This window comes from Acinetobacter wanghuae, assembly GCF_009557235.1.
In the GTDB taxonomy this organism is placed as follows: domain Bacteria; phylum Pseudomonadota; class Gammaproteobacteria; order Pseudomonadales; family Moraxellaceae; genus Acinetobacter; species Acinetobacter wanghuae.
The window spans coordinates 1,497,988-1,959,360 of sequence record NZ_CP045650.1 but is presented as its reverse complement, the minus strand read 5'-3'; the positions used below and the strand labels follow the sequence as shown (position 1 = coordinate 1,959,360).

At 40.0% G+C, this 461,373-nt stretch carries 427 protein-coding genes, 3 tRNA genes, 7 pseudogenes and 1 CRISPR repeat array (2 of these 438 cut by a window edge); of the genes and pseudogenes, 255 read left to right on the top strand and 182 right to left on the bottom strand.

The window, feature by feature from the left end:
- The 9 genes and pseudogenes from GFH30_RS09225 to radA all read right to left on the bottom strand — a co-directional run.
- On the bottom strand, positions 1-630 hold the 5' portion of the coding sequence (locus tag GFH30_RS09225) for a multifunctional CCA addition/repair protein (RefSeq protein ID WP_153372000.1). The gene continues 603 nt to the left of window position 1, outside the view; 630 of the gene's 1,233 nt are visible here — the first part of the coding sequence; it begins with the start codon at positions 628-630; its stop codon lies beyond the left edge, outside the window.
- A gap of 83 nt (positions 631-713) precedes the next feature.
- A complete protein-coding gene (locus GFH30_RS09220) occupies positions 714-2,993 on the bottom strand; it encodes an NADP-dependent malic enzyme (protein ID WP_153371998.1) in 2,280 nt (759 codons plus the stop codon).
- A 142-nt stretch (positions 2,994-3,135) separates the two neighbouring features.
- Entirely contained in the window at positions 3,136-6,009 is a 2,874-nt protein-coding gene (locus tag GFH30_RS09215) for a putative bifunctional diguanylate cyclase/phosphodiesterase (protein WP_153371995.1), read from the bottom strand.
- 181 nt (positions 6,010-6,190) lie between these two features.
- Positions 6,191-6,901, bottom strand: a complete 711-nt coding sequence (locus GFH30_RS09210) for a 16S rRNA (uracil(1498)-N(3))-methyltransferase (RefSeq protein ID WP_153371993.1) — start codon at positions 6,899-6,901, stop codon at positions 6,191-6,193.
- Between the two features lie 33 nt (positions 6,902-6,934).
- A complete protein-coding gene (metF, locus tag GFH30_RS09205; protein WP_153371991.1) occupies positions 6,935-7,771 on the bottom strand; it encodes a methylenetetrahydrofolate reductase [NAD(P)H] in 837 nt (278 codons plus the stop codon).
- 188 nt (positions 7,772-7,959) lie between these two features.
- Entirely contained in the window at positions 7,960-9,342 is a 1,383-nt protein-coding gene (gene ahcY, locus GFH30_RS09200) for an adenosylhomocysteinase (protein ID WP_153371989.1), read from the bottom strand.
- 497 nt (positions 9,343-9,839) lie between these two features.
- On the bottom strand, positions 9,840-10,364 hold the full coding sequence (locus tag GFH30_RS09195) for a tetratricopeptide repeat protein (protein WP_153371987.1): 525 nt from the start codon (positions 10,362-10,364) through the stop codon (positions 9,840-9,842).
- Between the two features lie 154 nt (positions 10,365-10,518).
- Positions 10,519-11,523, bottom strand: coding sequence for a Tim44 domain-containing protein (locus GFH30_RS09190; protein ID WP_153371985.1), 1,005 nt, complete (start codon positions 11,521-11,523; stop codon positions 10,519-10,521).
- Positions 11,524-11,656: 133 nt separating this feature from the next.
- Positions 11,657-13,046, bottom strand: a pseudogene (radA, locus tag GFH30_RS09185) (DNA repair protein RadA).
- A 186-nt stretch (positions 13,047-13,232) separates the two neighbouring features.
- Between radA and GFH30_RS09180 the strand changes: the two are divergent.
- The gene (locus GFH30_RS09180; protein WP_153371983.1) at positions 13,233-13,661 is read left to right on the top strand and encodes a hypothetical protein; all 429 of its coding nucleotides are present in this window, start codon (positions 13,233-13,235) and stop codon (positions 13,659-13,661) included.
- A 64-nt stretch (positions 13,662-13,725) separates the two neighbouring features.
- Here GFH30_RS09180 and GFH30_RS09175 read toward each other — a convergent pair whose 3' ends face one another.
- Positions 13,726-15,078: an alanine/glycine:cation symporter family protein gene (locus tag GFH30_RS09175; protein WP_153371981.1), complete on the bottom strand. Its 1,353-nt coding sequence runs from the start codon at positions 15,076-15,078 to the stop codon at positions 13,726-13,728.
- A gap of 323 nt (positions 15,079-15,401) precedes the next feature.
- Here GFH30_RS09175 and GFH30_RS09170 point away from each other — a divergent pair, with 323 nt between their 5' ends.
- From GFH30_RS09170 to xerA, 5 genes are all read left to right on the top strand, one after another.
- Positions 15,402-16,805 (top strand): amino acid permease, encoded by a 1,404-nt coding sequence (locus GFH30_RS09170; RefSeq protein WP_153371979.1) that lies wholly within the window; start codon positions 15,402-15,404, stop codon positions 16,803-16,805.
- Positions 16,806-16,936: 131 nt separating this feature from the next.
- Positions 16,937-17,155, top strand: a complete 219-nt coding sequence (gene lptM, locus GFH30_RS09165) for an LPS translocon maturation chaperone LptM (protein WP_153373428.1) — start codon at positions 16,937-16,939, stop codon at positions 17,153-17,155.
- A 32-nt stretch (positions 17,156-17,187) separates the two neighbouring features.
- Positions 17,188-18,432, top strand: a complete 1,245-nt coding sequence (gene lysA, locus GFH30_RS09160; protein ID WP_153371977.1) for a diaminopimelate decarboxylase — start codon at positions 17,188-17,190, stop codon at positions 18,430-18,432.
- A 13-nt stretch (positions 18,433-18,445) separates the two neighbouring features.
- Positions 18,446-19,291, top strand: a complete 846-nt coding sequence (dapF, locus tag GFH30_RS09155; protein ID WP_153371974.1) for a diaminopimelate epimerase — start codon at positions 18,446-18,448, stop codon at positions 19,289-19,291.
- A gap of 120 nt (positions 19,292-19,411) precedes the next feature.
- The gene (xerA, locus tag GFH30_RS09150; protein WP_153371972.1) at positions 19,412-20,350 is read left to right on the top strand and encodes a site-specific tyrosine recombinase/integron integrase; all 939 of its coding nucleotides are present in this window, start codon (positions 19,412-19,414) and stop codon (positions 20,348-20,350) included.
- Positions 20,351-20,373: 23 nt separating this feature from the next.
- Here xerA and GFH30_RS09145 read toward each other — a convergent pair whose 3' ends face one another.
- On the bottom strand, positions 20,374-22,083 hold the full coding sequence (locus GFH30_RS09145) for an amidase family protein (protein ID WP_153371969.1): 1,710 nt from the start codon (positions 22,081-22,083) through the stop codon (positions 20,374-20,376).
- A 313-nt stretch (positions 22,084-22,396) separates the two neighbouring features.
- On the opposite strand from GFH30_RS09145, the gene GFH30_RS09140 reads away from it, so the two are divergent.
- On the top strand, positions 22,397-22,792 hold the full coding sequence (locus GFH30_RS09140; RefSeq protein ID WP_153371967.1) for a hypothetical protein: 396 nt from the start codon (positions 22,397-22,399) through the stop codon (positions 22,790-22,792).
- Positions 22,793-22,843: 51 nt separating this feature from the next.
- Here GFH30_RS09140 and GFH30_RS09135 read toward each other — a convergent pair whose 3' ends face one another.
- On the bottom strand, positions 22,844-23,338 hold the full coding sequence (locus GFH30_RS09135) for an Lrp/AsnC family transcriptional regulator (protein ID WP_153371965.1): 495 nt from the start codon (positions 23,336-23,338) through the stop codon (positions 22,844-22,846).
- A 112-nt stretch (positions 23,339-23,450) separates the two neighbouring features.
- On the opposite strand from GFH30_RS09135, the gene GFH30_RS09130 reads away from it, so the two are divergent.
- The 6 genes from GFH30_RS09130 (at position 23,451) to GFH30_RS09105 (ending at position 30,842) form a co-directional block, all read left to right on the top strand.
- Positions 23,451-24,056, top strand: coding sequence for a LysE family translocator (locus tag GFH30_RS09130; RefSeq protein ID WP_153371963.1), 606 nt, complete (start codon positions 23,451-23,453; stop codon positions 24,054-24,056).
- A 510-nt stretch (positions 24,057-24,566) separates the two neighbouring features.
- Positions 24,567-25,319 carry an electron transfer flavoprotein subunit beta/FixA family protein gene (locus GFH30_RS09125; RefSeq protein ID WP_153371961.1) on the top strand — a complete coding sequence of 251 codons (753 nt, stop codon included), beginning with the start codon at positions 24,567-24,569 and terminating at the stop codon, positions 25,317-25,319.
- Positions 25,320-25,337: 18 nt separating this feature from the next.
- Positions 25,338-26,270, top strand: coding sequence for an FAD-binding protein (locus GFH30_RS09120; RefSeq protein ID WP_153371959.1), 933 nt, complete (start codon positions 25,338-25,340; stop codon positions 26,268-26,270).
- Between the two features lie 194 nt (positions 26,271-26,464).
- The gene (locus GFH30_RS09115) at positions 26,465-27,103 is read left to right on the top strand and encodes a hypothetical protein (protein ID WP_153371957.1); all 639 of its coding nucleotides are present in this window, start codon (positions 26,465-26,467) and stop codon (positions 27,101-27,103) included.
- A 256-nt stretch (positions 27,104-27,359) separates the two neighbouring features.
- Complete coding sequence (gene gyrA / locus GFH30_RS09110) at positions 27,360-30,344, top strand: DNA gyrase subunit A (RefSeq protein WP_153371955.1); 2,985 nt, start codon at positions 27,360-27,362, stop codon at positions 30,342-30,344.
- A gap of 75 nt (positions 30,345-30,419) precedes the next feature.
- Positions 30,420-30,842 (top strand): DUF3887 domain-containing protein, encoded by a 423-nt coding sequence (locus GFH30_RS09105; protein ID WP_153371953.1) that lies wholly within the window; start codon positions 30,420-30,422, stop codon positions 30,840-30,842.
- 30 nt (positions 30,843-30,872) lie between these two features.
- Here the strand turns inward: GFH30_RS09105 and GFH30_RS09100 are convergent, their stop codons facing one another.
- The 5 genes from GFH30_RS09100 to GFH30_RS09080 form a co-directional block, all read right to left on the bottom strand.
- Positions 30,873-31,979: an ABC transporter permease gene (locus tag GFH30_RS09100; protein WP_153371951.1), complete on the bottom strand. Its 1,107-nt coding sequence runs from the start codon at positions 31,977-31,979 to the stop codon at positions 30,873-30,875.
- On the bottom strand, positions 31,979-33,118 hold the full coding sequence (locus GFH30_RS09095; RefSeq protein WP_153371949.1) for an ABC transporter permease: 1,140 nt from the start codon (positions 33,116-33,118) through the stop codon (positions 31,979-31,981). Before GFH30_RS09095 ends, GFH30_RS09100 begins: the two co-directional genes overlap by 1 nt.
- A complete protein-coding gene (locus tag GFH30_RS09090; RefSeq protein ID WP_153371947.1) occupies positions 33,118-34,200 on the bottom strand; it encodes an HlyD family secretion protein in 1,083 nt (360 codons plus the stop codon). The genes GFH30_RS09095 and GFH30_RS09090 overlap by 1 nt, the downstream gene beginning before the upstream one ends.
- 12 nt (positions 34,201-34,212) lie before the next feature.
- Entirely contained in the window at positions 34,213-35,691 is a 1,479-nt protein-coding gene (locus GFH30_RS09085; protein WP_153371945.1) for a TolC family protein, read from the bottom strand.
- A gap of 128 nt (positions 35,692-35,819) precedes the next feature.
- The gene (locus tag GFH30_RS09080) at positions 35,820-37,001 is read right to left on the bottom strand and encodes a type I restriction endonuclease (RefSeq protein WP_153371943.1); all 1,182 of its coding nucleotides are present in this window, start codon (positions 36,999-37,001) and stop codon (positions 35,820-35,822) included.
- A 262-nt stretch (positions 37,002-37,263) separates the two neighbouring features.
- Between GFH30_RS09080 and serC the strand changes: the two genes are divergently transcribed.
- The gene (gene serC / locus GFH30_RS09075; protein ID WP_153371941.1) at positions 37,264-38,346 is read left to right on the top strand and encodes a 3-phosphoserine/phosphohydroxythreonine transaminase; all 1,083 of its coding nucleotides are present in this window, start codon (positions 37,264-37,266) and stop codon (positions 38,344-38,346) included.
- A gap of 606 nt (positions 38,347-38,952) precedes the next feature.
- Here the strand turns inward: serC and GFH30_RS09070 are convergent.
- Entirely contained in the window at positions 38,953-39,885 is a 933-nt protein-coding gene (locus GFH30_RS09070; RefSeq protein WP_153371939.1) for a hypothetical protein, read from the bottom strand.
- Positions 39,886-40,136: 251 nt separating this feature from the next.
- Between GFH30_RS09070 and GFH30_RS09065 the strand changes: the two genes are divergently transcribed.
- On the top strand, positions 40,137-40,610 hold the full coding sequence (locus GFH30_RS09065) for a YaiI/YqxD family protein (RefSeq protein WP_153371937.1): 474 nt from the start codon (positions 40,137-40,139) through the stop codon (positions 40,608-40,610).
- On the top strand, positions 40,611-41,513 hold the full coding sequence (locus tag GFH30_RS09060) for a DMT family transporter (protein WP_153371935.1): 903 nt from the start codon (positions 40,611-40,613) through the stop codon (positions 41,511-41,513).
- 19 nt (positions 41,514-41,532) lie between these two features.
- Here GFH30_RS09060 and GFH30_RS09055 read toward each other — a convergent pair whose 3' ends face one another.
- Positions 41,533-42,096 (bottom strand): PilZ domain-containing protein, encoded by a 564-nt coding sequence (locus GFH30_RS09055; RefSeq protein ID WP_153371933.1) that lies wholly within the window; start codon positions 42,094-42,096, stop codon positions 41,533-41,535.
- A gap of 26 nt (positions 42,097-42,122) precedes the next feature.
- On the opposite strand from GFH30_RS09055, the gene GFH30_RS09050 reads away from it, so the two are divergent.
- The 3 genes from GFH30_RS09050 (at position 42,123) to GFH30_RS09040 (ending at position 46,564) form a co-directional block, all read left to right on the top strand.
- On the top strand, positions 42,123-43,358 hold the full coding sequence (locus tag GFH30_RS09050; RefSeq protein WP_153371931.1) for a lipoprotein-releasing ABC transporter permease subunit: 1,236 nt from the start codon (positions 42,123-42,125) through the stop codon (positions 43,356-43,358).
- Positions 43,351-44,028 (top strand): lipoprotein-releasing ABC transporter ATP-binding protein LolD, encoded by a 678-nt coding sequence (lolD, locus tag GFH30_RS09045; RefSeq protein ID WP_153371929.1) that lies wholly within the window; start codon positions 43,351-43,353, stop codon positions 44,026-44,028. Before GFH30_RS09050 ends, lolD begins: the two co-directional genes overlap by 8 nt.
- Positions 44,029-44,122: 94 nt before the next feature.
- Positions 44,123-46,564, top strand: coding sequence for a DNA internalization-related competence protein ComEC/Rec2 (locus GFH30_RS09040; RefSeq protein ID WP_153371927.1), 2,442 nt, complete (start codon positions 44,123-44,125; stop codon positions 46,562-46,564).
- Here GFH30_RS09040 and GFH30_RS09035 read toward each other — a convergent pair.
- Positions 46,536-47,510, bottom strand: coding sequence for a lysophospholipid acyltransferase family protein (locus GFH30_RS09035; protein WP_153371925.1), 975 nt, complete (start codon positions 47,508-47,510; stop codon positions 46,536-46,538). The two genes, GFH30_RS09040 and GFH30_RS09035, sit on opposite strands and share 29 nt — an antisense overlap.
- A 127-nt stretch (positions 47,511-47,637) precedes the next feature.
- On the opposite strand from GFH30_RS09035, the gene sppA reads away from it, so the two are divergent.
- Both sppA and GFH30_RS09025 read left to right on the top strand, forming a co-directional pair.
- Complete coding sequence (gene sppA / locus GFH30_RS09030) at positions 47,638-48,660, top strand: signal peptide peptidase SppA (protein WP_153371923.1); 1,023 nt, start codon at positions 47,638-47,640, stop codon at positions 48,658-48,660.
- Positions 48,657-49,463: an alpha/beta fold hydrolase gene (locus GFH30_RS09025; RefSeq protein WP_153371921.1), complete on the top strand. Its 807-nt coding sequence runs from the start codon at positions 48,657-48,659 to the stop codon at positions 49,461-49,463. The genes sppA and GFH30_RS09025 overlap by 4 nt, the downstream gene beginning before the upstream one ends.
- Before the next feature lie 64 nt (positions 49,464-49,527).
- Here GFH30_RS09025 and purN read toward each other — a convergent pair whose 3' ends face one another.
- A complete protein-coding gene (purN, locus tag GFH30_RS09020) occupies positions 49,528-50,157 on the bottom strand; it encodes a phosphoribosylglycinamide formyltransferase (RefSeq protein WP_153371919.1) in 630 nt (209 codons plus the stop codon).
- Positions 50,158-50,166: 9 nt separating this feature from the next.
- Positions 50,167-51,237 (bottom strand): phosphoribosylformylglycinamidine cyclo-ligase, encoded by a 1,071-nt coding sequence (gene purM / locus GFH30_RS09015; protein WP_153371917.1) that lies wholly within the window; start codon positions 51,235-51,237, stop codon positions 50,167-50,169.
- Between the two features lie 134 nt (positions 51,238-51,371).
- Between purM and cxpE the strand changes: the two genes are divergently transcribed.
- The 4 genes from cxpE to GFH30_RS08995 all read left to right on the top strand — a co-directional run bounded on the left by cxpE (position 51,372) and on the right by GFH30_RS08995 (position 57,649).
- Positions 51,372-52,592, top strand: a complete 1,221-nt coding sequence (gene cxpE, locus GFH30_RS09010) for a chloramphenicol efflux transporter CxpE (protein WP_153371915.1) — start codon at positions 51,372-51,374, stop codon at positions 52,590-52,592.
- A 14-nt stretch (positions 52,593-52,606) separates the two neighbouring features.
- The gene (hda, locus tag GFH30_RS09005) at positions 52,607-53,311 is read left to right on the top strand and encodes a DnaA regulatory inactivator Hda (RefSeq protein ID WP_153371913.1); all 705 of its coding nucleotides are present in this window, start codon (positions 52,607-52,609) and stop codon (positions 53,309-53,311) included.
- Positions 53,312-53,428: 117 nt separating this feature from the next.
- Positions 53,429-55,237, top strand: coding sequence for a rhombotarget A (rbtA, locus tag GFH30_RS09000; protein WP_153371911.1), 1,809 nt, complete (start codon positions 53,429-53,431; stop codon positions 55,235-55,237).
- Between the two features lie 18 nt (positions 55,238-55,255).
- Complete coding sequence (locus GFH30_RS08995; protein WP_153389238.1) at positions 55,256-57,649, top strand: hypothetical protein; 2,394 nt, start codon at positions 55,256-55,258, stop codon at positions 57,647-57,649.
- 71 nt (positions 57,650-57,720) lie between these two features.
- Here the strand turns inward: GFH30_RS08995 and GFH30_RS08990 are convergent, their stop codons facing one another.
- The 5 genes from GFH30_RS08990 to GFH30_RS08970 all read right to left on the bottom strand — a co-directional run bounded on the left by GFH30_RS08990 (position 57,721) and on the right by GFH30_RS08970 (position 61,010).
- Positions 57,721-58,119 carry a DUF3106 domain-containing protein gene (locus tag GFH30_RS08990; protein WP_153371906.1) on the bottom strand — a complete coding sequence of 133 codons (399 nt, stop codon included), beginning with the start codon at positions 58,117-58,119 and terminating at the stop codon, positions 57,721-57,723.
- Complete coding sequence (locus tag GFH30_RS08985; protein WP_153371905.1) at positions 58,109-58,426, bottom strand: hypothetical protein; 318 nt, start codon at positions 58,424-58,426, stop codon at positions 58,109-58,111. The genes GFH30_RS08990 and GFH30_RS08985 overlap by 11 nt, the downstream gene beginning before the upstream one ends.
- Positions 58,423-59,037 carry an RNA polymerase sigma factor gene (locus tag GFH30_RS08980; protein WP_153373426.1) on the bottom strand — a complete coding sequence of 205 codons (615 nt, stop codon included), beginning with the start codon at positions 59,035-59,037 and terminating at the stop codon, positions 58,423-58,425. Before GFH30_RS08980 ends, GFH30_RS08985 begins: the two co-directional genes overlap by 4 nt.
- A 166-nt stretch (positions 59,038-59,203) precedes the next feature.
- The gene (locus GFH30_RS08975; RefSeq protein WP_153371904.1) at positions 59,204-59,980 is read right to left on the bottom strand and encodes a TrmH family RNA methyltransferase; all 777 of its coding nucleotides are present in this window, start codon (positions 59,978-59,980) and stop codon (positions 59,204-59,206) included.
- Positions 59,981-60,035: 55 nt separating this feature from the next.
- Positions 60,036-61,010 (bottom strand): class 1 fructose-bisphosphatase, encoded by a 975-nt coding sequence (locus tag GFH30_RS08970; RefSeq protein WP_153371903.1) that lies wholly within the window; start codon positions 61,008-61,010, stop codon positions 60,036-60,038.
- Positions 61,011-61,189: 179 nt separating this feature from the next.
- Here GFH30_RS08970 and GFH30_RS08965 point away from each other — a divergent pair, with 179 nt between their 5' ends.
- Positions 61,190-61,375: an NF038105 family protein gene (locus GFH30_RS08965; protein WP_153371902.1), complete on the top strand. Its 186-nt coding sequence runs from the start codon at positions 61,190-61,192 to the stop codon at positions 61,373-61,375.
- 76 nt (positions 61,376-61,451) lie between these two features.
- Here GFH30_RS08965 and pal read toward each other — a convergent pair whose 3' ends face one another.
- The 7 genes from pal to GFH30_RS08930 form a co-directional block, all read right to left on the bottom strand.
- Positions 61,452-62,024: a peptidoglycan-associated lipoprotein Pal gene (pal, locus tag GFH30_RS08960; protein WP_153371901.1), complete on the bottom strand. Its 573-nt coding sequence runs from the start codon at positions 62,022-62,024 to the stop codon at positions 61,452-61,454.
- Positions 62,025-62,067: 43 nt separating this feature from the next.
- Positions 62,068-63,351: a Tol-Pal system beta propeller repeat protein TolB gene (gene tolB, locus GFH30_RS08955; RefSeq protein WP_171501010.1), complete on the bottom strand. Its 1,284-nt coding sequence runs from the start codon at positions 63,349-63,351 to the stop codon at positions 62,068-62,070.
- Between the two features lie 202 nt (positions 63,352-63,553).
- On the bottom strand, positions 63,554-64,897 hold the full coding sequence (gene tolA / locus GFH30_RS08950) for a cell envelope integrity protein TolA (protein ID WP_153371900.1): 1,344 nt from the start codon (positions 64,895-64,897) through the stop codon (positions 63,554-63,556).
- Positions 64,898-64,900: 3 nt separating this feature from the next.
- On the bottom strand, positions 64,901-65,350 hold the full coding sequence (tolR, locus tag GFH30_RS08945) for a protein TolR (protein WP_153371899.1): 450 nt from the start codon (positions 65,348-65,350) through the stop codon (positions 64,901-64,903).
- Positions 65,350-66,048 (bottom strand): protein TolQ, encoded by a 699-nt coding sequence (gene tolQ / locus GFH30_RS08940; protein WP_153371898.1) that lies wholly within the window; start codon positions 66,046-66,048, stop codon positions 65,350-65,352. The genes tolR and tolQ overlap by 1 nt, the downstream gene beginning before the upstream one ends.
- A gap of 27 nt (positions 66,049-66,075) precedes the next feature.
- Positions 66,076-66,483: a tol-pal system-associated acyl-CoA thioesterase gene (ybgC, locus tag GFH30_RS08935; protein WP_153371897.1), complete on the bottom strand. Its 408-nt coding sequence runs from the start codon at positions 66,481-66,483 to the stop codon at positions 66,076-66,078.
- 260 nt (positions 66,484-66,743) lie between these two features.
- Entirely contained in the window at positions 66,744-67,136 is a 393-nt protein-coding gene (locus GFH30_RS08930; RefSeq protein ID WP_153371896.1) for a hypothetical protein, read from the bottom strand.
- A 412-nt stretch (positions 67,137-67,548) separates the two neighbouring features.
- Here GFH30_RS08930 and GFH30_RS08925 point away from each other — a divergent pair, with 412 nt between their 5' ends.
- Both GFH30_RS08925 and GFH30_RS08920 read left to right on the top strand, forming a co-directional pair.
- Complete coding sequence (locus GFH30_RS08925) at positions 67,549-68,778, top strand: acetamidase/formamidase family protein (RefSeq protein WP_153373422.1); 1,230 nt, start codon at positions 67,549-67,551, stop codon at positions 68,776-68,778.
- Between the two features lie 142 nt (positions 68,779-68,920).
- A complete protein-coding gene (locus GFH30_RS08920; protein WP_153371895.1) occupies positions 68,921-69,592 on the top strand; it encodes a hypothetical protein in 672 nt (223 codons plus the stop codon).
- Between the two features lie 14 nt (positions 69,593-69,606).
- Here the strand turns inward: GFH30_RS08920 and ruvB are convergent, their stop codons facing one another.
- The 3 genes from ruvB to GFH30_RS08905 form a co-directional block, all read right to left on the bottom strand.
- Entirely contained in the window at positions 69,607-70,614 is a 1,008-nt protein-coding gene (gene ruvB, locus GFH30_RS08915; protein ID WP_153373420.1) for a Holliday junction branch migration DNA helicase RuvB, read from the bottom strand.
- A 237-nt stretch (positions 70,615-70,851) separates the two neighbouring features.
- A complete protein-coding gene (ruvA, locus tag GFH30_RS08910; protein WP_153371894.1) occupies positions 70,852-71,454 on the bottom strand; it encodes a Holliday junction branch migration protein RuvA in 603 nt (200 codons plus the stop codon).
- Between the two features lie 121 nt (positions 71,455-71,575).
- Positions 71,576-72,916, bottom strand: a complete 1,341-nt coding sequence (locus GFH30_RS08905; protein ID WP_153371893.1) for a deoxyguanosinetriphosphate triphosphohydrolase — start codon at positions 72,914-72,916, stop codon at positions 71,576-71,578.
- A gap of 186 nt (positions 72,917-73,102) precedes the next feature.
- Here GFH30_RS08905 and GFH30_RS08900 point away from each other — a divergent pair, with 186 nt between their 5' ends.
- Positions 73,103-74,119 carry a M20/M25/M40 family metallo-hydrolase gene (locus GFH30_RS08900; RefSeq protein ID WP_153371892.1) on the top strand — a complete coding sequence of 339 codons (1,017 nt, stop codon included), beginning with the start codon at positions 73,103-73,105 and terminating at the stop codon, positions 74,117-74,119.
- Between the two features lie 334 nt (positions 74,120-74,453).
- Positions 74,454-78,291: pseudogene (gene purL, locus GFH30_RS08895) on the top strand (phosphoribosylformylglycinamidine synthase).
- A gap of 38 nt (positions 78,292-78,329) precedes the next feature.
- On the opposite strand, the gene GFH30_RS08890 reads toward purL, so the two are convergent.
- Positions 78,330-78,962, bottom strand: coding sequence for a hypothetical protein (locus GFH30_RS08890; RefSeq protein WP_153371891.1), 633 nt, complete (start codon positions 78,960-78,962; stop codon positions 78,330-78,332).
- A 232-nt stretch (positions 78,963-79,194) separates the two neighbouring features.
- On the opposite strand from GFH30_RS08890, the gene GFH30_RS13470 reads away from it, so the two are divergent.
- Complete coding sequence (locus GFH30_RS13470) at positions 79,195-79,644, top strand: hypothetical protein (protein WP_227551489.1); 450 nt, start codon at positions 79,195-79,197, stop codon at positions 79,642-79,644.
- A gap of 148 nt (positions 79,645-79,792) precedes the next feature.
- Entirely contained in the window at positions 79,793-80,113 is a 321-nt protein-coding gene (locus tag GFH30_RS08880; RefSeq protein WP_153371890.1) for an NGG1p interacting factor NIF3, read from the top strand.
- 6 nt (positions 80,114-80,119) lie between these two features.
- Here the strand turns inward: GFH30_RS08880 and GFH30_RS08875 are convergent, their stop codons facing one another.
- Both GFH30_RS08875 and GFH30_RS08870 read right to left on the bottom strand, forming a co-directional pair.
- Positions 80,120-80,878: a nitroreductase family protein gene (locus tag GFH30_RS08875; protein ID WP_153371889.1), complete on the bottom strand. Its 759-nt coding sequence runs from the start codon at positions 80,876-80,878 to the stop codon at positions 80,120-80,122.
- Positions 80,879-80,950: 72 nt separating this feature from the next.
- Complete coding sequence (locus tag GFH30_RS08870) at positions 80,951-81,751, bottom strand: enoyl-CoA hydratase (protein WP_153371888.1); 801 nt, start codon at positions 81,749-81,751, stop codon at positions 80,951-80,953.
- Positions 81,752-81,851: 100 nt separating this feature from the next.
- Between GFH30_RS08870 and GFH30_RS08865 the strand changes: the two genes are divergently transcribed.
- Positions 81,852-82,421, top strand: coding sequence for a nicotinate-nicotinamide nucleotide adenylyltransferase (locus GFH30_RS08865; protein WP_153371887.1), 570 nt, complete (start codon positions 81,852-81,854; stop codon positions 82,419-82,421).
- A 45-nt stretch (positions 82,422-82,466) separates the two neighbouring features.
- Entirely contained in the window at positions 82,467-83,030 is a 564-nt protein-coding gene (locus tag GFH30_RS08860) for a YceI family protein (RefSeq protein ID WP_153373416.1), read from the top strand.
- A gap of 16 nt (positions 83,031-83,046) precedes the next feature.
- Here the strand turns inward: GFH30_RS08860 and GFH30_RS08855 are convergent, their stop codons facing one another.
- Positions 83,047-83,949: a LysR family transcriptional regulator ArgP gene (locus GFH30_RS08855; protein ID WP_153371886.1), complete on the bottom strand. Its 903-nt coding sequence runs from the start codon at positions 83,947-83,949 to the stop codon at positions 83,047-83,049.
- A 110-nt stretch (positions 83,950-84,059) separates the two neighbouring features.
- On the opposite strand from GFH30_RS08855, the gene GFH30_RS08850 reads away from it, so the two are divergent.
- Positions 84,060-84,659, top strand: a complete 600-nt coding sequence (locus GFH30_RS08850) for a LysE/ArgO family amino acid transporter (protein WP_153373414.1) — start codon at positions 84,060-84,062, stop codon at positions 84,657-84,659.
- 56 nt (positions 84,660-84,715) lie between these two features.
- Here the strand turns inward: GFH30_RS08850 and GFH30_RS08845 are convergent, their stop codons facing one another.
- The 5 genes from GFH30_RS08845 to dapD form a co-directional block, all read right to left on the bottom strand.
- Positions 84,716-85,171: a peroxiredoxin gene (locus GFH30_RS08845; RefSeq protein ID WP_153371885.1), complete on the bottom strand. Its 456-nt coding sequence runs from the start codon at positions 85,169-85,171 to the stop codon at positions 84,716-84,718.
- 167 nt (positions 85,172-85,338) lie between these two features.
- Positions 85,339-85,743: a hypothetical protein gene (locus GFH30_RS08840; RefSeq protein WP_153371884.1), complete on the bottom strand. Its 405-nt coding sequence runs from the start codon at positions 85,741-85,743 to the stop codon at positions 85,339-85,341.
- Between the two features lie 13 nt (positions 85,744-85,756).
- Complete coding sequence (gene queC / locus GFH30_RS08835) at positions 85,757-86,428, bottom strand: 7-cyano-7-deazaguanine synthase QueC (RefSeq protein ID WP_153371883.1); 672 nt, start codon at positions 86,426-86,428, stop codon at positions 85,757-85,759.
- Between the two features lie 30 nt (positions 86,429-86,458).
- A complete protein-coding gene (gene queE, locus GFH30_RS08830; protein WP_153371882.1) occupies positions 86,459-87,169 on the bottom strand; it encodes a 7-carboxy-7-deazaguanine synthase QueE in 711 nt (236 codons plus the stop codon).
- A 123-nt stretch (positions 87,170-87,292) separates the two neighbouring features.
- Positions 87,293-88,114: a 2,3,4,5-tetrahydropyridine-2,6-dicarboxylate N-succinyltransferase gene (gene dapD / locus GFH30_RS08825; protein WP_153371881.1), complete on the bottom strand. Its 822-nt coding sequence runs from the start codon at positions 88,112-88,114 to the stop codon at positions 87,293-87,295.
- Positions 88,115-88,472: 358 nt separating this feature from the next.
- On the opposite strand from dapD, the gene carO reads away from it, so the two are divergent.
- Complete coding sequence (gene carO, locus GFH30_RS08820) at positions 88,473-89,216, top strand: ornithine uptake porin CarO (RefSeq protein ID WP_153371880.1); 744 nt, start codon at positions 88,473-88,475, stop codon at positions 89,214-89,216.
- Between the two features lie 51 nt (positions 89,217-89,267).
- On the opposite strand, the gene GFH30_RS08815 is transcribed toward carO, so the two are convergent.
- The 8 genes from GFH30_RS08815 to GFH30_RS08780 all read right to left on the bottom strand — a co-directional run bounded on the left by GFH30_RS08815 (position 89,268) and on the right by GFH30_RS08780 (position 97,276).
- Positions 89,268-90,470 (bottom strand): outer membrane protein transport protein, encoded by a 1,203-nt coding sequence (locus GFH30_RS08815; RefSeq protein ID WP_153371879.1) that lies wholly within the window; start codon positions 90,468-90,470, stop codon positions 89,268-89,270.
- Between the two features lie 110 nt (positions 90,471-90,580).
- Positions 90,581-91,504, bottom strand: coding sequence for a CysB family HTH-type transcriptional regulator (locus GFH30_RS08810; RefSeq protein ID WP_153371878.1), 924 nt, complete (start codon positions 91,502-91,504; stop codon positions 90,581-90,583).
- A gap of 55 nt (positions 91,505-91,559) precedes the next feature.
- The gene (locus GFH30_RS08805) at positions 91,560-92,621 is read right to left on the bottom strand and encodes a sulfate/molybdate ABC transporter ATP-binding protein (protein ID WP_153371877.1); all 1,062 of its coding nucleotides are present in this window, start codon (positions 92,619-92,621) and stop codon (positions 91,560-91,562) included.
- 11 nt (positions 92,622-92,632) lie between these two features.
- Complete coding sequence (gene cysW / locus GFH30_RS08800; protein ID WP_153371876.1) at positions 92,633-93,526, bottom strand: sulfate ABC transporter permease subunit CysW; 894 nt, start codon at positions 93,524-93,526, stop codon at positions 92,633-92,635.
- Complete coding sequence (gene cysT / locus GFH30_RS08795; RefSeq protein WP_153371875.1) at positions 93,523-94,356, bottom strand: sulfate ABC transporter permease subunit CysT; 834 nt, start codon at positions 94,354-94,356, stop codon at positions 93,523-93,525. The genes cysW and cysT overlap by 4 nt, the downstream gene beginning before the upstream one ends.
- 86 nt (positions 94,357-94,442) lie before the next feature.
- Positions 94,443-95,048, bottom strand: a complete 606-nt coding sequence (locus GFH30_RS08790) for an RBBP9/YdeN family alpha/beta hydrolase (protein WP_153371874.1) — start codon at positions 95,046-95,048, stop codon at positions 94,443-94,445.
- A gap of 33 nt (positions 95,049-95,081) precedes the next feature.
- Complete coding sequence (locus tag GFH30_RS08785; protein WP_153371873.1) at positions 95,082-96,095, bottom strand: sulfate ABC transporter substrate-binding protein; 1,014 nt, start codon at positions 96,093-96,095, stop codon at positions 95,082-95,084.
- A gap of 179 nt (positions 96,096-96,274) precedes the next feature.
- On the bottom strand, positions 96,275-97,276 hold the full coding sequence (locus tag GFH30_RS08780; protein ID WP_171501011.1) for a sulfate ABC transporter substrate-binding protein: 1,002 nt from the start codon (positions 97,274-97,276) through the stop codon (positions 96,275-96,277).
- A gap of 164 nt (positions 97,277-97,440) precedes the next feature.
- On the opposite strand from GFH30_RS08780, the gene pabC reads away from it, so the two are divergent.
- The 6 genes from pabC to GFH30_RS08750 all read left to right on the top strand — a co-directional run bounded on the left by pabC (position 97,441) and on the right by GFH30_RS08750 (position 102,425).
- On the top strand, positions 97,441-98,274 hold the full coding sequence (gene pabC, locus GFH30_RS08775; RefSeq protein WP_153371871.1) for an aminodeoxychorismate lyase: 834 nt from the start codon (positions 97,441-97,443) through the stop codon (positions 98,272-98,274).
- Positions 98,255-99,307, top strand: a complete 1,053-nt coding sequence (mltG, locus tag GFH30_RS08770; RefSeq protein ID WP_153371870.1) for an endolytic transglycosylase MltG — start codon at positions 98,255-98,257, stop codon at positions 99,305-99,307. Before pabC ends, mltG begins: the two co-directional genes overlap by 20 nt.
- Before the next feature lie 9 nt (positions 99,308-99,316).
- A complete protein-coding gene (gene tmk / locus GFH30_RS08765) occupies positions 99,317-99,922 on the top strand; it encodes a dTMP kinase (RefSeq protein ID WP_153371869.1) in 606 nt (201 codons plus the stop codon).
- Positions 99,923-99,997: 75 nt separating this feature from the next.
- Positions 99,998-100,414: a PaaI family thioesterase gene (locus tag GFH30_RS08760; protein WP_153371868.1), complete on the top strand. Its 417-nt coding sequence runs from the start codon at positions 99,998-100,000 to the stop codon at positions 100,412-100,414.
- 166 nt (positions 100,415-100,580) lie between these two features.
- Positions 100,581-101,549: a hypothetical protein gene (locus tag GFH30_RS08755; RefSeq protein ID WP_153371867.1), complete on the top strand. Its 969-nt coding sequence runs from the start codon at positions 100,581-100,583 to the stop codon at positions 101,547-101,549.
- A 6-nt stretch (positions 101,550-101,555) separates the two neighbouring features.
- Positions 101,556-102,425: an arginase family protein gene (locus tag GFH30_RS08750; RefSeq protein WP_153371866.1), complete on the top strand. Its 870-nt coding sequence runs from the start codon at positions 101,556-101,558 to the stop codon at positions 102,423-102,425.
- Between the two features lie 49 nt (positions 102,426-102,474).
- Here GFH30_RS08750 and nadB read toward each other — a convergent pair whose 3' ends face one another.
- A complete protein-coding gene (gene nadB, locus GFH30_RS08745; protein WP_171501008.1) occupies positions 102,475-104,118 on the bottom strand; it encodes an L-aspartate oxidase in 1,644 nt (547 codons plus the stop codon).
- 228 nt (positions 104,119-104,346) lie between these two features.
- Between nadB and GFH30_RS08740 the strand changes: the two genes are divergently transcribed.
- The 11 genes from GFH30_RS08740 (at position 104,347) to miaE (ending at position 113,598) form a co-directional block, all read left to right on the top strand.
- A complete protein-coding gene (locus GFH30_RS08740) occupies positions 104,347-105,732 on the top strand; it encodes a Do family serine endopeptidase (protein ID WP_153371864.1) in 1,386 nt (461 codons plus the stop codon).
- Positions 105,733-105,856: 124 nt separating this feature from the next.
- Positions 105,857-106,333: an acyl-CoA thioesterase gene (locus GFH30_RS08735; RefSeq protein WP_153371863.1), complete on the top strand. Its 477-nt coding sequence runs from the start codon at positions 105,857-105,859 to the stop codon at positions 106,331-106,333.
- A gap of 153 nt (positions 106,334-106,486) precedes the next feature.
- Complete coding sequence (gene lepA, locus GFH30_RS08730; protein ID WP_153371862.1) at positions 106,487-108,304, top strand: translation elongation factor 4; 1,818 nt, start codon at positions 106,487-106,489, stop codon at positions 108,302-108,304.
- 17 nt (positions 108,305-108,321) lie between these two features.
- Complete coding sequence (lepB, locus tag GFH30_RS08725) at positions 108,322-109,149, top strand: signal peptidase I (protein WP_153371861.1); 828 nt, start codon at positions 108,322-108,324, stop codon at positions 109,147-109,149.
- Positions 109,150-109,174: 25 nt separating this feature from the next.
- Entirely contained in the window at positions 109,175-109,543 is a 369-nt protein-coding gene (locus GFH30_RS08720) for a DUF4845 domain-containing protein (protein WP_153371860.1), read from the top strand.
- Positions 109,515-110,213 (top strand): ribonuclease III, encoded by a 699-nt coding sequence (gene rnc, locus GFH30_RS08715; RefSeq protein WP_153371859.1) that lies wholly within the window; start codon positions 109,515-109,517, stop codon positions 110,211-110,213. The genes GFH30_RS08720 and rnc overlap by 29 nt, the downstream gene beginning before the upstream one ends.
- Positions 110,213-111,241 (top strand): GTPase Era, encoded by a 1,029-nt coding sequence (gene era / locus GFH30_RS08710; RefSeq protein ID WP_153371858.1) that lies wholly within the window; start codon positions 110,213-110,215, stop codon positions 111,239-111,241. The genes rnc and era overlap by 1 nt, the downstream gene beginning before the upstream one ends.
- A 36-nt stretch (positions 111,242-111,277) precedes the next feature.
- Positions 111,278-111,457, top strand: coding sequence for an NF038104 family lipoprotein (locus tag GFH30_RS08705; protein ID WP_153371857.1), 180 nt, complete (start codon positions 111,278-111,280; stop codon positions 111,455-111,457).
- A 20-nt stretch (positions 111,458-111,477) separates the two neighbouring features.
- The gene (recO, locus tag GFH30_RS08700; RefSeq protein WP_153371856.1) at positions 111,478-112,188 is read left to right on the top strand and encodes a DNA repair protein RecO; all 711 of its coding nucleotides are present in this window, start codon (positions 111,478-111,480) and stop codon (positions 112,186-112,188) included.
- Between the two features lie 13 nt (positions 112,189-112,201).
- Complete coding sequence (gene pdxJ / locus GFH30_RS08695; RefSeq protein WP_153371855.1) at positions 112,202-112,927, top strand: pyridoxine 5'-phosphate synthase; 726 nt, start codon at positions 112,202-112,204, stop codon at positions 112,925-112,927.
- A gap of 17 nt (positions 112,928-112,944) precedes the next feature.
- Positions 112,945-113,598: a tRNA-(ms[2]io[6]A)-hydroxylase gene (miaE, locus tag GFH30_RS08690; protein WP_153371854.1), complete on the top strand. Its 654-nt coding sequence runs from the start codon at positions 112,945-112,947 to the stop codon at positions 113,596-113,598.
- Positions 113,599-113,749: 151 nt separating this feature from the next.
- Here the strand turns inward: miaE and GFH30_RS08685 are convergent.
- Positions 113,750-113,825: transfer RNA gene (locus GFH30_RS08685), tRNA-Asn, on the bottom strand.
- A 236-nt stretch (positions 113,826-114,061) separates the two neighbouring features.
- Here GFH30_RS08685 and GFH30_RS08680 point away from each other — a divergent pair.
- Positions 114,062-114,520, top strand: coding sequence for a hypothetical protein (locus tag GFH30_RS08680; protein WP_153371853.1), 459 nt, complete (start codon positions 114,062-114,064; stop codon positions 114,518-114,520).
- A gap of 7 nt (positions 114,521-114,527) precedes the next feature.
- Here GFH30_RS08680 and GFH30_RS08675 read toward each other — a convergent pair whose 3' ends face one another.
- The 3 genes from GFH30_RS08675 to map (GFH30_RS08665) all read right to left on the bottom strand — a co-directional run bounded on the left by GFH30_RS08675 (position 114,528) and on the right by map (GFH30_RS08665) (position 117,442).
- Positions 114,528-114,959: a PaaI family thioesterase gene (locus tag GFH30_RS08675; RefSeq protein ID WP_153371852.1), complete on the bottom strand. Its 432-nt coding sequence runs from the start codon at positions 114,957-114,959 to the stop codon at positions 114,528-114,530.
- Positions 114,960-115,123: 164 nt separating this feature from the next.
- Complete coding sequence (locus tag GFH30_RS08670; protein ID WP_153371851.1) at positions 115,124-116,359, bottom strand: pyridoxal phosphate-dependent aminotransferase; 1,236 nt, start codon at positions 116,357-116,359, stop codon at positions 115,124-115,126.
- Between the two features lie 255 nt (positions 116,360-116,614).
- Entirely contained in the window at positions 116,615-117,442 is an 828-nt protein-coding gene (map, locus tag GFH30_RS08665; RefSeq protein ID WP_153371850.1) for a type I methionyl aminopeptidase, read from the bottom strand.
- 209 nt (positions 117,443-117,651) lie between these two features.
- On the opposite strand from map (GFH30_RS08665), the gene rpsB reads away from it, so the two are divergent.
- The 4 genes from rpsB to GFH30_RS08645 all read left to right on the top strand — a co-directional run bounded on the left by rpsB (position 117,652) and on the right by GFH30_RS08645 (position 121,106).
- Complete coding sequence (gene rpsB / locus GFH30_RS08660) at positions 117,652-118,398, top strand: 30S ribosomal protein S2 (protein WP_153371849.1); 747 nt, start codon at positions 117,652-117,654, stop codon at positions 118,396-118,398.
- Positions 118,399-118,538: 140 nt separating this feature from the next.
- Positions 118,539-119,417: a translation elongation factor Ts gene (gene tsf / locus GFH30_RS08655; RefSeq protein WP_153371848.1), complete on the top strand. Its 879-nt coding sequence runs from the start codon at positions 118,539-118,541 to the stop codon at positions 119,415-119,417.
- A 154-nt stretch (positions 119,418-119,571) separates the two neighbouring features.
- A complete protein-coding gene (locus tag GFH30_RS08650) occupies positions 119,572-120,519 on the top strand; it encodes an IS30 family transposase (RefSeq protein ID WP_153370942.1) in 948 nt (315 codons plus the stop codon).
- Between the two features lie 95 nt (positions 120,520-120,614).
- Positions 120,615-121,106 (top strand): DUF3465 domain-containing protein, encoded by a 492-nt coding sequence (locus GFH30_RS08645; RefSeq protein ID WP_153373412.1) that lies wholly within the window; start codon positions 120,615-120,617, stop codon positions 121,104-121,106.
- Between the two features lie 608 nt (positions 121,107-121,714).
- On the opposite strand, the gene GFH30_RS08640 is transcribed toward GFH30_RS08645, so the two are convergent.
- The 6 genes from GFH30_RS08640 to GFH30_RS08615 all read right to left on the bottom strand — a co-directional run bounded on the left by GFH30_RS08640 (position 121,715) and on the right by GFH30_RS08615 (position 127,085).
- Complete coding sequence (locus tag GFH30_RS08640; RefSeq protein ID WP_406565749.1) at positions 121,715-122,302, bottom strand: septal ring lytic transglycosylase RlpA family protein; 588 nt, start codon at positions 122,300-122,302, stop codon at positions 121,715-121,717.
- Positions 122,303-122,618: 316 nt separating this feature from the next.
- Positions 122,619-123,620 carry a lytic murein transglycosylase B gene (mltB, locus tag GFH30_RS08635; protein WP_153371846.1) on the bottom strand — a complete coding sequence of 334 codons (1,002 nt, stop codon included), beginning with the start codon at positions 123,618-123,620 and terminating at the stop codon, positions 122,619-122,621.
- A gap of 275 nt (positions 123,621-123,895) precedes the next feature.
- Positions 123,896-124,546, bottom strand: a complete 651-nt coding sequence (locus GFH30_RS08630; protein ID WP_153371845.1) for a hypothetical protein — start codon at positions 124,544-124,546, stop codon at positions 123,896-123,898.
- Between the two features lie 18 nt (positions 124,547-124,564).
- Positions 124,565-125,380, bottom strand: coding sequence for an NADPH-dependent 7-cyano-7-deazaguanine reductase QueF (gene queF / locus GFH30_RS08625; protein WP_153371844.1), 816 nt, complete (start codon positions 125,378-125,380; stop codon positions 124,565-124,567).
- Positions 125,380-126,153, bottom strand: a complete 774-nt coding sequence (locus tag GFH30_RS08620) for an ABC transporter permease (RefSeq protein WP_153371843.1) — start codon at positions 126,151-126,153, stop codon at positions 125,380-125,382. The genes queF and GFH30_RS08620 overlap by 1 nt, the downstream gene beginning before the upstream one ends.
- Positions 126,150-127,085 carry an ABC transporter ATP-binding protein gene (locus tag GFH30_RS08615; RefSeq protein WP_153371842.1) on the bottom strand — a complete coding sequence of 312 codons (936 nt, stop codon included), beginning with the start codon at positions 127,083-127,085 and terminating at the stop codon, positions 126,150-126,152. Before GFH30_RS08615 ends, GFH30_RS08620 begins: the two co-directional genes overlap by 4 nt.
- A 179-nt stretch (positions 127,086-127,264) precedes the next feature.
- On the opposite strand from GFH30_RS08615, the gene GFH30_RS08610 reads away from it, so the two are divergent.
- The 14 genes and pseudogenes from GFH30_RS08610 to GFH30_RS08550 all read left to right on the top strand — a co-directional run bounded on the left by GFH30_RS08610 (position 127,265) and on the right by GFH30_RS08550 (position 140,165).
- Positions 127,265-127,340: transfer RNA gene (locus GFH30_RS08610), tRNA-Arg, on the top strand.
- 110 nt (positions 127,341-127,450) lie between these two features.
- Complete coding sequence (locus GFH30_RS08605) at positions 127,451-127,738, top strand: integrase arm-type DNA-binding domain-containing protein (protein ID WP_153371841.1); 288 nt, start codon at positions 127,451-127,453, stop codon at positions 127,736-127,738.
- Positions 127,726-128,040, top strand: a pseudogene (locus GFH30_RS13465) (DUF7829 domain-containing protein); the annotation flags it as partial. The gene GFH30_RS08605 and the pseudogene GFH30_RS13465, both read left to right, overlap by 13 nt.
- A gap of 253 nt (positions 128,041-128,293) precedes the next feature.
- The gene (locus GFH30_RS08600) at positions 128,294-129,226 is read left to right on the top strand and encodes a LysR family transcriptional regulator (RefSeq protein WP_153371840.1); all 933 of its coding nucleotides are present in this window, start codon (positions 128,294-128,296) and stop codon (positions 129,224-129,226) included.
- Positions 129,227-129,325: 99 nt separating this feature from the next.
- Entirely contained in the window at positions 129,326-130,720 is a 1,395-nt protein-coding gene (tcuA, locus tag GFH30_RS08595) for an FAD-dependent tricarballylate dehydrogenase TcuA (protein WP_153371839.1), read from the top strand.
- Positions 130,721-130,722: 2 nt separating this feature from the next.
- A complete protein-coding gene (tcuB, locus tag GFH30_RS08590) occupies positions 130,723-131,868 on the top strand; it encodes a tricarballylate utilization 4Fe-4S protein TcuB (RefSeq protein WP_153371838.1) in 1,146 nt (381 codons plus the stop codon).
- Positions 131,869-131,903: 35 nt separating this feature from the next.
- Positions 131,904-132,956, top strand: a complete 1,053-nt coding sequence (locus GFH30_RS08585; RefSeq protein WP_153371837.1) for a Bug family tripartite tricarboxylate transporter substrate binding protein — start codon at positions 131,904-131,906, stop codon at positions 132,954-132,956.
- A gap of 54 nt (positions 132,957-133,010) precedes the next feature.
- Entirely contained in the window at positions 133,011-133,457 is a 447-nt protein-coding gene (locus GFH30_RS08580; RefSeq protein WP_153371836.1) for a tripartite tricarboxylate transporter TctB family protein, read from the top strand.
- 13 nt (positions 133,458-133,470) lie between these two features.
- On the top strand, positions 133,471-134,970 hold the full coding sequence (locus GFH30_RS08575; RefSeq protein ID WP_153371835.1) for a tripartite tricarboxylate transporter permease: 1,500 nt from the start codon (positions 133,471-133,473) through the stop codon (positions 134,968-134,970).
- Positions 134,971-135,019: 49 nt separating this feature from the next.
- A complete protein-coding gene (locus GFH30_RS08570) occupies positions 135,020-136,072 on the top strand; it encodes an AbrB family transcriptional regulator (protein WP_153371834.1) in 1,053 nt (350 codons plus the stop codon).
- Between the two features lie 14 nt (positions 136,073-136,086).
- The gene (locus GFH30_RS08565; RefSeq protein ID WP_153371833.1) at positions 136,087-137,022 is read left to right on the top strand and encodes a DUF4116 domain-containing protein; all 936 of its coding nucleotides are present in this window, start codon (positions 136,087-136,089) and stop codon (positions 137,020-137,022) included.
- A 60-nt stretch (positions 137,023-137,082) separates the two neighbouring features.
- On the top strand, positions 137,083-138,294 hold the full coding sequence (locus GFH30_RS08560) for a DcaP family trimeric outer membrane transporter (RefSeq protein ID WP_153371832.1): 1,212 nt from the start codon (positions 137,083-137,085) through the stop codon (positions 138,292-138,294).
- Positions 138,295-138,484: 190 nt separating this feature from the next.
- Complete coding sequence (locus tag GFH30_RS08555; RefSeq protein ID WP_196779982.1) at positions 138,485-138,652, top strand: hypothetical protein; 168 nt, start codon at positions 138,485-138,487, stop codon at positions 138,650-138,652.
- Positions 138,653-138,770: 118 nt separating this feature from the next.
- Positions 138,771-140,165: a methylenetetrahydrofolate reductase C-terminal domain-containing protein gene (locus GFH30_RS08550; RefSeq protein ID WP_153371831.1), complete on the top strand. Its 1,395-nt coding sequence runs from the start codon at positions 138,771-138,773 to the stop codon at positions 140,163-140,165.
- Between the two features lie 81 nt (positions 140,166-140,246).
- Here GFH30_RS08550 and GFH30_RS08545 read toward each other — a convergent pair whose 3' ends face one another.
- Positions 140,247-141,479, bottom strand: coding sequence for an MFS transporter (locus tag GFH30_RS08545; protein WP_153371830.1), 1,233 nt, complete (start codon positions 141,477-141,479; stop codon positions 140,247-140,249).
- A gap of 497 nt (positions 141,480-141,976) precedes the next feature.
- Between GFH30_RS08545 and GFH30_RS08540 the strand changes: the two genes are divergently transcribed.
- From GFH30_RS08540 to GFH30_RS08525, 4 genes are all read left to right on the top strand, one after another.
- Positions 141,977-142,933, top strand: a complete 957-nt coding sequence (locus GFH30_RS08540; RefSeq protein ID WP_227551486.1) for a TIGR04086 family membrane protein — start codon at positions 141,977-141,979, stop codon at positions 142,931-142,933.
- A 322-nt stretch (positions 142,934-143,255) separates the two neighbouring features.
- Positions 143,256-144,251: a putative oxygenase MesX gene (locus GFH30_RS08535; protein WP_153371829.1), complete on the top strand. Its 996-nt coding sequence runs from the start codon at positions 143,256-143,258 to the stop codon at positions 144,249-144,251.
- Between the two features lie 51 nt (positions 144,252-144,302).
- Positions 144,303-145,331 carry a methionine synthase gene (locus tag GFH30_RS08530; RefSeq protein WP_153371828.1) on the top strand — a complete coding sequence of 343 codons (1,029 nt, stop codon included), beginning with the start codon at positions 144,303-144,305 and terminating at the stop codon, positions 145,329-145,331.
- Positions 145,332-145,431: 100 nt separating this feature from the next.
- On the top strand, positions 145,432-145,926 hold the full coding sequence (locus GFH30_RS08525) for a flavin reductase (RefSeq protein WP_153371827.1): 495 nt from the start codon (positions 145,432-145,434) through the stop codon (positions 145,924-145,926).
- Between the two features lie 201 nt (positions 145,927-146,127).
- On the opposite strand, the gene GFH30_RS08520 is transcribed toward GFH30_RS08525, so the two are convergent.
- Positions 146,128-146,565: a hypothetical protein gene (locus GFH30_RS08520; protein ID WP_153371826.1), complete on the bottom strand. Its 438-nt coding sequence runs from the start codon at positions 146,563-146,565 to the stop codon at positions 146,128-146,130.
- 219 nt (positions 146,566-146,784) lie between these two features.
- Here GFH30_RS08520 and GFH30_RS08515 point away from each other — a divergent pair, with 219 nt between their 5' ends.
- From GFH30_RS08515 to GFH30_RS13370, 3 genes are all read left to right on the top strand, one after another.
- A complete protein-coding gene (locus GFH30_RS08515; protein ID WP_153371825.1) occupies positions 146,785-147,702 on the top strand; it encodes a LysR family transcriptional regulator in 918 nt (305 codons plus the stop codon).
- A gap of 109 nt (positions 147,703-147,811) precedes the next feature.
- Positions 147,812-148,207: a transposase family protein gene (locus GFH30_RS08510; RefSeq protein WP_171501076.1), complete on the top strand. Its 396-nt coding sequence runs from the start codon at positions 147,812-147,814 to the stop codon at positions 148,205-148,207.
- Positions 148,155-148,625: a transposase gene (locus GFH30_RS13370; RefSeq protein WP_196779981.1), complete on the top strand. Its 471-nt coding sequence runs from the start codon at positions 148,155-148,157 to the stop codon at positions 148,623-148,625. The genes GFH30_RS08510 and GFH30_RS13370 overlap by 53 nt, the downstream gene beginning before the upstream one ends.
- A gap of 64 nt (positions 148,626-148,689) precedes the next feature.
- Here the strand turns inward: GFH30_RS13370 and GFH30_RS08500 are convergent, their stop codons facing one another.
- On the bottom strand, positions 148,690-150,096 hold the full coding sequence (locus tag GFH30_RS08500) for an aspartate ammonia-lyase (protein WP_153371823.1): 1,407 nt from the start codon (positions 150,094-150,096) through the stop codon (positions 148,690-148,692).
- A gap of 130 nt (positions 150,097-150,226) precedes the next feature.
- Between GFH30_RS08500 and GFH30_RS08495 the strand changes: the two genes are divergently transcribed.
- Positions 150,227-151,123 carry a LysR substrate-binding domain-containing protein gene (locus GFH30_RS08495; RefSeq protein ID WP_153371822.1) on the top strand — a complete coding sequence of 299 codons (897 nt, stop codon included), beginning with the start codon at positions 150,227-150,229 and terminating at the stop codon, positions 151,121-151,123.
- Here GFH30_RS08495 and GFH30_RS08490 read toward each other — a convergent pair.
- Positions 151,112-152,047: an AEC family transporter gene (locus tag GFH30_RS08490; protein WP_153371821.1), complete on the bottom strand. Its 936-nt coding sequence runs from the start codon at positions 152,045-152,047 to the stop codon at positions 151,112-151,114. The genes GFH30_RS08495 and GFH30_RS08490 overlap by 12 nt on opposite strands.
- A 438-nt stretch (positions 152,048-152,485) precedes the next feature.
- On the opposite strand from GFH30_RS08490, the gene GFH30_RS08485 reads away from it, so the two are divergent.
- Positions 152,486-154,687, top strand: coding sequence for an OsmC domain/YcaO domain-containing protein (locus GFH30_RS08485; protein ID WP_153371820.1), 2,202 nt, complete (start codon positions 152,486-152,488; stop codon positions 154,685-154,687).
- Positions 154,688-154,744: 57 nt separating this feature from the next.
- On the opposite strand, the gene GFH30_RS08480 is transcribed toward GFH30_RS08485, so the two are convergent.
- Positions 154,745-155,284 (bottom strand): serine O-acetyltransferase, encoded by a 540-nt coding sequence (locus GFH30_RS08480; RefSeq protein WP_153371819.1) that lies wholly within the window; start codon positions 155,282-155,284, stop codon positions 154,745-154,747.
- Between the two features lie 470 nt (positions 155,285-155,754).
- On the opposite strand from GFH30_RS08480, the gene GFH30_RS08475 reads away from it, so the two are divergent.
- Entirely contained in the window at positions 155,755-155,979 is a 225-nt protein-coding gene (locus tag GFH30_RS08475) for a hypothetical protein (RefSeq protein ID WP_153371818.1), read from the top strand.
- Positions 155,980-156,043: 64 nt separating this feature from the next.
- On the opposite strand, the gene GFH30_RS08470 is transcribed toward GFH30_RS08475, so the two are convergent.
- The 3 genes from GFH30_RS08470 to GFH30_RS08460 all read right to left on the bottom strand — a co-directional run bounded on the left by GFH30_RS08470 (position 156,044) and on the right by GFH30_RS08460 (position 157,911).
- Positions 156,044-156,400 (bottom strand): hypothetical protein, encoded by a 357-nt coding sequence (locus GFH30_RS08470; protein ID WP_153371817.1) that lies wholly within the window; start codon positions 156,398-156,400, stop codon positions 156,044-156,046.
- Positions 156,401-156,688: 288 nt separating this feature from the next.
- Positions 156,689-157,387, bottom strand: coding sequence for a putative quorum-sensing-regulated virulence factor (locus GFH30_RS08465; protein ID WP_153371816.1), 699 nt, complete (start codon positions 157,385-157,387; stop codon positions 156,689-156,691).
- 80 nt (positions 157,388-157,467) lie between these two features.
- The gene (locus GFH30_RS08460; protein ID WP_153371815.1) at positions 157,468-157,911 is read right to left on the bottom strand and encodes a hypothetical protein; all 444 of its coding nucleotides are present in this window, start codon (positions 157,909-157,911) and stop codon (positions 157,468-157,470) included.
- A gap of 262 nt (positions 157,912-158,173) precedes the next feature.
- Between GFH30_RS08460 and glyA the strand changes: the two genes are divergently transcribed.
- The 6 genes from glyA (at position 158,174) to ahpF (GFH30_RS08430) (ending at position 164,979) form a co-directional block, all read left to right on the top strand.
- Positions 158,174-159,427 carry a serine hydroxymethyltransferase gene (gene glyA / locus GFH30_RS08455; protein ID WP_153371814.1) on the top strand — a complete coding sequence of 418 codons (1,254 nt, stop codon included), beginning with the start codon at positions 158,174-158,176 and terminating at the stop codon, positions 159,425-159,427.
- Positions 159,428-159,569: 142 nt separating this feature from the next.
- A complete protein-coding gene (gene rnk, locus GFH30_RS08450; RefSeq protein ID WP_153371813.1) occupies positions 159,570-159,974 on the top strand; it encodes a nucleoside diphosphate kinase regulator in 405 nt (134 codons plus the stop codon).
- Positions 159,975-160,243: 269 nt separating this feature from the next.
- Positions 160,244-161,035, top strand: a complete 792-nt coding sequence (locus GFH30_RS08445) for a tellurium resistance protein (protein WP_153371812.1) — start codon at positions 160,244-160,246, stop codon at positions 161,033-161,035.
- Between the two features lie 16 nt (positions 161,036-161,051).
- Positions 161,052-162,191 (top strand): toxic anion resistance protein, encoded by a 1,140-nt coding sequence (locus GFH30_RS08440; RefSeq protein WP_153371811.1) that lies wholly within the window; start codon positions 161,052-161,054, stop codon positions 162,189-162,191.
- Positions 162,192-162,230: 39 nt separating this feature from the next.
- Entirely contained in the window at positions 162,231-163,151 is a 921-nt protein-coding gene (locus GFH30_RS08435) for a hypothetical protein (protein WP_153371810.1), read from the top strand.
- A 262-nt stretch (positions 163,152-163,413) separates the two neighbouring features.
- A complete protein-coding gene (gene ahpF, locus GFH30_RS08430; RefSeq protein WP_153371809.1) occupies positions 163,414-164,979 on the top strand; it encodes an alkyl hydroperoxide reductase subunit F in 1,566 nt (521 codons plus the stop codon).
- 281 nt (positions 164,980-165,260) lie between these two features.
- On the opposite strand, the gene GFH30_RS08425 is transcribed toward ahpF (GFH30_RS08430), so the two are convergent.
- The 3 genes from GFH30_RS08425 to GFH30_RS08415 all read right to left on the bottom strand — a co-directional run bounded on the left by GFH30_RS08425 (position 165,261) and on the right by GFH30_RS08415 (position 168,128).
- On the bottom strand, positions 165,261-165,515 hold the full coding sequence (locus GFH30_RS08425) for a YfhL family 4Fe-4S dicluster ferredoxin (protein WP_153371808.1): 255 nt from the start codon (positions 165,513-165,515) through the stop codon (positions 165,261-165,263).
- Between the two features lie 2 nt (positions 165,516-165,517).
- The gene (gene trhP, locus GFH30_RS08420; RefSeq protein WP_153371807.1) at positions 165,518-166,927 is read right to left on the bottom strand and encodes a prephenate-dependent tRNA uridine(34) hydroxylase TrhP; all 1,410 of its coding nucleotides are present in this window, start codon (positions 166,925-166,927) and stop codon (positions 165,518-165,520) included.
- A gap of 421 nt (positions 166,928-167,348) precedes the next feature.
- On the bottom strand, positions 167,349-168,128 hold the full coding sequence (locus GFH30_RS08415; RefSeq protein ID WP_153371806.1) for a ferredoxin--NADP reductase: 780 nt from the start codon (positions 168,126-168,128) through the stop codon (positions 167,349-167,351).
- Between the two features lie 101 nt (positions 168,129-168,229).
- Here GFH30_RS08415 and tsaA point away from each other — a divergent pair, with 101 nt between their 5' ends.
- From tsaA to GFH30_RS08390, 5 genes are all read left to right on the top strand, one after another.
- Positions 168,230-168,937, top strand: a complete 708-nt coding sequence (gene tsaA, locus GFH30_RS08410; RefSeq protein WP_153373410.1) for a tRNA (N6-threonylcarbamoyladenosine(37)-N6)-methyltransferase TrmO — start codon at positions 168,230-168,232, stop codon at positions 168,935-168,937.
- 120 nt (positions 168,938-169,057) lie between these two features.
- Positions 169,058-170,815 carry a GspE/PulE family protein gene (locus GFH30_RS08405; protein ID WP_153371805.1) on the top strand — a complete coding sequence of 586 codons (1,758 nt, stop codon included), beginning with the start codon at positions 169,058-169,060 and terminating at the stop codon, positions 170,813-170,815.
- An 81-nt stretch (positions 170,816-170,896) separates the two neighbouring features.
- Complete coding sequence (locus GFH30_RS08400; RefSeq protein WP_153371804.1) at positions 170,897-171,256, top strand: NirD/YgiW/YdeI family stress tolerance protein; 360 nt, start codon at positions 170,897-170,899, stop codon at positions 171,254-171,256.
- 114 nt (positions 171,257-171,370) lie between these two features.
- The gene (locus GFH30_RS08395; protein WP_153371803.1) at positions 171,371-172,039 is read left to right on the top strand and encodes a response regulator transcription factor; all 669 of its coding nucleotides are present in this window, start codon (positions 171,371-171,373) and stop codon (positions 172,037-172,039) included.
- The gene (locus tag GFH30_RS08390) at positions 172,039-173,361 is read left to right on the top strand and encodes a sensor histidine kinase (protein ID WP_153373408.1); all 1,323 of its coding nucleotides are present in this window, start codon (positions 172,039-172,041) and stop codon (positions 173,359-173,361) included. Before GFH30_RS08395 ends, GFH30_RS08390 begins: the two co-directional genes overlap by 1 nt.
- 66 nt (positions 173,362-173,427) lie before the next feature.
- On the opposite strand, the gene hemP is transcribed toward GFH30_RS08390, so the two are convergent.
- Positions 173,428-173,598 (bottom strand): hemin uptake protein HemP, encoded by a 171-nt coding sequence (gene hemP, locus GFH30_RS08385; RefSeq protein ID WP_153371802.1) that lies wholly within the window; start codon positions 173,596-173,598, stop codon positions 173,428-173,430.
- A gap of 140 nt (positions 173,599-173,738) precedes the next feature.
- Between hemP and GFH30_RS08380 the strand changes: the two genes are divergently transcribed.
- Positions 173,739-174,656, top strand: coding sequence for an NUDIX domain-containing protein (locus tag GFH30_RS08380; protein WP_153371801.1), 918 nt, complete (start codon positions 173,739-173,741; stop codon positions 174,654-174,656).
- Positions 174,657-174,673: 17 nt separating this feature from the next.
- Here GFH30_RS08380 and GFH30_RS08375 read toward each other — a convergent pair whose 3' ends face one another.
- Together GFH30_RS08375 and mrcB are read right to left on the bottom strand one after the other, a co-directional pair.
- A complete protein-coding gene (locus GFH30_RS08375; RefSeq protein ID WP_153371800.1) occupies positions 174,674-174,865 on the bottom strand; it encodes a hypothetical protein in 192 nt (63 codons plus the stop codon).
- Positions 174,866-174,872: 7 nt separating this feature from the next.
- A complete protein-coding gene (mrcB, locus tag GFH30_RS08370; RefSeq protein ID WP_153371799.1) occupies positions 174,873-177,263 on the bottom strand; it encodes a penicillin-binding protein 1B in 2,391 nt (796 codons plus the stop codon).
- Positions 177,264-177,493: 230 nt separating this feature from the next.
- Between mrcB and GFH30_RS08365 the strand changes: the two genes are divergently transcribed.
- Together GFH30_RS08365 and GFH30_RS08360 are read left to right on the top strand one after the other, a co-directional pair.
- Positions 177,494-178,396: an NAD(+) kinase gene (locus GFH30_RS08365; protein WP_227551482.1), complete on the top strand. Its 903-nt coding sequence runs from the start codon at positions 177,494-177,496 to the stop codon at positions 178,394-178,396.
- A 3-nt stretch (positions 178,397-178,399) separates the two neighbouring features.
- Positions 178,400-178,666: a YeaC family protein gene (locus GFH30_RS08360; RefSeq protein ID WP_153371797.1), complete on the top strand. Its 267-nt coding sequence runs from the start codon at positions 178,400-178,402 to the stop codon at positions 178,664-178,666.
- A gap of 59 nt (positions 178,667-178,725) precedes the next feature.
- Here GFH30_RS08360 and GFH30_RS08355 read toward each other — a convergent pair whose 3' ends face one another.
- Positions 178,726-179,727 (bottom strand): glycosyl transferase family protein, encoded by a 1,002-nt coding sequence (locus tag GFH30_RS08355; RefSeq protein WP_153371796.1) that lies wholly within the window; start codon positions 179,725-179,727, stop codon positions 178,726-178,728.
- 414 nt (positions 179,728-180,141) lie between these two features.
- Between GFH30_RS08355 and GFH30_RS08350 the strand changes: the two genes are divergently transcribed.
- Both GFH30_RS08350 and GFH30_RS08345 read left to right on the top strand, forming a co-directional pair.
- Entirely contained in the window at positions 180,142-181,473 is a 1,332-nt protein-coding gene (locus tag GFH30_RS08350; protein ID WP_153371795.1) for a dicarboxylate/amino acid:cation symporter, read from the top strand.
- Positions 181,474-181,635: 162 nt separating this feature from the next.
- Positions 181,636-182,778, top strand: coding sequence for an acyl-CoA dehydrogenase family protein (locus GFH30_RS08345; RefSeq protein ID WP_153371794.1), 1,143 nt, complete (start codon positions 181,636-181,638; stop codon positions 182,776-182,778).
- 53 nt (positions 182,779-182,831) lie between these two features.
- Here GFH30_RS08345 and GFH30_RS08340 read toward each other — a convergent pair whose 3' ends face one another.
- Positions 182,832-183,350: a DJ-1/PfpI family protein gene (locus GFH30_RS08340; protein ID WP_153371793.1), complete on the bottom strand. Its 519-nt coding sequence runs from the start codon at positions 183,348-183,350 to the stop codon at positions 182,832-182,834.
- Positions 183,351-183,817: 467 nt separating this feature from the next.
- On the opposite strand from GFH30_RS08340, the gene pheA reads away from it, so the two are divergent.
- From pheA to GFH30_RS08320, 4 genes are all read left to right on the top strand, one after another.
- Positions 183,818-184,927, top strand: a complete 1,110-nt coding sequence (gene pheA / locus GFH30_RS08335) for a prephenate dehydratase (protein WP_153371792.1) — start codon at positions 183,818-183,820, stop codon at positions 184,925-184,927.
- A gap of 66 nt (positions 184,928-184,993) precedes the next feature.
- On the top strand, positions 184,994-186,100 hold the full coding sequence (gene hisC / locus GFH30_RS08330) for a histidinol-phosphate transaminase (protein ID WP_153371791.1): 1,107 nt from the start codon (positions 184,994-184,996) through the stop codon (positions 186,098-186,100).
- 3 nt (positions 186,101-186,103) lie between these two features.
- The gene (locus GFH30_RS08325) at positions 186,104-188,350 is read left to right on the top strand and encodes a bifunctional prephenate dehydrogenase/3-phosphoshikimate 1-carboxyvinyltransferase (RefSeq protein WP_153371790.1); all 2,247 of its coding nucleotides are present in this window, start codon (positions 186,104-186,106) and stop codon (positions 188,348-188,350) included.
- 95 nt (positions 188,351-188,445) lie between these two features.
- The gene (locus tag GFH30_RS08320) at positions 188,446-188,814 is read left to right on the top strand and encodes a hypothetical protein (protein ID WP_153371789.1); all 369 of its coding nucleotides are present in this window, start codon (positions 188,446-188,448) and stop codon (positions 188,812-188,814) included.
- Between the two features lie 53 nt (positions 188,815-188,867).
- On the opposite strand, the gene GFH30_RS08315 is transcribed toward GFH30_RS08320, so the two are convergent.
- Positions 188,868-189,497, bottom strand: coding sequence for an alpha/beta hydrolase (locus tag GFH30_RS08315; protein ID WP_153371788.1), 630 nt, complete (start codon positions 189,495-189,497; stop codon positions 188,868-188,870).
- 125 nt (positions 189,498-189,622) lie between these two features.
- Here GFH30_RS08315 and yaaA point away from each other — a divergent pair, with 125 nt between their 5' ends.
- The 7 genes from yaaA to rnhB all read left to right on the top strand — a co-directional run bounded on the left by yaaA (position 189,623) and on the right by rnhB (position 195,439).
- The gene (gene yaaA / locus GFH30_RS08310) at positions 189,623-190,405 is read left to right on the top strand and encodes a peroxide stress protein YaaA (protein ID WP_153371787.1); all 783 of its coding nucleotides are present in this window, start codon (positions 189,623-189,625) and stop codon (positions 190,403-190,405) included.
- A 489-nt stretch (positions 190,406-190,894) separates the two neighbouring features.
- Positions 190,895-191,059, top strand: coding sequence for a hypothetical protein (locus GFH30_RS08305; RefSeq protein WP_153371786.1), 165 nt, complete (start codon positions 190,895-190,897; stop codon positions 191,057-191,059).
- Between the two features lie 395 nt (positions 191,060-191,454).
- Positions 191,455-192,777, top strand: a complete 1,323-nt coding sequence (locus GFH30_RS08300) for an NCS2 family permease (RefSeq protein WP_153371785.1) — start codon at positions 191,455-191,457, stop codon at positions 192,775-192,777.
- A gap of 78 nt (positions 192,778-192,855) precedes the next feature.
- Positions 192,856-193,857 carry an adenosine deaminase gene (locus GFH30_RS08295; RefSeq protein WP_153371784.1) on the top strand — a complete coding sequence of 334 codons (1,002 nt, stop codon included), beginning with the start codon at positions 192,856-192,858 and terminating at the stop codon, positions 193,855-193,857.
- Between the two features lie 62 nt (positions 193,858-193,919).
- Positions 193,920-194,258, top strand: a complete 339-nt coding sequence (locus GFH30_RS08290) for a hypothetical protein (RefSeq protein WP_153371783.1) — start codon at positions 193,920-193,922, stop codon at positions 194,256-194,258.
- A 132-nt stretch (positions 194,259-194,390) separates the two neighbouring features.
- Complete coding sequence (locus GFH30_RS08285) at positions 194,391-194,771, top strand: hypothetical protein (protein WP_153371782.1); 381 nt, start codon at positions 194,391-194,393, stop codon at positions 194,769-194,771.
- A 71-nt stretch (positions 194,772-194,842) separates the two neighbouring features.
- The gene (gene rnhB / locus GFH30_RS08280) at positions 194,843-195,439 is read left to right on the top strand and encodes a ribonuclease HII (protein WP_153371781.1); all 597 of its coding nucleotides are present in this window, start codon (positions 194,843-194,845) and stop codon (positions 195,437-195,439) included.
- 93 nt (positions 195,440-195,532) lie between these two features.
- Here rnhB and csrA read toward each other — a convergent pair whose 3' ends face one another.
- The 3 genes from csrA to alaS all read right to left on the bottom strand — a co-directional run bounded on the left by csrA (position 195,533) and on the right by alaS (position 200,329).
- Positions 195,533-195,787 (bottom strand): carbon storage regulator CsrA, encoded by a 255-nt coding sequence (gene csrA / locus GFH30_RS08275; protein ID WP_153371780.1) that lies wholly within the window; start codon positions 195,785-195,787, stop codon positions 195,533-195,535.
- A gap of 258 nt (positions 195,788-196,045) precedes the next feature.
- Positions 196,046-197,326 (bottom strand): aspartate kinase, encoded by a 1,281-nt coding sequence (locus tag GFH30_RS08270; RefSeq protein WP_153371779.1) that lies wholly within the window; start codon positions 197,324-197,326, stop codon positions 196,046-196,048.
- Positions 197,327-197,635: 309 nt separating this feature from the next.
- On the bottom strand, positions 197,636-200,329 hold the full coding sequence (gene alaS / locus GFH30_RS08265; RefSeq protein ID WP_171501059.1) for an alanine--tRNA ligase: 2,694 nt from the start codon (positions 200,327-200,329) through the stop codon (positions 197,636-197,638).
- A 412-nt stretch (positions 200,330-200,741) separates the two neighbouring features.
- On the opposite strand from alaS, the gene gap reads away from it, so the two are divergent.
- Positions 200,742-201,770, top strand: coding sequence for a type I glyceraldehyde-3-phosphate dehydrogenase (gap, locus tag GFH30_RS08260; RefSeq protein ID WP_153371778.1), 1,029 nt, complete (start codon positions 200,742-200,744; stop codon positions 201,768-201,770).
- 12 nt (positions 201,771-201,782) lie between these two features.
- Here the strand turns inward: gap and GFH30_RS08255 are convergent, their stop codons facing one another.
- Positions 201,783-202,652 carry an IS982 family transposase gene (locus GFH30_RS08255; protein ID WP_153371777.1) on the bottom strand — a complete coding sequence of 290 codons (870 nt, stop codon included), beginning with the start codon at positions 202,650-202,652 and terminating at the stop codon, positions 201,783-201,785.
- Between the two features lie 262 nt (positions 202,653-202,914).
- Here GFH30_RS08255 and GFH30_RS08250 point away from each other — a divergent pair, with 262 nt between their 5' ends.
- On the top strand, positions 202,915-203,217 hold the full coding sequence (locus GFH30_RS08250) for a hypothetical protein (RefSeq protein ID WP_153371776.1): 303 nt from the start codon (positions 202,915-202,917) through the stop codon (positions 203,215-203,217).
- A gap of 74 nt (positions 203,218-203,291) precedes the next feature.
- Here GFH30_RS08250 and GFH30_RS08245 read toward each other — a convergent pair whose 3' ends face one another.
- Positions 203,292-203,591: an AzlD family protein gene (locus GFH30_RS08245; RefSeq protein ID WP_153371775.1), complete on the bottom strand. Its 300-nt coding sequence runs from the start codon at positions 203,589-203,591 to the stop codon at positions 203,292-203,294.
- A complete protein-coding gene (locus tag GFH30_RS08240) occupies positions 203,588-204,337 on the bottom strand; it encodes an AzlC family ABC transporter permease (protein WP_153371774.1) in 750 nt (249 codons plus the stop codon). The genes GFH30_RS08245 and GFH30_RS08240 overlap by 4 nt, the downstream gene beginning before the upstream one ends.
- Positions 204,338-204,482: 145 nt before the next feature.
- On the opposite strand from GFH30_RS08240, the gene GFH30_RS08235 reads away from it, so the two are divergent.
- Entirely contained in the window at positions 204,483-204,938 is a 456-nt protein-coding gene (locus GFH30_RS08235) for an Lrp/AsnC family transcriptional regulator (protein ID WP_153371773.1), read from the top strand.
- Between the two features lie 63 nt (positions 204,939-205,001).
- On the opposite strand, the gene GFH30_RS08230 is transcribed toward GFH30_RS08235, so the two are convergent.
- Positions 205,002-205,331 carry a hypothetical protein gene (locus tag GFH30_RS08230; protein WP_153371772.1) on the bottom strand — a complete coding sequence of 110 codons (330 nt, stop codon included), beginning with the start codon at positions 205,329-205,331 and terminating at the stop codon, positions 205,002-205,004.
- On the bottom strand, positions 205,315-205,677 hold the full coding sequence (locus GFH30_RS08225; protein ID WP_153371771.1) for a hypothetical protein: 363 nt from the start codon (positions 205,675-205,677) through the stop codon (positions 205,315-205,317). Before GFH30_RS08225 ends, GFH30_RS08230 begins: the two co-directional genes overlap by 17 nt.
- A gap of 259 nt (positions 205,678-205,936) precedes the next feature.
- Here GFH30_RS08225 and GFH30_RS08220 point away from each other — a divergent pair, with 259 nt between their 5' ends.
- The 5 genes from GFH30_RS08220 (at position 205,937) to GFH30_RS08200 (ending at position 210,714) form a co-directional block, all read left to right on the top strand.
- On the top strand, positions 205,937-207,103 hold the full coding sequence (locus GFH30_RS08220; RefSeq protein ID WP_153371770.1) for an ATP phosphoribosyltransferase regulatory subunit: 1,167 nt from the start codon (positions 205,937-205,939) through the stop codon (positions 207,101-207,103).
- A gap of 71 nt (positions 207,104-207,174) precedes the next feature.
- Positions 207,175-208,494, top strand: coding sequence for an adenylosuccinate synthase (locus GFH30_RS08215; RefSeq protein WP_153371769.1), 1,320 nt, complete (start codon positions 207,175-207,177; stop codon positions 208,492-208,494).
- Between the two features lie 149 nt (positions 208,495-208,643).
- Positions 208,644-209,423, top strand: a complete 780-nt coding sequence (locus GFH30_RS08210) for a M48 family metallopeptidase (RefSeq protein WP_153371768.1) — start codon at positions 208,644-208,646, stop codon at positions 209,421-209,423.
- 100 nt (positions 209,424-209,523) lie between these two features.
- Positions 209,524-209,832 carry a hypothetical protein gene (locus GFH30_RS08205; protein ID WP_153371767.1) on the top strand — a complete coding sequence of 103 codons (309 nt, stop codon included), beginning with the start codon at positions 209,524-209,526 and terminating at the stop codon, positions 209,830-209,832.
- Positions 209,833-209,943: 111 nt separating this feature from the next.
- Positions 209,944-210,714: a M48 family metallopeptidase gene (locus tag GFH30_RS08200; RefSeq protein ID WP_153371766.1), complete on the top strand. Its 771-nt coding sequence runs from the start codon at positions 209,944-209,946 to the stop codon at positions 210,712-210,714.
- A 45-nt stretch (positions 210,715-210,759) separates the two neighbouring features.
- Here GFH30_RS08200 and GFH30_RS08195 read toward each other — a convergent pair whose 3' ends face one another.
- The 4 genes from GFH30_RS08195 to GFH30_RS08180 all read right to left on the bottom strand — a co-directional run bounded on the left by GFH30_RS08195 (position 210,760) and on the right by GFH30_RS08180 (position 215,247).
- A complete protein-coding gene (locus tag GFH30_RS08195; protein WP_153371765.1) occupies positions 210,760-211,776 on the bottom strand; it encodes a hypothetical protein in 1,017 nt (338 codons plus the stop codon).
- Between the two features lie 65 nt (positions 211,777-211,841).
- Positions 211,842-212,324 (bottom strand): FKBP-type peptidyl-prolyl cis-trans isomerase, encoded by a 483-nt coding sequence (locus tag GFH30_RS08190; RefSeq protein WP_153371764.1) that lies wholly within the window; start codon positions 212,322-212,324, stop codon positions 211,842-211,844.
- A 137-nt stretch (positions 212,325-212,461) separates the two neighbouring features.
- The gene (locus GFH30_RS08185) at positions 212,462-213,748 is read right to left on the bottom strand and encodes an NAD(P)/FAD-dependent oxidoreductase (protein ID WP_153371763.1); all 1,287 of its coding nucleotides are present in this window, start codon (positions 213,746-213,748) and stop codon (positions 212,462-212,464) included.
- 185 nt (positions 213,749-213,933) lie between these two features.
- Entirely contained in the window at positions 213,934-215,247 is a 1,314-nt protein-coding gene (locus GFH30_RS08180; RefSeq protein WP_153371762.1) for a D-alanyl-D-alanine carboxypeptidase family protein, read from the bottom strand.
- A 174-nt stretch (positions 215,248-215,421) separates the two neighbouring features.
- Between GFH30_RS08180 and GFH30_RS08175 the strand changes: the two genes are divergently transcribed.
- The gene (locus GFH30_RS08175) at positions 215,422-217,125 is read left to right on the top strand and encodes a M61 family metallopeptidase (protein ID WP_153371761.1); all 1,704 of its coding nucleotides are present in this window, start codon (positions 215,422-215,424) and stop codon (positions 217,123-217,125) included.
- A 101-nt stretch (positions 217,126-217,226) separates the two neighbouring features.
- Here the strand turns inward: GFH30_RS08175 and GFH30_RS08170 are convergent, their stop codons facing one another.
- The 3 genes from GFH30_RS08170 to GFH30_RS08160 all read right to left on the bottom strand — a co-directional run bounded on the left by GFH30_RS08170 (position 217,227) and on the right by GFH30_RS08160 (position 219,908).
- Positions 217,227-218,462 (bottom strand): DNA/RNA non-specific endonuclease, encoded by a 1,236-nt coding sequence (locus tag GFH30_RS08170; protein WP_153371760.1) that lies wholly within the window; start codon positions 218,460-218,462, stop codon positions 217,227-217,229.
- A gap of 131 nt (positions 218,463-218,593) precedes the next feature.
- Positions 218,594-218,992: a hydroxyisourate hydrolase gene (gene uraH / locus GFH30_RS08165; protein ID WP_153371759.1), complete on the bottom strand. Its 399-nt coding sequence runs from the start codon at positions 218,990-218,992 to the stop codon at positions 218,594-218,596.
- A 124-nt stretch (positions 218,993-219,116) separates the two neighbouring features.
- Complete coding sequence (locus GFH30_RS08160) at positions 219,117-219,908, bottom strand: rRNA large subunit pseudouridine synthase E (RefSeq protein ID WP_153371758.1); 792 nt, start codon at positions 219,906-219,908, stop codon at positions 219,117-219,119.
- A gap of 520 nt (positions 219,909-220,428) precedes the next feature.
- On the opposite strand from GFH30_RS08160, the gene GFH30_RS13500 reads away from it, so the two are divergent.
- Positions 220,429-220,560: a hypothetical protein gene (locus GFH30_RS13500; protein ID WP_264766833.1), complete on the top strand. Its 132-nt coding sequence runs from the start codon at positions 220,429-220,431 to the stop codon at positions 220,558-220,560.
- A gap of 156 nt (positions 220,561-220,716) precedes the next feature.
- On the top strand, positions 220,717-221,277 hold the full coding sequence (locus tag GFH30_RS08155; protein ID WP_153371757.1) for a M23 family metallopeptidase: 561 nt from the start codon (positions 220,717-220,719) through the stop codon (positions 221,275-221,277).
- A gap of 51 nt (positions 221,278-221,328) precedes the next feature.
- Here GFH30_RS08155 and GFH30_RS08150 read toward each other — a convergent pair.
- Positions 221,329-222,762: pseudogene (locus GFH30_RS08150) on the bottom strand (pyridoxal phosphate-dependent aminotransferase).
- 228 nt (positions 222,763-222,990) lie between these two features.
- Here GFH30_RS08150 and msrB point away from each other — a divergent pair.
- From msrB to GFH30_RS08135, 3 genes are all read left to right on the top strand, one after another.
- Entirely contained in the window at positions 222,991-223,410 is a 420-nt protein-coding gene (msrB, locus tag GFH30_RS08145; protein ID WP_153371756.1) for a peptide-methionine (R)-S-oxide reductase MsrB, read from the top strand.
- Positions 223,407-223,883 (top strand): glutathione peroxidase, encoded by a 477-nt coding sequence (locus GFH30_RS08140; protein ID WP_153371755.1) that lies wholly within the window; start codon positions 223,407-223,409, stop codon positions 223,881-223,883. Before msrB ends, GFH30_RS08140 begins: the two co-directional genes overlap by 4 nt.
- A 126-nt stretch (positions 223,884-224,009) precedes the next feature.
- A complete protein-coding gene (locus GFH30_RS08135) occupies positions 224,010-224,387 on the top strand; it encodes an energy transducer TonB (protein ID WP_153371754.1) in 378 nt (125 codons plus the stop codon).
- Positions 224,388-224,443: 56 nt separating this feature from the next.
- Here the strand turns inward: GFH30_RS08135 and dapC are convergent, their stop codons facing one another.
- The 5 genes from dapC to GFH30_RS08110 all read right to left on the bottom strand — a co-directional run bounded on the left by dapC (position 224,444) and on the right by GFH30_RS08110 (position 230,860).
- Complete coding sequence (gene dapC, locus GFH30_RS08130; RefSeq protein WP_153371753.1) at positions 224,444-225,613, bottom strand: succinyldiaminopimelate transaminase; 1,170 nt, start codon at positions 225,611-225,613, stop codon at positions 224,444-224,446.
- A gap of 24 nt (positions 225,614-225,637) precedes the next feature.
- Entirely contained in the window at positions 225,638-228,304 is a 2,667-nt protein-coding gene (gene glnD, locus GFH30_RS08125; protein ID WP_153371752.1) for a [protein-PII] uridylyltransferase, read from the bottom strand.
- Between the two features lie 27 nt (positions 228,305-228,331).
- Entirely contained in the window at positions 228,332-229,537 is a 1,206-nt protein-coding gene (gene purT, locus GFH30_RS08120; RefSeq protein ID WP_153371751.1) for a formate-dependent phosphoribosylglycinamide formyltransferase, read from the bottom strand.
- Between the two features lie 226 nt (positions 229,538-229,763).
- Entirely contained in the window at positions 229,764-230,111 is a 348-nt protein-coding gene (gene ygaH, locus GFH30_RS08115; RefSeq protein ID WP_153371750.1) for an L-valine transporter subunit YgaH, read from the bottom strand.
- Positions 230,108-230,860 (bottom strand): AzlC family ABC transporter permease, encoded by a 753-nt coding sequence (locus GFH30_RS08110; protein ID WP_153371749.1) that lies wholly within the window; start codon positions 230,858-230,860, stop codon positions 230,108-230,110. Before GFH30_RS08110 ends, ygaH begins: the two co-directional genes overlap by 4 nt.
- A 106-nt stretch (positions 230,861-230,966) precedes the next feature.
- On the opposite strand from GFH30_RS08110, the gene GFH30_RS08105 reads away from it, so the two are divergent.
- Together GFH30_RS08105 and GFH30_RS08100 are read left to right on the top strand one after the other, a co-directional pair.
- Positions 230,967-231,443 (top strand): hypothetical protein, encoded by a 477-nt coding sequence (locus GFH30_RS08105; protein WP_153373404.1) that lies wholly within the window; start codon positions 230,967-230,969, stop codon positions 231,441-231,443.
- Positions 231,444-231,649: 206 nt separating this feature from the next.
- Positions 231,650-231,805, top strand: a complete 156-nt coding sequence (locus tag GFH30_RS08100) for a hypothetical protein (RefSeq protein WP_153371748.1) — start codon at positions 231,650-231,652, stop codon at positions 231,803-231,805.
- Positions 231,806-231,825: 20 nt separating this feature from the next.
- Here GFH30_RS08100 and GFH30_RS08095 read toward each other — a convergent pair.
- Positions 231,826-232,531, bottom strand: a pseudogene (locus GFH30_RS08095) (Crp/Fnr family transcriptional regulator).
- Positions 232,532-232,631: 100 nt separating this feature from the next.
- Between GFH30_RS08095 and GFH30_RS08090 the strand changes: the two are divergent.
- Positions 232,632-233,177 carry an Mpo1 family 2-hydroxy fatty acid dioxygenase gene (locus tag GFH30_RS08090; RefSeq protein ID WP_153371747.1) on the top strand — a complete coding sequence of 182 codons (546 nt, stop codon included), beginning with the start codon at positions 232,632-232,634 and terminating at the stop codon, positions 233,175-233,177.
- Positions 233,178-233,243: 66 nt separating this feature from the next.
- Here the strand turns inward: GFH30_RS08090 and ychF are convergent, their stop codons facing one another.
- On the bottom strand, positions 233,244-234,335 hold the full coding sequence (gene ychF / locus GFH30_RS08085) for a redox-regulated ATPase YchF (RefSeq protein WP_153371746.1): 1,092 nt from the start codon (positions 234,333-234,335) through the stop codon (positions 233,244-233,246).
- A gap of 271 nt (positions 234,336-234,606) precedes the next feature.
- On the opposite strand from ychF, the gene GFH30_RS08080 reads away from it, so the two are divergent.
- Both GFH30_RS08080 and GFH30_RS08075 read left to right on the top strand, forming a co-directional pair.
- Positions 234,607-235,371, top strand: a complete 765-nt coding sequence (locus GFH30_RS08080) for a glutathione S-transferase family protein (RefSeq protein ID WP_153371745.1) — start codon at positions 234,607-234,609, stop codon at positions 235,369-235,371.
- Positions 235,372-235,686: 315 nt separating this feature from the next.
- Positions 235,687-236,157 (top strand): Lrp/AsnC family transcriptional regulator, encoded by a 471-nt coding sequence (locus GFH30_RS08075; protein WP_153371744.1) that lies wholly within the window; start codon positions 235,687-235,689, stop codon positions 236,155-236,157.
- 365 nt (positions 236,158-236,522) lie between these two features.
- Here GFH30_RS08075 and GFH30_RS08070 read toward each other — a convergent pair whose 3' ends face one another.
- Together GFH30_RS08070 and GFH30_RS08065 are read right to left on the bottom strand one after the other, a co-directional pair.
- Positions 236,523-237,272, bottom strand: a complete 750-nt coding sequence (locus tag GFH30_RS08070; protein ID WP_153371743.1) for a YebC/PmpR family DNA-binding transcriptional regulator — start codon at positions 237,270-237,272, stop codon at positions 236,523-236,525.
- A 227-nt stretch (positions 237,273-237,499) separates the two neighbouring features.
- A complete protein-coding gene (locus GFH30_RS08065) occupies positions 237,500-238,054 on the bottom strand; it encodes a 1-acyl-sn-glycerol-3-phosphate acyltransferase (RefSeq protein WP_153371742.1) in 555 nt (184 codons plus the stop codon).
- 314 nt (positions 238,055-238,368) lie between these two features.
- On the opposite strand from GFH30_RS08065, the gene GFH30_RS13495 reads away from it, so the two are divergent.
- Positions 238,369-238,497, top strand: coding sequence for a hypothetical protein (locus GFH30_RS13495; protein ID WP_264766832.1), 129 nt, complete (start codon positions 238,369-238,371; stop codon positions 238,495-238,497).
- Between the two features lie 289 nt (positions 238,498-238,786).
- Positions 238,787-238,863, top strand: a tRNA-Ile gene (locus tag GFH30_RS08060).
- A 90-nt stretch (positions 238,864-238,953) separates the two neighbouring features.
- Here the strand turns inward: GFH30_RS08060 and GFH30_RS08055 are convergent.
- Positions 238,954-239,781 carry a hypothetical protein gene (locus tag GFH30_RS08055; RefSeq protein WP_153371741.1) on the bottom strand — a complete coding sequence of 276 codons (828 nt, stop codon included), beginning with the start codon at positions 239,779-239,781 and terminating at the stop codon, positions 238,954-238,956.
- Between the two features lie 126 nt (positions 239,782-239,907).
- Between GFH30_RS08055 and GFH30_RS13460 the strand changes: the two genes are divergently transcribed.
- Together GFH30_RS13460 and GFH30_RS08045 are read left to right on the top strand one after the other, a co-directional pair.
- A complete protein-coding gene (locus GFH30_RS13460) occupies positions 239,908-240,105 on the top strand; it encodes a helix-turn-helix domain-containing protein (RefSeq protein WP_227551479.1) in 198 nt (65 codons plus the stop codon).
- A 96-nt stretch (positions 240,106-240,201) separates the two neighbouring features.
- A complete protein-coding gene (locus GFH30_RS08045) occupies positions 240,202-241,989 on the top strand; it encodes an AAA family ATPase (RefSeq protein WP_153371740.1) in 1,788 nt (595 codons plus the stop codon).
- A gap of 176 nt (positions 241,990-242,165) precedes the next feature.
- Here GFH30_RS08045 and GFH30_RS08040 read toward each other — a convergent pair whose 3' ends face one another.
- Positions 242,166-242,483: a hypothetical protein gene (locus tag GFH30_RS08040; protein ID WP_153371739.1), complete on the bottom strand. Its 318-nt coding sequence runs from the start codon at positions 242,481-242,483 to the stop codon at positions 242,166-242,168.
- Positions 242,484-242,768: 285 nt separating this feature from the next.
- Between GFH30_RS08040 and GFH30_RS08035 the strand changes: the two genes are divergently transcribed.
- The 4 genes from GFH30_RS08035 to GFH30_RS08020 all read left to right on the top strand — a co-directional run bounded on the left by GFH30_RS08035 (position 242,769) and on the right by GFH30_RS08020 (position 249,972).
- On the top strand, positions 242,769-243,095 hold the full coding sequence (locus GFH30_RS08035) for a helix-turn-helix domain-containing protein (RefSeq protein WP_153371738.1): 327 nt from the start codon (positions 242,769-242,771) through the stop codon (positions 243,093-243,095).
- Positions 243,096-243,158: 63 nt separating this feature from the next.
- A complete protein-coding gene (locus GFH30_RS08030; protein WP_153371737.1) occupies positions 243,159-245,372 on the top strand; it encodes a type I restriction-modification system subunit M in 2,214 nt (737 codons plus the stop codon).
- Positions 245,372-246,631, top strand: a complete 1,260-nt coding sequence (locus tag GFH30_RS08025) for a restriction endonuclease subunit S (protein WP_153371736.1) — start codon at positions 245,372-245,374, stop codon at positions 246,629-246,631. The genes GFH30_RS08030 and GFH30_RS08025 overlap by 1 nt, the downstream gene beginning before the upstream one ends.
- A 50-nt stretch (positions 246,632-246,681) precedes the next feature.
- The gene (locus tag GFH30_RS08020) at positions 246,682-249,972 is read left to right on the top strand and encodes a type I restriction endonuclease subunit R (protein ID WP_153371735.1); all 3,291 of its coding nucleotides are present in this window, start codon (positions 246,682-246,684) and stop codon (positions 249,970-249,972) included.
- 25 nt (positions 249,973-249,997) lie between these two features.
- On the opposite strand, the gene GFH30_RS08015 is transcribed toward GFH30_RS08020, so the two are convergent.
- Complete coding sequence (locus GFH30_RS08015) at positions 249,998-250,867, bottom strand: IS982 family transposase (protein ID WP_153371734.1); 870 nt, start codon at positions 250,865-250,867, stop codon at positions 249,998-250,000.
- 341 nt (positions 250,868-251,208) lie between these two features.
- Here GFH30_RS08015 and GFH30_RS08010 point away from each other — a divergent pair, with 341 nt between their 5' ends.
- Positions 251,209-252,624 (top strand): hypothetical protein, encoded by a 1,416-nt coding sequence (locus GFH30_RS08010; RefSeq protein WP_227551476.1) that lies wholly within the window; start codon positions 251,209-251,211, stop codon positions 252,622-252,624.
- A 111-nt stretch (positions 252,625-252,735) separates the two neighbouring features.
- On the opposite strand, the gene GFH30_RS08005 is transcribed toward GFH30_RS08010, so the two are convergent.
- Both GFH30_RS08005 and GFH30_RS08000 read right to left on the bottom strand, forming a co-directional pair.
- Positions 252,736-255,003 (bottom strand): ankyrin repeat domain-containing protein, encoded by a 2,268-nt coding sequence (locus tag GFH30_RS08005; protein WP_153371733.1) that lies wholly within the window; start codon positions 255,001-255,003, stop codon positions 252,736-252,738.
- 438 nt (positions 255,004-255,441) lie between these two features.
- Positions 255,442-256,686: a tyrosine-type recombinase/integrase gene (locus GFH30_RS08000; protein ID WP_153371732.1), complete on the bottom strand. Its 1,245-nt coding sequence runs from the start codon at positions 256,684-256,686 to the stop codon at positions 255,442-255,444.
- A gap of 287 nt (positions 256,687-256,973) precedes the next feature.
- Here GFH30_RS08000 and GFH30_RS07995 point away from each other — a divergent pair, with 287 nt between their 5' ends.
- The 9 genes from GFH30_RS07995 (at position 256,974) to cas6f (ending at position 270,352) form a co-directional block, all read left to right on the top strand.
- On the top strand, positions 256,974-257,672 hold the full coding sequence (locus tag GFH30_RS07995; protein ID WP_153371731.1) for a hypothetical protein: 699 nt from the start codon (positions 256,974-256,976) through the stop codon (positions 257,670-257,672).
- Positions 257,673-258,012: 340 nt separating this feature from the next.
- The gene (locus tag GFH30_RS07985; protein ID WP_153371729.1) at positions 258,013-260,466 is read left to right on the top strand and encodes a DUF927 domain-containing protein; all 2,454 of its coding nucleotides are present in this window, start codon (positions 258,013-258,015) and stop codon (positions 260,464-260,466) included.
- A gap of 593 nt (positions 260,467-261,059) precedes the next feature.
- Positions 261,060-261,929 carry an IS982 family transposase gene (locus GFH30_RS07980; RefSeq protein WP_153371728.1) on the top strand — a complete coding sequence of 290 codons (870 nt, stop codon included), beginning with the start codon at positions 261,060-261,062 and terminating at the stop codon, positions 261,927-261,929.
- Between the two features lie 256 nt (positions 261,930-262,185).
- Positions 262,186-263,145 (top strand): type I-F CRISPR-associated endonuclease Cas1f, encoded by a 960-nt coding sequence (cas1f, locus tag GFH30_RS07975; protein WP_153371727.1) that lies wholly within the window; start codon positions 262,186-262,188, stop codon positions 263,143-263,145.
- A 5-nt stretch (positions 263,146-263,150) separates the two neighbouring features.
- A complete protein-coding gene (cas3f, locus tag GFH30_RS07970) occupies positions 263,151-266,549 on the top strand; it encodes a type I-F CRISPR-associated helicase Cas3f (RefSeq protein WP_153371726.1) in 3,399 nt (1,132 codons plus the stop codon).
- Between the two features lie 12 nt (positions 266,550-266,561).
- A complete protein-coding gene (csy1, locus tag GFH30_RS07965; protein WP_153371725.1) occupies positions 266,562-267,812 on the top strand; it encodes a type I-F CRISPR-associated protein Csy1 in 1,251 nt (416 codons plus the stop codon).
- Complete coding sequence (gene csy2 / locus GFH30_RS07960; protein ID WP_153371724.1) at positions 267,812-268,696, top strand: type I-F CRISPR-associated protein Csy2; 885 nt, start codon at positions 267,812-267,814, stop codon at positions 268,694-268,696. The genes csy1 and csy2 overlap by 1 nt, the downstream gene beginning before the upstream one ends.
- 28 nt (positions 268,697-268,724) lie before the next feature.
- Entirely contained in the window at positions 268,725-269,735 is a 1,011-nt protein-coding gene (gene csy3 / locus GFH30_RS07955) for a type I-F CRISPR-associated protein Csy3 (protein WP_153371723.1), read from the top strand.
- A 2-nt stretch (positions 269,736-269,737) separates the two neighbouring features.
- Complete coding sequence (gene cas6f, locus GFH30_RS07950; RefSeq protein WP_153371722.1) at positions 269,738-270,352, top strand: type I-F CRISPR-associated endoribonuclease Cas6/Csy4; 615 nt, start codon at positions 269,738-269,740, stop codon at positions 270,350-270,352.
- 131 nt (positions 270,353-270,483) lie between these two features.
- Positions 270,484-280,423: direct repeats of the CRISPR family, unit length 28 nt; unit sequence GTTCACTGCCATGTAGGCAGCTTAGAAA.
- 64 nt (positions 280,424-280,487) lie between these two features.
- Here cas6f and GFH30_RS07945 read toward each other — a convergent pair.
- Entirely contained in the window at positions 280,488-281,762 is a 1,275-nt protein-coding gene (locus GFH30_RS07945) for a tyrosine-type recombinase/integrase (RefSeq protein ID WP_153371721.1), read from the bottom strand.
- A gap of 686 nt (positions 281,763-282,448) precedes the next feature.
- On the bottom strand, positions 282,449-283,450 hold the full coding sequence (locus tag GFH30_RS07940) for an AraC family transcriptional regulator (protein WP_153371720.1): 1,002 nt from the start codon (positions 283,448-283,450) through the stop codon (positions 282,449-282,451).
- A 660-nt stretch (positions 283,451-284,110) separates the two neighbouring features.
- Between GFH30_RS07940 and GFH30_RS07930 the strand changes: the two genes are divergently transcribed.
- Complete coding sequence (locus GFH30_RS07930) at positions 284,111-284,335, top strand: hypothetical protein (protein ID WP_153371718.1); 225 nt, start codon at positions 284,111-284,113, stop codon at positions 284,333-284,335.
- A gap of 143 nt (positions 284,336-284,478) precedes the next feature.
- Here GFH30_RS07930 and GFH30_RS07925 read toward each other — a convergent pair whose 3' ends face one another.
- Both GFH30_RS07925 and queG read right to left on the bottom strand, forming a co-directional pair.
- A complete protein-coding gene (locus GFH30_RS07925; RefSeq protein ID WP_153371717.1) occupies positions 284,479-284,673 on the bottom strand; it encodes a hypothetical protein in 195 nt (64 codons plus the stop codon).
- A gap of 109 nt (positions 284,674-284,782) precedes the next feature.
- Positions 284,783-285,877 carry a tRNA epoxyqueuosine(34) reductase QueG gene (queG, locus tag GFH30_RS07920; RefSeq protein ID WP_153373400.1) on the bottom strand — a complete coding sequence of 365 codons (1,095 nt, stop codon included), beginning with the start codon at positions 285,875-285,877 and terminating at the stop codon, positions 284,783-284,785.
- Between the two features lie 23 nt (positions 285,878-285,900).
- Here queG and GFH30_RS07915 point away from each other — a divergent pair, with 23 nt between their 5' ends.
- Complete coding sequence (locus tag GFH30_RS07915) at positions 285,901-287,373, top strand: NAD(P)H-hydrate dehydratase (RefSeq protein ID WP_153371716.1); 1,473 nt, start codon at positions 285,901-285,903, stop codon at positions 287,371-287,373.
- A 10-nt stretch (positions 287,374-287,383) separates the two neighbouring features.
- Entirely contained in the window at positions 287,384-287,659 is a 276-nt protein-coding gene (locus GFH30_RS07910) for an acylphosphatase (protein WP_153371715.1), read from the top strand.
- Between the two features lie 3 nt (positions 287,660-287,662).
- Here the strand turns inward: GFH30_RS07910 and ruvC are convergent, their stop codons facing one another.
- Positions 287,663-288,208 (bottom strand): crossover junction endodeoxyribonuclease RuvC, encoded by a 546-nt coding sequence (ruvC, locus tag GFH30_RS07905; RefSeq protein WP_153371714.1) that lies wholly within the window; start codon positions 288,206-288,208, stop codon positions 287,663-287,665.
- A 122-nt stretch (positions 288,209-288,330) separates the two neighbouring features.
- On the opposite strand from ruvC, the gene GFH30_RS07900 reads away from it, so the two are divergent.
- Together GFH30_RS07900 and GFH30_RS07895 are read left to right on the top strand one after the other, a co-directional pair.
- A complete protein-coding gene (locus GFH30_RS07900) occupies positions 288,331-288,906 on the top strand; it encodes an FxsA family protein (protein ID WP_153371713.1) in 576 nt (191 codons plus the stop codon).
- A gap of 111 nt (positions 288,907-289,017) precedes the next feature.
- Positions 289,018-289,656, top strand: a complete 639-nt coding sequence (locus GFH30_RS07895) for a LysE family transporter (protein WP_153371712.1) — start codon at positions 289,018-289,020, stop codon at positions 289,654-289,656.
- Positions 289,657-289,674: 18 nt separating this feature from the next.
- Here GFH30_RS07895 and GFH30_RS07890 read toward each other — a convergent pair whose 3' ends face one another.
- From GFH30_RS07890 to ahpF (GFH30_RS07880), 3 genes are all read right to left on the bottom strand, one after another.
- Positions 289,675-289,872, bottom strand: a complete 198-nt coding sequence (locus tag GFH30_RS07890) for a hypothetical protein (protein WP_153371711.1) — start codon at positions 289,870-289,872, stop codon at positions 289,675-289,677.
- Positions 289,873-289,982: 110 nt separating this feature from the next.
- The gene (locus tag GFH30_RS07885; RefSeq protein ID WP_153371710.1) at positions 289,983-290,228 is read right to left on the bottom strand and encodes a hypothetical protein; all 246 of its coding nucleotides are present in this window, start codon (positions 290,226-290,228) and stop codon (positions 289,983-289,985) included.
- A gap of 224 nt (positions 290,229-290,452) precedes the next feature.
- Positions 290,453-292,018 carry an alkyl hydroperoxide reductase subunit F gene (ahpF, locus tag GFH30_RS07880; RefSeq protein WP_153371709.1) on the bottom strand — a complete coding sequence of 522 codons (1,566 nt, stop codon included), beginning with the start codon at positions 292,016-292,018 and terminating at the stop codon, positions 290,453-290,455.
- A 235-nt stretch (positions 292,019-292,253) separates the two neighbouring features.
- On the opposite strand from ahpF (GFH30_RS07880), the gene GFH30_RS07875 reads away from it, so the two are divergent.
- On the top strand, positions 292,254-292,472 hold the full coding sequence (locus GFH30_RS07875; protein WP_153371708.1) for a DUF1653 domain-containing protein: 219 nt from the start codon (positions 292,254-292,256) through the stop codon (positions 292,470-292,472).
- Between the two features lie 44 nt (positions 292,473-292,516).
- Positions 292,517-293,107, top strand: coding sequence for an O-methyltransferase (locus GFH30_RS07870; RefSeq protein ID WP_153371707.1), 591 nt, complete (start codon positions 292,517-292,519; stop codon positions 293,105-293,107).
- Between the two features lie 8 nt (positions 293,108-293,115).
- Here GFH30_RS07870 and GFH30_RS07865 read toward each other — a convergent pair whose 3' ends face one another.
- The gene (locus GFH30_RS07865) at positions 293,116-293,322 is read right to left on the bottom strand and encodes a KTSC domain-containing protein (protein ID WP_153371706.1); all 207 of its coding nucleotides are present in this window, start codon (positions 293,320-293,322) and stop codon (positions 293,116-293,118) included.
- Between the two features lie 187 nt (positions 293,323-293,509).
- On the bottom strand, positions 293,510-294,073 hold the full coding sequence (gene ahpC / locus GFH30_RS07860; protein WP_153371705.1) for an alkyl hydroperoxide reductase subunit C: 564 nt from the start codon (positions 294,071-294,073) through the stop codon (positions 293,510-293,512).
- 554 nt (positions 294,074-294,627) lie between these two features.
- Here ahpC and GFH30_RS07855 point away from each other — a divergent pair.
- The 5 genes from GFH30_RS07855 (at position 294,628) to GFH30_RS07835 (ending at position 304,423) form a co-directional block, all read left to right on the top strand.
- The gene (locus tag GFH30_RS07855; RefSeq protein ID WP_153373399.1) at positions 294,628-298,560 is read left to right on the top strand and encodes a DUF3418 domain-containing protein; all 3,933 of its coding nucleotides are present in this window, start codon (positions 294,628-294,630) and stop codon (positions 298,558-298,560) included.
- A 30-nt stretch (positions 298,561-298,590) separates the two neighbouring features.
- The gene (locus GFH30_RS07850; protein WP_153371704.1) at positions 298,591-299,700 is read left to right on the top strand and encodes a beta-ketoacyl-ACP synthase III; all 1,110 of its coding nucleotides are present in this window, start codon (positions 298,591-298,593) and stop codon (positions 299,698-299,700) included.
- A gap of 10 nt (positions 299,701-299,710) precedes the next feature.
- The gene (locus tag GFH30_RS07845; RefSeq protein WP_153371703.1) at positions 299,711-300,478 is read left to right on the top strand and encodes a lysophospholipid acyltransferase family protein; all 768 of its coding nucleotides are present in this window, start codon (positions 299,711-299,713) and stop codon (positions 300,476-300,478) included.
- A gap of 136 nt (positions 300,479-300,614) precedes the next feature.
- Entirely contained in the window at positions 300,615-302,627 is a 2,013-nt protein-coding gene (locus tag GFH30_RS07840; protein ID WP_153371702.1) for a hypothetical protein, read from the top strand.
- An 80-nt stretch (positions 302,628-302,707) separates the two neighbouring features.
- Positions 302,708-304,423 carry an AAA family ATPase gene (locus tag GFH30_RS07835; protein WP_153371701.1) on the top strand — a complete coding sequence of 572 codons (1,716 nt, stop codon included), beginning with the start codon at positions 302,708-302,710 and terminating at the stop codon, positions 304,421-304,423.
- A 122-nt stretch (positions 304,424-304,545) separates the two neighbouring features.
- On the opposite strand, the gene GFH30_RS07830 is transcribed toward GFH30_RS07835, so the two are convergent.
- Complete coding sequence (locus GFH30_RS07830; protein ID WP_153371700.1) at positions 304,546-304,998, bottom strand: DUF441 domain-containing protein; 453 nt, start codon at positions 304,996-304,998, stop codon at positions 304,546-304,548.
- A 132-nt stretch (positions 304,999-305,130) separates the two neighbouring features.
- On the opposite strand from GFH30_RS07830, the gene GFH30_RS07825 reads away from it, so the two are divergent.
- Positions 305,131-305,841, top strand: a complete 711-nt coding sequence (locus tag GFH30_RS07825; RefSeq protein WP_153371699.1) for a pseudouridine synthase — start codon at positions 305,131-305,133, stop codon at positions 305,839-305,841.
- A gap of 33 nt (positions 305,842-305,874) precedes the next feature.
- Here GFH30_RS07825 and GFH30_RS07820 read toward each other — a convergent pair whose 3' ends face one another.
- The 3 genes from GFH30_RS07820 to GFH30_RS07810 all read right to left on the bottom strand — a co-directional run bounded on the left by GFH30_RS07820 (position 305,875) and on the right by GFH30_RS07810 (position 307,783).
- Positions 305,875-306,318, bottom strand: coding sequence for a GNAT family N-acetyltransferase (locus GFH30_RS07820; RefSeq protein WP_153371698.1), 444 nt, complete (start codon positions 306,316-306,318; stop codon positions 305,875-305,877).
- Positions 306,319-306,413: 95 nt separating this feature from the next.
- The gene (locus GFH30_RS07815; RefSeq protein WP_153371697.1) at positions 306,414-306,761 is read right to left on the bottom strand and encodes a type II toxin-antitoxin system RelB/DinJ family antitoxin; all 348 of its coding nucleotides are present in this window, start codon (positions 306,759-306,761) and stop codon (positions 306,414-306,416) included.
- A gap of 113 nt (positions 306,762-306,874) precedes the next feature.
- On the bottom strand, positions 306,875-307,783 hold the full coding sequence (locus GFH30_RS07810; RefSeq protein WP_153371696.1) for a pseudouridine synthase: 909 nt from the start codon (positions 307,781-307,783) through the stop codon (positions 306,875-306,877).
- A 126-nt stretch (positions 307,784-307,909) separates the two neighbouring features.
- Between GFH30_RS07810 and tsaE the strand changes: the two genes are divergently transcribed.
- From tsaE to hfq, 4 genes are all read left to right on the top strand, one after another.
- Positions 307,910-308,374, top strand: a complete 465-nt coding sequence (tsaE, locus tag GFH30_RS07805) for a tRNA (adenosine(37)-N6)-threonylcarbamoyltransferase complex ATPase subunit type 1 TsaE (RefSeq protein WP_153371695.1) — start codon at positions 307,910-307,912, stop codon at positions 308,372-308,374.
- 4 nt (positions 308,375-308,378) lie between these two features.
- Complete coding sequence (gene mutL / locus GFH30_RS07800; RefSeq protein ID WP_153371694.1) at positions 308,379-310,346, top strand: DNA mismatch repair endonuclease MutL; 1,968 nt, start codon at positions 308,379-308,381, stop codon at positions 310,344-310,346.
- Positions 310,347-310,352: 6 nt separating this feature from the next.
- Positions 310,353-311,297, top strand: coding sequence for a tRNA (adenosine(37)-N6)-dimethylallyltransferase MiaA (gene miaA / locus GFH30_RS07795; RefSeq protein WP_153371693.1), 945 nt, complete (start codon positions 310,353-310,355; stop codon positions 311,295-311,297).
- Between the two features lie 92 nt (positions 311,298-311,389).
- Complete coding sequence (gene hfq, locus GFH30_RS07790; RefSeq protein WP_153371692.1) at positions 311,390-311,905, top strand: RNA chaperone Hfq; 516 nt, start codon at positions 311,390-311,392, stop codon at positions 311,903-311,905.
- Between the two features lie 104 nt (positions 311,906-312,009).
- Here the strand turns inward: hfq and GFH30_RS07785 are convergent, their stop codons facing one another.
- The gene (locus tag GFH30_RS07785) at positions 312,010-313,320 is read right to left on the bottom strand and encodes a peptidylprolyl isomerase (RefSeq protein ID WP_153371691.1); all 1,311 of its coding nucleotides are present in this window, start codon (positions 313,318-313,320) and stop codon (positions 312,010-312,012) included.
- Positions 313,320-315,779 carry an LPS-assembly protein LptD gene (locus GFH30_RS07780; RefSeq protein WP_153371690.1) on the bottom strand — a complete coding sequence of 820 codons (2,460 nt, stop codon included), beginning with the start codon at positions 315,777-315,779 and terminating at the stop codon, positions 313,320-313,322. The genes GFH30_RS07785 and GFH30_RS07780 overlap by 1 nt, the downstream gene beginning before the upstream one ends.
- 120 nt (positions 315,780-315,899) lie before the next feature.
- Here GFH30_RS07780 and GFH30_RS07775 point away from each other — a divergent pair, with 120 nt between their 5' ends.
- From GFH30_RS07775 to pyrF, 28 genes and pseudogenes are all read left to right on the top strand, one after another.
- Positions 315,900-316,913 carry an aminoglycoside phosphotransferase family protein gene (locus tag GFH30_RS07775; RefSeq protein ID WP_153371689.1) on the top strand — a complete coding sequence of 338 codons (1,014 nt, stop codon included), beginning with the start codon at positions 315,900-315,902 and terminating at the stop codon, positions 316,911-316,913.
- A complete protein-coding gene (gene murU / locus GFH30_RS07770; RefSeq protein ID WP_153371688.1) occupies positions 316,914-317,603 on the top strand; it encodes an N-acetylmuramate alpha-1-phosphate uridylyltransferase MurU in 690 nt (229 codons plus the stop codon).
- An 85-nt stretch (positions 317,604-317,688) separates the two neighbouring features.
- Positions 317,689-318,321, top strand: coding sequence for a 16S rRNA (guanine(527)-N(7))-methyltransferase RsmG (rsmG, locus tag GFH30_RS07765; protein ID WP_153371687.1), 633 nt, complete (start codon positions 317,689-317,691; stop codon positions 318,319-318,321).
- A 25-nt stretch (positions 318,322-318,346) separates the two neighbouring features.
- A complete protein-coding gene (locus GFH30_RS07760; protein ID WP_153371686.1) occupies positions 318,347-319,129 on the top strand; it encodes a ParA family protein in 783 nt (260 codons plus the stop codon).
- Entirely contained in the window at positions 319,126-320,013 is an 888-nt protein-coding gene (locus tag GFH30_RS07755) for a ParB/RepB/Spo0J family partition protein (protein WP_153371685.1), read from the top strand. The genes GFH30_RS07760 and GFH30_RS07755 overlap by 4 nt, the downstream gene beginning before the upstream one ends.
- Positions 320,014-320,038: 25 nt before the next feature.
- Positions 320,039-320,674 (top strand): MotA/TolQ/ExbB proton channel family protein, encoded by a 636-nt coding sequence (locus GFH30_RS07750; RefSeq protein WP_153371684.1) that lies wholly within the window; start codon positions 320,039-320,041, stop codon positions 320,672-320,674.
- A gap of 10 nt (positions 320,675-320,684) precedes the next feature.
- Positions 320,685-321,110, top strand: a complete 426-nt coding sequence (locus GFH30_RS07745; RefSeq protein WP_153371683.1) for an ExbD/TolR family protein — start codon at positions 320,685-320,687, stop codon at positions 321,108-321,110.
- Entirely contained in the window at positions 321,107-322,834 is a 1,728-nt protein-coding gene (gene msbA, locus GFH30_RS07740; RefSeq protein ID WP_153371682.1) for a lipid A export permease/ATP-binding protein MsbA, read from the top strand. Before GFH30_RS07745 ends, msbA begins: the two co-directional genes overlap by 4 nt.
- Before the next feature lie 3 nt (positions 322,835-322,837).
- Entirely contained in the window at positions 322,838-323,842 is a 1,005-nt protein-coding gene (gene lpxK, locus GFH30_RS07735; RefSeq protein WP_153371681.1) for a tetraacyldisaccharide 4'-kinase, read from the top strand.
- Positions 323,843-323,854: 12 nt separating this feature from the next.
- Positions 323,855-324,616, top strand: a complete 762-nt coding sequence (gene kdsB, locus GFH30_RS07730; RefSeq protein WP_153371680.1) for a 3-deoxy-manno-octulosonate cytidylyltransferase — start codon at positions 323,855-323,857, stop codon at positions 324,614-324,616.
- Positions 324,617-324,630: 14 nt separating this feature from the next.
- The gene (locus GFH30_RS07725) at positions 324,631-325,614 is read left to right on the top strand and encodes a DNA polymerase III subunit delta' (protein WP_153371679.1); all 984 of its coding nucleotides are present in this window, start codon (positions 324,631-324,633) and stop codon (positions 325,612-325,614) included.
- Between the two features lie 18 nt (positions 325,615-325,632).
- The gene (locus GFH30_RS07720) at positions 325,633-325,974 is read left to right on the top strand and encodes a PilZ domain-containing protein (protein ID WP_153371678.1); all 342 of its coding nucleotides are present in this window, start codon (positions 325,633-325,635) and stop codon (positions 325,972-325,974) included.
- A gap of 27 nt (positions 325,975-326,001) precedes the next feature.
- Positions 326,002-326,775 (top strand): TatD family hydrolase, encoded by a 774-nt coding sequence (locus GFH30_RS07715; protein ID WP_153371677.1) that lies wholly within the window; start codon positions 326,002-326,004, stop codon positions 326,773-326,775.
- 45 nt (positions 326,776-326,820) lie between these two features.
- Positions 326,821-327,435, top strand: coding sequence for a TetR/AcrR family transcriptional regulator (locus GFH30_RS07710; RefSeq protein ID WP_153371676.1), 615 nt, complete (start codon positions 326,821-326,823; stop codon positions 327,433-327,435).
- A gap of 9 nt (positions 327,436-327,444) precedes the next feature.
- Positions 327,445-327,996, top strand: a complete 552-nt coding sequence (locus GFH30_RS07705) for a prepilin-type N-terminal cleavage/methylation domain-containing protein (RefSeq protein ID WP_153371675.1) — start codon at positions 327,445-327,447, stop codon at positions 327,994-327,996.
- On the top strand, positions 327,986-328,501 hold the full coding sequence (gene gspI, locus GFH30_RS07700; protein ID WP_153371674.1) for a type II secretion system minor pseudopilin GspI: 516 nt from the start codon (positions 327,986-327,988) through the stop codon (positions 328,499-328,501). Before GFH30_RS07705 ends, gspI begins: the two co-directional genes overlap by 11 nt.
- Positions 328,498-329,208: a type II secretion system minor pseudopilin GspJ gene (gspJ, locus tag GFH30_RS07695; protein ID WP_153371673.1), complete on the top strand. Its 711-nt coding sequence runs from the start codon at positions 328,498-328,500 to the stop codon at positions 329,206-329,208. The genes gspI and gspJ overlap by 4 nt, the downstream gene beginning before the upstream one ends.
- Positions 329,209-329,225: 17 nt before the next feature.
- The gene (gene gspK, locus GFH30_RS07690; RefSeq protein ID WP_153371672.1) at positions 329,226-330,173 is read left to right on the top strand and encodes a type II secretion system minor pseudopilin GspK; all 948 of its coding nucleotides are present in this window, start codon (positions 329,226-329,228) and stop codon (positions 330,171-330,173) included.
- Positions 330,174-330,302: 129 nt separating this feature from the next.
- Positions 330,303-330,899 (top strand): 6-pyruvoyl trahydropterin synthase family protein, encoded by a 597-nt coding sequence (locus GFH30_RS07685; protein WP_153371671.1) that lies wholly within the window; start codon positions 330,303-330,305, stop codon positions 330,897-330,899.
- A 49-nt stretch (positions 330,900-330,948) separates the two neighbouring features.
- A complete protein-coding gene (gene ung / locus GFH30_RS07680; protein ID WP_153371670.1) occupies positions 330,949-331,662 on the top strand; it encodes a uracil-DNA glycosylase in 714 nt (237 codons plus the stop codon).
- Positions 331,659-332,783: an enoyl-CoA hydratase/isomerase family protein gene (locus tag GFH30_RS07675; protein WP_153371669.1), complete on the top strand. Its 1,125-nt coding sequence runs from the start codon at positions 331,659-331,661 to the stop codon at positions 332,781-332,783. The genes ung and GFH30_RS07675 overlap by 4 nt, the downstream gene beginning before the upstream one ends.
- Positions 332,784-332,786: 3 nt before the next feature.
- Complete coding sequence (gene tadA / locus GFH30_RS07670; protein ID WP_153371668.1) at positions 332,787-333,335, top strand: tRNA adenosine(34) deaminase TadA; 549 nt, start codon at positions 332,787-332,789, stop codon at positions 333,333-333,335.
- A gap of 31 nt (positions 333,336-333,366) precedes the next feature.
- Complete coding sequence (locus GFH30_RS07665) at positions 333,367-333,798, top strand: SRPBCC family protein (RefSeq protein WP_153371667.1); 432 nt, start codon at positions 333,367-333,369, stop codon at positions 333,796-333,798.
- Between the two features lie 17 nt (positions 333,799-333,815).
- Entirely contained in the window at positions 333,816-334,499 is a 684-nt protein-coding gene (gene cmk, locus GFH30_RS07660; RefSeq protein ID WP_153371666.1) for a (d)CMP kinase, read from the top strand.
- Positions 334,500-334,608: 109 nt separating this feature from the next.
- Positions 334,609-336,286, top strand: a pseudogene (gene rpsA / locus GFH30_RS07655) (30S ribosomal protein S1).
- Between the two features lie 163 nt (positions 336,287-336,449).
- Positions 336,450-336,755 (top strand): integration host factor subunit beta, encoded by a 306-nt coding sequence (locus tag GFH30_RS07650; RefSeq protein WP_153371665.1) that lies wholly within the window; start codon positions 336,450-336,452, stop codon positions 336,753-336,755.
- A 14-nt stretch (positions 336,756-336,769) separates the two neighbouring features.
- Positions 336,770-337,135, top strand: a complete 366-nt coding sequence (locus GFH30_RS07645; RefSeq protein ID WP_153371664.1) for a lipopolysaccharide assembly protein LapA domain-containing protein — start codon at positions 336,770-336,772, stop codon at positions 337,133-337,135.
- A 245-nt stretch (positions 337,136-337,380) separates the two neighbouring features.
- Complete coding sequence (gene pyrF, locus GFH30_RS07640; protein WP_153371663.1) at positions 337,381-338,061, top strand: orotidine-5'-phosphate decarboxylase; 681 nt, start codon at positions 337,381-337,383, stop codon at positions 338,059-338,061.
- A gap of 98 nt (positions 338,062-338,159) precedes the next feature.
- On the opposite strand, the gene GFH30_RS07635 is transcribed toward pyrF, so the two are convergent.
- Together GFH30_RS07635 and GFH30_RS07630 are read right to left on the bottom strand one after the other, a co-directional pair.
- Positions 338,160-339,071, bottom strand: coding sequence for a lysine exporter LysO family protein (locus GFH30_RS07635; protein ID WP_153371662.1), 912 nt, complete (start codon positions 339,069-339,071; stop codon positions 338,160-338,162).
- 66 nt (positions 339,072-339,137) lie between these two features.
- A complete protein-coding gene (locus tag GFH30_RS07630) occupies positions 339,138-340,625 on the bottom strand; it encodes a flavin-containing monooxygenase (RefSeq protein WP_153371661.1) in 1,488 nt (495 codons plus the stop codon).
- Between the two features lie 150 nt (positions 340,626-340,775).
- Between GFH30_RS07630 and GFH30_RS07625 the strand changes: the two genes are divergently transcribed.
- From GFH30_RS07625 to GFH30_RS07605, 5 genes are all read left to right on the top strand, one after another.
- On the top strand, positions 340,776-341,783 hold the full coding sequence (locus GFH30_RS07625) for an AraC family transcriptional regulator (protein WP_153371660.1): 1,008 nt from the start codon (positions 340,776-340,778) through the stop codon (positions 341,781-341,783).
- 92 nt (positions 341,784-341,875) lie between these two features.
- Positions 341,876-343,027, top strand: coding sequence for a cell division protein ZapE (gene zapE, locus GFH30_RS07620; RefSeq protein ID WP_153371659.1), 1,152 nt, complete (start codon positions 341,876-341,878; stop codon positions 343,025-343,027).
- A 364-nt stretch (positions 343,028-343,391) separates the two neighbouring features.
- On the top strand, positions 343,392-345,557 hold the full coding sequence (locus GFH30_RS07615) for a malate synthase G (protein WP_153371658.1): 2,166 nt from the start codon (positions 343,392-343,394) through the stop codon (positions 345,555-345,557).
- A gap of 162 nt (positions 345,558-345,719) precedes the next feature.
- Complete coding sequence (locus GFH30_RS07610; RefSeq protein WP_153371657.1) at positions 345,720-347,159, top strand: aldehyde dehydrogenase family protein; 1,440 nt, start codon at positions 345,720-345,722, stop codon at positions 347,157-347,159.
- An 87-nt stretch (positions 347,160-347,246) separates the two neighbouring features.
- Positions 347,247-347,909 carry an SOS response-associated peptidase family protein gene (locus GFH30_RS07605; protein ID WP_153371656.1) on the top strand — a complete coding sequence of 221 codons (663 nt, stop codon included), beginning with the start codon at positions 347,247-347,249 and terminating at the stop codon, positions 347,907-347,909.
- An 11-nt stretch (positions 347,910-347,920) separates the two neighbouring features.
- Here GFH30_RS07605 and GFH30_RS07600 read toward each other — a convergent pair whose 3' ends face one another.
- Positions 347,921-348,385 carry a MarR family winged helix-turn-helix transcriptional regulator gene (locus tag GFH30_RS07600; protein WP_153371655.1) on the bottom strand — a complete coding sequence of 155 codons (465 nt, stop codon included), beginning with the start codon at positions 348,383-348,385 and terminating at the stop codon, positions 347,921-347,923.
- Between the two features lie 1,160 nt (positions 348,386-349,545).
- Between GFH30_RS07600 and GFH30_RS07595 the strand changes: the two genes are divergently transcribed.
- Entirely contained in the window at positions 349,546-350,277 is a 732-nt protein-coding gene (locus GFH30_RS07595; RefSeq protein ID WP_153371654.1) for a hypothetical protein, read from the top strand.
- Positions 350,278-350,292: 15 nt separating this feature from the next.
- On the opposite strand, the gene GFH30_RS07590 is transcribed toward GFH30_RS07595, so the two are convergent.
- The gene (locus GFH30_RS07590) at positions 350,293-351,453 is read right to left on the bottom strand and encodes a hypothetical protein (RefSeq protein ID WP_153371653.1); all 1,161 of its coding nucleotides are present in this window, start codon (positions 351,451-351,453) and stop codon (positions 350,293-350,295) included.
- A 149-nt stretch (positions 351,454-351,602) separates the two neighbouring features.
- Positions 351,603-351,860 (bottom strand): hypothetical protein, encoded by a 258-nt coding sequence (locus tag GFH30_RS07585; protein ID WP_153371652.1) that lies wholly within the window; start codon positions 351,858-351,860, stop codon positions 351,603-351,605.
- A gap of 338 nt (positions 351,861-352,198) precedes the next feature.
- Here GFH30_RS07585 and pepN point away from each other — a divergent pair, with 338 nt between their 5' ends.
- Together pepN and GFH30_RS07575 are read left to right on the top strand one after the other, a co-directional pair.
- Positions 352,199-354,808, top strand: coding sequence for an aminopeptidase N (gene pepN, locus GFH30_RS07580; protein ID WP_153371651.1), 2,610 nt, complete (start codon positions 352,199-352,201; stop codon positions 354,806-354,808).
- Between the two features lie 218 nt (positions 354,809-355,026).
- Complete coding sequence (locus GFH30_RS07575; RefSeq protein ID WP_153371650.1) at positions 355,027-355,236, top strand: hypothetical protein; 210 nt, start codon at positions 355,027-355,029, stop codon at positions 355,234-355,236.
- A gap of 28 nt (positions 355,237-355,264) precedes the next feature.
- Here GFH30_RS07575 and GFH30_RS07570 read toward each other — a convergent pair whose 3' ends face one another.
- Entirely contained in the window at positions 355,265-355,711 is a 447-nt protein-coding gene (locus tag GFH30_RS07570; RefSeq protein WP_153371649.1) for a universal stress protein, read from the bottom strand.
- Positions 355,712-355,789: 78 nt separating this feature from the next.
- Complete coding sequence (locus tag GFH30_RS07565) at positions 355,790-356,233, bottom strand: universal stress protein (protein ID WP_153371648.1); 444 nt, start codon at positions 356,231-356,233, stop codon at positions 355,790-355,792.
- Positions 356,234-356,494: 261 nt separating this feature from the next.
- Here GFH30_RS07565 and GFH30_RS07560 point away from each other — a divergent pair, with 261 nt between their 5' ends.
- The gene (locus GFH30_RS07560) at positions 356,495-357,490 is read left to right on the top strand and encodes an alpha/beta hydrolase (protein ID WP_153371647.1); all 996 of its coding nucleotides are present in this window, start codon (positions 356,495-356,497) and stop codon (positions 357,488-357,490) included.
- Between the two features lie 123 nt (positions 357,491-357,613).
- Here the strand turns inward: GFH30_RS07560 and leuE are convergent, their stop codons facing one another.
- From leuE to aceR, 3 genes are all read right to left on the bottom strand, one after another.
- Complete coding sequence (leuE, locus tag GFH30_RS07555) at positions 357,614-358,270, bottom strand: leucine efflux protein LeuE (RefSeq protein ID WP_153371646.1); 657 nt, start codon at positions 358,268-358,270, stop codon at positions 357,614-357,616.
- 67 nt (positions 358,271-358,337) lie between these two features.
- The gene (tal, locus tag GFH30_RS07550) at positions 358,338-359,327 is read right to left on the bottom strand and encodes a transaldolase (RefSeq protein ID WP_153371645.1); all 990 of its coding nucleotides are present in this window, start codon (positions 359,325-359,327) and stop codon (positions 358,338-358,340) included.
- Between the two features lie 97 nt (positions 359,328-359,424).
- Entirely contained in the window at positions 359,425-360,306 is an 882-nt protein-coding gene (gene aceR, locus GFH30_RS07545) for an HTH-type transcriptional regulator AceR (protein ID WP_153371644.1), read from the bottom strand.
- Positions 360,307-360,410: 104 nt separating this feature from the next.
- On the opposite strand from aceR, the gene aceI reads away from it, so the two are divergent.
- The gene (gene aceI / locus GFH30_RS07540; RefSeq protein ID WP_153371643.1) at positions 360,411-360,842 is read left to right on the top strand and encodes a chlorhexidine efflux PACE transporter AceI; all 432 of its coding nucleotides are present in this window, start codon (positions 360,411-360,413) and stop codon (positions 360,840-360,842) included.
- Between the two features lie 106 nt (positions 360,843-360,948).
- Entirely contained in the window at positions 360,949-361,671 is a 723-nt protein-coding gene (locus GFH30_RS07535) for a CPBP family intramembrane glutamic endopeptidase (protein ID WP_153371642.1), read from the top strand.
- Between the two features lie 68 nt (positions 361,672-361,739).
- Here GFH30_RS07535 and GFH30_RS07530 read toward each other — a convergent pair whose 3' ends face one another.
- A complete protein-coding gene (locus GFH30_RS07530; RefSeq protein ID WP_153371641.1) occupies positions 361,740-363,242 on the bottom strand; it encodes an acetyl-CoA C-acetyltransferase in 1,503 nt (500 codons plus the stop codon).
- Positions 363,243-363,482: 240 nt separating this feature from the next.
- Here GFH30_RS07530 and GFH30_RS07525 point away from each other — a divergent pair, with 240 nt between their 5' ends.
- The 5 genes from GFH30_RS07525 (at position 363,483) to dnaX (ending at position 369,913) form a co-directional block, all read left to right on the top strand.
- Positions 363,483-364,874 (top strand): 3-oxoacyl-ACP reductase, encoded by a 1,392-nt coding sequence (locus GFH30_RS07525; protein WP_153371640.1) that lies wholly within the window; start codon positions 363,483-363,485, stop codon positions 364,872-364,874.
- Between the two features lie 158 nt (positions 364,875-365,032).
- Positions 365,033-365,887, top strand: a complete 855-nt coding sequence (locus GFH30_RS07520; RefSeq protein WP_153371639.1) for a MaoC family dehydratase — start codon at positions 365,033-365,035, stop codon at positions 365,885-365,887.
- Positions 365,888-365,965: 78 nt separating this feature from the next.
- A complete protein-coding gene (locus GFH30_RS07515; protein WP_153371638.1) occupies positions 365,966-367,210 on the top strand; it encodes a serine hydrolase domain-containing protein in 1,245 nt (414 codons plus the stop codon).
- A gap of 81 nt (positions 367,211-367,291) precedes the next feature.
- Positions 367,292-367,735: a copper resistance protein NlpE N-terminal domain-containing protein gene (locus GFH30_RS07510; protein WP_153371637.1), complete on the top strand. Its 444-nt coding sequence runs from the start codon at positions 367,292-367,294 to the stop codon at positions 367,733-367,735.
- Between the two features lie 135 nt (positions 367,736-367,870).
- Positions 367,871-369,913, top strand: coding sequence for a DNA polymerase III subunit gamma/tau (dnaX, locus tag GFH30_RS07505; protein ID WP_153371636.1), 2,043 nt, complete (start codon positions 367,871-367,873; stop codon positions 369,911-369,913).
- 2 nt (positions 369,914-369,915) lie between these two features.
- On the opposite strand, the gene GFH30_RS07500 is transcribed toward dnaX, so the two are convergent.
- A complete protein-coding gene (locus tag GFH30_RS07500; RefSeq protein WP_153371635.1) occupies positions 369,916-370,356 on the bottom strand; it encodes an acyl-CoA thioesterase in 441 nt (146 codons plus the stop codon).
- A 36-nt stretch (positions 370,357-370,392) separates the two neighbouring features.
- On the bottom strand, positions 370,393-371,553 hold the full coding sequence (locus tag GFH30_RS07495; protein ID WP_153371634.1) for an iron-containing alcohol dehydrogenase: 1,161 nt from the start codon (positions 371,551-371,553) through the stop codon (positions 370,393-370,395).
- A gap of 118 nt (positions 371,554-371,671) precedes the next feature.
- On the opposite strand from GFH30_RS07495, the gene GFH30_RS07490 reads away from it, so the two are divergent.
- The 4 genes from GFH30_RS07490 to GFH30_RS07475 are packed head-to-tail and all read left to right on the top strand — an operon-like array spanning position 371,672 to position 375,405.
- On the top strand, positions 371,672-372,178 hold the full coding sequence (locus GFH30_RS07490) for a low molecular weight protein-tyrosine-phosphatase (protein WP_153371633.1): 507 nt from the start codon (positions 371,672-371,674) through the stop codon (positions 372,176-372,178).
- Between the two features lie 3 nt (positions 372,179-372,181).
- Entirely contained in the window at positions 372,182-373,219 is a 1,038-nt protein-coding gene (gene murB / locus GFH30_RS07485; RefSeq protein ID WP_153371632.1) for a UDP-N-acetylmuramate dehydrogenase, read from the top strand.
- 3 nt (positions 373,220-373,222) lie between these two features.
- Complete coding sequence (locus tag GFH30_RS07480; protein ID WP_153371631.1) at positions 373,223-374,362, top strand: YdcF family protein; 1,140 nt, start codon at positions 373,223-373,225, stop codon at positions 374,360-374,362.
- A complete protein-coding gene (locus GFH30_RS07475; protein ID WP_153371630.1) occupies positions 374,362-375,405 on the top strand; it encodes an alpha/beta hydrolase in 1,044 nt (347 codons plus the stop codon). The genes GFH30_RS07480 and GFH30_RS07475 overlap by 1 nt, the downstream gene beginning before the upstream one ends.
- A 65-nt stretch (positions 375,406-375,470) precedes the next feature.
- Here GFH30_RS07475 and GFH30_RS07470 read toward each other — a convergent pair whose 3' ends face one another.
- Positions 375,471-377,141 carry an FMN-binding glutamate synthase family protein gene (locus GFH30_RS07470; RefSeq protein ID WP_153371629.1) on the bottom strand — a complete coding sequence of 557 codons (1,671 nt, stop codon included), beginning with the start codon at positions 377,139-377,141 and terminating at the stop codon, positions 375,471-375,473.
- 474 nt (positions 377,142-377,615) lie between these two features.
- On the bottom strand, positions 377,616-378,614 hold the full coding sequence (locus tag GFH30_RS07465) for a helix-turn-helix transcriptional regulator (RefSeq protein WP_153371628.1): 999 nt from the start codon (positions 378,612-378,614) through the stop codon (positions 377,616-377,618).
- 231 nt (positions 378,615-378,845) lie between these two features.
- Between GFH30_RS07465 and GFH30_RS07460 the strand changes: the two genes are divergently transcribed.
- From GFH30_RS07460 to GFH30_RS07440, 5 genes are all read left to right on the top strand, one after another.
- Positions 378,846-380,399: a circularly permuted type 2 ATP-grasp protein gene (locus tag GFH30_RS07460; protein WP_153371627.1), complete on the top strand. Its 1,554-nt coding sequence runs from the start codon at positions 378,846-378,848 to the stop codon at positions 380,397-380,399.
- A 21-nt stretch (positions 380,400-380,420) separates the two neighbouring features.
- Entirely contained in the window at positions 380,421-381,023 is a 603-nt protein-coding gene (locus GFH30_RS07455) for an alpha-E domain-containing protein (RefSeq protein ID WP_153371626.1), read from the top strand.
- Positions 381,020-381,799 (top strand): transglutaminase family protein, encoded by a 780-nt coding sequence (locus GFH30_RS07450; protein WP_153371625.1) that lies wholly within the window; start codon positions 381,020-381,022, stop codon positions 381,797-381,799. The genes GFH30_RS07455 and GFH30_RS07450 overlap by 4 nt, the downstream gene beginning before the upstream one ends.
- 19 nt (positions 381,800-381,818) lie before the next feature.
- Positions 381,819-382,553, top strand: coding sequence for a proteasome-type protease (locus tag GFH30_RS07445; RefSeq protein ID WP_153371624.1), 735 nt, complete (start codon positions 381,819-381,821; stop codon positions 382,551-382,553).
- Between the two features lie 70 nt (positions 382,554-382,623).
- Positions 382,624-383,043: a BLUF domain-containing protein gene (locus GFH30_RS07440; protein ID WP_153371623.1), complete on the top strand. Its 420-nt coding sequence runs from the start codon at positions 382,624-382,626 to the stop codon at positions 383,041-383,043.
- A gap of 48 nt (positions 383,044-383,091) precedes the next feature.
- Here GFH30_RS07440 and alr read toward each other — a convergent pair whose 3' ends face one another.
- The 12 genes and pseudogenes from alr to ppsA form a co-directional block, all read right to left on the bottom strand.
- On the bottom strand, positions 383,092-384,162 hold the full coding sequence (gene alr / locus GFH30_RS07435) for an alanine racemase (RefSeq protein WP_153371622.1): 1,071 nt from the start codon (positions 384,160-384,162) through the stop codon (positions 383,092-383,094).
- A 51-nt stretch (positions 384,163-384,213) separates the two neighbouring features.
- Positions 384,214-385,656 (bottom strand): replicative DNA helicase, encoded by a 1,443-nt coding sequence (gene dnaB / locus GFH30_RS07430; RefSeq protein ID WP_153371621.1) that lies wholly within the window; start codon positions 385,654-385,656, stop codon positions 384,214-384,216.
- 218 nt (positions 385,657-385,874) lie between these two features.
- Positions 385,875-386,321, bottom strand: a complete 447-nt coding sequence (rplI, locus tag GFH30_RS07425) for a 50S ribosomal protein L9 (RefSeq protein WP_153371620.1) — start codon at positions 386,319-386,321, stop codon at positions 385,875-385,877.
- A gap of 9 nt (positions 386,322-386,330) precedes the next feature.
- Positions 386,331-386,558: a 30S ribosomal protein S18 gene (gene rpsR, locus GFH30_RS07420; protein WP_004648825.1), complete on the bottom strand. Its 228-nt coding sequence runs from the start codon at positions 386,556-386,558 to the stop codon at positions 386,331-386,333.
- Between the two features lie 12 nt (positions 386,559-386,570).
- On the bottom strand, positions 386,571-386,957 hold the full coding sequence (rpsF, locus tag GFH30_RS07415) for a 30S ribosomal protein S6 (RefSeq protein WP_153371619.1): 387 nt from the start codon (positions 386,955-386,957) through the stop codon (positions 386,571-386,573).
- 300 nt (positions 386,958-387,257) lie between these two features.
- A complete protein-coding gene (cyoE, locus tag GFH30_RS07410) occupies positions 387,258-388,136 on the bottom strand; it encodes a heme o synthase (protein ID WP_153371618.1) in 879 nt (292 codons plus the stop codon).
- Between the two features lie 10 nt (positions 388,137-388,146).
- A complete protein-coding gene (gene cyoD, locus GFH30_RS07405) occupies positions 388,147-388,479 on the bottom strand; it encodes a cytochrome o ubiquinol oxidase subunit IV (protein WP_153371617.1) in 333 nt (110 codons plus the stop codon).
- Positions 388,479-389,099, bottom strand: coding sequence for a cytochrome o ubiquinol oxidase subunit III (gene cyoC, locus GFH30_RS07400; RefSeq protein ID WP_153371616.1), 621 nt, complete (start codon positions 389,097-389,099; stop codon positions 388,479-388,481). Before cyoC ends, cyoD begins: the two co-directional genes overlap by 1 nt.
- 3 nt (positions 389,100-389,102) lie before the next feature.
- Positions 389,103-391,094, bottom strand: a pseudogene (gene cyoB / locus GFH30_RS07395) (cytochrome o ubiquinol oxidase subunit I).
- Between the two features lie 3 nt (positions 391,095-391,097).
- Positions 391,098-392,165, bottom strand: coding sequence for a ubiquinol oxidase subunit II (gene cyoA, locus GFH30_RS07390; protein ID WP_153371615.1), 1,068 nt, complete (start codon positions 392,163-392,165; stop codon positions 391,098-391,100).
- Positions 392,166-392,464: 299 nt separating this feature from the next.
- Positions 392,465-393,250 (bottom strand): RDD family protein, encoded by a 786-nt coding sequence (locus GFH30_RS07385; RefSeq protein ID WP_153371614.1) that lies wholly within the window; start codon positions 393,248-393,250, stop codon positions 392,465-392,467.
- Between the two features lie 355 nt (positions 393,251-393,605).
- A complete protein-coding gene (gene ppsA, locus GFH30_RS07380; RefSeq protein ID WP_153371613.1) occupies positions 393,606-395,978 on the bottom strand; it encodes a phosphoenolpyruvate synthase in 2,373 nt (790 codons plus the stop codon).
- Positions 395,979-396,133: 155 nt separating this feature from the next.
- Here ppsA and ppsR point away from each other — a divergent pair, with 155 nt between their 5' ends.
- Positions 396,134-396,970, top strand: coding sequence for a posphoenolpyruvate synthetase regulatory kinase/phosphorylase PpsR (gene ppsR, locus GFH30_RS07375; RefSeq protein ID WP_153371612.1), 837 nt, complete (start codon positions 396,134-396,136; stop codon positions 396,968-396,970).
- 453 nt (positions 396,971-397,423) lie between these two features.
- Here the strand turns inward: ppsR and GFH30_RS07370 are convergent, their stop codons facing one another.
- The 3 genes from GFH30_RS07370 to GFH30_RS07360 form a co-directional block, all read right to left on the bottom strand.
- The gene (locus tag GFH30_RS07370) at positions 397,424-398,428 is read right to left on the bottom strand and encodes an LLM class flavin-dependent oxidoreductase (protein ID WP_153371611.1); all 1,005 of its coding nucleotides are present in this window, start codon (positions 398,426-398,428) and stop codon (positions 397,424-397,426) included.
- 146 nt (positions 398,429-398,574) lie between these two features.
- Positions 398,575-399,024, bottom strand: a complete 450-nt coding sequence (locus GFH30_RS07365; RefSeq protein ID WP_153371610.1) for a hypothetical protein — start codon at positions 399,022-399,024, stop codon at positions 398,575-398,577.
- Between the two features lie 246 nt (positions 399,025-399,270).
- Complete coding sequence (locus tag GFH30_RS07360; RefSeq protein ID WP_153371609.1) at positions 399,271-399,696, bottom strand: glycine zipper domain-containing protein; 426 nt, start codon at positions 399,694-399,696, stop codon at positions 399,271-399,273.
- A gap of 341 nt (positions 399,697-400,037) precedes the next feature.
- Here GFH30_RS07360 and prfA point away from each other — a divergent pair, with 341 nt between their 5' ends.
- Together prfA and prmC are read left to right on the top strand one after the other, a co-directional pair.
- Positions 400,038-401,126 (top strand): peptide chain release factor 1, encoded by a 1,089-nt coding sequence (gene prfA / locus GFH30_RS07355; RefSeq protein ID WP_153371608.1) that lies wholly within the window; start codon positions 400,038-400,040, stop codon positions 401,124-401,126.
- The gene (gene prmC / locus GFH30_RS07350; RefSeq protein ID WP_153371607.1) at positions 401,126-401,944 is read left to right on the top strand and encodes a peptide chain release factor N(5)-glutamine methyltransferase; all 819 of its coding nucleotides are present in this window, start codon (positions 401,126-401,128) and stop codon (positions 401,942-401,944) included. The genes prfA and prmC overlap by 1 nt, the downstream gene beginning before the upstream one ends.
- A 79-nt stretch (positions 401,945-402,023) precedes the next feature.
- Here prmC and GFH30_RS07345 read toward each other — a convergent pair whose 3' ends face one another.
- The 3 genes from GFH30_RS07345 to GFH30_RS07335 all read right to left on the bottom strand — a co-directional run bounded on the left by GFH30_RS07345 (position 402,024) and on the right by GFH30_RS07335 (position 404,481).
- Complete coding sequence (locus GFH30_RS07345) at positions 402,024-402,851, bottom strand: ABC transporter permease (RefSeq protein WP_153371606.1); 828 nt, start codon at positions 402,849-402,851, stop codon at positions 402,024-402,026.
- 2 nt (positions 402,852-402,853) lie between these two features.
- On the bottom strand, positions 402,854-403,822 hold the full coding sequence (locus tag GFH30_RS07340; RefSeq protein ID WP_153371605.1) for an aliphatic sulfonate ABC transporter substrate-binding protein: 969 nt from the start codon (positions 403,820-403,822) through the stop codon (positions 402,854-402,856).
- Between the two features lie 305 nt (positions 403,823-404,127).
- Positions 404,128-404,481: a hypothetical protein gene (locus GFH30_RS07335; RefSeq protein WP_153371604.1), complete on the bottom strand. Its 354-nt coding sequence runs from the start codon at positions 404,479-404,481 to the stop codon at positions 404,128-404,130.
- Positions 404,482-404,793: 312 nt separating this feature from the next.
- Here GFH30_RS07335 and GFH30_RS07330 point away from each other — a divergent pair, with 312 nt between their 5' ends.
- On the top strand, positions 404,794-405,564 hold the full coding sequence (locus tag GFH30_RS07330; RefSeq protein ID WP_153371603.1) for an SDR family NAD(P)-dependent oxidoreductase: 771 nt from the start codon (positions 404,794-404,796) through the stop codon (positions 405,562-405,564).
- Between the two features lie 70 nt (positions 405,565-405,634).
- Here the strand turns inward: GFH30_RS07330 and GFH30_RS07325 are convergent, their stop codons facing one another.
- Complete coding sequence (locus GFH30_RS07325; protein WP_153371602.1) at positions 405,635-406,147, bottom strand: pyridoxamine 5'-phosphate oxidase family protein; 513 nt, start codon at positions 406,145-406,147, stop codon at positions 405,635-405,637.
- 328 nt (positions 406,148-406,475) lie between these two features.
- On the opposite strand from GFH30_RS07325, the gene GFH30_RS07320 reads away from it, so the two are divergent.
- The 4 genes from GFH30_RS07320 to GFH30_RS07305 all read left to right on the top strand — a co-directional run bounded on the left by GFH30_RS07320 (position 406,476) and on the right by GFH30_RS07305 (position 409,389).
- Positions 406,476-407,774, top strand: coding sequence for an ABC1 kinase family protein (locus GFH30_RS07320; RefSeq protein ID WP_153373397.1), 1,299 nt, complete (start codon positions 406,476-406,478; stop codon positions 407,772-407,774).
- Positions 407,775-407,918: 144 nt separating this feature from the next.
- The gene (gene folB / locus GFH30_RS07315) at positions 407,919-408,299 is read left to right on the top strand and encodes a dihydroneopterin aldolase (protein WP_153371601.1); all 381 of its coding nucleotides are present in this window, start codon (positions 407,919-407,921) and stop codon (positions 408,297-408,299) included.
- The gene (locus GFH30_RS07310) at positions 408,256-408,696 is read left to right on the top strand and encodes a 2-amino-4-hydroxy-6-hydroxymethyldihydropteridine diphosphokinase (protein ID WP_153371600.1); all 441 of its coding nucleotides are present in this window, start codon (positions 408,256-408,258) and stop codon (positions 408,694-408,696) included. The genes folB and GFH30_RS07310 overlap by 44 nt, the downstream gene beginning before the upstream one ends.
- A gap of 141 nt (positions 408,697-408,837) precedes the next feature.
- The gene (locus GFH30_RS07305; RefSeq protein ID WP_153371599.1) at positions 408,838-409,389 is read left to right on the top strand and encodes a DUF2799 domain-containing protein; all 552 of its coding nucleotides are present in this window, start codon (positions 408,838-408,840) and stop codon (positions 409,387-409,389) included.
- A 60-nt stretch (positions 409,390-409,449) separates the two neighbouring features.
- Here the strand turns inward: GFH30_RS07305 and coq7 are convergent, their stop codons facing one another.
- Positions 409,450-410,085, bottom strand: coding sequence for a 2-polyprenyl-3-methyl-6-methoxy-1,4-benzoquinone monooxygenase (gene coq7, locus GFH30_RS07300; RefSeq protein ID WP_153371598.1), 636 nt, complete (start codon positions 410,083-410,085; stop codon positions 409,450-409,452).
- A 3-nt stretch (positions 410,086-410,088) separates the two neighbouring features.
- Positions 410,089-411,408, bottom strand: coding sequence for an MFS transporter (locus GFH30_RS07295; protein WP_153371597.1), 1,320 nt, complete (start codon positions 411,406-411,408; stop codon positions 410,089-410,091).
- A gap of 175 nt (positions 411,409-411,583) precedes the next feature.
- On the opposite strand from GFH30_RS07295, the gene GFH30_RS07290 reads away from it, so the two are divergent.
- The 10 genes from GFH30_RS07290 (at position 411,584) to gltS (ending at position 426,568) form a co-directional block, all read left to right on the top strand.
- The gene (locus GFH30_RS07290) at positions 411,584-414,331 is read left to right on the top strand and encodes an autotransporter assembly complex protein TamA (protein ID WP_153371596.1); all 2,748 of its coding nucleotides are present in this window, start codon (positions 411,584-411,586) and stop codon (positions 414,329-414,331) included.
- Positions 414,332-414,365: 34 nt separating this feature from the next.
- Positions 414,366-418,898 carry a translocation/assembly module TamB domain-containing protein gene (locus GFH30_RS07285; RefSeq protein ID WP_153371595.1) on the top strand — a complete coding sequence of 1,511 codons (4,533 nt, stop codon included), beginning with the start codon at positions 414,366-414,368 and terminating at the stop codon, positions 418,896-418,898.
- Between the two features lie 238 nt (positions 418,899-419,136).
- Positions 419,137-419,571: an I78 family peptidase inhibitor gene (locus tag GFH30_RS07280; protein ID WP_153371594.1), complete on the top strand. Its 435-nt coding sequence runs from the start codon at positions 419,137-419,139 to the stop codon at positions 419,569-419,571.
- Positions 419,572-419,677: 106 nt separating this feature from the next.
- The gene (locus GFH30_RS07275) at positions 419,678-420,037 is read left to right on the top strand and encodes a hypothetical protein (protein WP_153371593.1); all 360 of its coding nucleotides are present in this window, start codon (positions 419,678-419,680) and stop codon (positions 420,035-420,037) included.
- 193 nt (positions 420,038-420,230) lie between these two features.
- Positions 420,231-420,500, top strand: coding sequence for a hypothetical protein (locus GFH30_RS07270; RefSeq protein ID WP_153371592.1), 270 nt, complete (start codon positions 420,231-420,233; stop codon positions 420,498-420,500).
- A gap of 298 nt (positions 420,501-420,798) precedes the next feature.
- Positions 420,799-423,438, top strand: a complete 2,640-nt coding sequence (locus GFH30_RS07265) for a bifunctional aconitate hydratase 2/2-methylisocitrate dehydratase (RefSeq protein ID WP_153371591.1) — start codon at positions 420,799-420,801, stop codon at positions 423,436-423,438.
- 115 nt (positions 423,439-423,553) lie between these two features.
- Entirely contained in the window at positions 423,554-424,342 is a 789-nt protein-coding gene (locus GFH30_RS07260; RefSeq protein WP_153371590.1) for a hypothetical protein, read from the top strand.
- Positions 424,343-424,486: 144 nt separating this feature from the next.
- The gene (locus GFH30_RS13455) at positions 424,487-424,681 is read left to right on the top strand and encodes a hypothetical protein (RefSeq protein WP_227551473.1); all 195 of its coding nucleotides are present in this window, start codon (positions 424,487-424,489) and stop codon (positions 424,679-424,681) included.
- 248 nt (positions 424,682-424,929) lie between these two features.
- On the top strand, positions 424,930-425,151 hold the full coding sequence (locus GFH30_RS07250; RefSeq protein ID WP_153371589.1) for a hypothetical protein: 222 nt from the start codon (positions 424,930-424,932) through the stop codon (positions 425,149-425,151).
- A 193-nt stretch (positions 425,152-425,344) separates the two neighbouring features.
- Positions 425,345-426,568: a sodium/glutamate symporter gene (gltS, locus tag GFH30_RS07245; protein WP_153371588.1), complete on the top strand. Its 1,224-nt coding sequence runs from the start codon at positions 425,345-425,347 to the stop codon at positions 426,566-426,568.
- Between the two features lie 347 nt (positions 426,569-426,915).
- Here the strand turns inward: gltS and GFH30_RS07240 are convergent, their stop codons facing one another.
- Complete coding sequence (locus GFH30_RS07240; RefSeq protein ID WP_153371587.1) at positions 426,916-427,782, bottom strand: alpha/beta hydrolase family protein; 867 nt, start codon at positions 427,780-427,782, stop codon at positions 426,916-426,918.
- A 122-nt stretch (positions 427,783-427,904) separates the two neighbouring features.
- Between GFH30_RS07240 and GFH30_RS07235 the strand changes: the two genes are divergently transcribed.
- On the top strand, positions 427,905-428,354 hold the full coding sequence (locus GFH30_RS07235) for a hypothetical protein (protein WP_153371586.1): 450 nt from the start codon (positions 427,905-427,907) through the stop codon (positions 428,352-428,354).
- An 82-nt stretch (positions 428,355-428,436) separates the two neighbouring features.
- Here the strand turns inward: GFH30_RS07235 and GFH30_RS07230 are convergent, their stop codons facing one another.
- Together GFH30_RS07230 and brnQ are read right to left on the bottom strand one after the other, a co-directional pair.
- Positions 428,437-428,652 (bottom strand): hypothetical protein, encoded by a 216-nt coding sequence (locus tag GFH30_RS07230; protein ID WP_153371585.1) that lies wholly within the window; start codon positions 428,650-428,652, stop codon positions 428,437-428,439.
- Positions 428,653-429,223: 571 nt separating this feature from the next.
- Positions 429,224-430,510: a branched-chain amino acid transport system II carrier protein gene (gene brnQ / locus GFH30_RS07225; RefSeq protein ID WP_153371584.1), complete on the bottom strand. Its 1,287-nt coding sequence runs from the start codon at positions 430,508-430,510 to the stop codon at positions 429,224-429,226.
- A 334-nt stretch (positions 430,511-430,844) separates the two neighbouring features.
- Between brnQ and map (GFH30_RS07220) the strand changes: the two genes are divergently transcribed.
- A complete protein-coding gene (map, locus tag GFH30_RS07220; protein ID WP_153371583.1) occupies positions 430,845-431,639 on the top strand; it encodes a type I methionyl aminopeptidase in 795 nt (264 codons plus the stop codon).
- A gap of 237 nt (positions 431,640-431,876) precedes the next feature.
- Here the strand turns inward: map (GFH30_RS07220) and GFH30_RS07215 are convergent, their stop codons facing one another.
- The 3 genes from GFH30_RS07215 to GFH30_RS07205 form a co-directional block, all read right to left on the bottom strand.
- Positions 431,877-432,776 (bottom strand): LysR substrate-binding domain-containing protein, encoded by a 900-nt coding sequence (locus GFH30_RS07215; RefSeq protein ID WP_153371582.1) that lies wholly within the window; start codon positions 432,774-432,776, stop codon positions 431,877-431,879.
- Between the two features lie 157 nt (positions 432,777-432,933).
- A complete protein-coding gene (locus GFH30_RS07210) occupies positions 432,934-433,842 on the bottom strand; it encodes an alpha/beta fold hydrolase (RefSeq protein ID WP_153371581.1) in 909 nt (302 codons plus the stop codon).
- Positions 433,843-433,863: 21 nt separating this feature from the next.
- Positions 433,864-434,400, bottom strand: a complete 537-nt coding sequence (locus tag GFH30_RS07205) for a PadR family transcriptional regulator (protein WP_153371580.1) — start codon at positions 434,398-434,400, stop codon at positions 433,864-433,866.
- A 167-nt stretch (positions 434,401-434,567) separates the two neighbouring features.
- On the opposite strand from GFH30_RS07205, the gene GFH30_RS07200 reads away from it, so the two are divergent.
- From GFH30_RS07200 to GFH30_RS07190, 3 genes are all read left to right on the top strand, one after another.
- Positions 434,568-436,592: an NADPH-dependent 2,4-dienoyl-CoA reductase gene (locus tag GFH30_RS07200; RefSeq protein ID WP_153371579.1), complete on the top strand. Its 2,025-nt coding sequence runs from the start codon at positions 434,568-434,570 to the stop codon at positions 436,590-436,592.
- Positions 436,593-436,829: 237 nt separating this feature from the next.
- The gene (locus GFH30_RS07195) at positions 436,830-437,234 is read left to right on the top strand and encodes a nuclear transport factor 2 family protein (protein ID WP_153371578.1); all 405 of its coding nucleotides are present in this window, start codon (positions 436,830-436,832) and stop codon (positions 437,232-437,234) included.
- An 81-nt stretch (positions 437,235-437,315) separates the two neighbouring features.
- The gene (locus tag GFH30_RS07190) at positions 437,316-438,407 is read left to right on the top strand and encodes a YheT family hydrolase (RefSeq protein ID WP_153371577.1); all 1,092 of its coding nucleotides are present in this window, start codon (positions 437,316-437,318) and stop codon (positions 438,405-438,407) included.
- Between the two features lie 236 nt (positions 438,408-438,643).
- Here GFH30_RS07190 and GFH30_RS07185 read toward each other — a convergent pair whose 3' ends face one another.
- Positions 438,644-439,087 carry an internalin gene (locus tag GFH30_RS07185; protein WP_153371576.1) on the bottom strand — a complete coding sequence of 148 codons (444 nt, stop codon included), beginning with the start codon at positions 439,085-439,087 and terminating at the stop codon, positions 438,644-438,646.
- Positions 439,088-439,314: 227 nt separating this feature from the next.
- Here GFH30_RS07185 and GFH30_RS07180 point away from each other — a divergent pair, with 227 nt between their 5' ends.
- From GFH30_RS07180 to GFH30_RS13450, 7 genes are all read left to right on the top strand, one after another.
- On the top strand, positions 439,315-440,955 hold the full coding sequence (locus GFH30_RS07180; RefSeq protein WP_153371575.1) for a CTP synthase: 1,641 nt from the start codon (positions 439,315-439,317) through the stop codon (positions 440,953-440,955).
- 32 nt (positions 440,956-440,987) lie between these two features.
- Complete coding sequence (gene kdsA, locus GFH30_RS07175) at positions 440,988-441,845, top strand: 3-deoxy-8-phosphooctulonate synthase (RefSeq protein WP_153371574.1); 858 nt, start codon at positions 440,988-440,990, stop codon at positions 441,843-441,845.
- 61 nt (positions 441,846-441,906) lie between these two features.
- Positions 441,907-443,196, top strand: a complete 1,290-nt coding sequence (gene eno, locus GFH30_RS07170; protein WP_153371573.1) for a phosphopyruvate hydratase — start codon at positions 441,907-441,909, stop codon at positions 443,194-443,196.
- A 6-nt stretch (positions 443,197-443,202) separates the two neighbouring features.
- Positions 443,203-443,592, top strand: a complete 390-nt coding sequence (locus tag GFH30_RS07165; RefSeq protein WP_153371572.1) for a septum formation initiator family protein — start codon at positions 443,203-443,205, stop codon at positions 443,590-443,592.
- The gene (gene ispD, locus GFH30_RS07160; RefSeq protein ID WP_153371571.1) at positions 443,564-444,280 is read left to right on the top strand and encodes a 2-C-methyl-D-erythritol 4-phosphate cytidylyltransferase; all 717 of its coding nucleotides are present in this window, start codon (positions 443,564-443,566) and stop codon (positions 444,278-444,280) included. The genes GFH30_RS07165 and ispD overlap by 29 nt, the downstream gene beginning before the upstream one ends.
- Positions 444,281-444,376: 96 nt before the next feature.
- Positions 444,377-445,513, top strand: coding sequence for a rod shape-determining protein RodA (rodA, locus tag GFH30_RS07155; protein ID WP_153371570.1), 1,137 nt, complete (start codon positions 444,377-444,379; stop codon positions 445,511-445,513).
- A gap of 95 nt (positions 445,514-445,608) precedes the next feature.
- Positions 445,609-445,977 carry a hypothetical protein gene (locus GFH30_RS13450; RefSeq protein ID WP_227551470.1) on the top strand — a complete coding sequence of 123 codons (369 nt, stop codon included), beginning with the start codon at positions 445,609-445,611 and terminating at the stop codon, positions 445,975-445,977.
- Here GFH30_RS13450 and GFH30_RS07145 read toward each other — a convergent pair.
- From GFH30_RS07145 to GFH30_RS07095, 11 genes are all read right to left on the bottom strand, one after another.
- Positions 445,974-446,276, bottom strand: coding sequence for a hypothetical protein (locus GFH30_RS07145; RefSeq protein ID WP_153371569.1), 303 nt, complete (start codon positions 446,274-446,276; stop codon positions 445,974-445,976). The genes GFH30_RS13450 and GFH30_RS07145 overlap by 4 nt on opposite strands.
- A gap of 177 nt (positions 446,277-446,453) precedes the next feature.
- On the bottom strand, positions 446,454-446,756 hold the full coding sequence (locus GFH30_RS07140) for a cyd operon YbgE family protein (protein WP_153371568.1): 303 nt from the start codon (positions 446,754-446,756) through the stop codon (positions 446,454-446,456).
- Positions 446,757-446,759: 3 nt separating this feature from the next.
- Positions 446,760-446,861, bottom strand: a complete 102-nt coding sequence (gene cydX, locus GFH30_RS07135; protein ID WP_004653762.1) for a cytochrome bd-I oxidase subunit CydX — start codon at positions 446,859-446,861, stop codon at positions 446,760-446,762.
- Between the two features lie 24 nt (positions 446,862-446,885).
- Positions 446,886-448,031, bottom strand: coding sequence for a cytochrome d ubiquinol oxidase subunit II (gene cydB / locus GFH30_RS07130; RefSeq protein WP_153371567.1), 1,146 nt, complete (start codon positions 448,029-448,031; stop codon positions 446,886-446,888).
- A complete protein-coding gene (locus GFH30_RS07125) occupies positions 448,028-449,614 on the bottom strand; it encodes a cytochrome ubiquinol oxidase subunit I (RefSeq protein ID WP_153371566.1) in 1,587 nt (528 codons plus the stop codon). The genes cydB and GFH30_RS07125 overlap by 4 nt, the downstream gene beginning before the upstream one ends.
- On the bottom strand, positions 449,614-449,805 hold the full coding sequence (cydP, locus tag GFH30_RS07120; protein WP_153371565.1) for a cytochrome oxidase putative small subunit CydP: 192 nt from the start codon (positions 449,803-449,805) through the stop codon (positions 449,614-449,616). The genes GFH30_RS07125 and cydP overlap by 1 nt, the downstream gene beginning before the upstream one ends.
- Before the next feature lie 448 nt (positions 449,806-450,253).
- A complete protein-coding gene (locus GFH30_RS07115; RefSeq protein WP_153371564.1) occupies positions 450,254-451,348 on the bottom strand; it encodes a porin in 1,095 nt (364 codons plus the stop codon).
- A gap of 326 nt (positions 451,349-451,674) precedes the next feature.
- Entirely contained in the window at positions 451,675-452,088 is a 414-nt protein-coding gene (locus tag GFH30_RS07110; RefSeq protein ID WP_153371563.1) for an HIT family protein, read from the bottom strand.
- Positions 452,089-452,117: 29 nt separating this feature from the next.
- Positions 452,118-452,384 (bottom strand): YARHG domain-containing protein, encoded by a 267-nt coding sequence (locus GFH30_RS07105; protein WP_153371562.1) that lies wholly within the window; start codon positions 452,382-452,384, stop codon positions 452,118-452,120.
- A gap of 82 nt (positions 452,385-452,466) precedes the next feature.
- Positions 452,467-453,339, bottom strand: coding sequence for an NAD(P)-dependent oxidoreductase (locus GFH30_RS07100; RefSeq protein ID WP_153371561.1), 873 nt, complete (start codon positions 453,337-453,339; stop codon positions 452,467-452,469).
- A 41-nt stretch (positions 453,340-453,380) separates the two neighbouring features.
- Positions 453,381-454,478 carry an alpha/beta fold hydrolase gene (locus tag GFH30_RS07095; RefSeq protein WP_153371560.1) on the bottom strand — a complete coding sequence of 366 codons (1,098 nt, stop codon included), beginning with the start codon at positions 454,476-454,478 and terminating at the stop codon, positions 453,381-453,383.
- A 142-nt stretch (positions 454,479-454,620) separates the two neighbouring features.
- Between GFH30_RS07095 and GFH30_RS07090 the strand changes: the two genes are divergently transcribed.
- The 9 genes from GFH30_RS07090 to trpB form a co-directional block, all read left to right on the top strand.
- A complete protein-coding gene (locus GFH30_RS07090) occupies positions 454,621-455,808 on the top strand; it encodes an O-succinylhomoserine sulfhydrylase (protein ID WP_153371559.1) in 1,188 nt (395 codons plus the stop codon).
- Positions 455,809-455,837: 29 nt separating this feature from the next.
- Entirely contained in the window at positions 455,838-456,167 is a 330-nt protein-coding gene (locus tag GFH30_RS07085; RefSeq protein WP_153371558.1) for a YbaB/EbfC family nucleoid-associated protein, read from the top strand.
- Positions 456,168-456,180: 13 nt separating this feature from the next.
- Entirely contained in the window at positions 456,181-456,777 is a 597-nt protein-coding gene (recR, locus tag GFH30_RS07080; RefSeq protein WP_153371557.1) for a recombination mediator RecR, read from the top strand.
- Between the two features lie 176 nt (positions 456,778-456,953).
- Positions 456,954-458,096, top strand: a complete 1,143-nt coding sequence (locus tag GFH30_RS07075) for a ribonuclease D (RefSeq protein ID WP_153371556.1) — start codon at positions 456,954-456,956, stop codon at positions 458,094-458,096.
- A gap of 129 nt (positions 458,097-458,225) precedes the next feature.
- Positions 458,226-458,531, top strand: coding sequence for a YcgL domain-containing protein (locus tag GFH30_RS07070; RefSeq protein WP_153371555.1), 306 nt, complete (start codon positions 458,226-458,228; stop codon positions 458,529-458,531).
- A gap of 21 nt (positions 458,532-458,552) precedes the next feature.
- The gene (locus GFH30_RS07065; protein WP_153371554.1) at positions 458,553-458,936 is read left to right on the top strand and encodes a hypothetical protein; all 384 of its coding nucleotides are present in this window, start codon (positions 458,553-458,555) and stop codon (positions 458,934-458,936) included.
- Between the two features lie 21 nt (positions 458,937-458,957).
- Positions 458,958-459,809, top strand: a complete 852-nt coding sequence (locus GFH30_RS07060; RefSeq protein WP_153371553.1) for an AAA family ATPase — start codon at positions 458,958-458,960, stop codon at positions 459,807-459,809.
- 13 nt (positions 459,810-459,822) lie between these two features.
- A complete protein-coding gene (locus GFH30_RS07055; protein ID WP_153371552.1) occupies positions 459,823-461,010 on the top strand; it encodes a vWA domain-containing protein in 1,188 nt (395 codons plus the stop codon).
- A 107-nt stretch (positions 461,011-461,117) separates the two neighbouring features.
- Positions 461,118-461,373, top strand: the beginning of a protein-coding gene (gene trpB, locus GFH30_RS07050; RefSeq protein WP_153371551.1) for a tryptophan synthase subunit beta. The gene runs 953 nt beyond the window's last position; only the first 256 of its 1,209 coding nucleotides appear in the window; the start codon lies at positions 461,118-461,120; its stop codon lies off the right edge, out of view.

Sequence of the window (461,373 nt, the reverse complement as noted above, 5' to 3'; positions counted from 1 at the left end):
GATTTCAGGGAATAAAACCTTTAAAGCACCGCAAGAACGTAATACTTCAAAGTAGACATCTGCATCACGTTCCATCAGTGCGCGGGAGGTTTCTTTCCAGACACGTTCAGGTGTCAGCGCATTCAATTCACCAGATTCAGACAATGTTTGCATTAAGCTTAGGGTTTCAGGCGCAACTTTAAAATCTAAACGATGATAACGTGCAGCAAAACGCGCAATACGCAGTACACGTAATGGATCTTCGACAAAGGCCTCGGAAACGTGACGTAATAAACGTTGCTTTAAATCGGCTTGACCGCCGTAGGGATCGTAGATATTTCCATCATCATCCATCGCCATGGCATTAATGGTTAAATCACGACGAATAAGATCTTCTTCTAGGGTGACACTGACGTCTGTATAAAAGGCAAAGCCATGATAGCCCGTGCCAGATTTACGTTCCGTGCGTGCAAGTGCATATTCTTCTTTTGTTTCGGGATGTAAAAACACAGGAAAATCTTTCCCAACAGGTTGATAACCCGCGGAAAGTAATTGGTCGGGTGTTGCACCGACAACGACATAATCTTTTTCGTGATAGGGGTGTCCGAGCAAGTGATCCCGAACTGCACCGCCTACTAAATAAACTTGCATGAAAAAACCTCTATTCTTAGAAGCATCATGCTACAGAATAGAGGTTTTCTCAAGTCAAGAAACGTGGCTTTCGCGTCGTTTTCTTAAAGTGCGTCTTGCTCAGCTTGCTGAATTTCAGCGACTGTTAACGCTGTCATATTTACGACACGACGTGTTGTTGCTGTCGGGGTGAGAATATGTACAGGTTTTGCAGCACCAAGTAAGATTGGACCAATCGTTACATTATTACCCGACGTTGCTTTTAACAAGTTGAATGAAATATTCGCTGCATCCAGATTTGGCATAATTAATAAGTTTGCCGCACCTTTAAAGCGTGAGTTCGGGAATGCAAATTGGCGAATATTTTCATCCAATGCTGCATCACCGTGCATTTCACCTTCAACTTCAAGTTCAGGCGCAATTTCAGACAAGATGTCATACACTTGGCGCATTTTCTTCGCGCTAGCATCATCTTGATCAGAACCGAAGCTTGAATGAGAAAGAAGAGCAATACGTGGTGTCATACCAAAACGACGCACTTCTTCAGCAGCCAAAATGGTCATTTCAGCAAGCTGTTCAGCGGTTGGGTTGCGGTTGATATACGTATCTGCAATGAATAAGTTACGATCTTCAAGCATTAATGCATTAAGTGTGAAGAAGTTATTACGACCTTCTTTCAAGCCAATAATATTACGTACGAAATCTAAATGAATATCGTAGCTTGAATAAGTACCACATAGCATACCGTCAGCCAAACCATGTTTCACTAACATGGCAGCAATTAACGTTGAACGACGACGTGTTTCACGTTGTGCATACTCAGGTGTAACCCCTTTACGTTGCATGATGCTGTAGTAATCATCTGCGAATAATTCGTAATTTGGATTTTTTTCTTGATCGACAATAGTGACATTGACACCATCTTCAAGACGTAAACCTAATTTCTTGATATTCGCTTCAATGATCGCAGGACGACCAACAAGGATGGGTTGTGCTAAGCCTTCATCCACCGCGATTTGCACGCCACGAAGTACGCGTAAATCTTCACCTTCCGCATAAGCAATGCGCTTAGGATTTGATTTCGCTTGCTCAAAGATTGGTTTCATCATGAATGCAGAGTTATAGACAAACTCAGACAAACGTTGACGATAGTGTGAGAAATCTTTGATTGGGCGTGTTGCAACACCAGAATCCATCGCTGCTTGTGCAACAGCAGGTGCGATTTCAAGAATCAAACGTTGATCGAGTGGACCTGGAATCAGGTATTCACGACCAAATGAAGCTGATTTTTCGCCATAAGTAGATGCATCTGCTTCAACATGTGCCATACGTGCAATCGCATGTACACACGCGATTTTCATTTCTTCGTTAATCGTTGTTGCGCCAACATCAAGCGCGCCACGGAAGATGTACGGGAAACAGAGCGCGTTGTTCACTTGGTTTGGATAATCCGAGCGACCTGTTGCCATAATGATATCAGAACGCGCTTCATGTGCGTGTTCAGGTAGAATTTCTGGATCTGGGTTGGCTAGGGCAAAGATAATTGGATCTTTTGCCATTTGCTTCACCATATCTTGGGTCAAGATACCTGCAGCAGACAGACCTAAGAACATATCCGCACCAGACATAACATCGCTTAACTGCGTACCTTCGATGTCTTGTACATAGGCTTTCTTAGATTCATCTAAGCCTTCACGTTTTGTTGTGAGCAAGCCACGTGAATCGGCAACCGTAATGTTTTCTTTTTTCGCACCTAAGGCACAAAGCAGATTCAAACAAGACAGTGCAGCAGCACCTGCACCTGAAGCGACAATTTTGATTTCATCAATTTTTTTGCCGTTAAGTTGCAAAGCATTGAGCAATGCTGAACCAACAATAATGGAAGTACCGTGTTGATCATCGTGGAATACAGGAATATTCATGCGTTCACGAAGTTTTTGCTCAATATAGAAGCATTCTGGTGCCTTGATATCTTCAAGGTTAATCCCACCGAAAGTAGGTTCTAATGAAGCAACGATATCGACAATTTTGTCTGGATCATTTTCATCAATTTCGATGTCAAAAACGTCAACGCCTGCAAATTTTTTAAATAGTACACCTTTACCTTCCATGACAGGTTTTGATGCAAGTGGCCCGATATTGCCTAAACCCAATACAGCTGTACCGTTGGTAATAACAGCAACCAAGTTGCCGCGTGCAGTATATAAAGCAGCTGTAGACGGATCGCGCTCGATTTCAAGACACGGTGCAGCAACGCCAGGAGAATAAGCAAGGGCTAAGTCACGTTGGTTGACCAGTTGTTTACTTGGTGTAACGCTAATTTTTCCGGGAGTTGGAAATTCGTGATAATACAGTGCCTGTTGCTTTAAAGATTGTTCGTCCATCTGTCTCTCGATCGTTGCAATGATTACCCCCCGGCGGGGTAATAAAGTTTAATTTATGTCCTTGAATATACCATTTGTTTGTTGTTTATCACAGTTAAAAAAGGCTGTTTTTCAAACAACCTTAGTAATTTCACCGATTAAGTTAGACTTGATAGCTATAACTTAAATTAAGTTTCGTTTGTGCGAGATATTCACTGGCTTCTTTAATAGGCAAGGGTTTTGAAAATAGGAAGCCTTGTGCAATATCACATTTTAATTCACGTAAATATTCAAGTTGCTCCACGGTCTCAATGCCTTCAGCGACGACGGTCATGCCCATGGCTTTACCCATGGCAACCATCGCACTTACAATGGCTTCCTGTTTTTTATCACCAATCTTAGAAACGAAGCTACGGTCAATTTTTAAAATATCAATCGGGAAGTCAGCAAGATAAGAAAGTGATGAATAGCCTGTGCCAAAGTCATCGAGTGAAATATTAATATGCCGCTCTTTAATCTCATTGAGCAAATTCATCACGGAATCTGAATTCTCAACCAATGATGATTCAGTAATTTCAAGCTCAAGGCTTTTACCTGAAATTCCTGTCGATTCAATGGCTTGATCTAAGTCATCTAATAGTTGTCCGCGACGTAACTGCTGCGCCACAATGTTGACCGAGACACAAATATCACGGAAGCCTTCATCGTTCCATTGCCGAATCTGTTTGGCTGTTTCACGAATGACCAAACGACCAATTTCAGAAATGAGACTGGTTTGCTCGGCAAGGGGAATAAACATGCCCGGTGGAATAATGCCTTTTTCAGGATGTTGCCAGCGCACTAAGGCTTCAAACCCATAAATATGTTGATTCGTAATATGAATCTTTGGTTGGTAATACACCACTAATTCATTATTTTTAATGGCTTTACGCAAATCACGTTCAATGAAAATCCCTTGCTCAAGTAGGGCAGTATTTTCACTAGAATAGAAGCGAATGGTGTTGCCGCCTAAGGCTTTTGCTTCAGCCAACGCTTGTTCGGCACAGTTATTTAAATAATCCAACTGACGACCGTGATCAGGATAGAACGCGATCCCCATCGATAAGGTGATGACATAATCTTGTCCCAACACATTAAACGGTTGAGAAAAGGCTTTACTGATGCGATCACAATGTTCTTGCACCGATGGGCGAATATGAGAGATTTCATACAAAATCGCAAAATCATCGCCATTAAGATGAGCGACAAACAGTGCTTCAGCATTGGTAATACGTAGTCTTTGTGCCACTTGACGCAATAACTCGTCACCACCGTTATGACTTAAATATTCATTCAGTGGGCGGAAGCGATCAATATTGATCCGAATCACAGCCATCTGCTTAATCGAATCTTTTTGCGTCACTAAATACTGATGTAACTGATAGTTGTAGTAAAAACGATTCGGCAAATCCGTCAGTGTGTCGTAATTTTCTAAATAAGACAGACGTTGTTCTTGATGCTTGCGTTCAGTTAAATCCGAAACAATCCCAATATAATGGGTAACGCGTCCTTCATCATCGGTAATGGCATTAATGTGTAGCCATAATGCCATTTCTTTGCCTGACAAGAACTTCTCATTAATTTCACCATCGAATGAGCCAATTTTCATGACCTGTTTGATGATGTTGGAATGCGTACTGCGTTGTTGAGATTTATAATTGGCAGTGATGTCAAATAAATGCTTGCCAATGATTTGCTCGCGCTCAAAACCAGACAACTGTTCAAAGAAAGGATTGGTATCGATATACAGTAAGTCTTCGTTTAAGATGAAAATACCTTCAGCAGCTTGTTCAAGCACACTGGCTGCAAGTTTTAAACGTTCCTGAGATGTGCGTTCATTTTGAATATCACGACGAATGCCGACCATACGTAAGGGTTTATTGGTCTTTGGATCGCGACTGATGACGCGTCCAATGTCATGCACCCAACTCCAAACGCCTTTAGTTTGTTGAATGCGATAGGTTGCTTCGTAACGTTCCGCCTGACCACGTAAATGTTGTTTCATATTACTTTTAAAGTAATCGACGTCATCAGGATGAATAATGTCATGCAGCTGTGCATGATGATCTTTAGAATCGCGAGAGACTTTTTCGTGCATATGATTGGTAAGGGTAATCACACGATCTTTAATATTCCAATCCCAAGGCCGAATTCCCGCAATTTCATGTGCCAATTCTAAGTTTTGATTCTGATTCTGTAAGTCATGATTCATTTGATGAATATCATAGGTACGTTCACGTACTTTCTGTTCCAACAATTGATTGTTCAGCTGCAATTGCATTTCAATATCTTTCGATTTATTGACTTCTTGTTGCAATTGTTGGCAGAGCTCATCTGTCCATGCCACTTGCTGTTTGGCATCAGAAACCAATAAACTATTTTCTGCATATAGGCGAGAAGTACGTTTATGAATGCGATAACTACTTGAGGCACAAAATAAAATCACGAGTACCGCAAAATTGAGCGATAAACCAAGAAAGAGATTATCGTTGTTTTCAAATATTTGTGAGAAGAAGAACGGAATTAAACAAGGCAAAAAGACTAAGCAGAAGTAACTGGGTTTTTGGGTTAAAAAAGTCAGACCAAAGGCTTGGGTTACAATCAGTAGCAGCGCAGAAAGCGTCAGTGCTTGAATGGCTGTAAACTGTGCATTCACACTTGGTAAATAGATATAAATGGTATAAATGCCAATGGCGATACATGCCCCAATCAGCAGGCATTGTGTGTTGAGCCAACGATGGGCGGTGCGTAAATGATATTGTCCGGGCTTAAAATATAAGGTGTTGATGAGCCAACAGAGGCTCACCATAATTTCAGTACCTACAAACCAAACATTAAAGTAAAGTTCAGTTGGCTGGTAATGCAATAAATAAACGCAAAAGATATATAAGCAAATAATCAAAATACTGATTAAAAAGTATCGACTATGGCGAAGCGTATTGGTAATTTGCGCACTGTTGAGGTGCTGCTGTATATAGTCTTTTTGGTGATGAACCATGTATTTAGTGCCTTATCTGCTTCCTAGACGGATATAGTCTTATGCTGCATTGTTGTTTTTTATGTCCCTATACAAGCACATCATCTAAAAAATATTCATTAATTTTTATTCACTTAAGACTAAATTGCTTAAGTATAAAAATCAACCAAAACTGCAAGAAAATTTTATGTGATTTTAAACGTTAAAATTTATAATTTAAAATCGATAGGGCAACCACGGGTGCTGTTTCCGTTCGAAGCACACGTTCACCAATACACCAGTTTTGGAAACCTTGCGCATTTGCCGATGCAATCTCATCTTCGCTTAAACCACCTTCAGGGCCAATGAGCAGTGCCAATTCAGAACTGGCATCTGTAAGAACATCCACTTCATCTTTATTCGGTGCGAGCACTAATTTCGTCGTAGGCAGTTCCGTTGCTAACCATTTTTCCAATGAAACAGGGGGGAGGATATTAGGCACGATGTTTAAACCACATTGTTCGCAGGCAGCAATGGCAATACCTTGCCAATGATCGAGTTTCTTCTGATCGCGGTCATATTTAAGACGCATTTCGCAGCGTTCAGACGTCAGCAGTTGTATCTCAGAAACACCGAGTTCAACTGCTTTTTGAATCGCATAATCCATGCGATCACCTTTACTCATCACTTGTCCGAGTAAGGCTGTAAATTTAGGCGTGCGATTGGCAGGATTAAAATGATTAATCTGAACGGCGGCTGATTTTTTAGCAACTTCGATCAGTTCTGCTTCAAATTCGCCACCTTGACCATTAAATAAGGTCGCTTTTTCGCCCACTTGAGCACGTAATACTTTAACCCAGTGATGAAAAACTGTTTCAGTCAGTTCAACAGTGCTATCGACTGCTAAATCAGTTTCTATATAAAAACGTGGCATTAAAATCTTACTCTCAAATAGGCGTTTACTGGCTTATGCTAAACCAAGATCAAGCACAAGCTGACGTGTTGGATCAGTGGTGTTCATTGTATAGAAATGCAAGCTCGGTGCACCACCTGCAATGAGACGTTCACACAGTTTAATGATCACTTCATGACCAAAAGCTTTAATTGAAGCCGTATCATCGCCATAAGTTGCCAATTGTTTACGAATCCAACGTGGCACTTCAGCACCTGTACCATCTGCAAAGCGAATTAAATTGCTGGCATTGGTAATTGGCATAATACCCGGTGCAACAGGAATATGAACCCCTTCTTTTTGCAAACGATCAACAAAGTAGAAGTAGGCATCTGGATTAAAGAAGAACTGTGTAAGTGCTGCATTCGCGCCTGCATTGGCTTTGTCACAGAAACGTTTGATGTCGAGATCAAAGTTTTCTGCTTGCGGATGCATTTCAGGATAAGCCGCCACTTCAATATGGAAATGATCACCTGAATGTTCACGAATAAATCGAACTAAGTCGGTTGCATAAGGTAGTTCGCCAAGACCCACCTGACCTGAAGGTAAATCACCACGTAGTGCAACGATACGATTAATCCCTTGTGATTTATACAGGTCTAAAAGTTCAGCAATACGTGCTTTGCTGTCGCCAATACAAGACAGGTGAGGGGCAACAGGTGTTCCTTTGCCATTGAAATCTGCAAGCGTAGACAATGTGCGTTCACGTGTCGAACCACCTGCGCCATAAGTTACAGAAAAGAATTCAGGGTTTAATAATTGTAGTTCTTGATGAACTGTAATGAGTTTTTCTGCACCAACATCAGTTTTAGTTGGGAAGAACTCAAATGAGATTGGAATACGTTTTGACATGTTTAAATCCTGTTTTATAAATACTTTTATTTTATGGATTACCCTCTTCCTAACCTTCTCCCAGAGGGAGAAGGGATATCCATTGTGTTAGCTAGAGATATTGAGGATTAAATCTGTAACTGTATTTCACAATGGAAGTCTCCCTCTCCTTGTAGGAGAGGGTTGGGGAGAGGTGAAAATCGAAAAACTTAGTATTTATAAGCATCCGATTTAAACGGACCTTCCACTTTCACACCAAGGTAGTCAGCTTGTTCTTGGGTCAATTGAGTCAGAACACCACCGAAACCTGCAACCATTGCAGCAGCCACTTCTTCGTCTAATTTCTTAGGAAGTAGTTCAACACGAATTGCTGCTTGTTTCTGATCTTCAGGAAGATCAGCAAACTTCTCGGCGAACAAGTGCATTTGACCCAAGACTTGGTTTGCAAAAGAACCATCCATCACGCGTGATGGGTGACCTGTTGCATTACCAAGGTTCACCAAACGACCTTCAGAAAGAAGAATCAGGTAATCGCTGTCATTTTCTGAACGATATACTTGGTGAACTTGAGGTTTAACTTCAACCCATTTGTAACCACGTAAATAGTTGGTGTCAATTTCAGTGTCGAAGTGACCGATGTTACAAACAACAGCACCTGCTTTTAATGTATCAAGCATCGCTGAGTCACAAACATGGTAGTTACCTGTTGTTGTTACAAGTAAATCTGTATTTTGAAGAAGCTCAACATTTACGTCTTCTTTTTTGCCAGTTTGAACACCATTTTTGTATGGAGATACGACTTCGTAACCATCCATGCAGGCTTGCATTGCACAGATTGGATCGATTTCAGTCACGCGAACAATCATGCCTTCTTGACGAAGTGATTGAGCAGAACCTTTACCGACGTCACCATAACCAATCACAAGTGCACGACGACCTGATAACAGCATGTCTGTACCGCGTTTGATCGCATCATTCAGTGAGTGACGGCAACCGTATTTGTTGTCGTTTTTAGATTTGGTCACTGAATCATTCACGTTAATTGCAGGCACTTTGAGTGAACCGTCTTTCCACATTTCTAAAAGACGTTGTACGCCTGTTGTGGTTTCTTCAGTAATCCCGTGAATTTTAGCAATCAGTTCTGGATATTTTTCATGAACAACAGCAGTTAAATCACCGCCATCATCCAGAATCATGTTGGCATCCCAAGGTGTGCCGTTTACATTGATTTGTTGTTCAAGACACCACATGTATTCTTCTTCTGTTTCGCCTTTCCAAGCAAAAACTGGAATACCAGAAGCCGCAATTGCCGCAGCAGCATGGTCTTGAGTAGAGAAGATATTACAAGACGTCCAACGAACTTCTGCACCCAGTTCAACTAATGTTTCAATCAAAACAGCAGTTTGAATGGTCATGTGGATACAGCCGAGAATTTTCGCGCCTGCAAGTGGTTTTGCAGCTGAATAGCGTTTACGCAGACCCATGAGGGCTGGCATTTCTGCTTCAGCAAGTTTGATTTCTTTACGGCCGTAGTCAGCTAGATTGATGTCGGCAACTTTATAATCTGTAAATGAAGCATTAACCGCGTTCATCACGATCTCCTTAATTAAAATAATTGATCATTCAGTTCGCGGATGCCGTTGTTGGTCAAATCGAATGTTTAACCGTATCGTCGAGCCTAGCGATTTCACATGGTCATTTAAAAATAACGTGTGAAAACGTCGCAGCATCCCTCGACTGGAAAACATTGTACTTGGAAATCTACAGGCTTCCAATCTGATATTGTTTAATTTCTGACTGAATATGAGCAATTGTGTGACTGAATAAATTATAAAAATTATCACTAAAATTGATGATTCATAAGTAAATCTAAATATGAACAGCGAGCTTAAACGCTAGAGATTCCATAAGCGAGCAGGGTGAACGTACTTGTTAAAGATGATGGTCGAGAGATTGATATGATTTAACAAAAATGAGTGGGCAGCCTAGAACTTTAGCCAAGTTTAGAAAAACTGAGAAAAGTCAACTCTTCTATAATGATTTAGTCCTTAGATCTAAAAAAGCCCATCTTTCGATAGGCTTAACTGAATTACGAATTGGCTTGTTCTAATGCATCGGCTTTTGCTGTCCAAAGCGCAGCTTTTTCCTCATCTACATCAGTGCCTAAACCATTTTCATAAATGAAAGCAAGGTCGCGCATTGCTTGGTATTCGCCCCATTCCGCAGCTTGTTTCACCAACGAGATCGATTTTTCAACATCTTTTTCAATGACATCGCCACGACGGTAAAAGTTCGCAAGTTCAAGTGTCGCTGCAGGATGTTGCTTCATATTGGCTTTGCTTAACCAGTAATAGGCTAACTCAAAGTGAGCTTTTGATTCTGCTGGGTCTTCCTCGACAAGTTCTTTGGCATAAACGGTATAACCTTCACCGAGCCAATACATTGCTTCTACTAAACCGCCATCCGCTGCTTTTAATGCCCATTCTTCCGCAAGAATGATGTCATCATCATGTTCGCTTTGCATATACAGTTCAGCAAGCTCAAATTGAGCTTCAGCGTCGCCAGCAAGGGCGCGGTTAGACAGGGCAGCAGGGGGAGAAATACGCTCAGCCATTTTAAAATCTCGCAAAAAATGAGCCTTAGTTTAAAGCTTTGCGTGAAAAAAGCGAATGAGAGAACAATGAAATAAACAGTGCGGTTAAAGATTTGAAGAATAGAAATGCAAAACAGCGGCATATCGCCGCTGTTTTGACTCACAATATTTTAAATTATTGCTCTTGTTGAATACCTGCAACCAACCATTCTTGGGTTGAGCCAGCAGGTTTTACAAAGTGCCAAATTTCAGCAAATGGCTGTGGCAAGCTGTTTAGGTCTTCACTTACTGTACCAGTGAAGCGAACACTCACAACATACTGACCATTTTCAGTTGACGAACTGCTTACCATTGCGTTTAAGTTTGAAAATTCAGCAACGTCTTGATCTTGATTGGCCATGATGTCGTTATACATCGATTGGTAAAGATCAGGAGTTAAATAACGCTGAATTTCTGAAATATTGCTCGCTGTATTCATCGATTGAATATGATTAAAACGTTGACGGGCAACACGTAAAAACGCAGCAGGTTCAGTACCGTCTGGCAATTGATTGCCACTGCTATTTGATGCAGCGCCAAAAGGTGTAGCAGGCGCTGAACCAAATGGTGCTTGGCTTGGCGCTTGACCACCGACATTTTGACCAAAGATATTGGTATTGTCATTAGAGCGTGGTGCAGCTGGCGCTTGACCAAATGGTGCTGACGGTGCAGCACCATTGTTTGGTGCGTATGGATTAGACGCTAGTTTTTTTTTTGCGCCCATCTTGCGGAAAATGAAGAAGGCAACAGCAGCAGCGAGTAAGATCCAAATCCAACCAGGGATTCCACCTTTTTCCTCTTCTTGCTGTGCAGCAGCTTGTGCTTGCGCATCAGATGCCGCAACCGCGTTGTTGTCATCAGCCATTGCATTTGCCGCTACCGCACCAATTGCAGCACCAGCAACACCCGCAGCAACCATACCACCTACACCCGGACCTGATTTAGCAGGCGCAGCAGCAGTTGGCGCTTGTTGTACAGGAGCCGCTTGACGAGGCTGTTGATAAGACTGCGTAGGTGTCGCAGAACGTTGCATACCATGGCTTTTACCACCACCCGCACGTTTTGCCTCAGCAGTTAAAGGTGCAATTAATAATGCTGCTGATAAAAAACCTGCGATCAAAGCACGCTGTCGAACTTCCATTCAATTTTCCTATGTTAATAAAAACGTATTTGGACTTTATATTTATATAGGCTTTATATGTAATTTCAATGAAAAAACTGTTTTTTTCTTGAAAATAACCAAATAAATCACATGAAGCGCAAGATGATCCTTTTTAAGTTTCATCGCTCAGGTTCATGGCCTCAGTTAATGCTTCATGTAAACGCGCCACCGCGATAATTTGCACGCCTTCGACTTTTTTCTGTGGTGCATTGCCACGCGGCACAATAATATATTTGAAACCATGTTTAATGGCTTCTTTTAAACGCTCTTGACCATTTGGTACGGGGCGAATTTCGCCAGAAAGACCGACTTCTCCAAAGACTGCTAATTGCTGTGGTAAAGCTTTACCACGAATACTCGAAGCACATGCCAGTAAAACAGCCAAATCGGAGCCTGTTTCGGTAATTTTTAAACCACCGACAATATTGACATAAACATCTTGCCCCGATGTTTGTACACCACCATGACGGTGCATCACCGCAAGCAGCATATTTAATCGGTTTTGATCTAGACCTAAAGCCACTCGGCGCGGTTGACCATGTGCATCATCGACTAAAGCCTGTACTTCAACCAACAGTGGGCGTGTGCCTTCGCGACTAATCATCACAATTGAACCCGGAATCGCTTCATCATAACGACTCAGGAAAATGGCAGACGGATTGGACACTTCACGTAGACCTTTATCGGTCATGGCAAAAACGCCTAATTCATTCACGGCACCAAAACGGTTTTTGACGGCACGAATCATACGGTAGCGGGAATCAGATTGTCCTTCAAAATACAACACGCAGTCGACCATATGTTCTAAAACACGCGGACCCGCTAAAGCACCTTCTTTAGTCACATGACCGACTAAAAACAACGACGTGCCACTATTTTTTGCAAAGCGGGTCAGCAAGGCTGCCGATTCACGAATCTGTGAAACACCACCCGGTGCAGATTGTAAGGTTTCGGTATATAAGGTTTGAATCGAGTCAAGAATGGCGACCGCAGGGCGATGCTGTGCCAATACTTCACAAATACGTTCGACACACGTTTCTGCCATGACTTTGAGTTGATCAATCGCAAGATCTAAACGCTGCGCGCGTAAAGCAACCTGTGATAACGATTCCTCACCCGTGATGTAAAGTGCAGGACTTTTTGGCGATGCCATGTGCGTTGCGGTTTGAAGCAAAATGGTCGATTTACCAATGCCCGGATCACCACCAATTAAGACCACGGAGCCTGTGACGAGCCCACCGCCTAAGACGCGATCAAATTCACTAATACCCGTTGGCAAACGCGATTCATGTGAAATAGAAACTTCATTTAAGGTTGAAATGGCAGAGACTTGACCGGCATAGCCACCGATTTTTGGCTGAGCACGATGTGTTACCGCGGGTGCAATGCTGACTTCTAATAAGCTATTCCACGCACCACATTCAGAACATTGACCGGCCGGACCATTTTGGATGATCAGCAGCACATTGTTCACAACGATATACACTTTTTGCTTTAGCCATAATAATGCATGTACAAATAACAAAGGGTAATACAGCATAGCCTTGAACGCGTGGCAAATCCATGTCATTGCAGTGAAAATGTAGCGATGTATGACATGGATTGTCGTTTTAATTTGTATTGATCTGACATTCATTCGATTACAGGCTTTATAATGTCAATCTTGCTAATTTGAAATGGAACACAACATGCCACAATTGCTACAACATATTGATGCGATCGCACGCGAAAAAAACCGTGATGTGTTGTTTGTTCATTTTGAGAATTATAAACAGCATGCCCAAGATCCAGATGCGATTCGTCAAAACTTTATGGGATGGCTTGAGCAACACAATATTGGCTTTAAAGCTTGTTTTGGAATTGAGCAAAACGAAACATTAGAAACTTATTCAGGTGACTTGTATATCGACGTGCCTTTTGATATTTCCAATCCTGATTTCCAAGTGCTCAGTGAATACTTAGAAGATGAACAGGGCAATATGAAAATCGATGGAATTTTATTTTTCACGTTGTCTTTAGAATTGGCGCTAGAAATTGAAGCAGATCGCCAAGCCGGTCTTGACCCACAAATTCATGATGGATTTGATGACGATGATTGGGATGGCGTGCCGTCATAAATGAATCGTTAAAATAAAAAAAGCCACATTGAGTGGCTTTTTTTATGGGTTTAGGCTTTTGGTATTAATACAATTCGCCTGATTTGCGACGCGCAATAAAGTCTTTGGATTCCTTGACAATCACACCCGATAGCAACAACAGTGCAATTAAGTTAGGCACTGCCATTAAGCCGTTGAAGGTATCTGCAAACAACCAAACCAGATCAAGCGTTGCAATACAGCCAATAAAGACTGTGGCGATATAAAGAATGCGATAAGGCAGAACGAACTTTTCACCGAGTAAATAGGTCGCACATTTCTCGCCATAGTAGCTCCAACCTAAAATGGTCGAGTAGGCGAAGAAAATCACACCGAAGGTCACGACCCAACCACCGACACCAGGTAACAACTGATCAAAAGTGTTAATGGTCAGTACCGCACCTGTTTGATTACCAAAATCATTGCCTGCCATGATGTAGCCCATGACCAATACAATCCCCGTGATACTACATACAATAATCGTATCGATGAATGTACCCGTCATAGAGACCAAACCTTGACGTGCAGGGTGATCGGTTTGTGCAGCTGCAGCCGCAATCGGTGCAGAACCCATACCCGCTTCATTAGAGAATACACCACGCGCAACACCGTAACGAATGGCTGCGCCAATCGCACCACCAACAGCAGCTTCACCGGTAAAGGCATAAGTGAAAATCATTTTTAGTGCAGGAATGACGAGTTCTAAATTAGTGAGAATAATCATCAAACCGCCTGCGACATAGCCGATTGCCATAATTGGTACAATCACGGATGAGGCTTTAGAAATCGATTTAATTCCACCAAGAATCACCAAAGCTGAAAATGCAGTGATAATGATGCCAGTCATCCATGTTTCAATGCCAAGGCTATTTTGCACTGTAAGTGCCACGGTGTTCGATTGCACCGAACTACCGATACCAAATGATGCCAACGTGCCAAAAAGTGCAAAAATCAGTGCCAGCCATTTCCATTTTAGACCGCGTTCAATGTAGTACATTGGACCGCCTGACATTTCGCCTTTTTCATTTTTGACACGGAATTTGACGGCGAGGACGCCTTCACCATATTTGGTTGCCATACCGAATAGTGCCGTCATCCACATCCAAAACACAGCACCCGGCCCACCGAGTACACATGCTGTTGCCACACCCGCAATGTTACCTGTACCAATGGTGGCTGAAAGGGCGGTCATGAGGGATGCAAATTGTGAAATATCACCTGAATCTTTCGCATTGGGATGCTTGCCAAAAACTTGTTTAAATGCCAGTGGCAACATGCGAAATTGCCAGAACAATAATCGGAAGGTCAGGAAAATACCAGTACCGACAATCAGTACCAACATATAAGGTCCCCAGACCCAGCCACTCAGTGTTTCCATTATGCTTTCTATGTTCTGCATCGTTCGTTCTTCTTTTTTATCCTGAATATAAATATTGATTGCTTACTCTTCCTTAAGCAATTCATATGCCACTATACGCAGCATCGATTAAATGCGTATAAAATATACGTTTTCATTTTTTGCATATATTTTAGTTTTTTACAATGATTTTGATGGAAATTTCTACCTCTAAAATAAGGCTAAAGATAAGTGATTTTTGATATAAGAAAAATAAATTAACTTTCGCAATTACGTCGGAAATACAAATAATGAGATTTTTCTTTTTGTATTCGCTGCTTTTTACGTTAATTTGTCGCGATTAGACATCGAAGTTGAATTATATAATGTCAGAGCAGCATTTAAATTCATCACAAGAAAGTGGTGATTTACAGCGAAGTTTATCCAATCGACATTTGCAGTTAATTGCGATTGGTGGTGCGATTGGTACTGGACTCTTTATGGGTTCAGGAAAAACCATCAGTTTGGCAGGTCCATCTATTCTGGTGATTTATATGATCATCGGATTTATGGTGTTCTTGGTCATGCGCGCTTTGGGTGAACTGTTACTTTCCAATTTAAAGTACAAATCCTTTATTGATTTTGCGACAGATTTGATTGGTCCATGGGCAGGTTATTTCGTCGGGTGGACGTATTGGCTGTGCTGGATCACTATAGGGATTGCTGATTTATCCGCCATTATTTATTACTTACAATTCTTTAATAACGGTCTGCCATTTACACCTGAAGAAGGGGTGATGATCAGTGTCGCTGCCATTGTGTTTATCATTGGACTGAATTTGGTCACGGTCAAATTGTTCGGTGAAATGGAATTTTGGTTCGCCTTGGTCAAAATTATTGCCATTGTGGTGCTTATTTCTGTCGGTTTGTGGATGGTCTTTACGGGCTTTACCTCTGATGCAGGTACGGTCGCATCCTTTTCTCATCTTTGGGATCATGGCGGTCTCTTCCCAACAGGAGGTATGGGCTTCTTAGCCGGCTTCCAAATTGCGATTTTCGCCTTTGTGGGTGTGGAACTTGTCGGTACAACCGCTGCTGAAACCAAAGATCCTGAGAAAAATTTGCCTAAAGCGGTCAATTCCATTCCCATTCGTATCATCATTTTCTATGTACTGGCGCTACTCATTGTGATGTCGGTAACGCCGTGGGATCAGATTGACCCTAATATTTCACCCTTTGTGAATTTGTTTAGCCAAGCGGGTATTGCAGCAGCTGCCATTATTATGAACTTGGTGGTGTTGTCATCGGTAATGTCATCCATGAACAGTGGTGTGTTCTCGACATCACGTATGCTGTTTGGTTTATCTCGTGAAGATCAAGCACCAAAAGCCTTTGGTCATTTAAATGCGCGAGCAGTGCCTGCCAATGCATTGTATTTCTCAGCCATCTGTTTAATTTTAGGGGCTGCATTACAATACTTTGTACCAAATGCGGTAGAAGCCTTTACCTTGGCAACCACGCTTTCAACTATTTTGTTTATTTGCGTATGGCTCATGATTATTTGGAGCTATATCGTGTATTACAAAACTCGTCCAGAGCTGCATGCACAATCGACCTTTAAATTACCGGGCGGTTTAGTGACGTGTTGGATCGTGATTATTTTCTTTGTCGCCATGATTGGTGTCTTGGCATTTGAAGATGATACGCGCCGAGCACTAATGGTGAGTCCAATTTGGTTTATTTTGCTGATTATTGGATATATCTGCTTTTATAAACAGAAACATAAATAATCCATATCAAAAAAAACGTCAGTGATCCGCTGGCGTTTTTTTTGCGCTAAAGATACTCTCTAACGTTTAGCGCTTTGGTCATCTGAATGATCGCGCTATACTTCATCGAAAATACTCTATTAGGTGGTCAGATGCTTAAAGTCATTTGCTACATCAGTCTCTTAGCAACAAGTGCGACACTGATCGGTTGTGGTCAATCAGGTGCATTACATATGCCGAATGATCCCGATCATGATCAACGTGCTAAATACTTGTTGTACAAAAATGCAGACGCCGCAAAACAGGCATCAGGTGAAGAAAATGATGTGCCTGTTGAACAGCAATTTGCGACGCCTACAGCTCCCAATTAATTTACACGTTACGCTAAACGAAGGATACATTCATGAGTTTTACCCGCATTGATGGGGTTTTGCACGCAGAGCAATGTTCATTACAGCAGCTCGCTGAGCAATATGGCACGCCACTTTATGTTTACTCAAAAGCGACTTTTGAAAAGCATTATTTGGATATGGATCGTGCGTTTAACTTTATCGACCATCAAATTTGTTTTGCGGTAAAGTCAAACTCTAACCTTGCGGTATTGAATGTATTGGCGAAACAAGGCGCAGGCTTTGATATTGTAACTGGTGGTGAATTAGCACGTGTGCTAAAAGCCGGTGGTGAGCCGTCTAAAATCGTGTTCTCAGGTTTAGGTAAATCAGAAGCCGATATTCAAAAAGCACTTGAAGTGGGCATTGCCTGCTTCAATGTGGAATCTTATGCTGAATTGGATCGCATTCAAAAAGTAGCAGCGCAATTGAATGTTAAAGCCCCCATTTCTTTACGCGTGAACCCTGATGTCGATGCTAAAACCCATCCGTATATCTCAACTGGTTTAAAAGAAAATAAATTCGGTATTCCATCTGATAGCGTTTTTGCAACCTATCAATATGCCGCATCTTTGCCAAATCTTGATGTCGTTGGTATTGATTGTCATATCGGTTCGCAGCTTACTGAAACGCAACCCTTTGTTGATGCGCTTGATCGCGTGATTCAGATGATTGAGCAGCTTAAAGCGCTGGGTATTACGCTTAAACACATCGATATTGGTGGTGGTTTAGGTGTGACTTATAAAGATGAAACACCGCCATCTGTTGAAGAATATGCCAACGCGATGCGTCCTGCTTTAGAAAAATTAGGTCTCAAAGTCTATATGGAGCCGGGTCGTAGTATTTCTGCCAACGCAGGTGTGTTACTGACCAAAGTGGATTTATTAAAACCAACCAATCACCGTAACTTTGCCATTATTGATGCAGCGATGAACGATTTGATTCGTCCGGCATTGTACGAAGCTTGGATGGATATTCAAGTCGTAACACCGAATCCAACTGCTGAAACCAAAGCATGGGATGTAGTGGGTGCCATTTGCGAAACGGGTGATTTCTTAGGGAAACAGCGTGAGCTCGCGATTCAAGAAAATGATGTGTTGGCGGTACTGGGTGCAGGTGCATACGGTTTTGTCATGAGTTCAAATTACAACAGCCGTGGTCGTGCAGCTGAAGTCATGGTCGATGCAGATCAATCGCATCTCATTCGTGAACGCGAAACGATTGAATCCCTGTGGGAACGTGAGCGTGTGTTGCCTTAAGGAGTAAATGTAGATGTTATTAGAATTTACCAAAATGCATGGTTTGGGCAATGACTTTATGGTTGTTGATATGATTAGCCAACGTGCTTACCTTGATGCAATGACCATTCAACGCCTTGCTCATCGTAATTTCGGGATTGGTTTTGATCAGCTTTTGATTGTGGAGCCACCTGATGTCCCAAATGCGGATTTTAAATATCGTATTTTTAATGCAGATGGTTCTGAAGTCGAGCAATGCGGCAATGGCGTGCGTTGTTTCGCGCGTTTTGTACATGAGCGTCAGCTCACGACCAAGACCAAAATTAAAGTACAAACCAAAGCGGGTATTGTCGAGCCTGAACTCGGTGCCAATGGTTGGGTTCGCGTAAATATGGGTTATCCAAAATTCTTACCGCAAGAAATTCCATTTTTAGCGGATGAGCCTGAAAGTTTGTACGATATTCATCTTGCAGAGAACGAGAAACTCACCATTGATGTGGTGAATATGGGCAATCCACATGCAGTGACAATTGTACCAGACATTCTTACCGCCGATTTAGCACGACTTGGACCGCAAGTAGAATCACATGAGCGTTTCCCACAACGTGTGAATGCCGGCTTTATGCAAATTATTAATGAGAAAAAAGCCCGTTTACGTGTTTTTGAACGTGGGGTTGGAGAAACCTTAGCGTGTGGCACAGGTGCATGTGCTGCTGCCGTTTCGGGCATGCGCCGTGGTTTGCTTTCAAATAATGTTGAAATTGAACTTGCAGGTGGTACTTTGCAAATTGAATGGCAAGATGGAGATGTCGTTTGGATGACCGGTCCAACAGCCACTGTCTATGAAGGTCGTTTAGATTTACGTTATTTCCAACAATAAGCAATTTGATGCAGTAAAAGCACTGTCTCTAAGGCGGTGCTTTTTTATGTTAGGATGAAAATCAAGAAAACGATGTTATATCGCAGCTTTGCTTAAGCTTTCATCATGTGGATGACTTGAATGGAATCAACGAAGATCAATTCAACAACAGAATTACTTGAGATTTGGCTCAAAGAAAGAGAAATTCAAAATCAATCGAAGCATACCTTACAAGCCTATATGCGTGACGTTTCAGATTTCTTAGCATTTTGTGCACGGCAGAACTTACAGCTTAATGATGTTGAAGCGACAGATTTACGCCAGTATATGGCAGAAAAAGTCGAGCAACAGGGTTTAAGTCCAAGTAGTTTGCAGCGCCTATTATCTGCGATTCGCCAATTTATGAAATGGGCAGATCAGGCGAATTATATGGCGTTTAATCCTGCGGATGACTTTCAATTGAAACGCCAATCGCGTCCTTTACCCGGCATGATTGATATCGAAACCGTCAATCAAATTATAGATCAAGCCGCCCCTGAAGGCGAAGTCGCTGAGCAAATGTGGCTGAGAGATAAAGCTATTTTGGAATTGTTATATTCGAGTGGCCTACGTTTGGCAGAAGTGCAGAGTATTCGTATTAAAGATATTGATTTTAATCGACAGTTACTCAGAATTACCGGTAAGGGTAATAAAACCCGAATAGTTCCATTTGGCTCAAAAGCAAAAGAGAGTGTCATGGCATGGTTGCAGGTCTATCCATTTTGGAATGGTGATTTTGTGCCTGAAGCACATGTATTTATCACTCAAAAGGGTAATCCTTTAGGTGCGCGTCAAATTGAAAATCGGGTTAAATTTCAGGCACAACGAGCAGGTGTAAATGTCGATTTGCATCCGCATTTACTCAGGCATTGTTTTGCCAGTCATATGCTGTCGAATAGTCGAGATTTGCGTGCAGTCCAAGAGATGCTGGGGCATAGTAATTTAACCACGACGCAAATTTATACCCATGTGGATTTTGATCATTTGGCGGAAATTTATGATCAGGCACATCCACGAGCGCAAAATAAAAAGGAGGCTTAGCCTCCTTTTTATTTACTCATTATTTATTGGATTACAGCAGCAGTTAAAGCTGGTGTATGGCTCGGTGTGAGTCGTGCTGGATTCGCTTTTTCAAAAGCAATAGCGACATTAAATAAAGTCGGTTCATCAAATTCACGTGCCATAAATTCGATATTTACATTCAGCGGATATTCGCTACGTTTTGTATAGTTTACGGTACCTGCAGGTACAGATAATGCAGGGAAACCACTAAAAGGACTCATACGGTTATTGCTACCTGTTGTTGGACTGCCACCTAAGTTTCCAACGAAACCAGTAATTGATGGATAGGCAAGGGCATCATAGCCAACACCTTTAGATGTACCATCTAAAGCATTATTATCAAGAGCAGCATTTAGGCGTGAACGTACAAATGGACTTCGCGTTAAGGTATTAAGTGCATAGTCCTTGATGAAAGATTCAGCACTTGGATCACGATCATAGCCTTTGAAACTTGAAATCATTTTTCCACTTGCTGCTAATTCATCATAAGATTTGTATTGACTATTTGCTGTGTTTAAATAATCTGTAAGTGATTTTTTAAACTCAAATCCAGAAAGACTTGAAAATGAACCAGTGTGACCTTTGTCGTCTGTAATTTTAGTCGAGCCAAGGATCGTTGATAAATCTGAAACTTCGACTTCTTCAACAACTGCACCAGCCTGACGAAGTGCTTCGGCTGCTTGTTCAATGACACCTTTGACTAAAAGTGCTTCTTCATTTGTACCGTAGGCATCACGCACCAAACCAATTCGTTTGCCCTGCAGTGACGCTTCATGTGGAACATAACTATTCGGTTGTTTGACTAATGCTTGGTAAGCTGTTGCAGATGTTAAAAGCGGTGCATTATAGATGAAATCACTGCGCTGATTTGAGCTCGCAGAACCATCAAAGCCGACCATGGCATCCATGAGTTTGGCACAATCAACAACCTTACGGCACATTGGACCTGCAGTGTCTTGTGTTGGTGCAAGCGGAATAATACCATCAAGGCTTAATAAACGAAGTGAAGGGCGTAGACCGACAAGACCTTGTACTGATGATGGTACACGAATAGAACCGCCAGTATCTGTACCAATACCCACCATCGCTAAACTAGCAGAAATGGCAGTACCTGTACCAGAGGATGAACCACCGGGACCTTTTGTTAAGTCATACACATTTTTTGCTTGCCCACCGACAGTTGATTTACCACCAAAACCAAATGCAAATTCATCTAAGTTGGCTTTTCCAAGAATCAGTCCACCTTTTTCTTTAATATTTTTAATAATATAAGCATCATCACTTGGGAAGTTATCAAGTAATGCTGAAGAACCAGCTGTATTTGGCATATTGACGACATCAATATTATCTTTTGCCATGACAGTGACACAGTGTAAATCACCTTTAAATTTTGCATTCTTAGCGTAATATTGATCAAGTTCGGCAGCTTCTTCTAAAATCTTAGGGTTAATTCGAATGACACTGCTCAATGTTGGACCTTGAATATCATAAGCATCTATACGATCTAAGTAACTTTGAACCACATCCACGCATGTTGCACCTTTGCTTTGAAGTGAAGCATGTAAATCTGAAATTGTCGCTTCCAATGGTTCGAATGGGATTGGTTTAACGGGTGGATTGGATACAGAATCTGCTTTTTCACCATTATCATTACATGCTGTAATAAATGTTAATAGTGAAATAATAAGTGCGGTTTTGCTCAGCTTTTGCATTGATAATCCTTGGTCATTTATATAGATCAAGAATTGATTAGCAATGAATATGCCAATAACTTTAATGGCTTATGTTTTATTAAAAAGATTGGGTTGAATTTATAAAATGGAATAATAAAGTGAATGTGATTTTAATTTAAGTGAAATTAGTTGATCAAATAAGCTGAGAAATAAGTCTAATGAGTTATTGACTCTGTTTTTCTCTTCATAGATAGTCATATGGTAATAAAAATGCTTTATAAAAACGAATTAAGCGTGGGAGAAAATGGTTACTCAACATTTTTGAGTATGAAAATTGACGAGGAGGATAGAGATGACAATAAATATTAGTGATATAGAACAAAAATATACGCAGCTCAGTTCTGCCCAAAAAGAGATTTTTGCAGGTTATGGATTGCGTCAAATTAAACATTTTGTAGAAATTAGCTTGCCTGAAATTGAAGCCGCTTTGCCTCAAGGTGCGCACGTACAAGGCATTAATCAAGAAGGCAAAGTGCAAGCATATAATCCAAATACACAGCAATATTATATTTGGATCTCAGATTTGCAGTGGCAGCTCAGCACTAAAGCACAAGATGCAGTGGATTTAAAAGAAGATGCGATTGCGATTTGGCAAATTTTAGGTCTATCAGATTATGCATTGATTGATCTGAGTCATGTGCATCGTGATGTTTTAGAACATCAAAATTTATTGTCTTCAGCGCAATAGCGCAATGAAGAAGGATGCTCAGATCATCCTTCTTTGCTTTTAATGTAATGCTTATAAATCATCCAAAGGTAGTAAGAAACTTTGTTTAATAATTTGGCTCGGTAAATCTGTTTTGACACTGGTAATCCCATTTTTCTTGGTCAAATGTGTCGATTGGAAGGTGCGATAACTTTCTAAATCAGGTACAACGACTTTAAGCATCGCATCACATTCGCCTAAAATAATATAACATTCCATGACTTGCGGAAGTTCTTTCATGGCTTCAATGAATGTATCAATCGTTTCAGCATCTTGACCGACCAACCAAATGCGCGAAAATAAAATCAGTTGAAAACCAATTTTTTGTTGATCGACGATTGTTGTATAGCTTTGAATAATGCCAGCATCTTCAAGCAATTTGACCCGACGTAAACATGAAGACGGTGATAATCCAATTTCGCGCGCGAGATCATTATTTTGAATTCGGCCATTGCTTTGTAAGTGATGAATGATATTTTTATCAATTCGATCAAGTTTCACACGCACAGACTTTGAAGATAGTTTCATAATTTAGAATATAATTCGAAATACTAGACTTATTATAGAATAAATTGAAAGCCTATTTGTTAAAAAATGGCAGATAATATTTTCACTTTCTAGCTTTGAAAGAGAAAAGGAAATGTCTGTATACCTCGTTTTTGCACTGACTGTGCTTCCGCTTATTTTTACGCCTGGACCCGATATGTTATTTATCCTGTCTCAAGTGATGGGTAAAGATGCGAAAGCTGGCATGATGGCAACCTTAGGGGTGTGTTCAGGCTATTTAGTGCATTCTATATTGGTGGCTTTAGGCATTGCTGCGATTATTGTATCGTTTCCAATTTTGTTTGAAACCATTCGCTACTTAGGCATCGCTTATTTACTCTATTTGGCATTTAGCTTGTTAAAATCTGTGTTTGCAACACAGACTATGAAAATTGAACGAAAATCAACATCACATCCAATTCGTAAAGGCTTTTTAACGGCTTTATTGAATCCAAAAGGTATGTTGATCTATTTTGCGATTTTACCGCAATTCATTAATAAATCTGCCAATACGGTGAGTCAAGGTTTGATTTTATCGTGTATTTTCATCGGCTTGATCTTTGTTGTGTACTGCGCATTGAGTTTGTTGCTACATAAAATGGCACAAAAAACTGAAATCAATGAGCGCAAACAAAAATGGATTGATGGGACTTCGGGCGGATTATTGGCATTGGCTGCGGCATGGTTAATTGTCAACTAATTGTTATTGAGAAAGCATGTATCGATTGATCGGCATGCTTTCTTATCTCAATCATTTATAACCACTAAAATGAATTTTACTCAGTGCATTATTTCAAAATAGATGGATTGATGTGTTTCGTCGCTTTTTATCGCTAAAAATGTAAGCTTTTTATCCAAATTGACAAGAATAAAGCTGAACTTTGAGTTTTTGATATGATGTTTTTTTAAACATTTTGTTTAATAGATAAATTAATCAATCAAAACTTTTGATGTGCTAAATAAGATAAAAATATAATAAAAATCAATGCTTAAAAATTAAAAAATCTAGAAGAAAAAAATTAAAAAAAAGTCAAAACCCCATTTGTGAACTCAACGTTCAAGAAAATTATGCATTTTTCGCGCTGTTTCGATAATTGTGACTTGACCGAAATGCCGTACGCATTGCAAGATAGGGCACCTAAAAAAATTTAAGTGAAGAGTTACACTCACTTTTCATCATATTTACTTTGCTAAAACAGCCGAGGATTACATGAAGGCTCTTGTTGCTGTAAAACGTGTGGTTGATGCCAACGTTAAAGTTCGTGTTAAACCGGACAATAGTGGTGTTGACTTAACGAACGTTAAAATGTCAATCAACCCATTCTGTGAAATCGCAGTGGAAGAAGCGGTTCGTTTAAAAGAGAAAGGAACTGTTTCAGAAATCGTTGTGGTTTCTATTGGCCCTAAAGAAGCTCAAGAACAAATTCGTTCTTCTATGGCGCTTGGTGCTGACCGCGGTATTTTAGTTGAAGCTGATGACAGCCAACTAGGTGCTTTGGAAGTTGCTAAAATCCTAAAAGGTGTCGTTGAAGCTGAACAGCCTCAATTGATTCTTCTAGGTAAACAAGCAATTGATGACGACTCAAATCAAGTGGGTCAAATGTTGGGTGCTTTACTTGGCGCAGGTCAAGGTACTTTCGCGTCAGAAGTTAAAGTTGATGGCGATAAAGTACAAGTCACGCGTGAAATTGACGGTGGTTTACAAACTGTTGAACTTGCACTTCCTGCGATCATCACTACTGACCTACGTTTGAATGAACCACGTTATGCAGCACTTCCAAACATCATGAAAGCGCGTAAAAAACCGCTTGATGTTAAGTCACCTGCTGATTTTGGCGTGAATCCTTCGACTAAGCTTAAAACAGTGAAAGTTGAAGCACCTGCAGAACGTAAAGCGGGCGTACAAGTGAAGTCTGTAGACGAGCTTGTTGAAAAATTGAAAAATGAAGCGAAAGTGATCTAATACAGAAGGATAAAAATCATGAGTATTTTAGTTATCGCTGAGCACGACAACAAAGCATTAAACGCTGCTACTTTAAACGTTGTTGCTGCGGCGCAAAAAATCGGTGGTGATATCACTGTATTAGTAGCAGGTTCAGGCGCACAAGCGGTTGCAGATGCTGCTGCTAAAGTGGCTGGCGTAAGCAAAGTATTACTTGCTGATGATGCGGCTTATGCAAACCAATTGGCTGAAAATGTTGCGAAACTTGTTGCTGAATTAGGTAAAGGCTATTCACATATCCTTGCTGCTTCTACAACAACGGGTAAAAACATTTTACCGCGTGCTGCTGCACTTCTTGATGTAAGTATGATCACAGACATTATCGCTGTTGATTCTGCAAACACATTCAAGCGTCCTATTTATGCAGGCAACGCGATTGCAACTGTAGAGTCTTCTGAATCAGTTGTTGTTGCAACTGTTCGTGGTACTGCATTTGATCCAGTGGCTGCGGAAGGTGGTTCTGCATCTGTTGAAGCTGCTGCATCTACTGGCGATGCCGGTATTTCTAAGTTCATTAACGAAGAAATCGTTAAATCTGAACGTCCAGAATTAACAGCTGCGCGCATTGTGGTATCTGGTGGTCGTGGTGTGGGTTCAGGTGAAAACTATCACACTGTACTGGATCCATTGGCGGACAAACTAGGTGCAGCACAAGGTGCTTCACGTGCCGCGGTTGATGCTGGTTTCGTTCCAAACGACATGCAAGTCGGTCAAACAGGTAAAATCGTTGCGCCTGACTTGTACATCGCTGTGGGTATCTCTGGTGCCATTCAGCACTTGGCAGGTATGAAAGAGTCTAAAGTGATTGTTGCGATCAACAAAGACGAAGAAGCGCCAATTAATGCAGTGGCTGACTACTGGTTAGTAGGCGACTTAAATACTGTTGTTCCAGAATTAGTATCTAAAATCTAATTTTGAAAAAAAGTTGAAAAAATGTCCCATTAGGGACATTTTTTTTGTGCTAAATATTTGGTTTATAAAATCTTAAATTGTTCCAACCAAGCATTGGCTTTGGGAGAGGATAAATCAGTGTATGTTTTATGTTAATATTAATGGTCTACTTGTTTTGATAGGCTGGAGTCTCACCAGTGAAATTTGATTTTCGGATGCCAATTTTAGTATTGGTGCTCGCAGTCTTTTGTTTCTTCATTCCGATTTTATCCGATTTGCATGTTCCTCTCATGGGCGGTGCAACGGTTACGGCTGTAGAATCATTACAAGCCTTGTTACTCCTTGGTTTTGCTGTGTTTAGCTACATCTATATTCGTCCATATTCATTGACAAAAGGTCAAAAAATATTTTGGCTGTGGTCAGTTGCATGGTGGATTGTATTGTTTGGTCGCAGTATTAGTTGGGGGAGAGATTACTTCCCAGATGTACCAAAGGTTTACTTTCGTACGATTTCAGTCTTCGTGATTGCACCTGTCGTCTTTATGTTGTTTTCATCAACGCTGCGCAAAGAAATTGCATATAAATTTAAAAATGCTTTATTGCCATTTTGGGCGGTATTGTTAAGTGTAGCTGGATTAATTTTGTCAGATACCATTGAACATGGTCGCTTTTTCAGTGTCTTTTTACTGCACGATTTAAACTATAAAGATTTAATTGAAGAGTTTTATGAATTTCCATTAATTGTGGGCTTATTTTTAGTGGCATGGCCCATTATGCGTGCCGATTGTTTGGGTATGGAAACAGCTCAGGCTTCAACAGAAATTCAAGCCGCAGATTCAAATTTAAGTCCTTAAGCGCGACAGATTATCATGTGCAAAATGAACCTCTATGTTTAGAGGTTTTTTTGGTCCTAAATTCGCCACAAAGCTCAAAATAACTGCAAAAAATCACATCATTAGCAGGCGGGAATGCAGATAAATTTAAGCTGAAATATGCTATACTGTAGGACTGAATTTTTTAATCTGGGTTCATGTTTTATGAACCGATTTTTTAGCTAATTTTACGACATATAAATACAGACAGACGTTGTTTGTAGAATAAGGAGTATGCATGAGCGTATCGGAAATTAGACCGATTGCCATTGAGGATGAACTTAAAAGCTCATATCTCGATTATGCGATGAGCGTGATTGTTTCACGTGCATTGCCCGATGTACGAGATGGTTTAAAACCTGTTCATCGTCGTGTGCTTTTCGCAATGCACGAATTAGGCAATGACTATAACAAAGCTTATAAAAAATCTGCGCGTGTCGTCGGTGACGTAATCGGTAAATATCACCCACATGGTGATTCTGCTGTGTACGAAACCATCGTTCGTATGGCGCAAGAATTTAGTTTGCGTTATCAATTGGTCGATGGTCAAGGTAACTTCGGTTCTGTCGATGGCGACAGTGCAGCAGCAATGCGTTATACCGAAGTCCGCATGCGTAAACTGACCCATGAGTTATTAGCAGATCTTGAAAAAGATACCGTTGAATGGGAAGACAACTACGATGGCTCTGAGCGTATTCCTCAAGTCATGCCAACACGTGTACCGAATTTACTCGTTAACGGTGTAACGGGTATTGCGGTAGGTATGGCGACCAACATGGCACCGCATAACATGACTGAAGTCGTGAATGCTTGCCTCGCGTATGCCAATGATCCAAATATCAGCATCGAAGGTTTGATGCAACATATCTCGGGTCCAGATTTCCCGACGGGCGGTATCATTTACGGTAAATCAGGCATTGTCGATGCTTATCGTACGGGTAAAGGTCGTCTGCATATTCGTGGTAAATACCATTTCGAAGAAGATCCGAAAAATGGTCGTATCACCATCGTATTTACCGAAATTCCATATCAAGTTAATAAAGCAAAAACCATTGAGCGTATTGCTGAATTGGTGAAAGAGAAAAAACTTGAAGGGATTTCTGAATTACGTGACGAGTCTGATAAAGACGGTATGCGTATTGCGATTGACTTAAAACGTGGTGAAAATGCCGAAGTTATTGTCAATAACTTATTCCAAAACACGCAATTAGAAAATTCATTCAGCATTAACATGGTGTGCCTAGACAATGGTCAGCCAAAGTTAATGAACTTGAAAGACATCATTGCCGCGTTTATTCGTCACCGCCAAGAAGTAGTGACACGTCGTACCATGTACGAGTTACGCAAATCGCGTGAACGTGGTCATATCTTAGAAGGTTTGACGGTGGCGCTTGCGAATATTGACCGCATCATTGAAACCATTAAAACTTCTGCCAATCCAAGCGAGGCGCGTGAGCGTTTACAAGCAGGTGAGTGGGCAGCAGGTGGCGTTTCAGCTTTACTTGCAGCAGCAGGTGCCGTTTCTGTTCGTCCTGATGAGATTGAAGGCGAAGATCCAAACCGTCCATTTGGTATTGATGGCGATGTATATCGTTTATCTCCGACTCAAGTCAATGCGATTATGGAGCTTCGTCTGCATCGCTTGACCGGTCTTGAACAAGATAAACTGCAAGCTGAATATACTGAGATTTTAGGTCAAATTGCTGAATACACTGCTATTTTGAATGACTTCAATTTATTGATGAATGTGATTCGTGAAGAATTAGCATTGATTCTTCAGCAATATGGCGATGCACGTAAAACCGATATCGTTGAATCACGTATCGACTTCTCGCGTGAAGATTTGATTCCTGAAGAGCAAATGGTGCTGACCGTTTCAAAAACAGGTTATGCGAAAACTCAGCCACTTTCTGACTATGCAGCGCAGCGTCGTGGTGGTCGTGGTAAGTCAGCAACAAGTATGAAAGAAGATGATTACATCCAACATATGGTGGTCACTTCAAACCATGCAACGGTACTGTGCTTCACCAATGTGGGTAAAGTGTATCGTTTGAAAGTGTATGAAGTGCCACAAGCATCTCGTGGTGCAAAAGGTCGCCCAATGGTGAACTTGTTGCCACTCGATGAAAATGAAACGATTACAGCAATTCTTCCAGTGATTGATGCACCGAAGAAATTCAAAGATCGTTTGGCAGAATTTAAAGCATTTGTAACGACTAATGCTGCAAAACTGCAAGAAAACGAAGTGATCAATGGTCATTTTGCAGAACTTGAAGCGGCGTTGACTGAATCTGAAGAGGGTGCAGACGATATTTCTGATGCACTTCGTATTCAATTAAAAGAGCTTGGCTTAGCACTGACAGCGACAGATCTTGATGATGAGATTATCAATGACTTTGCGCAGCAAGCAGAAGCAGTTCGTAAAAACTTCTATGTGTTTATGGCAACCGAATACGGTACCATTAAACGTGTAGAACTTGAACAGTTCTCAAATGTGCGCTCAAATGGTTTACGTGCCATCGAATTAAATGGTAACGATACCCTCATTGGGGTTGCGATCACCGATGGCGAACAGCAAATTATGTTGTTCTCGAATGAAGGTAAAGCGATTCGCTTTGCAGAAACTGATGTTCGTTCAATGGGTCGTTCTGCCAAGGGTGTACGCGGTATGCGTGTGACCATTGGTGCTTCACAACTTGAAGATAACGACGAAAGCGATATTGATTCTGATGATGAAGATGGTTCAGATTCAGCTTTAATCAGCCGTATCGTATCTTTGGTAGTGGTACCTGAAACAGGTGAAGTATTGTGTGCTTCTGAAAATGGTTACGGTAAACGTACCCCTGTCGATGACTTCCCAACTAAAAAACGTGGCGGTAAAGGTGTGATTGCAATTAAGACTTCTGAGCGTAATGGTCAGTTGGTCGGTGCAGTTGCCATTGATGCAAGCAAAGAACTCATGTTGATTTCTGATGGTGGTACATTAGTACGTACACGCGCTTCTGAAGTTGCTCAAACCGGTCGTAATGCACAAGGCGTGCGTCTCATCCGTTTAGGTAAAGAAGAGCTTCTCGTTGGCGTCGTATCGATTGAAGCAGTAGAAGAAGATGAATTTGTGGAAGCAATTGAAGGTGAAGAATCTTTAGTTGAAACACTAGATACAGAAACTTTAGATGCTCAAGCGTCGACTGATGCTGAACCAACAGCAGCTGATGAAGAATAAGTTTGATTCAATCAAAAAAGGGCGCTGCGGCGTCCTTTTTTGATCATCTATCTATGAGATATTGAGGATAAATTGATGCACATAAAACTTTGTTGTGTAGCTACTGTATTGGCTTTAAGTGGTTGTTCTAACAGCATGAAAGATATCGCGAACCCAAGTGCAGCACAGGAACAAGCCGCTGAAATGGCGTATCGCAATTTACGCGATGGTCAGTTCGATGATTTCTTAACGCATTTGGAACCTGAATTGGCAACACATTTTCAAGATAATCAAAAAATCATGAAAAAGTTTGCACGTGAGATTCCTAAAGGTGAATACAAATCAAAAACCTTAATGGTTAAGCAGATTGAAAAAAGCACGGCAGTACCGAGTCAATACAAAGTCAGTTATGAAATTGCCTATCCTAAAAACCTCGTGCAATACGATGTCAGCTTTGATCAACCCAATGGCAGCACAAAAATTAGAAACTTTAATATCCAAGTCTTCGGTGGATCATAAGTTTATGTACATTCATCATAAAGCAGCAAATTATAAAGATGATTCGCTGCTTGTTTTGATGAGTCTTCTATAAGCAAAATAAAAACAGATGACGCCAAAAATGAATAGATAAGCCAGTTTAGCCAATACCAATTGAGTGGGCACACCCATTTGATTGAGTTGAATAAACAGCTGCACGATATGTGTAGACGGCAGTAGATTCGCAAAAAATTGCATCCACAGCGGCATAGCAGCATGCGGCCATGCTACACCTGTCAGCATAAATAGTGGAATGGAGCTAAACACAATCACATGTCCCGCACGCTCAGGCAGATCTAAAAAACTGGCAAACAGACAGCTGATCCCAATAATACAAAAGACTGAGATGGGTACTGCCAATAACATGCCCGTAAAATTTCCACCGCGTGGATAATCAAAAAACCACAAGGTAAACCCAAATAAATAAAAACAGCCTAAGCAGCCAATGCTGAAGATGGCTAAACAGATTGCAAACAGACGTTGAATATTTAAGGTGACTTTTCGTTCCCGATAAACAGCCAGCAACATACTTAAACCTAGAAAAATCGTTTGATGAATAATCAGTGGCGCAACCGCAGGAAACACATAGCTGCCATAACCTGAAAGTGGATTAAATAAAGGAATTTGATGAATCGACATTGCAGGGCTAAACGTAGAAATATGGCTAAACTTTTCAGCATATTCAGCCAAGCTATTTTCAACCGATGTGGCTAAACCTAATCCAATTTGTTTCGTCACTAAAAAGTTGGCAGCACTTAAGTACAAGCCAATACCACCTTGCTCCCCATGCCGAATAGACTGAGATAAGTTAGAGGGCAACAACAAAATGCCATCTGCTTTTTGTGTTTTTACCCATTGTTTGGCTTCAGCAAAATTACCAGTGACTGCTTTAATATCGACATTGGGGCTTTGGCTGACGTGCTGAATAATCTTACTGCTGAGAGCACTCTGTTCTTCATCGACAATAATAATGGGTAGGGCTTCTGCCTGTTGGGCTTGATACGCTGTGGGATAAAAAAAGCTATAAAACAAGACAGATAAAATCAAGGTGGTAAAAATACTACTGTGCCCGACTATATCTTTAAAGGTCTGACAGTAGGCTTGCCAAAGAGACTGCATTAATGTGCTCCTTGACGTATTTTCTTTAAAAATAGCAAGGCGATTGCACCATAAACTAAAACATAAAGCGCAAGAATCATCAAGGGTTGCAAGGAAATACTGATTGGACTACCAATGACCCATTGTTCTGTTTGTAGTTTGGCATAAGGTGTAAAGGGAATAATATTCGCCCAAAATTGGGTAAAGATTGGTGCATTGTTTAACGGTAACGTGACACCGGCAAAACTTAATGATGAGCCGCCATAGACTGCCAGCAAACCAAAAGATTTGGTTAAATCACGGGTTGCTAGCACCACGGCTGAACTTAAAAAAGCATAGGCACTATAAAATAGAATTTGCCCAAGCATGATCATCCATAATGAGCCGGCAATAAACCATCCCCGAAATTCGACCAACCATAGCATCCATACCCACGTCCAAGCGCAAAATATCGCGACATAAAGTAGATTTTTTGAGACTAATGCTGCGATGAATGATTTGTCTTTTAACCAATCTTGCAAAGTATGGCGTTTTAATTCCTGTCCGACTGCAAAAGCAACGCAACAACACAGCAATAAATGCAAAATGGCAGGAATCATATACGGTTCTAAATACAATTCGTAATTGAGTTGTGGGTTATACAATGGAGAAATTTTAATATTGGGTGTCGGTGCATCTAAAGCAGGCAGGGCATTAGCTAAATATTGCTTACCACTAAATTTTGCAATGGCTTGTAATGAGCTTAGCAGCATCGCAGATGAAATGGTGTTACCAATACTGAAGTAACTTTGGTTAAACGCAATACTAATCTCAGCATCTTGGGCTTTCACCAAGCGCTGTTCTGCACCGTTCGGAATATGAATATAGCCCCAAATCTTATTTTCATTTAAGAGCTTTTCAACTTCATGGCTTTGGATCGAAACACTATGAATTTTCAGGGTGTGATTTAAGGCTGCATGTGCATAAATTGAATGGCTTAAACGGCTATGATCTTGGTCAATAATCGCAATAGGTAAATGTTCAGGTTTCCCTTGTGCAAACATGCATGTAAATAAAATCAAAATAAAAGCAGGCACAATGGTGACTAAGCAAAGATCCCATCGTTCTCGCATCAGATACCGTAGTTCACGATTAATCCCTGCGCAGAATCCGCATCGCATTATTTGGACTCTTTTAATTTAAACAACACACTCATGCCCACTTTTAAATCGGGTAATTCGGTTTGTGGCACAAGCTGTACTTTAAAGCTACGCACATCATAGCCACCGGTTTGGCGTGTGGTTTTAATGGTGGCAAATTCACCTTCTGCACTAATGCTTTTCACTTTAAAAGCAACTGTTTGATTTAAGGCAGGAATGAAACCCTGTAAAGATGATCCCTGTTTTAAGCTGCTGTATTGATCTTCACGAATATTTAGACTGACCCAACGCTCACTTGAAATCAAACTCACGACGGGTACGGCAGTGGCAACCAATTCCGTGATATTGCCATAGGTTTTAGATACTGTGCCATCAATGGGCGCCATTAAAACAGTTTCAGCTTCAAGAGCATTGGCTTCATTGACTGCAGCTTGTGCAATTTCAACTTGGGCATCTGCCGAGCTTTTTTGTTGTGGTGTGCTGCCGCGTTGTGCCCGTTGATATTGTTGATAAGCCGCTTCCGTCATTTGAGCTGCAGATTGCGATGCAGCATACAGTTCATCGCGACGTTGTTTCGAAATCACGCCCTCTTTAAATAAGTTTGCAGCACGTTGATAAGAGACTTTGGCTAAATTTTCTTGAGCTTTTAAGGCTTGCCAATTGGCATATAAACTGGCTGTATTTTCATCTTGTGAACCACGCTCGGCTGTGGATTGTAAAGCAAGCGCAGATTGCAATGTCGCTAAAGCTTGTTGTTTTTTCGCTTCAACTTCAGGACTTTTTAAACGGACTAATAGCTGACCTTTTTGGACGTTATCACCTTCCTGCACCAATATCTCATCAATTCGACTCGGAAGTTTGGTTGCTAATTGTACGGTTTCAGCTTCTACACGACCTTGTAGTTCAATCTCATTGGGTTGATAGCTTTTCCATAAACCAAAGGCAATGAGCAAAAGCAGAATCGGAAGCAGTGCAAGCAGTAGATGTTTTTTCTTGTTATCTGTCGCTGAATTCTTTGGCACTGTCTCGGTTGTTTTTGGCTCAGCGTTAAGCACTGGAGCATCATCATTCACGTCATCATGCGGTGGTTGATTGTCGGTCATGGCTGGCTCCAATTAGCGAATGTAGTGGGTGTTGGCATGTTGCATATAGCTCGAAAAAGTCTGAATTGAACCATGACTTTGTAAGAGCGTAGCGAGCGACATAACATATTTATAAGCATTTAATGCTGTTTCTGCTTTTAAAGCATTGAGCATGTTTTGTGCATCAATCACTTGATTGGCTGTGCCGACATCTTCTTTAAATGACAATTCCTGAATGCGTAAATTTTCCTGCGCGGCTTTCATGTTTTGTTGTAATAGCACATCACTTTGCTGCGCGCTAACGGCTTCACTATACGATTTATAAATCAGGGTTTCGAGTTCTTGTTGCGTACGCGCGGTGAGCAGTTCAGTTGCATCCCGTTTTAGTTCTGCGGCTTGAATATTTTTGTTTTTATCGATCCCTGAAAATAAGTTGTAACGTGCGGCAACACCGACAATCCAGTTTTGATTTTGATCGAGACTGTATTCACCAAAGGCAAAGACATTTGGCTTTTTGGTGGCTTGCTGTGCCTTGATATTGGCTTCTGCCAATTGAGTATCCATCTGCATTTTTTTGATGAGAGCAGAATTTTGGCTAAAGGTTTTTAATAATTGATTCAGATCTTGCGGTTCAGCGCGATTCACAAACAGGGGCGTGGCTAATTCGGTAATGCTGCTTTGTTGTAATAGATTGTTCAGTTGAAACAGCGCAGCCGATAAATTGGCTTGATTGTTCTGTGCGCTACGTTCGGCATTGTTACGTGCAACCTCAAACTGCATACGCTGACCTTTACTGATAAAGCCTTGCTGCTCTAGTTTTAAAGCATTTTTATAATGTAATTGCATGGCATTTAAATTGGATTGTGCAGCATGTTGTAATTGTTTTTGGAATTGTACATTAAAGTAAGTTTGAATCAGCTCAAAACGTTGTAAGTCTTGTTGTTCCTGATTGGTTAAGCTGCTTCGACTTGATTGAATCTGCGCGATTTCCTTGGCGCTTGAAGTCAGACCACCCGTATATAAGGGCATCATCACAGACACCGTTGAGCGAATGACTTGATCTTCAAGAATCACGTTCGCTTTATCTGGAATTAAACCAATCCCGCTATGAATGGTATTGTTAATGCCATTTTGCAAAGGATCAGTTATCCCTGAAGGCAAGCCATTCGCACTTTCCCATTGGCTAATTTGACTGTTAATGCCTTGAGACAATGAGCCTTCTAAATTATTTTTAAACTGTTGTAGTGGAATGTCCACTTCGCTATGGAAGGCATAAGCCCGTACGTTGAGATCAACACGTGGTAAGCCCAAACCTTTTGCAGCTTCGGCTTCAAGTTGAGCGGCTTGTTCTAAGTTATTGTACGCCTGTGAACTATATGATGACTGCAAAAGTTGCTGTTCGGCTTGTTGGAAACTGATACTTTGTGCTTGTACAAGGCTGCTACTCAAGAGCGTAATACTGAGTACGGATAATTTAAAATTAAAGCCTTTGCTGTTTTTGTTTTGGGTCATAAAGCAGTCAGTTTAATCAGTGAAGGACAAGGATTTCACTTATTATAAATCAACTGCTTGCAAGAGAGTGAAAAAGCAAAGTTGTAGTATTGTTGCTGCCATAAAAAGGACGCTTTCGCGTCCAATTTCTAGCTATTGACCGATCTTTTAAAGTTTTCATCATTTGAGCAGAAATTTAGACAATCTTTCAGAATGCCGACAGCACGATAAATATGTTCAGGCTTATCCAAATATATTTGACCGTTATTTAAAACTTCTAATCCAGCACGATCGAGTTCGATACGTCTTTGATCATCTATAGGCACAATAAATTGAACGGTAGGTCGTTTACGATTGACGTCATAACGGAATAGCCAACGATTATTTTTATTTTGATATAAAACTGAATAATAACTTTCGGTATCTTTCGCTGTGAGTTCATGCGTTGGGAAAAGCTCACTGACAATGCGATGTAACTCTTGCTCGTCAATGGTTGTGATAATACGTTCATTATCAGGATGGATAATATCTTGAGGTATATTTATTTGAATTTCAGCATCACGATTGAATGTCTCTAAGGCTTCATGTTGTTGTTCAATCGGTTGTGCTGTAATGATTGTCGGTGCTGAAAGTCCTTTGACAACAGTATCACTAATGGCTTTTTCGACAGCTTGTTTGACGAAAGGTTGAATATTCTCTAAAAATTTTGTGTTCAACTGTCTACTAATGTTGGCTTGTTGGGCAACATAACGCACAAAATCAATATCGACTTCATTAATACATTTTTTGATGACAGCTTTAAATTGCTGTATATATTGATTTTCTTCAGCAAAGTAACGTAATTTTTCAACATGGAAATTATCATGTTTAAATTCTGCTAATTGTGTGAGTTCTTCAGCTTTATGTTTCGTAAAGTCGATGACAAGGAAGGGTTTCTCATCCATCACATTGGGATTGATTAAGTCAGTGAAGAAACGCCACTCACGTCCATTGGTAATCACGCCAATGGTAACGCCAAGGGTAGAATTAAAGTAACGCGAAAGCTGTGGGGCATGGTTGGTCAGATTGCTCGTGTAGCTCTTTGCTTCAATAAACATGACAGGTTGTCCATTGCAATACAAAGCATAATCAACACGCTCAGTGGCTTTCACACCTGGAAAGTCTGCGGCAAATTCTGCAAGCACCTTAGTTGGATCATAAGGGCTAAAGCCTAATATATCGAGTAACGGCAGGATCAAAGCTTGTTTTGTGGTTTCTTCAGTTGCGCAATGTTGACCGACACGATTTACATGCTCAATGTGAAGTTTTAGGCGATTAATAAAGTCTTGCATGTCTTACCCCAATTATAGATAGTTGTTTGTTTTTTATTCTTTATTGATTCATCATAAATGTTTTAAGATGAAACTCAAACATTTAACAAAATTATTAAAGTTATTATTTATATATAAGACTTATGGTCAACGTATCTTCTGAATCTATATTGATTTTTTAATTGTATCTTAAGTCTAAGATTGGAATAATTTTGTGCAAGACCGCACCATCTATGGTTAAATGTCATCATTTTATTGTGTCTCACATAGATAAGGAAAACTCATGCGCGCGTACAACTTCTGTGCTGGTCCTGCTGCATTACCAACTGCCGTACTTGAAAAAGCTCAAGCTGAAATGCTCGATTGGCAAGGCAAAGGTCTTTCGATCATGGAAATGAGCCATCGTAGTGCAGACTACGTTGCAGTTGCTGCAAAAGCAGAAGCTGACCTACGCAAACTCATGAACATTCCAGAGAACTACAAAGTATTGTTCTTACAGGGTGGGGCATCATTACAGTTCTCTGCAATTCCATTGAACTTATTGGGCAAAAACAATAAAGCTGATTATATCCATACGGGTATTTGGTCAGAAAAAGCATTAAAAGAAGCAAAACGTTACGGTGATATTAATGTCATCGAAGCGGGCACAACCGATGCTGAAGGTAAACTTGCGATTACTGAACAAAGCACATGGAACTTATCAGATGATGCGGCTTATGTGCATTATGCAGATAACGAAACCATTGGCGGTATTCAGTTTGCAAGCATTCCTGAAACAGACAAACCTTTGGTTGCTGACTTATCGTCAAGCATTTTGTCAGCACCGATTGATGTGACTAAATTTGGTGTGATCTATGCAGGCGCACAAAAAAATATCGGTCCTGCGGGCTTAACTCTTGTCATTATTCGTGATGATTTATTGGATCAAGCGAAAGAAGAAATCCCAAGCATCTTGAAATATTCAGCTCAAGCGAAAAATGATTCTATGGTGAATACACCATCAACTTATGCTTGGTACTTATCAGGTTTAGTGTTTGAGTGGTTGCTTGAACAAGGTGGCGTAGATGCGATTCATAAAGCCAACCTTGCCAAAGCGGAATTGTTGTATGGTTATATTGATGCAAGCGATTTCTATGCAAACCCAATTGCCAAAGAATACCGTTCAATCATGAATGTGCCATTTACATTGGCGAAACCTGAACTTGAAAAACAGTTCCTTAAAGAAGCTGAAGAAAATCACTTGTTAAATCTTGCAGGTCACCGTTCAGTGGGTGGTATGCGTGCAAGTATTTATAACGCCGTACCATTAGAAGGCGTACAAGCATTAGTAAACTTCATGGATGACTTTGCAAAACGTAATGCATAAGTCCTAAATGCAAAAAACCCAGCTCAGGCTGGGTTTTTTTATATCAAAATAAGGTTAAAGAATAAAAAGATGCAAAATAAAGCCGCACATAATCATACCCAATACAAAAAACAGGCAAGACATCATGTCGAGGTTATAGCGCGAGCTTAAATGATGCTCAATTTGCTGTATATTTTCTTCTTGCACGATTTTCATAGATATTTATAGTCCGATCTATTTATCGTTAATTCATATGAGTTAAAAGCATTTTTATCATAAAAAATTGCTTAAATAAAGTACATTCTGAATTAAAGCGCATAAAGCGTGTATTTTATTCATCAACTAGAATAAAGATCGAAATCAGCCTGACAACAGCAGTGGCATCAGCAATTCATGTACTCTTTAAACACAAAGTTAGAGATTAAGTTATTTTAAAAGATGAATTTATTAAATTTAAAATTGTGGATAACTGTATTAATTTTTTGAATTTAATTTGTGCGGAAAATAGACGAGTTTGTGGGTAAATAATCATCAGCCTAAAATCAGGTCTAAGTATATTGATGTCCAAAAAAAAGGAGAGATCCATTTACTATGAATATCTCCTTCATTTCATGCTTAACAGGCGACTTAAGATGCAGTGCTATAAATGCTGGCTTGAATCCATAAGTTACCGCGAATATATTGACCAATTTGGAAATCTTTAAATTTTGGATCGCGTGTCGCAATACGAATTAAAGTTGCCGCTTGTCCTTCGTCATGAATCAATGCGACATCATATAAACAGTAGTCTTGATCCATAAATTGCATACTGCTTTTACCAACGATATTGCCTTGGAACCATGCTTCATCTTCTTGCCCAATGGTTTCACCATATAAATAAGCAACCATTTTTGAAAAATCGACCGTCACAGGAGCTTTATCATCTTCATTTTTCGGTTGCCAAGCATCAATTTGCTCTTGCAAGTTGGCAGGTGCAACGCCGTCATTGGCTGCCAAAATATCATTTAAAGCACGATGATGTTTAATTGAGGCAGGGTCATCGACCACTAGATGTTCATGATCCGCCACGGCTTCAAGCTCGTATGCCCAAGCATTTAAATTGACGGTGTATTTTTGGTTTTTGTCATAGTGGGCATGATTGACGCTGTATAAATTATCGAAGGCATAAATGATATTGTTCATGCCTAAATTTAAGCGTAGAACCGCTTGTGTATTGGTTTTGCAGGTAATAATCCGTTCAATATTGGCTTGAACTTTATAAGGGCTTTCAAAACTTGGAAACGCCGTTTTGACAGACTGAGGTTTATTATTGTCTACCGCAATGACTTGTGACAGTTGCACAGCCGCTTTTTTCGGTCCTTGAATGAGCCAAGTCGATTCATCCATCTCGCATTCTTGTGTGCAAATACCCATTGGCATGACAGGCGCATTCAACGCCAAACCTAACCACTTAGGTACATCCGTATTGGGATTTTCTGTAAGCAAATTCCAATGTTCAACATGACTACCGAAGTTTTGATCATCAATAGTGACAATCTCTGGGCTATTTTGATTTTTCATATGCACAAGTGATCTTAGGTTGCTTATTTATAGTTAATCGAGGGTTATTTCGATTTTTCAAGTCTATACACGAATTTTAAATTAATGCGCATTTATAGGACTGTTAATGCTGAGCTGATTGAGCAAGCATCATCCCCTCAATTTAAGAACAAACAACACAGCGTTCTGAACATGTTTAGATGCAATTAGACAACGCCTTCATGGGCTGAGTTTGCTAAAATAAAATACTCTGTAAGTCTTTGGAAAATTGAGTGCTGCCATTTAAATTATGGGTCGATGCAGACGCATTGCCACGAATTTTACGTGAAGTGATTATTCGTGCCTCTGATCGTTATCAACTTGAAGTAACCTTTGTTGCCAATCAGTCGGTGGGTATTACACCGTCAGTTCGGATTAATTCGATTCAAGTCATGAGTGGTGCAGATGCTGCGGATAAAGAGATTATTCGCCGTATGAAGCCGCATGATATTGTCATGACTCAAGATATTCCATTGGCAGCTGAAGTCATTGAAAATGGTGGGATTGCGATTCATCCACGCGGTGAAATTTATACCACTGCCAATGTCAAAGCACGTTTGCATCTGCGTGATTTTATGGATACGTTGCGCAGCGCAGGGGTGCAGACTGGTGGTCCACCGCCCATTTCAGAGCGGGATAAACGCGAATTCTCAAGTGCATTAGATCAAACTATTCAAAAACAGAAACGTAAAACAGCAGGGCTTTAGTTGAATACAGTACCATCACAAAACAATATCATATTCACCTATGCACTTTTGGTATTGATTTGGGCAACTACGCCACTCGCCATTGTTTGGAGCGTGGCAGATTTACATCCCATGTGGGCTTTGTCACTGCGCTTTTTTTTAGCATTGCCATTCGCCTTCGCTTTGCTGTGGATATTTAAAGTTCATTTCCCCCGCGATAAATTGTCTTTACAAAGCTATGTGGCAGGGGCGTGCAGTTTTATCGGTTCGCAAATTTTTATCTATTGGTCAACCTATTATTTAAGCTCAGGCATTATTGCTTTAATGTTCGGTTTAGCACCGATTATTACCGGTTTAATTGGTCGTTTTGTTTTTAATCTTAAGCTGGCGTTGAATCAATGGCTAGGTATGGCAATTGCTGTGGTCGGATTAGCGGTCATTTGTTTAGGTGGCAGCGATCACCATATTCAACCGATTGGCATTGGCTTGGCTTTAATGAGCGTTTTGGTTTATTGCGCGTCAATGTTTTGGGTGAAAAAGATTAATGCACCGATGGATCCGATGGCACAAGCGGCAGGTTCGATCAGTATCTCCGTGATTTTTGCTGCTGCCATGCTGCCGTTTATTTGGCAGTTTGCGCCAACAGAAATGCCCCATGCGAAATCTTTATTTGGTTTAGGGTATGCAGTCATTATGGCATCGTTAATTGCGATGTTCTGTTATTTTAAATTGGTCAAAAATATTAAACCGTCGACATTGTCTTTAACCACAGTATTAACACCGGTCATTGCTTTAATTATTGGCTCGTTGCTCAATGATGAGAAGTTGTCAGGTTTGGCGTTTGTCGGTGTGGTGATTTTACTGAGCGGCTTGGTTTTATATTTCCTAAAAGAAATTAAGGCGAGTATTCATACCCGCCCATAACAACATGTGACAGACGCTTTTAAGCAAAGCCTGCTTTGACACATTCGCCTAATTTCGCGCGATCTTGCGGATGCAGCGTAATAAAGTAAGCACCTGTACGGAACTTATTATTTTCTTCTTCGCGGCTATAGACCACTTGTGCGGTTGCTGCGACATGAAAGAAGTTTTCAGGGTGGCTTAAGGTCACGTGAATATAGGCACCTTCAGTGATCGGACGATCGGTAAAGAAGCTAAATCCTGTTTCTGAAAAGTTGACTTGCTCAGGTACAGGTAACATGCTTTGTACAATCGCGTCATACAAAGAACCAGTAATAAGGTTTAACTTTTGGTTGAATAAGGATAAGATTCGAGCAATTTGTTGATCTTTTTCAGATAATTGTTCTAATTCGTAGTTTAACGCGTGATCAAATTGATCTAATTCTGCAAGTAGTAGAAAATAGCGAGGCAATACGAAGTTAGGATCGTAAGGATCATTTAAAGCAACATCATCGGAAATAATCTGATAATTAATTCGTAAGGCAGCATCGATACGTGACATCACGCGTCTTTCCGTAGAAACGTTTTGATGCTGTACATTTTCCATTATTTATTACCTCGGACTAGATGGTTATGTTCAAACCAATCTCGCTGTATATAGGGTTGAAATATACTCGCGCACGGCGTAGTAACCACTTCATCTCTTTTATTGCTTTGGTATCTATGATCGGTCTCACGCTAGGCGTGGCTGTTCTGATTACAGTATTATCTGTCATGAACGGCTTTGACCGAGAGTTAAAGAATAGAGTATTGGGGATGGTTCCCCAAGCGACTGTTTCTTCAACACAAATTTTACCAAATTGGCCGGAACTTGCAAAGAAAATTGAACAACATGAACACGTTCAAGGTGCGGCACCGTTCACGCAATTGCAAGGAATGTTGACCGCTCAAGGACAAGTGTCTGGCATTATGGTGACCGGGATTGAGCCCAACTATGAAAAGAAAGTCTCAATCATTCAAAATCATATGGTCGAAGGTAGCATCGATAGCCTGAAAAAAGGTGAATTCGGAATTGTACTCGGTAAACAATTAACCGATGCCTTAGGTCTGGGGCTAAATGACAGTATTACTTTAGTCTTACCTGAAGCAACACCTTCTCCTGCAGGTGTTGTACCGCGCTTTAAGCGTTTTAAAGTGGTTGGTATTTTCAGTATTGGTGCTGAAGTAGATTCGATGATGGGTTATATCGCTTTGAACGATGCAGCTACTTTGCTACGTCTACCAGACGGTGCGCAGGGTGTGCGTATGAAGTTGGATGATATTTTCCTTGCACCACAAGTATCACGTGACATCGTGTCTGATTTACCTGCTAACTTCTACGCATCAGATTGGACTTATACCCACGGTAATTTGTTCAGTGCCATTCAAATGGAAAAAGCCATGGTGAGCTTGCTGCTATTCCTTATTGTACTGGTCGCTGCCTTTAATATCGTGTCTTCATTGGTGATGGTAGTAACGGATAAAAAATCAGACATCGCGATTTTACGTACGCTTGGTGCTTCACCAGCAACAATCACTAAAATCTTCATGGTGCAAGGTACTGTTATTGGTGTGATTGGCACATGTGCGGGTGCGATTCTCGGCATTATTGCTGCCACCGGTATTAGCGGATTTATTGGTTGGTTGAATAATTCGCTTGGCTTACATATGTTCGATGCTTACTTTATCAACTACTTACCGTCTTATTTAAGATGGCAAGATGTACTTGTGATCGTGGGTTTGTCATTGGCTTTAAGTTTTGTCGCAACGATTTATCCAGCATTACGTGCAGCAAAAATTCAACCTGCGGAGGCTTTGCGTTATGAGTAATATCATTTTAGAGGCGCAAGACATCCAAAAATCATTCACTGATGGTAAATCAAAAGTGGATGTGATTCGTGGGATTTCACTGCAAGTCAAAGCGGGTGAGTTTGTCTCTATTGTGGGTTCAAGTGGTTCAGGTAAAAGTACTTTACTGCATGTTTTGGGTGGTCTAGATCGTCCGACATCGGGTCAAGTCATGGTGAATGGACAGCGTTTTGATACCTTGTCAGAAGCTGAACGTGGCTATGTACGGAATGCGCATTTGGGCTTTGTTTATCAATTCCATCATTTATTGCCAGAATTTACCGCGCTTGAAAATGTCGCAATGCCACTCATGCTCCGTAAAGACACCAAATTTAAAGAAGCCAAACAACAGGCGGAATATCTACTTGAGCGTGTGGGTTTATCACATCGTTTGACCCATCAACCGGGAGAGTTGTCTGGTGGTGAGCGTCAACGTGTGGCTTTGGCACGTGCTTTAGTCGGTCGTCCTAAACTGATGATGGCAGATGAACCAACCGGGAATTTGGACCGTAAAACAGCGGTCAAAATTTTTGAGTTATTGTCGGATTTACGTCGTGAATTTAATATGGCGATGCTCATTGTGACCCATGATGAACAGCTCGCACAGTCCGCAGATTCAATTTTACATATGCAAGATGGCGTGTGGGTTTAAGTTCTCATTAATGGAATGATCGCCTTTTATTGAAGCCCACCTCGGTGGGCTTTATTATAAGCTAAAATAAAAAGCAAAATAGAATCATAAAAAAATGCTGCAATGCTTATGTCTAGGCTGGATTTTAGGTCTAGCGATGATGGGGAAAAGCCATCTTTACATCGAATGCTCAGCCATGCAGGTAATGTCACTGATCTGTATGTGGTTTCTATTCTTCCGTTTTTTTCATACCCCACTTCATACAGCCAAGTTTAAATTTTTAGTTGCTTTGGGCAGTTTTGTGTTTGCATTTATATTAGGGCACGCTTATTCCAACCACGCGCTGAATCAGAGACTTATGCATGTCGAACATGAGGTGAGTCAACGAGATATTATTGCGTATGTCAAACATTTGGATCGATGGTCAGAGAATAGCCTTCAACAGCCCATTGATGTATTGAATATCGACGGTTCACATGTGCAATGGATGGCTTCGATTAAAGCCGAGCCTACTCATTTGCAAAATATGCCTGAGCTGAAGCTTGGACAATATTATCGCTTACACGGCGAAGTTCGACCTGCACAAGCTTATGCAACGCCAGGCGCATTTGATGTCGAGAAATGGTATATCGAACAAAATATCATGGCTGGATTTCGGGTAAAACATGCTGAGTTACTGAGCCCACAACAGGTCTATCAGCTCGGATATAGCCGCCATGTCAGCGCACAAAATTCTCTTACTGCCCATTTTAGACTGTGGGTTGAAAGTAAACGATCTGAGCTACGTGGCTTTTTAATTCGACAACCGATTCGGCAAAAAGGTTTATTACTTGCATTACTCACAGGTGATAAAAGCCTACTCTCTAAAACCACGCAGCAACAATTTCAACGTTTTGGGATGAGTCATTTACTGGCAATTTCAGGGCCACATGTGGTGATTTTTGCTTTTATGGTTTGTTTGTCATTGCAATGGTTTTTCGCAAAACAATGGCCTTCGATTTTTCTGCGTTGGCCACGGCAATATTTACTCTGCATTCCATTTTTAGCCTGTGTCTTTTTGTACTGCGCTTTTGTTGGCTTTGAAATTCCAGCCATGCGCACTTTTTTGATAACGTTTATCATTAGTTTGGCACTGCTTATTCAACAACAGCTTCAGCCCATTAAACTGCTTCTTTACAGCGCTGCCATATTGTTACTGTTCGATCCTTTTAGTATTTTATCTGCCGCTTTTTGGCTGTCCTATGGCGCATGTTTTGTCTTGCTCCGTATTTATCAAACTTTACAGCAGCAACCACAGCAAGACTTTTTAAGTGTGCGGGATAAGCTGTATTTGGGTTTAAAAGTCTTGGTCGAATCGCAGTGGAAAATCTTTTTAGCATTGTTTCCCTTAATGATCATTTTCTTTAAACAAGTGGCATGGATTACACCTTTGAGTAATCTCATTGCAATTCCTTGGATTGGTCTGATCATCGTTCCACTTGATATTTTAGCAGCGTTGCTCTTTTTTATTTCCGAACCTTTATCGAGTTTGATCTTTCAGCTTAATGATCTGTTTATGCAGCTCCTCATTGGCTTATTAAACTTTATTGATCGTTTATTTGCACCCAAACTGATTCCCATGGCAATGAACAGCTGGATGGTTCTGTTATCGATATTAGGCTTAATAATTCTATTTGTACCGAGAGGCATCTTGCCTAAATCTTGGGCAGCGATTGCACTCTTTCCATTAATCATGCCGAATCATCAACAGGATATTCAGCTTTCAATCTTAGATGTCGGGCAAGGGCAATCTATTTTTATTCAAGACACGATATCTAATATGTTGGTCGATACGGGTGGTTATTATGATGAAGAAAAATTTAGTGTGGGTCAGCAAATTATCTTGCCATTTTTATCCGTGAATGGTGTCGCAAAGCTGGATCATTTATTACTGACCCATTTAGATCAAGATCATAGTGGAGGATATGAATCGATTAAGCATCAGCTTAAAGTGAATCATGTGTATGCCAATGAATTTATATCGACAGCAGCGCGTTCACGTTTTCAACTTTGCTATCGAGGGCAACGATTGAATTTAAGTGAGCAGGTGCAGATACAGGTCTTATCTCCAGCGCAATACGAGCATAAACCGCGAAATTTTAATAAAAATGAAATGTCGTGTGTATTGCATGTTTACATTCCCAATCAAGGGCCATATCAATATTTCTTATTAATGGGAGACGCGGGTTGGCAAACAGAATTTGAACTATTACAGCATTATCCAGATTTAAAAGTGGATGTCTTGGTGCTTGGGCATCATGGTAGTCACAATAGTTCGGCTTATGATTTTTTAGAGTATTACAAACCTAAACTTGCGATTGCTTCAGCCGGAAAATTTAACCGTTATCGCCATCCAAGTCCCTTAACACAGCAACGATTAAAAGATTTGAATATTCCCTTACTGAACACGGCAGAGGCAGGTAGTATTCACTTCAAAATGCAAGGCTCGGTTTTACAGCTCAATATGCAACGCAATGAACAGCGCTGGCTTAATCGTAAGACGATGACTCTAAATTAGCCTGATTTTTTGCTTTTTCACGCAGGGTGTTAATTCGCTGTAGTGCTTCGTCAGGGCTAATGTCGTAGATATTGCCAATCTCTGGATTGGCTTTGAAGCGTTTATAACTCCAATGGTAGTGTTCCGGGTAGCGATGAATTAATGTTTCTAAAGCGTTTAAAATAATATGTGTGCCTTGATTCGCATCGCAAGTGTAAATTTGCTCATCAATGGGTTCGACAAACATATCAAAACCTTGGGTTTGATTACGCTTGGCATATAAGAATAAAACTTTGGCTTTGGTTTTTTGAATAAGTTTGGCACTTAAATTACTGGTCGCTAAAGGAACCCCAAAATAAGGAATATATTCACCGCCCACATGTGGGGTATGATCAGGCAAAATGACCGTCGTTCCACCTTGTTTCAACGCTTTAAAAATTTGCCGCACGCCAGATTCATCGGTTGGTACTAAATGGGCATTTTCTCGACTACGCGCTTCACGTACGAAACGATCAGCCGATTCATCTTTTACGGGTTTATACATGATGGTCATGGAAGTAAATTGTGCGATATACGCATTCATGATTTCCCATGTACCAAAATGCGGTACGATCAATACCAAACCTTTTTGAGCCGCTAAAGCATCGTGTATCAGCTGTTCACCTGAAATATGTTGAATGCGCGCAATATTTTTTTGATTGCTTGAGCCCCAAATATTAAAAAACTCAAAATAAGAAATCAGTTCGTTTTGAATCGCTTGGCGCGTGATGCGCTCGCGTTCTTGCTCAGAAAGTTCAGGCAAACAAATCTTTAAATTCAGGCGAATATGATTCGATGTTTTTGAAATACCAAAAACATTAATAAATGCTGCAAGCCCACGTGCAAAACCACGTAAAAGTTGAAGCGGCAAACGGCTTGTAAAATTCAATAAACCGTACAGTGAATTCTTTGATCCTTGATCGTTCATTGAATCTTTTTAGTCGCGGAATGATGATTTAATTAAAATTATTATAAGTGAAAACACGTAGTTTAGACAGATTTTAAGAAATCCATGTATATAATGACGACAATATCACTTGATTCTTGGATTATTTATGTCCGATTGGCCACCAAAAACTGAAAATCAAACGCATAATATTCAAAAACCTACCGAGCCCACAGGGCCTGAATGGAAGTTGCTTGAGAAAGCAGTCTTATCTTCTGTAGAAGAACAGCGCCGAGCGCGCCGTTGGGGAATTTTCTTCAAATTTCTGACCTTCGCATATTTGTTATTTATTATTCTTGCCTTGGGCAAAAGCTGTAGTACGAGCTCAAATGATGCCACCACAACATCAGGTTCTCATCTTGCGGTTGTGGATGTGATTGGTACGATTGCTGCAGATAAGCAAAGTGTAAACAGTAGCAATACCAATAAAGCGCTAAAAAAAGCCTTTGCCAATAAAGACAGTAAAGCTGTAGTGCTTAACATTAACTCACCGGGTGGATCGCCTGTTCAATCTGATGAAATTTGGCAAGAAATTCGCTATTTGAAAAAAGAATATCCCAATAAAAAACTTTATGCTGTGATTGGTGATACAGGCGCTTCGGGTGCTTATTATATTGCCTCAGCTGCTGATGAAATTATTGTTAATCCATCGAGCCTTGTCGGTTCAATTGGTGTGATTATGCCAAACTATGGGGTCAACAACCTGATGCAAAAACTTGGGGTTGAAGACCGCACCATGACTTCAGGCGAAAATAAAGCGCTTTTATCGATGACACAACCTGTGGATGCTGCGCAAAAAGCTCATGTTCAAGGTGTTTTGGATAATGTCCATAGTCACTTTATCAATGCAGTCAAACAAGGTCGTGGTACCAAGCTAAAATCACAGGACCCTGCGATTTTCTCTGGTCTTTTCTGGACAGGTGAGCAAGCTGTAGCATTGGGTATTGCAGATCGTACCGGTAGTCTACAAACCCTGAAACGTGAATTGAAAACTGAAAAAGCATTGAACTATACCATTGAGCATAATCCGCTTGAATCGATTTTAGGTCGTATGGGTGCATCTTTTGGTGAGGGTATTGCCGCTTCAATTTCAAATCAGATCCAGTCTGAAAATAATACGAAATTACAATGAAAGCATTAATTCATTTCGCGCACGCCAATGGTGTGCCATCAAAAGTCTATCAAAAGCTGTTTGATGCACTTGCTGATGACTTTGATTTGATCTATACGCCGTTACTTGGGCCTGATCATCGTTATCCAATTGATAATCATTGGAAGAGTCTAACGCAACAAGTCATTGATAGTATTGTGCAACAATCCCAAGGGCGCAAAGTGATTGCGATCGGGCATTCACTTGGTGCTGTGTTATCGTTTCAAGCAGCTTTAAAACGTCCTGAGTTATTTGAACAAGTAATTATGCTTGATCCACCTTTAATTATGGGTGTGCATGCTTTTGGTATGCATATTGCCAAAGTATTGAAGCTGAAACTTGTGGATACCATGTCGCCGGCAGCATTGTCTTTACGCCGTCGTGATCATTGGGAGTCGCGTGAGCAAGCGGCTGAGTTATTGCGTCCTAAAGGTTTTTATCAGGATTTCGATGCCGAGTGTTTTCAAGCGTATATTGATCATGCTTTAACAGAAGATCCGATTCGTGGTGGTGTGCAACTGACTATTCCAAAAATGGATGAAGTCAATATTTTTAGAACCAATCCTTCATTGTGGTGGTTACCGCAGCCGAAGCCACAAGTGCCAATGCATTTGGTGGTTGCAGAGAAAGGACCTTTCCTTAAACCGGGTTTCCCAAAAATGATTAAGCAGAAATTTGGTATTGAGTATACGGTGGTTGAAGGTGGGCATATGTTCCCCTTAGAACGCCCATTCGAGATTGTAGCCTTGCTTAAACAACTGATTGCCAAACGTCAGTCTGCATAGGTGTAATCTCTGAAGCAATAAAAAAACGCATCCGAGGATGCGTTTTTTTATTGCTAAAATTTGATTAAAACTTGCAGAATTGCATGGGTTCAGCCATTGGACGACCCTTGAACAACACACCATTGTCTGTGTATTGAATTGTCTGGGTACAGATCGACTCCACAACTTGTGGATAGATCAGATGCTCAAGATGATGCACTCGAGTGGCTAGAGTCTCAGCAGTATCATGTACACCAACTTGAATTACACCTTGTGCCAAGGCTTGACCTGCATCAAGTTCCGCAGTGACATAATGCACTGTGCAACCATGCAAGCGATCACCTGTGTTTAGGACACGTTGATGAGTATGCATACCTTTATAATAAGGCAATAGAGAAGGGTGGATATTCACCATTTTCCCTTGCCATGCTTTAACGAATTTCGCACTCAAAATTCGCATAAAGCCTGCAAGTACTACCAAATCAACATCCCAAGCGAGCAATTGCTGATGCATGACATCATCAAATGCTTCGCGATGTGGGAAGTGTTTGTGTTCAATGACAGCCGTTGCAATAGCTGCATTTTTTGCACGCTCTAAAGCGTAAGCTTCAGGCTTATTGGAAATCACCCCAACAATCTGCCCTGATAGATTGGCATCAATCAAGGCTTGCAGGTTAGAACCACTGCCTGAAACAAGTACAGCAATTTTAATCATGGTATGGGCTTATGCAAAAATCACACGGATTTTTTCGTCTGCACCTTCAACAGATTCAGCATTATCTGCAATGTGACCCATATTCCATGCTTTTTCGCCCAGTTGGTTTAACAACTCAACGGCTTGCTCTGCATCATTTGCATCAACCACAAGCACCATACCAACACCACAGTTAAAGGTACGATACATTTCGAACTGTTCAACACCACCTTCTTTTTGTAGAAGTTGGAATAGTGCAGGCCACTGCCAAGATGATTCGTTGACAATGGCTTGAGCACCATTCGGCAATACGCGAGGTAAGTTACCGGGTAGACCGCCACCCGTGATGTGCGCCATTGCGTGAACATCAACATGTTTTAATAATTCAAGAATTGATTTGACATAAATGCGTGTTGGTTCCATTGCGACATCAGCAAGTGGACGACCATCAATGATTTGGTTTAAATCAACATTTTTTACATCTAAAATTTTGCGAAGTAATGAGTAACCATTTGAGTGTGCACCTGAAGATGCAACACCAATCAGAACATCACCTGCTTTAACTTTAGAGCCATCAATAATTTTGCTTTGCTCAACCACACCGACACAGAAGCCTGCAAGATCGTAATCTTCGCCTTCATACATCCCCGGCATTTCAGCAGTTTCACCACCGACTAAGGCACAACCTGCAAGTTCACACCCTGCGCCAATACCAGTCACTACATTGGCTGCAACATCAACATTTAAGTGACCTGTTGCATAGTAGTCGAGGAAGAATAATGGTTCAGCACCACAAACCAAAAGATCGTTTACGCACATTGCCACCAAGTCCTGACCAATCGTGTCATGACGGTTCAAATTCAATGCTAAACGTAGTTTTGTACCTACACCATCCGTGCCAGATACGAGAACAGGTTCTTCATAACCTTTAGGAATTTTACAAAGGGCACCGAAGCCGCCGAGTCCGCCCATCACTTCAGGACGTTTGGTACGCTTAGCGACAGATTTGATTCGATCGACTAATAAGTCGCCCGCTTCAATATCGACACCTGCATCTTTGTAGCTTAAACCAGTGTTTGGGGTAGAAGTTGAGTTGCTCATAATGAAGTCTCCGCATTCGCGCGGGGATTATAACCTGAATATACGAAACTCTTATGTTATTTATGCCCTAAAATGCTATCTTTATTGAAATATTTTACTTTTTATAATGATTCATTGAAAAAAGGCGAGACTCTATGGTAGATCGTACTTTGCGTCGTATTTTTATCCTCGCAGGAATTGCGTTGATCGTTTGGGTTTTGTATTTGCTTAAACCCGTTTTATTGCCATTTGTTGGTGCCTTTTTAGTGGCTTATTTATTTAGCCCACTGGTCGATCGACTACATCATATGGGTTTGCCACGTTGGTTATCAATTAGCTGTGTGTTTATCGGCATTGGTGTGGTACTCACCTTGGCACTTTGGTATCTAGTGCCATTGGTATGGCAACAGCTCATGTATGCAAAGTCGCATATTCCTGAAGGTATTCATTGGATTAATTATAATTTACTTCCTTGGGTATCTCAAACTTTTAACCTTGTTCCCATGGAAATTGATACCAATCAAATCACGATTGCAGTGATGGATTATGTGCAGACCAACTACAGCGCTGACAGTATTCAAGCCATGGCAATGAAAGTCGCGCAGTCTGGATTGAACTTCTTGCAGATCGGTGGTGTCGTGGTTTTAATTCCGATTATTGCCTTCTATTTCTTGCTCGATTGGGGGCGAATGCTCGACAATTTACGTGGACTGATCCCGCGTCAATATGAACCTGAAACGATGAAAATTGTGGGTGAATGTCACTCGGTTTTAGGTGCCTTTGTTAAAGGTCAATTCTTGGTGATGGTTCTGCTGGGTATTGTCTATGCGGTTGGTCTACAACTGATTGGCGTTGAGGTTGGTTTAATCATTGGTATGGTCGCTGGCTTGGCTAGTATCATTCCTTATCTAGGTTTTGCTGTCGGTATTATTGCAGCCATGATTGCCACATTGTTCCAATTTGGTTTGGATTGGATGCAAATCATCTTAGTGATTGTTGTATTTATGGTGGGTCAAGCCATAGAAGGTTATATTCTGCAACCGTTCTTATTGGGTGATAAAATTGGGCTATCGCCAGTTGCTGTCGTTTTTGCAGTGCTTGCGGGTGCGCAATTAGGTGGATTCCTCGGCATGCTGATTGCATTACCCGTGGCTGCTGTAATTGTTGTTTTATTGCGGCATTTAAAAGAATGGTATGAGCGGAGTGCTTTATACGCACCACGTCAAACCATGATTCAAGCTGCGACACCGGGTACAATCAATATTGAGAGTGATGAGATTGATGTAGAGATTGAAATGAAATCTTCATCAGCAAAATCACTGCAAGTTGATGAAAAAAAAGCTAAGATGAATCCAAACTCACCACTTGATGAATAGGGCGTTACCTTAATATGCGTCAATTGCAATTAGACATAGAACCTCAGCTCGATGCCCGAATTAGTGATTTTTCAGGTCCGGGTTGGGGACATGTGATTGATGCCATTCGTCAACTGCATACAGGCTTGATTAGTCGCTTTTATGTGTATGGCGGTGCAGGCTCAGGTAAAAGTCACCTGTTGTCTGCCATTTGTGATTCTTATTTAGAAGTGGGTAAGTCAGCGATTAAAGTTTCTTTATTGGAACTTTTAGATGCACCCACTGAAGCCATTAGTTCCCTTGATCAATATGATTTAGTGGCTTTAGATGATATTGAAGCCATCAGTGGCGTACCACATTGGCAAAGAGCAGTATTTCACCTAATTAATTATAACAATGAAGGTGGAGGGCAATTGGTGTTTTCATCTCGTTTTGCACCGATTGAACTTAAACTCGAACTTCCTGATCTACAATCACGTTTAACGCAGGCGGTGAGTACTCGGGTTCCTAATGGGAGTTTATACGCAGATCGTTATAGTTTGGTTTCATCCGTTCTTGATCGTCGTGGTATTCATTTAGATCAACAAATTTTTGATTATTTGTTAAACCATGGCTCACATCAGGCGTCAGTATTATTACAAACATTAGAACAAATTATTCAGCTGTTTAAGGGCGAAAAACTCAAAGTCAGTCATGCCAATTTACGACAAATTTATGCACTGATTGACGAATATCGATAAATGATAAAAATTGTTGAGAATTTCAGCAGTCTATGACACAGTAAGGCAAAATAATTCGAGGTTGCAGGGATTTTGCGACTTAAGAATAAAAATAGATAAAAAATTAAGGAGAAAGTCATGCTCAAACAGAGCATCGGCATGGGTTTGCTGTGTATTGCTGGGCAAGCTTTCAGTGCAGATATTATTGTAACGACCACACTTGATAATGATGTCGCCGATAAAGAATGTTCGCTTCGTGAAGCCATTCATTACGTCAACATAGGTATGCCTAAAGAAGGATATAAAGGGTGTGGTGGCGAAAACTCGACGACCTCTATTCTGCTCAAAGAAAAAGAAATCTATAACATTAAAAGTCAGTTGGTCTTGAATAAGTCAGCAACGATCAAAACGACTTACGAAACCAATGTGACGCAAACGGTCAATAAGGGGCTGCTTAATGCCATTATTAAAATGGATGGTAAAGATCGCATTTTAAAAATTGAAAAGGCGCTTGATGCAGACAGTAAAGATTTACCAGTGGTTAAGCTTGAAGAATTAACGCTAGAAGGCTGTGGCACTAATAGCTGTCAGGTCGATCAAGGTGGTCTAATTTTCAACTATGCCAATTTAAGCCTAGATTATGTAAAGTTAACTTCAGGTTATGCCAATCAAGGTGGAGCAATTTTTACTGCAGGTGTAGAGGGTGATATCGCCTTAGCTACAGTAAAAAATACGTTGATTGAGGGAAACACAGCTCAACAGGGTGGTGCAGTATATAGCGTCTTCCCTAGCCTTAGAATGACACAATCAGTCGTTCGTAAAAACACCACACATCAGACTGCCTCTGCCAATTTATATACCGAGCAAGCATTGCTCAACACAGCACAAGGTCATATCTATAATTCAAGTTTGTATGCCAACAATGGCGCTGTCCTAAATATTATTGATGGGGTAGCCGTTAATAATGCCACCATCATTGCGAATAAAGGCACGGGTATTGTATTTACCGCTCAGGATAAGTTTGGCATTGTGGCAAACAGCATTATCTTGGCAAATAGCAATGGTGGTAGTGATAGTAACTGTAGTTTTGCAACCAGTGTGACCAGTGAAAATAAGCGCTTACAAAACAACCTAGTGACAGCATCCTGTGGTTCTGGTGAAGCAGATTATGAAAATCAGATATTGCCTCTCGATTTCAACCCGATTGCGGGTAATGACATTGAAGGAAAATGTCCAAATATTACAGAATCGCCCAAAGCAATTTTATGTCCATACAAAGCATCTGAAAAAAGTTTTCTAGGGTATTTCCGTCCACGTATTCCACTGGATTATCAAAATATTTCAGAATCACCGATCATTAATACAGGTAAAGCAGCAGTGAGTGAACATGCTTTATTTTGTATGGGGTCGGATCAACGTGAACAATCACGTCCATCGACATCACCTGCCAATATTAGCTGTGATCGTGGTGCGATTGAAATCGTCGTACCAAGATCATCAAGCTTAGTTGGGCAAGATCTTAAAGTCGGTGAAATTGCGAAATTCTCAATTTTAGATGCATTAGGTGATAGTGACTTGGTGCCGAAATCTGAATGTAATCGTATTGTGGGTGCTGCACCGCAGGGTGAAGTTTGGCAAGATGGCTGTATTACGATTAAACAGCAGAGTCATATTTCATCTAAAGGTAAATTGACGATTGATCTTGATGGTAATGTAGTTTACACACCAAACAGTGCTTGGCATGGTGAAGATTCTTTCACACTTCGTGTTGTCACAACCACGTCACGCTTTGAAGAGAGTGATCCTTATTTAGATGTGCGGGTGAACATTGTTCAAGAACCTGATAACACCATGGTGAGCGATAAAATTAAAACATCAGGTGGATCGACCGGTCTAGGATGGCTAGTGATCTTACTGGGTTTGGGTATGTTAAGACGCTTAAAATAATAAAATGACGGACTCATTATGAAAATCTATAAAAAAAGTTTATTTGTTGTTGGGCTCTTATCGACCTTTTCCTTAATGGCTGCTGAGAGCAAAATCATTAAAGTCACTAACTTTAGTGATGATGATAATAAAAGTAAGTGTTCATTACGCCAAGCCATACAAACTGCCTATGAAAACAAGAGTGTAGCAGGCTGTAATGCAGGAAACACCTTGCCGGGACAGCGCGATTATATTCAGCTTGAAGCCGGAGAGTATGTACTTACTCAAGGTGAACTTACACCTTCATCGCCCGTGATTTTATATGGTGAACTCCCTTTCGATGAGCAACAAAAAGATGATTTAAAAGGGGATTATCCTAAACAGCTCGCATTAAAAACCACTATCAATGCCAAAGGACAATCGCGAATCTTTAACACGTCGCAAACTAAAGCGAGTTTGACCTTAAATAACCTTGCTCTGGTCAATGGTCAGGCAAATGTGACGAGTAATGATCGTGGTAATGGCGGGGCATTATTCATCGGTGGGTCTCTCGAACTTTATAATTCTAGTGTGTCAAATTCGACCGCAGGCGGTAAAGGCGGTGCTATTTATTTTGCGGCAGGTGATCAAAATCAATCTTTATCGATTGTCCGCACATTACTGAAAGCGAATAAAGCACCTCAAGGCAGCGTATGGTCGATGGATTGTAATGCGAAATTCAGTCCTGTGACGTCAAGCACCAATGTCACTCAAAGTAGTATTGTAGAAAATGGAGATGCTCACAGTTTAAGTGCAATTGATGTGTGTGGTTCTACTGGCGTTGAAATTTCGAATAGTACAATTGCTAAGAATAAAGCGAATAGTGCGACAGGTGCAATTATTAGTTATATTTCCACACCGAATCGTGAACTTTATGATGGTTCATTGCTTTCACTTGTGAGCAATACTGTTGTAGAAAACGATGCGGCATCGACTTTGCTCTACGATAAATTTGGAACCAAATTATTAGTTTCAAATATTTTAGCCTTTAATGGTGGTGAGAATTGTCGCTATAGTATGAAAGCGACAGATGCGAAGGGCGAAAATGTCAGTTTAGTGGCTTCCAATAATGCTTTGGCAGCAAATTGCTTCTTACCAGAACCTCCTGAAACAGAGACACCAAAAACAGAGACAGCAAAAAATATGATCTTGGCGGATAATGCCGCGATTAATCATTATCTTTCAGGCTATAAAGCAGAGTCTGCTTATAACTTGTATTTACCACTGTATTATCCTGTTAATCATGGAACAGAGACAGATTTCGTTGACGCGGGTCATCAAAGTTGTAATTCAGCCGATCAGCGAGGATTTTCACGTCTACTTGTAACGAAACTTATACTTGATCCCACTGCAATTAACTCGTGTGACATTGGCTCAGTAGAGTTGATGCGTTTAGCAGCATCAGATATTACAGCACTGAAAAATTCTTCTTATAGTAATTTAATCACCGCATATGAAAACATGATTGAGCGTTTAAAAGCGATGCAAAAAGATGATGCAAACAAATCGAGTTTGCTACAAATTGAAGCTGAGTTAAAAGACGTTGAATCATTGCTCGCAAACACTAAAAAGTATGCAAAATACCGTGCGATTTATATCGATCCATTTGAGCTTGCTTTACCGGTTGAAGAAACCACGAGCAATGGTGAGCTAAAATTAAAAGCTTTAAATGCTGATAATTATACGGTCACTGTTAGAGCGAAAGGTGTGGGGCAGATTGTTGAAGGTAGTGATAATCCTTATGCAACTCAAGCAGATCCTGCACAAAAATGTGAATGGGTGCCTGAACTAAAACGTATTATGTTCTATCGTACGGATAGAAAAACTACAGATTCAACGTTGAGTGAACTGTGTGAATACACCTTGACCGAAATTGTTAAAACTGGTGCAAGTGCTAAAAGTTCTTCAGGTGTACTATCAGCCTCTTTCGTCAATATTGCACCAGTTGCTAAAAATGACACCTATACAATCAATCCAGAATCTAACCTGAGTGTTAAGGTTAATCCACTTTCTAACGATTTTGATGATGATGGACCAGTATCGGGCTCTGAAACGTATTACAGCGACACACCAATTCGCTTTGAATCAATAGATTCAGGTTTAATCATGACTGCTGAACGCGAAGGACCGTGTCCAGATAAGTATATTCGTGACACGTGTTATGGTGGTGAGATTAGCTTTAAAGTGAAAAATAATTTAAGCCAATTTGATTATCAAGCAACGTATAATTATTTTGATGAAGATGGCGGAATGTCGAATACAGCGACAATTTTATTGAAAAATTCTGCGAAGAATACCAATGAAAGTAGTTCGGGTGGCGGTGCATTTGGCATCTGGGGCTTACTTGGTTTAGTCGCACTCGGTGCTTATCGTCAACGACGAATGCAAAAATAAAGCACAATAAAAAAGCCTCTGTCATCAGAGGCTTTTTTTATAAGAGATCATGTCTATATTTTTATAAATCTCTAAAGTTTAGGCGTCGAGAGATATTTATTGATGTACTCTTCTCGAATTGCAGGGCGTTCTTCAGCTGTAGCTTTTTGCATACGCGAGGCAAGCTCTCGACGTTCCTGCGTGCTCATTTTCTGCCATGTTTCTCGCATTTTCTGTTTTTCTTCCTCAGGCAGTTGATTAAACCAATCCATACGTTGTTGCAAATTTGCTCGTTCACTTGCCGGAAGTTCTTTTAAGGTTTGATATTTTTTAATGAGTTCCAATTGCTCAGTATCTGACAAAGAATCCCAAGTATCATTAATTTGAGTATTGGCATCTTTGGAAAAAATCCAAAACCGATCAAATCCAGCAAAGCTCGTTTGCAAGAATCCGATTGCGCAAAAAGCCAAGACAATTTTTTTAGCTGCCATGGGGAACTTCGTCCTCACCTAATACCATGAGCATTTCTAAATCTTCAACCATTTGTGGTGATAATTTAGGTACAGCCACAACTTGAGTATGGTTACTTTCAGGCGTTGATAAATTAGGGACTACCACAATGCCTGCAATTGCGGCCGCTAGTGCAAAACCAGAGACTTTTAAAAAAGCAAAGCGTGAATGTTGAGCGGCTTGAACTTCTTCAAGTACATGGTTCATGACCACAGGTTTAGCTTTGTGTTGTTGCGCTAAACCATCGAGTTTGGAAGTCACTTGTTTCAAGAAATCATCATGACTCATTCGGATGATCCTCCCGTATATGGGTTTAAATGTGCCAAAGCGCTACGTAAACCTTGAATCGCACGATGATAGTGTGTTTTTACACTGCCTTCGCTACAATTCATAATCTGCGCCGTCGTATGCGTATCAAAGCCTTCCCATGCTCTGAGCATAAAGGCTTGTTGTTGTCGATGAGGTAAAGATGAAATGGCTCCTTGAATTTCATCGGCAGTCAGTGCTTGATTTAAAAATTCTAAAGGCGAAGGTGTGGATTCATCGACGATATTTTCAAGTTCATTGTCATCCTCATCGAGTTGGACTTTTTTGAAGAATGAAAAGGGTTGGGCACGGCGCGCTTCTTTACGACGCCAATCTTGTAATTTGTTATTTAAAATGGTGTAAAACAGGGGATACCATTCTTCTGTGCTTTTATCAGAATAGGATTTGTGTAGTGAAATAAAGGCTTCTTGGACAAGATCCATTGCAATGCCTTGCTGACCTTGGGTTGCACTTTCCATCATCACCAAAGCACGACCTGTCACCTCTTGCATAAAATTCTTCAGGCGAGACTCAGCCGTACTCTTTAGCGTACTCATATCTTGCGATTCAAGCCGTTTCGGTGCTAAATCCATAGAGATGGAAAATCCTGTCATTGGATACCCACCATTATTCCCAAGTTCATATCTCTATTAACGTTGAAAATAATGGTTTGGTTGACAATACAACTTATTATTTTTCTATATTAATCTATTTCTTCACCTGAACGCTCAGATTTAAAATAAAGTAACGAAAGTCTGATTAGATACGTTGACGTACCATTTCAAACATACAAATTGAACCTGCAATCGCAACATTTAACGATTCTTGACCACCCGGTTGTGGAATTGAAACCGCTTGTGCATGTGCAAGCGCATATTCAGATACACCTTGACCTTCATTACCCAAAATCCATACGCATGGTTTGCGTAAGTCTTTTGAATAAACGCTTTCAGCGCGATGTGAACTGGTCACATAAACGGGCACATTAAATTGTTCAAGTACCTGTTCAAGATTGATATTTTCAAATGTTTGCAAGGTGAAATGCGCACCCATACCAGCGCGTAAAACACGTGGTGACCAAAGCGATGCTGAACCTTTGGTGCATACAATTTGTTCAATACCGGCAGCTGCAGCTGAACGAAGTAAAGTTCCGACATTACCCGGATCTTGCACGTTTTCTAAAATAAGCGTGTCCGCATTGAAGTCTAATGCATAATTTGCAGTAGGTAAGGTCACCACAGCCAAACATGCAATTGATGTACCCAATGTACTTAAATCTTTATATAAAGATTCGCTGAGGACAAACACCATGCCTGTATATTTTGCGAGAATTTTCTCGAAATCAGGATGTGAAAGCGCATGTTCAGTGGTAAAAATCGAATCGATTTTACGGTTTTCATGTAACCATGCTAAAGACAAATGTGTGCCTTCAAGTACGGTTTGACCTTGTTTCTTACGATAGGTATTTTGTTCAATTAAACCACGTAAGTGTTTAATTTTTGGATTATCTTTAGAATCAAGAAAAAAAGTTGGCATAGGAGATGTAATCCACGTTAGCCGATCAAAAATCGACTAACGTTATAATAATAAATTAGTTGTGATAGCTGGTCACAAGATCAACTTCATTTTTTGAACCGATGATGACAGGCACACGTTGATGTAGTTCAGTCGGTTGAATCTCAAGAATACGCACACGACCTGTGGTTGATGCACCACCGGCTTGTTCCATCAACATACTCATTGGATTTGCTTCGTACATTAAACGTAGACGACCTGCTTTTTTCGGATCTTTGGTATCGTATGGATACATGAAGATACCGCTGCGGCACAAAATACGGTGAATATCGCCCACCATACATGCAACCCAACGCATGTTAAAGTCTTTTTCGCGTGAACCGGTTTTACCTGCAAGTAATTCTTCAACATAACGTTGTACAGGGGCTTCCCAGTGACGTTGGTTAGAGGCATTAATCGCATATTCTTTTGTATCAGCAGCCACTTGAATCGCATCTTTAGTCATCAAGAATTCTTTCGTTTCAGGATCAAACGTGAAGAACACAACACCTGCACCAACGGTCAAAGCAAGCATAGTCGATGGACCATACAATACATAACCCGCTGCCGCTTGATTTACACCCGGCTGCATAAAGTCTTCAGCCTGAGTAATGGCATTTTTTGACGGTAAAATCGAGAAAATTGTACCAACACACATGTTGATATCAATGTTGCTTGAACCGTCAAGTGGGTCAAATAACACTAAGAAATCACCATTTTCTTGCGCAGGGGTAAATTCGTCGAGTTCTTCTGAAGCCAAACCACCGACATGAGGGTGAACGCGAAGTGCATCAATCAAATAATCATTTGAAATGACATCGAGTTTCTTTTGCTCTTCACCTTGAACATTTTCATGCTGAGCACTTCCTAAGACACCCGCCAATGCACCTTTTTGTAGCAATTGATCAATCTCTTTGCATGTATTTGCAATTGTTTCAATCACTTGTGCAAGTTCAGGTGTTAAATTCCCACTTTTCTGTTGTAAAAATTGGGAAAGGCTCAGATATGACATATCAGGAAAACTCCGATTAAAAATTTATCAGAACGATAAAAATAACAATGTTGACTATTTTAGATGAGAACGGACTAAAAGAAAAATTAAACTACATTATTTGTTGTGATTTTACCCTTGAAAGTCGCGTAGAAAATGCTATGTTGAATGAATAATGAAAATTTTAACGGAGCACAAATATGACCACATTGAAGTTTGATGCGACTCCAACGGCAAGCGAATCGATGAATTTGGACGGTATTTCTGACGATAAAATGAAAGAAGCGTGGAAAGCGTATGAAGCCAAGCCAGAATACAAAAAATTCAATAAACACGATTTGATCGAATCGATGCAAGCTGAACAGGATCAACCCATCGTTGAATAATCTACCGATCTTAGACCTTGTCTAAAAAGATAGACAATAAAAAAGCACTCTATATGAGTGCTTTTTTATGAGCAGATTATTTTAATAAGGGTGGAACTGCTTCGTAATTAATTTCTACGCGGCGGTTTTCTTTCCATGCATTTTCATCATGACCCGCATTAATTGGCATTTCTTTACCGTAGCTCACAGCTTCAAGTTGATTTGCACTCACACCTGTGGTCACAAGGAAGCTTTCAACGGCTTTGGCACGACGTTCACCTAGTGCCATGTTGTATTCACGGGTACCGCGTTCATCAGTATGACCTGTCAATGCAACACGCGAGTTGGCATTTGCCATTAAAAATTGTGCATGTGCTTGAAGTGTTAATAAATCATCATTGCTGAGTTCAGTACTGTCATAGTCAAAGTGCACCACACGTTTTGCTAAGAACGCTTTATTTTCAGCTGTAACACCTTTTGATGATGCACCTGCAAGATTTTGTGCATTGAGCGCAGCATCTTCACTTAAACCTTGTGTATTGACAGTGGTTGAAGTCGAACCTGCCAAATCACCTGTTTGTACTTGTGCAGCAGGTTTACGGCTGGCACAACCTGTCATTGCCACAGCAATCGCCAATAACGGTAATGCGAATAATTGTACTTTTTTCATCTTCCTCTCCATGAAGGTTGATTTTCAATAAATATTTTAAAGGTTATTTAGGTGCCCAAGCCGGTTCGCGTACTTCGCCTTTTTCACTTGGTAAATTGACACGGAAACGACCATCTAAAGACATAATCGATAATAAGCCACGAGCGCCTTCACGCGTTGCATAAACCACCATTTGACCATTCGGTGAGAAACTTGGTGATTCATCTAGACTGGTCGGTGTCAAAATATTGGTCACACCTGAATTTATATCATGTACCGCGACCTTGTAGTTACTACCACTTGGACGATGTACCAAGGCGAGTTTTTTGCCATCTGCACTTAAAGTACCACGCGCATTAAATGCACCACGGAAAGTTAAGCGTTTGTTGCTGCTGGTAGCAAAATCATAACGATAGATTTGTGCTGAACCACCTCGGTCTGAGGTGAAAATAAATGATTTTCCATCTGGCGCATAGCGTGCTTCAGTATCAATAGCAGAATCATGGGTTAAACGCTCAAGTTGACGTGTTTCCAAATTCATTTGGTAAATTTCAGGATTACCGTGCATTGATGCAGTAAATAACATGTTTTTACCGTCAGGTGAGAAGCTTGGCGCACCATTTAAACCACGGAAGCTGGCTAATTTTTCACGTTGACCGGTTGATAAATCTTGTAAATAAATGGCTGGACGTTTGGTTTCAAACGAGACATAAGCAATTTTTTTTGCATCTGGCGTCCACGCAGGCGATAAAATTGGATCACGTGAAGTCAGAATTGTTTTTGGTTGTTCGCCATCCGTATCTGCAATTTGTAAGGTATAGCGTTGCTCAGGCGTTTCAGGGTTACGTAGCACATACGCAATTCGACCACTAAAGTCACCTTGAATACCAGTTAGTGCTTGGAAAATCGCATCACTGATCATATGCGCAGCTTGACGGGTACGGTTTGCTGGAACAGTCAATAACTCATTGAGTAAGTATTGTTTTTTTTCAACATCATACAGTTGATATTGAATTTCGTATGAACCATCTGCATTGGTTTTTGATGTGCCTGTGACAAGGTAAGGCACACCTGCACTTGCCCATGCTTCTGCATTCGGCTGATTTAAACTGGCTGTTGCGGGTAAATTTTTTGAACTACTGTTAAATTTACCTGAACGATTTAAATCCGTTTCAATAATAGGATAAATGTTTTGATCTTGACTAAATGGAATGATCGCAATTTTAGGTGCAGATTCAGGTGCTTTAGTAATTTCAAGATGCAATTGAGCATGGGTTTGGCTAACAAAAGTTGCGCTAACAGCAGAGAAAATTGCAAGGCAGAGTAGGGATTTACGCATTTTTTCCATCATTCGTTCTTTACTCAAATCAACGGATTTATTGTGAATATGATTGTATGACATGATCGCATGATTTTAATGAAATGGAAGCATCAAATGTTCATCAATCTGTTATAGCCCTGTGAAAAGAGACTATTCTTTTATCTATTTAAAACCAAGTTTAACTTAAAAAAGTAAAAGCCATAACAAATTATTTGCTATGGCTTTTCTCTTATTGTGCCTTGAAAGTTGAAGTTAACGAGCGAGCTTGTTGTCGAGCTTCAGGATCTGATGGCATCGGGTATGGTGCTGCAGCACGAATAGCCGCTTCAATACTGGCTCTCATATCAGGATCGCTGGAGTTCACTACAGCCGAACGCACACTGCCATCATCATTTAGCTGAATACGTGCAGTGGCAGTTTTACCTGAAGAACCACTTGGTGTATCCCAAGCACGGCGAATTTTGTTTTCAAAATCACGTTTTGCCGTGGAGGCAATGCGTTTAGATTCAGCTTTTTTAGTCGCAGCTTCTTCAGCAGCTTTTCGCGCGGATGAGGCTTTTGCTTCTTCTGCTGCACGTTCACGGGCTTCGGCATCCGCTTTTGCTTTGGCATCGGCTGCTGCCTTGGCTTTTGCGTCATGTGCAGCTTTGGCTTTCGCATCCGCTTCGGCTTTCGCTTTTGCGTCATGCGCGGCTTTTGCTTTCGCATCAGCCTCTGCCTTACGTTTGGCTTCGGTTGCTTTCGCTTGGGCATCCGCTTTTGCTTTGGCATCGGCTGCTGCTTTGGTTTTTGCATCCTGATTTACTTTAGCAGCTGCATCGGCTTTTACTTTGGCATCATGTGCAGCTTTGGCTTTTGCATCAGCTTCTGCTTTACGTTTGGCTTCCGCAGCTTTGGCTTGGGCATCCGCTTTTGCCTTCGCATCTGCGGCAGCTTTTGCATTTAAACTTTTTTGCTTTTCAAGCTGTTCTGCTTTTTTTAAAGCATTGGCTTTTTGCTGGGCTGCTTTGGCTTCTGCAGCGGCTTGTTCTGCTTTTTGGCGCGCAGCCTCAGCTTTCGCTGCCGCAGCCTGTTGAGCTTTCGCATCTGCTTTAGATGCTTCTGCTTTGGCTTGAGCAGCAGCTTTCGCGTCTGCCTGTGCTTTAGCTTGAGCAGCTTCCGTTGCTTGACGTTGTTTTTCAGCCCGATTGGCTTGTTCTGCAGCTTTTTGCTCAGCACGTTCTTGTGCTTTTGCAGCTGCCGCAGCTTTTTGTGCTTCAGCTTTGCTGTGATCTACAGGAGGCAGAGCCGCGGGTGTGGGAATAGCGGGTGCTGGCTCGACACTCGGTTCAGCCTCTTGCGTGATTTCTTCAGCAATATTTTGATGCGCTGTTTCTTCAAATGGGGTTTCTTCACGCGTGACGGGTTTTAAGTCCTCAGGTTTAATGAGGACAGTTTTAATTTGTTTGGGCGGTTCAGGTGGCTTACTCATGCCAAGAAAGAGTAAACCTACCAGTGCCACGACATGCACGCCAACAGTAAAACCAATGGCAATGGCTTTTTGCTGAAAGGGCGGTTTGTTAAATTCTTTCATAATTTACTTGAGCGACTCGGTTAATAAGCCAACTTGAGTCAGACCCGCATCTTGTAAACTTGACATCAGTGCAATGACATCGCCATAAGGGCGTGTATTGTGCCCGCGAATCACCACGCTTAATTGTTTATTTTCAGCTGTAGCTTGGGTTTGAGCTTCCGTCAGAATTGCTGTTAACTGAGTCAGATCCAAAGGCTCTGCCTGATGTTGTTTGTATTCTAAGTAATAATGACCATCTTGATCTAACGTCACCATAGCAGGAGCATCTTTTGACTCAATTGGGTTGCCATTTGCTTGTGGTAAATCGACATTAATGCCACTGGTGATCATCGGGGCAGTGACCATAAAAATCACCAATAACACCAACATCACGTCAATGTAAGGCACGACATTCATATCACTTTTTAACGGTTTTTTAATACGCTCAAAGCGTCCAGAACCACGAATTGCCATTAGTCATTGTCCTGTGTTGCGCCCACAGATTGACGTTGTAACAGTGCCACCATTTCTTCAGCAAATAAAGCACGGTCTGAATAGACGGTTTCACTTTTCGCGGTGTAATGGTTAAAGGCAAGTACCGCAGGAATCGCAGCAAATAAACCAATGGCAGTTGCAATGAGCGCTTCAGCAATACCAGGTGCAACAGTTGCAAGCGTCACTTGATCGACTTCTGCTAGTCCAATAAAGGCATTCATAATGCCCCAAACTGTCCCGAATAAACCAATATAAGGGGCAACTGAACCAATACTTGCGAGTGCGCCCAAACCATTTTCAAGATGACCTTGGTCACGGCTTAAACCGACACGTAAAATACGTTCAGTGCCTTCAATACTTTGCGCTGCGGGTGCGTTTAATTTTTTAAGCTTGAGAAACTCACCTAAACCTTGATAGAAAATATCTTCAAGACCGGTTCGTTTTGAATTGAGTTGTGCGTTGTTATACAGGGTGTTGAGTTCTGCGCCTGACCAGAAGATTTTCTGGAAATGCTCATCATCTGCCTGTGCTTTTTTATAGCTCATGTACAACTTGGCAATCAGATACCAACTAAACAATGATGCCAGAAGCAAAATAAGCATGACCAATTGAACGATCGGGCTTGCTTGTAAAATAAGGTCTGAAATATGTAGTGATGATTCTAACTGAGTTGCCATAGTTGTTACATGTGCCAAATAATTTTTTTAGTTGGGTTCTAACTCTTTTTGAATGAGTTCGCGTATTTCATCGGGTAGGCGACATGGTCGCATATCAGCATTGATACACGCCAATTCCACCTCACCTGATGCAAGCATGATTTCACCACGATAAATATTTTGTTGCAATACAAATGATGAAGCTTTCAAAGAAACAACGCTCGCGGTGACGGTTATTAAGTCATCCATGAGAATAGGTCGTGAATATTTCACGTTAATTTTATGCACCACAAAATTGTAGTCTTTTTGATGCCAATAGTGACTAATGCCTGATGCGCGAAGCCATTCGGTGCGTGTACGTTCCATAAATCGAATATGATTGGCGTGGTAAACGATGCCACCTGCATCAGTATCTTCGATATAGACACGAATATTAAACTCGAATTTGTTCGCCATGAGATGTTCCATCGTTTTTTCAATCTAGGGGAAGTGGCTAGACTTTTGACTGCATTTCAGATCATTGAAAATGACTTGAATTGTGCGCAGCGTCAAGTGCTGTAATGCGGGGCAGTTTAGCAGCTTGAAAGATGACTCCAATGGCACAAGTTTTCAAAAATGCAGTCACTGCAACGAATCCAGCATTTTTAAACGAATGTCAGGCGTGACTTAATCGAGTTTTATAAGAAACATCTCAATAAAATTTCTGTAAGATGATGTTAAACCGCTCTACATGCAACAGGATGATTTTCATTTTTTCCTTCGAAGTACAACGCTTGTGTAGTGCGATTAATGGCAAGCACATAGTTGTTAGCGGCATTCGGTTTATCTCGGTCTTGCCAATGGATATTATGAATTTTAAGAATAGATTGTGTATTTTGATGGGAAATACTGCCTTCTCCGCGCCAACAGGAACGATCGCTGCAGATCGCTACATTTTTCTGTCCTTGAATAGAAATCGTGAGTTTGTCCATGTCCGCAGGACGTCCTCCTGTGCATTTTTGATTTTGGCATAGGTCTTGAAGTACTGCATTGCCACACTCCCAAACATCTTTTGCAAATGTCTGTAAGGAAAATGAGATTAAACATGCACCGATTAGTGTGGTTTTCATGGCAGTACCCTCAATTCAAATATTTTTCATGACGTTATAAAGCTGTTTTATGTGGTGACATTTGCTGTTCTATTATTTTCAACACTTATCTATTTTGCGTGAACATCACTTATTTTGATTAAAGTGAGTCTTGATTCACAATTATTAATTTAGAGTGTGATTTATGTTTATTCAATGCGGTTTGATATGTAATTTGTGGTCTAAGCGTAAAGAGATGAGCGAGTTGTTTAAGTAAATGTAAAAACTACTGAATGTGTTTTGAAATATCCCGAGGAATCACTTTTTTATAAAATGGTAAAATCAACGGTTTAAATTTTTGTTTAATAAAAATACGAATGATAGTAGCTGTGAGGTTTTTGGCATCGTTATTGCTTCCATGTTAATGCAATTAGAAATCATGGAATTTGAACATATGTTAAAACCTTTAGCTCTGTCTCTCGCTGTTGCAGCCAGCTTTTCTTTTATTTCTGCAAATGCCTCAGCTGAAGATTTTAAAATCCTAAACCAGCTTGAAAACAAACCAACTTTACTCAAAAGTGGGGAATATAAATGCCATTATTATGTGCCAAGTACACTAAATACAATTACTTGGGGTTATTTGCCAAATAAAGACGCAAAGCCTGTATTAACCATTCCAGCGGGTAGTACGATTACATTTGATACGGTTTCACATGAAGGTTTACTTGAAGATCAAGGACGTGATGCTGAAAAATATTTCACTTCACAAGGTGTTAAAGCAGAACATATTTTACCTGAAGCAAAACTAATTACCGGCTCAAAACTCAAGCACGATTTTCATAAAGATGGACCACACATTATTACAGGTCCCGTCTATGTCGAAGGTGCAATGCCGGGTGATATTTTAAAAGTTGAGATTTTAAAAGTTGAACCGCGTGTGCCGTATGGTGTGATCTCAAACCGTCATGGTAAAGGCACATTGCCTGAGTTCCCAAAGCGTCAAAAACATGATCATGCATCACCTGCAAACCCAGAAGCTTATGGCAATGTTTCGGTCTTTACCCCAATTGAGAAAAATGCAGATGGCGTATGGGAAGGCGTATTAAAAACTGAATCAGGTAAATCGATCCGTTTCCCATTGAATCCATTTATGGGAACCATGGGCGTTGCACCAAATACGAGCAAGGCTGTGCACTCTGTTCCACCATCGTTCTATGGCGGCAACATTGATATTAATGATTTAACTGCAGGTGCAACGGCTTATTATCCTGTGCAAGTGCCGGGTGCGTTGTTCTATACAGGCGATAGTCATTTTGTTCAAGGTGATGGCGAAGTTGCTTTAACTGCGCTTGAAGGTTCTGCACGTGCGACTTTTAAGATTTCAGTATTAAAAGCAGGTCGTGACAAGATTCCGGGTAAATCTTTAACCCAACCTTTGGGTGAAAATGATGAGTTTTGGATCACTCCGGGATTAGATGAAGACCTTGACGAAGCCATGCGAAAATCGACACGTGAAGCAATTCGTTTCCTTGTAGATGAGTATGGTATTTCAGAAGAAATTGCGTATGCATATTTAAGTGCCGCAACTGATTTTGAAGTATCACAAGTGGTTGATAAAACTAAAGGCATTCACGCCATGATTCGTAAAGCGGACTTTAAAGAGTTTAAGAAAGACGCAAAATAAGTCTGAATAACACTTAGAAAAAGTAGAGTTGTGCTTTTGCCAACTGATTAGGCATGGTCAGTTGGCTTTTTCTTTTGTAATACTTTGAAAGTGTTTAGAATATGGTAAATAAAGAGTCGATTTAAAATAAAAAGGGGAAACTGTGGCTGAACAAAATAATAATGAAGTGATGATTCAACTTCCGTGGATAGTGCCGCAGCAGCCTTTAGTGACGACACAAATTCAGGTTGATCCTGAAACAAAGAAAATACCACTTGATTTGAATGTCAGTTCAACGGATTGGGGTGTTGTTGTAAGTGTTATTGCATCAGCATTTATAAGTTTTATTGGATTCTTAATAACTATATACATCGTTAAAAAATCAACAGAAGCTCAAATTGAATCGAATACAAAATTAATTGAGGTACAAAGTAAGCTTAAGATAGATGAATTAAATATTATCTATAAACATAAAAAAACTGAAGAATTACGTGGATTAATTTCTGATGTATCATCGAAAGCTTTACTATTTCTTAGTCAAATTAAATTTAATATTCAAGATAATAATTTAGAGTCTTATACATTTAATTCTATAGAAGAGTACCATCTACTTCAGGACAGTATTGCTAGACTAATTGCATATATAAGACCTGGCGTAGATAGGGATGAAAGCATTCGGATTGAACTGTTTGAGTTGTTGGAAGAATCTAGGGCTCTGATAATCAATAAAATGCTTAATTTAGATGAAATTAATGAATTTGAAGAAAAACTGGGATATACGCAAGCTAGTCTAAATATATTTATAGAGGAATTGTTGAGTGAAAAAGCAGCCTAAGCTGCTTTTTTAAATCACTTGTCTTTCGGTTCAGGCGGTGTCATCCCAAACTGCAAATATGCCATATTGGTCGCAATACGCCCACGTGCAGTCCGCATGACATAACCTTGCTGAATCAAATATGGTTCAATGACATCCTCTAAAGTACCTGAATCTTCTGCCATTGCCGCAGCTAAGGCTTCAACACCGGCAGGACCACCATCAAAACGCTCAAGCAACATAGATAAGTAACGACGGTCTAAAGTGTCTAAACCATCTTTATCGACTTTCAGCATATCTAAAGCACGTTGCGCCATGTCTTGGTTAACTTCACCTGTACCTTTGACTTGCGCATAGTCACGTACACGACGCAGTAAACGGTTGGCAATACGCGGTGTGCCTCGTGAACGACGTGCAATTTCTTTTGCACCATCTTCAGTCATTGGAACATCCATGAGGTTTGCAGAACGTTTGACAATATGGGTTAAGTCTTCAACCGAATAGAACTCTAAACGTTGCACAATCCCAAAACGGTCACGAAGCGGAGAAGTGAGAAGACCTGCACGTGTGGTCGCAGCTACCAAGGTAAATGGCGGTAAATCGAGTTTAATGGAACGTGCCGCAGGACCTTCACCAATCATGATATCGAGTTGGTAATCTTCCATTGCAGGATAGAGAATTTCTTCGATGACCGGTGACAGACGATGGATTTCATCAATAAATAAAACATCGCCTTCTTCTAAATTGGTCAGCATTGCTGCCAAATCACCAGCACGTTCAAGTACAGGACCAGAGGTCGATTTTAAATTGCCGCCCATTTCCCGCGCGATAATATTGGCAAGCGTGGTTTTACCCAAACCGGGAGGACCAAAAATTAAAGTATGGTCGAGGGCTTCACCACGTCCACGCGCAGCACCAATAAAGATTTCCATTTGTTCGCGGACAACAGGCTGACCCACATAGTCTTCTAAAGAGGTAGGGCGAATAGCACGATCAAAATGATCTTCGGGTTTTTCAGAACCACTGATAAGACGGTCTTGCATAGCTTCTGAGATATTCTCTATGGATTTATTTGAGGTTGATAAATTCATAGCCTCAAAATGCATGAAAAATTTAGATGCCATTGTGTAGGCATAGCCTTACTTTTGAAAGGGCAAAAGTAACAAAACCCTTTTGTTAGGTTGAGGATATGTCCCTATATCCCAATCTAACGGACGACATCCATGTCGTCGAACGTGTAGCTCAACCAAGTGCTTAACTTATGTAGTTGATGCTAAAAATTAACGATTCATCGATTTCAAAGCTGCACGGATAATGTCACTCGCTTCGGTGTAATCTGCTTTCACCGCATTAATCAGTTTTTGTGCTTCAGCAGGTTTATAACCCAAAGACTGTAATGCTGCTTCCGCTTCAGCCACCGCAGAATTACCTGTGAATTGAATTTGTTCTGCCGTTGAATTGGTTGGATTCGTACCCGAAGCCATTGCTTTGAAGCGATCACGCAGTTCAATCATCAAACGTTCAGCTGTTTTTTTACCGACACCCGGAACTTTGACTAAGGTATTCACGTCTTCATGTTCAACGGTATGAATCAGCATATCTACACTTAAAGTCGATAAAATGCCTAATGCCATTTTCGGTCCCACGCCATTGACCTTTAATAGGGTACGGAAAATGGTTTTCTCTTGCGGGTTTAAAAAACCGTACAACAGCTGTGCATCTTCACGAACCGCTAAATGCGTCCATAGCGTCACTTTTTGACCTTTTTGTAGCTGGCAGAAGGTGGTCAGTGGTGTATCCACTTCATAACCCACACCATTTACATTTAATAAAACAGTCGGTGCTTCTAATGCAAGCACTTCACCAATCAGGCATCCAATCATTTTAAATTATTACTCTGTATCAATATGGGCAACGTGTTTGGCTTTATCAATTCACCAAAGCACTTGCAGTCAAGCGTTTCATTTCAATTCAGTTTATCATCAAAACCAAACCTGCAATGCCTTAAATTAAACCCGCCTTATTGCCTTGTAGCTCTTGCGATAAGTTATAGGCTTGATGATCTGAAAACTTAGAGACAATATCGAGCACTTGCATAATATTGTCGTAATGATGACTACCAAAGTTCGCACCTGAACGATTCAAAATAGCCATTAAACGTTGATCTTTAAAGCTTAAGTTCTTATGCGGTGTGGTCAGTGGAATAAAGGCATCTAAAATATTTTGCAAACATTGGTGTGCAATAATCTCAAGTCCTGCTTTTTGTGGATGTTCAAAGATTTTATCCCGTGCGAGCTCTTTGGCACGATTAATCCCAATTTCCACATCTGGGCTACAATAACCTAATAATGAACCTTGCAACTGTCCCATCAAGATTTCTTGCTGATGACGAGCGAAAGCAGTAGTGACTTCATCGACAACGCGTTTCATTACCCGACCACGCAATGCCGCAATTTTCTGCTGCCATGTTGAAAATGGCATATTGAGTTCAGTCGGAATGCCATAATCGCCAATCAAGTTTAAGAAAACAGGTTCAACTTCGTCATAACTGAGCATATTTAGACTGATACCATCTTCAAGGTCGATCAGTGCATAACAAATATCGTCAGCTGCTTCGAGTAAATAGGTGAGCGGATGACGACAATAATGATATTCACCGAGTTGAATCAAACCAAGTTGTTCGGCAATTTGTTTTAAAATCTCTTTTTCAGATTGATAACAGCCAAACTTGGCACGTTGACTCGCAGGCGTATCGCCTTGCGAAGCAATAGTTTTAGATAGCCAGGGGTACTTTAAGTACGCCCCTAATGTTGCGTAAGTAAGACGCATGCCGCCATCATTAGGATGGTAATCAATTTTGGTCAGTAAGCGTAAACCTTGGGCATTGCCTTCAAATTGGCGTACATCTGCTTCTTGTTCAGGACTTAAATCTTTTAAAAAGTCGGTATGGGATGCATCATCAAACCATTCTCGAATGGCATATTCTCCTGCATGCCCAAAAGGAGGATTGCCAATATCATGCGCTAAACACGCCGCTTGAATGATTGCACCAACATCTGCAGGGGAAATCCAAACAGGTAAATCATCTTTAATTTTTTCAGCGGCAAGCATGCCAAGCGAACGTCCAATACAAGATACTTCAAGTGAATGAGTTAAGCGGGTATGAATACCATCATGCTGAGTAAGGGGATGGACTTGGGTTTTACGATTGAGCTGGCGGAAACTCTGCGAAAAAATGATGCGGTCATAGTCTTTATGAAAAGGACTACGCGCCAATTCAGAGTTTTGTTTTTTACTGCCAATTCTTAAGGTCGAAAGCAGATCAAGCCAACGCATCGTATTCATTGTTATTTACCTCATCGGTTCAAGGCTATGATGCCAAAATAAGCTTTAAAAATATATGCATCAGCGACATAAGTTGCCGTTTAAAGTGTGATTTGCATGAAATCAAAGGGGTTACTTAAATAGGCTACAAACGAAGCAATAGAATCCCTTAATATGTAAAAAAGATTGAATCATGTAGATATAATTATGGGTGTAAAAACTGCTTTAACTACCTTAATGACACTGTCAATATTGATGGGTGTTTCTGGTTGTACTTCACAAACTAATCAACAAAGTTTAATTACAACTCAGCAAATCGCTCCGCAAGATCATAATTCGATGATGAATCATTTGTATGTGTTGCAAAAAATTGCTCAAGAAAATGCTAGCAACCGTGCAGTCGGTACTTTAGGCGGACAAGCAACGGCAAAATACATTTTAGATGAAGCCAAAAAAGCAGGTTTACATGCTCAAATGCTGCCATTTGAAAATCGTAAAAAACAAGTAGGTCAAAATATTATTGTAGAAATTCAAGCGCAGTCGAAAGATACAGCGATTATTATCGGAGCACATTATGATTCTGTTCCGATGGGACCAGGGATCAATGACAACGGCTCAGGGGTGGCAGTTCTGTTAGAGCTGATGCATACCTACGCCAAGCTCAAGCCTAAACATACCTTATATCTTGCCTTTTGGGATTCAGAAGAAGAAGGCATCGGTGGTTCAAGCGAATTTGCTTCGAAGTTAAGTCCATCACAGCTAAAAGGCATCCAAGCTTATGTTAATGTCGATATGGTCGGCACCAAAAATCCAACGATTCAAATTGCAGATGGGGATCAATCTTCAATTCAGGATATGGAAAACATGCTGAAACAACGTGGCATGGCAGAATCTGACTATAAACCTCTACTTGATAGCTTACGCAACATTCCCTTTCATCGAGATGATTTAGCCTTAGAAAACCATTTAAAAACGTTTTTTAAAGCAAGAGGATTAGAGGTTAAAGAAGATGTCTCAACGTTAACTGCAAGTGACACAGCGCCATTTTTAGGCAAAGTTCCTGTCGCCTCTTTAATTTTATTTAATGAGCAGATGAAAGGGGATGAGCTCGAATTCGCACCGTGTTATCACAAAGCATGTGACACCATTGATCAGGTCGATCCAAAATCTCTACAACTTGCCTATGATGCAGTGAAAGATCTGATTCAGCATCTCAATCAATAATTGCGGCTAAATCAAGCGCCAGAATCGCATTTAAAATACTTTGGTAAGGATGCGATTCAATTTGGCTTGTTGTTGAAAAATAATACAATTTTTGAGCGAAAAATAATTCTTTGCCTGTTTTGATTTTTTCCTTAAAAAATATGATAACCTAATCGACTACGTTCAATTTTTTTAACTGAAAATAAACATAATATTTTTAAAAAGCGCACTGAATAGCGCTCAGATTTATGCATTCCTCACTAGCTGATTTGCTCAATTCACAGTAGAATGTGACCCTCTCTCAAGTCACATTGTGGCATGGTTCAAAAGACCCGCCCGTGGAGCCAAAATCAGCATGTTTATCGTTGCCGGTGCACCTGCACATTCTTCATTTAAGAAAACTCAACTACTTTCGCGTTTAACGCCTATTAGTTCTGTTCAATCAATAGAGAGTCAATGGGTCTACCTCTTTGACCAAGCGCTGGGTGAGCAACAACAGCAATCCGCTTTACAGCTTCTCAATGATGGTCAATCTTTTGAACTACGCCAAGCTGCAAGTGATGAAATTCAAATTTTAGTCACACCGCGTTTAGGGACCATTTCACCATGGTCATCGAAAGCCACCGATATTTTCGCGAATTGTAATACGCCGGTTCATCGACTTGAACGCGGCGTTTTATTTACTCTAAAAGGCGTAAATTCAGTATCTGATGAAGTGAAACTTGTCTTGCATGACCGCATGACAGAAAGTGTTTTCAATGCGATTGAAGATGCTACGGCGTTGTTTACTGAGACTGAACCAAAACCTTTAAATAGTATTGATATTTTAGGTCAAGGTAAAGCAGCCTTAGTTAAAGCCAATTCTGAGTTTGGTTTTGCTTTGTCTGATGAAGAGATTGATTATCTCACCGATGCCTTTGTGAAAATGGGTCGTAACCCGCATGACATCGAACTCATGATGTTTGCGCAGGCGAACTCTGAGCATTGCCGTCATAAAATCTTTGGTTCTGAATGGACAATTGATGGTGAAAAACAGCCATTATCATTGTTCCAGATGATCAAAAATACCTATAAAGAATCACCAACCGATGTTTTGTCAGCATATAAAGACAATGCATCCGTGATTGTGGGCTTTGACACCCAACGTTTCTATCCGAAAAAAGATGAAACAACGGGTCAGCATATTTATCAATATAAGAGCCAAGCTGCGCATATTTTGATGAAAGTGGAAACCCACAACCATCCAACCGCGATTGCACCATTTGCCGGTGCTGCGACAGGTTCAGGCGGTGAAATCCGTGATGAAGGCGCAACAGGTCGTGGTGGTAAGCCAAAAGCAGGCTTAACGGGCTTTACGGTATCGAACTTGAATATTCCGGGTTTTGAGCAGCCTTGGGAAGACAACTACGGCAAACCATCTCGTATGGCATCGCCACTGCAAATTATGATTGAAGGACCACTCGGTGGTGCAGCGTTTAACAACGAATTTGGTCGTCCTGCTTTAAATGGTTACTTCCGTACCTTTGAGCAAAACGTGAATGGCGATGTCAAAGGCTTCCATAAGCCGATTATGATTGCCGGTGGTTACGGTAACATCCGTCCTGACCATGTAGAAAAAGATCCGATTTTGCCGGGCGATTTGTTAATCGTGCTTGGCGGTCCTGCAATGCTCATCGGTTTAGGTGGTGGTGCAGCATCTTCAGTGGATAGCGGTAAATTGGGTGAAAACCTTGACTTCGCTTCAGTACAACGTGAAAACCCAGAAATGGAACGCCGTTGCCAGGAAGTCATTGATGCCTGCTGGCGTATGGAAGACCACAACCCAATCGTGTCTGTACATGATGTGGGCGCGGGTGGTGTATCGAATGCTATGCCTGAGCTTGTAAATGACCATGAGCTTGGTGCAGTACTGGATCTTCGTAAGATTCCGTCTTTAGAGCCGGGCATGTCGCCAATGGAAATTTGGTCGAACGAAGCACAAGAGCGTTATGTGTTGGCGATTCGTCCATCATCTTTAGAATTATTTGAATCGATTTGTGCGCGTGAACGTTGTCCGTTTGCCGTACTTGGTGAAGCGACAGAAGCGCGCCATTTAACCGTTGAAGATCCACTGTTTGAAAATAAAGCTGTGGATATGCCAATGCAAGTGATGCTTGGCGGCACACCACGCATGAGTCGTTCATATGAAACGATTGAACGCACGGGTGATGATTTCGATGCTTCTAAAGTCACCGATCTGAAAGATGCGATTTACCGTGTGTTGAAAAACCCAACAGTTGCTTCTAAATCATTCCTAATCACCATTGGTGACCGTTCAATTACCGGTATGGTTGCACGTGACCAAATGGTTGGTCCTTGGCAAGTGCCAGTCGCGGATGCTGCTGTAACGACCACAAGTTTAGTGGGTTACACAGGCGAAGCGCTTGCAATGGGTGAGCGTCCACCTGTAGCACTACTTAATCCTGCTGCATCTGTACGTTTAGCGGTTGCTGAATCGATCACTAACGTGATGTCTGCGAAAATCGAACAGATCAGCGATATTAAATTGTCTGCAAACTGGATGGCAGCAGCGGGTCAAAGTGGCGAAGACCAAGCATTATTCGAAGGCGTAAAAGCAGTTGGCATGGAAATGTGTCCTGCGCTCGGTATCGCAATTCCAGTAGGTAAAGACTCGCTTTCAATGCGTACCACTTGGAATGACGAAGGCGAAGATAAATCTGTAACTTCGCCAATGACAGGTGTCATCACCGCATTTGCACCAGTGACGGATGTACGTAAAACACTGACGCCTGAGCTTAAAAATCTAGAATCTGTATTGGTTCGTATCGATCTATCTAAAGGTCAATTCCGTTTAGGTGGTTCGATTTTAGCGCAAGTCTATAAAGCGATTGGTTCAGTAACCCCTGATGTTGATAGCTTCGATGACTTCAAAGCATTCTTCGCATTGGGTTCAAGACTGGAACAACCGTGGCTTAATCAAAGCGTATCATGACATCGGTGATGGTGGCTTAGTAGCAACCGTTGCAGAGATGATGTTCGCATCACGCTTAGGTGTCGCACTTGAAGCGCAATCTATTGAATCTCTATTTGCAGAAGAAATTGGTGCGGTATTGCAAATTTCTAAAGCAGATTGGGACGCGCTACAAGCTGAAGTTGCAGCATCAAGCTTAAAAGATGCAATTGCGGTTGTGGGTACAGTCAACAACACTGATACTTTAACCGTAAATGGTTTAAGCCTAGATCGTGCAGATTTACAAGTTGCTTGGACTGAAGTGTCGCATCAAATCCAACGTTTACGTGACAACGTAAAAACAGCGGATCAAGAATTTGCTTTAATTACAAATAAATCTCATGCAGGGTTAATTGCGAAACCGACATTTGATTTGAATGAGCCAATCGAAGCGCCGTATATCAATGAACGCCGTCCAAGCATGGTGATTTTACGTGAGCAAGGTGTCAACGGTCATGTAGAAATGGCAGCAGCATTCGATAAAGTGGGCTTCAACACGGTTGATGTGCACATGAGTGACTTGCTTGCAGGTCGTATCAGCCTTGATGATTTCGAAGGCTTGGTGGCATGTGGTGGCTTCTCTTACGGTGACGTATTGGGTGCAGGCGGTGGTTGGGCAAAATCAGTCTTGTTTAACCCGAAACTACGTGATCAATTCGAGAAATTCTTTAACCGTGATGAAACATTCTCGCTTGGTATTTGTAACGGTTGCCAAATGTTGTCACAACTTGCACCGCTTATTCCGGGTGCAGACAACTGGCCACGTTTCCACCGCAATGAATCTGAAATGTTTGAAGCGCGTGCTGTGAACGTTCGTGTAGAAAAATCAAACTCAGTATTGCTTGAAGGTATGGAAGGTTCGATTCTTCCAATCGCTGTAGCACATGGTGAAGGTCGTGTGGTTGCACCTGAATCAAGTATTACTGCATTGAATGCAGGCAATCAGGTGATCCTACGTTATGTAGATAGCCAAGGTAACCCAACGCAACATTACCCAATGAATCCGAACGGTTCGCCTGAGGCGATTTCTGGTGTGACGTCTACTGACGGTCGTGCAACGATTATGATGCCGCATCCAGAGCGTAACTTCCGTGCGATTCAGCATTCTTGGAAACCTGAAGATTGGGATCAAGATGGTGCTTGGTTACGTATGTTCCGTAATGCTCGTAAATTTATTGGTTAATTAAATCAATTAAAAAAAAGGCGCTTCGGCGCCTTTTTTTAATCTTTAAAAATATTGTCATAAAAGTAATTGAAATGATCAGTTTTCTTGAATTGTGCTACTTGAGTACCACCTGGATATAGTTGTGATGGTACTTGAATTAAAAAGCCGAAACTCACAAGTTCCATATTTGGATTTTTGACATCATATTTAAATTCAGGATCTTCTTTATTTGTTTCAACCAAATATAAATGTTCAATTAATGATATTAAATGATTATTCAAATGGCTAACTATATAGGTGTATTGATCGAACTGATTTTTAGATATATCACCATTTTTTAAAAGTAAGGTAATTCTCCCAATCATTCTTGCTTGATGTTCTAAATATGTTTGATCAAGAATCCCTAATATTTCTAAGCCTAGCTCAGTATTATTTTTATCTTTAAAGAAATTTTCTATAAAACCTACGTCAGTCGTCTCTGCTTCTTGAATAAATGCTAACAATTGTTTTTGTTCTTTTAAGACTCGAAATTGAGTATATGTTTCAATTGAACTTGTAATTAAAGATGCAAAGGGAATAGATTTAATAGCATCCTCAAAAAAAGTATTTGCAGCTTTAAAAAGCATTTCATCAGTTATATTCTCTGTAGTTTGTAAAGCTGAGCTAGAGATATTCTTTTTAATAGACATGATAATGATTAATAAGTAATGATCTTTAAATCTTATAGATAAGTATAAAAAAACACCATTAGTATGTTCGAATAAAGGTTTTTCGATTTAACGTAAATTTCACATACTCATAAAAAAGGTCTGATTTGTCTTATCATCTAAAGATTCCAACTCTATTCAGCTCAATATGCAAAACATCATAAAAATAATAATTTTACTTGTAAGCACATCCTTAGCTGGTTGTGAATGGTATATGTGGAGAGTGAATCTTGATCGGATTAATCTTGCCAAAGAAACAGGGCAGGTACCAAAACTGAATCATGATCGAGAGATTAAAGGTCCGGATCTGAACCAAAATGGTATTCGGGATGATATCGATGAATATATCAGGCGTACTTATCATCATCCTAAGCAACGTAAAGCAGTTGAACAATATGCAATTCAGTCGCAAGCAGTATTGTTGGTTGATAAGACTGACATGATTCGTGTAAGACAATTGAATTTTGAAGTCGCACGGGCAATCTCGTGCATATATGATGTATTTCCTATTGAAAATCAAACAGCATCGAATGTGGTGAAAAGTGTTGGGGCGCTCACCACTAATACCAAACAGCGCTTCAATGCACAATTAGCCTATTCAAAAGCATTAGATGGTACTTCTATGACCATGCCAAGAGACGATTATTGTGATAACAAAGGATAAGGTCATTATTTCATTCTGAATTTATTGATTTTATAAGATATTTGAAGAGAATTTTTTATTTCTTGAATACATGAATTAAGTCATAACTTTCCAAGATTTTGCATGTATTAGCGTATGATTATCTAATGAAGATTGTCTAGGAATCAAAATGCTCAAACTCATTTATTACGTTCCCGAATCTCATCTTGAATCAACCAAACAAGCCATCTTTGCAGCAGGGGCAGGTGGCATAGGCAACTATGAGCATTGTGCTTGGCAAGTACTAGGCACAGGGCAGTTCAAACCTGTAAAAGGTGCAAATCCATTTATCGGTGAACTTGAAACTTTAGAACAAATTCCTGAGTGGCGTGTAGAAACGATTGTAGGCAATGATAAAGCCCGCGCTGTAGCACAGGCTTTACAGCAGGCGCATCCTTATGAAGAACCTGCTTTCGAATTTATTCAAATTTTGGATCTAAATGCACTTTAAAAGCTGTTAAACCTTCTGCACAAATAAGTCACGATCAAAACGATATTGTGGGAAGAAAACGCCATCTTCGGCACGTTCACCTGCACCAATGACCATTACTACATGCTGTTGATCGTTGAGCTGCAATAATTTTTTGACTAAAGGCTCATCAAAACCTTCCATCATACAACTGTCAAAGCCATAAGCGCGTAAAGCTAAAACGAGGTTCTCACAAGCAAGTGCCGTGGTTTTACTCGCCCATAATTTGGCATCCGCGGGGTTAAATGCAGTCACGGGCAATTGCTTATCAAGTGTACGTGCAACTTTGAAAGCAACTTTCTTAAAGTTACCCACTGTATTGAAGTAACCTGTCATATAGTTGTACGGGATGAATTTGTAATATTTCTGAATCATGGGCGGTACTTCAGCAAACGGGAATTCTGAAATATTACGTTTTGCCATATCATTGATGCGGTCTGTACGTGCAACGCAGACAATCAGTTCAGCCGCTGTTTTCGCAGCTAATTGTCCTAAACATGCTTTAACCAATTGCTTTTTCTTGGCAGTATCCTGCACGACATAAAAAGTCCATGGCTGTAAATTAGATGAATTTGGTGCCATCAATGCCAAATCAAGGCATGCATCTAAGACATCACTTGGAATGGTTTTATCGGTAAATTTACGCACAGAGCGACGGCTTTCAACGACTTTACGGAAGTTATCAATATCAATATCGGTGGGTGCGGCTTCAAAATAACGTTTTTGGGTAGATGATGAATCAGACATAATTTTCATACTCTCGATAGGGAGAAAGACAAATAGGCTACCGAGGTAGCCTATCTTTAAATGAGTGAAAAATTAATTAAATTGTGTAAAGTCTGGTTTACGTTTTTGCATAAATGCTTGCACGGCTTCCATCATTTCCGGTGAGCCAACGCGCTTCATAAAGATATCCGCTTCATGGTCAATACATTCAATAATGTCAGGCAAATTATGCTTCATCAAAGCTTTGGTTTGTTTGAGTGATGCCAAAGGTAAAGCCGCTAAAATTTGTGCTTGTTTGTGTGCAGCTGCGTAGACATCGTCTTCAATGCTATTGACCAAACCTGCGCTCAAGGCTTTTTCAGCATTGAATTTTTGCGCGGTGAGGAGCAGTTCAGCGGCTTTATGGTAGCCAGCTTGTTGAATCAGTAATTGACTTGAAGCACCTTCAGGCGATAGACCCAAACTCACAAATGGAATTTGGAACAGCGCGCTATTGTCGGTATAAACCAAATCGGCATGTAGCAAAATGGTTACACCAATCCCAATCGCGACACCGCGCACAGCCGCAATTAAAGGCTTAGAAAACTTCGCAGCAGATTTGAGTACCACAAACGGCGGAGTATCACCGGCTTTACCTTGCAATGGGGATTGAATGAATTTCATAAAATCTTGCATATCATTGCCAGCACTAAAGTCCGCATTTTCACCGCGTAAAATCACGACACGAACATCAGGGTTTTGGTCGGCTTCATCTAATGCACTTGCAATAGTTAAATACAATTGACCATACAGTGCATTTTTAGCTTCAGGGCGATTAATAGCTAAAGTGAGGATGCCATTGTCTAAATTCGCATTCAAATGTGGATGAGGTTGTTGAATACAGTTCAGTGTCATCGTACTATCCTTGCTTTATTCATTAGAATTTATGCCCGCTATTATGTCGCAAAAAAATCGATGTGACGTAACTGATGCGTTCATAAACGTAAAATACGCTATGACATCTACTTTCGATTATTTGGTTTTTATTGGTCGCTTTCAGCCTTTTCATTTAGCTCATATGCGTACCATTCAAATTGCACTTGAGCACAGTCAACATGTGATTTTGGCACTCGGTTCTGCACAAAACGAACGCAATATCAAAAACCCATTTTTAGCGGTTGAACGCGAACAGATGATTCTCTCGAATTTCTCAGAAGAGGATCAAGCACGGATTAAGTTTGTGCATGTGATTGATGTATATAACGATGAAAAATGGCAAAAACTCGTCAAATCTTTAGTGAATGACGTGGTTGAACCACATGCAAAAGTCGGTCTAATCGGACATTTTAAAGATGATTCTTCCTATTATTTAAAGTTTTTCCCTGAATGGGAAATGGTTGAATTAGAAAGTTTAGAAGGGGCATTGTCTGCCACCCCAATGCGAGAAGCCTATTATCGTGGTGAAATTCAAACCGATAAATTCCCACAGGGTACGATCAAATTCTTACAAAAGTTTCAGGAAAATGAGATTTATCAACAATTGAGTCACAAGTTCTCCATCAATGATCCGAGTAATTTGAGCTAAGTTGATAGGTATTCACTGATTGCTCTAGGAGTATACAGCATGCAAATGAATGCCGTATCTAAGAATATTGCGGTTGCAGGATGTCTCGGCATCGCTAGTCTTTCTGCTGCATACGCACAAAGTTGGTCGTTAAGTCCACGGAGTGATGTAGGTTTTAGTATTGAATCGTTAGGTATGACGGTGGTGAAAGGTAACTTCGCCTCAGTGAAAGCCAATATGCAATTCGATCCCAAAGCACTACAAAATGCATCCACCCAATTTACCATGCACGTGGACAGCTTAAATCTATCGAAGCCTTCGCTCAAAAATATGATTATGGGCGAAGATCTGTTTTATGCCACCCGATATAAAACAGTAAATTTTAAAAGTACCCAGTTTAAGTCCTTAGGCAACAACCGCTATCAGATTTTAGGCAATCTGACCTTGCGCGGTGTAACGAGACCTGTAGTCTTTGAGACCACCTTAACACCAAATGTTGCTCATCCAAATGTTCTGCAAGTAAATTCAAAAACTGTCATCAACCGCTCTGACTTCGGTATGAAAAAAGCGGTCGCAGGAGTCGGGGAAAAAGTGAATATTCACTTGGTCGGTCAATGGAATGCGCAGTAATCTTCATCTTCTCAGGCTAAGATTTTACTCCATCTAAATGTTGCGCAGCTTGAGTAAGCAAAACTTGTGTGATTTTCTCTAATGCAGGTGCTTGTTGTTTCCAGTGATGCCAATACAGTTGCATTGCTGTACTTGCCTTTGGCATCACTTCAATGAGTTTTCCTGTATCGATATGAGTCCCAATTTGATCGTCAGGCAATAGGCCAAAGCCTAGACCTAAATGAATTGCATCAGCAAAAGCAGACGATGATGGCACAAAGTAATGAGGATAACTTTGTTGATTTAGACCAAATAATTTTAAAATCACTTGATGATGTAATAAATCTCTATCGTTGAAAATGATTGCGGGAATCTGTCTGAGTTTTTCTCGATCAATGCCATCTTTAAACCATTGATGGGCAAATTCAGGTGTGGCAACCATTCGATAATGCATTTGTCCGATCAAATGGGCTTCACAGCCTTTCATAGCTCTCTTTTCAGTCGATATACACGCATTCACACGACCTGTTTCAAGCAATTGATGGGTTTGGGTTTGATCATCAATTAAAAACTTAATGGCAACTTTTTCAGTAATAAGGACGTGTTGTAAAACATGGAGCAACCATGTCGAAAGTGAATCGGCATTGGTGGCAATATTAAATTGTTGAAAATAATGGGCTTGGCTTTGACCTTGTAGGCTTTGTATTAAATGATGCTCGCTTAAACGTTGATGTTGTAAATGTTCTAGAAGCTGTTGACCCGTTTGGGTAACACGGCAAGGACGTTCACGTAATAATAAAACCTGTCCCAAATCTTTTTCTAAAGCTTGTACACGTAATGTCACCGCTGAAGCAGTTAAGCACAGTACTTTGGCTGCCTCATCAAAACTTCCCGTTTCTGCAACTGCCAAAAAAGCCTCACATGATTTACTCGATAACATACATCTACCTAAGAAAAATTTAGTTATATTGATATTTATTGAATCATACTTAATTTGAAGTGAAGACTGTCATAATTTCCCACAGTTTTACAAGTGTCGAGAATATGGTGATTTTGAATAGTCTGCTACATGGCTTTTTAGTGGGTTTGAGTCTGATCTTACCGATTGGGGCGCAAAATACGTTTGTACTAAAACAAGGTCTGAAAAAGCAGTATGTATTTTGGGTGTGTTTGGTCTGTGCTGTTTCAGACGCGATTTTGATTTTGGCTGGGGTGATGGGTTTTGGCTCACTGATTTTACAGCATCCCATGATGACTGAAATTGCTAAAATCATCGGTGCCATCTTTTTATTCGCCTATGGTGCCTTACATATCAAAAGTGCATTCAAGAACGCAGAGCGCTTTAATGTAGACGTAGCACAAGATATTTCACTGATGAAAACACTGGGCTTATGTTTAGCATTTACATGGCTTAATCCGCATGTGTATTTAGATACGGTCGTTTTATTGGGTTCGATTTCTGTGCAATTTGCACAAGATAAGCTATATTTTGCTTTAGGTGCAATCACCGCATCTTTTAGTTTCTTTTTTATATTGGGTTATGCTTCACGCCTTTTATTGCCTGTGTTTAAAACCCCACGAGCATGGCAAGTTCTTGATGTTCTAATTGCTTTTGTGATGTGGTGGATCGCGCTCAGTTTAATCTTGTAATAGTAAAAATAAAAAGCCCGAATTCAATCAGGCTTTTCACAGCAACGAAGATGGTTTTAGGCTTGAAGTGCTTTTAGATCTTCAAGGACTTGTTCAGCATGACCCGCCGCTTTTACTTTACGGTATTCTTTGACGAGTGTGCCGTTATGGAAAATAAAGGTTGAGCGCTCAATGCCCATGACTTGTTTGCCATACATATTTTTTTCTTTAATCACATCAAAGTGTTTACACAAGATTTCTTCTTTATCACTGATCAGATCAATGGTCAGATTTTGTTTGGTGGTAAAGTTTTGATGGGCTTTCACTGAATCACGCGAAACACCAAAAATCGTCGTATTTAAAGCATCAAACTGATCTTTTAAGCAAGAAAAGCCGATGGCTTGTGTGGTGCAGCCAGGTGTTGAATCTTTAGGATAAAAATAAACAATTAACCATTCACTCGAATGTTCAGCTAAATTTACTTCACCTTGTGTCATCGGGAAAGTGTGATTGATTAAGTTTAATTCAGACATGATAATTCCTTTATTTAAAGCATATTTTACAATGAAAACATCATACTCAATTTGTCATGTATTGGACGAGAATTTTTTAAAGCTGCCATTAAAAGGTATTGAGATTTAAAAAAAGAATAAAAAAAAGCCTGCATTACAGCAGGCTTTTTTGAGGCAAAGCAAAGTTATTATTTCGCTGGGTTTGCTTTCATTGCAGCTTCAGTCAAGGTTTTAAGTTTACCTGTGAGCTGAGGACCAAAACATGCTTGCAAATCTTTATTTTGCTTTTGTACAAAGGCTAAAGTTGCAGGGCTTTTCTTTTGGTTAATGGTACTTTGGATTTCCCATTTTTGTGCATTGGTCAAACGACCATCTGCTTCAACGGCACATGTACAGTATTTTGAAACTTCAGCAGCAGTCAATTTATTACCTTTGCCAGTTTCACTTTTACAAACATTAATCAAACCCGCTTTTACATTGCTACTTTTATACGCTTGTTGCAATTTTTCATTATCTGCATGCGCTGTGCTTGCAAATAAAGCCGCTGCAGAAACTAAAGCTGAAAGAATGATGTTTGATTTTAAATTTTTCATAAACCCTACCTAGTTATTGCGGTACGTAACGTGTTGGATCTGCAACCTCTGCGTCAGCAAAACCTTGTTTGCGTAAACGGCAGCTGTCGCATGTGCCACAAGCACGTCCTTGGTCATCTGCTTGGTAGCAAGAGACTGTTTGACTGTAGTCTACGCCATGTTCTAGGCCTAAGCGAATAATATTTGCTTTGGATAAATGTAACAGAGGTGTTTCAAATTTAAGTGGTTTACCTTCGACGCCGACTTTCGTTGCAAGGCGTGCCATGCGTTCAAAGGCATCAATAAACTCAGGACGACAGTCTGGATAACCAGAATAATCGACGGCGTTAATGCCAATCACAATCGCAGTTGCATCAAACACTTCAGCAGCTGCTAGTGCATACGATAAGAAAATCGTATTACGCGCAGGGACGTAAGTAATGGGAATACCCGCTTGTTCGTGATCAGGTACATCAATATTGTGATCGGTTAACGCAGAGCCACCCAAATTACCTAAATCAATATTAATCACACGGTGTTCAACACCTGCACGTTGGGTCAGTGCGCGTGCAGCATCAAGCTCGGTCGTTGAGCGTTGTCCGTACATGAAACTTAACGCGATACATTCATAACGTGCTTGCGCCCAAGCTAAACAAGTTGTTGAGTCTAATCCGCCAGATAACAAGACAATGGCACGAGGGCGCATAGTGCTTACTCCAAAATATTGATAAAAAAATTAACGACCAGTTTCATCATTCCATAACAACTTATGCAGTTGTAATTGGAAACGAACAGGGAGATGGTCTTCTAAAATCCATTGTGCTAAATCACGTGCCAATTGTGGCAGACGTGCTGCACCTTTTTCCACAGCAAACGCAGGTGAGAACCACACAGTGCTGACTTTCTCATGTAACGCATATTCAGCCACTTGCTGTTTTGACCATTCATAATCTTCACGGTTACAAATCACGAATTTGATTTGGTCATGTTGAGTGAGATGTTCAAAATTACTAAGCAAGTTTCGTGCAACTTCACCTGAAGTTGGGGTTTTTAAGTCTAAAACTTTCGAGACACGTGAATCAACCTTAGACACATCTAAAGCACCACTGGTCTCAAGGGATACTTCGCAGCCTAAGTCGGCTAATCGTTGCATTAAAGGAATTGCATTTGGTTGAGCAAGAGGCTCACCACCGGTCACGCACACATAAGGCGTTTTAAAATCTAAAGTGGTTTGAATAATCTGATCGAGTGACTGACGTTCGCCACCTTCAAAAGAATAGGTTGTGTCACAGTATGTACAACGTAAAGGACAGCCCGTCAAACGAATAAAAACAGTCGGTAAACCTGCCGTATTGGCTTCACCTTGCAATGAATAGAAAATCTCCGTAATGCGTAACCCCGCAGACGGATCAGAAACAGGAATAGCGGAAGATCGGAGCGTATTCATAACAAATTTAACCAAAACAAATGATAGGGCATAAAAACAAAAATCCCTACGATCAGACTTGACCGTAGAGACGAGGAGCGATGAACGCTCCGAGGAATATAAATATTCCGAATAAATGTAGACTTAGTCTTCGCGTAATAAATCGTTCAAGCTTGTTTTAGAACGTGTTTTCGCATCAACTTTTTTCACAATAATCGCAGCATATAAGCTGTAAGTGCCGCATTTCGATGGAAGGCTACCCGCAACAACTACAGAACCCGCAGGAACACGGCCGTAATGGATCTCGCCAGTTGCACGGTCATAAATTTTAGTCGATTGACCAATAAATACGCCCATTGAAATCACAGAACCTTCTTCAACGATTACACCTTCAACGATTTCAGAACGTGCACCGATGAAACAGTTATCTTCAATGATGGTTGGGTTTGCTTGAAGTGGTTCAAGAACACCACCAATACCAACACCACCAGATAAATGAACATTTTTACCGATTTGTGCACATGAACCAACAGTTGCCCAAGTGTCAACCATTGTACCTTCATCGACATAAGCACCAATGTTGACATAAGAAGGCATCAAGATCACGCCTTTTGCTTGGAAAGAACCTTTACGTGCCACAGCAGGTGGTACAACACGTACACCCGCCGCTTTAAACTGTTCTTCAGTCCAACCTGTGAATTTAGTATCGACTTTATCGTAGAATTGAAGGTCACATGACTCAATTGGTTTGTTGTCATTCAATTTGAAAGATAACAATACTGCTTTTTTAATCCATTGATGAACAACCCATTCACCTTCGATTTTTTCAGCAACACGAAGTGAGCCGTTATCGAGGCCAGCAATTACTTCCTCAACTGCTTGGCGAATTTCTACAGAACAGTCTGCAGCAGTGAAATTAGCACGGTCTTCAAACGCTTGTTCAATGATTGTTGAAAGCTGAGACATGATCTTCCTTCCTGAAAAAATTTTCACAGATTTTACACTATATTGAGCTAAGAATAGCCATCATGAGTAAGATAAAATCAATTAATTCTGAATTTGCATACCCTAAATGCATAAGGATGTTAAAGGATTGGGAATTTCCATAAGCCAAAATGAAAAGAAAAGATGAATGATAAAATATCGTTATTCCTGTCATTCCGAGATATAAAAATGTGCAGAGAATCAATCGTTAATTGTATTTGTATCAAAAAATAACAAAAAGTGAGCAAAAAACGAATAAAACGTGATCATGTTGTGGTTTAACATCACTCTCATTACAAAAGTAAGAATGTAAAAAATTAAATTTTTTGAGGAGAAAAACATGAAATCTGTACACAAAATTTTAGCAATCTCAGTCTTAGCTGCTGCCGCAAGTTCTGTTATGGCTGCTGACGAAGTGATTGTAACGGATGAGGGTGTTGCATCATTCTCTTTCTTTAAACCTGCTGCGGTACGTGCTGAAGTCGGTACTACAGGTTATGGTGGTGCAATCTCATGGAATGTAAATCCATATGTTGGGGTAACACTCGGTTATAACGGTGGTGATATTTCTTGGTCAGATGATATTTCAGTGAATGGCACTAAATACGATCTTGATATGGACAATAAGCTTGCTTATTTAAATGCTGAGATTCGTCCATGGGCAAACTGGTTCTATATGGCTGCAGGTGTTGGCTATATTGACAATGATTATGGGTTAGAAAGTCGTACAGGCGCTGATGGTACAATCAGTGTGGACGGAAATAGATATCAAACTGTAGGAAGTACTACAGGACGTGTAACAGGTAATTTATCTTATAAAAATGATATTGCACCATATGTCGGTATTGGTTTCTCTCCAGCAATTACTAATCGTTGGGGGGTTTTTGGTGAAGTCGGGGCTTACTACAATGGTAACCCACGCGCAAATTTATCATCTACTAGCAATTTTGTCGCATTAGATAGTGGCAATCCGGATGTGCCAGATTTTGATACTGCTTTGCGTAATGAAGAAGACAAAATTCGTAATGATAACGAGTATGAATGGCTTCCTGTGGCGAAACTAGGTGTAAGTTTCCGCTTCTAAGATTAGGTTAAACAAAAAACGAGCTTCGGCTCGTTTTTTTATATGTAATTTTTAAAAATGGTAGCCGAACTTTAAAGCGAAAAGCCAAGCAGAATTATCTTTAACATTGGTAATGGCTAAAACTTGACTCATGATTTCTTCGTTTTGCTCAATACGAGGCTTATTAAAATCTAAATAATAAACAGCCGTTGAAATATCAATCTTGTTATTGAGTTTATAGAGGTTGGCAAGCCCATAGCCGAGATGACCATCAGTCGGATTTAGTGTCGTCGCTGAATTATCTAGCCCAGAATCCCATAACAACTCTAAAGCATTGACCCAGCGTGGATTCCATTGATGTGCAATACCAAGCTTTCCAGACCATTGATCTTGCTCATAGCGAATCATTTTAATCTTTTCAAATTCTGGCAGGTCGCTTAGATACAGATTTACAAACGATTGAATTTGCGGAGGTTGAACTTCAAAGGCTTTCCAATTGACCCATCGTAATGAGGCATAGAGTAAATTTGTTTTTGAAAGTCCTGTTTGAATATCTAAATTGATAGATTTGGGTGTGCTGATGGTTGTGATAGGATTTAGCGAAATTCCCGTATCTAAAGATTCATCAGTTTGATTTTTATGTGTGATTTTAGACCGATAAGTGAGAGCTGTTCTAAAAGCATATTGCGGAAGTTGATAACTGATACCTGCCAACCAACCCCAAGCATGATCCGAATTGAATTCTGTATGATAGCCATCAAAAATTGAGTAATTTTTCCCTTTTAGAAATACTCTACCTTGAAATTGTTGATAACTTAAACCGCTATACAGTGTCCAATTTTGGCTAGGTTGATAACCGATTAAGCCTGTTAAATTCTGACTGTTAAATTGAATATTCGCAGCTTCAGTATACAATTCACCGTCATTTATTTGAGCTTGATATTGATAAGATGCATGTGTTGCAAAAGGCTGATCATAAATCATACCCAAAGAGATTTTTGGATGTATCTGTAGTTTAATTGCAGCACCACTAAACTGATCTTGTTGTGCCAAATCGCCTGTTGAAAAATCTTGAATATTTGCATTATCCAAATCAGCATGACGTTTGATTTCCGCTTTAACATCAGGTACTAAAACGGCATGAAAAATTTCAGCATAGTTGTCATTTTCAAAAAAAAACTGAAGGGACTGTCCTGATTGCTCTAAGGCTGCTGCGAAACAAGGCTGAATGGTGCAAATTAGACAGCTCGATATCATGTATTTATAAAGTGGCATATATGCGAAATCTTATATTTCATCTGCTACCATTATGCTTGATTTTTCTACAAGTTTTCTAGCGCAAAATAAAAAGAGGCGCTAAATGCCTCTTTTTATCATTGTGAATCTTAATCGTCTGGATACGCGACTTTCTTTAAAGCTTTGATATCGGCATCGGGTGAGCATAAAGAAATAAACTCATAACCATAACCACGCAGTAAATGACCTTTACGCACCGCAATCCACGTTGTATTTACCCCAAAAATATCAGTCTTAATTTGTTTTAAACGATAATCACGTTCATGGTCATACGCCACGGCATTGACAATACCCACACCCATATTAAGTTCAACGTAAGTTTTAATGACATCGGCATCAAGTGCTGACATCACAATATCGACCGATAAACCGGCATTATCAAAAGCAGTATCAATCTTTGAACGCCCCGTAAAACCACCATGATAGGTAATGATGGGGAAGTCGACCAAATCTTCAATCTCAATATGATCTTTGCTGGCTAAAGGATGATTTTGCGGAGTGATAATACTGTGTTGCCAATTATAGTAGGGCACACTGGCAAGGTTATCTTCAGTGGTCAATGCTTCAGTTGCAATCCCAATATCGGCTTCGCCTTGAAGTAACATTTCAGTAATTTCAACAGGGCTTGCTTGTTGCAATATCAAATGGACTTTTGGAAAGGCTTTTTTAAATTGATTGACAATCGGTGGTAATACATAACGTGCTTGGGTATGCGTCGTTGCAATCGTCAGTGTACCTTCATCCACTTTATTAAAATCGTCTGCAAGACGTTTGATATTATCGGCATCGACCAACATGCGTTCAACAATGCCAAGCAGCGATTGACCCGGTTCAGTCAAACCAAGCAAACGCTTACCTTTACGAATAAAAAGCTGTACGCCAAGTTCATCTTCTAAGTCTTTAATATGTTTACTGACGCCCGATTGCGAGGTGTACAGCGCAGCAGATGCTTCAGTTAAATTAAAATTCTGTCTGACCGTTTCTCGAATAATTCTTAATTGTTGGAAGTTCATAATGTTATTTACCCTATACGTTGATGGGGCATCTCATGGCCCCATCTTTTAGTCTTTATGCGACTTGGTTTTCAAATAAGTGCAAGTTAAGTGCACTTAACCAAACGGTTTGATTGGCACGGAATTGATGTGAACGTGCTTCATCTGGTGTCAGCAAGATTTCAATTAAGTTCCCTTGGCGGTCATTGAGTTCAGCAACGACTTTACCTGCAATCCAAAGCTCACGAATAAAGGTGGCTTGAATCGCATTGTCTTGAGGTTGGGCATGAATACGGAATTCGTCAGGACGCGCAAATACAATGACTTCACCTTGAGCAGCATTTTTGGCAGCATCAAATTGAATACGATCTTCACCAAGTTGAATCAAACCGCCATTATTCTGACCTTCAAAACGATTGGCTTGACCCAAGAAGTCAAAGACAAATGGTGTTGCAGGGGTTTCATAGACTTCACGTGGTGAACCAATTTGCTCGACATTCCCTTTGTTCATCACCACAATTTGATCGGCAACTTCTAAGGCTTCTTCTTGGTCGTGGGTTACGAAAATAGAGGTGATGTGTAATTCATCATGCAGCGTACGTAACCAACGACGTAATTCTTTACGTACTTTAGCATCTAATGCGCCAAACGGTTCATCAAGTAAGAGCACACGCGGTTCAACTGCTAAAGCACGCGCAAGTGCAATACGTTGACGCTGACCACCTGAAAGTTGTGCCGGATAACGATCTGCCAAGAAGCCGAGTTGCACCAAATCAAGTAAACGTGTTACGCGTTTTTTAATGTCTGCTTCAGATGGACGAGTCGAGCGTGGACGAACACGTAAGCCAAAAGCAATATTGTCAAACACAGTCATATGACGGAATAACGCATAATGCTGGAATACAAAGCCGACTTCACGTTCACGTACATGCACATTTGTAGCATCTTCGCCTTCTAAAATGACCTGACCTGCATCAGCTGATTCTAAACCGGCAATAATTCGTAGCAATGTGGTTTTACCACAGCCCGAAGGACCGAGTAGTGCTACCAATTGACCATCTGGAAAATCGAGAGAAATATTTTTCAGTGCGTGGAATGCACCAAAGTGTTTTTCAATATTTTGTACTTGAATACTCATGTTGGCATTCCTTAAGAAACTGTTGAATCTTCATGGCGTTTGTCTTGCTTTTCTTGGCGTACTTCAACCCATGTTTTTAAAATTAAGGTCACAATTGCAAGTAGCGCCAACAGTGATGAAACAGCAAACGCAGCACTGAATGTATATTCGTTATAGAGAATTTCGACGTGTAAAGGCAGGGTGTTGGTTTCACCGCGAATATGGCCTGATACCACAGACACCGCACCAAACTCACCCATCGCACGGGCATTACACAAAATCACGCCGTAGATTAAGCCCCATTTAATATTTGGAAGGGTCACTTTCCAGAAGGTTTGCCAGCCTGATGCACCAAGCACAATCGCAGCCTCTTCTTCTTCAGTGCCTTGCGCTTCCATCAATGGAATGAGTTCACGTGCCACGAATGGAACAGTAATGAAGATAGTTGCCAGTACAATCGCAGGCACGGCATACAAAATCTTAATGTCGTTATCCATGAGCCAAGAACCCATCCAGCCTTGCGTACCAAAAATGAGCACCAGCATTAACCCTGCAATCACAGGGGAAACTGAAAACGGCATGTCAATTAAGGTGGTTAAGAAGGCCTTACCACGGAAATTAAACTTGGCAACCGACCAAGCTGCTGCAACACCAAAGACCACATTCATAGGCACTGCAATTAATGCCGTAATTAAGGTGAGTTTCACCGCTGATAAGGTATCAGGATGCACCAAAGCTTGCGTATAGACCCCAATGCCTTGTTTAAAGGCTTCAACGAAGACCAAAATCAAAGGCAAAATTAAGCAGCTTAGGAAAAAGATCAACGCAATAGCGATTAACGTGTATTTCACCCAAGTCGGTTCACGTGTCGCATCACGAGATTGCAGTTTTTCAGCAAGTGCATTGCTGTTGGTATTTAAACTCATCGTGCAGTTCTCCCTGTGCGACGGCTCGCCCATGCTTGTAATAAGTTAATCAAGAACAATAATACAAATGAGATGAGCAACATGACGACAGCAATGGTGGTGGCACCCGCATAGTCATATTCTTCTAAGCGAGAAATAATCATCAGCGGTGCAATTTCAGTTTTGAAGGGTTGGTTCCCTGCAATAAAAATAACCGAACCGTATTCACCGACACCACGCGCAAACGCTAAAGCAAAGCCCGTAATCAGCGCAGGGAGTAAAATAGGGAAAATCACTTTCGTCACAATTTGAAAACGATTCGCCCCAAGTGCAGAGGCCGCTTCTTCAAGTTCGGTTTCCAAGTCACTGAGGACAGGTTGCACAGTACGCACCACAAATGGAATACCAATGAAGATCAGCGCAAGCGTGATCCCAAGCGGGGTATATGCGACTTTAATGCCGAGAGGTTCAAGATATTGACCAATCCAACCTGTTGGCGCATAAAGCGACGTTAAGGCAATACCTGCCACGGCAGTAGGTAATGCAAAGGGTAAATCCACCAATGCATCGACAATACGTTTACCCGGAAAGGTATAGCGCACTAAACACCAAGCCAACAATAAACCAAAGATGACATTGATGACGGCTGCGATAATGGCAGCACTAAAACTCAGTTGTAATGATTTTAAAATCCGTTCTGAGCTTAAAATTTCCCATAGACCATCCCAACCGATGCCTAGAGATCTGATAAACACTGCAGACAGTGGAATCAAAACAATTAAAGATAAATACGCTAGGGTAAAGCCTAGAGATAGACCAAATCCTGGCAGCACTCGGGATCGCTGCGACATGATTATTCCTCAAAAGAGCGAATGCTAATTGAACACAACTAGCGAATATTAAAATTGAAATTGGCAACAAGCATAATTTGCGCCATTTAAAATGCAAATCTAAAAAAATACTTGCTGTCATCAGTATTGCTGATATGTTGCATCGACGTCGCTGAAGTTAAATATTGTTTGATTTCAGGGAAGGGGCCGAAACCCGATGCAACATTGACATGACCGACTTGACCTAAATTTATGGGTTGAATATTCCAAGATTTTGCCAATGCATGCGCATCTTCAAAACTCAGCCATGGGTCATTTTCACTCATGAGCATAATGGTCGGCACTTGAAGTTTTAAAGCATGAAAATATGCACTGTAATCCTGCTGGCTCTCTTGAGCAAAGCCTTGCTCACCAAAACGTGCAGGATTGGCAGGTGCCACCAAAATTAATTTTTTAATTTTAGTAGTGAATGATGGATGCTGCGCTAAAGCTGCAACACTGGTTAAACAACCAAAACTATGCGCCACAATCTCTATTTCATCTTCAATGCTTTGAATATTTTCAACAAAAGCTTCAATCCATTTGGCTAATACAGGATGCTTCCAATCTTTTTGTTCTACACGAGAGCATTGCATCAGACCACGTTGTAACCACGATTGCCAATGATGGTATTCACTGCCACCTACACCGGGAACGATAAGGGTGTGTGTCATGCTATTGCTCCTATGTAGAATAAAAGACCAAACTTATTTAGTATTATTTGCCTTCACAATTTGATCGAAGATACCGCCATTTTCGAAGTGGGCTTTTTGTACTTTGTCCCAACCACCAAATTCTTGGTCAATCGTAACCAATTTCAGTGGTTTAAAGGTCTGACTGTATTTCGCCAAGACTTTTTCATTACGAGGACGGTAGAAGTTACGTGCTGAAATTTCTTGCCCAAGTGGTGAGTACAAGAAATTTAAATAACCTTGCGCTAAGTATTTATTGCCTTTTTTATTCACGGTTTTTTCAACAATCGCGACCGGTGGTTCAGCTAAAATTGAAAGGGATGGTGTCACGATTTCAAATTTACCCGGTTGTTCACGTAAGGCTAAATATGCTTCATTTTCCCAAGCGAGGAGAACATCGCCAATACCACGTTCAGCAAAGGTGGTGGTTGAACCACGAGCACCTGAGTCTAAGACTTTGGTTTGTTTATAAATTTGACGTACAAATTCTTGCGCTTTAGCATCATTGCCACCGGCTTGATGTTTTGCCCAAGCCCAAGCCGCTAAATAGTTCCAACGTGCGCCACCTGAAGTTCTCGGATTTGGGGTAATAATCGCAACATTCGATTTAACCAAATCACCCCAATCTTTAATCTGTTTCGGATTGCCTTTACGCACTAAAAAAACAATGGTTGAGGTATAAGGCGTTGAGTTCTGAGGGAGTTTCTTTTGCCAGTCTTTCGGTAAAAGTTTAGCTTTTTCAGCAATGACATCAATGTCAGCAGCAAGGGCTAAAGTCACGACATCGGCTTCTAAGCCATCAATCACGGCACGTGCTTGCTTACCCGATCCACCATGAGATTGTTTAAAATTGATCTGTTGACCTGTACGACTTTTCCAATATTTGCCAAACTCTTTATTTACATCTTCATAAAGTTCGCGTGTTGGATCGTAAGATACATTCAGGAAGTCGCGCGCTACAGCACCAAATGATGTTGCTGAAATAACTGCTGCTAAAACCCCAAGTTTCAATTTTGTTGAAATGCTCATGTGAACCTCAATCTCTTATATCTATGTTTTGTAACATGGGTGCAGAATAAACGCATTCTTTATGCATAAAAAATAATTAATAATGAATTTTATATGAAAATAAAAGATAAAGAAGGGATGAATGATAGAAACAACAAAGGCCTTCATAGAGAAGACCTTTATGGAATGAAACTAAAAAACTATTTTGCGTTATTCGCCTTCACAATTTGATCGAAAATACCGCCGTTACTAAAGTGCGCTTTCTGTACTTTTGTCCAACCACCAAACTCTTTATCAATGGTCACCAGTTTTAATGGCTTAAATACATTGCTGTATTTTTTCAAAACCTCGGCATTACGTGGACGATAGAAGTTTTTTGCTGCCACAGTCTGACCTGCAGGTGAATACAAATAGTTTAAATAAGCTTTGGCAATGGTTTCGTTACCATCTTTTTTGGCATTTTTTTCGACAATTGCTACAGGTGGCTCTGCCAAAATTGACAGCGATGGGGTGATGATTTCAAATTTGCCCGGTTGCTCGCGAACGGCTAAATGCGCTTCATTTTCCCAAGCCAAAAGTACGTTTCCGATGCCACGTTCAGCAAAGGTTGTGGTTGCACCACGCGCGCCCGAGTCAAGGACTTTGGTTTGTTTATAAATTTGACGCACGAATTCTTGTGCTTTGGCATCGTTGCCACCCGCTTGATGTTTTGCCCAAGCCCAAGCCGCTAAATAGTTCCAACGCGCGCCACCTGAGGTTTTCGGGTTTGGGGTAATAATTTCAACACCCGGTTTGACTAAATCGCCCCAATCTTTAATGCCTTTTGGATTACCTTTATGGACAAGGAAGACAATGGTAGAGGTATAAGGCGTGGAGTTTTGTGGGAATTTCTTTTGCCAATCTTTTGGTAATAAGCCACGATCTGCAATTTCATCAATATCAGCAGCCAGTGCCAAAGTCACCACGTCTGCGTCTAAACCGTCAATCACAGCGCGCGCTTGTTTACCTGAACCGCCATGTGATTGTTTAAAGTTAAGCTCTTGTCCTGTGGATTTTTTCCAGTACGCACTAAATTCTTTGTTAAAGTTGTCGTACAATTCACGCGTCGGGTCATAAGAGACATTTAAAAAATCTTTTGCCGAAACGCTTAATGCAGATGCTGAAAGTAGTGCTGCAATTACCCCAAGTTTGAATGTGTTCATGGTCATTTTTGCCTCAATTTGTTTGGTTTTATTTGTTGAGGCAAGAATAGCTTTAGATTTTATGTATAAAAAATAATTAAAAAAGAAATTTATGTGAGGAAAAAAGATATCTAGTTCGCATCTATATATCGCGTTAAAAGTGCAAAGGAAGAGGTCGAATCAGCATGCTATGTTATAAGAATGCGCAAAAAATTGAACAGATCGATGTGCTTGATCGTGCTTTTCATTATGGTGATGGCTGTTTTACCACAGCACGTATTGTCAATAACCAGATTGAATTATGGGAACGCCATTTATTACGTCTAAGCGATAGCAATGAAAGACTAAGTCTTAACGCAAATCTGTCATCTATTGAACAGACTTTAGCTGTTTTAAGACAGGAATATACAGCATTAAAGGGCACATTAAAAATTGTCTTAAGTCGCGGTATTGGACAACGTGGTTACAGTTTGCCTGATCATCCAGCTGATCTTTGGGTATTTTACTATCCTCAATCTATTCAAAGTTTCAATCATCAAGTCATTGAAAGCGGCGTATTAGCACAGCCCATCGGTCTCACGATGCCGAATTTAGTAGGGCTAAAAACGCTCAATCGGCTTGAACAAGTCATGCTGAAAACTGAAGCGGATCAAAAAGGCTGGGCTGAAGCGTTGGTGGTGGATATTCAGGGTGCGATTGTTGAAGGGGTGAGCAGTAATTGTTTTATTCAAATAAACAATACATGGATTACACCCGATCTTCGTTATAATGGCGTATTGGGTGTGATGCGGGCTGAAATTTTAGCGCGTATGCAACAGTGTGATATCGAATGTGTTTCGCGTCGCATTGAGGTGGATGAACTGCCACATATGCAAAGTTTATTCTTTTGTAATGCACTCAGCCCTATGAAAATGGTTTCTCAATTTGAGCAGCGTGCTTTAAATACGCAGCCTTGTCTTGAGCTTTTTAATCGTCTCCGTTTAGATCAGATGTCGTCTTATGTCAACTTCAAAGCCTAAAACCAAAAAGAACAATAAAGTTAAAAAAAGCTCACCGATCAAAGGGCTTTTGCTACTTGTCATTGGTCTGCTTCTCATTGCCGGAATCATTTTGCAAAGTAGTCTCTGGAAAAAATATCCAGTTGAAAGTGATAAGCAACGTTTAGTGATTGGAAATGGTGAAACTTACTCAGGTTTTATTGATCAATTGGCAAAAGATAAAAAAGTGAGTTTTCCCATTGTCCTTAAGCTTTATCAACGTTTTATGATTCATGACTCGATGAAAGCAGGTGTCTATGAAGTGACCCAAGGCATGAGTGTCGCCCAAGTCCTGAGTATGATTTCAAATGCCGATAACGCAGAAATGAATCGTATTTTGGTGATTGAAGGTACGACGTTTAAACAACTCATTGATGCGCTGAAAAAAGATGATTTAGTCACGAAAGAAGTGGTGCACTTACCGACAAAGCAATTGCTGCAAGAATTGAATATTCCGTATTCACATCCTGAAGGGTTATTTGCCCCTGATACCTACTTTTTTGCCAAAGGCGAAACAGACCGTAAAATCTTGACGGACTTGTATCAACGCCAAATGAAAGCACTCGATGACGCATGGGCGAAGCGCGCCAGTGATTTGCCTTATGGAAATAAATACGAAGCCTTGATCATGGCATCGATTATCGAAAAAGAAACCAGCTTAGATAGCGAACTTGAGCAGGTATCGGGCGTATTTGAGCGTCGTTTAAAACTAGGCATGCGTCTGCAAACCGATCCAACCGTAATTTACGGCATGGGGGATAAATATCAGGGCAATATTACCCGTCAGGATTTGCGTACCCCAACGCCATATAACACTTATACCATTTCAGGGTTACCACCAACACCGATTGCATTACCAAGTAAAAAAGCTATTGAGGCGGCAATGCATCCTGATCAGTCAGACAATATTTATTTTGTCGCTACAGGCAATGGTGGTCATACATTTAGTAGTAATTTGCAAGATCATAATAAAGCGGTACAAGACTACCTTGCCGTTTTACGCTCAAAGAAATAAGGGAAATTCATGTTTATCAGCTTTGAAGGCACTGAGGGTGTCGGTAAAACTACACTTATTCGTCGAATTTACGAGGCATTTGTCGCACAAGGGCGTGATGTTGTCTTAACCCGTGAACCGGGTGGCACACCTATGGCGGAAAGTATCCGTGGTTTACTGCTCAGCGTTAATCATGAAGAAGCCATGTGTCATGATACTGAACTTTTATTAATGTACGCTGCACGTGCACAGCATTTGGCACAGGTGATTTTACCTGCATTAGACGCGGGTAAAATTGTGCTATGTGATCGTTTTACCGATGCCAGTTTTGCTTATCAGTGTGCCGGACGTGGACTCAGTGAAGATAAATTAAATTTACTGAATCAAAATTTTGTTGCACGTATGCCAGATTTAACCTTTTGGCTCGATGCACCGATTGAATTGGGCATGAATCGTGCGCGTGAACGCGGCGCACTCGATCGTTTTGAACAAGAGAAAGTCACTTTCTTTGAGAAAGTGCGTGGTGGTTATAAAACTTTATGGCAGCTTGATCCTGAACGCGTGAAGCGTTTAGATGCCACACAAACCCCAGATCAAGTTTTTTTAGACGCACAAAAACTGTTAATGGCAGTCTGATTGGTCAATATAATCTGACTTATTTCAATTCAAAATCTTCTATATTGCAGCTAATATAGAAGATTTTTTTAACGTATGAAAAGCAATATTCTCGAGATTCAACAGTTCTTAGCACAGGAATTTCCACAAAGCCTGCAAAAATGCGCTGTCATTGATGTGCAGTCAAAATATGCTCAAGTCTCATATCGAGTGGATGAACAGGAGCTACGACCCGGCGGCACAGTCTCAGGTCCGACGATTATGACCATTGCTGACTTTGCGTTATATGTGGCGATTCTTGCAGAGATGGGAATTGTTGCTTTAGCAGTCACGTCCAATATGAATATTCATTTTCTGCGTAAGCCTGATGGGTCGCGTAACTTAGTGGCTGAAGCACGTTTAATAAAAGTCGGGCGTGTGCTTGTGGTGGGTGAGGTGTGGGTGTATTCAGAAGGCATTGATGATCCTGTGGCACATGTGACAGGAAGTTATAGCCTACCTATAAAAGCATGATGGAAATCACGCAATCAAACGGAAGTGTAATCTTTTTCAAATATATGATTCTTATCATAAAAGTATTTTAAATCAAATTGTTAAATTTTGTTTTGATCCTCATTCTTTTTCTTAAAATCATGCTATTTCAGTGATATAGAAACTTTATTACTATAATAGGATGATCATGGGTTTAGTCGATCATGAAATCGTAACGCTGTTTCGCGAGTATGTTCATTCACTGTCTCCTAAACTCGTCGAAATGTTGAATGAACATTATTTGCACCAAACCGAACGTCGTGGGTGTGGTTATACACAAGCGACACGTGTACTCGCGGAATACATCAACTTACCACGTGATCCAGTTGAGTTTCATGATCTCAAGCTTTTCGACAATATTGATGTCAAAGCATTAAAGAAAATCCTTGATCAGCAAAAAATCAATGATTTAGAGATTGATTCGTGGCGGCATCTCGATCAATCGTATCAAATTACCAAGTTTATTGGAAAAGCATCCGCATCTGATTACAAGCAACATCTTGTGCAATGGACACAGCTACAACACAATTTACGAGAATTAAAGCAGCATGCAGCACTTGAGGAAAGTAAACTCATCTGTGAAATGATTGAAGATATTATCCTGCCGAAAACCTTTGAAGAAACCAATTTGGTACAGCTTGCGACCTTACACGAAAAGCCCAAAGTAGGTTCATGTCCGATGGCAGAGAACTTCTTTCTAAAAATTGCCCATCATCGAATATTACGCGAAGGTGAGATCAATATTTTTGTCGATGATCAAAATCGTCCTATTTTTCTTGAAAAATTAAACATGGGGGATAATCATTCTTGTATTAGCTTAAGACCTGTTTTGATGAATGGAGTGCGGCTCCCAGCAGGATCCTTATTTTCAGTTGATTACGATCGTGATGCGATTGAAAATAAATGCCCAAATAAACAATATAAAGGCTATGTGATGCCTTTCGATGCCATTTCAGGATTCTGGTTCTTACGTTTGACGACATTGGCGATATCTCCGCAAAATCGTAAACGGGCTTTTAGCACCCATTTTGAACAACAGGTTGAAAACGGTTTGTATAGTCCTGGCACGACACAACTGCAACAGCTTATCGATGTCGCGCAATCTCAAATAGAGTAATGAAGCATGCTAGATGTATGTTATTCCCCTGACTACTTTGCGCACACCCATACCAATAGTATGGAAAAGCTGACCGCAGTGGCGAACGCTTTAAAGTCGTGGAAAAAAATTAAGTTTCATGAACCGGAAAGTCTTGATCTTGAGCTCTTAAAACAATTGCATGACCCAAAATATATCGATGCATTTTTAACGGGGACACCAGAAAAATTAGCGACATTTTCAGGCTTTAAGCCGTGGAATGAGCAACTGCGTGATGCCGTACTTAAGATTAATGCAGGGCAGATTTTGGCAGCAGAATTGGCTTGGAAAAATGGTGTTTCAGCGAATATTGCCCAAGGCTTTCATCATGCAGTCTACGAATATGGCGGATCATTTTGTACTTTAAATGGTTTGGCTTTGGTGGCACAGAAATTTCCCAATAAACGTATTTTTGTTTTAGATTGCGACCAACATGGTGGAAATGGCACAGCAGAATTTACCCGCCGCTTAGATAATTTATTTAATTTTAGTATTTATGGTTTGCCTTTTGGTTGTCCGACTTATGAGCGTTGCCATACACGTTATGTCCATCCTAAACAGGGAAGTTTTGCTCAATATACTTTGGCTGTGCATGAAGGTTTTCATATGGCACAAGCATGGAAGGCGGATCTGATTATTTATCAAGCTGGTATGGATTGTCATCAAGCCGATCCATTCGGTTCAGCATGGTTTAACACGGATTTGATCGCCAAGCGTGAAGAAATGGTTTTTTCTTTAGCAAAAAAATCTCAGATTCCGATGATGTTCGTATTGGCAGGCGGTTATCAAAATTTAGATGATTTAGTTCAAATTCATTTGAAAAGTTTTGAAGCTGCTATTCGTGTGTTCCGCAAATAAAAAAGCCAAGATGGGGTCTTGGCTTTTAAATCTTGCACTTCAACTACTGCTAAACCACTTCAAGATTGACTAAGGGTTGCTCAAGCGCAAAGTTTGGTGGACTAAGTACCGTTTTACGCAGCTCAGGTAATAGCTCAGGATAATCCAAAGTGAAATGCAAGCCGCGAGATTCTTGCCGCGCCATTGCGCAACGTACAATCATTTCCGAGACCAGAACCAAATTACGTAGCTCAATCAGGTTCTTACTCACCTGATAGTCTTGATAATATTCGGTAATTTCAGTTTTTAGCATTTCAATGCGGTGTAGTGCGCGTTCAAGGCGCTTTGTGGTGCGTACAATGCCGACATAGTTCCACATGGTTTGACGTAATTCATCCCAGTTTTGCAAAATGACCACGTCTTCATCTGGGTTAGTGACTTGTGAATCATCCCAAGCGGGCACATTAGGTGACTGATAATTGTCATGATATTGATTTTGAATATGCTGAGCGGCACTCATACCATAGACGAAGCATTCTAAAAGTGAGTTACTTGCCATTCGGTTTGCACCATGCAAGCCTGTGTAAGACGTTTCACCAATCGCGTATAAACCTTTGATATCAGTTTGGCTATGCTCATCAACGACCACACCACCACAGGTATAGTGCGCAGCAGGAACCACAGGAATCATTTCCTGCGTAATATCAATGCCAAGTTCAAGTAAGCGCGCATACAACGTCGGGAAATGCTCTTGAATGAAGGCTTCATCTTTATGGGTAATGTCTAACCATACATGGCGAATACCAAGGCGTTTAATTTCATAATCAATCGCACGCGCGACAATATCACGCGGAGCAAGTTCAGCGCGTTCGTCAAAGCGCAGCATAAAACGCTCACCATCAGGTAGGCGTAAATAGGCGCCTTCACCGCGCATGGCTTCGGTAATTAAAAAAGAACGTGCTTGCGGATGATATAAGCAGGTCGGATGGAACTGATTAAATTCCATATTCGCCACACGGCAACCGGCACGATAGGCCATAGCAATACCATCGCCTGTCGCAATATCAGGATTGGATGTATATAAATAGGCTTTCATTGCACCGCCACAGGCAAGAGCGGTAAAGGGTGCTAAAAAGGTGTGCACTTTTTCATTTTTTTCATTCAGTGCGTACAGCCCCAAAGCACGGTTTTCACCTTCAAGGGCTAATTTTTGTGAGCTGATTAAATCAATCGCAATATAATTTTCAAAAATATGGATATTGGATTTTTCTTGGGCACGTTGTACTAAGGTACTCGAAATTGCACGACCAGTTGCATCTGCTGCATGAATAATACGCCGTTGAGAATGCCCCCCTTCACGGGTTAAATGTAATTGTGCTTGTTCATCCAAAGTAAATTGCACGCCATGCTTTAATAAAAAATCGACCGAAGGTTTGCCGCCTTCCACCGTTTGCTTGACGGAATCTAATTCACATAATTGTGCACCAGCAATCATAGTGTCATCAATATGCTGTTCTAGAGAATCGGTTTCGTCTAAAACAGCAGCGATGCCACCTTGCGCAAAATAAGTACTCGCATCGGTTAATGTTGATTTTGCCAGAAGCGCAATTTTAAAATGATCCGGTAGAGATAAGGCTAAACTCAGACCTGCACCGCCACTGCCCACAATAATCACATCAAAATGATGTGTTGTGTGTAAATTAGACATATTCATCAGCATATCGAAAATGAAAGTTCGCTAATAACAGCTTTTTTTTGTATAAAATGCAAGCATTAACACGCGTTAAATCATGAAAAAAAGAATCAATATATCTTATGATTTGGAATAATTGTGGAGCAATTATGGATGAAATATTTACATATATTTATCCAAAGTGATTTCACGTTATGCTACAAATACATCATATTTATAGCAATAATTTTAAAGGAATAGAGACTTGATATGAAAAACAATGTCCTCACTCAAGGTCTGTGTGCCTTCGCATTCACAATGACGGCATGTCATGTCAATGCTGCCAGTCCTGTCGATTTCTCAAATTTGGTGGAACAAGTCAGTCCTGCGGTGGTAAGCGTCAATGTTGTCAAGAAAATGAGTGAACAAGAACTGCTGCAACAGCAAGTTCCTGAAATTCTGCGCCGTTTTTTTGGTAATCAAATTATTATTCCGCAGCAACGCGCACCACAAGAAAAGACCGGTTATGGTAGTGCGTTCTTTATTAGTAAAGATGGTTATTTACTTACCAACCATCACGTGGTGGAAGATGCCTCTAAAGTCACCATTACTTTAAATGACCGCCGTGAAATTGATGTGACCGTGGTCGGCAGTGACGAACGGACGGATGTGGCATTATTAAAAGTATCGGGTGGTAGTTTTCCTGAACTACGTACTGGTAATGTCGATCAACTCCGTGTAGGCGAACCTGTTCTTGCGATTGGTTCACCTTTTGGTTTTGATTATTCTGCGTCAGCGGGCATTGTCAGTGCCAAAATGCGTAATATGATGGGTGAAACCTCTGTACCTTTTATCCAAACCGATGTTGCGCTAAATCCGGGTAACTCGGGTGGTCCATTGTTTAACCAACGTGGTGAAGTGGTGGGGGTCAACTCACGTATCTTTAGTGGTACAGGCGGTTATATGGGGCTTTCATTCTCCATTCCAATTGATGTAGCCATGGATGTTGCCGAGCAACTTAAGAAAAACGGTAAAGTGACTCGTTCATATTTAGGGGTGAGTTTGCAAGATATCGACCGTAATTTGGCAGAATCTTATAATTTATCGAAACCTGAAGGTTCATTGGTGACACAAGTTGCGCCCAACTCACCGGCAGCGCGTGCAGGATTACAAGCGGGCGATGTAATTTTAAAATATAACGGGACAGCGATTTCACGTACCAGTGAATTATTGAATTACTTAAATCGTTCAGCGCCGAAGCAAAAAATTAGTCTTGATATTTTACGTGATGACAAACGCCGTAGCATTTCTGCAACCTTAGATACAGCGCCAGATGATACGCCAGCAAAATCGACTACGCAGAATAATACCACCAAGGGGCCAGTTTTAGGCGTCTCTATTCGTGATCTGACACAAGCTGAGCTGACCCGTTTAGAGGTCAAAGGTGGCATATTGATTCAAGATGTTCGTGCAGGTGGTTTGGCTGCACAAGCACGTATTCAACCGAATGATGTGGTCACTTCTGTAAATGGTAAAACGGTACTGAATAGCAAACAATTTGTTGATGTGGTCTCAGAATTGAAGAATGGTACGGTGGCGCGTGTTGCCATTATTCGCCAAGGTCAACGTGCGATTGTGGGTATGCGTATCCAATAAGATCATTTAAGCCTCAATTAAAAACCGCCATAATTTGGCGGTTTTTTTATATTTTGCAATTTACCTTGGGTTTAATTTCATTACACTGAATGCTATGAAAAATAGCCTGATGGATAAAAGCCGCATGAGCGATATATTTGATGTCACCATCAAAGTCAAAGCAGAACATATTGATCAACTCGGTCATGTCAACAATGTCGTCTATGTGCAATGGATGCAAGATGTTGCAACGCTGCACATTGAACAGCTCGGTTTAGGGTTGAAAGAATATATCGCGTTAAAACATGCCATGGTAGCCGTTGAACATCATGTGCAATATCGCAAAGCGGCATTTGAAGGCGAGGAGGTTGTATTGCGCACTTGGCTGAATGATATCAATGCGCTGTATTCTTTTCGCCAATATGCATTTTATCGTCTGAGTGATCAAAGTGTTTTATTTATGGGAAATACCAAATGGGCGTGTGTGGAGATTGCCAGTGGTCGTCCAAAACGAATGTCACCCACATTTAGTCAAGCCTATCAGCCCATGGATGCATCCTTAAACCCGTATGATTTTAGTATGTATGATGCAACCCTTGAGCCAAAAGAATCGAATTCCTAAGAAAAATCTAGATTCATAAATGCGGGCGAAAAGGAATTGATGAATTTTGGATACATTGAAAAATCCATCTGCTATAATCCATCGCAATTTCTAATTGGCTTTTGCTGTACAAGACTTTTCATTTGTATGGCGTGTTTTTTCTTAAGGTAACCCATGGCGCAAGCTAAACAATCTGTTGATATTAAAAACATTCGTAACTTCTCGATTATTGCGCATATTGACCACGGTAAATCGACCCTTGCTGATCGTTTTATTCAAACCTGTGGTGGTTTGCAAGACCGTGAAATGCAAGCGCAAGTACTTGACTCAATGGATATTGAACGCGAACGTGGGATTACCATTAAAGCCGCTTCGGTGACGTTGTATTACACCCATCCGAATGGTCAAGAATACCAATTGAACTTCATTGATACCCCAGGACACGTTGACTTTTCTTATGAAGTGTCACGTTCATTGGCGGCATGTGAAGGTGCATTATTGGTCGTTGATGCTGCACAAGGCGTAGAAGCGCAATCTGTAGCAAACTGCTATACCGCGATTGAGCAAGGTCTTGAAGTTCTACCAGTTTTAAACAAAATTGATTTACCGCAAGCTGAACCTGAACGTGTGATTCAAGAAATTGAAGACATTATTGGCGTCGAAGCAGTCGATGCACCGACGTGTTCTGCAAAAACCGGTTTAGGTGTTGAAGGTGTCTTAGAGCGTTTGGTTGATGTTATTCCACATCCAGTCGGTGATCGTGATGCTGCATTACAAGCGTTGATCGTCGATTCTTGGTTTGATAACTACCTAGGCGTGGTGTCTTTAGTACGTGTTAAAGAAGGTCGTATCCGTAAGGGCGACAAAATGTTGGTGAAATCAACCGGTCAAACCCATATGGTGACTTCTGTGGGTATTTTTAATCCTAAGCATCATGAAACCGGTATTTTAGAAGCAGGTGAAGTAGGCTTTGTGATTGCAGGGATTAAAGACATCTTTGGTGCGCCAGTCGGTGATACGATTACCCTTGCAACAACACCTGATGTTGAAATTTTGCCAGGCTTCAAAAAGGTCAAACCACAGGTGTATGCGGGTTTATTCCCGATTGATGCTAGTGACTTCGAACCATTCCGTGAAGCGCTACATAAATTACAAATTAATGACTCGGCTTTATTCTTTGAACCTGAAAGTTCAGATGCATTAGGCTTTGGTTTTCGTTGTGGCTTCTTAGGGATGCTGCACATGGAAATCGTTCAAGAACGTTTAGAGCGTGAATACGATTTAGACCTGATTTCATCTGCACCAACGGTGATTTATGAAGCGGTGTTGAAAAATGGTCAAACCGTTTATATCGACAGTCCGTCAAAAATGCCAGATGGTTCAACAGTTGAAGACTTACGCGAACCCATTGCTGAATGTCATATTTTAGTACCCCAAGATTACTTGGGTAACGTGATGACACTTTGTGTGGAACGCCGTGGTGTGCAAAAAGACATGAAGTTCTTAGGTAACCAAGTATCGATTACTTTTGAAATTCCAATGGCAGAAGTCGTGATGGATTTCTTTGATAAATTGAAATCATGTTCACGTGGTTTTGCATCACTCGATTATAACTTTGTTCGTTTTGAAAGTTCATCATTGGTGAAAGTCGATGTTTTGATCAATGGTGATAAAGTCGATGCTTTGGCGATGATTTGCCACCGTAACGATGCCCGTCATCGTGGTATTGCATTGGTTGATAAAATGAAAGACTTGATTCCACGTCAAATGTTTGATGTGGCAATTCAGGCTGCCATTGGTGCACAAATTATTGCGCGTTCAACCGTAAAAGCAATGCGTAAAAACGTATTGGCGAAATGTTATGGCGGTGACGTTTCACGTAAGAAAAAACTGCTTTCTAAACAGAAAGAAGGTAAGAAACGTATGAAGCAAGTGGGTAGTGTCGAAATCCCACAAGAAGCGTTCTTAGCTGTATTAAAAGTCGAACGCTAGAAGAAAGGAAATAACCCATGGATTTTGATTTTAATTTAATTCTTGTACCTGCAACGCTGTTTTTTATTGCAGTGTGGCTACTGGATAAGTTTGTCTTTAAGCAAAGACAAACCAAGGGCAAGGGTAATGAAAATGTCATTATCACATGGGCTTACGATTTCTGGCCGGTACTGACGGTTGTCTTGGTCTTACGTTCATTCTTATATGAGCCTTTTAATATTCCATCGGATTCTATGGTGCCGACTTTAGAAACGGGTGATTTTATTTTGGTCAATAAGTTTGAATATGGCGTAAAATTGCCTATTCTCAACACCAAAATTATTGATACAGGTCGCCCTGAGCGCGGTGAAGTGGCGGTATTCCGTTATCCACCACAACCGACCATTAGCTATATCAAGCGTATTGTCGGTTTGCCGGGCGATCATATTGTCTATGATCATGGTCAACTCACCATTAATGGTCAAAAAGTGCCGAAGAAAGCCATTGAGTTTTCACGCGAGAAAGACCGTTTTGATACACCGACTTCAATTTATCACCAAGAAACGCTGGGTGAGCATACTTTCACCATGCGTGAACTTGATGGGGTGAATGTTGCTCGTCAGGCGCCGTACATCAACTTTGTTGAAAATGGTAAATATTCAAGAGAAAATGGTTTATATTGGGAAGTAAAAGTTCCGGAAGGTCATTACTTTGCGATGGGGGATAATCGTGATCAAAGTGCTGACAGCCGTTTTTGGGGATTGGTGCCTGAAGAAAACTTAACAGGTCGTGCATTCTATATTTGGATGCATAAAGAACCGGGTCTGAAGTTGCCTTCCTTTAATCGAAACGGAACAATTCAATAAACGTTTCAATTAGGAAAATAAAAAAATGAGACATCAGAAGGGTGCATCGTATTTTGCAATTTTATTTGCCATTGTCGGCTTTGCATTTATTGCCAAGGTTGCAATTGCAGTATGGGGACCGTATTGGGATGATCGCGTGGTAGATGGTCAAATTGAAGAATTGATCGCATCTGCACCGAAAAATACCCCGGAAAAATTTGTTCAGCAACTTAGTCAGCGTTTGGATATGAATAATATCCGTGACTTTAATATTAAAGACAATATTAAAGTTGCCAATGATGGTCAGTTGCTGGTTCAAAAAAATTATGAAGTTCGTAAGAATTTCATAATGAACATAGATTTAGTGATGAAGTTCGAGAAAGATTTTGATCAAAGCACAGTCAAAGCTAAATGATGAACGTCTTGCCAACCGGATCGGCTATCAGTTTACCCAAACTGATTTGTTGAAGTTGGCACTGACCCATCGTTCAGTCAGTCATAAACAAAACTATGAACGCCTAGAATTTCTAGGCGATTCTCTTTTAGGGATGATCATTGCGAACTATCTCTATAATGCTTATCCGAGCGAAAATGAAGGTCGTTTAACGCGTATGCGTGCAACGCTGGTTCGCCAAGAAGCATTAGGTAAAATCGCAAATGATTTAAAACTCAGTCAACACTTGATTTTAAGTACGGGTGAGCTTAAATCGGGTGGTCATCACCGCGAATCTATTTTAGCCGACACGGTTGAAGCGATTATTGGTGCAATTTATATCGATTGTACAGATATGAAGCGACTAGAAGCCATTGTGCTAAAATGGTATGAACCCTACCTTGACCATATTGAGCCTACGGATCAACTCAAAGACCCGAAATCTCGTCTGCAAGAGTATTTACAAGCACGTAAAAAGCCTCTCCCGGTTTACGAGGTTGTAGATATTCAAGGCGATGCACCCAATCAGCATTTCAAAGTGGAATGTCAGATTGAGGGTTTACCTTTGATGAGTGGTGAAGGTTCAAGCCGTCGTTTCGCAGAGCAATCTGTTGCGGCGGATATTTTAAAATTAGTGGAGCAACAGTCTTAATGACTACTCATTCCGATCACATTGATGCTGATCACGAGTCGCAAAGCGACAGCAATGACTTAATTAGCCAGTTCTTTAGTGAACAGGGCACAGATATTCCATCGGATTATCGCAGTGGTTTCGTTGCCATTGTCGGTCGTCCAAACGTGGGTAAATCAACATTAATGAACCATTTATTGGGTCAAAAATTGTCGATTACTTCACGTAAGCCACAAACCACACGTCATAAAATCGTGGGGATTGATTCACGCGAAAAATCTCAAGCTGTATTTGTTGATACACCGGGGATGCACAAGAAAGAAGTTCGTGCCATCAATAAAATGATGAACCGTGCTGCGCATTCTGCTTTACGTGATGTAAATTTGGTGTTGTTCGTGGTCGATGCGGACAAATGGACACCGAATGACGACCTTGTGTTGGAAAAATTACAACATGCAGAAATGCCCGTCATTCTTGTGATCAATAAAATTGATACCTTTGAGAACAAAAATCATGCTTTACCGCTTATTTTAGAGCGCGCGAAGTTAATGAATTTTGCTGAAATCGTACCGGTATCTGCATTACGTGCTGCCAATTTGGATCGCTTACGTGAAACAATTGAACAGTATTTGCCATTCCAGCCACCGTTGTATTCGTTAAATCAAATTACCGATCGTTCAGAGCGTTTCCTTGCTTCTGAAGTGATTCGTGAAAAGATTATGCGTCAATTGGGTGAAGAGCTTCCATATGATTTAACGGTTCAAATTGAATCATTTAAAATGGAAGAAGCCACCATTAATGAGAAAACAGGTCGACCTAAAGCGGCATGTACGTATATTGATGCAACGATTTTTGTCGATCGCCAAGGTCAAAAGGCCATTGTGATTGGTGAGAAAGGTGCAAAACTGAAAAAAATTGGTATGGACGCCCGTGCTGATATGGAAAAAATGTTCGAACAGAAGATCATGCTGACGCTTTGGGTTAAAGTGAAAGGCGGTTGGTCTGATGATGAACGTGCATTAAAAAGCTTAGGTTATAGCGATATCTAATAGCAAACATATGTAAAACTGAAACAGAGAACTTTCATGATAAAAGTATTATCCGTCGTTGTATGTGTATTCTTTTTACAAGGCTGTGTGCATAAGCTCGTGACGGTTCCTGTGAAAGTGGCATATAAAACCACAAAAGTTGCAGTCAAAGGCACTGCAGCTGTTGTGGGTGCCGTTATTCCTGATGGGGATGATGACGATGAAAAATCAAAATAAAATGACAAAAGCATATTGCTATGCGTAATGAAGTGTTGCATGGCTATTTAATTCATCATCGTAAATACCGTGAACGCAGTCATATTATCCATTTATTTACCCAAGAACATGGGCGGATCGATGGAATTTTAAGGCAAATGCCGCCACCACAGTATCAACCGATTCGTTTACAAGCCTCAGGTAAATCCGAACTTAAAAATTTCACCAAGCTTGAAATTGTGAATCAGCCGATTTTCTTTTTTGGCGATGCCTTTTTTTCAGGCTTTTATTTAAACGAATTATTATTACGTCTGTGTCCGCTTGAAGTGGAAATGCCAAAAACCTACCAACAATATGGCAAGACGTTGACTCAATTGCAGTTGTTATCAACGCAATCTAATCCTAATCAGTTTTTAAAACAGATATTAAGACAATTTGAGCATATTTTGCTTGAAGAGCTAGGCTATGCCATTGATTTTTCAGTTGATGCAACTCAATCCGAAATTCATCCATTGCAACAGTATTATTTTCAAATTAATGAAGGGTTCTCACCGGCAGTGAAAGCTTCACGTGCAAGCTTATCGGGTCAGCAGATTTTAAGCATGTTGAGCTATCAAAATGGTGGGGATTTTAATGAAGAACAGTTACAATTACTGACGAAATTATATCGACAGGTCATTACCGCTTTAATGGGCGATCGACCGCTAAAAAGTCGACAATTATGGATTCAAAACTCTCAATCTCAATCCTAGTGAGGAAACGGTGATGGCTGCATTACTTGGTGTCAATATTGACCATGTCGCAACTTTAAGACAAGCACGTGGTACGACCTACCCAGACCCAGTCAATGCTGCATTGATCTGTGAACAAGCCGGTGCAGAGGGGATTACTTTGCACTTACGTGAAGACCGTCGTCATATTCAAGATGATGATGTGCGTCGTATGCGTCCTGTTTTAAAAACACAAATGAATTTGGAAATGGCAGTCACTGATGAAATGGTGGCATTTGCCAAAGAAATCCAGCCGCAACATGTGTGTTTTGTGCCCGAAAAGCGTCAAGAAGTGACCACTGAAGGTGGTTTAGATGTGTTGGGTCACTTTGAAGATGTGAAAAAAGCCACTCAAGAACTGACTGTAATTGGTTGTGATGTATCTTTGTTTATTGATGCGGATATTGCTCAAATTGATGCTGCGATTGCCTGTGGTGCGCCAACCATTGAATTACACACAGGTGCTTATGCCGATGCTGAAACGCCTGAAGCACAGCAAGCTGAACTTGAGCGTATTGTCAAAGGTGCAGAATATGCGGCGTCAAAAGGCTTGGTGGTCAATGCAGGTCATGGTCTAAATTTAGACAATGTCACTCCGATTGCAGCAATTCCTCAAATCCATGAATTGAATATTGGTCATTCTATTATTGCAGATGCAGTATTTATTGGCTTAGCACAAGCTGTTCAACAAATGAAAGCTGTGATTAAAGCTGCCCGTTAAAATTTGAAAAGAAATTTATGTCAAATATTGATTATGATGAACTCATGAAGCCAGTGATTGGTTTCTTGGGCTGCGAAACACCGAAAGCTTGGCTAGATGAAGCATTACAAAATTTAGATATTTTGATGCAAGATCATGCCAACTGTGAGAAAAAAGCCGCAAGTACAGCGGTAAACTTGATGTTTCGTTACAGTTATTTTACTGATCTGCAAGTGAAGCTAGCACAATTGGTGCGCGAAGAAATGCTGCACTATGAGCAAGTCTTAGAGCTGATGAATAAACGCGGTCAAGAGTGGGTCGGCTTAAGTGCAGGACGTTATGCAGGTGGCTTGCGTAAAGAAATACGCACATTTGAGCCTGAAGCACTGATTGATGTGTTGGTAGTCGGTGCTTTTGTTGAAGCACGTTCTTGTGAGCGTTTCTATGCGCTTGCACCGCATGTTGATGAAGAGTTAGGGCGTTACTACCGTTATTTGCTTAAATCGGAATCTCGCCATTTTGAGGACTATCTGAACTTAGCCTATGACATTGCCAAGACTGCGAAATTGACAAAACCAAAAGAAGATATTCAACAGCGTATTGAACATATCCGTGAAGTTGAAAAAAATCTGATTTTAGCGCCTGATGAACTATTCCGCTTCCATAGTGGTGTACCGATTAAAGCAGCTTAAGTGAAATGATTTTTTAGCATTATAAATCCTCCAAGCATGGGGGATTTTTTTATCTATTGTTTTGACGAAATTAAATAAACAGCTTTCGTATACAAATGAAAATCTAGGCATAAAAAAAGCCCACTTCGCAATGAGTGGGCTTTTTAGTATTTGGCTCTCCAACCTGGGCTCGAACCAGGGACCTGCGGATTAACAGTCCGTCGCTCTACCGACTGAGCTATTGGAGAATCTGAGTGCGATTATAGAGAGATTTTGACAAGGGTCAAGCGAAAACTGTCATGTTTTTCGTGTTTTTACTGCATCTGTTTTTAATTTGCACAATTGTTGAAAAATGATGAAAAAAACTTGCAATACCGAGACCTGATTGCTAGTCTAAATTTATAAAGTCGTTTGATCGAAAGTTCAAACAGTGTGGATTTAAACCTACTTGCCAGCACAAAAATGGCTAAACCGGAGAAAGCGAATGTCTACGCTCAGCATCCCTCAAATTTTTCAAAATCTTGCTTTTTATCAAGCGAATTATCTTTCAATTCTTGCGCAACCTGAACAATACAACATTCCAGTCGAATCAGCTTATGTCGATGTTTGGCCATTTGCACGAATCGAATTGTGTTTGGGGGATTTGTTGCAACTCTGGTTTAGTGAAAAGTGGCTGATTCAGCCTTCAGAAAGAAACCTGATTGAGCTTGAGTTTAATTTAAAAAAAGATCCCGTTGAACGTAGCAATGATGTGTATTTGTATCAATTGACAGGCAATAGTTTCACTGGCAAAAATAAATCGAAGGCGTGGTCTTGCTCGCAGCAACAAGACCTTGAATTGAATGTAAATTCATTATTGCGTCATTTATTTGAATATAAAGCCATTTCAGGCTTAACCCATTTTCAGAAAATTCCGCATCATCCTTTGGGTATTATTTCTTAAAATAACGTTATCGGATGATCATGCAGGTTGCTGTCGCATGTGCATAGAGGCGACCTTGTTCATCAATGAGTTGTCCTTCAGCGATCCCTAAGTTTTTGCTGAGGTTGATAATTTTAGCAATGGCTTTTAGCTCAGTATTTATGGGTACAGGGCGGCACATCTTCACATTCAAATCAATTGTGCCATAACCCACACCCGCATCGAGCATTGAAAACACAGCACAGCCTGTAACTGAATCTAACACCGTGGCAGCAAAACCACCGTGTACACCACCGAGTGGGTTTAAATGACGCTCGTCTGCTCTCACTGTAAATTCTATAACTCCGGCTTCCACTGTGCCCGCAAGCATCGGAATTCTCTCGCTCATTGAAGGCATCGGAATGCTGCCATCACACATGCCTTGCATGATTTGCAAACCTGATAGGTGTTTAAGGCTCATCTATTATTCCATGTTTTAATTTTATTAGATTTGAGCTTAGTGGGCGCGTAGTCACTTCGCAATGATAAAAAATGACTCTGCGATATGTAAAAATTAAGAACTTAAATTTTAAGCATAAAAAAACCCGCGAATAACGCGGGTTTTTTGAATCTAAAATAATTAGATTATTTTGCAGCTTTTTCAGCTTCGATTGAAGCAATTGCAGCGTCAACACCTTCAATTGAGTCAGCCGCTTTCTTGATACGTGCAAGCGCATCAACAAGGACTTCATCAGCGGTTGCGTAAGAGATACGCATGAAGCCGCCAAGACCGAATGCATCACCTGGAACAACTGCAACACCAGTTTCTTCCAACAACCATGCAGAGAATTCTGTGCAAGATTTAAGACCTTTGGCACGAATCAATGGTTTGATGTTTGCGTATGCGTAGAATGCACCATCAGCAGGTAAGCAAGAGATACCATTGATTGCATTTAAGCCGTTCATCACCAAGTCATGACGACGTTTGAATGCTTCAACCATTGGTACAAGCACGTCTTGCGGACCATTCAATGCAGCTTCAGCAGCAACTTGCGAAATAGAAGTTGGGTTTGAAGTTGATTGAGATTGGATTTTTTTCATCGCACCGATGAGTTTTGCAGGACCTGCTGCATAGCCAATACGCCAGCCAGTCATTGCATACGCTTTAGATACACCGTTCAACACGATTACGCGATCGTATAGATCTGGTGCAACAGTTGCGATGTTGTAGAATTCGTCATCCCAACGGATCGGTTCGTACATGTCATCAGAAGCAACCATTACTTCTGGATATTTACGAAGAACTTCAGCCAATGCTTCTAATTCAGCTTTGGTGTAGATCATACCTGTTGGGTTAGATGGGCTGTTCAATACCACCAAACGTGTTTTGTCAGTGATCGCCGCTTCTAATTGTGCAGGTGTGATTTTGAAGCGTTGTTCTTCGCCACATTTCACAATTACAGGCACGCCTTCAGCGATGATCACCATATCTGGGTAACTTACCCAGTAAGGCGCAGGGATAATTACTTCATCACCTTTGTTTAACAAAGCCAAAGCCAAGTTAAAGAAAGATTGTTTACCACCGCAAGATACCAAAATTTGGTTCGCTGCGTAGTCAAGATTATTATCGCGTTTTAATTTAGCAATGATTGCTTTTTTAAGACCTGGCGTACCGTCAACAGCGGTGTATTTGGTGAAACCGTTGTTAATGGCAGCAATTGCTGCATCTTTGATGTGTTTTGGGGTATCAAAATCTGGTTCACCTGCGCCCAAACCAATTACGTTATGACCCGCAGCTTTTAATTCCGCAGCTTTGTTAGTCACAGCAAGAGTAGGGGACGGTTTGATGGCATTCACACGATCAGAGAGACGTACGTCCACGGTGGTATTCCTTCTTATAGGGATTAAAAAATAAAAAAGCATATTATCTTAGCCTAAAATCAGATGAATGGGGCAAGATAATTTGCAATAGTTAAAAAGAAAAAAGATTGGATTTGCTGAGGTTTATCTTAATTTTCGATGTAAAGCACTGTGTTATTTATGCTTTTTTTTGAGTGTGTTTAATTGTACATTTTGATCATAATTTCTAATAAAAAAGGTCACCCTGAGGCAACCTTTCTTTGAGTATTTAAAATGTTATGCAGTAAAACGTGATAAATCTTCTTCAGGACGCGCGGTTAATACTTCCACACCATTTTTGGTCACAAGCAATGTGTGTTCATATTGTGCGGATAGGCTGTGATCTTTGGTCACAACGGTCCATTTATCGCCCAATAATTTAGTTTTCCAATCACCACCGTTGACCATGGGTTCAATGGTGAAGGTCATACCTTCTTCTAAAATCATACCGGTATCAGGTTGTCCGTAATGCAGAACTTGTGGTTCATCATGGAACACAGTGCCAATACCATGACCGCAATACTCACGTACCACGCCAAAACGTTCAGATTCAACATATTGCTGAATGGCATGACCAATATCACCAATAGTCGCACCCGGTTTTACAGTTTCGATACCCCGATACATCGCTTCTTGCGCTACTTTACATAGGCGGTTTGCAAGAATAGAGGTTTCACCACCCACGATATACATCATGTTGGTATCGCCATGGTAGCCATCTTTAATGACAGTGACATCGATATTTAAAATGTCGCCTTTTTTCAGTTTTTTGCTATCCGATGGAATACCGTGACACACCACGTGGTTCACAGAAGTACAAATCACGTGTTGGAAGGCAGGGCGACCTGGGGCTGCTCCATAGCCTAGACATGCAGGAATGGCGTCTTGTTTATTCACGATATAGTCATGACAAATCGTATCAAGTTCGAGTGTTGTGACACCAGGAACGACATGCGGTTTGATCATTTCCAAGACTTCTGCTGCCAGTCGTCCCGCCACACGCATTTTTTCAATTTCGTCAGGGGTTTTGATGAGTCGACTTGGCGCTTTGTAAGTACTGTTCATGATCTCTAAAAACTTTTGGAAATTTGTATGTGACTATGGTATAAATAGCCGCCCATTTTATCAAATGCTTTTTCGTGAATAAATTTCGCGGGCTTTGTGCGATGGGGCAATAAAATCCGCACATATATCGACACATTTCTCTGGGTGCTCTGAAAAGAGTGGAGAATGCGGGTATATGGAGGCCTAACCCAAACATTAAGGTAAAGAAAATGGCAGATTACAACGTAGGCATGCGCGACCTTCTACAAGCAGGCGCACACTTTGGTCACCAAACTCGTTTTTGGAACCCAAAAATGCGCGATTACATCTTTGGTGCGCGTAACAAAATTCACATCATCAACCTTGAACACACTGTTCCTGCGTTAAATGATGCTTTGAACTTTGCTAACAACTTGGCTAGCAAAAAGAACAAAGTTTTGTTCGTTGGTACTAAGCGTGCAGCTTCTGCGATCATTCGTGAACAAGCTCAACGCGCGGGTCAACCATATGTTGATCACCGTTGGTTAGGTGGTATGTTGACTAACTGGAAAACGCTTCGTCAGTCAATCAACCGTCTAAAAGACCTTCAAACTCAATCTCAAGACGGTACTTTCCTTAAGCTTACTAAACGTGAAGCTTTAGAGCGTACTCGTGAGATGGAAAAACTTGAACGCGGTCTTGGCGGTGTGAAAAACATGGGTGGTTTACCTGATGCATTGTTCGTAATCGACGTTGATCACGAAGCAATTGCAATCAAAGAAGCTAAAAACCTTGGTATTCCTGTAATCGGTATCGTTGATACAAACTCTAACCCAGACAACGTAGACTACGTTATTCCTGGTAACGATGATGCGATCCGTGCAGTAACTCTTTATGCTTCTGCTATGGCTGATGCGATTATTGCTGGTAAAGAATACGCTCAATCACAAGCAAATGCACAAGCTAAAGCAGAAGAAGCTCCAGCTTCTGAGGCTTAATGCGTTAGACGCTAGCTTGTCATTTTTGCGACACGTAATGGTGGCAATGTAAGCGTCGTGTATGCAGGCGGCCCATGAGTATCCTCTGGGCCGTTTCTGTTCTAAAAGAATTCATTTTCTACCGAATTTAGGAGATAAACATGACTGCAGTTACAGCAAGCATGGTTAAAGAATTGCGCGATCGTACTGGTCTTGCAATGATGGAATGTAAAAAAGCGTTGACAGAAGCGGGTGGTGACATCGAGCTTGCAATTGACAACCTTCGTAAATCTGGTCAAGCAAAAGCAGCTAAAAAAGCGGGTAACATCGCAGCTGATGGCGCGATCACAATTGCTCAAGAAGGCAATAAAGCGATTCTTTTAGAAGTAAACTGCCAAACTGACTTCGTTGCTAAAGACGAAAACTTTGCTGGTTTCTCTGCGAAAGTTGCTGCTGCTGCTTTAGCTGCAAACGTAACTGAAGCTGCTCAAATCGCTGAATTGAAACTTGAAGATGGTCACACTGTTGAAGAAGCGCGTATTGCACTTGTTCAAAAAATCGGTGAAAACATCCAAGTACGTCGTGCGAAAATTGTTGAAGGTGAAAACCTTGCAGTTTACAAACACGGTCTTCGTATTGGTGTTGTTGTTTCTTACGCGGGTGATGCTGCAACTGGTAAAGGTATTGCAATGCACGTTGCTGCGTTCAACCCAGTTGCTGTAACTGAAGCTGACGTATCTGCTGAACTTATCGCGAAAGAAAAAGAAATCGCTGAAGCGAAAGCAATCGAATCTGGCAAACCAGCAAATATCGTTGAAAAAATGGTCACTGGTTCAGTTCAAAAATACTTGAACGAAGTTGTTCTTGAAAACCAAATGTACGTAATCGACAACGATAAGAAAGTTGCTGATGTACTTAAATCAACTGGTACTACAGTTGCTCAATTCGTTCGCTTCGAAGTAGGTGAAGGTATTGAGAAAAAAGCAGAAATGAGCTTCGCTGACGAAGTTGCTGCTGCTCAGGCTGCTGCTGCACAATAATTTTTACCTTCGGGTAAACGTTAAAAAAAGCCCCATATTTGGGGCTTTTTTTATATCTTAGATTCTCAAATGAAGTGCAACAGAGATTAAATTTTGGAAAGAAGCAAGATGAGCTAGCATTTTGCTTCCGACCGACCAAAGTCAAAGTTGCATCATGAACTATACTCATCTTACCCAAGAAGAAAGATATCAGATTTTTACATTGTTACGTGAAGGATTTTCTCAACGTTATATTGCTTGGAGACTGAATCGTTCACCTTCCACTATTTCTAGAGAAATCAATCGTAATCGAGCTAGAAATGGTTATTTCGCTAAGCATGCTAGTAAACTCGCTCGAAGACGCCATTGCTCTAATCCTAAAAGAATCCCTGATGAAATATGGGCAAATGTCATCTTTTATCTTGAACTTCAATGGAGTCCTGAACAGATTGCTTCCCGTGTTTCAGTCAGTCTGCATTCAATTTATCGCTTAATACGACAGGATAAAAATAAGGGCGGTACTCTCTTTCATCATCTACGTTTCAGAAATCAAAGAAAGAGGAAATACGGCTCTCCTGAAACTCGTGGTCAGCTGGCTAATCGTAAAAGCATTCATGATAGACCGATTGAGATTGAACAGCGTCATCGTTTCGGTGATCTAGAGATAGATACGATTGTGGGTAAGAATCATCAGCAATCATTGGTCTCGATTGTAGATCGTAAGACAGGTTATTTGTGGCTAAAGAAGTGTAGCTCACGTAAAGCAGAGGAAGTTTGCCAAACAACGATCAGTTTACTTGAGCCAATCAAAGATCAGCTCAAGACGATTACCGCAGATAATGGTAAGGAGTTTAGTCTGCATGAATGTGTTGCTCAAGAATTAGAAATAGACTGGTATTTCGCAGATCCTTATAGCGCTTGGCAACGAGGTACGAATGAAAATACCAACGGCTTAGTCAGACAATACATTAGAAAGGGAAGTGACTTAAATCAGTATACAGATGAATATATCTCAGAAATAACAGCCCGTATCAATCATCGTCCAAGAAAAAGACTCGGCTTTAAAAGTCCGAGTCAGGTATTATGGCAACAACATGGTGTTGCACTTCAAATGCTAATCTAAGTATCGAAATAAATATGATTCGTTAATTCTTGTCTGTCGTTACAGTCTGAAGCTTGATAAAATTCATCCAAATAAATGCATTTGATGACATGATGATGGCGAATAAGAAAAATATGGGTATCGGTGCAGTGATCGCTCTGTTGATCGCAACATATTTAGGCATTGATTATCAGCAAAATAATTTAGAATCTATCCAAAACTTACCACAACAGCAAAATCAAAGTATTCCGCAACATCAATATCCCGTTGAAGATGATTTAGATAAAATTCAGCAGGCATTCCAACATCAAAAAAGTAATATTCAGGTGCAATCTTCAGGCAAGGTGATTGCGTTACTTCGCGATGATAATGAAGGTTCACGTCATCAAAAATTCTTATTAGAGTTGGCAAATGGTCAAACTGTTTTAGTGGCACACAATATTGATTTAGCGCCACGTATTGAGGCGCTGCAAAAAGGCGATCAAGTCGATTTTTATGGTGAATATGAGTATTCTGATAAAGGTGGTGTCATTCATTGGACGCATCTTGATCCCGCACAGAAACATGCGCATGGATGGTTAAAACACCAAGGTAAAACCTATCAATAATCCATTTATAATCGTATAAAATGAAAAATCACCAAAATTGCGCTGAATGGCTTTATTTCGCTTGAATCTGAAATCTGAGTATCCTTTAGCTTTAAAGATTTAAAAATGTAATACAGCGCAAATGAGGAGCATTCAGCGATATTCAATCTATTAAGTTTTATCAATTTTCTCATTTCTCAGTAAATTTCAGCAAAATCCTAATTTTTTAATCTGTGTCTTTCAATTTCATTTCATTCTAATTTTGAATCAATTTTGAAGAGTGAAACAAATTTTATCGCTTTTCAAATAGCATCTTCTGCTGAAACTTATTTTTTAAAGTAGGTGATCTAAAAAAATCATTATTGTTGGATATGATTGATTTTTTGCATTGATCGTTTTGAACTGTATTCGATGGGCTGTTTAAAAATAGCAATGCGTCTAAAATAAGTATTTATGATTCAGTTTTGAGTGATGCAAGTTAAGGGAAACCATGTATTGCCCATTGTGCGAGCAAAACAAAAAGTAATAATAAAAAGAGGGCAGCGGGTAGTTCAATTTTTTCATTTGTTCAGTCATAAAAAAGCCACATAAGAATGTGGCTGAATATCAAATGTATTGCACAAGATAAATTAAGAGTTTGGACCTGCTACACGTTCAATACTCACATTACCGGTACCTGCATTGGTCAAGCCAATTTGCTTCGCTGCACCGTAAGACAAATCAAGAACACGATTACCATGGAATGGACCACGATCATTGACCTTAACGACAACACTGCGACCATTATTTTTGTTGGTCACACGAATGTAGCAATTGAGTGGCAGGCTACGGTGAGCCGCAGTTAAACCATTCATGTCGAAAGTTTCACCGCTTGCAGTTTTACGACCATGGAATTGACGACCGTACCAAGACGCTGTACCAGATTGAGTAAACTTACGAACAGTATTTGAAGCAACTGTATTGAGTTTTTCAATCACTGAAGGCTCTTCCTCAGGAATTGCAATTTTCGCTGCAATCGTTTCACGACGAACTTTATCGCCTGAACGCTCAGTGATTGAAAGGCTACTGATATTCGTAAAGTTAGCATTGAAGCTTTGAGCTTCTTTGTTCAGCAAGCGAGCTGCTAAACGCGAAGTATCATGATCATTGTTTAATGATGATGATTGAACCATATCTGCCTGCGATTGGGTCAGTGTGACCGTCGTGGCAATGGCCATAAAATATTTTAAGATTGAAGAATGCATCGAATCAACTCCTAACAGCATGGCAAGTGGGGTTCATCTAGTCAGCTGAAAAACCACATAAACATGCCTGATATTTAACTTATGCAACTACATTTGACGAAATGGATAATATTCATGCAGACAATACCCTGTCTAGTCTTTACCTAAAATAGTTTAAAAAAGTACGCGAAATAAACAATTATTGATTAATAAGTATACTAAATTGTAACAAATAGTGTAAAAAGTCCAAAATATGAACTAATTCTCATAAAAAAATATTGACATTTGGTTCTAGTGTTAAAAATTAATGTTAACGACTGGTAATTTCTGTACCCAAAAGCCACAAAGCAGTGGCATACATACGACTTTTGTTATAGGTCGTAATCACCTGAAAATTGGGATAAGTGAGGTAATAAATCGGACCGTAATTCTCTTGAAGTTGAATCACGTTCACCATGTCTAAATCGTCAATTTTAACGATAGGATTCAATGGGGTGATGCCTTGATTCTTTAAAACCCCATAAGGTGTAGGCAGGGTTAAATCCTTTGCAATAATTGCATCTGGGTTTGTGCCCGTATAGCGTGCTGCAAAAGCAATCGGCTGATCACGTTGCCAACCATGATTTGCTAAATAATTTGCAATCGAGCCAATTGCATCGACAGCTGAATTACGTAGGTCAATGTGACCATTGCCATCATAGTCGACCCCAAACTTGGTAATGTTGCTTGGCATGAATTGTGGATAGCCCACCGCACCAGCATAAGAACCCACGACAGAAGATGTCGAAATACCATCTTTATATGACCATGCAATTAGTGCAGAAAGCTCATCTTGGAAGTATTGATTACGACGATCGCCATTGAAGCCAAGCGTTGCCAAAGCATCACGGGTAATAAATGAACCTTTGTTGCTACCAAAACCGGTTTCTACCCCTAAAATGCCTAAAATAATCGCTTGTGGCACACCAAATTGTTGCTCAGCACGTTGTAAGGTCGAGGCATATTGTTGTTTGAAACGTACCCCACGCTGAATCGTGCCTTCAGACAGGAAATTCGTTTTGTAGCTGTACCACGGCTTACTTTCCCCCGGTCGACTCATAATGCTCAAAATAGACGGTAAATTTTTTGAACCATTCATCGCCCAATCCACTTGCTCATTGCTTAAACCATAGGTTTTCGTGGTGTTTTGCTTAAAGCTCATATATGAAGGATGTGTTTGGAAATCGTTGGCTTGGCTGAAACTAGTTAAGCTAAGAGCAGCAAGCACAACTGAAAGACGTTTTAGGTTTTTATAAAATTGCGAGTTCAACATTAAAGTACAATTTCCAAACATTTAGACGGGAAGGGTTCTTTTCAAAATCTGGCTTTTGAGCAATCTGAATCGTCTATATAGTCGCTTCAAATCACACAGAATTTGAGGATATCAAGATACCTCTAGATGGCTGCAAAACCTAGATTGTTATACAAAAAAAGACAAAGAAAGGCGAATTTAAGCCCAAAAAAGCATGAAAATAAACTGAATATGTAACAAGTGGTGTAGATATAAAAAAACCTGACCGTGGTCAGGTTTTTAAGGAGGTTCTGCGTTTAAACATAAAACAGCGTGTCATGGTATTCAGCCATGGCTTTCAATTCATCTTTACTGAGTTTCAAAATGATTTTGTCGGCAGCAATATTCACTGCTTTGATCACTGTTGACGCACCAATTTCCGCAGCTTTGCGTTTAATCATGCCTAAATCAAGGGTCTTGTTAAAGTCACTCATAAAGTGGCGTACAGTCGCTTCGCCAAATTGCTTATATAAGTTACTTAACGCTTGCGTATCTACATCTTGGCCAGCTTTTAAAGCAGCAAAATTCTGTTTTAAGTTGTTGACCAAGGTTGCATCTAAAGCTTCACCCACACGATATTGACCATCAGGATCTTTGAACAGGCTCTTTTCAGAGAATTCAATCGATTGACGAACCACATCATTTGAAGATTTACCGAGAAGCTGCTTCAGTAAAACAGCAACAGTAGATTTAATATAGCCTGCCAACTTTTCTGCTGTATCCCGTTTGTCGCTTGCTGGGAAGCGACGCACAAGTTCAGTCAAGATTGCATCAATAATCTCATCATTAATGAGTAATGCAATTTTGTCTCGAAGTGGATAAAGCGGTTCACTCGAATTTTTGTTTTGTTGCGCAGTCTGTATTGTATTTAAAAGCTCTGCAGATGGAACAAACCCGAAAAATGGCATTTTAAAACCTCAATGTTTTTATTGTCGCGCTAATCGAATAGGGCGAGGCATCCATGATAAGTCAGACACACGACATGGATTAATATCTAAACCACCACGACGTGTATACGTTGCATATACCATCAGATTTTGCGGCTTTAGATTTTGCCAAATATCGGCAAAAATCTGTTCCACACATTGTTCGTGGAAACCGTTATGCTGACGATAAGAAATAATATAAGCCAAAATACTTTCGTAACAAGGCTTTTTGCCATGATAACGTATAAATACTGTTCCCCAATCAGGTTGACCTGTGACTGGACAGTTACTTCTTAATAGATGTGAATATAGATTGATTTCTACATCATCATCGTTTGAATCATCAAGTGCCAATAATGATGCATCAGGATGGTTTTCTAAACGACTTGGCGTTAAATCATCAATACAAATTCCTTCAGGTTTGGCAATCTCTAATTCATCGACATGGAATAAATCGAGTTTGATTTCTGCTTCAGCGGCTTTTGATAAATCTTTTTCGACCGTGGCAATAAACGCATCTTTCGATTCGAATTTGGCAAAGTTTAGACTATTAAAGTAGAGCTTTAATGATTTTGACTCGATTAAATTTAGTGAAGATGCCGGTAAAGTGATGCGACCAATCGCAACTTGCGGTACACCTGATAGATTTAACCAAGAAATTTCGAAGACATGCCACCAATCTTTACCTTGTTGAATCCCTTCAACATGTGCATAAGTTTCACGCGCAGGTGCACGTGAAATCGGGAACAGCACATCAGGCTGATAAGTCGTTGGGTAATTGGTGTCTTTACCAAGAAGAGAATGTTCTACACTCATTATTCACGCATTCCTGAGCCACGGGAGAGTAATTGATATGCCACACCATAAAGGACAGCACAACATACCGTAATAATAGACAGTGAAATAGTCACGTTGACATCGCTATGCCCCAAAATGCCATAACGGAACGCATTGACCATATACACAATCGGGTTAATTAAAGAAAGATTTTGCCAAAAAGGGCTTAATGCTGATATCGCATAAAACACACCACCTAAATAGGTGAGAGGTGTCAAAATAAAAGTTGGGATAATCGAAATATCATCGAAAGATTTGGCATAGACCGCATTAATAAAACCGCCCAATGAAAATAGAAGCGATGTAATTAAAATCGTATATATGGTCACAAACCAATTGGTGATGGATAAATCAGAGAAAAATAAACTCATTGCGCTAACAATGATGCCGACCAAGACGCCACGAATCACACCGCCCAACACAAAGCCCCATAAAATGGTATGTAAAGGCACAGGACTCATGATCAATTCTTCAATACTTTTTTGGAATTTGGCACTAAAGAAACTGGATGAAACATTGGCATAACTATTGGTAATCACCGCCATCATAATGAGACCTGGTACGATGAATTCCATATAGCTGAATCCACCCATTTGTCCGATACGTGAACCAACCAAATTACCAAAAATCACAAAGTACAGACTCATGGTAATGGCAGGTGGTAGCAAGGTTTGCGGCCAAATTCGCATAAAGCGACGAACTTCTTTATAAACGATGGTATATAAAGCAACGCTGAGCTGATTTAAATTCATGCTTTTGCTCCATCTAGATTTTTTTCGACCATTTTTACAAAGAGTTCTTCTAAACGATTCGATTTATTACGCATGCTACGAACTTGAATGTTTTGTGATTCAAGCAATTGGAATAAGTCATTCATGCTGTGGGCTTTATCTAAAGTCACTTCTAAAGTCACTGGATCGACAAGATTAAAACGCACACCGATAATTTCGAGTGTCAAAGGTTCAATCGGCTCGACTAAATCTAAAATAAAAGATTCTTCATTGAGTTGATTAAGGAAGTTTTTCATGGTCGTGTCTTCTTTAATCACACCGCGGTCAATAATCGCGATACGACGGCACAACATTTCTGCTTCTTCTAAATAATGTGTAGTCAAAATGATTGAAGTACCTTTTTCATTCATCTCATTTAGAAACTCCCACATCGAACGACGCAGTTCAATATCTACGCCTGCCGTTGGTTCATCTAAAATGAGCAGTTTCGGTTCATGCATCATGGCGCGTGCAATCATCAGGCGACGTTTCATACCGCCAGAGAGCATGCGTGCTTGAGTTGAACGCTTTTCCCATAAGCCAAGTTTGGTTAGATATTCCTCGGCACGCGCTTCCGCAATTTTCTTTGGAATACCGTAGTAACCTGCTTGGGTGACTAAAATATCAAAGGTTTTTTCAAATTGTGCAAAGTTAAATTCTTGCGGCACAACGCCTAAAAATTGTTTCGCTTGGGAGGGATGGGTTTCCAAGTTGTGCCCAAAGATTTCAACAGTGCCAGCAGTTTTTTTTGTGAGTGAGCTGATAATGCCAATAGTGGTGGATTTACCTGCACCATTTGGACCTAAAAGTGCGTAAAACTCACCTTCAGGCACGCTCAAGTCAATGCCTTTCAGTGCTTGAAAACCATTTCGATAGGTTTTTGACAAATCCCTTAACGTCAATGCATCAGTCATGAATGTCTCAATTGGTGAAAAGTTGAGGTATTGTGAGTGATCTAGCATCATAAACCAAGTGATGGGGGAGCAATTCTTCGTTTCAAATTTGGAACATTGTATAAAGCTTAGGCAGTAAAATCACTAACTTATATATAGTTGCTTTATCTTCTGCTTTTTTTTGTTATGATGTGCGTCGCGCGCTCATAGCTCAACTGGATAGAGTACAGGTCTCCGAAGCCTGTGGCGTGGGTTCGAGTCCCGCTGGGCGCACCATTTTACTATTTCATCTCATCCGAAAAAATCTGAAAATTATTAAAAATAAATAACTTATAATATTCTGTTGTCCGATATTATCCGATGGTGTTTTAGGATACCGTAAAAATATGCCAAAAGTTATTATCAGTCTTTCTGACTCTAAAATTAAATCAGTAATATCAACGCATAAAAAATCGTTGGATAGAAATATCAAGCTATCGGATGGTGGTAGTCTTTATTTACTTCTAGATAAAAAAGATGGCGTATATTGGCGTTTTGATTATGTTAGACCTATAACAAAGAAAAGAGCCACTATAGCTATTGGAGTCTATCCAGCTTATTCATTAGCGAAAGCTCGTTCGAAAAGAAATGAATTCAGAGAACAACTTACTCAGAATCTTGATCCTCAATTTTAAGTGCAAGAACTGGTTTTGTTGTAGGGAGTGGTTTCACTAATATGGTTAGTGTTGCACATAACTTAATACAGCATCATCCTGAATATATCAAACACTTTATGCTTCCTTTAAAAGTAACTGGTAAGCCAAATCTATGAGTAGAAAGAGATAAGTCTGGTAGGTGGATAGAGCGGTATAGAAAATATAAAGAACAGTCAGAATCGTTAAAAATCTATAAGCATGATCTGAGTGAACTCATAGAGTTTTTAGTGCCTGAATTTGAAGGGAAATTGATCGATTGGGGAATGGGTAAATTTGGGTGAAAATCTTGGGCTTCAATTTTTTTAATGGCTAGATTTCATTAGGGATTTTGGGTGAGTTCAATTGCCGCCACCAAACATAAAAAACATGTTTAAATTAGCTATGTCTTTAAAAAAGCCCTATCAATCAAACTCAATGAATAAAGATAAATACTAAGAAATTCAATACTTCTTTTTTATCATTCTCTTGAATAGCTTTACATCGTATATTGTCAGTATCTAACACACTACTATGAAAATGTATTAAGGGAAATAAGTGGAATTAAAACAGCTAAAATACTTTATTACAATTGTAGAGTCTGGGAGTCTAGGTAAGGCTGCTCAGAAACTAGATGTTGGAACATCTGCATTAAGTCAGCAAATTTCAAAATTAGAAGATGAATTATGCACTCGTTTGTTAAGCCGTACTTCTAGCGGAGTTACACCTACGCCAGCAGGTTTAGCTTTTTTTAAACAAGCGCAATTATCTTTACGTCACGTACAGTATGCAATTGAAGCAGCACATTCCTCTCGTCTGACAGGTCATGTCAGTGTGGGCTTTTCACCAAGTATTGCATCTGTACTCGGCATACCATTTATGCAACTTATGTCTGAACGGTATCCGGATATCAAAATCCATTTAGTTGAAAGCTTATCTGGGAATCTCACGAACCTTGTGAATTCAAGGCAACTTGATATCGCTATTATTTTTACCCAAGATGTAGATGCTAATTGGTCTGTTCAACCTTTATTGAAAGAACAAATGTTTTTGATGGCTAATAGGGCCTTGTTACTCCAATATAATTTTGAAGATTGTATTCAAAATGGTCAAATTGATTTAGAGAGGGTGAACCGTTTACCGTTAGTTTTGCCTAGCCAAAGACATGGTCTACGTAAATTTTTAGATCAAAAGGTTGAATTATTAGATGTGGACTATGAAATTGATGGGCTACATTTATTAATGAACTGTGTTAGTAACTTAAATGTGGCCACAATTCAGCCTGTGAGTGCCCACTTTGATTATCTTAAATCTGATATTTGTTTGTTAAAAGTCGTTGAACCAGAGCTCGATAGGATCAACTATTTAATCAGTATTTCAGAAGAAGAACTGTCTCCTGCAAGTCTTGCTACTAAAGTTGCGATAAAAAGTTGTGTTAAAGATCTAATAAATAAGGGTTTATGGCCTAGTGCCGAGCTATTAGACTTTTAGCCTATTTAATTTTATTAAATACCTATTTAAATTCAGCCTATCACGCACATACCTACTTTTAGTCTTAAATTGCATCAAATTCGAAAGGGAAGACATCGAATGCATGATGTAATTGTGATTGGCGGTGGGAATGCCGCATTATGTGCAGCACTCACTGCACGAGAAGCGGGTGCTTCAGTATTACTTTTGGAGGCAGCTCCCAAAGAATGGCGAGGTGGAAACTCACAGCACACACGTAATTTACGTTGTATGCATGATGCGCCTCAGGATGTGCTGATCGATGCCTATCCTGAAGAAGAATACTGGCAAGATTTATTAAAAGTTACTGCTGGTAAAACCAATGAGCATTTGGCTCGTCTTGTTATTCGTTCGACTGCAACCTGCCGTGACTGGATGCGTAAGCATGGTGTAAATTTTCAACCTCCTTTATCTGGTGCTCTGCATGTAGCACGAACTAATGCTTTCTTTATGGGGGGTGGAAAGGCCCTCGTCAATGCTTATTTCAGAAGTGCTCAAAACCTTGGGGTTGAGATTCGTTATAACACCAAAATTACTGAACTGATTATTGAAGATGGTGTGTTTAAGGCTGTCGTGACGGAAGATGGCACACGTTTAGAAGGGGCTTCCTGTGTGCTTGCAGCGGGTGGATTTGAATCCAACCGTGAATGGTTACGTGAAGCTTGGGGGCAAAATGAAAATGGCGAATGGCCTGCAGATAATTTCATTATTCGTGGTACCCGCTTTAATCAAGGCAATTTGTTAAAGTTTATGATCGATCAAGGTGCCGATATTATCGGCGATCCATCACAGTCGCACTGTGTCGCTGTTGATGCACGTGCTCCACTTTATGATGGTGGTATTTGTACTCGTATCGACTGCGTATCTTTAGGCATTGTAGTAAATAAAAATGCTGAACGTTTCTATGATGAGGGTGAGGATTTCTGGCCGAAACGCTATGCCATCTGGGGTCGTCTAGTCGCAAAACAACCTAACCAAATTGCTTACTCAATTATCGATTCCAAATCTGTCGGTCGTTTTATGCCACCAGTATTTGAAGGCACAAAAGCGAACACGATTGAAGAGCTAGCACAAAAACTTAATTTAGATGTAGAGACTTTCTCTAAAACGGTAACTGACTATAACAATGCCTGTGTTAAAGGTGAGTTCAATCATACCGTACTCGATAACTGTTATACCGAGAATCTGACTCCGTCTAAAACCCACTGGGCTGTCGCTTTAGACAAGCCGCCGTTCTATGCCTACGCATTACGTCCTGGTATTACTTTCACTTATTTAGGGTTGAAAGTCGAAGATGATGCTGCAGTTCGTTTTAATAACAAACCAAGTCCAAATTTGTATGTGGCTGGTGAAATGATGGCAGGTAATGTTTTGGGGCAAGGTTATACCGCAGGAGTGGGCATGTCGATTGGAACCACCTTTGGACGTATTGCCGGCAAAAATGCTGCTAAAGCTGCATTCAAGCAGGGAGCTTAAAAATGAATTCCAGTGTAAAAACTATGATTCCTGTCGTGCAGCTGACAGATAATGAAGAGCAAGTTAAACAGGCTTTACAGATTTGTAATGCGTGTCGTTACTGTGAAACTTTCTGTGCCGTATTCCCGGCAATGACCAAACGTCTTGAATTTACTCAAGCTGATATTCATTACATGGCAAATCTATGCCATAACTGTGGTGCCTGTTTACATGCCTGCCAATATGCGCCACCACATGAGTTTGGCGTCAATATTCCACAAGCGATGGCACAAGTACGTTTAGAAACTTATCAGGAATTTGCAGTACCAGCTTCTTTTGGTGCAATTTATAAGAAAACGGGGATTGCTTTAGTCTCTGTGATGACTGTTATTTTCTTCCTGTTAATGCTAGCAGGGGTGTGGATGAATGGCACAGACTTATTTGGTCAATACCAAGGTAATTTCTATGCGATCTTCCCGCATAACTTCCTTGCTGTTCTATTCGGTTCAGTATTTATCACATCGATTATATTGCTTGGTCTAGGCATAGCGAAATTCTGGAAACAGACGTCTAAAATCATTCCAGAAGGTGTAGCGCAACCAGATATTCTGCAAGCTTCTAAAAATGTTCTGACACTGAAATATTTAGATGGTGGACATGGTAAGGGCTGTAATGAGGAAGATGATCGTTATACCCAGATCCGTCGTGTATTCCATCATTTCACCATGTACGGTTTTTTACTCTGTTTCCTAGCGACTAGCGTTGCAACTGCTTATCACTATTTCTTAGGTCTAGCAGCACCATATAGCTATACCAGCTTGCCAGTTATTTTAGGAACGCTTGGTGGTATTGGACTAGTAGTTGGTCCAGTCGGTCTACTGTACCTGAATATTAAACGTCATCCGTTACATGGCGATGTAAAGCAAAAGCCAATGGATCGCGGTTTTATCTTCCTGTTGCTGCTCATTAGTATTACTGGTTTGGCGTTACTCGCCTTCCGTGACAGCTCAGCGATGGCTCTATTACTGATTATCCACTTAGCAACCGTGATGACCTTCTTCCTGACTATTCCTTTTGGCAAATTCGCTCACGGTTTTTACCGTAGTGCAGCCTTACTGAAGTTTGCTGTAGAAGAACGTATTGCTAAACAGAAGGTAAAAGCAAAGTAAGCACCCAAACCACGATGAGACCATGGAGGTCGATGATGGCTATAGGTAAGATTCCTAAAATATTAAATGGATCAATTCATTATAAGGATGTAGCAATGAAAAACTTAAAATTAGTCGCAGTAGCTTGTGCCAGTTTGGCAATCGTTGGATGTGGCTCGGGCAATGCTTCTAAAGAAGCAGGTCAGCCGAAGCGACCTGAATGTATCGCTCCTGCTAAACCAGGTGGCGGGTTTGATATGACCTGTAAGTTGATTCAATCAGGCTTCAAGCAAACTGAAGTCCTGAAAGATCCGATCCGTGTAACTTATATGCCAGGCGGTGTTGGGGCGGTAGCCTATAACAAGATTGTGAACAATGATCCGGCAAATAATAATGCGGTGATCGCATTTTCTACCGGCTCACTGTTGAATTTGGCACAAGGTAAATTCGGGAGTTTCACGGAAAAAGACGTGAAATGGCTGTCTGGTGTAGCAGTAGATTATGGTCTGGTTGCAGTACATAAAGACTCACCATTAAAAACGCTAGATGATCTGATGAAAGCCCTGAAAAAAAATCCAAAAGTGATCAGCTTTGGTGGTGCGGGCAGTGTCGGTGGTCAGGACTGGATGCAAACTGCAATCTTGGCGAAAAAAGCTGGTGTGAATCCTGCTGACATGAGTTTCGTCGCACTTGAGGGTGGTGGTGAAGTTTTAACTTCACTACTTGGGCAGCATATTCAAGTAGGTGTTGGTAATGTCAGCGAAGTAGGTTCTCATCTTGAAGCAGGAAATATCCGAATCTTGGCTGTTTTCTCTGACAAACGTTTGGAAGGTAAATTCTCTCAATTGCCAACTGCGAAAGAGCAAGGCTATGACCTGGAATGGCCTGTGATCCGTGGTTTCTACATGGGACCAAAAGTAAGCGATGAAGCTTATAATTGGTGGAAGAATGCGTTCGACAAAATGATGGCTGATCAAAAATTTGATGCAGTACGTGAAAACCAAGATCTACTCCCATTTGAGTTAAGTGGTGAGGAATTGGCTAAGTACGTTTATAAGCAGACTGAGGAAATGCGTCAGTTATCGCAAGAATATAAATTATCAAAATAACAAACAGACTGAGCTGGAAAGCTGTTTCCGTTCAGTTTTTGTTTTTGAGGGTAGATGATGAAATTTGAACGTATTCTTACGGGCATCATTGCAGTCTGTGGATTATTTTTACTGATCTATGCATGTAGTTTTGAAGCTCCTATCTCCTACGATCCTGTAGGACCGAAAGCTTTTCCAATTTTGTTGATGGGTTTAATTACAGCGAGCGCGGTTTATCTGACAGTGCGTCCAGCTATTATGTTTGAACCGATTGAACTTGGTTGGACAAAGCATTTGCTCGGTAAACTCGTATTGTGTGCAATAACCTTGACCGTGTATGCAGTTATTTTTGAGTGGTTCGGCTTTATCGTTGCAACCTTACTCATGACCATTGCAGTGGGCAAACTTTTCAATGGCAAGACAATTCCAGTAGCGATTACAGGTTTGTTACTCAGTACATGTACTTACTATTTATTTGACCGTGTACTAGACGTGCCATTACCACTCGGATTCTTCGGTTAAGGATGACAACGATATGGAAGTATTAAATTTTTTAATGGTGGGATTTGAAGTTGCCTTACAGCCTCAGAATCTCCTCATTGCCTTTATCGGTGCATTTATCGGAACGATTGTAGGTTTATTGCCAGGTCTAGGCCCGATCAATGGTGTAGCGATCCTGTTACCATTTGCCTATGCACTCGGCTTACCTGTAGATAGTGCCTTAATTCTCTTGGCAGCAGTTTATTTGGGTTGTGAATACGGTGGCCGTATTTCAGCAATTCTACTGAATGTACCAGGCGATGCTGGTGCGATTATGACCACGCTAGATGGCTATCCACTCGCACAGCAAGGTAAAGCAGGCATTGCACTATCACTGTCATCAGTGAGTTCTTTTATTGGTAGTACGATAGCTTTTATTGGAATCGTGCTATTTGCGCCATTATTGGCGAAATGGGCAATTGCTTTTGGCCCAGCTGAATACTTTGCATTGATGGTCTTTGCTATTGTTTGCTTAACCGGATTAGTCAGTACGCAGCCATTTAAAACCTTGATCATGGCGCTGATGGGTCTAGGCTTATCTACGGTAGGGATGGATGCTATTACTGGTGTATATCGCTTTACTTTTAACAGTGTCGGTTTGAGTGATGGTATTGCCTTTACTACTGTAGTGATTGGTCTGTTTAGTATCAGTGAAATTCTTTTACTGTTAGAACGTACCACCATTGGTAAAGTTGTGCTTAAACAAAGTAAACGTTCGCTATTTAATATTAAAGAATTCTTCAGCGCGTTGGCGACTATTATTCGTGGTTCATTGATTGGTTTCTTCTCAGGGATTCTTCCTGGAGCGGGTGCTAGTGTTGCTAGTGCGATGGCTTATACGACTGAACGTAAGATGGCACGCGACAATAGTCAATTTGGTAAAGGTGACTTACGTGGTCTTGCAGCACCAGAAAGTGCCAACAATGCAGCAGCATGTGGTTCGTTTGTACCGATGTTAACGTTGGGTGTGCCTGGTTCAGGTACAACTGCGGTCATGATGGGTGCATTAATGATGTATAACATCACCCCAGGCCCACAACTATTTACTGAGCAGCCAACATTGGTTTGGGCACTAATTGCATCTTTGATGGTCGGTAACATTATCTTACTCGTACTCAACCTTCCATTGGTTGGTTTCTTTGCTCGTATGTTGAGTATTCCAAGTTATATTCTGATTCCAATTATCGCGACAGTTAGTTTCGTCGGTGTATATGCAATTCACAGCACCATCTTTGATTTGTTACTGTGCATGGGGTTAGGAATTGTAGGTTATGTACTCAGAAAATTTGATTTCCCATTGGCACCGCTGATTTTAGGATTTGTCTTAGGTGAACTGATGGAATCGAACTTACGTCGTGCACTTTCTATCTCTCAAGGTGAGCTAAGTATCTTGTGGAGCAGTAATATCAGCATAGGACTTTGGGTGATGTCAGCATTGTTACTGATTCTACCAATCGTACGTAAATATCTGTTCATCAAAAAAAATCAAGCTTAATTGGATAACAATAATGGTCAGCAGTTGCTGACCATTATTGTTTAGGATTATGAAAAAAATAATATCGAATGCCAAAGGATTGGCCATTGCCCTGATCGGTGCAGTTCTTGCGAAATATACCCATATTCCCTTGCCATGGCTGCTTGGGCCTTTGTTGGCTGCATTACTCATGGGCAGTATCGGACAGCCATTATCTTGTCATCCTCATTGGCGCAAAGGCGGACAGATCATTATTGGCATGGCACTTGGTCTTTATTTTACTCCAGCCTTAGTACAGGCAATTGTATCCTACTGGACTTTTATCCTGCTTGGTATTCTTTGGTCACTGGTGCTCGGTACTATGTTGGCTGTTCTGCAATATCGGATTAATGGCTTAGATTGGGCAACTGCATGGTTTTCATCTGCAATTGGCAGTGCCAGTGAAATGGTCAATATTGCTGAGCAGTACCATGCACAGGTCGATAAAGTAGTAGCTGCACATAGTTTGCGCATTGTGATTTTGGTTGTGCTTGTCCCAATTTTTATGGGACTTTATTTTCAAGCCGAATGGTCTAATCTAGTCGTACAGGACACTGAGTACTATGGATTTTTTCAGGTTTTAGTGTTTTTTTTACTGGCTTTATGTGCTGGTAAAGTTTTTCATTATTTTAATCTCCTCAATGCTTGGATTTTAGGACCATTAACGATCCTTGGTCTTCTTTCATTTTTTGGTATTTTACAATTGCGTTTTCCAGAGTGGTTTATTGCTTTGGGGCAGCTTTGCATTGGATGGTCATTAGGCAGTAAATTTCCATTCAGCTTTCTAAAAAACAGTAAAAAATTTATAGGACTAACTTTTCTATTCAACCTATTGGGATTGGCATTATCTATTATTTTTGCCTTGCTATTGATTCGCTTAAGCCATGCTGATGCCCAAATTCTGATTCTAGGGCTATCTCCCGGTGGAATTGCTGAAATGTCCTTAATGGCGAAAGCCTTAGGACTCGCTGTGCCGATTGTAGTGGCTTTTCAGCTTTCACGCCTGATTTTTGTGATTTTAACCATACGCTTTTTTTATCAACGCAGTCTTCAACTGTTTTTTAAATCTATAGATAAATCTTAGGAGATGGATCACTGATGAATAGTGAAGTATATGCACGGATTTCTTATGCAGATTGGCTCTATCAGCTGCAACATGATGGCTTGCTTTTGAAATATATCCCACATCAGGATATCAAGCTATGTACAGAAGCAGTTAAAAATAATCCCAGAGCACTTAAATATGTACATGCCCAAAATGATGAGATGTGCTTACAGGCAGTTTCCAGTTGTGGCGATACGCTCAAATATGTAAAAAATAAAACTGATGAAATCTGCCTGAAAGCTTTAGAAAATGAAGGTTTAGCAATTCGCTATATTAATAGCCCAACAGAACAGATGTTTTGGACTGCTGTGAAGCAAAATGGTTTTGCACTTAAGTTTATTAAGCATCAGAACAAATTTCTTTGTAGAACAGCAGTTTTTAATAATCCCTATGCAATTAAATATGTGCAAGATAAAACTCAGGAAATATGTCTATTAGCTGTTCGAGCTGATGGGAATACATTGCAATATATTCCTCAACCTACTGATTTAATTTGTGAAGAAGCGGTTAGATCGAAGCCAGAAGCAATCAAATATATTTATGATCCAAGTGATTATATTTTAAGACTTGCGCTTAAGAAAAAACTTTATGTTATTCGATACGTAAAAGAATGCCATGAAGGCATCTGGTTAGATGCAATCCAAAAGAATTCATCAGTCATCAAATTTCTAAAGAATAAAAATGAAAAATTAATGATTCATGCCATTCGGCAAAATCCAACTTCTATTAAATATCTAGATGAACAACCAGAACATCTTTGCAGATTAGCCATTTCTTTGGATTACGAAGCTATTGCAGCAGTGAAATACCAGACAGAAAGCCTATGTCTGTATGCACTTTCAAAATCTAGGCATGCAATTAATTTTATTAAACAAAAATATAAAAGTGAAATTGTAAAAAACAAGTATTTAGAACTGTATGGAGGATAGAGCGAAAAACTGTTTTTGAATGTCGTGGATAAAGATAGATCGAATTTTTAAAGGATTAATATGAAATTTTATAATGTAGCTTTTATGCTTTTGGGTAGTACGGTTATTTCTACAGCATATGCTGATCAAACAGTAACTACAGAAATCGAGAAATTAAAATCAGAAATTGCTGAACTCAGACAAATGTTACTGATTCAACAAATCTCTGAGACACATAGAGAGACGAAGCAGGATCAGAAACTGCCAACAGTAAATAAATGGCAGTCGAAATCTGGTGCAGAAATCAGCTTATATGGTTTTATTCGGGGGGATGTCGCTTACCAATTCGAAGGTGCTAAAGGGATGTTTAATAGCATCAATAGCGTAGCACTTGAAGGAGATCCCAATAAAAAATCTACTGAAGATCGTTTGGATTCGACATTAACAACTACCCGTATAGGCTTGGATTTTAAGGCCCCAATTCAAAATGCAGACATTGGTGGTAAAGTTGAACTCGATTTCCGTGGTGGTTCCGATAAAGATACTGTCAGATTACGTCATGTCTATATGACTTATAACAATTGGTTAATCGGGCAAACGACATCAACTTTCCTATCGACTGAAACTTCTCCTGAAATGTTGGATTTTAATACTCCACTTGGAGGAGGCACGACACGTACGCCAATGGTGCGATATACGGATAAATTAAATAATAATACACAGTATTTTGTCGCATTAGAAAAAGGTAATGATGAAAACAGATTACCTGCTGCTACAGCAAAATTGAGTCATAAATTTGCTGAAGGTGCTGGACTAGTAACCGCACGAGGACTTTTACAAGAAGTACGGGTACGTGATTTGGACGATGAGACAGAGTTAGGCTGGGGGATTGGCTTAGGGGTAAACTATAAGCCTGTTAATCAGCTGATTCTGAATGCTAATTACTCGCATGTATCAGGAGATAATAAGTTTTTATTGGCTACATCTGATAATAAACGCTATATACAGCATGGTAATAATATTGAACTAATTGATTTTGATGCATTCACATTAGGTGCAACCTATAAATTTGCTCCCCAAATTAGGAGCACTTTAGGTTACGGCTCTGTGATTTATGATGGTAACAATGCTAATGGCAATGATCATCTACAACAAGGTTGGTTAAATGTCATGTATAACCCAGTCAAACCAATTACGTTTGGTATGGAATATGTCTATGGTAAACGTGAGACAGTTGAAGGTAAGACCGGAAATGATAACCGTATAGAGATCATGGCAAAGTACGATTTCTAGATTTTCATATATTAAAAAATTAATAACAAAATAACTATAGGCTAGAGGAATTACTCCTCTAGCCTATATATTTAATACAACCTGATAGGGTTTAAATCCCTCTAGTACAGCTTCAGAAACCAATCGACAGGCAGAAGTATTTTTAGGACTGATTTCAACCAAGCTTGAAACTCTAGAAGATAAAGCCAAAGTGATTGCACAAATTGAACAGGCAGCAAATTATCTGCCACTCGCACAATTGGGTCTGTGTCTACAAAGTGGTTTTGCATCAATGGAAGAGGGCAATCGTATTTCATATGATACCCAATGGAAAAAACTAAAACTGATGAATGAGATTGCCCAGCAAATATGGCGCTAATTTTCTCGTTTAACGAAAAGATGTTGATGCTGTCCATGTGGGCAGCATCAGATGCAGTTTAAGTCCATTTTGATTATAATTTAGTTTTTCCTTTTTGATCCTTTGGATCACTCCCAGTATGTCTCAACTTGTAACTTATTTTGCGAAAAATCAATTTTGTGTTTTGGTGGAATATCTGTGCACTCAAAAAGAGATTCTGCCCGTACGTCATACATTTGCAGGTTATCCGGCATTAATGACCTTAGCGGATCGGGTGCATGCAGATGATGATTTAGCACCGATTTTGGCGGCAAAGGCTTATCCGAAAGACATTGAAAAAGTCTTACACTTTGCAGGAAAAGGTCGAGATATTGCGGACTTTGAACAATTTTTAAAACGTGCGAAAACGCTAGGACAGCAGAATTTACTCTTGCTTACAGGCGATAAACTCAAATCGCATCAAAATGGCGAGGGTATACTGCCTCGTACCCGTTATTTAGAATCCGTGAATGCTGTGGTGGCTGCGAAACAGGAAGAGGGCTTTTGTATTGGCGTGGCATTTAATCCTTTTAAATATGCCGAAGCGGAACGTGATGCACAATATTTAAAACTGCATAAAAAAATTAAAGCAGGCACTGACTATATTATTACTCAATTGGGCTATGACTTAAGTGCATTAAAACAAGCGAAAGCCTTTTTAAACGAACATGCGTATACGCAAAAAATCCTGGCGTGTGTGATGCCACTGACGTTTGGTCGTGCGAATTTCATGTTGAAGCAGCAAGTGGCAGGCATTGTCATTACCCCGCATATTTTCAACCTATTACAAGAAGAAAAAGCGGCAGGATTGACGGATCGTGTTTATGAGCGTTGTGCGTTGCAGATTCTGATCTGTCAGCATTTGGGCTTTGCAGGCATTCATTTATCAGCGTGTCATCAACCTGAAGAACAAATGCGTTTAGAGGGTTATATTGAACAGTATCGCCATCTTAATTTAAGCGAACTTGAACAGCGTTGGAATACACTGTGGCAGGTCAAAACAGGGCAAGAATTTTATCCTGAGTTGACCTCATATTCACGCCTTGCGAGTAAACGTGACATTTTAAAATATCAGCATTTACATCTGATGCATGATGTCATTTTTGATTCCAGAGTGGGTAAAGGCGTGGGGCGTTTTATTTTTCAATCCAAATTTTGGCAAGGAAAAGCGGCTGCACAAGCATTACTCAAAACAGAATTTATCAGTAAACATGCTGTACTTGGCTGTGAAAGTTGTGGTCAATGCCGTTTGGGCGATACGCTATACATCTGTCCAGAAACCTGTCCGAAAGGTTTGGCCAATGGACCCTGTGGTGGTACGAGTTTAGACCGCTGTGAATTTGGTGATCGTGAATGTATTCACTCGGTTAAAGCACGCTTAGCGAAAGCAGTTCATCAAACTGACATTCTTAAAAAGAAATTGATTCCGACTGTACCCATTGATGTTCGTGGCACCAGTTCGTGGAAAAATTGGTATACCGATGCTGTGGGTTAAGTCTTAATTTTTGAAAACACAGAGACAAAAAAGGCGCAATTGAGATGAATCGCGCCTTTTCTTTTCGCCTAAGCTAAAGAGTTAGAACTGTTGTTTGGCTTGACGTTCTTGCATCACTTTTTTCAGCATTGCGCGTGGCAAAGTGAACCACAGTAAGATCAATGCTAAACAACATAAGCTGAATGCCACCAATGCATACGATTCAAACAACATGCGTGATAATTCAAGCACAATGAAGTTGGTGAACATCATGATCATCGACATTGCAGAGGCAACCGTTCCTTTAGATACATCTGATGACATCATGGCTAAACGATACAGTACTGAGAAACAAATGCCTTCACCAAAGCTCATAATGGTCATACCAATAATCAATGTCCAGACGAAATAATCCGCCATAAACAGACCAGCCAGAATAATCAATGCACCGACAAGCATGGTCGGTAGACCGAATAAAATCGTTTGACCCAGTGGATATTTATCCACGATTTTGACCAAAATCACGCTACCCAAAATCAATGCGCCCAAAACTGGGATTTGTGCTAGACCATATTGCATGCCACTAAAGCCTAAGTTTTCCACCAACATGACAGGTGAAAGTGCAATCCACAGCATAATAGGTAAACATGCTAGGGGTAGAGCAAGCGTCATGACAACAAATTGTTTATTTTTAAAAACTTTCTTAAAGTCAGCAAAAATACTGTTCATTGGCTTTTGCACTAGATTGGCTTTTTGATCTGCCGGCATAGCAATTTTTAAACCCAACCAACCCAATACCGCTAAGAAGGCAATACCAATAAAGCCCCAATGCCAAGACACTTGATCAATCAACAGTGAACCGACTAAAGGCCCAAGCAATGGTGCAAATAAAGTCATATTACCCATAATCGCCATGACTTTAATTGCAGTGCGTTCTTCAAAGTTTTCTTGTACCGCAGCATAACCCACCGCACTAATCACAGTTAAACCCATGCCTTGTAAGAAACGTAAGGTTAAGAAACTTTGAATATTCTGTGTGAATAAAATGGCAATGCACATCACCGCAAAGAATAGTGCACCAGCGAGCAAGACTTTTTTGCGTCCAATACGATCCGACAACGGACCCATCAGCCAAGCAATACAACCACCGCCCAAAAGATAAAACGACATAGACGATGGCGCCCAAGCGCTGCTGACACCAAAATCACGTGTAACACCCAGCATTGCGGGTTGAATTAAATCGTTGCCTAAGTAGACAGCGAACTCAAATAAAACCAATGCCAAAGGAAACAACAACGTGGCAAAGGTGAGTTTAGAAATTTGTGGGGAAGACATTGTTTTCAACGTAGGTTTTACAAGCAGTCAAAGCCAAATCACGTTTTAACAATCAACATGATTCGAGCCCCTGACCGACAGGAGATTTAAATTAATTTTGCAAAAAGAACAGTAATAGCAATGTACAGCACCGATTGGGAGATCATGCTGAGCAGACAAACAATTCAATTTCAAAAAATGGGAGATTTCAAATAAAGACACCCACGACATAGCGTAGGTGTTAAAAACTGCGTGAAGTTTAACATAACTTTACAAGCGATAAAATTCTAAGCTGAATTTTGTCGATGAAACGTGCGGTTTTAGATTATGAATCTATATGTGGCAGAGATTGCTGCTTGATGAAATGAATTACATGAAGAGAAAGAACAGTAGCAAAAAATAATTAAAAACAACAAATAGATCACATTTTGCCCGCATGTTTATCCATAAAGTAGAAGCAGGGATATGTCTTGTCTGACATATGAAGAATTAAAACGACAATCAAGAGGTATAAGAACATGTATGAAGAAAAAATTGTGATTCCAAATCGTATTTCATGGGCCAGTGTTTTTGCGGGTGTAATTGCAGTCCTTGCCATTTCCATGTTGTTGTCTTTATTGGGTGTAGCGCTCGGTTTTGCCCTTTTAGATCCTGAATCTGCGACCGATGTGGGCAATGGTTCAGGCACAGCAGTAACCATTTGGACCATTATTTCCTTACTGATTAGTTTGGGCATTGGTGGTTTTATTGCGGGTCGACTTGCAACGACGGATGGTTATATTCACGGTTTCCTCGTTTGGGCATTGTCTTTATTGGTCGGTATTTGGTTTGGTGCAATGACCATCAATAATGCGGCACGTATTACCGGCAGCGCAATTAGCTCTGTGACTTCCGCTGCGGGAAGTGTTGCAACGGGTATTGGTAAAGGGGGAGTTAATCTTGCAAGCTTAGGTACACAAGCCTTTGAAGAGCTTGTGCCATTGCCTGAATTTAAAGATGGTGATGTGAAACTGACCGAAGCTTTGCAGAAAACCGGTATTGAGGAATTACAGCCACAATACTTAAAAGCACAAGGTGAGTGGGCGAAAGATCAAATTAAGGCATCTGCGAAAGATTTGGTTTTAAATCCAGATGATAGCGATAAAATTATTCAACAATTGTCTAATACCTTGAAAAATCGTGCTCAAGCAGTCACAGCTTCAATCGATCGTGATGAAGTCAGCGAAGCGCTTGCTAAAAACACCTCACTGACACCACAAGAGGCGGATCAAGCAGTCAATAATTATCTTGTTCAGCAAAATGAGTTTTTCAATAACTTGGATAGCAATATTCAAAAAGCAAAAGTTCAATATGTTCAAGCCAAAGAAGATGCAAAAGAAAAAGCAGCTGTTGCAACCAATGCTGCTGCTAAAAGCTGCACTTTGGTCATTTATTGGATTGTTTATCGGCTTATTGGTGACGGTGTTTGCAGGTAAATTTGGCGTAGATCGTTGGTCACGTCGTCGTACCATTGTTCATTAAGCTAAAAATGTAGGTCTAAGCCGACTTTATTGAGTCGGCTTTTTTAATGCTAAGTATTAAAAGATCATAAAAATAGGCGCGTATCACAATCTGTAGCTTGAAATATTTCATCCAACTGTTTGTGTTTTCTTAGCTTCCATGTCATCTAAATAGCTATTAAGTGAATTTTACTCATCTTTAATTGAATTTATATCGTTTTACTCATGTTTTGATTCGCGTTTAAATAAAGCCATACAGAAATTTAGCTTTTTATAAGAAATTTAGGCGGATATCTCCATGAGTCAGAAATTTGCATGTTCAATTAAACGCATTCGCTTTGATGAGCATTACGCGCCAGCGAATAACACTCGTTTAACAACTAACTTTGCCAATTTGGCACGTGGTGAAAGCCGTCAAGAAAATCTGCGTCGGACTCTGGCAATGATCAATAATCGCTTTAATAGTTTGGCCACTGTTGATAATCCAAAAGGTGATCGTTATTCACTTGAAATTGACATTATTTCGGCTGAAATTGATATTGAGGGCAATGGTGAAACCTTCCCGTTCATCGAAACACTGAAAAGCACCGTCATCGACCATCAAACAGGTGAACGTATTGAAGGCATGATTGGCAATAGCTTCTCATCGTATGTGCGTGATTATGACTTTAGTGTGGTCTTGCCAACATTGGGTTATAAGACGGATGAAAAGCCCGAAGACTTTGGTGACTTGCATGGCAAGCTATATCTACATCTTATTAATTCAGCGGTGTTTAAAGCTGAGTTTAAAAAACAGCCTGTCATTTGCCTAAGTGTTTCCACCACTAAAACGTACTACCGTACTGCGAATACCCATCCTGTATTGGGTGCAGAATACACCAATAATGATGATTCACGTACCGATGAATATTTCAAAAAAATGGGTCTCAGTGTTCGTTATTTCAAGCCTAAACATGCTAATGCACCACTGGCATTCTACTGTGCAGGCGACTTACTCCGTGACTACACTGATTTTGAGTTGATCAGTGCGATTGCGACCATGGAAAGTTTCCAACGCATCTATCGTCCTGAAATTTACAACACAAATTCACCTGCAGGCGTGATTTATCAACCAAGTTTAAGCTATGGCGATTATTCTCTCACCCGTATTGTTTATGACCGTGTTGAACGTGGTCAGTTGGCGGTCAAACAAGGCAAATGGACAGAAGAAAACTTTATCAAACCCTATAAAGACATTCTGGATGAGTGGGCGGCTAACTTTCAAGTAACCGCTGCTCAGAAAGATGCTGCTTAAAACACCGACATGATTTATAGATTGACCTAATTTAAAGAAAGAAGATGAGATATGGCACTTTTACTCCCAACATCGACAGCAGGCAGCTTACCGAAACCCGCTTGGCTTGCTGAACCTGAACAACTTTGGTCACCTTGGAAACTTGAAGGCGATGCACTTTTAGAAGCAAAACGTGATGCATTAAAGCTGTCTTTGCATGAACAACGTCAGGCGGGTATCGATATTGTCAGTGATGGTGAACAAACCCGTCAGCACTTTGTGACCACGTTTATTGAACATCTTGAAGGGGTGGATTTTAACAAGCGCGAAACCATGCGTATTCGTAACCGTTACGATGCCAGTGTGCCATCTGTCGTGGGTGAAGTGTCTCGTAAAAAAGCAGTTTTTGTCGATGATGCCAAGTTCTTACGTAGCCAAACCACGCAACCGATTAAATGGGCATTGCCCGGTCCTATGACCATGATCGATACGCTGTATGATGGTCATTACAAAAGCCGTGAAAAGTTGGCGTGGGAATTTGCCAAAATTCTGAACCAAGAAGCTTTAGAACTTGAAGCAGCAGGGGTCGACATCATTCAGTTTGATGAACCTGCGTTTAATGTGTTCTTTGATGAAGTGAATGATTGGGGGATTGCAACCTTAGAGCGTGCACTTGAAGGTCTAAAATGTGAAACCGCGGTGCATATTTGCTATGGCTATGGCATTCAAGCCAATACCGATTGGAAAAAGACTTTGGGTAATGAATGGCGTCAGTACGAAGAATCGTTCCCCAAACTGCAACAATCTAAAATTGATATTGTGTCACTCGAATGTCAAAACTCCCGTGTTCCAATGGATTTGATTGAACTCATTCGTGGCAAAAAAGTGATGGTCGGTGCGATTGATGTGGCGACCAATCAAATTGAAACGCCTGAAGAAGTCGCTCATACATTACGCAAAGCACTGCAATTTGTAGATGCAGATAAACTTTATCCATCAACCAACTGTGGGATGGCACCATTATCTCGTCAAGTCGCACAAGGCAAACTAAATGCGTTAAGTGCAGGTGCTGCAATTGTGCGTCAAGAGTTGGGTGCTTAAGCGAAGTCAATCCTATAGAGGAAGATTGAGTGGCAATTTGGGTCATTCAATCTTTTTTAATTTTACGATTAGAAAAGTGTAGAAATTCGAGAGAGAAGAGATGATTGAGGCAACGGACTTTAGAAACGCGATGTCTTTACTAAGCACAGCGGTAAATGTCATTACCACCGCGGGTGAAGCGGGAATGCATGGATTTACCGCATCTGCGGTGTGTAGCGTGACTGATACACCACCGACTTTGTTGGTGTGTATGAATCAATCTTCTCGTTCTCATGCGCAATTTCTTGAAAATAAAGTACTAGCGGTAAATGTACTCAGTACTCAACATGAACAGCTTTCTAATGCTTTTGCCTCAAGCAAATTCAATGCCGAACAACGCTTTGAACTGGCAGATTGGAGCACACTTGAAACAGGCGCACCGATTTTAGAAGATGCCTTGGTCAGTTTTGATTGTGAGATTGTAGATATTCAGCAAGTTGGAACACATAGTGTATTGATGTGTCATGTCGTTGGAATTAAACAAAGTCAGCAACAAGAAAGTTTGGTGTATTTTAATCGGGCTTATCATCAGGTTGGAGCAGTTGAAATAGCCTAAGTTTTATAGGCTTTAAGATGCAATAAAGGTTTTTTGCATTCTTTTTTTATTGAACTGAGTTGGTTTGTTTTGTGAATGTCAGCTAAATAAAAGCGTGGAACTCGGTTTAATAAATAGGCATGGAACATGAAAAATTCTTCAAAAAAGCTGAAGTGGCTATACTTGATTATGTTGATTTTAGGAATATTTAAGAATTTCACTCTAAGTCATTTGCTCAACAGTTTTTGATTTTTTATCATTTAGGGTAATCAGAAATAGCCAATAACATAAGCCAGGGAATAAAGCCATAAGAATAGTCCATGTATTGGTATACATCTTCCACCATTCTTTTGAAATTTCTCCTGTATGGCTCCATCCGAAAAGAATAAAAAAAGGTGCAGCAATAATTAGAGCACTAATACAGATGGTTAGCAGGTTAAGGATGCTATAACGATTTAAAAGAATTGAGAACATAAAGCTGAAAGGTACAGTCAAAATACAATAAGCTAAGTAAACAAGACCATGCCCTACAAAAACCACAAAAATTGAATAAAGGCTATATTCATGATTCATTATGATAAAGAGCAATGCGGCAAAGAAAAGTAATGGTAATGGAGCAAGCAGTAGGGCTTTTAGTATTCTTTCTTTTGAGTATTTCATTAGCTTAATTCTCTTATTTACTCAATAATTATTACTACTATACCTACTTTAGCAAAGAGCTTTAAATCACCATTTAACATAAGGGATATTAAGTAAAATAGAGTTCTTAGTGTGAGATGAGGAATATTCATCTAATAAAATTATTAATGAATATTTTTATCTAAATCGGGTATCCTATGCATATGCAGACTTTGTTATAGCAATACGCTTGGATACCTGATGATTGAACTCCGCCACCTTAAGACCTTAACTGCAATTCGAGAACATGGTTCATTGGTCGCAGCAGCAGGCGATTTATGTTTAACACCCTCGGCATTGTCACATCAGTTACGCGAGTTGGATCAATGGTTTGGCGTAGAAGTGGTCAATCGGAAAACCCGACCTGTGAGTTTTTCTAATGTCGGTCAACGTTTATTGAAATTGGCAGATGAAATATTGCCGCAAGTGCAAATTGCCCAATCTGATATTTCACGTATTGTGCATGGACAAACAGGGCGAATAGTTTTTTCTTCTGAGTGTCATAGTTGTTTTGATTGGCTCATGCCACTATTAAATCAATATCGTATTCAATATCCAGATGTTGATTTAGATTTTGCTTCAGGTTTCGAAGCAAATCCGCATGAATTACTGCAAACAGGCGAATTTGATTTACTCATTACCGCAGATCCCATTGCATTAAAAGGCATTGAATATTTCCCAATTTTTGAATATGAATCGCGCTTGGTGTTATCAAATACCCATCCTTTGGTTCGTGTGAAAGAGATTACCGTGCAAGAATTGGCTGAAGAAACTTTGGTGACTTATCCGGTAGATAAGCACCGTTTGGATATCATGTCGCGCCTGTTTATTCCTGCCAATATTCAACCCAAAAGTATTCGTACCACCGATTTAACGCAAATGCTGATTCAACTTGTCGCGAGTGGGCGAGGGATTGCTGCACTGCCAGATTGGGTCGTGAATGAATATGAACAAAAAGGGTGGGTCACATCGCGCCGTCTTGATTGTGTGGCAGCGGAAGGCTTACGTCGCACACTGTATGCCGGTTTTAGAAGTGAAGAAAAGCAAAAGGATTATTTTGAAGGGTTCTTAAAATCATTAGAACGTTTTTCAAAAAAGCGCACGCAGTATTATCAATAAAATATTTTTGTGTGCGTTCCATTAGATCTCTTTCATAAATCAAAAAACGCTCTATCTTTTGCTGATTATTTGTACCGAAGAATTTTGAATATTCATGCATAATTTGCGGATGAAATACATCGATTCGAAGAAGCTTTCTGAAACACAGTTTAAGCGATATACAGGCATCTCATGTTCAACCTTTGATTTAATGGTTGAACAACTGAAAATGCATGTCCCTGCAAAAGGTAGACCACCTAAATTAAGTGTAGAAGATCAGGTTTTACTCTGTCTGAGCTATTGGCGTGAATACCGAACTTTATTTCATGTCTCAACAAGTTATGGCGTGTCAGAGCCTACTGCTTCAAGAATCGTTCGCCATGTAGAGGATTGTCTAATCAAGTCCAATCTATTCAATTTACCTAAGAATTTGCCTGAAGGCGAAGGTATTGACTGGAATGTGGTGATCGTAGATGCCACAGAAATCCCAATACAAAGGCCTAAAAAAACAGAAGAAAAGCTATAGTGGCAAGAAGAAGGCACATACTTTTAAAGTTCAAGCCATTATCCATTATAGAACTCGGCAAGTTCTGAGTTTATGCACGAGTCGTGGTGCTGTACATGATTTCGAGCTATTCAAACGCAATTTAAATCAGGTTCCTAAAGGGTCTTTTATCCTTGCAGATAAAGGCTATCAAGGGATTTACGCAGTGTATCCAAATAGTCTATTGCCATTAAAAGCAAAAAAGCGCTGCAAACTAGATCTCGAGCTAAAAGTTTACAATCAAGAAATCAATAAAAGAAGAATTGGGATTGAGCATGTATTTGGCAGTTTGAAGACCTTCAAAATACTTGCCGAGCGATATCGTAATCGAGGCAAAAGACTAGGCTTAAGATTCAATTTAATTGCTGGAGTCTATAACATGGAACTGAGTAAAAAATGACTTATGAAAGAACTCTATTTAAAAAAAGCCCCAATCTATGGGGCTTTTTTATAGATAGCTGAATCTAAACAGGTTGTGTCATATTTTGAATAGATAAAATTTCTTCAATTTGTTGCTGGGTCATTAAACCTTCACTACGAATCAATTCAATGACACTACGATTTTCTCGGAAAGCCGTTTGTGCCAAGCGTGTGGTATTTTCATAACCTAAATAAGGATTTAAAGCGGTCACAATGCCAATCGAGTTTTCGACCAAATGTTGACAATGCGCTGTATTGGCTTGAATGCTCACCACACATTTTTCTTGGAACATACGCATAGCATTGTTCAAAATATCAATAGATTCAAACAGTTTAAATGCAATTAATGGCTCCATTGCATTGAGTTGTAGTTGACCCGCATCGGCAGCCAAAGTGACGGCTAAATCATTGGCAATGACCTCAAAACAACTGATATTCAACGCTTCAGGAATAACCGGATTGACTTTGCCCGGCATGATGGAGCTGCCTGCTTGACGCGCTTCAAGTTGAATCTCGCCAAAGCCTGTACGGGGACCACTCGAAAGCAAACGTAAGTCATTGGCAATTTTAGAAAGCTTGGTGGCAGTACGCTTTAGTAAACCAGACAATAAGACAAATTCGCCCATATCTGAAGTCGCTTCAATCAAATCATCTGCACTTTGAATGGGGCGTTGGATCAATGTTGCTAGTTCAGCGACAGCAATTTCTTGATAAGCTTTTGATGCATTTAATCCAGTTCCAATCGCTGTACCACCTAAATTCACTTGATATAAACTTTGCGGAACAAGGTTTTTAATTAATTTAAGATCTTTGGCTAAAGTATTTGAAAAAGCGAGAAATTCTTGCCCTAAAGTCATGGGAACGGCATCTTGTAATTGGGTACGACCCATTTTAAGGACATGCTCAAATTGCTTAGCTTTTGCTGCAAATCCATTAATTAAGTTTTGAAATGGTTTTTCCAATTGGTCAATCATTAGCACCAAAGCCATTTTAATGGCAGTGGGATACACATCATTGGTCGACTGCGCCATATTGACGTCATTATTGGGGTGTAAATACTGATATTGACCTTTTTGATGTCCCATATATTCTAAAGCAATATTGGCAAGGACTTCGTTCATATTCATATTGGTGGATGTGCCAGCACCACCTTGTAACATATCCAATTCAAATTGATCGTGATAGCGACCTTCAATGATCTGTTGGCAAGCATATTCAATGGCTGTGTATTTCTCTTGGCTTAAATGACCTAATTGCAAATTTGCTTTAGCACATGCTAGTTTTACCCATGCAAGTGATTGAATAAAAAGTGGATATTGGCTGAGTTTATTATGGCTTAAGTCAAAGTTTTGTAAGGCACGTTGGGTTTGAATGCCAAAATAAAACTGTTCTGGAATATACATTTCTCCAATTAAATCTTTTTCTAAGCGATGATTGAGGAATTGATTCATGTTGCAAAAGCCAGTGTTTTTAAGAGATAGCTTCATACTAGAAACGTTTTGAAATATTCTCTAATGCATTTATTGCACAAGCTATTCAATTAATGCATATTTGCAAAATGAACTTATTTAAAGATGCAACATGAGCTTAGAAATTCGCTGGATTGAAGATTTGATTGCCCTTGAAACAGAGGGCACAATTTCGAAAGCGGCAGAATTGCGCTGCGTGAGTCAATCGTCATTTACACGAAGAATTCAGCACTTAGAAGATCTTCTTGGTTTTAATGTGATTAATCGTGATAGTAAATATGTGAATTTTACCGAAGCGGGTCGCATCTTACTGCGGACGTCAAAGAGCATTAAAAGCCAATTGGATGACACGCTGCACTTACTCAATGAACAACAACAAGAACAACAGGGCAGTATTAAAATTGCGATCTCACATTCGCTGATTGCTCAGTTTTTACCAAAATTTATCAGTTCTTTACCCAGTTCGATGCAAGGTATTCATTATGAAATATCGAGTGTCAATTTGTGGGAAGGATTGAAAAAGCTGATGCAAGGTGCTTGTCATTTTCTAATTTGTTATGGCGATGCAGATTTGATTCAAACCTTGAATCCACAGATTTTAGCGCATATTAAATTAAGTGAAATTCAAGTCATTCCCGTCAGTGTCAAAGATGGAAATCAAGCAAAATATGATATTCATCAACCTTTTCCTTTGTTGGCATATGGACCTGAAACTTTTCTAAAAGGCTTTGTTGATCACAAACTCAAACATTTAAAATATAAAAAACTGTATGAAGCTGATAATGCACAAGATTTACGTGAGTTGGTCATGCAGGGGCTGGGCATCGCATGGTTACCATCATCCATTGTGGAAAAAGAATTAAAAGCGGGCAGCTTAGTGAGTTTTGATTCAACCTACAGTTTCAATAATCACATTTATATTTTAAAGCATAAAATGAATGATCCCGACAATGTGAATTACTTTTGGGAGCAATTATTACAGTCGAGATCACATGATTTAAACATGTAAAAAATGAATCACAGTGCTTAAACTGAGAATCGAACATAACGTACAAATCAATAAGATGGCGGGTACTTTTTGCATTTCATATTGCTGACCAAATACTGCAAAAATCCCGACCATCGAAACACTCGCGAGTAAGGTGCCAGCAAAGATCATTTCCGCATCTGCACTCGGAAACAGTAGGAATAAGCTATAGACCAAAAGCGGCATCAGAATAAGTTTCAGTGTGGAGATGATCATTGCATCGCGTGCTAAATTACTTTGACTCGCGATTGAAATACCATACAAGCTGCCGCCAATCACCAGTAAACCTAATGGCATAGCGGTTTGACCAATCGGTTGTAGCGCTTTGATGAGTATGTGCGGCAATACAATGTCGCATGCACTGAATACAAAGCCAAGGAACAGCGCGATGACAATCGGATTTTGAATAATGCTTAAAATGCCAGATTTAAGAATATTCTTAAATGTCGTTTTGGATTTTCCGATTTCTAAACAGATTAAAAACAGTAAAAAGACAATAAAGTTTTCAAGTAAAAAGGACATACCAAAATAAATGGCAGCTTTCTCTCCTAAAAATAAATACAGTAAGCCACTGCCAATAAAGCCCGTGTTTGACATCGAACTTCCCATTGCCATCACACTGGCATGCGTCAAAGATTGCTTAAATAATTTAAAGTAAATGAATAAAGCAATGCTAAACACGACAAACGATACCAAGCCGAAACTGACCAAATAAGGGACTTGTAGTAATGTAGTAAAGTCTTGAGAGGAAATACTCACGATCAACATACAAGGCAGGGCAACTTTAATGACAAATAAACCCATCGCTTTAAAATGATCTTTGTTCAATAAACCAAAAGATACAGTCAAATAGCCAAGTAAAATCGTGATAAAAATAGGGATAATAAGGCGAATAATGTCGAGCATCAGTATTTCTATTTATTTGAAAGTTGCAATTTATTGGTTGAATATTGTGCTTATTTTTAATGGAAAAGTATAGGATTTATCTCGAAAAATGAGAAAATATAATTTTCAGGTTTATTCAATATTAAGCTTGCATCATCAATTTTCTCTAGCGGTACTGAATACGCATTTTAACGATCAGCTGAACATTCAAAGCGATCTAGCCACGCTATTTCATTCGATGCATACATTTTAAAATCGACACAACCACCCGAGCGTTATCATTTCCTTAAAATAACACTATAATAGCCATATTCTTGTTAGTGTCGGCTGCAGATTTGGCAGCTTTGATTTAACCCTAACGCCCTATTTTAAGTCAAAATTTCTCCGTGATACGGCTTATTCAAACAGATTCAAACACTTGTTGATCAATAATAATCAACAAGCCCATTAGGTGCCCGCATGGAAATTAAGGTTAATTATCTCGATAATCTTCGCCAAGAAGCGAAGTTCGATGATTTCTCCGTCATCGCTGATCAGCCGATTCGTTATAAAGGGGATGGCTCAGCTCCCGGTCCATTCGATTATTTCTTAGCATCTTCAGCACTGTGTGCAGCTTACTTTGTCAAAGTGTATTGCTTGGCGCGTGATATTCCGACCGATAATATTCGTTTGTCACAAAATAATATTGTCGATCCTGAAAATCGTTACAAACAGATTTTTAAGATTCAGGTTGAATTGCCTGCCGATATTTCTGAAAAAGACCGTCAAGGAATTCTGCGTTCAATTGACCGTTGTACCGTGAAAAAAGTGATTCAAACCGGTCCCGAATTTATTATTGAACAAGTCGAAAGTATTGATGCAGATGCGCAAGCATTATTGATGCCTTCGTTGGCTTCTGAGCAAAAAACAGTTATTCCGGGTAAAGACTTACCCTTAGAAGATACGATTGCCAATATGTCTGCCATCTTGGCAGGTTTGGGTATGAAGATTGAAATCGCATCTTGGCGTAATATCGTGCCGAATGTGTGGTCATTACATATTCGTGATGCACAATCTCCAATGTGCTTTACCAATGGTAAAGGTTCAACCAAAGAAAGTGCCTTGGCATCTGCTTTGGGCGAATTTATTGAGCGTCTAAACTGTAACTTCTTCTATAACGATCAATTCTGGGGTGAGGACATCGCCAATGCAGCATTTGTGCATTATCCAGATGAGAAATGGTTTAAACCGGGTCCAAATGGTGAATTGCCAAAAGAAATTCTCGATGAATACACGTTGGAAATTTACGATCCTGAAGAAGAGCTTTTAGGTACGCATTTATATGACACCAACTCAGGCAATACTGAACGTGGCATTTGTTCATTGCCCTTTGTACGTCAGTCTGATGGTGAAACGGTTTATTTCCCATCGAACTTAATTGAGAATTTATATCTTTCCAATGGTATGAGTGCGGGCAATACCTTAGAAGAAGCCCAAGTTCAGTGTCTGTCTGAAATCTTTGAACGTGCCGTAAAACGTGAAATTTTGGAAGGGGAAATTACCCTGCCAGATGTACCTGAGTCTGTGATTGCCAAATATCCAAAAATTGTTGAGGGTATTAAAGGGCTTGAGGAGCAAGGCTTCCCAGTCTTAGTTAAGGATGCATCACTCGGTGGCAAATATCCTGTGATGTGTGTGACTTTAATGAATCCACGTACAGGCGGTGTATTTGCCTCATTTGGTGCACATCCAAACTTCGAAGTTGCACTTGAGCGTAGCTTAACGGAACTTCTACAAGGTCGTAGTTTTGAAGGTCTAAATGATCTACCTAAACCTACTTTTAGTTCAAATGCAGTGACTGAACCGAATAACTTCGTAGAACACTTCATTGACTCGAGCGGTGTCGTATCTTGGCGTTTCTTTAGCTCGAAGTCTGACTATGCATTTGTGGAGTGGGACTTCACCAATAATGGTCAAAATTCGAATGCTGACGAAGCTGCTGCGATGTTTGGCATTCTTGAAGAAATGGGCAAAGAAGTCTATATGGCGGTTTATAAGCATCTTGGTGCAACCGCTTGCCGTATTCTTGTGCCTGATTATTCAGAAATTTACTTGGTTGAAGACTTGGTTTGGGACAACACCAACAAAGCACTTCTTTACCGTGAAGATATCTTGAATATTCACCGTTTAGACGACGAGCAGCTTGAAGCTTTGGTTGAACGTTTAGAAGAATGTGATTCAGATGATTACACCGAAATCAAAACCTTGATTGGTGTGGAATTTGATGACAATACGGTTTGGGGTCAACTGACGATTCTTGAGCTGAAATTGTTGATCTATGTAGTATTGCAACAGTTTGAAGAAGCGAAAGATTTAGTCGAAGCATTCTTGCAGTTCAACACCAATACGGTTGAGCGTGGCTTGTTCTATCAATGCATGAACGTGGTACTTGAAGTCATGCTTGATGATGACATGGAACTTGAAGAATACGCACACAACTTCCGCCGTATGTTTGGTGATGAACGTATGGACGCCGTATTAGGTTCTGTAGATGGTTCAATCAAATTCTATGGTTTGACTGAAACCAGTATGAAACTTGAAGGTTTAGACCGTCATTTACGTCTGATCGACAGTTATAAGAAATTGCATGCGGCTCGTGCAAAATTTGTGGCTGCGCAATAAGTTTTAAAGCTACATTCATAAAAAAGCTCCCAACTGGGAGCTTTTTTATGGCTTAAATTACTGAATGATCCAACGACGATTCACCGATTGTGCTGCATTGTCATAATGAATGACTTTGGCATAATTTCCGACCGCCGTAGCATTCTCAGGAATATCTTTAGTGACCACGCTACCTGCACCGATGGTGACATTATTACCAATGTTGACGTCATCGATAATACAAACATTGGGACCGATATAGACATTATCGCCAATCGTGGCGGCTTGACGGCCGCCGTTGGCACCAATTGTCGTGAACTGCGATAAATTGACGTTATTACCAATAATGGTTGTTGGATTCACCACCAACGGACCACCATGTCCAATGAATAAGCCATAACCCACTTGGGTCGTGCAGTGAATATCAATGCCGTATTTCTTCTTCTTATAATAAAAAATAGGGTAGGCGCATTTACCCATAAAAGATTTCTGACTGGCAATGCGTAGCCAAACACTAAAATTAAAACCACGATTAAATAGATAAGTTTTAAGTAAAGCTTTAAAAGAGGTGCTGCCTGTATAGCGATATAAATCGCTTAAAATCAATTGCCAAAGCATAAGATCGAATGAGAAAAAGAGAAGGGACTATTTTGCGCTAAATTGAGCCAATCAAACAGTGCATAATTATAAAATGAACCCTAAAAAACTCCATTTGAATTATGTATGAATGTTCTTTTAGAAATGTAAAAGAGGCTTGCGGCAGGAAAAAATGTTGCTTATATTAAAACTACAGTAGGTCATTGAACTAGGACGCTACTGAAGAGTTGGACGGATCAATGACAGTTAGTTGAGCTTGTTTTGACAGGCAACAAATCTAGCACTAGCCATCCAACAAAAAGCTCGCAGCAATGCGAGCTTTTTTTATATTTTGTCATACAATTTATCGAAAACTTAATAAAACAATCACTTATGATAAATAAGCTTCATGATATTAACATTGCTAAAAAATCTAACAATTTTATAGGCATCGATTATGCCGAAAGCATGTTATAAAAAATTTGATTTTGGATAAGAGAAGGAGATATCAAATGAAAAAGATGATTGATATAAAAGTAAAAGACCAATTTAGCCAAATCATTAATGCAAAAGCGGTACTGCCACAAGATACAGAACATGATTCACTTGAGATGCAAAAGTTACTGCAAAAAATTGAACATGTGGTGATTGGCGATGAAATCATTTTACCGAGTATCGAATTATTATTTGAAAGCCAACATTCTCCAAGTATTTATCGTGTGGTTGAAGTCAACTAAGTACTAGTCGTCTTTCATAAAAAAACTCACCATTTAGGTGAGTTTTTTTCTTGTGGAAAAGAAACTATTCATTCATCTCTTTGAGCTTTATGCAGACATCATAACGTTCAAATTCTTTTAAAACACGTTCAATGGCTTTCTGTGCAACAGGCTCTGATGCCGCATAAACACATTCTTGATTCAATGTACTATCGAAACATTCTATGTGATGAATGCACCAGTGATTTGGCAGCTTATGTTGTTGCAAAATAATGCGACGAAGTTGCATTCCTGAATCGGCACTGCGCGGTAATACTGTGGTCATCGCGAGCTGAATCGAGTAGTTTGAGTCTTGCGCATTTAAAAAAGTAATCACCCAATTGCCTACTTTTTTGAGATACATCGGATTATCACAATCATCAAATTCTAAAGCATAATACATGGCAATCACTCGAACACTTCTATGAGAGATGTTATCGGTGTTTTGACGTCATGCAGATATACGATTTAGGTCTTGATCAAAGAAATTGGTTATAAATCTATTTTATCTATTTTTATAAATATCAATATTTTAGTTGTTTTTAAAGCATATTATTGATTGCTAAAACAACTCATATCATTTGTTTAAAGACTAACAGGGGCTGAGCTAAGATAAGCGGATGAAGACGGACATCAAAAAGGCAGCTCTCACTAAAAGAAATGCCTTAGATGATATTAAATATATTTACAATTAAAGCGTTACAATCGCTTTATTTTCCAAAGCTTTACGTAGATAAGGGTCGAGATCTTCTTGACGCATGAGCCATTGTACATAATCCGCAGGCAAGTCAGCGATTGCAGTCCCGCGGTGTTTACCAAAGTTAATCGTGCGAGGGATACGTGCATCTTCAGAGGCTGCATAAAGCTCTTCAATGCTATTAATTTTCAGATGATGCACAATATGCATTAAAATATTTGCCGTTAAAATAATATCCATATCGGCACGATGTGCCTTACGAATCATGTCGCGTGCACGTTCACTGCCTTTGGTAATCATATAGATAAGTGCAGAAATATTGTGCGCTTCTGCATCTGGCCACACCACGCGTGCGAGAGCAAGTGTGCAAATGGCTTTAATTGGGGTGGAATCGATACCACATTTTTCTAAAGCACGAATATCATAGTCAATATTATGACCAATAATATATTGGGTCTCACTCGGAAGCTGAAAAGTAGAATAATGCGGTTTACCGACCAATTCGGATTCTAAAATATGATGCACCGCCATGGCTGCATAAGAGATCGGTTCATCACAACTATACAGTTGGTCAAACAGGCGGCTTTTATCTAAGCTGATTTTATGATTGTTGATCTCGACAGGCGCATAAGCAATTTCAATCGGCTGACCATTGAGTGTATGGGTTTCGGTATCGAGAATAATTGCCTGCATTGACTAGCACCATAATATTGAGAGATATCTCATATTAACGATAATTTTAAAAAAATGATTCGTCAAACACGCATAAAAGTTTAATTTGCTGCATAAATTAGCGCGGAATGGTCTTTTTTGAGTTCATCGGATGAAATCATAGCTTTATAGAGATGCAAGGGTAGTCCATCTTCCTGATCAATCAGTTTCATTGGCACTTGACCATCACGGTATTCAAAGATCGCCATGGGAAAATAATCACGATCGAGCACAATGAAACGATTATCTTTTACTGCAATGTCAAAATCGATAAAGGTCTGTTTTAGTAAACGTAAAAAAATACTTTGATTACTAGAAAGTTTATTTAACTCACGAATACGATCACTATCCGTTTGATGCATACTTTTCAGATATAGCTTTTGTTGATGCGTCATTTGTGATTGATAGCGTCGAATGGTATTAGGCTTCGTTGGCTCAGATTGCATGCTGCGAAAGGCATAACCTAAAATCAAGCCGAGGATAAAGAAAAATAAAAGTGCGAGCATTGGATATTTTTATATTCGTTCATGTGAGTGCAACAAGGTGTTTTAAAATTATACGATATACGTTTTAAAATTGAAGGATTTAAAATCTCTATTTTTAATTCAAGCATTTGATTTGACCACTTATGAGTGATCTGAATGTTTAAAATGAAATAAATTTATAGAAAACTGAGCAAAGATCATGGTCGTAAAACTGAAACTTCATGCTACAATACGCGCCAATCTTAGCACGGCTTAAAAGCCCTAATTTAATAGGACCTCGCTAATGTTTGCCAATATCTCAGTTGCTGAATTTGATCCAGAAATCGCTCAAGCGATTACACAAGAAGATGCTCGCCAAGAAGCGCACATCGAACTTATTGCTTCGGAAAACTACTGCTCACCAGCAGTCATGGAAGCGCAAGGATCAAAACTTACGAATAAATATGCAGAAGGCTACCCAGGCAAACGCTACTATGGCGGCTGCGAATATGTAGACGTTATTGAACAATTGGCAATTGACCGTGCTAAAGCGCTTTTCGGTGCTGATTATGCAAACGTTCAACCGCATGCTGGTTCTCAAGCAAACTCAGCAGTTTACTTAGCACTTCTTAACCCAGGCGACACAGTTTTGGGTATGAGTCTTGCGCACGGTGGTCACTTGACGCACGGTTCTAAAGTAAGCTTCTCTGGTAAAACATATAACGCGATTCAATACGGTCTAAACCCTGAAACAGGTGAGATCGATTATGAGGAAGTTGAACGTTTAGCTGTTGAACATAAGCCAAAAATGATCGTGGCTGGTTTCTCTGCGTATAGCCAAATTGTAGATTGGCAACGTTTCCGTGACATCGCGGACAAAGTGGGCGCTTATCTATTTGTTGATATGGCACACGTTGCAGGTTTGGTTGCTGCTGGCGTTTACCCAAGCCCAGTACAAATTGCTGATGTAACAACCACAACAACGCACAAAACACTTCGTGGTCCACGTTCAGGTCTAATCCTAGCGAAAGCGAACGAAGAGATTGAGAAAAAACTTCAATCTGCAGTATTCCCTGGTAACCAAGGTGGTCCTTTGGTTCACGCGGTTGCAGCGAAAGCAATTTGCTTCAAAGAAGCAATGGCACCTGAATACAAAGAATACCAAAAACAAGTGGTTGTTAATGCTAAAGCAATGGCTGAAGTATTAATGGCACGTGGTTATGACGTTGTATCTGGTGGGACTGAAAACCATCTATTCCTATTGTCTTTAATCAAACAAGACATTACAGGTAAAGAAGCGGATGCTTGGTTAGGTGCAGCTCACATTACTGTGAACAAAAACTCTGTACCAAACGATCCACGCTCACCTTTTGTGACTTCTGGTATCCGTATTGGTACACCAGCGGTAACAACACGTGGTTTCGGCGAAGCTGAAGTACGTGATTTGGCAGCTTGGATTGCTGATATCCTAGATGCGAAAGGTGATGAAGCCGTGATTAATGCGGTTAAAGCGAAAGTTGAAACAGTTTGTGCGAAATTCCCAGTTTACGCAAAATAAGTTTTAACGGCTTTCGTTAAGGAAAAAGCCTCCTTTTAGGAGGCTTTTTTTATGGATACATTTTTGTGGTGTATCTGCATGTATACATCGTATATAACTACGTAGAATGTATAAAGAACAAAAGAATAAGGAACATTTTAGAATGAATAAGCCTTCTTTAATTTTATCTGAACAAAACCTAAATCGTTTAGAAACCATGTTGGAAAATCAAGCGACTTTGACGCCAACCATGAAACGACTTGAAGATGAGCTCGCACGTGCTGATGTGGTAAAGCCACAAGATATTCCGAGCAATGTCGTGACCATGAATGCACGGGTACAAGTCAGTATTGCAGATGCTAAAATGCCAACCGAAGTGACATTGGTATATCCGCATGACTTCAAAGGTATCGATGGGCAGGTGAATGTGCTTGCACCGATTGGTGCTGCTATCTTAGGTCTAGCGGAAGGGCAAGTGATTGAATGGCCGCAACCCGATGGTCAGCTCATGAAAGTGAAAATTGAAAAAGTGTTGTATCAGCCAGAGCGCGAAGGCGATTATTTATAAGCCATGATTCAGTCAAACAGATATTGATCAAAAAGCCCCGAATGATGGGGCTTTTTAATGCGCGTTAAAAGCATTAATTTATTTGAATATTTAAGATAAATAGAGTTTTATTTTATTGAAATTAGAGTGTTAGGTTAAGTAGTTTAGGTGAGCGCTTCTCTCAAATTACAGGAAATATATGCTTGAATGATGCGTGTTATTTGCAAAAATCTACAGGAACTCTGTTATAAAAGACGTAGTATGAGAGGAAATCATGAGGCTTTGCGTTTATGTCACAACTTGCTGTATTGGTGCCTATTCAAGAAATCACGGTCGATGCGACAGAAATTTTACAGCTGAAACGTGAGCAATTGGTGCCTTTACTGAATGATCAATATAAACTGAATCATTATGCAGACTCACTCATTCAAGCGCAGTCCGTATTGTTAAATGGTGTTGATCCGCATTTAACTCAGCAACTGAGTCAAACCATTGAAAAATTAATCCAATCTTTGGCAGATTCAAAGAAAATTTTAAAGAAAAAAAAGTTTAATGCGCTGCAAAAATGGCTCGGAATTGATCTCGACTTTGGCTCGAGTCAGGTCGAATATTATAAAAATTTAGATCGACTGCTCAATCAAGCCAATCACTTGAGCCGTAAACTGCAAATTGAGATTCAAAAATCACAAGCACGTTTTCAGCAATTGATAGGTTTACGTGAGCAAATGGCGAAATATGTGGTCGCTGCTGAAGAATTTTTAACTGAGTATCCGCAATTTGTGCCGAATCAACACCCATTAGATAGTTTTAAAGAACGCCTTTCGAAAAGAATCTATACCTTAAAAACGCTGCAAGCCAGTAATGATATTGCGATTACCCAGATGCAACTGTCACAGCAGTTATCATTTAGTTTGCTTGATCGCTTTAAAGAGGCACAGCAAGTGTTAATTCCCGCATGGCAATATCATGTAAAACAAAGCCAAATGAAACACTCGACAAATGATCTGGATAACCTTGATAATAGTCGAGAAAAGTTAATTAAAACATTAAGACAATCGCTCGAGAAATCTTCGAAAACATAACAACTTAGGGTGCAATATGACTCAATCTGAATTCGTGAATTTACCCATCGAAAGCACAACAGAACTTGCTGAACAAAAGTTTCAATATATGGATTTGAAAGCGCTCGGTTTACAGTCTAGCGATTTTCAAGAGGTGATGGCTGTACGTAAAGAATTACAAGACATGAGTCATAACACTGTGGCGGAATATGGCAAAAACATTGCCAGTAAAACCTCATCTTATACTGACGAGCTACTCAACTTAGTCCAGAACAAGGACTTAGATACAACAGGTCAAAAACTCAATCAAGTGGTACAAGTTGCACAACAGTTAAATACTTCAAGTATTTTAAATAAAAAGAAAAGCTCGGGTTTTATTGGTGGGTTACTCAGTAAGTTTAAAGGTGCAAAACAAAATTTTGATGCCCATTTTAATACCACCAAAGAGCAGATTGATGCATTGGTCACAGAAATTGAAAGCTCGCAAAGTGGCTTAAAAGCGCGCGTTGGTACTTTAGATAAAATGTTTGAAGGCGTGCAAGATGAATATAAGCAACTAGGTATTCATATCGCAGCAGGACGGATTCGTGAACAAGAACTACAACATGAGATTGCAGAACTAACGGCATTGCCACAAGATCAAAGCACTACCCAAAAAATCTATGATCTTAATCATCTTACCAATAACTTAGAAAAACGAGTCAGTGACTTAGAAGTCTTACAACAATCTGCCATGCAAACCCTACCCATGATTCGGATTATTCAATCGAATAATTTGATGTTGGTGGATAAGTTTTATGCGATTAAAAACATTACTTTACCGGCATGGAAAAACCAAATCAGTTTAGCCATTTCGCTGAATGAGCAAAAAAATAGCGTACAGCTTGCCAATACGATTGATGATGCCACCAATGAATTGCTGCGTCGTAATGCCGATTTGTTGCATCAAAACTCAGTCGATACGGCAAAAGCCAATCAACGTTCCGTGATTGATATTGAAACCCTTGAACATGTTCAAAATACCCTCATTAATACAGTGAACGATGTGATTCAGATTCAAAAAGAAGGCATGCAAAAGCGAACTGAAGCAACCACACGTTTAAAAGCCCTGCAACAAAATTTAAATCATTTGGTGATTGAAAATGCAGGATCGGGCAAGCAAAGTTCATCCTCTTGAATTGGGCTTGCGTCTGAAGCCTAGGATGAGGAGCATAAATTGCCACCATTAGATGAATATGCGGTTTCACATCATGATCTGAGCTCAGGGATTGTTGTACTGAAAAAACGCCAACGTAATCTCAGCTTACTGGCAATATTAAGTAGCAGTATTTTGATTGCAAGTGTGGTGGGTTTATTCTTACAGCAAGATTTGGTTTATGGCTTCTTTGGTTTAAGCACTGAAGTACAACAACTACATGTGCCCGTAAGTTTAGATGAACAGTTTACCTATGGCGGTAACAGCCCCGATTACTTTTTAAGTTTACTGAGTTGGTTTGGTTGGCTGATTTTGAAGATCTTTGCATCTTTTATCGGTGCTTTTGTGGCAATCAGCCTATTAAAGAAGTTGCGCTATTTTTATGTGCGTTTTCAATCTTTTGTGTTGAAATTTGTAGGATGGTTGATTGCTTTTATTGTGATTTGGTCAGGGCTGACCTATTGGCAGCATGATTTAAACGATCATCAAGATAATGCTTATCAAGCCTTGGTGTATTACGAGAATCACATTCATGAAAGTGAAATCGCGCAATCATTGGCAGGTGCTAACGTTACTGTTCCCGTTAAATCCTATTTGTTGGCGCAAACTGCGTTATTACATCAACCTGCTGACCTTGCTACAGCAAAACCCTATGTGGCAGCTTTGGTCGAAGCTGAACAAAAAGATGCGAAATTCGAACGCTATGGTTTTAAGGCAGAACAGCTTTGGGTGATGCAGCAGCAAGTTTATGAAAAGACCCTGACGCCAATCGCAGAGAGCGTTAAGACTCAGGTGCAAACAGCCAATCAACTTAGTGATATCGTCAAACTGTTTTTAATGGGATTGATTGTGGTGAGCATTATTTTGAGTGTCATTTTTTATCTTCTGGCGCGCTCTATTCAAGCCCGAACCGCAAGAATTGAACATCGAATTTTAGATTAAAACATTGCCCTGTTTATCAGGGCTTTTTTACGCATTCTATTTTTATATCAACCTCAATTAAAGCGAAACCAGCTGAAGCGCTTAAGTTTTAACTATGGCGCTGTGTAACTTTAATTCACATCTACTGCAAGCTCAGAATCCTGGTAGATTTATCATCTATAAAAACGATCGTTTATATAAAAACAAACTGTTTTAACTATTTTTATTAATGGACTACTATAGCTTCATCAAATAAACATTTACTCCTTTGGAGACGTTAGCAATGTTAGACACAAATACAACAGCCCAACTGAAAACACTTTTAGAACGCTTAGAAGGTCCAATCGAAATCGTTGCGACTTTAAATGGCTCTGATAAATCAGACAAAATCAAAGAATTGGTGACTGAAGTTGCTGCACTTTCGAATTTAGTGACTGCTCGTTTTGATGGTCAAAACAAACGCGCACCAAGCTTTGGTATTGCAAAAGCAGGTGAAGAACCACGTGTGTACTTCGCAGGCTTACCAATGGGTCATGAGTTCACATCACTTATTCTTGCATTGTTACAAACTTCAGGTTATGCACCAAAAGTGTCTGATGAAGTGTTGGCTTCTATTAAAGGCTTAGGCATCAAATCTGATTTTGATGTGTTTGTATCTTTAAGCTGCCATAACTGTCCTGACGTGGTTCAAGCATTGAACTTGATCGCGATTTACAACCCAGGCACAACAGCGACCATGATTGATGGCGCATTCTTCCAAGACGAAGTTGAAGAACGCAAAATCATGGCTGTACCCATGGTATTCCAAGACAATGAACATATTGGTCAAGGTCGTATGACACTTGAAGAAATCATTGCCAAATTGGATACCAACTCTGCAGCGAAAGATGCTGAAAAGTTAAATAGCAAAGATGCATTTGATGTGCTTGTGATTGGTGGTGGCCCTGCAGGGAACACATCTGCGATCTATGCGGCTCGTAAAGGTATCAAGACTGGTATCGTGGCTGAACGCATGGGCGGTCAGGTTATGGATACCATGGACATTGAAAACTACACGTCAGTGCAAAAGACACAAGGTCCTAAGTTTGCTGCTGAGATGGAAGCACACGTGCGTGAATATGGTGTCGATATCATGAACCTGCAACGTGTGTCTGACATCAAAGGTGCGGATGAGACTGCAAACGGACTCGTTGAAGTAACACTAGAAAATGGTGCAAAACTTGAATCGAAAACTGTAATCCTGTCTACAGGTGCACGTTGGAGAGAAATGAATGTACCGGGTGAGCAAGAATACAAAACCCGTGGTGTTGCGTACTGCCCACACTGTGATGGTCCACTCTTTAAAGGCAAACGTGTTGCTGTGATTGGTGGCGGTAACTCAGGTGTAGAAGCTGCGATTGACCTTGCAGGTATTGTTGAGCATGTGACATTGGTTGAGTTTGATACCAAACTACGTGCAGACCAAGTGCTTCAAGATAAATTGAACAGCTTGCCAAATACCACAGTGATCAAAAATGCATTGTCGACTGAAGTTGTTGGTGATGGTAAACAAGTCACAGCTTTGAAATACAAAGACCGTGCAACTGATGAAGAACACACAGTTGAGCTCGCAGGGATCTTTGTACAAATCGGTTTGTTACCAAACACAGATTTCTTAAAAGAAACCAAAGTTGAATTAACCAACCGTGGTGAGATTGTGATTAACGAACGCAACGAAACTAACGTGAAAGGTGTATTTGCTGCGGGTGACTGTACAACTGTACCGTACAAACAAATCATCATTGCCACAGGTGAAGGCGCGAAAGCATCACTCTCTGCGTTTGATTACATCATCCGTTCTGGACAATGAGTTGATTAGATAAGAAAAATGGTCAGTGAGCTCCCCAACGCACTGACCATTTAAATGGTTTTATAGTTGAATATTGTTTTTCTCAATATTCTCGTTTTATAGGAACTTTGGATGCTAACACCGAGTTCCTTTTTTTATGTCTGCATGGTCTAAAATAAAAATGCCCCCTCACATTTTTGTTTTATCCCTTACAGTTTCGCTATTTTTGTTTTTGCTCTTATTATTGTGCTCCCCTCTGTATATTCTATATATAGCAAAAGCTATACCAGTTTTAGTTTTTCTTAAGAATTGAATAAATTCAGTCCTTTAAACTTTTGCATCAATTGTTCTTGTGTTTCTCTATGTTCAGGATGTGGCACAATGCACTCAATTGGACAGACATCAACACAAGTTTGACGCTCATAAAAGCCCACACATTCGGTGCAACGGTGTACATCAATTTCATAGATTTTATCGCCCTCAAAAATGGCATCATTCGGACATTCTGCTAAGCACATATCACAGTTAATGCATTTATCAGTAATGAGTAATGCCATGTTTAACTCGCTTGATAGGCCAATGCACTTGCTGTGATGTTTTGGGGCGATTTTGGCAAGTTACGAATGAGCAGGGCGTACTGCATATCGACATCGGCTGGAATTGGAATTTCTACAACATGACCTGAACCTTTGGCATCGAGTAAATGGTTGCCCTTTAAATCTTGCATCTGTGTCAATACAAATGTGATATTGCCGGAGGTTGTCATGAGCTCTAGGCTATCTCCTACGACAAAACGGTTTTTCACATCAATTTTGATGTAATTGCCATTGCGCTCTAATACTTCGCCACAGAACTGTTGATGTTCAAAACTCGATGAGCCATTTTCATAATTTTGATATTCACTATGCCCATGGCGGCGTAAAAAACCTTCGGTATAACCACGGTTTGCCAAGCCTTCAAGTTGTGTCATGAGTGCAGTATCAAAAGCTTTGCCTTCAAGAGCATCGTCAATAGCCTTACGATAGATTTGTGCAGTACGAGCACAATAAAAATAAGATTTGGTGCGACCTTCAATTTTAAGTGAATGTACGCCCATTTTTGTTAAGCGATCGACATGTTGAACCGCACGTAAATCTTTAGAGTTCATAAAATATGTGCCGTGTTCATCTTCTTCTGCAACGAATGGATCTTCATCATTACGCTGTAAGAGTACTGGCTCATCAAATTGATGTTGGGCTTGCATATGTTGTTCATCTACATCTTTTGAGCAGCACTCAGTTTCAATGTATTTGACAGGAATCACATCGCCATTTTGATCTTCCTGAGATGGATGCACTTTGTATTCCCAGCGGCAAGCATTGGTACATGCGCCTTGGTTGGCATCGCGTTTATTCATGTAGCCAGACAGCATGCAACGACCTGAATATGCCATACAGAGTGCACCATGAACAAACACTTCAAGTTCCATGTCAGGTACGTGTTGCTTAATTTCAGCAATTTCTTCAATTGAGAGCTCACGTGACAAAATCACACGTGTAAGCCCCATATTTTTCCAAAATTTGACCGTTGCCCAGTTAATCGCATTGGCTTGCACGGACAAATGGATATCCATATGCGGAAAATGCTCGCGCACCATCATAATCAGGCCTGGATCAGACATAATCAGAGCATCAGGCTGCATGGCAATAATGGGTTCTAAATCGCGAATGAAATTCTTCAGTTTTGAATTGTGCGGCTGAATATTGACAACGACATAAAATTTTTTACCCAAAGCATGCGCTTCAGAAATACCGATCGCTAAATTGTCATGATCAAATTCGTTGTTACGAACACGCAGGCTATAACGTGGCTGACCGGCATAGACCGCATCTGCACCATAGGCAAAAGCATAGCGCATATTTTTCAATGAACCAGCAGGTGAGAGGAGTTCAGTAACAGGCGTAATGCTCATGATTAAATCGAAAGACATATAAAATTTATGGTTTTATTTTAGAAGAATTTTTTTGATATTCAACCTAGTAAAATACTCAGGATTATCAAATATTTGTCTAATAATTTAGCAATTTAAAACCTGATTAAAATTGTTGGTTTTTTTAAACATGAAACTTGAATCTCAAGATAATTATATGATTTTCTTCTTTAAAGATCTGAAATTTAAATGAATATTAAAATAACGAATTGGAGATGTATGCTAAGTGATTAGGCCAAATATCCAAATCATAAATATTTTTTAATATCCAAAAAGAAAATAAATTTAAATTAAAAAGTGTGATCACATGTTGAAATAATAGACAGGAAAGCCAGTTTTTTTAGCTTTTAAGCATAAAAGAATTCAATAAAAAACCGAAGTCTAAGCCTCGGTTTTTTAATTTAAAAATTAATTCTAACGCTTATTTTTCAACGAATGCACGTTCAATCACGTAGTCGCCAAGTACACCCATTTTCGGAGATTCTTTAAGACCATGTTGATCAAGCAACGCTGCAACATCATCAAGGAAGGCAGGAGAACCACACAGCATTGCACGATCTGTTTCTGGGTTAAAACGTGGCAAACCAATTTTTTCAAATAATGCGCCAGTTTCAATGGCAGTAGTGACACGACCTTGGGTATGGAAATCTTCACGCGTTACCGTTGGATAATACACGAGTTTTTCTTTCGCACCCAATTCACCGAAGAATTCGTGGTTTGGAATTTCATTTTCAATTAAATCTTGATACGCCAATTCTGAAACGAAACGCGTACCGTGAACCACAATGATTTTTTCAAAACGTTCATAGGTTTCAGGATCGCGAATAACTGAAAGGAAAGGCGCAAGACCTGTACCTGATGAAAGTAGGTATAAATTTTTACCCGGGTTTAAATCATCAAGAACTAAAGTACCTGTTGGTTTACGAGACACTAAAATGTCATCGCCAACTTTTACTTTTTGTAAAATAGAGGTTAAAGGACCATCTGGAACTTTAATTGAGAAGAATTCTAGTTCTTCTTCATAGTTCGCGCTTGCGATTGAATACGCACGCATAAGAGGCTTACCGTTTACTTCTAAGCCGATCATCACAAACTGACCGTTTTTAAAACGTAGTGCGACATCACGAGTCGTTTTAAAAGAGAATAAAGTGTCATTCCAGTGGTGGACGTGAGTAATCTTTTCGACGTTAAACGCAGCCATTAAAGGTCTCATAAATTATCAAATTAGAACAGGTTGCTATTCTAATCTAAAATCATTCTCGATAAACTGAATATATTTAATTGAGCTTATCAAAAAAAGTGATTACGACTGAATTAACCATACCAATAATTGGTATAATGAAATCTCCCTATAAAGAAAAATTTGGCATTCCACGTCAGCCTAATTTGGTCAACGTCGAAAGCTATATTGAAATGCAGCCGCCATATAATGACTTATTAGCATTTGAAGGGATTGAAGCCTTTAGTCATTTATGGCTAGTTTGGCAGTTTCATGATAATAAAAATCAAGAAAAAACCCAGTTTCGCCCGCAAGTTCGACCACCACGTTTAGGGGGGAATCAAAAAATAGGTGTTTTTGCGACACGTAGTATGTATCGCCCAGCACCGATTGGTTTATCTGTTGTTCAGCTTAAAGCCGTTAAAAAAGTGGGTAAATCGGTGCGCGTTTATGTGACAGGGAGTGATTTACTTGATGGCACGCCCATTATCGATATTAAACCTTATATTCAATATTCAGATGCTGTTGTTGATGCGCAAAGTGGTTATGCGCAAGAAGAACCGAAACGAAAACAAGTGATTTGGTCAGAACAAGCAGTCATTCAAAAAGAGATGTTGCTGAAACAAGGTCAATTAAGCGTTCAAAATGTGAATGAGCTTAAACAAGTTTTATCTTTAGATCCACGTCCTGCGTATCAAAATGATGAGGAACGTGTGTATGGGATGAAATTTGCAGGTTTGGATGTGAGGTTTAAGGTTTCAGAAGATAACATTAAGATAATTAATCTATAATTTTTATCTCTATCAAAATACGAAGCATCACCTTTTTATCTTCTGTAAAGTACTTGGCTTAAAGCCAATTCCCTCGAAGTCGTTTTTTGCTATAGTAACCCTAGCTTTGGGGACACAATAATGAAATTCGACTTTGATATAGATACAACTTGGTGTCTAGAACAACTTCTAAAAGAAAATAAAATTACTGAACGTGAGCGAATGTTGGTACAAACCACACATCGTCAACGTGAACAGCTGAAATGGCATCCTTTACAATGGATTGCCCATTTTAATTTGGTCGATCAAAGTCATCCTCAATCAACTTTAACCTTAAATCGTCTCTGTCAGTGGTTATCTGAAAAAACAGGTTTGCCTTTTTATATTATCGATCCTCTTAAAGCAGATGTTCAGGCATTGACCAGTGTCATGTCGCAAGAGTATGCACTCAGAAACCGGATCTTAGCAGTTGAAGTCTTGGCAGATAAAATCCTGATCGCAACGGATCAGCCTTATCGCATTGAATGGATGTCAAATCTTCAACAAAATATTGCCCCTAAAAAAATAGAGCGTGTGCTTCTTAATCCTGAGCAGTTACAGCGCTACATGACTGAATACTATCAGGTCAGTCGTGCAGTCAGCGGTTCACAAAAGTCAGGGAGTTATGAGCGGGAAAATAAAGGGGTAGAAGCACTCTTACAATTGGGGGATTCACAAAACCCCGATGCCAATGATCAACATATTGTGAAACTTGTCGATTGGGTCCTGCAATTTGCCTTTGAACAAGGGGCGAGTGATATCCATATGGAACCGCGTAAGGATGCGGGTAAAATTCGTTTTCGTATTGATGGCGTATTGCATACGATCTATAACATGCCTGCGAATACCCTGACTGCGGTGATTTCACGGATTAAAATTTTAGGTCGCATGAATGTCGCGGAAAAACGTAAGCCGCAAGATGGTCGATTAAAAACCCGAACGCCGAAAGGACAAGAAACCGAGCTACGTTTATCGACATTGCCGACAGCTTTTGGTGAAAAATTAGTGATGCGTATTTTTGACCCTGAGGTTTTGGTCAGAAGCTTCCAACAACTCGGTTTTGAAGGGCATTTACTCAATGATTGGAACAATCTGACCAATCATAGTCATGGCATTATTTTAGTCACAGGACCAACAGGTTCAGGTAAAACCACCACGCTTTATTCAACGCTGAAGCAACTCGCGACGGATGAAGTGAATGTATGTACGATTGAAGATCCAATTGAAATGTTGGAGCCAAGCTTTAACCAAATGCAGGTCAATACCGGTATTGATTTAGGTTTTGCAGATGGCGTTAGAGCACTCATGCGACAAGATCCCGATATCATTATGGTCGGTGAGATTCGTGACCATGATACTGCCAATATGGCAATTCAGGCGGCATTAACTGGGCATTTGGTATTATCGACTTTACATACCAATGATGCGCCTTCGAGTCTGACCCGCCTACATGATTTAGGTGTACAGCCCTTTTTAACTGCAGCTACCATCTTAGGTGTCTTGGCGCAGCGTTTGGTCAGAACGCTTTGCCCACACTGTAAGCGTGAAGGCTTTATGCAAGAGCAAGAGTGGAAACATCTGACGTCAGATTTTCCGATTGATCGACCTGAGTTTGTCTTTGAACCTGTGGGCTGTGAAGAATGTCGTAATACGGGTTATAAAGGTCGTGTCGGCATTTATGAGTTTATGCCCCTAAGTTTGGACACAAAACATTTGATTGGTGCGGGTGCTGATTTGAATCAATTGCGCCAACAAGCCAAAAAAGAAGGGGTTGAACCCCTTCGGATTGCAGGTGCACGTAAAGTGATTGAAGGCGTGACCACACTTGCAGAAGTTCTAAGAGTTGTACCACTGAATTAAAATGAAGCCATCTTAAGATTCAATTCATCTTCAGCTGTTTTAATAGCTTCATCGAAACAAGACAGTTAAAAGGTAAGCACAATGAAAACAATGATGAAAGCGTTATTAGTAACAGCAACTTTGGCTTCTGCGGCAACTGTTGCAACTGCAAACCAAGCGGTAAATCAGGCAGCATTTGCAAAAGTCACCACGGTTAAACAAGCATTAACCATGAAAGATGATAGCAAAGTTGAATTAAAAGGCTATGTGGTTAAATCAGTAGGCGATGAAAAATATCAATTCCGTGATAACACCGGTTCAATCAATGTTGAAATTGATGATGAACTTTGGATGGGTAAACCCATTTCGGCAAAAACACCGGTAACGATTATTGGTGAAGTGGATATTGATTATAAACCAACAAAACGTGTTGAAATTGATGTGGATCAAGTTCGCTTCTAATCAATGTGGTTTGATCAATCACTGATACACTCAACCACATGCTTTACAAAAAGCATGTGGTTTTTTTGCGCTATTTATTTAGATGATCTAGATAGAGAGATAAGGAATATTGCGATGCGTATTTTGTTGGCTGAAGATGATGTTTCTCAGGCAGAAAGTATTCAATCTTGGTTGGAAATGGATGGCTATGTGATTGATTGGGTAGCACGTGGCGATCATGCCATTTTAGCCATCGAACAGCATGAATATGATTGTGTTTTACTTGATCGTGGTTTGCCAAAAGCATCGGGTGATGAGATTTTAGTGGCGTTAAGGTCACGGCAAAAAACCACACCAGTTATTTTTCTCACCGCACGGGATCAGCTGCAAGATCGAATTCAAGGTTTGGATTTAGGCGCGAATGATTATCTGGTTAAACCATTTAATTTAGAAGAGCTATCCGCCCGTATTCGTGCACAACTGCGATCGCATCAACAGACCGCGACGGACGTGTTGGTTTGGCAAAATTTACAGTTAGATGTACAAGCCAAAAGCCTCAAGCAAGATGATCAAGCCGTTAATTTAACGGCTAAAGAATTTCAAATTTTACATAAACTCATGCAAAAGCCTGAACATATTGTCACGCGTGAACAACTGGAAGCATCTTTATACGCATGGGGCGATGAAATCGAGAGTAATGCGATTGAAGTTTTTATTTACCAATTGCGTAAAAAGATTGGTGCTGAAATGATCAAAACCGTGCGTGGACTAGGTTATCGTATGGCGAAGGTTACACCTGAATGATTCTAAAAACGATTTCTTTGCAAAATAAGCTGATTAAGAATGCTTTATTAAGTTCTATTCTTGCTGGTTTATTAGGTTGGTGTTGCCTAATTGGCGTTACTATTTACCAAAGCATGAATTTACATGATGAATTTATGCAAGAAATCTCTGAATTTCTGTTGGGGGATGTCAACCAAGTCAAAGGCAATCAAATTGATGATTTAAGTGAAGAATTCGACATTGAATATGCACTTTATTTGAATGATCAACTTCTAACAACATCACAAAGTCAGCACTATATTCATCCCCAAGATGTCGCGAAGTCAGGTTATTCTTTTGACTATGACCACGGTCGGATTATACGGATTTACACGGCTGAAAATGAGCAACTTCATGTCAAAGTGGTACAGCCACTGCATGTTCGTTTTGAAGAAGTCTGGCAAAGTATCCTCAGTTTTAGCTTGGTATTATTGTTACTGTGGCTGATTCAGCTTGTCATTTTATATATTTTGGTTAAACGTCAGTTAAAACCTTTAAGAGATATTTCACAGGCAATTTCATCAAAATCTGCACTTGATTTAACGCCCATTGATCACCCACAACCGCCTATTCAAGAGTTACAACCAATCGTCGATCAGTTAAATCTAATGTTAAAACGGGTAGAGCAATCAATTTTATCTGAGCAGCGCTTTACCGCAGATGCATCACATGAGTTGAGGTCGCCACTTTCAGCGATTCAACTGCGTTTGCAATTATTAAAGCGGAAATATCAGCAAAATGAAGCTTTAAGTTCAGATTTAACCGTGATTCAAGCCGATGTTAGACGTGGCACAGCGATTCTTGAAAACCTATTATTCTTGGCGCGTTTAGATCCAACCGATTCCATTCAAACAGAAATGCTTAATATCGATGATTTAATTCAAAAGACGTTATCACCCTATGAAAGTGCACTCTTAGAGAAAAATATCCAAGTCCAGTTATATTCTCAACATATAGAGATTCAAGCACATCAAGATTTTATACTGATTTGTTTGCGTAATTTGCTTGAAAATGCACTGAAATATACCCCAGAAGATGGTGAGATTCGGATTGAATCAGGGTTTGATCATCCTCATTGTTTTATACAAATTGAAAATTCAGGAGAAGGTCTGCCTGCTGATGTCGTTGCTCGGCTAGGAGAGCGTTTTTATCGTGTCTTAGGTACGGACACACAGGGTTCAGGGTTAGGGCTATCGATTGTTAAAAAAATTATGGACTTGCATCAGGCCGATTTACTGATTGAATCCTCTCCTTTAGGGGGACTTAAAGTACGTCTTGAATTTAAACGGTCGATCCTGAAATAAAAAAAGCAGTATGCGCTGATTCATACTGCTACTTACCACGTTTATTTTTTTAGTTTTTTTTGATTTTTATTTAGTCAAAATTAAACGATTATTACGCGTTAAGCGTAAGCGATATTCCTCACCTGCGTGCATAATTCGAATTTCTCGTCCGAGTGCAAATAAGTTATTTGAATGCAACATTGGAAATGCATGATGCGGCTCTGTACTACGGGTAAATAAGTTAAAAGGTGCGTTCATTCCATCGACTCCGTGGTGTGCTTTAGGATTGGTTTAAATGATAATCATTATCGAATAGATCTGTCAATGACTGATTTTTAGAATGTATAAAATAACGGATTGCGTTTACAATTTAGCAAAATTTCTCAAATGATCAGTTTATGTCTAAGCCCAATATTCATGTTGCGATTGCAATCTTAAACTTTAAAACGCAGATTCTTGTTGGATGGCGCGAAGCAAAGCAGCATCAAGGTAATAAACATGAGTTTCCGGGCGGTAAGGTTGAAGCGGGTGAAACACCAAAGCAAGCATGTCGACGTGAAGTCTTTGAAGAAGTTGGGATTGATATAATAGATTGGCATCCATTTGATTTTATTCGACATGAATATGAGGATGTGATTGTTCATCTGCATTTATTTTTCGCGCATGTACCGATAAATCAATTAGATCAAATTCGACAACCGTGGACATGGTATACACGCCCACAACTTTTGGATCTGAAATTTCCTAAAGCCAATATAGCTATGATTCAGCGTTTGTATTGGAAAAAAGACATTAAAATTTCAGCGGAATTATCAGACTTATTCACTTTAAAAGATCAACAATTGATGTATTGGGGTGTTGATGCAGATTCAAATCAAGTTCAACTGCTACAGAATATTGATCAACAGCATTTAGATCAGTTGATCATCAATGATTCTTTATTTCAGGCTTTGGATCTAGCGTTGCAAGGCAAAATTAAATCAGTGCATCTAGAACCGCATCAACTGATGTCAAAACAAAAAGGCGAGTTAATCGTAGGCAAACGTTATCTTGCTACCTGTTATAATTTTGAATCTGTGCAACATGCGGTGGATATCGGTTGTGATGCCGTATTGCTTTGTACTATATCCGATACGACAACATATTCTGAAAGATCAAAATTGGAATGGGCGCAATTTAAATCCATTGCTTCACGAGTGGATATTCCCGTCTTTGCTCTCGGGGATATGAATGAAAATAATCTTGCCATCGTCCAAGAATATGGCGCTTATGGCATTGCAAGAATAGGTGATGTCTCAATAATGCCATCAGAGTAGATCAGTCACCATACTCTTTATTCAGGTATCGTGACCTGTTGACGCTTAATCTCAGGATAGTCATACGGTGTAATGACAATGCCATCAGGTGTTGGAATGCCTGCTGGTGTTTTCACGGGTAATACTTCTGCCACAGGCACAGAAGGCGTCGGACTTTGACAGCCCGTACATGCCAATACAATTACACCAAAGCAAAATAAATGTTTCATATGGCAATTACTCAGAATAACTTCCACTCGATAAAATTCGAGTTTCACCAGAAGAACTATTGTCGTAAGAACTGTCACTTTCTTGGATATATCCACTTGAACTGTTGTCATTGAATGGATCTTTCGGTTCTTCAGAATCAACAGTATGTTTTTGGGGTGCATGTTCGGTAATCCCACAAGCTGTCGCTTGATTAGGCATTGCATGGCGCGTCAGTGGAATATACATCGCGCCTTCACAACCTTGCGCTGAAAGATGTCCTGTACTACGGTCAATCCATTGCCATAGCACATCATTCGGTTGAGTGAGGGCAACAGGCTTTTGACGTAAGTTTTTCATTACGTTGATCCACACGGGAAGCGCACCTGAAGAGCCTGTTAAACCGGTGACTTTATTGTCATCTAAGCCTAACCAAACCACAGTCAAATAATTGCCCGAATAGCCCGCAAACCATGAGTCACGAGTATCATTGGTCGTACCCGATTTTCCTGCTAAGCCTAAACTTCTTGGGAATGTATTATAAGCAGCTTGACCTGTACCTGAGGTCATGACTTGCTGTAAGCCATTATTTAAAATATAAGCAGAAGAAGGGTTAATCGTAGATTGCAAACTTAAGCTATAACGATCAAGTGAGCGTCCATTTGAATCGACCACTGATCGAATGGCTGTAGTCGGATGCTTAACACCCCCTGAGGCGAAGTTACCGTAAATACTCATCACTTCCATCGGTGACATATTAACGGCACCCAAATAAATCGATGGGTAGGATGGAATATCCGAAGTCACGCCGAATTTTTTCAATTGATTTATAAAAGTAGACAAACCAAATTCTTGTGCTAAGCGCACTGTTGCCAAATTATAAGACTGTGCAAGCGCTTGAGACATCGGCACAACGCCATGTTCACGACCACTATAATTCTTCGGTGTCCACGTTTTACCATCACTTTGAATACTGACTTCTGAATCAGGAATTGGACTCGCAAGCGTATAACGATTAGATTCAATGGCACTTAAATAAATAATGGGTTTGAGCAAAGAGCCGACTTGACGCTTAGCATCAATGGCACGGTTAAATCCAGTAAAGTCTTGTGTTGAACCTAAGGCTGCGACCAATTCACCATTTTCAGGATTGGTGACCAACACCGCACCTTGCAAATCTTTTAAACGTTTTGGATTGGCTTTGGTTAAACCATCCACTGTGGATTTAAAGCTGCTTTGAATACGAGTTTGTGCCAAAGGATCAAGCGTTGTAAAAATACGTAGACCCTGATTGGTCATATCTTCTTCTTGATATTCGGTGCGTAACTGACGACGGACAATGTCTAAAAAGTCAGGGAAGCGGGCAGGACCCAATGTTGGTTTTGTAATGACATTGAGAGGACGTGCTGTTTCGGTCTCATACTGTGCTTGGCTTAAGAAACCCATCACAAGCATATTATGTAATACGACATCACGGCGTTTTTTTGCCCCTTCAGGATTACGCCACGGATTATATAGTGTTGGTCCTTGGACTAGACCGACCAAATAGGCTTGCTGTGCAATATTAAGTTCAGGTAGCGGTAAACCAAAATAAAACTGTGATGCTAAACCGTAACCATTAATCGAATAGTTACCATTTTGACCTAAATTTACTTCATTTAAATAGGCTTCTAGAATTTCGTCTTTGCCATAATGCAGCTCAATGAGTAATGCCATAAAGGCTTCATTGGCTTTACGTTTAATGGTGCGTTCAGGCGATAAATAGAAGTTTTTCACCAATTGTTGGGTGAGCGTTGAACCACCTTGACGTTTTCCACCTGTGACATTACTCACGATGGCACGTGCAATCCCGCGTGGTGATACCCCATGATGATGATAGAAGTTACGATCTTCCGTCGCAATTAATGCTTCAATTAACGGTTTAGGCACTTTATTGAGTTTAATCAGAACACGGTCTTCATTATGCTGCGGATAAATCCCGCCAATCAGCATCGGTTCTAAGCGGGCAATACCTGAGGTTGACGGTTTTGTAGCACTGAGTTCTGTAATTTGATCCGCGCCAAAGTTAACTTTAAGGATCTGTTCAGGCTCTACACGGTCACCAAAATCAAAACCACGAGTATGCACATACATCGTGCTGCCTGAGGTGACGTAGCTGCCCGATTTGGTATAACTGTCTGATGCGTTATAACCTAAGAGTTTGAGTTCTTCTTGGAAATCTGTTTGGCTCACAGGTGCATTGATATAAAGATCCATCGGGCGTGCAAAGACTTTTGCAGGAATATCCCAACGTTGACCTTCAAATTTTTCACGTACAATATTGTCTAATCTAATCAGGTAGATACTAAAAGCAACGAATGCTGATATTACTAAGACTGAGAAAATTAAAGCAATAAAACCTAAGCCACGTTCAGATTTCATAAATAATGATAAAAACCTTTTAAATTGTGCTAATCATGCGAAGCTTTTTGCTTTTTTGCAATATTTAAACGTTTAAATGCGCTAAAAAGTCAGAAATACAGCGCTAAAAAAGGACTTAATCCATTGCAAAAAAGAGACAGCCAATCACCATGAAGTCAGTGTTATGCATTGCCAAGTAACCTAGGCTTAATGCTATTATAAGCTTGAATCGTAGTGGAGCGACGAGACTGGTGATATTTTCACATAAGACATTTCGAAATATTGGTTTAATAGGACGACCCGAGAAATCCTCTGTAGTTGAAACCTTGTGTCTTATTCACGATCATCTGTTAAGTATAGGTTTGCATCCTGTATTTGATGCCGATACAGCACAATTGGTGCCTTATCAAAACACACAAACAGTAAGCCGTGCCTTACTCGGTGAAGTGGTGGATTTGGTGATTGTGGTCGGCGGTGATGGCTCTTTATTACATGCCGCACGTGCCTTGGTGAAATATAATATTCCCGTGATTGGGGTCAACCGAGGTCGTTTAGGTTTTCTAACGGACATTAAACCCACAGAAGTCATCTTTAAGCTCGATCAGGTGTTAAAAGGTGAGTTCCAACTTGAACGCCGTTTTTTACTTGAAATGGAAATCCGTTCAAAAGGTGAAACGATCTACGATGCGATTGCACTTAATGATGTGGTTCTGCATTCTGGTCGTTCGGTACATATGATTGATTTTGAGCTGAACATTGATGGTCAATATGTATATCGTCAACACAGTGACGGCTTAATCATTTCAACGCCGACGGGTTCAACTGCTTATGCATTGTCTGGTGGTGGTCCTATCTTGCATCCAAGTATGGATGCGATTGCTTTAGTGCCGATGCATCCGCATACCTTGTCATCACGACCGATTGTGGTGGGGGGGCAAAGCGAAATTAAACTCATGATTCGTGAAAATCGCGTGCTACCGATGGTCAGCGCGGATGGACAAAACAGCGTTGCTTTGAATGTGGGTGACAGTATTCATATTCGTAAGCATCCATTTAAATTGCATTTATTGCATCCGCCAGGGTATGACTTCTATATGGCATGTCGTACCAAACTCGGTTGGAACCAAGATTTTGACTATTTTAATCAGGATTAAATGATGAATATTGAACAAATGCTTGCGGTGCTCAATCCTGAGATTGTAGATCGCTTACGTACTGCCATTGAAATTGGTAAATGGCCAAATGGCGTGGTCTTAACTGAAGAGCAACGTCATACCTGTATGCAAGCCGTGTATGCATGGGAAATTAAACATTTACCTGAAACTGAGCGTAGTGGTTTTATTGACCGCGGTACGAAAGAAGAAGACGAACATTGTGACTCTCATGTAGAAGAACCAGAATTTAAACCCATTCGTTTCGTTTAAATTGTATATGCGTAAAAAAGGATCCTGTCGGATCCTTTTTTATGTTTCAAATACTGAGTTTATGCCAAATGACGCTTATTCCACATCTCACGCGCATTACTCATCGCTACTTCAAAATTTTCTGCCTTGCCCATGGTATACAAGGCAATCCCCATCGTTTCGATGACAGCCGTTTCGCCATAGTCATGATGTTGTTGCCCATCCCATACCGCTTTAAAGACACTTAAATTCAATTCTTCTTCAATGGGACTGCGGTTCTCGGTCAATTTAGGCAGTTCATGTTCATACAGTTCACCCTCATGAATCCCGCAAATTAAAGTTTTCGCATCAGGATTACGTTCAAACTCACCGCCTTCACCTTTAATCACTGCACTATTTTGATAGCCTAACTTAAATGCAGCTTGTTGATGCGAACCACGATAAGCCGGATGGAAAATTGCCTGTAAGGTGGCTTTGGCATTAAACGGATTGATTAAACGCGCAAGAGTGTGAATAGGCGAGCGTAGACCCATGACATTCCGCAGCGCAATCAAATCTGCCAAAATTGGTGAAATGACATCTAAGGGAATATAAGCGAAATGATGCTGCTCAAGCTGATGTTCCACATCTTGATCATTCCGTGCGATTGAATAGCCTAAGTATTCGATCACTTGCTCAGTGTACACACGATTCAAGGTATGACCCGATGCACCATGCATCACAATGCGATGACCATTTTTCGCTAAAGTCAGTGCCGCTAAAATAAACCAAGGATAATGCTTACGTTTACCCGCATAAGAAGGCCAATCTAAATCGACATCTATTGTTTTGAAGTTGAGTTGATCACGCGTGGCTTGTACAAAACCCGCAATTTCATCAACAGATTCTTCTTTGACCCGTAATAACATTAGGAATGCCCCGAGTTGTACCTCAAGCACTTCATCCTTCAAAATCATACTGAATGCTTGATAGGCTTCATCGAAACTGAGTGAGCGCGCACCATTTTTACCTTTACCGACAATACGGACAAATTGGGCAAAAGGATGTTCAGCATCTTTATAAATATTTCGTTTGGTGGTCATTTTAAAGCATCAATGGGTTCTTTAAGTATGGATATATTTTACGTTGATAATGGTATTTCGTAGGATTATTATTTTCATGCCAAAATCGGCTTTTATTAGACTATAGTCTAATACATCTTGGGTATTTATTAGTCAAAATTAACATTTAGGGTGAAACACAGCCTAAAAAAACAGGTAAAATTTCTGCTAAGTTTTGTATTTGCTTCATCTCCTGATCATTGTGTGAACTTTTCTAAGTCAGCACAATTGTGATTTTTAATCACAAATACACAATAGATTTTTTTAGTATCAGATTTCTCTCGATACATAGGCGCTCTTTTGTCTGCGACAAGTGAGCTTTAAGCTGTTTATTTTTTAAATAGACAAAAACTGAATATTACTTCTTTTGTTAGAAGTATATCGTGAAGTAATGTCATGGCTAAAAAACCAATTTATAAGTCGCTTTATTTTCAAGTGATTGTTGCCATTATTGCCGGTATCCTCGTGGGTCACTTCTCACCAAGCGGTACGCAAATCATCAATGGTGCTGAACAATATGTTCCGGGTTTAGGTGAACAACTTAAACCTTTAGGTGATGGTTTTATTCGTTTAATTAAAATGATCATCGCACCTGTGATTTTCTGTACTGTCGTGAGTGGTATTGCGGGTATGGAAAGCATGAAATCTGTCGGTAAGACAGGTGGTATCGCTTTACTGTATTTCGAAATTGTATCTACCATTGCTTTGATGATTGGTCTACTCGTGATCAATATTGCAAAGCCTGGTGTAGGCATGAACGTCGATGCAGCAACGCTTGATGCAGGCAGTATTTCAAAATACGTTGAATCTGGTGCATCACAATCGACGCTTGATTTCTTTATGAATATCATTCCGAATACGGTTGTCGGTGCATTTGCTGAAGGTGAAATTCTTCAGGTCTTGTTATTTGCAATTCTATTCGGCTTTGCGCTTCATCAATTGGGTGAAAAAGGCAAACCAGTTTTAAAATTCGTTGAACAAATTTCACATGTGTTCTTTAACATTGTGAATATGATCATGAAACTGGCTCCACTTGGTGCATTTGGTGCCATGGCATTCACGATTGGTAAATATGGTATTAGTTCACTTGCTCAATTGGGTCAATTGATCATCTGCTTCTATATCACTTGTTTACTGTTCATTTTCATCATATTGGGCTCAATCGCACGTATTGCCGGCTTCAGTATTTTCAAAATGATTCGTTTAATTCGTGAAGAATTATTGATTGTACTCGGTACATCATCTTCAGAATCAGTATTGCCGCGTATGCTCAAGAAACTTGAGATTGCGGGTGCAGAGAAATCAGTAGTCGGTCTTGTTATTCCGACAGGTTATTCATTTAACTTGGATGGTACGTCAATTTACTTGACCATGGCTGCAATCTTTATTGCACAAGCGACCAATACGCAGCTTGATATTTCTCATCAGATCACATTGTTGCTCGTACTTTTGATTTCATCTAAAGGCGCTGCGGGTGTAACAGGTTCAGGCTTTATTGTAATGGCAGCGACATTGTCGGCTGTTGGACATATTCCTGTTGCGGGTCTTGCATTGATTCTTGGTATTGACCGTTTCATGTCTGAAGCACGTGCTTTGACCAATTTAATTGGTAACTCATTGGCAACTTTGGTTGTCGCAAAATGGGTCGGTCAATTAGATACACAAAAATTGGATTATGCATTATCAAATCCAGATGAAATTGACCGCTTAATGGAAGAAAAAGTTTAATTTTCGATTTAAGTCACTCAATTTTAATCAAAGGAAGCTTCGGCTTCCTTTTTTATTGACTTCAGGGTTAGCAAAAAAATCAATTTGAGTACATGACAGTTCAAGCAAAACTCGTTAGCCTGTGAATAGGACATAACAACAAACAGGTCAAGGACATAATACATGCTTGCATATGATGCTGATTTAGAATTATTCAAAGATAACTTTAAGCGTTTCCTCGCTGAACAGGTTGCTCCGCATTATGAACAGTGGGAACGCGAAGGCATGGTGCCACGTTCACTATGGTCGGCACTGGGTGAAAATGGCTTCTTATGTGTGGATGTCCCTGAAGAATATGGTGGTTATGGCGTACCGACTCATTATTCATTAATGTTAGTAGAAGAATCGGCTCGTGCAGGTTATAGCGCAATTTCTACTGGTTTATCGTGTCATTCGGATATTGCTGCACCGTATATTTTGCATATTGGTTCTGAAGCGCAAAAACAATATTGGCTACCGAAAATGGTCAGCGGTGAAGTGGTTGGTGCGATTGGGATGACTGAGCCGGGCGCTGGGTCTGACTTACAAGCCATGCGTACTAGTGCCATTTTGCAAGACGATCATTATGTTTTAAATGGTTCAAAAACCTTTATTTCCAATGGTCAGCATGCAGACTTAGTGGTTCTGGCGGTGAAAACAGATCCACAAGCACGTGCCAAAGGTGTGTCCTTAATGTTGGTGGACACACAGCTTGAAGGCTTTAAGAAAGGCACCAATCTCGACAAAATTGGATTGCATTCACAAGATACCTCTGAGCTATTCTTTGATAATGTCAAAGTGCCTAAGGATCAGCTTTTAGGTCAAGCAGGACAAGGTTTTGCTTACCTCATGCAAGAGTTACCACGTGAACGTACTGCCATTGCTGCAACTGCACTCGGTGCAATTCGTGGTTCAATTGATGTCACTACGGCTTATGTAAAAGAGCGTCAGGCTTTTGGTCAAGCCATTGGTCATTTCCAAAATACCCGTTTTGTTTTAGCACAAGCGAAGATTGATGAACTCGCGACTGCGGCATTCTATAACCAAAATCTTGAGCTTTATATGCAAGGTAAATTGGATGTGGAAACGGCAGCAGCTTTAAAAAGTTTCTCAACAGATATGCAAATGAAGGTTGCTGATCAATTATTACAACTGTTTGGTGGTTATGGCTATATGACAGAATATCCAATATCACGTTTCTTTGTCGATGCGCGTATTCAGCGTATTTATGGCGGTACCAATGAAATTATGAAAGAAATTGTCGCGCGTAGTCTATTAGGTCGCTAAAGGTTTTATCATAAAAGAGAGTCTGTTTCAGGCTCTTTTTTTACGGCTGTGAATTAGCTACGTAAGGCTTGCAAGCATTCATGAATAAACACTTTCAAATCGGCAGGTGCACGCGAAGAGATAATTTGATTATTATCATTCACTAATTCAGCATCATAATATTTAGCGCCCATATCTGTCAGCTGTTGGTGATGTGCTCGAATACTGGTAATCATACGATTATTCAAGACATCTGCTGCACCCAACAATAATGACGCATCATCAAGGCTAAAAATGGTTTTATTGGCTTGATTAAAAGCTTGGATGAATTTCAAGGTGGTACTGTCTTGGGAAAAATGAAGAGGAGATTCACCACCCGGAATGAGTAAAGCATCAAAGTCGTCAATGCTGACCTGTCCAATATTACGGTCAATTGTCACGGCAGAACGATATTTAGCACCATGTACCACTTTGCCCGCAGTATATTCAATATTGCAGATACTATGCCGTGCTGCACGGAAAGCTTCTACAGGCTCAGAATATTCATGATCTTGATAATTAGAGGTAACCAATACAGCAATACGTTTAGGCATAACCATGACTCACTTAGCGTTTAAAGCTAAGCTAACGTTTTGAATTTTTTGAGTTGTGTATAGATTGTTAACTTATACATATCGCATGTATTTTCTCTACCTTAAAAAATGCCTAGTGGCTGTTTAAGAACGTGAAAAGTATGACATTAGCGATTTATTGAATAAATAAGATAGATTAATTTTTATACTATTATTCTTATGCTTAAAACCTTTATCAAGATTAAGAAATAATGATAAATCATCTAAGCTAAAATCAGTTAAGATGAAGTACTTGCGATACAATTTGATAATGTATCGGGGTAGAAATACCACAGGAAAATGTTACAACACATTGCGTCATGGGTTGAGATGTAAAAAATCATGACACTATTTTACAGATAGAGTCGACCAATGCCGTATTGCGTAACATTTGCCAACTCACTATTGTTATACTGAAACAGACAAGATTTATGAAGGGCGACATAACAATGATCACCGACGATCAAAACACTAAGACTTCTCTAGATTTGGCTAAAATTCGTGAAGATATCGATTCTGTTGATCAGCAAATTCAACAACTCATTAATCGACGTGCACGTTTAGCTGAAGCTGTCGCAAAAGCGAAATTTGCTGCCGAAGAGAATCCACTGTTTTACCGTCCTGAGCGTGAGGCACAAGTTTTACGCAATGTTATGCAACGCAATGAAGGACCCATTTCAGACACCACTATGGCGCGTTTATTCCGCGAAATTATGTCTGCATGTTTGGCATTAGAGGCACCGCAAAGTATTGCATTTTTAGGTCCTGTGGGCACATATACCCATTCTGCGGTTCTTAAACAGTTTGGTCACGATGCGGTTGTACGTCCTTTACCAACAATTGATGAAGTCTTCCGTGAAGTTGAAGCGGGTAGTGCACATTATGGCTTAGTGCCTGTTGAAAATTCCTCTGAAGGCGTGGTGAATCATACTTTAGATTGTTTTAAATCGTCACACTTAAATGTGATTGGTGAAGTCGAATTACCGATTCATCATCAATTCCTTGTATCTGACAACACCCGTAAAGACAGTATTAAACAAATTTATGCCCATCAACAAACCTTGGCGCAATGTCGAAAATGGTTAGATGCACATTATCCAGGTGTAGAACGTGTCGCATTAAGCTCAAATGCAGAAGCAGCACGCCGTATTGTCAACGAATGGCATTCGGCTGCGATTGCCTCAGAAATTGCAGCAAGCATTTATGATCTTGAGATCATGCACAGCAACATCGAAGATAATCCTGAAAACACCACACGTTTCTTGGTGATTGGTCGTGAGAAAGTGCCACAAAGTGGTAATGATAAAACGTCGTTATTAATTTCGGCACATGACCGTGCGGGTGCATTGTTAGAAATTTTGGCACCGTTCGCCAAACATAATATTAGTTTGACCAGTATTGAAACACGTCCGGCACTTCCTGAAAAATGGGCTTATGTCTTTTTTATTGATTTAGAAGGTCATGTTGAACAAGATCGCGTCAAAGCGGCCATTGAAGAGATTCGCCCACTCGTAAAAGAAATTCGCGTATTGGGTTCATATCCTGCGGCTGTGCTTTAAGTCAGCCATTCGTGATCGGTACGAGGGTGCCGATCACTGTTTTACACGTTAAATCGGAACTATAAAATGTCGTTTGTGCCAGCCAATGAAGGTATTTCTAACTTAAAGCCTTACCAACCGGGTAAACCGATGAGTGAACTTGAACGTGAGCTCGGTATTACCGATATTGTGAAGCTTGCTTCCAATGAAAATCCATTAGGTTGTTCAGATCAAGTGAAAGCTGCAGTTGCAGCAGAAATTTCTGAGATTGGTCGTTATCCCGATGGTGGTGGCTTTATTTTAAAAGATCAAATTAAAACCCAATTTGGTTTTAATCATGATCAAATCACATTAGGGAATGGCTCAAACGATTTACTTGAAATGTTTGCCCGTGCATTTGTATCTTCGAATGACTCTGTGGTGTATAGCCAACATGCGTTTGCGGTATATGCATTGGTGACTCAAGCCATTGATGCTCAAGCGATTGAAGTGCCTGCAAAAGGTTTTTCACATGACCTAGATGCAATGGTAGAAGCAGTACAAGACAATACCAAGCTTATTTTTATTGCTAACCCGAACAATCCAACTGGTACATGGTTTGAAGAAGCTGAATTTGAAGTCTTCATGCAAAAAGTGCCAGCGAATGTCATCGTGGTACTTGATGAAGCTTATGTGGAATATTTCCCTGAAAACTTCAATAGCTTGAAATTCTTAAGCCAATATCCAAACTTGATTGTGAGCCGTACGCTGTCTAAATGTTATGGTTTGGCGGCACTACGTGTTGGTTTCGCCTTGGCTTCGGTTGAAGTCACTGATTTTTTAAATCGTATTCGTCAGCCATTTAACGTTAATCATTTAGCGATGGTTGCTGCTGTTGCCGCGCTCAAAGATGAAGCATTTATCGAAAAGTCGCGTGAAGTGAATAAAGCGGGTATGGCACAACTTGAAGCAGGCTTTAAAGCTTTAGGTTTGAATTATGTGCCGTCACGTGCCAACTTCATCTTGGTAGATGTTCAAGCCGATCCTGCGCAAACGTTCAATGCCTTACTCAAAGAAGGGGTTATTGTGCGTCCTGTCGGTATTGCCAACCATCTACGTGTATCCATTGGTACTGAAGCTGAAAATGCAAAATTCTTAACGGCACTCGGCAAAGTCTTAAATTTAGCAACACAAGCTGTAGAGGCAGAAGCTTAAAAAATGTTAGCGCCACTGTTTGAAAAAGTTGCTTTTATTGGACTTGGACTGATTGGTTCGAGTTTGGCTCGTGTCATCATTGCTGAAAATTTGGCAGTTAAGATTGTTGCATCCACACGTTCGCAAAAAACCTTGGATGATGCCAAAGCCTTGGGATTAATTTCGGAAGGTTACCCAAGTCCGATTGATGCTGTGCAAGGTGCAGACTTGATCGTATTGGCATTACCGGTGCAAGCGACGCAGAAAGTCTTGGCACAAATTCAACCCTATTTGGCTGAAAATGTAATCATTACGGATGTAGGAAGTACCAAAGGTAATGTCGTTGCTGCTGCGAAAACAGTCTTTGGTGATGTCTTACCTGCGGGTTTTGTGCCGGGTCATCCGATTGCAGGTGCTGAACTGACAGGTGTGCATGCAGGAAAAGTCGATTTATTTGCCAATCACAAAGTTATTTTGACACCGCTCGCAACCAGTGCCGATTGGGCAGTCGAAAAACTGATTCAACTGTGGCAAGCCGCTAAAGCGGAAGTGATTTGTATGGATGTCGATAAGCATGATGAAGTGCTTGCACATACCAGTCATCTTCCGCACTTGATGGCGTTTAACTTAGTCGAGCAACTGGCAAACCGAGAAGATAACCTCGATATATTTCGTTATGCCGCAGGTGGCTTCCGAGACTTTTCTCGCATTGCTGCCAGTGATCCACAAATGTGGCATGACATCTTTTTTGCCAATAAAAAAGCGATACTCAATGCAGTAGATGGATTTGAACAGCAATTGGCTGTTATTCGTAAACTGATTGAAAATGAAGATTCACAAGCTTTAATGGGCTTGTTAGGACATGCGCAAGCCGCGCGTCAGCATTTTAATCATATGTTGGCGAAGAAACCGTTGATGGAGAAAAACAAAGTGACTCAGCAATTTACGATTTTACCGGGTGCTAAGAATTTCCAAGGTAAGTTTACTGTACCGGGTGATAAATCTGTGTCACATCGCTCAATCATGTTTGGTGCAATTGCGGAAGGTACAACGCATGTCACCGGTTTTCTTGAAGGTGAAGATGCTTTAGCAACCTTACAAGCCTTCCGTGATATGGGCGTGAGCATTGAAGGACCCAAAAATGGTGAAGTGACCATTCATGGTGTGGGCATGCATGGTCTTAAAGCGCCAAAAACTGCGCTGTACATGGGTAATTCAGGTACATCAATGCGTTTGTTGTCAGGCATGTTGTCTGCGCAAAAATTTGATTCTGTGATGACAGGTGATGCGTCACTGTCTAAACGTCCAATGGAGCGTATTGCCAAACCACTGCGTGACATGGGTGCGCAAATCCAAACTACGGGCGAACGTGGTACACCTCCAGTCTCCATTACTGGGAATGCCCAACTTAAAGGAATTCATTACGATCTACCGATGGCATCTGCCCAAGTGAAATCAGGGATTTTACTGGCAGGTCTGTGGGCTGAAGGTGAAACCGTGGTGACTGAGCCTGAGCCTACACGTGATCACTCTGAACGCATGCTGCGTGCATTTGGTTATGAGGTGAAAACAGAAGGTAATCGAATCTCATTGCACGGCGGTGGTAAGTTAGTCGGTACTAATATTCAAGTGCCTTCTGATATTTCTTCTGCAGCATTCTTTATGGTTGCAGCAGCAATCACTGAAAATGCAGATGTTACCTTAGAAGCGGTGGGCATCAATCCAACGCGCACAGGTGTGATTGAGATTTTAAAACAGATGGGCGCTGACTTGACTGTTAAAAATGAACGTATTGCAGGTGGCGAACCGATTGCTGATATTCGCATTAAAGGTTCACGTACGCTCAAAGGTATTCATATGCCTGAAGATCAAGTGCCGCTTGCGATTGATGAATTCCCAGCTTTATTTATTGCAGCTGCATGTGCAGAAGGTCAAACGATTTTAACTGGTGCGGCAGAACTTCGAGTGAAAGAATCTGACCGTATTCAAGTAATGGCCGATGGTCTAAAAACCATGGGCATCGACTGCACGCCAACCGATGATGGCATCATTATTGAAGGTAAAGGCAAAGCAGGTGAGTGGGGTCCAATCTTTACTGGTGGTGAAATTGAATCGCATCACGACCACCGTATTGCTATGAGTTTCTCAATTGCAGGTTTACGTAATTCTGAAGAAATTCGCATTGTTGGTACTGAAACAGTGGCAACCAGTTTCCCAACCTTTACAGAGCTGACCGCACGTGCTGGCCTTGATATTCAAGTGACTGAATAATTGTAAAAAGACAACAAACAGCCAAGCTTTTGCTTGGCTGTTTTGTTTATAGTACTTTATACGCGCGGTTAATATAAAAAGTGGAGGGATCGAGAATGAGAAAATTAAAATTCATGGTGAATAATGATAATCAAAACAATATTCAAGCCGAGAAGCAAACCCAAGATTATGTTACAAATTTATTGGCACATGATTTAGCCAAATATGGTTTTAAGACCCTTCCACAAAGTGGCGCACATATCGCGATTAGTGTAGAAGAGTATACCTTGCCACTCTCTATTCGTTGTGAAACACGTGATGAACAGGGGCATTTAATTTGCGAGATTTCATCGTATCCTGAAGAAGAACAAGATTGGTTAGATCGTATTACAGAGCAAAGTCTTTTAAATCAGTTGGCTCAAGCGGTTGAAAATACACTAAAAGAAGATGAGTTATTTAGCGATTTTGAGTGGAAAACGGTATGAGTTTAAAAAAAGCTCATCCATAGATGAGCTTTTTTATAGGTTCATATATAGGATTAACTGACTAAGAATCGGCTAATCGCTAAGCGCATTTGTTTTAAGTAACCGGTAAAGAAATGATTTGCACCCGGCAGAATGGTTAAGATATGACGCTGCGGTTTCGCCCATGTAATCAAATCAGACAACAATGTAATTTCATCTGCCTCACCATGTAAGAACATGATATCGCCTTGAAGGGCTGGGGTTTGATAGTGTCGTAAACCCGCAACTGTTGCTGTTGGCAGACCACATAAAATCATTTGTTTTGGTCGAATTTCGACAGCTAAACTATCAAAAGCTTTTGCCATGACATGTGCACCAAAGCTAAATCCACCAGCATAGAAAGGTAAATGCGGATGGGATTGGCGCGCAAATTTAATCACATCAAGGACATCTTCTGTTTCGCCAAAGCCTTCATCATGCACGCCCTCACTTTGACCTGAACCACGGAAGCTTGGGCGGTAGACCATATAACCACGTTCTAAGAACATTTGTGCCAATAAAGCGGGAACTTTATGGTGCGGTGTGCCCCCTTGCAAAGGATGAGGGTGACAAACAACAGCAAATCCTTTTACATCACCTTGAGGATAATCAACAAAAACTTCAATTTGACCAACAAGTCCTTGGATAAATATGGGCTCAGACATAGCTAAAGAGAGAATAAAGGGGAGAGGGTCGATATTTTACAGATAATGTTTATTAAAAACACAAATTGGCAAAGAAAAACCTCAACTGCTATAGTTCTTTTACATAAATTTTACTCAGGTTGACTATGCTCGCTTTAATTTCTCCTGCAAAAACGTTGGATTACGAAACAACTTTGCCCACAGATCAATTTACACAGGCGAGATTACTCGATCATTCGGAGCAACTGATTCAGGTTGCACAAAAATTATCAGCCACTGAAATTGCAAGTTTAATGAGTGTCAGTGAAAAAATTGCCAACCTGAATGTGGCACGTTTTAGAGATTGGCAGTCTGAATTTGATTTGGCGAATGCACGTCAAGCGATTTTTGCATTTAAAGGTGACGTATATACAGGACTCGATGCATATACGTTGAATGACCAACACATTCCGTATGCACAAAAGCATTTACGTATGTTATCGGGTTTATATGGTGTATTACGCCCACTCGATTTAATGATGCCGTATCGTTTAGAAATGGGCACCAAATTGGCAAATTCACGCGGTCATAATTTATATGATTTTTGGGGCAATACCATTACGGATTTAATTAACCAAGATTTAGCCGCAGCAGAAAGTGAGCTTTTGGTGAATATTGCATCGGATGAATACTATAAAGCCGTTAAAGAATCGAAACTGCAAGCCCAAATCATTAAGCCTGTGTTCCTTGATCAAAAAAATGGCAAATATAAAATTATTAGTTTTTATGCCAAAAAAGCACGTGGACTTATGGCGCGCTTTATCATTGAAAATGAAATCTTCAGCATAGATGATTTAAAAGCTTTTAATACTGATGGATATTATTTTGATGCACAAAGTTCATTAACAGGTGAGCTTGTATTTAAGCGTGATGAGAAAAGCATCGCGTAAGCCATTCGCAAGCCAGCATTTATGTGTTCATGAATGCTGGTTTATTGCGTTTAAATATGAGGAGAAATTATCTCTTTGTTAATAAAAGGGATCTGATTTGATGTGAAATTTTCACGATTCTTCAGCTTAATTTGAAATGATTTATGTCAATTTTGTAAAAGGAATTAGAAGAAAAATGCATTAACGCTGTAGGATGATGTGGGCTTGATCTCTTTTCAAATAAAATAAAAAAATGAAGTTTAAGGTTCGATTTTGATGAATAGTCAAAGTAACGCATTGATATTCATAGGGGCGTATTTTTACATGCCCTTATTAATTTTTTGTATTCAGTAAAATGATAAGAGTAATTCACGAAATCTTGTATATTGAAAAAATAGATATTTACAGCATAGGGTTTACAAAAAATAAGTGTAAATGTATACCAAGTCACACTAATAGGTGTTTTTTTGTTAGCATAAAATAAATAATATTGAAGTAATGCCTATGGACATGAAGTTATTTGTTGTTCCTGCACTTGTGATAGCGATTGTACTACTCGGATTTTTTGTCTATAAGCAGAGCGAATCAGAACGCCAACAAGAAATTGAACGTGTTGTCAGTGATGCCAATTCATCTTTGCATCGTATTGAGGCAAACACGCACTGGGTTCGTTAAATTATTCCTATATATTTAAACAAGCTATGTCTTACTTTTGCGCGTTTTAGCGTATTCATTGTCATGACCAATTAAAGTTAAATTTTTGGAAGCATTCAAAAATCAATGTGTTATAATTTGTAAAATCTAATATTGGATCTGTTACTTACTTGTCTAAGTGATTGATTCTAATCCACTATTTAAGCTGCATAAGTGTTATGCAGCTTTTTTGTTGGTAATTTTCAGTTTATTAACTGCATTTATTGTTAAGGTGTACTGGAAAATTTTTTGACCGGTCGAATAGCAATACTGGCATATTCGTTGCTAATAGATTCATAGATAATTGATATTTTTGAAAATATCACGATATTTACGGAATGCTTAACGCATACAGTTTACTCAATAGGGGATAGGTCATGACGACTCCTAATCCATCTTCTGAAAGCTTGTTTGAACGTATGTTCAAACTGAGTGAAAATAAGACTAGTTTTCGTACAGAAGTGCTAGCAGGTGTAACAACATTCTTAACAATGTGTTACATCATTATTGTCAATCCAATGATTTTGTCAGAAACAGGCATGGATCATGGGGCTGTCTTTGTTGCAACCTGTCTTGCAGCCGCAATTGGCTGTTTAGTGATGGGGATTGTAGCAAACTATCCTATCGCGCTTGCGCCCGGTATGGGCTTAAATGCTTACTTTACCTATTCGGTTTGTATGGGAATGGGCGTGCCTTGGCAAACTGCTTTAGCGGCTGTGTTTGTGTCTGGTTTGGTATTCGTTGCCATCAGCATGTTCAAGGTGCGTGAAGCTATTGTAAATGCTATCCCGATGTCGCTTAAATTTGCGATTGGTGGTGGTATTGGTTTGTTCCTCGCATTGGTTGCATTAAAAAATGCCGGCATTATTGTGGACAATCCAGCAACTTTGGTTGGCTTAGGTGATTTAAAGCAGCCGACTGTATTGCTTGCGTTATTAGGCTTCCTGCTTGTTGTTGTGATGCATCAATTTAAAATTCGCGGTGCAATCATCATCAGTATTTTAGCGATTACTGCAATTTCAACAGTACTCGGCTATAACGAATTTAAAGGTGTGATTGGTCAAATTCCATCACTTGCGCCTACGTTCATGCAAATGGACTTTGAAGGCTTGTTTAGTGCAAGTTTGATCGGTGTAATCTTTGTCTTCTTCTTGGTCGATTTGTTCGACTCAACTGGTACCTTGGTGGGTGTTTCACACCGTGCTGGACTGCTTAAAGATGGTAAATTACCGCGCTTGAAGAAAGCATTATTTGCGGATTCATCTGCAATTGTGGCAGGTGCTGCATTGGGTACGTCTTCGACTACACCATATATCGAATCATCTGCGGGTGTAGCTGCCGGTGGTCGTACAGGCTTAACCGCTGTCGTTGTGGGTATTATGTTCCTCTTGTGCTTGTTCTTAGCACCATTGGCGCAATCGGTTCCAGGTTTTGCAACTGCACCTGCTTTGCTGTTTGTCGGTGTACTGATGATTCAAGGCATTGTACATATTGCTTGGGATGATATTACAGAAGCTGTTCCTGCCTTCTTAACCATTATCTTTATGCCATTTGCCTATTCAATTGCAGATGGTATTGCGATGGGCTTCATTAGCTATGCACTAATTAAATTGCTCACTGGCAAAGCGAAAACTGTACCTTATATGGTCTGGATTGTTGCTGTGCTTTGGACGATTAAATTTGCCTACTTTGGTGGCTAGGTTTTCTTCAGTTTTTAAAAGGGTGTAAACTCAGTTTGCACCTTTTTTTTATCATTTGATTTTGTATAAGGATTATCAATGCGTCATCTTGAATTGATTAAAGCATTACCAAAGGCTGAGTTACATGTGCATATTGAAGGGACCTTTGAGCCTGAATTGATGTTTGCCATTGCGCAACGTAATGCCATTGAGATCCCTTATACATCGGTTGAAGAAGTGAGACAGGCGTATAACTTTCATAATTTACAGTCTTTCTTAGATATCTATTATGCAGGTGCCAATGTCTTGATTCATGAACAAGATTTTTATGATCTTGCGATGGCGTATTTTGAAAAATGTGCTGAAGATCATGTGGTGCACACCGAGATGTTCTTTGACCCGCAAACGCATACTGATCGTGGTATTGCATTTGATGTAGTAATTCAAGGTTTAACCCGCGCTTGTCGTGATGCTGAGCAAAAATGGGGCATTACATCACACTTAATTATGTGTTTCTTGCGCCATTTAAGTGAAGAAGCGGCATTTGAAACTTTGGAACAAGCGTTAGCGTATAAAGACCAAATCATTGCGGTCGGTTTAGATTCAAGTGAAATGGGTCATCCACCTTCTAAATTTGAGCGTGTCTTTGCCAAAGCACGTGATGAAGGCTTTTTAGTGGTTGCACATGCGGGCGAAGAAGGTCCTGCGGAATATGTTTGGGAAGCATTAGATTTACTCAAAGTGAATCGTGTTGATCATGGCGTACGTTCAGAAGAAGACCCACAACTGTTGCAGCGCCTTATTCAAGAGAAAATGCCGCTAACTGTCTGTCCTTTGAGTAATCTAAAATTGTGTGTGGTCGATGATATGCAACAGCACAATATTCGTCGATTATTGCAGCAAGGTGTGCATGTCACGGTCAATTCTGATGATCCCTCTTATTTTGGTGGTTATATGAATGATAACTTTATTGCGATTGCTGATGCCTTAGATTTAACTGAACAAGAGCTTAAACAATTGGCGATCAATTCTTTTGAAGCTTCTTTTATTTCCGATCAAACCAAACAAAAATGGATCCAGAAAATTCAAAATTGGGTGTAAAATACCGTTCTTATATCAGCAGAGTTTACTCTGCTTTTTTATGCCTAAAGGTTAAGACGTCAATGAAATATGTTGTGTTTGGGATGGCTTTACTGTGTTCAATGACTGCATCTGCACAAATGAGCATGACTCAAAAAGTCCTTAAGCCAGTGATTGAATACCAGTGTGCGGCAGAACTCAAAGACTCAAAACTTTGGAAAGCCTCGACTTATTTTATGCAGGATACCAATAAGCTCAAACTGCAAAATGAAGTATGCGGCTGTATTGGTGAACATGCTTTGGAAAATGTGCCTGCAAAAACTTTATTGCAAGCGACCATCAATGATGAAGTGAAGAATCAAGTCGTGCGCCAAGCAATGCTAAATAGTCTAAAAGGCTGTTTACTAGCGGCTAAAAAATGAGTCTATCTTTAATTTGATGGTAGATCGTTTGCACGCTTGCCATTCAGAAAACACATTTAATGATGTCTTAACCAAAACACTTTAGGCACAATAGCACCCAATGTGACTTATTCATTCAAAAGGAAAAATTCTGTGAAAAAATTAATTGCTGTCGTTGTACCTATGCTCCTTGCTTTAACGGGTTGTGCAGCAACAGGCACAACGCAAGGAACAGCAGCGAATACGACCAATAATTTGGCAATGATGGCGATTAAAGTCGGTGTTCAAGCGAAATGCGTTACTGAATTAAACAACAATACCTATTGGAAAACGGGTTCTAAACTTCTGACTGAAACTCAAAAAACTGAACTTCAAACAGAAGTGTGTTCATGTGTTGGCGAAAAAGCGACAACCAGTGTAACACCAACTGATTTAATCGTAGCTGCGATGGATAAAACCACCCAAGCGACATTAATTACTAAAGTTGTAACTTCTACTTTAAATGCCTGTGTGGTTGATACACTGAAAAACTAATCCATTTTTTGGATAAATCGACGATCCATGATGTTTACATTTTGGGTCGTTTTTATTTTTAAGGAATACACATGTTAATTGCAGGTACAGATGAGGCAGGGCGTGGTCCATTGGTAGGGTCTGTGGTGGCTGCCGCCGTTATTTTAGATCCCAATCGTCCGATCGAAGGCTTAAATGACTCAAAAAAGCTCACAGAGAAAAAGCGTGAAAAGTTATTTGTAGAAATTCAAGAAAAGGCATTGGCTTGGGCAATTGCCGAAAGTTCTGCGCAAGAAATTGATGAACTTAATATTTTGCAGGCATCATTACTTGCGATGAAACGCGCAATTGAAGCTTTAAACATTCAACCTGAGCATGTACTGATTGACGGTAATAAATTAGTACAAGGTTTAACAATGAGTTGTGAAGCAGTCGTGGGGGGGGATGCTTTACATGCTGAAATTTCAGCTGCAAGTATTTTGGCTAAAGTCACGCGTGATCATCAGATGATTGAGCTTGATCAAAAATACCCACAATTTGGGTTTGCCAAGCATAAAGGCTACCCAACCAAAGCGCATTTTGAAGCAATTGCAGCGCATGGGGTAATTGCGGAGCATCGACGCAGTTTTTCACCGGTACGAAATGCATTGGCTGCGATGCAAGTTCAACAAGATTTATTAGGCGAATAATTTTTTAGACATTTTTTGTTTTAGGTAAGTTTTTTAGCTTGCAGCAGTCACAAAATTAAAGCGGCTCATAGGCCGCTTTATATTTCACTCGAATTAACGATTAAAGTCATTCTGTGGTTGAGTATCATCTTCAAAAGAAGGTTGATAGTCTTGATCGATATGTTGAAGATGCTCATGCATCGCGCGTTCATGCTGAATGCGTTGATAAATTTCTTCACGGTGTACAGAGACTTCTTTAGGTGCATTGACACCAATACGGACCTGATTACCTTTTACCCCAAGTACAGTCACGCTGACTTGGTCTCCGATCATTAATGTTTCTCCGACACGTCGAGTCAGAATCAGCATGTTTATCTCCTTGCAAAATGCAAAACCTGCAATCGATTTAGAATGTAATAATTAAAAATTTAAAACGTTTGAAATCACAGAGAAAATCTTGATAGAAAACAAAACCATCTTGGTTTTGATTACAGCTATCGTAATTTTCTATAAATCCTCAAGGCTAATATAACAGAGCCACTATAAAAAACACTATAGTGGCCCTGAATTTTTGTAGAGTTTTGCAAAATACTGTCTGACAAGGACATTATTTTAGCAATCTAGCCATTAAGCACGAACGCTAGATTCACCATGCTCACGGTCAAGACCGAATGCTGTGTGCAATGAACGAACAGCAAGCTCTAAATAATTTTCTTCAATAATCACTGAAATTTTAATTTCAGAGGTCGAAATCATCATAATGTTGATGTTTTCATCGGCAAGGGCAGTAAACATTTTGCTTGCCACGCCTGCATGTGAACGCATGCCCACACCCACGATTGACACTTTGACGATGTCATTACGTGTTGCAACTTCACGCGCACCAATATTGCGTGCTGTTTCTTCTAAAATAGCTTTTGCTTTTGCAAGTTCGCCACGATTCACTGTAAACGTGAAGTCAGTTGTTCCGTCTTCTTCTACGTTTTGAATGATCATGTCAACTTCAATATTTGCAGCACCAATTGGCGCTAAAATTTTTGAAGCATTACCTGGTTCGTTTGGAACGCCAAGGATCGTTAATTTTGCTTCGTCACGGTTGAACGCGATACCAGAGATAATTGGTTGTTCCATGTTGTCTTCCAATTCAGTAGTAATGAGTGTACCGACGTTTTGTTTAAATGCTTCGTCGAATGCGCCATCATCGTCATTATCAAAGCTTGATAATACGCGTAAAGGAACTTGGTATTTACCTGCAAATTCAACAGAACGAATTTGAAGGACTTTCGAACCTAGCGAAGCCATTTCCAGCATTTCTTCAAATGAAATACGATCCACTTTTTTCGCTTTAGGAGCAACACGTGGGTCAGTGGTATAAACACCATCGACATCTGTGTAAATTTGGCATTCATCTGCTTTGAGTGCAGCTGCAAGTGCAACGCCTGATGTATCTGAGCCACCACGACCTAAAGTCGTTGTATTGCCTTCGGCATCAAAGCCTTGGAAACCTGCAACAACAATGACACGTCCTGCATCTAAGTGAGCAGTCATGACATCGGTATCAATCGCTTCAATACGTGCTTTGGTAAAGGCGCTGTCGGTTTTAATGCCAACTTGACGACCTGTTAAAGATTTTGCTTCAACGCCAATTGAATTGAGCGCCATCGCAAGCATAGAAATCGTTACCTGTTCACCCGTAGACACCATTTGGTCGAGTTCACGTGGATCAGGGGTTTCGGTAATGGCTTTCGCTAAAGCAAGTAGGCGATTGGTTTCGCCACTCATTGCAGATACCACGACCACAACCTTGTGCCCATGATCACGCCAGCGCTTTACGCGACGAGCAACATTTAAAATGCGCTCAGGAGTACCCATTGAGGTACCGCCATATTTTTGAACGATTAATGCCATAACTATCCTTACCAAGTAAATAAGTCTAATGACTTAAAACACTTAAATATATTTGCAGCAAACCAACTTGCTTGCTGCAACATACCACGTAGCTGATCAATTCCACTCAGTGCAATGAGATGAATCGATATAGATACTTCGTGTCTGCAAAATCAAATTTTGAACGATTTTGCAGGACTCCATCATTATTATCATGTCAGCGGTTTTGCTTCATTAAAAAATGAGGCGAAACATAACAAGTGTTTGGCTTTTATACAATGAACAGGATGAGACCCTCACATCCTGTTCACTTTGGCGTATATAAAACCCTTATTTTGCAGCGAACCAATCGTTTAAGCTGGTCATTACAGGTGCAAGCTTTTCATTGAATGGTGCACCACCTTGCGCTAGATCAGGTTTACCACCACCTTTACCACCAAGCTCAGTCGCAAGATGTTTGATGATGTCACCGGCTTTAACATTCGCTGTGAACTCTTTAGCAACAGAAGCAATCAGGCTGACTTTGTCACCATCAACACCTGCAAGTACAATCACTGCATTGTCTAATTTTGATTTCACACCGTCATGTAGGTTACGAAGTGATTTCGCATCCATATTTTCGACGGTTGTAATCAACGTTGTACGTCCAGCAATGTTTTGAACTTGGCTAAGAAGTTCGCCCGCTTGCAGGCTCGCAAGTTTTTGATTGAGTTGTTCAATCTGTTTTTGTAACTGATGCGCAGTCTCAACCACAGATTCAACTTTTTCAACCGTTTGATGATTTTGTGCTTTTAATAAACCATTAATGTACTGGACATCACGATCTACTTTTTGCACGGCATCTACTGCTTTAGTACCAGTAACTGCTTCAATACGACGTACACCTGCTGCAACACCACCTTCAGAGGTGATTTTGAATAGACCGATGTCACCTGTACGTTTGACATGAATACCACCACAAAGCTCGATTGAGAAGTTTTTCTCTTCAATCACAGAACCCATTGAAAGTACACGTACTTCATCACCGTATTTTTCACCGAACAACATCATCGCGCCTTTGGCTTTTGCAGACTCGATGTCAAGAAGTTCAGTTGTTACAGCAGTATTGGCAATCACTTCAGCATTCACTAAACGTTCAACTTCTTGCAATTGCTCGAAAGTCACAGGTTGGTCATTGGCAAAGTCGAAACGTAAAATGTCTGATGCAACCAATGAACCTTTTTGCTGTACATGTGAACCCAACACTTGGCGAAGAGCGGCATGTAGAAGGTGAGTTGCAGAGTGGTTACGCGCAGTTGCAGCACGTAAATCCGCTTTTACAATCGCTTCAACCGACTGAGTTGCTTTTAAGCTACCCATGGTCACGATACCTTGGTGAACGAATGCGCCACCCGATTTCTTGGTATCTTGAACTTCGAAAATACCTGTCTCATTTTTGAATAGACCAGTATCACCGATTTGACCACCGCTTTCTGCATAGAACGGGGTTTGGTTGAGAACGATTAAAGCTTCATCACCTTCAACCACTTCATCCACTTGTTCGCCATCTTTATAGATCGCAACAATCTGACCTTGACCTTGGGTTGCGTCATAGCCATCAAATTGCGTTTCGCCTTCAACTTTAACCACACTGTTATAGTCGATTGCAAATTTGCCCGCATCACGTGCGCGTTGACGCTGTGCAGCCATTTCAACTTCGAAGCCCGCTTCATCGATTGTCAATTCACGTTCACGAGCGATGTCGGCAGTTAAATCTGTTGGGAAGCCGTAAGTATCGTAAAGTTTAAAGACTACTTCACCCGGAATCACGTTACCTTTTAAGTTTGCTAATTCGCCTTCAAGCAATTTCAAACCTTGCTCTAGGGTTTTCGCAAATTGCTCTTCTTCTTTTAAAAGCAGCGCTTCAATACGTGATTGTTGTGCTGCAAGTTCAGGATACGCATCACCCATCACAGCAATTAAAGGCTGTAACATTTTGTGGAAGAATGAACCTGTTGCGCCCAATTTGTTACCGTGGCGAACCGCACGACGGATAATACGACGCAGTACATAACCACGACCTTCATTTGAAGGGTTTACGCCATCAGCAATCAGGAAGCAGCAAGAACGTGCATGGTCAGCAACGACTTTTAGCGATGCAGGGTAGTCAACTGGTTTGTTTTCAGCTTGTGCTTTTGCTTCAAGTTCAGATGTATCTAAACCAATGATTTCAGCAGCGGATTTTAATAAGTTTTGGAATAGATCGATTTCGTAGTTTGAGTTAACGTGTTGTAAAACAGCAGAAATACGTTCTAAGCCCATACCTGTATCAACAGACGGTGCAGGAAGCGGGTGCAACACGCCATCAGCAGTACGGTTAAACTGCATGAATACGTTGTTCCAAATCTCGATGAAACGGTCGCCATCTTCTTCAGGTGTGCCTGGTAAGCCGCCCCAAATGTGATCGCCATGGTCAAAGAAGATTTCAGAACATGGACCACAAGGACCAGTGTCACCCATTGCCCAGAAGTTATCGGATGCGTATTGACCGCCTTTATTATCGCCAATGCGAATAATACGGCTAGCATCTAGACCAATTTCTTTGTTCCAAATATCAAATGCTTCGTCATCTGTATGGTAAACAGTGGCATAAAGTTTGTCTTTAGGAAGCGCAAGCCATTTGTCACCGGTTAAAAATTCCCAAGCAAATTTGATCGCATCACGTTTGAAGTAATCACCAAACGAGAAGTTACCTAACATTTCAAAGAAGGTATGGTGACGTGCGGTATAACCGACATTGTCTAAGTCGTTGTGTTTACCACCTGCACGTACACATTTTTGTGAAGATGTTGCACGAACATAATCACGTTTTTCCAAACCCAAGAAACAGTCTTTAAACTGGTTCATACCTGCGTTTGTAAATAGTAACGTTGGGTCATTGGCAGGAACCAGAGAACTCGACGCGACACGTGTATGCCCTTGCGATTCAAAATAGCTTAAAAAAGCTTCGCGAATTTCAGCGGATGTCATAAAACGAGTACTCACAACCAAGTCACTCCATAAATCTTGTATTTGGCTAAAAGCATGACAGTCTGACAAGAAAAGACTTCTTTGCTGACATGCGCGGCTTAAATTTTCGAAAACGCCAAATTATAACGGAAAATACCTGTGCAACCAATGATTTTCATTTTTATAACGTATAAAACGCTCAGCAATGAAGACGCCTGAATTTCTAAAAATGATTTGTAAAATCAAAAGCTATTGTCAGAACAGCGATTTAAATTCTGAATAAACACAGGAAAACAGTGCTATATCGGCTATACGCTCAATTTAATTGTTGAATTATTGGGCATGCTCTCTAAATTTTAGTGCTTTTGTTTGAATAATTATCAGTCATCTGCATAAATCTATTAACATAGGGCATTCAAAGTTTTAAGTCGCAATTTAAGGAATGTCGATGCAACGTATCGCTATTAATGGTTTTGGACGAATCGGACGCAATGTATTACGTGCATGGTTTGAAAATCCAAAAGATTTTAATTTTGAAATTGTTGCGATTAATGATGTTGCCGATGTTGAAACCTTATTGCATCTGTTTAAGTATGACAGCACGCACGGTCGCTTTCCCGGGCAGGTCGATCTCAGCTATGAACTGGATCATGTCTATATGCATGTCAGTTATCTGGATGCCAAGCTGAAAGTTGAAGTCCTCTGTGAAGCCAATCCGTCCAATATGCCGTGGGATGCATTAAAAGTCGATGTCGTCTTAGAATGCACGGGTTTGTTCCGTTCACGTAGTGCAGCAACGCAACATATTAACGCGGGTGCGAAACGCGTGATCATCGGTGCTGCACCGTTTGATACGGTTGATGCTGCAATTGTTTATGGTGTAAACCATCAGGAAGTAAAAGAAACCGATCAAATTATTTCAAGTGTGTCATGTACCACGCAAGCCTTAGTACCATTGGTGAAAATCATTGATGATGCCTTTGGAATTGAATCGGCATTGATGACCGAGATTCATGCAGTGACAGCCGATCAATCGGTGCTTGATCATGCGCATCGTGATTTAAGACGGGCACGTGCATCTGGGCAAAATATTATTCCAACGACATCCTCGGCACTCGGTGCATTAAAACGTGTCATGCCTAAAATGGAAGGGCGAATTGATGGTTATTCGATTCGTGTACCGACCATTAACGTGGCTGCCATTGATTTAACCTTTATTTCGCAATCCACAATTACTGATCATCAGCTGAATGAAATTTTGATGAACGCTGCACATAGCAATTATAAAGAAATCATGTCAGTGACCGATGAGCCTTTGGTTTCCTCAGATTTCAATCATTCGCCTTACTCTTTAATTGTCGATTTAAGCCAAACCATGGTGGTCGGCAAGCAAGCCAAGGTCTTTGCGTGGTATGACAATGAATGGGGGTATGCAAATCGTCTTTTGGACTTATGTCACTCTTTTAAAACTATTTAATCCGAATCCTGTTTAAGCCGATGACTCCATAATTTGAATTGTTGGCTTATTTTTATGGATCAGTTGATATGCACACAAGGACGCGTAAATCCCTCCTAGAAATCCATGAACACTACGTGCTTTGCTTGTCACTAAATTGTACTGACCTTTCAATAAACTGAATAAAGTCTCTATCTTATTACGCTGTTTTAAGTGATATTTATCTGACTCAGAAAGTTGTGTAGCCTGCATATTTTTTCGATGATAGGTAATTAAATCAATGCCTTGCTCTTTTAATCTAATCTTCAGTTCTTGACTAATATAGCCACGATCTCCATACAACTTTGCTTCCACCTCTTTAACGAGTCTCTCAACCATTTTTATGTCAGCAACATGTCCATTCGATAAAGCAGAACAAGCAATTTCACCAAATTGGTTCATTGCAATGTGCAATTTACAGCCATAAAACCAGCCCATTGAACTTTTACCACGAGATGCAATTTTAGCTAAAGATTTATGGCGTTGAATACGTTGATTTTTACAAACTGGCAGAGTTGTTGAATCAATCCATAAATATTGTGTACCTTGGTCTTTCATCAGCACCACATGTAAAGCGTGTAGAGCCAATTGGTGCATATTGATCAGATGAATCATCCTTTGATAGCAAGGCAAATACTTAAATAAATGGTTTTTATCTTCTTTTAACCAAATGAAAAATGCTTTGAAATTATTGAAATGAGAACATTTGTACCAAATAACGATAAAACAGATTTCTGAAATGGTTAAATGAGCAGTTCTGATTCTTAAGGAACGATTACTTTGCTTAAGAAAATTCCAGTAGGTTGCTTCAAATTTAAGAAAGAAATCATCAATTAAGCAAAATAATTCGGTACTATTAAACATCGGGACTAGAGTTTTAAGTTTTGTGTGGTAACTCAACTGATGGCTCTAGTCCTTCTATTTTTCAAGTTAATTTCTTATCCGCGATTCGGGTTATTTAACAAGATATCGCTATATCCAGATGAAGATATCTTGAGATATGAAAGCTTGGTATCCAATGCAATGTTTCTTATAGGCATCGGAAATGCATTTGCATGTTTTTCACTTTATTGTGTTGGGCTTTCAGGTAAGATGTTGGCATAAATAAGAAAAGAGTAAAGTAATTATGCTTATTGTGATGTGGGGATTCATCTTTTTATTAGCAGCTGCTGTGATTTTTCTGATTTGGTTGCAGTTTAAAGGTGAGGGTGAACAGTTTGATACCATCAAAATTCAGCAGCTTGAAAAAAATGTACTGAATCTTGAGGAAAACTTAAAAAAGACCTTAGAAATTATGCAAGATTTAGCTAAAAAAATGCATGTTCAGCAAGAAGTGTTGGATCAAACTACGCAGAAGTTGCAACAAGTCGAATTACAAAATGCAGAGCTTGTAGCGTTGATTGCACAAGCGGTAGATGGAAAAAAGTAATTTAATTTTATGAAAAAGAAAAGGCATAATCATCATGCCTTTCTTTTTTAGCTTTTTTAGCTTTTTTAGCTTTTTTAGACCAAGACCCATCTTAAAATCGCGGCTGATGCCATGCTGATTGCAACAGTCGGCAGTAAGCCGAAGCGACTTGCGGCAAATAATGTCAATGCCAGTGCAATCAGATCCGCAGGATTATCATGTACAAAATAGGGCGCGATTACGGAAATTAACACACAGCCGGGAACGACTTCCAAAATTTGACGTTGTCGTGTCGTCAGCGTTTTATTTTTTAGTAAGATATAGCCCAAAATTCGAGTTAAATAGGTGGTCGCTGCGATACATAAAATCGCAATGAAGGTGCTCATTTCAATCATGCGTCATGTTCCTGAATGAAGAAAAAAGCAGATGCAATACCAGAGAGCGCGCCAATCGGCACATACCAACCTGCGGGCAAATACAGATATGCTAATGCAGCGCAAACCAAGCTCACTAACCAAGGACGCGCCGCGGCAAAGCCTTTCCACATACTTTTGAGTAACACCAAAAACACCGCAGGAAATGCCATATCAAAGCCAAAGCGGTTGATATCCCCAAGTACCGGACCAATGACTGCACCCAAGCTAGTGAAGCCGACCCACATCACATATAAGCAAAAACATAAACCTGCATAATAGTGCATGCTAAATGCTGCACGCGCACCCAGTCGTGCATGTTTTTGTTGTGCATCTCTAAGCCCTAATGCCCAACTTTCATCGACCATAAAAAAGAGGGCAGGAAAAACTTTACGATTCGGTAAGTGTTTTAAATAAGGCACGAGACTTGCACCCATCAGCAGATGACGACTATTTACTAAAAAAGTCACAAACATCAGCATGAGTAAATGTGGCGGATTTGACCACACTTCTAAAATGGCAAATTCAGAGCCACCGGCAAAATTTAAACTCGTTAACAACGGTACTTCGAGCAGATTGAAATTTTTCTGCATCGCAGTTGCGCCTAAGACCAAGGCAAAGGGAATAATCCCGAGCAACATCGGGATAGAATCTTTCATGCCACGCTGAAATTCAGCGAGATCACGATGCGCTACATGAAGGGCGGGGCGAGACTTAAACAAAAGCATGATAAACGACGATGCATAGATAAGCAGAATGCATATTTTATGGTGCAAAGTGCGCTATTTTCTGTTGTTATTGCTCTTTTTAGGCAAATAGTTAATATAAAATTGCTCAATATAATAAATATTGGATATTAAATAGCGAGGGTTTATGGATCATCTAGATCGACGAATTTTGCATGAATTACAACAGCATGGAAAATTACAAAATAATGAACTTGCACAGCGAGTGGGTTTGTCCGCATCACCGTGCTTGCGTCGTGTGAAGCAGCTTGAAGATGATGGTGTCATTGAAAAATATGTCGCACTGCTGAATCCACAAAAAGTCAATTTAGCGCTGACGGTATTTGCTCGAGTTTGGCTAAAGTCACAAGAAGCCGCGGTGGTAGATCAATTCGTTGATGCGATTCAAGATATGTCTGAAGTGGTGGAATGTCAGCTCATGGCAGGGGATTGTGATTTCTTTTTAAGAATTGTTGTGGCAGACCTTGATGCTTATCGTAAGTTTCAAATTCATCATTTAACGCAAATACCATGTATTCAAAGCGTCAAAACTGAGATTCCGTTACAAACAGTGAAAAGCACCACCGCTTTACCTTTATATTAAGAAAACAGATAGATTGAAAACCTTACTGTGCTTGAATCTATCTGTTTTAAATACACTTTGAGCTTAGAATTGTGCTGCTTCAGTATTTCGTTTCTCGATTTTTTGCTGCTGTTGTCGTGTGTTAAAGGTTTTCATAAATGCCGCTGTTTGGTAATCAATATTCAAATCAAAACTCATATGTGGTGCATTGATTTCAATATGGTCGCCAGTAGGCGTCACATATTCAGCATATTGATCACCAACAAAAGGTTCTTGATTACTGACACGTTTATAACCGCGCTTTTCAATATAACTTTTGAATTTTTTGAAGCTTTCATTACCCATTTTATCGCGGTGATCAATGTGCACAAGAACCGCTTGTAAAGCATCATCGCTGTTAAAAATATAAGTCACTTTTTTTTAAATCATCGATGCCATAGCCATTACCATTGGTTGCAATCATTTTGCCTTGACTGTAGCTGTTCGTGCCTAAATCATCCCAGCCTGCCAAAGTGCGTGTTACGGATTCATAAGTCGAGTCGCCGAGTTTAAAACCAAGAACGGCGGTACCTGTTTTCATAGTGTCATCTTCAGGCCAGACTTTAGGCATGTCTACTTTTTCTTCCTGAACTGCTTGTGGGCTAGGGTTGTGGTCTTTGTTGGTATTTTGCGCTGATGCATTACTACTCGGCTGATTGCATCCATAAACGAATAAAATACTCAGCAAGCAAAGTGATTTAAGGGGGAATTTGATCTGCATTTTTTTGACCATTTGGTTAAAATTAACTACTTGAAATTGAAAAATATAGTATGACTAATTCGAGTTTTGTTTAAATTTAAATCGCTATTTTTTTCGTAAAAATTGAGCATTGATTTGATGCTGAATTATTCAACCGTCCAAAATTATAAAATTTGCCATGCACAGCCAAAACTATCGTGCTAAACTAGGAGAAATCGGGTGTGTTCCCGATTTTTTTATGCGGATATGTTCCGCGCTGACAAGAATTTAGGTTTACAACATGCCCATTTCAGAGACATGGTTATTACCTGATGGTGTAGCTGATGTATTACCAGAACAAGCGCAAGTCATTGAGTCTTTGCGCCGTAAGTCACTGGATTTCCTCGCATCTCGAGGTTATCAGTTGGTGTACACGCCATTCATTGAATACATTGAATCTCTATCTTCTCTTTCAGAATCGAATCAAGATTTAGACTTAGCCACTTTCAAAGTGATTGATCAGTTATCTGGTCGTTTACTTGGTGTGCGTGCCGATATGACACCGCAAGTGGCACGTATCGATGCGCATGTACATCCAGTTGAAGGTGTCGCTCGTTATTGCTATGCGGGCACGGTTTTACATACTAAACCTCAAGGTTTCAATACCACGCGCGCACCTTTACAGTTAGGTGCAGAATTATTTGGTTCAGACAGCATTGATGCCGATGTTGAATTGATTGATCTGATGATTAGTCTGATTCAGGACGCAGGTTTAGCTGAGGGTATTCATCTTGATTTAGGTCATGTGGGTATGTTCCGTAGTCTGGTTGCTCAAGCAGGTTTGAGCAAAGCGGCTGAAAACCAACTGTCAGATTTATACCAACGTAAAGCGCTGCCTGAGTTACAAGAATTCACAGCAACACTGAACTTTGGTCAAGATTTCTATACGCTAGGTCGTTATGCTAGTGATTTGGATGCATTAAAAGCACATTTAAGCGCAGAGGTTCAAAATAATCCTGCATTTAAACAAGCATTTGAAGCGGTACAAAGCACTCAAAACGCGATCCAAGCACGCTGGCCTGATTTACATATTGGTATTGATGTCGTTGAATTACGTTCATACCATTATCATACAGGTCTGATGTACGCTGTATACGCACCAAACCGTGCTGCGCCGTTGGCACAGGGTGGGCGTTATGACGGTATTGGTGAGCACTTTGGTCGTGCACGTCCTGCAACGGGTTTCTCTTTTGACCTTTACGCTTTAAGCGCAGGTAAATTTGAAACCCTACAAACGGTGGTTGCACCGAAAGGTACAGCGGCAGACTTAGTTGCTGCGATTGCAACTGCACGTTCGCAAGGTTTAAGCGTAATTCAATTGCTTGGCAATGATAATTTTAGTTCCGTTCCGCATGCAACCCACCAGTTGGTGAATGTTGGCGGTGAGTGGACAGTAACAACGATTTAAATTGCTTGGCTCGGTCTTCATCTTACCGGGCGAGGCTTTCAACTTTAACAGCATGATGTAATGAGGCTATTATGGGCAATAATGTTGTGGTACTTGGTACCCAATGGGGCGACGAAGGTAAAGGTAAAATCGTTGACCTGCTCACAGATCAAGCGGCTGCGGTCGTTCGTTATCAAGGCGGACACAACGCGGGCCACACTCTCGTGGTTGGTGGTAAGAAAACTGTATTACACCTCATTCCATCTGGTATTTTACGTGAAAACGTACTGTGCTTAATTGGTAACGGTGTGGTTCTTTCACCTGAAGCTTTAATTCACGAAATGGATGTTTTGGAAAAAGAAGGCGTGCCTGTACGTGAACGTCTACGTATTTCTCCAAACTGTCCATTGATTTTGCCGCACCACATTGCGCTTGACCAAGCACGTGAGAAAAAACGTGGTAACGCGAAAATTGGTACAACAGGTCGTGGTATCGGTCCTGCTTACGAAGATAAAGTAGCGCGTCGTGCAATCCGTGTTGCGGATCTTGTACGTGGTGGTGAACATCTTAAAGCACAGCTTGAAGAGCTTCTTGAATACCATAACTTCCAATTGACTCAATTCTTCGGTGTTGAAGCCGTTAAAGTTGATGATGTGATCGCTTTGTGTGATGAATGGCGTAAAGTGATTGAACCAATGGTGATGGATGTAACTGGCGAGCTTCATACATATCGTAAAGCTGGCAAAAAAATCATGTTTGAAGGCGCGCAAGGTTCACTTCTTGACGTTGACCATGGTACATACCCGTATGTAACATCTTCAAACACGACTGCTGGTGGCGTAAGCTCAGGTTCAGGTCTTGGTCCTTTGCACCTTGACTATGTATTGGGTATCACTAAAGCATACACAACACGTGTCGGTTCAGGTCCATTCCCAACTGAATTGGTCTATGACGCTGCAAACGATGTAGGTGATGCGATTGGTAAACACCTTGGTACTGTCGGTTCTGAGTTTGGTGCGTCTACTGGTCGTCAACGTCGTTGTGGTTGGTTCGATGCTGAAATTCTACGTCGTTCAGTAGAAGTAAACTCACTTTCTGGTATTTGCTTAACTAAACTTGACGTTCTTGACGGTTTAGAAGAAGTAAAAATCTGTGTAGGTTATGAAGCTGCAGATTCAGGTTGTATCGGTTCTTCTGATGCGCTTGCATTCGAAACTTTAAAACCAATCTATGAAACAATGCCAGGTTGGTCTGAGTCTACTTTCGGTGCGAAATCACTTGACCAATTGCCAGAAGCGGCAATTAACTATGTGAAACGCATTGAGCAATTGATTGAATGTCCAATCGACATTATTTCAACTGGTCCAGATCGTGACGAAACAATCGTTCTACGTCATCCATTTGATGCTTAATTTTTTGCATTAAATTGATCGAAAAAAGCCTCGCTCTATGCGAGGCTTTTTTATGCCTAAATATAACATTTGGTAAATTTATGCTATTGATATAACTTTTTATTTTGTTATATTGCGTTTTTTATTTAAATAATAGGGTGGATCGGGGTATGTATAAGAAAATAGCGATGACAGCAGGATTTGCGTTGAGTTTGTCAGGATGTGCAACCATTGCGGAATTTTCAGGGGCAGATACGGCATCATTAAATATGAGTGCTACGCAAACCTACAATCAAATGTTAAATGAAGCGAAAACCAAAAAAGTATTAGATACAACATCTGCCACCTATAAAAAAGTCAATCGCGTATTTTTAAAAATGAAAAATCACGCCGATGAACTCAATCAAACAGGGCATAAATTTGAATGGCAAGTGGCGGTATTAAAATCCAATGAAATTAACGCCTACGTTGCACCGGGCGGCAAAGTAGTGTTCTATACGGGTATAGTAGAAACCTTAAAATTGACTGACGATGAAGTGGCTGCGATCATGGGGCATGAAATGGTTCATGCTTTAGAAGAGCATTCTAAAAGCAAAATTGGTTCACAAATGATTACCGATTTAGCGGTGAATGTAGGGAAGCAATATGCGGGTGCATCATTAGGCGGCTACGGTGCCTTAGCAATTGATATGGGTAGTAAATTTGGGGTTGGATTGCCGTATTCGCGTAATTTAGAAAGCCGTGCTGATAAAGGCGGTTTAATGCTGATGGCAAAAGCAGGTTATAACCCTGAAGCGGCTGTCACCTTATGGAAAAAAATGAATGCGAATGATTCACGTGGTAATAATGCCATTGTGAAATTTATGTCAACGCATCCGAGTAATAATGATCGTATTGCCGCATTGCAAGCTATGATGCCTGAAGCTAAAAAATTATACCAAGCGCGTTAATAGCTGAATGGCTCACGACTAAAGTTGCACAACACAGCACTATGCAATTGCATGGTGCTTGTTAGAATAAAAACAATATAAAAGATCAAGAGCCTGCAGGATGCAGAAAAATATTTCAGGAACGATGTTCTACTCCTTACTCTTTGCAATGGGTGGCGCGCCTACCATTGCGATGTTGATCATTCGTGCCCAAACCCAAAATCCTGACCTGATTTATCATGCCTTAGTCGGTTTAAGCGTCGCGGTTGCTTGTGTACTAGTCCCTTTAATTCTCATTCAAAATGCCATTTTATTTGTAAAACGAAATAGCATCACGCTTGAACAAAAAATAGAACCTGTGGCTCATTTTTATTTGGTACTGAATATTCTGTGCTTGCTTTATTGGTTATTGATTCAATTCATGGCTTAAATTTACATAAATAATAACAAGATGCAGCGATTAAGCATGTATAGATGCTTGCTTTTTAATTTATAATTTAGTGAATTGATATGCCTAAAAACTTGGGCGGAGAAATAGATAATGAACAATAAATTGATGTTATGTATGGCGACTGCCGCTACAGTGACCCTATCAGGATGTACCACCATTGCAGATATTGCAGGTGCAGATACCGCAACTTTAAACAATGTCGCTGCACAGGGCTTTAATAAAACCGTACAGGAAGCAAGTAGTAATAAAACCTTAGATACTTCATCTGCGACGTATCAGCGTGTTAATGCAGTATTTAACAAGCTACGCCCCTATGCCGATCAGATGAACCAAACAGGTACTAAATTTGCGTGGCAGCTGGCTGTATTGAAGTCAGATCAAGTGAATGCTTATGTTGCACCAGGCGGTAAAGTGGTTGTATATACAGGTATTGTCAATAAACTCAACCTCACCGATGCAGAAATTGCAGCAGTGATGGGACATGAAATGGTACATGCCCTTGAAGAACACTCAAAACAAAAAGTGGGTGCGCAGGCGTTAACGGATCTTGCGATTGGTATTGGCTTAAGTGCGGCAGGTGCGGGTCAAGGTGCAACAGCGGCAGCACAATTGGGTAGTCAAATCGGTATTGGTCTGCCTTACTCACGTAATCTTGAGAGCCGTGCCGATCAAGGCGGTTTAATGCTTATGGCGCGTGCAGGTTATAACCCACAAGCGGCGATTACCTTATGGGAAAAAATGAATAAATTGTCAGGTTCAGGTGGTTCATCGTTCTTGTCGACGCATCCATCAAATAGCCAACGTATTGAAGCCATGCGTAAAAACTTACCTGCTGCTCAAGCGATTTATAATCAACGTTAATCAGCGTGATGTTTTGAAATAGAGCAGGGCAAATGTCCTGCTTTTTTATTTGCATTGAGGTGAGTTTGAAGAGAGTGGAAAACTTGCTAAAAATTGTGCCTCTTTGGTGAGTTTTTTTTGTTTTTTCAATTGCTTTTGATAAACAGTGAAAATTGTACAATTGAATTCCGTACGTCTTTGATCGGCTTCTTTCCAATTGTACTTTGGCCATTGGTATTGTTCGGAAGTTTGATAAGAAGCTGCAGATAAGTCGACCAAAAAATTTCTTACAAAACGCGTGCCATACCATACATGATCTTTAAAAATCGGGCTGCCATCGATATAGGTTTTAAGTTGTAGTTGTTTTGGAACGTTAAGTACGTCATTCGGCTGAATATAAAAATAACGTCGCCATAATGGGTTGTAGCTTGCTTTAAAAATTTCTTGTTCAAGTGCCTTGACGTTTTGTGGTAATGCTTTTAAGTTTTTGGTTTGTTGATTGATATCAATTCTAAGCGCACGCTCAGACCAATTGGCTAAGCTTTCTAAATACCAACTATTTTTAAATTGGCTATAGCCGTATTGATATAAATGAAATAATTCATGAGTGACTGTGGTCCAATAATTGCCCGGAAAATCTGTTAAACGATTAGAAATATTGATTACCAAGGAGCAAGGCATAGGTGTTTGAGTTGATACAGATGGATGGCGGCTTACTACCTCATAAGCAACACCATTGCCTTTCATATCTTTAATAAAAACCGCAATGGCTTGAGCTTTATTTTTATAACGAGGCGAATGTAAAGGATGTTGTAACTTTGCGACTTCAAACATGTCTCGGCTTGCTTGTGCTTGACGTGCAACATCTTCAACATAGTCTGGAATATTGTTTTTGTTTATGTCCTGCTGCGGGACTCGGTCTTTAGAGTTAGTGCGATTGGTATAGTAAATATAAAACTCATCTGCCTGATAGACTTGATTAAACTGTTGGGTCCATGCAGGAGACGATACGCGACAATCGGCAATGAGTAGGGGGCTAAAAAGACAAGTGGCAGAGGCAATTATGACGTTTGTTATTTTCATTGTTATTCTCCATAAAAAAGGCAAAGTTTTCACTTTGCCTTTTTTGCACTTCAGATCAAATGATCTTAGTGGTGGTGACCACCTGCACCGTGTACGTGACCGTGATCTAATTCTTCTTGAGAAGCAGAGCGAACGTCAACGATTTCAACGTCAAAAGTTAAGTCTTGACCAGCAAGTGGGAAGTTAGCATCAACGATGATGTTGTCGCCTTCAACTGATTTAACCGTTACGATTTGAACGCCGTCATCAGTTTGTGCTTGGAATTGCATACCAGCAACAATGTTATCTACGCCTTGGAACATTTGCGCAGGCACTTCTTGAACAAGTTCAGGGTTGTATTCGCCATAACCTTCAGCAGCAGGAACAGTTACAGTAAATTTATCGCCTGTTGTTTTGCCAAGCAATGCATTTTCAAGGCCAGGGATGATATTGCCTGCACCGTGCAAGTACACAAGTGGTTCACCTTGAGATTTGTCTAGAGTTTCGCCCTCTGCGTTAGTCAACGTGTAGTGGAAAGAAACCACAAGGTCATTTGCAATAGCAGTCATGATATTGATCCATTCAAATTTTTTAAAGGGTACATCATAAAGTGAAATTCAATTTTTGTAGACTAAAATTAGCAAAAAAAATCAATTTTGATCAGTTTAATGACGTTTTTTTTTTAATAAGGTCTAATTTTAAAATTTCAATGCAATTTTATTTTGGGTGATATTTTTCTGGTCACAAAATCTTTTGCAGTCAAAATTCCGGCTTGGGTATAACCATGAATGGTAGCTTGATGCAAACGATAGAGTGAGACATACATTGATTTTGCTACAAAGCCCTGAACATTGACCTGACCGAGTAATTCGCCTACCGCTTTATGCTGACTTAATGACACCAAAGAGCCTTTGTCTGAAAATTTAAACATCGGTAAATAAGATTCTTGATTGATGCGAGCTTTAAGCGCACCCACTAAGAAACTTGCTTGTTGGCTTGCCACTTGCGCACGTGGTGCAAGTACAGGTTCATCAGCGACAGGTTGGCAATGGGCGCAATCACCAAAAGCATAAATATTCGGATCTGAAATACTTTGCAAAGTCGCGAATACTTTTAATCGGTGAATATTATCTTTTTCTAAGCCTTCAAGTTGTGCCATCACTTCAGGTGCTTTAATACCCGCAGCCCAAACTTTAATTTCAGCATCTAAGCTTGAACCATCGGCAAAATAGACTTTGTCTTCATCGACTTTGGCAACACGATGCTCAGTCAATACTTCAATACCAAATTGCGCTAACTGCTTCATGGTGTGATCCACCGTTTTTTGTGTTAAAGCGGGCAGAATACGAGGGGCAGCTTCAATTAAGGTGATTTTAACTTTTTTCGGATCAATTTTATTTAAACCATATTTAAAGAAATTTTGTTTGGCTTGAACCAATTCTGCCGCCAGCTCCACTCCAGTTGCACCTGCACCCACAATGGCGATTTTAAGTTCACGCGTAGAACTTTCACGCTGAGCATTGAGATAAAAATGCAGTAAATCTTGTTGGAAAATATCGGCCTGTTCTCGGCTGTCTAAGAAGTGACAGAAATCTTTGACACCTTCAGTGTTAAAGTCATTCGAAGTCGAACCGATTGCGAGTACAAGCGTGTCATAGTCAATATAAGCCGTTTTTTTCGGTTGGCTTTTTTTAGAAAAATATTGCGTTTCAACAACCGCTTGTTTTGCAAGTCGATCAAGCTGGGTAAATGTACCGAGTACAAATTCGTAATGATGGGCGGCAGCGTGGGCGAGATAATTGGTTTCTTCTTCGGCAGGGTTCAGTGTACCAGCAGCAATTTCATGCAGTAGCGGTTTCCAAATATGGGTGAGCTTTTGATCAATGAGCGTGATTTTGGCTTTACCGCTTTTGCCTAAGGTATCGCCCAGTTGCGTTGCGAGTTCTAAACCACCTGCACCACCACCAATAATTACAATTTTATGTGCTGTCATCTGTTGTTAACCTGTTTATTTTTTTAATGAAATCGAAGTTAAGACATACTATGGCATCACAATAAATGGGTCTTGAATAGAATTGTTGTACAGTTTACAAAACGTAGCAATTTTCTAAACTGAATGTTTCAGAGATAAAAAAACTGGAAGGGTTGAGCTTCCAGTTTTTTAAATGCAATGTAGGCTTAATGTTGAATCGGATAGATTTTGACATCCGGTGTTGCTTCAGAGAATAAGCCAAATAAGCTTTTGACCCATGTGCTAAAGCGTTGCCATAAACCCGCTTCTTCAATGTCCACACGATCTTCAATCGCGATCGTACGAATCAGTTCATCATTTTGATAAACATTTACCGTTGCCAATTGCATGACTTGTGCCAGCGGTGCAGTAAGGGCTTTTTCTTGTACTTCGACTTTTACACGTGTTTGCGTTTCATGCAAAGGTTCAATGCTTTGCATCACACCGTTGCCTACATCAAGCATGATGCGTTGAGTTGTAACATCAAACTCATTTAAGTCAATCATGTAGCTTTGGTCATACAGCGAGGTGGTCATGATTTCAGGTTGTTTACTTTTAACTTTAAACATTTTTAAGGTGGATTGAATCACAGGTAATTCAGCCAATAGTTGCTTATCTTTGAGCACGATTTCATTATGTGTATAGGTATAAGCGAGGTTCATCAGCTTATAAGCAACCTCAGCGCGTTTAGCGGCACTTTTTGCCCCAAGCACCACCACAATTAAACGACGATTTGGAACGTCTAGACTCTCTGTTATACGGTTTGCTGTTGCCGCTAAATTATAACCCGCAGCCTTGGTGAAACCTGTCTTTAAACCATCGACGGTTGGATCGAGTTGTAGTAGGCGATTGGTAGCATGGTGGAAACGATTGTTATAGCTAAAACTTTGTTGTTTTGAATAATATAAATAATCAGGCACTTCTTTGACCAAGGCTTGTCCTAACTTGGCTAAATCGGCAGAAGTCGAATAATGCTCTGGCATGGTAATGCCGGCTGGATTTTGGAAATGTGTATTGCTCATCCCTAAGGCTTTGGCTTCTTTATTCATACGCGCAATAAAATTCGGAATATTGCCTGAAATTTTTTCGGCTAAAGTGACTGCGGCATCGTTAGCAGACATCACAATTAAACCTGCCAATAACTGATCAACCGAAATTTGTTCACCTGCTTTTAAATACATCTGTGATTCATCCCACATCACGGTTTGTACCACCGGTGTTGCAGTCAAAATCTCATTTTTATCTAGCTTATCCGCTTTAATTTCTTTGAGCGCAATATATGCCACCATCATTTTGGTCAACGATGCAGGTGAACGCTGTACATTGGCATTGTGATCGGCAATGACTTGACCCGTTTGCGTGTCTAAAATAGACCATGCTTCAGCTTCAACACTTGCAGGGTTAATATTGAGCAGAGCAGCGTTTGACATTGCAGAAATCAGTAAGCTGAAAACGGCAATTAGTGCGGTGATGTATTTCAAGAGGGTTCCTTATAGACCAGTCCATTGGTCAAAGATAAAATTTTTGGCATGCTATGCCTTTTTGAGCAGGTTGACTAGTCTTGATTGCTGACAATTAAGACAGTTCCGCATTGTAATCGTAAAAAATGTTAAGCTAAGTTATACCTTACTAATTTTTATTTTATATCGTCTATTATGTTGCATTATCAAATCGAATTTGACGATTATCGTCAGCATCTCATTCACGTGACTGTTCGCTTTTTGGCAGACCCGACACAAGTGCTGTCGTTGCCAACATGGATTCCCGGCAGCTATTTAATTCGTGAGTTTTCTAAACATATTGAAGCTGTGCGAGCTTACGATGAAGATGGTCGCCAGCTGAAAATTCAGAAGTTTGATAAAAACCATTGGCGTCTATTTAATACCGATCATGAGCTGATTACCGTCGAATATGATGTATATGCGTATGATTTGTCTGTACGTGGTGCATATGTCGATGAAACCCGGTTGTATGTGAATCCTGCTTGTGTCTGTTTGGGCTTAGATGGTCAAGAACATAAAGAGATTGAGCTTGAATTATTCTTGCCAGATGAGTTGAAGCATTTCCAACTTGCAACAGGCATGGCATCAAAAAGCTTGGTTAAAGGGCGTTATACGCTCAAAGCTGCAAATTATGCCGAACTCATTGATGCGCCATTTGAATTGGCGGAGCAAACCCGCTTTACTTTTGAAGCGAATGGCATTGCGCATGAGTTTGTGGTGTCGGGTAAACATCAAATGAATGCTGCGCGCATGCAACAAGACATTGAAAAGATCTGTGCAACTGAAATTTCAATGTTTGGTTCAGCACCATTTAAAAACTATACTTTTATGACCATGGCAACTGGCAATAGCTATGGGGGATTAGAACATCCAAATTCAACCAGTTTGATTTCACCGCGTGATGATTTGCCTAAGGCGAATGAGCCTGTTGAACCGTCAAAAGATTATCAACGTTTCTTAGGTTTATGCAGTCACGAATATTTCCATTCTTGGTTAGTGAAATTTATTCGTCCGGAAAACTTTGCTAATTATGATTTAAACCGCGAAGGCTACACATCTTTGCTGTGGATCTTTGAAGGCTTTACTTCGTATTACGACGATTTAATTTTGCTGCGTAGTGGCGTGATTAATCAAGACTCATATATCAGCTTGCTCAAAGCGCAAATTGATCGTTATTTGCAAAATCCAGGGCGTTTTGTACAAAGCGTGTCTGAATCAAGTTTTGATGCTTGGGTGAAGTTCTATCGCCAAGATGAAAACTCAAATAATGCAGGTACAAGCTACTACAATAAAGGTTGTTTAGTGGCGCTTTGCTTAGACTTAGGTTTGCGTTTACGTGGCTCTAGCCTTGATGCTTTAATGCGCCGTTTGTATGAAAACGCGCAAAATGGCATTCAAGTGAATGAACGAACCATTTATGAGTTGTGCAAAGAACTGACAGGTGATGATTGGTCGGAGCAAATTAATCATTTGATTAATACCACCGATGAGCTTCCGCTCGATCAATTGTTCCCTGAGTTTGGTTTGAGCTATACGCTTAAAAATGACAAGTCATTGCCTTTGGGGGTAAAACTGGTTGATAAACCTGAAGGTGTGTTGATTCAGTCAGCACGTCGTGATGGTGCTGCTGCGAAAGCAGGTCTGTCTGCGAATGATGTGATTATTGCGATTGATGGTTTAAAAGCAACCACGAAACTTGTTGAGAAATACTCAAAACAAGAAGGCACATATACTGTTTATGCCTTCCGTCGTGATGAGTTTATGCAATTTGAGGTTCAAGCCAATGGTGTTGTATTGCCTGAAGTTGAATTGAAAGTTGAAGATCAAGCGAAAGCAGAGAAGTGGTTTAACGCTTAATTTGCATAAGCAATAAAAACCATGTAAAACCCATACTTAGGTATGGGTTTTACTAATCTTTTTATTAAATGATTTTCGATCTGTATGTATCAAACCTATTATTAGTCTATATCTATTTCGTAGATAAGTTCATTGTTTTTATCAAAACAACTCAAGTTGTAAACTCCATACGGAAATCCTAAAGTTCTTCTATTTCCAATTTCTTTACAAGATTCGATTGGAATGATTTTTTTAGTAATAAGCGTTCTACATTTTTCAGGATTACAAATTATGTTTTCACCTTCTAGGCATTCCATATGATTACAGGGGCCTTCATAGTCATCGCTTAAACTATAATTATTTTTATATAAATTTTCTTCCTCTTCACAATATTTCCCATAACACACAATATTTTTTCCAAAAAAATTTCTATTTTTTTGGAGTTCTTGAGTGGAAATATTCTTAGAGCAATCTATATCATTATCAATCTTTAATATTTTTTGAAGATCTTTTATATCTATATAATTACTTGTAGGTAGATTATAAACTTTTTTCTTATCTATTAGTTTTAATGTTGGGAATAAATTTATACTTGTAATTTCCTCCAAATAACAAAGACTAACAACTTTGACTATTTGTTGCGCATCATTGCTAATATAATATGCACTATTTAATCCGATGGTAGGTATATATATAGCTTTGAATAAATGGTCTGGTATAAGTATATTATTCTTTAAATATTTAACCTCAGATTTGCTATAAATACTTCCGGTGATAATATAGATATCTAAATCATTTTTTAAAGCAATGTCTCTTATGATTTGTTCTAAATTATATATCTTAGATGGATTGTAAGCTGGGCTAATATTAGCTAAGGAGTGGCTTTCATAGTTTGAAAATTCATTTGACATTTCAACATAAGGTGATAGTTGCCACGGTTTGTAAATATAATTTATATCATTTTCATCATATTTTTCTTCAATAGGTTGATATCTAATTGGTATTCTTCTTTCGTGGTGGAAATCAATTTTTTCTTTCGGACTTGAAAGTATTTTTTTTGTATTCAAGTGTTGACTAGTCCATAATGGTGTTTTTGTTATGCCTGAATACATTACATTATAGTCTGTAAAACATAAGGGATATGTATACTTTCTATGTGGTTTTGAGTGGGTATAAGGTGGTGTGTTTTTATAGAAATTTTTTTCACAATTTTTATTATAAGTTATTTCGGTATTATCTATTATTTCTACATTATATTTTGAGGAACTTTCATCTTTAAATACTTTGAAATCTGTTGTGTCTGAAAAATAGAAAATCAGAAAAATTACAAGTATATACAACGTTAACTCTAATTTCATAATTATTTTTCGATTAATCTTTAATTATAAAGATTTTATTGTAAAAAAAATTAAAACTCTATGTGTTAATAAATATTTTTGTTACATACTTATCTTGGAATATTAAGAGGAAGAATTTAAGCTTTAGAAGATCAATTCCCCCGATAGGTTGAATACCCATAAGCACTTAACAATAACGGAATATGATAATGTTCCAAGCGACCATCCACGACAAAAATAACCGGCACTTCTGGGAAGAACGTCTTTTTATTATTTTTCTTAAACCAATCCGCTGTTTTAAAAGTGACTTTATACACGCCTTTTTGTAGCTTGGTGTCTTTCGGGTAAAACTCAGGAATACGACCCTCTTTATTGGTCTTAGCTTCATTTAACTTCACCCAAGTATCGCCATTTTGAGCTTCTAAAATCACAGACATATTGGTCGCAGGCACACCTTTATCTTGATTTAAAACGTGCACACTTAAAGGATTATTGGCAAAGCAAATAGTGGAAACAAGAGAGAGACCCAAAACAAGGCTAAATTGACGCATAACAAATCGACCTAATAGTGTCATTAGAATGGATGCATTTGATTTTAATGATCAATAAAGCGTGATTCTATTTATCTTATGTGAAAAAAAGGGCGCATATGCACCCTTATTGTAACGCGAGCAATTAACCTCGACCACGTCCGCGACCGCGAGGCGCTTTGGTGTTCGGACGCGTTGTACCATTGGTACGGCGTTTCGGTTTTTCGCTTTCATCCATTTGCCAAATACGTTTGGTGCCTGAAGTTTTCTTCACAGAACCATCTTTATTCTTACGAACCATTGGCTTACCGCCTGTACCACCCGGTTTTTTCACATATGAGCGTGAACGGTATGGTTCTTCGGCAGGTACATTTTGGAAGTCTGGATAAAGCAGTGGCTCGATTTCTTTGGTTTCACCCGGTTTTAATTCCATACGAACAAGGTCGATATCACCAATTTTAGTACGAATTAAACGTAGTGTTGGGAAGCCTACCGCAGAAGTCATACGACGTACTTGACGGTTACGACCTTCACAGATTGAAATCTCAATCCAAGATGTCGGTACAGAGGCACGGAAGCGAACTGGTGGATTACGTTCCCATAACCATTCAGGCTCAGACACTTTTTCAGCACGAGCAGGCAGGGTTAAGCCATCTTTTAATTCAATGCCTTTACGCAGTTGCTCAAGCGCTTCTTCAGTGACATCACCTTCAACTTGCACCATATAAGTTTTAAACTTTTTGTTGGCAGGGTTGGTGATATATTGGTTCAGACCACCGTGATCGGTGAGGAAAACAAGACCTTCTGAGTCCATGTCCAAACGACCTGCAAGACGCATCGTTTTATCATCGATGAAATCAGCCATCGTTTGATGCTTTTCGTCAGCACGGAATTGGGAGAGGACGTCATAGGGTTTGTTTAGAATGACGATTTTCATAGGAAAAGACTTCTATAATTACAAAAATTTGGAAACAGTAAAGATTTGTTCAATAGGGAAATGTCATGATTTCCCATCAAAATCTAAAAAAGAGCGAATTTATATAAGGGTATTATGCGTGAAGACAAGTTGAAAGTGTTACTTATCGGGAAATTTTTTTATTGCTGTAAGATACGACTCAATTGTTTTCATACACATATCCAAATGTCTAAAATTCTAATTCGCCAGAATGACACCATTATATCGTACTTGATGCAAGCCATAGGCGTTGAATCTCGCGTTTCACCATTCCGATATTGAGCTGATGATATTACTTAAATGGCTATTCTTGAAAGTGCTTGTAAGTTTTGTAATGTTGCTCAAATTTGCCCTTCACAAAATGAATCATTTAGACCCGTTGTCATTACATTGACGTATTTAGATACAGCTCAGCGCTTGGCAAATTGTACAAGCGGGCTAGAGTAGTGATGCTACACGAAAACACGATTGTGGCACTTAAACCTTAGGATAGGAGTCATGTATGGCGAAGTCACAAGCAAAGTCAAAACAAGTACAGCAAAAGGATAAGCAGGAGTCAGCACAAACTGAAGATCAACAACAGCAACAACAACCTCAGAAAAAACAACCGGCACGCGCAAAGAAAGCGAAATGATGAATCTCTTACATAAACAATAAAACCCTCATATGAGGGTTTTATTGTTTTAAGGGCATGATCCCATCACCAAAATCCAACACGATCCTGCATTTAATGTGTGCATTAACCACTATGATCACAACACAGTGATCACGTCCTTTATAAATTGAACACATGATAAAACAACAAATAGCACTATCTCTTAAAGTCATCTTTGTAGTATTGCTTGGCATCGGTTTAAGCGCATGTCAGCCGCCTGTATCTGGGCAGCCTGCTTCTTGGAAAACCCCATTCTTATATTGGCAGCTTAAAAATGAACAATTGGTTCGACCCTTACATTTTCCTGTGCAGGGTGTCACCATTCAACAGACCACAGATACATGGGGTGCAGCAAGAAGTAACAATCGTCAACATCAAGGCATTGATATTTTTGCCAAGCGCGGTACGCCTGTTGAAAGCGCAACGCATGGTTTAGTACGAAAAATAGAGATTAATAACTTGGGTGGGCGTGTGGTTTGGGTGACAGGACCCAATTTAAGCCAACATTATTATGCGCATTTGGATGAATATGCAGATGATATTCAAGTTGGGGATTGGGTTGAACCAGGGCAAGTCATCGGCTTTGTAGGTAATTCTGGTAATGCCAAAACCACACCACCACATTTACACTATGGGATTTATTTAAAAGGACAAGGTACAGTGAATCCTTATCCCTATTTAAAAGATAAGCCATAAAAAAACCGCACATCAAGTGCGGTTTTTTTGAATTATGCGCTCAGCAAGACATTAGCGCATTTTGGCAAAGAAGCGACCTAAACGGGTAATCGCTTCACGTAATTCATTTTCGGCAGGCAAGAACACCACACGGAAATGATCGGGTGTTGGCCAGTTAAAACCTGTTCCTTGAACCAATAACACTTTTTCCGCGCGAAGCAAATCAAGCATGAGTTTTTCATCATCTTGAATTGGGTAGACATTTGGGTCGAGTTTCGGGAAGCAATACATTGCGCCCTCAGGTTTTACACAAGATACGCCCGGAATTTCATTCAGCATTTCCCAAGCGATATTACGCTGCTCGTATAAACGACCACCCGGACGAGTTAAATCGTTAATCGACTGATAGCCGCCGAGCGCAGTTTGAATCGCATATTGTGCCTGATGATTGGCACATAAACGCATCGACGCAAGCATATCTAAGCCTTCGATATAATCCGTTGCACGTGAGCGATCACCCGTAATTGCCATCCAACCTGAACGATAACCAGCGATACGATATGCTTTAGATAAGCCATTAAACGATACACAAAGTTGGTCGCCAGCAAGCGCAGCAACAGAAACGTGTTCAATGCCGTCATAGACAATCTTGTCGTAGATTTCATCTGCAAACAGAATCAAATCATATTTTTTAGCAAGATCGACAATTTGCTGAAGCACATGGCGTGGATAGACCGAACCTGTTTTGGGTTGTTTGGGTTAATAATCACGATGCCGCGGGTGTTTGCTGTAATTTTACTTTCCATATCCGCAATATCGGGATACCAGTGGTTTTCATCATCACATTTATAGTGAATTGCTGTACCACCAGAAAGATTTACAGCAGCAGTCCATAATGGATAATCTGGCATTGGAATTAGCATTTCATCGCCATCATCCAATAAGCCTTGCATCGCCATCACAATTTAGTTCAGAAACCCCATTACCGACATACACGTCATTGACGTGCATATTGAGAATGCCTTTTTGTTGGTAATACTGACAAATGGCTTTACGCGCAGGGAAAATTCCTTTTGAGTCGGTATAACCAATCGCATTCGGTAGGTTTAATGCCACATCGTTAATAATTTCTTGCGGTGCTTCAAAGCCAAATGGCGCAGGGTTACCAATATTCAGCTTAATAATTTTGTGACCTGCTTCTTCCATCTCGTTGGCCGCGCGTAACACAGGTCCACGGATGTCGTAGCAAACATGCTCGAGCTTAGACGATTTTTTTATTTCGCGTGGTTTTTGGATAGTGTTCGGCATGTTAATGTTCTCGGAAAGAGTGGAGGTCACTTTTGCATAACGATATAAATAACTTTTAAATGTCTCAGTTGTTACTAAATCAAGATGATGCTCGTCTCGAAGTAAAGCAACAATTTTTTCATGTGTAAATCCGGCCTGCTGATATTTTTTAATCACAGGAAGCAAATTTTTAAAAACAACGCTCTTTTTCTGCGACATTTTTTAATCCTGAGCAAGAATAGCGCTAAGAATATCACTAAGTTTGCTCACACAAAAGTATTTAATTTGAAAATTGCTCACTTTATTAAATATTTTTGCTTACTTTTTGCTTTTTTATAAATTATAGGTCTTTTGTAAAATGTGAATTAAACACTAGAAATTTTAAGATGAATCACGTAAATATAGGATTATCCTATTTTAAATAGAAAGATACAAAGGTATATAGTCATGGGAAAACTCAATAAAACAGACCGAGAATGGCAAAGAGAGTTATCGCCTGAAGAATTTCGCATTACCCGACTAAAAGGCACAGAGCCTGCATTTACAGGACAATATTGGAACACCAAACAAGATGGCACATATGTGTGTCGTTGTTGTGGCGAACCACTATTTAGTTCCGACACAAAATATGACAGCGGTTGTGGTTGGCCGAGCTTCTATAAAGCCTTAAGCAATAATGCCATTGAAGAACATACAGATACGACACACGGTATGGTCAGAACGGAAATTGTTTGTCATCATTGTGATGCGCATTTAGGCCATGTGTTTACGGATGGTCCGCAACCGACAGGCTTGCGTTACTGTGTCAACTCTGCTTCTTTAGAATTAAAAACACAAGAAAAAAATGATGAGGAAACCTATCCATGACCAACATATATCAGTTTGAGGCTGAATTGTTAGATGGAAAAACCAAACAATTTGCAGACTACCAAGGAAAGGTATTGCTAATCGTCAACACGGCAAGTAAATGTGGTTTTACCCCACAGTTTGCTGGGTTGGAAAAACTATATGAAAAGTATAAAGACCAAGGACTTGAGATTCTTGGTTTTCCTTGTAATCAATTTGGTGGGCAAGATCCCGGCTCAAATGAGCAGATTGGCGAATATTGTCAAAAGAACTATGGGGTCACGTTCCCCATGTTCTCGAAAGTGGATGTCAAAGGCCCAGAAGCACATGCGGTCTTTCGTTATTTGACCAATAATTCAAAAGGGTTATTGGGTAATGGTATTAAATGGAACTTTACTAAGTTTTTAATTGGTAAAGATGGCAAAGTCTTAAACCGTTTTGCTCCAACCACAAAACCTGAAGCACTTGAAGCAGAAATCGAAAAGCTGCTTTAATGCTAGATATATTCTTCGTTGATAAAGGCGATCGCATGGTCGCCTTATTTATTTCTCATGAACAAAACTTTAAAACATAATCTTGTCATTCTAAACATACTGGCTTTGGCGTGTTGGATACATCCTGTGTATGCGAATGATCTGAAAAACCAAAAGTTGATGCAGCAGTTGACTCAGCCGCTTGCGGAATATCATTTACCATCGGTCAAAGATGCGGTGAATCCAGCCTTATTGAATCGTAGCTATCAAGTGAGTTGGATTGCTGAACCGCGATTGGATTTAACCGAGCATGAGCGCCGTCACGTCAAGACTGACGTTAAATTGAAAATCAGTGTGGTGGCAAAAACAGGTTATATTGCTAAGGTGCAGCTTTTACAATCATCAAATTTAAAAGCAGTTGATCATAAAATTGAACGGGCGGTGATGATATCGAGCCTAGAGCCCATTAAAGGACTCGATCCGAATGTGGTTTACGTGATTGATTATACAATGCAGTTAAAATAAGCCATCAAAAAAGCCGACTCAGATTTGAGTCGGCTTTTTATTTGCATGCTCTAGGCTTAGAGAATCGCTTTTAAGCGCTGAATGACTTGTTCACATTGCGCAAGATCGGCAACCAAAGCTAAACGCACATGATTTTCACCAGGATTACCGTGTTCTGTTTCACGTGACAGATAACGACCTGGCAAGACTTTAATGTGAGCTTTTTCCATCAGCATTTTGGCAAAGGTTTCATCATTGTCGACTTTAAGCCAATAGTAAAAACCTGCATCGGGTTTTTTGAGTGGTAATAAATGACCGAGTTCTTTTTGGAATAAATCAAATTTCGCGCGATATTGCACACGGTTTTCTTCGACGTGACTTTCATCATTCCAAGCTGCGATCGATGCCAATTGATGTTGTACTGGCATTGCTGCACCGTGATACGTACGGAATTGTAAATACGGTTTAAGTAGGGTCGCATCACCTGCCACAAAGCCTGAACGCATCCCCGGTAAATTAGAGCGTTTTGACAATGAGTGGAACACCACGCAGTTTTTATAGTCGTCTCGTCCAATTTCGGCACAGACTTCAAGCAAGCCTACAGGTGCCTCATCAAACCATAGTTCTGAATAGCATTCATCGGAAGCAATGACGAAATTATATTGATCCGACAAGGCAATCAGTTTTTTGAATTGTTCTTTTGAAAGCACAGCACCCGTTGGATTACCTGGTGTGCAGACAAAGAGTAATGCGGTTTTTTCCCAGACTTCAGCAGGAACGGCATCAAAGTCACCAAGGTAATTATTTTCTTCAGTACAGTTAATGAAATAGGGTTTTGCACCCGCAAGTAAAGTCGCACCTTCATAGATTTGATAAAACGGATTTGGCATGACCACATACGGGGCTTCATCGCGATTCACGAGTGCTTGTACAAAGGAAAATAAAGCTTCGCGGGTTCCTGAAACAGGCAAAATTTGCGTTTCTGCACTGATGCTATTGAGTTTAAAACGACGCGATAACCAGTTTGCAATACTGTCACGTAACTCAGGTAAGCCTTTTGAATTTGGATAGGTCGATAAATGCTTAAAGTTGTCAATAATGGCTTGTTTTACAAACTCAGGTGCAGGGTGCTTGGGTTCGCCAATAGACAATGGAATAAGCGGCAGATGTGCAGGCTGAATATCCGCAAAAAGTTTATTTAACTTTTCAAATGGATACGGATGCAATAAAGACAAGCTAGCGTTCATGAAAGTGTTACCGAGCATTAAGAGTTAGTGTTGAGCATTGACCTGATTAGACGCTTCATCAAGCGCAGATTTCAGTGTGGTTGCAAACGATGTTGATTCTTCCTCAGTCATAGGAATACCGTCTTTTTTGGTCACAAAGAAAATATCTTCGGCACGTTCGCCAAGTGTGGCAATTTTAGCAGAGTGAATATCTAAGCCTTGCATCATAAATAAACCACCCACTTTGGCAAGTAAACCGGGATGATCCAGCGTGGCAATTTCCACCATATTTTGATTGAGGGCTTCATTCAGGCTAATGTCGACTGTATTTTCAATATCAAAATGGCGCAATTGTCGTGGAATACGACGCTGCATTAAGCCCGGGTATTTATCAGAGTGGCTTAAGGCCTCTTGTAATGCGGCAATGACACGTGCTTCACGTTCAGGATCGGTGAGCAGTGTACCAAAACGATCTAGCACGACATAGGTATCTAAGCTAAAGGCTTTAGTTGCCGTAATAATCCGTGCATCTTGAACATCGAGATTCATACGATCCAGAATTGCCACGGTAGTTGCAAACAGATTTGGCTGATCTTGTGTGTAAATAAAGATTTGTACCGCATCTTGAGCATATTTGCGTTGTGCACGCATTAAGACCAATGGTGCAGGATTATCACCATGTTCTAAAATGGCACGGGTATGCCATGCAATTTCATCGGCAGATTCTTTTAAGAAGTAATCATCGCCCAGTTCTTGCCATACCGTTTCCACATCATAGAGTGGGAAATCTTCGACCAAGAGTTCACTTGCTGCAAATTTGGTGTCTTCGATGAGCATTGGATAATCGACTGGACGACCCAAGCCTGAACGAATGACATCACGTGCATGGGTATACAGTTGACGCATGAGCGATGAACGCCATGTATTCCAAAGCGATGGATTGGTTGCATTAATATCCGATACGGTTAAGCAATAGAGATAATCTAAATGCTCCATATCGCCCATTTTTTCAGCAAATTCTTTGACAATATCAGGATCAGAAATATCTTTTTTCTGTGACGTGACCGACATGAGCAAGTGATTCTGAATCAGCCATGCCACCAAATTACATTCACGTTCGGTAAAGCCATGTTGACGACAGAATGCGATGGCATCGCTCGCACCGAGTTCACTATGGTCGCCACCACGACCTTTGGCAATATCGTGGAAAATGGCGGCCAAATACACAATGTCGCGACGTGCAAGACGTTGGAAAACAGAACTGACGACTGGGAATTCTTTGGCAAATTCGGGTTCTTTAAAGCGATTTAAATTGCGTAGCAATAACAGGGTATGTGCATCGACCGTATAAATATGGAATAAGTCATATTGCATTAAGCCAGTGATTTGCCCAAACGCCGGAATATAATTGCCCAAAACGCCGTAGCGCTTCATCGCAACCAAGGTTTCATATAAGCGATGCGGTGAACGGATAATCGCCATAAATAGTGCTTGGTGTACTGGATTATCGCGGTAAGCTTGATTAATCCGTTTGGCTGCCAACATGAGCAAACGTAAAGTACGTGCGCGAATGCCTTCAATATCAGGACGATTTGCCAATAGATAAAAGATTTCTAAAATCGCACTCGGGTTTTCTGAGAAAATTTTATGATGCTGTGCGGCAAGTTTGCCATCGACCAATTTAAAGTTATGGTTAATTTCTTCAATTTGGCGTTCATAATGGGGTAAACGTGGTGTGATGACCGATTCATTAAAATAAGCCAATAACATTTCATTCAAGGTCGACACTTGTTGCGCACTGCGATAGTAACGCTTCATGAATTGTTCAATAGGATAATTCGGTGAATGATGCTCGTCGCGTGTATAACCGAATATGGCTGCAATATCACGTTGATAGTCGAACAATAAGCGGTTTTCATCACGCTTGGTTAAGCGGTGTAGATGATGACGAATTTCCCATAAAAAACTTTCGGCTTCTTCTAAAACGCTCAGTTCAAACTCTGAAATAAAACCTAAATGGACTAAATCATAAATACGATTCACACGGAAATGACGTTTTGCAATCCAACCAATCTGATTGATATCACGAATTCCCCCCGGTGCATTTTTAATATCGGGTTCTAAGTTGCTTTCAGTATTGTTGTGCTGCGCATGGCGTTTATGTTGTTCATCCATTTTGGCATCAAAGAAGGTCTTGTCGGTCCATGTTTGTGACACGATACGCCGTGGCCATTTGGTCAGATTTTTATTGCCAATAATGAGTCGTGCTTCAATCAAAGAGGTCGCAACGGTGAGATCACTACTTGCTTGATTAACGCAATCTTGAATGGTACGCACACTAATACCGGGTTTGAAATTCCCGACATCCCATAAGGATGAAATAAAGGTCGAAATCAGTTGTTCTTGTTCTGTTGTGATTTCATCTTCAGACAAAATCATGATGTCGACATCAGAGTAGGGCAGCATTTCACGGCGACCATAGCCACCGACTGCGAATAAAGCTAAATCCGTTTGATTGAGCTCGGCATGTAACCATAAAAATTCTAATGCTTCATCAATTAAGTTTGAGCGCGCCAAAATAATGTCACGGATGGACTGTCCATTTTCAAAACTTTCCTGTAGCTGAGATTCGACATCGCTGCGCCATTGGTTAATGGCTTTAATGTCATGGTGACTTTTAGTGTAATTCAGCAGTGGGTGGGTATTGATCATGTACAGTCGTCCGTTTGGTCTCGCAGCTTAATTTTGGTGAACACTTACTTGGTTGGCAACGTGTAAGGCAAGTTCACGTGCTTGATCTGTTGTTTCAGCACGTGCAGTTGCAACCCCCATACGGCGGCGTTTAAAGCCTTCGGGCTTGCCAAATAAGCGTAAATCCGTGTTGCCATCAGCTAAAGCAAGATTTAAGCCAGAAAATGAAAGATTTTGATCATCGACACCAGCATAAATGACAGCACTTGCAGCCGTGCTATGACGTGCGGTATTGACTGGTAAACCTAAAATGGCACGCGCATGAAGTTCAAATTCACTTTGGAATTGAGAAGCTAAAGTCACTAGTCCAGTGTCGTGTGGTCGAGGAGAGACTTCACTAAACCATACTTTGTCGCCTTTTACAAAGAGTTCAACACCAAAAATACCGCAGCCACCGAGCGCAATGGTGACTTTATTGGCAATTCGTTTGGCTTCTTCTAAGGCAGCAGGTGTCATGGCTTGAGGCTGCCAGCTTTCGACATAATCACCTGAATCCTGACGGTGACCAATTGGATCACAATAAGATGTTTCGATTTCACCTGTGTTTGGATTTTTAGCACGAACGGTCAGCAGGGTAATTTCAAAATCAAAATCAATTTGTGATTCTACAATCACTGTGCCTTGATTTACACGACCGCCGGTTTGTGCGTATTCCCAAGCCGCATCGACTTCATCAAAGTTTTTAACACGTGACTGACCTTTACCTGAAGATGACATCACAGGTTTAACAAAGTTTGGATAGCCAATGTCATCACACGCAGCACGGAAAGATTCTAAAGTATTTGCAAAACGATAAGCAGACGTTGGAAGCCCGAGTTCTTCAGCCGCTAAACGACGAATACCTTCGCGGTTCATGGTGAGATTCACTGCTTTTGCAGATGGAATTACGGTGGCAATATTTTGTTCTTCGACCTCAACCAAGACTTGCGTTGCAATGGCTTCAATTTCCGGCACGATCAAATTCGGTTTAATTTTTAAAATGAGTTGTTTGAGCTCATCCGCATCTGCCATATTTAAAGTATAGGCATAATGTGCGACTTGCATTGCAGGCGCATGGTCATAACGGTCAGCAGCATGAACTTCAACACCTAAACGTTGCAAAGAAATCACGACTTCTTTGCCGAGTTCCCCAGAACCTAACAATAGAACTTTAAATGCAGAAGATTGAAGGGGAGTACCAAGAGTTACGCTCATCTAGATCATCCATGCTTGATTTTATGGAGTTTTAGCATAGCAGAACTCTATGCAGAGATAAGCGAACTTTCATACAAAATTGTGATATTGACCAACAGTTTTATTTATAAAGTTTTGAGCAGGAATTTCGATTTAGGTACTCAATCAGATGGTAGATATCGTTGAGAATTGTAGTTAAATAAAGAAAATTATCAGGCTGATCTTCTACTTTAGAGCATCACTGATTTTAAAAAGGCACAGGAAAATAGGTATAGATCAAACCATAGGTGAGTGCTGCGGTTAAGGTCGCAAGAACAATGCGTTTAAACTTAAAGTACAAAGCAATCAATACGCAAAAACCCATCAGCATCGCAAAGCTTTTATTCGGTGTTTCAAGCAGTGGTGGCAGCGTTGCGACCACAAGCATTGAGCTAATGGCAGCAATACCAATTGAGCCTAAAGCGATTTTAATCCATAGCGCGCCACGTTTCTGTGAGCTTTGTTGAAACTTTTGTAGCACATAAAATGGTCCAAAGCGTGATGCAAAGTTGGCAATACCCACCATAATACCGACGAGGATAATTTCGATATTCATGCTTGCTCTCCCATATGTTCAGGGTTTGGACGCTTCAATACATAGTGCTTGAATAATCCCGCCAAAATGCCAGACGTAATACCAATAAAAATCGCGGCTGATAGATCAATCATATAGCAAGCAATGGCAGACACAATAATTGTAATGATGACGACAAAAGTATGTTTTTTCTCAAATGCCGCAAGTAAGAAGCTTAAGAATAATGCAGGCAGCAAGAAATCGAGCGAGGCTTGTAAAAATTGCGGTAAGTTACTGACTTGATCTGCGAATAAACCACCTAAAAATGAACCTAAAGCCCATGACATCCAGCTAAATAAACTTAAACCCAGCATCCAAGATTCTGACCATTCTTGACGGCGCTGAGACAGTTTAATCATGCCTGAAGCGAACACTTCATCGGTTAAACCCCATGCCCAAACTGCGGTTTTCTTTAGATTTAATCGATCTTGAATAAGGTTTTGTAGTGCAGGGCCATACAATAAATGGCGAATGTCTAAAGCAATCACGGTGAGTGCGGTCATCCAAATAGAAGTGCCACTGCCTAAAAGAGCAACCACCAAGAATTGACTCGCGCCTGCATACATGGAGCAGGATAAAAACAATGCTTCCCACGCACTAAAACCAAATTGTGTAGCAGAAACACCAAAGGCAAAGGACACTGGTAAGTATGTCCAAATAATAGCTTGGCTGTCTTTGGCACCTTGCCAAAAATCTGCAACTTGAGCTTGAGAAGGTTTTTGCTCAGACACGACACACCTTTTGTAGGAGAGTTGAACAATAGGTCAAATGACGATTGAGTATTCTACGCGAATTCACTAGCATAATAAGCTATTGTTTGGTGAAGCGAGCTTGAAAATGGGGTTGTTAAAGACGCGTGGAGCATTGGTTGCTTCTTTCTTGTGCGCCAGTATGCTGCTACAAGGTTGTGGTCAGGACAATGCGACGGATAAACAGGTTAAGATTCAGCCTGCGCCAAAACTAACCAATGATGCCACCACCTATGCGCATGCAGCATGGGAGTTGATGAATCAAGTCGATTCTTTGGTATATAACAAGCAAGTGGCTGTTATTGAAGAACAAGTACGTACACCTGTTCGTAAGTTAACAACGGATTGGCGTGTTAATGTCAAAATGACCGATTCGGTCACTGAGGGGAAGTATGCACTCTGTCGTAAAGCCTTGACCAGTTTAGATATTTGGGCACGGGTGACTGCTGATGGACAGCTATCAGATCAGAAAAAAGCGGACTATGAACGTGATAAGCAGCAGTGCCGCGATGCACTTGAGCATCCTGAATTGGGCAATACCGATCCCAAAAAAGTAGGCGTCTAAAGCTTTTTCGAGATTTAAAATAAAGCGAGGATATATTCCTCGTTTTTTATATCTAAAATTTAATAATACCTAATAAATATAACTCATAGATTTTTCTACTAAGCCTATACATACAATAAATTATCATAATGTGATAAAAGGTGTAGAATAATGTCTGGAAGTTAATGTTTTTACAAATAAGCCATTTTATTTTTTTGGGATTTTAGATGAAAAATATATTAGTTGTGACAATGTTTATCGCATTAAGCGCGTGTCACAGTCTTCCACAATCACCAAACTCAACTGCTCAGCAAAGTACGCAAGACGTCACACCGTGTACCAATGGTTTTGATAGTGTCAATGTGTGCGAGCTTACATCTTAAATCTGCCATCTCGCTTCCTTTTAAATTTTTTTGCTGCTTCTTTCGTGAGCCAGTGCATGTAAACGCGCATGATCCAAAATCTCAATCCGTTTAAAGGCAAGTTTTAAAATGCCTTGTTTTTCTAAGTGCTGTAATTCCTGATTAATGGTTTGACGTGAACACACTAACATCTGTGCCAGTTGCTCCTGAGAGAGATGAATGTGGCTGTTTTCAATGCGTAGATGATTGCCATAACCATTTAAAATAAACAATAAGCGTTGTGCTAAACGTTGCTGAATATTATGTGTTTGTATCGAAATTAACTCCATAAATGCAAAGCGTAATTTCTGGCTGGTCAGCTGTGCAATGTGAAACCAAAATTCAGGGTGTTGCTGAATCAGTTTATCGATCTCGCTTGCATGAATTTGTAAAATAGTACTGTTTTGCATACAAATCGCATCGTGAGAACGTGGTTTGCTGATCGACTAATGAGATTTCACCAAACCACATAATCGGTTCGACAATCGCTGACACGGCTTGATTGCCTTCAATATCTATATAGCCTAAGCGAATCGAGCCATCGAGGACGGCATACAGTCCATCAAAATGATCCCCTGTATAAAATACAGCCTGATCTTTCTCTAGGCTGTGAATACTGCTATGGGTTATTAAATAATCTTGGAAATGTAGCGGTAATTTAGAAAACCAAACATTGTTATAAAGTTGTTTTAGATAATGTTGATCCACACTCAAATATCCTTGTTTTTAGAATTTGTCGTCCATGCGACAACTTAGCATTTTTCCGTAGCGTATAGTAAAAGCATATAAGCTGATAAGGATGAATCACATGACAAAAATAGAACGACTTTTAAGCCAATATGCGGCTTATCATTTAGACCGTACCAATGTGATGACCCATTTTATTGGTATTCCCATGATCGTATTTTCGATTATCTGTTTGACAGCGCGTGCAGGTGTGGTTTTTTCAGGCTATGAAGTCACCTTAGCCATGCTTATTTTAACCCTGACCATTTTATATTATCTAAGTCTAGATTGGATTTTTGCTGTGATTATGGCAGTCATCTTTTTAGTGGCTTATCCATTTGCCCATGATATTGCGCAGTGGGGCACAGCAGCATGGTTGTCGACCAGTATTGGCATTTTTGTTGTGGGTTGGGTCTTTCAATTTGTCGGGCATTTCTATGAAAAGAAAAAACCGGCTTTTACCGATGATTTGATTGGGCTCGCAATTGGTCCATTATTTGTCTTGGCAGAGTTGGTATTTTTATTTGGTTTCCGTAAACCACTTGAAGAAAAAATACTCATCGCAGCGCGTCAGCAACGTGAAGAAATGGATCAAAAAAATCATTTAAATGAAGCGGTTGTTAAATGATATTTTAACGGCTATCACAAGATAATAAAAAGCCCCGATGATTCGGGGCTTTTTATTTATTTTTGTTTATACGTTAAAGCGGAAGTGTAGAACGTCACCGTCTTGAACGATGTATGTTTTACCTTCTAAACGCCATTTACCTGCTTCTTTCGCGCCTGCTTCGCCGTTGTATTGAATGAAGTCATCATAAGCAATACATTCAGCACGGATAAAGCCTTTTTCAAAGTCAGTGTGAATCACGCCAGCAGCTTGCGGTGCAGTTGCACCCACTTTTACAGTCCAAGCGCGAACTTCTTGTACACCCGCAGTGAAGTAAGTTTGCAAGCCAAGGAGTGAATAACCTGCACGAATAACCGCGTTTAGACCTGGTTCTTCCATATCCATGGCTTCAAGGAATTCTGCGCGATCTTCATCTTCAAGTAATGAAATTTCGGCTTCAATTTGGTTGCACAGTGGCACCACAATTGCATTTTCAGCAGCAGCAAGTTCACGAACCGCATCCAAATGTGGATTGTTTTCGAAACCATCTTCAGCCACGTTTGCGATGTACATGGTCGGTTTTAATGTCATTAAACCAAAACCACGTACTAATTTACGTTCGTCATCATCAAGGTCTGCCGCGCGTGCTGGTTTACCTTCATCCAATAATGGTTGAATTTTTTCTAAAATCGCTTTAATCGCAATCGCTTCTTTATCACCGCTTTTTGCAGATTTCGTCAAACGAGTAATTGCTTTTGCTACGGCTTCTAAGTCAGCTAAAGCAAGTTCAGTGTTAATGGTTGCGATATCATCGAGTGGATCAATTTTACCATTCACATGAATGACGTTTTCATCTTCAAAACAACGAACCACATGTGCAATTGCGTCAGTTTCACGGATATTGGCAAGGAATTGGTTGCCCAAGCCTTCGCCTTTCGATGCGCCTGCAACTAAACCTGCAATATCGACAAATTCCATTGCTGTTGGAATAACGCGTTGCGGTTTAACAATGGCAGTCAATTTATCCAAACGTTGGTCTGGCACAGGAACGATCCCTGTATTCGGCTCAATCGTACAGAATGGGAAGTTTTCTGCAGCAATAGCAGCTTTTGTTAATGCATTGAAAAGGGTAGATTTACCAACGTTAGGCAGGCCTACAATACCGCAATTAAAACCCATGAAATAACTCACAAAGCGTTATATAAAAATTGTCATCGATTTTACATGAAACTGTGGCTAAAGTCAGGTCATGTCGGATGGCTTTATTGCGATGTGATGATCAGCAATGTACTTTTAAAGTCTGTGTATGGTTTTCGTATAAGCACTGTGATGTATGTGCTTATTTTTTGAAGAAAAAGCGCATTGTTTTTATAGATGCAAATGACTACAGTATTCTTATCCTTTAAAAAGGCTTGAACCAGACGTTATCTATCCCTTATTTGGAGTATGCATGCGAATTTTATACCAGTTTCCACTCTCTCATTTTTGTGAAAAAGCACGTTGGATGCTCGATTACAAGGAACTGGATTATGTTGCGCAGAATTTGACTCCAGGTGTACATCGGGCATTTGCACGCTTAAAAACAGGACAGAACCGTTTACCCATTTTAAAAGACCAGACGACCTTCATTGCGGATTCAACTCAAATCGCATTGTATTTAGATGCGCATTATCCTGAACATCGCTTATTGCCAGTGGATCCGCATTTACGCCAAAGTGTTTTAGATATCAATGAGATGACCTTGGAAATGGGACGTCATATTCGGCGTTGGATTTTATCGCAAGCCTTTCATGATGATCAGGAATCCATGGATATTTTGATTGGGGAAAAAGGCTATTTACGTCAATTTGAACGCTTCTCGAAACCATTGCTTAAAGCTGTCATGACCAAAGGATATGCCTTAAATGAAGCCTCTGTGGCTGAATCAAAACATTTTATTGATGAGAGTATTGAACACTTAAATCAATTATATGTGCAGCAGGGTAGTCAGTATTTTGTCGGTCAACGTTTCAGTTTGGCAGATATTGCCGTGTGTTCCATGTTAGCGCCATTGTTATCCATTCAAGGTACGCCGTGGGAAAAAGAACATTTTGAAATGCTATCTGAAGAGTTTCGAAGTTATCAGCAAGCATTGTTAGAAAAGCCTTTGGGGCAATATGTTCTTAAGATGTATCAGACAGAACGTTCAGCACGTGTAGATTGGCGCGGGGTTTAAAAATACTCTTTGTAAATAAAAATATGCGCATGATGTGCATATTTTTTTGCCTTATGACAAGTATAGATCCAATTGAGCCCGCCAGAATATAGCTTGATGATGTCGCTGCAACTTTATATCTCTTTTGAAATAGGTTTGTAATACTTAATCGAAAAGGTTTTTAGAAAAAAATACCGACTATTGCGCTAAAAATAAAAAATAAAAGATGAAATGGCTTCTTTTTTTAGATTTACAGGTATATAAAATTAAGATAGTGAAAATTAATATCAAGTCTAAATTCTGATTGTCATGTCTAAAGCATCAGTGGAGATAAAAATGGAATTAGATCGATTCGATAAAAATATTTTAGAAATTTTGACACATGAAGATGTGAACTTAAATGAGTTGTCAGAACGGGTCAATTTATCGGTGAGTTCGGTACATCGCCGTATTAAACATCTTATTGATCATCAAATTATTAGTGGTTTGAAGCGTGAACTGAATTATCAAAAATTGGGCTTTAGCTTACATGTATTGCTACAAGTTTCACTCAGTAAACATGACACCGATACCTTTGCAAAATTCCTTGAAGAATTAGAAAGTATTCCAGAAGTGATTAATGCATTTTTAGTCACGGGACAATCGGCAGATTTTATAGTAGAAGTCGTCGCGCGTGATATGGAAAACTATAGCGAAATTTTGCTGAAAAAAATTGGAAAAATTGAGCATGTGGTCGCGCTGCATTCAAGCTTTGTCATTAAAGAATATAACGTCTTTAACTGTAGTGGCTTACTGAATAAAGTCTAAGAATCATATCAATGAAAAGCGACCTCGCGAGTTCTAGTAAGATCATTTATATATTTTTTCTATGTATCGTGCTGTGGTTGCTATTTGACTTCATCATGATGAAAATGCAGTTACATTGGCGTGAACAAATAGCAGATCCATGGCTGTGGTGTATTCAATATTTCATTTTTCTTTACTGTTTGAAAAATAAGTTTAACCATAGACCTCAGATTCAGGCGTGGCTGCTGAGACTGTTCATTGCATTTTTACTGTTGTTGATATTTTTATTGGTGTTAATGCCGATCTTGCTGAGTTTTCATGTGTGGGTGGGTGGAAGCTTATAAAAAAACGCGCATAAAGCGCGTTTTTTTGATTTTTAATGAAATTTAAGCTTCTAATTGAGCCATCACTTCATCTGTAAATTCAACGTTGGTATAGACGTTTTGTACGTCATCCAAGTCTTCAAACATATCAATCATTTTTAAGATTAATTTTGCTTGATCAACATCGTTAATTTCAGCTTTGGTAGAAGGGCTCATGACCACTTCAGCATTGTCTGATTTTAAACCTGCTGCAGATAAGGCATCTTGTACATCACCAAAAGATTCTGGTGTAGTAATGACCATAATTTCATCTTCAGCAACTTCGATGTCTTCTGCGCCTGCTTCTAATGCTACATCCATGATTTGATCTTCTAAAGACACATCTTCAAAAGTAATCTCACCACGTTTGGTAAATAGATATGCCACAGAACCTGCAGTGCCTAAATTACCATTGGTTTTAGAGAAGCAATGACGTACGTCTGGTACAGTACGATTCAGGTTATCTGTCATGGTTTCAACAAGAACAGCAACACCACCAACACCGTAGCCTTCGTATGTGACTTCTTTTAAGTCATCGTTGTCTTCGCCGCCCGCACCGCGTTGAATCGCACGGTTAATCACATCACGTGTCATGTTTACAGAGAGTGCTTTTTCAACCACGGCACGTAGACGTGGGTTGCTTGCAGCATCGCCACCACCAAGCTTTGCAGCAGTGGTTAATTCACGAATATATTTGGTAAAAAGCTTACCACGACTCGCATCTTGTTTTGCTTTACGATGCTTGATATTGGCCCACTTGGAATGACCCGCCATGCGAACTATGCTCCTTGTAGATTGGCTGTATGCCTATCAGAATAATGAAATTCTACCATAAGCTTTTTTTTAAAAAAAAGTGCTAGGTTTTGAGTTTTGAAGATTGGAACGAAAAATATACAGCTTTGATGGTCTTAATATCAAAAATGCCATGCACTTTGTCTATTTTTCATGCCTAAAAGCTAAAAGGATAGAATGACATCGCGTTGCTATCCTCTTTAATTCAATTATTCAGGAATGACGATATCTAAACCGACATTATCTTTATACAACTGTTTAAGCAGCGCTAAATCATGCTTAAGCTCGGTTGGATAAATCTTACCGAAAATGCCACCTTGTTTGGTTTTTGAGTTGGCATACATCAGTACAATGGGCACATTGGCAGCTTTAGCAATATGCCAAAAGCCTGTACGAATCGGGCGACGTGCTTCACCTTGCTTTGCGCGTGTTGCTTCGGGTGCAATCACAAGATTGAATTTTTCATTTTTTTCAAAATGTTCAACCATTTGTGTCACGATGTCTTTACTCGATTTACGATCGACTGCAATACCGCCAATCGCTTCTAATAAGGGCTTAAATGGACCTTTAAACAGTTCCTTTTTAATGAGTGTATGGATTTTGATGTCGTAAATTTGGAACAATGCCAAAGAAAGAACAGCATCCATCATAGAAGTATGTTCAAAACCAACAATGACTTGTTTGTCTTCTAGAACATCCGGCTCGACTTTGTATTGCCAACCTGCAAGTTTAAATGCAGATTCGCCAATAAATTTATATAACATAATTCGACGAATATATTGAGAAGGGGCTAATTTCTTATGCTTCGCGCTTACAGTCAAGAATAATTGTTTTAAAAGCTACAAATAAAAAGACTCATCGGTGCTCTAGAATAAAATTTATATAACTTATTAATATTTTTTATGTATTAATAAGCGAATCATAAGTCTTTAAATCTCTTATCAGATATAAAAATACTCTTATTTTTCTGAAAAATTACCTATTCATTGTTCATGTTAAGCATTAGACTTTTGTCGAAGGTGAAGGTTTGCAATTTCATCCATGCGTTGTTGCTCAAATTGTTAAGGAATTTCAAAAAATGACTTATATGATCGCTTTATTGTTAGTTTTATTCATTTTAGCGCTTGTCGTTGTTTGGTCTTTAATCGAAATTTACTTGGATATGCGTAAACCCGATAAATTTGATACTGAATATTTAGATTCTTAAATGTGTCATTCTTTGACGCTTGTTATCTAAATAGAAATGAACTTAGATTTAAAAGCGATCAATGAAATTGGTTTGTGATTTGGATTTGATTAAAAAGCAATCTTTCTTATCTTTGAAAATCATGGTCATTTGGCTAAAGTTTTAGTTTTTCAATTTTTGTAGAAAATTGAGCGATGCATGTTTGTTGTGTAAGTGTGCAACTGGTTAGAAAAGTGCTTGTTTTTTGAAAAAATGTTAGCTAGTATTCAGTGCGTTTGAACTTGTTGATAAATAACAAATTCGGCATATAGGGCCTATAGCTCAGTTGGTTAGAGCAGCGGACTCATAATCCGTTGGTCGACAGTTCAAGTCTGTCTGGGCCCACCATATAAAACAACCACTTACGTGTACTAATCGTAAGTGGTTTTTTTGTTTTTGCATTTTAGTAAGCATATGGTAAGCAAAATAAATCAACTGTTATCGCTTTAAGGTGAAATCTTTCAAACCATTAATCTCTAACTCACGCATAATATTTTCATGTTCAAGAAGGTACGTATTTAGGATTTGGTCATTTTGAAATTTTGTTTCAATATCGATTGACTCTTGTTTGCTGAGATTATCCCAATATTGTTCTCTATATTGTTGCCAAGGAATGAAATATCGAACAGGATTATTTAAAATATTCTCCCTGAATTCTAAGAAAAAAATCTGTTCTGAAATTATGTTAAAAAGAAAGATATGTGCGCGTCTTAAAGGAGCGAATTGCGATAATTTTTCAAAACTGTCAAAAATCGCTAGACATGAGGTATTGATTAGCTCCTTACTGCCTATTTGGATGCCTAGATAATATAAAAATACTAAACACGATAAACTATTGAAATTGTAATAACTTTTAATTTCATTAATGTCTTTGATAGTTAAATCTTTAATTTCTCTTGTGGTTATATCAGTACAAATCATGTGTAAGAAGGTTACTGGTAAATTCTTCAGGCATAGATTTAACGTCTCCTCATCTAATGGTTTATGTTCTAAAAAGAACCATAATTTATGTTTCAGATAGTCATATGAACCAGGGAATCTATCTTCACATCTCTGTATCCAGAGGTTGCTAGGGGTAACGATTCCTCTTTTGTATTTTTTAAAAATATTACTATCTTCTTCGTTAATTACTAGTTCTTCATGAAAATAGGTGGCTATGTCCTTGTGTGCATTAAGCCCCTTTAATGCACTCAATACACTAAAAGTTAAATCATACCAAGCAATAGTTTTTGCAACTTCTAAAGAGCTTCTTTTTGGTTTACTCATTTCGATTCACGTAAATATATTCTTGTCAAGTGTTAGTATTCTAAACAAAAGCTGACACTTTTGTCGTTGCTTTTAATTTGTTTTGATAACCACAAGATGATTTTAATAATTAAAAGGTAATGCACTGTGTCTAATCAAAGCAATTTAAGTGATAAAAAACTACTTTTAACAACAAAAGAGGCTGCAGAAATACTGGGTATGCAACCTCAGACCCTTCGCAAATGGGCTATTTACGAAAATGGCCCTATCACTCCTAAGCGACATGGTCGCTTACTTCGCTGGAATAGAAATGAAATTCTTAAGTTTGCTGGTGAAATTAATTAACTAATTCAATCACCTCCTTAATGAAATTTATTCGATAACTGCTTCTTTAGTTGAAGCGGGTTGGGGAGGTTTGTGTTTAATTTTTAGGGGGGAGAGATGTCAAAAAGTAATAACGTTACTGAATCTGATGTAACTTGCGAATCTGTTCATGGTGTCAAAAAAACTCTATGTTCAGATATGGAGAGATATTTGATTCAGAATAAAAAATGTGAAAATTCAGTTGGTCTTGATATAGAAGACTTTAGAAATAAGTTTTTAAGAAAAGCGTATGTAAAAAATCCAGTATTAGTCCACTACAACATTTGTAATTCACAGCTGTTCCATGAATTCAAAGAATACTCATGTTTAGATAACAGTAATCAAAAATTCGATATTGAAGGATTTCTAGCAATAGATTTATTTAATAGAGAAGGTGAAAGTTGTGGTGTGCTCGCATTAGGTAGAAGAAAAGGCGAGTATAAATCAAAGAATTTATTCAAGTATGTGATAGGGCAAGATGGAGTATCTGTATTTAATAAGAATATTACTCATCCAAAAATCAATTATTGTACAGATAACTTAGAGGTTGCTCTAAAGATTGCACAGTGTGGTGAGCGTGTAGCATGTGCTAGTCGTCTCAGCGATTGTGTTGAATTCTTCTTAAATACCACAGTAAACAGCCCAATCGCAGTTAATAAATCGAAGACTATTACAGATGCCTTCAGCTTATTTGATGAGGATATGATCTTAAAATTTCAAACTAAATTGAAATTACAAGGTTATCTTCAACAGTTATATAAAGATTTTTCTAAGCAATATGGAGCTGTGAATGAAGATCCTGAGATTAAGGGCTCCCATAGAGATGAAATTAAAATTGTTAATATGAATGATATTGAGGCCGTACCGATTCAATGGCTATGGCCTGGATGGTTGCCATTAGGCAAAATGACAATTTTAGCTGGTGCCGGTGGTTGTGGGAAAACTACTTTAACTCTGGCATTAATTTCTACTATTACAACTGACGGAATTTTTCCAGATGGCACAAGGTGTGAAAATTCTGGGAAGGTATTAATTTATTCGACAGAGGATGATCCAGCAGACACATTAAAACCCAGATTAATAGCTAATGGTGCGGATATTAATCAAGTCTCAATTATTGCTGGATGTACTAATCAAAAAGGTGAAATAGTACATTTTGATCCTGTTAAGGACTTTCCGAAAATTGAGAGCTACGTCAAAGCCAACCCGGATCTTAAACTTCTAATGATCGACCCTATTATTTCTGCTGTCAGTGGTGATATGAATAAGGCAAATGATGTGAGACGCTCCTTACAGCCTTTAGTTGATCTAGCCAGTCAATATGGCTTTGCAATTTTAGGAATTACTCATTTCTCAAAAGGTGGTGTAAGCAATAATCCCGCAGATCGAATTTTAGGCTCTCAAGCTTTTACTGCGTTACCTCGTATGGCTTGGTGTGCAGTTCGGAGAGAGGCTGAAGGTGATTATATTTTAGCGCGGGCAAAAAGTAATAATTCAACCTTGGAGGGTGGGCTTCGTTATCAAATTGAACCGGTTCATATTTTAAATGAAATTGAAACCACAAAAATAAACTGGTTGGGGGGAATTGACGGAACAGCTTCAGAGCTTTTAAAAAATGCGGAGTTAGGTAGGGATGAAGACAATTCTGCAGTGGCTAAAGCGAAAAAGTTCTTGATACGGTTATTAGGTAATGTAGATAAAATGCCTTCTACAGAAGTTCTAGAAAAAGCTAATGAAGCCAAGGTAACACTAGCATCACTTCGTCGTGCAAGAGAATTGTTGGATATCGAATGTTTCCGAGTTGCGGGTGAAAAAGGTTGGTATTGGTCATTGCAGCAAATTCATAGCTTAGATGATCCGACCTAATTTTAAGGATTTTATCTTGATTAATATGCTCAAGTTGAGCAACATGAGATTAAGTTGTTGAAAATTATGATTATTCAAGTTGCTCACCATGATCTGCATGAGCAACTTGATGAGCAATATAAACTTCTTTTAAAATCATCTGGTTATAGTTAACTTGTTCATGTTATTCAATTTTCTCATACTGTTTTTTGATAGCTCACTCTGCTATTAAACTCAGCTAAAATTTCTTCATAGACTTCATGAAATTTGATAAGTTCAGATTGGTTAAATCCGTACTTTTCAAAAGATCGATTGTCTGTGAAGTATGCAACAGCTTGATAGGTATTAAGGTGTTCAGCAACGCCAAGTTGTTGACAAAAAGAGTGGCTAAATTGAATTTGAAGTGCCGTAGTTTCGATAATTTTTGAAGCAATAATCTTAGAAATTTGACCTACATTCAGATTTTTAATTGCTGGATGGATAAAAACAGGGATATGGCTAGGTGAGCTGCTCATAATAGACTCCAAGTGAATTTACTTACATGGTCTGTTATGAAAGAATGCAAAGGTAAAATGTCGAAGTTTTACAATCTTTCATTTCAGTCATTTGGAATGGAAAGCATGAGTACAGGATTGTCGAGATCTTGTATTCATGCACATACAATATTATTCATATAATTTCCCCTCCTTTAATTTTCTTTTGAGATGTCTTTTTGTCGAAATAGACAATAGAATACTGTCAATATATATATGCAAACTTGTCCATTTAGTCAAGTTTTTGTTGTCGATTTATGGTGTTTTATGTTGATTGAGATGGATTCTAAGCTGTTTTGTGTACGGCTCAAAGAAATAAGAACACAAAGAAAAATGACGCAGCAGGATATTGCTGACAAAACAGGTATCCCATCAACTTCCATTTCTCATATCGAAGCTGGTTCTCGAAAGCCATCTTTGGAAAACTTTTATAAGTTAGTAGTTGTTTTGAATGTATCAAGTGATTACTTGCTGGGACGCACTGATCAATATTCAGACCTAGGCACTGATCCAATTGCTAAATCTATTCAAGAGTTACCAGAGTCAGAAAGAGAGATGATTCAGAAATTCATCTTGTCTTTGCAAAAGGCATAACTGGAAAAATAAATGCTCAAAGAAAATGAGCAGATCGGACATATAAATTGATTTGGAAAAATTATGAACCTTAATGAGTTAAAACAGTTAGAAGATCAACTTTGGTCAGCAGCAGATAGCCTGCGTGCAAATACAGACTTAAAACCCAATGAGTATTCAACGCCTGTACTTGGTCTAATTTTCTTAAAATTTGCTGATAATAAATACGGCGCTACTGAAGAAGCGATTTTAAAAGAGTTTAATGAACTTAAAGGGACACGCCGTGAAAAGACTCTGGCTGAAATTGCCATTAAACATTGTGGTTTCTATTTACCCGATAATGCTCGTTATAACTACTTACTCGAACTTCCAGAAAGTGAAGATTTAGCATCAAAAATCAAAGAAGCGATGCAGGTGATTGAAGATCATCAAGGTCAAGAAGATTTTAAAGATGTCTTGCCTAAAAATGATTATCAGGCATTTAATCGCTTAGCTCAAAGTAAACAGGCTTTAAAAGCTTTGGTTCGTAGTTTTTCAAATATTCCTTCTGATGCTTCAGGGGATGTGTTTGGTAAGATTTACGAATACTTCTTAGGTAAGTTTGCTTTGTCTGAAGGTCAAAAAGGTGGTGAATTCTTTACACCAACTTCAGTTGTTCGATTGATGGTTGAAATGATCGAACCGTATAACGGCTCTGTATATGATCCTGCCTGTGGTTCGGGTGGTATGTTTGTTCAGTCTTTACAATTTGTAGAGCGCCGTAAAGAGCTGAGCAAAAAGCTAGGTGAAGCTGAGACAAACAATAGCTTATTTGTCTACGGTCAAGAAAAGACGCTTGATACGGGCAAACTTGCCAAAATGAACTTGTTTGTAAATGGTCTAAAAGGTGATATTCGACAAGCAAACTCTTATGCAGAAGATCCGTTTAAGGGCTTTGAAAAGTTTGACTACATCATGGCGAATCCACCATTTAACGTGGATGATGTGGCACTAGCGACTGTTGAAAAAGATCCTCGTTTTAATACCTATGGTTTACCTCGTAACAAAACCAAAACTAAAAAAGCCGATGATAATGCCAAGGCTGAAACAGTTCCTAATGCCAACTACCTTTGGATTAATTTATTTGCCACTTCACTGAAGAATGCAGAGCAAGCGAAGCTATCTAATAGTGGTCGTGCAGCGTTAGTTATGCCTAACTCAGCTTCAGATGCACGTAATTCTGAGGCTGATGTACGCCAGGCATTGATCGAGAATAATTTGATTTATGGCATGCTCACTTTGCCATCAAATATGTTCTATACCGTAACGTTACCTGCAACCTTATGGTTCTTCGATAAAAATAAAACAGATGACAAGATTTTGTTTATTGATGCCCGCAACATTTTTAGACAGATTGACCGTGCCCATCGTGATTTTACTGACGAGCAGATTCTGAATATTGCCATGATTAGTAAGCTACATAAGGGGCGTAATCATGAATATATTAGTTTGGTGGATGATTACTTTAGACAAGGTATGGCAAAACTTGAAGCTACGGTTCCTCATGTTGAGCCAAGTTTTAACAAGCTCAAAGAAGCTTTAAAAGATGATGCGGCCATTGTTCAAAGTGTTGATACGCTAAATACACATTGGCACGCGCTTAAACCACTTAAAGAAAGCTTTGAAGCTTATGTGAAAACTTTCCCTCAAGTAGTCACAAAGGATTTAGTGGTCCAACTGAATGAAGCTCAAAAAACATTAAGAGCAAGTTTTACGCCGTTTTTTAAAGCCATTGCTGATGAAGCCAAAGTTTTAGATAAGGCGATTCGTGAAAAAGAAAAAGCACATAATGAGTTAGTTAAATTAACTCGTGCTGAAGCCGCTGAAGCGAAGGCAAATGACAATAAAGATCTGTTTAAAGTGAAGGATGCGAAGCTTAAAGAATTAAATGGCTTATCCGCAGATATTAAAGAAGTGAAAGCCTTGCTTGCCAATATTAAAGCTGACCGTAGCGAAGCTGAGTATTTCTTTAACCATATTTCATGGTTGCAAGAGCGTTTCCCAAATGCTGAATATGAAGACGTGACGGGTCTTTGTAAGTTGGCAACACCTGAAGAGGTCAGAGAGCAAGATTACTCTTTAAATGCTGGGCGTTATGTAGGTGTTGTAATCGAGGAAGACGGGCGTACAGAAGAAGAGTTTTTCGAAGAGCTTCGTCAGGCAAGTGATGAATTAATGATGTTGAATTCTGAAGCATCAGATTTAGAGAAGATCATATCTTTAAATCTTAAACAGCTCTTATCAGAAGGAGGCGTTTGATGTTTCCTAAGCACTGGCAGATTAAACCTGCAAATGAAATTTGTAATGCTATTGTTGATTGTGTGAATAAGACGGCTCCAATTGTAGATTATGATACTGAATTTAAAATGATTCGAACAACTAACGTCAAAAATGGTCGAATTATATTAGATGGTATGCGTTGCGTTGAAGAAGACGTCTTCCTTAAGTGGAATAGGAGATTAACACCAAAAAAAGGAGATATCGTATTAACCCGAGAAGCTCCATTGGGGGATGTTGGTCTAATTAGAACTAATCATAAATTTTTTCTAGGTCAACGGACAATGATTTACCGTGCGAATGGGATTAATTTAAATCAACGGTTTTTATACTATTCTTTATTAGGTGGACCTATTCAAGGTCAGCTTAAAGCACTTGGCTCAGGATCAACGGTTGAGCATATTCGTGTTCCAGATGCTGAGAAGATATCAATACCATTTCCGCCAATTTCAGAACAAAAGAAAATCGCCGCTGTTCTTTCAGCTTACGATGACCTTATTGAAAACAATAAAAAGCGTATCCAAATTTTAGAAAATATGGCTGAAGAGCTATATAAAGAATGGTTTGTACGTTTTCGTTTTCCTAATTATGAAAATACAGAGTTTGAGAAAGGAGTTCCTAGAGATTGGTCATACACTACTTTAGAATCTTTAGGAAAAATACGTACAGGTAAAACACCATCAACTTATAATAGTGAATTTTATGGGGGTGAGTATCCATTCTATAAAACACCAGATATGCACGACAAAGTATTCGTTTTTGAGACCGCTGAAACTTTAACTGAGCAAGGGCTAAACTCACAAAAGTCTCAGATTATTGAAGCGAATGAAATTATGGTTACGTGTATTGGTAGTGGTGGTGTTACAGCTATTTCTACCAAGAAAGGTTGCACTAATCAGCAAATTAATTCTTTATCCGTAGCAAATAAGAAGTTCTTATATTGGGCTTATTATTCGATCAAATATTTAAAACCGCAGATAGAGCTTTATGGTGCTACTGGGGCGACAATGACTAATTTAAGTAAGGGTAAATTCAGCAATTTAGAAATAATTAAACCCACAGATGAACTTATTGAGAAATATTTTAATTTGGTTTCTTCAAAATTTGAAATGATTAAAAAATTATCTCAGATGAATCAAATGTTGGAAGAGCAAAAAGGTAGTCTTCTGCCTAGATTAATTTCAGGAAAACTATCAGTGGAAGACTTAGATATTCATTTTCCACCATCAATGCAAGAATAGTAAGTTATAAAAAAATATAGACATATTTAGAGGGATATAGGGGATAAATTGTGGCAAAAGTAACACGTAACTTCATCAGTGAAGATGACATTGAACAAGCAACCATTGCAGTTTTAAGCAATGAATTTGAGTATCAGCATCTCAATTGCTATACCACAGATTCAAGTGACCTAAATGATGGTTCAGGTCGTACAGACAAAAAAGATGTCATCTTAAAAGATCGTGTGATTGCCAAATGCGTGCAATTGAATCCCCAAGTCCCTTTAGATGTCATTGAAACAGCTGTCTCTAGATTGATGGATCGCCGTGGCTCCATGTCAGCGATTAAAGCCAATATGAGTCTCTATGCAGATATCCGTGATGGTGCATCAATTACTTATGAAGATATCCACGGCGAGAAACATGAAAATGTCTCTTTAAAACTTATTGATTTTGAAAATCCTGAAAATAACGAGTTCTTGGTGGTGTCTCAGTTATGGATTCAATCTACAGGACGCACACCACATTGTGCTTATCGCCGTCCTGATCTCATTCTGTATGTCAATGGTTTACCACTCGTATTTATTGAGCTGAAAAACTCCAATGTAAAGCTCAAGAATGCCTTTGATGACAACTTAAAAAATTATAAAAATGATATTCCACAATTGTTCTTAACCAACGCATTTTGTGTGCTATCCAATGCCACAGATACCAAGCTCGGAAGTTTTACCGCTGAGTGGGAGCATTTCTTTAACTGGTTGCGTGTAGATCAAGAAAAAGAAAAGGTCAACAAAGAAGAAATTGAGGAACAAGGCACAAGTATTGAATACTTGCTACGTGGTCTTTGCCGTCCTGAGCGACTATTAGACTATATTGAAAACTTTATTTTATTCCAAAATGAAAAACATAAAATTATCGCTCAGAACCATCAGTTCTTGGGGGTTAATCATGCCTTTCAAAACTTTTTAAAGCGTGATGAGTTACAAGGTCGTCTGGGTGTGTTTTGGCATACTCAAGGCTCTGGTAAAAGTTTCTCGATGATTTTTTATGTCAGAAAGATTTATCGTAAAGTCACAGGTAATTTTAGCTTTGTGGTGATTACGGATCGTGAAGACTTGGATTCACAGATTTATAAAAACTTTATACAGACCAAAGCAGTTTTAGAAAAAGAAGCAGCACAACCGAAAAACAGTACCCATCTTCGCACCTTACTCAGTCAAAATACCAAAATTGTATTTACCCTAATTCAAAAGTTCAGATACGAGAAAGGTCAAGAGTATCCACAGCTATTCAATCCTGCTGAGCGTGAAGTGATTGTCATTGTCGATGAAGCGCATCGTACACAATATGAATCTCTTGCCGAGAACATGCGTAAAGGTTTAGACGGCGCACATTTTCTTGCTTTTACGGGTACACCGATCCTTAAACAGAAAAAGACCAAGCAATGGTTTGGTGAGTATGTTTCGGAATATACCTTCCAACAGGCAATTGAAGATAAAGCAACGCTGCCACTGTTCTATGAAAAACGAGTTCCAGAAGTATTACTTCAAAATGATGATCTGAATGAAGAGCTTGCTGAAATTTTAGAAGACGAAGAGTTAAACGAAGCACAAAAAGAAAAGCTTGAGCGGAAGTATTCTACGGAACTTGAAGTTATTAAACGAGATGATCGTCTAGATCGTATTGCCCAAGATATTGTCTACCATTTCCCACGCCGTGGATATTTGGGTAAGGGCATGATGGTCGCCGTAGATCAGTTTACGGCTGTACGAATGTATGAAAAAGTTTCAAAACTTTGGAAAGAAGAGCTTAAACATTTACAAACACGTATTCATAACTCTAAAAATGATGTTGAAAAACATCGTTTAAAGCAACGCCAAAAGTATATGAGCACGGTGCAAATGGCGGTGGTCATTAGTGATCCGAGTGCAGAAAAAGAACGCTTTGATAAACAAGGTCTAGATATTCAGACACATATTGACCGCCTGAGTAAAGTTGATACGAATGGGGCTGATATTGAGGATAACTTTAAAGATCCAGCGCATCCGCTACAACTTGTTTTCGTCTGTGCAATGTGGCTGACAGGTTTTGATGCGCCAACGGTATCTACGCTGTACTTAGACAAGCCAATGAAAGGTCATACCTTGATGCAAACCATTGCTCGTGCCAACCGAGTAACGTCATATCGTATTCAGAATACCGACGGCGAGCTTGTAGAGAAAAGAAATGGTGAAGTTATTGATTACTACAACGTATTTAGGAATCTAAAAACAGCTTTAAAAGATTACGGCCAAGGCACTGGTGAAGATGGAGAAATAGATGCGCCCGTCCAGGATAAAACCGTACTTTTCGATATGCTGGATGAAGCGATTACGAAGACCCTAGAATATTGTGAGTCTAAGGATATTAATCTAAACAAAATCTTAGAAACTCGTAATAAGAATGGCGGTACGTTTAAAGAGAATACTTTATTTGGTGAATATGCCGATCGGTTACTAGAAAAAGATGAATATCGAAAAACATTCAATGTTCACTTTAATACCGTTGCTGCCTTATATGAGGCATGTAAGCCTAATATCTTAGCTAAGCCTCGCCCGATAGTATCTGTAATTCAATTTTTACATGGATTTATTGAAGCCACCATTGAACAGCAAGATCTTGAAACAACAGGTGTAGCAGTTGTGGATCTCTTAGATCGAAGTGTGATTATAGATGCAGATACAGCGAAGTCGGTTAAGGATTTTAAGCAAAGCTATAGTTTGATCCATGGTCAAAAATGGGATTTAAGCACAGTTGATTTTGACAAACTGAAAGAACAGTTTAAAGAAACCAAGCACAAGAACATTGCTATTGCGGATATGCGAGCTTTTCTTGAAAAGAAAATCATTCAAATGCTGAAGCAAAATGGTGGACGTATTAATTTTGCCGAGCGCTATCAGCAAATGATTGATCGTTATAACTCTGGTGCTACGGCGACTGAACAACTGTTTGAAGAAATTCAAAAGTTCACAAAAGGGTTGCAGGAAGAAGACCAACGTCATATCAGAGAAGGTTTAACTGAAGATGAGTTAGAAATCTATGACCTACTCTTAAAAGACAAACTCACAAAAGATGAGCAACAGCAGGTCAAGTTAGCAGCGAAAGACTTGATCACATCACTTATCAATACAACACCAAAAGTTTTGGTTCAAGACTGGTGGAAAGATGGGCAGACCCAAGCATTAGTGAAAGATGAAATTGAAAAAGTATTGGATAAAGACCTGCCTGTAAGTTATGACGTGACACAATTTCAGGAAAAAGTTTCAACAGTTTTTGAGCTAGTTAAAAATTTAGCTATGAATGATGATAAGTGGGTGAGTTAATTATATTGATTAACCCGAATCCTGCTTAAGCCGATGATTCCATAATTTGAATCGTTGGCTTGTTTCGATGGGTTAATTGATATGCACATAACGAAGCATAAATTCCGCTGAGAAATCCATAAGTACTACGTGCTTTACTCGTCACTAAATGATATTGCCCTTTCAATAAGCTGAATAATGTTTCTATCTTATTGCGTTGCCTTAGGTGATATTCATCTGGTGCACTGAGTTGAAAAGATTCCATATTCCTCCGATGATAAGTAATTAAATCAATACCTTCAACTTGCAGCCTGCGCTTTAATTCTTGGCTGATGTAGCCTCGATCCCCGTAAAGTTTTCCTTTTAGGCCATCAACTAATTGCTCAACCATTTTTATGTCAGCAACATGTCCATTCGATAAAGCAGAACAGGTAATTTCACCAAATTGATTCATCGCAATATGTAATTTACAGCCATAGAACCAGCCCATTGAGCTCCTACCACGTGATGCAATTTGGACTAATGATTTATGGCGTTGAATACGTTGATTTTTACAAACTGGCAGAGTCGTTGAGTCAATCCATAAATATTGTGTTTCTTGACCTTTCATCAGCGCCACATGCAAAGCGTGTAGAGCCAATTGGTGCATATTGATCAGATGAATCATCCTTTGATAGCAAGGCAAGTACTTAAATAAATAGCTTTTATCTTCTTTTAACCAAGTGAAAAAGGCTTTGAAATTAGTGAAATGAGAGGATTTATACCAAATAGCAATAAAGATAATTTCTGAAAGACTGAGTTGAGCAACTCGGATTCTTGAAAGTTGGCCATCTTGCTTGAGGAATTTCCAATAAGTTGCTTCAAATTGTAGAAAAAAGTCATCAATTAAGCAGAACAATTCGGTACTATTGAACATTAGGACTAGGGTTGTGAGTTTGGTGTGGTAACTCAACTGATGGCTCTAGTCCTTCTATTTTTCAAGTCAATTTCTTATCCGCGATTCGGGTTGATTACGAATATGAAGTTGACCTAAAAATCATATAATTTGGGCTGGTTCTGAATCATTTTATATGCAAATTAATTTTTTTTAAGTTTATTGATTTAATTTTAAGATTTTAAATATGGATGCTAGTGGATTATTTACAGTATTAGGGATTTTTGTGGCGATAATTACATTGATGTCTGAAGAAAAAAGACAAGATTTTTTTATTAGAGCCTCTATTTTTTTTTTGGTTATATTTTTTGTTTTTAATTTTAATGGCGTTAGTTTTAATCTACTCAAGCATTATAATTACTGTTTTCGGATTTAAACCGTTTACATATTTATGGGGTTTTGATGAGAAAACTACTGTATTAACATTTGTTATTTTAATGATAGTAGGTTTTAGTTATAAAATTTTTGGAAAAAGATTGCCTAAAAGCCAATATAGAAAATGGAGTGAATTGTCGTCTCGTTTATTGAGAGAAAGAAAATATCATATCTTAAGCTATTTGATTGAAAAATATTTAGACCAATTTATCAAGATTATTAATAAGGTAACAATATACGAAAATTTTTATAACTATATTCAAGAAAAATCAATGCCAAGTATTGATGAGATGCTTAAATTTCCTCCAATTAAAATTGGAAAGTGTCGTAAAATAAAATTTTACTTATTAAAAAAGGTCTTGTCGGTTCTACCTAGAGAAATTGGCTATAAACCTATAGTTTATAAATCGATCGAGAAAATAGTTAAATCATCAGGATTCATGATTTATTTAGTAGAAATACATCCTCAAATTCCACTTAAATTAACTTCTAGCCCAATTTTGTTGCGCATCGATGAGTTTACAGATAACTTTTTTAAGAATCTTATCGCTAAAGAAAATAGTCAACTATATCGAGAACTCAAGGATAATCAACATTTCATGTATTCAACTGGTTATCGTATAGAGCCAGAAAATGTTATATTGGATTATTATTTCTCTAATCCTAAAAATGCTGTAAAAGCTAATATTTGGAAACCTATAGGAGATTATATATGTGCTTTTATAAAAGACCAAAAAGGGAAAGATAATTTTTATAATAATTATTGTGAATCTTTCAGTTACACAGATGAGCCATGGGAATGTCCAATCTTTGTAGGGTTGCAATTTTTTGATGTAATGGTTAAAAGTGCTATATACAACAAAATAGATGATCACATGTGGTTGATGTATTATGAATATTTTCTTGACGAGATTTTGCTAAATATTGACAGAAGTCAAAATTCAGAAGTTTGGCAAGAGTTCCCATTAAAATTTGATTACCTAGTCTACAATATAGTGTCTAATTGTTCTGATTGGGTTATTGCTTCAAATTATTTATATGATAGCGATAAGAGTATATTAGCAGTAGAAGAGGCAAGTTATTGTTTAGGTTGTTTAACAAGAAAAATCCTTCAATCTAATAATATAGATACACGCCAAAAAACTTATTATTTAGAAATAGTCTTAAAAACTATGGAAAATTTAGATAAAAATAAAAATGAACGCTTAGCACAGCAAATTTTTCAAACTATGGTTAGGAAATATAGACATGACAAACCAGATGAAAATTTAAAATGGTTAGAGGATATGTATTTTCAGGTTGATCATTTTCTAAGATTACCTGGATCAACTTTTAGTAGAGAGATCAATAAATTGAAAAAGTAAACTTTAATTAGTTGATTGTGTGATGTGAGAATGTTTTATAAGGATAGTAAAAAATGATAGTTTTTTTACTAAATGCCCCCTTAAGTTTAAGCTAAAGGGGGGAGACTTATTTTAACAAATTCCAATTAATGTTTTAACTTGATTAGCTTTAGAATACTCAGCTATTTCCTGTAAAAACACACGACGTCCTTCATCTGCTTTTACATAGCTTTGTTCCAATTGAGCCCCATGCTTGAGCATAAGATCGACAGCATAAGCATTATCTTTTTCAACAGCTAGCATGAAGGGTGTATAGCCTTTTATTGGATACTGAGCTGTATTTTGATTTGGATCGGCACCATATTGTAAAAGTAACTCGAAAATCTCGTAGGCATCGCAAACCTTCTTGTCTCCAAGAGAGATTCGCTTCACCTCCTCAAATAATACCTTTCTAGGCTCATGGCTTGGTAGGCTCTGGAGTTGCTTATAACTTTCAATATCGCTACCACCGTTAGAATGACGTCTAATCGAATCTGCAAGATATTTATCATTTGCTTGCTCAACTTTATGACCATTCAATAGGCCGATCACACCTAAATTCTGGTAAAGCATGGAAATACCATAGAGACCTGTAACATTAGGATTAGCCTCATTCTCTAATAACAATTTTGCAAGTTTTGGTAGATTTTCCTCAATAGCGTGGTTTAAAGGGCAAGTCTGCTTTTTCGCTGTACGCTCATTTAAAAGTTCTTTATCAAAACCACATTCGAATACATATTGGATGAATGCGTACGTTCCATCGGATTTAGCGGCAATGTGGTTCAATGCCAAAAGTACAATACTTTCTTTATTTGAAGTTAATGCATTTATGTTTGCACCAGCTTCAATGAGCTTTCTAGCCGTAGAAAAATCTCCGATAGCGACAAAGTAGTGAAGTTGAGGCCATTTACGTCTTTGTTCAATATCAATGTAAATGCTTGCATTCACTTTTTTAAAGTCAGGGCTAATATCCATGGGAACTGTAAGGTTGCCGATTTTAGGAATTAATTTCTTAATTTCGGTACCTTTGTCGCTAAAAGTATCGGCAGTAAAATATTTAAAGAAGCCAACTAGGGTTGCTTCTTTTTCCCATTCTTTAAATACAAATTCTGTTTTGAAACGGTCAGGGCGCTCAATTGGATCAAATATTCCAACTTTGAGGTCAAATTGGATCGCTAAATTTGAAATCTTTCCAATGAGTTTGTTTTGGCTCTCCACGAGTGAAGCAGTGCAAAGCATCTCATTTAGTAGTACTTCTAAATAACGCATATCACGATATAATAAACCATCCAAGCATAGTTCATATTCAGCGAGTGCTTCCTTAAATTGATATTGATATACCAAATTAATCGCTTTAGCCCAATGAATATATGGCAGTAAGTGAGCTACTTCTTGGTGCTCGGTAAGGTACTTTTCGATTTGGTTTATCATCAATATATTTAGTTGAAACGTTGTTTCACCTGTTGAGCTATATACCATTGATGCTAAACGAGTATCAGTTTGATCAATACGTTTGACGTGCGTGCTATCAAAAAACACCTGAGTTAACTTCTGATATGAAAATGGGATCTCCATCAGAAAAGGAAAATGTGTTTGTGCATTGGCAATAGCCATGGCTCTAAATGTCAATGCTTGTATATCGTGTTCCGAAATACGGTGTGATTTCAATTTTTGATTATGTTGTTCCGCTAAAAACTGAATAAAGTTTCCATGTTGCAATGAGAACCCATATTTAATTTTTAAGGCTTGTAGCAAGCGTGCAAAACACAACAATTCATAATGCGTCTGCGATGATTCCGTATTGGTCAAAAATAGGCGTTTTAAGGTCGACGGCGTAGGTAAGGCATCTGGACGACCAAATTTGCTGATGTAATTTTTCTCATCAGGATTTAAATCATCACTTTTCCAAAAATTAGCAAAGTTTTCATCATTATTTTTTAGATAGCTTAAGCTTTCTTGAATAAAGTTTTCTCCTTTCCAGTGCTTAGTGATCCCCATTTGTGTAATACAAAAGCTTATGAGTTGATGAAGAGATGGAACTAAGTAATTCGACCATAGTGAATTTCGGATAGAATCAACATTCATCAAGGCAGTTAAGCGAGCATGTAATAGCATTGCATTATAACGCTCTAACACATTGCGTTTAAGCAATGTTATAAATTGCAAATTTGTACGTTCTGAAAACTCTTTTGGGCACAACTGCTCCAAAAATAAGTCTACATCATAGTGTGAAGTGAATAGTTTGTTTGATGAACCATCTAAGTGTTTAGAGTCTGTCTCCGAGAGTTGGCTCTTGGTATCCATGTGACTAAATAAATCACGAACAATTTCTATAGTTGTTGGAAAGGTATTCTTTGGCATTGTAAAGCTCTGCGTATATCTGTCTTAAAGTTTAAATAGGCTTTTCGGTCACTAGGTGTACCTGGTATCGTAATCTTCTGTATTTGGTTTACAAGCAAAAAATCATGTTTTTTACCAGGTCTAAAAGATGCGACACCATCCTTAATAAGTTGCCGAATAAATTTGTTCAGCTCTTTGTCATTACTGTACTTTTTCATCGGTAATCCTGGATTAAGGGGATTGCTCCCCTTAATGATTATTTGGCATTACCACGACCACCACCTGATGGGCGACCTGTTGTACTTGGCCAATTGCCACCAGGGCCAGGATGGGATGATGGTGGGCGGTTGTATTGAATGTGCATGAAGTATTATCCTTCGCGTGCATAGCGAAATTGCTATGAATCGAAGAATATAGAAATGCAAGATTTTCTTCCTCTGAGAGAATGGAGTTTAATTTTTAAAAACTAATTTTAGCTTGTTCTAATACCCAGTTTTCATACTTCTGTAGATGCCCTCGCAACATATCCATGGGGCGAACGGTATAGTGCTTTTCAGCTAAAGCACTTGGTTTATGTCCAGATATTTGTGCAGTGACACCTACAGGAATATCTACCCATTCTGCCAATGATTTAAATGAACGTCTAAGACCATGTATTGTTAGCTGAATATCTATTTCATTACAGATTTTCTTAAACTCTTTGTAAGGATTAACGATGTATCCCGTCGCAGAGGTATTACTGCTAAATATATAAGATGAATCGCTGGTTTTTTTTAAGTCACGTAGTAATTTTTCTACGTATTTGGTCATAGGTATAATACGCCCATTATCTTCAACTTTATCCTTCAGATGGATCGTTTTCCACCTAAAATCTAAGTCTTCCCATGTAAGTGATAGAAACTCATCTTTTCTGGCCCCAGTTAATAGACAACAAATATAAAATGTAGCCAAGGCCTTATTTTGAGAATTGAGAACGGTAGAGAACCATATGTCTAACTGTTCTCTTAGGAGGCAATCTTTTCTTGCTTGAACTGGCTTTACTTTGGATCTTACTTTTTTAGATTTAATTGCATTTGTAGGTGCTATTCCTTGGAATCTATCATCTTCTTCACACCAATTTAAAAAGGCTCTAACGAGACGGAAAGCTTTACTAGCTGTAGTTTCTCGGTAATTATTATTCTGAAGCCATTCAGAAAAAAAGTTGTTATCAAGATCTGATAACCTTTTTTCTAATAATTCAAAAATAGGCTGAGGTTTATAGTGAAATTTTTTGATTTCATCAAATCCACCTTTTGATAGTAATAAATGATCGAGGTAGGTGCGTTCTCTCCATCTTTCTTTATTTTCTTCAAGATAAATATTCCAAGCTTCTTTGAATAAAGTTTCTTTTCGTTTTTCAGTCTTAAGATATTCTTGGTCTGATTGAATGCGTTTATTTTTTTCAACTTTGGGGTCGATCCCTTGCGTACACATTACAGCAAGCTCTTTAGCTTTTTCACGAGCTTCAGTTAGTCGCCAATCTTTAATATTCCCAATAGTTATACGTCGTGTTGTAGACCCTACACGTCCCTGAAAGATATATGTCTTTTTATTGTTTGGGGTTACTTTTACCCCAAAACCACTGGTAGAGCTATCCCAATAGAAAGAAGGCTTTGAGTCAGATCGGCATTCTAGTTTTTCAATTGCTGGTTTTGTAAAATTCATATAGATACCAAAAAAATAAGCAATTAGTAAGCATATTTAAGATACTATAATCAACTTTAAAGGCCAATGGTTGAAAAATACGGTTTCGTATCTTATTGTATATAAAAATATATTTGATTTTTTTCTTGTGTGTCATTGTGTAGGTTGTAGAACTCATAATCCGTTGGTCCACAGTTCAAGTCTGTGTGGGCCCACCAAATAAATCAACCCCTTAGGAGTTTTTATCCTAAGGGGTTTTTTAATAAAAAAATAATAGGTAGCAAATAGGTAGCAGGATACTAATTATTATGTTTAATGAATTACTTGATTCAATACATCAATCTGGTCAGATTTTAGAATCACATAAAAGAAAAATTTTGGAAATTCGAGGAAAAAGGCAAGTACTTTACTCACTTCAGGAGGCAATTTGTTTAATTGCATCTCATATGCTTCATATTAATGAATTAGAAGGCTTGAATTCAATAAAAGAAAAAGATCTAACAAAAATGTATATCACAATATTGATAAAAATTAGAAGTGAGCTAAAACGGCCTAAAAGTTCATTCAAGATAGCTTTTGAAACTCTCGGAGAAATCGATAGCGATGAGTTTTTGAATGATATTGATAAATATGATTATAAGAAAATATCGTTCTTATCAGAATGGAATTTACTTATGACTCATATGAGTCTTTATTTTATTCAATATCGTCATTTGAATAAGTTAGCTAGGGACTTGAATTTAGTTGAGAGAGATTTATCGATTTCAAATAAGAAAGAGCAGGTCGCAGAGGCTAGAAGGATTATTCAATTAATCCTATCAAGTTTCAGTCAAGATGAAATAGAAATTCTTAATAAAGAAGGAAGAGGTAGTAAGGGATTGAAAAATGCAGTTTTTGAGAAATTAGATTCAAGTGATTATCATAAATACTTCGAATCTAATAGGATCACTTTTAAAAACCGTTGGGATGAAGTCAGAAAGATGGGTGCTATAAATAAACTAGTATAAAAAACTAAACTAGTATAAAAATAATTATGTAATTGAAATTAATGAAATAATAGTAGTATAAAAATAATGAAAAGCTGTGTTTTACTCTATATTTGTTTCCATTGAAGAATAAATTCAGTCAGTCATTGTGGTTGACAAGAATATATTGGAAATGCGCTATGTTGAAAAATACATCTCAGAAAAACCTTTTATTGGTTTCAACGAATGAGGCAGCAAGGCTGCTTTGTTTACGTCCACAAACGTTGCGTAAGTGGGCAATGGATGGGAGTGGTCCCATACAACCGATCAAAATTGGTAATCGTCTTCGCTGGCGTTTTATTGATATTGAGGAGTTATGCAAATGAAAGAGTTCTACAATCAAAAATTTTCCACCATTGATCCGCATGACATTCTTTCACGTTGCACTAAATTAGAAATGACGGATCCTTTGTATGGAAAATTGGAAGTGATCCAACAAATAGGAAGTCCAAATCAGATTTTGAATCTCTTTGATGATCCATCTGAGATATCTGAGAATAGTCCTATAATTTTACCGATTTTCAATATTTATTCAGAGTTATTGCAATGTGTAAAATTACAAAAGGGAAAACAAATTGATTTGTCTCCAGAAGGATATATCAATGGGTTTGCTTATAGTGGAAAACTCGAAAAAGATCAGCCTGTAGTCATAACATATTGTTTTGAAACTTTTTTTAAAATTTCTCAAACTAGCTTTACTGTGGTTTTAGTTATCCCTCAAAGCTTTAATACCGATGTGAGAGACCTGAAAAAATATGAAATTGAGAAAATTGATAATGTAATAGGTCAATTAACTCAAGCGGGATATAAGAAGCTCTATTTACCCGTTAGACCCGAATATAAGTTTAAATTTTCAAAATTAGAGCAAAATACAGATGTCAGATTGTTGGTTCCTTACGAAAATGGTTTTGACTGCGATTTGACACAATACGCTTCTTTAGGTGAGGTGGAGTGTTTTTTATATAATTCAATTAACAATCTGAGTGATCAGGGTATTTTATCTAAAGGTCACATAGCAAAGCCTATGAAATGGGAGAATGGTTTATTTTATATCAGGAAAGACGGTGTGTTTTTTTTAGATAATAATAATAAAGATGATAATTATAAATACATTTGCAGTCCAATTCTCGTTAAAGCGCATACCCGTGATACGTCAAGTAATAATTGGGGGATATTACTTGATTGGCATGATCTAAATCATGTCAACCATTCACAGGCTTTCTCGAAAGAATTATTCCAAACCGATGGAGCTGATTTGCGTAAACTTTTAGCCAATAAAGGCGTAAGTATCGCGACTGATAAGAGAGGGCGTGAATTATTTCAATGCTATCTTGGAAATTACCAAACTGAAAGATATGCACTATGTGTAAATCGAGTGGGTTGGAATGATGAATGTTATGTCTTACCTCATAAAACTTTTGGTGTTTCTCAAGATCTCATTGTATATCAAGCGACAGTTGGATTAGACAATAGGTATAAGTCTAAGGGAACACTTGATCAATGGCGGGAGCAAGTGTCTAGATGCATTGAACCGCATAGTTACTTAGTTTTTGCATTATGTACCGCATTTTCAGGTCAGGTTATAGCCCCACTGAACCAAAAAGGATTTGGATTCCATTTTAAAGGTGCGTCCTCAAAAGGAAAAAGTACAGCGCTCAACTTGGCATGCTCAGTATGGGGAAATCCTAATGACTTTAATTGTTCATGGAAATCTACTGGTAATGCATTAGAGCATACAGCTTATATGCACAATGATGGCCTTTTAGCATTGGATGAAATAGGTGAGATTGCGGATGCAAAAGAATTAGGCGATATCATCTATATGCTTGCCAATGGTGCGGGGAAATCACGTATGAATAAGAAATTAACAACTGAATCTTCGCGTATATGGAATCTAATATTCTTATCAAGTGGTGAAAAAAGCCTAAAAGAAATAATGAGAGAACAAGGGCAAGAGGTGAAATTGGGACAAGAGATTCGTTTGGCGGAAATCGATATTGATTGTTCGCATTATGGGATTTTTTCAACAATAGACTTCGCTGAAGATGCTACTAAGCAAGCGGTTGATTTAAAAAAACGCATTACTCAAAACTACGGTGTTGCAGGTGATGCGTGGTTAGAGTATTTAACGACTGAACACTTAGAGAGATTCAAAGAATTAAATGACTTCTTAGAGATACATAGACCTTTATTCACTAACAAATCAAAAAAAGGCCATATTCAACGCGTGGCAAATAACTTTGCTCTTGTTGCTGCAGCTGGAGAAGCGGCAACCATTGCAGGAATTACAGGTTGGAAAGAAGGCACAGCACTTAATGCTGTGCTAGAAGTATTTGATCGCTGGCTATACCATTTTGAATATGACAGTAGGACTGAAATCAAAGAAATATTTACACGTCTTAAATTGATGCTTAGTGAGAGTGTAGGGTTTGAAAAAGTCGATAGTGCTCATACCAAGAATGAACGTGTTTCGAATAAGCTTGGTTATCATAAAATACACGATGGTGAAAAAGTCTTCTGCATCCTGCCTGAAGATTTTGATAATAAGTTCTGTAAAGGTTTAATCACCCGAAGAGTATTAGAGCTCTTGTCTGAGTATAACTTTTTAATATGTGATTCTGGTAAGAAGCATCTCAAAACTATTAGATTGCCAAATATTAATGATAAAACAACGAAAATGTATGTCATTAAAGCATCAATCTTGAATTGGAATCCTCCTGAATCAGAAAGTAACATAGGTAACTTGGGTAACAGTATTGAAAATGAACAGTTATAGCCTGTTACCTTAACGGATCGACTAAGAAATCTGGGTAACATTTTAATGTGATTTAAAATGTTACCCTAATAATATTGTAGCTTTTAAAGGGGAACATCTAAAACACACTAATGGCACGGATGTTACCTAAGTTACCTTTGTTCTCATAAAAAAATGTATAAATTTACTAAGACTCCCACTAAGGAAATCGTTTCCCGAAAAATCGAGCAATATTTTTCGATTTTATATTTATTGAATTTTTTTTATTTAAATATAAACAATAGCTTAAACTTTATTGTCGCACCTGATTTGTCGCAGCGGCTGATTTTTGTCAGACTGATTTTAACGGTGCGTCATTCAGGAAAATTGAAATTCTTGTATCAGTTTCAGAAATATTTTAATGCAAATCTTAGATCAGAAATCTACTTTAAAACACAGGGAGGTTATAGCCTTCAGTTGTGACAGTGTTACTTAAGTAGTTATCGATATGTTGCTTAAAGTAGAACTAAAAATACATTAATTAACCTGAATCGCGGATAAGAAATTAACTTGAAAAATAGAAGGACTAGAGCCATCAGTTGAGTTACCACACAAAACTCACAACTCTAGTCCCGATGTTTAATAGTACCGAATTATTCTGCTTAATTGATGATTTCTTTCTCAAATTTGAAGCAACCTATTGGAATTTTCTTAAGCAAAGTAATCGTTCCTTAAGAATCAGAACTGCTCATTTAACCATTTCAGAAATCTGTTTTATCGCGATCTGGTACAAATGTTCTCATTTCAATAATTTCAAAGCATTTTTCATTTGGTTAAAAGAAGATAAAAACCATTTATTTAAGTATTTGCCTTGCTATCAAAGGATGATTCATCTGATCAATATGCACCAATTGGCTCTACACGCTTTACATGTGGTGCTGATGAAAGACCAAGGTACACAATATTTATGGATTGATTCAACGACTTTGCCAGTTTGTAAAAATCAACGTATTCAACGCCATAAATCTTTAGCTAAAATTACATCTCGTGGTAAAAGTTCAATGGGCTGGTTTTATGGCTGTAAATTGCACATTGCAATGAACCAATTTGGTGAAATTGCTTGTTCTGCTTTATCGAATGGACATGTTGCTGACATAAAAATGGTTGAGAGACTCGTTAAAGAGATGGAAGCAAAGCTGTATGGAGATCGTGGCTATATTAGTCAAGAACTGAAGATTAGATTAAAAGAGCAAGGCATTGATTTAATTACCTATCATCGAAAAAATATGCAGGCTACACAACTTTCTGAGTCAGATAAATATCACTTAAAACAGCGTAATAAGATAGAGACTTTATTCAGTTTGTTGAAAGGTCAGTACAATTTAGTGACAAGCAAAGCACGTAGTGTTCATGGATTTCTAGGAGGGATTTACGCGTCCTTGTGTGCATATCAATTGATCCATAAAAATAAGCCAACAATTCAAATTATGGAGTCATCGGCTTAAACAGGATTCGGGTTAATTAAAATTATGATTAGGAACCATTAAATAAAAGGAATAAAATTATGACTTTTGTGTGCTGGTTAAATTGATAATAAACTTAAAGCTTTGACCTATATTTTGTGGATCATTACATATATAGCGAATTTCGAACTCCGTATTTTATAATAATTATAAGCACACTTGTCACTAAAATTAAAAAAGACTAGATTGCTTAAATTGTATTGTATACATTACTTTAAAAGATAATTAGATCAATAAAATGGAACAGCTAAATCCTTCAGATTTAAAGGCGATTTTACATTCTAAGCGTGCAAATCTTTACTATCTTGAGCATTGCCGGGTGATGCAAAAAGATGGGCGTGTTTTGTATTTAACAGAAGCTAAAAATGAAAATCAGTATTGGAATATCCCGATAGCCAATACCACAGTTCTTATGCTTGGAACAGGGACATCCATTACTCAAGCTGCCATGCGAATGTTGGCCAGTGCTGGAGTACTCGTTGGTTTTACGGGTGGTGGTGGAACACCTTTATTTATGGGATGTGAAATTGAGTGGATGACACCACAAAGTGAATACCGTCCGACTGAATATATGCAAGGTTGGATGCAGTTTTGGTTTAATGAAGCTAAACGTCTAGATGTAGCTAAACAATTTCAACTGGCACGAGTTGAATTTATAAGAAAAATTTGGTCTAAAGACCGAGATTTAAAAGACTATGGTTTTTATCTTGATGATTTAGATATTCAACAAGCGCTCAATGGCTATAGTGCAAAAGTTCCATTGCAAAGTAGGGTCGGTGATTTATTGTTGGCTGAAGCTGCCACAACGAAACTGCTTTATAAAATTGCAGCGACTCGGACTGGACTTAAAAATTTTAGTCGTAACCCTGAGCAAGGAGACTTAGCCAATGATTTTTTGAATCATGGTAATTATTTAGCGTATGGATTAGCAGCTACGACACTTTGGGTTTTGGGTATTCCCCATGGTTTTGCAGTAATGCATGGTAAAACCCGTCGAGGTGCTTTGGTCTTTGATGTTGCTGATCTAATTAAAGATGCAGTGGTTTTACCGTATGCCTTTATTTGTGCCAAAGAGAAAATGACTGAACAAGAATTCCGTCAGCAGATCTTGCAGAAATTTACTGAGCATAAGTGTTTGGACTTTATGTTTGATCAAGTCAAAACACAAGCTTGTAAAGATCATGATGTGGAGGAGTAAGCATTATGATTGTGACCTTTATTAGTCAATGTGAAAAGAAAGCTATTCCTAGAACACGTCGAGTCTTGGATGCTTTTGCTGATCGGATTGGGGATAACACATGGCAAACGATTATTACTGAAGATGGTTTAATAGCGGTAAAAAAATTATTACGTAAAACGGTGACCAAGAGTACAGCGGTGAGCTGTCATTGGATTCGGGGACGGCGTAGAAGTGAGTTGCTGTGGATTGTGGGGAATCGGAATAAATTTAACAGCGAGGGTGTGGTGCCAGTTAATACGACACAGAAAAATTTAGATCAAAATAAATGGGAAAATGATTGGCATTATTTACCTCTTATTAAAGCATTAGTGGCTATTTCAGCCCTATTACATGATTGGGGAAAAGCCACAGTTTTATTTCAAGAAAAACTGCAACTAAAGAATAAACAGGGTGTAAAGGGTGATCCATTACGCCATGAATGGGTATCCTGTTTATTGCTCAATGCCTTAGTACATTCTTCAGAAAATCCAAAAAATGATGAGGCATGGTTGAATTTATTCATTCATCAATCATGGGATGAAGACAAACTTAAAGCAACGGTCCTAAAGAATTTAGACAAAACAAAAGCTTTGGATCATTTACCACCTTTAGCTCAGTTGGTGGCATGGTTAATTGTGTCACACCATCGATTACCCACATTAAAATCTAAAGATGAAAATACAAAGTCAAAAGATTATTTAGAAGATTTTATAGATGAAGATGTAAAAAGTTTCTCTTCATTATTTTCTTATATTCAAGCTGAATGGGGTTATCAAAACAAATTTGATGAAAAAGAATATCAGCAACGCCTAAAACAGTGTTTTGAATTTCCACAAGGTTTATTAAGCCAAGCTCAATCATGGACAAAAGAAATTCAAAAATGGTCTAGGCGTTTGTTACAAGAGCAAGAAAATATTGCACAGGTCTTAAAAGATGGCAGTTGGCGTGTAGTTTTACACCATGCACGTTTATGTTTGATGTTAGGTGATCATTATTATTCATCTTGTAATGCGGATAAAACGTGGAAAACCAATTTGAGCTTAATTGCTAATACTGATCATAAAACCAAACAGCCGAAGCAATTTTTAGATGAGCATTTAGTACATGTCAGTAAAAATGCGATGCGTGTTGCACAGTCTTTAAGTCGTTTGGCTGATGAAATGGAGCCTGCCTATGATATTCATAAGCTGAAAAAGAAAAGCCCACAAGGTTTTGAATGGCAAGATCATGCCGTTAAAGAGATCAAACAATTTCGACAAAAGCATGACGATGACATCGAGCAGGGCTGGTTTATTGTCAATATGGCAAGTACAGGCAAAGGTAAAACCATTGCTAATGCCAAAATTATGCAAGCCTTATCTAAAGATGGGCAATCTCTACGTTATGTGTTGGCATTGGGACTACGGACTTTAACTTTACAAACTGGAGATTCATATCGTAAAGATATTGGTCTAAGTAATGATGAACTCGCAGTATTAATTGGTTCGAAAGCCGTACAAGAATTACATCAGCAACAGCATCACAAACAGAATAATCAAGATGAGAATACATTGGATGAAATCGGTTCGGAATCTTTAGAACAGCTTTTAGACAATGAGCTTGATTATGCAGAAATGCCTCAAGCTGATTTTATGAATGTTCTATTTCCACAAGCTCAAGCCGAACGTAATAAAGCCTTTTTATATAAGCCGGTTTTAGCCTGTACGATTGATCACATCATGTCGGCAACTGAAACCAAACGTGGTGGAAAGTATATTTTGCCAAGTTTACGTCTGTCTTCTTCAGATTTAGTGATTGATGAAGTAGATGACTTTAATGGACAGGATTTAATTGCAATTGCTCGTTTAATTCATCTTACTGCCATGTTAGGTCGTAAGGTGATGATCTCATCGGCAACGATTCCACCAGCGTTGGCAGAAGGTTTTTTCAATGTATATCAGCAAGGATGGCGATTATATTGTGCTTTTAAAAAGCTCAAACAAGTTCAAACAGTCGGCATGTGGGTAGATGAGTTTAAGTCAAAAACACAATGTATTGATTTAACATCAGACACCACGATTCAGCAGTATAAAAACGGTCATGAAGCCTTTGTTGAAATTCGGTCAAAAGCTTTAGCAGAACAAGTGATTAAACATAAAGCTTATATCATTGAATGCAATGATTTAGTGGTACCGAAAGAACAGAAGCAACTTGAGGAAAGTCTGCAACAACAATATTTTGATCGTATTCGTCAGCATATAGAAAAATTGCATCATCACCATCATACCATTGATGAGAAAACAGGGAAAAAAGTGTCATTTGGAGTGGTACGCGTTGCCAATATTCCACCTTGTGTTGCACTCACACAATATTTACTCAATGCTGAGTGGTCACAAAATATTGCCCCACGTGCGATGGCATATCACAGTCGGCAGGTTTTATTGCTCCGTAGTGAGCAAGAACGCCATTTGGATGCTGTGCTTAAGCGTAAAGAAAAACAAAATGAACAACCTATTGCATTTTCAAATGATGTTATTCGTCAGCATTTGGATTGTAGTGATAGCGAGCATGTGATTTTTATTCTTGTGGCAACACCTGTGGAAGAAGTCGGGCGTGATCACGATTTTGATTGGGCAATTGTTGAACCTTCTTCTTATCGTTCAATTATTCAGTTGGCAGGGCGGGTTTTACGTCATCGTAGTTTAGAAAAAGATATAGAACAGCCGAATATTGGGTTGTTGCAATACAATTTAAAAGGGCTTCGTGGTGCGAAAGTGGCTTTTGAAAAGCCTGGTTTTGAACTTAATAATGATAAGTTCAAATTAAAGACCAAAAACTTATCTGACTTAATTGATTTGCAGGAAGAGGCTGGAATTAATGCGATTCCACGAATTCAAGCCAATGTCCCTTTAAAAGCTACTGAAAAATTGGCTGATTTAGAACATGCTGTTTTAGCACATAGTCTCACCAATTATAAGCAGGTTGGAGCAAAGCCATTAAATGCTTGGTTGACGCAGTATTGGTTTTTAACAGCTTTACCACAGCGTTTTACACCTTTTAGACAAAGCTCAGCGAATATTCAGCTCTTTGCTGTTTGGAAGGATAATAAGCTTGTGTTTTCTGAAAAAGATGATTTTGGAAACTATATTGATCGTAATGGTTTTTACAAAATTCAATATCCTGAACTGAAGGCTTTAGAGCAGCAGCGTTTATGGCTTAATCGAAACTATGGCGACATTTTATGTCGTATGGCTATTGAGAAAGTTTCAGAAAATCAGCATATTGAAGATGAAATAGAAAAATTATCAAAACGTTATGGTGAAATCATGTTGCCACAATATGATGAGAATAAAACACTGATGTATTCAGACCAATTTGGTTTAGTGGTTCAACATTCAAAATAAAGGGAGGTTGAAATGATACAAAATATCCAGACATTTTTAAATGAAAGAAAAGAACTTTGGTTAAAAGATCGTGTAAAAAAAGCTGCGAATGACGTAGAAGTAGCAGAATTAAATCAACAAGCTGATGATAGATTTAGTTTGAAGGAATGGCTGCCTGATGCAGCTAAACGTGTATCTCAGCTCTCGATGGTGAGTCATCCGAGTAAATTTAGTCATCCAAGTGCTAAAACATCGAGTGTAATTGCTCAGGTTAAATCTGCACAAGATGGGTATTTGCGCAGTGGTAACGTGCATTACCCATTAGATGTATTTGGTAATGCAGCTGCAATGGATGTTTATAAGTTTTTATCCGTGAATTTAGCAGAAGACTACACAGTTTTAACTGGTTTTGAAAATGATGATGAGGATTTAAAAAGTCTGATTGAAAAATCTTCATTGGATTTTGCAAGTTTAAAACAAGCTTTTTTAGTGATTAAAAATGATGATGCTTCGAGCAAAACAGATCACTTGGTCAAACAAGTATATTTTCCAATAGAAGATACTGAATATCACTTACTTTCTATTTTGACACCTTCAGGTTTAATCACACGCTTGAAACAAGCGATTGATCAATTACGTTTTTCAGAAGCTACTAAAGAAGCGAAAGAGAAGCGTAAAAAAAATGAGCATGATGAAATAGGTTATGCTGATATTTTTGATTTAACAGTCACTGCTTATGGTGGCACACAACCGCAAAATGTCAGTGTATTAAATAGTCAAAATGCTGGTCGGGCTTATTTACTTTCAAGTTGTCCGCCTACTTTAGAAAAACGTAAAGTACGATTGCCAAGAAATGATTTTTTTACGCAATGTTTGTATAGAAAGAATTATCAGGACAGTTTTGTGCAATTGCATAAATTTATGCAGTTAGATTTAAATAATACTGATATAAGAACTGCAATTCGAAACATCCTGCAATTTGTGATTGATCAAGTCATATTGCAGGGGCTAAAAATTCGAGAATCTTATCCTGAAGGTTGGTCACAACAAGAATATTATGCAAGTTTACCTAAATTACAGCGTATTTGGCTTGATTCAATGTACATAGAAGAACGTGAAAATGACAGTGAATGGCGTCATGAATTAAGTGAAGACATTGCTCGTTGGATTTTACGTAGTTATGAAAAAGTCATTAGTGAATCCGAAATGCTAGGAACCGCTGAAATCAATGACGTGAAACAGCGCGTTGAAGAATCATTACGACAAGCCAAGGAGTTTTTCTAATGCGCCATTTTTTACTCATTCCGCATCTTAAACTTCATAATGCCAATGCGATGAGCAGTCCTTATACGATTGGTTTTCCTGCAATGACCGCATGGTTGGGTGCAGTTCATGCACTCCAACGTAAACTTAAGCAACAAGGCTGTGATCTTCACTTGAATAAAGTGGCTGTAAGTTGCCATGATTTTAATTTGCAAACCTATAAGGGGCGTGGCGATTTTGTACATTCAATCGTTGGTACGGCTAATCCTTTAGATAAAGATGGTAATCGACCAGCTTTTATTGAAGAAGCACGTTGTCATTTAGAAGTATCTTTATTGGTTGAAATTGAAAGTTCATCTAAAAGACAGAGAGATCAACTTTTAGACCTTGTTAAGGGCATTGTGGCAAGTATGAAATTTGCGAGTGGTGATGTTCTTTCAGCAAAGCCATGCACAATCTTAAATTTTGATGATGATGAAGATCAGTCACAGCAACTACGTCCAATTTTAAATAAGTTGATGCTTGGGCATGTGCTGATTGAGCGTCGTGATTTAGTGATGCAAAGCATGCAAGAGGGCAAAGATGCTTTAGATAGCGTCTTGGATTATCTCAAAGTCACACATAGTTCAACTCAAGATGAAGATGGAAAAGTGGCTTGGATATCAAAACGTAAAGCACAAGGCTGGCTTGTTCCTATTGCAGTGGGTTTTCAGGGGATTTCTGAACTTGGAAAAGCAAAAAACCAACGGGATGTCAATACACCACACCGTTTTGCAGAAAGTGTGCTGACCCTAGGTGAATTTGTGATGCCATATCGGATTGAAAGTATTGACCAGCTTTTATGGCAATACCATGTTGATTTAGAAAATAACTTATATCTGTGTCAAAACCAAAATATACATTAATTGAAACTTTATAAAAGGAAAAATACTCATGGCTAAAAATGAAAAAGCAGTTGCAAGCGTTCTTGCATTTGAAAAAAAACTTGTTCCATCAGATGGTTATTTTTATGGGACAACATGGGAAAATCGTACAGAACAATCGGCTTTAAAGCTGATTGAAAAGTCAGTGCGTGGCACAATCTCAAACCGTTTAAAGGCTGCTGATGCTGATCCATTAAAATTAGATGCGAAAGTGGAAAATGCTAATCTTCAAATTGTTGATGCATGTGCATTAGCAGAGCATCAAGATACATTAAAAGTTGCATTCACGTTAAAAGTTTTAGGTGGTATTGAACAACCTTCAGCATGTAATAATGAAACATTTCTAAATTCATACAAAGAAGTAGCAAAAAACTATATTCAAACTCATGGTTTTGCTGAGTTAGCTAAACGCTATGCTTTAAATATTGCCAATGCCCGCTTTTTATGGCGTAACCGTGTTGGTGCAGAAAAAATTGAAGTCGTCGTGACGGTGAATGATCAAGAATCTGTTACGTTTAATGCCTTTGATTATAAATTACATGATTTTGATAGCGTAGATGCTAAGGTGCAGAATCTTGCAGATCAAATTGCACAAGCTTTTAAAGGTGAACTACCTTACTTATTAATCAAAGTTGAAGCCTATGCTTTAGTCGGTAAAGCTCAAGAAGTTTACCCAAGTGAAGAACTGGTTTTGGATAAGGGTAAGGGAGATAAGAGTAAAATCCTCTATCAAGTGAATAGCGTCGCTGCTATGCATTCTCAAAAAATAGGTAATGCATTACGTACCATTGATACGTGGTATCCAGAGTTTGAAGAGCAAAAATCAGCCATTGCAATTGAACCTTATGGTGCTGTTACTAATTTAGGTAAAGCCTATCGTACACCAAAAGCTAAACAAGACTTTTTTAGCTTATTTGATAAATATGCTTTAGGCGAAAGCTTGGAAAATACAGAGCAAGAACATTATGTAATGGCTGTGCTTGTGCGTGGTGGTGTCTTTGGTCAAAGCTCTAAGGATTAATTATGAAATTTTATCAGGAAATTACCTTGATTGATCAAGCTGAAATTTCCCCTTATTTCATTTGGTCTAAGCTCTATACACAACTGCATATCGCATTGGCTGAAATAAAAGATGAATCAGATAAGGTGAGCATAGGTGTTTCTTTTCCCCAATATATTTTTGAGGAAAAAGTAGATAACCAAAAAGCAAAGATCAATTTAGGAAGAAAACTGCGTTTATTTGCACAATCTGAAGATGATTTAAAAAAATTGGATATTCGACGTTGGTTGGAGCGTTTAGAAGATTATGTACATATTACCTCTATCCGTGAAGTACCTAGTGATATCAAGGGTTATGCAATTTATAAGCGAAAACAAGTCAAAACCAATGCCCAGCGTTTGGCACGTCATCGTGTAAAGCGTGGCGATATTGGCTTTGATGAAGCATTAGCACGATATAATATTGTAGTCACCATAACGAATTTGCCTTATGTCGAAATGAAAAGTCTAAGCACTTCAGATCAGCAAAGTGAAAAAAGGTTTAAATTATTTATAGAAAAGCAACCTGCTGAAAAATCTGGAACTCAGGTTTTTAGTACTTATGGATTAAGTTCGGTATCTTCTATACCTGAATTTTAACCCAACATTTTTATACTCTTTAACAGCTTAATAAAATCAATAGGTTATGATAGTGGTTTAAAACTTGGGTCTTGTAAAAGATTTAAGGGTTAAATCACTGTTATAGCTTTATTTTTTGCATTAAAATCACAGTTCACTGCCATGTAGGCAGCTTAGAAAAGAAGAAAATTGAAGAACCTGAATTATTTAATGTTCACTGCCATGTAGGCAGCTTAGAAATCCATTTCAGCATCTGAAACAGGTTGCTTTTGGTTCACTGCCATGTAGGCAGCTTAGAAAAACGCCAATGACAATTAATGCAGCACTGAAAGGTTCACTGCCATGTAGGCAGCTTAGAAAACATTTTTGTTATGTCTGCGAATTGAACGAATGTTCACTGCCATGTAGGCAGCTTAGAAAACTGGAGAGTTTAATCACTCCGGACATTCTAGGTTCACTGCCATGTAGGCAGCTTAGAAAGTGAGTAACTTCAAAAGCACGAACTTGATATTGTTCACTGCCATGTAGGCAGCTTAGAAATCTAAAGCATCATCAATCCGCTTCTGTAATTCGTTCACTGCCATGTAGGCAGCTTAGAAATGAACATGCCGTCTTTCCGAGCTGTCAATACAGTTCACTGCCATGTAGGCAGCTTAGAAAGGTGGTGTGATTGTGCCAGATGCCAACGTTGCGTTCACTGCCATGTAGGCAGCTTAGAAAGTAATAACGGCAGACCTCTTCAACGGTAAATTGTTCACTGCCATGTAGGCAGCTTAGAAATGAACATGCCGTCTTTCCGAGCTGTCAATACAGTTCACTGCCATGTAGGCAGCTTAGAAATTGAGCAGTTTTAACAACATGAGTGTAAAGAGGTTCACTGCCATGTAGGCAGCTTAGAAAGAGTGGTAAAGATGTGGGGCAAACAATCACTCGTTCACTGCCATGTAGGCAGCTTAGAAAAATCGCAATTTTTAGGCAAAGTACGGACTTGTGTTCACTGCCATGTAGGCAGCTTAGAAATGTATGGGCGCGTTTATATGAAGAAGGCATTCTGTTCACTGCCATGTAGGCAGCTTAGAAATACAATGGAATATGGTTTAGATATTCGTGACGGTTCACTGCCATGTAGGCAGCTTAGAAAACTTTCCGCAAGATCAGCCAACTGACCTTTTTGTTCACTGCCATGTAGGCAGCTTAGAAATAATCAACTTGATAATTCTCAAACCGCTTCTCGTTCACTGCCATGTAGGCAGCTTAGAAAGTTCGATCATACGGCTTGATTGTGTAGTCTGGGTTCACTGCCATGTAGGCAGCTTAGAAAGCAGACATGCAGAAATGGAACGCATTCAAGAAGTTCACTGCCATGTAGGCAGCTTAGAAATTCAACATCGTCTTGATGTTCTTGGGTTTCTGGTTCACTGCCATGTAGGCAGCTTAGAAAACCACAAGCGGGACATGGCGTTTTCTTTTTCCAGTTCACTGCCATGTAGGCAGCTTAGAAATATCTGCAACACCTGGTTCGGGCAAAAGTCTTGTTCACTGCCATGTAGGCAGCTTAGAAATTGGCCCGTTATCAAAAAATCCGTGCTGACGTGTTCACTGCCATGTAGGCAGCTTAGAAACGAAGCAATCGCTGCGACAAGCTCTTTCATTGGTTCACTGCCATGTAGGCAGCTTAGAAAGCCGGCAAAGGCAGATCTAAAATATCTGCAATGTTCACTGCCATGTAGGCAGCTTAGAAAATTCCTGTGTTGCGTGAATCCGAAGGGCAACTGTTCACTGCCATGTAGGCAGCTTAGAAATTTATAGAGTTCAATTGCTTGTGTGGAAATGAGTTCACTGCCATGTAGGCAGCTTAGAAAATCGTTACTTACGACGAAGAGATCGTACACGAGTTCACTGCCATGTAGGCAGCTTAGAAACGGTGCTTTCACACCACTCACATTTGAACTACGTTCACTGCCATGTAGGCAGCTTAGAAAACTTGATAGCACGTTGTGTGTGTATGAGTTCAGTTCACTGCCATGTAGGCAGCTTAGAAATGAAGCAGCACCACCCACATTGACTAATTTTTGTTCACTGCCATGTAGGCAGCTTAGAAAGACAAAATCCCAACTTTAAAATGTGAAAGACAGTTCACTGCCATGTAGGCAGCTTAGAAATTCAAGATCACCGACATTGGGAACACAAACCGGTTCACTGCCATGTAGGCAGCTTAGAAATAGAACTTCGCTTCTATATCTCAAAACATCTTGTTCACTGCCATGTAGGCAGCTTAGAAAAAGTCACGGATAAGAGAACGAACACGATCCAATGTTCACTGCCATGTAGGCAGCTTAGAAATGACAACGTAGAGACGCGAATACGCATTAAGGGTTCACTGCCATGTAGGCAGCTTAGAAAAAAGAATATTTTGGTCAGTTCGCTGTTGTAGAGTTCACTGCCATGTAGGCAGCTTAGAAAAAATATCTTGAGAAATCAAACTAACGCATGAGAGTTCACTGCCATGTAGGCAGCTTAGAAAAAGGATATTTGGAGCGGATTTAGTGATACAGCGTTCACTGCCATGTAGGCAGCTTAGAAAAATCATTTCACGCGAAGGGATCAGCCTTTCGCGTTCACTGCCATGTAGGCAGCTTAGAAATGTCATTTCGTCGATGGCTTCTGCGCGGGCGAGTTCACTGCCATGTAGGCAGCTTAGAAATTGTTGCCACCTAGTCGATCAAGCAGGACGGTGTTCACTGCCATGTAGGCAGCTTAGAAAACCATTTTAAAGGATAATATCGATGTTTGATTGTTCACTGCCATGTAGGCAGCTTAGAAATGAACAACTGGCTTTTTCCACCCGTTTTCCTTGTTCACTGCCATGTAGGCAGCTTAGAAAAAGCTTCATCACAGCAGAGGATGCCATAGCAGGTTCACTGCCATGTAGGCAGCTTAGAAACGAAGCAATCCCCGTACCAATGTTAAAATTATGTTCACTGCCATGTAGGCAGCTTAGAAAACCATCGAGCAGCCATGTTCCTTCCTTTGGAAGTTCACTGCCATGTAGGCAGCTTAGAAAAAGCTGTGCCGAAATATGAGATTTCGCTATCTGTTCACTGCCATGTAGGCAGCTTAGAAAGCAGGCATGCAGCACTTGAACAAGCACAAGCTGTTCACTGCCATGTAGGCAGCTTAGAAAAATTAGAAAAAGCATCTTCTAATTCCGCGTCTGTTCACTGCCATGTAGGCAGCTTAGAAAAATCAGTCGTTTTTGCACCCACTAAAGTAATTGTTCACTGCCATGTAGGCAGCTTAGAAAGTCAGGAAAATGTGTAAATCCTGCTGGTAAAAGTTCACTGCCATGTAGGCAGCTTAGAAAAAAGGTTGTTGCCTTGGTTGATATTCATAATCGTTCACTGCCATGTAGGCAGCTTAGAAACCAACTAAGCCCAAGATTTACAGCAGCTTTAGTGTTCACTGCCATGTAGGCAGCTTAGAAAATGCGCACGTAAACGGGCCAAGTGTTTTTTATGTTCACTGCCATGTAGGCAGCTTAGAAATAGGTAGTCACGGGCAAGCTCAATGCCATTTTGTTCACTGCCATGTAGGCAGCTTAGAAAATCACGACACCTCCTTTAAACTATCAAGCACGCGTTCACTGCCATGTAGGCAGCTTAGAAACATCTGCGCCTGTGTGCTCAATCTTCTCTTTAGTTCACTGCCATGTAGGCAGCTTAGAAAACCGTTTGAAATATGGCAGCGCTTATATGCTTGTTCACTGCCATGTAGGCAGCTTAGAAATCTTGCTACATGGCTTCGCTTGAAGTGGAAAAGTTCACTGCCATGTAGGCAGCTTAGAAATGATAAAGCACGAAAAATTGACGCAGGTGTTGGTTCACTGCCATGTAGGCAGCTTAGAAAAAATAAATTTAAGGTCCAATCAGTGTGGTTCAGTTCACTGCCATGTAGGCAGCTTAGAAATTTTAGGTCATCACCTAATTTTTGATTTGGTTGTTCACTGCCATGTAGGCAGCTTAGAAAAATGAAGCAATTTTTAGATTTTATCATGCCGTGTTCACTGCCATGTAGGCAGCTTAGAAACGTAACACCCGTAACAATTATTGATATTTTATGTTCACTGCCATGTAGGCAGCTTAGAAATAGCTGATTCGGTCGAATGTACGACTATACCTGTTCACTGCCATGTAGGCAGCTTAGAAAATTGGGTGCGGTACGTCTTGAGCTGGCTTTGGGTTCACTGCCATGTAGGCAGCTTAGAAAAAAAAATACGTAGTTCTGCCATTTTTATTTAAGTTCACTGCCATGTAGGCAGCTTAGAAATGTTAAAGATAAAAAGGGCGAACAGGTTTATGGTTCACTGCCATGTAGGCAGCTTAGAAAACAAAATTACAAATCTGATAAAGTAGCCACTCGTTCACTGCCATGTAGGCAGCTTAGAAAACGTACAGCGTATGCATCGTTCAGGATTTCTCGTTCACTGCCATGTAGGCAGCTTAGAAATAAACCGGATGCCAACCCTGCAGACGTTATAGGTTCACTGCCATGTAGGCAGCTTAGAAAAAGCAAGTGATGAAGTTCAATAATGCGTTTTGGTTCACTGCCATGTAGGCAGCTTAGAAAGTATCGATCGCTTCAGGGCTGCCATTGAGCTGGTTCACTGCCATGTAGGCAGCTTAGAAAGCTTCATGTGTGGATGAATGCGCACAAAGGTGGTTCACTGCCATGTAGGCAGCTTAGAAAGTGTTGAATTTAGCTTTTTAGGTAAAAACATAGTTCACTGCCATGTAGGCAGCTTAGAAAATAACAACAGAGAGCTTATTGTCGATGGTTTGGTTCACTGCCATGTAGGCAGCTTAGAAATGTTATTAAATCTTTCATTGCGCCCCCATGCAGTTCACTGCCATGTAGGCAGCTTAGAAATTTCCAATCTTCTGAAAATATGTCTATTAACTGTTCACTGCCATGTAGGCAGCTTAGAAATCCTTTCGGTCGGTCGTTGCCTCCTCCTCAGTGTTCACTGCCATGTAGGCAGCTTAGAAATTTATCAATTAGGTCGTTTGGAAGCATGAATGGTTCACTGCCATGTAGGCAGCTTAGAAATATAGCTAAACAATTGTGTTGCTTAGATATAAGTTCACTGCCATGTAGGCAGCTTAGAAAAACGGTCCAGTTATAGCAGTTTAAACCGTCTTGTTCACTGCCATGTAGGCAGCTTAGAAAATATTACTTGATAGCCGTTAACCGCTCAAAATGTTCACTGCCATGTAGGCAGCTTAGAAATTTGGCTTGAAGTTCTGCATGAAGGGATGGTTGTTCACTGCCATGTAGGCAGCTTAGAAAGCTAATAAATCCAAATAATAATACCGTGTCATGTTCACTGCCATGTAGGCAGCTTAGAAACACATCGGATACAGAAGCAGTTAGACCGAACCGTTCACTGCCATGTAGGCATCTTAGAAAATAAGAAAACATCTGTACAGGACAGTCAACAAGTTCACTGCCATGTAGGCAGCTTAGAAATCCCCAAGTCCGCGAGAAGTGTATTGCCGAAAGTTCACTGCCATGTAGGCAGCTTAGAAACAAGACGAGAGTCAACAGCAAGGCGGTACTTTGTTCACTGCCATGTAGGCAGCTTAGAAAGTTCTTAAGTCACTGAGCTTGTAGTGCGTCTGGTTCACTGCCATGTAGGCAGCTTAGAAATTCTTGAACTGGCGCCAACGTACATAGTAGATGTTCACTGCCATGTAGGCAGCTTAGAAATCCGATATATCCACGTTCTAATGCGATGCGCAGTTCACTGCCATGTAGGCAGCTTAGAAACAAAGCTGGGCTTGGCGGCATTGGTAACGTGCTGTTCACTGCCATGTAGGCAGCTTAGAAAATACGCAACCCTATCGGGATTGCTTGGTTGTTGTTCACTGCCATGTAGGCAGCTTAGAAAGCTTACACCTGAGCTACGGCGCGCCTGAGCTGGTTCACTGCCATGTAGGCAGCTTAGAAATATTACTGATTCTTATAAAGACAAAATGGATATGTTCACTGCCATGTAGGCAGCTTAGAAAACAGGCAAGGATAAGAAAATCAATGTATTGCTGTTCACTGCCATGTAGGCAGCTTAGAAAAAGTAAAGAGAACACGCATTTCTAAGACTCCCGTTCACTGCCATGTAGGCAGCTTAGAAAAAGTAAAGAGAACACGCATTTCTAAGACTCCCGTTCACTGCCATGTAGGCAGCTTAGAAATTGCATCGCGTCAAGATCCTAAACGATCGTATGTTCACTGCCATGTAGGCAGCTTAGAAATACACCCGATCTGGCAAAGAGTCTTATACAACGTTCACTGCCATGTAGGCAGCTTAGAAAAGGTATGTATGGATTCAATCTATCCCCTGCTAGTTCACTGCCATGTAGGCAGCTTAGAAAGTCCGCAACTTCAAGCGCTGATATTGCTAAAAGTTCACTGCCATGTAGGCAGCTTAGAAAATGCGGTCATCCTTAAAAAAAGACTGTATGCCGTTCACTGCCATGTAGGCAGCTTAGAAATCTTCACGACGAATTTCATTAATGGTTTTTTGGTTCACTGCCATGTAGGCAGCTTAGAAATGATGCTCCAATACCCAAGATTACAACAAATAGTTCACTGCCATGTAGGCAGCTTAGAAACAAGGAAAACGGGTGGAAAAAGCCAGTTGTTCGTTCACTGCCATGTAGGCAGCTTAGAAAATCCCTGTTTATCAGCCTTAGGCATCGTATAAGTTCACTGCCATGTAGGCAGCTTAGAAAGAAATGCACTGCCGATTTGGTGTACATCACTGGTTCACTGCCATGTAGGCAGCTTAGAAAAAGTACAATCATCGGGTAACTGATGAGCTTGTGTTCACTGCCATGTAGGCAGCTTAGAAATATGTAACCGATAAAAAGCCGCTATTAAAAATGTTCACTGCCATGTAGGCAGCTTAGAAATTCTTTACTTTTGCTTTTTTAAATCCTTCTTGGTTCACTGCCATGTAGGCAGCTTAGAAAATCCCTGTTTATCAGCCTTAGGCATCGTATAAGTTCACTGCCATGTAGGCAGCTTAGAAATTGGGGAAGGACGGGGTAGATAAACGATAACTTGTTCACTGCCATGTAGGCAGCTTAGAAAAGGCTGTGGCTCATCGACTTCATAGCACACGGGTTCACTGCCATGTAGGCAGCTTAGAAAAGTCAAGGCAACGCTTGAGGATGGATCAAACAGTTCACTGCCATGTAGGCAGCTTAGAAATGATGAATCGCCAGACGTTAAGAGCGTCGAGGGTTCACTGCCATGTAGGCAGCTTAGAAATGTGCCTGCACGTTCAATTTCGTATGGTTTACGTTCACTGCCATGTAGGCAGCTTAGAAATGAATGCTTAAAAGGAAATATGCCACTTTCCAGTTCACTGCCATGTAGGCAGCTTAGAAAAATCTGAAAAATACATATTATTTACCCCCTAAGTTCACTGCCATGTAGGCAGCTTAGAAATTATGCAATGAGTTCTTGATCTTTTGGAAAGAGTTCACTGCCATGTAGGCAGCTTAGAAATGAAGATCTACGTGACGATAAAAATACGGAACGTTCACTGCCATGTAGGCAGCTTAGAAAATTAGAAGACGTGGACTCTCCGAGAAGCCAAAGTTCACTGCCATGTAGGCAGCTTAGAAATGTAACGATCACTGGAGATAACAATGAGAAATGTTCACTGCCATGTAGGCAGCTTAGAAATCATTGCCCGCTCGCGTGGTGTCATTCAATCCGTTCACTGCCATGTAGGCAGCTTAGAAATCGGAAGCTCGACAACCAAAAAATGGTTATGAGTTCACTGCCATGTAGGCAGCTTAGAAAATGACGGAGTTGAATTCTTCACCACGCAGCACGTTCACTGCCATGTAGGCAGCTTAGAAAAATCACAGACAATTGCAGCCCAATCACAGAATGTTCACTGCCATGTAGGCAGCTTAGAAAAACCAAAGACGTTTACAAGGTGTCTGTGGTGTGTTCACTGCCATGTAGGCAGCTTAGAAATTTTATAAGTTGGTAGCTTTTCGCTTCATGGTGTTCACTGCCATGTAGGCAGCTTAGAAAATCGCATCAATCTGTTCAATCATTGTTGATTCGTTCACTGCCATGTAGGCAGCTTAGAAATGAAGATCTACGTGACGATAAAAATACGGAACGTTCACTGCCATATAGGCAGCTTAGAAATATTTCAAAAGGTACTGATGATTTTAATTTTAGTTCACTGCCATATAGGCAGCTTAGAAATAAATTTGGGTGTAAGCTTGAATCAGTGATGTGTTCACTGCCATATAGGCAGCTTAGAAATGTGCGTGGGTTGTTTTGCTACTATGTTGATGGTTCACTGCCATATAGGCAGCTTAGAAATATTAGAAGTGGTTCACAAGTTCGGATTGTTAGTTCACTGCCATATAGGCAGCTTAGAAATTAACAATTTCTTTAAACGTAAATGCATCAAAGTTCACTGCCATATAGGCAGCTTAGAAAAAAGTTGAGGGTGGTGTTTTAAACATCACGCCGTTCACTGCCATATAGGCAGCTTAGAAAGCTAAGATGCTGTCGGAAAATCAGACACACAAGTTCACTGCCATATAGGCAGCTTAGAAATTTCAAGGGAAAGATAAGAAACCTACAAAGTAGTTCACTGCCATATAGGCAGCTTAGAAACGATAGAATTAACGAATGACTGGGATGATCGAGTTCACTGCCATATAGGCAGCTTAGAAAATGTTTCCACCACCCTTGTTTGTCAGCCTTGGGTTCACTGCCATATAGGCAGCTTAGAAAAATCATCTAAAAGCTTATGAATACCCATAATGGTTCACTGCCATATAGGCAGCTTAGAAATTATACATATCAAACATGCGTTCAGCGTGGTTGTTCACTGCCATATAGGCAGCTTAGAAACTGATAATCTTCATCAATCATAAACCCCACCTGTTCACTGCCATATAGGCAGCTTAGAAAGAGACGAAAGCCCGCGATTAAGTACGTTGCAGGTTCACTGCCATATAGGCAGCTTAGAAAAACAGCGGTTCGTTATTAATACCTTGCCCTAGGTTCACTGCCATATAGGCAGCTTAGAAAAAATCTTTGGACAGCACAAGAATCAATGGACTGTTCACTGCCATATAGGCAGCTTAGAAAGTGACTTTGGCTCTATTTTTGGCATTAACAACGTTCACTGCCATATAGGCAGCTTAGAAAATTGTCTATGTATACCAAGAGTGCTGTATAAGGTTCACTGCCATATAGGCAGCTTAGAAATAAATCTTTGACGCGCTGAATCAGTTGATCCGGTTCACTGCCATATAGGCAGCTTAGAAAATCACAAAGCTACGTGTCGTGCTTGTTGATGAGTTCACTGCCATATAGGCAGCTTAGAAAATAAATACGAAGGGATGTCCGCTGAGGATGTCTGTTCACTGCCATATAGGCAACTTAGAAAGATTCTATGAGCCAAATTTACTTAATTAAAAAGTTCACTGCCATATAGGCAGCTTAGAAAATTCTTAATAAATCGCGCTTCACCTGTCTTGTTGTTCACTGCCATATAGGCAGCTTAGAAAGTGGATATTTTCTTTAGAAAATCGCATGCAATGTTCACTGCCATATAGGCAGCTTAGAAATATTTTTAATAATGTGGGGCTAGGGGTTTTTGGTTCACTGCCATATAGGCAGCTTAGAAATGTTGTTATTCGGCTTAAAGATTCTGCTACTGCGTTCACTGCCATATAGGCAGCTTAGAAAGTGAATACAGGACGACCCTTTTTTAATTCTTTGTTCACTGCCATATAGGCAGCTTAGAAAATTGCAGCATTTTTAGCAAGAAATTTACCGATGCTCACTGCCATATAGGCAGCTTAGAAAATTGCAGCATTTTTAGCAAGAAATTTACCGATGCTCACTGCCATATAGGCAGCTTAGAAATGTAGTTAATGCGTCGAACCCAACGTTCTATGGTTCACTGCCATGTAGGCAGCTGAGAAAATTCAAAACGAATCTGTAAACGATATACCGCTGTTCACTGCCGAATAGGCAGCTTAAAAAGCTAACAAATTTTTTATTGGTTTGATTGAAAATTTAGCCTTGCATTCGAGCGGAAAGGGTAGAGCTATAATTCTAATTTTATATGGGCTTGTTTTAAAATCCATTCTTCATACTCGATGTGCCACTTTCTCAGCAAGTCTATAGGTCGAACCGTATAGTGCTTTTCCTCTGTGCCACTAGGCTTATGACCTGCAATTTGAGCAACGATCCCACTTGGTAGTGATACCCACTCTGATAGCGTTTTGAATGAACGCCGTAGCCCATGAATGGTAATGTCATCAATCTCTGCATTTGATGCAGCAATTTTTAAGCTTTTAGTAGGTTCAACGATATAACCTATTGATGATTTCTCAGAGTAAAATACATACTCATTATGTCTTTCTAAATTTAGAATCAGTTGTTTGACGAAAGGCGTTAAGGGAATGATGCGACCATCATCATCAATCTTATCGCTGATGTGTAAGGTATTCCATTTTAGGTCTACATCTTGCCATTTGAGCGTGGCAATTTCGTTTCGTCGTGCGCCAGTAATCAGAGTCACAAGTAAATAAGCTGAAATATAAGGGTTAGGCAGCTCAATGACAGCCTTGAAAAAGGAAGCAAGTTGTTCTTTTTGCAGACAGTCTTTCTTTGCTTTAGTCGGCGTTACGGCCTGCTTCACTTTCTTCGAATGAATGGATCTATCTGGAAGTAAACCGGTATACATGCTTTGTTCATCAGCCCAATTCAGGCAAGCTCTGACTAAACGAAACGACAAAGCTGCAGAGGTTGGTCTTTCAAGATTTTCCTGATTCAACCATGTAGAGAGCACGTTACTACTTAATTCATTTAAGGGAATATCTAGAAGAGCATATATCGGTTGCGGCTTAGAAAGTGTTCTATGCTTACCTTTGAAAATTTCATTATTACCTGAAGCTAAGCGTACATGATCCTGATATGTGCGATCTCTCCAACGCTCTTTGTTAGCATTTAAATAGTCATCCCATACGTCTCGGAAAAGTAATTTTTGACGCTTATAGTTTTTAATTTCCTCTTCATTTTTTTCGATGAGACGCTTTTTTTCTAATCTTGGATCGATACCCTGTAGAATCATCACATCGTATTCTTTGGCCATTTGCCTAGCTTGATCAATAGAGTAGTTAGGAAAAACGCCAATAGAGATTTTTAAAACCTTACCACCAAGGCGAGATTGGTAAATAAACATCTTCTTAGATGTCGGGTAAGTTTTTAGTCCTAAACCTTTGACCAACTCATCCCAATAAATGAAATAGCTCTTTCCAACAGGACATGAACATTGAGTTAATCGTGCTGTGGTAAATTTAAAAGTGGTGACACTCATTTTCTAGGTAGCAAATAGGTAGCAGATTAGGTCATTTTAAAGCAACTTTAATCAACTTTAGAATTTTTAAGATAAGTGGTAAGGTTATTTAGGTGTATGATTTAAATAAACTAATAGGTAAAAGTAAACTCCAATCAACAAATAAGCTTAAGAACTCATAATCCGTTGGTCCACAGTTCAAGTCTGTGTGGGCCCACCAAATAAATCAACCCCTTAGGTGTACTAATCCTAAGGGGTTTTTTATGGTCCATCATTTAATGCTAAGTGCAATGAATTGAATGCTTGAGGCGTGAAAGCAAAGCCAAGATCATTTTATTCAGTATAAACAGGCGACGATAGTCCACGAATTTCCATGAAGATTATCTGTTTCACTGTCAGAAATGCCTTAGAAATTTCAGAGAATAAATATATTTGGTGGCTTGGTCACTGCTATAGATGCAATTTAGAAATAACGAAATATTTTGAGATATAAAAAGACCATACCTTCCAGAGGAGGAGATAGCGAAGGTATGGGGTAAAAAATCAATCATTTAATTCAAAGATTTATATTCTCCTAAAATTAAAAAAAGCTATATCTTTAAGGGGAAAAGATATAGCGAACAGGAAACTATCCTGAAAATCACTGTGGAGAGGTGATGGAAAGTATGTTAACAACAAGTCATAAAGAAGTTTTGTCTTAAAAAACGTTAATTATTATCATTTAATTTCCGCCATTCCGACGGAGATAAATCACACCAGCTTCTAAAAGCGCGATTGAAAGAGGCTTGCTCCTTATAGCTGAGCAAAAAGGCAATATCCATTAAGGATAAATCCGCATCTGAGAGATATTTTAAAGCAAGTTTATGCCGAATCTTACTCAGCAAGACTTTAAAGGTCAGGTCATATTTTTTAAGTTCTATTTGAAGTGTCCGTACGTTCATGTTCAGTTGATCCGCTACAAATTCAATTTGAGGATTATTTTTGCTGATAGAAAGAACAATCAATTGATTGACACGTTCGATAAATTGATACTGAGTCGGAATATCATTTAACAGTTTATTTGCTTGCGGTGTAAGAATTTCAATGAGTAAAGGATCGGGTTTACTCAGTTTTACATTCATCATCGATTTTGAAAAATACAAGCTAGTTTTGTCACTTTCAAAGGAGATAGGACACTTAAAGTAATCCTCGTATAGACGTGTATTGGCGGGTTTCTTCATTGTAAGTTCAAGCTTTTCAAAAAAAACTTGATGGCCAATCATTTGCTCTACTCGTTTAAATAATATCGAGATTTGTAGTTCTTCAGAAATGGCAGTTTCAGTGGAATATAAGCCTACATTTAAATAGGCAGGTTTATCCCAATGTACAATTAAATACTGATCCGTGACTTCAATCTCACGCAGCATAAAGTTATACCAAATGCGATTGTACCTATTGGCATATTCTAAAAATTGAATAAAAGTTTCACATGATTGTGCAATATATGAAGAAATACCGATGTGAGATTGTTGAATTCTTTTTCCAAGCTCAATTCCCAAACCTGGTTTTTGATATTGATCTTGAACAGCCCCTAACATTTTTAACCATTTTTCAAATGAAATAAGTTCATCAATGGCATAATTTCGTTTTACGGGAGAAATGAATTGATGCTCTAGACAAAATTCATGCAGCAAATGAACCATGCCTCGACCAACACTTTTGATTCTCATCAATATTTCCTTAAATTAAAACCTATATTCAAAATAAAAAATGACGCAACTATATTTGTTGTTGAATTATAAGGATAATTTTTTAGCATGGTTTTTTTATTACAAATAAACACAATATGTCACCCATCCTGAAAGCAAGCATGATGTTCATTGATGAATGGAAAATTATGTAACTGATTAGAAGAAGAATATTGTTTGCTGAGTAATTAAAATCGCACTATTTCGAGGCTTTTTATATGGCATGTATGCATGTTCATGTTGCATATCAATCCACTCACCAAAGGTGACCAATTACTCAGAAATCGAATAGATGAAAAATGAGATGAAATGCATTTTACATTCACTAAAAATATGTTAATTAATATGAGGTGATTTATTCATCTAAATCACGATGTTTCAGGATGAAATATAAAGAAGCAATAATCAAAAGAAATGATGAGACAGGAGTTTTAAACATGCTTCAGCTACTGAAAAAACTTTTTTGTTTGCACATCTATGAGTACGAACAAATGGAAGAAATTGGTGCACATAGAGAATGTCGTAAATGTGGTATCAATAAAGAATGATCTTTTTCAAATGAAAAGTGAGCTTAGGCTCACTTTTTTTTAAGCCCATAGACTTGAAATCATTTAAAATTCACACAAATTTTATGGTGATCACATGACCAAAGACTTTCAAAAACTGACTTATATTGTAGATGATAATTTAGCGGATACTTTACATTGGCTCACCTTACATCAAGATAGCTTTGATGCCTTTCACTATGATGTGATTTCAAAAGAGCTTACGGTGCATCATGCCAATGGAATCGATCAGATTCGGGTCGGGGATTATCTAAATGCAAGCTATGGGATTTTAATTACTGCGCATAATTTTGCTCAGTAATTTTTACTTTAAGTGGATATTTCATTACGTTTTTTCTTGATTAGGCAATGAAAGAGAAAGCTGTATGACTAAAATCACTTTAGATTTTTCATTAAAAAAAGCCCACCATAAAGTGGACTTCTGAAGGTAATGTATTTGGGTGTTTATTCTCGATGGTTACTATGAACCTTTTGGTTTTGTAAATCAGTTCGGTGCTGTTGGTTAAGCACGCGTTCATCTTGCTCATGCTGATTGTTTTTGGGTGAATTTACTGGACCTGATTGCGGTTGCTGTTGTTGCTGATTCTGTTGCAGTTCATCCAGTTGCTGTTGATTCGCCTTTTGTTGATGCTGTTTCATCGCTGATCCCTCCGCTGAAATGATCTATGCTTATTTTATGCCATAGATCTATTGCCCCATGTGTAAGGCTTCACAGTGAAAAAGTGAAAGGACGTAAGCGAATGAAATTTTATGCAGCTTTGAATAACTGTTCTTGAATTGCCCAATCAATATGAACGCGAACAATGTCATCATGCTGCTCACGCGCATTTTTAAGTGCTTCCAGGATATCATTATGATAGGGCGCATTGCCTAGCCCAATCGCAATATTTCGCATAAAACTTTGATAGCCAGTGCGACGCATCGGACTGCCTTCCGTTGATGCCAAAAAAGTAGCTTCATCCCATTTCCATAAATCTAATAAACTGACTTGATCTAAGCCATGACGCGGATGAAAATCTGTGACCGAAGTGGTTTGAGCAAAACTGTTCCACGGGCAAATGAGCTGACAATCATCACAACCAAAGACTCGATTGCCAATACCACGGCGCAAATCTTCAGGAATAATTCCCTTATATTCAATCGTAAGATACGCAATACAGCGACGTGCATCCAGAACATAGGGTTCAACAATCGCTTGCGTCGGGCAAATATCGATACAGGCTGTGCACGAGCCACAGTGCTTACTTGTGGCTTCATCAAAAGGTAAATCGAGAGAAGTGAATAATTCACCTAACACAAAAAATGAACCAGATTTTTTATGAATGAGCAGAGTGTGTTTGCCTGTCCAACCCATCCCTGCATTTTCAGCCAGAGATTTTTCAAAAATCGGTGCAGAATCGGCAAATGGACGTGAATCAAATTCACCTACTTTTTCACGGATCTTCGTTGCCAATATTTTTAAGCGTCCGCGCAAGGTTTTATGATAGTCACGTCCGCGTGCATAGCGTGCAATAATTGCTGAATTGGGTGCAAAAGGCACAATGCGCGGTTCAGGAGTTTCCACCAAGTAGTCCATGCGGACACAAATAATTGATTTCGTATTGGGCACAAGTAACGCAGGATTGGCTCGTTTTTCTAAATTTTCTTCTAAAAACTTCATATCGCCGTGATAGCCACGATCAAGATAGGCTTGTAGTCGTGCTAATTCTACTTGAGCATCTGGTTTGGCAATGACACAATCGGAAAAACCTAATTCCAACGCTTGTGCTTTAATCCAAGCTTTTAGTTCGCTCGGATTTTCTTGATAAAGTTGAATTTTCGCTTGAGAGTCGGATGTTGTCATAAACCAAAGACAGGAATCATAAAATGCAGCCACAAGTTTACCATAGCCCTGTTTATCATCGCCAAGTGATTCAAGCATGGGAGCAGCGTTGGTTTCAGCAGAACAATAGTGCGTATGGTTTGATGCAGCAAGTGGCTTGGTTCATCTCACAGCGCTTAATTGTTTTATTTAAAGATAAAAACATTCAGAAAATAGCCGTATGTTGCGGACAGGGCAATAATGCTGGTGATGGTTATTTGATTAGCAAATATCTTAAACAAGCAGGTTTAAACGTTGATATTTATGCTGCTGAAAAAGGTCAATCGGCTCAATTGAAAAAAGCGCAGAAAGAAGCTTTAGATTGTGGGGTGGAAATCTACCCTCATTTTGATTTTAAAATCCAATACGACGCTTATATTGATGCCTTGTTTGGTATTGGATTAAATCGTGCTTTAGATGAACAGTGGCAAACTATTATCCAAGCGATAAATCATCAGCAAGGTTTAAAAATTGCAGTGGATATCTCGAGCGGATTGAATGCCAATACCGGTCGTGCCATGCCTGTGTGTATTCAAGCAGATTACACCTATACCATTTTAGGACTAAAAGCAGGATTATTTACAGGTCAGGCTAAGGAATTTGTTGGAATGTTGGAGCTGATTTCTGCAATTCCACCTGATGATACATTACGTCCGATGGCTTATTTAAGTCATACCTCGGTTTCGCTGCCCAAACGAAAAGCCTATGGGCATAAAGGGAGCTATGGGCATGTTTTGGTGATTGGTGGACATGCTACTATGGGCGGGGCTGTCATTATGGCGGCTGAAGCTGCGTTCGCATCAGGTGCAGGCAAAGTCACCGTGATTTGTGATGCGAAACATCATACGGCTATTCTCGCGCGTGCACCGAACATCATGTTGGCAGATATCAATGCAATGACCGAGGATGAGCGAGTCTCTATATTGCAGCATATCGATGCAGTGTGTTTCGGGATGGGGCTCGGGCGAGATGCTTGGGCAAAATCACAATATGAGCAATGGTTTAATCTTCTGCAAAATACCGATGTTGATGTGATTTTAGATGCCGATGCGCTTTGGTTTTTAGCAGAGCAGCCAAATAAAGTGCATCCTAAAACTTATCTCACGCCACATCCCGGGGAAGCGGCAAAATTGTTAGGGATCTCTACAGCAGAAATTGAAAATGATCGGATCGCAGCCATTCATCAGCTTCAAGAACGCTATGCAGGGCAATGGGTTTTAAAAGGCTCAGGCAGTTTAACCTTGGAAAATGAATTATATATCTGTACAGCGGGCAATGCTGGGATGGGCACAGGAGGCATGGGCGATGTTCTGGCTGGCATGATTGCTAGTTTAAAAGCCCAATTCCATGAAGATATTCAGTTAAATGAAATCGTTATGCTACATGCACTTGCAGGTGATGAACTTGCTCATACAGGTGAGCGCGGCTTACAGGCGCAAGATATGAAACACGCCATTTATAAGATTGTAAATCAGTAGGAGTTGGGCGATGCAATCAATCCAACTAACCATACGTGGGAAAGTTCAAGGTGTGGGATACCGTAGATGGTTTCATGATCAAGCAACCATTTTGGGTCTAAAAGGAACTGTTAAAAATCTAGTGAATGGAAATGTTGCAGCGACACTGGTTGGAGATAAAGAGAAGATTGTTGAAATGATAAAGCGTAGTTATGAAGGACCTCGCCATGCAGTGGTTGATGACATTCAGCAGCTCGAATTAACTATAGATGAATGTCATTTTCAAGGCTTTAAGATCTTACGCTAAATATTAGCGACGACGTGTACTCACACGGCTACGACCTCGTGACATACCGCCAAGGGCATTGAGTACCGCCATTTTACTCATACTTCCTGAAGCATGGGCATGGCAAATGGCAGCAGCAAGGGCATCGGCAGCATCTTGTTGGGGTTTAACGCTTAATTTTAAAATACGCATCACCATCATTTGCACTTGCTCTTTGTCCGCAGCACCATAACCGACCACCGATTGTTTGATTTGACGTGCGGTATATTCAGCCACTTGCAAATCTAAATTCACCAATGCAGCAATTGCAGCACCACGTGCTTGACCCAGTTTAAGCGCAGAGTCTGGGTTTTGTGCCATAAAGACTTGTTCGACCGATGCTTCAGTTGGACCGTAAAATTTTACAATACGTTCCACACCTGCAAAAATTCGCTTTAAGCGTTCTGGCATTTCGGGTGTTTCAGTACGAATGGTGCCGGCATCGACAAAAGTTAAGTTTTGACCTTGTTTTTCAATAATTCCGTAACCTGTTAAACGCGAACCCGGGTCAATTCCAATAATTAATGACATGCCTGCACTTTAAAAATAATATAATGCCCATATTGTTACATAAGCGTATCAAAAAAGCTTGATAGTGATTAAGCACTTGATGACAGCATCCTATTTATTTAAATGAGTTTAGATTAATTTTCATGAAATTATTTCTTATTATTTTTGCAGGCTTAATCCTAGAAGTATGTGTCTGGATTGGCGTGGGTGACCTCGTCGGGAGCATGTGGTACGTATTTTTCTGGTTTATGGCAGCGTTCTTTATCGGTCTAAACCTCATTCGCAAATATTCATCAGGTCTGATGCCTCAGATGCAACAAATGCAAATGGGTCAAATGAGCGGTGATCCTGCACTCGCATCAAATCTACCTAAAATTTTGGCAGGCTTTTTCTTGATGATTCCCGGTTTGATCTCGGATGTTATCGCCGTGCTGATGTTGATTCCTGCGGTACAAAAAGCTTTCCAAGCGGGCATGATGAAAATCATGATGAAACGTCAACAAGCCATGATGGAAAAAATGATGGGTGGCATGATGGGCGATATGGGAGGCATGGGCGGTGCACAAGGTCAAAACCCATTTGCTGACATGATGCGTCAAATGCAAGAGATGCAAAACCAACAGAGTGGTCGTGGCGATTCAACCATCATTGATGGTGAAGCGCGTGAAGTGACACCCGATGCGAAGAAAATTGAATTTAAAGATGTAAATCCTAAATAAATTATATCTTTATGAAAAAGTCGAATCATGAGGTTCGGCTTTTTTTTGCCTACTTTATCATCGGCTATTTTTAACGTTATACTGTATTTTTACTTGATTTATAATATTTAAATGTCTTTGCTGATTACGATTTGTTTGCTTCATTTTGTGGCTCAATTGAGCCCAGGTCCAGATATTCTACTCATTGCCAAAAGTTCAGCGTCCACCACGCGACTGAATGCTCTAAAAGTCATTGCAGGTATTAGTGCAGGCATTGTAGTTTGGGTCGTACTTACGCTTGCGGGTTTTACCGTTCTGATTGATCAATTCCCATGGATCCAACAGATTCTGATGCTGGTTGGTGCGGTGTTTTTGGCTAAAATGGGTTGGGCAATGTTGAATGGTGGTCTGAAAACATTTAAGAATAGACATCAAAACTCAGCTGAATTGAATCCTGCTCAGCAGCCGAGTAACTATTTTACATTAGGTTTGTTGACCAATTTAGCCAATCCGAAGACCTTAATCTATTTTGGCAGTGTTTTCTCACTAGCGCTCAGTTCATCTGCAAGTACATCACTGAAAACTCAACTTGCCTTTATTATTCCTATACAAACATTTATTACTTTTACGTTGTTAATGCTGCTGATTTCACAGCCAAAAATCAAAGACTTATACCAACGTTCAGGCAGCTACATCGATATTATTTCAGGAGCATTGTTCCTGATGTTTGCTGTTTGGTTGTGTTATGACGCTATTCTCTTGATGTCTTAAATCGAATCACATGAATGATCATTCATGCTCTTCTACACTGTGGGATAATGGACGCGGATGTTCAGGTAATTTCACTTGAACATCTAGATCTGTTTTTTTAGCAGCTTGTTTATAGGCGTTGGGCTGCAAGGTCGTTTCAGTATTTTCTGAACCTTGATAGCGACGACTGCGATTAGCACGTTCGCGTAAACCACCTTTTTTAATTAACTGCACCACACTGAATCTCCTTAAAACTGCCGGTATTCTAATGTAAAATCTTTTAAAAGGTTTAAATTTCCAGTCTTAATGTGTATTAAAGACCGTTGTTTTAAGCGATTTTTAAAATTTTAATGTGGTTTTTTATTGTCTTGATCGAGTACCTCGAATAAAGAGGGTTGAACCGGTACTTCATGATGAGACTGAATATACATATGCACCGTTTTAATTACGATCACAGCAGCCAAACAAGCCACTAAACAGAAAATCCAAAAGCCAAAGGGGCTTCGAATATTATGTGAACCACAGTGAGAACACTCTTTTTGCATTGATGTAACGACTTGATCGCAACAACCACAGTGATATTGATAATGCATTTTGGTCTCCTTACTCTGTTTTGAGTTTTTTTATTATTTGCAATAACAATAACGGATAGATCTGTGAATGTTCTATGTAAATTTGTAGTTTTTCATATGAGACTTTGATGATATAACGGTAGGGGAATCTCTTACATCATGAGCTAATGCAGATAGATTGATGCATTTAGCATAAAAAAAGCCAGTCATTAAGACTGGCTTTTTAGATTCAGGAACTAATCAACTCATTGACCAGAACGGATAATGTAATCAAATGCTGACAATGATGCTTTCGCGCCTTCACCTGTGGCAATGATGATTTGTTTGTATGGCACTGTCGTACAGTCACCCGCAGCAAATACACCTTTCACATTGGTTTCATTGCGCTCGTTAATCACAATCTCACCACGGTTGCTTAACTCAACTTTGGTTTCTTTTAAGAAATCCGTGTTTGGTAACAAACCGATTTGTACGAAGATGCCGGCAAGTTCAACAGTGTGCTCTTCATTAGTCGTACGGTCTTTGTATTTGAGTGCAGTCACTTGTTTGCCATCGCCGACCACTTCAGTCGACAACGCATTTTTGATCACAGTGGTGTTTGGCAAGCTGTTGAGTTTGTCTTGCAATACTTGGTCAGCACGAAGTTTGGTATCAAATTCAACCAATGTTACGTGTTCAACAATACCTGCCAAGTCAATCGCAGCTTCTACACCTGAGTTACCGCCACCAATGACTGCAACACGTTTGCCTTTAAAAAGTGGACCATCACAGTGTGGGCAGTACGCAACACCACGTGTTTTGTATTCTTGCTCACCCGGTACGTTCATTTCTCTCCAACGTGCACCTGTAGATAGGATGACAGTTTTTGATTCAAGTTTTGCACCGTTTTCTAGTGTGACTTCAACCAGACCATTAGCCGTTTCATCCGCACCTTTGATGTTGGATACACGTTGTAGGTTCATGATGTCGACACCATATTCACGCACGTGTGCTTCCATTTCAGCAGCAAACTTTGGACCTTGAGTTTTTTGCACTGAAGTGTAGTTTTCAATGTCCATGGTATCCATCACCTGACCGCCCATGCGTTCAGCCACAATACCAGTCTTAATGCCTTTACGTGCTGCATAGATGGCAGAAGTATTCCCTGCAGGACCACCACCAATCACAAGCACATCAAAGGCATCTTTGCTATTTAACTTTTCAGCATCTTTGGCTGCAGAGTTGGTGTCGAGTTTGGCAATGATTTCTTCCAAAGTCATGCGACCTTGACCAATATGTTCGTTGTCTTGGAACACCATAGGTACCGCCATGATTTTGCGTTCTTCAACTTCATCTTGGAAGAATGCACCATCAATCATGGTGGTGGTTGTGCCTGGGTTGTAGATTGCAATCAAGTTCAACGCTTGAACCACGTCAGGACAGTTATGGCAGCTAAGTGATACGAATACGTCAAAGTTAGATTGAACGCCTAAGCCTTTTACAGAAGCGAGTACTTCATCAGAGACTTTCGGTGCATAACCTGAAGTTTGTAGCAATGCAAGAATGAGTGATGTGAACTCATGCCCCATTGGTAAGCCTGCGAAGTAAACACGTGGCTCTTCACCTGCTTTTGCAATACCAAAGCTTGGTGCGCGTTTGTTTTGACCATCAAAACGTGCAGTTACAAGTGAAGATAATGCAGCGATCTCTTCAACCAATTCTTTAATTTTGTCTGATTTGTCAGAGCCATTTAAAGTCGCAACGATTTCGATTGGACCTTCAAGGCGTTCTAAAAGTGTTTTCAGTTGGGCTGTTGTATTTGTGTCTAACATTGCTAACGTCTCCAAAGGAGTAAATGTTTATTTGATGAGAGAATATTAATAGAATTTACTGAATAGGTAAAACGGTTAATTCTTATCTAAATAATCGGAAAATTAGATATATGAGTAATTTCATCAAGCATTTCAAATCTCTATATGAGGTAAATACTGTAAATTTCAAGTTAACCAGATGCTATCGCGCGGTATTATCCGCTAATATGAACTGTTCATTTGATGAGAAAAATATATGACTTTAACACGCGGGATTTATCAACATTATAAAGGGCAGTTGTATCAAGTGCTGCATGTGGCAACGCATAGCGAAACGCGAGAAGCGTTAGTGGTGTATCAGTGTTTATACGGTGATTATTCGATTTGGGTGCGACCGCTCGCGATGTTTACTGAAATGGTAACGCTTGAAGATGATCGTGAAATAGAACGTTTTAAGTTTGTGTCAGCGGTTTAAAGGCAAAGAAAATTAAAATTTAATACAACAAGGATGTTGAACGCATGCAAGACATGATTAATTTTGAACGCTATATGCACGATTTATATCTGCAATTTTGTCAGCATGATGCGACACATTCAGATCGGTTAAAACGTTATCGTAATATTGAGCCTGAATCTGCCCAGTTTTTATCGATTTTAGTTAAAGCGCAAAAATCCAAAAAGCTCTTAGAAATTGGTACATCGACAGGCTATTCCACCTTATGGTTGGCGGAAGCACTCTCAAAAACACAAGGCAAAATGATTACACTTGAAATCGATGCCGCGCGATCTGAGCAAGCTCAACGCTATGCAAAAGATTTGAAGTTGGATGGTATTGTAGATTATCGAGTTACGGATGCATTCCATTTTTTACAGCAAAATCAAGAAGTTTTTGACTTTATTTTGCTCGATGCCGAACGTGATGCTTATGTCGATTATTGGCAACATCTCGCAAGATTGATCAATCCAAAAGGCGGTCTATTGGTGGTAGACAACGTACTATCACATGCCGAGCAAGTGCAAGACTTTATGAACTTAGTGAATCGGGATGGTCGATTTGTATCATCGACCATCTCTGTGGGCGCAGGGTTATGTCTTATTGGTTATCGCTAAGTTAAAATTTAATTGCTATAGACTTTGTTGAAATTTAAATCATATTGCAAATATTTTTGCACAAAAGCAGTTTTATCTTCACGTCTAAGTAAGTTGTTATAGATGTATTCTGGCACAGGATGATAAAGCTCGATGAGACCCGTATTATAATAAATATGTAAATGATGGCTCGAGGCATTATATTTATAACTTACCACAGTTAAACCTATATTCATTTGCACCTCCAATTCATATAGCGCATCAACATCATTTGACGTTAATAGAATTGAATCGCTTTCTATATAGTTGCATTGTAATTGTTAGATTTTTAATGTTATTGGCTGGGATCGCTTGATCTGCTTTTGCCATAAAAAAAACCACGCTAAAAAGCGTGGTTTTTTTATCAGTTCAATCTAATACAAATTAGATTTTACCTACTAAGTCGATTGAAGGAGCAAGAGTTGCATCGCCTTCTTTCCATTTAGCTGGGCAAACTTCACCTGGGTGAGCATGTACGTATTGAGCTGCTTTCACTTTACGAAGAAGTTCTTGAGCATCACGACCTACGCCACCAGCGTTGATTTCAACGATTTGGATTTTACCTTCTGGATCGATAACGAAAGTACCACGGTCAGCAAGGCCATCAGCTTCGATTAAAACGTCGAAGTTTTTAGCAAGTGTCCAGTTCGCATCACCAACCATTACGTATTGGATTTTTTTGATTTCTTCAGAAGAATCGTGCCAAGCTTTGTGAGTGAAATGAGTGTCAGTAGAAACTGAGTAGATTTCAACACCTAGTTTTTTGAATTCTTCGTAGTTGTCAGCAAGGTCACCCAATTCAGTTGGGCAAACGAAAGTGAAGTCAGCTGGGTAGAAGAAAACAACAGACCATTTGCCTTTAAGGTCAGCTTCAGTTACTTCGATGAATTGACCGTTTTGGAATGCTGTTGTAGCAAATGGTTTAACTTCAGTATTAATTAAGCTCATCATTGTCTCCATGATTGACGATAGTGTTTAATTTTCAATTAGAGTATCTAAAATTGGCGGATTGCTGAAATGGTATTTTTACATTACAGAAATCGGAAAAACCGAACTAAGTCAGCAAGACCTGATTTAACCGCATTTCATTTTATCGGCTATGTATCATTTAACGGATACATACAAAAATGTACAGCTTCATCACCACGTTTACAGACATGATGTCTTGCCTGCCAAATTTCAAGGTTAAACCTTAAATAAATGATGAATCTTTTTGATTGCATTTTAAATGAATCAGGTAAATACACTGAGCAAAGATGTTTGCCTTATTCATAAAGAACGTTATGCAGAGATCTACACTTGATCTTCATTTTGCAAATGATGACTATCGGTACTCATGTAAGTCACAATAAAAATAATCTATCTATTTACCACAAATATAACATCGAACTGTGCATGAACAGGATTGGGAAAATGTCGGAAAGTGAGTAGAATAGAACGTTCTGAAATAGTTGTAGGGCGTTGACTTGGCTGCGAAAGGTTTAAATGTAGATCACTTGGTGATGGTACGCGATATTCACCGTTTAAATCGATTACGTAAAGGTAAAGACGCCAACGAACAACAGTATCAAGACTTATTTGAAAAATCACATGCAAAAGTGCTTGAGCGCGTTGATAAAATTCCCAATATTAAGCTTAACCAAGACTTACCTGTTACCCAATATGCCGATAAACTGATTGAAGCGATTCATAAGCATCAAGTCATTATTGTGGCAGGCGAAACCGGTTCGGGTAAAACCACACAACTACCGCAAATTGCCATGCTTGCAGGACGCGGTCTGACGGGTCTCATCGGGCATACTCAACCACGACGACTTGCTGCACGTAGTGTATCGCAGCGTATTGCTGAAGAAGTGGGTGAAAAGCTCGGTGAATCTATTTCCTTTAAAGTTCGTTTTAATGAACAAGGTTCACAAGATTCCATCGTTCGTTTAATGACAGACGGTATTTTGTTGGCGGAATTAAGCAATGACCGCTTCCTGACCAAATACGACACCATTATTATCGATGAAGCACATGAACGCTCATTGAATATTGACTTCATCATGGGCTATTTAAAGCAGCTCTTGCCACGTCGTAAAGATTTGAAAGTCATCATTACCTCGGCAACCTTAGATGTAAATCGTTTCTCGAGTTATTTTAATGGCGCACCAATTTTTGAAGTGGAAGGGCGCAGTTTCCCCGTAGAACTGCGTTATCGTCCTATTTCAGAAATGACCATTGGCGGCAGTGATGATGATGAGTTTGATGATTTTGAGGAAAATCTACCACGTGCTGTGGTTAAAGCTGTAGAGGAATGCTTCCAAGATGCAATTGATAAGGGGCATCCTGAATATGCGGATACCTTGATTTTTGCCAGTACCGAACGTGAAATTCGCGAATTACAAGAAACCCTGATTAAACATGGTCCAAAACACACTGAAGTTTTACCGCTGTATGCACGTTTGGCGTTAGCTGAACAACAAAAAATCTTTAATCCTACGGGTGGTGGCCGACGGATTATTATTGCCACCAACGTGGCGGAAACTGCTTTAACTGTCCCAAATATTCGTTATGTCATTGATAGTGGTTTTGCGCGTTTATCACGTTATAGCTATCGTTCGCGTGTACAACGCTTACCGATTGAAGCGATTTCTCAAGCAGCAGCCAATCAGCGTAAAGGGCGTTGTGGTCGTATCGCACCGGGTGTCTGCATTCGTTTATATTCAGAAGATGATTTTTTAAGTCGTCCTGAATTTACCGAACCTGAAATTAAACGAACCAATTTGGCATCAGTGATTTTGCAAATGCAAAGTCTAGGCTTAGGTTCGTTGGAAGATTTTGATTTCATTGAACCGCCTGATCATCGTTTAGTGAATGATGGTCGTAAGCTCTTGATTGAGCTTGGTGCGATGGTGGATAAGAGTAAAGCGCCTCTTTCTGAAAAAGGGAGTAGCACTGCTACGCAAGGGGGAGATTCTATTGAAACTAATCCCTCTAAATCTCCCTTTGAAAAAGGGAGACTTGCTCAGAATAAGGCTGATTCCCTTACCAAAATCGGTCATCAAATGGCGAAAATGCCGATTGACCCGCGTCTTGCGCGTATGATTTTGGGCGGGGCACATTTTGGTGTACTCAATGAAGTCTTAATTATTGTGGCTGCGCTCGCTGTTCAAGACCCACGTGAACGTCCTGCCGATAAGCAAATGCAAGCGGACCAAAAGCATGCCTTGTTCCGCGAAGAAGATTCTGATTTCTTGTTCTACATTAAGCTGTGGGAAAGCTTGGTTGCCAATCGTGACATGAGCGAGAATAAGCGTCGCACCTTTGCGCGCAATCATTTCCTCAGTTGGTTACGTTTACGTGAATGGAAAAAAACCCATGAACAATTGGTTGATCTTGCACGCGTTTTAAAACTGTCTTTCAATGAAAAGAAAGCCAGTTATGAAAATTTACACCGTGCATTACTCACTGGCTTACTTTCGTTTATTGCCAATAAAACCGATGAACGTAATGTCTTTATGGCCGTGCGTCAGCAAAAAGCGCGTATTTTCCCAGCATCAACCTTGCATAAAACCAATACGCCTTGGGTGATGGCGTTTGAGATGGTGGAAACATCTCAGGTATATTTGCGTACCCTTGCCAAAATTGAACCCGAATGGATTTTATTGGCGGCACGTGATCTCCTCAAACATCATTACTTTGAACCACATTGGTCGAAAAAATCAGGTGTGGTGAATGCCTATGATCAGATTTCGCTCTTCGGTCTGATTATTGAGCCAAAACGTCAAATCAATTATGAAAAAGTAGATCAACCTGCGGCACATGAAATTTTCCTACGAGATGCTTTAACCACAGGTAATTTAGGTATTGTGCCGCCATTTTTAAAATTCAATTTGCAAAAACTTGAAGAAGTTGAGCGTGTTGAAGATAAATTGCGCCGTCGCGATTTGGTGGTCGATGAAGAAACGATTTATCAATTCTATGCATCGAAAGTGCCAGAAGAGGTCGCGAGCCGTCGTTCATTTGAAGATTGGCGAGCAACGGTCGAGCCGCAAAATCCACGTATTTTATTTGTCGATGATGATGCGCTATGGATGAATGACCGTCCAACTACGCAGCAATTCCCAGATTATTTACGTAATGGCGATTTGCGCTTGGCAGCCAGCTATCGTTTCGACCCAAGTCATGATGAAGATGGCGCAACGGTCAAAGTGCCAATTCAAGCTTTGGCTCAGGTCGATGAAAATCGTTGGTCATGGGGCATTCCGGGCTGGCGTCAAGATTTGATCGAAGCCTTACTGAAAAGTTTACCCAAAGAAAAACGCCGTAATTTAGTTCCGATTCCAGATATGGCACGTAAACTCATAGCCAAAATTGATGCGCAAGATTTACAAAAACATATTTTGAGTTTCTTGATGTTTCAGTTGCGTGGCGAACAAATTACCGAAAAAGATTTTAATCTTGATCGTGTTGAGCAATATTTATTGCCGCTGATTAAAGTCATTGATGAAAAAGGTCGTGTCATTGAAAAAGGACGTGATCTGGATGAACTCAAAGCACGTTGCCGTACCGAAACGCACAGTCCTGTGAAGCAACTCAAGGGTGAGTTTAAAGACTTCCCTGAAAACTTCGTATTTGAAGCCTCACAAAAAGTGACAGGTGTGGTGGTGAAGCAATATCAAGCTTTAGTTCCGACCAAAGACTTTGCTGTGCTTGAGCAAAAAGATGAATCGGGTGTGGTGATTCAAACCTTTAACGATCAAGCGGAAGCGATTAAACAACACCGTGCAGGGGTGATTCGACTCATTCATATGCAACTGGGTGATTTAATTCGTCAACTCAAGAAACAGATTTCAAAACCACTCGCGCTTGCTTATTCACCGCTTGGCGATAAAGCCAAACTCGAGCAAATGTTAGTTTATGCCACACTGCACCTTGCAATAAATGAGTTGCCTGTCAATGCGCAAGAGTTCCAAAAGCTGAACGAAGATGTAAAAAAATCTTTCCTAACTCACGGGCAAGTTGCACTGCGTCATATCACGGAAATCTACACACAGTGGCAGGAAATACGTCGGAAATTATTGGTTTTAGACGATTCTGTGTTTGGAAAGAACATTGATGACATTGAAGATCAGCTAGATTTAATGAACTTAGGTGACTTTGTGTATAGTAAGTCTGCTGATATTTGGATTGAATTCCCACGCTATTTAAAAGCACTCATCATGCGTTTAGACCGTTTGCCGAATAATTTACAAAGGGACAATTCTGCCATTGATCAAGTTGACCCTTGGATGGAAAAATTGTTCAAATTTAAAAATGACACTCGCCTGAAAGAATTGTATTTCATGACCGAGGAATTGCGCATCTCTTTATTTTCACAACCCATGAAAACAAAAGGTCCAATTTCGCCCACTCGCTTGCAAAAAGTTTGGGATAAGCTTGGAATCAGTTAAGATATAGGTAATTTCGAAAAGGAGTTTTACATGGGCATCCGCATTACGGGTACAGGTCTTTACCATCCAGAAGATATCATCACCAATGAAGAATTGGTTGGTGCTTTAAATGCTTATGTGGAACAGTACAACAGCGAAAATGCTGACAAAATTGAGGCGGGTGAACTTGAAGCTCGTCGCGGTTCAAGCGCAGAATTTATTGAAAAAGCATCAGGCGTAAAAGCGCGTTATGTTGCAGAAAAAAGCGGTATTTTAAATCCAAAACGTTTACGTCCATTGCTACGTGAACGTTCAAACGACGAACTCTCCATTCAAGCAGAGTGGGGCGTGACTGCGGCTAAACAAGCGATGGAAAATGCAGGTGTAACTGCAGAAGACATCGATGTCGTGATTTTATCTTGCTCTAACTTGCAACGTGCTTATCCTGCGGTTGCCATTGAAATCCAAACTGCACTTGGTATTCAAGGTTATGCTTATGACATGAATGTGGCATGTTCTGCTGCAACATTCGGGATCAAGCAAGCTTATGATGCGATTAAAGCGGGTGCACGTCGCGTATTGCTCGTAAACGTTGAAATTACCTCTGGTCACACTGATTTCCGTTCACGTGATTGTCACTTTATCTTTGGTGATGTCGCAACGGCTTCTATTATTGAAGAAACGACCACCAAAACTGGCTTTGAAGTTGAAGACATTCAATTATTTACTCAGTTCTCAAACAACATTCGTAACAACTTTGGTTTCTTAAACCCAAGTGAAACCACAGATACCGATGATAAGCGCTTTAAACAAGATGGTCGTAAAGTGTTTAAAGAAGTGTGTCCGTTGGTTGCGAAAATGATCACCAAGCAATTGGCGAAGAATGAGATTGCCCCTGAAACAGTGAAGCGTTTCTGGTTGCATCAAGCCAATGCCAGCATGAATGAACTTATTCTGAAATTGGTGGTTGGTAAAGAACATGCAAAACCTGATCTTGTGCCAATCATTCTTGATGAATTTGCAAATACTTCATCAGCAGGCGTGATCATTGCATTACACCGTACCGCGCATGAAGTAAATGATGGCGAGTATGGCGTATTGTGTTCATTCGGTGCGGGCTACTCAGTAGGCTCAATCCTTGTGAAAAAACATGTCGCTTAAGGGTTAAGACATGCAACTTGGGCATGATGCAAAATGGATTAAACGCTTTACAGCACTGTCCAAGTTGTATTTCACGCCCACGTTTTTAGGCGCAGAACATATTGATGCGTCTAAGCCTGCGATGTACGTCGGTAATCATTCCATTTATGGGGTGTTTGATTCACCGATTATCGTGGACTATCTGTTTAATGAACATAAAGTGGCTGTGGTCAGCATTGCGGATCATAGCCATTTTTATGTGCCACTGTGGCGTGAGATTTTTAAAAAATTTGGCGCGATTGATGGTGTGCGCGAATACGTACGTGAAGTGATGCGCCAAGGCTATTCGATTTTGGTGTTTCCGGGGGGCGGGCGCGAAGTATCCAAACATGAAGGCGAGCAATATCAACTGATTTGGAAAGAACGCTATGGCTTTTTAAAGCTTGCGCAAGAATTTCAATATGACATCGTGCCATTTGCTGCCTTAGGGGGCGATGAACTATTTGAGATTGGCTTGGATGCAAAGACCATTACAGACAATAAATATTTTAAAAAATTATTAAAAATACCGAAGCTTGATCAATTATTACGTCACGGTGAAGTGATTCCATCTTTGCCTAAAAATGTGATTCCCAAACGCTTACCTTTTTATTTTCAGTTTCTAGCGCGTCAGTCCATTGCGCATATTCAAACTCAAGAACAGCTAATTGAATATCGAGAACAACTCCAATACACCATTTATAACGGTATTGAAACTTTAAAACAGCAAAGACATCTCGATCATCCTGAACGCTTTTAAACGTTGTGATAACGATTGTGGCTGTCGTTTAGCTATTCTGTGCGTTTTGTTTTAAGCTTTGGTGAGTTGCTCTATACAGTGTTTAAAATGCTGAATATGATTTAATATGAGTGAGACATGATGAAAAGGTGCGTGTATGGAACAGGAAGGTCTATTAACGCAATATCAACAACTCGCTAAACAATTGACGCGGATTTCGCAAAGTCTACATGAGATTTATCAAGATCAATTGGCGATTGTTGGGAATCTGACTGCTCAAAATATGTTTAGGATCAATCATGATCAGCATGGTGTTGTGCTGCTGAATGGTTTATTTGAACTGCAATTTCATACCCCGCGCAGTATGCATAAGCAGCAAGCCCAACAACTTGCTAATTTTTATGCAGCTCAATATTCATCAGAATCTTTAGAAGAATTTTTCCTACAGGATTTATATTTTTTAACCGGTGATCAAAAGCCGCAGCATTCGATTTTTCTCAGAGATAAAGCGCAGTATTTACGTCAAATGATCATTGATGAGGTCTATCAATGGGTCAATGGGCGAGCGCGTGTAACGGCTTTTTTTGACCATTTATCGACCGTGCAAGCGGATATTATCGATCATCTGATGATGAAAGAAGGCTTTTATAAAAAGCCCATCATGATTCAGCACGTTTTGCATCAAGAGCCTATTCCTGAAGATATTTCAGAAATGATGCAAGGGCTTTTCTCTTTAGATTATTTACACGATACACATTTTTTATCAGTGCAAAGTTTGATGGATAGCTTGGATGAATTTTGTTTTAGTGCAGGGCAATTTTTAAATCCTGCTATTTATCGCATTATGAGTTTGTCTTTTGAAGAGCGCTTTAATTTACATGAATTAAATGAGCATGTAGATGATGTCGAACTGTTATTTCAGCATGCGCTTGAACATAACAATATGCTTGGTTTTGTGCGCTTGATGAACCGTAACTTTTGGCAGCAGGATAATTTGTTAGCCAAAAAGAATTTTTTAGAAGCGAATGCGAGTTTATGGCAAAAAAAAGTTGCGAAACTTCCGTTATTTGATTGCAATCGTGCGGTCAATTGGCTCTTTAAACAGTCTTCTGAGGTGCTTGATTGGTTAAGTGCCAATATTCAGCACAGCAGTGTACGTGTTGCTGTAACTGCCATGAGCTTTCTAGATACCAATCGAATTCATCCGCAAATTATTCTCTCCACCTTGCAATATTTTCAATATGCCTCAGCCCGCTTGTTTATTCATCGTGCGCATCATATGGCAATTCAGGAGCGTTGGTTTCAACATTCCAATAATCAATCGGTGGTGTTAAAAGGCACTCGCCAAGCGATTGATGATCATCGTGTTGCTATTAGTCCTTCTATTTTATATTTAGATGAATGGATTGGCTTGATCCGCGATGTCGTGAAAATGGATGATGTGGTGGTGAAGAAGGTGTATACCGGTTTAAGCCGGGTCATGCAGGCATATATGCAGCATTTGCTGAAAGTCACTCAAGATTTACCCGAAGAAGCGATCCGATATATTCGACCGCATACGCAGCAAAATCGGGATTTTCATAGCGTATTGCAACGCTACCATATTCAAATCAATGACTTCCGTAAACGTTTTTATTTGCAACAAGGTAATGTCAGAGAGTCTATTTTTGACAGTTATGTCCGTGATTATTTATCAGATTATTTTTCTAGTCATAAAGATGTACCGAAAAGCTTAACGTGGAATGGTTTATTTAACCAAGCCGTTGAATGGCACGACACGATTCAAAAACAAGAAATTATTGCCAAACTTAAAAAAGACTTTGCGCTCGCGCGTTGGCAAACATTGACGCAAGAAAAAACGCTAAATTACTTTAATTGGACCTTTGAAGAAATTAAAAGCATCGATCACATCATTGAAACAGCTAAAATATTTCGAAACTGTTTAGCTGCAAGTTATGCGCAGCGCATTATTGAAGGTGAGTATGTCGTATTTTATATGACACATGCAGAAATGCGAGTGCCGTTATTATTGGGCTGTCATTTACGTGATCACAGCTTGGTGTTCGATCAATTGGAATATGCCAATAATCAAAAAGCAGAATTGGAATACTGTAATATCGCGATTCATTTCATACATGAGTTTAATCAGCGACCAAGTTCGTCGTGCTGATCGGTTATTTAAAATATCTGCGCTTAACTTTTGTTGTAAAAATCGTTAGGCTATAGCCGTTCTTTTACGGTATTGGTTCTATGAAACAGGAAACTGCACTTAAGTTATTAAAAGCAGGAGAAAATGTATTTTTGACAGGTTCTGCTGGTGCGGGGAAAACCTATACGCTGAATCAATACATCAATTATTTAAAAGCTCGTAAGGTCGCTGTTGCCATTACTGCCTCTACAGGTATTGCTGCAACGCATATGAATGGCATGACGATTCATACATGGGCAGGGATTGGCATTAAAGACTTCTTATCCGAAGACGATATGAAGCGCATGAAAGAACGTAAATACTTAAAAGAACATTTAGAAAATGCACAGGTACTCATCATTGATGAAATTTCAATGCTACATGCCAAGCAACTCAATCTTGTAAATAAAGTGCTTAAGTTTTTTAAAGACAGCGATGAGCCTTTTGGCGGGATCCAAGTCATTGTTGCTGGTGACTTCTTTCAGTTACCGCCTGTCGGTCGTAATGATGAACGTAATCGCGATAAATTCTGTTTCATGTCTGACGCTTGGGTGGAAGCAAAATTCCGTGTCTGCTATTTAACTGAGCAGCATCGTCAGGGCAATGATTATTTAAATGACATCTTGAATGCTATTCGTGCGCAAGCCATCACTGATGAACATCGTGCTGCTTTACAAGGTACGCGCCATCAAAATATTGGCGAGACCTATACGCGCTTGTACACGCATAATATGGACGTCGATAGCATTAATTATAAGCATTTGAATGAAATTGATAATGATCCACGTCAATTTGATGCACAATGTGATGGTAATGAAAAACTGATTGAAACCCTAAAATCATCGGTACGTGCACCTGAGTCACTGACTCTAAAAAAACATGCCAAAGTGATGTTTGTAAAAAATAACTTTGATATGGGATATATCAATGGCAGTTTGGGTGAAGTCATCAGTTTTGAAGAAGATGACGAATATGGCATCTTACCGAAAGTGAAAATCACCGATGGCACGACCTTATTGGTTGAACCTGAAACATGGTCAGTGGATAACGATGCCGGTAAGACAATTGCCAGTTTTCAGCAAATTCCCTTACGTTTAGCATGGGCAATTACCATTCATAAATCACAAGGGATGACACTTGAAGCTGCGGAAATTGATCTCAGCCATACCTTCGAAAATGGGCAAGGTTACGTGGCTTTGTCGCGTTTAAAAAGTTTAGATGGTTTAAGACTCAAAGGCTTTAATGAACAGGCTTTAGAGTTAGATAGTCTTGCGATTAAAGCCGATCGTCGTTTTCAAGAGTTATCGAACGAAGCTGAGGATCATTTCGAAAATATTGATTTAACCCCACAGCACAAAGCCTTTATTCGTCATTGTGGTGGCACATTGAATGATGTTGAAATTGAACGCAATGAGAAAAAAATAGCGCGCAGTTCGGGCAAGCAAAATTATGCATCAGCCACTTTAGATGAAACCAAAGAATTGTTTGAAGAAGGCTATGAAATTTCAGATATTGCAACAGAACGTGGTTTAACGCCTGCGACCATTATTAATCATTTAGGACGTTTGCATAAAGAACAAGGCTTGGATATTTCTGTGGCCAGTCCGGGTGAAGAAGTGGTTGAGCAAGTCCGGAAAATTTATAAACGTCTCATTAAGCGTAAAAGCCCAGATCATTTTAACGATGATGGCTCGATTAAATTGCGTCCAATTGTGGAATTAACCACACCACGTATGGGCTATGACCAAGTGCGTTTAGCATTACTCTTCGTGGAGTGATGGGTGATATTTTATATATGATAGGGTTGCTCAAAAAAGAAACTCAGAATTTACATCTGCTTAATCTCAGCATCAACATTAATGCTACTTGAGTCTTGTATGAATTGAAGAGCTGTGCTGATCTATTTGGTACCAATCAGCAAAGATAATATCCCTGCTGCAATTAGCGGCCCGACAGGGACTCCACGTAGCAGGGCAACACCAGCAACCGTACCTAAAAGCAAACCTGCCACAATGTCAGGCTGATTCCCCATCAGCTTGACACCACGTCCACCGAGCCACGCTACAAACACACCAATCGCAATTGCTAACAAAGACTTCCAGCTCAGGAAAGATTTTAAAATACTTTCACCTGAAATTTTTCCACTGGCAATCGGACTTAATACCCCAATGGTTAAAATGATAATACCAATGTTTAAGCCATGTGCTTGTACATAAGGCATAAATTGGCTTAGCGGTGTGATTTTTAGAATAATTAAAACGGCTGCTGCAATCGTCACTGCATTATTATGGCTAAAAATGCCACATGCCAATAAAATCAGTAAAACTAAGAGATTGAAATCAAGTTGCGACATGAGCGGGAGAGCAAAAGAACAATGCGGCTATTGTAGCCTGTTCGCGTGCAACAATGAATCCAGCATGTACTGATCAATGAACGCGATTTTCAGTTAGAATAAGCGCTTATTTCAGTTTATAGGTCATAAAAGATGTTGTTGGAAAGAATGTTGCAGTCACAAGGTTTTGGTTCACGCAAACATTGCCAGCAACTGATTAAAAATGGTGCATTTTCCATCCAAGATGAAATCATCACTAATCCAAAACATAAACTAGATTTAACTCAACCTAATTTTGAAGTGTATGGCAAACCGTATACCTATCGCGAACATCTTTATATTGCTTTAAATAAGCCACAAGGTTATGAATGCTCGCATCAAGCCACTCATCATTTTAGCGTTTTTGATTTATTTGATGATGTTTCGATGAACCGTGGTATTCAATGTGTCGGGCGTTTAGATCAAGACACCACAGGTTTATTATTATTGACCGACGATGGTCAGTTTTTACAAGCACTGACCCATCCTAAAAAGCATGTTGCAAAAGTCTACCAAATGGAAGTTGCTGATGTTGTAACTGATGAACAAGTACGACAATTGACACAAGGCGTTGAACTGCGCAATGAAGAGGGTATTTTTGCTGCAACAGAGGTTATGCGTTTAGATGAAAAGGGTCTGCAAATGACCATTCATCAGGGGGTTTATCATCAGGTAAAACGTATGATTGCAGCAGTGGGCAATAAAGTCGAAAAATTGCATCGTGCACAAATTGGTCAGTTGACGTTAAATGATTTGCCTGAAGGTGAGTGGATTCATCTAAATGCGGAACAAATAGAGCAAGCTAAGTTTAGATCAAAGCTCTAAAAGCTTAAACACAGCATATAGATGTTCAAATCTTTATTTTAAGAAACAGTGATAGGTTTGGAATTCATCATCTTTTATAAATCCCATAGATTCATAGAGTCTGTGGGATTTTTCATTATTTTTTTGGGTTTCTAAACTAATTCGCAGGGCATTTTCGTTTTTTGCAAACAAAATTGCAGTATCGATCAGTTGCTTGGCAGCGCCTTGACGCCTAAAAGCAGGGCTGACATAGACATCATCTAAAATGTAATACGTTGAACATGCGACCGAGGAAAATCCCATATAAAGTAAAATAAAACCAGTAAACAGATCATCCTTGGTATTAATAAAAATGACCGTCTGATTATCTCTAAAGCGTTGCTCTAAGAAGCTTAAAGAAAGAGCTAACTGAGAGGATGCACCATAAAATTGGCGGTATTCGTCAAATAAGATATTGAGTTTGGGTAAATCTTGGGCTTTGGCACGACGGACGATCATTGAATACTCCATGCATTATTATTGTGTTTTCAGCATGAAGCATAGCGAAATTAGCACACGAGATGCGTGATAAATTGTTTGAAAATGCGACAGTGTTAAGTTTTGTCACTCTCACCTAAAATAGCGTTCAGTTCCTCAAATAAATCAAAGTGATCATCATCAGTATGTGCCTCTGCATCATGTTGTTCTGCGGAATCTTCAATCACATGACCAGATGCATCAACTTTGGCTTCGCCTTGTTTCAGTTTGCGAAGCTTAATTAATTGCTCAAGGTTGATACTCTGATTTTCAATCGAGAAGGGGATGGACTTAGTCAGCACCACCTGTTTGAAAAAAAGACGCACCGCTTGTGCCGGTGTAATCCCCAATTGCTTAAAAACAGCAAAGGCTTGCTTCTTTTCTTGAGAGTCAAGACGAACTTGATAGACTTCAGTTTTTCTCATAATTTTTCAAAGCTTTAAATTACTTAACTTTTCGCATTTATTCTAATCCATTGCAACTGAAATTCAATCTTTATGCTATAGAAAGTGCAAAATAAATAGTAATGACAAATACATTACAGTGTCAATTCACGCTGAGAACTAAATTGCATGATCTCTGATGTCACTGGATCTTGAAATTGAATATGCTTGGCTAAGAGTTGTAGCGGTGCTGAAAAATCATCTTCAGCTTTGTGTGCCACATGTGGATATAAAGGATCATTCTCAATGGGAATGCCTAAATGATTTAAATGCACACGCAACTGATGCTGTTTACCCGTATGTGGTTTCAGTAAATATTTTGCGCGATGTTGATCATGTTCGAGTAATTCGATAAGCGTTTCGCTATTGGCTTCACCCTCAATCACTTGCATGGTATAGAAAGGCTGACCTTTTTCCATTCTTAATTGTGTGGTGATCGGAAAATGTAAATCTGCTTTAAAGCCTGCAATGGCATGATAGGTCTTTTGTACATTACGCGTTGCAAACATCTGCTGATAAAGACCGCGTGACTCGACACATTTTGAAATTAACACGATACCGGCTGTTTCGCGGTCAAGACGATGAATCGGGGTTAAGTCGGGATTGCCCGTTTGATTTTTTAATCGAACCAATAGTGTTTCTTGAACATATTGTCCCGTCGGGCTCATGGTTAAAAAGTGTGGCTTATCCACTACCATAAAATGCTTATTTTCAAAGATGACGTGATGCTCAAACGGTACATGCACTTCGTGTGCTAAGAATCGATAGTAAAAACAATGTGTATTGGCTTGATAAGCACTGCTTAAACTTAAATGATTGCCCAATGCATCGTAGACCAAACCATCTTCAAAACGCGATTTCCATTCTTGTATTGCAATATGTGGAAACTCATTACATAAGTAGGCGAACACAGTAGCAGGTTCAGGCGTAATGACTTTTAAAAATACTTTACTTGCACTGACACCATTGATCATAGGCGGTACAAATTCATGCGGTGATGTCATGTGGAATGGGTCACTCAAAGCTTAAACAGATATGCTGAAAAAAACCATTTTCTGAAGGATCAGAATAGGCTTTTCAGGCGTTGCGATGCTATCATATTTATTCTTTTGCATCATGTCGTGAGTCATATGTCTTATTCATTTAATGTCACATTAAACAATGAAGATGATACCCAAAATCTTGCCAAAATTTTGGCAAATCATTTCACCGATGGGGTGGTGTATTTGATTGGTGATTTAGGTGCTGGAAAGACCACGCTCACGCGTTATTATCTACAGGCAATGGGGCATCAAGGTGCGGTGAAAAGTCCAACCTATACTATTGTTGAGCCTTATAGCTTACAAGGTAAAGAGATCTTCCATTTTGACTTGTATCGTTTAAATGATCCGTATGAGCTGGAACTGATGGGGATTCGGGATTATTTGGAAACACCGAATGCACTGTTTTTGTTTGAATGGCCATCAAAAGGTGGCGAAGAAATTCCACAAGCAGATTTGATTATTGAAATTTTAAAATCAGAAGATGAACTGACACGTTCAGCAACACTGACATTTTCAAATGAAGCATTAAAACAAGCATTGGAGCAGCAATAATCACATGTCTGATGATTTAAGCGTACGCCGTATTCGTTCACTTGATCCTGCCTTGGCGAACCAAATCGCGGCAGGTGAAGTGATTGAACGCCCCGCATCTGTGGTCAAGGAATTACTTGAAAACTCCATTGATGCCGGTGCGACTGAATTAATCATTCGAATTGAACAGGGCGGTAGTACCTTAATTGAAATTAAGGACAACGGACGCGGTATTCATCCAGAAGATTTATCTTTGGCTGTGATGCGTCATGCAACTAGTAAAATCCAAAAAGCCGAAGAACTCTATGCCATTACCAGTCTCGGTTTTCGCGGTGAAGCTTTAGCATCCATTGCAGCGGTTTCGCGTTTAACGATGGTCAGCAGTCAAGATGATGAAGGGATTGGTTATCAGGTTGAAGTGAATGGCACAGCGTTTGATCATCAAGAAATTCAAGCGGTAGCGGCTTCAAAAGGCACTTTAATTCGGGTGCAGGATTTATTTTTTAATGTACCTGCACGTCGTAAATTTTTAAAAAAACCAAGCACAGAATTTGGTCATATTGAAGAAATTGTACGCCGTTTGGCACTGACCCATTTTGATATCCGTTTTGTACTTGAACATAATGACAGTGTGAAGTTGAATTTGCCTGTTGCAGACAGTGGTGCGCTCCGTTTCCAACGTGTACAGCAATTGCTTGGTCGCCAGTTCACTGAAAATGCCTATTGGATTGATTCAGATAGTATCAATATGCGTTTGTCAGGCTGGCTTGGCCATCCCTCCGATGCTCGTGCGCAAGCAGACTTACAATATGTGTACGTGAATGGGCGCATTGTCAAAGATAAAACCATTTCACATGCACTACGTATGGCGTATGACGGCATTTTACATGGGCATCAATATTCAGCTTATTTGCTGTTTTTAGAAGTTGATCCTGAAAATATTGATGTCAATGTGCATCCGACCAAGCATGAAATTCGCTTTCTCAATCAGCGTGAAGTGCATGAGTTTGTGCGCCACTTTGCCAAAGAAACTTTGTCACAGTTCCAAACCGCTTCAGCAGATTTAGCCGATGCCATGAAGCAAGCTGCTGTTGCAGAAACTGTTGTCCAACCGCGCTATCAAGAGCAATTTAATCTTCATCAAGCGGCAAATTCTCAAATTACTCAGCCCTTACCAGCTACTCAGGCGACTGAAATAGAACCTTCTGATGTGCTGACAGATTTTGCATCTGCACAGCCGCAAACGGTGCATTATGCACAGGACTATACCCGTGTATCTTCCGCAGCAGGTTCGCAGCAGCTCAATAATGACTTGCAAAGTTATTTAGCACCGCTACGTCAAAATTCATCTGACATCCAAACGACTGAGCAATCTTTTCAATCTCATCTACAAGCCAAAGTCGATGAACATCCTTTAGGGATCGCGATTGCGCAATTGCATGGGATTTATATTCTCGCGCAAAATACCGAAGGACTTATCATTGTAGATATGCATGCTGCACATGAACGCATTGTGTTGCAACAAATGAAATCTGCATGGGATAAACCTGAGTTCTGGATGTCGCAGCAATTACTCATTCCCAAAGTCGTGAATATTACCCGTATGCAAGCGACGCGTGTCGAAGATTTAAAAGATCAATTGGCACGTTTAGGGCTTGAAATTGACCAATATGGCGATGATCAGGTCATTGTGCGAGGTGTGCCTGCCATTTTACATAAGGCCAATTTTGATAAATTAGTGCCTGAACTCTTAAATGATTTAGATCCGAATGATCAGGCGCAAGGCTTATTGCAAAAACGCGATCAAATTTTGGCAGGTATGGCATGTCATAGTGCTGTTCGGGCGCATCGTATTTTAAGTTTATCTGAAATGAATGCTTTATTACGCCAGATGGAACAAACCGAATTTGCCAGTCAATGTAATCATGGTCGCCCAACATGGCGCGCTTTTCCATTGTCACAACTCGATAAACTTTTTGCTCGAGGAGAGTAGTCTTACATGTCAAATCAATTGCCGGTCATCAATTTAATGGGACCCACCGCAAGTGGTAAAACCGCTTTGGCATGCGAACTCTATGAACGGGGCAATTATGAATTGATTTCTGTCGATTCTGCCTTGGTTTATCGCGAAATGGATATTGGTACGGCTAAACCTTCTAAAGCTGAATTAGAGCGCTATCCGCATCATCTGATTGATATTATCAGTCCGCTTGAAGTGTATTCCGCAGCAAATTTCGTTGAAGATGCAACCCATCTCGTTGATGAGATTCATGCACGTGGTAAAACCCCCATTTTAGTGGGTGGTACGATGTTATATTTCAAAGCATTATTGGAAGGATTGTCGGATAACTTACCGAGTGCAGATTATACCGTTCGTGCTGAGATTGAAGCCAAAGCTGAACGTGAAGGCTGGGAGGCAGTTTATGCTGAATTATGTGCAGTCGATCCACTCGCAGGCGCAAAATTTAAAGTCAGCGATAAGCAACGTATTATTCGCGCTTTAGAGGTATTTCAACTGACTGGGCAACCGATTACAAAACTTCAAGCTGAACAGCCTAAAAACTTACCATATCGGTACAGTTTTTATAATTATGCCTTAATGCCTGATCGTGTAGAATTGCATCAGCGCATCGAAAAACGACTTGAAATTATGTGGGATATCGGATTTTTAAATGAAGTCGAGTGTTTGATGAATAAATACGATTTCGATGAAAATTTGCCTGCAATGCGCTCAGTTGGCTATCGTCAAGCGATAGATTTCTTAAGAAATAGTGACAGAAGTAGTGAAAAGCACCGAGAAATGCAGGACAAGGCGCTCTTTGCAACACGACAACTTGCAAAACGTCAATATACGTGGTTAAGATCATTGCAAGAAAAGCATAAATTTACTACATATTTAACAGCCCAGCAGGCTCAAGAAGACTTGCGAAACTGTCACGGATAAAGCAAAATTTAGAGACTACCTTTTTGATAATTTTTAATTGAAAAATAAAGGTAGTTTTTGCGCTGAATTTTTAAATTTTTTGGAGTTATAACATGTCTAAAGGTCAAACTTTACAAGATCCGTTCTTGAATTCTCTCCGTAAGGAACGTATTCCTGTTTCTATCTTCCTCGTTAACGGTATTAAATTACAAGGTCACATTGAATCATTTGACCAATACGTTGTTCTATTAAAAAATACAGTAAGCCAAATGGTTTACAAACATGCAATTTCTACAGTAGTTCCTGCACGTAACCCACGTCCTGCTGGCGCACCTGCTGGTCCTCAAGGCGCGGGCTTCGGTGGTCAACCTGCTGGCTTCGGCGGTCAACCTGCTGGCTTCGGTGGTCAACCTGCTGGCGGCTTCGGCGGTCAACCAGGCGGCTTCGGTGGTCAAGGTGGCTTCGGTAGCCAAGGTGGCTTCGGCGGTCAAGGTGGCTTCGGCGGTCAAGGCGGCTTCGGCGGTCAAGGCGGCTTCGGCGGTCAAGGCGCTGGCTTCGGTGGTCAAGGCGCTGGCTTTGATGGCGATGCAAAATTTGAAGATTCACAAGACGATGAAAACAATCGTTAATTGATTCTGTAAGATTTAAAAAAACCTCTCATTTTGAGAGGTTTTTTTATGACTTGAAATTGATAAGTGTAAAAAAACCAGCCAAGGGGCTGGTTTTTTAGAGATCAAGATTGGTTTTTCTTGCGATCAAGATGTGGATCTTTAATTTCCACAAAGGCATTATTGCGTGTTTCGCGCAACCAACTATCAAGTTCTGCATCAAATTGACGTTCGCCTAACAGTTGACGTGCCATACGCTCTTGATATTCCTTGGTCATATCTTGCTGACGTGTCTCGGTCACTTGTAGGATATGCCAACCGAATTGCGATTGAAATGGTTCGCTAATTTGTCCAACAGGCGTGTCTTTCATGCGTTGTTCAAACTCAGGCACCATCACACCAGGACTAACCCAACCTAAACTGCCGCTGTCACGTGCTGAACCTGGATCATTCGAGAACGTTGCCGCTAAGACTGCGAAATCTTCACCTTGTTTCAAGCGCGTATACAAACTATTAACCATTTGCTTTGCATTGTCTTCAGAAATCACTTCAGACGGTTGGATCAAAATATGACGCGTCAAATATTGGGGTACAAGGGCTTTTTGTTCACCGCCTTTGCGCTCAAGTAATTTAAGGACGTGCACACCATCACGCGCTTCGATCAGTTCTGAGGTTTGACCAGTTTGTAAGGTAGTGACACGTGCTGCAAGTTCAGTCGGAATATCCGCTAGATTACGTGTACCCATATCTGCGGCATCCACTTGTACACCGTTGACGCTATATTTTTTGCTTAATGCTTGAATATCATTGCTGCTATCTAACTCTTTTTTAATTTGAGTCGCAATTTGAGTCGCATTTTCACCAGCAATACGTAAGTGAAGCACATGCACTTGATTGCCTAACAGTGCTTGACCTTGTGGCGTACTCAAGAAGTTTTTCACGTCTTGATCACTAATTTTAATACGTGAAGTCACCACTTGTTGACGTAAACGATTAATGGCTAAATCTTCAGCAACGCGATTACGTAAACCCGCATAGGTGTTTGGTGCAATCTTATCGAGCTTTTGTTGGAAGGCTTCTAAGCTTGGAGAACCCGCATCTTTAGCCACTTTTAAGACAGCATCATTTAACGCTTTTTCATCTGGGCGAATATTATAGCGTTTGACTTGCTCAAGCTGTGCTTCACGAATAATCAGCTGTTCTAGCGCTTGTTGTTCAATATATTGCTGCGGAGGCAAAGGTTTTTTAGTTTGCTCAAACTGATGATTAATTTCGGCAATGCCTTGCGCTAAATCACTACGTAAAATGACGCTATTGTCGACTACAGCTACAACTTCATCTTTAGTTTCGGCAACAGCATAGGTCGTCATCGCTGATGAAAGGCACAGTGCAAGTGCGGTCGCTTTAAAAATTTGTTTTAACTGTTTTGTCTTCATTAACGTTCAGTCCAAGTTTGATTAATATTGTTAAAGCCTAAGATGCGATTTTCTAGTAATGATGTCAATTTATTGTTAAAGCCACCGAGACCTTTTAAGCTCACTTCAGCCATAATTGCACGTTTTGGTTTTACACCGGCATCATTGACGTTGTCTAAATCATTATAATAAGAACGTCCGTAAACGGATACGCCCCAACAGCATGATTCATAATTGACACCGACTAAGAATTCACGCGCAACACTGTTGTCTAAGTCATATTGGGCATGTCCAACAAGACGCCAATTGTTTGAAATTGGCTGAATAAACGAACCGACGATATGATCATAGCGGTCTTGTCGGTTATCAATGTTTTTACGATAGAAGTAGCCAACATTGTACAGATTGCCTTGATCACCCGCAAAATACACTTGCAGATCGCGCTGTGCATTGCTGCCATTGGATGTCCAAGCAGAGTTCAGGTTGATGTTAATATTGTTGGAAATCTGGCTCGATAACTGAATCACAGGACCCGTTTTTGATTCGCGGTCAAACTGATCGGCATCTTTGTCTAAAGTGACACGGCGGTCTTCGAAATAATAACTCTGACCTACACTGGCACGTAAACGTTCTAGACCAATATCATCAAATAAACTATAGCTTAAACCGAGTGAGGCAAAATTATTGTCTTCTAAACGGTCATTGCCATAGAAACGACGGGCACTGAACAGTTGGTCATAATTAATTGAGGCAGTTGCTGAATCAAAGTTAGGCTGATCGTTTTGATCTTTATAGCTTGAATACGCATAGAACAGGCGAGGCGTGAGTGTTTGTAAATAGCGGCCTTGTTTCTCGAAATTCAATCCCATATCCAGCGTGAACTGTGGTACTACAATTGAGCGATCTTCACTGCTGGTATTGAATAAGCCTGTACTCGCTGCATCAACCGTATCTTGATCATAGAAGGTGTTGATGTTGCGTAAACTTGCTTCAGGAATAAAGAACGACCAAGGTGTACGATGGTTATAACGCACACTAAAGTCATTGTAGATACGTGTACCGCTTGGTTCATAAGTATCTACTGATCCTGAATTAAAAGCGTTAATATCTTTTTTAAAGTACGCAGTATCGTTATTGAATTCGTATTGTAAACCGAGAGGGTTCCCTGTTTTATAATTCAACAAGAACTGTGGCAAACGTGCATAGGGACGTTTTTTAAGTTCGACAGTTTCATCGAGTGTTTGGAAGTCTTCGACTTTAAGCTGTGCTTTTAAACCCGGAATACCATTTTTATAGTTCAGTTCCCACGCACGGCGTAAATTGAGATCGGTTTTAGAATTTGGATTGTTATCTAAATCAACAAAGTAATCTTTATCCGAAGCGTAGTTGTATTCTAAGTTGGTAGAGAACTGGTCGTTAATTTGCCAATTATGTAGGTAATGTAAGCTTTTACGATCTTCGTCGTTGTAGTCTTTATCAGAAGCTAAGTAGCCTCCTGAAACAATACCAGTACCAAAGTTAGTTAAATAACGGAACTCACCCTCAAGCATCAAGCCACGATCGGCTAAATAACGCGGTGTCACTAAGGCATCATAATTTGGTGCAAGATTCAGATACACCGGTACACCGAGCTCAACGCCACCATCATTGGTAAATCCAAAACTTGGCGTTAAAATACCGGTGGTACGACGGTCATCAATCGGGAAATTAAAATAGGGAACTGCTAAAACGGGCACATCTTTGACATATAGTTTTGCGTTCTTGGTTTCACCGCGACCCGTGTCTTGGTTTAACTTAATTTGATCTGCCTGAATTTTCCACGTTGGTTTTTGTTCAGGTGGACAGGTTGAATAAGTCGCGTTTTCTAAATTAACGGTATTATTGGCTGACTTGGTAATTTTCTCTGCACGCCCATGCGCGTGTTGCGCTTCTGCAATAAAGAAGCTATTCGACAGATCGCCTTCTTGGGTCTTTAAATTATAATCAATATCATCACTTTGCGAGATTAAACCGCCTTGAGCCAGTTGTACATTACCTTGTGCTTTGGCATAGGTCTGGGTTTGGTCAATCGTGATTTTGTCTGCACGAATTTGGCGACCTTCTTGATCGAGAATGACATTACCTTCAAGGAAGGAATCACCTTTCGGATCAAATAAACCGTAATCTGCGGTAATCGTTGATGTCGCTAAATCAGGGTCCACCGCCTTAGTGGTTGGTGAAACAGGGGTAATCCAAGCACCTTCACAAAAGGCTGAACTCAAATACTGATCTTGGCGCTGCTGTGCTTCGGGTGCAGATTTATCCACATAATATTGTGAGAAGAACGCTTCGCCTGGATAGCTTTCATCAATACTTTGCTTGAGCTTTTCTGCATTCACGGTTGATGATTGATCTGAAGCCGCATAGCTTGAAACCGAACTGCCGCAGAGCAGGGTGAAGATCGCAGTCGCTAGAGGATTAAATTTAAACTGATGCTTCATTTGTCTCATTAACCAATCATGCTTAATCGCAATTAATTATTGTCGCATCATAGAGAAAAAGTTGATAAGTAGCTACACTTACACCTTTAAAAACTCAGCCTGTATTAGAATTTATTGCAAATGAATACACTACGTGAACAATCAATACAATCATGGATTGCATCTGTACTTGAGTCAGATCAATTTGACATTTCTTTCTTGGCAGGCGATGCAAGTTTCCGTCGTTATGCACGAATTAAACTGAATAATAAAACATTTATGCTGATGGATGCACCTCCAGAAAAAGAAGATTGTGTGCCTTTTGTGACGATTGATGAGTTTTTTCATCAACATGGCGTGCGTGTGCCAGAAATTGTAGCTAAAGATTTAGATCAAGGTTTCTTATTGCTCGAAGATTTTGGCAACGTGATGCTGTCGGACTTGCTCAATAACGACACCGTTGATGCTTACTATGAGCAGAGCTTTAAACAACTCATTCACATGCAATCCATTCCTGCTGAAGGGAAATTGCCTGACTATACGTATGACAAGCTCATCTCAGAAATGGAATTGCTGACCGATTGGATGTTGCCTGCATTAAAAGTGCAACTGACCGCAGCAGAAAGCGCTTTAATTAAACGTACCTTTGCTATTCTTGCCAATGCTGCTGTGGCACAACCGCAAGTGATCGTGCATCGTGATTTCCATAGTCGTAATTTAATGAAAGTTGCAGATGATGCGGAACTCGGTGTGATTGATTTCCAAGATGCGGTGATTGGTGCAGATACTTATGATCTGATCTCGATTACGCGTGATGCTTATGTGCAGTGGAATGCTGATCGTGTTTATTCATGGTTTGAAACCTTCTATCACTTATTGCCAGCGTCTGCTAAACAAGATCGTGATTTAGCGCAATTTAAAAAAGATGCCGATATGATGGCGATTCAACGTCATCTCAAAATCTTAGGTATTTTTGTGCGCTTATTTGAGCGCGATGGCAAATCGGGTTATTTAAAAGATTTACCGCGCGTGATGTGGTACTTGCTTGAAGAAACCAAGCCTTATGCGGAGCTTGAGCCATTTATGCAGTTTATTCGTGCGCGAGTATTGCCTGCATTTGAAGAAAAATATGGAAAATATGAGGTGGTTGCCTAAATGAAAGCCATGATTTTAGCTGCAGGTCTCGGCAATCGTATGCGGCCACTCACACTGTATACACCAAAGCCACTTTTGGAAGTCGGTGGTAAGCCCCTGATTGTTTGGCATATTGAAAAGCTGCGTGATATTGGTGTGACTGAGATTGTGATTAACTCGGCTTGGCTTGCAGATAAACTCATTAGTGCCTTAGGTGATGGTTCGCAGTTCGGTGTCACCATTCGTTGGACACGTGAAGAAGAAGGCTTGGAAACAGCAGGTGGCATTATTAATGCTTTACCATTGCTTGGCACTGAACCGTTTATTTTGGTCAATGGCGATGTCTGGACAACGATGGATTTTGCGCCACTGCTCAATGTGACACTTGATGAAAATCTAGCGCACTTGGTGTTAGTAGATAATCCGACTCAACATCCAGAAGGTGATTTCACGCTTGCTGATGCTCGAGCATTTACTTTTGATCAGCAGATTGAGGGTGAAAATCTAACGTTTAGTGGTGTATCGGTGATTCATCCTAAAATGTTTGACGGTTTAGCGACAGGTAAACGCCCACTTGCACCACTCTTGAAGGAGGCCATGCTCGCACATAAAGTGGCGGCATCTAAACTGGTTGGTGCTTGGGTGGATGTTGGAACACCTGAACGTCTAAGCGCATTAGATTTAGAAATTCGTCAAGGGAAGTATGCTTAACTGAATATTCACTAAGCACTTCCCACTATGACAAGATAGAGAAAACGTTATACTTCCACCTAACTTAATCGAGCGTTGATTGTTTATGCATACTTTTTTTAATGAACTGAAGCAGGGTAGCCAAGCCTTAGGTTTGCAGCTCAGTGAAGAAGCTTTAAATTTATTATTGAAGTATCAGGATGCTTTGGTACTTTGGAACAAGGCTTACAATTTAACTGCGATTCGTGATCCGAAAGAAATGCTGGTGAAGCATCTATTAGATAGCTTAAGCATTTTAAAAGATTTGCCACAAGGTCGCTTACTCGATATTGGTACAGGTGGCGGTATGCCGGGCATGATCATCGCGCTGTGTCAGCCTGAACGTGAATGTGTATTGCTTGACTCAAATGGCAAGAAAATTCGTTTCTTGAAACAGTTTATTGCTGATTTAAAATTAAAAAATGTCATTGCGGTACAAACCCGTGTGGAAAACGAAGATAGCATCAACGAATTAGGGCAATTTGACGTAATTACCAGTCGTGCCTTTGCGTCTTTAACTGATTTTGTCGATGCTTCTAAGCCTTACATGCATGACAGCAGTATTATTGCCTCTATGAAGGGTCTTATTCCTGAAGAAGAAGTCGCTTTGTTAAAAGCGCAATTTAGCTGCGATATTATTGAACTCAATGTTCCGCGCTTAGACGAACAACGTCACTTACTTTTATTAAAACGAATTTAAGATTTTCAAAGGAATTGGGGTCAACATGGCACACATTATTGCGATTGCAAACCAAAAAGGTGGTGTTGGTAAAACGACGACAGCCGTAAATTTGGCTGCCTCACTCGCTGTGTTAAAAAAACGCGTTCTGCTTGTGGATATGGATTCTCAAGGGAATGCGACCATGGGGTCTGGCATTCAAAAAAATGATTTGCTTTACTCTGTGACCGATGTACTTCTAGGTGAAGTCGCGATTGAAACCGCGATTATGAAAGCCGAAGTCGGTTATAAGGTTTTAGGGGCAAACCGTGATTTGGCGGGTGTAGAACTTGCGATTGCTGAACAAGATGGGCGTGAGTTTATTTTGCGTGAAGCGTTGCAAGAAATCGAGCATGCGTTTGATTATATTATTGTCGATTGTGCGCCAAGCTTAAGCTTAATTACCGTCAATGCCTTAGCTGCTGTGGATGCCGTGCTCATTCCAATGCAGTGTGAATATTATGCGCTTGAAGGTTTGGCTGACTTAACCCAAACCATTGATCGTATTCAACAAGCATTGAATCCTGATTTACATATCGTCGGTGTGCTGCGTACCATGTACGATGCACGTAATGCCTTGACGCGTGATGTGTCGGAAGAATTACAACAATATTTTGGCAAAAAATTATACGATACCGTCATTCCGCGTAATATTCGTTTGGCTGAAGCGCCAGCGCATGGTTTGCCAGTGATCTATTTTGAAAAAAGTTCAAAGGGTGCAGTTGCTTACTTAAATTTAGCAGCTGAAATGTTAAAAAAAAGCAAAGTGAAAAAAGGAATTAAAGCATGACCGTGAAGAAACGTGGACTCGCCAAAGGTCGTGGTTTAGATGCATTATTGGGCTCGATTCAAAAAGAAAAATTACAACTTGAAGCGCAAGGTTTAGATCATGGTCAGCTCAAACAAATTGATGTAAACCTGCTTAAACGTGGTGAATATCAGCCACGTCGTTATATCAATGAGCAAGATTTACAAGAGTTAGCGGCATCGATTGAAAAACACGGCATTATGCAGCCGATCGTCATTCGTCCAGTCGATGATGAGCGTTATCCGTATGAAATTATTGCTGGTGAACGCCGTTGGCGCGCAGCACAGTTGGCGGGATTAACTGAAATTCCGGCTATTGTGCGTGAATTACAAGACCAAGTTGCGATTGCTTTAGCGTTGATTGAAAACATTCAACGTCAGGATTTAAATCCAATTGACCAAGCGATGGCGTTGCAACGTTTCCATGAAGAATTTGGTTTAAGTCATCAAGAAATTGCTGATACCGTCGGTAAGGCACGTACGACAGTAAGTAATCTTTTACGTTTACTCAGTCTTGCTGAAACCGTGAAAGATTATATGCAACAAGGCCTTTTAGACATGGGGCATGCGCGTGCAATTTTGACCTTAAAAGCAAAAGATCAGCTTAAAGTCGCTGAAATGGTGATTGAGAAAAGTTTATCGGTACGTCAAACCGAACAATTGGTACGTGATTTTAGTGCGCCTAAAGCTGAAAAGCCTAAAACGGTGGTTGCACCTGATATTCAACAGCTTTCGCAGCGCTTGTCTGAGCGTTTTAGTGCTGAAGTAAAAATTGACTATAATAAGCAAGGTAAAGGCAAAGTTGTGATCAGCTATAGCTCATTGGATGAGCTAGATGGTATTTTAACCATCTTAGGTGATGAATAATTTATAAAAATTGGGGATTGATCAAATGTGGGAATTGGTGAAAGCAGGCGGTTGGCTGATGCTGCCGTTGGTATTGTGTTCTATTTTTATGCTCGCAATTTCGATTGAGCGCTTTATTCGCTTGAAAAGAAAGCTTGTGCTTCCCGATACACTTTTGATCAATCCTATGCAAAATGCTGAGCAAGCAATTGCTAAGTTGATTACCACACCGACACTGCAAAGTAGCACTCTAGGTCGGGTATTTCAGGCGGGTTATGCAAGTCAATATAAACCTGAAAGCTACGCCCGTGCCCAAATGGAAGCGGTGGCTTCACGAGAAATTGGTTATTTGGAAAAGAATATCAATTTCTTGGGTACGCTGAGTGCGGTTGCCCCCTTGCTTGGCTTATTGGGTACGGTCATTGGTATTATCGAGTCATTTTTGATGATGGATTTGGGGAATAGTGATGCTGTAGCAATGATGCCCGGTATTTCGAAAGCATTGATCACCACCGCTGCAGGTATGTTGATTGCTATTCCTGCATTGTTCGCGCATCGGTATTTTCAACGTTTGGTGCAGGAATATGTGGCTGAACTTGAACAGCAAGCGACCTTATTTCATGCCGATTTGTTTTATCTTCAAGCGTCAGATGTAGATCAAGACATGCAAAAAGCAAGCTAGGAGGCGGGTGATGAAATTCAAACGCAGCCAAGTGCAAGATGTTCACATCAACTTAACCCCAATGATTGACTGTTTGTTGTTTATCTTGGTGTTTTTGTTGCTCTCTACGACTTTTAATCAATTTAGTCGCATGAATTTAACCTTGCCAGATGCGCAAGGTGTACCGCCCAAAGAATTTGATCAAAAAATTGAAGTGGTGGTAGATGCGAATGGGCATTATGCGGTCAATGGTCAATCCATTGCCAGTCAAGATATTGCAGATTTAAATACGGCAATTAAACAGATTTCCAATGAACGACGTGATTTAATGTTTATCATTGCTGCCGATGCCAAAGCCAGCCATCAAGATGTGATCCGTGTCATGGATGCAGCAGGGCAATTGGGCTTTGTGAATGTCAATATTAGTACGAAAGTACCCACTAGAGGTTATGAGTGAAACACGATTTTAAAGTCTACCTACGTCTATTAAGTTATTTAAAGTCATTTTGGGGCATAGGCTTACTGGTTATTCTTGGTTTTGCAATCAATGCAGCAACAGAGGTTTCAGTCGCAGCATTGCTTAAAAAAATTATTGATGCCATTCAAAATCGTGATCAAGGTTTCACTACCTTATTTCCGCTGCTCGTAGTCGTACTGATGTTCTTCCGTGGACTCGGTTTGTTCATGGGTGGTTATTTTACAGCAGTCATCTCTCGTAATTTAATTTTTAATATTCGTCAGGAAGTGTTCGCAAAATTATTACGTTTACCTGCCCAATATTATTTAGATAATTCAAGCGGTCACATTACTGCAAAAATTATGTATAACGTCGAGCAATTGACGGCAGCATCTTCTGAATCAATTAAGACCATTGTTCAATACGGTACCATTACCTTGGCTTTGTTGGGCTATCTCTTTTATACCAACTGGCGTTTAACCCTGATCATCTTTATTTTTGGACCATTAATTGGTTGGGTCATTAGCAAAGCGGCGAAACGCATGCGCAAGCTATCCAACCAAGTTCAAGACACCATGGGTGATGTCAATCACGTGGTTCAAGAAATGGTCAATGGTCATATGGTGGTCAAAGGTTTTGGTGGGCAAGCGTATGAACAACAGCGTTTTCATAAAAGCTCACTTGAAAATCTAAGTCGTGGTTTGAAAATGGTAGTGGTACAGCAGTTGAATAGCCCTATTATTCAGCTGATTATGTCGATTTCTCTCAGTATTATTATGTACATCGCATTGCGTCCTGAAATTCTTCAAGATATTTCTGCCGGTGCTTTTGTGTCTTATATTACAGCGGCAGGGATGTTGGCTAAACCGATCCGCGCATTAACGGATGTGAATGAACGAATTCAACGCGGTATGGCTGCCGCGCATTCGGTCTTTGAGTTGCTCGATTTACCTGAAGAAAAAAATACGGGCACCTTAACCGATAAAATTCAGGGCAATATTGAATTTAAAAATGTGAATCTAGTCTATGCAGATGGGTTTCATGCGATTCATGATTTTAATTTGAAAGTGAAGCAAGGCGAAACCGTTGCATTGGTTGGACGTTCAGGTGCAGGTAAAACCTCACTGGTTAATCTGTTGGTACGTTATCAAGATGCCAGTTCTGGTGAGCTTTATATTGACAATAACAATATTACGGATTTTGACCTGAATACATTGCGCACTCAAATTTCAATGGTGAATCAGCAAGTGGTGCTGTTTAATCGAACTGTGCGTGAAAATATTGCCTATGGTCAGTTAGAAAATGCCACCGATGAAGATGTGATTGCCGCTGCAAAAGCAGCTTATGCACATGATTTCATTATGGCATTACCAAAAGGTTATGACACACCATTGGGTGCGCAAGGTCTGAATTTATCGGGTGGTCAGCGTCAACGGATTGCGATTGCACGTGCAATTTTGAAAAATGCCCCAATTCTCATTTTAGATGAAGCCACCAGTGCGCTTGATAATGAATCTGAATACTTCATTCAACAAGCCTTTGATCAAGCCATGCTTGGACGTACTACCATTGTGATCGCTCATCGACTATCGACTATTGAAAATGCGGATCGAATCGTAGTGATGGATCGGGGTCGTATTGTCGAGCAAGGTTCACATCAGGAATTATTGGCACAGCAAGGTGCATATTATCAATTGCATCAACGTAATTTCGAGGATCATTGATTTATGTCATTAGCACAAGTCATTCAAAATGCTTGGAATCGTCAAGCCAAGTGGTTGGTTGTGCTACGACCTTTATCGTGGTTGTATAAGCTTGGATTTGAAGCCAATAAATCGTTGTATCAAAATGGTGTGAAGAAAAGCTATACCGCGCCTGTTCCTGTCATGGTGATTGGTAATATTACTGTGGGTGGGAGCGGAAAAACACCGCTACTCATCCAGTTGGTTCATCACCTCAAAGATCGCAATATTCGAGTAGGCGTAATTAGTCGAGGTTATGGTGGTCAAGGTCCATTTCCAGCTTATGTCGCAGCGGATACGTTACCGACCATTGTCGGAGATGAGCCTGCATTGATTGTCCAATCTACAGGTATTCCAATGGCGGTTGGTCCGAATCGTCAACAGAGTATTGAGCTGTTACTGGCCAAGCACGAACTTGATCTCATTATTTGTGATGATGGCTTACAGCATTGGGCATTGAATCGGCAAATTGAATGGATTGTCTTAGATAATAATCGTGGATTGGGCAATGAGAAATTATTGCCTGAAGGTTATTTACGTGAGTCAATAGAACGCTTAAATGCAGCCACAGTAATAGAGCATGCAACAGATCCACGTTTAGATTTAAATATGCATCTAGAACCTGCACAACCTTATTTGATTCGTGCAGCTGATGAGCAATTATTTAATCCAAATCTGAATTACTATGCTGTGGTCGGTATTGGCTTTCCAAAGCGCTTCTATCAAACGCTACAGGATTTAGGCTTAAGCCAATTTCAATCGCACGAATTCCCCGATCATCATGACTACAGCATTGAAGATCTGCAATTTGAGGATGATCATCCCATTATTACCACTGAAAAAGACGCTGTTAAAATCATGGCGCTATTGCAACAGTATCCTGAGTATCAACGTGAAATTTGGGTTGTTCCTGTAGAAGCCGTCTTATCAGCAGCTTGTTACAGTACTTTGCATCAACAACTTCAAGATCATGGCATCCACATTTCTTAAGGTTCATTTTGTATGAAACATATTGTTATTCCAGCCCGTTATTCGAGTTCACGTTTACCCGGCAAACCTTTATTAGAAATTCATGGTCGCCCGATGATTTTACGTGTGGTTGATCAAGCAAAGAAAGTACAGGGCTTTGATGATCTATGTGTAGCAACGGATGATGAACGCATTGCTGAGGTTTGTCGCGCTGCAGGTGTAGATGTTGTCATTACATCAAAAGATCATCCATCAGGGACAGATCGTTTGAGTGAAGTAGCACGTATTAAAGGCTGGGCAAGCGATGATATTATTGTCAATGTGCAAGGTGATGAGCCTCTACTTCCTGCCCAATTGGTTAAACAAGTAGCGCAGTTATTGCAAGATCAACCAGAATCTTCAATGTCGACGCTCTGTGAGCCGATCCATTCGCTTGAAGAATTTAAACGTGACAGTATTGTGAAAGTGGTGATGTCCAAACACAATCAAGCGCTTTATTTTAGTCGTGCCACCATTCCTTATGATCGTGATGGGGCGAAACATGCCGAACAACAACTGCATGATCAAGCTTATCGTCATTTAGGTTTATATGCTTATCGTGTGAAATTACTTCAAGAATATGTGACTTGGGATATGGGTGTGCTTGAAACGCTTGAATCACTCGAACAATTACGTGTACTTGAAAATGGTCATCGCATTGCGATTGCGGTCGCTGAAGCAAATTTACCACCGGGTGTAGATACTCAGGCAGATCTTGATCGTTTGAATCAAATGGATCCATCCTCTTTTGCTTAATTTGAGACCCCAGTATGCCACTTGATGTTGAAGCACAGGTTTATCCATGGCAGCAGAGTATTTGGGATTCGCTGACGCAGCGTTTTCCCAAGCTTGGGCATGGCTTATTGTTTTATGGCAAAAAAGGCTGTGGTAAAGAGGCTTTTGCTCAGCAGTTTTTAGCATGGGTCTTGTGCCAAAATCGTCATGCGATGAATAAGCCCTGTGGGGAATGTGGCAGCTGTCTATGGTTAAAAGCCGATACGCATCCAAATTATGTGCATATCAGTACGGATGACGACAATAAAAAGCAAAATGCGAAAATCAAAATTGAAAAAATTCGCGATTTGCAGCCCTTTGTTCAGCAAACGGGTGATGGTTGGCGGGTCATTCTCATTGAGCCAGCTGAAGCTTTAAATATTGCATCGTCGAATGCGCTATTGAAAACTTTGGAAGAACCAGGCGAAAATATTTTAATTATTTTACTCGCCGATCATTATTTGAAGTTGCCAGCGACCATTCGCAGTCGTTTACAGCATTTTGCAATGGATCGGATAACCGAACAGCAAGCCTCGGTGTATTTGTCAGAACATTTGCCAGAATCGGGTCAAACGCAACAAAACTTGTTAATGAATTTATCCAATCAAATGCCGTTACAAGCAGTTGAATTGGCACAAAGTGCATGGTTACCACTGCGTCAAGACTTCGTCCAAGACTGGAAAAAATTAGTCATCGATAAAAATATGCCCATGCAAATTGCCACGAAATGGAACAAGGCATTAAGTTTTACTGATTTTAGTCGTATGTTTGAATACTTGTTGTCTGATTTAATTTGTGTCAAGCTAAATCAAAATGTGAAGAATATTGATATCAGTTGCGAAGAATTGGCTGAACAATATTCTTTAGAGCAATTATTTAATATTTATCAAGATTTTCAGCAATCCAAACAATTCCTTGCTCAGAACGTACAAGCAAATTTAGTGGTCGATGAATTGTGTATTAAGCTGATGAATCTGTAGAGCCATAAGGAGAAGGGTATGCAACCACGTATGGGCGGGATTATTCAGGCAAGCATTCCTGATATTGAAACTTTATTTGCAAGCTATATGCCGTATGTTGTTGGCGGTGGGCTTTTTATTCCGTCGAAACTCTCTGTTCAATTGGGTGAAGAGGTCTTTGTATTGACCACTTTGCCAGAACAAACCCAAAAAATTCCGTTAACGGGTAAAGTGATTTGGGTGTCACAAAAGCAAAATGGGATTAAGCCACAAGGTTTTGGTATTCAATTGACAGGTGAAAAGGGCGTTTTCTTCAAAAATGAAGCAGATCGTTTGGTTGCAGGTCTTAAATCTACGGGACGTAAAAGTTACACTATGTAGTTCGTCCTCCCTACTAAGGAACTCATTGTGTTTGTAGATACGCATTGCCATTTAACCCTGCTGGATTTAGACCCTTATCAAGGTGATTTAGATTTAGCACTTGCTCAAGCACGTGAAGCAGGGGTGTCCAAATTTATGAGCATCTCAGTTGACTTAGATGATCATATCAAGTTGGCTGCCATCGCTGCTCGTCATAATGACGTTGGCTATAGTGTGGGTGTACATCCATGTGAAGATGCAGCGACCATGGCGCGTGCAACGACAGAGTATCTAGTTGAATTGGCGCAGCCTGAAAAAGTCTGGGCGCTGGGTGAAACAGGTCTTGATTATTATCACAGCACTGAATTCGTCTCAGAACAAAAAGCATGTTTTGCCCGTCATATTCATGCCTCTCAAATCGTGAAAAAACCTGTGGTGGTGCATACCCGTTCTGCAAAACATGACACAGTCGATATTATTCGCGCTGAAAAATCCACACATGGTATTTTGCATTGTTTCACTGAAGACTGGGAAACAGCTAAAGCAGTTTTAGACTGTGGTTATTACGTTTCTTTCTCAGGTATTGTATCTTTTAAAAATGCGCAAGATTTACGTGATGTGGCGAAGCAAGTGCCGCTCGATCGAGTGTTGATTGAAACGGATAGTCCTTATCTTGCTCCAATGCCATATCGTGGCAAATCCAATGAACCTAAATACGTACCTTATGTAGCCAAAGCGCTTTGCGATGTATATGATAAGACCCTAGAAGAAATGGCTTTCATTACCAAGCAGAACTTTGAAAACCTTCTGAATTTAAAGTAAATAATTTGAATTGATATAAGAGCATAAGAGAGTTATAGGGTGAAGATGGATCGTCAAGCTCAGTTTCGAGCAAGAGAAACTTTGATATTTCAAGTGGCCGAGCAGCTATTACTCGAAAATGGCGAAGCAGGCATGACCTTGGATGCCCTCGCAGCCGAGCTTGATCTCGCAAAAGGCACACTATATAAGCATTTCCAAAGTAAAGATGAGCTGTACATGCTGCTGATTATTCGTAATGAGCGCATGTTGTTGGAAATGATTCAGGACACCGACAAAGCCTTTCCCGAACACCTCGCTTTCTTTATGTTGCATCACTTGCATCATCCGGAACGGACAGTGTTGTTCCATCAAATCGAAGAGCGTCTCGCAACCACAGGTGTGGGCATTCAACATTTGTTTAGCGAGCTGTACCAAATCCGTAAACAGCGCTTACGTTTGATTATTCGCATGACTGAAAGTTATCTGATTAATATTCAGAGCGCGATGACTTGTCGTGACTATTTGGCATCTATTTGGTCACTTACTCATGGTGCAGCAGCCATCTTAAACTCAAGCTTCTATCAGCGTTATCTCGGTTCGCGTGATACGTTGCGTGTGGCGTACATTGATCAAGCTTTGGCATTACCAAAGCAACTCACTGTTGTTGAGCAATTCGCTTAGAGGTTGCGTATGCGACATCATTCCCATTTATTGCAGCAAGGCTTCACTTTAATCGAAGTGATGGTTGTTATTGTGATTATGGGAATTATGGCGTCTTTGGTAGTTCTAAATGTAGGTGGTGTAGATCAGCGCAAAGCCATGCAAGCACGTGAAGTTTTTTTGATGGATGTGCAGCGGCTTTTGCGCGAAGCTAATGATCAATCCCGTATATTGGCTTTAGATGTACGCAGTGCAACGGATGTCGCACCGTTTTCCTATAATATTCAAGAATATTTAACACCAGTTCAGCAAAATACAAACAGCAGCACACTACAAAAATGGCAGAACTACAGCGACTTTAAAACCCGTTTTTTACCGGATCAAGTCGCCTTTCAAATTGAAAGTTTATCGAAAAGTTATCCCAATGCCCTAAATCGAGATCTCATCGAAGCTAATGCGCCTAAATTGATTTGGTTGGGTAATGGGGAGGTGAAACCTGTTCGTATCCAATTTTTCTTTGAGAATCGTGAAATTGGTCAGCCCATTGAAATTGATCATTTGGGTAAAATTAATGCAAGTTAGATATTTCTTTGAAAGCATTTACTCTGATATCAGTAAGCTATTGAAGTCCAATGCGAATCGAATTCAGCGCCTGTACGCTCAACCTATTTCGTTGTCTTACGAAGTAAGAAAGCAGCATCTGATTCTTCGCAGCTCAGGTTTTACATTACTTGAAGTGATGGTTGCACTTGCGATCTTTGCCACCGCTGCCATGACATTAACCAAGGTTGCAATGCAATATACGCAAGCGACCTCGCATGCCATTCTCAGAACCAAAGCGCAGTTCGTTGCTTTAAATGAAGCGGCACATATGGATATTCATCAAGAGTGGTTAAGCGGCACAGCTTCGCGAAAAGTCACCCAACAAGGCGAAATGTGGCAAATTGATAAAAAAGCAGAAGCGACCATTAGTCCCAATGTACAACGTGTAGATATACAAGTGAGTTTGGTCAATTCAGATACCGAGCAAGTGGAAGCAGGTATCAGTAGCCTGACTTTTTTCAATCATAAGGTTGAAGAAAAATGATCGCTAAATTGCGTGCCTGTCAAATATCAAATAAACCACAAGAAAAATTATCTAGTCGGCAGAAAACACGTGGCTTTCTTCATTCGGCTTTGGGTTTTACCTTGGTTGAACTGTTGGTCGCAATCGCAATTTTCGCGGTCTTGTCTGCTTTAGGTTGGAAAGTATTTGATCATATTATTTCCACAAAAGATCAAAATACAATGCATGAGCAACGTTTGTCTGCTGTGCAGCAAGGCTATCAGCAAATTTTAAGAGATACCGTGCAAATTGTACCACTGACCTCGAATCTGAATGGGGAGATTCGTCCAGCTTTAGTTTTGCAAAATGGACGCTTGAGTTTTAGTAAAACAGGGGTGACTGACCCATTGCAGCAAGGCATTTCACCAGATGAACGGGTTGAATATCAATATCGCCAAGATGAAAAAAAACTCTATCGATTACGCTATCAAAATTTGAATCAAACCGGACGTGAGCAACCTGATTCAAGTGTCTTGCTTGAAAATGTCGATCAATTTCAGATTATGGTGTTAAATCCCGATGAGCTGAGTGAGTGGCCAAAAAATGGTGTTGATTTAGAGCAAATCATCGAGAAACAAAAATTGCCCAAGGGGATAAAAATTAATCTGACCATACATGATGTTGAATATGAGTGGTTATTTAGTTTGCTCAATACTGATTTTTTAAATCAAACGAAGGTGAATGTTTGAATCTGTGCAAAGGAAATATGCAGAAGCAACAGGGGATTGCACTGATTACGATTTTGGTGATGGTTGCGCTCGCGACGATCCTTGCTGCTACCATTGCTAAACGTCAAGCAGCAACCGCTGAAAGTACTGCATATTTAATGCGTCAAAATCAATCGTTGATGTATGCCAAAAGCGCAGAAGTCTTTTTCTCTGAATTATTGGTCGATGATGCCAAAAATGCAGGCAATATCGATCATTTAAATGAGACATGGGCACAGCCAATGCCGGCGTTTCCAGTTGAGGATGGCTATGTTGCAGGACGTTTAGAGGATGAATCTGGCAAGTTTAATTTGAATAGCCTGTTGAGCGAAGATGGTCAGGTCAATCTTGCTGCAAAAACATGGTTTGAGATGATTCTAAAGCGTGTAGGCCTACCTGAGCAACTCAGTGAAGCGGTGATTGATTGGCAAGATCAAGACGAAACACCCGTTGGTTCAATGGGTGCAGAATCCAGTTATTATCAAGGCGTGCCCAATGCGGCTTTACCGCCCAATGCTTTATTTCATAGTGTTGAAGAACTTAAATTAATTCGTGGTTTTGAAGACAATAAATATAAACTAATTTCAAACTATGTGACTGCATCGCCAACGCGTGATACACGGGTCAATATCAATACTGCTTCGGCATTTTTGTTGGCAAGTGTCGATGAGAAAATAGAGATCCAGCGTGTGCAACAACTTTTAGATCAGCGAACTGCCAATGCTGAATATTTTTCTAATGTTTCGGAGCTTTGGGAACTTGAACCTTTTAAGGATGTTGCTGCGGAAAAACGCAATTCATTAAATGGTTTGCTGGGAGTGCAGTCGAATCATTTTAAAGCGCGTATTGAAGTCATGCTGAGCGATCGAAAACGTCAATTTAGTAGCGATTTAGTCCGTCATGATCAAAGCGTTTATGTCGCGTATCGGAGTATGGCGCCTTTTTAAGCCAGGCTGAGTTTAAAAAATTACAATGTGATTTTTCAATCATGCTAAACAGTAAAATTAATCCTCAGACGTTTATTTTTGCTTTATAATTGAAATCAATTCACCTATTTTTTGACGACATTACGGCACATGTTAATTCGTAAGTTATTTAAGTTTGAAAATGCGCATATCGTGCGTAATTGCACGTCAGATCGTTGTAAACGTTCGATCCATGGTCATAGCTATAAAGTTGAGCTTTTATTAAAAGCCTCGAAGCTCGATCATGGGCAAATGGTTTATGATTTTGGTTTGCTTAAAGGCGTGATTAAAGATTTCTTTGATTCTTTCGATCATGCAATTTGTTTCTGGCAACATGATGATGCGGCATATATTCAAGCATGTAAAACCTTTAGTGCGCGTTGGGTTTCATTGCCTGTATCACCATCGGCAGAACAATTTTCACGTATTTTCTTCTATTTGGCACAGCAAGTACTTGCATCGACCATTACTCAAAATGGCGAAGGTGATGTTGAAGTCTATTCAGTGATTGTGCACGAAACAGATACGGGTTATGCGCAAAGCTTCATTGAAGATATTGAAAACGAACAAATGGGTGTGCTTGATCTCTCGCAAATTGAATTCTCAGAGCAGGTTCAAATGGAGTGGACAGATCCTGAGATGTATACCAAATTGAAAAATGGTGTGCCTTTTCAAAACCCAAGCGTTGATTTACAAGTTAAACTATAAAATAAATGAAGTTGAATAACTTCAATTGACATCTATTTAGGATTGAAAAATGTCTTTGACTGAACAGCAACTTGAAAAACTGAGCAAAGTTCAGTTAGATGAAAGCTGGAAATATGGGCTAAGTGAATTTCTTTTAAGCCCGAAAATGGATGAGCTGAAAGCATTTTTAGTCGAAGAAAAAAAGATGGATAAAGTGATTTATCCACCGAGTCATCTTATTTTTAATGCCTTGAATACCACGCCTTTAAATCAAGTTAAAGTCGTGATTTTGGGACAAGACCCTTATCATGGTCCTAATCAAGCGCATGGTTTAAGTTTCTCAGTGCAAAAAGGGGTGGCGGTTCCACCATCTTTACGAAACATTTTTCATGAGTTACATTCAGACTTGGGGCTTGAAATTCCTAAACACGGTAATTTAACCCGTTGGGCCGAGCAAGGCGTTTTACTTTTAAATGCAGTTTTGACGGTAGAAGCAGGTCAGCCGACCTCACATCAAAAACAAGGTTGGGAAGATTTTACCGATCACGTGATTGATGTGTTAAATGAACAACGTCAAAATGTGGTGTTTATTTTATGGGGTGCCTATGCACAGCGTAAAGGCAAACGCATTGATGAAAATAAGCATCTGGTATTAAAAGCGGCGCATCCATCTCCTTTGGCGGCGAACCGTGGTGGTTTTTTTGGTTGTAAAGTATTTTCAAAATCGAATAATTATCTTAAACAAAATGGCATTGAGCCTATTGATTGGCAGCTGGACGCATGACTTATTCTCCTGTTTCAAAACAGTACCATCCTGACTTAATTGTTGAACAAGCGCAAAATGGATGGCGCATTGTTCGTTTAAACCGACCAAAATCCTTACATGCTTTGGACGAAACGATCGTTAGCGCTTTATTAAATGTCTTTGAAGATTTTCATACAGACGATGATGTTAAAGCCATTTGGTTAGATTCGACCACGCCAAAAGCCTTTTGTGCAGGTGGCGATGTACGTAAACTTCGTCAGCTGGTTATTAATGATGAAACAGCAACAGCGAATAAATTCTTTGAACAAGAATATGCGCTTGATTTGTTATTGCATAACTATGCTAAACCCGTATTAGTGTGGGGTGAAGGTTATGTGATGGGTGGTGGCCTTGGTTTGTTTATGGCAGCACCATTCCGTTTAGTGACACCTTATTCACGTTTGGCAATGCCTGAAATTAATATTGGCTTGTATCCAGATGTTGGGGCAACACGTTTCCTTGCTGACCGTGGTGCAATTGGTTTGTTTACTGGATTAACGGGTTCAATCATGACCGCAGCAGGTGCTTACGGTATTGGTTGGGCGACTCATATTTGTGATGCACAGCGCGACTTAGTGTTAGATAAAGTCGTGAATATTGACTGGAATCATTATCCAGCAGGTGATTTTCGTGCCATTGATGACACCTTAAATGGAATGCATCGTCCGGTCGGTCCTGGTCCTTTACAGAACTCAATTGATGTCATTCAAAGTGTTTCGCGTGGTGTGAACTTTGAGCATGACTATGAAGCAATTGTTGGGTTAAGCGATGCGCGTAGTGATTGGCTGCGTCAAGCGAGTGAAAACCTGCAAAAAGGCTCACCGACTACTGCTGCAATCACATGGCTACTTTGGCAATGGGGTAAACAAGTTCATTCTTGGAATGAAATCTTTGCTTTAGAGACGCAAATTTCAGATTGGAAAATTCGCCATCCTGACTTTGTTGAAGGTGTCCGTGCACGTTTGGTTGATAAAGATTTATCACCAGAATGGACGCAAGGTGCTGATATGAGCTTGAAAGGGATTTTATCGAAGTATCCACCTGTGACGACTATTGAAAGTTGGAATGCCTTGCTTAAACAGTATGGTGTGATCAGTTAATACATGATCGAAGACCTTTACACAGATCAATATTGGATGCAGCAAGCGATTGAGCAAGCTGCATTCGCTGCATTAAAAGGTGAAATTCCTGTCGGTGCGATTATTGTCAGCAATAATGAAGTCATTGGGCGAGGGTTTAATGCGCCAATTTCTTTGCATGACCCCTCAGCACATGCTGAGATTGTCGCATTACGCGATGCCTGTCAGCGCATTCAAAACTATCGTCTGCCTGATGATGCGGTTTTGTATGTCACACTTGAACCTTGCACGATGTGTGTGGGGGCTTTAGTCCACTCACGCGTATCACGTGTCGTATTTGGTGCGAGTGAACCGAAAGCTGGCTCGTTGATCAGTGCTCGCCAGCTATTTAATACAGGCTACTACAATCACGTTTTTCCATTTGACTCAGGCTGTATGCAAGCAGAGTGTTCGGCACAACTCAGTGCATTTTTTAAAATGCGCCGTGAGCAAAAACGTTTATTAAAACTTGAACAAAAACAGTTACAAGAAAAACTGGCAAATGATGCTGATTCAATTAAAAATAGCATCTAATTTTTTATAACGTTTATAAAGAGAAATAAAAATGAATTCTATGCAAGTTAAAAAAGAATTTCCAGCCTCAATTGAGCAAGTGTTTGAATTGCTTTCAAAACATGCGACCTACAATGTCGCGTTTTCACCTATTCAGGTTGAACGTATTAAGGACTCAGCAGATCCTGAGCGCCCTGATGGCATAGGCTCAGTGCGCCGTATGGGATTTGGTCCTGTAAAGCCGCTTAAAGAGCAAATTACCTTACTTGAGCCAAATCAGCGTATCGAATACAAAATCATTAAAAACCCGTTGATTAAACATCATTTAGGGATCATTGAATTTGAGTCAAAAGGCGCAGATAAAACGCTTGTGACCTATACCATTGAATTACAAGCGCGTGCGCCATTTGTCAGTAAGTTAATTTTGGCACAGCTCAAAACTGCGATTAAACTAGGCTTTGCGAAACTCGCAAAAACGCTATAAACAACCTCGGAAAGACAATGACAGTTCAAATTATTACGATTGATGGGCCGAGTGGTTCGGGCAAAGGCACATTAGCTGCAAAACTTGCTGAACACTACCAGTTTCACTTACTCGATTCTGGCGCTTTATATCGTCTTTTAGGCTTGTCATTACAGCAACGTGATTTGTTGGAATATCTTGATACAAAAATGCCAAACTGTGTAGAGATTGCCAGTAACTTGGATATTCAGTTTATTACCACGGGCAACGGTATTCAGGTTTTGCTTGATTGTGAGGATGTCTCTCAAACGATTCGTACTGAACGTGTCGGTGAGTTCGCTTCAAAAGTCGCTGCGATTCCTGAACTTAGAGCTGCTTTAGTCGAGCGTCAGTACGCATTTGCTCAAGCGCCAGGTTTGGTGGCAGACGGTCGAGATATGGCGACAACCATCTTCCCAAATGCTCAAGCGAAGATATATTTGACTGCTTCGGCAGAGTCTCGGGCGCAAAGACGTGTAAAGCAGTTGCAGGGTATGGGGCTGGATGTTAAAATGAACGACATTTTAGCTAATATCATCGCACGTGATAAAAGAGATATGGAGCGCACTGTTGCTCCTCTCAAGCCTGCGATTGATGCGTATATCATCGATAGTTCAATGTTGAACATTGATGAAGTATTTAAGTTGATGACCACTTATGTGGATCAACAATTAGCCAAATAATTTATATTTTCAGCAGACGCATAGCTTGATCAGTCTTATACGGACTATGTAGACGCTTAATTAAACCGGCCTTGTCTGATCCAAGACCGCTGACTTTATCAGGTATATCATGACCGAATCTTTTGCAGCCCTCTTTGAAGCAAGTGAACTTAACCTCAACGTTGAAAAGGGTGCTGTCATCCAAGGCGTTGTAGTAAGCATTGATTCTGACTGGGTAACAGTTGACACTGGCCTTAAATCAGAAGGTATTGTTGACCGCGCTGAATTCTTAAATGAACAACGTGAACTTGAAGTTCAAGTTGGCGACACTGTTGATGTTGTTGTTGAAGCACTTGACAACGGTATGGGTCAAACTGTTCTTTCTCGCGAAAAAGCTAAACGCGCTGAGACTTGGACTAAACTTGAAAAAATCTTTGAAGACGGCGAAATCGTTACTGGTGTTATCTCTGGTAAAGTTAAAGGCGGTTTCACTGTTGACATCGGTCCAGTTCGTGCGTTCCTTCCAGGTTCTTTAGTTGATACTCGTCCTATTCGTGATACGACTCACTTAGAAGGCAAAGAGTTAGAATTCAAAGTAATCAAACTTGATGCGAAACGTAACAACGTTGTTGTTTCACGTCGTGCGGTAATGGAAGCTGAATCTTCAGCTGACCGTGAAGCGCTTCTTGCTCAGCTTGAAGAAGGCCAAACAGTTACTGGTACAATCAAAAATCTTACTGACTACGGCGCATTCGTTGACCTTGGCGGTATTGATGGTCTTCTTCACATCACTGATATGGCTTGGAAACGCATCAAGCACCCTTCAGAAGTTGTTGAAGTTGGTCAAGAAGTTACTGTTAAAGTACTTAAATTTGACCGTGAACGTAACCGTGTTTCTCTAGGTCTTAAACAACTTGGCGAAGATCCATGGTTAGCGATCATGAACCGTTACCCTAAAGGTTCTATCGTTAAAGCTCGCGTAACTAACTTAACTGACTACGGCTGTTTCGCAGAAATCGCTGAAGGCGTTGAAGGTTTAGTACACGTGTCTGAAATGGACCACACTAACAAAAACATCCACCCGTCTAAAGTTGTTCAAATTGGCGACGAAGTTGATGTAATGGTTCTTGAAGTTGACGAAGAACGTCGTCGTATTTCTTTAGGTATCAAACAAACTCGTGCTAACCCATGGGAAGAGTTTGCTAAAGATCACGATAAAGGTGAAAAAGTTTCTGGTACGATCAAATCTATCACTGACTTCGGTATCTTCATCGGTTTACCAGGCGGTATCGACGGTCTAGTTCACTTGTCTGATATTTCTTGGAACGAACAAGGCGAAGAAGCAATCCGTCGTTACAAGAAAGGTGACACTGTTGAAGCGGTTAATCTTGTCTGTAGACGCTGAAGGCAACCGTATCAGCCTTGGCATCAAACAAATGAACAACGATCCGTTCAACGACTTCCTTGCAACTAACGAACGCGGTGCGCTTGTTAAAGGTACTGTAACTGCAGTTGACGCTAAAGGCGCGACTGTTAAGTTAGCTGACGAAGTTGAAGCGACACTTAAAGCATCTGAAATCAACCGCGATCGCGTTGAAGATGCAACTAAGTTCCTTGAAGTTGGTCAAGAAGTAGAAGCTAAAATCATTAACGTAGATCGTAAATCACGTGCTATCAACTTGTCTATCAAAGCGAAAGACGAAGCTGAAGAAAAAGAAGCAGTTGCTAACTTAAAAACAGTTGCGACAACTTCTGAAAATGGTCCAAAAACCATTGGTGACTTGATCAAAGCGCAAATGAGCAACTAAGTAACTGTACAAATCGTGTTGTTAATGTAAGTTAAGCAATACTTTTTACACAATTACTGTAAACGGTAGCGTAGTATTTCGATATTGCGCTACCGTTTTGTATTTAAACAGGTTATTATCAAGAAATAGATCCCAAGTAGCTTGATAATTAAAGAGGTCGCAGATGACTACTGAAGCACTTAATAAGTCTGACTTAATAGAGCGCATTTCCTTAAAGAACCCGCATTTAGCGGAGCCTTTAGTCGAAGAAGCTGTGAAAATTATGATCGATCAAATGATCGAAGCATTATCAACAGATAATCGTATTGAAATTCGTGGTTTTGGTAGTTTTGCATTGCATCATCGTGAACCACGTGTAGGTCGTAATCCTAAAACGGGTAAATCGGTTGAAGTGGCAGCAAAAGCAGTACCGCACTTTAAACCAGGTAAAGCATTACGTGATGCTGTAAACGAATCCGCTAACAAATAATTTATGGGGTGTTTATGCGTTACGTATTAGTCGTTCTTCTTGTTGTACTGTTTGGCTATTCATTAGCACTTGTCTTGCAAAATGGAACTGAACTCTCGGTAGATCTGTTGTTTACCCAAGTTCCAGCCATGCGTTTAGGCTTACTCTTACTCATTACATTAGTTTTGGGTGTAGTTTTGGGTTTATTACTTGGTGTGCAAGTATTTCGTGTATTCCAAAACAGTTGGGAAATTAAACGTCTTCGTAAAGACATTGATCACCTCCGTAAAGAGCAATTAAATTCTGCTAAATTAATGGCAGCTGAAGCTGCAGCAAATACGCGTCATGAAAAAACGGTTGCTGATGTTTATTCGTCAGATCGTCCATCATCTCCCTTATGATCCGTGCTGTACGCTTAACTCAAAATTAATTTTTTAGTTTTGTTTATTTAAAACATCCTAATGCATGCATTGGGGTGTTTTTTTATGCCTATTTGAAAAAGAATAAAACCTTGATACTTATAAATAATGATATGAATAAAGCAGTTAATTTGAATCTTTATGATTTAATTTTTTAAAATTAGCTTTGTCCTCATCTGCTTCCTCCGTATAATGCTTTAATTTTGTCAATTTGAAGGGTCTTCTCCATGAGTATTATTGTTGCCTTAGATGCAAAAAGTCACTATGACGCAATGACAATCGCTGAACAATTAGACCCTGAGTTATGCCGTGTCAAAGTGGGAAAAGAACTCTTTACCCATGAAGGACCAAGTGTGGTTAAAGTCTTACATGACAAAGGTTTTGAAGTTTTCCTTGATCTGAAGTTCCATGATATTCCAAATACCACAGCTCAAGCCGTATGTGCAGCAGCCGATATGGGAGTGTGGATGGTCAATGTACATGCATCAGGCGGTCGCAAAATGATGGAAACCTGTGTAGAACGATTGAAAGCAGGCAATTACAATACACAATTGATCGCAGTGACTGTTTTGACTTCGATGGGGCGTGAAGATTTAAAAGATTTAGGTCTCGACATCGAGCCGTTTGAGCAAGTGAAGCGCTTAGCAAAATTGACCCAAGAAAGCGGTCTAGATGGTGTGGTGTGTTCAGCACAAGAAGCGAAAATGCTACGTGAAACTTTAGGTACTGACTTTGCGCTCGTAACACCGGGAATTCGCCCAGAAGGTTCTAATGCGGATGATCAAAAACGTATTGTGACACCAAAACAAGCTATGCTTGATGGTTCTACGCATTTGGTGATTGGACGTCCAATTACCAAATCTGAGAACCCACGTCAGACCTTAAAAGATATTTTAGCAACACTTTAATTTCCCTCTCTCTAACTCTCTCCCAAAGGGAGAGAGAATATAATCCCATTATAAAATGGTTCTCCTCCCTTTATTAAAGGGAGGTTGGGAGGGATTATTTAGCTAATCACCGCCAACATACTCACCGCAATGGGTGCAAGTACAGATAAAATAAAGCCACTCACCATCGCATGTGGAATAAAATCATTACCACAGGCTTGTTTAACCATCGGTAAAGTTACATCCATAGCAGTTGCTCCCGCAGCTGAAATTGCCGCACGTGGATAACGCCAACCTAAGCAATACATCAAAATAATCGCAAAGATTTCACGGAATAAATCATTCATCAGGGCGATGCTACCAAGTTCTGCATTTTTGAGTTCGGTCACTACAATACCGCTCATTGAATAAAAACCATAGCCTTGCGAGAGCATGATCAAGTCTTTCATTTTAAGATCGCCATTGACGAATGAATAAATCAAAACGCCAACGAATGAACCAATAATACATCCCACTGGCACCAGTAAAATTTTCCAATTCAGCCATGAGCGGTCAAGTGGAGAATAGGCAAGATCGAGTCCAATGAGGAGCATAAACACCAGCAATAAATGCCACGTGCTGACATTGACATCAAAATGCATTGTTTCAAAACTGATGTATAGAAGATAACCGAGCGCCAGCGCAATAAATGCATAGCTAATATTGATGAGCGACTTTAAAACTAGATCACTTGAGACACGACCATGTGTTGGCAAATAACCTGCCCATTTAAATAAGAGGTAGCAACATATAAATGCCCCGATAGATGTCACAAAAGCAATGCTGATAGAGGTCGTTAAAATTTCAATAGGATGAGGAATCTCTTGAATAAGTCCTGAAAACTCATAAGCAATGGTAATGAGCAATAGATAACTGAAATAGGGCAGTATTTTAAAGCACCATTTGCGCAGACCACTCGGGAATTTCTTTGCAAATATGAAACCAAATGCAAGACAGAATAAAAGCTGAAAGATGAGCCAAAACGATTGCATAAAACCAAGCTATCCATAAATAACCCGAGTATTATGCCATCGTCTTGTGACAGGATGCAGTTCGACTTAAGCGACTTTACTGAGGAATTGATAATCAGCGACATTCAGGGTTTTGGTGTTGAGCCAATATTTCCATGTATACGTTGGCCATAGCGCAAAATTTTTACCACCATCTTGTTGATACCAACTCACACAACCAGATTGCCACACGGTATTGTTCATCATCTTTTGAACATAATCGTTAAATGCATCATGTACATCAGCTTTGACCACAATCGCATCACTATGAGACTGATCCACGGCTTTGATCATTTGTAAAATATAGTCCACTTGGGACTCAATCATAAACACCACGGAATTGTGCGCAAGAACCGTATTGGGGCCAAGGAGTTGGAACAGGTTGGGGAAATGCTTGGTGCTTATACCGTAATAACTTTCTGCGCCTTGCTGCCAAAGATCATTTAAGCGTATGCCATTTAAACCGACACATTCAAAATTTTTCAAATAAATACGTGGATCGGTAATAAAGCCTGTACCGTAGATTAAACAGTCAATTTTTCGGGATTTTCCATCACGCGTGACAATACTATGTTCTGTGACCTCTTGAATTTGATCAGTAACCAATTCCACATTGCTTCGATTAAACGTTGGGAAGTATTTATTCGACACCAAAATACGTTTACAGCCCATGATGTAATTTGGAATCAGTTTTTTTGCTATTTTCGGATCTTTGACTTGATGTTTGATAAACATCTCACCGAGTTTTTGTGCATATTTCATCACTGTTGGTTTTACAATCGGAACAACACGCGATTCATTTGACCAGTATAAACGTGCCCGGTGTAGCTTTCTAAACCAGTCAAATTGAGCAAAGAGTTTTTTCTCAACGGCATGATATAAACGTTCATCACGCGGAATGACCCACGCTGCGGTGCGTTGCATAACATAGAGCTGTTTGCACTCAGGCGCAATTTCAGGAATATATTGAATCGCGCTGCCACCCGTGCCAATAGATGCCACATTTTTGCCGTTTAAGTCATATTCATGATCCCATTGTGAGGAATGAAAAACTTTGCCTTTAAAGTTTTCAATGCCTTTAATATGCGGAATTTGCGGCACATGTAATGGACCAGATGCAAAAACGACATATTGTGCAATTAATGTATTTTGATCATTCAGATTTAAATGCCACTGGCAGTTTTGCTCATCATAATGTGCACTGTGTACTTCTGTATTTAAACGGGTAAATGCACGAATATTAAAACGGCTGACCAAGTCCTGAATATAAGCGAAAATTTCAGGTGCTTCGGCATAACGTTTTGACCAGTCCGATTTTGGTGCAAAAGAAAGCGAATACATGTGTGATTGCACATCGCATGCAGCACCAGGATAACGATTTTCACGCCATGTACCGCCAAAGTCACTGGCTTTTTCAAGAATAATAAAGTCCGTTATGCCTTGTTGTTGCAGACGGATTGCCATGGCAATACCGCCAAATCCTGCACCAATAATGGCAATTTTTGTCTGTTGATGATTTGATGTGTTGTTATTCATTTTCGCCATCCTAGCTTTGTCTCGTTTAAGCCTAGTGTAATTGTGATGATTTCAACATGATTGAACTGACGCAAAAATTGATCAAAACGGCAATAGTAGTTCGCTTAAATTTATAGTACAACTATTGAAAAATAATGAATGTAATGTGTAATGAAGCGATCGATTCTGAGTCTTATTTATTTAATTCAAGGTATGCGTAAAGCCGGTATTGATGTCGATCAAAAATTACAAAGCATTGGATTGCGCGTCGATGCACTTGATCCGAGTTCCATTATTCATCCAAGCCTTGAGCATGATGTTCTGAAAGTGGTCGGTGATGGCATTGAGCCACTCAAAGGTTTATTTGTTGGGCAACATTATGCTTTGGCGGGGTATGGACCTTTACTCATGCTTTTGGTCACCAGTCCAACTGTTCGGCATGCCTTAAATGAAGGGATTCGCTTTCAGCAACTCACGCATTTAACGGGTGAGTTATCCCTCGAGTTTAAACAACATCAAATTGCATTGTGCTACACCCCCAAAAATTTAACCGATGAGCTGAGTGTCTTGATGGCACAATCTGAAATTTCGGGCACGTTTAAGTTTATTGGTGACCTTTATAAAATGATGGGCTTGCCTGCACCTGAGTTAAACATTGAATTGCCATTTCAATATCCTGACAATGCGGCTGATTTAAAACAATACCATGACTATTATGGAACGCATGTTGAATTCGATGCACCTCGCGCGGCTTTTTGGTTTGATCAAGCTGTTTTAAATGTCAAAATTCCGTCAGCAGACAGCATTACTTTTGCTATTTATGAAAAAAAATGTATCGCGGAATTAGAGCGCTTAAACGAAGACGAAGATGTACCGAGTCTATTGCAACGTGTACATGATTATTTAGAGTTACAAAGTGGTCTCATGCCAAGCATGGCGGAAACAGCTCAAGCTTTGAATGTGCCTGAACGTACTTTGCGTCATCAGTTACAACAACTGGGCACCAGTTATAAGCAAATCCGTGAAGAAATCATTAAAGATAAAGCACTGCGTATGATTGAATATAAACAATATTCGATTGAAATGATTGCAGAATTACTCGGTTATTCGGAACCTGCGGCTTTTAATCATGCCTTTAAACGTTGGTTTGGGCAGAGTCCGCGTCAGTATTTTAAATAACTCAACCTTGAAAATGTAGTACACCCAAAGTGTTATAGTTTGCACATAAATGTTCGCTATAATGAAATTGATCCAGAAAAGTATCCAATCTTATGTCCGACTTAAATTCACAGCACAGTACAGCTTTTAATCCTTTATCACCGGCAGATCGTTATGCACAAGCATTGTCATCAGGTCAGTTTATGCCAGATGAAGCGCAAGCGATTGCAGTGCAAGAGTTAAACCGTGTTTGGGTAGAACTCATTCAACGATTTAAAGCGTCTAAGAAAGCCTTTCGTCGTTTCCGTCGTCAAACTGCGCCACAAGGTGTGTATATGTGGGGCGGTGTTGGTCGTGGTAAAACATGGTTAATGGATCAGTTTTACGATTCTATTCCATTTCGTCGTAAGACTCGGATGCATTTTCATCACTTTATGCAGCATGTGCATAAACAATTGAATAAGCTCTCGGGTCAGCGTAATCCTTTGGATATGGTTGCAGATCAGATTTATAAAGAAGCCGTGGTGATCTGTTTCGATGAGTTTTTTGTATCGAATGTCACCGATGCGATGATCTTAAGTGATTTATTTCAAAAATTGTTTGAACGCGGCATTACGTTAATTGCAACATCCAATATCGCGCCAGATGGTTTATATAAAAATGGCATTCATCGCGATCGTTTTTTGCCAACGATTGAATTGGTGAAACAAAACTGCACTATTTTAAATGTGGATGCGGGTGTGGATTATCGTCTACGTGTCTTAAAGCAAGCACAATTGTTTAAGTTCCCACTGACGCATGAACATAAGAATTGGATGGCAGAGCGTTATAGCGCATTGACCATGAGTCAAACCCAATCTCAAGAACCCATTATCATTAATAATCGTATTGTTGAAACGGTTTCACATACAGAAGATGTTTTATGGTGTGAATTTTCAGAACTGTGCTTAAAACCTCGCAGTCCTGCAGATTTTATTGAGATCGCAAATATTTATAATACGGTCTTGGTCAGCAATGTGCCGCACTTAACCGATTATATTAACGATGGCACACGACGCTTTATTTATTTGGTCGATGAATTTTATGACCGTGGCGTAAAACTACTGTTGACCTCAGAGGATAATATTATTGATATTTATAAAGGTGAAAAATTAGCCTTTGAAATTGAACGCACGCGTTCACGTCTTCTAGAGATGCAGTCTGATGAATATCTCAATTCTGAACATAAGCTGATTGAAAAGCTTGCCAAAAGCGATACAGAGTAAAAATAAAACGCTGGAATGTTCCAGCGTTTTTTTATGCTATGAGATGTGTGCCGAATCGACATTTTTGTCAAATCGTGGCTTAATTAAGCATAAAGAATGACAATGCTCATAAAAATATGTATTTATTATTCGAAAATCTGAACTTAAGTCTAATTTCTACATTTCAAAATCTTTATACACTGTCATGAGGGTATTTAGCAGATGAATGACTACATATTTGTGATTTGAAGTTATTGTGTGACTATGAGGGTAGTTGCTTAATAAAAAATGATCACTATTTAGCAATGTGATAGTACTATTCAGCTAGATTTTAATCAGTATACTAGAAACTCTTGTATAAAAAGTAGCAATATCAGGAAAGACAATGACTGCACGTATTCAAAAAGGCAAGTTAGCGATTGCTAAAGAACTTTACGATTTTATCGAAAATGAAGCATTACCAGGTTCTGGTTTAGACAGCGAAACATACTGGAAAAACTTTGAACAAGTCGTTGTTGATCTTAGCCCTAAAAATAAAGCACTTTTGGCTAAGCGTGATGACATTCAAGCCAAAATCGATGAATGGCACCGCAATAACACATTTGAATTACAAGCTTACAAAGCTTTCTTGACTGAAATTGGTTACTTATTACCAGAAGTAGAAGATTTCCAAATTACCACTGAAAATGTCGACGAAGAAATTGCGCTGTTGGCAGGTCCACAGTTGGTTGTGCCAGTACGTAATGCGCGTTACTGCCTAAATGCAGCAAATGCACGTTGGGGTTCATTGTACGACGCGCTTTACGGCTTTGATGTGATCTCTGAAGAAGATGGCGCAGAAAAAGGCAAAGGCTATAACCCGAAACGTGGCGAAAAAGTTATCGCATTTGCGAAAAACTTCTTAGATGAAACGTTCCCATTAGCAAATGGTTCACATGCTGATGCGACAAAATATGCCGTTGAAGGCAATGCACTCGTTGTAACCTTTAAAGATGGTTCTACAACAACGGTTGCAGATGCATCTAAATTTGTCGGTTATAACGGTGAAGCTTCTGCACCAACAGAAGTTGTTCTTAAAAATAATGGGCTACATGCAATCATCCAAATTGATCCGGCAAGCGCCATTGGTCAAACAGACGCTGCTGGCGTAAAAGACGTTGTGCTTGAAGCTGCGGTAACGACCATTCAAGATTTAGAAGACTCGGTTGCAGCGGTTGATGCTGAAGAGAAAGTAGAAGGCTACCGTAACTGGTTAGGCTTAATGCGCGGTACGCTTGAAGAATCAATCGAGAAAAATGGCAAAACCGTTACGCGTAAATTGAACCAAGACCGTACTTTCAAAAACTTGGAAGGTGGTGAAACCAAAGTTCACGGTCGTTCATTGATGTTACTTCGTAACGTGGGTCATTTGATGACGAATCCTGCAATCCTTGTGGATGGTGCAGAGATTTATGAAGGCATCATGGATGCATTGGTGACACCATTATTGACTGTTGCCGACATTCGCGGTGAAAACACCATCAAGAACTCACGCCAAGGTTCGATGTATGTGGTTAAACCGAAAATGCATGGTCCTGAAGAAGTGGCATTTGCAGTGGAATTATTCGAGCGTGCAGAACAAGCACTTGGCTTACCTGCAAAATCGATCAAAATCGGGATCATGGATGAAGAACGTCGTACATCTGTAAACTTGAAGAACTGTATCGCACAAGCGAAAGATCGCACTATCTTCATTAACACGGGCTTTATGGACCGTACGGGTGACGAAATTCATACCTTTATGGAAGCAGGTCCATTCGTTCGTAAGGGCGAAGTGAAAGGTCAAATCTGGTTCCCAGCGTACGAAAACCGTAACGTGATGATCGGTTTACAAACGGGTCTACGCGGTAAAGCACAAATTGGTAAAGGCATGTGGCCAAAACCAGATATGTTGCTTGATATGTACAAAACCAAGACTGAACATCCTGAAGCGGGTGCAAGCTGTGCATGGGTACCATCACCAACAGGTGCGGTTATTCACGCGATTCATTACCATCAAATTAATGTGGCAAATCGTCAGCAAGAATTGCTTTCGACTGAAGCGTTGTCACTTGATGATTTGTTAACACCACCACTTGCAACAGACACCAACTGGACAGAAGAAGAAAAACTCAAAGAGTTAGAAAATAACTGTCAAGGTATCTTGGGTTATGTGGTACGTTGGGTTGACTTGGGTGTGGGTTGTTCGAAAGTGCCTGATATCAACAACGTGGGTCTAATGGAAGACCGTGCAACCTTACGTATTTCTTCACAGCACGTGGCGAACTGGTTACGTCATGGTATTGTGACTCGCGCGCAAGTCGAAGAAGTCATGCAGCGTATGGCGAAAATTGTGGATGAGCAAAATGCCAATGATCCACTTTACACGCCAATGTCGAATGACTTTGACAATAATATTGCATTCCAAGCAGCATCTGATTTGATCTTCAAAGGTGGTGAGCAGCCTGCAGGTTATACAGAGCCGCTTCTACATGCAGCACGTTTAAAATTAAAAGGCTATACAGGTGACTAATCTGTAAGTTTTGAAAAAGCGCCTTCGGGCGCTTTTTTTATGGGTTTTATTTATAAGATTAATATTGAATGTAAAAGCGTAACAATTCGTCGCACGAATGCTTCAAGCCAAAATCATCTGATAAAGTAACTGTAAGAATGAAAACGTAGTTAAGGACAATACATGACCTATCAGAATCTTGATTTACAATATATTGCTGGACAATGGCAGCTCGGACAGTCGCGAAAAACGATTCGTAATCTGAATCCTTTTACTCAAGATGAAATCTTTACTTTGCAGGCCGCCAATACCGAAGATGTGGATGCTGCCTATACTGCTGCCTTGGATAGTTTTGAGCAAGGGGCTTTGGCGAGTGTACAGAGCAGACAATTGGTCATTCAAAATCTGCTTGAAGTCATTCAGCGTCGCCGTAAAGAAATCATCGATTGGTTGATTATGGAATCGGGCAGTACCCGTTTTAAAGCCAACATTGAAGTCGATGCAGCTTTGGGGATTATTCAAGAAAGTCTCAATTTTCCCGAACAACTGAAAACCGAAGAATTAGTCAGTAAAGATCCATCCCGAAAGAGTTTAGTGTTACGAAAGCCATTGGGTGTGATTGCGGTGATTAGCCCTTGGAATTTCCCATTTCATTTATCAATGCGTTCAGTCGTGACAGCGATTGCTTGTGGTAATTCAGTTGTACTTAAGCCTGCCAGTGATACACCAGTGACGGGTGGAACATTATTGGGGAAATTGTTTGAAGAAGCAGGGCTGGCTAACGGTGTGCTGAATGTTGTGGTTGGCTCAGGTTCCGAAATTGGCGACTACTTTGTTGAGCATCCGACCCCAAAAATGATTTCATTTACAGGGTCGACCGAAGTGGGTCAGGGCGTGGGGAGTAAAGCTTTGGCAAGTTCACGCATTAAACGTCTAGCACTTGAACTGGGTGGCAATGCACCCTTAGTTATTTTAGATGATGCAAACTTAGATTTAGCTGTTGAATTCACCGTCATGGGACGTTTTATGCATCAAGGTCAAATTTGTATGAGTACCAATCGTGTCATTGTTGATGCTTCAATTCATGATGCTTATATTGAGAAATTATTAGCACGTGTGAAAACCATAGCGGTCGGTGATCCAAGCTTAGCAGATACCATTATTGGTCCAATTATTAATCAAGGGCAAGTACAAAAACACCGTGAGATTATTCAGCATGCTCACGCACTCGGCGCAGAATTAATTTATGACGGTGGCATCGAGGGCAATGTAGTTGCACCGCATATCTTCACCCATGTCGATCCATATTTTGAGATCGCACAAGAAGAAAGTTTTGGTCCGATTCTACCGATTATTAAAGTCAATGATGAGCAGCATGCATTAGATATTGCCAACAATACACGCTTTGGACTGTCGAGTGCAGTGTGTACTTCAAATATCGAACGTGGTACAGATTTTGCGGCAAAGCTTGATATGGGTATGACACATATTAATAGTATTAGCGTTGCGGATCATGCCAATGCACCATTTGGTGGTGAGAAAAATTCAGGACTTGGGCGCTTTAATGGACGCTGGATTTTTGAGGAATTTACCCGTACGCATTGGCTGACCATTCCGAACTAAGAATTTAGCGTGATTAATGAATGCATACATTTCAGAGCATATCGCGCAGTATAATCAGCGTATGATTTCTCGCGATTGTGGGCTGTTATGTGTGCTAATTTTAAACCGTTGACGCTTACGCAACTTAAAGCTTCGAATCTTCCCGACATTCCATTTGACTATCCAGATGAAGTGTATCCAAATTATCAAACGCCACTTTTATTTAAATCTGAGCTTGGATTGGAATGGCGTTTGGTCAATTTTGGTTTTATTCCGAAATGGGCAGAGGATAAAAGCATGGGTACCAAAACCTATAATGCTCGAAATGAAACTTTATTACAAAAGCCAACGTTTGCAGATGCAACCATAAAATGTAAATTCGGCGTTATTCCAGTGACTGAATTTTATGAGTCAAAATATATTGACCATAAGCCGCAACGTTGGGGTATTAGGCGTCAAGATGAGCAGGTGACTTTTATTGCAGCACTGTATGAAATTGTACGTATAGGTGATGAAATTGTTCGTTCAGCGGCAATGATTACGATGGATGCGATTGACCATCCGATGATGCGGGAGTTTCATGGCTCAGGTGATATAAAGCGCTCAGTGATTGTGATTCCGCATGAAAGATTAGATGAGTGGCTCAGTTGGAAAAGCCCAGAGATCCACCCATTTATAGAAGGTTTTCCTGTAGAACAATATGAATGTTCACATGTGCCAAAACCAAAGATCGAAAAAGTGACGCCTCAAATGTCATTCTTCGATCTTTAGTTTTTATACATTTAGCGCGCGAGATTTTTGAAAATATGACGCAGACTTTCCATGGTTTTTTCAATTTGAAGAGGTGTTAAGCCTTCGAATGATTGTTCCAATACAATATTGGTTAAATCATTAATCTTATAAGCCATTTCATGACCTTTTTCAGTGAGCACAACGCGCGTGATACGTGCATCATCTTCACAAGAATAGGTTTGTACTAAGCCTTCATCCTTTAAACGGTAGACAATCTTGGTGGTGGTCGACATTTTTGAGACCATCATTTCAGATAAATCTGACACGCTGGCATTGGGTTTGGACTTTAGCGCTAACAAAATACGGCGACGAGAGTTATCAACACCATACTTTTTAAGCGCATGATCGACGTTTAGTACATATTGCGCATGTACTTGGGTAATCCAATAATAAGGAAAGTTTTCCAAGGTGAAATTATCGGTGTTTGGTAAAAATTTCGCATATTTTTTAGTCATGGGTTTTTCCTTTTATTTATTTTTTTAAGTTGCCATCATTTTATGAAAATGTTCATATAAAATTCAAGTATTATTTTTGATTGTTTTTTGCTCCTCGTTGGGGCATTGATTCAAATCTAATTTAAGCACCCATGTTTAGATTTGAACCTTATCAAGTAAGTATTTATATAATAAAAAACATAGATCAATGTCAAGGAGACTGATCTGATTTAAGCGCTTAAAAATTGATGTTTTTTCAGGTGTTGTCGCCTTTCAGACGATCATTTACGTATTCTTTTTTTAATACATATCTTTATCAATAGTTAGCTTATTTATATGTTAATCAGTAGACTTAGCTTAAATGAGATAGATATGGGAGGAAGATCAAAAGTCCAGATGTTTAGTGCCTATACCCAAAATATACCTTATATCTGAGTAAGATTATGTAAATATAAATGAATGAATAGGAGATCAGCATTCGATGAATTAAATGTCTAAGTAATTGCTTCATGCTTAGATGACAACTGAATACGCTCATTTTATAAAAATGATGTGTCATCGCATGATCTAAAATAACGTGATAAGTCATGTATTTTAACGTTTTTATTTTTCCTGATTATATAATCTTGGTGAAAATTTGAGCTTAATAGTTGTGTAGTGAGAATCAAATTAAGTATAGCAACTGAAAAATAACGGCTTTCATGTTTGCTCGTGCACGAAATGAATTAACGTACACTGGCTTATTTCGTTAATAGCCGAGTACTAGACTTAAACTGGTGTTCATCTAACGATCGAAGGTAAAGTATCTTTTTTTTCTGAAGTAGATCTAAAAAAATCAAAACATAGATCCATGGTGCAGCACAACATTTTCATATCTTCAATAAATTGCTTACAATTTACACAAAGGTATTGTATAAATAGGGCGCTATTTTAAATAACTCTGTGAACCAGTAGGCTACCACCGTGTCCAATCTACTGAATTTAAATACATCATTCAAAAATAATGAGATTGAACTCATATTGGATGGTGCAATATTATTTAAATTATCTTCATATTATTGATCGTAAGGGTGCACTGAAACTTTGAATGTGATTCACATGAATATTATCCTGTATTCAAGTTTCATTGTAATTTCGTCTCACAATGATTGTGGGCAGAATTTGAGTATCGGGCTTGTTTTATGAAAATAACAGAGACGATTGTTGATTTTGTAAAATTGTCTACACAAAAAAAACATGCGTTATTTCAAGATATTTGGTCATTCGATCAGCAGATCTTTCCGAGTTCTACAGTCGAGGAACTCTATGACTATATGTATGATGTTGATGCGGTGTCTGTGCCTGTGGTGCAGTATTGGCATCAAGGAAAACTCATTGGGCAAAATATTATTCCCGTCTTAAAACTCGAATTAGATGCCCAGCCTATTTATGTAGTGTCATCACGTGCTGGTGTACTCAGTGAGTATCGCCGTAAAAATCTGACCTTAAGTTCTGCGATTCGTGTTGCTGTTCGCTATCGATTGCGTTCTCCCAAAATACCACTGTGGTTTGTGACGACCTTAATGCAACCTAAAGTCTATACATTATTTGCTTCACGCTCGCAGTTTTTTTTCCCAAGACATAATGTTGAAATTCCCGAACAGCATATTGATATTTTAAAACTAATGTTATCGCGCAAAAAGCAAGTTGAAGAGCGCGGGCGCGGTATCTATGTCAGTCAATCGGTTATTCCACGGGTTACGCCAGATCAATTGATTCGTTTGCGTAATCGCTCAGATGATCATATTCGCTTCTTCATGCAACAGGTACCAGATTATTTTAATGGTAAAGGTTTGGTGTGCGTGTGCCTGCTCGATTTGCGTACCATTATTGAAACCACATGGAACTTGGCTTTAGGTCGTTACGTTCACTAAGTAAGCGGTGCAGCCTTAGCGTGTGAAATAATGGTCTTGATGTTTGCAATTACGACAATTTAAGCTGACATAATCACTGGCATCATATTCGACCGAAAGTTCATTTGAGCCGCAGTACATACAACGCTTGGTGGAATAAAAGGTTAAGCGTGCCTGAATCTTTTTCCATGAGCGCCAAACCGGTTGGAAAAATATGCTTTCATCGTAGCCTAAGAAGCGATAAAACAAGATCCCGCTCATTTTACTCAAAATTATTTGGGGTGGGCGAGGCAGGGTTGATGTTTCCCATTTTTCTGTAAGGGAGCGTTCTCGATATTGCTGCAAAGTTTTTTTAAGTAAATTGGTATTAATGAAATTCTCATTACGCGCTTGCAACGCTTTTTGTTTATTTAAATATTCAAGCGCTGTTTGTACTAAATAGTAAATTTGTCCCACAGCAAGGGCATCAAGTAGACGATAACAAAAGGCTTGAAAACCGGCATTTCCTGCAATTTGAATGCCCCACGGTCGGCAATAAAATTGCGCAAATTGAATGACTTCTTGATACAGCATAAAGTACAACGCATCTTTCACTTCATCGGCATCTTTAAATGGAATGCCCATGCTTAGGTTTTCATAAAACCAATGTCGTAATTGTTGGGTAATACTAAAAAGGCTGGGTTCAGCGTAGCCATCTAAACGCACGTTAATATAGTAATGTTGCTGATCGGTATTTGCATCTTTATAAATCAAAATCTGATCGCGAACTAAACGTTTGACCAACGCATTTTGCATTAAATAATTCGGGCTAATATGGTGATATTTGACCGCCTCCCAATCGATATACTCATTATGCTGCATATGTTCTTGAACTTGATCATCAAGTAAAGCCAATAGAAACAGCTTATTGATAAAACTCAGTTGATTCAGTTCAAATTGGTGAAGATCTTGTTTTTTTGCACGTTGACGGCTTTCTTGGACGCGCGTGTCTTTCAATTGCTTTTTACGTTGGCTTAAACATTTTTCGCAATAACAATTATTTTTAGTATTTTGATGAATTTGATGCTGACAATGACTGCATTCATGATAGTTGAATTCTTGATCATATTGTTCTGCTTCAACCCAAAACATTGCTGCCTGACAGTACGGACATAAGGTACTTGCATCAAGTTGTTTTTGCAGGACATTGAAAACCATAAACAGTCACGACTCTTGTGTAAATCTGAGTTCGATTATACACAGCCTGAGAGCTTTATTTCGAGATGCAGTTTTTTATCGTTATTTATATCTGTGATTGAAAAGAGCGACCGAAGTCGCCCTTCATCCAGCTCAAGTTAAAGTATGTGTTAAACAGGGCACGGCAGTGTTTCGTCATTTTCTCCGAGTTGTTTGGCTTCAATCATGGCTTGCACTTTTTTTGAGGTAATTTTCTTCGTGCCTAGGGCATCATAACTATTTAAGATGGCACTCACTTCATGCGCTTGTAAGGCAATGCCTTCACAACTTAAGAATAACGCAATCACTTTATGGTCGATATTGGCGTGATCAAGTGCTTGCATCATTTTAATATTTTCTACACGGACGATATGTTCTTTTAAATACATGGTTCACCTCATTCTTTTTTGTTGTCATTGAATAGAGTATTACGGTGTATTGAATGAAGCAAAAAGCGTGCACATTTTTAATTTTTTCATCGAAAATATATTTTATAAAGTAAAAACATATATTTATTACACATAAAGTTGGAACTTAAAGCTTGATAAATAATGTATATACATTCTTATACAAAGTTAAATGCTGTTTGAATATACAAATTGGTTTGAAACTGGTGCAATCAATACCCATATTAAACTTGAAAAGCCAATGACGCAGACAGTGCCTAAATCTTGGCGTATGATTTGAAAAATACAATGTCGTTACAGACAGTTAAATAGGATAGGACATGAATATTGCGGCAAACCCTGTGATCGAAGCCGATCAAACCATTTACTTAAAAGACTATCAAAAACCTTCATTTCTTGTGGATACGATTGACCTCAATATTCAAGTGTTTGATGATCATACTGTCGTCAGCACCAAATTGGTGATGCAGCGTCAAACAGCGGGCGATTTGGTGCTCTTAGGACGTGACTTAGAATTACAGTCTATTACAATAAACGGCAAACAACTTGCTGAAAATGAATATGTTTTAGATGCTGAGCAATTGGTCATTAGTAATGCACCAGATCAAGCCACCATTGAAACGATTGTTAAAATTCATCCTGAGTCAAATACCCAATTAGAAGGTCTGTATCAAGCAGCAGGTGATTTGTTCGTAACGCAAAACGAGCCTGAAGGATTCCGTAAAATCACTTTCTATCCTGACCGTCCAGATGTCTTGTCTGTGTTTACGACACGTGTTGAAGCAGACAAAAAATTCCCTGTCTTACTTGCCAATGGTAACTTGATCGAAAAAGGTGAAGCAGGTGAAGGTCGTCATTATGCCACTTGGCAAGATCCAACCAAAAAGCCAGCGTATCTGTTTGCCTGTGTAATTGGGGATTTGGCTGTTCTAAAAGATTCATATGTCACTTCTGAAGGTCGCAATGTCGCTTTAGAAATTTATGCAGAAGAAAAAGATATTCCAAAATGTCATATCGCGATGGAAGCACTCAAGCATTCAATGCGTTGGGATGAAGAACATTATGGTCGTCCCTATGACCTCGACAATTACATGATCGTGGCAACCAGTGCATTCAATATGGGTGCAATGGAGAATAAAGGTCTCAATATCTTCAATACGTCATGTGTGTTGGCTGATGAAGAATTCACCACTGATGCGGCAATTATGCGTGTTCAATCCGTGATTGCGCATGAGTATTTCCATAACTGGACAGGCAACCGTATTACCTGCCGTGATTGGTTCCAACTCTGCTTAAAAGAAGGTTTAACGGTATTTCGTGATCAATCTTTCTCGGAAGATTTACAGTCGGCTGCAGTGCAACGTATTGATGATGTTGCCGTGCTTAAAGCACATCAATTCCCTGAAGATTCAGGTCCTTTGTCACATCCACCACGTCCTGATCATTTTGTAGAAATTAATAACTTCTACACCGCAACCGTATATGAAAAAGGCGCGGAAATTAACCGCATGATGGCGACTTTGCTTGGCAAAGAAAAATTCCGCGCAGGCACAGATGAATATTTCCGCCGTCATGATGGTCAAGCAGTGACGGTTGAAGATTGGGTCGCAGCATTGACAGCAGGTTCAGGCGTTGATTTATCTGCATTCTTGATTTGGTATAACCAACCGGGCACGCCAAAGCTTGAAGCTCAGGGTGAGTACGATGCGGCTAAACAAACTTATCGTTTAAGCTTGAAACAAAGCCTGAAAACACATCCAAAATATCCAAATCTAAAAGCAGTGCCAATTCCTGTGGCATTGGCATTATTTGATGCTCATTCAGGTGAGCAACTGAGCCTCAATTGTGAAAGCCTGTTTGAAAATGGCGTAAAAGATGGCGTATATCTGTTTGATCAAGATGCCGCTACGATTGAATTTACAGATGTGACATCGAAACCAGTGGTGTCATTGCTACGTAACTTCTCTGCGCCTGTGAATCTTGAATTTAACTATTCAGATGAAGAACTCGCGTTCTTGCTACAACATGAAACCAATGGTTTTAACCAGTGGCAAGCGACCCAAACTTTGCTTGATCGTATTTTATTGAATGATCATCCAGCAGATATCTATATTCAAGCAATGCTGAATACGGTGCCAAGCTTGATTGCACATGATCCACTATTGGTATCACGCTTATTTGATGTGCCAACAGAAGGGTATTTGGCGAGCCGTATTGATGCTGACTATCAACCGCAAGTGATTCAAGAAAAGCGTAATGCACTGTTAGATACCTTAGCGCGTGCATTTGGTGCACAGGCGAAAGAGATTTACTTAAGTCTTGATCCGAAATCGCAAGCTGATTTCTCGCAAGCGATGGGTACACGTGCATTAAAAAATATCATGCTAACGATGATTGCACGTCAAGGTGATGAGTCTGCATTTGAACTGGCTGAGCAGCAATTTAAAAATACGGCAAATATGTCTGAGCGTTTAGGTGCATTACGCGTCTTAGTGTGGAATGATGCACCGCAAGCTGAAAAAGCCTTAATTGATTTTTACTTACGCTTTAAAGATGAAGCGTTGTCGATGGATCAGTGGTTTATGATTCAGGCAGCACATCCAAAAGCTGATGCTGAAACCATTGCCTATTTAACCTCACATCCTGATTATGATTTGGGTGTACCGAATCGTATCCGTGCGGTAAGTGGTGGTTTAAACGCAAATCCAGTCAATACGTGGAGCTTTGGTGTTCAGCACTTTATTGATTTAGCCAAATACCTAGACGAGAAAAACCCAATCGTAGGCTCTCGTTTACTTCAAGTCCTATCACGTTGGTATACGCTAGCAGAACCACAACGCAGCGAAGTGAAAGCACAACTCGAAGCCTTAAAACCGATTGTAAAATCGAAAAATGTCTCTGAAACCTTGAGCAGTATGCTGAGCGTTTAAAGCAGTTATAAACTAAATCGAAAACCGAATGATCTGATCATTCGGTTTTTTATTATTCAGCTAGACTAATAGCTGATTGCGTTTTTAGCATTTAAAATGTAACGAACGCCAAATTCATCACATTTTCCTGTAGATTAGCTTGATCACGATACGTGACGTTACTTCATCACCTTATAGCTGAATGAAGTCAAATGTGTTCAAAATATTAGGTCAGTGGAATGTTAGTCAAAATCGAAGATGGGTTTTATCTTAATTCGCAGCATATTATCTCAGTTCAAATTAGCAAAAATGTCTCAAGTCACTTATTTGAAATGAAGCTGCAATATTCACCATCATCTGTACAAATGAATGCGGAATATATTAAAGTCTTTGATTCGCAGCTTGAAGCTGAAATCTTCTTAAATGAGTTAAATCAAAAGATTCGTTAAAAAAAGCCTGTCATCTGACAGGCTTTTTTTATTGCTTAATAATAAAAACGGGTACCTTGGCTTTGTTTAATACATTCTGCGCCACACTACCAAGAACGGCTTTTTCTAAGCCTGTACGTCCATGCGAACCCATGAATACCACGCTAATTCCATCACTGAGCACAGTATTTAAAATACCCTCAGAGGGAGATACGCCATGAACAACTTTTGTCTGTACTGGAATGTCATTACGCTCAAAACTGAGTTTTAATTCATTTAAGCGCGCTAAAGCATTTTCTTCGGCTTTCATAAAATGCTCGGTAATTGCAGGCGCAATTTTATAAAAATCCACACCGACGAAAGGATCAACCGCAATAACGCTGAGCAAAGTCACTTTACTTTTGAATGCTGTAGCAAGTTCAAGCGCGTGTTCGGCTGCAGCGTAAGAAATAGGAGATTCATCAATCGCCACTAAAATGTGTTCATAATTATTCATGTTGCTTCCTTGATTTATGAGGCAGATAGATCATGCTGTACAGCATAAAAAACGCACCCTCAGGTGCGTTAGTTGTCTTTATTTTTTAATCACTAAAACAGGAATTTCAGTTTGTGCTAATACATCTTGTGCAAAGCTGCCTAAAATCATTTTTTGGAAACCTTTGCGACCGTGTGAGCCGATCACAATGAGATCCGTTTGATTTTGTTGGGCAGTTTGGGCAATTGTTTCGGCATTCACTAAGCCCGTCACAATGCGTGTTTCAGTTGCCACATCCAAAGCATCCGTAATGTCTTTGGCTTGTTTTAAAGCAGCTTCTGCATTGGCATGCGCTTGAACGAAATATTCTTTCATAATGGATGAAGAATAATAAAAATCGGCATTGTCAAATGGGTTTTCAGCAATGAGACTGATCAGGAGGAGTTTACTGTTAAAAGCTTTGGCAAGTTCAGCCGCTTGACGCACTGCTGAGAAAGAAATTTGTGAACCGTCCACAGGGACTAAAATATGTTGATGTGCCATGGATGATACTCCGCTGTTATTAAAATAAACCCTAGATTTATTGATAACACAGCGCCCACATGGGTTCAATTGCAAAAATGAGAAAAAATAATGTATTTTTTGAAAATACCGAAAAATTATTTATAAATTGTGCGCTTATTGGCAAATAAATTTGACCGATTTACTTAGGTATTGCAAATTATTGTGGAGTTAGAAGCTGAAGATATCAACTTGCTTAGAAACCTTTTAAAATGTCGATAATCCTTATTTAGTCGTTGCATTATGACTCAACTCATTTCTAAACTCTGTACTTTTATCTGCTGTGCAATCTTGCTCAGCGCCTGTCAAAGTCATGTCAAAAACAGCAAAGTGATCGCAGGTGTATTTAACTTTTCAACTGATATTCAACAAAAAATGATTGAAAAGGGCGCACCTCAAAATGTATTGGTCACCAGAAATATTGTATATCAAGATCAACCCAAACTCAGTTTTGATTTATATCAACCAGAAAATATTGCTGAACTTGGCTTAAGACCGACTATTGTGTGGATTCATGGCGGTGGCTGGATTTCAGGTTCAAAAGAGCATGGCAGCGGTTATTATAAAATGCTGGCTCAGCAAGGTTATAATGTCATTTCAGTCGAATACCAAATGGCACCTGAGCATATTTATCCAACGCAATTACAACAAATTGATCAGGCACTTGCTTATATTAGTCAGCATGCAGCGGATTATCATGTGGATGCCAATGCTTTATTTTTGGCTGGTGATTCAGCAGGGGCAAATATGGCAAGTCATTATGCTGCCTTGCTCACCACACCCAATTATGCCACTTCAGAAGATTTTAAGGTGAGTATTCAACCCAAGCAGCTAAGAGGTCTGATTTTGCATTGTGGGATTTATGATTTAGTCAGCTTTGTTGAATCTGCACCGACTGAAATTAAACTTTTGGAGTGGGGAATCTTAAATTTAGTGCAGGCTTATACCGGTGAGCGTAAAGATGATCACAAATTTCTAGCCCGCATTTCACCGAGCCAACATTTAAGTGCTCATTATCCTTCGGTTTTGATCAGTGGCGGCAATAAAGACTTTTTAACCGAAAGTCAGTCTTATCCCTTTGTAGAAAAACTACGTGAGTATGGAATTCCTGTCACAAGTTTGTTTTACCCAGACTCAAAAGAAATTTTATTTCATGAATATCAATTTCTGATGAGTAAAGAAGCTAGTCAAAAAACCTTTGAACAGACGATTCAATTTCTGAAGAAAACTGCCTATTAAGCAGCATGAGAAACAGCTGCTTTGAGCGATTCAGCTGTTTCTTTGACAATAAAATCGCGAACGAAGCGAAGACGTAAATTCTAAAAACCACACTGATTCCAAATCATCAGTGTGGTGAAAGCGTTAGAGCGTTGAACTTGCTAATTTCAGACCAAAACCACAGAACAAAATACCCACAGCTGCGACACCTGCCGCGGTCAGTTTATAGTTTTGATTAAAGTAAGACGCGAGTTTCATACCTGAAAAAATCAGAATGGATAGATACGCCATACTGATGCACTGCAGCACGATGGCTAATAAAAAGAAGGTTAATGCAGGATAGTCATACGTTGGATCGACAAATTGTACAAAGAAAGATAAATAAAACAGAATCGCTTTTGGGTTCAGCACACTAATGGTTAAAGCGGTACGATAAGGTTTGATGTCTGCCAGTGTTATCGATTCCGTTGGAGCCAATGGATCTGCGGCTCGATGTGCAGATTTCAGTGTGTGATAGGCGGCAATCATGAGTTTGATGCCCAAATAACTTAAATAGATTGCACCAATAATTTTCAGCGCAATAAACACAAATGGGAATGTATGCAATACCGAAGCTGCACCCAATGCAGTCAGCAAAATTAAAATAGTATCGCCGGTATAAACGCCTAAAGCGCCGATATAACCCGCTTTAATGCCGAATCGCGAAGCAATAGACATCACATACAGTGAATTGGGTCCGGGAAGCATTACGATTAACGTTGTACCAATGATAAAAGTCGTTAAATCCGCAATCCCAAACACAAAATACTCATTTATAACAAAGCCGATGTCACATTATAGCAACATCGGCTTTTTCTGAATCTTGGACTTAAGCCTTAATTTCGGCATCTACACCAAAGGATTGACGCAAGAGCGTAGACAATTGCTCACGCGCTTTAATAAAGCCATCAATACCCGATTGTAAAAGTTGTGATGCCATTAAATCATGCTCTAGTTCAGCTTTGAAGGTTGCTTGATCCATTGCAGTATGCGGATGTTCAGTATGGGCATGCGCATGTTCTGTAGACAATTGTGCAATGACTTCCCGATGGTCTTGCTCAAGTTCTGCTAAAAGATTTGGAGCAACAGTCAGTAAATCACAGCCCGCTAAGCCTAATACTTGATCGACACTACGGAAACTCGCGCCCATAATTTCAGTTTTAATATTGTGCTGTTTATAGAAACAGTAAATCTGCTTCACAGATAAAACACCGGGATCTTTCTCAATTGGGTAAGCATCAACATTTTCTGCTTTTTTGTACCAATCTAAAATACGACCGACAAATGGGGAAATTAAAGTCACCTTAGCATCTGCACAGGCTTTGGCTTGGTGTAAACCAAATAATAGCGTTAAATTGGTATGAATACCTTCCGCTTCTAATGCTTTTGCAGCTTGAATACCTTGCCAAGTTGAGGCGATTTTAATCAAGATACGATCAGATGGAATGCCATATTGTGCATACAGTGCAAGCAGTTCTTTGGCTTTCGCAATCGTCGCTTCAGTATCATAAGATAACGCAGCATCCACTTCAGTCGACACGCGACCTTCAATCAATTTTAAAATTTCGACACCAAATTTGACGGTTAAAATATCAATGGTACGTTCAATCAAGGCATCTGCCGCATAGCCTTCTTTTTTGGCTTGAGTGTAAGCATCTTCAATAAGGGTTTTATTTTCAGCTTGATTGGCAGCTGCTGTAATCAATGATGGATTGGTGGTGGCATCCAAAGGACGAAATTTTTCAATCGCAGCAAGATCACTACTGTCAGCAACAATGGTGGTTAATTTTTTAAGTTGGTTTAAGGCGTTCGCAGTCATTTGCATCTAGTTCTTAGGTTATTACTTATGCATTCTTTTATAACACAAAGCAGCTATTCCAAAAGCATTTCAGGCTAGATTTGAGGTGTGAATCAGATTATTTTCTTAAATTTCGTGCATGATTAATCAAAAAATGAGCAGCTTTACCCAAGTTATTTTCTTTACTCCACACCAAATCGACATAATATTCAAACTTAGGCGTGAAATCAGACAATTCCAGTACTTTTAAATTACGTTTGAGTTCAGGTTGTTCGTTGAGCATTTCAAGCGGTAGAACACCCCAACCGAGTCCACGTTTAATCATGCTACAAGCGGAATGGTGATTATCGGTGCGCCAATAGATTTTAGAAAACAGTAATTCAGGTTGAATCTCACGGTCTCGACTTGCAACTACAATTTGCCGATTCTTGACCAATTCTTCATAACTGACCGTGTGTAGTTGACTCATAGCATGTTGCTTGGCAGCAACAGCAACCAAAACTTCCTTTTTTAACTCAACAAATTGTTCTCGCGCTTCGAGTTGTTCACGTTCAAACATAAATGCCAGTTGTGCATGACCGTCAAATAATAATTGATGTGCATCTTCCTGCGGTGCACTAAATACATTGACGTGTAGCTCAGGAAATTCTTGCTCAAGTAACACCACATAATCAGTCCATCGGGTATGCATCAACTCTGTAACCACGACGATATTTAATTCCGATTCTAAGCCTGAGCTCAGCGCACGGGCATATTGTTTCCATTGATTCATTTCAATTAACAATTGTTCAGTCTTTTCAAACAAAACTTTGGCATGGGCTGTGGCTTGAGGTTCACGTCCACTACGGTCAAATAAATTTAAATCTAAATCAATTTCAAGATTAGCAATGCTCATACTCACCGCCGAAGGAACCTTGCCGAGTTTTCGGGCAGCCGCAGAGAAGGATTTAGTTTCCATGACTGTTTTAAATACGATGAGCTGTTCTTGGCTAATATTCATTTTTATTAAATATAAACTGTCAAAAATATTGATAGATTCTAACTCGATCATTCATTTTTTTGGAAATATTATAGCGGCAACTTATCGTAAATAGAGTGAAAGACATGTTGATTACCAAAAGAAGGATGATTCATGCATTGAGCTATGAAATCATTTTATTGGTCATCATTGCGATTCTTCTCGGTAAAATTTTTGATGAACCGATGGAAGTGACGGGCTTACTTGGCGTGATCATGGCTGTCACCTCGGTGATTTGGAATATGATTTTTAATATCTTTTTTGAAAAGGTAGAAAGGAAGTATCAATTTAAAAGAACCATTCCGATTCGTATTTTGCATGCGATTGGTTTCGAAGGGGGCTTAATGCTTGCGACCATTCCAATGATTGCTTATGCATTAAATTTATCTTTGCTCGATGCCATTATGTTGGACTTGGCTTTGACCACCGGTATTTTGTTTTATACCTTTATCTTTCAGTGGTGCTATGACTTGATTGAGGAAAAATTAGGTATCAATCCTAAGGACATAAAAGCTTAGTATCTAAGTAGTGCAGGTTGCTTTCTTGAATTTGAGCTGTGTTAAAACGATGCTGAGATTTTATAGTCTCGTCATAAAATGAATTGAATAATGAAGATTGAGAATAATGAAATTTCAAGAAATCGTACGCGCTGAAAATTTTCCAAATCAAATCAGTTGGCAGCTTAAAGATAGCTTTGCCTTGTTGCTCATTCCTTTGATTTTTATCAATGCATGGCTAGCAAGTTTGATCTTTACAGATCAAATGAATATTGCCATTGCGGATAGTCTTTTTAGAGGAATTCTCTTTTTAATTCTATGCGTCATTTATAAAAGAATGTTGACCGAACATTGGTTTTATTTTAATCAAGCCAAATGGAAATCTTGGGGAGTAGTGATCGTTGGTGCGGTTTTATTGCAGGTGGTGATTAGCTTAACCAAATCAATTTTGCCTATATCAGCAACGAGTGAAAATTTTGAAAAAAGTATAGATCCTCAATCTATTGCATTTTTCACTCTATTATTTATTTCTTTTGGTCCATTATTTATGGCGCTGATTGAAGACATTGTCTTTAGATATACTTTGTTGCATAAGTTATTTATTCCAAATATTTTATTTAGAGTTGTCGTTGTGCTTTTGAACTCAATTGTGTTTGGACTTATTCATTACCATAATTTCGGTGGAGATCTTATTGCGACCTCAAGCTTTATGGTTGCAGGACTATTTTTGAATCTTATTTATATATGGACACGGAATATTTGGCATGTCTTGCTGATTCACTTTATGAATAATGGGGTTTTATCATTAGGTGGGGTTCTTTTATTAAAAGCAGTGACCATGTTGACTTAAGACATAACTTACGATGTTGCACAAGAAAGCCCCTTTATAAGGGGCTTTTTTTTGCTCTAAGTGATCGATTATTTTTCAATAATTGCCGTTACACCTTGACCACCAGCCGCACAGATCGATACAAGTACACGACCTGAGCCTTTCTGGCTAAGAAGTTTTGCCGCCGTTGCGATAATACGACCACCGGTTGCCGCAAATGGGTGACCTGCAGCAAGAGATGAACCTTTTACGTTTAATTTTGCACGGTCAATTGAACCTAATGGCGCATCTAAGCCTAAACGTTCTTTACAGAATTTCGGATCTTCCCACGCTTTCAGGGTAGAGAGTACTTGAGATGCAAATGCTTCATGGATTTCGTAATAGTCAAAATCTTGCAGTTTCAGACCTGCGCGTTCAAGCATACGTGGCACTGCATAAGCAGGTGCCATCAACAAACCTTCTTTTTTCTCAACAAAATCAACAGCAGCCGCTTCTTGGAAACTTAGGTATGCTAAAACTTCGTGACCATTGGCTTTTGCCCATTCTTCAGACGCTAAAAGTACACATGATGCACCATCAGTCAGTGGCGTTGAGTTACCTGCAGTCATAGTACGCGCATCGCCTTTACCAAATGCAGGTTTTAACTTCGCTAGTTTTTCAACTGAAGAATCAGCACGTAGGTTGTTGTCACGCTCTAAACCTAAGAATGGTGTAATTAAGTCATCGAAGAAACCTTCTTCATAAGCCGCTGCCATTTTTTGATGTGAAGATGCAGCAAGTTCATCTTGTGCTTCACGAGAGATTCCCCATTCAAGCGTTGTAATTGCTTGATGATCACCCATAGAAAGACCAGTACGCGGTTCACCATTTTTGGGTGCATCCATTAAATCTTTAACATTAATTTTAGTCAAAGCTTTAATACGGTCTTTACCCGTTTTAGCAATGTTCAGTTCAAGCAACGCTTTACGTAAACCGTCACCAAATGCAATTGGCGCATCCGATGTGGTATCTACACCACCTGCAACACCGACTTCAATTTGACCGAGTGCAATTTTATTTGCCACTAAGAATGCTGCTTGTAAACCTGTACCACAGGCTTGTTGAATATCGTAAGCTGGGGTTTCTGGTGCAAGGGCAGTATTGAGTACACATTCACGAGTCATATTAAAATCACGACTGTGTTTCAGCACAGCACCCGCAACCACTTCACCTAGACGTTTCCCTTGAAGATTAAAACGTTCAACAAGACCATTTAATGCTGTAGTAAACATATCTGAGTTTGACGCAGTAAAGTACGCACCATTTGAACGTGCGAATGGAATACGGTTACCGCCAATAATAGCAACGCGGCGAACAGTGTTTTGGCTCATAATTTTATCCTGTTGAACAGAAGACGGTGTAATAGGTTCAGAAGTTGTTTGTTTTTGAGTGGTACTTTTGCTACGAGGAGATGTCGTACGCGTACGCGGTGTTTTCGAAGTTTTGCTATCAACAGAAGCAGTGGTGTTCGTTTTGCTACGTGTTGATGGTTTTGACACATTTTCTGTGGCAGATTTTTCGACTGTTGGATTTTCTTGAGTTGTTTTGCTCATAAGGCTTTTCCAAGCAAATTGATCATCTTATTGTGTGCTACATTAGCATAGTTGACTATAGCCTGAATTGACTCCAATGACATTAGAGAATGCGCTCAGGTCAAGACATCCATAAAGTATCTCAAGTATGATGAATAAGAAACTGATGGATCTATTGAAATATAAGTCTCTGACATCATATTAAAGTTAAAGGATAACTTTAGATCAATCAAAAATTAATTTGTATGAGAGATAATAAACATGACTGACCAATATCAAACTTTCGCAAAATCTCCCATTGGTAAATTTGTCATTAAAAATTTGGGTCTGCCATCACCAACTTCGCTAGATCGTTTTGATTCAGCTACACCTGTTGTGAAAGGTGCGGTGTTATTCGGTGCGGCACCTACAAGTTCATTAACTGCTGCAATTTCTCAAGTGCTTGCAAATGTTCATGCCAATAGTTATGCAGGTAATAATGCAGAGTTACAACAAGCAGCTGCTCAAGCAGGTTTAAACCTTAGCGCGTTTAATTCAGGTGACAAAGAATCTAAGTTTAAAGTTGTTATCTTTGATGCATCAGGCATCCAAGATTCTGAGCAATTAAAATCACTTTATGAGTTCTTCAATCCAATTGCCCGTCAGATTCAAGCATCTGGTCGCGTGGTTGTTGTGGGGACTACACCTGAATCGGCTAAAACCGTAAAACAAGCGATTGCACAACGTGCACTTGAAGGTTTTGTAAAATCTGTCGGTAAAGAATTTAAAAAGGGTATCGCTGCAAACCTGATTTATGTCGATGACGGTGCTGAAGCGAACCTTGAGTCTGCACTACGTTTTGCGATTTCTCCGCGTTCGGCTTATGTATCAGGTCAAGTGATTCGCGTGTCAAAAGCTGACACTATTGATGTTGATTGGGCAAAACCACTTGCAGGCAAAACTGCTGTGGTGACTGGTGCAAGCCGCGGTATTGGTGAAGCGATTGCGCATGTCTTGGCACGTGATGGCGCGCATGTGATTTGTTTAGATGTACCACAACAACAAGCCGATCTTGATCGTGTAGCAAGTGAAATCGGTGGTTCGACACTCGGTATTGATATTACCGCAGCAGATGCAGGTCAAAAAATTAAAGAAGCGGCAGCGGCAAAAGGTGGTTTAGATATCATCGTGCACAATGCTGGTATTACGCGTGATAAGACCTTGGCAAATATGAAGCCTGAGCTTTGGGACTTGGTGATTAACATCAACTTGTCTGCGATTGAACGCGTAAATGACTATTTGTTGTCAAACGATGGTCTCAATGCCAATGGTCGTATTGTGTGTGTATCTTCAATCTCAGGCATTGCGGGTAACTTGGGTCAAACTAACTACGCAGCGTCTAAAGCCGGTGTGATTGGGATTGTGAAATTTACAGCACCTACCCTGAAAAATGGCATTACCATTAACGCCGTTGCACCTGGTTTTATCGAAACACAAATGACCGCTGCAATTCCATTTGCGATTCGTGAAGCAGGTCGCCGTATGAACTCGATGAGCCAAGGTGGTTTACCGGTCGACGTGGCTGAAACCATTGCCATGTTTGCTGCGACTGCATCAACTGGCTTAAACGGTAACGTGGTTCGTGTTTGCGGTCAGAGTTTGTTAGGGGCTTAATCATTGTAATCCCCCTAAATCCCCCTTTGTAAAAGGGGGGGGCTTTCCTCCCTTTTTTAAAGGGAGGTTAGGAGGGATTAAAAATAGCATGGGAATAAAAAACGATTAACCCTCTCTCTAACTATCTGTATTGAATTAGAAAAAATTAAAGGTTCACTATGAATACACGCCATTTTAGTCAACTTCCAAAACCGTATCTTGCTTATCCAAAAGTCATTCAAGGTTTGATTTTAAAGAAACCCAAAGGTGAAAAAGTTTTGCCGCAAGTTGAATATGTGGTGGATTCACTCAACGTTGATGCAAAACATTTAAAAGCCTATAACGAAGTCTGTGGTTTTAAAAACAATGGCCATATTCCTGCGATTTACTTAACGGTGTTATCGCAAAGCTTACAGATGCATATGATGACTTCTGAAGCGTTCCCATTTCCAATTTTAGGTTTGGTGCATATTCGTAACCAAATCAAGCAATACCGTAAAATTGGCGTGAATGAACAACTGACTTTGTCATGCAAATTTGGCGAACTACAGCCGCATGAAAAAGGCGTACAGTTTGACTTCATCACGACCGTTAAAGTGGGCAACGATGTAGTCGTTGAAGCGTTAACCACCTATTTGTCGCGTCAAAAGTCAGACGGTAAAGCTGTGCCTAAAGCGGCCGATGCCAAAGTGTCGAATTATGAAGTCAATGCAGAATGGAACGTGTCTGAAAATACTGGACGTCGTTATGCCTTGACCTCAGGTGACTTTAACTTAATTCATATCCATGCCATTACCGCAAAAGCCTTTGGCTTTAAACAAGCCATTGCACATGGCATGTGGAGTAAGGCACGAGCGTTGGCAAGTTTAAGCCTACCGGATGCTTATGAGGCCGATGTTTGGTTTAAACTGCCGATGTATTTACCATCTAAAGTGCAATTTGCCACAGCAACATCTGGTCAAGATACTGACTTCCTGATTCGAAACAGTAAGTCGCAAAAACCGCATGTATCGGGCAGTATCAAAGCCATCTGATCGATCTTGAAAAGCCTAAACCTGTTTTAGGCTTTTTTATTTGAGTTCAAGCATAAAAGACTTTTGAGGGATGCAAGGATGCACGCGATTAAAGATTATCTGTTGGCGGATAAAGATCATTATGCAGGACATGTCGACCCACGCTTTCAAGATTTAGCCACGCAGTTTAGCCGTTTTCAACATGCACGCAGTGATGCCGGTGGCGCGGCATTAACCGTGTATTTTCAAAATCAAAAAGTCGTTGATATTTATACCGGACAAAAATCAGCAACAGAACAATGGCAAAATGACACGCTGTCCGTGTGTTACTCCACCGGCAAAGGTGTCTTGGCAACGCTTGCGCATATTTTGGTGAGTGAAGGGCGGCTTGAGTATGACCGACCTGTGGCTGAATATTGGCCTGAGTTTGCTCAAAATGGTAAGGATGAAATTACTCTAGCGCATATGCTCAGTCATCAAAGTGGCTTATTTGATATTCGTCATTTAATTGACGATGCTGCCGAAATGGCGGATTGGTCACATATGCTAAATGTGATTGCCGCAGCTAAACCCCGCTTTCAAGTCGCGACAGACGCTGCATATCAACCGCTGACATTTGGTTGGCAAATTGGCGGTGCGATTGAAAAAGCCACCGGTGAACGGCTAGCCGATCTTATGCAACAGTATTTGGTCAAGCCTTTAAATTTAGATGGGGCGTATTTTGGTGTGCCTGATTCAGAATTACAGCGTGTAGCCCGTCCGATATTTAACCCCAAATCTACGGCTCAAACAGCAAAGTCATCTCAAGTCCGAAAACCAAGCTTGATGGAAAAGGCAATTGAAAAAAGTGGGCAGAATCCACAAGACTTTCAAGATGCCATGATTCCCAAAGGCATGAGCAAATTCAATATGTTTAGCGATGCGAGTCTTAAAGCGATCATTCCTGCGGCAAATGGGGTGTTTAGTGCACCGAGTCTTGCCAAGATCTACGCCATGCTTGCCCAAGGTGGGCATTTTGAGGAACAGCAATTCATTTCAGCACCTGTTTTTCAGCGTTTAAGCCAAGTGCAATATACAAAACGGGATCGGGTCATGCCTTTGCCGATGCATTGGCGCTTGGGCTATCACCGTGTGCTGAGTTTAGGTAAATCATCTAAGGGCTTTGGGCATATCGGATTTAATGGTTCAGGCGCATGGTGCGATCCTGAGCGTGGGTTAAGCTTTGCTTATACCCATAATTTCCCGACAGGGTCCATCACCGGCGATTATCGTTTATGGGGATTGACCCAAGAAACCTTGCGCTGTGCTGATCAGGTGCTCAAAGGTAGCAAAGGTTGGTTTTAGTCGGTGTTCTAAAAATGCACTGAACCTAGTCGCGAACTTGTGTTATTTTGTCGCGGCTAATATATTTGACGATGTGTAACGATGAAACGTGTAATTTTGATCCCTTTAATGATGACTTCGGTACTTCCGGGCTGTCAGGATCAAACACAAGTTTCATCTAAAGAAGCTATTCAAGCTAAAGCGCACATTCCACAGTGGGTCGGGGATTATCAGGGTACAACACCTTGTATGGGCTGTTTGTCACGTTGTGAAGATTGTCCAGGTATGGCGGTTAGCTTAAGTTTGCATGAAGACCAGACTTATACTTTGTATCGGGAAAGTATGAGTGGAAATAATGAGGTCGAAACCATCCAAGGTCATCTGCATTTTGATTCAAAGGATGCAAACAAAGTTGAACTGCTACAAGTGACAAAGCGAAATCTGTTATTTATTGACCTTGAAAGCCAAGTTTTAGAAATACGTGAAGATCAAACAGGCAAACGTTATCAAATGCAAAGTGATTTTATCTTAGCGCGTGAAGTCTAATTTGAGTCCAAAGCATTTGTTTTAAAATAGATTTCATTTGAATTTTAGCCGCATATTTTTGTTATGGCTCGTCTTGTATTTATTTCACTATTGAGCAAAAAAACAGTATGCTTAAACCTGTAAAAAGGAGCATACATGTATCAAGTACTTGCGCGAAAATATCGTCCTCGTAATTTTAACGAATTGGTGGGTCAAAACCACGTTTCACGTGCCTTAACGAGTGCGCTTGAGCGTGGCCGTTTGCACCATGCGTATTTGTTTACGGGAACACGTGGTGTCGGGAAAACCACCATTGCGCGTATTTTGGCGAAGTGCTTGAACTGTGAAACTGGTGTGACTTCGACCCCATGTGAAGTTTGTCCAACCTGCACCGCAGTCAATGAAGGTCGTTTTATCGATTTAATCGAGATTGATGCGGCATCGCGGACCAAAGTCGAAGATACGCGTGAACTGCTTGATAACGTGCCGTATGCACCAACGCAAGGGCGCTTTAAGGTCTATCTCATCGATGAAGTGCACATGCTATCAACGCATTCTTTCAATGCTTTATTGAAAACATTGGAAGAACCGCCTGAACATGTGAAGTTCTTATTTGCAACGACAGATCCACAAAAGCTACCGATTACGGTCATTTCACGCTGTTTGCAATTTACCTTGCGTCCCTTGGCAGTCGATGAAATTACGCATCATCTCGGTCATATTCTTGGACTCGAAAGCATTCATGCTGATCAAGATGCCATTTGGCAAATCGCTGAGTCTGCGCAAGGGTCACTACGTGATGCGTTGTCACTGACCGATCAAGCCATTGCTTATGGTCAAGGTGCAATTGCCCATCAAGATGTCAAAGAAATGCTGGGGCTCATTGATCGCACTATTATTTATGACCTGATTATGGCGATTCATCAGAATCACAAGTCACGTGTCAGTGAGTTGTTGTTCCAGTTTCGTCAACAAGCACTTGATGTATCGCTCGTGTTGGATCAATTGATTTCGATGTTGCATGAATTGGCATTATTACAATATTTGCCAGATCTAAGCCTAAAATACAGCGCTGAGATTAATCAAAAAATCATGCAATTATCAGGCTCAATATCAGCGCAAGATTTGCAGTTGTATTATCAAATTGCTTGCAAAGGTCGTGCGGATTTACAACTGGCAGTGACGCAAGAGCAAGGCTTTGAAATGACGGTGCTGCGCTTATTGGCATTCCGTCCATTACAGGTCAATGAAATTCCTCAGAGCAGTGCGGTTAATGTTCAGCAAGTTGCACACGTACAATCCATTGAACAGGTAGCAATTGCTCAACCTCAAATGCAAGCAGTAGTTCAGAAAACCGTTCAGCCTGTGGTTGAAGAATTCCCGCTTGATGATGATTATGAACTTGAAGATGATTCTGTTCAGTCATCAACTGTGGTTGCGCATGAGCCATCATCCGATGATTTTTTAGATGAAGTTGTGGATCAACATGTTGTAAACGCAGAAACTGTAGTTCAAGCTGCTGAGCCAACAAAAGATCACATCATTTTTGATGCCAGTGTCGAAGATGGCTTGTTTGGTTTTGATGAGGCTATTGCTGAAACAGTTGAAGTTGAATCGGAAGCCAGTAGCGATGATTTCCTGTTAGCGGAGTACCTCCCTGAACAAGCCTCTACCGCATCTGAAACGTCACAAGTAGCTGCAAACATTGATATAACTGAAGCCGAAATTCAATCCGCATCTGTGACAGCTTTAAGCAATGAAAGCTCAGCCGATCAAACCTTAATGCCACAGGATATTTTAAAAATTCCTGAACAGGTGTTAGACGGTGAGTGGACGGTTGAAAAATGGGAATATTGGTTCCGTAATAGTCAACTTTCACCGGCGGTACAAGAGTTAGCACAGTACGGGATTATGTTGGGATCGATTAATGCAGAATCGACTTTCCATGTACCTGAGCAATATCAACAGCTATTGACACAGTTACAGCATAATTTAGAAGCTGCGCTCAAATCACAGTGGCCGCAAACCGTGTTTAGTGTCAAATTTGAAGATGTTGAACAACTGACCCCATATAGCATGCAACATGATCGTAAAGCGCGTGCATTTAAACGCGCTGAAGAACTGTTACATGCTGAGCCTGCGGTACAGGATTTACTGAAACAATTTGATGGTGAATTACACAATATTCAGCTGAAATAAAGCTACTTATCTGCTGACAAAAATTGAGCTAAAGCACCTCGCATTTCAAACGGAATCGAGGTGCTTTTTCGTGTCTCACGCTCGACAAACACATGCACAAAATTGCCTTGGGCTGCTGCTTCGGTTTGACCCTGTTTAAAAATGGCTAAATCATAGGTTAAGGATGATCGTCCGATACGCTCAATAGCGACCCCGACCTCAATCACTTCAGGATAAGACAACTCTTGATTAAATTGGCAGTTTGAATTGACCACCAAACCAATCATGGGAGATTGCTTTGGGTCGAAACCGGCATGTTGAATCAATAAAGCGTTTGCTGCGGTATCGAAATAGCTGTAATAAGTGACGTTATTGACATGTCCAAACATATCATTGTCGGCCCAACGGGTTTGGATGGGCAAAAAGAAGGCATAATCTTGACGTTGTTTAATTGCTATTTTCATAAATTGTGAGTCGTATTTGTATTGATTTAAACGAGTTTAGGCATAAATAGCTTGGTAAATGCCATACGCATCTTCAAGTGTCATTTCACGCGGATTATTTTGTAATAAACGCGTTTGCTTCATGGCATCTTCCGCCATGATCATGAGCATATGCTCCGGGACGTCAAATTCATTTAGCTTAAGTTTAAGCCCACTTTTCTTTAGATGATTATTAAAATGATCAATAAATAAATCGGTTAAGCCTTCATGGCAGCCCTTGCTATACGGGTCAAGCCATGTCATCAGTTCGGCATAGTGTTGTTTGGCTGCGGGCGCATTGAATTTCAGGACTTCAGTGAGTACCAACGCATTACTGTGCCCATGTGAAATATGAAAATGTCCACCCAACGGATAAGCCATGGCATGCACTGCTGCGACAGGTGCATTGGCAAAAGCTTGACCTGCGAGCATCGAACCCACCAGCATATTTTGTCGCGCTTCTAAATCCGAACCATCATTTAAAACACGGTTTAGGTTTGCATTAAGCAGCTTCAATGCATGTTTCGCGAGCATATCCGAGTAGGGATTTTTTTTGATTTTAGAGGTATAGGCTTCAATGGCATGCACCATCGCATCAATGCCTGTGGCTGCTGTGATATGCCGCGGTAAATCTTGCGTAAAGGTCGCATCCAAAATTGCGGTATCGGCATAAAGAATGGGAGAAACAATTCCAGTTTTAGTAGTTTCACCAGTTGTGACAATCGAAATAGGCGTAACTTCTGAACCTGTACCGGCTGTGGTTGGGATGACAATTAAAGGTAATCGAGGACCTTTTACATTGCCTACACCGTATAAATCTGTAAGAGATTGATGCTGATTCGGATGAGTTAATATTGCAATCAGTTTGGCAACATCTAAAGAACTACCACCTCCAAAACCAAGCACAATATCAATATTTTCTTGTTTGGCGAAGGCTACCGCATCAAGTACGATATGTTCAGCAGGATCTGCGACCACATCGGAATAAATGGCATAATCAATGCCAATAGCTTCAATAATTTCTAAAATAGGATGATGGAGGTTTTTCTCAATGAGTACGGAATCACTGACCACAAGCACTCGCTCATAATGACCTTCTTGAAGGATGTGTCTGAGTTCTTGAATTGTGCCTAAGCCTGCAATGATATTGGGCACTGTTTGGAACTGAAATCGATTCATCTTGTTGTCCTTCATTTTTATATCAAATTCAAAATTATTCTGTCGTTGTGATATAGGATTCATTATCTAAATAACTTAACATAAGAATCTTAGAAATAAAGCGATGCTGAGGTTGTTTATGTCATCCAAAACGCCATTTAAGGTGTTATGTGTATGTTTGGGAAATATTTGTCGTTCTCCCACGGCAGAAGTGATTCTTAGACATTATTGTGATGAACAAGAACTCAATGTCATGGTCGATTCTGCGGGAACTAGTAATTATCATCCCAATAAAGCGCCTGATACGCGTAGTCAGGAACATGCGCTAAAGCGTGGTTATGATTTATCGAGCCTACGTGCACGCCAATTGAAAACGCATGATTTTATTGAATTTGATCTCATCCTTGCGATGGATCATGATAATTTAGCGGATATCTTGGCGTTACAAGCACAAGCCAAACGTGAATTTGGACATCTCCGTGCAGAGGTGGCGCTCATGAGCGAACATGATTCAGATTATCCAAAACAAGCCTTACCCGATCCCTATTATGGTGGTGCAGCGGGCTTTGAACGCGTGATTGATCAATGTGAGTCAAGTAGTTTGGCTTGGGTTGAAATTTTTAAACAAAAAATTCTTAAGGTTTAAGTGATGCATATTCAGACACAGGTTCAACTTAAGCCCTTTAATACGTTGAATTTAGATGCGATTGCTTCGCACTATACAAAAATAACATCCACTGAAGACTTGCTTGCTGCACTTGATTTTGCCGAGCAACAACAGCTGAATATTTTAATTCTCTCTGGCGGTAGCAATATGTTATTGCCAGAACACATTCATGCGCTTGTGCTACATATGGATATTCAAGGCATTGAATTATTAGATGGCGATGATGTCCAACAACGTTTAAAGGTTGGGGCAGGTCAAATTTGGCATGATTTTGTGCTATGGACGACCAAAGAGCAGTTGTATGGTTTACAGAACCTTGCGCTTATTCCCGGTTTGGTGGGTGCTTCACCTGTACAAAATATTGGTGCGTATGGGGTAGAAGTGGGTGAGTTTATTGATTCAGTTGAAGTCTATGACCGTAAACTGAAACAATTTAGCGCAATTGCTGCCAAAGATTGCGACTTTGCTTATCGGCATAGTATTTTTAAAGATGATCCTAACCGTTACGTGATTACGCATGTGATCTTCAAATTACTCAAGCAAGCACATTTGAAACTCAATTATGGGGATTTAAAAGCAGCAGTGGCTGATGAACAGACAGCAGAAAACTTGCAACGTCAGGTGATTCATATTCGTCAAAGTAAATTGCCTAATCCACAAGAATATCCCAATGTGGGCAGTTTCTTTAAAAATCCTGTACTTGAGCAAAAAGTATTTGACCAAATTGCACAAAAATTCCCACAATTACCTCATTATCCTCAGCCCAACGATCACGTTAAGATAGCCGCAGGTTGGCTGATTGACCAAAGTGGCTGGAAAGGCAAGCAATTGGGTGTCGTTGGTATGTTCCATAAACAAGCACTTGTTTTGGTCAATTATGCTGATGCATCACTCAAAGACGTTCGTGCTACATATCGAGCAGTTCAGCAGGATGTATGGAATCAATTTAATATCGCACTTGAACCTGAGCCTGTTTTATTTGATGAGCAGGGCTTGATTCGTTCACATCAGGAAAATTAATGCATGAATGATACCCATTGGATGGTTCGTCTAGTCAAATACATTTCGGTGCTATTTGTGCTATTCGGCTGTTTTTTGGTGTTTTTATATTCGCCCTTTTATTCTCGTTTGGTGGTAAAAGGGCTGAATACCTTTGTGCCTTTTGAAGTGAATGAAATTGCGGCACAAAGTCAAAAGCAAGCTGCTTTAAGTGAAAATGAAAATTTAGAACCAGGCTCAGATTTATGGATTGCTCGTCAGGCATATTTAAAAGTCATGGAACAAGATATTTCGGAACATGGTTCGGAAAATATCACTTTAATTCAAGCACGCTATAAAATTCTTCAAGAACAGTTGTTGAATCTGCAACGTGAGGAACAAGAAGAAAAAGCGCAAGCGCAAAAAGAAAATATACAAGTCCCATTGTTGGTTAAAAATAACCAGCAAGCACCTATTGATCCAAGTCAAAATGTTGTTGAATTATTAAATTGGAACAGTTCTGAAAATAAAGAACAGATTGATCAATATACTGAATTTTTAACCATGCATGATTTATCTGAATACGAAGCAGCGATCAGCAATGCAGCCTCAGATATTGATGCAGCATCTGAAATTTACGCCAATAAAACAGCTCAAACGCAAGATCAAGCAGTATCTCAGCCCTATGCGATTGTGGTGCTTGGTGGTGGCTTGACCTTACATGACAATGGCGAAGATATTATCGTCAACGATTACACCCGTCTGCGCCTAGAAACCACCTTAAAAGTCGAGAAGCAATATCGTCTTCCGATTGTGCTGAGTGGGGTTGAAGCACCGTATATGCAACGTTGGCTGAAAAATTATGATGTTGATGCCAAGTTACTCGAAGACCGCAGCATGAACACCTGTGAAAATACCCGGTTTAGTTCATTGTTGTTGCAGAAAAAAGGTGGTGCACCGACCGTGATTTTAATTACGGATCGTTATCATATGCCACGTACACGCCGTCTTTTTGCTTTAAATGGGATTCAAACCATCCCTGTTGAAGCACCGATGCCGAGTGCTTTGACTGCATGGCGTCCAAGCGTACACAATTATGACCATAGCCGCCGTGCTAATTATGAAATGTTAGCCACTATTCGTGATATGTGGTTTGGTTCGACCGACTGTCGAGAGGTACCTTAATGTCAGATATTCCATTTTTAAATCCGACCATTCTCAAACAGCTCGACCTGCCTGTTCCAAGTCGTGATGTTACACCACAAGTGTTACAAGCCTTAAATTTAAACCGTTTAGATGCACCTTCAGTTGAACTGCAAGCTTATCGTAAGTTATATGGTTTTGAGGGATTAAATTGCAAACATTGGCAAGGCTTTGTCCAAATGCCTTTGTTTAAGATTCATGTACAAGTCTTTGAGCCATTGCTTGAAAAACTGCCCTTTGAGAAAGTAAAAGGCACGGTATTTTTACTGCATGGCTACTTAGAGCATAGCGGGATTTATCAGCCGATTGTGCAAGAGTTAATTGATCAAGGTTTTAGTGTACTAACCTTTGATTTGCCGGGACATGGTTTAAGTGATGGTTCACCTGCCAGTATTCAAAACTTTGATCATTATCAGCAAGTTTTGCATGCGGTACATCGCTATGTACGGCAGGCGACACAGTTACCTAAGCCTTGGCTCGGGATTGGGCAAAGTACTGGTGGTGCGATTTGGATGCATCATTTACTTGAATTTGCTGAACGACGTGAAAATCCCTTTGTTGATCGCGTACTTCTGTTATCGCCACTGATTCGCCCAGCAAAAACTGCATGGTGGCATAACTCGGTCGGTTTGGGCATTATTCGCCGTATTAAGCGTGAAGTGCCGCGTCATTTCCGTCGCAATAATCATAATCCTGAGTTTTTACGCTTTGTCCGCCTGAAGGATCCACTGCAACCCCGTATGATGGGTATGGATTGGATTTTAGCCATGTCGAAATGGATGCAGGAAATGGAAGCGCGCCCCGCATGCCGAATTCCAGTATGGTTAGCACAAGGTGCACAGGATCAAACCGTAGACTGGCGTTATAACATTGAATTTATTCGACGTAAATTTCGCTTACAGACGTTATTGATGTTAGAGGAAGGGTCACATCAACTCATTAACGAGCGTTCAGATATTCGTGCTGCATTGACAGGACTGATTCCTGCATTTCTACATGCGCATGGGTCAAAAGTTTATTACTAATGTAATGTCATTGATGTAAAAAAAGCGAAGGATAACCTTCGCTTTTTTTATATGCTTATATTGAATTAGAATTTATCGGCTTGGGCTAAGCTCCACATTCGATAATAAAAATTATCTTCATCAATATTTTCACAATTCAATAATTCTTTATCCTTTAACCAGAAGTGTAACTGTGCATAATTTTTAATTTCATGGCTGTTAATTCGCTGTGCCAAATGATGCGCTTTAATTTGTGAAGGGTGTTCAACCCCCGCGGCAGCGATCAACTCAGACAGCGCACCTAAGGTATTTTTATGGAAGTTAAACACGCGTTCAGCCTTGGTTGGAACATGAACCGCTTTTTGGCGATCAACATCTTGGGTCGCGAGACCCACAGGGCATTGGTTGGTATGACAGCTTTGCGCTTGAATACAGCCGACAGCAAACATAAAGCCACGTGCAGAATTGACCCAGTCCGCACCAATCGCAAGCGTACTGGCAATATCGAATGCACTAATAATTTTACCACTTGCACCAAGTTTGATCTGATCGCGTAAACCTGCACCAATAAGGGTATTATGCACAAAGAGCAAACCTTCACGAAGCGGCGTGCCTACAAAATCAATCAGTTCAATGGGCGCTGCACCTGTACCCCCTTCAGAGCCATCCACTACAATAAAATCGGGCACAATGTTGGTTTCAAGCATTGCTTTGACAATACTCATAAATTGCCACGGTTGCCCCAGACATAATTTAAAGCCGACGGGTTTACCATTTGAGAGTTCACGTAGCTGCTGAATAAAATGCATCATTTCTAATGGGGTATTAAATGCTGGATGACTTGAGGGTGAAATACAGTCTTCCTCTCGGCTGACACCACGAATTTGTGAAATTTCTTCCGATATTTTGTCTTTAGGTAAAATTCCACCATGTCCGGGTTTAGCACCTTGAGACATTTTTAGTTCAATCATTTTTACTTGCGGTAATGCGGCTTGTTCTGCAAATTTAACGGGATCAAACTGTCCATCAAGCGTACGGCAACCAAAATAACCGCTGCCAAGTTCCCAGACGATATCCCCACCATTTTCTAAATGATACGGACTGATACTACCTTCACCCGTATCATGATAAAAACCGCCCATTTTTGCGCCTAAATTCAAGGCGCGAATCGCATTCGCACTTAAACTCCCGAAGCTCATGGCAGAGATATTTAAAATGGATGAACTGTAAGGTTGGCGACATTGATCATTACCAATTTGAATCCGAAAGGTATCAATATTGGCAGGTTTTGCAGGGGTAATAGAATGACTTACAAATTTATAGTCATGTTGGTAAACATCAATAATCGAACCAAAGGGCTTATCGGCATTTTCATTTTTGGCACGTTGGTAAACGAGGCTACGCTGCATACGCGAAAAAGGTAAGGCATCCTGATCTGATTCAATGAAATACTGACGAATTTCGGGTCTAAACTCTTCAAAAATATAGCGAAAATGTCCCATAATTGGGTAGTTCTTTAAAATTGAATGTTTATTTTGTAGAACATCATATAGACCAACAAGACTTAATATACCCGTAATAATCCACAGTGAATTGACTAAGGTTTCAGGCAGAAAATGGTAGATATAACGTGGCGAATAGCCGACGTGAAATAAAGTAAAAAGCAAAGCAATAAAAATGCAGGCAAACCAAACGGAATGCCGAGAGAAGAATGTGTTAAGTAATTTATGCCGTGTAAGCTGAGCTGGGTTTGCCATTGTAAAGTTAAATCCGATTTTTTATTGATCATTCTGTTCAATGTGCATCGGCTAAGACTTTGATACAAGTAAAAAATTGTTGTTCGTCGTTAACTTGAGTTGTGACTTAAATAATTATTGGATTGTTTTATATTCGAATAATCTAAACATAGCCAAAATTTTCTTAAACATCATTTCAGCAAAACACATGCATTGTTGTTATTTCACAGCTGTTTCACATTGGATTAGATTAAACAGGTTCCCACAGCAAAGGAGTTGAATAGATGACCATGAGATCCATTCGTTTTAATCGCGCAGACTTAGCATGTTCGTGAGTTTGCGCATGTTCATGGCTCAGCAACGGACAGCATATTTTAAAGCTGCAAATCTTAAATGCATAACATTAAAATATGCTGTAAATTTTCACCGATTAGACAGTCTTATTACAAAAATATAATCACAAATTATCAGTCCCTTTATGGGACTTTTTTTAATTTATTCATCGACTTGATTCACCATATTTGCAACTTGTTCAGGTTCAATGTGTCGAATTTTTTTACCAAAGCTTCTGAGCCACCAAATGAGTTGAGAGGTATAGGGTACAGTTGCGGTAATGAGTGCCATACCATCCTCTAATTTCTCAATAGATTGATCAAGACTCAGTTGGCTTTCCTCAAAATAGTGAGCATCGGCTTCACTCATATGTAATTTTAAGGTGATATTTTCAGTAGGCTGATTGAAGTCGACACGGAAGCCCAAAGCACCTGAATCAATATATTCATCAATATCAAAATTCACCGGATGCAATGCGCGTGTATTTAACACTGTGGCGGATTTAAAGCGGTGTAAGGCAAAGGTTTGGATATCTGAACGATCGTGACGCGTGCATACCAAATAAATAATCGATCCTTTTTGGACTAAAGCCAAAGGGTTTAGAATATAGGTTTTCTCTTCACTATGTTGTCCGCGACCTTGATAAATACATTCAAGTTGTTTGTCTTGTAATAAGCCTTCATAAATTGCTTGCTGAGCAGCACGTTCCACCACCGGAGGAATCAAAGGTTGATTGGCAGGTACAATACGCACGCGATTGATCCATTGACGCACATTATTTTGGGTCGATAGGCTACGTCGTGCTAAATCGAACCACGGGTTCATTTCATCAATCAGACTAGGTGGTAATAAATGCTTAAGATGTTCTTCCACCATCATAAAGGTCACCGCTTGAGAACTGGTCATATGCGGCAAGCTTTGAATGGGTGCATCAGAACGCCAACGCCAACCTTGTGGAGTAGTCTTACTGCTTTCAATAGGAAAACGCTGCGCGATTTGATTTAAATCACGTTGGATGGTACGCAAACTAATATCCACGCCTTCACGAACCAAAATTTCTTGTAATTCACGTGTACCCATCCATTTGCCCGTACTTAAACGAGACAAAATTTGCCATTGGCGATACAGGCTGTTGGAGGTTTCTTTTTCTTGTGATGACATAATTTAAAGCTAACAATGAAGGAAGTGAAACATCAATGTTCACCACAATAAAAAAACTTCAGTGCTTTAGCAAGGTTTATTGCGGTCACATTGCTATATTTTGATACATGTTGAAGCAAAAACTACATTGAGTTGTAGACAAGGGCACTGCCTAATAGAGTGAGGTGCTTGTTTTAGGTGGCACAAATATTGCTGTACTTAAAACACAAATTTATAACAACTGAGGTTTGTATGCTTAAAGAGAACCTGGATACAAATATCACGCCAACGATTGATAACTTTAATAAAACTGAACATCATTTTACGGATTCAACGGATCGTGTTCATTCGACCACGAAAAAGTCACATGTCTTGTTTCAGCAGTTTTCATCTTTATTTTTTAATGAAATGCGTGATGATCAAGCGATGCTCGGTCAGGCAGGGCAGAAAATAGAAGAATGGTTGTCACAGCATACTTTAGAGGAATTAAAGGCGCTGAATCAGGCAGCAAAAGATCATTTCTTATATGAAGGTATTACCTTTACGGTTTATGGTGATGAGGAAGGCACTGAGCGAACGATTCCTTTTGATGTGATTCCACGTGTTATGGCACGTAAGCAGTGGGATACTATTGCTTTGGGGTGTTCACAACGTGTGCGCGCACTCAATTTATTCTTACATGATATTTATCATTCACAAGACATTTTAAAAGCCAATATTGTGCCTGAACTGCAAGTGCTGACGCATGAAGCGTATCAACCCCATATGTATCAGCATAGCTTAAAGGGCAGCATTTATAGCCAAATCAGCGGGATCGATATTATTCGCGATGCCAAAGGTGAGTGCTATGTGCTTGAGGATAATTTAAGGACACCGTCGGGTGTATCTTATATGCTTGAAAGCCGCAAAATTAGCCAAAAATTAATGCCAAAATTATTTGAGCAAACACATATTTCTGGCATTGAACAATATCCACAATTACTCAAAGAGATTTTGACTGAAAATGCGTATGTCGATAAGCCATTTATTGTCGTATTGACGCCGGGTCGTTTTAATAGTGCTTACTATGAACATGCGTTTCTTGCCAAAGAGATGGATGTACCTTTGGTAACATCACGTGATTTATTTGTTGAAAATTCTCGAGTTTATGTAAAAACCATACGCGGTCGCCAACAAGTTGATGTTATTTATAGACGTGTCGATGATGCTTATCTTGATCCATTATGCTTTAAGCCTGACAGTACCTTAGGTGTGCCAGGCTTAATGTCAGTATATCTGCAACACAACGTGGTCATTGCCAATGCACCCGGTACAGGTGTCGCTGATGACAAATCGATTTATCCTTACGTGGATAAAATGATTGAATTCTACTTAGGTGAAAAAGCCATTTTAAAAAATGTGCCGACTTACCAGTGCCGAGAAGCCCAAGATTTGGAATATGTCTTAGATCATCTTGGACAGCTTGTGGTGAAAGAGGCGCAAGGCTCAGGGGGTTACGGTATGTTGATCGGTCCGCAAGCCTCCGCACAGCAAATTGAAGCCTTTAGAGAGAAAATCATTGCTTCTCCAGAGCTCTATATTGCACAGCCAACCTTGGAGCTTTCAGTTTGCCCAACCATCAGTGCACATGGTGTAGCAGAACGTCATATTGATTTGCGTCCCTTTGTGCTGAGTTCACCGTATCGTACCGAGATTGTACCGGGTGGTCTGACTCGTGTGGCGATGCAGGCAGGTTCATTAGTGGTCAACTCGTCCCAAGGTGGTGGCATCAAAGACACATGGATCATCGATAATTTACATTCATAAAAATACCAAAAGGACTCTGTTATGGTTTTATTAAACTCTAATGCACAGCATATTTTTTGGTTAGGTCGTTATTTGGCACGTACACAGTTTTTATGTGCTCATTTTCCTTTTGCTAAAGATGAAGATGCTATTGCTTATGCGCATGCCTTTTGTTTACCCGCATTTGATGCAAGTTCATTAAATGCCTTGGTATTAGATACCACGCAACCTGCGTCATTTACGCAACAATTCCAAACAGCAAAAGCCAATATTCATGAGCTACGTGGTGTTTTATCTGCATCTGCTTATGCAGAACTTATTCAACTGATTCGAAATGCCGATCAAAATACCGGTTATATCTGTGATGTGGTGAATGACTGTCAAGATGTATTGGAAGCTGAATCCGCAGATTTATTTTTGTTCTTTAGTTTAGGTCAGTGTTTAGAGCAACTCGATCATGCTCTTCGCTTTAATGAAGCATCGCATGTGACTGTGGCTAAAATTGATGATGTAGTCGATACCTTAGTCGGGATGGGTTGGTCAAATCTACAAGAATATTGGCAGAAACTTCGTGCCGCTCCCGATTTAATGCATTTTTATCAATTTAGTGACTACATTCATCATATGTTTGAGGCTGAAGTATGAAATTGATGGTGAATCATCAAACCCATTACAGCTATAGCATGGACGTTTTAAGCAGTATTCAGTACATCAAAATGACACCAATGCAAAATCAGCATCAGCGTGTCGAGCATTGGCATGTGAGTGTTCCCGGTCAAAAACAGATGATGAAAGATGCCTTTGGAAATACATGGATGACCAGTACTCAGCGTCAGCCTTATCAGCATTTGACCATCATGGCGCAGGGTATTATTGAATTAAATACAGACTTAGATGTCGGCATGCAAGACAATCTGCATCCGATGTTGTTTTTACAGCCGACACCCACCACAGCATGTAATAGCGAGATGAAAGCCTTTGCTGACCATCATGTAAAAACGTTAAATCGACAATCCTTGATTGGATTGGCTGCTGCAATTTTGGTTCATGTTCCTTATATATCGAATAGCAGTTCTGTGCAGAGTTCAGCGATTGATGCATTTCAGTCAAGGCAGGGTGTCTGTCAGGATCACAGTCATATCTTTATTGCGATGTGTAAATATTTAGGCTTGCCTGCGCGTTATGTCTCTGGATATTTATATGCACAAAATGTATCGCATCTTGCAAGTCATGCATGGGCTGAGGTATTTATAGACCAAGCATGGTATTGTTTTGATGTCAGTAATCAATTGTTTACGCCGTCTGTACATGTCTATGTGGCGATTGGTCGTGATTATTGGGATGTTGCACCCGTACGCGGTGTGAGAGACAAGGGCGGTGTGGAATCGATGCATTCCATCGTTCAAGTACTCAGTTGTTAGTTTCGAAGGAATGTTAAAAATGACGTATTGTTGTGCGCTTCGCTTAGAGCAAGGTATGGTCTTTATTAGTGATACACGTACCAATGCGGGTGTGGATCATATCTCTGTTTTTCGTAAGTTATACACTTTCGGTATTCCGGGAGAGCGCCTCATTGTCATTCAGGCTTCAGGAAACTTAGCAACGACCCAAGCGGTGATTGGGCATATTAAAAATCAACTTGAATTGCGACAGGAGCCCAATATTCTGTCGTTACACACCATGTTTGATGTAGCTGAATTGATTGGAAGTACCCTCAAAAAAGTTATTGAAAATGTCACTGCGGACACCATGGAACAAAGCAATTATTATTGTAGTTTGTTGGTGGGTGGACAAATTAAAGATCAAGATATGCAGCTTTATAATATTTATCCGCAAGGGAATTTTATTTGTGCGACGCGAGATACGCCGTATTTTCAAATTGGCGAAAGTAAATATGGCAAGCCGATTTTAGATCGCGCTTTGAGTTTTGAAATGCCGCTAGATGAAGCTTTAAGATGTTCGCTGATTTCATTTGCATCCACTTTACGTTCGAATGTTTCGGTGGGTATGCCACTCGATGTGCTGGTTTATCATCGTGATAGTCTTGAGTTGCCTCAAGGCAAGCGTATCTCTGAAGATGATTCATATTTCAATACGATTAGTCGACAATGGTCTGAATTGCTGAAAAAAGGTTTACAAGAATTGCCTATCCCGACAGAAGAATACTTTAATTAACAACGTATCTAAGTCCGTTAAATTTGGTTACACTAAGTTTCACCTATAAAAACAATGATGTGAGGTAACCATGCAACAACTTTGTTATGTCAGTCAAAGTAAATCGAAAAAAGCGGATTTATTGTCCGATTTAACCAATATTTTAAGTGAAGCACGCAATTTCAATACCTTAAACCAGATTAATGGTGTGTTGTATTTTTCCGATGGCTATTTTTTTCAATGTCTTGAGGGAGATGCTGAAAAATTAAAGATGTTACTTGAAAAACTCTATAAAGATCCGCGTCATGAAAATATTCGTTTATTTGAAATTAAAGACATCGAGGTACAAAAGTTTAGTGAATGGTCAATGAAATACGTATCAAAGCGTAGTGACATTCAAGTTTTGTGTCAGCGTATGGGCTTTGATGAATTTAAGCCGTACGAATTTGAACAGCATCATGTGGATTTGTTTTTGAATGAATTGGTACAACAAGAGCAAGAAGCCGCATAAGTTGCAAAAAAAAGCCCAACATATGTTGGGCTTTTTTTGTTTCTATGATTACTGAGGAATACGTACTGGACGACTACTCATACGACAGAGTAGTTCATAACCAATCGTACCGTTGGCTTCAGCCACATCATCAACAAGACGTGTTTTACCCCAAAGTTCAACTTCTGTACCAAGTTGTAGGTTAAGTCCGGTGGCATCAATGGCAATCATATCCATGGCAACACGACCGACTAAACGGACTTGCTGACTGTTAATTGCGACATAGTTTTGTTTCGGGAAGGCACGTGGATAACCGTCGCCATAACCAATCGATACAATTGCTAAGGTCATATCTTTTTCAGCTGTAAATGTAGAGCCATAACCGACATGTTCGCCCGCTTGAATATCATTTAAAGCAATCACTTCTGCTGTAAATGTCATGACAGGTTTTAGATCGAGGTCCGCCACTGAACGGTCTGCAAAAGGCGTTGCACCGTATAACATAATGCCGGGACGTACATAATCAAAATGCAGTTCAGGATATTTATAAATTGCTGCAGAATTACAGCATGAGCCCATGAGTGGGGCGCAATCATTTTTCACTTCTAAGAACTGACGAATTTGCTCATCATTCAGAGGGTGATCGGCATCAGCATTGGCGAAGTGCATCGCCAAAACACAGGTAAAGCCTTCAGCTTTTAATGTGTTGATGACATCTTTAATTTCGTGAATTTTGAAACCAAGACGGTTCATACCGCTGTTAAGTTTGACCCAAACTTTTAGATTTTGTGCAATATACGCATCTTTATGCGCCATCAGCCAATCAAGTTGCTGTTGATGATGAACGACACATTCAATCTTTTGATCAATCACGATTTGCATTTCATCAGATGAAAAAATGCCTTCAATCAGGGTAATAGGTTGTAAATAGCCTAAGTCACGAATTTCAAGTGCTTCTTCTAAACAGGCGACACCAAAAGCATCGCTGTCTTTTAAGGCTGCTAGGCAGTCTTTAACTCCATGTCCGTAAGCATTGGCTTTGACCATGCTGACGATTTTAGCTGTTGGGGCAAGTTGTTTGACACGGTTTAAATTATATTGCAGTGCTGCACTGTCAATATAAACTGTAGCTTGACGCACCTTGAATACTCCTAGCGGGAAGGTGAGAAACAGATAATGAAGTTTAAAATATTAATCTTCATCATCATACTGAGCATAAAACTCAGGTGAGAGATTACTAAAACGGGTGTATTGACCTTCAAAGGCCAAACGAACAGTACCAATCGGTCCGTTACGTTGTTTACCAATAATAATTTCAGCAGTACCAGCTTCTTTTGACTCTTTGTTATAAACCTCATCACGGTAAATAAACATAATCAAATCGGCATCCTGCTCAATTGCACCAGATTCACGCAAATCTGACATCACCGGGCGCTTATTGGGGCGGTTTTCCAGTGCACGGTTCAACTGTGATAAAGCAATGACCGGACATTGCATTTCTTTTGCCAGTGCTTTTAGGCTACGAGAAATTTCCGAAATCTCACCCACACGGTTATCGCCCATGCCGGGTACTTTCATGAGCTGAAGGTAATCGACCATGATGCAGCCCAATTTACCGCCATGCATTTTTGCAATACGACGTGCACGTGAACGTAATTCCGTTGGCGGCAGTGCAGAGGAGTCATCGATATACAGATTTTTTTCTTGTAAGTGCACAATGGTACTGGTCACTTTTGACCATTCATCACTGTCCATTTTACCCGAACGTAAATGACCTTGATGCACACGACCAAACGATGAAATCAAACGCATTGCGATGGAGTCAGCGGGCATCTCCATTGAATAGACAAGGGCAGGTAGATTGTTGTTAAATAAGACACTTTCCACCAAATTCATGGCAAATGTGGTTTTACCCATCGATGGACGTGCTGCAACAATAATTAAATCACCGGATTGCATACCTGAGGTTTTGTTATCTAATTCGACGAAACCTGTGGTTAAGCCGGTAATACTGCCTTCCATTTGCGACAGTTCGTTTAATTTATCAAATACATCTGCCACAACCGAGTTAATCGGTTTTGGACCTTGTGCTTTGGCATTATTATTATGTTGTTCTGCAATCGAGAAAATATTAGTTTCAGCTAAATCTAGAATTTCACTGACCGGACGACCTTTAGTGTCATAGGCATTTTGTAAAATTTCAGAGCTGACTTTAATCATGCTACGCAACGTCGCAAATTCTTTGATTTTGCCGGCATAGGTTTCTAAGTTATAGAAACTTGATGGAGAATCTGCCATCAATTGCATTAAATACTCTTCACCACCCACGGCTTCAAGTAAGTTTTGTTTAATGAGCCAGTCATTCACCAATACGGCATCATAAGGTGAGTTTTCTTTTGAGAGCTGATCAATTGCTCGGAAAATATATTTATGACGGGTTGCATAAAAATCATTTTCAGTCAGCACATCACCGACTTGCTCGAAAGATTCGGCAACGGTCATTAATGCAGCAAGTACAGCTTGTTCAATCGCTAAATTGTGGGGTGGGGTGCGAAACTCTTTGAGACTCGAATTCTCGATATTGGTTTCAGCTTTAGCGTTGTTCTGCTTTTTGCTGGCATTCGCCTGTGACATATAAATCCCTGATTTTAAATACAATGGTTAAACATTATCGGAGATGAATAGCTTTTATTCACTACGAATGGAAATCATACGCGCTCTATAAAAAAATGCGAAGCCTATTTTTTTAATTTAAGCGGACAAAATAATAATTTTTAGACAGGTATGGCTTTGATGATTTTATACAGATAAAAAAAGAGCATGCGAATGCATGCTCTTTTTCGGGTGAGAAATTACTCAGCTACGATTGTAACGAGAACTTCTGCAACAACATCATGGTGCAATTGGATTGCGATGTTGAATTCACCAGTGTTGCGAAGTGCGCCATTTGGAAGACGAACTTCAGCACGGTCAACAGTAAGACCAGCATTTGTTAATGCGTCTGCGATATCACGAGTACCGATTGAACCGAATAGTTTACCTTCATCACCAGATTTAGCAGTGATTACGATGTTCACTTCGTTCAATTGGTCAGCACGTGCTTGAGCAGCAGCTAACACGTCAGCTTCAGCTTTTTCAAGTTCAGCGCGACGAGCTTCAAATGCAGCAGTGTTTGCTTCAGTAGCAGCTACTGCTTGACCTTGAGGGATAAGGTAGTTGCGGCCGTAACCAGCTTTAACTGAAACTTTATCGCCTAATTTACCAAGGTTTTTAATGCGTTGTAATAAAATAATATCCACAGCTCAACCTCACTTATGATTGTCAGTGTAAGGGATCAAAGACAAGTAGCGAGCTTGTTTAATAGCAAGCGCTAATTGACGTTGGTAACGAGCTTTAGTACCTGTAATACGGCTAGGAACAATTTTGCCGTTTTCAGTAATGTACTGTTTTAAAGTGTCGATATCTTTGTAATCGATGTACGCAACTTTCTCAGCTGTAAAGCGGCAGAACTTGCGACGACGGTAAAAACGTGCCATTTAATGTTCTCCTTATGCTTCAGCAGAATCTTGAGATTGTTGTGCTTCTTCACGTTGAGCTTTACGCGCACGCTTTTCTTCAGCACTTTTAGCAAGCAATGACTCTTCAGTGATTGCATTTTCACGACGGATGATCAAGCTACGAATGATTGCGTCGTTGTAACGGAACAATTCTTCAAGTTCATCAAGAGTCGTTTGACCACACTCAACATTCATAAGAATGTAATGAGCTTTATGGATCTTGTTAATTGGGTAAGCCAATTGACGACGACCCCAGTCTTCTAGACGGTGGATTTGACCTTCAGCTTCTTTGATGTGAGTTAGGTAACGTTCTACCATTCCCACAACTTGATCGCTTTGGTCTGGATGTACCAATAGTACGATTTCGTAGTGACGCATTGTCAGCTCCTTACGGTTTAGGCAGCCCCAATTCATAATTAAATTGAAGCAAGGAGTCACAACCTTAAGCAATAGCAATTGATAGATTGTGTCGCTATTAAAAGCGAAGCGTGAATTTTAGTGCTTTTTACTGACAAATTCAAGCCAATAACGATTTTTATCAAATCTGAACAACTTTCATAGCATTTGGAAATTTAGAAAATGCAAAAGTGATTTTCTTTAAGAATGGAATATTTGAGAAGGGGATTTTAAGAATATTTAAAGCAGATATAAAAAAAGATAGAGTAGAACTCTATCTTCTTAAAAAATAACCTGAACCACACTAGGTGCAGTAGAGGTAAAACTGAAACATACACTGACGATGGTAATCAGTATCACTGAAAACAGAAAATACTTTTTCGCCCATAGTTGATCATTTTCGGCTTTAAAACCAAGAACACTCAAATATAACCAGTATAAGCACAGTACATTAACCACGATTAAATACAGAACATTTGCATAGCCATATACATATAGCGCATTCATGCAAATCGTAAAGAGGATCACATAAATCAGTGATTCAACTTTGGTACGATAAATTGAACGAGCCACAGGTAAAATAGGAATGCCTGCATTTTTATAATCGTCAAAACGGTAAACTGCAATTGCCCATGAGTGTGGCATTTGCCACAGCGCATAACCAATGAAAATGATTAATGCACCCACGTCAAATTGATTTGTGACAGCTGTATAACCGATCACAGGCGGAGCTGCACCAGAAAGACTACCCACAACAGTTTGGTGAATCGTTGTTCGTTTTGTCCATAGGCTGTAAAAACCAACATATACAACAAAACCAATAACGGCAAAGAGGAAAGCGTAAGCATTTACCCAAAACCATAAAATACTAAAGCCAATCACACCCAAAACTAAAGCAAAAACTAAAGCAACAGGGACGGAAACAGCTTCAATAACAACAGCACGTTTTTGTGTGCGTTGCATTTTCTGGTCGATGTCCTGATCAATAATGTTATTGACCACACATCCTGATGCCACAACGAGGGTGGTACCGAGTAGAGTAATCAGCAGGAGAAGGAAATCTACAGAACCTTGGGCAGCTACAAAGTAGCCACCCAAAGTGGTAACGAAGTTACCGAAGAGAATTCCTGGTTTAGTCAGGAATAAATAGTTTCTCAGCATGACGACCAGTTTAGATCATCATGTTGTAGTGTAGGTAATTCATAATCCACACAGAACCGATCAATAGAACAGCAATACATAGGATTGTATATACAAATGCAATCACGTTCCAACGTTGCTCTGAAGATGAATTCATGTGCAAGAAATAAATTAATTGTACAAGAATCTGAGCAACAGCTGTAATCGCGACAACAGCAATAACCAGACCACGGCTAGTTTCGCCCATGCCTGCCATTACCATGCCGAAAGGAATCACAGTCAACAATACTGAAAGGATAAAACCAATCGTATATTGTTTTGTGTTTCCGTGTGATGCACCAGCAGCGTTATGATCATGACTCATTAGAGAACTCCCATCAAGTAAACGACGCTGAATACACAGATCCAAACGATGTCAAGGAAGTGCCAGAACAAGCTTAGGCACGCTAGACGACGTGTATTTGGAAGAGTCAAACCATATTTCTTGATTTGAATCATCAATACAATCATCCACACCAAACCTGAAGTCACGTGGATACCGTGCGTACCAACCAACGTAAAGAACGCAGAAAGGAATGCAGAAGTGCTCGGGCCATGACCCGCGTGAACTAAATGAGAGAACTCATAAAGCTCCATGCCGATGAAGCAAGCACCAAATACCCAAGTAATTGCTAACCAAGTTAATACTTTTGAAACGTCTTTTTTGTATGCAGCAAGTACTGCAAAACCAAAGGTTACAGAAGAAATCAACAGGGCGAAGGTTTCAGTTAATACAAAACCGAGTGAATCACCAAAGAGGTCTTTCGCAGAAGGCGTGCCCACTGGAATATGACTACTTAAAACAGCGAAAGCGATGAAGAGTGTACCGAATAGTACAAGGTCACTCATCAAGTAAGTCCAAAAACCAAAGACAGTGATGTCAGTATCATCGTGATGATGATGTTCATCGTGTCCATGAGTTTCGTGATGAAGTACGTCAGCCATGTCCTAGTCCTTCTTCAAGTGTTTTTCAAGGATCGCATAGCGTTCGTTTTCAATACGCTCAACTTCAGCAGCAGGAACATAGTAGTCCACTTTCTTCGTGAACGAAGAAACGATGAAGCTGATGATTGCAGCAACGAAACTTGCAATTGCTAACCACCAAATGTGCCAGATTAATGCAAAGCCCATAACAGTGATAATTAGACCAATCACGATACCCGCTGCACGATTTGTCGGCATATGCACGTCTTCATAAGACGTAGGTTTTACATAAGCAATACCGGCTTCTTTGTCATTCCAGAAAGTATCAATACCATTGATCTTAGGAAGGTGAGCAAAGTTATAGAACGGAGCAGGTGAAGATGTTGCCCATTCTAAAGTACGGCCATCCCATGCATCGCCTGTAAGATCTAAACGTTGTTCGCGTTGTAAGAAACCAACTACGATTTGCATAACGAAACACAAAATACCGAATAGAATCAGAACAGCACCAAACATTGCGATGTTTACATACGGGTCCCATTCAGGGTTATCAAATGTATTCAAACGACGTGTCATACCCATGAAACCAAAAGGATATAAAGTGGCATGAATGCAAAGTAGAAACCGAAGAACCAGAACCAGAACGCTGCTTTACCCCAAGTTTCATTCAGTCTCCAACCGAACATTTTCGGCCAGTAGAAGATGATACCTGCGAACATTGCAAACACTACACCACCAATAATTACGTTATGGAAGTGAGCGATCAAGAATAACGAGTTGTGTACCAAAGAAGTCCGCTGGTGGAACTGCCATTAACACACCTGTTAAACCACCGATACCGAAAGTCACAAGGAAGCCAAGTGTCCAAAGCATAGGTGTGGTGAAGCTGATGCGACCTTTGTACATTGTGAATAACCAAGAGAAGATTTTCACACCTGTAGGAATCGCAATAACCATGGTCATGATACCGAAGAACGCGTTAACGTTGGCACCTGCACCCATAGTGAAGAAATGGTGAACCCATACCACGAACGCAAGTACTGTGATCGCGATGGTTGCATACACCATAGATTTGTAACCGAACAACGCTTTACGAGAGAACGTTGAAACCACTTCTGAGTAAATACCGAATGCTGGTAATACCAAGATATAAACTTCTGGGTGACCCCAAGTCCAAATCAAGTTCACATACAACATTGGGCTACCACCCATGTCATTGGTGAAGAAATGGAAACCGAAGTAGCGGTCAAGAGAAAGCATTGCAATTGTTGCAGTCAACACAGGGAATGATGCAATGATTAACACAGCGGTACATAAAGATGTCCAAGTGAAAATCGGCATATCCATCAGTTTCATGCCAGGAGCACGCATTTTGATGATGGTAACAAAGAAGTTAACACCAGTAAGAAGCGTACCAAGACCTGAGACCTGAAGTGCCCAAATGTAGTAATCAACACCAACGCCTGGAGAGTATTCAATGCCTGATAGTGGAGGATAAGCCATCCAACCAGTTGCAGCGAATTCACCAAGTGCAAGAGATGCCATCATTAGACCCGCAGCGCCGGCAAATAACCAGAAGCTCAAAGAGTTTAATAATGGGAATGCAACGTCACGTGCACCGATTTGAAGCGGTACAGAGATGTTCATCAAACCTACAACAAGACCCATTGCCACGAAGAAGATCATAATTACGCCATGGGCAGTAAAGATCTGATCGTAATGTTCTGGGTGTAAATAACCTTCGCCACCACCTTTTGCAAGGAACTGTTGAAGACGCATCATAATCGCATCGGCGAAACCACGCAAAAGCATGACGATCGATACGAAGATATACATAATACCAATTTTTTTATGGTCTACAGATGTGAACCATTCAGTCCACAGGTAGTTCCATTTTTTAAAGTAGGTAATACCTGCTACAACAGCAAGACCACCTAAGATCATCATTGCAACTGTAACCAATACGATTGGATCGTAAGGAATTGCATCTGGACCTAACTTACCTAATAAGCTCATGTCTTATTCCCCTTGAGAAGCAGTCGCATGTTCAACGTCTGCATGAGCTTCTGAAGTCGCTTCGTGACCAGCAGCAGCTGAGTGATCAGCACCGTGGTAATTGCTCATGTAGTTGTTAATCACAGATTCAAACAAACCTTGCTCTACAGAAGAGTAATAAGTCACTGGATGTGGCTTAGTTGGGTAAGGCTTCATTGCTTCAGCAGCAGCCTTCTCTTCGGGAGTGTTAGCTTTTGCAATCAATGCTTCGATTTGGTGTTTACCACGGTTACCGTCGCGTAATGTTGCAAATTCAGCTTGGTCTAGCACAGTTTTTTGTACTGCATTAGGGTTAACTGAAGTACCGTTACCTGCTTTAACAGCAGAAACCCATTGTGCAAATTGGTCATCAGTCACAGCATGTGCACGGAAGCGCATTTGTGAGAAGCCATAACCTGAATAGTTAGAAGAGAAACCGCGGTAGCCTTCGGCTGGGCTCGCTTCAGTTGCTAACAAGTTCAAGTGAGTTTGCATACCCGCCATTGCGTAAATCTGACCACCTAACGAAGGAATGAAGAATGAGTTCATTGTGAAGTTAGATGTAATACGAAGCGCGACTGGAGTGTCCAGAGGGAAACGAATTTCGTTGATTGTTGCAATTTCTTGTTCAGGGTAAACAAAGATCCATTTAAATTGTTCAGCAATAACTTGAACAGTTAATGGTGCTTTATCAGCCTCAAGCGGACGGTATGGGTCGTACTTGTGGGAACCCCACCAAGTTAACCAAGCTAAAATACCGATAATAATGACAGGAATACCCCAGACTACAATTTCAATTGCAGTTGAGTGTGTCCATGTTGGTTTATAGTCTGCGCCTTTATTCGATGCGCGATATTTCCAACCGAACCATAATGCCATGATAATTGATGGAATCACCACCAACAGCATTAAGTAAATCGCAGTCATCATCAGGTCAGATTGACCTTGAGCGACTGGACCTTTAGAGTTCAGAAGTACCATATCACCACCACACCCAGTTAAGAGTGCAGTCATCGTAGATAAAGACAATACAGCTAAAATTGTTTGTCTCATTTTACAACCTCGGTGAAGAGTCCCATTCCCTAATATTTTATGGGATAGCATCAAAGTGTCAGAAGATTGAGCTCTATTTTTCAGCAAAAAATAGTGTTCAATCATAATACACCGCTACGTTGTAGGGCATTATGCCTGATATCGCAAAAGTAAGCTACCTGTAAGCTTGCTTTAAATCCCTGTTATAGAAACCGATTTTGGTTGTTGAGATTAGACTTTAGTCGTAGTGTTTTTGGTTTATAATCAATACCTTTTGCGGCATCAGGGATAGCGAATTATCCCTGATATATGGGCTAAAATTACTGTTTAATTACTTTGGTTTTTGCTAGTTTATCGTGCAATGTTTGGCGTTTTTTGCCAAAACCAAACACCCAATCAATGATTGTGCTCAGTGGCATCGATAAAATATTTAGGAAAATGAAAAATACGCTGCGTATAGTAAATGCACGAAGCAAACTGACTTTTTCATGGCTTTCTGCATCCACAATTTTAATTTTTGTCATTTTCTTGCCAATACTTTGACCTGATTTAGCGATCAAAAATGCCTGTAGCGCGAGCATAACGAGCAGGTATAAACCCGTTGCAATTAATGCTTGTTGCGGGAAAATTTCAAACATTTGAGACTGAAGTTGTTGGGCAAGAGCAGCATCTGCATTTGAACTCATGAGTACATTCATGAATTGTTCATTTAACTGACTAAATTTGACTTCCTCTTCAGGGCTAAAGAAGGCTGTGAGTATAAATGTCGCTGGCAACCAGAGTAATAAATCAACAATTTTGGCCAATATGCGGCTTGGAATACTGGCAAGCTTGACGTCTTTTTCTGCTAATTTCTGTTTAGGTGCTTGAGTTTGCGCAGCAGAAGTCGTGTTTTGTGTAGGTGTCACTGGGGGCGCTGCTACATATCCAGCTGGCTCGTATACAGATTTACCTTGAGTTAATTCACCCAAAGCTTTCCACTCGGCCATGCCTTGATGCCAAGCCAAATCGGTCAATAAAACTTGCTGGCTGGCAAGCATTTGATTAATTTGCTCCACGGAATATGGACCAGCTTGTTGATTATTTCGGGCCAAGTAAATCTGCATAATAGCTAAAATCTCAAGTAATAATGAAAGATAATGATAATACTGATACTTTGATTTTATGTAAAAAGCACATGAAAACAAACAAAAATCGTATGTTCAAACATGAGGATAAATCTGAAAATTTCAAGGTCAGTTGATGAAAATAGCCTTATCTTTATACATAAACATAGAATAAACACGTGTAGTGGCGTGTTTAAACTTGGTCAAATTATTAGTGTTTACATAAGATGTAATGACATTGTCATTTGGTTTTTATATGTAATGAATTGCGCTTAGTTGCATGGATATGATCGTTCAATATAGAAACAAAAAAGGGTTCTCATATGAGAACCCTTTTTTAAATCACGAATGAAACTTAGTTAGCTTGCTCTTCAGAAAGGAAGAACCAAGTTTCTAGCACTGAGTCTGGGTTTAAAGACACAGATTCAATACCTTGTTCCATCAACCAGCGCGCAAGATCGGGGTGATCCGAAGGACCTTGACCACAGATACCTACATATTTGCCCGCTTTACGACATGCTTGAATTGCCATTGAAAGAAGCACTTTCACAGCTGCATCACGCTCGTCGAACAAGTGAGAAACAATACCAGAGTCACGGTCTAGACCAAGCGTTAACTGAGTCAAGTCGTTAGAGCCGATAGAGAAGCCATCGAAGTGTTCAAGGAATTGATCCGCCAATAATGCATTGGTTGGTAATTCGCACATCATGATGACTTTAAGACCGTTCTCACCACGTTTAAGACCATTCAGTGCAAGAAGCTCAATCACGCGTTTCGCTTCAGCAACCGTACGTACGAATGGAATCATGATTTGGATATTGGTTAGACCCATTTCATCACGTGCTTTTTTCAAGGCACGGCATTCAAGTTCGAAACAATCACGGAAGTTATCAGACACATAACGACTCGCACCGCGGAAGCCCAACATTGGGTTTTCTTCTTCAGGCTCGTATAACTTACCACCGATCAAGTTTGCATATTCGTTTGACTTAAAGTCAGACATACGCACAATCACAGGTTTGTCAGCGAATGCAGCTGCCAAAGTTGAAATACCTTCAACCAATTTCTCAACATAGAATTCGATTGGAGATGCGTAACCTGCAGTACGTGCCATCACTGCTGCACGTGTTTCACGTGGCAAGCTTTCAATGTTCAATAATGCTTTAGGATGCACACCGATCATACGGTTGATGATGAACTCTAAACGTGCTAAGCCAATGCCTTCGTTTGGAATTTGCGCGAAGTCAAATGCACGGTCAGGGTTACCCACGTTCATCATAATTTTGAACGGTAGTTTTGGCATTGATTCGATTGAATTGGTTTGAATTTCGAAATCAAGCGCGCCTTCATAAATGAAGCCAGTGTCACCTTCAGCACAAGACACAGTCACTTCTTGACCATCAACAAGTACTTCAGTGGCATTACCACAACCCACAATCGCTGGAACACCTAGTTCACGTGCAATGATGGCTGCGTGACAAGTACGACCACCACGGTTGGTGACAATCGCAGCAGCACGTTTCATCACTGGTTCCCAATCTGGATCGGTCATGTCAGATACTAGAACGTCACCGTCTTGTACTTTATCCATTTCTTTAATTGAAGAAACGATACGTACGCGACCAGAACCGATACGTTGACCGATTGAACGGCCTTCACAAACCACAGTACCTTTTTGCTTAAGTAGGTAGCGTTCCATGGTGCCGACATTTTCACGGCTTTTTACAGTTTCAGGACGTGCTTGAACGATATAAATTTTACCGTCGTCACCGTCTTTCGCCCATTCGATGTCCATTGGAGAACCGTAGTGGTTTTCAATGATCAAGGCTTGGCGAGCAAGATCTTGTAATTCTTGGTCATTTAGTGCGAACTGTTGACGATCTGCTTTTTCAACGTCAACCACAACCACAGATTTACCTGCAGATGCTTCTTCGCCATAAATCATTTTTTGGTGTTTAGAACCCAAGTTACGACGAAGAATCGCGTGTTTACCTGCATTTAACAGTGGTTTAGAAATATAGAATTCGTCAGGGTTCACTGCACCTTGAACGACCATTTCACCCAAGCCATAAGACGCAGTAATAAATACCGCATCACGGAAACCAGATTCTGTATCAAGGGTAAACATCACACCCGCAGCACCAGTTTCTGAGCGAACCATGCGTTGGATGCCGGCAGAGAGGGCAACCACATCATGAGCAAAGTTTTGGTGTACACGGTAAGAAATTGCGCGGTCGTTGTATAAAGATGCAAACACTTCTTTAATCGCGATCAAGACATTGTCGATGCCACGAATGTTTAAGAAGGTTTCTTGTTGACCAGCAAATGAAGCATCAGGTAAATCTTCTGCTGTTGCTGATGAACGAACGGCAACCGCGATATCAGGGTTGCCGTTAGACAGTTCTGCAAATGCTGCACGAACTTCTTGCTCTAATGCAGGTGTAAGTGGAGTGTCCACAATCCATTGACGAATCTTTGCGCCTGTTTCAGCCAAAGCATTCACGTCATCAACATTAAGCGCTGCAAGCTCTGCGTTGATTTTAGCGTTTAGGCCGCTTTGCTCGAGAAATTCACGATACGCTTCAGCTGTGGTTGCGAAACCACCTGGTACTGACACACCAGCATTTGATAAATGGCTGATCATTTCGCCCAGTGATGAGTTTTTCCCACCCACGAGCTCTACGTCGTGCTTCCCTAATTTTTCCAGACCAATTACGCGCGATTCCAAAGTTGTTACTCCACTTTTGCAGTATTAATCACTATCTTGGCATGAGAGTATAGCAAATCTACTTAGCTTTTTGATTTTACTAAGCGACAGTCATGTAAGATCGGTTTACTATAAAGATTATATAGCACTAAGACAAATGTTGGAGGAGAATTTTAATGTCGGAAAGTAAACAGATTCAGCGTAGTGTTTTCTTTGTTTCAGATGGGACGGCCATTACCGCTGAAACCCTTGGCCACTCACTGTTAGCGCAGTTTCCGCATGTTGATTTTGACATTCATATTATCCCCTATATTACCAGTGAAGAAGCTGCGACTAATGTCGTAGCTGAGATCAATGCGAGAGCTCAAAAAGACGGCGAAAAGCCCCTCGTGTTTGATACATTGGTCGATCCCTATGTTCGTGACATTATTAACACGGCAAATGCAGTAAATCTTGATGTATTTGAAGGGCTTATTAGTAAGTTGGCTGACGAGTTAGGTACAACACCTACAACTTTAGTCGGTCAAACCCACGCGGTGACTGATACAGAGTCATATAAAGCCCGTATTGATGCGGTACATTTTGCCTTAGACAATGACGATGGGGCGCGCACTCGTCATTATGATAAAGCCGATCTGATTTTGATCGGGGTGTCGCGTTCTGGTAAAACGCCAACCTCTATTTATTTGTCATTACAATTTGGTATTCGTGTGGCGAACTATCCACTGACTGAAGAAGATTTGGACGATAACCGGTTACCTGCAGTGTTGCGTCCACATAAAAATAAGTTGTTTGGACTCATGATTGATGCCGATCGCCTTGTTGCGATTCGTTCTGAGCGTAAAGCCAATAGCCGTTATGCGAGTTTTAGACAATGTGAAATGGAGCTTCGTGCAATTGAAGGGATTTATATTTCCGAAGGCATTAAGCACTTAAATGTCTCTGAAATGTCCATTGAAGAGATCTCAACACGTGTACTGCAAATGACCGGTTTGAAGCGTCGCATCAGTTAAAATATTCAAAAAAGAGCCAATTTAGCTTGGCTCTTTTCACTTTGTTTTGGGTGTCAAAACGACAGCTTTGATATCTTTAAACGATCAATAAATAAGAACAAATGATAAAAATAACCTTGTTTGAAAACGAAGAAATCTGAGTTCATTTTGATTTGATTTTTATCTCGATTAAAAAACCAACATTGAAGTGGAATATGTATCATTCTCGATGATTCTAAAATCACAAAAATCGAATGATTTAAATATTTGTATAGGCTTTCAATTACTTGGAAAAAGCTAAAAATCAAAGCTCATTTTGAATTCTTATTTTGGGAAAGGGCACAAGAACCGATACGGCTAACATCTCTATTTCTATTTTTAAAGATGCATATTTGGCTTGCGGTTCATCAAAATTTTAAAGCAATAACAAAAGGAAAAAGCCCACATCATGTGGGCTAAATGGCATGACATTGTCTATACGGAATTTTTAATTTGCATAAGTAAGTTAAAGTTATTTAAGCGTTTTTCAGTATCATAAATATCGCAAGTGAAAATAAACTCATCAACATCATATTTCGCTAAGAGTGTTTCTAGTCCGGCTTTCACTGTTTCCTTAGAGCCGACTTGTGCCATCGCAAAGAAATTATCGACTGACATTTTCTCTGCAGATGACCAAAGACCATCCATCGAGTCAATGGGTGCTTTTAATTTTAAAGTATGACCGCGAATAAGAGAAAGCACACGTTGATAAGCACTGGTTGCTAAAAATGCAGCTTCTTCATCACTGTCTGCTACGCAAGTGGGCACACCCATAGATACATAAGGGCGATCTAAATATTCAGAAGGTTCGAAGTTCTCACGATACAATTGAATGGCTTGACCGAGCATACGCGGTGCAAAATGAGAAGCAAAGGAGTAGGGTAAACCAAGTTTTGCGGCAAGTTGCGCGCTGAATAGACTTGAGCCAAGTAACCACACAGGCACATGTGTACTTTGCCCCGGAGTTGCAATAATGCGTTGTTGCGGCATTGGATCATTAAAGTATTGTAGAATTTCCACCACATCTCGTGGGAATTGATCTTCAGTTTCACGCTGACCGCGACGTAATGCACGCATGGTATGTTGGTCTGTACCGGGTGCACGACCTAAACCAAGTTCAATACGGTCAGGATATAAGGTTGCAAGCGTACCAAATTGTTCTGCCACGACCAAAGGTGCGTGATTCGGGAGCATAATGCCGCCAGAACCGACTTTAATGGTTTGAGTGTTTGCTAATAAATAACCCAAAAGAACAGCGGTTGCTGAACTCGCAATACCATCCATATTATGGTGTTCTGCTAACCACATACGGCTATAGCCAAGTTTTTCTGCTGTTTGTGCGAGTTCTAGAGCATGCTGTAAAGCGAAATGAATGCTTTTATCATCACGAACAGGCACTAATTCTAAGATAGAAAATTGAGTTTCAGCGAGAGTGCGCATGATCAATCCATTTTAAGACAATGAATAGAGCATACGACTTTCAGCGTTTTTTGTATATCGATAAAATGCGATATATAAATAACTCACACAAAAAAATAAGCATCCGAAGATGCTTAAAAGGAGAATGGGTTTTAAAAAATAATAACTTAACGACGACCACGTGAATTGTAATAACCATTGTTACGATTATAGCGACGGTCATAACGTTCATTGCGGTCATTATAACGACGGTCTTCAGCGACGTTTTTACCTAAAACTGAACCACCCGCTGAACCCAATGCTGCACCTGCATAACCACCTGTGGTACCCGCAACATTTTTACCGACGGTATAACCACCCACGCCACCTAATGCAGCGCCAATCGCGGCAGCATTACGGTCACGTTTATTGGCAGATGCTGCTGCACCGCCCGCACCACCGACTGCTGAACCAATCATTGCACCTGTAGAGCCACCCATCTTTTGACCAATGGCTGCACCAACGACACCGCCTAAGGCAGACGTTAAGGCAACATTAGTGCTATTCCCTGCATACGCTGTGCCTGTTAAGGCTGTTGTTGCTAAGGCTGCTGCACATAAAAAAGATTTCATTTTCATTTTTAAAACTCCCAAAGAAGTATTTATTGGTTCATGTCATTAATGTAAGCAATCATTCAAAAACCATCATGGATGCTGTGTTTTTCAATTGTGTTTTTTTCTACTTATTTTATTCATAATGCCTTTTCTATTAAAAAGGCGATCGATTTCGTCATTACGTATGTGAATTTAAGTGTGTTAATTTAAATTGAAAAAGCACCCGAAGGTGCTTTAAATGTCAAATGTAGTGCGTCGAATATTTCAAACTTAGTGGTAACGACGTTTTTTCTTATAGTGACGTGATTTTGCTTTATCTGCAGCTTTATCTTTAGAGATTTTATTACCGAGTGCAGCACCACCGGCAGCACCAAGTGCAGAACCGATATAACCACCATTGGTACCGCCCATATTCTTACCTACGGTATAACCCGCACCACCACCTAAAGCCCCACCAATTGCAGACTCTGTACGGTTTTTCTTGTTGCTTGCAACAGCTGCACCACCAGCGCCACCAAGTGCAGCACCAATGGTTGCACCTGTATTGCCACCCATATTTTTACCTAAAGCAGTCCCTGCAACACTGCCTAAAGCACTCGCAGCAGCAACACGTGTTGTGCTATCTGCATGCGCGCTAACGCCAAGCATTGAACCCACAGCCAAAGCGGAACTTAATAATATAGAATTTAATTTCATGTTATATCTCCATGTTCAGTTTCGAACTGGTTGTATTTCGTTGTGCTTAATCTAACAAAGGATGGACGGCATAATGTGTAGATCAATCTCCACATTTCCTAAATTATTTAGGCGAATTGTAAAATAAGGAACAAATAAGGATGAATTTGCATTAAAAATAGACAAATTAAACAAATGGATATCTAATCTAGCACATCCTGATTCTTATAGAATTCGAATATTGGAATGTATTGAATAATGATGTTCATTAGGCTGCATAATCGTTAAACTAGGCACAATATTTTGATTTCGCTGTGCTAAAACCCTTTTAGCCATAGCCTTTGTTTGAGATTTTTTGAAAAATGAAAGAATCGTTAAGATTACGATTAGACCAACTCTCCGACCGTCACGAAGAATTAAACGCGCTTTTGGCTGATATGGAAGTCATTTCCGATAATAAACGCTTCCGTCAGTTATCGCGTGAACATAGTGATTTGACTGAAATTACCAATGTTTGGCGTCAATATACGCAAGCAGAAGCGGATATTGAAACCGCTGAAGCGATGTTGTCTGACCCTGATTTTAAGGAAATGGCGCAGGAAGAAATTCAAGAAAATAAAGCCTTAATTACAGCTTTAGAAGCTGACTTGAATATCTTGATGATTCCAAAAGATCCGAACGATGCCAACTCTGCTTATTTAGAGATTCGTGCTGGAACGGGTGGTGATGAAGCAGCGATCTTCTCGGGTGATTTATACCGCATGTATAGTAAATATGCGGAGTCACAAGGCTGGCGTCTTGAAATTTTGTCTGAAAATGAAGGCGAGCACGGCGGTTATAAAGAAGTCATTTGCCTCATTAATGGTGAAGGGGTTTACGGTCGCTTAAAATTCGAAAGTGGTGCGCATCGTGTCCAACGTGTGCCCGCAACTGAATCACAAGGTCGTGTTCATACCTCTGCATGTACGGTGGCAATTTTGCCAGAAGTGGATGTGGATACTTCGGTTGAAATCAATTCATCTGATTTACGTATTGATACTTACCGTGCCTCAGGCGCGGGTGGTCAGCACATTAACAAAACCGATTCGGCTGTTCGTATTACGCACATTCCAACGGGTACTGTCGTGGAATGTCAGGATGAGCGTTCACAGCATAAGAACAAAGCCAAAGCCATGGCGTTGTTGGTATCACGTTTAGAAAATGCCAAACGTGCAGCTGCTGATGCTGCGACTTCGGAAATGCGTCGTGACTTAGTCGGTTCAGGGGATCGTTCAGAGCGAATTCGTACTTATAACTATCCGCAAGGTCGTATGACAGATCATCGTATTAACTTAACCTTGTATAAGTTAGATGCGGTGATGGAAGGTGATTTGACTGAGCTTTTAGATAGCTTACATCGTGAATATCAAGCCGACCAATTGGCCATGCTTGCACAGCAGAATGGTGGATAATGAATATTGCACAGGCTTTAGCCTTACGTGGTGAACCCGAAAGCTACGAACGTCAAGAAAATGCATGGCTACTTGAACACATCACCAAAATTGATTCATTCGATTTGGTCATGAAAAAAGACAAAGAGCTCACTGCTGAACAAGAACAAGCTTATGTTGATGGTTTGAACCGTATTGCAGAGGGTGAACCTTTGGCTTATGTCACAGGTTCACAGCCATTTTGGACGTTGGATTTAAAAGTGACCAAAGACACTTTGGTGCCGCGCCCAGATACTGAAGTGTTGGTCGAAACGGTATTGAAACTTGATTTGCCTCAAGATGCTCGTGTAGCAGACTTAGGCACAGGAACAGGTGCAATTGCATTGTCACTTGCCTCAGAGCGTCCAAATTGGGTGATTACGGCATCCGATATTTATGCACCCACGCTTGAAGTGGCTGAGTATAATGCCGAACAGCACGACATTGAAAATGTTCAGTTTATTCAAGGTTCATGGCTGAAACCTTATGGTCGTCAATTCTTTGATGTGATTGCGTCAAACCCGCCATATATCGATCCAGACGATGCGCATATGAAAAATTTGGCAACTGAGCCAAAGCGTGCATTGGTGGCGGATAAACATGGTTTGGCGGACTTAGAAGATATTATCGTTCAAGCCAAAAAACATTTAACTATCAATGGTTGGGTGGTGTTAGAACATGGTTATGATCAGGCAGATGCCGTACAGCACTTGTTTAGACAAGCGGGTTATAAACAAGTCCGCACGGTTAAAGATTATGGCGGTAATGATCGCGTAACGCTTGCGCAGTGGCCACATTAATTTTTATGTAGATGTAAAAAAAGCGACCCAAGTGGTCGCTTTTTTGTGGCTTAGATTTTGAAATTAAGATAAGTCGTGATTACTTAGGTTTAATGACATCACGCCAACGCAGTAAATACACTTCCAATATTTTGACTAAACTGTCGGTGAGCTTACCTAAAATAGCCAAGAGAATAATCGCAATAATGACAATATCAGGACGTGAAGTTTCGCGACCATCACTGAGTAAATAACCAATTCCTTGCGTTGCTGCAATCAGTTCGGCTGCAATCATAAACATCCAAGACAAACTCAGGCTGTTACGTAAACCCGTTAAAATGCCCGGTGATGCCGCAGGCAATACAATCTGTTGAATCTGTTGCCAATATTTCAAGCGATAGACTTTAGCGACTTCAATCAGTTTACGGTCAACGCCCTGAATCGCGGCAACGGTATTGGTATAGGTTGGAAAGAATGCACCAATCGCAATCAGAGTGATTTTTGAAGATTCATCAATCCCAAGCCAAAGTAACAAAAGCGGAATCCATGCCAAACTTGGAATAGATTTAATTGCAGAAAAACTCGGTTCAAGAAATGCTTCTGCTTGTTTATTTAAACCGACCAAAATGGCAAAGATTAAGCCTAGGCCACTGCCAATAGCAAAACCGAGAAACACACGCCAACTGCTTGCCCAAATATGTTGCCACAGATCCGCTTCAAGCAGCTCCTTAAAGGATTGTAATAAGCTACTCGGTGCAGGCAGTAAATAAGGTTCAATTGTGCCATTACGAACCAGTATTTCGCATAAAACAATTAAAATACAGGGTAGTGTTAACGCCTTCAGCACTGAAATGATTTTAGAAGGCACGGCAGATTTTTGCTGTGCATCTAGAACCAGTTGTTTCGATATTTTTTCTGACAGGCTCATTGTTATTGAACAACCTTGGCTGCATATTTTGCATCAAAGAGTTGCGTCACGACTTGATTGACATTGGTCCCTTTACGTACCAAATCTTCTTCAGTCAAAATCTTGCCGGCTTTTTGTAATGCCGCAATATGTTTGGCGCTTGGGGTATTCTGATCAAGATTGGTACGGCTAATTTGTAGCTTTGCCACGGCAAGAGGAAGTTTAGACTCACGTGCCAAGAGTTCGGCTAATTTACCGGGATTCTCTTTTGCCCAGTGACGCGCTTGCTCATATGCCTTAATCACCGCTTCGATGGCTTCAGGGCTTTGCTTTGCGAACTGATCTTTCACACTGAGCACGCTATATGAATTAAAACTGACATTGCGATACAGGAGTTTTGCACCTGATTGAACTTGCGCAGATGCCATTAATGGATCAAGACCTGCCCAAGCATCGACTTGTTTGCGTTCAAGTGCTGTTTTGCCGTCAGGATGTTGCAAATGAACCAATTCAACATCGCGTTTCCCTAAGCCCACTGTATCCAAAGCTTGAAGGGTAAATAAGAATGGATCAGTCCCTTTCGTCGCTGCAATCTTTTTACCTTTTAAATCTTTGAGGGATTTAATGGTCGAGTCTTTGTGTACCAGTAATGCTGTCCATTCTGGTTGGCTTTGGATATATACGGTTTTAATTGGGCTACCATTGGCACGGCTTAACACGGCAGCCAATCCTGCGGTTGATGCAAAGTCCGTACTACCGCTGTTCAGATATTCAAGTGAACGATTGCTACCTTGGCTGAATACCCATTTGATTTTGGTTTTAGGTAACGCTTTTTCGAGAAGTTTTTGTTCTTTGACCACTAAGCTTGTCGGTGCATAGTAGGCATAATCGAGTTTGAGTTCAGCGGGAATCGCAGCGAAAGTAGCGCCACTGAACAGAGCAACAGAGATAGAAACTAAGGCAAATTTTGAAGTGTTAAACGTTCGCTTCATGTTTTTCTCAAGTCATTAAAAGAATTTTGCACATAAATAGCCTGTGCATGATGGGGATGCAAAAGAGAAAAACAGATAAGAACATCTTAAATTTTAATAATTGAGAATTTTGAGTGTAAATAGTTGATAATGATAATTAAATGTTATTTGGAGATGTATTTTAGATCTTAGCTTATTTTTATAAATGAGTATTCAAAATTTAGATAAGTTCTTATTTTTAAGCTAGAAAGCCATATTGGACAGTATAGGAACAGCATAAAAAAAAGCGATGCATCGGCATCGCTTTCAATTGAATAAAATGATTCTTAAATTGGGTAATCTTGTAAACAGTCAGATACTTCAACTTGATCTAAGACATGAGTTTCCATGGCAAGGCAAAGTGTCACTACTTTAAGCGTATCTGCAAGGGTTTGCTCATCTTTTAAAGCGATTCCTTGCTGTAAATTTGCGATACGTTCAGCTGGAATTTCAAGTGCCTGAGCAGCTTCATCCGTACTCATACGGTGGAAGAAAGCAACCACAGCTTCTTTTAATGCTGAATCAGAAGCGTTCAAAATACCTTGATGTAACTGTTCAGAAAGTGCCTCTGTAGAATGAAGCAAAGCATTAGAAAAGTTTTGAACAAGGTTGTGTTCAAGAACATCAATCATCTTCGACATGGAATTACCTTCTGAGGAGCGTGAAAATACGACAAAGCAAATGCTTTTAAATTGAGTGAAAAGTAATCTAAATTAAGACAAAATACAAAGCATATAGGATGACTGTGAAGTCTCATTTATTTTCGTGATAATGCTTGAAATCAATATATCTAAGTAAAATATGTACTTAATAACAATATGAAATATTAATCGTTTTTAAGTCTAAGTGTTTTACTTTTCTCCAATGATAAAAACCACGAAGTCATGCTTTTATTTGCAACTTGAATAGGCAATGTTTAGTCTGAATTAAATCGCGATTTGGACATAGAGAAGATGGATATTCAAAATAAAGTATTTGTGATCACTGGTGGGGCCTCCGGTTTAGGTGCAGCATCGGCACGCTATTTATGTGCGCATGCTGCACGCGTGGTTTTGGTGGATATGAATGAAGCGTTAGGTCAGGCATTGGCACAAGAGTTAGGTGAAAATGCGCAATTTAATCAGTTGGACGTGACTCAAGAAGCAGAGGTTGCCGCTTTTTTTCAGAATTTAAAGCAATCTCACGGTCAATTGAATGGCTTGATTAACTGTGCGGGAATCGCACCTTCTGCCAAAGTGCTTGGACGTGAAGGACTACATGATTTAGCAATGTTCCAACGTACACTTGATATTAACGTCAGTGGCACATTTAATATGCTCAGACATGCTGCCGAACTCATAGCGCAATATGAATTAAAAGCAGATGAAGAAGAACGAGGTGTGATTATCAATACAGCATCGGTTGCTGCCTTTGATGGACAAATTGGGCAGGCGGCTTATGCGGCATCAAAAGGTGCTGTGGTTGCCATGACTTTGCCTTTAGCGCGTGAATTGGCAAAAAATGCAATCCGTGTAATGACCATTGCCCCCGGTATTATGGAAACCCCGATGTTGAAAGGTTTACCGCAAAATGTACAAGACTCACTCGGACAAATGGTGCCATTTCCATCACGCCTAGCAAAACCTAGTGAGTATGCAAGCTTAGTAGTGCATATTATTGAAAATTCATACTTAAATGGGGAAGTCATTCGTTTAGATGGTGCGATTCGTATGGCAGCAAAATAAGCTTAACTTTATATGAAAAAAGCCTCTATCAAAGAGGCTTTCTTAACCAGTTCAGATGAATGAGTCGAGACTACAGTTCTAACTTTTGATGTTCACTATTTGGTTCTTCAGTTTTGCCGGTGACATTGGCTTTTAGTACTTTAAACAAACTGGTCACTTTATTATCAGTGACATTCCAATATTCTGCGCTAATGGCTTTGGCGACCAATACACGCACAGTGGGGTCGTCTTTGCCATCGAACCAATTTTCTGCCCAAGGATTCCAAAGTTTTTCAATCAGTGCTTGATCGGTGCTAATACTGCCATGTGCGCTAATTGAGACATAAATATCATCCGATGGCTTAGAGAAGGCTAAACCAATTTGCTTATGTCCCGCCTGAATTGCAGTGACAATGTCATTACTGTCTTTTAGAAGGAAATACAGATTTTCACTTTCATCTAACTTTTCTGAATTGAGCATCGTCATCGGCTGAGCATGAATGTCTTGCGCATTGGTTTGATGGCTAATCATGCAAAAGCGTACGTCTTTAATCAGTTCCCATAATTTTTCACGTTCTTGATGCGTTGTATTTTGTTCTGTCATGAGATTCTCCATATCGTAAAGTCGATAACGCTATGCAGCTTAAGTGTATATAGGCTCAGAATCAGCAGCTTTCACTGAACATATACATTTTCATACGCAATCGAATACAAGCACTACAGAATCCAATCATTCTGCTTATATCAGTCACAACCGCGATAACATTAATCAAAACTAGGCAGTATTTCATTGAAATAGAATCAATATTTTAGGGTGGTGATGGTTTAAATAAGTTGCATACAAGAAAATTATCGTATTTGTCAGGCAAGATAAGCCTGTTTTATGCCGAATATTTGTTACACTCAAGCAAATTTCAATGTACGCTGACATGATGAAAAATAATATCTTCCTAGATGGATTGCGTTCTGTAGCGCGGGTGGGTGAAACTGCCGTCATTGCTGCAAAAGCAGGCATTAAGTACGCCACCGAAAAACCAAGCAATGCACGTTTAATGCGTGAAACGTTTGAAGACTTAGGTTCAACCTACATCAAACTTGGACAATTTATTGCCAGTACGCCGTCGTTGTTTCCACGTGAGTTCGTGGAAGAATTCCAAGGTTGTTTAGATCAAACACCAAGCTTACCGTTTAGTTATGTCCAACAAGTTTTGGCGTCTGAGTTTGCAGAGCGTAATTTGGATGAGATTTTTGCTTCCATTGATGAAAAACCGTTAGGTTCTGCATCCATTGCGCAAGTGCATGCAGCGAAATTGGTGAGCGGTGAAGACGTTGTCATTAAAGTTCAAAAGCCAGGTGTTGAAACGATTCTTTATACCGATTTAAACGTGTTGCATTGGTCAGCAAAATTGCTTGAAAAGGCTGTACCGAAAGTTAAATTTGCGTCTTTAGCTGATATTGTCGATGAAATCAAAACCCGTATGGTGCGTGAAGTTGATTTTATCGAAGAAGCCAAAAACCTAGATGATTTCGTCAATTATTTAAATGTGACCAATAACCAGGCAGCCATAGCCCCAAAAGTTTATCATCAATATTCAACCCGTCGTGTACTCACCATGCAGCGTTTGTATGGCGTACCATTAACTGATTTTGATGTGGTCAAAAAGGTTTCTAAAGATCCATCGCAAGTTTTAATTACAGCGATGAACACATGGTTTGGCAGCCTCATGATGTGTGAAAGTTTCCATGCTGACTTGCATGCAGGAAACCTGATGTTGCTTGAAGATGGTCGTGTTGGCTTCATTGATTTTGGTATTGTTGGGCAGTTAAATCCTCAAGTATGGACAGCATGTATTGCATTTATGGATGCCTTACAAAATACCAATTACGATTTAATGGCTGAAAACATGCTGAAAATGGGCATGACGGATGTCGCGATTGATACCAACGTGTTATCTGCGGATTTAGAGCGTTTGTTTAGTGGTGTGCTCATGGCTGACCCGCAAGAATTGCTCAGCTCAAACCCTGCGGATTTGAACGACATTATGATGGATATGGTGGCAGTGGGTGAACGTCATGGTATTCGTTTCCCACGTGATTTTGCGCTGCTATTTAAACAAATGCTGTATTTTGATCGTTTCATGCGTATCTTGGCGCCGTATACCGATATCTATGCGGATCAACGTTTACAGATGATTCAGGATCTTGATCCGAATGTGTTGTTAAAGCATTAACTTAAATAAAAATCCCTCCCAACCTCCCTTTAAAAAAGGGAGGAGAGACATGCTCGTAGAAATACGTTGAGATGTGAAAAGTCCCTCTTTTTAAAGAGGGATTTAGGGAGATTATTGAAGCAATTTTAAATCCCAGAGCAAAATATGGACGCGATTATTATCGAAGGCTTAAAAGTTGAAACAGTCGTGGGCTGTTTTGATTGGGAACGCCAAATTATTCAACCTCTACTGCTTGATCTCGTGATTCAGACAAGTCTAGAACAGGCATCCAATTCAGATGCACTTGCAGATACCCTTAATTATGCCGAGATCTGTGAGATTTCTGCGCGGGTAATTCAAGAAGCTAAACCTGAATTGATTGAACATGCAGCAAAGTTAGTGCTGAATGCACTTTTTACTACCTTTAAAGCCATTGAATCGATTAAGATTACGATCCGTAAGCCTGCCATTATCGCGCAAGCACAATCTGTAGGGATACGTCTTGAACGCCACCGAAACGATTTTCGCCCTAGCATTGGCGAGTAATTGTCATCCTCAGCAACATTTTCAGGCTGCACAGCACGGTATTTCAAAATGGGGGAGCACGCAATTTTCTCCCATTTATATTATTCCATGTCGTGATGGGATTGGTGTTGATTATTGGAATGCGGCATGTTTGGTGAAGTCTACAATGTCGGTGGATCAGATGATGCAAGCATTAAAGCAAATGGAAGCTGATTCAGGTCGTATTCGTCCTTCGCATCAAATTAGTTTAGATGTTGATTTGATCGCATGGGGACTAGATTTAACCCAGATGCAATTTAATCCGAAAAAATTGCCATTGGCTCTTGATGTGAAAATTCCAATGATGGATGTGTGGCTGCATCCCGCTTTTCAATATGCTTCATTTTTGAAATACCCTAAAGTATTACTCGATACTTAAATTAATTAGAAATTAAATTTATTCAAGATATTGAATTAAAATATCGGCATGTTGGCGTTAAATTGAATCGACTGTTTTTCGCTTTTATAATTTAAACGCATTTGATGTAATCATCTATCAATAGGACCCATTGATTTGCTTATGAATATCATCCGATTAAGTCTCGTTGCGATTGTTGTTATGCTGAGTGGCTGTGCAGCAATGTCTGTTGAAGAGTGTCAACATGCCAATTGGACTCAAATTGGAGAAAAAGATGGTGTAGCAGGTCGAGCCTCTCGCATTGCAGCCTATGAAAAAGCCTGTCTTAAAGGCGATATTCAACCCAATCAAACGCTTTATCAAATCGGCTATCAACAAGGTTTGGCTCAGTATTGTCAGCCAGGTGTAATTTTTAATGCCAGTTTAAATGGTGCGGGCAATTATCAAGTTTGTCCAGTGGAGCGTCACAGTGCGTTGCGACCTTTTCATGAGACTGCAATCAGCTATTATCAAGCGCGTAAAGCGAAGGATGAATTATTTGATGAACTGGAACGTTATCAACAGTATTTATTAGATCGCGATCTATCGAAAGAAACACGTGAACAATATCGAAAACGCCTAGCAGAATTACGCATTCAACAAGAAAGAATTGAGTTTAACTATTTTGAGGCAGATCGTCAGTTAACGCGCTTTAAACGGCAACATAGTTTATAAAGCGAAAAATTTTTAGACAGAAAAAAGCCCATATGGAATGGGCTTTTTGATAAGCAACGATTAAATATAATAACTGGTCTTGGTCATAATTTTTGAAATGCCCGTCATTGCAATACGTACAGGTGCAGGCAAATCGACGCCACCTGCATTTAAAGCTGTATCACGATGATGCAGTTCATCTTCATTCATTTGTAGTAAAATTTTACGTGAACGTTCATCATGCTCAGGTAGCTGACGAATATGGTCTTCTAAATGTAAGCTGACTTGTCGTTCAGTTTCAGCCACAAAGCCTAAGCTATATTTATCGCCAGCAATACCAGCGAGTGCACCCATACCAAACGATAAACTGTACCAAACGGGATTCAGTAAACTGGTATGACTATCCAGCTCTTTTAAACGGTCTTCACACCACGCCAAATGATCTTGTTCTTCAACGGCAGCCTGTTGCATTTCGCGGCGTACATTCGGGAGTTTTGCGGTCATGGCTTGACCGTGATACAACGCTTGCGCGCACACTTCACCAGTATGATTCACACGCATTAAGCCTGCCACATGACGCGCATCAGACACCATGAGTTGTGTATCTTCAGATTTGGCAGGATTTTCACGCTGTGCGGATGTTGCACCCGGAACAAGGCTACGTAATGCTTGGTCAAAAGAATGAATCAGCTTGTCGACGCCGCTAAATTGACGCATGAATTAATCCTCCAAATCCGCTTTTGCGGTTTTGATCATCGGTTTCAGTTTAATCAGTAACACTAGCGTAAATATGCCGCTCAGCACTGCTGTCATACAAAAGAGTACTTTAAGGTCAAAATTTAAAATACTTAAAATGACAATTGAAAATATAGCAGATGTCACCATAAAAATGGCATTCAGTATGTTATTGGCAGCGACTACACGCGCACGATGTGAGCGAGGAGAGTAAGCTTGCATCATGGCATAGAGGGGAACGATGTAAAAACCACCACTAATCCCAAGTAGCGTGACTGCCAGCATGACATGGTAATAACTCCAACCTTGATGGAATACCTCAGATAAACCAATCAATGCGCCTGTGTGTGCAGGCACAAAAGCCAAACTTGCTGCCAAATAAAGGGCAAATACCGTTAAGCCAATTGCACCGATGGGTACCATTTTAATATTGACTTCACTGCCACCTAGTTTGCGACATAAAAAAGAGCCTAAGCCAATTCCGACAGAGAAAAATGTTAGTAACAAGCTTGCGACATTTTCAGAGGCATGTAGTACTTGTAAGGTCAATTGTGGAATTTGGGTGAGATAAGTTGCACCGTAGAACCAATACCATGAGTTACCGAGCAGAATTAAAAACACCAAGGGTAAGCTTTTGGCATATTTTAAGGTTTGAAAGCTGGTTCTAAAAAAGTTCCAATCAATATTTAATTCAGGCGCAGGCGCGCTTTGTTTTAAAATAAAACGACTGGTTAAATAGCCCATCACGGCAATACTGACCACCGTCAAACTAATCCAAATTAAATTGCCTTGCGAGAGTGAGATAACCGCACCGCCCAAGATCATGCCGATTAAAATTGCAATGGACGTACCCGATTGGAATAAGGCATTGCCAGACATGAGTTCATTAGGCTTTAAAATTTCCGGCAAAATTGCATATTTAATGGGACCGAAGAAAGTCGAATGCGTGCCCATTAAAAACAATGCAGCAAGCAAAATCCATAAATTGCCCAATAAGAAGCCGACTGTACCCAGTAACATAATCCCGATTTCAAGTAATTTAAGATAACGAATCAGTTGTGAGCGTTCACATTTATCGGCAATTTGACCTGCCGTTGCTGAGAAAATGAAATAGGGTAAGATAAACAGTAATGCAGCTAAGTTATTGAGCGTACTAATGCTGGCAGCTTGTTGTTGAATCCAGCCATAGGTAATGACCAATAATAATGCTTGTTTAAAGACATTGTCGTTAAGCGCCCCAAAAAACTGTGTGAGAAACATTGGTAAAAAGCGTCGCGTGGCGAGCAAATGTTCATTCTTATCCATATTCGGCATGCTACATTAAGTTTTATGAAGAAATGTCAGTGATTCATCAACATTGATAAAAATCATGTAAGATAGTTTCGACCATGGATATGGCAAAACCACTAGATTTAAGTTCCTTAGCTTATATTCTTTGGTCAAATAATCAATTACAGAATGTATTCGTTTAGAGTTTGCTATGCCTGCAAAAAAAAGTTTTAAAAAAACGACACTTCATCTGAGTATGAATGGTCCTGTCCAACATCGTTATCATTCACGCTTGTGCATGAGTTTGTTTTTAATGATGAGTGGTCAGCAAATCGCACAGGCAGAGCAAGTTGAAACGCCAGTCGCTATTGAGCGTAATGATAAAATAGAGGTTTTGGCTGACGAAGCGATTCAACAAGGGGTGAGTCAGAATAAGTCGGATGCCATCGAAAAAATTGAAAATGCTTTAGCGCCAGAAGCGCATTTCGATAGTGTCCAAATGTTAGAGCAGCAACAAAATCTAGGACTGAACCAAGCAGCATTTCAGCCGATTCAATTTGAAGATCTCGAAGAGCTGCCGATTGAAGCCATTGATCAAAATTTAGCGAATGAAATTTATCAAGTCGCAGAACAAGCAAAAAAAGAAGCAGCGACTTATCGTCAAACCCAACAAAATGAAATGGTGATTGCTGAGATCTCAAAACAAGAACTGACCGCTATTAACCAAGCGCCTGTCAATGTTGATCAGTTGATGCAAAGCATTCGTGCAGACAGCCAAATTATTGTCGAGCGGAATGAAAATGCCAATACCTTAGCAGCATCTACAGTTGCCACTCCCAACGATGCCAAAGAGCCCAATTTCTTCAAACGGTTGCTTTATAGAGTACGTCCTGGGCGTCAAATCAGTGCGACCAAAGTGCCGCGTATTAATGCCGATGTGATTATCAATAGTGAAAATGCAACAGCACAAACAAGTTTATTGTTTGCTAAGGGTACTGAATCGCAACCGCTTGAAAATTTAAAAACCAATATTGCAGCCAAACTCTCAAGTTTTACTCAAGAATCCTTTGGTGACTATGCATCGGCATTGCCGCAGTTGAGGGAACTCACCAATCAGGCAGCGCAAGCCGTTGGTTTTTATAATGCCGCATTTAAGTTTGAAAAAATATCAGACAGTCGCGTGCGTGTCATAGTGACACCGAATGAACCAGTCATTATTGAAAAGCAAAATATTGAATTTTCAGGCGCAGGTGCCGATAAAGCGCAATTCCAAGTGATTGGCGTATTGCCTGAACAAGAAGAAGGCGATGTGTTTAATCACGGGGCTTATGACAAGACCAAAGCACGAATTGTCGAAGCTGCAAATAATAATGGTTATTTCGATGCCTATTGGCGCTTACACGATGTTAAAGTTGCTCAGCCGCAGAACACAGCAGATATTCAACTCAAATATGAAACGGGTGATCGTTATAAACTCGGTAATGTTGAATTTCGCATGAGTGATCCAACGCGGGAGTTTCCTCTAGATCCTGATGTATTAGAAAGTTTGGTGACGTGGAAAGAGGGTGCAGATTATACCTTCTGGCGTGTAAATGGTCTTGCCAATAATTTAACCAACTCGCGTTATTTTAACTACACCTTAGTGGATGCTGTAAAGCCTGATCCTCTTGAAAAACCATTGGAACTTGCACCAGACTTACAACTCTTGGTCGATCAACAAAAACTTAACGAACAATCAGTGATGCCAATTAACACAACAGACTTCGCATCTGATCAAGAAGTGACTCAAAATGTGGTCAATGAAGATCAATTTGCCGGTGTCACTGAACTTGAAAATGGTAATTTAAGAACCCTACAAACCGAGCAAGACAATAAAAATACAGAGCAAGAGCGCTTGAAACAACAAGCGCGTGAGCAGAAAGAAATTCCTGTGATTGTGACTTTAAATGCAGATCGTTTAAACAGTGCAGAAGTTGGTCTTGGTTATGGTACAGATACCGGCACGCGTTTACGTGGTCAGTATCGCCGTGCGATTGTGAATAAACGCGGACACTCCTTTGATGCCAACTTAGAACTTTCTAAAATCCGTCAATCTATCGATGCACGTTACAACATTCCTTATCACCATCCATTAAATGATTATATTAGTCTAGTCGGTGGTTACGAACGTGAAGAACGCGAGGGTGTTGCCAAAGGCAATGGCTTAACGATTGAATCTGCGGTGATTGGTGCGGACCGTATTATTAAAAACCCACGTGGCAGTTGGCAGCATACCTACGGCGTGCGTTATCGTATGGATCGTTTGAATCAAGATGGTTGGGCGTATGTGGAAGATATTCCAGATGCCTTCTTGATGAGTGGCAATGACAATCAACAGTCACTGTTATTTGGTTATGAGATTTCACGTAGTGATAGTAATAAACGTGTCAATCCAACCAAGGGCTTTAAACAAACCTATAAAGTTGAAGTGGGCAGCGATAACTTGCTGACTGATGTCAATATGGCAATCGCCAATGCGGGTTGGCGTTTTATTTATTCGCTTGGGGATAATGCCGATCATCAATTTGTCGGTCGTGCCGATCTTGGCTATATTTTCACAGAAGATTTCACTAAAGTACCGTATAACTTAAGATACTTTAGTGGCGGTGACCAAAGTATTCGTGGTTTCGACTACAAGAGTTTATCACCTGAAATTGATGGATTTAAAATTGGTGGACAAGCTTTAGGAATTGGCTCACTCGAATATAATTATCAGTTTAAAGAAGGTTGGCGCGCTGCGGTCTTTGCCGATGCCGGTAATGCCTATGATAAAGATTTCAGTAACCCGACTGCTTATGGTGCAGGTCTTGGTATTCGCTGGGCATCACCGATTGGACCGATTCGAATTGATGTCGCATCGGGGCTTTCAGATGATAATAAACCAATTCGAATTCACTTCTTTATTGGTTCGCAACTTTAATACGTTTATAAAAATTTAGTTATTTAGGAACATCATGGTCGACGAGAACCAACAGCCACAACAAGAGCAAACAGAAGTAGCGCCTGAAAATACCGCTGTCCCGAAACAGCGCCGTATTCTGAGGAGTATTTTATTCTCTGTGCTGTTTTCGGTGGTGTTTTTGCTTGCCGCATTGGCTGTGATGTTCTCGACCGATAAAGGCAGTAAGTTTTTACTCGATCAAGTGCTACAACGTCAGCAAATTATTCATTATGAATATGAAGGTGGTAATTTGTGGCGGGGTATTATCCTGAAAAATGTCTTGGTGACCTTAGCATCAGTGGATGTCAAAATTGACCGTGCCGATGTGACATTAGGGTGGCGCGCAATTTTAGATAAAGAAATTCATCTGAATGAAGCGGATGTGCGTAATTTAAGAATTGTCACCAAAACCCCGCCAAGTGATGAGCCCTTTAAATTTAATACCATTAAACTGCCATTTATCTTGCGTGTTGATCATCTTGATTTGGATCACTTAGCGATTCAAACGCATAGTTCAGAGGTGGAATTTAATGATGTGGAAATCCATGAAGGTTTATGGTCGGGTACTGAACTGACCTTTGAAGATAGCCGCATGGATATGGGCTATTTATCGCTGCGTGAAGCCAACGGTAAAATGGTGTTCGAAGGTAAATATCCATTGAATGCCACAGGTATCGTAAACTTACCTTCACTGAATGACAGTCTAAATGTACGTGATATTCATATTTATGCCCAAGGCTCTTTAGATACCATTCAAGCAGGTGTGGCAACACAAACTCCAGATCTATTGACCGGTTGGGCAGTGGTGCATCCAATGCGTCCTGATGTACCGATGTTTGGTGCATTAAAATTCAAAGATTATCATTGGCCGATTCTGACCGAACAAAAATTATGGTCAAAAGACGGTGTGGCAGAATTTAAAGGGGATATTAAACGCCTCGATTTAAATCTAAATACCGACTTAAGTGGTGAGAATATTCCACAAGGTCAGTACAACGCGATTATGCATACTGACTTAACCAACCAGCTGAATATTACTGACTTTAATGGTCAAGTGATGGATGGTAGCGTGAGTCTTGCTGGTGTGGTGGGTTGGAATGAGCGTGTCACTTGGGATATTCAAGGACGCATGGATCGACTGAATCCCAAAGACAAAGTCATTCCGCAAGTGGTGCAAGATTTCTTACCCAAGAGTTTAGACGGTAAAATCGCCTCACAAGGTCAACTCGAAAATGGTCTACATCTGAATGCATTGGTTGACTTTGATCGCTACGAGACATGGAATGTAAAACTCGATCAAAAAGAAGCCAAAGGCAAAAAAGCCGAGCCAATGTTGCTTGATGTTGCATGGAAAAATATTGATCGTGCTGTGCCATATGTGGGTTGGCTATCGAGCGAATCTGGTGATGTCACCTTAGCATTGCTTGAAGGGCAGCAAGATATTGGTCTTGCCACCAAAGTGAAAAAGAATGATCAAGGCGCATTGCCAGCGGGCATGTATAAAGCCCAACTGAAGCTAAAAAATAATATTTTAAATGTGCCGAGTTTTCATTATCAGGCAGATCAAGGCAGCTTAATCGGTAACGCCGTGGTGAACTTGCCAGATGAAAAGCGTCAACTCAAATGGAATGCCGTCCTCAATGCACAAAATTTAAATCCACAAAGTTTTGCTGCTGCATCGCCTGTTGATTTACTCAATGGTCAAATCAAAGCCAATGGTTATGCCAAACCGAATCAGCAAATTATTCAATTCAACGGTGTGAACTTAACTGGAAAAATGGCAGATTCAAAAGAATCGATTCGTTTGACTGGTGCGGGGACTGCGGCACTTTTATTCCATGATGAAAAACAAGGCGGTGGTTTTAAAGGCTATGCAGTCAATTATGATGGCAGCTTAAATGCATCACAACTCAAAGCTAGCCAAGGTTTGCTTAAAGTCCGCATGTCGGGTACGCCTGAATTGTTAAAGATTGCCGAGTTACGCCATGATGGCGTGGCAGGGAAAATTAATGCATCAGGGGTGGTTAATCTAGCTAAGGGCATCGGTTGGGATGTCAAAGCATCACTTATTCGCTTTAAGCCGCAATATTTTGTCTCAAGTGTTAAAGGTGAATTGTCAGGCAATGTCTTCACCAAAGGACTTTGGTCAGATCAAGTTAAACGCATTCAAATTGAACGTTTGAATTTGGCAGGTATGCTCAATAACAAACCTGTCCGTGGTACGGGTAATTTGTCGGTACTCATTCATGACAACGGCAATGGTTTTGTACCGCAGCAATTTGAAGCCAATAACTTAATGTTGTCTTATGCCACCAATCAACTACAAGCGTCAGGCAATGCACAAAATTTACAGTTGAAACTGAATGCACCGGCATTATTTGAATTGTATCCGGGTTTGCGTGGTCGTGCGCAGGGTTATGTGAATGTACAAGCCAAACCACGCTTACGTGCTTCCGCTAATTTGTCTGTAGATAATTTTGCATTTAATAATGTGTTAAGTATCAAAAAAATTCGGGTACAAGGTCAGTTGCCAACATCAGAAACCACACCGACATTATTAACCGCTCGTATGGATCAATTGCGAAGTGGTGATCGTGAAATTGTCAAAGGTGAAATTTCTTTAGCAGGTACGCGTGCTGCACACATTTTAAAAGTTCAAGCCGAAAATCAACTGTCAAAATTCTTTGTCCAGTTGGCAGGTGGCTTTAATGCACAAAACAATTGGCTGGGACAAATTCAAAAAGGTGATTTTGATTCATTGCGTACTCGCTTAGTACAGCGTCAAAATGCATCGGTGATCTATAACACCGCCCAATCGGATTTGTTTATTGGCGCGCACTGTTGGATGAGCCAACAAAGTCAATTGTGTTTCGATCAACCCATTCGTGTGAATAAAACTCGTGGCAATGTATCGTTCTTAACGCAAAACTTAGATTTAAACGACTTTAGTGCCTTTATGCCAGAAGGTTTAGCCATTACGGGTAAAGTGAATGGTTATGCCAAAGCAGCATGGGCAAAAGGACAAAAACCAAAAATTGATGCGCGATTGGTTACGCGTAATGGTGTGGTCGGGTTATCGGCTGAGGATCCAGATGCTGTCGCTTCAACATTGTCTTATGAAGAAGTTGGATTGGTCGCAAAAAGTGTGACCGATGGTTTGCAAATTCGTTTGGATGTCAAAGCACCAAGCATGGGGACAGGCTATGCCAATGTCATTATTGATCCCTATAAAGACAGTAAACCGATGCGCGGTGAAATTGCCTTTAACCAAGTCCAACTCAAGGTCTTTAAACCCTTTATTCAAGATGTACGTACTTTAGATGGTACCTTGTCTTATGCCGGTAAAATTAGTGGTACGTTGACCAATCCTCTAATGGAAGGTGAAATTCGCTTAAAAGATGGCGTCATTAGCATGATTTCACTGCCGGTCAATTTGACCAATGTGCAGTTATATTCATCAGTACGTCAAAACACGGCAAGTATTAATGGTGCGTTTAATAGTGGTCGCGGTGTCGGTAAACTCACCGGTAATGTCGATTGGAAAGGCGAGCCACGTGTACAGTTGCATCTGCAAGGTGATAACTTGTTGGTTCGTCAAGCGCCTCTGATTACCGCTGTAGTGACTCCAGATTTAAAATTGGATTTATATCCAATGCTTAAACGACTCAGTTTAAATGGTTCTGTCGAGGTACCGCGTGCTTTAATTTCAATGCCTGAAGCATCACAACCTGTGGTCAATGTTTCATCTGATGTGCGTGTGGTACACGAAGGGCAAGATCAACTTGCGATTTTAAAAGCGGCACGTCCTTGGGACATTCGAGCAGATATTGCCGTGAGTTTGGGGAATCAAGTGATCTTCCAAGGCTTTGATAGTCGTATTCCACTGATTGGTCGGGTCAATTTATCGCAACGTGGTTTAGAAACTGCGATGCGTGCTAATGGTGCTATTGGTGTATCGAAACGTGTAAAAATTGAAGCCTATGGTCAGAGTCTTGATCTAAATCGTGCGATTGCACGTTTTAATGGTGAGCTTGCCAATCCAACACTGGATATTGATGCCAATAAAGCCGTACAAGGCAGTACTGTAGGTGTGCGTGTCACAGGGACTGCGTCGAGTCCAAGTATTCAAGTGTATAACGATGCTGGTCTTTCTGAACAAGAGGCTTTAAATGCTTTGCTCACAGGACGTATTAATGAAGGTTCATCGGGCTTAAGCCAAGCTGAAGGCTTTAAATCTGATGTGAATAACACCATTGCAGCAGCCGGCATTAGTATGGGCTTGGGCGGTACACGTGCCTTAACCAATCAAATTGGACGAACCTTTGGTTTAAGCGGTTTGGCATTAGATGCCCAAGGTACAGGGGATGATACGCAAGTGTCAGTCACCGGTTATATTACCCCTGACTTGTTTATTCGTTATGGTGTTGGGGTGTTCACACCAGTGAATAAACTAACTCTACGTTATCAAATGAATCAGCGTCTGTACTTAGAAGCGAGTCAAGCCTTAGAGCGTGCAGTTGACGTGTTCTATAACTGGCGATTCTAGTCCTTGCTTTAAAAATAAGACCTGCATAATGTAGGTCTTATTTTTTATGGAGCACTGTTTTTATTTATGCCCCTGTTAACCACATTAAAAAGCAAAGCGTCAGTCTGTATTGTTTCAGGCTCACGTACATCCTTGGTTATTCATTGAGATATTGACTCACACTAATGGTTGCGAAACATCACTGGTATGTTGATGCGTAAATTGTTATGTTTTTCTTTTACATCAAGATGCCTTCATTATGAAAAAATTACTTTTATTGGCGACTATCGCCATCTCAATCACAGGTTGTAGCACGGCGCAGCAGACTGAACTCAATCCACCCAAAATTGGCATGGCGAATCCTGCAAGTACCTATTGTGTGGAGCAAGGTGGCAAACTTGAACTTCGTAATGAAGCCAATGGGCAAGTGGGCTATTGCCATCTTGCAAATGGTCAAGTGGTCGAGGAATGGGCATTGTTTCGTGCTAGTCAAAGCGAATGTGTAGCAGATCAAGCCAAAACCTTAATCGGGCAGTCCAACTTAACTGAAGCACAAATCAAAGCGGTGACGCAGGCTCAAATCGTTCGTTTGGTAAAACCCGGACAGCCTGTGACCATGGATTATCGTGCAGAACGTGTGACTGTCACAGTAAATCCTGCTAACAATACAATTGTTCAAGCCAATTGCGGTTAAAGCATCTGCATAAAAGCTCCGAAAGGCTTTTAGTTTGTAAGGGAATGGCTAATCTACATGACAAATAGTGAGGGATCTTTTATATTGCCATCGTAAGGAGATGTTCATGAAAAAGTTACTTGCTTTATTTGTCATGGTCGCATTGGTGGGCTGTGCTGAGAAAAAACCGTTGACCCCAGAAGAACAGTGGCAGGGTTACTGTCGCAGTGTGGGTAATGCGGCACGTTCAATTATGCTCGATCGTCAGAATGCGATTGCCAAAGATAAAGCGATTGAGCATGCCAACAAAGTTGAAGATGATACGACGCGTAAATTTGTACTCGGTATTATTGATGAAGTGTATGCATTGCCGCTAGACGCGATTAAGGGTGATACCGAATTGGCACAGGAAAAGATCCGTGCTGAATTTACTCAGAAGTGTATTGCAACACCACACGATGAAATGCCAGATTATAAACCGTTCTAAGGAACGGTTTTTTTAGCGCTAAAAAAAGAAAAATCGCCATAAAAATTGCTATTTCGTATATTTATACCTATCTGTAAAATAGCCTAAGCTTAAACGAACAATTTGTGACAAATCCTAAATCTAAAATATAGAAATACTTATCTTAATAATGAATAATAAAATTCAATGCAACAATAATAACAGGAGCATCGCCATGAACGTTGTCGGGTATCTCTACCACTCAGATTTATTATTAGAAGGTGAAGACAGTATGGTGATTATTGGGGGAAGTCATTATGTCCTTAGCCTCGGTGATAAAGTCTATTTAAAACATGCCATCGACCAAGAAAAATTGTTGTACTGTGTTGAAATTTCCTTTGCCAGTCATAACCATAGTTCATTGTTTGAAGATCAATGTTTGGTCAAATTTGAAGGCTGCCGCGATGCCTTAAGCCAACATTTAAGCACCACCACTGTCCACTAAGGTGGAGTATCTTTTTTTAGTTAAATCAGGCAACATCAAGGTTGCCTTTTTTATGTGTGAAATTCAGTCAAAAAAGCCCGCCATCGGGTTGTATTGTATGTAATGCAGTCAAGATTCGAACATCGGAACAGATCTGATGAGCATCATTTATTTAGAAAATAATGAGCATCACGAAGAAACACTTTACTTGCATTAACTTTTGACTGGAATTTTAGTAAAATTTAGCAGTCCATATTATTTGTGAAGCTTTGATAAAGCAGGAATTTACAAATAATTTTTTAAAGAAGAGGAATAAACCGTGCTAGAAGCTTACCGCCAACACGTTGCAGAACGTGCCGCACTCGGGGTCCCACCGAAGCCACTTGATGATGTACAAACTGCAGCAGTCGTTGAATTATTAAAAAATCCACCAGCGGGTGAAGAAGCATTCTTAGTTGATTTGCTTGAAAACCGTGTACCAGCAGGTGTTGACCAAGCTGCATATGTAAAAGCTGCATTCCTTGCTGCATTGGCAAAAGGCGAAGCGACTTCTCCACTTGTTTCTAAAGAACGTGCGGTTTACTTACTAGGTACTATGCTTGGTGGTTACAACGTTGCGCCTTTAGTTGCTCTTCTTGATGACGCTGAACTTGCTGAACTTGCTGCTGAAGCGTTGAAGAAAACACTACTTGTATTTGATGCGTTCCATGACGTTGCAGATAAAGCGAAAGCAGGTAATGCAAACGCGAAAGCTGTTCTTCAGTCTTGGGCTGATGCTGAATGGTTCACTTCACGTCAAGATGTACCTGAAGAAATCAAATTAACAGTATTCAAAGTGACTGGCGAAACCAACACAGACGACTTGTCACCTGCACAAGACGCGTGGAGCCGTCCAGATATTCCATTGCACGCAAATGCAATGCTTAAAAACGAACGTGATGGTATCAACCCTGAAAAACCAGGTGAAGTTGGTCCATTGAACCAAATTAAAGCGCTTGTTGCGAAAGGCAACCAAGTGGCTTACGTTGGTGACGTTGTTGGTACAGGTTCATCTCGTAAATCTGCAACAAACTCTGTGCTTTGGTTCTTTGGTGATGACATTGCGCACATCCCGAACAAAAAAGACGGTGGTTACTGCCTAGGTTCTAAAATTGCTCCAATCTTCTTCAATACAATGGAAGATGCAGGCGCCTTACCAATCGAGATTGATGTTGCCAACATGAACATGGGCGACGAAATCACACTTAAGATTGATAAAGCTGCTGCGAAAGTAACTGCATTTAAAGATGGCGCGCAAATTGCTGAAGCGGATCTTAAAACTCCTGTACTTCTTGACGAAGTTCGTGCCGGTGGTCGTATCAACTTAATCGTTGGTCGTGGCTTAACAACTAAAGCACGTGAAGAATTAGGTCTTGCACCTTCTACATTGTTCCGTACGCCTGTTCAGCCTGCTGCGACTGGTAAAGGCTTCACTCAAGCACAAAAAATGGTTGGTCGCGCTTGTGGTCTTCCTGAAGGTCAAGGTGTACTTCCGGGTACTTACTGTGAACCTCGTATGACGACTGTTGGTTCGCAAGATACAACAGGTCCAATGACACGTGACGAATTGAAAGACTTGGCTTGCCTAGGTTTCTCTGCTGACCTTGTTATGCAATCATTCTGTCATACCGCTGCGTATCCAAAACCAGTTGACGTTCAAATGCAACACTCGCTTCCTGATTTCATCATGAACCGTGGTGGTGTATCACTACGTCCAGGTGACGGTATTATTCACTCTTGGTTAAACCGTATGCTTCTTCCAGATACTGTTGGTACTGGTGGTGACTCACATACTCGTTTCCCAATTGGTATTTCATTCCCAGCGGGTTCTGGTCTTGTTGCATTCGCTGCAGCAACTGGTGTTATGCCACTCGATATGCCTGAATCTGTACTTGTTAAGTTCAAAGGTAAAATGCAGCCTGGTATCACACTACGTGACCTAGTACATGCAATTCCTTACGTTGCGATTCAGCAAGGTGACTTAACTGTAGAGAAGAAAGGTAAGAAAAACATCTTCTCTGGTCGTATTCTAGAAATCGACTTAACAGAAATGGAAACTGACTTAACTGTTGAGCAAGCATTCGAATTGTCTGATGCGTCTGCTGAACGTTCAGCTGCTGGTTGTTCAATCACACTTTCTGAAGAGAAAGTTGCTGAATACCTTCGTTCAAACATCACTATGTTGAAGTGGATGATTTCTGAAGGTTATGGCGATGCGCGTACTATGGCTCGTCGTGTTGAGAACATGGAAAAATGGTTAGCGAACCCATCACTTCTTAAAGCTGATGCTGATGCTGAATACACGAAAGTGTATGAAATTGACCTTTCTACCATCACTGAACCAGTTCTTTGCTGCCCGAATGACCCAGATGACGCGAAATTGTTATCTGACGTTGCTGGTACAAAAATTGATGAAGTATTCGTTGGTTCATGTATGACCAACATCGGTCACTTCCGTGCAACTGGTAAGTTACTTGAGAAAGTTCCTGGTGGCGTATTAAATACTCGTTTGTGGATTGCTCCACCGACTCGTATGGACGAACGTCAATTGATGGAAGAAGGTTTCTATAACATTTATGGTAAAGCTGGCGCGCGTACTGAAATGCCAGGTTGTTCATTATGTATGGGTAACCAAGCACGTGTAGCGCCGAACACAACTTGTGTATCGACTTCTACTCGTAACTTCCCGAACCGTTTAGGTCAAGGTGCGAATGTTTACTTAGCGTCTGCTGAACTTGCATCTGTTGCTGCTGTATTGGGTAAATTACCTACTCCAGAAGAATACCAACAGTATGCAGCTCAAATTGACAGCATGTCAGCTGACATCTATCAATACTTAAGCTTCGACAAAATGGGCGACTATACTGACGCTGCTGCGAACGTTGATACGAAGAAAATTGCTGCTGCTCAATTGTCTTAATCTTAATTGATTGATAATTAAGCAATAAGTAGTATAAGATAAGGGCTGAGTAATCAGCCCTTATTTTTTATAAAATAATAAAAAGCTGTATCAGAAAATAAAAGTAGAGTTTTCAATGAAAGAAATATTTGATGCTATAAATACTCGTATAAGAGAACCTTACTGGGGATTCTTTGTTATTTCTTTCCTAGCATTTAATTGGCGAGCGTTATTTTTACTCTGTTTTGCAACAGGAACTGCTCAAGAAAAAATAGATTTATTTGATTCTTTAACAACATTTTGGAGTTTAGTTTGTTTCCCAATTTTAATGGCATTAGCAATTCTTTTAATCACACCTTGGTTAAAAGTTTTGTTTGGGTTGGTTTCTCGATTGGCTTATGAAAAGTTAAATTCACAAGAATTAGTAAGAGAACATAAATATATAGCTCAGAAAAATATGTTAGAGAAAGAGCGAGCAAACGCGTTGGCAAATAAAGAGAATGAACTTATTGATCGAGCTAAACGAGATGTTGACATTGATCAAATTGCGGATGAGGAAACTAGAAATAAATTGAAAATAGAAATTGATAGATTGAGGCTAGAGAGAAATAAATTGATCAATAATAATAAGAGTACTGATATTAATGATATAAAAGAATTATCAGAACATGAACTTGAATTGTTAAAGAAATTGAGTGAAAGTGAAGATCATTGTGTTCAAAAGAAAAGAATAAATGGATCTGATTTTCTTATGCTTAATAAGGTAAATATTCATGAAAAGAATGATTCTCCTACTTATTATAGAATAATGGATGCAATAACTTCTTTGAAAAGAAAAGGCTTAATAAAAGACTTAAACAATGAGGGGAAATTATTTGAGCTATCTTCTGAAGCGAAAAAATTATTATCAAAAATTAATGAATAATTTCATTATAAAATTATTTCATACATAATTTGTTCTGTTATTTGTTTTTTAAAATAATTAAATGGCAAAACAATCTCGATTCCTTTGTATTGGTGGGTTCTTAAGTGTTACGCAGGTCGAAGATTGAGTTGAAAGCTTGATATATTGTTTTTATTCAAAGTCACAGAAAATTATAAAGTTAAAATTAAAATAGGCATTTTTTGGTACTTCCAAAACCAAGTAATTGGCATTGAACATCATTTCAATCAATCAGATCAAGACTCACTCGGTCTGATTGGCAGCACATACACACACGTTGAGTATTGGGAAACCTTGAAACAGTCTTTGCCAAACTTGTAAGAATTTGAGTGCGAAGATATTCAACGTGAGCACGTCATTTACAACGCAAAAAAACAAAAACTTATGTCTATATGGATGCTAAATTACTCAAAACAGCGATAGCCAAACAGGTTGCTGAGTTTTTTAAACTGGATTTTGAGTTAGTTATTTGGATGAAAGACCCACACTATAAAACTTAAACTTTACAGCTCGCGCAATACATCGTTTAATCCCCACATTGAAAAATGATTGAACAAGTTGATGTAACGATGGCAAAACAATCCCGCTTCCTCTGTATCGGTGGTTTCCTGAACGGAACTCAAGTCAAAGACCAAGGCGACAGTTTTATCTGTGTCGAAAAAGGCAAAAATGTCACCTACATCAAAAAGGAAATTTTCCATCCTGACGCGTGGGATCATGACTACTATGTCTGTGAAGACACCACTGATCAAAAAGCCAAAAACTGGGTCTATGATATTGAAAGCAAGTAACTATTTATAAAGTATATCTACCACTTAAAAATGACTCAGATGACGCTTGTTGTCTGAGTCATCCATCTATTTAATTCAAATAAAATAAAGGTTTATAAAAGTGAGCATAAAACGCTTTACACTTTTGTAGCTGAATTTTCATCCAAATTGCTTTAAAACTTCATAAAAATGAAGCGAATATGGATAAGAACTTATGAATTTTGAAATTGATGCCTTTGGCACATTGGTTATTGCGGTTATATTTCTCTATGTCGGACGGTTCTTAGTGAATCGAATTAATTTTTTTAAAAACTATAACTTACCTGAGCCTGTAATCGGTGGTCTGGTTGCAGCAATAACCGCCTTTGTTTTATATAAATTTTTTAATATTAGTGCCACGTTTAATGCACAAATCCAATCCATTCTCATGCTCATGTTTTTTACCTCCGTCGGTTTAGGTGCGGATTTTTCCAAACTTAAAGAAGGGGGTAAAGCGCTTTTTGTGTTTTTATTCTGTGTGACAGCCTTTGTGTTGGTACAAAATGCGGTGGGCATGAGCCTTGCAACTGTATTGGGGCTTGATCCATTGGTTGGCTTAATCGTGGGTTCAATTACCTTAACAGGCGGTCATGGAACGGCAGGTGCGTGGGGTGAAGTGTTGGAGGTTCAACATGGTATACAAGGTGCAATTGTACTGGGTATGGCAAGTGCGACCTTTGGTTTGATTATTGGTGGCGTAGTAGGTGGACCTGTTGCCAAGTTCCTGATTAAACGCCATCGTTTAAGTGATCAAGTCATTGAAGATAAAAATGACACTCAATTGGATACCAATACACGCTCAGCGACTTTTGAATATCCGAAGAAAACTCGTCTGATTACTGCAAATAATGCTGTTTCAACCTTGGGGATGTTTGCCCTGTGTATTTTCATTGCCAATTTAATGACCGATTTTAGTCAGGGAAAATGGTTTGAATTGCCGACTTTCGTTTGGGCATTGGGTACGGGGGTTATTCTTAGAAACATTTTAGAGCATGTCTTTAAAGTCAATATTTTTGATCGCGCGATTGATGTATTTGGTAACGCGTCATTGTCCTTGTATTTATCGATGGCATTGCTGTCTTTACAGTTATGGTTGTTGGCTGATTTGGCAGGACCATTGATCACAATTTTATTGGTACAAGCTTTAGTACTGATAGGATTTACTGCATTTGTGACCTTTAAAATCATGGGCAAAAATTATGATGCAGCGGTATTGGCAGCAGGGCATTGTGGTTTTGGGATGGGCGCAACCCCAACAGCGATTGCCAATATTCAAGCGGTGACCAATACCTATGGACCTTCACACAAAGCCTTCTTAATTATTCCGCTGTGTGGCGCATTTTTTATCGATATTATTAACGCGATTGTCATTCAAATGACCATCGCATTCTTTGGCTAAATGACAATTTAAGCAGAAGGCAAACATAAATGGGTAAGCAGATCGCTTGCCCATTTTTTTATTTTACATATATTTAGACATTAAAAAGCCCCATGGTTAGGGGCTAGTCGTATATGGGTCAAGCCCATATACTGTAAGAGGCTCATCTCAAACTGAGGCTATTAGAACATACAATATGCAAAATAGCGAACGCGAATGAATACTTTAATCTTAACTGATCATTTTATAAGGTTGAAATTGAACGTAGGCTGAGTTTGAAAATAAAAAGACCACCTTGGCAGACATAGCAAAGGTGGCTTGGACAAACTCAAAACCAGAACATGCTTTAGGTATGTAAACAGCAATAGTTAAGCCGCAATCTCATTTTCAATGACAGCCCATAAATTTTGATGGGAACGCTTAAACATCGCCATATGTCCAATACTGTGATGCCCAAATTGTTTTGGATTGAGTGGAACAATCTTGGTTGCAGCATTCGGATACAAACGAATTAAATCTTTAACATTCGCTTCTGTGGCAATTTCATCATCCGTTGCCCATATTGCAGTAATTGGGCATTGGACTTGAGCATGGAAATCATCCGAAGCTTGAATTTGTTTGCCAATGGCATTGATCACATAACCGGGTTTGCTACAAAATTGCGCCCATTCACGTGCGACATCTTTCGGTAAGTTTTCACCCATACCAATTTTATGGGTTGGACCATAGCCCAAGGTATAGCGACTAATCGGAAAAATCACATAAAACATTAGGGGAGCAAGTAACCCTGTACGCCCAGTAATTCCTTTTAAATGACCGGTTGAACCTGAGACCGCAATGACTTTTTGTACTTTGCTATAATTCGGCACGATCCCAAGCAGTTGACCGCCCGCACTATGTCCAAGCAAAATCACTTTTTCTGCTTGCGTATGAGCGAGTAAAGCATCAATCATTGCGCGAATATCAAGTTGTCCCCATTGCACAATACTGGCGGTCGATTTTTTGACTGGACCATGCAGCGACTGACCGATACCGCGAAAATCAAACACCATGACATCATAGCCTTGCTGCTGCAACCACACGGCAAAGTGATGATAGAAGCCTTGCACAATACCCGTCGCAGGACAAATGAGAATCGGATGCGGTTTTTGCTGTGATGGATCTGCCGCATAAAATCGAGCAGCCAAAGCGTAGCCATCTTGGCAAGTTACGGTCAATGTTTTGAATTCTGACATGTAATAGACTCAATTTTTATCATCATTTAGATGGAACTTTACACAAATTTGACAGCCAAACCTGTAAAGTTTGTGACTTAAAAGTCAAAACAAAATAGAACAATTGAGGATGACATAAAGACATGGAAGTGAGTTTAGCCGTTAAATTGGCAGTTATCGCGAGTGGAGCATATCTGTGGATTGGTATGCTGACAGGGGTTTGGAAATATCTACAAATTGCTCGTTCACCGCAGGCACGGGCGCATTATTATGTCGATATTGCCCATCGCAGCAGTTTACTTTATGCCCCAGCAAGCTTGATTTTGGCAGTCCTCGCTTATTATTCGCTTTTTGATGAATGGCTCAATTTGCTCTGCGTCATTTTAAATATCGCATTTTTTAGTTTTTCGATTGGCGCTTATATTTTGCATGGCGTGTTAAAAGACACGACCAATCAATTTAAAGAGCCTCATCAATTAGGACGCTTTCAACTGCCACGCATACTCATGCGTTTGGCAATGTATGCTTTGATTTTTGCGGAATTGGGTGGGACAGGGCTGTTGCTACTCGGCGCAGGTTTGGCTTTATTTTAATTATTTTGAATTTAATATTTTATTTTTATCTACCTTATGGAAGATGGGTCGGATCATCCATAAGGCTCAACCAAGCTGTTGATTAGCGATACTTTTGGTCAATGACCGCCCACATATAGAATGCGATTGACACAATGACGGCATAAATGAAGTACTCCAACTTCAGGTTGCCTTGAATTAATCCATGCACGATTAAAGTCAGCATAAGCGCTATGGTGGTGCTGATAAACACGACCAGATTGGTGTTGGCTTTAAGAGCGTCAATGAAGACTTGCTTATTGAAATGTAATGATAACATCTCCATCCCTCCCATTTTTTAATGTTATAGACGACTAAAACATAACGATTTAATCGGAATTGAATCTATAGTTGTACTGTGAATACGACCCTATTTCAAGTGGCTAAAATAGATATCTAAATCAAATAAAATCATACAATGTCGACTATGGGCTTAAGTAATTGTATCTGCATGATTATTTATTGAATGAACAGCATTGAAAGATGTGAACATTCAAATAATAAAATGCTGATACAGGATAAATAAAGCAAATTACGCGCCAAAGTGATAATGACGGTCGTTGCTTATCAGGTGATTGAGTTGAGTGTAGTGAATTTAAGTTGGATCAATAGGAAAAAGAATAAAAAATTCAAATAGAAAAGCATAAACTAACGTTTATTTATAATGAATACTAACAAAAAATGAGCAGTGTTGCAATTTAGGCACGAATGGGTTGAACTGTATCAAGCTGAGATGAGGTCAGTGCATGATGTTCAATAATAGGTCGTTTGGGTAAAACAAGACCAATTATTGATACGCTTAAATCAAGTTTTGGGTAAAAACTTCATTTTATGACACTGACATAGAAAGATTAGTTTCTAATACGGTCAATCACAGCTGTAATCACAAGAACAATAAAGGATGGGATGAGCCATGCAAGGTTTTGTTCTGAAAGAGGTAAATGTGCTAAAGCATTTAGCAATTCAAAGCCTGCAACTTTTATACCGTCAAAAACACCGAAAATAAAAGCAACTAAGGTGACAGGCGCAATGACAGTAGAGGGTTTCTTAAACCACTGTGCAGAGAAGCTAAGTAAAATGACAGCAATGGCAGGTGGGTAAATTGCACTTAATACCGGTACAGATACCGCGATCAATTTGGTTAAACCAAGGTTTGAAATCACCAAAGAGAAGCCGACCAAAATAAACACAAAGACTTTGTATGAAATTTTGGTAATCGATGAGAAGTATTCAGCACATGCACAGGTTAAGCCAATTGCAGTGACCATACATGCCACAAAGATCATAGTCGCAAGGAAGTAAGCGCCCATATCACCAAACGCATGTTGCACATACGCATGCAAAATAATCGCGCCATTGGCAGCATTTGGAGCGAAACCATGACTACCTAAGCCCAGTTTAAACAGGCTTAAATACACCAGTGTTAAACCAATACCTGAAATAATCGCAGCATTGACTGCGTATTTGGTAATGAGTTTAGAGTCGGTCACGCCACGAGAAGTAATGGCTTTCACAATCACAATACCAAATACCAATGCACCTAAAGTATCCATGGTTAAGTAACCATTGACGATGCCTTCAGAGACAGGACTATTGACATAATTATCGATCGCGGCTGGTGGTTCACCTGATGAAATGAAAACAGCAGAGACACCTAAAATAATTAAACCAATAATTTTAAGCGGTGATAAGAAGTAGCCAACGGTATCTAAAATCTTATTTGGATACAGCGACACGACAGTCACGATCGCAAAGTAAACCACGCTATAAATAAACAATGAGCTTGGTGCATCACCAAAATAAGATGAGAAACCAATTTCATAAGAAACGGTCGCTGTGCGTGGTGTTGCAAATAAAGGACCCACTGCCAAGTAACATGCCACAGTCAAAATGAGACTGGCATATTTACCAATAGGGGAACTTAAGTTTTGAATTGAACCTTCAACACGAGACAAAGCGACAATGGTGAGAACCGGTAGACCAACCGCCGTGATTAAAAAACCAAAGGCAGCGAGCCATACATGCTCACCCGCTTGCTGTGCCACAATGGGTGGAAAGATAATGTTGCCCGCACCAATGAAAAGTGCAAATGTCATAAAGCCAAGGGCAACAATATCTCGAGTACGGAGAATTGTCATAGAGGGAGATCAATCGACCAAAAACAGCGATTTTAGAGCATAGCTCTTTATTTTTGGAGATTTTTTTAAGTGTTCAAGTTCTGAAAATATCAAATATACGGCTAAATAAAACGATTGATCAAAATATATGTTTGATATCAGGCTAAAAAATATATAAATCATTTTTAGGGTCTTAAATTTCAATGATCCATTCATATTTGCTAAAGCATTTAATTGCACAATAAATCATCGAAAAGTGTGTGTCATTGGTCCTTATCATTGCTGCGTTTTAGCCAAATGCGACACATTGCACAAAAAGGTCTATAATTCTGATATTCATTATGAGGATGGGCACATGAGAGCTGCAGCAATTAATCTAAAAACGGCACAAGATATTGAAAAACTTCGTATCTCGGGGCGCTTAGCCGCGGACGTTTTAGCGATGATTGGCGAGCACGTGAAGCCCGGCGTGACGACCGAATATTTAGATGATCTGTGCAACGATTTTATTGTCAATACATTGCAAGTGATTCCTGCCAATGTCGGTTATTACGGCTATACCAAAACCACTTGTATTTCACCAAATGAAGTGGTGTGTCACGGGATTCCATCGACGAACACGATTTTAAAAGACGGCGATATTATTAATATTGATGTCGCAATTATTAAAGATGGTTACTTTGGTGATACCAGTCGTATGTACTATGTCGGTACGCCATCACCAGAAGCAAAACGTTTGGTGAATACCACTTATGAAGCGATGGTTGCGGGCATTCATGCCGTTAAACCGGGTGCAACCTTGGGCGATGTTGGTTATGCCATTCAATCTGTGGCGCATCGTGAAGGCTATAGCATTGTGCGTGAGTATTGCGGTCATGGTATTGGTAAGGTCTATCATGAACAGCCGAACATTTTACATTACGGTCAACCGGGGCAAGGCATTAAACTGGTTCCCGGCATGGTGTTTACCATTGAACCGATGGTGAATGCAGGTAAAGCACGGGTGAAAGAACTCAAAGATGGTTGGACAGTTGTGACCGCAGACAAATCTTTATCTGCACAATGGGAACATATGGTTTATGTGACAGAGACTGGTTTTGAATTGCTATCACCTTGGCCAGAAGGTACAGGCGAATATCCTGAAATCTAATGTTGTGTGTTGTCTGTTACTACAATGTAATGACACACTTACATATTTTACAAGAATTGATCGATCAAATACTTAATTGAACAAAAAACTACAGCCTGAAGTGGATCTCTCTTTTAAATTTAGCTAATTTTTTAACTAGAGATCCCACGCTGTAGTGACTCTATTTTCGCTTATCCTCCAGGATGAGCTTTTTTTTGTCTACCGATGTGTGGCTTAAATCTGCTATCCATATTCTTTTCAAGCGTGTGGTAAATGTTCAACCAAATAATCAATAAATACCCGTACCGCAGGCAGCAAGCCACGACGTGATGGATAGACCATATGGAAAATACCTTGAGCAGACTTCCAATCGGGTAAGACTTTCACCAATTCACCACGATCCACATAATGTTGTACGACATTATCAGGCAGTAAGGTAATGCCACAACCAGCAGCTGCTAATTTGGACATCATAATTAAGTCTGAGCCTAAAATCGTTGGCATGACCCGCACTTTTTGCTGTTGCTGATGTTGATCCTGAAGCAGAATAAATTGCTCCGTATGATCTTCCGCGATGCTTAAAATCTTATGTTCAGCCAATTGTTCAGGCTGTTTTAAATCGCCAAATTCATTTAAATAGCCTTGGCTGGCATAGAGATGCTGCTCAATTTTATCAAATTGGCGAATGACTAGATTTGGATCGTCATCTAAATTAGAACGTACTCTTAATGCTAAATCAAAGCCTTCATTAATAATATCGACACGGCGATTGGTCACCATCATTTGCAGTTTAATTTGTGGATATTGTTTTAAAAATTGCGGCAGGACTTTGGCAAGTTCATTTTGCGCAATTGATACCGGTAGGCTGACTTTAATCGTACCGCGTGGCTCGGTACTTAAATGATCGACCAAATCATGTGCCGCTTGTGCTGCATTTAACATGACCTGTGCATGACGAAAAATATTCATGCCAATATCAGTGACGGCAAAATGCCGCGAAGTGCGTTGGATTAAGCGTACACCTAGACGCTCTTCTAAATTATAAACACGACGACTGAGTTTAGATTTTGGAATGTCAGTGGCACGTTCAGCTGCGCTAAAGCCGCCATGCTCAACGACTTGGGCAAAACAGTAAAAATCATCAAGATCGGTCAACATTCCAATTCCATTTATGCAACGATGGTCTGATTAAAATTATATTGTCCTAATCTGTCAACCAAAAGCATGTTTTATTGGGTAAATGGGCAACGCATCCTTTCATTTTTCATGCGGAAAACAATCATCCATTCCCTTATTTAACAACTAATTGGAAGAGCTAGGCGATGTTTCTCAAAAAGCGCGCAATTTCTTTACCGAATTTAATCGGTTCATGAAGAAGAGGCGTATGCCCAGATTTTTCAAAACGAATTTGTTTGGCTTGTGGCAAGCTGGCAGCAATTTGATTTTGACCTTCAATTGGGTAAAGCTTGGATTGAACCCCACTAAAGAACGTGACAGGGCATTTTAACGTTTGAATGGCAGCGCGATAATCTTCCGAATGATGTAAATAATTGTTGATATACCACGCCATATAATCGACACGCGCGGAAGGTAAAAATACGCTTTGTAAACGAGGTTGATTTAGGGCCCATTGAAATGCTTTTAAGCTGTATGGATGACTATTTTGTAGCGCGATAAATTGTAGCCAAAGATCGGCAATGTGTTGACGCGTTTCAAGCGTTAAGTCTTTCATCAAGACTATATTTTGATGCGCAGCTAATACAGTCGATAACTCTTTTAATATTGCTTTAAATTGCGCATGCTTTTGTCCAAATAAACCATATTGCCATGTATCATCTACTGTGATTTTTGGTGTTTGATCAATATGCAGATAAGCTGAGATATGTTTGGCAAAATCGCCGTATTGCAAGCCGTGCATGGTGGTAGTAGCACCCATCGAATAAGCAATGACTTTGACTTGATCAAGTTGCATTTGCTCAAGTAGTGATGCGACATCCTGCCAATGACTTGAAATGGCATCCAAATTTGGAATACGACAGCCACTCGATGCGCCAAAACCACGCCATTCGGGAATAATAAATTGATATTTTTTACGATGTGGATATAAAAACGCGGACCATTGCCAACTGAGCATACCCAAACCAGATAACACCAATACCGGTTGACTTTGACCATATTGACGGACAAAAAGTTGTTCACCATCGGGCATTTGATAAAAAGGCATGTGTAAATCCTTTGTTTTAAATTATTTGAATTGTTTAAGTTTTGGAATGATGGTTTCGAGCCACTTAATCCAACCTCGTTCTTGTTCGATTCCAAGTTGCAAAATCATTTGATGAATATAAAGGGTTCGATCAGGTTCGTCAGCATGTTGGAAGTCTTTATTAAAAATCTGCTGATACACCGCGAGTTTTTCTTTGTGTAAGCTTAAATGGCGTTCAAGTTCGGGTAAAGTGCGATTGCCACCAAATTGCGCTTCGGCACGTAAACGTACCATGAGTTCTTCGCGTAACTGTGCGGGTGGACTTTGTTCTAGCATCCACGCAGCAAGTTGTTCGCGACCAAGTTGTTCGACTTGATAGGTCTTTTTACGCGAGGTGGCATCTTCATGTTCAATCGTCGAAATCCAGCCTTTTTGTAGCATGGCGCTTAATTCACGATAAATCTGCTGATGCGTTGCATTCCAGAAAAAACCCATAGAACGGTCAAAGCGTCGCGCTAAGTCAATGCCTGTACTGGGTTTTTCAATTAAACTGGTCAGTAATACATAAGACAATGACATAAATAACTCGAAAAATGACGGAGCATTCATTATGCAACATGTTGCATAAAAATCAATTCTGACTTATAAAATAATGCAACAAGTTGCAAAGAAGCTGTCTTTTTAAGATACATTCTTGATGCACACGATAAAAAGGATAGCCAGCGCAAGCACGCTAAGGAGATAAAATGTCAAAGTATCCGAATTTACTTGCCCCATTGGATTTGGGCTTTACTCAGCTTAAAAACCGCGTATTGATGGGTTCAATGCATGTTGGACTAGAAGAAGCGCCGGGCGGTTATGATCGGATGGCAGCATTTTATGCAGAGCGTGCCAAGGGGGGCGTGGCTTTAATTGTGACCGGGGGGATTTCACCCAATGATCATGGGGTGACTTTCCAAGGTGGCTCTAAGCTCGACAGTATTGAAGAAGCAGAAAAACATAAAGTGATTACCACAGCAGTCCATGAGGCGGGTGGTAAAATTGCAATGCAGATTTTGCATACCGGACGTTATTCTTATCAAGCGGTTAATGTCGCACCATCACCGATTCAAGCGCCAATTAACCCGACTAAACCACATGCATTGACCTCAGCTGAAGTCATGCAAACCATTGATGATTTCGCCAATTGTGCCAAATTGGCGCAATACGCTGGTTATGATGGTGTCGAAATCATGGGCTCTGAAGGTTATTTAATTAATGAGTTTATTGCTGCACGAACCAATCATCGTGATGATGAATGGGGTGGCAGTTATGAAAATCGAATCCGTCTGCCGATTGAAATTGTACGTCGCACGCGTGAAACGGTTGGTGAAAACTTCATCATTATTTATCGTTTGTCGATGTTGGATTTGGTGGAAGGTGGTTCGACTTTTGAAGAAGTGGTACAGCTTGCCAAAGAAATTGAAAAAGCCGGTGCAACAATTATTAATACAGGCATTGGTTGGCATGAAGCACGTATTCCGACTATTGCCACCAAAGTGCCGCGCGCAGCCTTTACTTGGGTCACCAAAAAGCTGAAAGGTTTGGTTAAAATTCCTTTAATTACCTCTAACCGTATTAATACCCCAGAAATGGCAGAACATGTTTTAGCGTCGGGGGATGCGGATATGATTTCAATGGCGCGTCCCATGCTTGCTGATTCGGAATTTGTCCTTAAAGCAGAGCAAGGGCGTAGCGATGAAATTAATACCTGTATTGGTTGTAACCAAGCCTGCCTAGATCATATTTTTTCGATGAAAATTGCCTCGTGTTTGGTAAATCCACGTGCATGTTATGAAACAGAGCTGATCTTTAAAGACGTTGCAACGCCTAAAAATATTGCGGTGATTGGTGCTGGGCCTGCGGGCTTAAGTTTTGCAACCTATGCTGCCAATCGTGGACATAGCGTCACGATCTTTGAAGCATCGAGCCAAATTGGCGGGCAGTTTAATATTGCCAAGACGATTCCGGGTAAAGAAGAATTTTATGAAACGCTGCGCTATTTCAAACGTCAAATCGAATTACAGCCGCGTATTAAGCTTCAACTCAATCATACGGCAACGTTCGAAGAACTCTTGAATAATAACTTTGATGAGATCGTGATTTCCACCGGTGTGATCCCACGCCATTTGGATATTCGGGGAATTGATCATCCAAAAGTGTTGTCTTATATCGACGTATTGAAAGATCGTAAGCCGGTCGGTCAGCGTGTTGCCATTATTGGCGCGGGCGGAATTGGTTTTGACACCGCAGAGTTTTTAACGCATGAAGGTGAAAGTGGTAGTGTCAATCCTCAAAAATTCTACGATGAATGGGGCATCGATACCAGCTACGAGCATGTTGGCGGTTTAAAAGCGGCAACGGTTGAGCAACCACAACGTGAGATTTATTTGTTGCAACGTAAAGCCAGTTCGGTTGGTGGTGGTTTAGGGAAGACCACGGGTTGGATTCATCGCACAGGTTTAAAAAACCGTGATGTGAAGATGGTCGCAGGCGCAAGTTATCAGAAAATTGATGATCAAGGTTTACATATTATTGTGAATGATAAACCGATGGTGTTAGAAGTCGATAATGTCATTATCTGTGCAGGTCAAGAATCTTATACGGCAATGTTCGATGCCTTGCAGCAATCTGGTCGCAGCGTACATTTGATTGGTGGTGCGAAAGAGGCGGGCGAGTTGGATGCTAAGCGTGCGATTCGTCAAGGTGCGGAATTGGCAGCGAAAATTTAATTGATAAAACTTATAAGATGACAATTTTTGCTTTCATACGAAATTGTCATGAAAGAAAGTTGATTTGCAACGTTCCCTCTCCTTTATTAAAGGAGAGGGTTAGGGAGAGGATTCTATTCTGAAACAACAGAATCCCCCTAATCCCCCTTTCTTGCGCTTCAATTTAAAGCAGTGCTTAAATCTCTTTCAGGGGGGATTTTTTCTAAAAGATAAACCACAATAAAAAAGGACACAAAAATGACACTCGAAACCACCCAAAAAACCTTGTTACGTTGGCATGAAATGCTGCAAACACGTGATATGTCTATCCTGAATGAGCTGTTGGCTGATGATGTGATGTTTCGCTCACCCGTTGCATTTAACCCTTATTCCGGTAAGCAAATCGTCTACTTCATCTTAACCAATGTCATTCAAGTATTTGAGAATTTTCAATACCATCGTGAATTTTATAGTCACGATGGCAATAATATTGTGTTGGAGTTTTCTGCCAATGTGGGCGATAAAAAACTCAAAGGAATTGATATGATTCAATTGAATGAGCAAGGTCAAATTATTGATTTTGAAGTCATGATTCGATCTAAGTCGGGTTTGGAAGCTTTAGCAGAGCAAATGGGTCAACGTATGCAAAATGCCATTCCTTAAGCCACGGCTTTGTAATAGTGACTTGAAGTTCGACTGAGATCGGCTCATGCTGAAGGCTACATAAACGTAGAGGTTGGATAAATGAAAGTTTGGTTTGAAAAGTTAACTCAAGTGTCTGCTCAATATTTAGATCGCTTGATTGGCTCAGATATACCCAAGCTATATTATCAACCTGATGGTGCTTTTCAGCATTTAAGCCATACCTTGCCACAACTCAAGTCCAAATATCGTCCGACACCGTGGCTTTCAAATCCACATGCACATATTTTGTATTTTGATCTCATTAAAAAGAAATCAATTCAATTAAAATATGACGCGATCGAACAATTGAAAATGTCGGATGGTGGGATCACTGCGATTGCATGGTTTGGTTTGAATTTACCGAAAGATACCCCAACGATTGTTTTGTTACATACCATTACCGGAACGCCTGATTCAATGCGTGAGTTGGTTCGCGATTTAAATCGTTATAACGGTTGGCGTATTGCTTTATGTTTGCGCCGTGGGCATGCCAATTTACCGATGCCTGTGCCACAAATGAATCTGTTTGGTTCAACGCAAGATTTGCGTGAACAATTGCTTTATATCGAAGAAAAATTTCCAGAATCAGATTTATATGCAGTCGGCTCGTCGGCAGGTACAGGATTATTGGTACGTTATTTGGGCGAGGAGGGTGAGAATACCCCATTTAAAGCAGCATTTGCCTTATGCCCAGGCTATAACACTGAAACGGGTTTTGCCAATGTCCATCCTTTTTATAGCAAAGTCATGGCGAAAAAACTGGTTAAAAAATTCATTCAACCTTATCAATCGACTTGGCAGAGTATTCCAGCTTGGCAAGAGATTTTATTGTCACAAAATTTGGCAGAGTTTGAGCAGCGTTACTTTAAATTTGCCGGCTACGATAATTACGATGCTTATACTCAAGCCACCAATCCCATTTATGTTTTTGAAAATGTCAAAATTCCATTGATGATTTTAAATGCCGAAGATGATCCTGTCTGTCACATTCAAAACTTTGAGCCTTATAAAAATGTAATTCAAACCATGCCGAATATTATGGTAGTGACCACTAAGAAAGGCAGTCACTGCGGATTTTACGAGGGCTTTGTGCATACTGAATCATGGGCATCGCGCTTAATGGCAGATTATTTTAAGCAGTACTCAGCATAGATTTAGTGCTATTTGCTTTAATTAAATCTGCGAGATGGGAAGCTCTAAAATTTAGCGAGTGCTTGTATCAGAATTCAAAAGCGTATTGATTTTATTATGGAAGCTATTGTTGGATAGATCACAGTATAAAGCTTTGAAATTTAAAGAGAATAAAAAGGAAGGTATTTATTGAAAGTAGGTCAAATCTGAGCAGAAATGACTTCCGCTCAGATTTATAATATGAGAATAGGATGTGCTTAAAGTGCTGGTGTTGCAGCAGCAATCGCAGCCGCCACAGCATCATCTTCACTTTGAGCAGTCGTGCTTGACGCTTTAGGTTCAGGTGCTTTGACTTCTGCTTTAGGCTTTGCTTCTACAGTTTCAGAACGCGCGGGTTCAGAACGTGTTGGTGCAGGGCTTGCCACTTGAGCCGCAGGCTGTTCAGCAGGGACATCACGATATTCACGACGAATGGTTGCTGAGGTGTTGTTTGATTCTTGCTGTTCAATTTCCACGCGTGTCGGCGCTTCTTCAACTTCTTCAATTTCAACAGGCTCAATCTCAACGCTTTGCTGAGGTTGTTGTTCTGTCTTCTCAACAGTTTGTTCCTGTTCATCTTCCTTAGGTGCTTCTTTTTTTACACATGCAGTCAGTAAAAGTCCGGTTGCAAGTGCACCGCAGATTAAAAGTTTCTTATTCATCATTGCATCTAACGAGAGTGTGGATTGGATTAGCGCATTATAGCAGTAAATTGCAAGATGGAAATCACAGAAACTTAGCCTAAATTTTTCAAAGAAATGCTGTTAGAATAGCCAATTGTTTATTGTTCTTTGAATTGATGCGGATTGACTTTGCTTTATAGGTACAAGGTAAAGTAAAATTGCGCAACATTGTAGGCCGATTTAGGCTCGATTGTACGAGAAACCCAATGACCCATTTTATTTTCGTTACTGGTGGTGTAGTTTCATCACTAGGTAAAGGTATTTCAGCTGCTTCTGTTGCTGCACTTTTAGAAGCTCGTGGTTTAAAAGTGACCATGGTAAAAATGGATCCATACATTAATGTCGATCCAGGGACAATGAGCCCATTCCAACATGGTGAAGTTTTTGTTACAGAAGACGGCGCTGAAACAGACTTAGATTTGGGTTACTACGAACGTTTCTTACGTCGTGCGAAAATGACCAAACTGAATAACTTCACATCAGGTCGTGTTTACCAAGATGTTCTGAACAAAGAACGCCGTGGTGATTACCTTGGTGGTACAGTTCAAGTTATTCCACACATTACTGACAATATTAAAGAACGTGTCCTTCGCGCAGGTGAAGGTTATGACGTTGCGATCGTAGAGATCGGCGGTACTGTAGGTGACATTGAATCTCTCCCATTCATGGAATCTGTACGTCAGTTAATGGTTGAGCTTGGTCACAAGCGCACGATGCTTATGCACTTAACGTTACTCCCATACATTAAGTCTGCAGCAGAATTGAAAACCAAACCAACACAGCACTCAGTAAAAGAACTTTTGTCGATTGGTATTCAACCAGACATTTTGATCTGTCGTACTGAGCATGATGTTGATGCAGATACAACCCGTAAAATTGCGTTATTCACAAACGTAGAAGCACGTGCAGTTGTGGTATGTAAAGATGCGCGTTCAATCTATGAAATTCCGCGTACATTCTACGAACAAAATGTTGATGATTTAATTTGTGAACGTTTTGGCTATAACGATCTTCCAGAAGCAGATTTAACTGACTGGGATAACGTTGTAGAAGCATTATTTAACCCAGAATACACGGTTCGTGTTGCGATGGTCGGTAAATATGTAGAACTTCCAGATGCGTATAAATCTGTGAACGAAGCACTTTTACATGCCGGTATTCAAAACCGCGTGAAAGTTCAAATTGACTATGTCAATGCTGAAGAACTTGAAAGCCAAGATGTTAGCGATGTATTGAAAGATGCTGACGCAATTTTGGTTCCAGGTGGTTTTGGTGAACGCGGTACTGAAGGCAAAATGCAAGCGATTAAATTCGCACGTGAAAACGGTGTACCGTTCTTGGGTATTTGTTTGGGTATGCAGTTGGCTGTGATCGAATACGCGCGTAATGTTGCGGGTATTAGCGATGCGACTTCAACTGAATTTAACCGTTCAACTAAATCACCTTTAATTGGTTTGATTACTGAATGGTTAGATGAGCGCGGTGAAGTTCAGCAACGTTCTGCTGATTCTGATCTTGGTGGTACCATGCGTTTAGGTGCTCAAAAATCTGAATTGGTTTCAGGCACAAAAACTGCAGAAGTATACGGTTCGGATGAAATTATCGAACGTCACCGTCACCGTTATGAAATGAACAACCGTTATATTCCTGTTCTTGAAGAAAAAGGCATGAAGATTTCTGGTTATTCACCGGTACAACATTTAGTAGAAACTGTTGAAATTCCTGAACATCCTTGGTTTATTGCTGTACAATTCCACCCAGAATTTACAAGTTCACCACGTGAAGGTCATCCATTATTTGCCGGTTTCATTGATGCTGCGAAAAAACAGTACCAAAAAACCAAATAATAGATGTGTAGGACACAACTAGGAAAGTTTAAATGTCGCAATTAAAACCACAAGAGATTGTACGTTTAGGCGATATACAAATGGCAAATCACTTGCCATTTGTACTATTCGGCGGAATGAACGTACTTGAGTCTAAAGACTTAGCTTTTGAAATCGCAGAAACCTACGTGGATATTTGTACACGTCTCGGGATTCCTTACGTATTCAAAGCAAGTTTCGATAAAGCCAACCGTTCAAGCTTAAACTCATTCCGTGGTCCAGGCCTCGAAAAGGGTCTCGAGTGGTTAGCCGACATTAAAAAACATTTTAATGTGCCAATCATTACGGATGTACATGAACCGTATCAAGCGGCACCTGTGGCAGAAGTGGCTGATATTATTCAATTGCCGGCATTTTTAAGCCGTCAAACGGATTTGGTTGACGCCATGGCAAAAACCGATACCATCATTAACATCAAAAAAGCACAATTCCTTGCACCCCATGAAATGCGTCATATCATGAACAAGTGCTTGGAAGCGGGTAATGACAAACTCATTCTGTGTGAGCGTGGTTCAGCATTTGGTTACAACAATTTAGTTGTCGATATGCTCGGCTTTGACACCATGAAAGAGATGAACGTGCCTGTTTTCTTTGATGTGACCCATGCATTACAAACTCCAGGTGGTCGCAGTGATTCTGCCGGTGGTCGTCGTGCTCAAATCACAACGCTTGCGCGTGCGGGTATGGCAACAGGGCTTGCAGGATTATTCCTTGAAGCACATCCAGATCCAGATGTTGCAAAATGTGATGGTCCGTGTGCACTTCGTATGTCACAACTTGAGCCGTTCTTGGCGCAATTAAAAGAATTGGATACCTTGGTCAAAGGTTTCAAAAAGTTAGATACACACTAAGATTATATCCCCTTGAGCTGCCTTTAAAACGCAGCTCTTTTAATTAACTGAGGAATTGTTCATGAGCCAAATCGTTGACATCCGTGCACGTGAAATTTTGGACTCTCGTGGTAACCCAACCATCGAAGCAGACGTAATCTTAGCCTCTGGCGTAGTTGGCCGCGCATGTGCACCATCTGGTGCTTCAACTGGTTCTCGTGAAGCTTTAGAACTTCGTGATGGCGACAAAGCACGTTACTTAGGTAAAGGTGTTAAAACTGCGGTAAACAATGTAAAAACTGTGATCCGTGATGCTTTATTGGGTAAATCAGTATTCGAACAAAAAGACATCGATAACACGATGCTTGCGTTAGATGGTACTGAAAACAAAGAAAAATTAGGTGCAAACGCAACTTTAGCAGTATCACTTGCTGTTGCCCGCGCTGCTGCTGATGAAAAGAAAATTCCACTTTTCCAATACATCGCAGACCTTCGTAACAACACTAGTTTGATTATGCCTGTACCAATGATGAACATCATCAATGGTGGTTCGCATGCAGATAACAATGTTGATATTCAAGAATTCATGATTGAGCCAGTTGGCTTCACATCATTTGCTGAAGCACTTCGTGCTGGTGCTGAAATCTTCCATTCTTTAAAATCAGTATTAAAGAAACAAGGTTTAAATACAGCAGTGGGTGATGAAGGTGGTTTCGCACCAAACCTTCGTTCTAACGAAGAAGCAATTACCGTGATTCTTGAAGCGATTGGTCAAACAGGCTACAAAGCAGGTTCTGACATCATGCTTGCGCTTGACTGTGCATCTTCAGAATTCTACAAAAATGGTCAATACATTCTTGCAGGTGAAGGCAATAAAGCATTCAACAGCAATGAATTTGCAGACTATCTTGCAGGTCTTGTCAACCAATATCCAATTATCTCAATTGAAGATGGCTTAGATGAGTCTGATTGGGAAGGTTGGGCTTATTTGACTTCAATTCTTGGCGATAAAATCCAATTGGTCGGTGACGATTTATTCGTAACGAATCCGAAGATTTTACAACGTGGTATTAATGAGAAAGTAGGTAACTCTATTCTGATTAAATATAACCAAATCGGTACATTGACTGAGACTTTAGACGCGATTTACCTTGCGAAAGACAATGGTTATACCACTGTTATCTCGCATCGTTCTGGTGAAACTGAAGATTCGACAATTGCAGATCTTGCAGTGGGTACTGGCGCAGGTCAAATCAAAACTGGTTCACTTTGCCGTTCTGACCGTGTAGCGAAATACAATCAATTACTTCGCATTGAAGAGTTGACCAATGCTGCATATCGCGGTAAAGCTGAGTTCAAAGGTTTGAACTAAGCACTCATGTTTATGCTAGATGTATTCGACTCGAAATCGAGTAAAGTACTGTTGGGCCTTGCGATCATTTTGATCGCAGGGTTTCAATATTTATATTGGTTCGGTGAGGGTGGTCATCAGGAACACCAAAAACTGACTCAAAAAATTCAACAACAGATTGAACTCAATACAGATTTAAAAGAGCGTAATCGCGTTCTTGCAGCAGAAGTCTACGATTTAAAGAATGGTATTGAAGCCATCGAAGAACATGCACGATTGGACCTCGGTCTGATTAAACCGCATGAAACCTTTATTCAAATGAGCACCATTAGTACTCAATATAATCCGATTTATATCGATCCCAACGCTAAAGTAGATTTGCGTACCAATGAAGATGATGCTCCAGCCACACCATAAGCTTTGGGCGATTATTCCGGCAGCAGGCTCGGGTAGTCGTTTTTCTAAAACTGAACTCAAACAATATCAAATAATTCAAGGACAAACAGTTCTTGAACATACCGTGGCGCGTCTCAATCAATTACCACTTACTGGTTATGTATTGGCAATTAATGAAAAAGATGATGTTGCTCAAACCTTGGCATTTTCCAATATTGAAAAAGCATATTTTTGTTTGGGTGGGCAGGAACGCGTCCACTCGGTATTAAATGCGCTTGAGTATTTATCTTGTATCGCTAGTGACGATGATTGGGTCTTTGTACATGATGCTGCACGTCCATGTGTCAGCCTTGATTGCCTAGAAAATTTAGTCAATACCGCTATTGAGCAAAATCAAGCCGCTATTTTAGCCATTCCTGTGCGTGATACGTTAAAACGAGTGGCTGTTGGGACGGAGATCCAAGCAACTGTTGATCGTTCAACATTATGGCAAGCGCAAACCCCGCAAATCGCTCAATTAGGCACGCTTAAAAAAGCCATTCAGCAGGCATTAGTCGATGGTGCAACTATTACTGATGAAGCCAGTGCGCTTGAGCATATTGGTGAAAAAGTGAGTGTGGTGGCAGGTCGTTCAGACAATATTAAAATTACCTACGCTGAAGACTTGGATCTTGCTAAATTAATTTTGTCGGCACAGACAGCACAATAATGCATTAAAAAGCACATTTAATTTAGCCATAGCGATTTATTCTCTGTGGCTTTAACTTATAATTTCGACATTGTTAATTTTGATAGCTTTCGCCCCATGATCCCTTCACAGCAGTATCGTTTTTTACGCCACTCCGCACGAGATGGCTTGAGTATAAAACACGATTCTTCAAGATGGATGAAATTACATCTCGATCCATGGTTACTTTGTTTTCTGTTGTTGAACGCAGCCTTGGGTTTGATGGTGGTGTACAGTGCGACTGCTGAAAACTCAGGGATGGTCATTCGTCAAGCGATTAGCTTTGGCGCGGGCTTTATTATCATGTTTTTGTGCGCGCAAGTGCCACCAAAAGTCTATCAAGCGATTAGTCCTTATCTCTATCTGTTCGGCATCTTTATGCTGTTGCTGGTCTTTGTGATTGGCGAAACACGCTTAGGGGCAAAGCGTTGGATTACTTTGCCCGGCATTGGTAGTATGCAACCGAGTGAAGTCATGAAGTTTGCGATGCCGTTGATGATGGCATGGTATTTCTCACGTAAGCCATTCCCACCGAAGCTAATTCATATTCTGATTTCTTTAGTGATTTTGGGTGTGCCTTTCGTTCTGGTCGCATTGCAACCCGATTTAAATATTGGCTTAGTGATTCCGGGTATTTTTGTTTTATTTTTAAGTGGGATGTCGTGGCGACTCATCTTAGGGGCGTTCACAGCCTTTGCAGTGGCAGCGCCTATACTTTGGATGTTCTTGCTGCAAGAATATCAAAAGAAACGTATTCTCACTTTATTTGATCCAGAGTCAGATGCTTTAGGCGCGGGTTGGAATATTATCCAGTCTAAAATTGCCATTGGTTCTGGTGGTACGACCGGTAAAGGATATTCACAAGGGACACAGTCGCATTTAGGGTATCTGCCTGAACATCATACTGACTTTATCATGTCGACTTATGCTGAAGAATTCGGCTTTATTGGGGTGTTTTTACTATTTAGTTTGTTTGCTGCCATTATTATTCGTTGCTTGATTATTGGTTTACAGAGTTTTCATAACTTTGGGCGACTTTATGCAGGTGCGATTGCACTTACATTCTTCTTCTTTGTCTTTTTAAACTCAGGGATGGTGAGTGGGATTTTACCGGTAACGGGTGACCCATTGCCATTGATGAGTTATGGCGGTACAGCAGTCATTTCCATGCTTGCAGGTATGGGAATTGTGATGTCGATTCATACTCATCGCTAATTAAACTCTTATAAAAAAGCCAGCTATTTGCTGGCTTTTTTAATGCATTTTGATGTGTTATAAATCAATCAATAAACAAAAATTAGGATGTAAAAATGAAGACAATATGGGGTGTGCTGATGGTTCTCATCAGCCAGAATCTTTCGGCTGCACCGCTTAAAATAGAGCAATTTAAACAACAAAACAAAGTGTATTATGCAGATGCTGAATTAAAGCTAGCAGACTTAAATCAAGCATTAGACCAGAAACAGCATCCTTCAATTTTGATTGAAAAAGCATGTGCCTATTCGACATCACTCAAAAATCTCAAAGCTTTTTCTAAGAAGAATCAACATTTGGCATTTGCACAAGAAGAATATGCTTTTGTCAGCCAATTAGATGATGGATTTAAACAGTCATTGGCTGAATTAGGTACAAGCTATGAAACTGGCTGTAAAGCTCAGCTGAAATCTAAAACGAATTAAGCCTCTCTTTTACGTTTTTCACGTGCGCTTGCAACTTTCGCTAAAATGGGTGTCTTTTGTTCTAGAATTTTATCAATGATGGTGTCTCGGGGTAAAACTAAGCGCACAGGCGTAGGTAATAATTCATAAACTTTTGCAATCACAGCGCGAATATCACTGTCATTAATAAGCTTATCTTCAGCGATATTCAGTAAGTTATCCACGACAAGGGTTTCAATTGTGCTGCCATGTTGTTTCCATAGTTCAGGACTCATTTGTGGTAAGGCTTGTTTTACTTTATTAACGAATTGATCAAACATTGGGATATCTAATGTAAATTGAATATAAAACAAGAGTCTAGCGCTTTTTTCTGTAGGACGGATAGCTTTAACTCAATAAATAGAGATAAGTGTTTAAACTTTAGAATGGATAGATGAAATTTATTGATTATGTAGAAAAAAGCCCTCAACTGAGGGCTTTCATATTTAAAGATGAGTTTAATGCAGGAACCAAGTGTAATAGCCCCAGAGCATCAACGGCCATGATAAAAATGGACTAAAAAGCCATTTCCAAAACCAATGGCGCGGCACAAAACCGACGCCATGGATAAAACCACCTGAAATGCCAATCATGATATACATCATTGCACTATGGCTATAGCTACCATCCGCATTAAGCATTGCAGCAGGGTGAACCAATAACACAGCTGCAAGTGGGAATGCCAATATGCATGAAATCACCATTGCAAAGGCATTGGATTTTTGATCAGTCACTGGGGCTTCAGTTGCAGCATCGGTCATGGTTTATTCCTCATCTAAATCTTGATGATGTTCGATGTAAAGTGCACTGAGTACACCTGCGAAACACGCCATCAATACACCTAAAATCCAAGCAAAATACCACATAATTTCGTCTCCTTAGACACAGGCTTAATACAAGCTATGCGTGTTGTCTTGAATGTGTTTATTGGTAATGACGCCCCACATCTTGTAATAGCACCATGTGGTGTAGCACAAAATAATCGGCACAAAGATACATGCAGCAATCGTCATAACGGTGAGGGTATTTTTACTCGAGACAGCATCCCACATGGTAAGGCTAACCGTTGGATTAAGACTTGATGGCATCAAGAATGGGAAGAGCGCGAAGCCTGCGGTGAGGATCGCACCGATGACCGCCATAGATGAACCTAGGAAGCTGAATCCTGCTTTACTTTTGCCTGCAGCAAGTACCACGATTAAACCACCTAAAATACCCATCATTGGCGCAATCATTGTGATTGGATACGTCGTATAGTTATTCATCCAACCTGGGTTTGCATCTGTTAATACTTGTTTCGCAAGTGGATTGGCAACAGCATTGGTATCAAACGGTTGAACCAAGGTATAACCTTGAATCCCGCCAAAGTACAACCATGCACCTGCAGCAAGGAAAGTAACCAGATAAACCATTCCCATAATTTGAGTTGCTTTGGCTGAGCGCTTACGGAGTGCACCGTCAGTACGAATCATGAGCCAAGCACCACCGTGCGCACAGAGCATCGACAAGCTCACGAGACCACAGATCAAGGCAAACGGATTAAGAAGTGCAAAAAAGCTGCCTGTATAAGTTGAACGTACTGTTTCATCTAAAACAAAGGGTACACCCAAGAACATATTCCCAAAAGCAACCCCAAAGACGAGTGCAGGAACCGCACCGCCAATCGCTAGACCCCAATCCCAAGAGTTACGCCATTTGGTATTTTCTAATTTTGAGCGATAGTCGAAGCCGACAGGACGTAAAAATAGGGCAAATAAAACTAACAGCAGTGCCCAATACATGCCTGAGAATGCAGTGGCATAAACCATCGGCCATGCAGCAAATAAAGCACCACCTGCGGTAATGAACCACACTTGGTTGCCGTCCCAATGCGGAGCAATGGTATTGATTGCTGCACGACGTTCATCATCGTTTTTGCCGACAAATGGCATGATGGCCATAGAGCCCATATCGAAGCCATCGGTGAGGGCGAAGCCAATCAGTAAGACACCCACCAATACCCACCAAATGATTTTTAATAATTCATATTCAATCATGCTTGAATCTCCTCATTTGCCTTTTTTTCAGCTTCAAGTTTTTCAAAGTGGTATTTACCTGTATGAAGTGAACTTGGGCCAAGGCGTGAGAATTTGATCATGAGATACATCTCAATAATCAATAAAACTGTGTAAAACGATGCTAACGCGATAATTGAGCCCCATACATCACCTGTACTTAAGCTTGATGCTGACAAATGTGTAGGTAGTACCTCGCCAATCGTCCATGGTTGACGGCCGACTTCAGCCACATACCAACCGGTTTGTGCTGCAATCCATGGTAAAGGTAAGCCATACAGTGCAAAGCGAAGTAACCAAGGTTTGTTTTCTGCATTGCGTTTTGCCACAGCAAAGGTTGCCAGTACAAATAGAAGGAGCATTAAGAAACCAGAAGCCACCATGGCACGGAATGCCCAGAATAAGCTTGGAACATGTGGAATCGTATCTTTTGCTGCGGCTTTAATATGTTCTTCAGACGCATCGACGACATTGGGTGTGTATTTTTTCAGAAGTAAGCCATAGCCTAAGTCTTTTTGTGATTCGGCGAATGCTGCTTTTAATTCATCAGACGTATCACCCGCACGTAATTGTTCTAATTGTGAATACGCTACCATCCCGTTACGAATACGTGCTTCATGCTCAGTAATGAGGTCTTTAATACCAGTCACTTGGGTATCTGTAGAACGTGTCGCAATAATACCCATCGCATAAGGAATTTTAATGGCATAGTCTGTGCGCATTGTTTCTTGGTTTGGAAAACCAAATAGGGTGAATGCAGCAGGTGCTGGCTCTGTTTCCCATTCGGCTTCAATGGCTGCAAGTTTGGTTTTTTGCACATCACCAATTTCATAACCCGATTCATCACCGAGTAAAATGACTGAAAGTGTAGACGCCAAGCCAAAGACGGCTGCAATCGCGAATGAACGACGTGCGAACGGTAAGTCGCGTTTTTTCAGTAAGTAGTAACTTGAGATCGCCAATACGAATACCGCACCTGTCACATAACCTGCGGAAACAGTATGTACAAATTTCACTTGAGCAACAGGGTTAAAGATCAGTTCCGAAAAACTTACCATTTCCATACGCATGGTTTCATAGTTAAAGGCAGAACCGACGGGGTTTTGCATCCAACCATTGGCAACCAAAATCCAAAGTGCAGACATATTTGAGCCGAGTGCCACTAACCAAGTCACACCTAAATGCTGAACTTTGGACAAACGATCCCAACCAAAGAAGAATAAACCGATAAAGGTCGATTCGAGGAAGAATGCCATTAAGCCTTCAATCGCAAGTGGAGCACCAAAAATATCTCCCACATAATGCGAATAATACGCCCAGTTGGTACCAAACTGGAATTCCATGGTGAGACCTGTGGTCACACCCAAAGCGAAGTTAATACCAAATAACTTTCCCCAGAATTTGGTCATGTCTTTGTAAATTTCTTTGCCAGAAATCACATAGGTGGTTTCCATAATGGCAAGAAGGAAAGCCATGCCTAAAGTTAATGGTACAAAAATAAAGTGATACATCGCGGTCATTGCAAATTGGAACCGTGACAGATCGACCACGCTTTCAGAAATCATCAACGTGTCTCCTTGATTTGGGATGGATTACCTGCGATACGCTCGGCAACTTGAGAGTCAAAATTCTTCGGAATGGTGGGTGCATCGAACCAAATGTTTTTAATCACCAAAAGTAATGAAATTTTGATAATTAAAATAACAGTGATGTCGCGCACCGCTTTTTGATTTAAATTTTTCGGAACTAAGCTCATGATATAAGCCTGTTTTTAACACTTGTTACATATTATTAAACAAATTAATTTTAAAATAAATAGATGAGACAGTTTAAATAATTATATATTTTTAAGTGATTGAAATTTAATTAATTATAAAAATTAATGCTCAATATTTATTATGATAATTTTTCTTATTTATTCTAAATGAGTTTGATATTAAATCCGACTAAAACACTTGTATTTAATGGTTTAAAATAACCAACTAAAATGGTTTGAATATTATTTTTAATGATTTTAAAACTTGATTAAAACACTTGGTATTAATAAATTTCAAGTATTAACTTGAGTGTTTTTCTTGGTTTTAATATTGCATCTCATGCTTGAATGATGGGTTGTTATCTTGGAATCAACTCACATTTCGTATTTCAAAAAGCATAAAAAAAAGGACACCTTTCAAGATGTCCTTCTCTGTTTTAAAGTATTGTTAGAAGTCGTAACGCATACCCAATGATAGTGCAAGGGCATCTTCGCCTGTCGAGCCACTGATTCCATTACCTAGACTTCGACCTTCTTTCCATGGGGTGAGGTTGGCATTTTTATCATTCAGCGTGGTTGCAACGTTGCCGTACAAGCGTAGTGCTGGGTCAAGTTTGTGTTCAACGCCAAGCGCAATCAAGCTGGTATTGGCATCATCGCGCTCGACATCACGATAGAAATATTCGCCACGTAGCGCGGTTTTCGGGGTTAATTTATATTCGCCGGCAATTCCCCACACTTGAGCATCTAGATCACGAGCAGAATCTTCAAATTGTGCCATTTGATATAAAGCACCTAGGCTTAAATCTTCAGTCACCTTATAGCTGCCTGCAAGACGGAACGCTTCACGCTCTGAATCGGTAGTTGCTGTTGGTGTAGCGGTATTGGCTGCATTCTTGCCATATTTTTGATAAGCCGCAGCAAAGTCGATTCGGTCTTTTTTATAGGTCAGTGCAAGATCGTAAGCTTTACTGTCTGATTTACCTTCGCCATCTGCTATTTTTGAATTTTCTTTGCCTGAGTTCATGGAAATGGCTGCAAGCACATTAAAGCCATCTGCAAATTTAGGTGATTTATATTCAAGGGTATTTTCATTGCGCTCATCAAACTTTAAGTCGCCAACACGCGTCACATTGCGTACATCACCCACCATGTCACCGAAGTAGTTGACAGGTCCACGTGCAATTTTGAACGGGCTATCGAAGCGACCTGCACGGAGTTGACCATACTGCGCATTTTTAACACCGACAAACGTATCACGTGTCGAAAAATTTACCGCTTTTGAATCTTGATCGCCACTTGCAAAGCTAATTTCTTGCTCAATTTGTGCGAAAACATGGAGGTCATCATTTATTTTTTGTTCAACTTTAAAACCTAAACGTGATGAATTAGAAGAAAGCCCGATTTCGTCGTAATTTTTACCGTCATCTAAATAATCCAAAGAAACATGCGCACGGCCATAAATTTTGACATCTGCGGCAGACGCGACGATTGGTGTAAATACGGTTGCCCCAAGCGTAAGTGCGATGAAGGTTTTTTTCATTGTGTGCTCCAATAAAGACTTCTGTGGTCTTGAATTTCTGTAGTGACATAGATCGCTACATCTCTATTGGTGCTCAGTATTGATGACAAATAAGTCAGTAAGGTGAAGGAAATATTTCAAAAATATTAAATATAATCAGAATGTTAATTTATTGATATTGTCATATATTGGTCATGGTTTTGTCATAAAACATGTCGTGTTGACGTTGATCATTCAATAAGATGTTTGAAGATCAATGCGTTTGTTTGAGGAAGATAAATAATAAAAATACATGTATTGATCAAATAAAAAGGAGCCGAAGCTCCTTTTTGTATTTATAGATAAAATTAAAGTGCAGCTTTAATCTTTTCAGCAAGCGCTTTGATTTTTTCTTGATCACCCATTTGTGCTGCATGTTTACCAAGCTCATGTACTGAGCTTGGAATCAAATGGAAATGCACATGAGGAACGGTTTGACCTGCGGCAGCACCAGAGAGTTGCATCAGTACAATACCTTCCACACCTAAGGCTTTTTCAATTGCTTTCGCAACTTTTTGCACGATTTGAATGGTATAAGCCGCAGCGTCAGGTGCTAAATCAAGTAAAGTCACCGCAGGCGATTTAGGAATCACTAAAGTGTGTCCATCTGCCTGTGGCATGATGTCCATAAATGCAAGAACCTGTTCATCTTCGTAGACTTTAATCGCTGGGATTTCACCACGTAAAATTTTTGCAAAAATGTTTTGATCATCATAGCTCATGCTGTATTCCTTGAATGTTTTGAATGGACTTAGTCACATTTCAATTCTTTCTGACGTTCTTTAATTGCGTCAAGCTTTTGTTTCTCTTTTTCATTAAATTTTGGATTTGGGGTACGGCAATCCTCATTAAATTTTGCTTTTGCTTCTGCATCTTTAAAACAGAAACCTTTTGATGCATAAATCACATCATGATCATTTTTTAATTTTTTGCATTCTTGTTCAGACGCAAAAACCGTAGTTGAAGCCCCGAGCAAAGTCGCAAGGCTCATTACCGCTGCAACAGTCAATTTGTTCATGAGATTTCCTCTGAAATGTTCAATTTATGTGCTGATCTATACACAATATGAGGTTTAATTATGATTGTTCAATGGCGAGATATTACTCAAGTGTGATTTTACTCCATGATTCATACATTTTCACAGCACTGGAAAAATCACTTTCCTTATCCGATAAAGCACTTGCCGCTTGAATCATATTTTGTGCAATAGATAAAACAGGCGTGCTAAGTTTTGCTTCACGAGCAAGATCGACTGCAATACCTGAATCTTTAGCAAGTAAAGGCAGGGCAAAGGTCAGCGGGAAGCTGCGATTCAAAATGCGCTGTGGTAAAACGGTTTCAGTGACCATGCTTTTACCACTTGAGGCATTGATACAATCTAGTGCTTCTGTTAAATCAACGCCATGTGCTTTTAGCGTGGTGAAACCTTCCGCTACCGCACAAAGATTTACAGCCATTAACATATTGTTTACCGCTTTGACAGCAAATCCTGCACCCGATTCGCCCACATGTTTAATTAAACCACCAAAGGCTTGCATCGCAGGTAAAGCTTTTTCAAAAGCCTTTATGTCACCACCGACCATCACGGTAAGGGTGCCATTTTCAGCACCAATCGTCTGGCCACTCACGGGTGCATCCAAAAAAGTCACATCTTTTTCAGCGAGGTCTTGTGCTAATTTTTTTGCAGAATCAGGTACGCCACTGGTGCAATCGACCCAAATCGCACCTTTTTTAATGTCTAGGGTTTGAATCAGTTGTTCAACATCGGCACTGGTGGGTAAGCAAGAGAAAATAATATCCGCTTGTGCAGCAGCTTCAAGTGAAACAGCGTGTGTCGCATATTCAGCTGCATGTTGTTCTGCTTTGGCAAAATTACGATTCCATACCATGACTGTGTCAAAATGCTGAGGTAAATGTGCTGCCATGCGGTAACCCATCGCGCCCAAACCAATAAATGCAACTGACTGAATCATCTCAAACCCTCAATATTATTTTAAATACTATTCAGCACAGATTATTGATCTACAGGAGTAGATCGCTGAGATAGCCAAGTGGTCATTTTTGGCCAAAAAACATTGGCTGACTTTTGATTCGACATTAAACCCAAATGCCCACCGGGAATCTGAGTAAACGTGACGTCAGTACTACTTGTCAATTCAATTAAAGGCTTAGCCGCTTCTTCTGTGACAATTTGATCGGATAAGCCTGCACCGACCAATAACGAGCATTGGATGTTTTTTAAATCGACACAGGTGTCGCCCAATTGGATTGAACCTTGCTTAAGCGGGTTTTGTAGCCAGAGGTGCAAGACCATGTCTTGGTTAATGCCACCGGGATAATCAATCATCTTATTTAAAAATTGTCCCATGGTGGCATGTTCATAGACATTTTCGACCTTGTCTAAATTAAACAAGAACTGTTTTTGACTTTTGAACCACCCTAAAGGATCAAGTAACTTAAATCCAAGCGCATTTAAGATACCGGGAGTATGAATATATTGTTTGGGAATTTGACCAGTGTGCACCAGTTGTTGAAGGTTTGAATTTTTAGAAATCAGTTGGTTGGTGGTTTCAAACAGTTTGCCCACGCGACCCGATGCATAACTGTCGATTGGGCTACCCACCACAATCAGGTTTTTGACATGCTCAGGACTATGCAGCGCTGTATAGAGGGTGACAAAAACACCTGCCATACTCCAACCATGCAGTGAAATCTGCTCGCTGCCAGAATGGGCACAAATTGCATCAATTGCTTTCGGGATGGCATTGTCGATAAATGACATGAAATTCAGTTCACGATGTTTATAGTTAAAATGTTTCCATTCCACCAAATACACATCAAAACCGCTGTGCTGATAATGCTTGACCAATGAGCGATAGGGATATAAATCGTAAATGTCCATATTGATGGCAAGCGGTGCGACAAAGACCAATGGCTCACGATAGTGTTTATTCGGTGATGCATAACAACGTACCTTGCAAAACTCAAGATCAGCGATGTAATCGAAGGGGGTTTTTTGAGATAAAACCAAAGATGAGGCATTAAAAACCCGTGCGCTCAGATGTTTTAACTTTTTTTGCTGACGTTGAAAGTTTTGTTTAAGTTGAATCATGTGAAAATTTTATCCGTGTCCTTGGAGGATTGGTCGAAGTCTAAGCAATATTTGCTTATTATGCCTTGACCGATAATAGCTTAGACGATCAAAATGTTGGCAATTTTTTACAAAAGGCAGTCCGTGGGGCTGAGTAGACGTAATGAGCCAACAAGACGATATTTCATACCAATTAGAAACTTTAGCCATTCGCACAGGTCATACGCGTAGTTTCGAGGGTGAACATGCAGAACCAATCTACTTAACATCGTCATTTGTCTATGAAAATGCAGCAGAAGCTGCTGCTAAATTCTCGGGTCAAGAACCAGGGAATATCTATTCACGCTTTACAAATCCCACTGTAGCCATGTTCGAAAAACGCCTTGCTGCACTTGAAGGTGCTGAACGCGCCGTAGCGACCAGTTCAGGTATGGCAGCTATTATGGCAGTGGCAATGGCATATTTGAAAGCGGGTGATCATGTTATTTGTTCACGCGCTGTATTTGGCTCAACCGTAGCATTGTTTGAAAAATATGTCGCAAAATTTGGTGTTACTGTAGATTTTGTCGATTTGACCGATCTTGATGCATGGGAAAATGCCATTAAAGCGGAAACAAAATTACTGTTTGTTGAATCGCCATCAAATCCACTTGCTGAAGTGGCTGACATTCAAGCACTTGCAGATATTGCGCATGCCAATGGTGCATTATTTGCGATTGATAACAGCTTCTGTACACCCGTCTTACAGCAACCGATTAAATTCGGTGCTGACTTAGTCGTATATTCAGCGACTAAATATTTAGATGGTCAAGGTCGTGCATTAGGTGGTGCAGTGGTGGGTAATGCCAAATTACTAGAAGATGTGTTTGGTTATGTCCGTACTACAGGTCCTTCAATGAGCCCATTCAATGCTTGGGTGTTCTTAAAAGGTCTCGAAACTTTACGTTTACGTATGCGCGAACATTCATCGAATGCTCAGCAATTGGCTGAATTCTTAAACGCACATCCAAATGTGGAAAAAGTGTATTACGCAGGTCTACCTGAGCATGTTGGTCATGACTTGGCAGTGAAACAGCAAACAGGCTTTGGCGGTATTGTATCTTTTGAAGTCAAAGGCGGTCGCGAGGGCGCTTGGAAAGTGATTGATAACACCCAATTCATTTCAATCACCGGTAACTTGGGTGATGCGAAATCAACCATTACTCATCCTGCAACCACCACACATGGTAAATTATCAAGCGATGCGAAAGAAGCTGCGGGTATTCGTGAAGGTTTAATCCGTGTTTCTGTTGGTTTGGAAGAGATTGGTGATATTATTCGTGATATTCGTCGCGGTTTAGATCTCATCTAATTTTATAAAATGTATGTTCGGAGATATTTATGAACATTAATATGTTAATGCAGCAAGCTCAGCGCATGCAGAAAGAAGCTGAAAACAACATCAAGAAAGTGAAAGAGCAACTTGCGCTGACTGAAGTTCAAGCAGAAGCGGGCGGTGGTTTAGTGAAAGTCACCATGACTTGCCGTAATGTGGTGAAGCGTATCGAAATTAATCCTGAATTACTTCAAGATGATGCCGATATGATTGAAGACTTGATTGCTGCTGCAATGAATGATGCTGCACGTCAGGCTGAAGCGATTTCTGAAGAGAAATTAAAATCGGCAAATTCAGGTATGGGTTTACCACCTGGCTTAGCAGGTATGTTCTAAGGAAGAATGCGCAATGTTTAGTGATCGTTTTGATCAACTTGTTCAAGCATTACGCATTTTGCCAAGCGTTGGGCCGAAATCGGCTCAGCGTATGGCATTGCATATGATTATGAAAAATCGTGAAGGTGCAATCGGTTTAGCACAAGCCTTGACCGAAGCGACAGATCACATTCATGAATGCACGATTTGCCATTCTTTAACCGAAGATGACGTCTGTCATATTTGCAGCTCGCACGAGCGTGATGATGAATTACTCTGTGTAGTTGAATCACCCGCAGATGTCATGGCGATTGAGCAAAGTGGTAGCTTCCGTGGTAAATATCATGTTTTAGGTGGGCATTTATCACCCTTAGATGGGATTGGACCCGAAGAAATTGGTATTCCGTATTTGATTCAACGCTTAAGTCAAGGCAAGGTCAAAGAAGTGATTCTAGCAACCAATGCCACTGTTGAAGGTCAGGCAACAGCCCATTATTTGGTTGAGGCAAGTAAGCATTTACCGTTGCACATCACGCGAATTGCCCAAGGTGTCCCACAAGGCGGTGAGCTTGAGTACGTCGATAGCCATACATTGAGTCAGGCTGTACATAATCGGATGCGCATGAAATAGTCATTTTGGTCGTGGCTATTTTTATTTATACAAAAAATATATTAATTTAAATAAATGAACGATTAAGTATTTCTTAAGTTTCGGAAAATGTTATAAAAATGTACCAATTTTATAGAAAATTTCTATATATGGTTTAAGATAGTCGCCATCGAGCATCTAATTTTAGACTCTGTTTTATGTTTCAATTTATACAGCAGCAAACCGATTTAACCCAAGTTTTAAACCTGATGCAACATAGCTCGGTCTATGCTTTGGATACTGAGTTTATCAAGGTGGACACCTTGTGGCCAAAACTTGGTGTGTTCCAAATTAATGTCGATAATCATGTCTATTTGCTTGATGGTACCACACTGGATTTATCCGAATTTTGGCAATATATCTTTAAGGCGAAATTGAATATTTTCCATGCCTGTAGTGAAGATATCGACCTGATTTATCATTACACACAAAGCAAAAGCATCAACAACGTCTTTGATACTCAAGTCGGAATGTCATTTTTGGGACATGGCTTACAAGTCAGTTATCAAAACGCACTTAAACAAATGCTTGATGTCGATATTGATAAAGACCAAACCCGTTCTAACTGGTTGGCACGTCCTTTAAGTGATGAGCAACTACGTTATGCTGCCAACGATGTGGTGTATTTGGGGCAATTATCGGACAAAATTAAACAGGATTTAACGGCGAAATCTTTACTCGATTTTGCCCTTGAAGATTGTCAAAACTTAACCCATGAAATTGGTTTGGATACGCCTACAGCATTGTTATATCAAGATGTTGGCAACTACCGTCATTCACGCCGTCAGCTCATGCAATTACAACAACTGATGGTGTGGCGTGAAGGCATTGTTAAAGCCTTAAATCAACCGCGTAGTTTTATTTTGAAGCCATCTACCATGCTCGATATGGTGGAGAAAAATCCAAAGAATATGTTCCAATTGAGTCAAGTCAAAGACATTCGCTCAAGTACGGTTCGGGATTATGGCAAAACGATTTTAGATTTGTTGAGCTTCTTGCCTGAGCAAGCAGAATGGCCATTGCGTTTGGCACGCCCAATTCGTCATTCATCGCAAGACATTGGCAACAAAGTTGATGACTTTATTCAAGGGATTGCCCAGAATCTTTGTGTTCCTAAAGAAGTTTTGATGCGTAAGAAGTGGATGACTGCGCTGTATCAACATGTGGTATTTCATAATGACGAACAAGATTTGCCGAAATACCTATTGGGCTGGCGCTATGAATTACTGACCTTGCCACTCATTCGACTGTTACGTGAAGATGAATTTTACTTGTCGACCCAAATGAAAGTCCGCGATTGAATGTCATGAGATTTGCTTAAAGAAAAAGCAATTATACAAAATCACGACTGATGCACGCGCCATGGTTAATGTATCTGTCTTTTTTTTGATGTATCCTTGCCAATGATTTCCTAGAAAACCGTGTAAAACATGCAAGTATCTATTTATAAATCGAGCAAAAAAGACGAAATGTATCTTTACGTTGCTCGTCCACAAACTGAAAGCGAAGCAGAAACATTCGAGCCTTTGAGTGTATTGCCTGAAGCGGTACAAACTGCGTTTGGTCGTGCAACTTTTGTGATGCATTTGGAACTCAGTGAGTCACGTAAACTTGCGCGTGTTAATGTATTGCATGTGATGGATTCCATTGAAACCAATGGTTTCTTCTTACAAATGCCGCCAGAAGGTTTAATTAATCCGAATGCTGCTGCGCCAGAAGGGCTTCGCGGTGCTTAATGCAATTTCAGGAGTTGTGAAATGAACGGTTATGTCGCTGTAATGGATTCAATTCCTGAAGATTTAATCGCTATTTTAGTCTACGTTATCGGCAGTATCATTGCACTGTTGTGTTGGTACGGCGTCACCAAGCGTATTCCAAAACCGGTGGGTGGTTTGCTATGGATCATCATGTTTGCCATTTTGCTGACACCTACGGTATCTGAAGGACCGAATTCTTCAGTCGCGCCAGCAATATTTGGTTTGTTGTTCGGGATTTTAACCAAAGATCAACCTTTAATTTGGATTAATGCGTCACTGATTTTATTTGTCGTAGGTGTTGGTGCATTGCTAGGCTATTGCTGGTCAAACTATCGTGCGAATAAACCAGAGATAGTTTTGAACAAGAAGAGTTCACCGCTGTAAATACAACAATAAGGTTAAGTCATGTCTGTCGATCATCAACAATTTTCAGGTACGGATCAGTATATTGCGACTGATAGTCTCAAACTTGCGGTAAAAGCAGCGCGCAGTCTGCAAAAACCGCTTTTAGTCAAAGGTGAGCCGGGAACAGGTAAAACCTTACTTGCTGAGCAAGTGGCTGAAAGTTTGGGTATGAAACTCATTACTTGGCACATTAAATCGACCACGAAAGCGCAACAAGGTTTGTATGAGTACGATGCGGTATCGCGTCTGCGTGACAGTCAGTTAGGCGATGATCGTGTCTATGACATCAAAAACTATATTAAACCGGGTAAACTTTGGGAAGCATTTACCAGTGATGAACGCTGTGTGTTGTTAATTGATGAAATTGACAAAGCCGACATCGAATTCCCGAATGATCTATTACATGAACTCGACAAAATGTCGTTCTATGTGTATGAGACAGGCGAAACCATAACCGCAAAACAACGCCCAATTGTGATCATCACTTCAAATAATGAAAAAGAGCTGCCAGATGCATTCTTGCGTCGTTGTTTCTTCCATTATATTGAATTCCCTGATGAGGCGACCATGCGTGAGATTATCGATGTGCATTTCGATCAGATCTCAGCAACGTTGGTGTCAGAAGCGCTACAAGTCTTCTTTAAATTGCGTCAAATTCCGGGTCTTAAAAAACCACCTTCAACTTCAGAACTCATCGATTGGTTAAGCCTGCTTATGGCAGATGATATGCCAGAAGATATTTTGCGTAATAGCGACAAATCAAAAGCCATTCCACCTTTATATGGTGCTTTGATTAAAAATGAGCAAGATGTTGCGCTGCTAGAGCGTTTAGCCTTTATGTCACGTCGCTAAGGGAGAAACACGCATGTTTGTGCGCCTGTTTTATACCTTACGCAAATACGGTGTGCCTGTTTCCACACGTGAACTGATTGATCTGAATCAAGCAGTGGCGGCAGGTTTGGTTTTTGCCGATCAAGATGAGTTTTATCAGCTTACTAAGACCGTCATGGTTAAAGACGAACGTTATTTCGATAAGTTCGATCGTGCCATGAAAGATTATTTTGATGGTATTCAAACTTTTGATCTTGATGAACTCCTTAATCAAGTTCATAAATTACCTAAAGACTGGTTTGATCTCGAACTATTAGAGAAACACCTCACACCAGAGCAACGTGAAGAACTGAAAAAAGCCGGTTCGCTCGAAGAATTGATGAAAATGCTAGAAGAGCGATTACGCGAACAGCATAAAAAACATCAAGGTGGTAATAAGATGATCGGCACGGGGGGTACATCACCATTCGGTGCCTTTGGTGATCATCCTGAAGGTGTGCGCATTGGTGGTCCGGGACGTAAACGATCGGCAGTCAAAGTTTGGGAACAACGCCAATATCGTAATCTAGATGATGAACAGATTTTAGGCGGCCGACAAATGCAAATGGCATTGCGTCGTTTGCGTAAGTTTGCCCGTCAAGGTGCAGCGGAAGAGCTAGATATTGATGGCACAATTCGAGAAACTGCCAAGCAAGGCATTTTAGATGTGCAGTTAGTGCCTGAACGCCGTAATCGCATTAAAGTATTAATGTTGTTTGATGTGGGTGGATCGATGGATTCTCATATCGCGCAATGTGAAAAACTGTTTACTGCTGCGAAGACGGAATTCAAAACCCTTGAGTATTTTTATTTCCATAATTGTCTCTATGATTATGTGTGGAAAGACAATGTGCGTCGTTCTAGTACACGTATGAATACTTGGGATTTGTTCAATACCTATGGGCGGGATTATCGCGTGATTGTGGTTGGTGACGCGAGTATGGCACCGTATGAACTGACCTCGGTGGGTGGTTCGGTGGAATATATGAATGATGAAGCGGGGCAAGTTTGGCTACAGCGTCTGCGTCAGCATTTTGATAAAACTGCATGGCTCAATCCCGAAGAGGATCAATATTGGCATTACACCCAAAGCATTGGTTTAATTCGGCAAATTTTTGACAATCATATGTTTCCAATGACCCTGAAAGGGGTTGAAGATATGACGAAGTATCTTGCGCGTTGATTCCATTTATCTATAAGTGGCTTTATCTAATGTTATTAGAGATTTAAAAAAAATTCTTTTAGTATAAAGTCACTTGTATATATTTTATTCCCCAGTTAGGAATCACTATGGATCATCAAATTAATGGCATCGCTTTGCCAAATGAAGAGGGTTTTTTTGGTAATTATGGCGGTCAGTTTATTCCGCCTGATTTAAAACAAGCGATGGATGATATTAATGTCGCTTACCAAGAAATTCGTCAAACTGCCGAATTCCAGAATGAATTAAAAGAACTCTTTGCTCACTATGTGGGGCGTCCAAGTCCATTATTTCATGCTAAACGTCTGTCAGATCAATTGGGCGGCGCACAAATTTATTTAAAAC

Bases quoted from the DNA above. Each gene is read 5' to 3' on its own strand.
- tmk (WP_153371869.1), top strand. From the start codon at position 99,317: ATGTTTATCAGCTTTGAAGGCACTGAGGGTGTCGGTAAAACTACACTT.
- GFH30_RS08225 (WP_153371771.1), bottom strand. From the start codon at position 205,677: ATGCAGATCAAATTCCCCCTTAAATCACTTTGCTTGCTGAGTATTTTA.
- serC (WP_153371941.1), top strand. From the start codon at position 37,264: ATGCGCGCGTACAACTTCTGTGCTGGTCCTGCTGCATTACCAACTGCC.
- dnaB (WP_153371621.1), bottom strand. From the start codon at position 385,656: ATGTCACAGGCGAATGCCAGCAAAAAGCAGAACAACGCTAAAGCTGAA.
- GFH30_RS08175 (WP_153371761.1), top strand. From the start codon at position 215,422: ATGTTGCATTATCAAATCGAATTTGACGATTATCGTCAGCATCTCATT.
- tolB (WP_171501010.1), bottom strand. From the start codon at position 63,351: ATGGAAAAAATGCGTAAATCCCTACTCTGCCTTGCAATTTTCTCTGCT.
- GFH30_RS07070 (WP_153371555.1), top strand. From the start codon at position 458,226: ATGCAAGTATCTATTTATAAATCGAGCAAAAAAGACGAAATGTATCTT.
- GFH30_RS07985 (WP_153371729.1), top strand. From the start codon at position 258,013: ATGAAAGAGTTCTACAATCAAAAATTTTCCACCATTGATCCGCATGAC.
- GFH30_RS07275 (WP_153371593.1), top strand. From the start codon at position 419,678: ATGAAAAAGTTACTTGCTTTATTTGTCATGGTCGCATTGGTGGGCTGT.
- GFH30_RS07815 (WP_153371697.1), bottom strand. From the start codon at position 306,761: ATGAGAAAAACTGAAGTCTATCAAGTTCGTCTTGACTCTCAAGAAAAG.
- GFH30_RS08860 (WP_153373416.1), top strand. From the start codon at position 82,467: ATGAATGCCGTATCTAAGAATATTGCGGTTGCAGGATGTCTCGGCATC.
- GFH30_RS07490 (WP_153371633.1), top strand. From the start codon at position 371,672: ATGTCATCCAAAACGCCATTTAAGGTGTTATGTGTATGTTTGGGAAAT.
- GFH30_RS08845 (WP_153371885.1), bottom strand. From the start codon at position 85,171: ATGTCTGAATTAAACTTAATCAATCACACTTTCCCGATGACACAAGGT.
- GFH30_RS07625 (WP_153371660.1), top strand. From the start codon at position 340,776: ATGAAGCGATCGATTCTGAGTCTTATTTATTTAATTCAAGGTATGCGT.
- hfq (WP_153371692.1), top strand. From the start codon at position 311,390: ATGTCTAAAGGTCAAACTTTACAAGATCCGTTCTTGAATTCTCTCCGT.
- GFH30_RS08360 (WP_153371797.1), top strand. From the start codon at position 178,400: ATGAATATTGAACAAATGCTTGCGGTGCTCAATCCTGAGATTGTAGAT.
- GFH30_RS08790 (WP_153371874.1), bottom strand. From the start codon at position 95,048: ATGACACACACCCTTATCGTTCCCGGTGTAGGTGGCAGTGAATACCAT.
- GFH30_RS09215 (WP_153371995.1), bottom strand. From the start codon at position 6,009: ATGGTTCATCACCAAAAAGACTATATACAGCAGCACCTCAACAGTGCG.
- pyrF (WP_153371663.1), top strand. From the start codon at position 337,381: ATGAGTATTATTGTTGCCTTAGATGCAAAAAGTCACTATGACGCAATG.
- cysT (WP_153371875.1), bottom strand. From the start codon at position 94,356: ATGTCGCAGCGATCCCGAGTGCTGCCAGGATTTGGTCTATCTCTAGGC.
- queE (WP_153371882.1), bottom strand. From the start codon at position 87,169: ATGAATACGCTCCGATCTTCCGCTATTCCTGTTTCTGATCCGTCTGCG.
- GFH30_RS07930 (WP_153371718.1), top strand. From the start codon at position 284,111: ATGACCAAAGACTTTCAAAAACTGACTTATATTGTAGATGATAATTTA.
- ruvA (WP_153371894.1), bottom strand. From the start codon at position 71,454: ATGATTGGATGCCTGATTGGTGAAGTGCTTGCATTAGAAGCACCGACT.
- GFH30_RS13470 (WP_227551489.1), top strand. From the start codon at position 79,195: ATGTGGAGAGTGAATCTTGATCGGATTAATCTTGCCAAAGAAACAGGG.
- GFH30_RS09090 (WP_153371947.1), bottom strand. From the start codon at position 34,200: ATGACCGACAATCAACCACCGCATGATGACGTGAATGATGATGCTCCA.
- gspI (WP_153371674.1), top strand. From the start codon at position 327,986: ATGCAAGTTAGATATTTCTTTGAAAGCATTTACTCTGATATCAGTAAG.
- GFH30_RS07210 (WP_153371581.1), bottom strand. From the start codon at position 433,842: ATGCCTTTTTATCAAATGCCCGATGGTGAACAACTTTTTGTCCGTCAA.
- pepN (WP_153371651.1), top strand. From the start codon at position 352,199: ATGAATATTGCGGCAAACCCTGTGATCGAAGCCGATCAAACCATTTAC.
- purT (WP_153371751.1), bottom strand. From the start codon at position 229,537: ATGAGCGTAACTCTTGGTACTCCCCTTCAATCTTCTGCATTTAAAGTT.
- cydX (WP_004653762.1), bottom strand. From the start codon at position 446,861: ATGTGGTATTTTGCTTGGATTTTAGGTGTATTGATGGCGTGTTTCGCA.
- pheA (WP_153371792.1), top strand. From the start codon at position 183,818: ATGATCACCGACGATCAAAACACTAAGACTTCTCTAGATTTGGCTAAA.
- GFH30_RS13450 (WP_227551470.1), top strand. From the start codon at position 445,609: ATGAAGACAATATGGGGTGTGCTGATGGTTCTCATCAGCCAGAATCTT.
- GFH30_RS07870 (WP_153371707.1), top strand. From the start codon at position 292,517: ATGCAAGACATGATTAATTTTGAACGCTATATGCACGATTTATATCTG.
- GFH30_RS07775 (WP_153371689.1), top strand. From the start codon at position 315,900: ATGAATACACTACGTGAACAATCAATACAATCATGGATTGCATCTGTA.
- GFH30_RS07900 (WP_153371713.1), top strand. From the start codon at position 288,331: ATGAAATTATTTCTTATTATTTTTGCAGGCTTAATCCTAGAAGTATGT.
- GFH30_RS08900 (WP_153371892.1), top strand. From the start codon at position 73,103: ATGGGTGTAAAAACTGCTTTAACTACCTTAATGACACTGTCAATATTG.
- GFH30_RS08805 (WP_153371877.1), bottom strand. From the start codon at position 92,621: ATGAGTATTCAAGTACAAAATATTGAAAAACACTTTGGTGCATTCCAC.
- pal (WP_153371901.1), bottom strand. From the start codon at position 62,024: ATGAAAAAAGTACAATTATTCGCATTACCGTTATTGGCGATTGCTGTG.
- GFH30_RS07290 (WP_153371596.1), top strand. From the start codon at position 411,584: ATGCCTGCAAAAAAAAGTTTTAAAAAAACGACACTTCATCTGAGTATG.
- murU (WP_153371688.1), top strand. From the start codon at position 316,914: ATGAAAGCCATGATTTTAGCTGCAGGTCTCGGCAATCGTATGCGGCCA.
- GFH30_RS09145 (WP_153371969.1), bottom strand. From the start codon at position 22,083: ATGCAAAAGCTGAGCAAAACCGCACTTATTATTTCACTATTAACATTT.
- GFH30_RS08585 (WP_153371837.1), top strand. From the start codon at position 131,904: ATGGCTATAGGTAAGATTCCTAAAATATTAAATGGATCAATTCATTAT.
- GFH30_RS08580 (WP_153371836.1), top strand. From the start codon at position 133,011: ATGATGAAATTTGAACGTATTCTTACGGGCATCATTGCAGTCTGTGGA.
- tolR (WP_153371899.1), bottom strand. From the start codon at position 65,350: ATGGCAATTCGTGGTTCTGGACGCTTTGAGCGTATTAAAAAACCGTTA.
- GFH30_RS07280 (WP_153371594.1), top strand. From the start codon at position 419,137: ATGAAAAAATTACTTTTATTGGCGACTATCGCCATCTCAATCACAGGT.
- GFH30_RS08575 (WP_153371835.1), top strand. From the start codon at position 133,471: ATGGAAGTATTAAATTTTTTAATGGTGGGATTTGAAGTTGCCTTACAG.
- ygaH (WP_153371750.1), bottom strand. From the start codon at position 230,111: ATGAATATCGAAATTATCCTCGTCGGTATTATGGTGGGTATTGCCAAC.
- GFH30_RS07165 (WP_153371572.1), top strand. From the start codon at position 443,203: ATGTTTATGCTAGATGTATTCGACTCGAAATCGAGTAAAGTACTGTTG.
- GFH30_RS07865 (WP_153371706.1), bottom strand. From the start codon at position 293,322: ATGAATATAGGTTTAACTGTGGTAAGTTATAAATATAATGCCTCGAGC.
- GFH30_RS08470 (WP_153371817.1), bottom strand. From the start codon at position 156,400: ATGTATTATGCTTTAGAATTTGATGATTGTGATAATCCGATGTATCTC.
- GFH30_RS08045 (WP_153371740.1), top strand. From the start codon at position 240,202: ATGTCAAAAAGTAATAACGTTACTGAATCTGATGTAACTTGCGAATCT.
- GFH30_RS07810 (WP_153371696.1), bottom strand. From the start codon at position 307,783: ATGACATCACCGCATGAATTTGTACCGCCTATGATCAATGGTGTCAGT.
- ahpF (WP_153371809.1), top strand. From the start codon at position 163,414: ATGTTAGACACAAATACAACAGCCCAACTGAAAACACTTTTAGAACGC.
- rodA (WP_153371570.1), top strand. From the start codon at position 444,377: ATGATCCCTTCACAGCAGTATCGTTTTTTACGCCACTCCGCACGAGAT.
- GFH30_RS08025 (WP_153371736.1), top strand. From the start codon at position 245,372: ATGTTTCCTAAGCACTGGCAGATTAAACCTGCAAATGAAATTTGTAAT.
- GFH30_RS08055 (WP_153371741.1), bottom strand. From the start codon at position 239,781: ATGAGTAAACCAAAAAGAAGCTCTTTAGAAGTTGCAAAAACTATTGCT.
- GFH30_RS08970 (WP_153371903.1), bottom strand. From the start codon at position 61,010: ATGTCATATCTGAGCCTTTCCCAATTTTTACAACAGAAAAGTGGGAAT.
- GFH30_RS08105 (WP_153373404.1), top strand. From the start codon at position 230,967: ATGGGGTTGTTAAAGACGCGTGGAGCATTGGTTGCTTCTTTCTTGTGC.
- tsaE (WP_153371695.1), top strand. From the start codon at position 307,910: ATGTCTTATTCATTTAATGTCACATTAAACAATGAAGATGATACCCAA.
- GFH30_RS08395 (WP_153371803.1), top strand. From the start codon at position 171,371: ATGCGTATTTTGTTGGCTGAAGATGATGTTTCTCAGGCAGAAAGTATT.
- GFH30_RS07565 (WP_153371648.1), bottom strand. From the start codon at position 356,233: ATGGCACATCAACATATTTTAGTCCCTGTGGACGGTTCACAAATTTCT.
- coq7 (WP_153371598.1), bottom strand. From the start codon at position 410,085: ATGCGTCAATTTAGCGGCGTCGACAAGCTGATTCATTCTTTTGACCAA.
- queG (WP_153373400.1), bottom strand. From the start codon at position 285,877: ATGACAACATCCGACTCTCAAGCGAAAATTCAACTTTATCAAGAAAAT.
- GFH30_RS08865 (WP_153371887.1), top strand. From the start codon at position 81,852: ATGACATCTACTTTCGATTATTTGGTTTTTATTGGTCGCTTTCAGCCT.
- GFH30_RS08315 (WP_153371788.1), bottom strand. From the start codon at position 189,497: ATGTCTGAGCCCATATTTATCCAAGGACTTGTTGGTCAAATTGAAGTT.
- gap (WP_153371778.1), top strand. From the start codon at position 200,742: ATGCAACGTATCGCTATTAATGGTTTTGGACGAATCGGACGCAATGTA.
- GFH30_RS08905 (WP_153371893.1), bottom strand. From the start codon at position 72,916: ATGAATACGATGCGTTGGCTTGATCTGCTTTCGACCTTAAGAATTGGC.
- GFH30_RS07595 (WP_153371654.1), top strand. From the start codon at position 349,546: ATGAAAATAACAGAGACGATTGTTGATTTTGTAAAATTGTCTACACAA.
- GFH30_RS09180 (WP_153371983.1), top strand. From the start codon at position 13,233: ATGCCACAATTGCTACAACATATTGATGCGATCGCACGCGAAAAAAAC.
- GFH30_RS08680 (WP_153371853.1), top strand. From the start codon at position 114,062: ATGTCTACGCTCAGCATCCCTCAAATTTTTCAAAATCTTGCTTTTTAT.
- GFH30_RS07345 (WP_153371606.1), bottom strand. From the start codon at position 402,851: ATGAGCCTGTCAGAAAAAATATCGAAACAACTGGTTCTAGATGCACAG.
- tcuB (WP_153371838.1), top strand. From the start codon at position 130,723: ATGAATTCCAGTGTAAAAACTATGATTCCTGTCGTGCAGCTGACAGAT.
- mltG (WP_153371870.1), top strand. From the start codon at position 98,255: ATGTCAACTTCAAAGCCTAAAACCAAAAAGAACAATAAAGTTAAAAAA.
- dapF (WP_153371974.1), top strand. From the start codon at position 18,446: ATGTTATTAGAATTTACCAAAATGCATGGTTTGGGCAATGACTTTATG.
- GFH30_RS08290 (WP_153371783.1), top strand. From the start codon at position 193,920: ATGAAATATGTTGTGTTTGGGATGGCTTTACTGTGTTCAATGACTGCA.
- glnD (WP_153371752.1), bottom strand. From the start codon at position 228,304: ATGATCAATACCCACCCACTGCTGAATTACACTAAAAGTCACCATGAC.
- map (WP_153371850.1), bottom strand. From the start codon at position 117,442: ATGAACAGTACTTACAAAGCGCCAAGTCGACTCATCAAAACCCCTGAC.
- GFH30_RS07235 (WP_153371586.1), top strand. From the start codon at position 427,905: ATGGAAGTGAGTTTAGCCGTTAAATTGGCAGTTATCGCGAGTGGAGCA.
- lolD (WP_153371929.1), top strand. From the start codon at position 43,351: ATGAGTAATATCATTTTAGAGGCGCAAGACATCCAAAAATCATTCACT.
- map (WP_153371583.1), top strand. From the start codon at position 430,845: ATGAGAGCTGCAGCAATTAATCTAAAAACGGCACAAGATATTGAAAAA.
- GFH30_RS09120 (WP_153371959.1), top strand. From the start codon at position 25,338: ATGAGTATTTTAGTTATCGCTGAGCACGACAACAAAGCATTAAACGCT.
- GFH30_RS09220 (WP_153371998.1), bottom strand. From the start codon at position 2,993: ATGGACGAACAATCTTTAAAGCAACAGGCACTGTATTATCACGAATTT.
- GFH30_RS07240 (WP_153371587.1), bottom strand. From the start codon at position 427,782: ATGTCAGAATTCAAAACATTGACCGTAACTTGCCAAGATGGCTACGCT.
- GFH30_RS08840 (WP_153371884.1), bottom strand. From the start codon at position 85,743: ATGAAAAATTTAAAATCAAACATCATTCTTTCAGCTTTAGTTTCTGCA.
- GFH30_RS08985 (WP_153371905.1), bottom strand. From the start codon at position 58,426: ATGAGTCATGATGATTTCTTGAAACAAGTGACTTCCAAACTCGATGGT.
- GFH30_RS09170 (WP_153371979.1), top strand. From the start codon at position 15,402: ATGTCAGAGCAGCATTTAAATTCATCACAAGAAAGTGGTGATTTACAG.
- GFH30_RS07340 (WP_153371605.1), bottom strand. From the start codon at position 403,822: ATGAAGCGAACGTTTAACACTTCAAAATTTGCCTTAGTTTCTATCTCT.
- GFH30_RS07085 (WP_153371558.1), top strand. From the start codon at position 455,838: ATGAACATTAATATGTTAATGCAGCAAGCTCAGCGCATGCAGAAAGAA.
- GFH30_RS09130 (WP_153371963.1), top strand. From the start codon at position 23,451: ATGTCTGTATACCTCGTTTTTGCACTGACTGTGCTTCCGCTTATTTTT.
- GFH30_RS07895 (WP_153371712.1), top strand. From the start codon at position 289,018: ATGTCTTTGCTGATTACGATTTGTTTGCTTCATTTTGTGGCTCAATTG.
- GFH30_RS08465 (WP_153371816.1), bottom strand. From the start codon at position 157,387: ATGCAGGCAATTATTCTCGATACCGAAACCCATACACTCAATGGTCAG.
- eno (WP_153371573.1), top strand. From the start codon at position 441,907: ATGAGCCAAATCGTTGACATCCGTGCACGTGAAATTTTGGACTCTCGT.
- GFH30_RS08640 (WP_406565749.1), bottom strand. From the start codon at position 122,302: ATGGCCATTGCCACGACGGTCACACTGACCCAATCGCAGGCAGATATG.
- GFH30_RS08345 (WP_153371794.1), top strand. From the start codon at position 181,636: ATGCTTGCATATGATGCTGATTTAGAATTATTCAAAGATAACTTTAAG.
- GFH30_RS07710 (WP_153371676.1), top strand. From the start codon at position 326,821: ATGGATCGTCAAGCTCAGTTTCGAGCAAGAGAAACTTTGATATTTCAA.
- GFH30_RS08780 (WP_171501011.1), bottom strand. From the start codon at position 97,276: ATGAACACATTCAAACTTGGGGTAATTGCAGCACTACTTTCAGCATCT.
- GFH30_RS07465 (WP_153371628.1), bottom strand. From the start codon at position 378,614: ATGTCATCACAAGAAAAAGAAACCTCCAACAGCCTGTATCGCCAATGG.
- aceR (WP_153371644.1), bottom strand. From the start codon at position 360,306: ATGAATATTAGCCAAGAACAGCTCATCGTATTTAAAACAGTCATGGAA.
- GFH30_RS08195 (WP_153371765.1), bottom strand. From the start codon at position 211,776: ATGAAAATAACAAACGTCATAATTGCCTCTGCCACTTGTCTTTTTAGC.
- GFH30_RS07385 (WP_153371614.1), bottom strand. From the start codon at position 393,250: ATGCAGATTTACTTGGCCCGAAATAATCAACAAGCTGGTCCATATTCC.
- GFH30_RS07515 (WP_153371638.1), top strand. From the start codon at position 365,966: ATGCACGCGATTAAAGATTATCTGTTGGCGGATAAAGATCATTATGCA.
- GFH30_RS08490 (WP_153371821.1), bottom strand. From the start codon at position 152,047: ATGCTCGACATTATTCGCCTTATTATCCCTATTTTTATCACGATTTTA.
- mutL (WP_153371694.1), top strand. From the start codon at position 308,379: ATGTCTGATGATTTAAGCGTACGCCGTATTCGTTCACTTGATCCTGCC.
- GFH30_RS09095 (WP_153371949.1), bottom strand. From the start codon at position 33,118: ATGCGATGCGGATTCTGCGCAGGGATTAATCGTGAACTACGGTATCTG.
- GFH30_RS08325 (WP_153371790.1), top strand. From the start codon at position 186,104: ATGTTAGCGCCACTGTTTGAAAAAGTTGCTTTTATTGGACTTGGACTG.
- cmk (WP_153371666.1), top strand. From the start codon at position 333,816: ATGACAGTTCAAATTATTACGATTGATGGGCCGAGTGGTTCGGGCAAA.
- GFH30_RS07590 (WP_153371653.1), bottom strand. From the start codon at position 351,453: ATGGTTTTCAATGTCCTGCAAAAACAACTTGATGCAAGTACCTTATGT.
- GFH30_RS07230 (WP_153371585.1), bottom strand. From the start codon at position 428,652: ATGTTATCATTACATTTCAATAAGCAAGTCTTCATTGACGCTCTTAAA.
- era (WP_153371858.1), top strand. From the start codon at position 110,213: ATGACTACTCATTCCGATCACATTGATGCTGATCACGAGTCGCAAAGC.
- GFH30_RS08440 (WP_153371811.1), top strand. From the start codon at position 161,052: ATGACTCAATCTGAATTCGTGAATTTACCCATCGAAAGCACAACAGAA.
- cxpE (WP_153371915.1), top strand. From the start codon at position 51,372: ATGGTAGATCGTACTTTGCGTCGTATTTTTATCCTCGCAGGAATTGCG.
- GFH30_RS07720 (WP_153371678.1), top strand. From the start codon at position 325,633: ATGCAACCACGTATGGGCGGGATTATTCAGGCAAGCATTCCTGATATT.
- trhP (WP_153371807.1), bottom strand. From the start codon at position 166,927: ATGTCTTTCGATTTAATCATGAGCATTACGCCTGTTACTGAACTCCTC.
- dapC (WP_153371753.1), bottom strand. From the start codon at position 225,613: ATGAACGCTAGCTTGTCTTTATTGCATCCGTATCCATTTGAAAAGTTA.
- cas6f (WP_153371722.1), top strand. From the start codon at position 269,738: ATGAAATTTTATCAGGAAATTACCTTGATTGATCAAGCTGAAATTTCC.
- lpxK (WP_153371681.1), top strand. From the start codon at position 322,838: ATGTCATTAGCACAAGTCATTCAAAATGCTTGGAATCGTCAAGCCAAG.
- csrA (WP_153371780.1), bottom strand. From the start codon at position 195,787: ATGCTGATTCTGACTCGACGTGTCGGAGAAACATTAATGATCGGAGAC.
- GFH30_RS07305 (WP_153371599.1), top strand. From the start codon at position 408,838: ATGAATATCATCCGATTAAGTCTCGTTGCGATTGTTGTTATGCTGAGT.
- GFH30_RS08005 (WP_153371733.1), bottom strand. From the start codon at position 255,003: ATGCCAAAGAATACCTTTCCAACAACTATAGAAATTGTTCGTGATTTA.
- GFH30_RS08630 (WP_153371845.1), bottom strand. From the start codon at position 124,546: ATGCCATTTTTCGGGTTTGTTCCATCTGCAGAGCTTTTAAATACAATA.
- GFH30_RS07360 (WP_153371609.1), bottom strand. From the start codon at position 399,696: ATGAAATTAAATTCTATATTATTAAGTTCCGCTTTGGCTGTGGGTTCA.
- GFH30_RS07455 (WP_153371626.1), top strand. From the start codon at position 380,421: ATGGTTTTATTAAACTCTAATGCACAGCATATTTTTTGGTTAGGTCGT.
- cyoC (WP_153371616.1), bottom strand. From the start codon at position 389,099: ATGGCTGACGTACTTCATCACGAAACTCATGGACACGATGAACATCAT.
- GFH30_RS07945 (WP_153371721.1), bottom strand. From the start codon at position 281,762: ATGAGTGTCACCACTTTTAAATTTACCACAGCACGATTAACTCAATGT.
- mrcB (WP_153371799.1), bottom strand. From the start codon at position 177,263: ATGAAATCTGAACGTGGCTTAGGTTTTATTGCTTTAATTTTCTCAGTC.
- cyoD (WP_153371617.1), bottom strand. From the start codon at position 388,479: ATGAGTCATGATCATAACGCTGCTGGTGCATCACACGGAAACACAAAA.
- GFH30_RS07940 (WP_153371720.1), bottom strand. From the start codon at position 283,450: ATGAGAATCAAAAGTGTTGGTCGAGGCATGGTTCATTTGCTGCATGAA.
- tolA (WP_153371900.1), bottom strand. From the start codon at position 64,897: ATGAAAGAATTTAACAAACCGCCCTTTCAGCAAAAAGCCATTGCCATT.
- GFH30_RS08675 (WP_153371852.1), bottom strand. From the start codon at position 114,959: ATGAGCCTTAAACACCTATCAGGTTTGCAAATCATGCAAGGCATGTGT.
- ahcY (WP_153371989.1), bottom strand. From the start codon at position 9,342: ATGAACGCGGTTAATGCTTCATTTACAGATTATAAAGTTGCCGACATC.
- GFH30_RS07520 (WP_153371639.1), top strand. From the start codon at position 365,033: ATGAATACACGCCATTTTAGTCAACTTCCAAAACCGTATCTTGCTTAT.
- GFH30_RS07885 (WP_153371710.1), bottom strand. From the start codon at position 290,228: ATGCATTATCAATATCACTGTGGTTGTTGCGATCAAGTCGTTACATCA.
- GFH30_RS07840 (WP_153371702.1), top strand. From the start codon at position 300,615: ATGGAACAGGAAGGTCTATTAACGCAATATCAACAACTCGCTAAACAA.
- GFH30_RS08705 (WP_153371857.1), top strand. From the start codon at position 111,278: ATGATAAAAGTATTATCCGTCGTTGTATGTGTATTCTTTTTACAAGGC.
- ychF (WP_153371746.1), bottom strand. From the start codon at position 234,335: ATGGGTTTTAATTGCGGTATTGTAGGCCTGCCTAACGTTGGTAAATCT.
- GFH30_RS08425 (WP_153371808.1), bottom strand. From the start codon at position 165,515: ATGGCATTACTCATTACTGATAAATGCATTAACTGTGATATGTGCTTA.
- GFH30_RS07995 (WP_153371731.1), top strand. From the start codon at position 256,974: ATGTTTAATGAATTACTTGATTCAATACATCAATCTGGTCAGATTTTA.
- csy1 (WP_153371725.1), top strand. From the start codon at position 266,562: ATGATACAAAATATCCAGACATTTTTAAATGAAAGAAAAGAACTTTGG.
- cas1f (WP_153371727.1), top strand. From the start codon at position 262,186: ATGGAACAGCTAAATCCTTCAGATTTAAAGGCGATTTTACATTCTAAG.
- GFH30_RS07575 (WP_153371650.1), top strand. From the start codon at position 355,027: ATGTTAGTCAAAATCGAAGATGGGTTTTATCTTAATTCGCAGCATATT.
- brnQ (WP_153371584.1), bottom strand. From the start codon at position 430,510: ATGACAATTCTCCGTACTCGAGATATTGTTGCCCTTGGCTTTATGACA.
- GFH30_RS07065 (WP_153371554.1), top strand. From the start codon at position 458,553: ATGAACGGTTATGTCGCTGTAATGGATTCAATTCCTGAAGATTTAATC.
- GFH30_RS07270 (WP_153371592.1), top strand. From the start codon at position 420,231: ATGAACGTTGTCGGGTATCTCTACCACTCAGATTTATTATTAGAAGGT.
- GFH30_RS08415 (WP_153371806.1), bottom strand. From the start codon at position 168,128: ATGGCTGCGTTTAACGTCGAAAAGATTACTCACGTCCACCACTGGAAT.
- GFH30_RS13370 (WP_196779981.1), top strand. From the start codon at position 148,155: ATGCCACAGAAATCCCAATACAAAGGCCTAAAAAAACAGAAGAAAAGC.
- GFH30_RS08480 (WP_153371819.1), bottom strand. From the start codon at position 155,284: ATGCTTTGGCAATTGATTTTAAGCGATTTATATCGCTATACAGGCAGC.
- GFH30_RS09040 (WP_153371927.1), top strand. From the start codon at position 44,123: ATGCTGCAATGCTTATGTCTAGGCTGGATTTTAGGTCTAGCGATGATG.
- GFH30_RS13495 (WP_264766832.1), top strand. From the start codon at position 238,369: ATGACTTATATGATCGCTTTATTGTTAGTTTTATTCATTTTAGCGCTT.
- GFH30_RS07630 (WP_153371661.1), bottom strand. From the start codon at position 340,625: ATGAATAACAACACATCAAATCATCAACAGACAAAAATTGCCATTATT.
- GFH30_RS07925 (WP_153371717.1), bottom strand. From the start codon at position 284,673: ATGAAACAGCATCAACAAAAGGCGAATCAACAGCAACTGGATGAACTG.
- GFH30_RS09210 (WP_153371993.1), bottom strand. From the start codon at position 6,901: ATGCCACGTTTTTATATAGAAACTGATTTAGCAGTCGATAGCACTGTT.
- GFH30_RS08100 (WP_153371748.1), top strand. From the start codon at position 231,650: ATGAAAAATATATTAGTTGTGACAATGTTTATCGCATTAAGCGCGTGT.
- GFH30_RS09085 (WP_153371945.1), bottom strand. From the start codon at position 35,691: ATGACCCAAAACAAAAACAGCAAAGGCTTTAATTTTAAATTATCCGTA.
- GFH30_RS07250 (WP_153371589.1), top strand. From the start codon at position 424,930: ATGGCAAAACAATCCCGCTTCCTCTGTATCGGTGGTTTCCTGAACGGA.
- miaA (WP_153371693.1), top strand. From the start codon at position 310,353: ATGTCAAATCAATTGCCGGTCATCAATTTAATGGGACCCACCGCAAGT.
- metF (WP_153371991.1), bottom strand. From the start codon at position 7,771: ATGTCAAAACGTATTCCAATCTCATTTGAGTTCTTCCCAACTAAAACT.
- GFH30_RS08300 (WP_153371785.1), top strand. From the start codon at position 191,455: ATGACGACTCCTAATCCATCTTCTGAAAGCTTGTTTGAACGTATGTTC.
- GFH30_RS08620 (WP_153371843.1), bottom strand. From the start codon at position 126,153: ATGAATTTAAATCAGCTCAGCGTTGCTTTATATACCATCGTTTATAAA.
- GFH30_RS08565 (WP_153371833.1), top strand. From the start codon at position 136,087: ATGAATAGTGAAGTATATGCACGGATTTCTTATGCAGATTGGCTCTAT.
- GFH30_RS08205 (WP_153371767.1), top strand. From the start codon at position 209,524: ATGCAGAAAAATATTTCAGGAACGATGTTCTACTCCTTACTCTTTGCA.
- GFH30_RS08030 (WP_153371737.1), top strand. From the start codon at position 243,159: ATGAACCTTAATGAGTTAAAACAGTTAGAAGATCAACTTTGGTCAGCA.
- dapD (WP_153371881.1), bottom strand. From the start codon at position 88,114: ATGTCTCAGCTTTCAACAATCATTGAACAAGCGTTTGAAGACCGTGCT.
- miaE (WP_153371854.1), top strand. From the start codon at position 112,945: ATGTCAAATATTGATTATGATGAACTCATGAAGCCAGTGATTGGTTTC.
- GFH30_RS07320 (WP_153373397.1), top strand. From the start codon at position 406,476: ATGAAAAATAATATCTTCCTAGATGGATTGCGTTCTGTAGCGCGGGTG.
- rnhB (WP_153371781.1), top strand. From the start codon at position 194,843: ATGTTAATTGCAGGTACAGATGAGGCAGGGCGTGGTCCATTGGTAGGG.
- GFH30_RS07820 (WP_153371698.1), bottom strand. From the start codon at position 306,318: ATGATCGTCCGTCGTGCCAAAGCCCAAGATTTACCCAAACTCAATATC.
- GFH30_RS08155 (WP_153371757.1), top strand. From the start codon at position 220,717: ATGATAAAACAACAAATAGCACTATCTCTTAAAGTCATCTTTGTAGTA.
- GFH30_RS08815 (WP_153371879.1), bottom strand. From the start codon at position 90,470: ATGCCACTTTATAAATACATGATATCGAGCTGTCTAATTTGCACCATT.
- GFH30_RS07760 (WP_153371686.1), top strand. From the start codon at position 318,347: ATGGCACACATTATTGCGATTGCAAACCAAAAAGGTGGTGTTGGTAAA.
- cyoA (WP_153371615.1), bottom strand. From the start codon at position 392,165: ATGAGACAAACAATTTTAGCTGTATTGTCTTTATCTACGATGACTGCA.
- GFH30_RS08570 (WP_153371834.1), top strand. From the start codon at position 135,020: ATGAAAAAAATAATATCGAATGCCAAAGGATTGGCCATTGCCCTGATC.
- GFH30_RS08925 (WP_153373422.1), top strand. From the start codon at position 67,549: ATGTTAAAACCTTTAGCTCTGTCTCTCGCTGTTGCAGCCAGCTTTTCT.
- ispD (WP_153371571.1), top strand. From the start codon at position 443,564: ATGAAGATGATGCTCCAGCCACACCATAAGCTTTGGGCGATTATTCCG.
- GFH30_RS07605 (WP_153371656.1), top strand. From the start codon at position 347,247: ATGTGTGCTAATTTTAAACCGTTGACGCTTACGCAACTTAAAGCTTCG.
- cydB (WP_153371567.1), bottom strand. From the start codon at position 448,031: ATGATTGAATATGAATTATTAAAAATCATTTGGTGGGTATTGGTGGGT.
- tal (WP_153371645.1), bottom strand. From the start codon at position 359,327: ATGACTGCGAACGCCTTAAACCAACTTAAAAAATTAACCACCATTGTT.
- GFH30_RS08015 (WP_153371734.1), bottom strand. From the start codon at position 250,867: ATGTTCAATAGTACCGAATTGTTCTGCTTAATTGATGACTTTTTTCTA.
- GFH30_RS09080 (WP_153371943.1), bottom strand. From the start codon at position 37,001: ATGCAAGACTTTATTAATCGCCTAAAACTTCACATTGAGCATGTAAAT.
- gltS (WP_153371588.1), top strand. From the start codon at position 425,345: ATGAATTTTGAAATTGATGCCTTTGGCACATTGGTTATTGCGGTTATA.
- GFH30_RS07125 (WP_153371566.1), bottom strand. From the start codon at position 449,614: ATGATTTCTGAAAGCGTGGTCGATCTGTCACGGTTCCAATTTGCAATG.
- cydP (WP_153371565.1), bottom strand. From the start codon at position 449,805: ATGAGCTTAGTTCCGAAAAATTTAAATCAAAAAGCGGTGCGCGACATC.
- gyrA (WP_153371955.1), top strand. From the start codon at position 27,360: ATGAGCGTATCGGAAATTAGACCGATTGCCATTGAGGATGAACTTAAA.
- GFH30_RS08400 (WP_153371804.1), top strand. From the start codon at position 170,897: ATGAAAACAATGATGAAAGCGTTATTAGTAACAGCAACTTTGGCTTCT.
- folB (WP_153371601.1), top strand. From the start codon at position 407,919: ATGGACGCGATTATTATCGAAGGCTTAAAAGTTGAAACAGTCGTGGGC.
- GFH30_RS07530 (WP_153371641.1), bottom strand. From the start codon at position 363,242: ATGAGCAAAACAACTCAAGAAAATCCAACAGTCGAAAAATCTGCCACA.
- GFH30_RS09195 (WP_153371987.1), bottom strand. From the start codon at position 10,364: ATGGCTGAGCGTATTTCTCCCCCTGCTGCCCTGTCTAACCGCGCCCTT.
- lysA (WP_153371977.1), top strand. From the start codon at position 17,188: ATGAGTTTTACCCGCATTGATGGGGTTTTGCACGCAGAGCAATGTTCA.
- tcuA (WP_153371839.1), top strand. From the start codon at position 129,326: ATGCATGATGTAATTGTGATTGGCGGTGGGAATGCCGCATTATGTGCA.
- GFH30_RS07215 (WP_153371582.1), bottom strand. From the start codon at position 432,776: ATGTTGACCGATCTTGATGATTTTTACTGTTTTGCCCAAGTCGTTGAG.
- GFH30_RS07285 (WP_153371595.1), top strand. From the start codon at position 414,366: ATGGTCGACGAGAACCAACAGCCACAACAAGAGCAAACAGAAGTAGCG.
- lptM (WP_153373428.1), top strand. From the start codon at position 16,937: ATGCTTAAAGTCATTTGCTACATCAGTCTCTTAGCAACAAGTGCGACA.
- GFH30_RS09105 (WP_153371953.1), top strand. From the start codon at position 30,420: ATGCACATAAAACTTTGTTGTGTAGCTACTGTATTGGCTTTAAGTGGT.
- GFH30_RS07685 (WP_153371671.1), top strand. From the start codon at position 330,303: ATGTTAATTCGTAAGTTATTTAAGTTTGAAAATGCGCATATCGTGCGT.
- GFH30_RS08875 (WP_153371889.1), bottom strand. From the start codon at position 80,878: ATGTCTGATTCATCATCTACCCAAAAACGTTATTTTGAAGCCGCACCC.
- GFH30_RS08975 (WP_153371904.1), bottom strand. From the start codon at position 59,980: ATGCCAACTTTTTTTCTTGATTCTAAAGATAATCCAAAAATTAAACAC.
- GFH30_RS07075 (WP_153371556.1), top strand. From the start codon at position 456,954: ATGTTTCAATTTATACAGCAGCAAACCGATTTAACCCAAGTTTTAAAC.
- GFH30_RS07205 (WP_153371580.1), bottom strand. From the start codon at position 434,400: ATGTCATTGTCTTATGTATTACTGACCAGTTTAATTGAAAAACCCAGT.
- GFH30_RS08305 (WP_153371786.1), top strand. From the start codon at position 190,895: ATGAAGTTATTTGTTGTTCCTGCACTTGTGATAGCGATTGTACTACTC.
- GFH30_RS09050 (WP_153371931.1), top strand. From the start codon at position 42,123: ATGTTCAAACCAATCTCGCTGTATATAGGGTTGAAATATACTCGCGCA.
- aceI (WP_153371643.1), top strand. From the start codon at position 360,411: ATGTTGATTACCAAAAGAAGGATGATTCATGCATTGAGCTATGAAATC.
- GFH30_RS07830 (WP_153371700.1), bottom strand. From the start codon at position 304,998: ATGTCGCAACTTGATTTCAATCTCTTAGTTTTACTGATTTTATTGGCA.
- GFH30_RS08035 (WP_153371738.1), top strand. From the start codon at position 242,769: ATGTTGATTGAGATGGATTCTAAGCTGTTTTGTGTACGGCTCAAAGAA.
- GFH30_RS07095 (WP_153371560.1), bottom strand. From the start codon at position 454,478: ATGATTCAACTTAAACAAAACTTTCAACGTCAGCAAAAAAAGTTAAAA.
- GFH30_RS07675 (WP_153371669.1), top strand. From the start codon at position 331,659: ATGACTTATTCTCCTGTTTCAAAACAGTACCATCCTGACTTAATTGTT.
- GFH30_RS07585 (WP_153371652.1), bottom strand. From the start codon at position 351,860: ATGTATTTAAAAGAACATATCGTCCGTGTAGAAAATATTAAAATGATG.
- GFH30_RS08295 (WP_153371784.1), top strand. From the start codon at position 192,856: ATGCGTCATCTTGAATTGATTAAAGCATTACCAAAGGCTGAGTTACAT.
- GFH30_RS07295 (WP_153371597.1), bottom strand. From the start codon at position 411,408: ATGGATAAGAATGAACATTTGCTCGCCACGCGACGCTTTTTACCAATG.
- csy3 (WP_153371723.1), top strand. From the start codon at position 268,725: ATGGCTAAAAATGAAAAAGCAGTTGCAAGCGTTCTTGCATTTGAAAAA.
- GFH30_RS07850 (WP_153371704.1), top strand. From the start codon at position 298,591: ATGGGCATCCGCATTACGGGTACAGGTCTTTACCATCCAGAAGATATC.
- murB (WP_153371632.1), top strand. From the start codon at position 372,182: ATGCATATTCAGACACAGGTTCAACTTAAGCCCTTTAATACGTTGAAT.
- GFH30_RS08755 (WP_153371867.1), top strand. From the start codon at position 100,581: ATGGGTTTAGTCGATCATGAAATCGTAACGCTGTTTCGCGAGTATGTT.
- ppsR (WP_153371612.1), top strand. From the start codon at position 396,134: ATGTCGGAAAGTAAACAGATTCAGCGTAGTGTTTTCTTTGTTTCAGAT.
- ybgC (WP_153371897.1), bottom strand. From the start codon at position 66,483: ATGGCGAACAAATTCGAGTTTAATATTCGTGTCTATATCGAAGATACT.
- GFH30_RS07615 (WP_153371658.1), top strand. From the start codon at position 343,392: ATGACTGCACGTATTCAAAAAGGCAAGTTAGCGATTGCTAAAGAACTT.
- GFH30_RS07910 (WP_153371715.1), top strand. From the start codon at position 287,384: ATGCAATCAATCCAACTAACCATACGTGGGAAAGTTCAAGGTGTGGGA.
- pabC (WP_153371871.1), top strand. From the start codon at position 97,441: ATGCTATGTTATAAGAATGCGCAAAAAATTGAACAGATCGATGTGCTT.
- GFH30_RS07500 (WP_153371635.1), bottom strand. From the start codon at position 370,356: ATGAAAATAGCAATTAAACAACGTCAAGATTATGCCTTCTTTTTGCCC.
- GFH30_RS07445 (WP_153371624.1), top strand. From the start codon at position 381,819: ATGACGTATTGTTGTGCGCTTCGCTTAGAGCAAGGTATGGTCTTTATT.
- xerA (WP_153371972.1), top strand. From the start codon at position 19,412: ATGGAATCAACGAAGATCAATTCAACAACAGAATTACTTGAGATTTGG.
- GFH30_RS07855 (WP_153373399.1), top strand. From the start codon at position 294,628: ATGGTACGCGATATTCACCGTTTAAATCGATTACGTAAAGGTAAAGAC.
- GFH30_RS08065 (WP_153371742.1), bottom strand. From the start codon at position 238,054: ATGTTATATAAATTTATTGGCGAATCTGCATTTAAACTTGCAGGTTGG.
- GFH30_RS07260 (WP_153371590.1), top strand. From the start codon at position 423,554: ATGAAAGAAATATTTGATGCTATAAATACTCGTATAAGAGAACCTTAC.
- GFH30_RS08185 (WP_153371763.1), bottom strand. From the start codon at position 213,748: ATGACAGCACATAAAATTGTAATTATTGGTGGTGGTGCAGGTGGTTTA.
- kdsB (WP_153371680.1), top strand. From the start codon at position 323,855: ATGAAACATATTGTTATTCCAGCCCGTTATTCGAGTTCACGTTTACCC.
- GFH30_RS08485 (WP_153371820.1), top strand. From the start codon at position 152,486: ATGGAAATTAAGGTTAATTATCTCGATAATCTTCGCCAAGAAGCGAAG.
- GFH30_RS08980 (WP_153373426.1), bottom strand. From the start codon at position 59,037: ATGGATTTAGCACCGAAACGGCTTGAATCGCAAGATATGAGTACGCTA.
- hisC (WP_153371791.1), top strand. From the start codon at position 184,994: ATGTCGTTTGTGCCAGCCAATGAAGGTATTTCTAACTTAAAGCCTTAC.
- GFH30_RS08550 (WP_153371831.1), top strand. From the start codon at position 138,771: ATGTCTCAACTTGTAACTTATTTTGCGAAAAATCAATTTTGTGTTTTG.
- rpsB (WP_153371849.1), top strand. From the start codon at position 117,652: ATGGCAGATTACAACGTAGGCATGCGCGACCTTCTACAAGCAGGCGCA.
- GFH30_RS08740 (WP_153371864.1), top strand. From the start codon at position 104,347: ATGAAAAACAATGTCCTCACTCAAGGTCTGTGTGCCTTCGCATTCACA.
- GFH30_RS08080 (WP_153371745.1), top strand. From the start codon at position 234,607: ATGCGAATTTTATACCAGTTTCCACTCTCTCATTTTTGTGAAAAAGCA.
- tolQ (WP_153371898.1), bottom strand. From the start codon at position 66,048: ATGGCAACTCAGTTAGAATCATCACTACATATTTCAGACCTTATTTTA.
- GFH30_RS08995 (WP_153389238.1), top strand. From the start codon at position 55,256: ATGAAAATCTATAAAAAAAGTTTATTTGTTGTTGGGCTCTTATCGACC.
- GFH30_RS07370 (WP_153371611.1), bottom strand. From the start codon at position 398,428: ATGCGCACTCTCGCTGAAACTCAATTTTCTATCTTAGAATTAGTGCCT.
- recR (WP_153371557.1), top strand. From the start codon at position 456,181: ATGTTTAGTGATCGTTTTGATCAACTTGTTCAAGCATTACGCATTTTG.
- rbtA (WP_153371911.1), top strand. From the start codon at position 53,429: ATGCTCAAACAGAGCATCGGCATGGGTTTGCTGTGTATTGCTGGGCAA.
- kdsA (WP_153371574.1), top strand. From the start codon at position 440,988: ATGTCGCAATTAAAACCACAAGAGATTGTACGTTTAGGCGATATACAA.
- ahpC (WP_153371705.1), bottom strand. From the start codon at position 294,073: ATGAGCTTAATTAATACTGAAGTTAAACCATTTGCTACAACAGCATTC.
- GFH30_RS08190 (WP_153371764.1), bottom strand. From the start codon at position 212,324: ATGACTGCTATTGCAAATGACCTTGTGGTTTCTTTCCACTACACGTTG.
- GFH30_RS07665 (WP_153371667.1), top strand. From the start codon at position 333,367: ATGAATTCTATGCAAGTTAAAAAAGAATTTCCAGCCTCAATTGAGCAA.
- GFH30_RS07090 (WP_153371559.1), top strand. From the start codon at position 454,621: ATGAGCCAACAAGACGATATTTCATACCAATTAGAAACTTTAGCCATT.
- purN (WP_153371919.1), bottom strand. From the start codon at position 50,157: ATGATTAAAATTGCTGTACTTGTTTCAGGCAGTGGTTCTAACCTGCAA.
- GFH30_RS07440 (WP_153371623.1), top strand. From the start codon at position 382,624: ATGCAACAACTTTGTTATGTCAGTCAAAGTAAATCGAAAAAAGCGGAT.
- msrB (WP_153371756.1), top strand. From the start codon at position 222,991: ATGGGAAAACTCAATAAAACAGACCGAGAATGGCAAAGAGAGTTATCG.
- GFH30_RS08735 (WP_153371863.1), top strand. From the start codon at position 105,857: ATGAGCGATATATTTGATGTCACCATCAAAGTCAAAGCAGAACATATT.
- hemP (WP_153371802.1), bottom strand. From the start codon at position 173,598: ATGAACGCACCTTTTAACTTATTTACCCGTAGTACAGAGCCGCATCAT.
- GFH30_RS07845 (WP_153371703.1), top strand. From the start codon at position 299,711: ATGCAACTTGGGCATGATGCAAAATGGATTAAACGCTTTACAGCACTG.
- GFH30_RS07365 (WP_153371610.1), bottom strand. From the start codon at position 399,024: ATGAAAATGAAATCTTTTTTATGTGCAGCAGCCTTAGCAACAACAGCC.
- GFH30_RS08170 (WP_153371760.1), bottom strand. From the start codon at position 218,462: ATGAAATTAGAGTTAACGTTGTATATACTTGTAATTTTTCTGATTTTC.
- GFH30_RS07100 (WP_153371561.1), bottom strand. From the start codon at position 453,339: ATGATTCAGTCAGTTGCATTTATTGGTTTGGGCGCGATGGGTTACCGC.
- GFH30_RS08075 (WP_153371744.1), top strand. From the start codon at position 235,687: ATGGAATTAGATCGATTCGATAAAAATATTTTAGAAATTTTGACACAT.
- purM (WP_153371917.1), bottom strand. From the start codon at position 51,237: ATGAGCAACTCAACTTCTACCCCAAACACTGGTTTAAGCTACAAAGAT.
- GFH30_RS08245 (WP_153371775.1), bottom strand. From the start codon at position 203,591: ATGATTGAAATGAGCACCTTCATTGCGATTTTATGTATCGCAGCGACC.
- GFH30_RS07610 (WP_153371657.1), top strand. From the start codon at position 345,720: ATGACCTATCAGAATCTTGATTTACAATATATTGCTGGACAATGGCAG.
- GFH30_RS09100 (WP_153371951.1), bottom strand. From the start codon at position 31,979: ATGCAGTCTCTTTGGCAAGCCTACTGTCAGACCTTTAAAGATATAGTC.
- GFH30_RS09190 (WP_153371985.1), bottom strand. From the start codon at position 11,523: ATGGAAGTTCGACAGCGTGCTTTGATCGCAGGTTTTTTATCAGCAGCA.
- GFH30_RS08010 (WP_227551476.1), top strand. From the start codon at position 251,209: ATGGCGTTAGTTTTAATCTACTCAAGCATTATAATTACTGTTTTCGGA.
- GFH30_RS07495 (WP_153371634.1), bottom strand. From the start codon at position 371,553: ATGAATCGATTTCAGTTCCAAACAGTGCCCAATATCATTGCAGGCTTA.
- GFH30_RS07785 (WP_153371691.1), bottom strand. From the start codon at position 313,320: ATGAAGACAAAACAGTTAAAACAAATTTTTAAAGCGACCGCACTTGCA.
- GFH30_RS08720 (WP_153371860.1), top strand. From the start codon at position 109,175: ATGAGACATCAGAAGGGTGCATCGTATTTTGCAATTTTATTTGCCATT.
- GFH30_RS08760 (WP_153371868.1), top strand. From the start codon at position 99,998: ATGAAAAGCAATATTCTCGAGATTCAACAGTTCTTAGCACAGGAATTT.
- GFH30_RS08965 (WP_153371902.1), top strand. From the start codon at position 61,190: ATGACCACATTGAAGTTTGATGCGACTCCAACGGCAAGCGAATCGATG.
- GFH30_RS08615 (WP_153371842.1), bottom strand. From the start codon at position 127,085: ATGACTGATGCATTGACGTTAAGGGATTTGTCAAAAACCTATCGAAAT.
- GFH30_RS08270 (WP_153371779.1), bottom strand. From the start codon at position 197,326: ATGGCATTAATCGTTCAAAAATATGGCGGTACCTCAATGGGTACTCCT.
- GFH30_RS09055 (WP_153371933.1), bottom strand. From the start codon at position 42,096: ATGGAAAATGTACAGCATCAAAACGTTTCTACGGAAAGACGCGTGATG.
- cyoE (WP_153371618.1), bottom strand. From the start codon at position 388,136: ATGCTGAGAAACTATTTATTCCTGACTAAACCAGGAATTCTCTTCGGT.
- GFH30_RS08355 (WP_153371796.1), bottom strand. From the start codon at position 179,727: ATGACCACCAAACGAAATATTTATAAAGATGCTGAACATCCTTTTGCC.
- GFH30_RS08810 (WP_153371878.1), bottom strand. From the start codon at position 91,504: ATGAACTTCCAACAATTAAGAATTATTCGAGAAACGGTCAGACAGAAT.
- yaaA (WP_153371787.1), top strand. From the start codon at position 189,623: ATGCTCGCTTTAATTTCTCCTGCAAAAACGTTGGATTACGAAACAACT.
- GFH30_RS08990 (WP_153371906.1), bottom strand. From the start codon at position 58,119: ATGGCAGCTAAAAAAATTGTCTTGGCTTTTTGCGCAATCGGATTCTTG.
- glyA (WP_153371814.1), top strand. From the start codon at position 158,174: ATGTTTGCCAATATCTCAGTTGCTGAATTTGATCCAGAAATCGCTCAA.
- GFH30_RS08445 (WP_153371812.1), top strand. From the start codon at position 160,244: ATGTCACAACTTGCTGTATTGGTGCCTATTCAAGAAATCACGGTCGAT.
- GFH30_RS07200 (WP_153371579.1), top strand. From the start codon at position 434,568: ATGTCAAAGTATCCGAATTTACTTGCCCCATTGGATTTGGGCTTTACT.
- GFH30_RS08375 (WP_153371800.1), bottom strand. From the start codon at position 174,865: ATGAAACATTTATTTTGCTTTGGTGTAATTGTATTGGCATGTACGGGC.
- GFH30_RS09115 (WP_153371957.1), top strand. From the start codon at position 26,465: ATGCCAATTTTAGTATTGGTGCTCGCAGTCTTTTGTTTCTTCATTCCG.
- GFH30_RS08090 (WP_153371747.1), top strand. From the start codon at position 232,632: ATGACAAAAATAGAACGACTTTTAAGCCAATATGCGGCTTATCATTTA.
- lepB (WP_153371861.1), top strand. From the start codon at position 108,322: ATGGATTTTGATTTTAATTTAATTCTTGTACCTGCAACGCTGTTTTTT.
- GFH30_RS07110 (WP_153371563.1), bottom strand. From the start codon at position 452,088: ATGAGCTATGATGATCAAAACATTTTTGCAAAAATTTTACGTGGTGAA.
- GFH30_RS07335 (WP_153371604.1), bottom strand. From the start codon at position 404,481: ATGTCGAAGATGATTGATGTTCTTGAACACAACCTTGTTCAAAACTTT.
- GFH30_RS07875 (WP_153371708.1), top strand. From the start codon at position 292,254: ATGACTTTAACACGCGGGATTTATCAACATTATAAAGGGCAGTTGTAT.
- GFH30_RS07755 (WP_153371685.1), top strand. From the start codon at position 319,126: ATGACCGTGAAGAAACGTGGACTCGCCAAAGGTCGTGGTTTAGATGCA.
- sppA (WP_153371923.1), top strand. From the start codon at position 47,638: ATGTCCGATTGGCCACCAAAAACTGAAAATCAAACGCATAATATTCAA.
- GFH30_RS08560 (WP_153371832.1), top strand. From the start codon at position 137,083: ATGAAATTTTATAATGTAGCTTTTATGCTTTTGGGTAGTACGGTTATT.
- GFH30_RS07480 (WP_153371631.1), top strand. From the start codon at position 373,223: ATGAATGATACCCATTGGATGGTTCGTCTAGTCAAATACATTTCGGTG.
- GFH30_RS08645 (WP_153373412.1), top strand. From the start codon at position 120,615: ATGGCGAATAAGAAAAATATGGGTATCGGTGCAGTGATCGCTCTGTTG.
- recO (WP_153371856.1), top strand. From the start codon at position 111,478: ATGCGTAATGAAGTGTTGCATGGCTATTTAATTCATCATCGTAAATAC.
- GFH30_RS08605 (WP_153371841.1), top strand. From the start codon at position 127,451: ATGCCAAAAGTTATTATCAGTCTTTCTGACTCTAAAATTAAATCAGTA.
- GFH30_RS07705 (WP_153371675.1), top strand. From the start codon at position 327,445: ATGCGACATCATTCCCATTTATTGCAGCAAGGCTTCACTTTAATCGAA.
- GFH30_RS07330 (WP_153371603.1), top strand. From the start codon at position 404,794: ATGGATATTCAAAATAAAGTATTTGTGATCACTGGTGGGGCCTCCGGT.
- GFH30_RS08535 (WP_153371829.1), top strand. From the start codon at position 143,256: ATGAGTCAGAAATTTGCATGTTCAATTAAACGCATTCGCTTTGATGAG.
- GFH30_RS08250 (WP_153371776.1), top strand. From the start codon at position 202,915: ATGCTTATTGTGATGTGGGGATTCATCTTTTTATTAGCAGCTGCTGTG.
- GFH30_RS07835 (WP_153371701.1), top strand. From the start codon at position 302,708: ATGAAACAGGAAACTGCACTTAAGTTATTAAAAGCAGGAGAAAATGTA.
- GFH30_RS08870 (WP_153371888.1), bottom strand. From the start codon at position 81,751: ATGACACTGAACTGTATTCAACAACCTCATCCACATTTGAATGCGAAT.
- hda (WP_153371913.1), top strand. From the start codon at position 52,607: ATGCGTCAATTGCAATTAGACATAGAACCTCAGCTCGATGCCCGAATT.
- GFH30_RS07980 (WP_153371728.1), top strand. From the start codon at position 261,060: ATGTTTAATAGTACCGAATTATTCTGCTTAATTGATGATTTCTTTCTC.
- GFH30_RS08510 (WP_171501076.1), top strand. From the start codon at position 147,812: ATGAAATACATCGATTCGAAGAAGCTTTCTGAAACACAGTTTAAGCGA.
- GFH30_RS07180 (WP_153371575.1), top strand. From the start codon at position 439,315: ATGACCCATTTTATTTTCGTTACTGGTGGTGTAGTTTCATCACTAGGT.
- GFH30_RS08140 (WP_153371755.1), top strand. From the start codon at position 223,407: ATGACCAACATATATCAGTTTGAGGCTGAATTGTTAGATGGAAAAACC.
- GFH30_RS07725 (WP_153371679.1), top strand. From the start codon at position 324,631: ATGCCACTTGATGTTGAAGCACAGGTTTATCCATGGCAGCAGAGTATT.
- GFH30_RS08855 (WP_153371886.1), bottom strand. From the start codon at position 83,949: ATGTTATCGAGTAAATCATGTGAGGCTTTTTTGGCAGTTGCAGAAACG.
- ahpF (WP_153371709.1), bottom strand. From the start codon at position 292,018: ATGTTAGACACAAATACAACAGCCCAACTGAAAACACTTTTAGAACGC.
- GFH30_RS07470 (WP_153371629.1), bottom strand. From the start codon at position 377,141: ATGGCAAACCCAGCTCAGCTTACACGGCATAAATTACTTAACACATTC.
- tsf (WP_153371848.1), top strand. From the start codon at position 118,539: ATGACTGCAGTTACAGCAAGCATGGTTAAAGAATTGCGCGATCGTACT.
- GFH30_RS08785 (WP_153371873.1), bottom strand. From the start codon at position 96,095: ATGAGCATTTCAACAAAATTGAAACTTGGGGTTTTAGCAGCAGTTATT.
- GFH30_RS07535 (WP_153371642.1), top strand. From the start codon at position 360,949: ATGAAATTTCAAGAAATCGTACGCGCTGAAAATTTTCCAAATCAAATC.
- GFH30_RS08520 (WP_153371826.1), bottom strand. From the start codon at position 146,565: ATGAAATACTCAAAAGAAAGAATACTAAAAGCCCTACTGCTTGCTCCA.
- GFH30_RS07475 (WP_153371630.1), top strand. From the start codon at position 374,362: ATGTCAGATATTCCATTTTTAAATCCGACCATTCTCAAACAGCTCGAC.
- queF (WP_153371844.1), bottom strand. From the start codon at position 125,380: ATGAGTGTAGAACATTCTCTTCTTGGTAAAGACACCAATTACCCAACG.
- GFH30_RS08530 (WP_153371828.1), top strand. From the start codon at position 144,303: ATGGCACTTTTACTCCCAACATCGACAGCAGGCAGCTTACCGAAACCC.
- GFH30_RS08890 (WP_153371891.1), bottom strand. From the start codon at position 78,962: ATGTCTATTAAAAAGAATATCTCTAGCTCAGCTTTACAAACTACAGAG.
- GFH30_RS08475 (WP_153371818.1), top strand. From the start codon at position 155,755: ATGAAAAAGATGATTGATATAAAAGTAAAAGACCAATTTAGCCAAATC.
- nadB (WP_171501008.1), bottom strand. From the start codon at position 104,118: ATGAATATGTCTAATTTACACACAACACATCATTTTGATGTGATTATT.
- rsmG (WP_153371687.1), top strand. From the start codon at position 317,689: ATGCATACTTTTTTTAATGAACTGAAGCAGGGTAGCCAAGCCTTAGGT.
- GFH30_RS08650 (WP_153370942.1), top strand. From the start codon at position 119,572: ATGAACTATACTCATCTTACCCAAGAAGAAAGATATCAGATTTTTACA.
- ung (WP_153371670.1), top strand. From the start codon at position 330,949: ATGTCTTTGACTGAACAGCAACTTGAAAAACTGAGCAAAGTTCAGTTA.
- GFH30_RS07750 (WP_153371684.1), top strand. From the start codon at position 320,039: ATGTGGGAATTGGTGAAAGCAGGCGGTTGGCTGATGCTGCCGTTGGTA.
- GFH30_RS07560 (WP_153371647.1), top strand. From the start codon at position 356,495: ATGACTCAACTCATTTCTAAACTCTGTACTTTTATCTGCTGTGCAATC.
- GFH30_RS07115 (WP_153371564.1), bottom strand. From the start codon at position 451,348: ATGAAAAAAACCTTCATCGCACTTACGCTTGGGGCAACCGTATTTACA.
- GFH30_RS08220 (WP_153371770.1), top strand. From the start codon at position 205,937: ATGCCCATTTCAGAGACATGGTTATTACCTGATGGTGTAGCTGATGTA.
- cysW (WP_153371876.1), bottom strand. From the start codon at position 93,526: ATGAGTTTAAATACCAACAGCAATGCACTTGCTGAAAAACTGCAATCT.
- GFH30_RS07570 (WP_153371649.1), bottom strand. From the start codon at position 355,711: ATGAATAATTATGAACACATTTTAGTGGCGATTGATGAATCTCCTATT.
- GFH30_RS08340 (WP_153371793.1), bottom strand. From the start codon at position 183,350: ATGCCTAAACGTATTGCTGTATTGGTTACCTCTAATTATCAAGATCAT.
- GFH30_RS08240 (WP_153371774.1), bottom strand. From the start codon at position 204,337: ATGCTTTTGTTTAAGTCTCGCCCCGCCCTTCATGTAGCGCATCGTGAT.
- GFH30_RS07780 (WP_153371690.1), bottom strand. From the start codon at position 315,779: ATGAAGCATCAGTTTAAATTTAATCCTCTAGCGACTGCGATCTTCACC.
- GFH30_RS08540 (WP_227551486.1), top strand. From the start codon at position 141,977: ATGTATGAAGAAAAAATTGTGATTCCAAATCGTATTTCATGGGCCAGT.
- GFH30_RS07635 (WP_153371662.1), bottom strand. From the start codon at position 339,071: ATGCAATCGTTTTGGCTCATCTTTCAGCTTTTATTCTGTCTTGCATTT.
- gspK (WP_153371672.1), top strand. From the start codon at position 329,226: ATGCAGAAGCAACAGGGGATTGCACTGATTACGATTTTGGTGATGGTT.
- GFH30_RS07915 (WP_153371716.1), top strand. From the start codon at position 285,901: ATGCAGCCACAAGTTTACCATAGCCCTGTTTATCATCGCCAAGTGATT.
- prfA (WP_153371608.1), top strand. From the start codon at position 400,038: ATGAAAGAATCGTTAAGATTACGATTAGACCAACTCTCCGACCGTCAC.
- GFH30_RS08750 (WP_153371866.1), top strand. From the start codon at position 101,556: ATGCTAGATGTATGTTATTCCCCTGACTACTTTGCGCACACCCATACC.
- GFH30_RS08495 (WP_153371822.1), top strand. From the start codon at position 150,227: ATGAGCTTAGAAATTCGCTGGATTGAAGATTTGATTGCCCTTGAAACA.
- carO (WP_153371880.1), top strand. From the start codon at position 88,473: ATGAAATCTGTACACAAAATTTTAGCAATCTCAGTCTTAGCTGCTGCC.
- prmC (WP_153371607.1), top strand. From the start codon at position 401,126: ATGAATATTGCACAGGCTTTAGCCTTACGTGGTGAACCCGAAAGCTAC.
- GFH30_RS07325 (WP_153371602.1), bottom strand. From the start codon at position 406,147: ATGACAGAACAAAATACAACGCATCAAGAACGTGAAAAATTATGGGAA.
- zapE (WP_153371659.1), top strand. From the start codon at position 341,876: ATGTCCGACTTAAATTCACAGCACAGTACAGCTTTTAATCCTTTATCA.
- GFH30_RS07510 (WP_153371637.1), top strand. From the start codon at position 367,292: ATGAAACGTGTAATTTTGATCCCTTTAATGATGACTTCGGTACTTCCG.
- GFH30_RS07055 (WP_153371552.1), top strand. From the start codon at position 459,823: ATGTTTGTGCGCCTGTTTTATACCTTACGCAAATACGGTGTGCCTGTT.
- GFH30_RS07060 (WP_153371553.1), top strand. From the start codon at position 458,958: ATGTCTGTCGATCATCAACAATTTTCAGGTACGGATCAGTATATTGCG.
- GFH30_RS08545 (WP_153371830.1), bottom strand. From the start codon at position 141,479: ATGTCTTCCCCACAAATTTCTAAACTCACCTTTGCCACGTTGTTGTTT.
- GFH30_RS08215 (WP_153371769.1), top strand. From the start codon at position 207,175: ATGGGCAATAATGTTGTGGTACTTGGTACCCAATGGGGCGACGAAGGT.
- GFH30_RS07145 (WP_153371569.1), bottom strand. From the start codon at position 446,276: ATGTTTGATCAATTCGTTAATAAAGTAAAACAAGCCTTACCACAAATG.
- mltB (WP_153371846.1), bottom strand. From the start codon at position 123,620: ATGTTGAACTCGCAATTTTATAAAAACCTAAAACGTCTTTCAGTTGTG.
- GFH30_RS08320 (WP_153371789.1), top strand. From the start codon at position 188,446: ATGAGAAAATTAAAATTCATGGTGAATAATGATAATCAAAACAATATT.
- ruvB (WP_153373420.1), bottom strand. From the start codon at position 70,614: ATGCAAGACCGTCTTATCAGTGGTTCTGAAAAACCCGAAGATCATTTT.
- GFH30_RS13500 (WP_264766833.1), top strand. From the start codon at position 220,429: ATGGCGAAGTCACAAGCAAAGTCAAAACAAGTACAGCAAAAGGATAAG.
- GFH30_RS08460 (WP_153371815.1), bottom strand. From the start codon at position 157,911: ATGCTCGCACTTTTATTTTTCTTTATCCTCGGCTTGATTTTAGGTTAT.
- GFH30_RS08515 (WP_153371825.1), top strand. From the start codon at position 146,785: ATGATTGAACTCCGCCACCTTAAGACCTTAACTGCAATTCGAGAACAT.
- GFH30_RS07525 (WP_153371640.1), top strand. From the start codon at position 363,483: ATGACTGACCAATATCAAACTTTCGCAAAATCTCCCATTGGTAAATTT.
- GFH30_RS07460 (WP_153371627.1), top strand. From the start codon at position 378,846: ATGCTTAAAGAGAACCTGGATACAAATATCACGCCAACGATTGATAAC.
- cas3f (WP_153371726.1), top strand. From the start codon at position 263,151: ATGATTGTGACCTTTATTAGTCAATGTGAAAAGAAAGCTATTCCTAGA.
- GFH30_RS08380 (WP_153371801.1), top strand. From the start codon at position 173,739: ATGTCTAAGCCCAATATTCATGTTGCGATTGCAATCTTAAACTTTAAA.
- rpsR (WP_004648825.1), bottom strand. From the start codon at position 386,558: ATGGCACGTTTTTACCGTCGTCGCAAGTTCTGCCGCTTTACAGCTGAG.
- queC (WP_153371883.1), bottom strand. From the start codon at position 86,428: ATGCGCCCTCGTGCCATTGTCTTGTTATCTGGCGGATTAGACTCAACA.
- ruvC (WP_153371714.1), bottom strand. From the start codon at position 288,208: ATGTCATTAATTATTGGAATTGACCCGGGTTCGCGTTTAACAGGTTAC.
- GFH30_RS09135 (WP_153371965.1), bottom strand. From the start codon at position 23,338: ATGAAACTATCTTCAAAGTCTGTGCGTGTGAAACTTGATCGAATTGAT.
- GFH30_RS07825 (WP_153371699.1), top strand. From the start codon at position 305,131: ATGTTGTTGGAAAGAATGTTGCAGTCACAAGGTTTTGGTTCACGCAAA.
- lepA (WP_153371862.1), top strand. From the start codon at position 106,487: ATGGCGCAAGCTAAACAATCTGTTGATATTAAAAACATTCGTAACTTC.
- GFH30_RS08210 (WP_153371768.1), top strand. From the start codon at position 208,644: ATGTATAAGAAAATAGCGATGACAGCAGGATTTGCGTTGAGTTTGTCA.
- GFH30_RS08350 (WP_153371795.1), top strand. From the start codon at position 180,142: ATGGCTAAAAAACCAATTTATAAGTCGCTTTATTTTCAAGTGATTGTT.
- GFH30_RS08070 (WP_153371743.1), bottom strand. From the start codon at position 237,272: ATGGCGGGTCATTCCAAGTGGGCCAATATCAAGCATCGTAAAGCAAAA.
- GFH30_RS07190 (WP_153371577.1), top strand. From the start codon at position 437,316: ATGAAAGTTTGGTTTGAAAAGTTAACTCAAGTGTCTGCTCAATATTTA.
- GFH30_RS07650 (WP_153371665.1), top strand. From the start codon at position 336,450: ATGACTACTGAAGCACTTAATAAGTCTGACTTAATAGAGCGCATTTCC.
- GFH30_RS07745 (WP_153371683.1), top strand. From the start codon at position 320,685: ATGAAATTCAAACGCAGCCAAGTGCAAGATGTTCACATCAACTTAACC.
- rnk (WP_153371813.1), top strand. From the start codon at position 159,570: ATGAATAAGCCTTCTTTAATTTTATCTGAACAAAACCTAAATCGTTTA.
- GFH30_RS08525 (WP_153371827.1), top strand. From the start codon at position 145,432: ATGATTGAGGCAACGGACTTTAGAAACGCGATGTCTTTACTAAGCACA.
- GFH30_RS07600 (WP_153371655.1), bottom strand. From the start codon at position 348,385: ATGACTAAAAAATATGCGAAATTTTTACCAAACACCGATAATTTCACC.
- GFH30_RS09025 (WP_153371921.1), top strand. From the start codon at position 48,657: ATGAAAGCATTAATTCATTTCGCGCACGCCAATGGTGTGCCATCAAAA.
- GFH30_RS08160 (WP_153371758.1), bottom strand. From the start codon at position 219,908: ATGAAAATCGTCATTCTAAACAAACCCTATGACGTCCTCTCCCAATTC.
- GFH30_RS08880 (WP_153371890.1), top strand. From the start codon at position 79,793: ATGCTCAAACTCATTTATTACGTTCCCGAATCTCATCTTGAATCAACC.
- GFH30_RS07185 (WP_153371576.1), bottom strand. From the start codon at position 439,087: ATGAATAAGAAACTTTTAATCTGCGGTGCACTTGCAACCGGACTTTTA.
- GFH30_RS09035 (WP_153371925.1), bottom strand. From the start codon at position 47,510: ATGAACGATCAAGGATCAAAGAATTCACTGTACGGTTTATTGAATTTT.
- GFH30_RS07105 (WP_153371562.1), bottom strand. From the start codon at position 452,384: ATGAACAAATTGACTGTTGCAGCGGTAATGAGCCTTGCGACTTTGCTC.
- tadA (WP_153371668.1), top strand. From the start codon at position 332,787: ATGATCGAAGACCTTTACACAGATCAATATTGGATGCAGCAAGCGATT.
- GFH30_RS09125 (WP_153371961.1), top strand. From the start codon at position 24,567: ATGAAGGCTCTTGTTGCTGTAAAACGTGTGGTTGATGCCAACGTTAAA.
- GFH30_RS08000 (WP_153371732.1), bottom strand. From the start codon at position 256,686: ATGAATTTTACAAAACCAGCAATTGAAAAACTAGAATGCCGATCTGAC.
- GFH30_RS08255 (WP_153371777.1), bottom strand. From the start codon at position 202,652: ATGTTTAATAGTACCGAATTATTTTGCTTAATTGATGATTTCTTTCTT.
- GFH30_RS07450 (WP_153371625.1), top strand. From the start codon at position 381,020: ATGAAATTGATGGTGAATCATCAAACCCATTACAGCTATAGCATGGAC.
- pdxJ (WP_153371855.1), top strand. From the start codon at position 112,202: ATGGCTGCATTACTTGGTGTCAATATTGACCATGTCGCAACTTTAAGA.
- GFH30_RS09175 (WP_153371981.1), bottom strand. From the start codon at position 15,078: ATGCAGAACATAGAAAGCATAATGGAAACACTGAGTGGCTGGGTCTGG.
- GFH30_RS08405 (WP_153371805.1), top strand. From the start codon at position 169,058: ATGAAATTCGACTTTGATATAGATACAACTTGGTGTCTAGAACAACTT.
- gspJ (WP_153371673.1), top strand. From the start codon at position 328,498: ATGATCGCTAAATTGCGTGCCTGTCAAATATCAAATAAACCACAAGAA.
- GFH30_RS07645 (WP_153371664.1), top strand. From the start codon at position 336,770: ATGCGTTACGTATTAGTCGTTCTTCTTGTTGTACTGTTTGGCTATTCA.
- GFH30_RS07195 (WP_153371578.1), top strand. From the start codon at position 436,830: ATGACACTCGAAACCACCCAAAAAACCTTGTTACGTTGGCATGAAATG.
- rpsF (WP_153371619.1), bottom strand. From the start codon at position 386,957: ATGCGTCACTACGAAATCGTACTATTGGTACATCCAGACCAAAGCGAT.
- GFH30_RS08930 (WP_153371896.1), bottom strand. From the start codon at position 67,136: ATGAAAACCACACTAATCGGTGCATGTTTAATCTCATTTTCCTTACAG.
- csy2 (WP_153371724.1), top strand. From the start codon at position 267,812: ATGCGCCATTTTTTACTCATTCCGCATCTTAAACTTCATAATGCCAAT.
- dnaX (WP_153371636.1), top strand. From the start codon at position 367,871: ATGTATCAAGTACTTGCGCGAAAATATCGTCCTCGTAATTTTAACGAA.
- GFH30_RS08040 (WP_153371739.1), bottom strand. From the start codon at position 242,483: ATGAGCAGCTCACCTAGCCATATCCCTGTTTTTATCCATCCAGCAATT.
- GFH30_RS07140 (WP_153371568.1), bottom strand. From the start codon at position 446,756: ATGACCGATGCTGCAACTGAAGCCCCAGTGACTGATCAAAAATCCAAT.
- GFH30_RS08500 (WP_153371823.1), bottom strand. From the start codon at position 150,096: ATGAATCAATTCCTCAATCATCGCTTAGAAAAAGATTTAATTGGAGAA.
- GFH30_RS08200 (WP_153371766.1), top strand. From the start codon at position 209,944: ATGAACAATAAATTGATGTTATGTATGGCGACTGCCGCTACAGTGACC.
- GFH30_RS08235 (WP_153371773.1), top strand. From the start codon at position 204,483: ATGGATCATCTAGATCGACGAATTTTGCATGAATTACAACAGCATGGA.
- GFH30_RS09070 (WP_153371939.1), bottom strand. From the start codon at position 39,885: ATGAAAAATCAAAATAGCCCAGAGATTGTCACTATTGATGATCAAAAC.
- uraH (WP_153371759.1), bottom strand. From the start codon at position 218,992: ATGCGTCAATTTAGCCTTGTTTTGGGTCTCTCTCTTGTTTCCACTATT.
- GFH30_RS09140 (WP_153371967.1), top strand. From the start codon at position 22,397: ATGACAATAAATATTAGTGATATAGAACAAAAATATACGCAGCTCAGT.